General features: G+C 61.2%; 397 protein-coding genes, 10 tRNA genes, 3 rRNA genes, 9 pseudogenes and 1 riboswitch (2 of these 420 only partly in view). Of the genes and pseudogenes, 196 read left to right on the forward strand and 223 right to left on the reverse strand.

The features are described 5' to 3' along the window. From rplL to HKK54_RS07100, 20 genes are all read right to left on the reverse strand, one after another. Positions 1–44, reverse strand: the 5' end (the start) of a protein-coding gene (rplL, locus tag HKK54_RS07005) for a 50S ribosomal protein L7/L12 (protein ID WP_003210093.1). It extends 322 nt beyond the left edge of the window; the window shows 44 of its 366 coding nt (coding positions 1–44); its start codon is at positions 42–44; its stop codon lies off the left edge, out of view. Positions 45–122: 78 nt separating this feature from the next. Beyond that, positions 123–623, reverse strand: a complete 501-nt coding sequence (rplJ, locus tag HKK54_RS07010; RefSeq protein WP_010174464.1) for a 50S ribosomal protein L10 — start codon at positions 621–623, stop codon at positions 123–125. Between the two features lie 198 nt (positions 624–821). Continuing rightward, positions 822–1517: a 50S ribosomal protein L1 gene (gene rplA / locus HKK54_RS07015; RefSeq protein ID WP_003176434.1), complete on the reverse strand. Its 696-nt coding sequence runs from the start codon at positions 1515–1517 to the stop codon at positions 822–824. After that, positions 1517–1948 (reverse strand): 50S ribosomal protein L11, encoded by a 432-nt coding sequence (gene rplK / locus HKK54_RS07020; protein ID WP_003210097.1) that lies wholly within the window; start codon positions 1946–1948, stop codon positions 1517–1519. Before rplK ends, rplA begins: the two co-directional genes overlap by 1 nt. Before the next feature lie 117 nt (positions 1949–2065). Then, complete coding sequence (nusG, locus tag HKK54_RS07025; RefSeq protein ID WP_003176436.1) at positions 2066–2599, reverse strand: transcription termination/antitermination protein NusG; 534 nt, start codon at positions 2597–2599, stop codon at positions 2066–2068. A 9-nt stretch (positions 2600–2608) separates the two neighbouring features. Continuing rightward, entirely contained in the window at positions 2609–2977 is a 369-nt protein-coding gene (gene secE, locus HKK54_RS07030; RefSeq protein ID WP_010174463.1) for a preprotein translocase subunit SecE, read from the reverse strand. Between the two features lie 45 nt (positions 2978–3022). Next, positions 3023–3098: transfer RNA gene (locus HKK54_RS07035), tRNA-Trp, on the reverse strand. A 163-nt stretch (positions 3099–3261) separates the two neighbouring features. Further along, positions 3262–3337, reverse strand: a tRNA-Thr gene (locus HKK54_RS07040). 26 nt (positions 3338–3363) lie between these two features. Then, positions 3364–3437, reverse strand: a tRNA-Gly gene (locus tag HKK54_RS07045). Between the two features lie 23 nt (positions 3438–3460). Then, positions 3461–3545 (reverse strand) — tRNA-Tyr (locus HKK54_RS07050). A 143-nt stretch (positions 3546–3688) separates the two neighbouring features. After that, on the reverse strand, positions 3689–4135 hold the full coding sequence (locus tag HKK54_RS07055) for a hypothetical protein (protein ID WP_010174462.1): 447 nt from the start codon (positions 4133–4135) through the stop codon (positions 3689–3691). A 7-nt stretch (positions 4136–4142) separates the two neighbouring features. Beyond that, on the reverse strand, positions 4143–4892 hold the full coding sequence (locus HKK54_RS07060; protein ID WP_010174459.1) for a pantothenate kinase: 750 nt from the start codon (positions 4890–4892) through the stop codon (positions 4143–4145). After that, positions 4882–5841 carry a bifunctional biotin--[acetyl-CoA-carboxylase] ligase/biotin operon repressor BirA gene (birA, locus tag HKK54_RS07065; RefSeq protein WP_010174457.1) on the reverse strand — a complete coding sequence of 320 codons (960 nt, stop codon included), beginning with the start codon at positions 5839–5841 and terminating at the stop codon, positions 4882–4884. The genes HKK54_RS07060 and birA overlap by 11 nt, the downstream gene beginning before the upstream one ends. Positions 5842–6007: 166 nt before the next feature. Beyond that, positions 6008–6123, reverse strand: a 5S ribosomal RNA gene (rrf, locus tag HKK54_RS07070). A gap of 156 nt (positions 6124–6279) precedes the next feature. After that, positions 6280–9173, reverse strand: a 23S ribosomal RNA gene (locus HKK54_RS07075). Positions 9174–9419: 246 nt separating this feature from the next. Further along, a tRNA-Ala gene (locus tag HKK54_RS07080) sits at positions 9420–9495 on the reverse strand. Positions 9496–9525: 30 nt separating this feature from the next. Then, positions 9526–9602 (reverse strand) — tRNA-Ile (locus HKK54_RS07085). 83 nt (positions 9603–9685) lie between these two features. Beyond that, a 16S ribosomal RNA gene (locus tag HKK54_RS07090) occupies positions 9686–11221 on the reverse strand. The 16S, 23S and 5S rRNA genes sit together here with 2 tRNA genes alongside, the layout of an rRNA operon. A 626-nt stretch (positions 11222–11847) precedes the next feature. Next, positions 11848–13341: a CoA-acylating methylmalonate-semialdehyde dehydrogenase gene (locus HKK54_RS07095; protein ID WP_010174134.1), complete on the reverse strand. Its 1494-nt coding sequence runs from the start codon at positions 13339–13341 to the stop codon at positions 11848–11850. Between the two features lie 39 nt (positions 13342–13380). After that, positions 13381–14730, reverse strand: coding sequence for an aspartate aminotransferase family protein (locus HKK54_RS07100; RefSeq protein ID WP_010174133.1), 1350 nt, complete (start codon positions 14728–14730; stop codon positions 13381–13383). 126 nt (positions 14731–14856) lie between these two features. Here HKK54_RS07100 and HKK54_RS07105 point away from each other — a divergent pair, with 126 nt between their 5' ends. From HKK54_RS07105 to HKK54_RS07120, 4 genes are all read left to right on the forward strand, one after another. Next, a complete protein-coding gene (locus HKK54_RS07105; protein ID WP_010174131.1) occupies positions 14857–15777 on the forward strand; it encodes a LysR family transcriptional regulator in 921 nt (306 codons plus the stop codon). 87 nt (positions 15778–15864) lie between these two features. Beyond that, the gene (locus tag HKK54_RS07110) at positions 15865–17259 is read left to right on the forward strand and encodes a uracil-xanthine permease family protein (protein WP_010174129.1); all 1395 of its coding nucleotides are present in this window, start codon (positions 15865–15867) and stop codon (positions 17257–17259) included. 87 nt (positions 17260–17346) lie between these two features. Further along, complete coding sequence (locus HKK54_RS07115; RefSeq protein ID WP_010174127.1) at positions 17347–18006, forward strand: TetR/AcrR family transcriptional regulator; 660 nt, start codon at positions 17347–17349, stop codon at positions 18004–18006. A 12-nt stretch (positions 18007–18018) separates the two neighbouring features. Then, a complete protein-coding gene (locus HKK54_RS07120; RefSeq protein ID WP_169386441.1) occupies positions 18019–18600 on the forward strand; it encodes an IMPACT family protein in 582 nt (193 codons plus the stop codon). Positions 18601–18902: 302 nt separating this feature from the next. On the opposite strand, the gene HKK54_RS07125 is transcribed toward HKK54_RS07120, so the two are convergent. Next, entirely contained in the window at positions 18903–19295 is a 393-nt protein-coding gene (locus HKK54_RS07125) for a hypothetical protein (protein ID WP_169386442.1), read from the reverse strand. 83 nt (positions 19296–19378) lie between these two features. Between HKK54_RS07125 and HKK54_RS07130 the strand changes: the two genes are divergently transcribed. From HKK54_RS07130 to HKK54_RS07140, 3 genes are all read left to right on the forward strand, one after another. Next, positions 19379–19729, forward strand: a complete 351-nt coding sequence (locus tag HKK54_RS07130) for a MerR family transcriptional regulator (protein WP_010174121.1) — start codon at positions 19379–19381, stop codon at positions 19727–19729. A 26-nt stretch (positions 19730–19755) separates the two neighbouring features. After that, the gene (locus tag HKK54_RS07135) at positions 19756–20442 is read left to right on the forward strand and encodes an SDR family oxidoreductase (protein WP_010174119.1); all 687 of its coding nucleotides are present in this window, start codon (positions 19756–19758) and stop codon (positions 20440–20442) included. A 146-nt stretch (positions 20443–20588) separates the two neighbouring features. Beyond that, on the forward strand, positions 20589–21947 hold the full coding sequence (locus HKK54_RS07140; RefSeq protein ID WP_010174117.1) for an 8-oxoguanine deaminase: 1359 nt from the start codon (positions 20589–20591) through the stop codon (positions 21945–21947). A gap of 132 nt (positions 21948–22079) precedes the next feature. On the opposite strand, the gene HKK54_RS07145 is transcribed toward HKK54_RS07140, so the two are convergent. Next, positions 22080–23168, reverse strand: coding sequence for a calcium:proton antiporter (locus HKK54_RS07145; RefSeq protein ID WP_169386443.1), 1089 nt, complete (start codon positions 23166–23168; stop codon positions 22080–22082). 194 nt (positions 23169–23362) lie between these two features. Between HKK54_RS07145 and HKK54_RS07150 the strand changes: the two genes are divergently transcribed. Continuing rightward, a complete protein-coding gene (locus HKK54_RS07150; protein ID WP_169386444.1) occupies positions 23363–24316 on the forward strand; it encodes an adenosine deaminase in 954 nt (317 codons plus the stop codon). Here HKK54_RS07150 and HKK54_RS07155 read toward each other — a convergent pair. Next, positions 24313–25005 carry an ArsR/SmtB family transcription factor gene (locus HKK54_RS07155; RefSeq protein WP_169386445.1) on the reverse strand — a complete coding sequence of 231 codons (693 nt, stop codon included), beginning with the start codon at positions 25003–25005 and terminating at the stop codon, positions 24313–24315. The genes HKK54_RS07150 and HKK54_RS07155 overlap by 4 nt on opposite strands. 138 nt (positions 25006–25143) lie before the next feature. Next, positions 25144–26073: a LysR family transcriptional regulator gene (locus tag HKK54_RS07160; protein ID WP_010174108.1), complete on the reverse strand. Its 930-nt coding sequence runs from the start codon at positions 26071–26073 to the stop codon at positions 25144–25146. Between the two features lie 115 nt (positions 26074–26188). Between HKK54_RS07160 and HKK54_RS07165 the strand changes: the two genes are divergently transcribed. From HKK54_RS07165 to HKK54_RS07175, 3 genes are all read left to right on the forward strand, one after another. Next, entirely contained in the window at positions 26189–26482 is a 294-nt protein-coding gene (locus HKK54_RS07165) for a putative quinol monooxygenase (protein WP_010174107.1), read from the forward strand. A gap of 27 nt (positions 26483–26509) precedes the next feature. Beyond that, on the forward strand, positions 26510–27523 hold the full coding sequence (locus tag HKK54_RS07170; RefSeq protein WP_169386446.1) for a zinc-binding alcohol dehydrogenase family protein: 1014 nt from the start codon (positions 26510–26512) through the stop codon (positions 27521–27523). Positions 27524–27670: 147 nt separating this feature from the next. After that, positions 27671–27850, forward strand: coding sequence for a hypothetical protein (locus HKK54_RS07175; RefSeq protein WP_010174105.1), 180 nt, complete (start codon positions 27671–27673; stop codon positions 27848–27850). Positions 27851–27855: 5 nt separating this feature from the next. Here the strand turns inward: HKK54_RS07175 and HKK54_RS07180 are convergent, their stop codons facing one another. Continuing rightward, the gene (locus tag HKK54_RS07180; RefSeq protein ID WP_169386447.1) at positions 27856–29049 is read right to left on the reverse strand and encodes a multidrug effflux MFS transporter; all 1194 of its coding nucleotides are present in this window, start codon (positions 29047–29049) and stop codon (positions 27856–27858) included. Between the two features lie 86 nt (positions 29050–29135). Further along, positions 29136–29336, reverse strand: a complete 201-nt coding sequence (locus HKK54_RS07185; RefSeq protein ID WP_010174103.1) for a heavy-metal-associated domain-containing protein — start codon at positions 29334–29336, stop codon at positions 29136–29138. 147 nt (positions 29337–29483) lie between these two features. Between HKK54_RS07185 and HKK54_RS07190 the strand changes: the two genes are divergently transcribed. From HKK54_RS07190 to cueR, 3 genes are all read left to right on the forward strand, one after another. Continuing rightward, on the forward strand, positions 29484–29864 hold the full coding sequence (locus HKK54_RS07190) for a hypothetical protein (protein WP_003211148.1): 381 nt from the start codon (positions 29484–29486) through the stop codon (positions 29862–29864). 76 nt (positions 29865–29940) lie between these two features. Continuing rightward, on the forward strand, positions 29941–32142 hold the full coding sequence (locus HKK54_RS07195; protein WP_169386448.1) for a heavy metal translocating P-type ATPase: 2202 nt from the start codon (positions 29941–29943) through the stop codon (positions 32140–32142). After that, positions 32139–32540, forward strand: coding sequence for a Cu(I)-responsive transcriptional regulator (cueR, locus tag HKK54_RS07200; protein ID WP_076017943.1), 402 nt, complete (start codon positions 32139–32141; stop codon positions 32538–32540). The genes HKK54_RS07195 and cueR overlap by 4 nt, the downstream gene beginning before the upstream one ends. A gap of 52 nt (positions 32541–32592) precedes the next feature. Here the strand turns inward: cueR and HKK54_RS07205 are convergent, their stop codons facing one another. Both HKK54_RS07205 and HKK54_RS07210 read right to left on the reverse strand, forming a co-directional pair. Continuing rightward, the gene (locus HKK54_RS07205) at positions 32593–33492 is read right to left on the reverse strand and encodes a PA4780 family RIO1-like protein kinase (RefSeq protein ID WP_010174098.1); all 900 of its coding nucleotides are present in this window, start codon (positions 33490–33492) and stop codon (positions 32593–32595) included. Between the two features lie 151 nt (positions 33493–33643). Next, positions 33644–34921 (reverse strand): acetyl-CoA C-acetyltransferase, encoded by a 1278-nt coding sequence (locus HKK54_RS07210; RefSeq protein ID WP_169386449.1) that lies wholly within the window; start codon positions 34919–34921, stop codon positions 33644–33646. A gap of 114 nt (positions 34922–35035) precedes the next feature. Between HKK54_RS07210 and HKK54_RS07215 the strand changes: the two genes are divergently transcribed. The 4 genes from HKK54_RS07215 (at position 35036) to HKK54_RS07235 (ending at position 41054) form a co-directional block, all read left to right on the forward strand. Continuing rightward, positions 35036–36388, forward strand: a complete 1353-nt coding sequence (locus tag HKK54_RS07215) for a 3-oxoacyl-ACP reductase (protein ID WP_169386450.1) — start codon at positions 35036–35038, stop codon at positions 36386–36388. A 2-nt stretch (positions 36389–36390) separates the two neighbouring features. Further along, positions 36391–37239 carry a MaoC family dehydratase gene (locus tag HKK54_RS07220; RefSeq protein WP_169386451.1) on the forward strand — a complete coding sequence of 283 codons (849 nt, stop codon included), beginning with the start codon at positions 36391–36393 and terminating at the stop codon, positions 37237–37239. A gap of 292 nt (positions 37240–37531) precedes the next feature. After that, positions 37532–39193, forward strand: a complete 1662-nt coding sequence (locus HKK54_RS07230; protein WP_178120972.1) for a collagen-like triple helix repeat-containing protein — start codon at positions 37532–37534, stop codon at positions 39191–39193. Between the two features lie 175 nt (positions 39194–39368). After that, positions 39369–41054, forward strand: a complete 1686-nt coding sequence (locus tag HKK54_RS07235; protein WP_169386454.1) for a ShlB/FhaC/HecB family hemolysin secretion/activation protein — start codon at positions 39369–39371, stop codon at positions 41052–41054. A gap of 30 nt (positions 41055–41084) precedes the next feature. Here HKK54_RS07235 and HKK54_RS07240 read toward each other — a convergent pair whose 3' ends face one another. Beyond that, positions 41085–41492, reverse strand: a complete 408-nt coding sequence (locus HKK54_RS07240; RefSeq protein ID WP_010174083.1) for a response regulator — start codon at positions 41490–41492, stop codon at positions 41085–41087. 66 nt (positions 41493–41558) lie between these two features. Further along, positions 41559–41750, reverse strand: a complete 192-nt coding sequence (locus tag HKK54_RS07245; protein ID WP_169386455.1) for a Flp family type IVb pilin — start codon at positions 41748–41750, stop codon at positions 41559–41561. Positions 41751–42064: 314 nt separating this feature from the next. Between HKK54_RS07245 and cpaB the strand changes: the two genes are divergently transcribed. Genes cpaB through HKK54_RS07285 form a run of 8 tightly spaced genes read left to right on the forward strand, consistent with a single transcriptional unit; the run spans position 42065 to position 49519 of the window. Beyond that, positions 42065–43003, forward strand: coding sequence for a Flp pilus assembly protein CpaB (gene cpaB / locus HKK54_RS07250; protein ID WP_169386456.1), 939 nt, complete (start codon positions 42065–42067; stop codon positions 43001–43003). 20 nt (positions 43004–43023) lie between these two features. Further along, positions 43024–44247, forward strand: a complete 1224-nt coding sequence (locus HKK54_RS07255; RefSeq protein ID WP_169386457.1) for a type II and III secretion system protein family protein — start codon at positions 43024–43026, stop codon at positions 44245–44247. Next, positions 44244–45434: a pilus assembly protein gene (locus HKK54_RS07260; RefSeq protein WP_169386458.1), complete on the forward strand. Its 1191-nt coding sequence runs from the start codon at positions 44244–44246 to the stop codon at positions 45432–45434. The genes HKK54_RS07255 and HKK54_RS07260 overlap by 4 nt, the downstream gene beginning before the upstream one ends. Beyond that, positions 45431–46702, forward strand: a complete 1272-nt coding sequence (locus tag HKK54_RS07265; RefSeq protein ID WP_010174074.1) for a CpaF family protein — start codon at positions 45431–45433, stop codon at positions 46700–46702. The genes HKK54_RS07260 and HKK54_RS07265 overlap by 4 nt, the downstream gene beginning before the upstream one ends. 11 nt (positions 46703–46713) lie before the next feature. Further along, positions 46714–47598, forward strand: a complete 885-nt coding sequence (locus tag HKK54_RS07270) for a type II secretion system F family protein (protein ID WP_169386459.1) — start codon at positions 46714–46716, stop codon at positions 47596–47598. A gap of 1 nt (position 47599) precedes the next feature. Next, on the forward strand, positions 47600–48484 hold the full coding sequence (locus tag HKK54_RS07275; protein WP_010174069.1) for a type II secretion system F family protein: 885 nt from the start codon (positions 47600–47602) through the stop codon (positions 48482–48484). A gap of 11 nt (positions 48485–48495) precedes the next feature. Continuing rightward, positions 48496–49218 (forward strand): tetratricopeptide repeat protein, encoded by a 723-nt coding sequence (locus tag HKK54_RS07280; protein WP_169386460.1) that lies wholly within the window; start codon positions 48496–48498, stop codon positions 49216–49218. A 22-nt stretch (positions 49219–49240) separates the two neighbouring features. After that, positions 49241–49519, forward strand: a complete 279-nt coding sequence (locus HKK54_RS07285; RefSeq protein ID WP_169386461.1) for a DUF3613 domain-containing protein — start codon at positions 49241–49243, stop codon at positions 49517–49519. Here HKK54_RS07285 and HKK54_RS07290 read toward each other — a convergent pair. Further along, positions 49516–50304, reverse strand: a complete 789-nt coding sequence (locus tag HKK54_RS07290; protein ID WP_169386462.1) for a response regulator transcription factor — start codon at positions 50302–50304, stop codon at positions 49516–49518. The two genes, HKK54_RS07285 and HKK54_RS07290, sit on opposite strands and share 4 nt — an antisense overlap. A gap of 113 nt (positions 50305–50417) precedes the next feature. Beyond that, complete coding sequence (locus HKK54_RS07295; RefSeq protein WP_169386463.1) at positions 50418–50903, reverse strand: prepilin peptidase; 486 nt, start codon at positions 50901–50903, stop codon at positions 50418–50420. 71 nt (positions 50904–50974) lie between these two features. Here HKK54_RS07295 and HKK54_RS07300 point away from each other — a divergent pair, with 71 nt between their 5' ends. Together HKK54_RS07300 and HKK54_RS07305 are read left to right on the forward strand one after the other, a co-directional pair. Beyond that, positions 50975–51415, forward strand: a complete 441-nt coding sequence (locus HKK54_RS07300; RefSeq protein WP_029616044.1) for a TadE/TadG family type IV pilus assembly protein — start codon at positions 50975–50977, stop codon at positions 51413–51415. Beyond that, complete coding sequence (locus HKK54_RS07305; RefSeq protein WP_169386464.1) at positions 51412–54159, forward strand: PAS domain-containing protein; 2748 nt, start codon at positions 51412–51414, stop codon at positions 54157–54159. The genes HKK54_RS07300 and HKK54_RS07305 overlap by 4 nt, the downstream gene beginning before the upstream one ends. On the opposite strand, the gene HKK54_RS07310 is transcribed toward HKK54_RS07305, so the two are convergent. The 5 genes from HKK54_RS07310 to HKK54_RS07330 form a co-directional block, all read right to left on the reverse strand. After that, the gene (locus HKK54_RS07310; protein WP_169386465.1) at positions 54156–56180 is read right to left on the reverse strand and encodes a pilus assembly protein TadG-related protein; all 2025 of its coding nucleotides are present in this window, start codon (positions 56178–56180) and stop codon (positions 54156–54158) included. The two genes, HKK54_RS07305 and HKK54_RS07310, sit on opposite strands and share 4 nt — an antisense overlap. Positions 56181–56309: 129 nt before the next feature. Next, entirely contained in the window at positions 56310–56867 is a 558-nt protein-coding gene (locus HKK54_RS07315) for a DUF4136 domain-containing protein (protein ID WP_010174054.1), read from the reverse strand. Between the two features lie 45 nt (positions 56868–56912). Continuing rightward, a complete protein-coding gene (locus tag HKK54_RS07320) occupies positions 56913–57518 on the reverse strand; it encodes a DUF4136 domain-containing protein (protein WP_010174052.1) in 606 nt (201 codons plus the stop codon). 24 nt (positions 57519–57542) lie between these two features. Next, the gene (locus HKK54_RS07325; RefSeq protein WP_169386466.1) at positions 57543–58292 is read right to left on the reverse strand and encodes a methyltransferase domain-containing protein; all 750 of its coding nucleotides are present in this window, start codon (positions 58290–58292) and stop codon (positions 57543–57545) included. Beyond that, positions 58289–58594, reverse strand: a complete 306-nt coding sequence (locus HKK54_RS07330; protein WP_010174048.1) for a MazG-like family protein — start codon at positions 58592–58594, stop codon at positions 58289–58291. The genes HKK54_RS07325 and HKK54_RS07330 overlap by 4 nt, the downstream gene beginning before the upstream one ends. Before the next feature lie 162 nt (positions 58595–58756). Between HKK54_RS07330 and HKK54_RS07335 the strand changes: the two genes are divergently transcribed. From HKK54_RS07335 to HKK54_RS07345, 3 genes are all read left to right on the forward strand, one after another. Beyond that, entirely contained in the window at positions 58757–59047 is a 291-nt protein-coding gene (locus HKK54_RS07335; protein ID WP_169386467.1) for a hypothetical protein, read from the forward strand. 294 nt (positions 59048–59341) lie between these two features. Next, positions 59342–59644, forward strand: coding sequence for a DUF6124 family protein (locus HKK54_RS07340; RefSeq protein ID WP_010174046.1), 303 nt, complete (start codon positions 59342–59344; stop codon positions 59642–59644). Between the two features lie 155 nt (positions 59645–59799). After that, positions 59800–61146, forward strand: a complete 1347-nt coding sequence (locus tag HKK54_RS07345; protein ID WP_169386468.1) for an MATE family efflux transporter — start codon at positions 59800–59802, stop codon at positions 61144–61146. On the opposite strand, the gene HKK54_RS07350 is transcribed toward HKK54_RS07345, so the two are convergent. The 5 genes from HKK54_RS07350 to HKK54_RS07370 all read right to left on the reverse strand — a co-directional run bounded on the left by HKK54_RS07350 (position 61130) and on the right by HKK54_RS07370 (position 66372). Further along, on the reverse strand, positions 61130–61993 hold the full coding sequence (locus HKK54_RS07350) for an alpha/beta hydrolase (RefSeq protein WP_169386469.1): 864 nt from the start codon (positions 61991–61993) through the stop codon (positions 61130–61132). The genes HKK54_RS07345 and HKK54_RS07350 overlap by 17 nt on opposite strands. 101 nt (positions 61994–62094) lie before the next feature. Next, positions 62095–64008 (reverse strand): arginine decarboxylase, encoded by a 1914-nt coding sequence (gene speA / locus HKK54_RS07355; protein ID WP_010174043.1) that lies wholly within the window; start codon positions 64006–64008, stop codon positions 62095–62097. 212 nt (positions 64009–64220) lie between these two features. After that, positions 64221–64592: a translation initiation factor Sui1 gene (locus HKK54_RS07360; protein WP_169386470.1), complete on the reverse strand. Its 372-nt coding sequence runs from the start codon at positions 64590–64592 to the stop codon at positions 64221–64223. Between the two features lie 173 nt (positions 64593–64765). Next, entirely contained in the window at positions 64766–65302 is a 537-nt protein-coding gene (locus HKK54_RS07365; RefSeq protein WP_010174041.1) for an NUDIX hydrolase, read from the reverse strand. A gap of 2 nt (positions 65303–65304) precedes the next feature. Further along, positions 65305–66372 carry a DUF2333 family protein gene (locus tag HKK54_RS07370; protein WP_088424722.1) on the reverse strand — a complete coding sequence of 356 codons (1068 nt, stop codon included), beginning with the start codon at positions 66370–66372 and terminating at the stop codon, positions 65305–65307. A 275-nt stretch (positions 66373–66647) separates the two neighbouring features. Here HKK54_RS07370 and HKK54_RS07375 point away from each other — a divergent pair, with 275 nt between their 5' ends. The 13 genes and pseudogenes from HKK54_RS07375 to HKK54_RS07435 all read left to right on the forward strand — a co-directional run bounded on the left by HKK54_RS07375 (position 66648) and on the right by HKK54_RS07435 (position 83413). Next, positions 66648–68318: a response regulator gene (locus HKK54_RS07375; RefSeq protein WP_010174038.1), complete on the forward strand. Its 1671-nt coding sequence runs from the start codon at positions 66648–66650 to the stop codon at positions 68316–68318. Positions 68319–69837: 1519 nt separating this feature from the next. Then, positions 69838–70332, forward strand: a pseudogene (locus HKK54_RS33955) (methyl-accepting chemotaxis protein); the annotation flags it as partial. A gap of 239 nt (positions 70333–70571) precedes the next feature. Further along, entirely contained in the window at positions 70572–71027 is a 456-nt protein-coding gene (gene aroQ, locus HKK54_RS07385; protein ID WP_003217307.1) for a type II 3-dehydroquinate dehydratase, read from the forward strand. 25 nt (positions 71028–71052) lie between these two features. After that, positions 71053–71514: an acetyl-CoA carboxylase biotin carboxyl carrier protein gene (gene accB / locus HKK54_RS07390; protein ID WP_003217309.1), complete on the forward strand. Its 462-nt coding sequence runs from the start codon at positions 71053–71055 to the stop codon at positions 71512–71514. Positions 71515–71531: 17 nt separating this feature from the next. Further along, entirely contained in the window at positions 71532–72893 is a 1362-nt protein-coding gene (accC, locus tag HKK54_RS07395; RefSeq protein WP_010174033.1) for an acetyl-CoA carboxylase biotin carboxylase subunit, read from the forward strand. A gap of 276 nt (positions 72894–73169) precedes the next feature. Then, complete coding sequence (prmA, locus tag HKK54_RS07400) at positions 73170–74048, forward strand: 50S ribosomal protein L11 methyltransferase (RefSeq protein ID WP_010174030.1); 879 nt, start codon at positions 73170–73172, stop codon at positions 74046–74048. A gap of 30 nt (positions 74049–74078) precedes the next feature. Then, positions 74079–75320 (forward strand): DUF3426 domain-containing protein, encoded by a 1242-nt coding sequence (locus HKK54_RS07405; RefSeq protein WP_169386472.1) that lies wholly within the window; start codon positions 74079–74081, stop codon positions 75318–75320. 185 nt (positions 75321–75505) lie between these two features. Next, a complete protein-coding gene (gene dusB / locus HKK54_RS07410; RefSeq protein WP_010174025.1) occupies positions 75506–76519 on the forward strand; it encodes a tRNA dihydrouridine synthase DusB in 1014 nt (337 codons plus the stop codon). Next, entirely contained in the window at positions 76516–76836 is a 321-nt protein-coding gene (gene fis / locus HKK54_RS07415) for a DNA-binding transcriptional regulator Fis (protein ID WP_003186237.1), read from the forward strand. The genes dusB and fis overlap by 4 nt, the downstream gene beginning before the upstream one ends. 81 nt (positions 76837–76917) lie before the next feature. After that, positions 76918–78525 carry a bifunctional phosphoribosylaminoimidazolecarboxamide formyltransferase/IMP cyclohydrolase gene (gene purH, locus HKK54_RS07420; protein WP_010174016.1) on the forward strand — a complete coding sequence of 536 codons (1608 nt, stop codon included), beginning with the start codon at positions 76918–76920 and terminating at the stop codon, positions 78523–78525. 20 nt (positions 78526–78545) lie between these two features. Beyond that, positions 78546–79838, forward strand: coding sequence for a phosphoribosylamine--glycine ligase (gene purD, locus HKK54_RS07425; protein WP_169386473.1), 1293 nt, complete (start codon positions 78546–78548; stop codon positions 79836–79838). A gap of 102 nt (positions 79839–79940) precedes the next feature. Next, a complete protein-coding gene (locus tag HKK54_RS07430; protein WP_169386474.1) occupies positions 79941–82715 on the forward strand; it encodes a hybrid sensor histidine kinase/response regulator in 2775 nt (924 codons plus the stop codon). Positions 82716–82816: 101 nt separating this feature from the next. Further along, complete coding sequence (locus HKK54_RS07435; protein ID WP_169386475.1) at positions 82817–83413, forward strand: MarC family protein; 597 nt, start codon at positions 82817–82819, stop codon at positions 83411–83413. Position 83414: 1 nt separating this feature from the next. On the opposite strand, the gene HKK54_RS07440 is transcribed toward HKK54_RS07435, so the two are convergent. The 5 genes from HKK54_RS07440 to cobG form a co-directional block, all read right to left on the reverse strand. Then, positions 83415–84206: a hypothetical protein gene (locus HKK54_RS07440; protein ID WP_169386476.1), complete on the reverse strand. Its 792-nt coding sequence runs from the start codon at positions 84204–84206 to the stop codon at positions 83415–83417. Between the two features lie 300 nt (positions 84207–84506). After that, entirely contained in the window at positions 84507–86147 is a 1641-nt protein-coding gene (gene cobJ / locus HKK54_RS07445) for a precorrin-3B C(17)-methyltransferase (RefSeq protein WP_169386477.1), read from the reverse strand. After that, on the reverse strand, positions 86147–86878 hold the full coding sequence (locus tag HKK54_RS07450; RefSeq protein WP_003217336.1) for a precorrin-2 C(20)-methyltransferase: 732 nt from the start codon (positions 86876–86878) through the stop codon (positions 86147–86149). Before HKK54_RS07450 ends, cobJ begins: the two co-directional genes overlap by 1 nt. Continuing rightward, positions 86878–87504, reverse strand: a complete 627-nt coding sequence (locus HKK54_RS07455; RefSeq protein WP_169386478.1) for a precorrin-8X methylmutase — start codon at positions 87502–87504, stop codon at positions 86878–86880. The genes HKK54_RS07450 and HKK54_RS07455 overlap by 1 nt, the downstream gene beginning before the upstream one ends. Continuing rightward, positions 87497–88783 carry a precorrin-3B synthase gene (gene cobG, locus HKK54_RS07460; RefSeq protein WP_336604757.1) on the reverse strand — a complete coding sequence of 429 codons (1287 nt, stop codon included), beginning with the start codon at positions 88781–88783 and terminating at the stop codon, positions 87497–87499. The genes HKK54_RS07455 and cobG overlap by 8 nt, the downstream gene beginning before the upstream one ends. A 110-nt stretch (positions 88784–88893) precedes the next feature. Here cobG and cbiE point away from each other — a divergent pair, with 110 nt between their 5' ends. Both cbiE and HKK54_RS07470 read left to right on the forward strand, forming a co-directional pair. Then, on the forward strand, positions 88894–90099 hold the full coding sequence (cbiE, locus tag HKK54_RS07465; RefSeq protein WP_169386480.1) for a precorrin-6y C5,15-methyltransferase (decarboxylating) subunit CbiE: 1206 nt from the start codon (positions 88894–88896) through the stop codon (positions 90097–90099). After that, a complete protein-coding gene (locus HKK54_RS07470; RefSeq protein WP_169386481.1) occupies positions 90096–90815 on the forward strand; it encodes a cobalt-precorrin-6A reductase in 720 nt (239 codons plus the stop codon). Before cbiE ends, HKK54_RS07470 begins: the two co-directional genes overlap by 4 nt. A 121-nt stretch (positions 90816–90936) precedes the next feature. Here the strand turns inward: HKK54_RS07470 and HKK54_RS07475 are convergent, their stop codons facing one another. Beyond that, positions 90937–91188, reverse strand: a complete 252-nt coding sequence (locus HKK54_RS07475; protein WP_010173996.1) for a DUF6124 family protein — start codon at positions 91186–91188, stop codon at positions 90937–90939. A gap of 641 nt (positions 91189–91829) precedes the next feature. Here HKK54_RS07475 and HKK54_RS07480 point away from each other — a divergent pair. The 11 genes from HKK54_RS07480 (at position 91830) to HKK54_RS07530 (ending at position 102558) form a co-directional block, all read left to right on the forward strand. Next, positions 91830–92132 (forward strand): type II toxin-antitoxin system RelE/ParE family toxin, encoded by a 303-nt coding sequence (locus HKK54_RS07480; protein WP_010173995.1) that lies wholly within the window; start codon positions 91830–91832, stop codon positions 92130–92132. Between the two features lie 3 nt (positions 92133–92135). Further along, the gene (locus tag HKK54_RS07485; RefSeq protein WP_010173992.1) at positions 92136–92423 is read left to right on the forward strand and encodes an addiction module antidote protein; all 288 of its coding nucleotides are present in this window, start codon (positions 92136–92138) and stop codon (positions 92421–92423) included. A gap of 97 nt (positions 92424–92520) precedes the next feature. Continuing rightward, complete coding sequence (locus HKK54_RS07490) at positions 92521–92916, forward strand: DUF2946 domain-containing protein (RefSeq protein WP_169386482.1); 396 nt, start codon at positions 92521–92523, stop codon at positions 92914–92916. 46 nt (positions 92917–92962) lie between these two features. Next, positions 92963–93445: a copper chaperone PCu(A)C gene (locus HKK54_RS07495; protein WP_010173988.1), complete on the forward strand. Its 483-nt coding sequence runs from the start codon at positions 92963–92965 to the stop codon at positions 93443–93445. Positions 93446–93509: 64 nt separating this feature from the next. Next, complete coding sequence (locus HKK54_RS07500) at positions 93510–93881, forward strand: DUF2946 domain-containing protein (protein ID WP_169386483.1); 372 nt, start codon at positions 93510–93512, stop codon at positions 93879–93881. A gap of 93 nt (positions 93882–93974) precedes the next feature. Beyond that, on the forward strand, positions 93975–96047 hold the full coding sequence (locus tag HKK54_RS07505; RefSeq protein WP_169386484.1) for a TonB-dependent copper receptor: 2073 nt from the start codon (positions 93975–93977) through the stop codon (positions 96045–96047). Positions 96048–96164: 117 nt separating this feature from the next. Then, positions 96165–97547 carry a PepSY-associated TM helix domain-containing protein gene (locus HKK54_RS07510; RefSeq protein ID WP_169386485.1) on the forward strand — a complete coding sequence of 461 codons (1383 nt, stop codon included), beginning with the start codon at positions 96165–96167 and terminating at the stop codon, positions 97545–97547. Positions 97548–97699: 152 nt separating this feature from the next. Continuing rightward, positions 97700–99808 (forward strand): TonB-dependent receptor, encoded by a 2109-nt coding sequence (locus tag HKK54_RS07515; protein ID WP_169386486.1) that lies wholly within the window; start codon positions 97700–97702, stop codon positions 99806–99808. A gap of 10 nt (positions 99809–99818) precedes the next feature. Beyond that, the gene (locus HKK54_RS07520) at positions 99819–100607 is read left to right on the forward strand and encodes an ABC transporter ATP-binding protein (protein ID WP_010173977.1); all 789 of its coding nucleotides are present in this window, start codon (positions 99819–99821) and stop codon (positions 100605–100607) included. Next, on the forward strand, positions 100604–101551 hold the full coding sequence (locus tag HKK54_RS07525) for an ABC transporter substrate-binding protein (RefSeq protein ID WP_010173975.1): 948 nt from the start codon (positions 100604–100606) through the stop codon (positions 101549–101551). The genes HKK54_RS07520 and HKK54_RS07525 overlap by 4 nt, the downstream gene beginning before the upstream one ends. Continuing rightward, positions 101548–102558, forward strand: coding sequence for a FecCD family ABC transporter permease (locus HKK54_RS07530; protein WP_010173972.1), 1011 nt, complete (start codon positions 101548–101550; stop codon positions 102556–102558). Before HKK54_RS07525 ends, HKK54_RS07530 begins: the two co-directional genes overlap by 4 nt. Before the next feature lie 15 nt (positions 102559–102573). Here the strand turns inward: HKK54_RS07530 and HKK54_RS07535 are convergent, their stop codons facing one another. Continuing rightward, positions 102574–107145, reverse strand: coding sequence for a DUF4329 domain-containing protein (locus tag HKK54_RS07535; protein ID WP_169386487.1), 4572 nt, complete (start codon positions 107143–107145; stop codon positions 102574–102576). 268 nt (positions 107146–107413) lie between these two features. Between HKK54_RS07535 and urtA the strand changes: the two genes are divergently transcribed. From urtA to ureC, 11 genes are all read left to right on the forward strand, one after another. Beyond that, positions 107414–108679, forward strand: a complete 1266-nt coding sequence (gene urtA / locus HKK54_RS07540) for an urea ABC transporter substrate-binding protein (protein ID WP_003217372.1) — start codon at positions 107414–107416, stop codon at positions 108677–108679. 141 nt (positions 108680–108820) lie between these two features. Continuing rightward, a complete protein-coding gene (gene urtB, locus HKK54_RS07545) occupies positions 108821–110323 on the forward strand; it encodes an urea ABC transporter permease subunit UrtB (RefSeq protein ID WP_169386488.1) in 1503 nt (500 codons plus the stop codon). Then, the gene (gene urtC, locus HKK54_RS07550; RefSeq protein WP_169386489.1) at positions 110323–111402 is read left to right on the forward strand and encodes an urea ABC transporter permease subunit UrtC; all 1080 of its coding nucleotides are present in this window, start codon (positions 110323–110325) and stop codon (positions 111400–111402) included. Before urtB ends, urtC begins: the two co-directional genes overlap by 1 nt. After that, positions 111399–112259, forward strand: coding sequence for an urea ABC transporter ATP-binding protein UrtD (urtD, locus tag HKK54_RS07555; protein WP_003217378.1), 861 nt, complete (start codon positions 111399–111401; stop codon positions 112257–112259). Before urtC ends, urtD begins: the two co-directional genes overlap by 4 nt. 116 nt (positions 112260–112375) lie before the next feature. Further along, positions 112376–113074, forward strand: coding sequence for an urea ABC transporter ATP-binding subunit UrtE (gene urtE / locus HKK54_RS07560; RefSeq protein ID WP_010173963.1), 699 nt, complete (start codon positions 112376–112378; stop codon positions 113072–113074). Positions 113075–113104: 30 nt separating this feature from the next. After that, a complete protein-coding gene (locus tag HKK54_RS07565) occupies positions 113105–113944 on the forward strand; it encodes an urease accessory protein UreD (protein WP_010173961.1) in 840 nt (279 codons plus the stop codon). 177 nt (positions 113945–114121) lie between these two features. Then, positions 114122–114424 carry an urease subunit gamma gene (gene ureA, locus HKK54_RS07570; RefSeq protein WP_003217383.1) on the forward strand — a complete coding sequence of 101 codons (303 nt, stop codon included), beginning with the start codon at positions 114122–114124 and terminating at the stop codon, positions 114422–114424. An 8-nt stretch (positions 114425–114432) separates the two neighbouring features. Continuing rightward, complete coding sequence (locus HKK54_RS07575) at positions 114433–114954, forward strand: GNAT family N-acetyltransferase (RefSeq protein ID WP_169386490.1); 522 nt, start codon at positions 114433–114435, stop codon at positions 114952–114954. Between the two features lie 5 nt (positions 114955–114959). Further along, positions 114960–115490, forward strand: coding sequence for a GNAT family N-acetyltransferase (locus HKK54_RS07580; RefSeq protein ID WP_010173956.1), 531 nt, complete (start codon positions 114960–114962; stop codon positions 115488–115490). After that, positions 115487–115792: an urease subunit beta gene (locus HKK54_RS07585; protein WP_010173954.1), complete on the forward strand. Its 306-nt coding sequence runs from the start codon at positions 115487–115489 to the stop codon at positions 115790–115792. Before HKK54_RS07580 ends, HKK54_RS07585 begins: the two co-directional genes overlap by 4 nt. 140 nt (positions 115793–115932) lie before the next feature. Then, the gene (ureC, locus tag HKK54_RS07590) at positions 115933–117633 is read left to right on the forward strand and encodes an urease subunit alpha (RefSeq protein WP_169386491.1); all 1701 of its coding nucleotides are present in this window, start codon (positions 115933–115935) and stop codon (positions 117631–117633) included. Between the two features lie 200 nt (positions 117634–117833). Here ureC and HKK54_RS07595 read toward each other — a convergent pair whose 3' ends face one another. The 3 genes from HKK54_RS07595 to HKK54_RS07605 all read right to left on the reverse strand — a co-directional run bounded on the left by HKK54_RS07595 (position 117834) and on the right by HKK54_RS07605 (position 119385). After that, on the reverse strand, positions 117834–118046 hold the full coding sequence (locus tag HKK54_RS07595) for a hypothetical protein (RefSeq protein WP_169386492.1): 213 nt from the start codon (positions 118044–118046) through the stop codon (positions 117834–117836). A gap of 83 nt (positions 118047–118129) precedes the next feature. Next, positions 118130–118435 (reverse strand): chaperone modulator CbpM, encoded by a 306-nt coding sequence (locus HKK54_RS07600; RefSeq protein ID WP_010173951.1) that lies wholly within the window; start codon positions 118433–118435, stop codon positions 118130–118132. A gap of 2 nt (positions 118436–118437) precedes the next feature. Next, positions 118438–119385, reverse strand: a complete 948-nt coding sequence (locus tag HKK54_RS07605) for a DnaJ C-terminal domain-containing protein (protein ID WP_010173950.1) — start codon at positions 119383–119385, stop codon at positions 118438–118440. Positions 119386–119673: 288 nt separating this feature from the next. On the opposite strand from HKK54_RS07605, the gene HKK54_RS07610 reads away from it, so the two are divergent. Continuing rightward, positions 119674–120942 (forward strand): Hsp70 family protein, encoded by a 1269-nt coding sequence (locus tag HKK54_RS07610; RefSeq protein ID WP_093202293.1) that lies wholly within the window; start codon positions 119674–119676, stop codon positions 120940–120942. 202 nt (positions 120943–121144) lie between these two features. Here HKK54_RS07610 and HKK54_RS07615 read toward each other — a convergent pair whose 3' ends face one another. The 3 genes from HKK54_RS07615 to HKK54_RS07625 all read right to left on the reverse strand — a co-directional run bounded on the left by HKK54_RS07615 (position 121145) and on the right by HKK54_RS07625 (position 123434). Further along, the gene (locus HKK54_RS07615) at positions 121145–122158 is read right to left on the reverse strand and encodes an AI-2E family transporter (RefSeq protein ID WP_003217402.1); all 1014 of its coding nucleotides are present in this window, start codon (positions 122156–122158) and stop codon (positions 121145–121147) included. 103 nt (positions 122159–122261) lie between these two features. Beyond that, positions 122262–122576 (reverse strand): PsiF family protein, encoded by a 315-nt coding sequence (locus HKK54_RS07620; protein WP_010173948.1) that lies wholly within the window; start codon positions 122574–122576, stop codon positions 122262–122264. A gap of 63 nt (positions 122577–122639) precedes the next feature. Further along, positions 122640–123434 (reverse strand): AraC family transcriptional regulator, encoded by a 795-nt coding sequence (locus HKK54_RS07625; protein ID WP_010173947.1) that lies wholly within the window; start codon positions 123432–123434, stop codon positions 122640–122642. A 97-nt stretch (positions 123435–123531) separates the two neighbouring features. Here HKK54_RS07625 and HKK54_RS07630 point away from each other — a divergent pair, with 97 nt between their 5' ends. After that, positions 123532–124407: a DMT family transporter gene (locus tag HKK54_RS07630; protein WP_010173945.1), complete on the forward strand. Its 876-nt coding sequence runs from the start codon at positions 123532–123534 to the stop codon at positions 124405–124407. On the opposite strand, the gene HKK54_RS07635 is transcribed toward HKK54_RS07630, so the two are convergent. The 3 genes from HKK54_RS07635 to HKK54_RS07645 all read right to left on the reverse strand — a co-directional run bounded on the left by HKK54_RS07635 (position 124404) and on the right by HKK54_RS07645 (position 126312). Beyond that, positions 124404–125294 carry an esterase/lipase family protein gene (locus HKK54_RS07635; RefSeq protein ID WP_010173943.1) on the reverse strand — a complete coding sequence of 297 codons (891 nt, stop codon included), beginning with the start codon at positions 125292–125294 and terminating at the stop codon, positions 124404–124406. The two genes, HKK54_RS07630 and HKK54_RS07635, sit on opposite strands and share 4 nt — an antisense overlap. 69 nt (positions 125295–125363) lie before the next feature. Continuing rightward, complete coding sequence (locus HKK54_RS07640; RefSeq protein ID WP_010173940.1) at positions 125364–125669, reverse strand: DMT family transporter; 306 nt, start codon at positions 125667–125669, stop codon at positions 125364–125366. Between the two features lies 1 nt (position 125670). Beyond that, complete coding sequence (locus HKK54_RS07645; protein WP_010173938.1) at positions 125671–126312, reverse strand: FMN-dependent NADH-azoreductase; 642 nt, start codon at positions 126310–126312, stop codon at positions 125671–125673. A 124-nt stretch (positions 126313–126436) separates the two neighbouring features. Here HKK54_RS07645 and HKK54_RS07650 point away from each other — a divergent pair, with 124 nt between their 5' ends. After that, on the forward strand, positions 126437–127348 hold the full coding sequence (locus HKK54_RS07650) for a LysR substrate-binding domain-containing protein (protein WP_169389258.1): 912 nt from the start codon (positions 126437–126439) through the stop codon (positions 127346–127348). A gap of 98 nt (positions 127349–127446) precedes the next feature. Beyond that, entirely contained in the window at positions 127447–127977 is a 531-nt protein-coding gene (locus HKK54_RS07655; protein WP_010173935.1) for a ferritin-like domain-containing protein, read from the forward strand. Positions 127978–128024: 47 nt separating this feature from the next. On the opposite strand, the gene HKK54_RS07660 is transcribed toward HKK54_RS07655, so the two are convergent. Then, positions 128025–130094, reverse strand: a complete 2070-nt coding sequence (locus HKK54_RS07660; protein ID WP_169386493.1) for an AsmA family protein — start codon at positions 130092–130094, stop codon at positions 128025–128027. 368 nt (positions 130095–130462) lie between these two features. Here HKK54_RS07660 and HKK54_RS07665 point away from each other — a divergent pair, with 368 nt between their 5' ends. Both HKK54_RS07665 and HKK54_RS07670 read left to right on the forward strand, forming a co-directional pair. Further along, positions 130463–130912 carry a hypothetical protein gene (locus HKK54_RS07665; protein WP_010173932.1) on the forward strand — a complete coding sequence of 150 codons (450 nt, stop codon included), beginning with the start codon at positions 130463–130465 and terminating at the stop codon, positions 130910–130912. Between the two features lie 151 nt (positions 130913–131063). Further along, positions 131064–131696, forward strand: a complete 633-nt coding sequence (locus HKK54_RS07670; protein WP_010173930.1) for a TetR family transcriptional regulator — start codon at positions 131064–131066, stop codon at positions 131694–131696. A gap of 1 nt (position 131697) precedes the next feature. Here the strand turns inward: HKK54_RS07670 and HKK54_RS07675 are convergent, their stop codons facing one another. Further along, on the reverse strand, positions 131698–132186 hold the full coding sequence (locus tag HKK54_RS07675; RefSeq protein WP_169386494.1) for a C40 family peptidase: 489 nt from the start codon (positions 132184–132186) through the stop codon (positions 131698–131700). Positions 132187–132523: 337 nt separating this feature from the next. On the opposite strand from HKK54_RS07675, the gene ureE reads away from it, so the two are divergent. The 5 genes from ureE to HKK54_RS07700 all read left to right on the forward strand — a co-directional run bounded on the left by ureE (position 132524) and on the right by HKK54_RS07700 (position 136215). Beyond that, entirely contained in the window at positions 132524–133024 is a 501-nt protein-coding gene (ureE, locus tag HKK54_RS07680; protein WP_010173926.1) for an urease accessory protein UreE, read from the forward strand. Continuing rightward, complete coding sequence (locus HKK54_RS07685) at positions 133021–133695, forward strand: urease accessory protein UreF (protein ID WP_010173925.1); 675 nt, start codon at positions 133021–133023, stop codon at positions 133693–133695. Before ureE ends, HKK54_RS07685 begins: the two co-directional genes overlap by 4 nt. A gap of 9 nt (positions 133696–133704) precedes the next feature. Further along, the gene (gene ureG / locus HKK54_RS07690) at positions 133705–134319 is read left to right on the forward strand and encodes an urease accessory protein UreG (protein ID WP_010173923.1); all 615 of its coding nucleotides are present in this window, start codon (positions 133705–133707) and stop codon (positions 134317–134319) included. 24 nt (positions 134320–134343) lie between these two features. Next, positions 134344–134916, forward strand: coding sequence for a HupE/UreJ family protein (locus HKK54_RS07695; protein WP_169386495.1), 573 nt, complete (start codon positions 134344–134346; stop codon positions 134914–134916). A 168-nt stretch (positions 134917–135084) separates the two neighbouring features. Further along, a complete protein-coding gene (locus tag HKK54_RS07700; RefSeq protein ID WP_010173918.1) occupies positions 135085–136215 on the forward strand; it encodes an AGE family epimerase/isomerase in 1131 nt (376 codons plus the stop codon). Here the strand turns inward: HKK54_RS07700 and HKK54_RS07705 are convergent. From HKK54_RS07705 to amaB, 9 genes are all read right to left on the reverse strand, one after another. Further along, positions 136187–137092: a cation diffusion facilitator family transporter gene (locus HKK54_RS07705; RefSeq protein ID WP_010173916.1), complete on the reverse strand. Its 906-nt coding sequence runs from the start codon at positions 137090–137092 to the stop codon at positions 136187–136189. The two genes, HKK54_RS07700 and HKK54_RS07705, sit on opposite strands and share 29 nt — an antisense overlap. A 224-nt stretch (positions 137093–137316) precedes the next feature. Beyond that, positions 137317–138084 (reverse strand): SDR family oxidoreductase, encoded by a 768-nt coding sequence (locus HKK54_RS07710; RefSeq protein ID WP_169386496.1) that lies wholly within the window; start codon positions 138082–138084, stop codon positions 137317–137319. Between the two features lie 733 nt (positions 138085–138817). Beyond that, on the reverse strand, positions 138818–139534 hold the full coding sequence (locus HKK54_RS07715) for an ABC transporter ATP-binding protein (protein ID WP_010173912.1): 717 nt from the start codon (positions 139532–139534) through the stop codon (positions 138818–138820). Next, positions 139531–140406, reverse strand: coding sequence for an ABC transporter ATP-binding protein (locus HKK54_RS07720; RefSeq protein ID WP_010173909.1), 876 nt, complete (start codon positions 140404–140406; stop codon positions 139531–139533). Before HKK54_RS07720 ends, HKK54_RS07715 begins: the two co-directional genes overlap by 4 nt. Further along, positions 140403–141680 carry a high-affinity branched-chain amino acid ABC transporter permease LivM gene (gene livM, locus HKK54_RS07725; RefSeq protein ID WP_010173907.1) on the reverse strand — a complete coding sequence of 426 codons (1278 nt, stop codon included), beginning with the start codon at positions 141678–141680 and terminating at the stop codon, positions 140403–140405. Before livM ends, HKK54_RS07720 begins: the two co-directional genes overlap by 4 nt. Before the next feature lie 2 nt (positions 141681–141682). Further along, entirely contained in the window at positions 141683–142597 is a 915-nt protein-coding gene (locus tag HKK54_RS07730; RefSeq protein ID WP_003217447.1) for an ABC transporter permease subunit, read from the reverse strand. 253 nt (positions 142598–142850) lie between these two features. Further along, positions 142851–143987 (reverse strand): branched-chain amino acid ABC transporter substrate-binding protein, encoded by a 1137-nt coding sequence (locus tag HKK54_RS07735; protein WP_010173904.1) that lies wholly within the window; start codon positions 143985–143987, stop codon positions 142851–142853. Between the two features lie 376 nt (positions 143988–144363). Further along, the gene (gene amaA, locus HKK54_RS07740; protein WP_169386497.1) at positions 144364–145647 is read right to left on the reverse strand and encodes an L-pipecolate oxidase; all 1284 of its coding nucleotides are present in this window, start codon (positions 145645–145647) and stop codon (positions 144364–144366) included. A 108-nt stretch (positions 145648–145755) separates the two neighbouring features. Further along, positions 145756–147246 carry an L-piperidine-6-carboxylate dehydrogenase gene (amaB, locus tag HKK54_RS07745; protein ID WP_010173900.1) on the reverse strand — a complete coding sequence of 497 codons (1491 nt, stop codon included), beginning with the start codon at positions 147244–147246 and terminating at the stop codon, positions 145756–145758. A gap of 154 nt (positions 147247–147400) precedes the next feature. Here amaB and HKK54_RS07750 point away from each other — a divergent pair, with 154 nt between their 5' ends. The 3 genes from HKK54_RS07750 to nadE all read left to right on the forward strand — a co-directional run bounded on the left by HKK54_RS07750 (position 147401) and on the right by nadE (position 150557). Beyond that, on the forward strand, positions 147401–148297 hold the full coding sequence (locus HKK54_RS07750; RefSeq protein ID WP_010173898.1) for a LysR family transcriptional regulator: 897 nt from the start codon (positions 147401–147403) through the stop codon (positions 148295–148297). A 214-nt stretch (positions 148298–148511) separates the two neighbouring features. Continuing rightward, positions 148512–149726, forward strand: coding sequence for a nicotinate phosphoribosyltransferase (gene pncB / locus HKK54_RS07755; protein WP_169386498.1), 1215 nt, complete (start codon positions 148512–148514; stop codon positions 149724–149726). A gap of 3 nt (positions 149727–149729) precedes the next feature. After that, entirely contained in the window at positions 149730–150557 is an 828-nt protein-coding gene (gene nadE, locus HKK54_RS07760; RefSeq protein WP_010173893.1) for an ammonia-dependent NAD(+) synthetase, read from the forward strand. 223 nt (positions 150558–150780) lie between these two features. Here nadE and azu read toward each other — a convergent pair whose 3' ends face one another. After that, entirely contained in the window at positions 150781–151227 is a 447-nt protein-coding gene (gene azu, locus HKK54_RS07765) for an azurin (protein ID WP_010173890.1), read from the reverse strand. A 337-nt stretch (positions 151228–151564) separates the two neighbouring features. Between azu and HKK54_RS07770 the strand changes: the two genes are divergently transcribed. Then, positions 151565–152152 carry a TIGR00730 family Rossman fold protein gene (locus HKK54_RS07770; protein ID WP_010173888.1) on the forward strand — a complete coding sequence of 196 codons (588 nt, stop codon included), beginning with the start codon at positions 151565–151567 and terminating at the stop codon, positions 152150–152152. A 68-nt stretch (positions 152153–152220) separates the two neighbouring features. Then, complete coding sequence (locus tag HKK54_RS07775) at positions 152221–152409, forward strand: hypothetical protein (protein WP_010173886.1); 189 nt, start codon at positions 152221–152223, stop codon at positions 152407–152409. Between the two features lie 109 nt (positions 152410–152518). Here HKK54_RS07775 and HKK54_RS07780 read toward each other — a convergent pair whose 3' ends face one another. From HKK54_RS07780 to rnr, 13 genes are all read right to left on the reverse strand, one after another. Then, on the reverse strand, positions 152519–153409 hold the full coding sequence (locus HKK54_RS07780) for a transglutaminase family protein (protein WP_169386499.1): 891 nt from the start codon (positions 153407–153409) through the stop codon (positions 152519–152521). Next, positions 153409–155895, reverse strand: a complete 2487-nt coding sequence (locus HKK54_RS07785) for a circularly permuted type 2 ATP-grasp protein (RefSeq protein ID WP_010173882.1) — start codon at positions 155893–155895, stop codon at positions 153409–153411. Before HKK54_RS07785 ends, HKK54_RS07780 begins: the two co-directional genes overlap by 1 nt. A 153-nt stretch (positions 155896–156048) precedes the next feature. Beyond that, positions 156049–159342, reverse strand: a complete 3294-nt coding sequence (locus HKK54_RS07790) for a transglutaminase family protein (RefSeq protein WP_169386500.1) — start codon at positions 159340–159342, stop codon at positions 156049–156051. A gap of 187 nt (positions 159343–159529) precedes the next feature. Further along, positions 159530–159967 (reverse strand): hypothetical protein, encoded by a 438-nt coding sequence (locus tag HKK54_RS07795; protein WP_010173878.1) that lies wholly within the window; start codon positions 159965–159967, stop codon positions 159530–159532. After that, a complete protein-coding gene (locus tag HKK54_RS07800) occupies positions 159967–160893 on the reverse strand; it encodes an NAD synthetase (RefSeq protein ID WP_169386501.1) in 927 nt (308 codons plus the stop codon). Before HKK54_RS07800 ends, HKK54_RS07795 begins: the two co-directional genes overlap by 1 nt. Positions 160894–161098: 205 nt before the next feature. After that, positions 161099–163402, reverse strand: a complete 2304-nt coding sequence (locus tag HKK54_RS07805) for a YgiQ family radical SAM protein (protein ID WP_169386502.1) — start codon at positions 163400–163402, stop codon at positions 161099–161101. 99 nt (positions 163403–163501) lie between these two features. Continuing rightward, a complete protein-coding gene (dnaB, locus tag HKK54_RS07810; protein WP_003217484.1) occupies positions 163502–164896 on the reverse strand; it encodes a replicative DNA helicase in 1395 nt (464 codons plus the stop codon). A 120-nt stretch (positions 164897–165016) separates the two neighbouring features. Next, positions 165017–165463 (reverse strand): 50S ribosomal protein L9, encoded by a 447-nt coding sequence (gene rplI / locus HKK54_RS07815; RefSeq protein ID WP_003171376.1) that lies wholly within the window; start codon positions 165461–165463, stop codon positions 165017–165019. Positions 165464–165481: 18 nt separating this feature from the next. After that, positions 165482–166369 carry a hypothetical protein gene (locus HKK54_RS07820; RefSeq protein WP_010173874.1) on the reverse strand — a complete coding sequence of 296 codons (888 nt, stop codon included), beginning with the start codon at positions 166367–166369 and terminating at the stop codon, positions 165482–165484. A gap of 36 nt (positions 166370–166405) precedes the next feature. Further along, positions 166406–166636: a 30S ribosomal protein S18 gene (gene rpsR / locus HKK54_RS07825; protein ID WP_002551829.1), complete on the reverse strand. Its 231-nt coding sequence runs from the start codon at positions 166634–166636 to the stop codon at positions 166406–166408. Positions 166637–166664: 28 nt separating this feature from the next. After that, a complete protein-coding gene (gene rpsF, locus HKK54_RS07830; protein ID WP_003217491.1) occupies positions 166665–167087 on the reverse strand; it encodes a 30S ribosomal protein S6 in 423 nt (140 codons plus the stop codon). Positions 167088–167396: 309 nt separating this feature from the next. Beyond that, positions 167397–168152, reverse strand: coding sequence for a 23S rRNA (guanosine(2251)-2'-O)-methyltransferase RlmB (rlmB, locus tag HKK54_RS07835; RefSeq protein WP_003217493.1), 756 nt, complete (start codon positions 168150–168152; stop codon positions 167397–167399). Continuing rightward, positions 168149–170782 (reverse strand): ribonuclease R, encoded by a 2634-nt coding sequence (gene rnr, locus HKK54_RS07840; protein ID WP_169386503.1) that lies wholly within the window; start codon positions 170780–170782, stop codon positions 168149–168151. The genes rlmB and rnr overlap by 4 nt, the downstream gene beginning before the upstream one ends. A 224-nt stretch (positions 170783–171006) precedes the next feature. Between rnr and HKK54_RS07845 the strand changes: the two genes are divergently transcribed. From HKK54_RS07845 to HKK54_RS07860, 4 genes are all read left to right on the forward strand, one after another. Next, positions 171007–171093, forward strand: a tRNA-Leu gene (locus tag HKK54_RS07845). Positions 171094–171266: 173 nt separating this feature from the next. Further along, positions 171267–171353, forward strand: a tRNA-Leu gene (locus HKK54_RS07850). A 145-nt stretch (positions 171354–171498) separates the two neighbouring features. Continuing rightward, on the forward strand, positions 171499–172524 hold the full coding sequence (locus tag HKK54_RS07855; protein WP_169386504.1) for an extracellular solute-binding protein: 1026 nt from the start codon (positions 171499–171501) through the stop codon (positions 172522–172524). Then, positions 172524–174089, forward strand: coding sequence for an ABC transporter permease (locus HKK54_RS07860; protein WP_169386505.1), 1566 nt, complete (start codon positions 172524–172526; stop codon positions 174087–174089). The genes HKK54_RS07855 and HKK54_RS07860 overlap by 1 nt, the downstream gene beginning before the upstream one ends. A gap of 108 nt (positions 174090–174197) precedes the next feature. On the opposite strand, the gene HKK54_RS07865 is transcribed toward HKK54_RS07860, so the two are convergent. From HKK54_RS07865 to HKK54_RS07920, 12 genes are all read right to left on the reverse strand, one after another. Further along, entirely contained in the window at positions 174198–176132 is a 1935-nt protein-coding gene (locus HKK54_RS07865; RefSeq protein WP_010173803.1) for a methyl-accepting chemotaxis protein, read from the reverse strand. 139 nt (positions 176133–176271) lie between these two features. After that, on the reverse strand, positions 176272–177561 hold the full coding sequence (locus HKK54_RS07870; protein ID WP_078469554.1) for an adenylosuccinate synthase: 1290 nt from the start codon (positions 177559–177561) through the stop codon (positions 176272–176274). A gap of 54 nt (positions 177562–177615) precedes the next feature. Then, a complete protein-coding gene (locus HKK54_RS07875; protein WP_010173801.1) occupies positions 177616–178803 on the reverse strand; it encodes an ATP phosphoribosyltransferase regulatory subunit in 1188 nt (395 codons plus the stop codon). Between the two features lie 301 nt (positions 178804–179104). After that, the gene (hflC, locus tag HKK54_RS07880) at positions 179105–179971 is read right to left on the reverse strand and encodes a protease modulator HflC (protein ID WP_003217510.1); all 867 of its coding nucleotides are present in this window, start codon (positions 179969–179971) and stop codon (positions 179105–179107) included. Continuing rightward, positions 179971–181146 (reverse strand): FtsH protease activity modulator HflK, encoded by a 1176-nt coding sequence (hflK, locus tag HKK54_RS07885; RefSeq protein ID WP_010173799.1) that lies wholly within the window; start codon positions 181144–181146, stop codon positions 179971–179973. Before hflK ends, hflC begins: the two co-directional genes overlap by 1 nt. Before the next feature lie 96 nt (positions 181147–181242). After that, the gene (gene hflX / locus HKK54_RS07890; protein WP_003217514.1) at positions 181243–182544 is read right to left on the reverse strand and encodes a ribosome rescue GTPase HflX; all 1302 of its coding nucleotides are present in this window, start codon (positions 182542–182544) and stop codon (positions 181243–181245) included. Positions 182545–182556: 12 nt separating this feature from the next. After that, entirely contained in the window at positions 182557–182820 is a 264-nt protein-coding gene (hfq, locus tag HKK54_RS07895) for an RNA chaperone Hfq (protein WP_003217515.1), read from the reverse strand. Positions 182821–182914: 94 nt separating this feature from the next. Next, positions 182915–183886 (reverse strand): tRNA (adenosine(37)-N6)-dimethylallyltransferase MiaA, encoded by a 972-nt coding sequence (gene miaA, locus HKK54_RS07900; RefSeq protein ID WP_169386506.1) that lies wholly within the window; start codon positions 183884–183886, stop codon positions 182915–182917. Further along, entirely contained in the window at positions 183886–185784 is a 1899-nt protein-coding gene (mutL, locus tag HKK54_RS07905) for a DNA mismatch repair endonuclease MutL (RefSeq protein WP_169389259.1), read from the reverse strand. The genes miaA and mutL overlap by 1 nt, the downstream gene beginning before the upstream one ends. Positions 185785–185798: 14 nt before the next feature. Beyond that, positions 185799–187232 (reverse strand): N-acetylmuramoyl-L-alanine amidase, encoded by a 1434-nt coding sequence (locus tag HKK54_RS07910; protein ID WP_201126014.1) that lies wholly within the window; start codon positions 187230–187232, stop codon positions 185799–185801. Positions 187233–187235: 3 nt separating this feature from the next. Then, a complete protein-coding gene (gene tsaE / locus HKK54_RS07915; RefSeq protein WP_010173790.1) occupies positions 187236–187706 on the reverse strand; it encodes a tRNA (adenosine(37)-N6)-threonylcarbamoyltransferase complex ATPase subunit type 1 TsaE in 471 nt (156 codons plus the stop codon). Next, positions 187694–188554, reverse strand: coding sequence for an NAD(P)H-hydrate dehydratase (locus tag HKK54_RS07920; RefSeq protein WP_169386507.1), 861 nt, complete (start codon positions 188552–188554; stop codon positions 187694–187696). The genes tsaE and HKK54_RS07920 overlap by 13 nt, the downstream gene beginning before the upstream one ends. Positions 188555–188616: 62 nt before the next feature. On the opposite strand from HKK54_RS07920, the gene queG reads away from it, so the two are divergent. Continuing rightward, positions 188617–189699 carry a tRNA epoxyqueuosine(34) reductase QueG gene (gene queG, locus HKK54_RS07925; RefSeq protein ID WP_169386508.1) on the forward strand — a complete coding sequence of 361 codons (1083 nt, stop codon included), beginning with the start codon at positions 188617–188619 and terminating at the stop codon, positions 189697–189699. Here the strand turns inward: queG and HKK54_RS07930 are convergent. After that, positions 189678–190295, reverse strand: coding sequence for a trimeric intracellular cation channel family protein (locus HKK54_RS07930; protein ID WP_176159752.1), 618 nt, complete (start codon positions 190293–190295; stop codon positions 189678–189680). The two genes, queG and HKK54_RS07930, sit on opposite strands and share 22 nt — an antisense overlap. A gap of 218 nt (positions 190296–190513) precedes the next feature. Then, a complete protein-coding gene (gene orn / locus HKK54_RS07935) occupies positions 190514–191056 on the reverse strand; it encodes an oligoribonuclease (RefSeq protein WP_003217529.1) in 543 nt (180 codons plus the stop codon). 106 nt (positions 191057–191162) lie between these two features. Here orn and rsgA point away from each other — a divergent pair, with 106 nt between their 5' ends. Then, on the forward strand, positions 191163–192194 hold the full coding sequence (rsgA, locus tag HKK54_RS07940; RefSeq protein ID WP_010173781.1) for a small ribosomal subunit biogenesis GTPase RsgA: 1032 nt from the start codon (positions 191163–191165) through the stop codon (positions 192192–192194). A 300-nt stretch (positions 192195–192494) separates the two neighbouring features. Then, on the forward strand, positions 192495–192890 hold the full coding sequence (locus HKK54_RS07945; protein ID WP_169386509.1) for a type II toxin-antitoxin system PemK/MazF family toxin: 396 nt from the start codon (positions 192495–192497) through the stop codon (positions 192888–192890). Between the two features lie 77 nt (positions 192891–192967). Here HKK54_RS07945 and motB read toward each other — a convergent pair whose 3' ends face one another. Both motB and motA read right to left on the reverse strand, forming a co-directional pair. Then, the gene (gene motB / locus HKK54_RS07950; protein ID WP_010173776.1) at positions 192968–193990 is read right to left on the reverse strand and encodes a flagellar motor protein MotB; all 1023 of its coding nucleotides are present in this window, start codon (positions 193988–193990) and stop codon (positions 192968–192970) included. A gap of 3 nt (positions 193991–193993) precedes the next feature. Further along, complete coding sequence (gene motA / locus HKK54_RS07955; RefSeq protein WP_003217532.1) at positions 193994–194845, reverse strand: flagellar motor stator protein MotA; 852 nt, start codon at positions 194843–194845, stop codon at positions 193994–193996. 166 nt (positions 194846–195011) lie between these two features. Between motA and HKK54_RS07960 the strand changes: the two genes are divergently transcribed. Genes HKK54_RS07960 through asd form a run of 3 tightly spaced genes read left to right on the forward strand, consistent with a single transcriptional unit; the run spans position 195012 to position 198298 of the window. Further along, positions 195012–196547 (forward strand): HDOD domain-containing protein, encoded by a 1536-nt coding sequence (locus tag HKK54_RS07960; RefSeq protein WP_169386510.1) that lies wholly within the window; start codon positions 195012–195014, stop codon positions 196545–196547. Positions 196548–196605: 58 nt separating this feature from the next. After that, positions 196606–197421: a rhodanese-like domain-containing protein gene (locus tag HKK54_RS07965; protein WP_169386511.1), complete on the forward strand. Its 816-nt coding sequence runs from the start codon at positions 196606–196608 to the stop codon at positions 197419–197421. Positions 197422–197437: 16 nt separating this feature from the next. Then, on the forward strand, positions 197438–198298 hold the full coding sequence (gene asd / locus HKK54_RS07970; protein ID WP_010173770.1) for an archaetidylserine decarboxylase: 861 nt from the start codon (positions 197438–197440) through the stop codon (positions 198296–198298). 86 nt (positions 198299–198384) lie between these two features. On the opposite strand, the gene serB is transcribed toward asd, so the two are convergent. Beyond that, a complete protein-coding gene (serB, locus tag HKK54_RS07975) occupies positions 198385–199599 on the reverse strand; it encodes a phosphoserine phosphatase SerB (RefSeq protein WP_003217536.1) in 1215 nt (404 codons plus the stop codon). Between the two features lie 134 nt (positions 199600–199733). On the opposite strand from serB, the gene HKK54_RS07980 reads away from it, so the two are divergent. Then, positions 199734–201269 (forward strand): AhpA/YtjB family protein, encoded by a 1536-nt coding sequence (locus HKK54_RS07980; protein ID WP_010173767.1) that lies wholly within the window; start codon positions 199734–199736, stop codon positions 201267–201269. Positions 201270–201376: 107 nt separating this feature from the next. Here HKK54_RS07980 and HKK54_RS07985 read toward each other — a convergent pair whose 3' ends face one another. From HKK54_RS07985 to HKK54_RS08025, 9 genes are all read right to left on the reverse strand, one after another. Next, positions 201377–202084 carry a PqiC family protein gene (locus HKK54_RS07985; protein WP_029616037.1) on the reverse strand — a complete coding sequence of 236 codons (708 nt, stop codon included), beginning with the start codon at positions 202082–202084 and terminating at the stop codon, positions 201377–201379. Positions 202085–202261: 177 nt separating this feature from the next. Further along, the gene (parC, locus tag HKK54_RS07990) at positions 202262–204526 is read right to left on the reverse strand and encodes a DNA topoisomerase IV subunit A (protein WP_169386512.1); all 2265 of its coding nucleotides are present in this window, start codon (positions 204524–204526) and stop codon (positions 202262–202264) included. A 10-nt stretch (positions 204527–204536) separates the two neighbouring features. Next, on the reverse strand, positions 204537–205058 hold the full coding sequence (locus tag HKK54_RS07995) for a retropepsin-like aspartic protease family protein (RefSeq protein WP_169386513.1): 522 nt from the start codon (positions 205056–205058) through the stop codon (positions 204537–204539). Beyond that, entirely contained in the window at positions 205055–206050 is a 996-nt protein-coding gene (locus HKK54_RS08000; protein WP_169386514.1) for an esterase-like activity of phytase family protein, read from the reverse strand. The genes HKK54_RS07995 and HKK54_RS08000 overlap by 4 nt, the downstream gene beginning before the upstream one ends. Beyond that, positions 206050–207954: a DNA topoisomerase IV subunit B gene (gene parE / locus HKK54_RS08005; RefSeq protein WP_003209518.1), complete on the reverse strand. Its 1905-nt coding sequence runs from the start codon at positions 207952–207954 to the stop codon at positions 206050–206052. The genes HKK54_RS08000 and parE overlap by 1 nt, the downstream gene beginning before the upstream one ends. A 44-nt stretch (positions 207955–207998) precedes the next feature. Next, positions 207999–208607 carry a YqiA/YcfP family alpha/beta fold hydrolase gene (locus tag HKK54_RS08010; protein ID WP_010173754.1) on the reverse strand — a complete coding sequence of 203 codons (609 nt, stop codon included), beginning with the start codon at positions 208605–208607 and terminating at the stop codon, positions 207999–208001. A gap of 813 nt (positions 208608–209420) precedes the next feature. Next, complete coding sequence (gene cpdA / locus HKK54_RS08015) at positions 209421–210236, reverse strand: 3',5'-cyclic-AMP phosphodiesterase (RefSeq protein WP_169386515.1); 816 nt, start codon at positions 210234–210236, stop codon at positions 209421–209423. Positions 210237–210335: 99 nt separating this feature from the next. Continuing rightward, positions 210336–210785, reverse strand: coding sequence for a DUF1249 domain-containing protein (locus HKK54_RS08020; RefSeq protein WP_003209507.1), 450 nt, complete (start codon positions 210783–210785; stop codon positions 210336–210338). Continuing rightward, positions 210776–211393, reverse strand: coding sequence for an NUDIX domain-containing protein (locus HKK54_RS08025; RefSeq protein WP_003209505.1), 618 nt, complete (start codon positions 211391–211393; stop codon positions 210776–210778). Before HKK54_RS08025 ends, HKK54_RS08020 begins: the two co-directional genes overlap by 10 nt. A 211-nt stretch (positions 211394–211604) precedes the next feature. On the opposite strand from HKK54_RS08025, the gene HKK54_RS08030 reads away from it, so the two are divergent. Continuing rightward, on the forward strand, positions 211605–212351 hold the full coding sequence (locus HKK54_RS08030) for an RsiV family protein (protein WP_010169333.1): 747 nt from the start codon (positions 211605–211607) through the stop codon (positions 212349–212351). On the opposite strand, the gene cytX is transcribed toward HKK54_RS08030, so the two are convergent. Further along, positions 212320–213609 (reverse strand): putative hydroxymethylpyrimidine transporter CytX, encoded by a 1290-nt coding sequence (cytX, locus tag HKK54_RS08035; RefSeq protein ID WP_169386516.1) that lies wholly within the window; start codon positions 213607–213609, stop codon positions 212320–212322. The genes HKK54_RS08030 and cytX overlap by 32 nt on opposite strands. A 166-nt stretch (positions 213610–213775) precedes the next feature. Continuing rightward, on the reverse strand, positions 213776–215665 hold the full coding sequence (thiC, locus tag HKK54_RS08040; RefSeq protein WP_010169330.1) for a phosphomethylpyrimidine synthase ThiC: 1890 nt from the start codon (positions 215663–215665) through the stop codon (positions 213776–213778). A 146-nt stretch (positions 215666–215811) separates the two neighbouring features. After that, positions 215812–215917: riboswitch (TPP riboswitch) on the reverse strand. 195 nt (positions 215918–216112) lie between these two features. On the opposite strand from thiC, the gene HKK54_RS08045 reads away from it, so the two are divergent. Further along, a complete protein-coding gene (locus tag HKK54_RS08045) occupies positions 216113–217552 on the forward strand; it encodes a TolC family outer membrane protein (RefSeq protein WP_169386517.1) in 1440 nt (479 codons plus the stop codon). Between the two features lie 118 nt (positions 217553–217670). On the opposite strand, the gene waaA is transcribed toward HKK54_RS08045, so the two are convergent. Both waaA and HKK54_RS08055 read right to left on the reverse strand, forming a co-directional pair. Further along, positions 217671–218948: a lipid IV(A) 3-deoxy-D-manno-octulosonic acid transferase gene (waaA, locus tag HKK54_RS08050; RefSeq protein ID WP_169386518.1), complete on the reverse strand. Its 1278-nt coding sequence runs from the start codon at positions 218946–218948 to the stop codon at positions 217671–217673. A 23-nt stretch (positions 218949–218971) separates the two neighbouring features. Next, positions 218972–219862: a LysR family transcriptional regulator gene (locus HKK54_RS08055; protein WP_169386519.1), complete on the reverse strand. Its 891-nt coding sequence runs from the start codon at positions 219860–219862 to the stop codon at positions 218972–218974. 201 nt (positions 219863–220063) lie between these two features. Between HKK54_RS08055 and HKK54_RS08060 the strand changes: the two genes are divergently transcribed. The 4 genes from HKK54_RS08060 to HKK54_RS08075 all read left to right on the forward strand — a co-directional run bounded on the left by HKK54_RS08060 (position 220064) and on the right by HKK54_RS08075 (position 223460). Beyond that, positions 220064–220399, forward strand: a complete 336-nt coding sequence (locus tag HKK54_RS08060; protein WP_169386520.1) for a DMT family transporter — start codon at positions 220064–220066, stop codon at positions 220397–220399. A 69-nt stretch (positions 220400–220468) separates the two neighbouring features. Next, on the forward strand, positions 220469–221644 hold the full coding sequence (locus HKK54_RS08065; protein WP_010169320.1) for an NAD(P)/FAD-dependent oxidoreductase: 1176 nt from the start codon (positions 220469–220471) through the stop codon (positions 221642–221644). After that, positions 221641–222453, forward strand: a complete 813-nt coding sequence (locus tag HKK54_RS08070) for an aldo/keto reductase (RefSeq protein WP_010169318.1) — start codon at positions 221641–221643, stop codon at positions 222451–222453. The genes HKK54_RS08065 and HKK54_RS08070 overlap by 4 nt, the downstream gene beginning before the upstream one ends. A 41-nt stretch (positions 222454–222494) precedes the next feature. Further along, positions 222495–223460, forward strand: a complete 966-nt coding sequence (locus tag HKK54_RS08075) for a metal ABC transporter ATPase (protein WP_169386521.1) — start codon at positions 222495–222497, stop codon at positions 223458–223460. A 37-nt stretch (positions 223461–223497) separates the two neighbouring features. Here the strand turns inward: HKK54_RS08075 and hldE are convergent, their stop codons facing one another. After that, the gene (gene hldE / locus HKK54_RS08080) at positions 223498–224919 is read right to left on the reverse strand and encodes a bifunctional D-glycero-beta-D-manno-heptose-7-phosphate kinase/D-glycero-beta-D-manno-heptose 1-phosphate adenylyltransferase HldE (protein WP_169386522.1); all 1422 of its coding nucleotides are present in this window, start codon (positions 224917–224919) and stop codon (positions 223498–223500) included. 156 nt (positions 224920–225075) lie between these two features. Continuing rightward, positions 225076–226881, reverse strand: coding sequence for a lipid A export permease/ATP-binding protein MsbA (gene msbA / locus HKK54_RS08085; RefSeq protein WP_169386523.1), 1806 nt, complete (start codon positions 226879–226881; stop codon positions 225076–225078). A gap of 159 nt (positions 226882–227040) precedes the next feature. Here msbA and HKK54_RS08090 point away from each other — a divergent pair, with 159 nt between their 5' ends. Then, positions 227041–228918, forward strand: coding sequence for a bifunctional O-antigen ligase/aminoglycoside phosphotransferase family protein (locus tag HKK54_RS08090; RefSeq protein WP_169386524.1), 1878 nt, complete (start codon positions 227041–227043; stop codon positions 228916–228918). Between the two features lie 66 nt (positions 228919–228984). Here the strand turns inward: HKK54_RS08090 and HKK54_RS08095 are convergent, their stop codons facing one another. From HKK54_RS08095 to HKK54_RS08120, 6 genes are all read right to left on the reverse strand, one after another. Next, positions 228985–229869 carry a glycosyltransferase gene (locus tag HKK54_RS08095; RefSeq protein ID WP_169386525.1) on the reverse strand — a complete coding sequence of 295 codons (885 nt, stop codon included), beginning with the start codon at positions 229867–229869 and terminating at the stop codon, positions 228985–228987. Then, complete coding sequence (locus tag HKK54_RS08100) at positions 229866–231014, reverse strand: glycosyltransferase family 4 protein (RefSeq protein ID WP_169386526.1); 1149 nt, start codon at positions 231012–231014, stop codon at positions 229866–229868. Before HKK54_RS08100 ends, HKK54_RS08095 begins: the two co-directional genes overlap by 4 nt. Before the next feature lie 86 nt (positions 231015–231100). Continuing rightward, positions 231101–232507, reverse strand: a complete 1407-nt coding sequence (locus tag HKK54_RS08105; RefSeq protein WP_169386527.1) for a PIG-L deacetylase family protein — start codon at positions 232505–232507, stop codon at positions 231101–231103. Further along, positions 232504–233400: a GNAT family N-acetyltransferase gene (locus tag HKK54_RS08110; RefSeq protein ID WP_010169297.1), complete on the reverse strand. Its 897-nt coding sequence runs from the start codon at positions 233398–233400 to the stop codon at positions 232504–232506. The genes HKK54_RS08105 and HKK54_RS08110 overlap by 4 nt, the downstream gene beginning before the upstream one ends. After that, a complete protein-coding gene (locus HKK54_RS08115) occupies positions 233401–235158 on the reverse strand; it encodes a carbamoyltransferase family protein (RefSeq protein WP_008439143.1) in 1758 nt (585 codons plus the stop codon). Positions 235159–235312: 154 nt separating this feature from the next. Further along, a complete protein-coding gene (locus HKK54_RS08120; RefSeq protein ID WP_169386528.1) occupies positions 235313–235654 on the reverse strand; it encodes a YceK/YidQ family lipoprotein in 342 nt (113 codons plus the stop codon). A gap of 150 nt (positions 235655–235804) precedes the next feature. Between HKK54_RS08120 and HKK54_RS08125 the strand changes: the two genes are divergently transcribed. Continuing rightward, the gene (locus tag HKK54_RS08125; RefSeq protein ID WP_169386529.1) at positions 235805–237895 is read left to right on the forward strand and encodes a TonB-dependent receptor family protein; all 2091 of its coding nucleotides are present in this window, start codon (positions 235805–235807) and stop codon (positions 237893–237895) included. Between the two features lie 65 nt (positions 237896–237960). On the opposite strand, the gene HKK54_RS08130 is transcribed toward HKK54_RS08125, so the two are convergent. From HKK54_RS08130 to glnE, 8 genes are read right to left on the reverse strand one after another with little or no spacing between them, the layout of a single operon-like run. After that, a complete protein-coding gene (locus HKK54_RS08130; protein ID WP_169386530.1) occupies positions 237961–239403 on the reverse strand; it encodes a lipopolysaccharide kinase InaA family protein in 1443 nt (480 codons plus the stop codon). Further along, positions 239403–240155: a lipopolysaccharide kinase InaA family protein gene (locus tag HKK54_RS08135; protein ID WP_010169287.1), complete on the reverse strand. Its 753-nt coding sequence runs from the start codon at positions 240153–240155 to the stop codon at positions 239403–239405. The genes HKK54_RS08130 and HKK54_RS08135 overlap by 1 nt, the downstream gene beginning before the upstream one ends. After that, on the reverse strand, positions 240152–240886 hold the full coding sequence (locus HKK54_RS08140) for a lipopolysaccharide kinase InaA family protein (protein WP_010169285.1): 735 nt from the start codon (positions 240884–240886) through the stop codon (positions 240152–240154). Before HKK54_RS08140 ends, HKK54_RS08135 begins: the two co-directional genes overlap by 4 nt. After that, positions 240886–241692 (reverse strand): lipopolysaccharide core heptose(I) kinase RfaP, encoded by an 807-nt coding sequence (rfaP, locus tag HKK54_RS08145; RefSeq protein ID WP_169386531.1) that lies wholly within the window; start codon positions 241690–241692, stop codon positions 240886–240888. The genes HKK54_RS08140 and rfaP overlap by 1 nt, the downstream gene beginning before the upstream one ends. Then, the gene (locus tag HKK54_RS08150) at positions 241689–242813 is read right to left on the reverse strand and encodes a glycosyltransferase family 4 protein (RefSeq protein ID WP_169386532.1); all 1125 of its coding nucleotides are present in this window, start codon (positions 242811–242813) and stop codon (positions 241689–241691) included. The genes rfaP and HKK54_RS08150 overlap by 4 nt, the downstream gene beginning before the upstream one ends. Continuing rightward, a complete protein-coding gene (gene waaC, locus HKK54_RS08155) occupies positions 242813–243871 on the reverse strand; it encodes a lipopolysaccharide heptosyltransferase I (RefSeq protein WP_169386533.1) in 1059 nt (352 codons plus the stop codon). Before waaC ends, HKK54_RS08150 begins: the two co-directional genes overlap by 1 nt. A gap of 1 nt (position 243872) precedes the next feature. Then, positions 243873–244907, reverse strand: a complete 1035-nt coding sequence (waaF, locus tag HKK54_RS08160) for a lipopolysaccharide heptosyltransferase II (protein ID WP_010169279.1) — start codon at positions 244905–244907, stop codon at positions 243873–243875. A 57-nt stretch (positions 244908–244964) separates the two neighbouring features. After that, entirely contained in the window at positions 244965–247904 is a 2940-nt protein-coding gene (glnE, locus tag HKK54_RS08165; protein ID WP_010169278.1) for a bifunctional [glutamate--ammonia ligase]-adenylyl-L-tyrosine phosphorylase/[glutamate--ammonia-ligase] adenylyltransferase, read from the reverse strand. A gap of 383 nt (positions 247905–248287) precedes the next feature. On the opposite strand from glnE, the gene aceE reads away from it, so the two are divergent. From aceE to msrA, 4 genes are all read left to right on the forward strand, one after another. Next, complete coding sequence (gene aceE / locus HKK54_RS08170) at positions 248288–250933, forward strand: pyruvate dehydrogenase (acetyl-transferring), homodimeric type (protein WP_010169277.1); 2646 nt, start codon at positions 248288–248290, stop codon at positions 250931–250933. Positions 250934–250944: 11 nt separating this feature from the next. Further along, complete coding sequence (gene aceF, locus HKK54_RS08175; RefSeq protein WP_169386534.1) at positions 250945–252594, forward strand: dihydrolipoyllysine-residue acetyltransferase; 1650 nt, start codon at positions 250945–250947, stop codon at positions 252592–252594. Between the two features lie 315 nt (positions 252595–252909). Then, positions 252910–255600, forward strand: a complete 2691-nt coding sequence (locus HKK54_RS08180) for a putative bifunctional diguanylate cyclase/phosphodiesterase (RefSeq protein ID WP_010169275.1) — start codon at positions 252910–252912, stop codon at positions 255598–255600. 74 nt (positions 255601–255674) lie between these two features. Further along, positions 255675–256322, forward strand: a complete 648-nt coding sequence (gene msrA / locus HKK54_RS08185; RefSeq protein ID WP_010169273.1) for a peptide-methionine (S)-S-oxide reductase MsrA — start codon at positions 255675–255677, stop codon at positions 256320–256322. Between the two features lie 98 nt (positions 256323–256420). Here the strand turns inward: msrA and HKK54_RS08190 are convergent, their stop codons facing one another. Continuing rightward, complete coding sequence (locus HKK54_RS08190; protein ID WP_010169271.1) at positions 256421–257257, reverse strand: 23S rRNA (adenine(2030)-N(6))-methyltransferase RlmJ; 837 nt, start codon at positions 257255–257257, stop codon at positions 256421–256423. 71 nt (positions 257258–257328) lie between these two features. Between HKK54_RS08190 and HKK54_RS33545 the strand changes: the two are divergent. Next, positions 257329–257475, forward strand: a pseudogene (locus HKK54_RS33545) (bifunctional O-acetylhomoserine aminocarboxypropyltransferase/cysteine synthase); the annotation flags it as partial. Between the two features lie 36 nt (positions 257476–257511). On the opposite strand, the gene HKK54_RS08200 reads toward HKK54_RS33545, so the two are convergent. After that, on the reverse strand, positions 257512–258225 hold the full coding sequence (locus HKK54_RS08200; RefSeq protein WP_169386535.1) for a DUF4123 domain-containing protein: 714 nt from the start codon (positions 258223–258225) through the stop codon (positions 257512–257514). Beyond that, positions 258222–260243 carry a type VI secretion system Vgr family protein gene (locus HKK54_RS08205; RefSeq protein ID WP_169386536.1) on the reverse strand — a complete coding sequence of 674 codons (2022 nt, stop codon included), beginning with the start codon at positions 260241–260243 and terminating at the stop codon, positions 258222–258224. Before HKK54_RS08205 ends, HKK54_RS08200 begins: the two co-directional genes overlap by 4 nt. A 188-nt stretch (positions 260244–260431) precedes the next feature. Between HKK54_RS08205 and HKK54_RS08210 the strand changes: the two genes are divergently transcribed. Next, on the forward strand, positions 260432–260926 hold the full coding sequence (locus HKK54_RS08210; RefSeq protein ID WP_010169265.1) for a DUF2165 family protein: 495 nt from the start codon (positions 260432–260434) through the stop codon (positions 260924–260926). 69 nt (positions 260927–260995) lie between these two features. Here HKK54_RS08210 and putP read toward each other — a convergent pair whose 3' ends face one another. Together putP and HKK54_RS08220 are read right to left on the reverse strand one after the other, a co-directional pair. After that, a complete protein-coding gene (putP, locus tag HKK54_RS08215; protein ID WP_010169263.1) occupies positions 260996–262480 on the reverse strand; it encodes a sodium/proline symporter PutP in 1485 nt (494 codons plus the stop codon). Between the two features lie 94 nt (positions 262481–262574). Further along, positions 262575–262910: a hypothetical protein gene (locus HKK54_RS08220; RefSeq protein ID WP_169386537.1), complete on the reverse strand. Its 336-nt coding sequence runs from the start codon at positions 262908–262910 to the stop codon at positions 262575–262577. 29 nt (positions 262911–262939) lie between these two features. Here HKK54_RS08220 and putA point away from each other — a divergent pair, with 29 nt between their 5' ends. Together putA and HKK54_RS08230 are read left to right on the forward strand one after the other, a co-directional pair. Beyond that, the gene (gene putA / locus HKK54_RS08225) at positions 262940–266893 is read left to right on the forward strand and encodes a trifunctional transcriptional regulator/proline dehydrogenase/L-glutamate gamma-semialdehyde dehydrogenase (RefSeq protein WP_169386538.1); all 3954 of its coding nucleotides are present in this window, start codon (positions 262940–262942) and stop codon (positions 266891–266893) included. A gap of 236 nt (positions 266894–267129) precedes the next feature. Next, the gene (locus HKK54_RS08230) at positions 267130–268932 is read left to right on the forward strand and encodes an acyl-CoA dehydrogenase (RefSeq protein WP_169386539.1); all 1803 of its coding nucleotides are present in this window, start codon (positions 267130–267132) and stop codon (positions 268930–268932) included. On the opposite strand, the gene HKK54_RS08235 is transcribed toward HKK54_RS08230, so the two are convergent. Together HKK54_RS08235 and HKK54_RS08240 are read right to left on the reverse strand one after the other, a co-directional pair. Continuing rightward, positions 268929–269222: a cell division protein ZapA gene (locus HKK54_RS08235; protein WP_003209415.1), complete on the reverse strand. Its 294-nt coding sequence runs from the start codon at positions 269220–269222 to the stop codon at positions 268929–268931. The genes HKK54_RS08230 and HKK54_RS08235 overlap by 4 nt on opposite strands. Then, positions 269219–269449 (reverse strand): hypothetical protein, encoded by a 231-nt coding sequence (locus HKK54_RS08240; RefSeq protein ID WP_010169256.1) that lies wholly within the window; start codon positions 269447–269449, stop codon positions 269219–269221. Before HKK54_RS08240 ends, HKK54_RS08235 begins: the two co-directional genes overlap by 4 nt. A gap of 343 nt (positions 269450–269792) precedes the next feature. Between HKK54_RS08240 and HKK54_RS33960 the strand changes: the two are divergent. The 5 genes and pseudogenes from HKK54_RS33960 to selO all read left to right on the forward strand — a co-directional run. Then, positions 269793–270446: pseudogene (locus tag HKK54_RS33960) on the forward strand (MCP four helix bundle domain-containing protein); the annotation flags it as partial. 306 nt (positions 270447–270752) lie between these two features. After that, positions 270753–271352, forward strand: a pseudogene (locus HKK54_RS33965) (methyl-accepting chemotaxis protein); the annotation flags it as partial. A 231-nt stretch (positions 271353–271583) separates the two neighbouring features. Beyond that, positions 271584–273326 (forward strand): potassium/proton antiporter, encoded by a 1743-nt coding sequence (locus HKK54_RS08250; protein ID WP_008439183.1) that lies wholly within the window; start codon positions 271584–271586, stop codon positions 273324–273326. A 54-nt stretch (positions 273327–273380) separates the two neighbouring features. Then, the gene (gene mscK, locus HKK54_RS08255) at positions 273381–276731 is read left to right on the forward strand and encodes a mechanosensitive channel MscK (RefSeq protein ID WP_010169253.1); all 3351 of its coding nucleotides are present in this window, start codon (positions 273381–273383) and stop codon (positions 276729–276731) included. Between the two features lie 50 nt (positions 276732–276781). Next, positions 276782–278245 carry a protein adenylyltransferase SelO gene (gene selO / locus HKK54_RS08260; protein ID WP_169386541.1) on the forward strand — a complete coding sequence of 488 codons (1464 nt, stop codon included), beginning with the start codon at positions 276782–276784 and terminating at the stop codon, positions 278243–278245. A gap of 21 nt (positions 278246–278266) precedes the next feature. On the opposite strand, the pseudogene HKK54_RS08265 reads toward selO, so the two are convergent. Beyond that, positions 278267–278482, reverse strand: a pseudogene (locus HKK54_RS08265) (transcriptional regulator); the annotation flags it as partial. A gap of 84 nt (positions 278483–278566) precedes the next feature. On the opposite strand from HKK54_RS08265, the gene trxC reads away from it, so the two are divergent. Continuing rightward, the gene (gene trxC / locus HKK54_RS08270) at positions 278567–279001 is read left to right on the forward strand and encodes a thioredoxin TrxC (protein WP_003209402.1); all 435 of its coding nucleotides are present in this window, start codon (positions 278567–278569) and stop codon (positions 278999–279001) included. Here the strand turns inward: trxC and HKK54_RS33550 are convergent. Together HKK54_RS33550 and HKK54_RS08275 are read right to left on the reverse strand one after the other, a co-directional pair. Beyond that, entirely contained in the window at positions 278989–279225 is a 237-nt protein-coding gene (locus HKK54_RS33550) for a DUF6124 family protein (protein ID WP_237151076.1), read from the reverse strand. The two genes, trxC and HKK54_RS33550, sit on opposite strands and share 13 nt — an antisense overlap. A gap of 303 nt (positions 279226–279528) precedes the next feature. Further along, entirely contained in the window at positions 279529–280299 is a 771-nt protein-coding gene (locus tag HKK54_RS08275) for a ParA family protein (protein ID WP_003209397.1), read from the reverse strand. A gap of 346 nt (positions 280300–280645) precedes the next feature. Between HKK54_RS08275 and HKK54_RS08280 the strand changes: the two genes are divergently transcribed. From HKK54_RS08280 to HKK54_RS08370, 19 genes are all read left to right on the forward strand, one after another. Next, a complete protein-coding gene (locus HKK54_RS08280) occupies positions 280646–281368 on the forward strand; it encodes a beta-ketoacyl synthase chain length factor (RefSeq protein ID WP_010169243.1) in 723 nt (240 codons plus the stop codon). Beyond that, the gene (locus HKK54_RS08285; RefSeq protein ID WP_169386543.1) at positions 281344–282156 is read left to right on the forward strand and encodes a lysophospholipid acyltransferase family protein; all 813 of its coding nucleotides are present in this window, start codon (positions 281344–281346) and stop codon (positions 282154–282156) included. Before HKK54_RS08280 ends, HKK54_RS08285 begins: the two co-directional genes overlap by 25 nt. Beyond that, positions 282134–282403, forward strand: coding sequence for a phosphopantetheine-binding protein (locus HKK54_RS08290; protein WP_008439197.1), 270 nt, complete (start codon positions 282134–282136; stop codon positions 282401–282403). Before HKK54_RS08285 ends, HKK54_RS08290 begins: the two co-directional genes overlap by 23 nt. Positions 282404–282412: 9 nt before the next feature. Next, positions 282413–282667 (forward strand): acyl carrier protein, encoded by a 255-nt coding sequence (locus tag HKK54_RS08295; protein WP_003209389.1) that lies wholly within the window; start codon positions 282413–282415, stop codon positions 282665–282667. Beyond that, the gene (locus HKK54_RS08300; protein WP_010169241.1) at positions 282664–283209 is read left to right on the forward strand and encodes a membrane protein; all 546 of its coding nucleotides are present in this window, start codon (positions 282664–282666) and stop codon (positions 283207–283209) included. The genes HKK54_RS08295 and HKK54_RS08300 overlap by 4 nt, the downstream gene beginning before the upstream one ends. Then, the gene (locus HKK54_RS08305; RefSeq protein WP_169386544.1) at positions 283206–284876 is read left to right on the forward strand and encodes an acyl-CoA synthetase family protein; all 1671 of its coding nucleotides are present in this window, start codon (positions 283206–283208) and stop codon (positions 284874–284876) included. The genes HKK54_RS08300 and HKK54_RS08305 overlap by 4 nt, the downstream gene beginning before the upstream one ends. Before the next feature lie 206 nt (positions 284877–285082). Next, on the forward strand, positions 285083–285817 hold the full coding sequence (locus tag HKK54_RS08310; protein WP_169386545.1) for a glycosyltransferase family 2 protein: 735 nt from the start codon (positions 285083–285085) through the stop codon (positions 285815–285817). After that, complete coding sequence (locus tag HKK54_RS08315) at positions 285814–286749, forward strand: LpxL/LpxP family acyltransferase (RefSeq protein WP_169386546.1); 936 nt, start codon at positions 285814–285816, stop codon at positions 286747–286749. Before HKK54_RS08310 ends, HKK54_RS08315 begins: the two co-directional genes overlap by 4 nt. Then, a complete protein-coding gene (locus HKK54_RS08320; protein ID WP_169386547.1) occupies positions 286733–288274 on the forward strand; it encodes an HAL/PAL/TAL family ammonia-lyase in 1542 nt (513 codons plus the stop codon). Before HKK54_RS08315 ends, HKK54_RS08320 begins: the two co-directional genes overlap by 17 nt. After that, positions 288267–288692 (forward strand): acyl-CoA thioesterase, encoded by a 426-nt coding sequence (locus HKK54_RS08325; RefSeq protein ID WP_010169234.1) that lies wholly within the window; start codon positions 288267–288269, stop codon positions 288690–288692. Before HKK54_RS08320 ends, HKK54_RS08325 begins: the two co-directional genes overlap by 8 nt. Continuing rightward, the gene (locus HKK54_RS08330; RefSeq protein WP_169386548.1) at positions 288689–289279 is read left to right on the forward strand and encodes an outer membrane lipoprotein carrier protein LolA; all 591 of its coding nucleotides are present in this window, start codon (positions 288689–288691) and stop codon (positions 289277–289279) included. Before HKK54_RS08325 ends, HKK54_RS08330 begins: the two co-directional genes overlap by 4 nt. Continuing rightward, entirely contained in the window at positions 289269–291587 is a 2319-nt protein-coding gene (locus tag HKK54_RS08335) for an MMPL family transporter (RefSeq protein WP_169386549.1), read from the forward strand. The genes HKK54_RS08330 and HKK54_RS08335 overlap by 11 nt, the downstream gene beginning before the upstream one ends. Further along, positions 291584–292318 carry a class I SAM-dependent methyltransferase gene (locus HKK54_RS08340; protein ID WP_169386550.1) on the forward strand — a complete coding sequence of 245 codons (735 nt, stop codon included), beginning with the start codon at positions 291584–291586 and terminating at the stop codon, positions 292316–292318. Before HKK54_RS08335 ends, HKK54_RS08340 begins: the two co-directional genes overlap by 4 nt. Further along, on the forward strand, positions 292315–292797 hold the full coding sequence (locus HKK54_RS08345) for a hypothetical protein (protein ID WP_169386551.1): 483 nt from the start codon (positions 292315–292317) through the stop codon (positions 292795–292797). Before HKK54_RS08340 ends, HKK54_RS08345 begins: the two co-directional genes overlap by 4 nt. Further along, positions 292794–293960, forward strand: coding sequence for a beta-ketoacyl-[acyl-carrier-protein] synthase family protein (locus HKK54_RS08350; protein WP_010169225.1), 1167 nt, complete (start codon positions 292794–292796; stop codon positions 293958–293960). Before HKK54_RS08345 ends, HKK54_RS08350 begins: the two co-directional genes overlap by 4 nt. After that, positions 293957–294418: a hotdog family protein gene (locus HKK54_RS08355; RefSeq protein WP_169386552.1), complete on the forward strand. Its 462-nt coding sequence runs from the start codon at positions 293957–293959 to the stop codon at positions 294416–294418. The genes HKK54_RS08350 and HKK54_RS08355 overlap by 4 nt, the downstream gene beginning before the upstream one ends. Further along, positions 294415–295143, forward strand: coding sequence for a 3-oxoacyl-ACP reductase FabG (gene fabG, locus HKK54_RS08360; protein ID WP_169386553.1), 729 nt, complete (start codon positions 294415–294417; stop codon positions 295141–295143). The genes HKK54_RS08355 and fabG overlap by 4 nt, the downstream gene beginning before the upstream one ends. Then, on the forward strand, positions 295143–296369 hold the full coding sequence (locus tag HKK54_RS08365; RefSeq protein WP_010169219.1) for a beta-ketoacyl-ACP synthase: 1227 nt from the start codon (positions 295143–295145) through the stop codon (positions 296367–296369). The genes fabG and HKK54_RS08365 overlap by 1 nt, the downstream gene beginning before the upstream one ends. Positions 296370–296395: 26 nt before the next feature. Then, positions 296396–296845 carry a hypothetical protein gene (locus HKK54_RS08370; protein ID WP_010169217.1) on the forward strand — a complete coding sequence of 150 codons (450 nt, stop codon included), beginning with the start codon at positions 296396–296398 and terminating at the stop codon, positions 296843–296845. 342 nt (positions 296846–297187) lie between these two features. Here the strand turns inward: HKK54_RS08370 and HKK54_RS08375 are convergent, their stop codons facing one another. Then, positions 297188–298078, reverse strand: a complete 891-nt coding sequence (locus HKK54_RS08375; RefSeq protein ID WP_010169215.1) for a LysR family transcriptional regulator — start codon at positions 298076–298078, stop codon at positions 297188–297190. Positions 298079–298259: 181 nt separating this feature from the next. On the opposite strand from HKK54_RS08375, the gene HKK54_RS08380 reads away from it, so the two are divergent. Further along, on the forward strand, positions 298260–299477 hold the full coding sequence (locus HKK54_RS08380; RefSeq protein ID WP_442962333.1) for an MFS transporter: 1218 nt from the start codon (positions 298260–298262) through the stop codon (positions 299475–299477). 28 nt (positions 299478–299505) lie between these two features. Here HKK54_RS08380 and HKK54_RS08385 read toward each other — a convergent pair whose 3' ends face one another. The 12 genes from HKK54_RS08385 to pilM form a co-directional block, all read right to left on the reverse strand. Further along, on the reverse strand, positions 299506–300777 hold the full coding sequence (locus tag HKK54_RS08385) for a type II toxin-antitoxin system HipA family toxin (protein ID WP_169386555.1): 1272 nt from the start codon (positions 300775–300777) through the stop codon (positions 299506–299508). Further along, positions 300770–301021 carry a helix-turn-helix transcriptional regulator gene (locus tag HKK54_RS08390; protein WP_169386556.1) on the reverse strand — a complete coding sequence of 84 codons (252 nt, stop codon included), beginning with the start codon at positions 301019–301021 and terminating at the stop codon, positions 300770–300772. The genes HKK54_RS08385 and HKK54_RS08390 overlap by 8 nt, the downstream gene beginning before the upstream one ends. A gap of 151 nt (positions 301022–301172) precedes the next feature. Continuing rightward, complete coding sequence (gene hemE / locus HKK54_RS08395; RefSeq protein ID WP_003209355.1) at positions 301173–302240, reverse strand: uroporphyrinogen decarboxylase; 1068 nt, start codon at positions 302238–302240, stop codon at positions 301173–301175. Positions 302241–302479: 239 nt separating this feature from the next. Further along, a complete protein-coding gene (locus HKK54_RS08400; RefSeq protein WP_003209353.1) occupies positions 302480–303898 on the reverse strand; it encodes an FAD-dependent oxidoreductase in 1419 nt (472 codons plus the stop codon). Between the two features lie 32 nt (positions 303899–303930). Then, the gene (gene gltB, locus HKK54_RS08405) at positions 303931–308376 is read right to left on the reverse strand and encodes a glutamate synthase large subunit (RefSeq protein ID WP_010169211.1); all 4446 of its coding nucleotides are present in this window, start codon (positions 308374–308376) and stop codon (positions 303931–303933) included. Positions 308377–308726: 350 nt separating this feature from the next. Then, positions 308727–310280: an SPOR domain-containing protein gene (locus HKK54_RS08410; RefSeq protein WP_169386557.1), complete on the reverse strand. Its 1554-nt coding sequence runs from the start codon at positions 310278–310280 to the stop codon at positions 308727–308729. A 10-nt stretch (positions 310281–310290) separates the two neighbouring features. Then, entirely contained in the window at positions 310291–311391 is a 1101-nt protein-coding gene (aroB, locus tag HKK54_RS08415; RefSeq protein WP_169386558.1) for a 3-dehydroquinate synthase, read from the reverse strand. A 147-nt stretch (positions 311392–311538) separates the two neighbouring features. Next, positions 311539–312057 (reverse strand): shikimate kinase AroK, encoded by a 519-nt coding sequence (aroK, locus tag HKK54_RS08420; protein WP_003209345.1) that lies wholly within the window; start codon positions 312055–312057, stop codon positions 311539–311541. 4 nt (positions 312058–312061) lie between these two features. Beyond that, the gene (locus HKK54_RS08425; RefSeq protein WP_169389260.1) at positions 312062–313399 is read right to left on the reverse strand and encodes a type IV pilus secretin PilQ; all 1338 of its coding nucleotides are present in this window, start codon (positions 313397–313399) and stop codon (positions 312062–312064) included. Between the two features lie 69 nt (positions 313400–313468). Next, entirely contained in the window at positions 313469–314485 is a 1017-nt protein-coding gene (locus HKK54_RS08430; protein ID WP_169386559.1) for a pilus assembly protein PilP, read from the reverse strand. Beyond that, positions 314482–315033: a PilN domain-containing protein gene (locus HKK54_RS08435; RefSeq protein ID WP_010169205.1), complete on the reverse strand. Its 552-nt coding sequence runs from the start codon at positions 315031–315033 to the stop codon at positions 314482–314484. The genes HKK54_RS08430 and HKK54_RS08435 overlap by 4 nt, the downstream gene beginning before the upstream one ends. Beyond that, on the reverse strand, positions 315033–315686 hold the full coding sequence (gene pilM, locus HKK54_RS08440) for a type IV pilus biogenesis protein PilM (RefSeq protein WP_010169204.1): 654 nt from the start codon (positions 315684–315686) through the stop codon (positions 315033–315035). The genes HKK54_RS08435 and pilM overlap by 1 nt, the downstream gene beginning before the upstream one ends. A gap of 220 nt (positions 315687–315906) precedes the next feature. Between pilM and HKK54_RS08445 the strand changes: the two genes are divergently transcribed. Then, positions 315907–318363, forward strand: a complete 2457-nt coding sequence (locus tag HKK54_RS08445) for a penicillin-binding protein 1A (protein ID WP_442962334.1) — start codon at positions 315907–315909, stop codon at positions 318361–318363. A gap of 48 nt (positions 318364–318411) precedes the next feature. Here the strand turns inward: HKK54_RS08445 and HKK54_RS08450 are convergent. From HKK54_RS08450 to rpmE, 4 genes and pseudogenes are all read right to left on the reverse strand, one after another. Next, positions 318412–319634, reverse strand: a protein-coding gene (locus HKK54_RS08450) for an IS3 family transposase (RefSeq protein ID WP_169386560.1) whose coding sequence is annotated in 2 segments (ribosomal slippage) — positions 318412–319283 and positions 319283–319634 — 1224 coding nt in all. Because the reading frame shifts where the segments join, the coding sequence is not laid out codon by codon here. 116 nt (positions 319635–319750) lie between these two features. Beyond that, on the reverse strand, positions 319751–321019 hold the full coding sequence (locus HKK54_RS08455; RefSeq protein ID WP_010169201.1) for a malic enzyme-like NAD(P)-binding protein: 1269 nt from the start codon (positions 321017–321019) through the stop codon (positions 319751–319753). Between the two features lie 193 nt (positions 321020–321212). Continuing rightward, positions 321213–321989: pseudogene (locus tag HKK54_RS08460) on the reverse strand (thermonuclease family protein); the annotation flags it as partial. A gap of 41 nt (positions 321990–322030) precedes the next feature. Continuing rightward, the gene (gene rpmE, locus HKK54_RS08465) at positions 322031–322261 is read right to left on the reverse strand and encodes a 50S ribosomal protein L31 (RefSeq protein ID WP_003209330.1); all 231 of its coding nucleotides are present in this window, start codon (positions 322259–322261) and stop codon (positions 322031–322033) included. Positions 322262–322558: 297 nt separating this feature from the next. Here rpmE and HKK54_RS08470 point away from each other — a divergent pair, with 297 nt between their 5' ends. From HKK54_RS08470 to HKK54_RS08515, 10 genes are all read left to right on the forward strand, one after another. Continuing rightward, entirely contained in the window at positions 322559–324778 is a 2220-nt protein-coding gene (locus HKK54_RS08470; RefSeq protein WP_169386561.1) for a primosomal protein N', read from the forward strand. A gap of 215 nt (positions 324779–324993) precedes the next feature. Further along, positions 324994–326730, forward strand: a complete 1737-nt coding sequence (argS, locus tag HKK54_RS08475; RefSeq protein WP_169386562.1) for an arginine--tRNA ligase — start codon at positions 324994–324996, stop codon at positions 326728–326730. Between the two features lies 1 nt (position 326731). Next, positions 326732–327436 (forward strand): SPOR domain-containing protein, encoded by a 705-nt coding sequence (locus HKK54_RS08480; protein ID WP_010169192.1) that lies wholly within the window; start codon positions 326732–326734, stop codon positions 327434–327436. A gap of 275 nt (positions 327437–327711) precedes the next feature. Then, positions 327712–328242: an ATP-dependent protease subunit HslV gene (gene hslV, locus HKK54_RS08485; protein ID WP_003209323.1), complete on the forward strand. Its 531-nt coding sequence runs from the start codon at positions 327712–327714 to the stop codon at positions 328240–328242. 38 nt (positions 328243–328280) lie between these two features. After that, positions 328281–329618 carry an ATP-dependent protease ATPase subunit HslU gene (gene hslU / locus HKK54_RS08490; protein ID WP_010169189.1) on the forward strand — a complete coding sequence of 446 codons (1338 nt, stop codon included), beginning with the start codon at positions 328281–328283 and terminating at the stop codon, positions 329616–329618. Positions 329619–329721: 103 nt separating this feature from the next. Then, the gene (locus HKK54_RS08495) at positions 329722–330099 is read left to right on the forward strand and encodes a gamma-butyrobetaine hydroxylase-like domain-containing protein (protein WP_003209319.1); all 378 of its coding nucleotides are present in this window, start codon (positions 329722–329724) and stop codon (positions 330097–330099) included. Between the two features lie 249 nt (positions 330100–330348). Continuing rightward, the gene (gene phaC, locus HKK54_RS08500) at positions 330349–332028 is read left to right on the forward strand and encodes a class II poly(R)-hydroxyalkanoic acid synthase (protein WP_010169186.1); all 1680 of its coding nucleotides are present in this window, start codon (positions 330349–330351) and stop codon (positions 332026–332028) included. A 152-nt stretch (positions 332029–332180) separates the two neighbouring features. Then, positions 332181–333026 carry a poly(3-hydroxyalkanoate) depolymerase gene (phaZ, locus tag HKK54_RS08505; RefSeq protein WP_010169185.1) on the forward strand — a complete coding sequence of 282 codons (846 nt, stop codon included), beginning with the start codon at positions 332181–332183 and terminating at the stop codon, positions 333024–333026. A gap of 101 nt (positions 333027–333127) precedes the next feature. Next, on the forward strand, positions 333128–334810 hold the full coding sequence (phaC, locus tag HKK54_RS08510; RefSeq protein ID WP_010169184.1) for a class II poly(R)-hydroxyalkanoic acid synthase: 1683 nt from the start codon (positions 333128–333130) through the stop codon (positions 334808–334810). A 27-nt stretch (positions 334811–334837) separates the two neighbouring features. Beyond that, positions 334838–335458 (forward strand): TetR/AcrR family transcriptional regulator, encoded by a 621-nt coding sequence (locus tag HKK54_RS08515; protein WP_169386563.1) that lies wholly within the window; start codon positions 334838–334840, stop codon positions 335456–335458. An 82-nt stretch (positions 335459–335540) separates the two neighbouring features. On the opposite strand, the gene HKK54_RS08520 is transcribed toward HKK54_RS08515, so the two are convergent. The 3 genes from HKK54_RS08520 to HKK54_RS08530 form a co-directional block, all read right to left on the reverse strand. Continuing rightward, positions 335541–336578, reverse strand: a complete 1038-nt coding sequence (locus HKK54_RS08520; protein ID WP_169386564.1) for a phasin family protein — start codon at positions 336576–336578, stop codon at positions 335541–335543. 12 nt (positions 336579–336590) lie between these two features. Further along, positions 336591–337013, reverse strand: coding sequence for a phasin family protein (locus HKK54_RS08525; protein WP_010169181.1), 423 nt, complete (start codon positions 337011–337013; stop codon positions 336591–336593). 105 nt (positions 337014–337118) lie between these two features. Continuing rightward, positions 337119–337394 (reverse strand): polyhydroxyalkanoic acid system family protein, encoded by a 276-nt coding sequence (locus HKK54_RS08530; protein WP_010169180.1) that lies wholly within the window; start codon positions 337392–337394, stop codon positions 337119–337121. 143 nt (positions 337395–337537) lie between these two features. Between HKK54_RS08530 and ubiE the strand changes: the two genes are divergently transcribed. The 12 genes and pseudogenes from ubiE to HKK54_RS08585 all read left to right on the forward strand — a co-directional run bounded on the left by ubiE (position 337538) and on the right by HKK54_RS08585 (position 347646). Next, positions 337538–338308: a bifunctional demethylmenaquinone methyltransferase/2-methoxy-6-polyprenyl-1,4-benzoquinol methylase UbiE gene (ubiE, locus tag HKK54_RS08535; RefSeq protein WP_169386565.1), complete on the forward strand. Its 771-nt coding sequence runs from the start codon at positions 337538–337540 to the stop codon at positions 338306–338308. Continuing rightward, the gene (locus HKK54_RS08540) at positions 338308–338931 is read left to right on the forward strand and encodes a ubiquinone biosynthesis accessory factor UbiJ (RefSeq protein WP_169386566.1); all 624 of its coding nucleotides are present in this window, start codon (positions 338308–338310) and stop codon (positions 338929–338931) included. Before ubiE ends, HKK54_RS08540 begins: the two co-directional genes overlap by 1 nt. Further along, on the forward strand, positions 338928–340532 hold the full coding sequence (ubiB, locus tag HKK54_RS08545; RefSeq protein ID WP_169386567.1) for a ubiquinone biosynthesis regulatory protein kinase UbiB: 1605 nt from the start codon (positions 338928–338930) through the stop codon (positions 340530–340532). Before HKK54_RS08540 ends, ubiB begins: the two co-directional genes overlap by 4 nt. Before the next feature lie 41 nt (positions 340533–340573). Beyond that, positions 340574–340966, forward strand: coding sequence for a phosphoribosyl-AMP cyclohydrolase (gene hisI, locus HKK54_RS08550; RefSeq protein WP_010169173.1), 393 nt, complete (start codon positions 340574–340576; stop codon positions 340964–340966). 2 nt (positions 340967–340968) lie between these two features. Next, positions 340969–341301, forward strand: a complete 333-nt coding sequence (locus HKK54_RS08555) for a phosphoribosyl-ATP diphosphatase (protein WP_003209299.1) — start codon at positions 340969–340971, stop codon at positions 341299–341301. 25 nt (positions 341302–341326) lie between these two features. Then, positions 341327–341605, forward strand: a complete 279-nt coding sequence (locus HKK54_RS08560) for a twin-arginine translocase TatA/TatE family subunit (RefSeq protein ID WP_003209298.1) — start codon at positions 341327–341329, stop codon at positions 341603–341605. 10 nt (positions 341606–341615) lie between these two features. Beyond that, a complete protein-coding gene (tatB, locus tag HKK54_RS08565) occupies positions 341616–342062 on the forward strand; it encodes a Sec-independent protein translocase protein TatB (protein WP_169386568.1) in 447 nt (148 codons plus the stop codon). After that, positions 342059–342850: a twin-arginine translocase subunit TatC gene (gene tatC, locus HKK54_RS08570; RefSeq protein ID WP_003209295.1), complete on the forward strand. Its 792-nt coding sequence runs from the start codon at positions 342059–342061 to the stop codon at positions 342848–342850. The genes tatB and tatC overlap by 4 nt, the downstream gene beginning before the upstream one ends. Continuing rightward, complete coding sequence (locus tag HKK54_RS08575) at positions 342847–343554, forward strand: 16S rRNA (uracil(1498)-N(3))-methyltransferase (protein WP_169386569.1); 708 nt, start codon at positions 342847–342849, stop codon at positions 343552–343554. Before tatC ends, HKK54_RS08575 begins: the two co-directional genes overlap by 4 nt. 95 nt (positions 343555–343649) lie before the next feature. Further along, positions 343650–344708, forward strand: a pseudogene (locus tag HKK54_RS33970) (methyl-accepting chemotaxis protein); the annotation flags it as partial. 144 nt (positions 344709–344852) lie between these two features. Further along, a complete protein-coding gene (locus tag HKK54_RS33975; protein ID WP_371318573.1) occupies positions 344853–345566 on the forward strand; it encodes a methyl-accepting chemotaxis protein in 714 nt (237 codons plus the stop codon). A gap of 172 nt (positions 345567–345738) precedes the next feature. Next, on the forward strand, positions 345739–347646 hold the full coding sequence (locus HKK54_RS08585) for a methyl-accepting chemotaxis protein (protein ID WP_169386571.1): 1908 nt from the start codon (positions 345739–345741) through the stop codon (positions 347644–347646). Between the two features lie 129 nt (positions 347647–347775). On the opposite strand, the gene HKK54_RS08590 is transcribed toward HKK54_RS08585, so the two are convergent. The 22 genes and pseudogenes from HKK54_RS08590 to hutC all read right to left on the reverse strand — a co-directional run bounded on the left by HKK54_RS08590 (position 347776) and on the right by hutC (position 373691). Continuing rightward, positions 347776–348510, reverse strand: a complete 735-nt coding sequence (locus HKK54_RS08590; protein ID WP_088423043.1) for an amino acid ABC transporter ATP-binding protein — start codon at positions 348508–348510, stop codon at positions 347776–347778. Further along, a complete protein-coding gene (locus tag HKK54_RS08595; RefSeq protein ID WP_010169159.1) occupies positions 348503–349462 on the reverse strand; it encodes an amino acid ABC transporter permease in 960 nt (319 codons plus the stop codon). The genes HKK54_RS08590 and HKK54_RS08595 overlap by 8 nt, the downstream gene beginning before the upstream one ends. Positions 349463–349601: 139 nt before the next feature. After that, a complete protein-coding gene (locus HKK54_RS08600; RefSeq protein WP_010169158.1) occupies positions 349602–350399 on the reverse strand; it encodes a transporter substrate-binding domain-containing protein in 798 nt (265 codons plus the stop codon). 222 nt (positions 350400–350621) lie between these two features. Then, the gene (locus HKK54_RS08605; protein ID WP_029615816.1) at positions 350622–351422 is read right to left on the reverse strand and encodes a transporter substrate-binding domain-containing protein; all 801 of its coding nucleotides are present in this window, start codon (positions 351420–351422) and stop codon (positions 350622–350624) included. Positions 351423–351657: 235 nt separating this feature from the next. Then, positions 351658–354230: pseudogene (mdoH, locus tag HKK54_RS08610) on the reverse strand (glucans biosynthesis glucosyltransferase MdoH); the annotation flags it as partial. Continuing rightward, positions 354223–355962 carry a glucan biosynthesis protein G gene (locus tag HKK54_RS08615; RefSeq protein WP_010169155.1) on the reverse strand — a complete coding sequence of 580 codons (1740 nt, stop codon included), beginning with the start codon at positions 355960–355962 and terminating at the stop codon, positions 354223–354225. The pseudogene mdoH and the gene HKK54_RS08615, both read right to left, overlap by 8 nt. A 267-nt stretch (positions 355963–356229) precedes the next feature. Continuing rightward, positions 356230–356667 carry a D-aminoacyl-tRNA deacylase gene (dtd, locus tag HKK54_RS08620; protein ID WP_169386573.1) on the reverse strand — a complete coding sequence of 146 codons (438 nt, stop codon included), beginning with the start codon at positions 356665–356667 and terminating at the stop codon, positions 356230–356232. Then, entirely contained in the window at positions 356664–357635 is a 972-nt protein-coding gene (gene pip / locus HKK54_RS08625) for a prolyl aminopeptidase (protein WP_088423039.1), read from the reverse strand. The genes dtd and pip overlap by 4 nt, the downstream gene beginning before the upstream one ends. A 103-nt stretch (positions 357636–357738) precedes the next feature. Continuing rightward, positions 357739–358674, reverse strand: coding sequence for an alpha/beta hydrolase (locus HKK54_RS08630; RefSeq protein ID WP_010169149.1), 936 nt, complete (start codon positions 358672–358674; stop codon positions 357739–357741). 173 nt (positions 358675–358847) lie between these two features. Continuing rightward, positions 358848–359795, reverse strand: a complete 948-nt coding sequence (locus tag HKK54_RS08635) for a choline ABC transporter substrate-binding protein (protein ID WP_169386574.1) — start codon at positions 359793–359795, stop codon at positions 358848–358850. A gap of 250 nt (positions 359796–360045) precedes the next feature. Beyond that, entirely contained in the window at positions 360046–360846 is an 801-nt protein-coding gene (gene hutG / locus HKK54_RS08640; protein ID WP_169386575.1) for an N-formylglutamate deformylase, read from the reverse strand. Between the two features lie 11 nt (positions 360847–360857). Further along, complete coding sequence (gene hutI, locus HKK54_RS08645) at positions 360858–362063, reverse strand: imidazolonepropionase (protein ID WP_169386576.1); 1206 nt, start codon at positions 362061–362063, stop codon at positions 360858–360860. Between the two features lie 16 nt (positions 362064–362079). Then, entirely contained in the window at positions 362080–363486 is a 1407-nt protein-coding gene (locus tag HKK54_RS08650) for an amino acid permease (RefSeq protein ID WP_169386577.1), read from the reverse strand. Between the two features lie 182 nt (positions 363487–363668). Next, entirely contained in the window at positions 363669–365207 is a 1539-nt protein-coding gene (gene hutH, locus HKK54_RS08655; RefSeq protein WP_085984627.1) for a histidine ammonia-lyase, read from the reverse strand. 114 nt (positions 365208–365321) lie between these two features. Beyond that, entirely contained in the window at positions 365322–366845 is a 1524-nt protein-coding gene (gene hutH, locus HKK54_RS08660) for a histidine ammonia-lyase (RefSeq protein ID WP_169386578.1), read from the reverse strand. Between the two features lie 146 nt (positions 366846–366991). Continuing rightward, positions 366992–367816, reverse strand: coding sequence for a quaternary amine ABC transporter ATP-binding protein (locus tag HKK54_RS08665; RefSeq protein ID WP_010169138.1), 825 nt, complete (start codon positions 367814–367816; stop codon positions 366992–366994). Continuing rightward, positions 367813–368664: an ABC transporter permease gene (locus tag HKK54_RS08670; RefSeq protein WP_003209260.1), complete on the reverse strand. Its 852-nt coding sequence runs from the start codon at positions 368662–368664 to the stop codon at positions 367813–367815. Before HKK54_RS08670 ends, HKK54_RS08665 begins: the two co-directional genes overlap by 4 nt. A gap of 71 nt (positions 368665–368735) precedes the next feature. After that, positions 368736–368877, reverse strand: a pseudogene (locus HKK54_RS08675) (histidine ABC transporter substrate-binding protein); the annotation flags it as partial. Beyond that, positions 368870–370309 (reverse strand): purine-cytosine permease family protein, encoded by a 1440-nt coding sequence (locus HKK54_RS08680; RefSeq protein WP_169386579.1) that lies wholly within the window; start codon positions 370307–370309, stop codon positions 368870–368872. The pseudogene HKK54_RS08675 and the gene HKK54_RS08680, both read right to left, overlap by 8 nt. Before the next feature lie 50 nt (positions 370310–370359). Beyond that, positions 370360–372030 (reverse strand): urocanate hydratase, encoded by a 1671-nt coding sequence (hutU, locus tag HKK54_RS08685; protein ID WP_169386580.1) that lies wholly within the window; start codon positions 372028–372030, stop codon positions 370360–370362. A 324-nt stretch (positions 372031–372354) separates the two neighbouring features. Next, entirely contained in the window at positions 372355–372915 is a 561-nt protein-coding gene (locus tag HKK54_RS08690; RefSeq protein WP_010169126.1) for a HutD/Ves family protein, read from the reverse strand. Next, positions 372912–373691: a histidine utilization repressor gene (gene hutC, locus HKK54_RS08695; protein ID WP_177324994.1), complete on the reverse strand. Its 780-nt coding sequence runs from the start codon at positions 373689–373691 to the stop codon at positions 372912–372914. Before hutC ends, HKK54_RS08690 begins: the two co-directional genes overlap by 4 nt. A gap of 78 nt (positions 373692–373769) precedes the next feature. Between hutC and HKK54_RS08700 the strand changes: the two genes are divergently transcribed. After that, complete coding sequence (locus tag HKK54_RS08700; RefSeq protein WP_169386581.1) at positions 373770–375134, forward strand: formimidoylglutamate deiminase; 1365 nt, start codon at positions 373770–373772, stop codon at positions 375132–375134. 113 nt (positions 375135–375247) lie between these two features. Here the strand turns inward: HKK54_RS08700 and HKK54_RS08705 are convergent, their stop codons facing one another. Both HKK54_RS08705 and HKK54_RS08710 read right to left on the reverse strand, forming a co-directional pair. Then, complete coding sequence (locus HKK54_RS08705) at positions 375248–375817, reverse strand: lipocalin family protein (protein WP_003217984.1); 570 nt, start codon at positions 375815–375817, stop codon at positions 375248–375250. Positions 375818–375849: 32 nt separating this feature from the next. Beyond that, positions 375850–376104: a hypothetical protein gene (locus tag HKK54_RS08710; protein ID WP_010169120.1), complete on the reverse strand. Its 255-nt coding sequence runs from the start codon at positions 376102–376104 to the stop codon at positions 375850–375852. A gap of 247 nt (positions 376105–376351) precedes the next feature. On the opposite strand from HKK54_RS08710, the gene HKK54_RS08715 reads away from it, so the two are divergent. Together HKK54_RS08715 and HKK54_RS08720 are read left to right on the forward strand one after the other, a co-directional pair. Further along, a complete protein-coding gene (locus HKK54_RS08715; RefSeq protein ID WP_010169118.1) occupies positions 376352–376624 on the forward strand; it encodes a type II toxin-antitoxin system Phd/YefM family antitoxin in 273 nt (90 codons plus the stop codon). Beyond that, entirely contained in the window at positions 376621–376944 is a 324-nt protein-coding gene (locus HKK54_RS08720) for a type II toxin-antitoxin system RelE/ParE family toxin (protein ID WP_010169116.1), read from the forward strand. Before HKK54_RS08715 ends, HKK54_RS08720 begins: the two co-directional genes overlap by 4 nt. Before the next feature lie 55 nt (positions 376945–376999). Here HKK54_RS08720 and HKK54_RS08725 read toward each other — a convergent pair whose 3' ends face one another. The 4 genes from HKK54_RS08725 to HKK54_RS08740 all read right to left on the reverse strand — a co-directional run bounded on the left by HKK54_RS08725 (position 377000) and on the right by HKK54_RS08740 (position 385591). After that, the gene (locus HKK54_RS08725; RefSeq protein WP_010169114.1) at positions 377000–378010 is read right to left on the reverse strand and encodes a class 1 fructose-bisphosphatase; all 1011 of its coding nucleotides are present in this window, start codon (positions 378008–378010) and stop codon (positions 377000–377002) included. A gap of 107 nt (positions 378011–378117) precedes the next feature. Then, positions 378118–379473: a DUF3999 domain-containing protein gene (locus tag HKK54_RS08730; protein WP_169386582.1), complete on the reverse strand. Its 1356-nt coding sequence runs from the start codon at positions 379471–379473 to the stop codon at positions 378118–378120. Continuing rightward, positions 379473–383009 carry a DUF2339 domain-containing protein gene (locus HKK54_RS08735; protein ID WP_169386583.1) on the reverse strand — a complete coding sequence of 1179 codons (3537 nt, stop codon included), beginning with the start codon at positions 383007–383009 and terminating at the stop codon, positions 379473–379475. The genes HKK54_RS08730 and HKK54_RS08735 overlap by 1 nt, the downstream gene beginning before the upstream one ends. A 131-nt stretch (positions 383010–383140) precedes the next feature. Next, on the reverse strand, positions 383141–385591 hold the full coding sequence (locus HKK54_RS08740) for a glycogen/starch/alpha-glucan phosphorylase (protein ID WP_010169111.1): 2451 nt from the start codon (positions 385589–385591) through the stop codon (positions 383141–383143). Positions 385592–385826: 235 nt separating this feature from the next. Between HKK54_RS08740 and HKK54_RS08745 the strand changes: the two genes are divergently transcribed. Beyond that, positions 385827–386261 (forward strand): YkgJ family cysteine cluster protein, encoded by a 435-nt coding sequence (locus HKK54_RS08745; protein ID WP_010169110.1) that lies wholly within the window; start codon positions 385827–385829, stop codon positions 386259–386261. Between the two features lie 194 nt (positions 386262–386455). Here HKK54_RS08745 and typA read toward each other — a convergent pair whose 3' ends face one another. Together typA and thiI are read right to left on the reverse strand one after the other, a co-directional pair. Next, positions 386456–388276: a translational GTPase TypA gene (typA, locus tag HKK54_RS08750; RefSeq protein WP_003217997.1), complete on the reverse strand. Its 1821-nt coding sequence runs from the start codon at positions 388274–388276 to the stop codon at positions 386456–386458. Positions 388277–388415: 139 nt separating this feature from the next. Then, entirely contained in the window at positions 388416–389870 is a 1455-nt protein-coding gene (gene thiI / locus HKK54_RS08755) for a tRNA uracil 4-sulfurtransferase ThiI (protein WP_023659343.1), read from the reverse strand. Positions 389871–390204: 334 nt separating this feature from the next. Between thiI and glnA the strand changes: the two genes are divergently transcribed. The 4 genes from glnA to ntrC all read left to right on the forward strand — a co-directional run bounded on the left by glnA (position 390205) and on the right by ntrC (position 395151). Continuing rightward, positions 390205–391611, forward strand: coding sequence for a glutamate--ammonia ligase (gene glnA / locus HKK54_RS08760; RefSeq protein ID WP_003217999.1), 1407 nt, complete (start codon positions 390205–390207; stop codon positions 391609–391611). A gap of 188 nt (positions 391612–391799) precedes the next feature. Beyond that, positions 391800–392330 carry a chorismate mutase gene (locus HKK54_RS08765; protein ID WP_169386584.1) on the forward strand — a complete coding sequence of 177 codons (531 nt, stop codon included), beginning with the start codon at positions 391800–391802 and terminating at the stop codon, positions 392328–392330. Positions 392331–392632: 302 nt separating this feature from the next. Next, complete coding sequence (gene glnL / locus HKK54_RS08770; RefSeq protein WP_003218001.1) at positions 392633–393718, forward strand: nitrogen regulation protein NR(II); 1086 nt, start codon at positions 392633–392635, stop codon at positions 393716–393718. Further along, positions 393715–395151, forward strand: a complete 1437-nt coding sequence (ntrC, locus tag HKK54_RS08775; RefSeq protein WP_008435682.1) for a nitrogen regulation protein NR(I) — start codon at positions 393715–393717, stop codon at positions 395149–395151. Before glnL ends, ntrC begins: the two co-directional genes overlap by 4 nt. Before the next feature lie 623 nt (positions 395152–395774). Here the strand turns inward: ntrC and HKK54_RS08780 are convergent. Next, positions 395775–396215, reverse strand: coding sequence for a hypothetical protein (locus tag HKK54_RS08780; protein WP_169386585.1), 441 nt, complete (start codon positions 396213–396215; stop codon positions 395775–395777). Here HKK54_RS08780 and HKK54_RS08785 point away from each other — a divergent pair. Continuing rightward, positions 396214–396669, forward strand: coding sequence for a tRNA (cytidine(34)-2'-O)-methyltransferase (locus HKK54_RS08785; RefSeq protein ID WP_169386586.1), 456 nt, complete (start codon positions 396214–396216; stop codon positions 396667–396669). The genes HKK54_RS08780 and HKK54_RS08785 overlap by 2 nt on opposite strands. Before the next feature lie 156 nt (positions 396670–396825). On the opposite strand, the gene secB is transcribed toward HKK54_RS08785, so the two are convergent. From secB to HKK54_RS08800, 3 genes are read right to left on the reverse strand one after another with little or no spacing between them, the layout of a single operon-like run. Then, positions 396826–397311 (reverse strand): protein-export chaperone SecB, encoded by a 486-nt coding sequence (secB, locus tag HKK54_RS08790; protein WP_003218009.1) that lies wholly within the window; start codon positions 397309–397311, stop codon positions 396826–396828. A 42-nt stretch (positions 397312–397353) separates the two neighbouring features. Then, entirely contained in the window at positions 397354–397608 is a 255-nt protein-coding gene (gene grxC, locus HKK54_RS08795; RefSeq protein ID WP_010169095.1) for a glutaredoxin 3, read from the reverse strand. 1 nt (position 397609) lies between these two features. Then, positions 397610–398023, reverse strand: a complete 414-nt coding sequence (locus HKK54_RS08800; protein WP_010169093.1) for a rhodanese-like domain-containing protein — start codon at positions 398021–398023, stop codon at positions 397610–397612. A gap of 151 nt (positions 398024–398174) precedes the next feature. On the opposite strand from HKK54_RS08800, the gene gpmI reads away from it, so the two are divergent. After that, entirely contained in the window at positions 398175–399701 is a 1527-nt protein-coding gene (gpmI, locus tag HKK54_RS08805) for a 2,3-bisphosphoglycerate-independent phosphoglycerate mutase (protein ID WP_169386587.1), read from the forward strand. Between the two features lie 217 nt (positions 399702–399918). Here gpmI and HKK54_RS08810 read toward each other — a convergent pair whose 3' ends face one another. Next, on the reverse strand, positions 399919–400431 hold the full coding sequence (locus tag HKK54_RS08810) for a PBECR2 nuclease fold domain-containing protein (protein WP_169386588.1): 513 nt from the start codon (positions 400429–400431) through the stop codon (positions 399919–399921). A 296-nt stretch (positions 400432–400727) separates the two neighbouring features. On the opposite strand from HKK54_RS08810, the gene HKK54_RS08815 reads away from it, so the two are divergent. The 4 genes from HKK54_RS08815 to HKK54_RS08830 all read left to right on the forward strand — a co-directional run bounded on the left by HKK54_RS08815 (position 400728) and on the right by HKK54_RS08830 (position 405581). Further along, positions 400728–402023: a murein hydrolase activator EnvC family protein gene (locus tag HKK54_RS08815; RefSeq protein WP_010169090.1), complete on the forward strand. Its 1296-nt coding sequence runs from the start codon at positions 400728–400730 to the stop codon at positions 402021–402023. A 31-nt stretch (positions 402024–402054) separates the two neighbouring features. Further along, positions 402055–403362 carry a S41 family peptidase gene (locus tag HKK54_RS08820; protein ID WP_010169088.1) on the forward strand — a complete coding sequence of 436 codons (1308 nt, stop codon included), beginning with the start codon at positions 402055–402057 and terminating at the stop codon, positions 403360–403362. Between the two features lies 1 nt (position 403363). Beyond that, positions 403364–404146 carry a divergent polysaccharide deacetylase family protein gene (locus HKK54_RS08825; protein WP_169386589.1) on the forward strand — a complete coding sequence of 261 codons (783 nt, stop codon included), beginning with the start codon at positions 403364–403366 and terminating at the stop codon, positions 404144–404146. A gap of 133 nt (positions 404147–404279) precedes the next feature. Continuing rightward, a complete protein-coding gene (locus HKK54_RS08830; RefSeq protein WP_169386590.1) occupies positions 404280–405581 on the forward strand; it encodes a Vps62-related protein in 1302 nt (433 codons plus the stop codon). On the opposite strand, the gene HKK54_RS08835 is transcribed toward HKK54_RS08830, so the two are convergent. From HKK54_RS08835 to HKK54_RS08865, 7 genes are all read right to left on the reverse strand, one after another. Then, on the reverse strand, positions 405534–406292 hold the full coding sequence (locus HKK54_RS08835; protein WP_169386591.1) for a substrate-binding periplasmic protein: 759 nt from the start codon (positions 406290–406292) through the stop codon (positions 405534–405536). The genes HKK54_RS08830 and HKK54_RS08835 overlap by 48 nt on opposite strands. Before the next feature lie 66 nt (positions 406293–406358). Then, the gene (gene hisF / locus HKK54_RS08840) at positions 406359–407129 is read right to left on the reverse strand and encodes an imidazole glycerol phosphate synthase subunit HisF (RefSeq protein WP_003218030.1); all 771 of its coding nucleotides are present in this window, start codon (positions 407127–407129) and stop codon (positions 406359–406361) included. Positions 407130–407138: 9 nt separating this feature from the next. After that, a complete protein-coding gene (gene hisA / locus HKK54_RS08845; protein ID WP_010169075.1) occupies positions 407139–407876 on the reverse strand; it encodes a 1-(5-phosphoribosyl)-5-[(5-phosphoribosylamino)methylideneamino]imidazole-4-carboxamide isomerase in 738 nt (245 codons plus the stop codon). A gap of 39 nt (positions 407877–407915) precedes the next feature. Beyond that, positions 407916–408173 (reverse strand): DUF2164 domain-containing protein, encoded by a 258-nt coding sequence (locus HKK54_RS08850; RefSeq protein WP_003218033.1) that lies wholly within the window; start codon positions 408171–408173, stop codon positions 407916–407918. Next, positions 408173–408811, reverse strand: coding sequence for an imidazole glycerol phosphate synthase subunit HisH (gene hisH / locus HKK54_RS08855; RefSeq protein WP_010169074.1), 639 nt, complete (start codon positions 408809–408811; stop codon positions 408173–408175). Before hisH ends, HKK54_RS08850 begins: the two co-directional genes overlap by 1 nt. Further along, positions 408811–409404 (reverse strand): imidazoleglycerol-phosphate dehydratase HisB, encoded by a 594-nt coding sequence (gene hisB, locus HKK54_RS08860; protein WP_003218037.1) that lies wholly within the window; start codon positions 409402–409404, stop codon positions 408811–408813. The genes hisH and hisB overlap by 1 nt, the downstream gene beginning before the upstream one ends. A gap of 255 nt (positions 409405–409659) precedes the next feature. Then, positions 409660–411321, reverse strand: a complete 1662-nt coding sequence (locus HKK54_RS08865) for an OFA family MFS transporter (RefSeq protein ID WP_010169062.1) — start codon at positions 411319–411321, stop codon at positions 409660–409662. Positions 411322–411645: 324 nt separating this feature from the next. On the opposite strand from HKK54_RS08865, the gene HKK54_RS08870 reads away from it, so the two are divergent. The 4 genes from HKK54_RS08870 (at position 411646) to HKK54_RS08885 (ending at position 415374) form a co-directional block, all read left to right on the forward strand. After that, positions 411646–413862 carry an AsmA family protein gene (locus tag HKK54_RS08870; protein WP_169386592.1) on the forward strand — a complete coding sequence of 739 codons (2217 nt, stop codon included), beginning with the start codon at positions 411646–411648 and terminating at the stop codon, positions 413860–413862. Continuing rightward, positions 413859–414926 carry an A/G-specific adenine glycosylase gene (gene mutY, locus HKK54_RS08875; protein ID WP_010169059.1) on the forward strand — a complete coding sequence of 356 codons (1068 nt, stop codon included), beginning with the start codon at positions 413859–413861 and terminating at the stop codon, positions 414924–414926. The genes HKK54_RS08870 and mutY overlap by 4 nt, the downstream gene beginning before the upstream one ends. After that, the gene (locus tag HKK54_RS08880) at positions 414923–415195 is read left to right on the forward strand and encodes an oxidative damage protection protein (protein WP_010169058.1); all 273 of its coding nucleotides are present in this window, start codon (positions 414923–414925) and stop codon (positions 415193–415195) included. The genes mutY and HKK54_RS08880 overlap by 4 nt, the downstream gene beginning before the upstream one ends. A gap of 103 nt (positions 415196–415298) precedes the next feature. Next, positions 415299–415374: transfer RNA gene (locus tag HKK54_RS08885), tRNA-Phe, on the forward strand. Between the two features lie 96 nt (positions 415375–415470). Here HKK54_RS08885 and HKK54_RS08890 read toward each other — a convergent pair. The 3 genes from HKK54_RS08890 to HKK54_RS08900 all read right to left on the reverse strand — a co-directional run bounded on the left by HKK54_RS08890 (position 415471) and on the right by HKK54_RS08900 (position 418797). Further along, a complete protein-coding gene (locus HKK54_RS08890) occupies positions 415471–415755 on the reverse strand; it encodes a hypothetical protein (protein ID WP_237151050.1) in 285 nt (94 codons plus the stop codon). Between the two features lie 348 nt (positions 415756–416103). Beyond that, the gene (locus HKK54_RS08895; RefSeq protein WP_169386593.1) at positions 416104–417744 is read right to left on the reverse strand and encodes an ArnT family glycosyltransferase; all 1641 of its coding nucleotides are present in this window, start codon (positions 417742–417744) and stop codon (positions 416104–416106) included. Between the two features lie 87 nt (positions 417745–417831). Next, complete coding sequence (locus HKK54_RS08900; RefSeq protein WP_169386594.1) at positions 417832–418797, reverse strand: arsenic resistance protein; 966 nt, start codon at positions 418795–418797, stop codon at positions 417832–417834. A 211-nt stretch (positions 418798–419008) separates the two neighbouring features. Between HKK54_RS08900 and HKK54_RS08905 the strand changes: the two genes are divergently transcribed. The 5 genes from HKK54_RS08905 to HKK54_RS08925 all read left to right on the forward strand — a co-directional run bounded on the left by HKK54_RS08905 (position 419009) and on the right by HKK54_RS08925 (position 423410). Further along, entirely contained in the window at positions 419009–419386 is a 378-nt protein-coding gene (locus HKK54_RS08905; protein ID WP_010169054.1) for a hypothetical protein, read from the forward strand. Then, positions 419383–420840 (forward strand): ATPase domain-containing protein, encoded by a 1458-nt coding sequence (locus tag HKK54_RS08910; RefSeq protein WP_169386595.1) that lies wholly within the window; start codon positions 419383–419385, stop codon positions 420838–420840. Before HKK54_RS08905 ends, HKK54_RS08910 begins: the two co-directional genes overlap by 4 nt. A 9-nt stretch (positions 420841–420849) precedes the next feature. After that, the gene (locus HKK54_RS08915; protein ID WP_169386596.1) at positions 420850–421869 is read left to right on the forward strand and encodes a sensor histidine kinase; all 1020 of its coding nucleotides are present in this window, start codon (positions 420850–420852) and stop codon (positions 421867–421869) included. Positions 421870–422002: 133 nt separating this feature from the next. Next, positions 422003–422923 (forward strand): alpha/beta hydrolase family protein, encoded by a 921-nt coding sequence (locus HKK54_RS08920; RefSeq protein WP_169386597.1) that lies wholly within the window; start codon positions 422003–422005, stop codon positions 422921–422923. Between the two features lie 73 nt (positions 422924–422996). Further along, positions 422997–423410: a hypothetical protein gene (locus HKK54_RS08925; protein ID WP_169386598.1), complete on the forward strand. Its 414-nt coding sequence runs from the start codon at positions 422997–422999 to the stop codon at positions 423408–423410. A gap of 50 nt (positions 423411–423460) precedes the next feature. Here the strand turns inward: HKK54_RS08925 and gabP are convergent, their stop codons facing one another. Beyond that, positions 423461–424852 carry a GABA permease gene (gabP, locus tag HKK54_RS08930; RefSeq protein WP_169386599.1) on the reverse strand — a complete coding sequence of 464 codons (1392 nt, stop codon included), beginning with the start codon at positions 424850–424852 and terminating at the stop codon, positions 423461–423463. 554 nt (positions 424853–425406) lie between these two features. On the opposite strand from gabP, the gene HKK54_RS08935 reads away from it, so the two are divergent. The 5 genes from HKK54_RS08935 to HKK54_RS08955 all read left to right on the forward strand — a co-directional run bounded on the left by HKK54_RS08935 (position 425407) and on the right by HKK54_RS08955 (position 429635). Continuing rightward, positions 425407–426180, forward strand: a complete 774-nt coding sequence (locus HKK54_RS08935) for an ABC transporter ATP-binding protein (protein ID WP_169386600.1) — start codon at positions 425407–425409, stop codon at positions 426178–426180. A 13-nt stretch (positions 426181–426193) separates the two neighbouring features. Beyond that, entirely contained in the window at positions 426194–426943 is a 750-nt protein-coding gene (locus HKK54_RS08940; protein WP_169386601.1) for an ABC transporter substrate-binding protein, read from the forward strand. Positions 426944–427016: 73 nt separating this feature from the next. Beyond that, positions 427017–427712 (forward strand): ABC transporter permease, encoded by a 696-nt coding sequence (locus HKK54_RS08945; RefSeq protein WP_010169038.1) that lies wholly within the window; start codon positions 427017–427019, stop codon positions 427710–427712. Between the two features lie 38 nt (positions 427713–427750). Beyond that, positions 427751–428440 (forward strand): ABC transporter permease, encoded by a 690-nt coding sequence (locus HKK54_RS08950; protein ID WP_029615812.1) that lies wholly within the window; start codon positions 427751–427753, stop codon positions 428438–428440. Continuing rightward, the gene (locus tag HKK54_RS08955; RefSeq protein ID WP_169386602.1) at positions 428421–429635 is read left to right on the forward strand and encodes a methyltransferase; all 1215 of its coding nucleotides are present in this window, start codon (positions 428421–428423) and stop codon (positions 429633–429635) included. The genes HKK54_RS08950 and HKK54_RS08955 overlap by 20 nt, the downstream gene beginning before the upstream one ends. Before the next feature lie 242 nt (positions 429636–429877). Here the strand turns inward: HKK54_RS08955 and bcsQ (HKK54_RS08960) are convergent, their stop codons facing one another. The 10 genes from bcsQ (HKK54_RS08960) to bcsQ (HKK54_RS09005) all read right to left on the reverse strand — a co-directional run bounded on the left by bcsQ (HKK54_RS08960) (position 429878) and on the right by bcsQ (HKK54_RS09005) (position 445383). Continuing rightward, a complete protein-coding gene (gene bcsQ / locus HKK54_RS08960) occupies positions 429878–430819 on the reverse strand; it encodes a cellulose biosynthesis protein BcsQ (protein ID WP_169386603.1) in 942 nt (313 codons plus the stop codon). Positions 430820–430991: 172 nt separating this feature from the next. Beyond that, positions 430992–432119 (reverse strand): alginate O-acetyltransferase AlgX-related protein, encoded by a 1128-nt coding sequence (locus HKK54_RS08965; protein WP_169386604.1) that lies wholly within the window; start codon positions 432117–432119, stop codon positions 430992–430994. Positions 432120–432131: 12 nt separating this feature from the next. Continuing rightward, the gene (locus tag HKK54_RS08970) at positions 432132–433547 is read right to left on the reverse strand and encodes an MBOAT family O-acyltransferase (protein WP_169386605.1); all 1416 of its coding nucleotides are present in this window, start codon (positions 433545–433547) and stop codon (positions 432132–432134) included. Between the two features lie 17 nt (positions 433548–433564). Further along, positions 433565–434230: an alginate O-acetyltransferase AlgF gene (locus HKK54_RS08975; protein WP_010169027.1), complete on the reverse strand. Its 666-nt coding sequence runs from the start codon at positions 434228–434230 to the stop codon at positions 433565–433567. After that, positions 434230–434901 carry an SGNH/GDSL hydrolase family protein gene (locus tag HKK54_RS08980; protein ID WP_169386606.1) on the reverse strand — a complete coding sequence of 224 codons (672 nt, stop codon included), beginning with the start codon at positions 434899–434901 and terminating at the stop codon, positions 434230–434232. Before HKK54_RS08980 ends, HKK54_RS08975 begins: the two co-directional genes overlap by 1 nt. A 16-nt stretch (positions 434902–434917) precedes the next feature. Beyond that, entirely contained in the window at positions 434918–438754 is a 3837-nt protein-coding gene (locus HKK54_RS08985; protein WP_169386607.1) for a cellulose biosynthesis protein BcsC, read from the reverse strand. After that, a complete protein-coding gene (bcsZ, locus tag HKK54_RS08990) occupies positions 438736–439932 on the reverse strand; it encodes a cellulose synthase complex periplasmic endoglucanase BcsZ (protein WP_010169023.1) in 1197 nt (398 codons plus the stop codon). The genes HKK54_RS08985 and bcsZ overlap by 19 nt, the downstream gene beginning before the upstream one ends. Beyond that, a complete protein-coding gene (bcsB, locus tag HKK54_RS08995) occupies positions 439929–442187 on the reverse strand; it encodes a cellulose biosynthesis cyclic di-GMP-binding regulatory protein BcsB (protein WP_010169022.1) in 2259 nt (752 codons plus the stop codon). Before bcsB ends, bcsZ begins: the two co-directional genes overlap by 4 nt. Beyond that, positions 442184–444403 (reverse strand): UDP-forming cellulose synthase catalytic subunit, encoded by a 2220-nt coding sequence (gene bcsA / locus HKK54_RS09000; protein WP_169386608.1) that lies wholly within the window; start codon positions 444401–444403, stop codon positions 442184–442186. Before bcsA ends, bcsB begins: the two co-directional genes overlap by 4 nt. After that, positions 444400–445383 carry a cellulose biosynthesis protein BcsQ gene (gene bcsQ / locus HKK54_RS09005; RefSeq protein ID WP_169389263.1) on the reverse strand — a complete coding sequence of 328 codons (984 nt, stop codon included), beginning with the start codon at positions 445381–445383 and terminating at the stop codon, positions 444400–444402. The genes bcsA and bcsQ (HKK54_RS09005) overlap by 4 nt, the downstream gene beginning before the upstream one ends. Before the next feature lie 690 nt (positions 445384–446073). On the opposite strand from bcsQ (HKK54_RS09005), the gene HKK54_RS09010 reads away from it, so the two are divergent. Then, the gene (locus HKK54_RS09010; protein ID WP_169386609.1) at positions 446074–446310 is read left to right on the forward strand and encodes a DUF2790 domain-containing protein; all 237 of its coding nucleotides are present in this window, start codon (positions 446074–446076) and stop codon (positions 446308–446310) included. 117 nt (positions 446311–446427) lie between these two features. On the opposite strand, the gene HKK54_RS09015 is transcribed toward HKK54_RS09010, so the two are convergent. Further along, positions 446428–446838 (reverse strand): hypothetical protein, encoded by a 411-nt coding sequence (locus HKK54_RS09015; protein ID WP_169386610.1) that lies wholly within the window; start codon positions 446836–446838, stop codon positions 446428–446430. 279 nt (positions 446839–447117) lie between these two features. Between HKK54_RS09015 and HKK54_RS09020 the strand changes: the two genes are divergently transcribed. From HKK54_RS09020 to HKK54_RS09040, 4 genes are all read left to right on the forward strand, one after another. Next, positions 447118–447193 (forward strand) — tRNA-Thr (locus HKK54_RS09020). 164 nt (positions 447194–447357) lie between these two features. Beyond that, positions 447358–448686 (forward strand): tyrosine-type recombinase/integrase, encoded by a 1329-nt coding sequence (locus tag HKK54_RS09025; protein WP_169386611.1) that lies wholly within the window; start codon positions 447358–447360, stop codon positions 448684–448686. Positions 448687–449649: 963 nt separating this feature from the next. Further along, positions 449650–450693, forward strand: a complete 1044-nt coding sequence (locus tag HKK54_RS09035) for a hypothetical protein (protein ID WP_169386613.1) — start codon at positions 449650–449652, stop codon at positions 450691–450693. Next, positions 450690–451367, forward strand: a complete 678-nt coding sequence (locus tag HKK54_RS09040) for a hypothetical protein (protein ID WP_169386614.1) — start codon at positions 450690–450692, stop codon at positions 451365–451367. The genes HKK54_RS09035 and HKK54_RS09040 overlap by 4 nt, the downstream gene beginning before the upstream one ends. A gap of 963 nt (positions 451368–452330) precedes the next feature. Here the strand turns inward: HKK54_RS09040 and HKK54_RS09045 are convergent. Together HKK54_RS09045 and HKK54_RS09050 are read right to left on the reverse strand one after the other, a co-directional pair. After that, positions 452331–452549, reverse strand: coding sequence for a hypothetical protein (locus tag HKK54_RS09045; protein ID WP_122757694.1), 219 nt, complete (start codon positions 452547–452549; stop codon positions 452331–452333). Further along, positions 452536–452799, reverse strand: a complete 264-nt coding sequence (locus tag HKK54_RS09050) for a hypothetical protein (RefSeq protein ID WP_010169014.1) — start codon at positions 452797–452799, stop codon at positions 452536–452538. Before HKK54_RS09050 ends, HKK54_RS09045 begins: the two co-directional genes overlap by 14 nt. Positions 452800–453863: 1064 nt before the next feature. Here HKK54_RS09050 and HKK54_RS09055 point away from each other — a divergent pair. Further along, positions 453864–454145 (forward strand): DUF3077 domain-containing protein, encoded by a 282-nt coding sequence (locus tag HKK54_RS09055; RefSeq protein ID WP_169386615.1) that lies wholly within the window; start codon positions 453864–453866, stop codon positions 454143–454145. 167 nt (positions 454146–454312) lie between these two features. Here HKK54_RS09055 and HKK54_RS09060 read toward each other — a convergent pair whose 3' ends face one another. The 3 genes from HKK54_RS09060 to HKK54_RS09070 are packed head-to-tail and all read right to left on the reverse strand — an operon-like array spanning position 454313 to position 455917. After that, positions 454313–455023: an SDR family NAD(P)-dependent oxidoreductase gene (locus HKK54_RS09060; RefSeq protein WP_003218108.1), complete on the reverse strand. Its 711-nt coding sequence runs from the start codon at positions 455021–455023 to the stop codon at positions 454313–454315. Between the two features lie 31 nt (positions 455024–455054). Next, entirely contained in the window at positions 455055–455705 is a 651-nt protein-coding gene (locus HKK54_RS09065) for a DsbA family oxidoreductase (RefSeq protein ID WP_169386616.1), read from the reverse strand. Then, on the reverse strand, positions 455702–455917 hold the full coding sequence (locus tag HKK54_RS09070) for a tautomerase family protein (protein ID WP_003218111.1): 216 nt from the start codon (positions 455915–455917) through the stop codon (positions 455702–455704). The genes HKK54_RS09065 and HKK54_RS09070 overlap by 4 nt, the downstream gene beginning before the upstream one ends. Before the next feature lie 260 nt (positions 455918–456177). Between HKK54_RS09070 and HKK54_RS09075 the strand changes: the two genes are divergently transcribed. Next, a complete protein-coding gene (locus tag HKK54_RS09075) occupies positions 456178–456951 on the forward strand; it encodes an alpha/beta fold hydrolase (protein WP_178120973.1) in 774 nt (257 codons plus the stop codon). Between the two features lie 72 nt (positions 456952–457023). Here the strand turns inward: HKK54_RS09075 and HKK54_RS09080 are convergent, their stop codons facing one another. Together HKK54_RS09080 and HKK54_RS09085 are read right to left on the reverse strand one after the other, a co-directional pair. Next, complete coding sequence (locus HKK54_RS09080; RefSeq protein ID WP_010169002.1) at positions 457024–458310, reverse strand: OprD family porin; 1287 nt, start codon at positions 458308–458310, stop codon at positions 457024–457026. Between the two features lie 270 nt (positions 458311–458580). After that, a complete protein-coding gene (locus HKK54_RS09085; protein ID WP_169386617.1) occupies positions 458581–459291 on the reverse strand; it encodes a DsbA family protein in 711 nt (236 codons plus the stop codon). Between the two features lie 227 nt (positions 459292–459518). Between HKK54_RS09085 and HKK54_RS09090 the strand changes: the two genes are divergently transcribed. Then, on the forward strand, positions 459519–461373 hold the 5' portion of the coding sequence (locus HKK54_RS09090) for a TonB-dependent receptor (RefSeq protein WP_169386618.1). It continues 218 nt past the right edge of the window; 1855 of the gene's 2073 nt are visible here — the first part of the coding sequence; the start codon lies at positions 459519–459521; the stop codon falls past the right edge of the window.

Consider the following 461373-nt stretch of genomic DNA (forward strand, 5'->3'; position numbering starts at 1 on the left):
ATTTCAGCTACGGCGTTGAGGATATCGTCTTGGGAGATAGACATTGCTGTAATTCCTGAATTGGGGGACGGCCTACGCGGCCATCGAAATAAACAAAAATACGCGAGAGGAGATGCTCAGCCTTAGGCTGCGGCAGCTTCTTTTTGCTCGCGAACTGCGGCCAGAGTACGAGCCAACTTGCTGGTAGCGCCTTGAATCACGCTCATCAGCTGAGAAATAGCTTCGTTACGGGTCGGCAGTGTTGCCAGTACGTCGATTTGGTTAGCTGCGAGGAACTTGCCCTCGAACGCAGCTGCCTTGATCTCGAACTTATCCTGACTCTTGGCGAATTCTTTGAACAAACGGGCAGCAGCGCCTGGATGTTCTTTGGAGAACGCGATCAGAGTCGGGCCGGTGAACACGTCGTTGAGGACACTGTATTCAGTGTCAGCAACAGCGCGCTTGAGCAGGGTGTTACGTACAACACGTACGTATACGCCAGCTTCACGAGCCTCTTTACGGAGTCCGGTCATAGCGCCTACTGTCACACCACGGGCATCAGCCACGACAGCGGACAGAGCAGCTTTGGCAGCCTCGTTGACTTCAGCGACGATGGCCTTCTTGTCTTCGAGATTAATTGCCACGGGTTTAACTCCTGCTTGTTACCGTTTCATCTGGCCTGGGCCGGATGTCGTTTTGGTGTCTGATTCGGTAAGGAACCGGGAGCACCATCTGCGTAGGCTTGTGGTTTAAGACTTGCGTCGCCTACGGTCTTGGATAGCCCCCGCCAGGCAGGGACCCCAATTTTTCAATTGGCACAATTACTTGCGCCAATTTGTGTCTTATACGTCCAGCGAGCCTTGGTCGATGACCAGACCTGGGCCCATAGTGGTGCTCAGGGTAACGCGCTTGACGTAGATACCTTTCGAGGAAGCTGGCTTGATACGCTTCAGATCAGCGATCAGGGCTTCAACGTTTTCCTTCAGCTTGACGGCATCAAAGCCGACTTTGCCAACGGAGGTGTGAATGATGCCGTTTTTGTCGGTGCGATAACGAACCTGACCAGCCTTGGCGTTTTTAACCGCGGTAGCTACGTCTGGAGTTACGGTGCCGACTTTAGGGTTAGGCATCAGACCACGTGGACCGAGGATCTGACCCAACTGACCTACAACGCGCATTGCATCCGGGGAAGCAATGACGACGTCATAGTTCAGGTCGCCGCCTTTCATTTCGGCAGCCAGGTCGTCCATGCCAACGCGATCAGCGCCGGCGGCCAGAGCAGCTTCAGCTGCCGGGCCTTGGGTGAAGACAGCTACACGTACAGTCTTGCCAGTACCGTGTGGCAGCACAGTAGCGCTACGAACGACCTGGTCGGATTTACGTGGGTCAACGCCCAGGTTTACAGCAACGTCAACAGACTCGCTGAACTTGACAGTCGACAGCTCAGTCAGCAGAGCAGCAGCGTCTACAAAGTTGTAGGACTTGCCCGCTTCGATTTTGCCAGCGATAGCCTTTTGGCGCTTGGTCAGCTTAGCCATTACACACCCTCCACGTTAAGGCCCATGCTACGAGCAGAACCGGCGATGGTACGCACGGCTGCATCCATATCAGCTGCAGTCAGATCCGCGTTTTTGGTTTTCGCGATTTCTTCCAGCTGAGCACGGGTCACGGTGCCAACCTTAACGGTGTTAGGACGAGCGGAACCGCTAGTCAGACCAGCAGCTTTCTTCAACAGAACCGAAGCCGGGGTCGACTTGGTTTCGAAGGTGAAGCTACGGTCGCTGTATACAGTGATGATCACTGGAGTCGGCAGACCTGGTTCAATACCCTGAGTACGGGCGTTGAAGGCCTTGCAGAATTCCATGATGTTCACGCCGTGCTGACCCAGAGCTGGACCAACAGGTGGGCTTGGGTTGGCCTGAGCGGCCTTCACTTGCAGCTTGATGTAAGCGGTAATCTTCTTGGCCATGAGGCACTCCAATTACGGGTTCGAACGCCTCGAAAGGCTCCCCGGTTACTTGCGCGTTTATCCCAGTGACGACAAAACCCCACAGCCTAAGGCTGCGGGGTTGGGATGCTTGCTCAGCTAGACTTTTTCGACCTGGCTGAACTCTAGCTCTACCGGAGTAGAGCGACCGAAAATGAGCACTGCCACTTGGATCCGGCTCTTTTCGTAGTTAACTTCTTCAACAGTGCCGTTAAAATCTGCAAACGGACCGTCAGTGACACGAACAACCTCACCCGGCTCGAACAACGTCTTCGGCTTGGGTTTGTCGCTGCCATCAGCAACACGCCGCAGAATCGCTTCTGCTTCTTTGTCGGTGATCGGAGCAGGTTTATCAGCGGTACCGCCGATGAAACCCATGACGCGAGGAGTGTCCTTGACCAAGTGCCAAGTACCCTCATTCATGTCCATTTGAACCAGCACGTAGCCAGGGAAGAACTTGCGCTCGCTTTTGCGTTTCTGGCCATTACGCATCTCAACCACTTCTTCAGTGGGAACCAGAATTTCGCCGAAGCCATCTTCCATGCCTGCCAGCTTTACGCGCTCTAGCAAAGAGCGCATGACATGCTTCTCGTAACCCGAGTAAGCATGCACAACGTACCAACGCTTAGCCACGGGACACCCTTAGCCAACAATCAAGGAAACAAGCCAGCCGAGCAGGGAATCAAGCCCCCACAACAGCAACGCCATAACCAGAACAACAGCTACCACGATCAACGTGGTCTGCGTGGTTTCTTGGCGAGTCGGCCAAACGACTTTACGGATCTCGGTACGAGCTTCCTTCACCAGGACCGCAAACGACTTGCCTTTTGCAGTCTGCAGGCCAACAAAGGCAGCGACAGCAGCAAGGGCGAGCAATGCGAGGACACGGTACAGGATCGGCGACGCAGAGTAGTACTGGTTGCCAACAACGCCTACGACCACAATAGCGACTACTACCAGCCACTTGAGCAGATCGAAGCGAGAGCCTTGAGCTTCAGCCTTAGGAGTCATCTATGAAGATCCTGTGAAAAGAAAGCCAGATACACCAAGTGAATCTGGCAGGTCAGGAGGGAATCGAACCCCCAACCTACGGTTTTGGAGACCGTCGCTCTGCCAATTGAGCTACTGACCTAAAACAAAATCAGGCCGACAATTATGCCGATCTGAAAAAGACTTTACAACAACAAACCCCTGCAGACCCGAAACCAACCCAAACAAGACAGCGAAAGAGAGCGGAATCAATCAGAGGCAGCTGTTAAAACAAAGGCAGATATTTTCATATCTGCCTTGTTATATGGAGCTCTTGAGCGGATTTGAACCGCTGACCTCACCCTTACCAAGGGTGTGCTCTACCAACTGAGCTACAAGAGCGAAACAACTTGCACAACCTGCAAACTTGGAGCGGGTAGCGGGAATCGAACCCGCATCATCAGCTTGGAAGGCTGAGGTTCTACCACTAAACTATACCCGCGGAGCTTGCAGCTCACGCTAAAATGGTGGAGGGGGAAGGATTCGAACCTTCGAAGTCGTAGACGTCAGATTTACAGTCTGATCCCTTTGGCCGCTCGGGAACCCCTCCTAAGCGAGCCGGCATTCTACATCATGCCAGCCTTCTGTCAAGCATTTTCTCATTAAAAAATATGAGGTTAGCTGCGTTGACCTTCGCTTCACCTTGTTGACCCAAAAGGTCTTCACTGCGAAGCGGGCGCCATTCTATGCAAACTATTCGAAGGTTGCAATGCCTTCGCACGGCATTATTTTATGTTTTAACTCATTGAATTCATTAGCAAGGTTTTCAAAGGGCAGATCATCGGCCAGGCGCCGGCTTTCAGGGGCGACTCGCAGCCAGTATCCCGGCGCATCAGGCAGGTTCAGCGATTGCAGTTTGACCTTGATATCCAGGCTTGTGAGGCGCTGCTCAACGGACTGAACCTCTTTTTGATCAGCCAGGCCGCCGATGTACAGGCACGCAGCCGGCGCCTCAGGCGCTTTTACCCTGTCTCGCCGCACCATGGCATCAGCCGACTCGCTTAACAGCCGGATGTCTTGCTGAGACCCCCGGTAGAGTGCCAAAGGCGTGACATCTTTAGCCCTCAACGGTGCTTCCTGCTGATGCCAGATGTAATAGAAGACATTGAGGACCAGCAAAAGCAGAAACAGCCAACGCATAAAAACCTCAGGACAAAGGGCAAGCCATCGCCAAGCCAACAAAAACCAGATCAGGGACGAGCCTTCCGTGAGGCACCGCATCCGCCACCAGCTCGGCATCTCCACCGGTAAGGAAGACGGTGAAGTCAGCCCCCCAATAGCTACGAGCCAACTCCAACTGAGTGAGCACGAACCCTCTCAGCATAAGCGTACAGCCGCGCTCTACCGCCTCTACAGTTGTGCGGCCCGGAGACAGGGCCTCAAGGGCACGCTCAGCGGCAATATCGTCATAGCGTATTTTGCGGGTATGCGTTCGTAACTGGTTACGCATAAGCGGCATACCAGGACAAATAAAGCCTCCGAGGTGCTCGCCGTCCGCGGCAATGAAGTCCGCGGTCGCTGCGGTGCCAAAATCGAGCACCAGGCACGCGCCCGACGCCAACTGAAAACCGCCCAACATAGCGAGCCAGCGATCCAGGCCCAGGCGTTCGAAATCTTCATACCCATTCCGCACCCCGCCCATCTGCCTTGCTGAAGCGGCGCAGAGCACGTTGACGCCAAACGCTTTTACCAGGGTAGCGACCAGTTGATTCGTCTCATCCGAGGCACGAACACTCACTAAGCGGCAATCCTTTAACGCGAGCCCCGTGAGCGCGAACAGGCTATCGATCAGAGAGGCATCCGACCCGACGACGCCCTCTGCAAAGATGCGCGCCCTATCCGACTCAAGCACTCGCCATTTTATAAAGCTATTCCCACAGTCGAGCTCAAGAATCATCACGCAACCTCAGGCTTAGCTCACCACCGCTATATACTTTTTCAACACCATCCACGCTCAACCGTAGCGCACCCTGCCCGTCGATCCCCAATACCACTCCATCAATCTGATTCACACCCGCGATGAGCGACACCGATCGACCCTGCCACAGATGGCTCTGCTCCCATTCACTCTGGATGGTGGAAAAACCGGAAGCCTGGTGGCGATCAAGATAAGCCTGCAGTTGCACGCCAAGACGCGCTACCAGGTAGTTACGATCAACAGCACTGCCGGTCTCCAACTGTACGGAGGTCCATTGCTGATCGACCTCTTCGGCCTTCTGCATATTCACATTAATGCCGATACCCAGGACGACGTGGCAGACATCAGCAGGATCACCAACCAGCTCCAGGAGAATCCCGGCGATCTTTTTCTGCTCCACCAAAACGTCATTTGGCCACTTCAACCCGGCATTGCGAACCCCCGCATCCCGCAGCGCCTGCATAACCGCCAATCCGACTACCAGGCTTAGGCCCTCCAACTGGCGCATACCGCCATCGATCCGCAGCACGAGACTGTAGTAGACGTTTTGAGCGAAAGGACTGATCCACTTCCGCCCTCGCCTTCCCCTGCCGGCAGTTTGCTGCTCTGAAAGCACGAGAAACGGCGCGGTGCGGCCCGCCTCGATAAGGCGCAATGCCTCGGCATTGGTAGAGTCAATGGAGTCAAAGATATAAACAGGCCATGCAGGAACAGGCACATGCCGACCAATTTCGTCAGCATTTAAGAACACCAGAGGCGAAGCCAACTGATACCCCCGACCGCGGACTTTATGGATGGGTAGATTCAATTCTGCCTCGAGATGCTGAAGCTGCTTCCACACAGCACTGCGACTGACACCCAAGGCAGCACCAAGAGCTTCCCCGGAGTGGAATCGACCATCTTTTAGAAGTTTCAACAACGTCAGCATGCAAGTCTCGCCTCACAATGAGGCAGGCATAATAGCCATGCATAAGGCCATTGCATAGAAAGGCAAGACTTTGGCATTGAAGATACCTGAAGACGGTCGCAACACTTTTCAACCGCCCAAAACAAAACCCCTGATCGCGTTAGCAATCAGGGGTTCTGGAATTTAATCTTGACGATGACCTACTCTCACATGGGGAAACCCCACACTACCATCGGCGATGCATCGTTTCACTGCTGAGTTCGGGATGGGATCAGGTGGTTCCAATGCTCTATGGTCGTCAAGAAATTCGGGTACTGAGTCGTGGCCAGTTGGCCTCGCTTCAGCAAATTGGGTATGTGACAGCTTTCGGTGTTTGCAAGAATCGAACTTTCGGTTCATTTCGTCTTCACACACCGCAATCTGGTGCCTTTTCAGGTCAGCAAATTGCTTGGGTGTTATATGGTCAAGCCTCACGGGCAATTAGTATTGGTTAGCTCAACGCCTCACAGCGCTTACACACCCAACCTATCAACGTCGTAGTCTTCGACGGCCCTTCAGGGAACTCAAGGTTCCAGTGAGATCTCATCTTGAGGCTAGTTTCCCGCTTAGATGCTTTCAGCGGTTATCTATTCCGAACATAGCTACCCGGCAATGCCACTGGCGTGACAACCGGAACACCAGAGGTTCGTCCACTCCGGTCCTCTCGTACTAGGAGCAGCCCCTCTCAAATCTCAAACGTCCACGGCAGATAGGGACCGAACTGTCTCACGACGTTCTAAACCCAGCTCGCGTACCACTTTAAATGGCGAACAGCCATACCCTTGGGACCGGCTTCAGCCCCAGGATGTGATGAGCCGACATCGAGGTGCCAAACACCGCCGTCGATATGAACTCTTGGGCGGTATCAGCCTGTTATCCCCGGAGTACCTTTTATCCGTTGAGCGATGGCCCTTCCATACAGAACCACCGGATCACTAAGACCTACTTTCGTACCTGCTCGACGTGTCTGTCTCGCAGTCAAGCGCGCTTTTGCCTTTATACTCTACGACCGATTTCCGACCGGTCTGAGCGCACCTTCGTACTCCTCCGTTACTCTTTAGGAGGAGACCGCCCCAGTCAAACTACCCACCATACACTGTCCTCGATCCGGATAACGGACCTGAGTTAGAACCTCAAAGTTGCCAGGGTGGTATTTCAAGGTTGGCTCCACGCGAACTGGCGTCCACGCTTCAAAGCCTCCCACCTATCCTACACAAGCAAATTCAAAGTCCAGTGCAAAGCTATAGTAAAGGTTCACGGGGTCTTTCCGTCTAGCCGCGGATACACTGCATCTTCACAGCGATTTCAATTTCACTGAGTCTCGGGTGGAGACAGCGCCGCCATCGTTACGCCATTCGTGCAGGTCGGAACTTACCCGACAAGGAATTTCGCTACCTTAGGACCGTTATAGTTACGGCCGCCGTTTACCGGGGCTTCGATCAAGAGCTTCGCGTTAGCTAACCCCATCAATTAACCTTCCGGCACCGGGCAGGCGTCACACCCTATACGTCCACTTTCGTGTTTGCAGAGTGCTGTGTTTTTAATAAACAGTCGCAGCGGCCTGGTATCTTCGACCGGCATGAGCTTACGGAGCAAGTCCTTCACCCTCACCGGCGCACCTTCTCCCGAAGTTACGGTGCCATTTTGCCTAGTTCCTTCACCCGAGTTCTCTCAAGCGCCTTGGTATTCTCTACCCAACCACCTGTGTCGGTTTGGGGTACGGTTCCTAGTTACCTGAAGCTTAGAAGCTTTTCTTGGAAGCATGGCATCAACCACTTCGTTAACTAAAAGTTAACTCGTCATCAGCTCTCGGCCTTAGAATCCCGGATTTACCTAAGATTCCAGCCTACCACCTTAAACTTGGACAACCAACGCCAAGCTGGCCTAGCCTTCTCCGTCCCTCCATCGCAATAACCAGAAGTACAGGAATATTAACCTGTTTTCCATCGACTACGCTTTTCAGCCTCGCCTTAGGGACCGACTAACCCTGCGTCGATTAACGTTGCGCAGGAAACCTTGGTCTTTCGGCGTGGGTGTTTTTCACACCCATTATCGTTACTCATGTCAGCATTCGCACTTCTGATACCTCCAGCAAGCTTCTCAACTCACCTTCACAGGCTTACAGAACGCTCCTCTACCGCATCATCCGAAGATGATACCCGTAGCTTCGGTGTATGGTTTGAGCCCCGTTACATCTTCCGCGCAGGCCGACTCGACTAGTGAGCTATTACGCTTTCTTTAAAGGGTGGCTGCTTCTAAGCCAACCTCCTAGCTGTCTAAGCCTTCCCACATCGTTTCCCACTTAACCATAACTTTGGGACCTTAGCTGACGGTCTGGGTTGTTTCCCTTTTCACGACGGACGTTAGCACCCGCCGTGTGTCTCCCATGCTCGGCACTTGTAGGTATTCGGAGTTTGCATCGGTTTGGTAAGTCGGGATGACCCCCTAGCCGAAACAGTGCTCTACCCCCTACAGTGATACATGAGGCGCTACCTAAATAGCTTTCGAGGAGAACCAGCTATCTCCGAGCTTGATTAGCCTTTCACTCCGATCCACAGGTCATCCGCTAACTTTTCAACGGTAGTCGGTTCGGTCCTCCAGTTAGTGTTACCCAACCTTCAACCTGCCCATGGATAGATCGCCCGGTTTCGGGTCTATTCCCAGCGACTAGACGCCCTATTAAGACTCGCTTTCGCTACGCCTCCCCTATTCGGTTAAGCTCGCCACTGAAAATAAGTCGCTGACCCATTATACAAAAGGTACGCAGTCACAGAACAAAGTCTGCTCCCACTGCTTGTACGCATACGGTTTCAGGATCTATTTCACTCCCCTCTCCGGGGTTCTTTTCGCCTTTCCCTCACGGTACTAGTTCACTATCGGTCAGTCAGTAGTATTTAGCCTTGGAGGATGGTCCCCCCATATTCAGACAAAGTTTCTCGTGCTCCGTCCTACTCGATTTCATGACTAAGAGATTTTCGCGTACAGGGCTATCACCCACTATGGCCGCACTTTCCAGAGCGTTCCGCTAATCTCAAAGCCACTTAAGGGCTAGTCCCCGTTCGCTCGCCACTACTAAGGGAATCTCGGTTGATTTCTTTTCCTCAGGGTACTTAGATGTTTCAGTTCCCATGGTTCGCTCCATACACCTATGTATTCAGTGTAAGGTAACCATCTTATGATGGCTGGGTTCCCCCATTCAGACATCTCCGGATCAAAGTCTGTTTGCCGACTCCCCGAAGCTTTTCGCAGGCTACCACGTCTTTCATCGCCTCTGACTGCCAAGGCATCCACCGTATGCGCTTCTTCACTTGACCATATAACCCCAAGCAATCTGGTTATACTGTGAAGACGACATTCGCCGAAAATTCGAATTTCTCAACTAAGAGAACTCACAAATTTTACCTTAGCCTGATCCGTTACCAGTGAAAGTAACGTTCAGTCTATCTTTCTATCACATACCCAAATTTTTAAAGAACGATCTAATCAAAGACTAGAAATCAACATTCACCATCGCATTGATGGAATGCTCATTTCTAAGCTTTCATGACAGAAGCAGTTAGTGGTGGAGCCAAACGGGATCGAACCGTTGACCTCCTGCGTGCAAGGCAGGCGCTCTCCCAGCTGAGCTATGGCCCCGTATTTCTACAGGCGTTTCCCACACAAAATTGGTGGGTCTGGGCAGATTCGAACTGCCGACCTCACCCTTATCAGGGGTGCGCTCTAACCAACTGAGCTACAGACCCAATTTCGGGCTGCTTCTTTATCGTCTTCTTCAATGAATCAAGCAATTCGTGTGGGAACTTATGGAGCAGCTGATGTCGTCGATTAAGGAGGTGATCCAGCCGCAGGTTCCCTACGGCTACCTTGTTACGACTTCACCCCAGTCATGAATCACACCGTGGTAACCGTCCTCCCGAAGGTTAGACTAGCTACTTCTGGTGCAACCCACTCCCATGGTGTGACGGGCGGTGTGTACAAGGCCCGGGAACGTATTCACCGCGACATTCTGATTCGCGATTACTAGCGATTCCGACTTCACGCAGTCGAGTTGCAGACTGCGATCCGGACTACGATCGGTTTTCTGGGATTAGCTCCACCTCGCGGCTTGGCAACCCTCTGTACCGACCATTGTAGCACGTGTGTAGCCCAGGCCGTAAGGGCCATGATGACTTGACGTCATCCCCACCTTCCTCCGGTTTGTCACCGGCAGTCTCCTTAGAGTGCCCACCATTACGTGCTGGTAACTAAGGACAAGGGTTGCGCTCGTTACGGGACTTAACCCAACATCTCACGACACGAGCTGACGACAGCCATGCAGCACCTGTCTCAATGTTCCCGAAGGCACCAATCTATCTCTAGAAAGTTCATTGGATGTCAAGGCCTGGTAAGGTTCTTCGCGTTGCTTCGAATTAAACCACATGCTCCACCGCTTGTGCGGGCCCCCGTCAATTCATTTGAGTTTTAACCTTGCGGCCGTACTCCCCAGGCGGTCAACTTAATGCGTTAGCTGCGCCACTAAGAGCTCAAGGCTCCCAACGGCTAGTTGACATCGTTTACGGCGTGGACTACCAGGGTATCTAATCCTGTTTGCTCCCCACGCTTTCGCACCTCAGTGTCAGTATCAGTCCAGGTGGTCGCCTTCGCCACTGGTGTTCCTTCCTATATCTACGCATTTCACCGCTACACAGGAAATTCCACCACCCTCTACCATACTCTAGCTCGTCAGTTTTGAATGCAGTTCCCAGGTTGAGCCCGGGGATTTCACATCCAACTTAACGAACCACCTACGCGCGCTTTACGCCCAGTAATTCCGATTAACGCTTGCACCCTCTGTATTACCGCGGCTGCTGGCACAGAGTTAGCCGGTGCTTATTCTGTCGGTAACGTCAAAACAGCAAAGTATTAATTTACTGCCCTTCCTCCCAACTTAAAGTGCTTTACAATCCGAAGACCTTCTTCACACACGCGGCATGGCTGGATCAGGCTTTCGCCCATTGTCCAATATTCCCCACTGCTGCCTCCCGTAGGAGTCTGGACCGTGTCTCAGTTCCAGTGTGACTGATCATCCTCTCAGACCAGTTACGGATCGTCGCCTTGGTGAGCCATTACCCCACCAACTAGCTAATCCGACCTAGGCTCATCTGATAGCGCAAGGCCCGAAGGTCCCCTGCTTTCTCCCGTAGGACGTATGCGGTATTAGCGTCCGTTTCCGGACGTTATCCCCCACTACCAGGCAGATTCCTAGGCATTACTCACCCGTCCGCCGCTCTCAAGAGAAGCAAGCTTCTCTCTACCGCTCGACTTGCATGTGTTAGGCCTGCCGCCAGCGTTCAATCTGAGCCATGATCAAACTCTTCAGTTCAAACATCTTTGGGTTTTTAAGAAACCCTAAACTTGGCTCAGCAATCGTTGGTTACATCTTTGATTTCTCGCGGAGTAACTTGTGATGCTGATAATCTTGCTGACTATCAGTCTGACTCCACAAGCACCCACACGAATTGCTTGATTCAGTTGTTAAAGAGCGGTTGGTTAAGATCTTTCGTCTCAACCGAGGCGCGCATTCTACAGCAGCCTCATTTGCTGTCAAGTGATTATTTTCAGAAGTTTTCAAAGTTTCCTTTGTAACTTCAACCACTTGCGCTTCCGATCTCTCGTTAGCGGGAGGCGAATTCTACAGCGTTACACGCTGCTGTCAACACCTCTTTTTCTCCGCTTTCGACCGAGAAGATCGAACCGTTAACAGAGCCAAACTACACCGCTCTATCAACTCCTTCCAGGCTTCGATGATCTGAAGTAGCTCGCTGTCGAAACCTACATAACTCTTTGTTTACCAAGGAGTTTTCCGTTTCGACTGCGCCGGAAGTGGGGCGAATTATAGACTTCCAGAATCTGCCGTCAACACCTTTTTTCACAATACTGTCATATCGGTCAAAAAAGCCCGGAAAAGCAAAGGCCGGCCCCAAGGGGCCGGCCTTCTATTGCGCTAACTTACAAGCTGGGAAAGGCAAACTGCGACGCTTCATGGCTGGCCCGTTGCGGCCAACGCTGGGTAATCGCCTTGCGACGGGTGTAGAAACGCACCCCATCCGGCCCATAAGCGTGCAAGTCGCCAAACAGCGAACGCTTCCAGCCACCAAAGCTGTGATACGCCACCGGCACCGGCAGCGGCACGTTGACACCCACCATGCCCACTTCAATCTCGTCACAGAACAACCGCGCCGCTTCACCGTCACGGGTGAAGATGCAAGTACCGTTGCCGTATTCGTGATCATTGATCAGTTGCATGGCGGCTTCCAGGCTGTTCACCCGCACCACACATAGCACCGGCCCAAAGATCTCTTCTTTATAGATGCGCATCTCCGGCGTCACACGATCGAACAGACTGCCCCCCAGGAAGAAACCTTCTTCGTGACCGGCAATACTCAGGCCACGACCGTCGACCACCAGCTCAGCGCCCGAAGCCACACCCTCTTCTATATAGCCACTGACTTTATCCCGCGCCTGCCCAGTCACCAGCGGCCCCATGTCCAACCCGCAGGAAGTGCCCGCACCAATCTTCAGCGCCTTGACCTGCGGCACCAGCTTGGCGATCAACGCATCCGCCACCTGGTCGCCGACACACACGGCAACAGAGATCGCCATGCAACGCTCACCACACGAACCATACGCCGCGCCCATCAAGGCACTGACCGCGTTGTCCAGATCCGCATCCGGCATCAGCACCGCATGGTTCTTCGCCCCGCCCAGCGCCTGTACGCGCTTGCCGCGTTTGGTGGCTTCGGAATAGATGTACTCGGCAATCGGCGTCGAGCCCACGAAGCTCAACGCTTTGACTTCCGGCGCTTCGATCAGTGCATCCACGGCGCCTTTGTCGCCGTGCACCACGCTCAGCACGCCTTTAGGCAAGCCAGCTTCCTGCAACAGTTGTGCAATCAGCAATGTCGAGCTTGGATCACGCTCCGACGGCTTGAGGATGAAGCAGTTGCCGCAGACGATCGCCAGCGGGTACATCCACAACGGCACCATGGCCGGGAAGTTGAACGGCGTAATGCCGGCCACCACACCCAGCGGCTGGAAATCAGACCAGGCGTCGATGTTCGGGCCGACGTTACGGCTGTACTCGCCCTTGAGGATTTCCGGTGCCGAGCACGCGTACTCCACGTTCTCGATCCCGCGCTTCAACTCACCGGCCGCATCTTCCAGCGTCTTGCCGTGCTCTTCGCTGATCAGCTGGGAGATGCGCGCTTCGTTCTGTTCCAGCAATTGCTTGAAACGAAACATCACCTGGGCACGCTTGGCCGGCGGCGTGTTGCGCCACGCCGGGAAGGCTGCCTTGGCCGAGTCGATGGCAGTTTGAATGGTTTCACGGCTGGCCAACGGCACCTGGTGAATCACCTGGCCAGTCGACGGGTTGTACACGTCAGCCGTGCGACCGTTCTCGGTCACCAGTTGGCCGTTGATCAAATGCTGGATGAGGCTCATGCAGGGCTCCTGAAAAGTTGTTCTATATAGAAGGAGAAATCAGTCGATCTTGTTCAGCACTTCGCCGACCGCATCGAACAAGCGATCCAGGTCCTGCGGCTTGCTATTGAAGGTTGGCCCGAATTGCAGGGTGTCGCCGCCAAAGCGCACATAGAAGCCGGCTTTCCACAGTGCCATGCCCGCTTCGAACGGACGCACGATCGCATCACCATCACGCGGCGCAATCTGGATCGCACCGGCCAGGCCATAGTTACGAATATCGATCACGTTCTTGCTGCCCTTCAGGCCGTGCAACGCATTCTCGAAATGCGGTGCGACTTCGGCCACGCTCTGCACGAGGTTTTCCTTCTGCAGCAGGTCGAGTGCCGCCAGGCCAGCCGCGCAAGCCACCGGGTGAGCCGAGTAGGTGTAACCGTGTGGGAATTCCACCGCGTACTCTGGCGTCGCCTGGTTCATGAATGTCTGATAAATCTCGGTGCTGGCAATCACCGCGCCCATCGGGATCGCGCCGTTGGTGACTTGCTTGGCGATGCACATCAGGTCCGGAGTCACGCCAAAGCTGTCGGCGCCAAACATCGAACCGGTACGACCGAAGCCGGTGATCACTTCGTCGAACACCAACAGGATGTTGTGTTGATCGCAGATCTCACGCAGACGCTTCAGGTAACCCTGCGGCGGCACCAACACGCCAGCGGAACCCGCCATCGGCTCAACAAACACCGCAGCGATGTTCGACGCATCGTGCAACTCAATCAGCTTGAGCAACTCATCCGCCAGGGCAATACCGCCCAGCTCCGGCATGCCACGGGAAAACGCATTGCTCGCCAGCAAGGTGTGAGGCAGATGGTCAACATCCATCAGGCCCTGGCCAAAGATCTTACGGTTACCGTTAACGCCGCCCAGACTGGTACCGGCGATGTTCACACCGTGATAACCACGGGCACGGCCAATCATCTTGGTCTTGGTCGCCTGGCCCTTCAGGCGCCAGTACGCACGCACCATCTTCACCGCAGTGTCGGCGCACTCGGAGCCGGAGTCGGTGAAGAACACATGGTTCAGGTTGCCCGGGGTCAGGTCGGTAATCTTTTCTGCCAGCTGGAACGACAAAGGATGACCGTATTGGAAGCCCGGCGAGTAGTCCAATGTGCCCAGTTGCTTGGCGACCGCTTCCTGGATTTCCTTGCGGGTATGCCCGGCGCCGCAGGTCCACAGCCCCGACAGCGAGTCGTACACCTTGCGCCCCTTGTCATCGGTCAACCAGCTGCCTTCGGCCGCCACGATCAGGCGCGGGTCACGATGGAAGTTACGGTTGGCGGTGTACGGCATCCAGTGGGCGTCCAGCTTCAATTGGCTGGCCAGGGTGGACGGAGCGTTTTCGGGCATGTTCATGAGCAAAACCTCGCAAGGCAAAAGGCAGCGTAGGGATTTGAAAAGCGTTGTTGCAGCTAAATTGCCACGGGGATAAAGTCGGTGAAATTCAACTCTTCTAACCTTCAGTCAGGCCTTCACTAAACTATGAGCAGCCGTCGACCCGACCCACTGGCCCAAGTCAGCGACTTCGATATCCGCTTGTTGCGCATCTTTCGCAGCGTGGTGGAGTGCGGTGGCTTCTCGGCGGCGGAAACCGTACTGGGGATTGGACGCTCGGCCATCAGCCAGCAGATGAGTGACTTGGAGCAGCGCCTTGGCCTACGCCTGTGCCAGCGTGGGCGTGCGGGTTTTTCCCTGACCGAGGAAGGACGCGAGGTGTATCAGTCAGCGCTTCAGTTACTCAGCGCACTGGAAAGTTTTCGCACTGAGGTCAACGGATTGCACCAGCATTTGCGCGGCGAACTGATCATCGGCCTGACCGACAACCTGGTCACCCTGCCCCACATGCGCATTACCCACGCCTTGGCGCAGTTGAAGGAGCGGGGGCCAGACGTGCAAATCCAGATCCGCATGATCGCCCCCAATGAAGTGGAACAAGGCGTGCTCGATGGCCGCCTGCATGTCGGCGTAGTCCCCCAGGCAAGCGCCTTGTCGGGCCTCGAATACCAGCCGCTGTACAGCGAACGCTCGCTGCTTTACTGCGCGGTCGGCCACCCGCTGTTTTATGCCGACGACAAGCAACTGGACGATGAGCGCATCAACAGCCAGGACGCCATCGCCCCGACCTTCCGCTTGCCGGCCGATATCCAGGCTCACTACCAGGCACTCAATTGCACCGCCAGCGCCTCGGACCGCGAGGGCATGGCCTTCCTGATCCTGACAGGCCGCTACATCGGCTACCTGCCCGATCACTACGCCAGCCTTTGGGTACAACAAGGCCGACTGCGCGCGCTGAAACCGGCCACGCGTTTTTACGATTTGAGCCTCGCTTCGGTCACGCGCAAGGGCCGTCGCCCTCATTTGGTGCTGGAAAGCTTCCTCGAAAGCTTGGCCGCAACGCGCTAGCACGGGCCTCACATAAAAACCTGAGCAACTGGACAGCTTTTTGCAAGGCATGGTGACCTAGAACCGTCAGCCATGAGTTACCACGCCATGCCGCCAGAATCCTCCAGCCCCAGCGACCTGATCTACGGCCTCAACGACCGCCCCAAACCACTGCCCGCCTTGCTTGCTGCATTGCAGCATGTGTTGGCTGCCTTTGTCGGCATCATCACCCCGCCGCTGATCATCGGCTCCACCCTGGGCCTGACCGCCCACCTGCCCTACCTGATCAGCATGGCATTGATGGTTTCCGGTGTAGGCACCTTCATCCAGGCGCGTAGGCCGTTCGGGATTGGCGCCGGGATGATCTGCCTGCAAGGCACCAGCTTCGCGTTTCTCGGCGCGGTGTTGTCGGCGGGGTTTCTGGTCAAGCAACGGGGCGGCAGCCCGGAAGACATCCTGGCGATGATTTTCGGCATTTGCTTCTTCGGCGCTGCAGTGCAGGTGATATTGAGCCGCTTTATCGGCCAACTCAGAAGAGTGATCACGCCACTGGTCACGGGGATTGTCATCACCCTGATCGGCATCAGCCTGATCAAAGTCGGCATCACTGACTTGGGCGGCGGCTTCAACGCGCCGGACTTCGGCGCCCCGACCAATCTGGCGCTCGGCCTGTTCGTGGTGTTGACGATCATCCTGCTCAACCGCTCGAACACGCCGTGGGTTCGCCTCAGCGCGATCATCATCGGCCTGGCGCTAGGCAGCCTCGCCGCCTGGCTCAGCGGCAAACTCGTCCCACAAGCCCTGCCTGACTTGCCATTGATCAGCCTGCCTACACCGTTCCACTTTGGTTTCAACTTCGACTGGAGCGCTTTCCTGCCGGTGGCGCTGATTTATCTGATCAGCACCATCGAAACCGTCGGCGACCTCACCGCCAACTGCATGATCGCCCGCCAGCCCATCAGCGGTCCTTCCTATATAAGCCGGCTCAAGGGTGGCGTGCTGGGGGATGGCATCAGTTGCATGATCGCCGCCACCTTCAGTGCCTTTCCCAACACGACGTTCGCCCAGAACAACGGTGTGATACAACTGACCGGAGTCGCCAGCCGTTACGTCGGCCTGTACATCGGCGTGGTGCTGTTTTGTCTCGGAATGTTTCCACTGATTGGCGCGGTGCTGCAACAAATTCCCAAGCCAGTGCTGGGCGGCGCGACCCTGGTGATGTTCGGCAGCGTGGCCGCCGCCGGCGTGCGCATCCTCGCGCAGGCACCGCTGGATCGACGCAGCATGCTGATCATCGCCACATCGTTCGGCGTCGGCCTGGGGATCGCCGCCCAGCCAAACCTGCTGCACCTGATGCCCACCCTGGTGCAGAACCTGTTCGACTCAGCCATCACCAGCGGCGGCCTGACCGCCATTGTGTTGTGCCTGTTGCTGCCTGAACCCAAGGCCACTGCGGATGCCGCAAACCGGGCATTGGAAAGCGACACTCTGGAACCGCTTTGACGGTTTTATCGTATCGGGACTTGTCTGGGGCTTGAGGGTGGGTTATCTGTGCACACGTCGTCTTCATCGATCTGCACGGAAACCTCCATGAGCCTCGAAGTTCCTGCCCACAGCAACCACGCCGGAAAACCTGCAAGCCGCATTCGCCAAAAGAACGAACAAGCGATTTTGCAGGCCGCCGAAGACGAGTTCGCCCGTCATGGCTACAAAGGCACCAGCATGAACACCATCGCGGCGAGTGCCGGGTTGCCGAAAGCCAACTTGCACTACTACTTCACCAACAAGCTGGGGCTGTACATTGCCGTGCTCAGCAACATCCTCGAATTGTGGGACAGCACGTTCAACACGCTGACCGCCGAGGATGACCCGGCCGCCGCCCTGACCCGCTACATCCGCACCAAGATGGAATTCTCGCGGCGCCAGCCACAGGCCTCGCGAATCTTCGCGATGGAGATCATCAGCGGCGGTGAATGCCTGACCGAATATTTCAGCCAGGACTACCGCGCCTGGTTCAGCGGCCGGGCGGCGGTGTTCCAGGCCTGGATCGACGCCGGCAAGATGGACCCCGTCGACCCGGTACACCTGATCTTCCTGCTGTGGGGCAGCACCCAGCATTACGCCGACTTTGCCACGCAAATCTGCCGCGTGACCGGGCGCACCAAGCTGACCAAGCAAGACATGGAAGACGCAGGCACCAACCTTATCCACATCATTCTCAAAGGCTGTGGCATCAAGCCCGCCCTCTAAACGAAGTTACCCATGCCTTTCACGCTTACCGGCTTTTGCGAATTTCGCGAAGAAATTCGCAAAAGCCGCTTCATTACCCTCGCCGCCCCCATCGCCAGCCCACAGGACGCCCAGGCCTTCATCGACCAGCACAGCGACCTGAACGCCACGCACAACTGCTGGGCCTGGAAACTCGGCGATCAATACCGCAGCAACGATGATGGCGAACCCGGCGGCACGGCCGGGCGACCGATCCTGGCCGCGATCGAAGCGCAGGATTGCGACCAGGTCGTGGTGTTGGTGATCCGCTGGTACGGTGGCATTCAACTGGGTACCGGCGGCCTAGCCCGCGCCTATGGCGGCGGCGCCAACAAATGCCTGCAAGCAGCCGAGCGCGTCGAACTGATCAAACGCGTGCCGCTGAGTTGTTCCTGTGGTTTTGCCGAGCTGCCGCTGGTGAAGTTACGGGTGGCCGAGTTGGGCGGGCTGGTGACAGAAGAAATCTTCACCGCCAATGGCGTCGACCTGCAATTGGCCCTCGGCGAAGCACACATCGACACGTTGCAAACCCAACTCGCCGGCCTGAGCCGCGGACGCATTCTGCTGCAGCGCTGAAACTGCCCACATCTACTGTGCACCTGCCTGTGGATAACCTGGGCACACCCCCCTGTAACCCTTCTGTCACAAGGGTTTCAGGCGGTTGTTCAGTTTTTGCTCAGCCCACCACACTAAAGTATTAATCCGGCTCAAAAACAGTCAGTTAGCCGGGTTATGTCCTTTAGAACAAAGGGCCGCAGCGCTTATACCCACCGATCACGCTTGCGCACAATTCCTGTGGAGCAACCTGTGGATAACCCGTGCAAGAGTGACCCGGCGGCAGAGCCCACAACGCCCCGGCACAACTGATCATTTTTCAATCAATTCACAGCCCGACGCACCGGTATTAATTGCGCTATCGCCCACAGCACTTCAAACACCACGACGACCACCAACACCGTACTGGCACCGTGGGCGAGCGCGTAAATCTGCCAGGTCGCAAACAGCACGCGGCCAGCTGCGTCATAGCGACCAAAAATCGCCTGGGGATCGCGGATTCGCAGCACCGACCACACGCAGACAATCGAGCCCATCAGGTTGGCCATCAACCTATGCACAGGCGCGAACGGCGGCAGCTCGCCGGGCAGGTTCAGCGCCACCAGGGCGTTATGCAGCAGGTCAAACGTCCAGGGTGTGACCAGCGCGGCGGTGACGATCAGGTCATACCAGCCGCTGGCCCGGACCAGTCGGCGGTATTGATGTGCAGTCCACATAGCAGCAAGTTCCTTCAATTCAAGAAGCCAGCAGGCTAAAGCCTGGAGTATGCTCAAGGGTCAAGCCCTCCAGAGCTCTCTACATGCGTATCGGCGAATTAGCCCAGGCCAGCCAGGTCAGCCGCGACACCCTGCGCTTCTACGAGCAGCGCGGGTTGATTGCCGCGCAACGCAGCGCCAACGGTTACCGCGACTACCCCGCCGACATGCTGCAGTTGGTGCTGTACATCAAGACCGCCCAGCGCCTGGGCTTCAGCCTCAGTGAAATTGGCAACAGTGTCGGCGCCTTGTGGCAAGCTCCAGACCCCGACAGCGCCGTCACCCAACTGCTGCAAGACAAGCTCAACCTGATCGAAACCCGCATCACTGAACTCGAACAACTGCGCCAGGAGTTGCAACAACGACTCGGGCAACGTTGCCCACTGACCCCGTGAACCTCCACCGTCAAAGGAAGCCATTCATGTCTACGTCAAAAACCGCACTGATTATCGGCGCCTCCCGGGGCCTCGGCCTTGGCCTGGTCAAGCAACTGCTGGCGGACGGCTGGGAGGTGACCGCTACCGTGCGCGACCCGCAAAAGGCCGATGCGTTGAAGGCCCTGGGCCCGGTGCAGATCGAAAAGCTCGACATGGATGATCAACAGGCCGTGATCGCCCTGAGCCAGCGTCTCAAGGAGACAACCTTCGACCTGCTGTTCGTCAACGCCGGGGTCAAAGGTCCCGCCAATCAGGAGCCGGGCCATGCCACCCTGGCTGAAGTCGGCCAACTGTTTTTCACCAACGCCGTGGCGCCGATCAACCTGGCCCAGCGTTTTGTCGGGCAGATCCGCCCGGACACCGGCGTGCTGGCCTTCATGAGTTCGATCCTGGGCAGCGTCACCATCCCCGACGGCTCGGACCTGGCCCTGTACAAAGCCAGCAAGGCCGCCCTCAACTCCATGACCAACAGTTTTGTCACCCAGTTGGGCGATCAAAAACTGACCGTGCTGTCGTTGCACCCGGGCTGGGTGAAAACCGACATGGGCGGCGAAAACGCGCACATCGACGTGCCTACCAGCGTCCGCGGCCTGGTCGACCAGGTGAATGCCTACACCGGCAAGGGCGGCCATCACTTTGTGGACTACAAGGGCGACACCATCGCCTGGTAAAAACACCAGGATCGTTATCGGCGGATTGCCGTCGATAACGATCCACACGTAAACTGCGCACCTCGCCCTCCCCGGCGACCCTGGATCAGCAGACAGGGCAACACTGAGCTGGCAAACCTGAACCCATCATTCAGAGGAGCCGGCCAATGCCTGCGACCCGTATCTGGTTAAAAAACCCCCTCGCGATTTTCACTGCCAATGGCCTCGATGCCCGTGGCGGCCTGGTGCTGCAAGACGGTGTGATCACCGAAGTGCTGGGCTGGGGCCGAGAACCCGCCGTGCCCTGTGGACAAGTGTTCGATGCCCGTGAGCATGTGGTGCTTCCGGGGCTGATCAACACCCACCATCACTTCTACCAAACCCTGACCCGCGCCTGGGCTCCGGTGGTTAACCAGCCGCTGTTTCCCTGGTTGAAAACCCTGTACCCGGTGTGGGCCCGCCTCACCCCGGAAAAACTCGCGCTCGCCTCCAAAGTCGCCCTCGCTGAATTACTGCTCTCGGGCTGCACCACCGCGGCAGACCACCACTACCTGTTCCCTGACGGCCTTGAACAGGCGATCGACGTGCAAGTCGACAGCGTGCGGGAACTGGGCATGCGCGCCATGCTCACCCGCGGCTCCATGAGCCTGGGCGAGGCCGATGGCGGGCTGCCACCGCAGCAAACCGTGCAACAAGGCGAAGTGATTCTGGAAGACAGCCGCCGCCTGATCCGCCAGTACCACGAGCGCGGCGACGGCGCGCAAATCCAGATTGCCCTGGCGCCCTGCTCCCCGTTTTCCGTCACCCCGGAAATCATGGAAGCCAGCGCCGAACTGGCGAATAACCTCGACGTGCGCCTGCACACGCACCTGGCGGAAACCCTCGACGAAGAAGACTTCTGCCTGCAGCGTTTCGGCCTGCGCACCGTGGATTACCTCGACAGCGTCGGCTGGCTCGGCCCACGCACGTGGCTGGCCCATGGCATTCACTTCAACCCCGAAGAAATCGCACGCCTTGGTGCCGCTGGAACCGGGATATGCCATTGCCCGAGCTCCAACATGCGCCTGGCTTCCGGCATATGCCCGACCCTCGACCTGCTCGCCGCCGGCGCACCGATTGGCCTGGGCGTGGACGGTTCGGCGTCCAACGATGCGTCGAACATGATCCTGGAAACGCGCCAGGCGTTGTACATCCAGCGCCTGCGTTACGGGGCCGAGAAGATCACCCCGGAGTTGGTGTTGGGTTGGGCTACAAAGGGTTCGGCGCAGTTACTTGGCCGCAGCGACATCGGCGAACTGGCCGTCGGCAAACAAGCCGACCTGGCGCTGTTCAAACTCGATGAGCTGCGCTTCTCCGGCAGCCACGACCCGATCTCGGCACTGCTGCTGTGCGGCGCCGACCGGGCGGACCGGGTGATGGTCGGCGGCAAATGGCGGGTGATCGACGGACAGGTCGAGGGCCTGGATCTGAAGGGCTTGATTGCCGATCACAGCCAGGCAGCGCGGGAATTGATCAACCGGATCTAAGCCAGGCACAGATCAAATGTGGGAGCCGGGCTTGCCCGCGATGCAGGCACCTCGGTCTTTCAGTTGCACCGAGGTGATGCTATCGCAGGCAAGCCAGCTCGCACATTTGATCAGCGGTGTACTCAGGAACGGTTACAACCCCAACAGCGACAACATGATAAACGTCGCAAACAACACAAAGTGGGTCATCCCCTCGATGGCGTTGGTTTCGCCATCGTTGAGGTTGATCGCGCTGACGATCAGCGTGATAAACACCATCACGGTCTGCACCGGTGTCATCGCCATTTGAAACGGCTGGCCGGTGTACAAGGCCATGGCTTCCATCACCGGCACGGTCAAAATCACCGTCGACAGCGACGCCCCCAGCGCGATGTTCACCACCGACTGCATGCGGTTGGCCAACGCTGCGCGCAACGCGGTCAAAATCTCCGGGGCGGCGGAAATCGCGGCCACGATGATCGCCGTAATCACCGGTGGAGCGCCCGTGCCCTCCAGGCCCAGGTCGAGGGTCTTGGACATCACCTCGGCCAACGCGCCAATCACAATCACGCCAAACACCAGGGTCCCGATGGAGAACGCCAGGTTGATCGGCGGCGACTCGTCTTCCGGCTGTTTCTTGCGGCGTTTTTCCGGGTAGCTGTAGCTGAAGAAATAACTGTGGGGCCCCACCTGCATCCGCAGGAACAGGGTGTAGAGCACCACCATCGCACCGATGGTGAAGGCCGAGTAAATTTTCCAGTCCGCCTCGGGGATAAACTCCGGCACCACCATCGACACGCCCATGGCGGTAAGGATCATCACGCTGTAGGTCCGTGCCGAATCGTCGTTGTAGGACTGTTCGCCATGCTTGATCCCACCCATCAGCGCCGCCAGGCCAAGGATGCCATTGATGTCGAGCATCACCGCCGAATAGATGGTGTCCCGCACCAGGGTCGGCGACGGCTCGTTGCTCATCATGATCGCCAGAATCACCACTTCCACCAGCACGGCGGCGAGGGTCAGGATCATGGTGCCGTAGGGATCACCGACTTTTTCCGCCAGTTGCTCGGCGTGGTGAGCCACGCGCATCGAGGCCACGACGATAAAGCCGATCAGCGCCACGCCGCCCAGCAGCGCCACCATCTGCCCGCTGTGCAGCATCCAGTGCTCCAGCGGGTAGGCGGCGATGGCGGCAATCAGCGCCAGCAGCATGAATTTTTCTTGCTTGAGGGATGTGAGCATTCCGGGCCTTTTAGTGCAGCAAATCAGTCATTGATGGGGGTACAGACTGCACCGCGCCGCTAACGTTTCGTTACACCTTAGTTCACGCACCGCTTGCACGACGCCCGCGGATGCTCACCGCTTGGTCAGGTTTTACCGATTATTTCGGCGTGCGCCTGTAGAATGCCGCCATTGCACCTGATGAGAATTTATAAATGTACGATTGGCTCAACGCCCTGCCCAAGGCTGAATTGCACCTGCACCTGGAAGGCTCGCTGGAGCCTGAGCTGCTGTTCGCCCTGGCCGAACGCAATAAGATCGCGCTGCCGTGGAACGACGTCGAAACCCTGCGCAAGGCCTACGCCTTCAACAACCTGCAAGAGTTTCTCGACCTCTATTACAAGGGCGCCGATGTACTGCGCACGTCCCAGGATTTCTACGACCTGACTTGGGCCTACCTGCTGCGCTGTAAGGCCCAGAACGTGATCCACACCGAACCGTTCTTCGACCCGCAGACCCACACCGACCGTGGCGTGCCCTTCGAAGTGGTGCTCAATGGCATCGCCGCCGCATTGAAAGACGGCGAGCAGCAACTGGGCATCACCAGCGGTTTGATCCTCAGCTTCCTGCGCCACTTGAGCGAAGAGGAAGCCGAGAAAACCCTCGACCAGGCGCTGCCATTCCGTGACGCGTTCGTGGCCGTGGGCCTGGATAGTTCGGAAATGGGTCACCCGCCGAGCAAGTTCCAGCGCGTGTTCGACCGTGCCCGTCACGAAGGTTTCCTGACCGTCGCCCACGCCGGTGAAGAAGGGCCGCCGGAATACATCTGGGAAGCCATCGACCTGCTGAAGATCCAGCGTATAGACCATGGCGTACGCGCCATTGAAGACGAGCGCCTGATGCAACGGATCATCGATGAGCAGATCCCGCTGACGGTGTGCCCGCTGTCCAACACCAAGCTGTGCGTGTTCGACGACATGTCCCAACACAACATCCTCGACATGCTTGAGCGTGGGGTGAAGGTCACGGTGAACTCGGATGATCCGGCGTACTTCGGCGGTTATGTAACCGAGAACTTCCATGCGCTGTACACCTCCCTGGGCATGAGCCAGGACCAGGCCAAACGCCTGGCGCAAAACAGCCTGGATGCGCGGTTGGTCAAGCCTTAACTACCGACCGATGCGGCAAGCCGGGCAATTTCCAGTTGCCCGGCCTCACTGACCTGCAACGCCTGGGACTCATTGATCACACTGACCCAGCTCGACTGCATGCACAGTTGCAACAGCGCGGCCCCCAACGCACCGCCCACGTGCGGCTGCTGTTCGCTCCAGTCAAAACACTCACACACGATCGGCTGCACCAATGCCTGGGTGAAAATCCCCAGCGCCGCGAGTTTGCGGGAGCCGTATGGTGTCACTTCCGTACGCTGCTCCTGATGCTCGATCCAGCCGGCCGCCATCATCCGTTGATACACACCCGCTGCCAGTTCGCCGCCCAAATGCCCCTGGCAAAGCCTCGCCCGCCGCAACCCGGCAGGCGCGATCAGTGGCCGGGTATGAGTCGGCGTATTGCGGGCGACACTGGCCATGGTGGTACAGGCCAGTGCATCCACGGCGGCTCCCACATCGGCGGCAGCCACACGAAAGAAGCGTTTGCCGCTCCGGGCTTCGACGCGCAGCAGGCCGCCGGCCGTCAATCGCGTCAAATGGGCATTGGCCGAGGCCGGGGACAGCCCCGCAAGTAGAGCCAATTCATCGGAGGGTTTGGCCGAGCCGTCCATCAACGCCCACACCATCGCGGTACGTTTGGGGTCGGCCAATAATGTTGCGATCTGACTGATGCAAGGTGCCTGTTCCATGTGCTCATTCACTCCCTGTTAAAGCATTCGTCTGCTGCGGTTCGCGCAAAAGTATAAGCGTGAAAACGCCGGGTTCCGTGCCGTCTTACAGCACAACCAACGACAGAGGCTGAAGGAAACTTCCCGATATTCCCGGGGTTATGGTGTAGAAGCCGACCGCTCCGGCAACTGCGCAGTCAATGTCGCACAACGGGCAACGAGCATTTCCCGCAGAAGATTGATCGGCTTGCTCAGTTGCGCGCGATGGGCGCACAACAGGTTGAGGGGCGTACGCTCGCCCCGCAATTCCGGCAGGATCAGGCGCAGGCGCCCGGCCAGCACATCGCTGCTCACATCCAGCCAGGACTTATAAGCAATACCGACCCCGGCCACCGCCCAGCGCCGCACCACATCGGCGTCATCACTGAAGCGGTCGCCGGTTACGGTCAGGCTGACGTCGCGTTTGCCATCGTTGAAACCCCAATGGTCGTGCACCCGACTGCCGAGCATATACAGCAGGCAATTGTGCTGGGTCAGTTGCTCCAGATGACGAGGCTCACCGTGTCGCGCCAGGTAGCTGGGCGCGGCGCAGAGCACGCGGTAGTTGTCCGGGGCGATGGGCAGCGCGATCAAGCTGGAGTCTTCCGGCTCGCCATAGCGCAGGGCGATATCCACCGGCTGACGGAACAGGTCGGCAATCCGGTCGCCCAACAGCAGGCGCACGCTCAGCTCGGGGTACTCGCGCTGAAATTCATCCAGCCAGGGCAGCAGCTGGTTACGCCCGAAGTCCGACGGCGCCGACAGTTGCAGCACCCCGCTGACCTGATCCTGGCCGCTGGCCAATAACCGCCGGCCTTCATCCAGGCTACTCAAGGCCGCCCGGGCGTACTCCAGAAAGCCCTCGCCCTCAGCCGTCAGGCGCAGGCTGCGGGTAGAACGCGCCAGCAACCGCGCGCCCAGTTGCTGCTCGATGCGCTTCAACGCCGCGCTGGCCACCGCCGCCGACATGTCCATGACCCGCGCTGCAGCCGAGAGGCTGCCCAGGTCTGCGGCGCGCACAAACAACTGCAAATCGTCGAAACGCAGCATCCCGGCCCCATTATCAAAAAAACATTGAAAGAGACTGCTCTTTTAGCGGGTTTTATCTTCGAGAGAAATAGCCAATCATCTGTCTATCCCGTTCATCACGTGTCTGGAGTCGAATATGTCCGCTGCCTTTAACGTCATCGCCACGCTGATCGCCAAACCCGGCCAACAGGCCACCCTGGAAACCCTGCTGCGCGAGCTGCTGGAACCGACGCGCGTCGAAGCCGGCTGCCAGCAATACGACCTGCACCAGGATCTGCAACACCCCGAGACCTTCTACATGCTCGAACGCTGGAGCGACGACGCCGCGCTGGCCGACCACGACCAGAGCGCCCATATCCAGAATTTCCGCGCCAAGGCCGCCGACGTACTCGAGCATTTCGAACTCAAGCGCCTGAAGTTTCTTGCCTGATCAACCGACCCCTTTTTGGAAGCCCTCATGAAAGCCATCGCCTACTACGCCGCATTGCCCATCAACGATCCAAAATCCCTGCAAGACATCGAACTGCCAGAACCGGTCGCCGGCCCGCGTGACCTGCTGGTGGAAGTCAAAGCCATCTCGGTCAACCCCGTGGACACCAAGGTGCGCCAGAACGTCGCCCCGGAAAATGGCGCCGCCAAAGTCCTGGGCTGGGACGTGGCCGGTGTGGTCAAGGCTGTGGGCAGCGAAGTGAGCCTGTTCAAGGTCGGTGACAAGGTGTTCTACGCCGGCTCCCTGGTGCGCCCCGGCGGCAACAGCGAACTGCACACCGTAGACGAGCGCATCGTCGGCCATATGCCAAAAACCCTGGGTTTCGCCGATGCTGCAGCCCTGCCGCTGACCGCCATCACTGCCTGGGAATTACTCTTCGAACGCCTGCAAGTGCGCGAAGGCAAGGCCGATGAAGGCCAGAGCCTGCTGATCGTCGGTGCGTCCGGTGGTGTGGGATCGATCCTGACTCAACTGGCGAAACAACTTACTGGCCTGAAAGTTATCGGCACCGCCTCCCGCCCGGAAACCCAAGCGTGGGCCAAGGACCTGGGCGCCGACCTGGTGATCGACCACAGCAAACCCTTGAGCGAAGAGCTGAAAAACGCCGGCCATCCGCAGGTGAACTACGTCGCCAGCCTGACCCAGACCGACCAGCACCTGGACCAACTGGTGGAAGCGCTGATTCCCCAGGGCAAACTGGCGCTGATTGATGACCCCAAGGCGCTGGACGTGAGCAAACTCAAGCGCAAGAGCCTGTCGCTGCATTGGGAGTTCATGTACACCCGATCGATGTTCGAGACCGCCGACATGATCGAGCAACACAACCTGCTCAACCGCGTGGCCGAACTGATCGACGCCGGTACCCTGAAAACCACGGTGGGCGAGCACTTTGGCGTGATCAACGCGGCCAACCTGCGCCGTGCCCACGAACTGCTGGAAAGCGGCAAGGCCAAGGGCAAAATCGTGCTGGAAGGGTTCTAACCAAACGTTCTGTCAGTGTCGTCTGTTATTCACCTGAGTAATGGACGACACCGCTAGTCAGAGACTTGATCCTTGTCACATTTGTGGACGCATTCAGGTTTATATTGGCCGCCTTTGCCACGATTCTTTTACGCGAGGAAGTCAGCAATGAAGATCCTGATAAAAGCGTTAGCAAAATCCCACGGCAACAAATGGCAGGTTCGTCTCGACCAGAACGCCTTCACCTTCCGCAGTGAGGCCGAAGCCCGCGCGTTTGCCGACACCCTGCAAACCCGTATCCAGGCACCTCACCGATTCCCCGAAAGCCAGCAGCGTTCTGCTGGCTGACCTGCTCATTCCGCTGCTTGCAGTGCCCGTTGGCGCTGCAGGCGTCGGGTCAGCATCGCGAACGTCACGGCCAATACGCCACACAAGCTTATGACCATTGCCATCGGCATCGCCGTGCCGTCGTGCAACACCCCGACCAACGATGCCGCGCCGGCGGCCACACCAAACTGAATGCAACCGAGCAACGCCGATGCGCTGCCCGCCCGTGCGCCCTGCCCGCTCATGGCGCAAGCCGAGGTGTTGGGCAAAATGCAGCCCAGGCTGGCGATGCAGATGAACAGCGGCACCAGCAGTGGCCACAACGCCTCAGTGCGCAAAGCTGTAATGGCCAGCAACGACAGACCCGCCGCCAGGTACACCCACACCGTGCGCGACAACAGGAACGCCGGGCCGCGCGAGGCCAGCAGGCGCGCATTCACCTGTGCAACCAGGATAAAGCCGGCCGCGTTGGAGCCAAAGACCCAGCCATAATGCTCGGCAGGCACGCCATAGAGTTTGATAAAGACGAAAGGCGAACCCGCGATGTAGGCAAACATGCCGGCAATCGAGATGCCACCGGTCAAGGCGTAGCCCAGGTACACCCGGTCCGACAGCAACCGGCCATACTGGCGCAGGGCACCCGACAGAGGCTGACGCGGTTGATGGGCGGGAAAACTTTCCGGCAATCCGACTGCCACCGCGAGGGCCGCCATCACACTGAACGCCGTCAGCGCGATGAAGATCGACTGCCAGCCCCACACACCGACCATCACCCCACCCGCCAGCGGCGCAAGGATCGGCGCCAGCCCGGTGACCAGCATCAGCTGGGAAAACACCTTGGCCGAGCCCACCGCGTCGCATTTGTCACTCACCACTGCGCGGGAGATCACCATGCCCGCACAACCGCCCAGGGCCTGGACGAAGCGCGCGCCGATCAGCCATTCCAGCGTAGGCGCGTATGCACAGGCGAACGACGCCATGGTAAACAGGGTGACGCCGCTGAGCAGCGGCCCACGCCGGCCAAAACGGTCCGCCAGCGGCCCATAGATCAACTGGCCGATCGCCAGGCCCGTGAAGTACACGGCCAAGGTCAGCTGAATATGTTTTTCGTCGGTGCCGAATGCCACGGCCATGGCCGGGAAACCCGGCAGGTAGAAGTCGATGGCCAACGGCGCGAACGCGCTCAAGGCCCCCAAAATCAGGATTATACGAAGGTTCATCAGGCACCCAGGTGAGTCGGCAGCCCAACAGTCTAGCCGGGCTCGGGTGCCTTGAACATTAAGTTAGCTCGCTAACTATCAGAAAGTCAGGCGAGTTTGACGCTGTAGCCTTCTTCGCTGATCAGGTTGATCACTTCCGCCGGGGATAGCAGGCTGCTTTCCACGCCAACTTCCTTTGCCGCGAGGTCGACGCGCACGCTGGCCGACGGATCCTTATCCTGCACCGCCTGGGTGACCGAGCGAACGCAGTGGCCGCAGGTCATTCCTTCAACGCTGAATACTTGCATGACATGACTCCTTTGATGAGGTTGCCCGCAGTGTTGACCTTGCCACGATGGCAAGGTCAAGTTCTGAAAACATCGGCCGGGCTGGCATTCATTCGCGCCCTCGGCCAAGCTGCACCTATCCACGATGTGAACCTCGGAGAATTCGCCATGCGCTGGTCGTTTTTTGGCCTTGTCAGCCTGATGGGCTTGTTTGCCGCTGTGCCACCGGCCAGCGCGGATGAAGATTATGCAGTGCTGATCATTTCCCGGGAGCGCCTGGAAGTGCCGACCAACTGCGAGATTGGTTTGTATATTCAGGACCAGTTGGCCGGGCGGCTGTTCCAGGAGCAGGCCACGTCCTTCAACTTGCCGGCCGGGAATGTGTCGCTGCGCCTGAAGTTGCTGCCGGGGCAATCCCAGGGCTGCTTGCCGGGCATGCTCGCGCCGCCGGCGCAAAACATCACCTTGAAGGCCGGCGACGTGCGCAAGTTGCGTATCGCGCAAGGGCCGGACGGCATGTATCTGAAGCCGGCGGCATTGGAATATTGAAACATTGATCTGAAGCCTTGACCTTCCCCACAGGTCAAGGTTGATCCTAGGGGCAATCTCTCCTGGAGTACTGCCCATGAACGGATCCACCACCTTCGACCTGCCCATCAGTGGCATGACCTGCGCCAGCTGCGCCGGGCGGGTTGAACGGGCACTGGGCAAAGTGCCCGGGGTGCAAAGCGTCAGCGTCAACCTGGCCAACGAACGCGCCCATATTGAAGTGCTCGGCCAAATGGACCCCGGCGTCCTGATCGCCGCTGTCGACAAGGCCGGCTACACCGCCACCCTGCCCCAAAGCGAAGCCGCCACCCAAGCCAGCCAGGAACAACGGTTGAGCCATGAACGTTGGTCGCTGCTGCTGGCAATTCTGCTCGCCGCGCCGTTGGTGTTGCCGATGCTGGTGCAACCGTTCGGCCTGCACTGGATGCTGCCGGCCTGGGTCCAGTTCGCCCTGGCCACCCCGGTGCAATTCATCTTCGGTGCGCGCTTCTATATTGCTGCCTGGAAAGCCGTGCGCGCCGGTGCCGGCAACATGGACCTGCTGGTGGCCATCGGTACCAGCGCCGGTTACGGCCTGAGTATCTATGAGTGGCTCACGGCAACCGCGGGCACAATGCCGCATCTTTACTTCGAAGCCTCAGCGGTGGTGATCGCCCTGGTGCTGCTGGGCAAATACCTGGAAAGCCGCGCCAAACGCCAGACCGCCAGCGCCATCCGCGCCCTGGAAGCCTTGCGCCCGGAGCGGGCGATTCAAGTGATCGATGGCCGCGAGCACGACGTCGCCATCACCGCCCTCAAGCTCAATGACCTGGTGCTGGTCAAACCCGGCGAACGCTTCCCGGTGGATGGCGAAGTGGTCGAAGGCCAAAGCCACGCCGACGAAGCACTGATCAGCGGTGAAAGCCTGCCGGTGCCAAAACAGCCCGGAGACGCCGTGACAGGCGGCGCGATCAACGGCGAAGGCCGACTGCTGGTGCGCACCCTGGCCCTTGGCGCAGAAAGCGTGCTGGCGCGGATCATCCGCCTGGTGGAAGACGCCCAAGCGGCCAAGGCACCCATCCAGAAACTGGTGGATAAAGTCAGCCAGGTGTTCGTGCCGGTGGTGCTGGTGCTGGCCCTGGCCACGCTGATCGGCTGGTGGTTGTATGGCGCTCCGCTGGAGGTCGCGCTGATCAATGCCGTCACCGTGTTGGTGATCGCCTGCCCTTGCGCCCTCGGCCTGGCCACCCCCACCGCCATCATGGCCGGTACCGGCGTCGCCGCCCGCCACGGGATTCTGATCAAGGACGCCGAAGCCCTGGAGCGTGCCCACGAAGTCAGCGCCGTGGTGTTCGACAAGACCGGCACCCTGACCTCCGGCGCACCAAAAATTGCGCACCTGGTTGCTGTCGATGGCAATGAAGCGGCACTGTTGCAACAGGCCGGCGCACTGCAACGCGGCAGTGAACACCCGTTGGCCAAGGCGGTGCTGGATGCTTGCGCCGAACGTGGCTTGAACGTGGCCGATGTCAGCGCCAGCCAGTCCCTGACCGGGCGTGGCATTGCCGGCACCCTCGACGGTCGGCAGTTGGCGTTGGGCAACCATCGCCTGCTGGACGAAACCGGCTTGAGCACCGGCGACCTCGCCGACTCGGCCAGCGGGTGGGAGGCCGAGGGCCGTACCCTGTCCTGGCTGATCGAGCAAGGCCCGCAGCCGCGCGTGCTGGGCCTGTTTGCCTTTGGCGACACCCTCAAACCGGGCGCCCTGCAAGCGATACAACAACTCAAGGCCCGGCATATCAGCAGCCACCTGCTGACCGGCGACAACCGAGGCAGCGCCCGCGTGGTCGCCGAAGCCCTGGGCATCGACGACGTGCACGCCGAAGTGCTGCCCGCCGACAAGGCCGCCACCGTCGCCGAGCTGAAAAAGACCGGCGTGGTGGCGATGGTCGGCGACGGCATCAACGACGCGCCCGCCCTGGCCGCAGCCGATATCGGCATCGCCATGGGCGGTGGCACCGACGTGGCCATGCACGCGGCGGGCATTACCCTGATGCGCGGCGACCCACGGCTGGTGCCTGCCGCGCTGGAAATCAGCCGCAAGACCTACGCTAAAATTCGACAGAACCTGTTCTGGGCCTTTGTGTATAACTTGATCGGCATTCCGCTGGCCGCATTCGGCCTGCTTAACCCCGTCATGGCCGGCGCGGCCATGGCCCTGTCCAGCGTCAGCGTGGTGAGTAACGCGCTGCTGCTGAAAACCTGGAAACCCAAGGACCTGGAGGACGAGCGTCCATGAACATCGGTCAAGCAGCACGCCAAAGCGGCCTGAGCGCGAAGATGATTCGTTACTACGAGTCTATCGGTTTGTTGAAAGCGGCCCATCGCACCGACAGCGGCTACCGTATTTATGGCGCCGATGACCTGCACACCCTGGCGTTTATCAAGCGTTCGCGCGACCTGGGGTTTTCCCTGGAGGAAGTCGGCAAGCTGCTGACGCTGTGGCAGGACCGCGGGCGCGCGAGTGCCGACGTCAAGGCGCTGGCCCGCCAGCACATCGATGAGCTGAACCAGAAGATCCGCGAGTTGGGGCAATTGCGCGATACGTTGCAGGACCTGGTGGAACACTGCCAGGGTGACCACCGGCCGGATTGTCCGATCCTCAAGGAACTGGCCTCGGGCAGCTGTTGCGCCTGACGGCCGCCCGCCCACAAAAAATCCGGCCTGGGCCGGATTTTTTGTTAATGGATCACTGCATCCAGGGCGGCGGTGGAGGCTCCTCCGAGGCTTTGCTCGGTGGCGCATCGTCTGCCGCGCGAATCGCCTGGCGACGCTCTTCATCGAGCCGCGCCGCTTCGATCTCGCGAATAACCCCGCCCACGTCAGCCAGCTCTTCCGGCTCGTCGAACTCGCCAGTCAACACGCTGGCCGGGTGCAGGGTGCCGGCTTCGTACAGCGCCCACATCTCCTTGGCGTACTTGGTCTTCTTCAATTCCGGGGCAAAACGCCCGAAGTAGGAAGCCATGTTGCCCACATCCCGCTCCAGCATGCTGAACGCGTGGTTGTTGCCTGCTGCATCCACCGCCTGAGGCAGGTCGATGATCACAGGGCCGGTCGGCGTCAGCAGCACGTTGAACTCGGAAAGGTCACCGTGCACCAGGCCAGTACACAACATCAGCACGATCTGGGTAATCAGGAAGGCGTGGTATTCGCGGGCCTGGTCCGGGTCCAGCGTCACGTCATTCAAACGTGGCGCAGCATCACCGTATTCATCGGCCACCAGCTCCATCAGCAGCACGCCTTCGAGGAAGTCGTACGGCTTGGGCACGCGAACGCCCGCACCGGCCAGACGAAACAGCGCCGCTACCTCGGCGTTCTGCCAGGCGTCTTCGGTTTCTTTCTTGCCGAACTTGGAGCCCTTGGCCATCGCCCGGGCCTGCCGGCTGTTACGGACCTTGCGGCCTTCCTGGTATTCGGACGCCTGACGAAAACTTCGTTTGTTCGCCTCCTTGTAGACCTTGGCGCAACGTAACTCGTTGCCGCAGCGCACCACGTAAACAGCTGCTTCTTTACCACTCATGAGTGGGCGCAGCACCTCGTCGACCAGACCGTCCTCGATCAGGGGTTCAATGCGTTTAGGAGTCTTCATCAGCTTTTATTGTGGGTCCTTTATTACCAAACACGCGTATGGCACTCGTTATACGGCAATCCTCTCGCCGCGGGGAGAGGGTACCGACCTTTGACCGCTTAAGAATGCATCCAATATGCCAGATTAACCGGCGGCCCGATCATAGCCGAGATCAGCGCTCAATAATCGCCGTGACGCCCTGGCCCCCGGCAGCGCAGATCGAGATCAGGCCCCGGCCCTTGCCGGCGGCGTCCAGCAGCTTGGCCAGGTTGGCGACGATGCGCCCGCCGGTGGCTGCAAACGGATGGCCGGCGGCCAATGAACTGCCCTTGACGTTCAGCCGGCTGCGGTCGATGGAACCCAGCGGCGCGTCCAGCCCCAGGCGGGTCTTGCAGTATTCCGGGTCTTCCCAGGCCTTCAGCGTGCACAACACTTGGGCAGCGAACGCTTCGTGGATCTCGTAGTAATCGAAGTCCTGCAGCGTCAGACCATTCCTCGCCAGCAAACGTGGCACGGCATACACCGGCGCCATCAGCAGGCCTTCGGCGCCGTTGACGAAATCCACTGCCGCCGCTTCGCCATCACGCAGGTAAGCGAGGATCGGCAAACCCCGCTTCTGGGCCCAGGCTTCACTGCCCAGCAGCACCAACGAAGCACCGTCGGTCAGTGGCGTCGAATTGCCGGCGGTGAGGGTGCCCTTATCGCTGCGCTCAAAAGCGGGTTTGAGGCTGGCGAGTTTTTCCAGGGTCAGGTCGGGGCGCAGGTTGTTGTCGCGGGTCAGGCCAAGAAAGGGCGTGAGCAAATCGTTTTGCCAGCCTTCGGCATAGGACGCGGCCATTTTCTGGTGGCTTTCCAGCGCCAACTGATCCTGCTCGGCGCGGGGAATCTGCCAGGTCTGCGCCATCAACTCGCAATGCTGCCCCATGGACAAACCGGTGCGCGGTTCGCCATTGCGCGGCAGCTCCGGCTTGAGGTGATGGGGACGAAGTTGTAACAGGACTTTTAATTTATCCGCCGTGGATTTGCTGCGATTGGCTTGCAGCAGGATCTTGCGCAGCCCCTCGTTCACCCCGATCGGTGCGTCGGACGTGGTGTCGACGCCACCGGCAATCCCGCTTTCGATCTGCCCCAGCGCAATCTTGTTCGCCACCAGCAATGCCGCTTCGAGGCCGGTGCCGCAGGCCTGCTGAATATCGTAGGCCGGGGTTTGCGGCGACAGGCGTGAGCCCAGCACGCATTCGCGGGTCAGGTTAAAGTCCCGGGAATGCTTGAGCACCGCCCCGGCGGCCACCTCGCCAATGCGCAGGCCGTGCAGGTTGTAGCGTTCGATCAGGCCTTCCAGGGCGGCGGTCAGCATCGCCTGGTTACTCGCCGTGGCATAAGGGCCGTTGGAGCGGGCGAAGGGGATGCGGTTACCGCCAATGATCGCTACCCGGCGCAATTGAGTCATGGAAAGCTCCCTGAAGGTTGTGGGGTGAGTCTTTGAGACTAGCCTAGGCTCAATCGAACGACTTTCACCTATTGATGGTCCACCGTTTGAACCCCAGCACTCGGAGAGCGTTCCATGTCTGACCGTTATATCGACTTCGCCAACTCCAGCCTCGGCCATCGCCTGGTCGCCGCCATTGGCCTGCCGTCACCGGTACGCCTGGAACGCTGGCAGGCCGGGCGCCTGCGTCCGGTGGAGGGTGCGCTGCTGATCGGCGGCGGCCCGCTGGCGACAAAAATACTGCCGTTCGCCAACAAGCTGACCGACGCCATCTATAGCTACGGCAGCGAACCGTCGACGGCCACCCCCTGGATTCCCGGCCACGGGCCCAAGCTCAAGGCTGTGGTGTTCGATGCCAGCCAACTGCAGCACACCGACCAACTCAAACAGCTGCGGGAATTCTTTCAGCCGCTGCTGAAAAATCTCGATCACAGCGCGCATCTGGTGATCCTGGGCCGCGCGCCGGAAAGCCTCAGCGACCCGTTTGCCGCCAGTGCCCAGCGCGCCCTGGAAGGTTTCAGCCGGTCGCTGGCCAAAGAGCTGCGCAGCGGGGGCGTCCTGCAATTGCTGTACGTGGGCGACGGGGCCGAAGACCAGTTGGAAGGGGCGTTGCGGTTTTTCCTCTCGCCCAAAAGTGCCTACATCTCCGGCCAGGTGATTCGCCTGAACGCCTGCGCGACCCAGGTCGAGGATTGGACCCGCCCTCTCGCCGGGCGCAAAGCGTTGGTAACCGGCGCAGCCCGCGGCATCGGCGCCTCGATCGCCGAAACCCTGGCCCGTGACGGTGCCGAAGTGGTCCTGCTGGACGTGCCACAAGCCAAGGCTGACCTTGACGCCCTGGCCGCGCGCCTGGGTGCCCGCAGCATCACCCTGGATATCTGCGCCGAAGACGCCGCCACGCAGTTGATCGAACACCTGCCGGACGGCATCGACATCGTGGTGCACAACGCCGGCATCACCCGCGATAAAACCCTGGCCAACATGACGCCGGAATACTGGGACGCGGTATTGGCGGTCAACCTCAACGCGCCGCAAGTGCTGACCAAGGCGCTGCTGGACAGCGGCACCTTGCACGACAACGGCCGCGTGGTGCTGCTGGCGTCCATCAGCGGCATTGCCGGCAATCGCGGGCAAACCAATTACGCCGCGAGCAAGGCCGGGCTGATCGGCCTGGCCCAGGCCTGGGCGCCGCTGCTGGGCGAGCGCGGGATCAGCATCAACGCGGTGGCCCCGGGTTTTATCGAAACCCAGATGACCGCGCATATTCCCTTCGCCTTGCGTGAGGCCGGGCGCCGTATGAGTTCGCTGGGCCAGGGCGGCTTGCCCCAGGACGTCGCCGAAGCCGTGGCCTGGCTCGGCCAGCCGGGCTCCGGCGCGGTCAGCGGGCAGGCAGTGCGGGTGTGTGGGCAAAGTCTATTGGGAGCGTAAGCATGGAGTGGCACACCTTAGGCAGCACCCCGTTCCTGCCGCCGCTGTATTGGCGCGCGGCCCTCAAGCGCAAGATCACCGGCACCACGTTGCCCGAACAAGGGTTGCGCTGCCGGGTCAGCGTGAACGCCAGCGATGTGGCGGCTTATCGCAAGGTCTGCGGGTTTGCCGACAGCCCGGTGTTGCCGGCGACCTATCCGCACATCCTTGCCTTCGGCCTGCAGATGCAATTGCTCACCGGCAAGGCATTTCCGTTCCCGCTGCTGGGGTTGATCCACCTGAGCAACCGTATCCGCATCCTGCGCCCATTGGGCGGTGTGAGTGACCTTACGGTGGGCGTCTACGCGCAGAATTTGCAGCCCCACGCCAAGGGGGCAACGTTCGATATCGTCACCACGGTCGAGGATTCACTGGGGCTGCTGTGGGAAGCCGAAAGCCGGATGCTCTGTCGCGGCGTGAAGCTTGACGGCGTTGCAACGGATCACAGCCTGCAAGCTCCCGCCAGCGTCGGTGAGTTGACCCGCTGGAAAGCCCCCGTCGATATCGGCCGCCGCTACGCTCGGGTGTCCGGCGACTACAACCCGATTCACTTGAGTGCCCTCACCGCCAGGTTGTTCGGCTTCCCCCAGGCGATCGCCCACGGGCTGTGGAACAAGGCACGCACACTGGCCGCCCTGAGTGAGCATTTGCCGGCGGCCAATATCGAGATAGACGTCGAGTTTAAAAAACCGGTGCGCTTGCCCAGTGAAGTCATCTTGTTGGCAAGTGCCGCCGGCTCCAGCGGTGAGTTGCAACTAAAAGGCGCCGGGGACATTGAGCATATGGTGGGGCGCTGGCGGCCGATTGCGTGATTAATTGTGTATATACACCCTAAGTTATAGCGGGCTATCGATAGCCCGCTAAGTTTATTAATACCTTGATTTTAAAGGCCTACCCACTTTTAACCCTTACCCCTATATACCCTTGGTATTAGTCGCTAAGCGGCCCAATCCTGCGTGTATATAAATCGTTAATACCAAGTTGAGCGTTGCGAGAAAAAGTACCCGGGACTGTTATAGCCATAACGGACGAATGTATCGCTGTCCCTAGAAACAGCGAACTTCGATAACAACAAAGGCTGTACCAGGTGCACGGATCTCAATCATGAAAACTCAAGTCGTGTTGTGGAAAGCAAGTACCGCGCTGGCCCTGATTCTGGCAGTAAGCCTCGGAGGCTGCAGCAGCGGTGGTGGCGGTCATCACAGTAGCGTCGCAGCTTCGTCTCCGGATGCTGGCGGCGGAACAGGTGGTGGAACTGGCGGTGGTACCGGCGGCGGCACAGATGGTGGTGGTACCGGTGGTGGCACTGGCGGCGGCACAGGTGGCGGTACCGGTGGTGGCACTGGCGGCGGCACAGGTGGCGGTACCGGTGGTGGCACTGGCGGCGGTACCGGTGGTGGCACTGGCGGCGGCACCGGTGGTGGCACTGGCGGCGGTACAGGTGGTGGCACAGGCGGCGGTACCGGTTCGACCACGCCTCTGGTCACTGGCCAGGTAGTGGGCGCCGTCGGCGGTGTCGTCGGTAATGTCGGCACCGCAGTAGGTGACCTGGGTACAACCCTGACCACCATCCCGATTGTAGGCACGACCGCTGGCGGGCTGGTCACCGCGACGGGCACCGCCGTCAACAGCATCGGCAGCGGCGTGACCAATGGGCTGGGAACACTGGGCACCAATAGCAATGCCTTGGGCACCACCGTTGCCGGTGTGGCCGATGGCGTTGCCGACCTGGGCACCGGCGTGTCCAACACCGGCAAAACCCTGGGCACCACACTGGGCGGCATTCCTGTCGTCGGCGGTTTAACCGGCGGTGTGGGCGGTGCGGCAGGTGGCCTGGTCGATAAGGTCGGCCAAACCGTGACCATGCTCGGCGACACCTTGAGCACGGCCAGCACCACCGGACCACTGGGCAACGTGACCAATACCGTCGGCAAAAGCGTGCTGGTCCCTGTCGTCTCGCTGGTCGAAAACACCACCGGCAACCTCGGGAATAAAACCGGCCTGGGCAACCCGGTCGGTGGAGTACTGGATAAAGTCGGCTCCACTGTCACCGGCCTTGGCGGCCAAGTGGCCAGCGCCGGCGGCGCAGGCAACCCAGTCGGGACGCTCGTCGGTGGCGTGTTGACTGGCGTGGGCACCACCCTTGATAAGTCGAGCGGCTACGTTAATCCAGCCACCACAACCCCGCAATCGGGCTTGCCTGAACTCGTCGGTGGTCTGGTCGCCAACGTCGGCAACGGCCTGAATGCCGGTAACACCAACGGCACTGTCAGTGCAGCAGGCATCACCGGCGGCGCAGTGGGCAACACCGTCGCATCCCTCGGTACGCTGATTGGCGGCAATGGTGTGGCCAACACGGGCGCCACGGCGCCGGTCGCAGGCCTGGCAACGAATGTCGGCGCAGCTCTGAACCCAGTAACGTCGGCCGTTGCCGGCCTGACTCAAAACATCGGCACCAGCACCGGTATCGGCGCCCCTGTCAACGGTCTGGTCACCCAGGTCGGCGGCGCAGTCAGCGGCCTGGGCACCAACCTGACGGCGGCCAATGCCAATCCGGTCACCAATGCTGTGGGCGGAGCCCTGAATGCCGTCGGCAATACGGTCGGCTCGGTGGGCGGCTTGGTCACCGGCGGCACCAGCGGTAGCGGTGGCGGCTTGCTCGGTGGTTTGAATGTGGGTGCCGGCGCCTCGGCCGGCGGCACTGCAAACGCAAACACAGGCGGTGGTCTGGGAGGCTTGCTCGGCGGGCTGACCGGCAAAAAATAGAATTGCACCTGGCCATTAGACGGCCTCCCCTCCAGCGCCTACGCTTGGTTGAGACGAGAGATTCCAATGAGTCTCTCGTCTTTTTTATTGGCCAGTGAAAGGCCCTCCCGAACCGTGCCCCAGAACCCGGCGGGAATCCGCGAAACGCTGCTGCAGTTTGACCATGGAGTGTCCTATGCGCGCCTCGACACCGTTGTTTCTGCTCACCCTCATTGCCGCCAGTGTCCACGCCGAGACCCTGCCCAGTTTCCTCAACAGCAACGACACCATTCGCAACCTGCCGGTGCCCAACCTCCCCGCCGACGCCTATCGCCCGGTCACGCCCCAGACCCAGTTGCCCGAGCCGGCGGCGACCCAGGGCCAACCGTTGTTGATGGACACCAAAGTGACCATCCGCAAGCTGCAAATCGACGGGGGAACGATCTACCCGCTCCAGGACGTGGCCAAGGTTTTCGAGCCGCTGATTGGCCATGAAACCACCCTTGCACAATTGATCGAAGCCACCCGTGGCATCACCCGCCGCTACCAGCAGGACGGCTACCTGTTGTCCTACGCCTACTTGCCCGACCAGCGCTTCGAAAACGGCCTGGTGCACGTGATCCTGGTGGAGGGCTACATCAAGGACTACAACGTTCAGGGCGATATCGGCTCAGTCTCGGCCTACGTCGACAAGCTGGCAGCCAAGCTGCTGGCCGAACGCCCGCTGACCCGCAAGACCTTCGAACGCTACACCACGTTGATGGGCCGTATTCCGGGGGTAACGCTGCAGGCGCAAGTACCGCCGCCGGGCACCACCGATGGCGGCACGCGCATGCAGATCCAGGCCTCGCGCAAACCCTTCACCAGCAGCATGAGCATGACGGACGACAGCCGTGGCGGCCTGCAAGCCCTGATCACCGGCACCAGCAATTCCCAGACCTCCATGGGCGAGCAGTTGAGCGTCAGCGGCCTGTTCCCGCCCGGCGAGGACAAGGAGCACTACTACCGCCTGGGCTACAGCCAGTTCGTGAATGCCGAGGGTACCCAACTGGTGGTCAACGCCGAGCGCTACCGCGCCGACCCGCGCAGCAATGTGCAACTGGACGGCGGTTTTGAACTCAAGCCCCACCAGGAGATTGACCGTTACTCCGTCGGCCTCAGTCATCCGCTGATCGCCTCCCCCACCGAGTCGTTGACCCTGGGCACGCGGCTGTATGCCGTGGACCAGACCACCCGCTATCAACTGGTGGGTTTCCCCCAACGTTTCGACCTGGAAACCAACCTGCGCGCCCTGGCGTTTGAAGGTGACTGGCGCAAGTCCGACACGCGCCAGCTGCGCATCCTCAGCGCCGGCCTGTACCAGGGCATTGACGGCCTGGGCGCCAAGACCCGCAGTGACTTCGAGGGCATAAAGCCCGACATCGACTTCTTCCGCCTGCGCGTCTCGGGCGTACAAAGCGACAAGTTCTTCGACAACTGGCAAGGCGTGGCATCGGCGGCCTTTTACTGGAGCGACGACACCTTGCCCGACAGCGAACGCGCGACGTTCGGCGGGCAGAATTTCGGGCGCGGTTACCCGGATGACCAGGGGTCGGGCGACAAGGGTTGGGGCGTGGCGTATGAGGTCAACTACAGCTTCAACCGCAGCGGCGAGTGGGTAAAAATCCTGCAGCCCTACGTGGTACTGGACAAGGCCAAGACCTGGTTCAACGAATTGCCGGTCAAGGGCAACAACATGTCATCGGCGGCCGTGGGCCTGCGCTTCGGCGATAACAAGTACTACAACATCGCATTGGAAGCGGCCAAGCCAATGTCAGACATTGCCCTGGATAGCTTCAATCGGCGGCCACGGTATACGCTGAGTTTCAGCTACCAACTCTGAACCCTGCTGCAGGAGCGAGCGTGCTCGTGCCTACATCAGTCTGATTTTGGGGATCGGGAAAAGGTTGTTGAGGGTGTCGATCAACCGCACCAGGTAGATCGGCTTGCGAAACAGGTCCAGCACCTGCAAGCGCAGCATGTCACTGACATCGTCCATCTCGGCATGGCCAGACATGACGATCACCGGCAGGTGCTGGCGTGAAGTGTGTTCGCGCAGGCGCTTGATCAAGGAGATACCGCTTTCCTCGGGCATGCGCAGGTCGGTGATCACCAGGGCGATATCGGGATGCAGGGTCAACTCCTGCAACGCGAAGGTCACCGAGGTGGCGGTAAAACAGACAAAGCCCTCATTCTCCAGCGACTCGGCCAGTTCAATGAGGGCGTCCTCTTCGTCATCCACCAAAAGGATTTGTTGCCGCGGAGACAAAGAGGAATTCATGGAGAAATGCCTGATGCGCAATAGATCATTCAGCGGAACCTGCACGTGTTTGCGCGAGTACCCGCGTCAAGTATGAATGGCGCCTTGAATCTGCGTAAAGACGCCTGTCACCGCATTCCGGATGGGGGTGACAAAGGCAGCCAAGCCGATAGCAACCATCGCGGCCACCAGCGCGTACTCGATACCCGACGCTCCTTCTTTCGAGTAGAAAAAAATCTGGACTTTGATGAAACCCATGCGAATAAGATCAAGGAACATAATGACTTCTCCTTTGCGCCCATGGCGCTGGTACCGCGGCATCACAAAATGATTCCGGTGTGCCACTAGAGCATTGTCAACAAACCCTATACCAACAACTGTAAGAACTGATTAATCACAAAGTATTAGTCGGCTCGCTGGCGCCAAAAATCCAACTTTCCCAGAGGATCCGGAGATATTTTTCGCCCGGTAATGGCATTTTGTCCTAGCTGAACTACCTTCAAATAGCGAAATAGTTAGATGTAGGAAGCGATCCGAATACGCAGGTATTAGTAGGAAAGAGCAGTGGATGCAGCAGGAAAAGGAGAGCCTTCATGAACAGTCGCATTAGCTTGATCCTCGCCGGACTGCTATTGGTGGGTGCGCTGATTGCAGGCTACTGGGGCCTGGTACTCAGCCGTCCTACCCCTGTCGCACCGCCCGTGACCCCATCACCTGAAGTGGTGCAACCCGTCGCCGAAGACCAGACACGCCAACCCGTAGTGGTACTGGCCCACGATGTTGCACCCTTCGTTGCACTCACTGCCGCCGACCTGACCCTGGAAAGACTGCGCACGGTCCCCGCCGGCAGCCTGACCAGCCTCGACCAGGCCGTGGGCAAGGTGCCTTGGCGGCCGCTGTCGGCCGGTACCTGGCTGACCGAGGAGAGCTTCAACGCCGGTGGCACCCTGGCGCGGATGATCCGCCCCAACGAGCGCGCCTTGGCCGTCGCCGTGGATGAAGTGATCGGTGCCAGCGGGCAACTGGCCCCGGGGGACTACGTGGACGTCCTGCTCTTCCTGCGCCAGGAAGCCAGCAACCCGCAGCAGTCGGCACAAGTGGTGGTGCCCGCCTTGCGCCTGCTGGGCGTCGGCGATCAATTGGGGCTGACCAACGATGGCAAGCCCGGCTCTGTACCACCGACCACCCCGGACGAAAAACTCAAGGCACAGCAGAGTCGCGCCAGCGCACGTACGGTACTGCTCGCCGTGCCGGAGGAGCTGCTGAGCCGGCTGATGCTCGCGGCCCAATCCGGCGTGCTGCGCCTGGCCGTACGCAGTGCCGACGAACAACTGCTGAGCCAATACTGGGCCGGTGAAACGGAGTCCGCGATCAACCTGGAAAACACCAAGCGCGATCTCTACCAGTTCAACCAACTGTCCTTCAGCCAGGCTCCCGCCAACAGCTTCGGCCCGGCCACAGCCAATGGTGCTTCAAAACGCTCGGGGGTCGAGGTGATACGCGGCAACCAGGTGACTCAACAAACGCCCTGAAAGCGCTAAGGATGCCTTGAATGAGCAGTCGTTCCGTTTGGTTTTTTTCACGAGTATTCGGGGCTCTTTTCACCCTGAGCCTGCCCGTCGGGGCGGCACTGGCAGCGTCAGGTAATTGCGCAGGCCTGGGCCAGCTGCCGGCGGTGCTGGAGGTGGGCGAAGGCAATCAACAGGCCATTCAATCGCCGGTGCCGATTACGCGACTGGCCATCGGCGATCCGAAAGTGGCCGATGTGCAAGTCAATGGCAACCAGGCGTTCCTGCTCACCGGCATCGCCTCGGGCACCACCAGTCTGATGGTCTGGACGGCCTGTTCCAGCAGCCCGCGCCAAAGCATGGTGTTTGTTCAAGGCAAAGCCACCTCGGCCCTGACCAGCCTGGCCCTGTCGCCGTCCGATGACCCGACACTGCCCAGCCAGGTGCAAACCGACATCCGCTTTGTGGAAGTGAGCCGCACCAAGCTCAAGGAGGCCAGTACCTCGATCTTTGGCCGGGGCGGCAACTTTCTGTTTGGTGCCCCCAACAACGTCGCCAACGCGGCGGCCACGGGATTTCGCGGGCTCCCGGTGAACAACGACACCTTCAACATCGGCTTTGGCGGCGGGCGTGTCTCGGCCATGATCAACGCCCTGGAAAGCAGCGGTTTTGCCTACACCCTCGCCCGCCCGAGCCTGGTGGCGCTCAGCGGGCAAAGTGCGACCTTCCTCGCCGGTGGTGAAGTACCGATCCCGGTGCCCAGCAGCGGCAGCAACACCATCTCCATCGAGTACAAGGAGTTCGGTATCCGCCTGACCCTGACCCCGACGGTCATCGACCATGGGCGAATTTCCCTGAAGGTCGCGCCTGAGGTCAGTGAGCTGGACTACAGCAACGCGGTCACCATCCAGGGTATCTCGGTGCCCGCGCTGACGATCCGTCGCACCGACACCAGCATCTCCCTGGCCGACGGTGAAAGCTTCGTGATCAGCGGCCTGATCAGCACCAACAACACCTCCAACGTCAGCAAGTTTCCCGGCCTTGGCGACGTCCCGATCCTCGGTGCGTTCTTTCGCGATTCCAGCGTCAGTCGCCAGGAAAAAGAGTTGTTGATGATTGTTACCCCGCACCTCGTTCAGCCGCTGGCCGCCAACGCTCAACTGCCCTCGTTGCCTGGGGAAAAACTGCGCAATTACGACCCTAACTGGTACCGCCTGTATTTCCTCGAAAACGGCAATTTCGACCGCCGCAGTGGACTGTCCGAATGAGCGAGAGCCTGAGCCAGACGTTTTTGGCAATTACCCGCAACACCACGGATCTGGAATGGCTCCAGGGTGCACTCGCGCCTCTGGGCCAAGTGGTCAGCGCCGGCGCCGGCAGCCTCGACGAACTGCTGGCGCTGGTGGACGTGACGTTCGCCAACCTGGTGTTTATCGGCCTGGACCGTGAACACGTGACCACCCAGTGCGCCCTGATCGAAGGCGCGCTGGAAGCCAAGCCGATGCTCGCCATCGTGGCCCTGGGTGACGGCATGGACAACCAGCTTGTACTGAACGCGATGCGTGCCGGTGCGCGGGATTTCGTGGCCTACGGCTCACGCTCCAGTGAAGTCGCCGGCCTGGTCCGCCGCCTGAGTAAACGCTTGCCGGCGGTTACCCCCAACGCCCATCTGGGCGGGCTGACCGTGCTCTACGGCACCCAGGGCAATGCCGACGGCGCGCTGATCGCCAGCCACCTGGCGCTGGTGGTGCAAAAAAGCGGGCAGCAAACGTTGTTGCTCGACCTCGGCCTGCCGCTCGCGGACAGCCTGGCGCTGCTGGGGCTGGAAAGCTCTTTTCATTTCGGCGATGCCCTGCGCCACTTGCGACGCCTGGACTCAACACTGATCAACAGCGCGTTCACCTCGGCCGAAGCCGGCCTGCGCATCCTCGCCTACCACAACAATGACGAGCCCCTGGAGCGTACCAGTGCGGCCGAGCTGTACATGTTGCTCAGCGCCCTGCGCCAGCACTTCCAGCACATTGTGGTGAACCTGACCGGGCAACCCGACAGTGAAGCCCTGCGCACCTTTGTCAGCCATTGCGACAAGCTGCTGTGGTGCACCGACCAAAGCGTGCCGGACTGCCGCCGTAACCTGGCGGTGCTCAACCTGTGGCGCGAAAAAGGCATGAAACTGGAGCATGCCCGCCTGTTGGTAGACCGCTATCTGAAAGGCGCCGCCCCGGACTCGGAAGCGCTGGGCAAAAGCTTCGGGCTGGAAGTGATCGCCGTATTACCCTGGAGCCCGGAGGTGCGCCTGAGTGCGAAAAACCAGGCCCAGACCCTGTTCTCCCTGGCGCCTCGGGAAGCCCTGACGCAAGCGTTGCGCGCCTTGGGCGAGCGCCTGGCAAAACGCTCCGAAGGCCTGGAAAAACCTTCCACCAACTGGCTTAACCGCCTGCTGAGGACCAAATGAGCGGCGAGAAGCTGTTTGGTGTTGCCCCGCGCGGCAGCGTCGGCAACACCGATCACGACGGCCTGAAACTGGTGCTGCATCGCTACATCATCGATGCCATCGAGGATTCGGGGAAAAACCTGCTGGAAGGCACCCGCCAATCCCTTGCCCAATTTGTGATCGACAAGGTCGCCGAATACATCACGCGCATGCACCTGGCGATTTCCCGCTATGAGATGGAACGCCTGGCCGAAGAGATCGTCGACGAGCTGACCGGTTTTGGCCCGCTGGAAGTGCTGCTGCGCGACCCGACCGTCACCGAGATTCTGGTCAACGGCCCGCATCGGGTGTTCGTCGAGCGCGACGGCCTGCTGCAGCAGAGTGATTTGCGCTTCATTGACGACCACCATGTGGAGCGGGTCATGCAGCGCATCCTCGCGCCCCTCGGGCGGCGGCTGGATGAGTCCTCGCCAATGGTCGATGCGCGTCTGCCCGATGGCAGCCGGGTCAATGCGATCATCCCGCCGATTGCCCTCGACGGGCCCTGCCTGTCGATTCGGAAGTTTCGCAAGGACATGCTCAAAAGCAGCGACCTGGTGGCGATGCAAACCATCGACCAGGCGATTTTCGAGTTCTTCCAGGACGCCGTCGGCAAACGCTGCAACATCCTGATCAGCGGCGGTACCGGCACCGGTAAAACCACGCTACTGAACATTCTCAGCCAACTGATCAACCCTCGCGAACGCCTGGTTACCATTGAAGACGTGGCCGAGTTGCAACTGGGCCATCCTCACGTCGTGCGCCTGGAAACCCGACCGCCCAACGCCGAGGGGCATGGCGAGGTGAAAGCCAGTGACTTGATCCGCAACGCCCTGCGGATGCGGCCCGACCGGATCATCCTCGGCGAGATTCGGGGCGTGGAAGTCATCGATGTGTTGACCGCCATGAACACCGGCCACGACGGTTCGATGAGTACCGTGCACGCCAACAACGCCCAGGACGCCCTGCTGCGCCTGGAAACCCTGGTGGGCCTGACCGGCCGGGTCGTGGCGGAAAAAACCCTGCGGCAAATGATCTGTGCGGCGCTGGATGTAGTGATCCAGCTGACGCGCCTGCCCGATGGCCGACGCTGCGTCAGCGAGGTGGTGGAAGTGGTGGGCATACGCGAGGACGTGTACGTCACCAACACCCTGTTCCGCCACGACAAGCGCACCGGCTTCGGCTTCCTGCGGGAAGCCGTCAATCCTGCGGGCGACAAGTTGCGCCACGAAGGCCACCTGCCGGTGTAGGAGGCAACCCGATGATCGGTCCAATGCTGCTCGCCCTGCTTGCCCTGGCCCTTCTGGTGCTCGGCGTGAGCCTGATGCGCAACGGTTTGCGCAAGGCCCAGACCGACCGGGTGTTGAAACGCCTGGCCGAAGGGCAGCCCCAGTCCATGAAAGACAACGCGGTAGCCACCAGCCTGGAACGCACCTTTATCCGTGCAGGCCTTGGCAGGCCGACTGAACGCCTGGGCCTGTGGCTGACCCTGTGGGCCGTTGGCGCCCTGCTGGGAGGGCTACTGGGCCAGTGGATAGGCCTGTTCGTGATGGTGGTAGTACCGCCCTTGGCGTTGCGCCTGTACATCGCCGTACGCTACCGGCGCCGGCTGCGCCGAATGATCGAGCAATTGCCGCAGTTGCTCGACCACGCCGTACGCAGCCTCAAATCCGGACGCACCCTGGCGGACGCGATCCTGAGCGGCATCGATGCCAGCGACGACCCGCTGAAAAAATCCATGGGCCGTATCAAGCGCAATGTGCAACTGGGTGTCAGCCTGCCCGACGCGGCTCAAGACTATGCCGAGTTTTATGAACAGGATGAACTGCGCCTGTTTGCCCTGGGCCTCAAGGTCAACCACCGCTACGGAGGCAACGCCAGTGAGCTGCTGGAAAACCTGATCAAGATGATTCGCGAGCGCGACCAGGGCGCCCGGCAATTACGCGCCATGACGGGTGAAACCCGGGTGACCGCGCTGGTACTCGCGGTGCTGCCGGTGAGTGTCGCGGGCTACTTCCTGATCGTTAATCCGACGTACCTGATGGCCATGTGGGATGACCAAAGTGGCCAGCGCCTGATGCTCGCTGCGTTCGCCTTGCAAATCACCGGCTGCGTGGTGCTATGGCGCATGTTGCGGAGCATATGAGATGGCGATAGTGATCAGTGCCGTATTGTTTCTTGCCGCGTTATCGCTGCTGCTGGCCAATATCCTGAGCAGTCGTCGGCAACAACGCCTGGTCACCCAACGGCTGCAAGGCGAGCCGGGCCGCAACGACAAGATGAGTGAGTGGTTGCACCAGTTGGGCAGTACTCGGATCGGCCAACGCACCGTCAGCCTCGACAACGAAACCCAAACCCTGCTCAACCGCATGGGCTGGAGAAAGGCCAGCCAGCGTTCGATGTTTGCCGCTTGCCAGATCGGCGCGCCGATACTCCTGTTTGGCCTGACCGCGCTGGCACTGAATGTGTTTTTCCCCGACACCGAGCATGGTGCTGTGATCGCCCTGCTGGGCCTGATCATCGGTTACCTGCTGCCCAAGCGAGTCCTGGTTTCCCTCGCCAAAAAGCGCCAGGCACGAATCGGCCGGGAAGTGACGACCTTCATTCCCCTGGTGCGCATCCTGTTTGAGTCCGGCATGGCCGTAGAGCAGGCGCTTCGGGTCATGGCCTACGACGCACAGAAACTGTTGCCGGTGCTGACCGCCGAACTGCGCCTGGTGCTGGCGCGCGTGGATTCCGGGCTGGAATTGGGTGAAGAATTGAACAAGGCCAGCCAGGTGCTGGCCGTCGACGAACTCACCGACACCTGCCTGATCCTCCAGCAGCTACTGCATCAGGGCGGTGGTGCGATGAAGTCGCTGCAATCGCTCAAGCAACTGCTGGATGACCGGCGCCTGACCCGCTTGCAGGAATACATTTCCAAGATGTCCGCCAAGATGTCCGTGGTGATGATGCTGTTCCTGTTTCCCGCATTACTGATCGTATTGGCCGGCCCTGGCTTTATCGCCATCGCCAAAGCCTTCACGCCTTGAGAGGACATGCAATGAAGACCGTGATGATCGCCTGCAGCCTGTTGTTACTCGGTGGTTGTGCCAGTAACGGACAGCTGCCATGGGCGGGTTTCAGCGCTCAGGGCAGTTGTGCCAAGCCCAATTCCAATCAGGAGTTGTCGTTGAACCTGGCCGACGACATGGCCAACGAGGGCAAGCTGCACGCCAGCCTGGCCAACCTGCAAAACCTGCCGGACACCCTGCCCCAGGTACGCCAGCGTCAGGCCAAGGTGTACCGCCTGCTGGGGCGCAGCGAAGCCGAACCGTTGTACCGCAGCCTGCTCGGCACCTGCCTGGCCGCCGAAGGCGAGCACGGCCTGGGCCAATTGGCCGCCGCCCGGGGTGACAACGGCCAAGCCATGGCGCACTTGCAGCGCGCGGCCAGGATGTCGCCCACCGACGAGAAAATCCGCAACGACCTGGGCGTCGTGTACCTCAATCAACGGCGCGTGGAAGACGCGCGCTTTGAATTCCTCACCGCCATGGAGCTCAAGCAAAGTGATCAACTGGCGGCGGTCAATCTGGTCACGCTGATGATCTATCAGGACAACTGGGAGCAAGCCGCACAAGTGGCCAGCCGCATGGGCCTGAGCCCTGAACAAGTGACGCAGGCCCAAGCCCGGGCGCAGCAACTGAAAGCCCCCGTATCCATGGCGACCGCGCCAAAAGATCAGGTCGCCGCCGCCAGCGACGCGGCGCAGGCGCCGGTCAAATAGGTCCAAGAAGGGAGTACACACGATGAAACTCACACTGCTCGCCACGCTATTGCTAGCCGGCCTGCCAATGACGGCTCTGGCGATTGAACCCGGACCTTCTTCGCCACAACAAAAACAGACCGAGGGCTGGCTGCAGTTGCAAGTCAGCGGCGAGCGGGCATCCGCCAACCGACAGAAGGCCTCGCCCGCTGAACGCGACCAGGCCATGCAACGTTGGCTGGACAGTTACAAACACCCTATTCCCGAGTACTACGACCAGAAACAGGGGGGTTCCACCCCCGGTGGCGGCAGCAGTAACTAGTGGGCCGTGACGCGCTGGCGGGCCGCCGAATTACTCGGTGACAACGCCAGCGCCAGCTGGGTGCGGTTGTGCATATGGGTCAGGCGCAGCACCTGGGACACGTAGAGTTTCACCGTGTTTTCGGTGATACCCAGCTCACAGGCGATTTGATAGTTGGTCTGGCCCTTGCCTACCAGCCTGGCGACATCCAGCTGGCGCGGAGACAGCTGATTGAAGATCGCCGGTATTTCAACGCGGTCAGCGTCGCTGACGTCGCCGTCGGCCTCTGTCGACAAGCTGGCTTGCGGGCTGCTGCGCACCTTGTCGAGGTCATGATAAAGATCGTCGATGGACGCCGAGAGAAACTGCAGCTTCTGGTTCAGATGCCCCAGGTCGAGATTTTTCTGCCGGTCTTGCAACGCCACGACCTGGCGCTGCAACCCTTCGAGCAGTTCGCCGAGGTTGATCGGCTTCTGGTAGTAATCGGCAATCCCGGCACGCAGGGCCTTGATCACGTCCTGCTTGTCTGCACGCCCCGTCAACATGATGGCCTCAAACACCCGCTGCTTGCCGGCCAGGCGTTGCAGGGCCTGGACCAGCTCGATCCCGTCCATCTCTGGCATATGCAGATCGCACAGCACCAGACCGATTTCGGCATCGTCGCGAAAGCGCTCGATGGCCTGCTGGCTGGAGTGGCAAGGGACGCAGCGGTAACCGCTGCTTTCAAGAAATTCGCAAAGCTCTTCCACGATCAGGGGCTGATCATCGACAACGAGCACTTTCACTTCAGAGGTAAGCTTGTTCACGCGCTACTCCATGCCTGGGCAAGCCAAAGACCGACCGATCCATTCCGACCACTTTCCTATACAACCTACCCATAAACGTAGACGTACTTTCCTACTATGTACATAGCGATAGCCTACGTGGCGACTAATGGGATCCAAAGCCAGGCCAGGCAAAAACCCATCAGTAAAAACGGCACGAACGGCTGCTTGGTCGGGCGTGCCGGATCAAGGTATTGCAAAGTATTCCTAAGCCCTTGATTCATCAGCGGCCACAGCCTGGGCGCCAGCAGCAGCCACGCCGCGCTGGCAAGGCCGGCACCGATAAACGTGCCCAGTACGTAGAAGGAGTTGGTCGCCAGCCCCAATGCCGCGATCAATTTCACGTCACCGGCGCCAAGACGGCCCAGTGCGTAACCGGGCACAGTGAACAGCAGGGCCAGGACAAACGCCAAGCCGCCCTCGGCAGCGGGTGCGCCGAGCCAGGTGGTGCCAGTCCACAGGAGGTAAACCAGCGCCAGCAGGCCCGCGCCGAGGGTCAAGCGGTTGGAGATCTCACGTCGACGGATATCTTGCACAGCGCACAGCGCCAGCCAAACAAGTAGGACGAGGCTTTGAATCACGTAAAAAAAATCCCTTTTTGCTGAATGATTCTATGCTGATATCAGGTAGTTGTAGTCAGGGTAGACGAGTCATGAAAAAAGGCCTCCCTAGAAAGCAAAAAGGTGCCGCCGCGCTGGAGTTCGCGATGGTCTTCATGATTTTTTTTGCCGTATTTTATGGCTTGGTCAGCTATAGCCTGCCGTTGCTGCTGATGCAGTCCTTTACCCAGGCCGCCGCCGAAGGCGTAAGGCGTAGCGTCGCGCTGGACCCGGCCACGGCAAACTACCCAACGGCCCTGCCCAACCAGGCCATCGCGGCAGCCCAGGCGCAACTGTCGTGGCTCCCTCCCCAGTTCAAATTCCTTCCCACGTACGTCACGGCAACCTACACCCCGGCGGGCCTGTTGACGGTGAACATCAACTACCCGACGTCCAGCCTCCAAAGTGTGTTGCCGTTCCTGGTGCTGCCAGGCTTTGGTACCGTCCCCGCGCTGCCTCCCACGCTTTCCGCCCAATCGAGCATGCAGTTTTGACCTCAGGGGACAAATTGTTCGGTCGCCTGCTCGGACGCAGCAATCACCTGGCCACCGACGCGCCGACAGCGATGCCAGGCACCGCCGCGTTGCTGTTCTACCTGGATGCTCAGGGCCGGGTGGTGGACGTCCGTGGCTCGCTGCGTCACCGGCTGGAACACCCCGCCGCACAACAGCCACAGCCAACACCGCTGCTCGACTACCTCACGCCGATGAGCAGCCTGGCGATCGAAGGCGCGCCCGGCGACTGGCAAGGACAAAGCCTGGACCTGGACTTCAAGGGGCTTGCCGGGCAAACCCTACATACCCGCGGCTGGGTTCAGCCCGACGGCAAAGGTTGGCTGCTGCAACTGCTGGACATTGGCGACCTGATTGCCCACCGCCAACTCACTCAGGTGCGCGAACACCAGCAGCGCGTGAGCGATCAGATCAGCGAGCAACTGCGGGTATGCAGCCTGACGCGCCTGCCCGAGGTACTGCACGACACACTCCAGAGCCTTTCCCAGCACTGGCGTATCCCCTGCGTCGCCATCGCCTTGCTGGATGAGCAGGGCCAGGAATGGCGCATCCAGGGCTGCTACACCGCCCACGACGCTCCGGCGCTCTGGAGCAACGGCCAGGCCTTGGGCTCCAGTCTCGACAGCCTGGGCGGTACGGCGCCGATGAGCCTGGAGGTGCACCGTGGCCACAGCGACCACCCGCGCCTGCAAGGCCTGTTTGGCAATGCCGATGGTTTTCTGGTGCCTTACAGGGACGGCAACGGCGTAGGCGCATGGCTGCTGTGCGGTTTCTATAGCCGCCAGGAACACACCAGCGACCGCGACTGGTTGCAACTGACCGCCGCCCTCGCCATGCCGTTGCTCAGCCGCCTGCGCGAACAGCGCCATCAGCAGCAGCTGGATCGCGTCGACGCGCTGCAGGGCCTGCTCGGTACCGGCTGGTGGGAGCTGCCTCCCCACAGTGAGGACATTGAACTCGCCCCGCAGTTGCTGCACACCCTCAGCCAGGGTGAGACCACCACACGGCTGTCGTTGCCGATGTGGCTCAACCTGATTCACCCCGCGGACCGCGAAGAACTCGCCAGCCGCCTGCAAGACCTCAAGCACCTGGGCAAGCCACTCTCCACCAGCGTTCGCCTGCAACGCAGCGACCCGGCGCAAAACCCCATCTGGTACCGCGTGCAAGGGCAAGCGCTGGGGGCGGGCGAGCAGCGTCGGCTGGTGGGTTTCATGCTCGACATCAGCGACATCAAAAACCAGCAACAACAGGCCGCCGCCGCCCACGCCCGCCTGGATAACCTGATCGCCAGTTCCCCGGCCGTGATCTACGTGCAGCGCTACGTCGAGGGCACGCTGCAACCGGTGTTCTTCAGTGACAGCCTGCTGCCGCTGCTGGGCCGCACCCTGGCCGACTTCACCCCGGCGGCGCTGAACGAATGGCTTCACCCCGAAGACCGCGACCTCTACTTCGACCGTACCCGCCAACTGCTGCGCGAAGGCCACGTGAGCTGCCGCTACCGGGTGCGCGATCAGCAGGGCGATTACCACTGGCTGCTGGATGAAGCCCGGCTGCTGCGCGACGACCTGGGGTTGCCCGTGGAGGCCGTGGGCCTGTGGCTGGATGTCACCGAGGCAACCCTGGCAGCGCAACGGGTCAAGGAGAGCGAGGAGCGCTACCGGATCCTGGTGGAAGACTCCCCCGCCATGATCTGCCGCTACCGCCCGGACCTGACCCTGACCTTCGGCAATACCCCCCTGGCCAATTACATGGAGTGCCTGCCCGAGCAACTGCCGGGCATGAACCTCAGCCAGTGGCTGTCCGAAGAACAGCGCGAGGCCTTTGTGCAGCGCATCCGGCAGTTGACCCCGGAGTTCCCCGTGAGCACCGCCGAAATCAGCCTACAACTGCCGGGGCGTACACACGCCTGGTGGGTATGGTCGGACCGCGGCGTATTCGACGAAGAGGGCCAGTTGCAGGAAGTGCAGGCCGTGGGCCGGGACAACACCGAAGTGCGCCGCTCCCAACAGCAACTGACCCAGAGCGCGAAAATGGCCACCCTCGGCGAAATGGCCACCGGCCTGGCCCACGAGATCAACCAGCCGCTGAACGTGATGCGCATGGCCATCGTCAACGTGCTCAAGCGCTTGAGCAACGGCGATGCGCAGATCGACTACCTGACGGAAAAACTCCAGCGCATCGACGCCCAGGTTCAGCGGGCGGCCCGGGTGGTGGACCATATGCGCGTGTTCGGCCGCCGCTCGGAAGTCGAACAGCAACCCTTCAACCCGGCGCAGGCGGTGGAAGGCACACTGTCGTTGCTCAGTGAAGGCATGCGCGGCAAAGGCGTGGACCTGCGCGTGACGCAGTCCGACGTTGCGGTGCAAGTCAAAGGCTATGTCGACCAGTTGGAGCAGGTGCTGATCAACCTGATGGTCAACGCCCGCGACGCCCTGCTGAGCAAGCGCGAGTCTGACCGCGACCTGCAACCGTGGATCTCGGTGCAGATCGAGCACGACAGCCGTCACGTGCGTGTCTGGGTAGAGGACAACGGCGGCGGAATTGACCCGCGCCTGCTGGAGCGGATTTTCGAACCGTTCTTCACCACCAAGCCAATTGGCGTGGGCACCGGCCTGGGGTTGTCGGTGAGCTATGGCATTGTCGAAAACATGGGCGGCCGGTTGAGCGTCGCCAACAGTGAGTATGGGGCGAAGTTTTGTGTGGAGTTGCCGGTGGTCGAGGCCTAGTTCACCAGGGCTGCTTGCCCGTGGGGCCGGCAACTGAGGTTGGCCCCCACTTCCACGGCATTCAGGTTCACCCCAAGATTCGACAGCAAGCTGTTCACCAATGGATCGAGGATCGGGCTGAGCACTCCGCCGATAATCGTGCCCAGGGAACTGTTGAGCCCGTTGAGCAGCGTGCCTGTCGTCTGTAGCAACCCTCCCAACAGGTTGAACCCCGTCGGCTTGTAGACCTGGAACTGAATCCCGCTTAACGCGTTGCTGATGGCGCTCAATAGGTTGGTCGTCGAGGACGGGTAATACTGTGCCGGTATCACATTAATTTCAGGCGGCTGATTGTAGGTGTGAGGAGGCAGCGTTTGCACGGCGGCCCCCACCTGAGCACTGACACTGAGGCCGATGCCGCCACCGTAGAACGGCTTTCGGGTCGCCGGGTCACACGTCGTCGGGCCGAGCCCCAGCAACGGTTTGAAACAGGTAATCGCGCCGATATCCACCAACGGCAGCGGCGGGACCGGATCCAGGGGCGTGTTGCTGTTGAACGCGTTGATCAACTGCGGGCTCTGACCAATTTTCACGTTCACCAGTGAGGCGTTGGTTTGGGTAGTCAGGGTCTTGGTGGCATCACTGGCGCAGGTGAAGCCGGTGACATAGCTTTCAGCCGTGCCCAGTTCCAGAACCACGTCGATCCTGGCCGCCGGTGGGTTCGAGGAAGAGGACAACACTTGCAGGTCCGTACGCTGGCAATAGCCGCCCACCACACACAACAGCGAACTCACCGTTCCGCCCAGGTTCAAGCTCAACAGGTTGTTCAACACGTCTGAAAGTGGCCCGACCAGGCCGTTCAAGGCGGTGTTCACCACCGGCAAGTCCAGCACCGGCAAGCCCAGAGTCAGGCCGACGCTCATTTGAGCCGTTCTTACATATATTCGCGTCGCCGGGGTTTTATCTTTGGCATAGGTAGGGTCACCGATCGCTGACAACTGCGGTGGCTGAATCACCTTTACCTGCACGCCCGCATTCACCAGTCCCGGGATATTTACCGGGATAGTCGCCACCACCCCATTCTTGGTATTGGCCAATTGCACAAAAGCTTCGGCCAGCTGGAACACATTCAAACTGGTATTCAGCCCCGCCGACACCGCCCCCGTTTGCAGCTGCAACAGGCTGCCCAAGGTGACATCAAGATTGCCGATTATCGCGTTGATACTGGTGAGGCCACTGACCGCCACGCTGGCCGTACTGCCTCCGGCATTGAGCACCGTAATCGCCGCATCGAGCAGTTGGCTGATCTTGAGGTTCTTGGTTAACAGTTGATCGTAGGCACCCGCCGTCACCCCCACGTTCAACGCCAACTGGTTGAGGTAGCTGAGCAGGTTGATATTGGTGTCTACCAAGCCTTGCCAGCCGGCGACGCTCAGGTTCAATGAGCCGCCCAACAGTTGGCCGAACAACAGGTTCAACGCGGCTGACTTGGTCGAGTCCACGGTGACCAGTGTTGATTTGATCGTCAGTTGTGCTTGAGGCGGCAGGATCTTCGGCGCCGCCACGGCGACGGCAGACAGTTGGGTGTTCAAGTTGTAGCCGCCACCATTGGCCATTGCCCAGAGGCCCCCGGCAACACTGGTCATTACCGGGCGCGAAGCTATCACCTGGATGGCATCGGTCTTGGTCGAGTCTGCGGAGAACACTCGCTGGTTGGTGGCCCCGGTTGTCAGCACGCCGCACTTCACTATCAGCGCGCTGCCCGGCGGAATGACATAACCATTGCGCACTGCGCTGGCACCGGCATAGGTGGGCGCGGTGTTGGTGGCGGGCAGGCAATCACCCTTGCGCTGCACCGCTTCCAGTGCCGCCATGTCGGCGATGGACTGCAACTTGCGCTTTTCCACGTACAAACGACTGCTGTCGATCACCAGCAACAAGAATACCAAGGCCGTGCCCAAGGTCACGGCCGCTATCAAGCCAATCGCACCACGCTGCCTTGCGTACCCGGCCAGGCGGCCGGAACGAGATCGAAGAGACATCGAGCACTCCTTTGCCGGCACACTGCCGAGCGCTTACTCTCCTGTGTTGCTTGGGAGTGTAGACAACCGCGGCGGGGGCTGCAGGCCAGTCGCCATACCTCGGCGACTGGCGGGGTGCTGATTACAGAATCAGTGTGGCGGGTAGTTGGAAAGCACCTTGGTCACCGTCGCGCGAATAGCGGCGCTGCGGTCCTGTGGCTCGGGGGAACTGGCGAGCATTTGCTCATCGCTGCCACGCCACACCAGCTTGCCGTCCTTGCCGTCGAGCAAATCGATCTGGATGGTCGCGACCTTGTAGGTGATGTTGCGGGTTTCGTTGTACATCGGCGCGCCCCAGTAACCATTCCACGGCCCGCCCCAGGCGCCGCCGTAGTTGGTGGTGACTTGCTGCTGGCGGTCTTCAACGATCAGGTAAGTCTGCACATTCAGGTCAGCCTTGGTGCCCGGCGCCGCAGGGCGCAAGCCACGCTGGTCGAGTTGTTCGCCCACGGCCTGGCGGATGCGCTGCTCGGTGAGGTCACTCTTGATCCGCGGGTCATCCGGACGGTATTGCAACGCAGGCTCTTTCCAGCTCCAGCTGCGGTACGCCCCAAAGTCCCGGCTGGCGTCAAAATCGTGGTTGACCTGGCTGCTCTGGCAGCCGCTCAGCAACACAACAACAGCAAGTGCAGCGATACGACGAAGCATGGTTTTTCTCCAAAAGACGAACTGAGCCTGAGATGAGAATAGCTGCTAACTGGGAGGATAAGCGGTCATTGCTTTCTGCATCGCCTCACGCAACGCATCGGCGCGCTCGCCGAGGCTGCCCTGGCTTGCGGTTTCGGCGCTGGTGCTCCACACCGGCTGACGGGTGCGGGCATCGAACAGACTGATGCGCGCCACGGCCACCGTCACCTCATAGGTGCGTACCACCGGCACCGTGTTGTACATGCCGTAACCGTTGCCGTAGCGGTTATAGCCGCCGTAACCGTAGCCATAATCGTCCTGGACCTGGCGCAGGCGTTTTTCCAGGCGCACATCGGCGCTCACCAACAGGTCGGGGGCGCGGTTGTCATGCAAGGGGCGCAGGCCGCGCTGGTCGAGGGCGCCACTGACAGCCTCGGCAATCTGCGCCGAATCGGCCCAGGCCGAGCCCGCCGGCAGTTGATTGTTGAGCCAGGCCCAACTGCGGTAGGCGCCATAGTCGCGCACCGGCGCCGGGTAAGCACTGGCGTCAAAGGTGTTGGCCGCCTGGGCAGGCGCCGGCGGCATCGGGGCAGATGCCGCCACATACGGGTTGGGGCTTTGGCAACCCGCCAGGCCCAGGCCCAGCAGAATCAGTCCAAGACAGCGCTTCATTTCGACCTCCGCAGACTGGGCCGCTTAAACCGGACGGCAGATCCAGTGCAAATAACGCCCAAGTCCGGCAAAGCTTGGGTGACGACGGTGTGCGAGCTCCATCTCCAACAAATCCAGCAACTCGGCGCGGGCCTGGAATTCCACCGGCATATAGTCGTGGAACACCCGCACGCCACTCTGGGTTTCGACCTGCCACAGGCCCTCTAGTTGCGTCGCCAACTCCCGTGGGTCGAGGGGTTGTTGCGGCGTGAGGCTCTGCTTTTCGCCGGCCATGTCGTTCTTGCGCATTTTGCGGAAGTGGCCTTTGAGCAGGTTGCGGTAAATCAACGCGTCCCGGTTGTAAAAGGCCAGAGACAGCCAGCCGCCGGGCGCGGTCAACTGGTGCAGCACCGGCAGGATTGCGTGGGGCTCGGCCAACCATTCCAGTACGGCGTGGCACAGCACCAGGTCGTAGGGCTGGGTGAGTTGGCCGAGCAAGTCCTGCCAGGGCGCTTGGATGAAGGTCGCCGTCTGCCCGGCTTCGGCGAAACGCTGGCGGGCACCTTCGAGCATCGGCTCGGCGGGTTCGGCCAGGGTCACGTCATGGCCGCGCTCGGCCAGCCACAGCGACATATGGCCAAGGCCAGCGCCGATATCCAGCACCCGCAGCGGGCGGTCCGGCAGCGCCTCAATCAGGTCGGCTTGCAGCACCGCCAGGCGAATCGCGCCCTTGGCACCGCCGTAGATCTTCTCGGCGAAACGGGTGGCCAACTGGTCGAAATGACGGTCGCTCATTTGGCAAACCGCCGTTCGCTGTCGGCCAGCTTGGCGCGAACCACTTGATCCATGTCCAACCCCAACTCGCTGCACAACAGCAGCAGATACAGCACGATGTCACCGACTTCCTGGCCTGCGTGGGCGAGTTTATCGGCGGGCAACTGCCGCGACTGGTCTTCGCTCAGCCACTGGAAAATCTCCACCAGCTCGGCCATTTCAACGCTGGCGGCCATCGCCAGGTTCTTGGGGCTGTGGAACTGCTTCCAGTCGTTGGTATCGCGGATGCGGTGCAGGCGTTCGGTGAGGTGTTCGAGGTTCATGGGGGGCTCCTGAAGGTGTATAGCTTCGGGCGCAAGCCGCGCGAAGGCAAGTGAATCCCTGCGGCCCGTAAACCTCTATGCTAGAAGGGAACTAGCTTGGGCCAATAACGACCAAAGGCTCAGGTTCGGCAGCTACGCCCACCGTCTTATCAGGACACACACATGCAAACAGACTTTTTCGGATGGCTGGGCCTCAAAATCGGCCAGATCATCCACTTCATCGTCGAGTTGTTCAGCGGGCTGTTCAACACCCTGTCCCACGCGGGCGGCGACTTTGTCGACGGGCTGGCCAAATCCTTAGGGATGGACACCTCGATCATCAGCATCCTCATGCTGATTATCGGGTTGATGCTGCTGTACTCGGCGGTGCGCGCGTTTATGCGGGCCTCGATCATCATGGGGATTATCTGGTTGATGCTCGGGCTCTGGGTGCTCAGTTGGGTGGTGCATTAATAAAGGGCCAGCAGGGTAAATCCCTTTAATTTGAGGGACGTTTCCGAGACAATCTTTCGGCCTTGTGCCTGCTGGGATGGGTGGCTAGTCTTCGGCCCTTCACTGCATATCAGTGATCGGGTTTAGTCGCCCGGAATTAGTGAGCGCAAGTTGTCGCCATGCTTCATGGCGGCTGTGCGCAGGGCACCTTCGGGTGCGCCGGGTTCCACTAGCCGGTCGACTAACCTGCGTACAGCCGCCACCCTCGTTTAGTCGCGCGGGTGTCAGCTCCTTACCTTCTAGTGGAGTTACACCATGCATAAGCTTGTCCCAGATCCACCCAGCGACCTCCTCAAAGACCGCGCCGCCTTTAACCGCGCCCTCGAACACTACCTGCCATCGCAGGGCTTCCACACGATCAACGAAGACCTGAGCTTCGAAGATTCCCTGCTCTACACCGCCAGCCTGCTGAGCAGCGCCTCGGCCACTGCGCTCGATTGCGGCGAGCTGCTGGAAAGCCCGCAGCGAGCGAAGATCCTGGCCGTGTGGCACTTGCTGGAAATTGCCAAGACTACGGTCGACCGCTCGATCGAATGCCTGCATCCGCGTAAGACTTAAGCCTTCATTGCCTGGCCGTCAGCTATCGCAGGCAAGCCAGCTCCCACAGGGGAATGCATTCCAAGTGTGGGAGCCGGGCTTGCCCGCGATAGCGATCGCCCAGGCAACAGATATGCGTACAGCCAGTTACACTACCGCTCCCCAAAGGAGCCCGCATGACTTCCCTGCTGACCGACTGGCGCGACCGCCCCACCCATCGCCGCGTGTGGGCCCTCGCCGCGCCGATGATCCTGTCGAACATCTCCGTGCCGCTGGTGGCGCTGGTGGACAGCATGGTCATCGGCCACCTGCCCCACGCCCATCAACTCGGCGCCGTGGCCGTGGGGGCCAGCCTGTACACCTTCCTGGCCTGGGCCATGGGTTTCCTGCGCATGGGTTCCACCGGCTTTGCCGCCCAGGCCGCCGGGCGCGGTGATGGTGCGGCGCTGAGGCAGATTCTGTTGCAGGGGCTGCTGCTGGCGCTGGGCCTGGCGATGTTGCTCGGCAGCATCGGCATTCCGTTAAGCGGCCTGGTGCTGGACTGGATGCAGCCCTCGCCCGAGCTGAACCAACTGACCCGGGAATTCTTCCACACCCGCCTCTTCGGCCTGCCCGCGGCCCTGGCCAGCTACGCCCTGGTCGGCTGGTTCCTCGGCACCCAGAACGCCCGCGCGCCGCTGGCGATTCTGCTCACCACCAACCTCGTCAATATCGCCCTTAACCTGTGGTTCGTCCTGGGTCTGGATTGGGGCGTGGTCGGCTCGGCCCGCGCCTCGGTGATCGCCGAATGGACCGGCGCGCTGCTCGGCCTGGCCCTCACCCAAAAAGCCCTGCGCGCCTACCCCGGCCATATCGCCTGGGCCGCCCTCAAGCTGTGGCAAAGCTGGCGCCCGCTGCTGGCGGTAAACCGCGATATCTTCATCCGCAGCCTGGCCCTGCAATCGGTGTTTTTCATGATCACCGTGCAAGGCGCCCGCCTGGGCGATGCAACGGTGGCGGCAAACGCGCTGCTGCTTAACGGGTTACTGCTGACAGCTCACGCCCTGGACGGGCTGGCCCACGCCGTGGAAGCCTTGTGCGGCCACGCCATCGGCGCCCACGACCGCCAGGCTTTGCGCCGTTCGCTGGTGGTGGCCTGCGGTTGGTCGCTGCTGGCCAGCATCGGCTTCGCGATCCTGTTCGCAGTGTTCGGCCACCTGTTTATCGCCATGCAAACCGACATCCCGAGCGTGCGCGAAACCGCCGACATCTACCTGCCCTACCTCGCCGTGTTGCCGCTGATTGCAGTGTGGAGCTACCTGCTGGATGGCCTGTTCATCGGCGCCACCCGCGCCCGGGAAATGCGCAACGGCATGCTGCTCACCGTAGTGATTGTGCTGCCCTTCGCCTGGGCCTTGCAGGGCCTCGGTAACCACGGGCTGTGGATAACCTTCCTGCTGTTCATGGCCCTGCGCAGCCTCACGCTGTGGGCAATTGCCTGGCGCCTGAACAAGCAAGACCGCTGGCTTACTGGCCCGGTGTGAACTTGATAAACGCGGTCACCCGGTCCAGCACCGGCGCCAGCCAGCGCAGCGGCCGGGCCATGGACGCCACCAGCGTCGCGTGGCTGGTCCTGGTGAAGTAGAACGCCTCCACCGGCACACCCGCCGCCCGCAGCTTGTTCGCCAGGCCGCCGGTGTTGCGCTTGGGGTTAACCAGATTGTCGTCCACCGACGCAATCAGCAGGCTTGGTGGTGCGCTTGCGCTGACGTGGTTGATGGGTTGGGAATCGGGCGGTGAATCCGGATAGAAGAACACCGGGCGCACATCGCGGTTTTCAATCGGCAGGAAATCATACGGCCCGGCGAGGCCGATCCAGCCCTTGAAGATTGACGGCGACAATCCAACCCCGGCCAACCATTGTGGGTCCAGCGCCAGCATCGCAGCGTTGTAGGCACCGGAGCTGTGGCCCATCACGTACAGCTTGCCGGGATCGGCGCCGTACTCGGCAATATGCTGGTGCGTCCAGGCAACCGCTTGGGCGCCGTCCTGCAAAAACAGTGGGTAACGCACTTGCGGATAAAGCCGGTAATCGGCGATCACCACCACGATGCCACGCGAGGCCAGGGCTTCGCCGACGAAACCGTAGTCATCCCTGGAGCCGCTGTTCCAGCTGCCGCCATAGAAAAACACCACCACCGGCGCATTGGGCAAGGCAGTGACGGGACGGTAGATATCGAGTTTCTGGCGGGGGTCATCGCCGTAGGCAATGGAGGAGGTTTTGGTGAAGGTGCTGGAGGGTGTGAGTGCGTTGAGGACCTTGATGGGGGAGCAGGCTGCGAGCAGCGCGGCTATTGCCAGGGTGAACACTTGCAGAAGTTTGCTCGACATCGCCTAGCCCCTCTTTGCGTAAACCCTGGCCTTTGTGGTGAGCGGGCTTGCCCCGCGCGAGGCAAGCTCGCTCACCACAAAAAGCTGCGCCGTACCCCGTATCAGGAGGACAGGTAAGACGAACGCGTCAGACCCAGACGCAACGCATCCAGGAACTGGGTCCGCTCCGCCGCCGTGATCTTCGCGCTGGCGCACTTGTCACGGTAGTGAGTCATCAACTCCTCCGGCGACAAGTGCACGTAGCGCAGCATGTCTTCGATGGTGTCGTGGGTCTCGATCCCGGCGCTGTACACTGAACCGTCTTCACGCTGGTAGATGTTCACCGAGTCGGTGTCACCGAACAGGTTGTGCATGTCGCCGAGGATCTCCTGGTAGGCGCCCACCAGGAAAATCCCCAGCAGGTAATCCTCACCTTCGTTCACCGCATGCACCGGCAGGCTGGTCTCGATGCTTTGCTCGTCGACGTACTGCTTGATCTTGCCGTCGGAGTCGCAGGTCAAATCCTGCAGCACCGCGCGGCGCAGCGGTTCTTCGTCGAGGCGATGCAGCGGCAGAATCGGCAGCACCTGGCCGATGGCCCAGGTGTCCGGCAGGCTCTGGAACACCGAGAAGTTGCAGATGTATTTGTCGGCCAGCTTGTCGTTGAGTTCGTCCAGCACCTGGCGGTGCGAGCGCTGGCGGGCTTTCAGCGAGTTGTGCAGGCGGCGGCACACGGCGAAGTAGCATTGCTCGGCCAGAGCTTTTTCGGCGAGGGTCATTTTGCCGTCAGCGTACTGGGTGGCCACGTCGCTCATGTAGTGGGTGGCGCGCCAGTAGGTTTCGGTGACCATTTCAATGTCGGTCGGGCCCAGCAGGTCCACCAGCCACTGCACGGTTTCCGGCAGGCTTTCCTTGTTCTCGATCAGCGGCACATCGTCGTTGTGCTTCTCGACGTCGGTCACCTGCACCACCAGCATCGCGTGGTGGGCGGTCAGGGAGCGGCCGCTCTCGGAAAAGATGTTCGGGTGCGGCAGGCTCTGCGCGTCGCAGAATTCCTTGAGCATGCCCACGACCACACCGGCGTAGTCGTCCATGTCGTAGTTGATCGAGCTGGCGTTACGCGAGTGGGTACCGTCGTAGTCAACGCCCAGGCCGCCGCCCACGTCGATGTGGTCTACCGGCAGGCCGAGGTTGCGCAGTTCGCCGTAGTAACGAATGGCCTCCTTGAACCCGTGCTGGTAGTCGGCCAGGTTGGCGATCTGCGAGCCCATGTGGAAGTGCAGCAGGCGAATGCCCTGGTCCAGGCCCGCCGCGCGGAAACGCTCGACCACCGACAGCAGTTGCGCCGCCGACAGACCGAATTTGGATTTCTCGCCGCCGGTGTCTGCCCACTTGCTCGACGCCAAAGACGACAGGCGCACCCGCAGGCCCACCTGAGGCTTGACCTTGAGGTTGGCGGCTTCTTCGATTACCAGGCCGACTTCGGATTCTTTCTCGATCACGATGAAGACGTTGTGGCCCAGCTTCTGGCCCATCAGCGCGAGGCGGATGAACTCACGGTCTTTGTAACCGTTGCAGACGATGGTGCCGCCTTTCGGGGCCAGGGCCAGCACGGCCAGCAGCTCCGGCTTGGAGCCGGCTTCCAGGCCGATGGACACATCCTGGGTGGCGATGATGTTCTCGATCACCGCTTCCTGCTGGTTCACCTTGATCGGGTACAGCGCGGTGTATTTGCTCTGGTATTCCAGGCGCTCGATATTCGCGTCGAAGGCGCCGGTCAACTGGCGTACGCGGTCTTGCAGGATGTCGGGGAAGCGCACCAGCAACGGCAAGGACAGGCCGCTTTTGCGCAACTCGTCTACTTGCTCGTACAGGTCGACGGGCGTGCTGTTCGGGCCGTTCGGACGGACTTCAACGCGACCGGCATCATTGATCGCGAAATACCCGGCCCCCCAATGGCGAATCCCGTAAACACTGCGGCTGTCCGCAACTGTCCATTGGCTGCCATCGTCTTTGCGTGTGCGTCGTACGGACATCGAAGTCCCCTATAAATGAAGTCGAAGTGCACCGGCCTGATCAGAGGCTGGCGCAGTCTAAAGAATGAAAATGACGATTTGCCTGTGAGAGGGGTAGACCCCACTTGCAGGACAGAGTTTAGACACCGGTCAGGAACAGGCTCTGTGAAAACCATGGAGACGACAGTTCGCGTTCAGCAAGCGGGCCATCGGGGTGGTTTTCACAGAGGCTGCTAGCCGCCGGATTTCTTCGCCTTGTAACCCAGCTTGATCAGCTCGGCCAACAGCAACTCGACGTGGTCGCCCTGGATCTCGATCACGCCGTCTTTCAGGGCGCCACCGGTGCCGCAACGCTTTTTCAGCGCAGTGGCCAGCTCCTTCAAAGCATCTTCGGCCAGGGGCACGCCGGTGATGGTGGTCACCGTCTTGCCGCCACGGCCCTTGCTCTCGCGACGTACGCGGGCAATACCGTCGCCTTCGGGAATCAGGGTTGTTTTGCAGGTGCATGAATCCACGGGCTGGCGACAGTCCGGGCAATGTCGACCTGCGTCGGTGGAAAATACCAGGCCACCAAGGGCGGCGAAGGATGCGGCTTTTTTGGCCACCGGCAATCCTCTTGGGAGGACAAAGACTGATCGGTGGGGTCACCGACCGCGAAGCCCCACTCAGGCAGGGGCAGCGCTACTGAACCGCGAGAGCGGTTCAGCCTGAAAAGTCGCGCAGTGTAACGGCAAAAAGGCCCCTTGCTAAGAGCCAAATGGCGCCAATTTATGCAACTTTAGCGACGCAGGGCCAAATATCGACGCAACCCTTCCTGTGCATCCGGGCAATAGGGCTTTTCTTCGGCCTCCTGCAACACCGTCGCCAGCGGCAGAAAGCGCGCTTCCATGACTTCTTCCGGCTGGATCCGCAGCGGCCCGTCCCACACAGCCGAGAACGACGTGCACCAGAGCCGGCTGTCGCCGTCTTCGAAGTAGAAGTGATCGTGAGCGGTCAGTTCGACGCCGCTGACCCCCAGTTCCTCCTCCAGCTCCCGGGCCGCCGACTCGGCGTAGGACTCGTGGGCCGCCACCATCCCGCCCGCCGCCGTGTCCCAGAACCCCGGGTACATGGCTTTGCTCAGGGTGCGCCGGTGCACACACAGCTCACCGGCCGAGTTGAACAGGAAGATAAAGGTGCAGCGCCCGATCAGCCCGCGCTGGCGCAAATCGGAACGCACCCGGGAGCCGAGCAGGTTGTCCTGCTCGTCGACCCAGGCAATCAGTTCGGCGTCGGAGGCGGCGCGGTGCGCTGCCTCCCGGGTGGAAGCGTCCATCATCAACCCTGGTTCAGGAGCTGACGCAAGTCGATCACTGCAGCGTTGGCCCGGGAAATATAGTTGGCCATGACCAGCGAATGGTTGGCCAGGATGCCAAAACCACTGCCGTTGAGAATCATCGGGCTCCACACCGGTTCCTGCGAGGCTTCCAGCTCACGAATGATCTGGCGCACGCTGACGGTGGCGTTCTTCTTGGCCAGCACGTCGGCGAAGTCGACTTCAATGGCGCGCAGCAGATGGGACAAGGCCCAAGCCTGGCCGCGGGCTTCGTAGAACACGTTGTCGATCTGCATCCATGGGGTTTCCACCACTTCTTCGTCGACTTGCGGCACTTCACCCGGCGCCAGCGCTTCGGTTTTCAGCGCAGTGTTGAGCTTGACCCGGCCCACACTGGCCGACAGCCGTTGCGACAGCGAACCCAGACGGGTCGCTACATCACCCAGCCAGTTGTTCAGGTTGTCGGCACGCGCATAGAACAGCGCGCCACGCTGATTCGGGTCAGACAAACGGGCTTCGTAGCGGCTCAGGGAATTGATGCCTTCCTGGTATTCCGACTCACTGGACGGCAATACCCAGCTCTTGTTGTCGAAGTTGAAGCGCGGCTCGGCCTTGGCCAGGTCCGCGTCTTCCGCCGACTGCGACTGCGAGCGGGCGAAGTCTTTGCGCAGGGCACGGGTCAGGTCACGCACCTGCACCAGCACGCCGTATTCCCAGCTGGGCATGTTGTCCATCCACAGGCCTGGCGGGAAGCGGTCGTTGGAAATGTAGCCACCCGGCTTGTTCAGCAAGGTGCCCACCACGGTCTTGAGGGTTTCGACGGTGGTGAAACCCACCACCATCTGCTTGCCTTCCTTCTCGGCGGCAATCTGCGCGTTCTGCTGCACTGGGAACAACGCAGGCTCTTCACTCCAGTACCAACCCAGGGCACCGGTGACCAACAGATACAACGCGACCAGCGAGAGCAGCGCACGGCTCATCAGCAGGTTACGGAAATAGCTGCGGGGGGCCGACTTGGTCTCGGGGGCCGGGCCCTTTGCACTGCCTGCGCGGTTTTTCCAGTCCAGCATGGCGATATCCTTTCAATCACTTGAGTTCAATAGCTACGACCACAACCCTACCCCATCGTGCCGAGCATCGGGGCGCTTTTAGTCGGGGGTGGCGCGGATGCGCGGCTCGACTATAAAGGATGCACGCTTTTTACGCCCGCGCGACTGCAGGGTCGACAAATGAATATCCAGGACCTCGCAGTTAATTGACGTATGACACTCGTGCAGAGGAAAAGAGGTGCTAGCATAGAGCCATCAGTTCGACCTCAGCATGCAGCCTAACTAGTAGTCAGGATATGACCGAGCCAGAAGACCCCAGCCGTGAGCGCCTCAAGCACCATTTTGCCCAGCGGGTAATTCATCAGGCACGTCAAATTCTTGAGATCTGGCAGCGCCTGCAACGCAGCGAATGGTCGACCACTGACTTGTCCGAGCTCAGTGAGGCCAACCTGCGCCTGCTGCGTTTTGCCGAACGCTTCGAGCAGCCGGAGCACGGCCAGCTGGCGCACCTGATCAGCGATTCACTCAAGGCCGTGGACGACAACCGCGGTCGCCTCAGCAGCCACCTGATCACCGAACTCAACCGTTTGATGCAGCGCTTGTCCCGCACCGGCTTGCGCCAGGGCGACCAGCTGGAACAAACCTTACTGCCGCCGATGCGCAAGCCGATCTACGTGATGCTGGCCGATCACGACCGCGCCGAGCGCCTGGCCAAGCAACTGGAATTCTTCGGTTTGAGTGCCCAGTCCCTCGACAGCGTGGCGGCATTTCGCGCCTCGATGGCCGAGCGCTTGCCCGCCGCTATCGTTATGGATGTGGATTTCTGCGGCGCCGGCCTCGGCCTCAAGCTTGCCGCCGAAGCCCAGGAAGGCCTTGAGCAAAAACTGCCGCTGCTGTTTTTCAGCCTGCACGAAACCGACACGCCCACCCGCCTGGCCGCCGTGCGCGCCGGTGGCCAGGAGTTCCTCACCGGAACCCTGGAAGCTTCGAGCCTGCTGGAAAAAATTGAAGTGCTGACCTGCGTTGCCCAGTACGAGCCTTACAAGGTGCTGATCATCGACGACTCGCGGGCCCAGGCGATGCACACCGAGCGCCTGCTCAACAGCGCCGGCATCGTCACCCGTACCCTGATCGAACCGATCCAGGCCATGGCCGAGCTGGCGGACTTCCAGCCCGACCTGATCATCCTCGACATGTATATGCCAGCCTGTACCGGTACCGAACTGGCCAAGGTGATCCGCCACAATGACCGTTACGTCAGCGTGCCGATCATCTACCTCTCGGCCGAAGACGACCTGGACAAGCAACTGGACGCCATGAGCGAAGGCGGCGACGACTTCCTCACCAAGCCGATCAAGCCCCGGCACCTGATCACCACCGTGCGCAACCGCGCGGCGCGGGCGCGCAACCTCAAGGCGCGAATGGTGCGCGACAGCCTCACCGGGCTGTACAACCACACGCACATCCTGCAACTGCTGGAAGACTGCAGCTTCCGTGCACGCCGTGAAAACAAGCCGCTGAGCTTTGCGATGCTCGACATCGACCACTTCAAGCGGGTCAACGACAGTCACGGCCACCCCATGGGCGACCGGGTGATCAAGAGCCTCGCGCTGTTTCTCAAGCAGCGCCTGCGCAAGACCGACTATATAGGCCGTTACGGCGGCGAAGAATTTGCCATCGTGATGCCCGACACCGACCTCGACAGAGCCTGTCAGGTACTGGACGAGATTCGCGGGCGCTTCGCCGAGATTCACTATCCCGCCCAGCCCCAGGATTTGTGGTGCACGTTCAGTGCCGGCGTGGTGGAGCTCTGCGACGGCTCCGACAGCCTGATGATGGCCGCCCAGGCCGACGAGGCGCTGTATCGCGCCAAGGATGCAGGCCGTAACCGGGTGATGTCGGCGCGCGCATCAAAGCAAAGTGCCACCTTTTCACCGGAATCCACCGAATCCGTCATAACTCTGTAATAGAAACGCAATAACTTCAGGCACTTACTTCTGCTGTCGGTTGAAACCACGCATGCGCCTGAAGCTGCTGACGAATCTGAACACCCTCCTTCTGGTCGCCGTTTGCCTGGCCCTGGGCGCAACGCTCTGGTGGTCGCAACGCGCCCTGGAACGGCCTTATCTGCTGATGGAGCGCTACCTCGGCCTGTCGCAGACCTTTCAGAACCAGGCCGCACGCAATATCGACGATTACCTCGCCAGCGGCGACGCCCTGCGCCTGAGCAGCGCCAGCCAGAGCCTGGAGAACCTGCTGCAACACTTGGATGAACTGCCGTCCGACCTGGCGCACAACCTGCGCCCCAGCCTGGTCGACCTGGATACCTTCAGCAAAACCGACCTGCTGGCCGCCGGCAAACTGGCCGGCGACCCGCAAGCCCTGCTGCTGCAAGCCGAACGCGAACTGGGTGCGAACCTGGAGCAACTGAATCAGTACGCCAGCGGTGTGAATTCGCCGGAGTCTGCGCGTTATTTGCCGCCTTTATTGGCCGCATCCCAGCACCTGGCCAAACTGTCCCTGGCCCGGGACAAACTGGTGAGCAGCGGACGCAGCGAACTGGCCGACGATGTAGAGCGTGAAGTCAGCAACATCCGCAGCCAGGCTGACGCGCTGGGGCAATTGCCCTTACTGGGCGTGACGGCCAGCAGCGAGTCCAATACCGACGATTTCTCGGCCATGATGGGCCTGGAAAATACCGAAAAAACCGTGGCCCAGGACACCGGTGTCGACCTCAAGCGCGAGCTCAACAGCCTGCTGACACGCTACCCCGCCGAGCTGAAACGGACCCGCGAGCAAATCCAGCAACGCACCGAACTGGCCACCGCCACCCACCTGAAAATCAACGCCGTGCAGCAAGCCATCGCTGCGCTGGAGCCCGTGGTGCGGGCCCAGCACGCGCAGATCCAGGGCGAAGTGCGGCTGATGCAAGGCGTGATGATCGGCCTGATTTTGCTGATCGCTCTGTTGATCGACACCTTGCAACGGCGGCTGGCGCGGGTGCTGACCAACCTGGCGCCGGCCTTGTCCACATGGGCCGAGGGCGACTTCAGCCAGCCCATTACCTTGGGCAAGACCAACCGTGAGCTGCACGATATCGAAGAGTCCCTGAACCGCTTGCGCGCCTACCTGGTAGACCTGGTGGGCACCATCAGAGGCAACGCCGAGCAAGTGGCCGGCAGCAGCAGCGCGCTGGCGGAACTGAGCAGCGGCATGCATGACGGTGCCGAGCGCCAGGCCGGTGATACGGCGCAGATTCGCGATTCCCTTGGCGAACTGGAAGCGACGATCCAGCAGGTAGCCGGCGATGCCAGCCAGGCCGCCGCCGCCAGCCGCAGTGCAGGCGAGGCCGTCGAACAGGGCCAGCGCGTGATCGGCTTGAGCCTGACCGGCTTGCACGCATTGGTCGGCGAAGTGCAGATCAATGCGCAGATGATCGAGAAACTTGCCGAAGAGTCCGCAACCATCGGCGGGGTACTCACGGTGATTCGCTCGATTGCCGACCAGACCAACCTGCTGGCACTGAACGCTGCCATCGAAGCCGCCCGGGCCGGTGAGGCCGGTCGTGGGTTCGCGGTGGTCGCCGACGAGGTACGTTCCCTGGCCCAGCGCACCGCCGGTGCCACCGCCGAAATCCAGCACCTGATCGCCGGCCTGCAAACCGCCGCCCGGCAATCGGTGGAAGGCATGCGCGCCCAGGTCGAACACGCCGAAGCCACCGCCGAACAAGCCCAGGCGGCCGACGGCGCGCTGGATGAAATCGTCGGGGCGATCCAGACCATTTCCGACACCGCCGTGCGGATTGCCGATGTGACGGCCCAGCAAAGTGGCGCCGTGAGTGAAATCCGCGATAACAGTGAGCGAATTCACCAGTTGGGCGAGGACAACTTGCTGCGAATCGGCCAGGGGCGCAGCCAGGGCGAGCACTTGCTGGTGCTGGGCGGGCAACTCAATACTGCCGTGCAAGCATTCCGCGTCTAATGCACACCCTGTAGGAGCCGGCTTGCCGGCGATGAGGCCCGAACTCTCACCGCAGCACTCACAGACGCCATCGCCGGCAAGCCGGCTCCTACAAGTGACCGAATCTGACACCTCGGTCACATATTTTGCGCAATCCTCGCTAATCGTGCTGCCTACTGCATAGAACTGGACAGTCACAAAGCCTTTGCGGCATAGTCGCCGGGTTCTACCGTGCCCACATCAATAACAAGGAACAGCCGATGGCGACCTTACTGGTTCTTCACGGACCCAACCTGAACCTGCTCGGCACCCGCGAACCGGGCGTCTACGGGGCAGTGACCCTCGAACAGATCAACCTCGATCTGGAACGACGGGCACGTGATGCCGGCCACCATCTGCTCTACCTGCAAAGCAATGCCGAGTACGAACTGATTGATCGCATCCATGCCGCGCGCAGCGAAGGCGTGGACTTTATCCTGATCAATCCCGCCGCTTTTACGCACACAAGCGTTGCATTACGTGACGCGCTGCTGGCGGTGAGCATCCCATTCATCGAAGTGCATTTATCGAACGTGCACAAACGCGAACCTTTCCGCCATCACTCTTACTTCTCCGACGTTGCGGTAGGAGTGATCTGCGGCCTTGGCGCCAGCGGTTACCGACTGGCCCTGGAGGCCGCCCTGGAACAGCTTGAAGACACGGCCAAGCGCCCCTGACCGACCCTTTGGGAGTTGATGATTCATGGATATCCGTAAAGTTAAGAAACTGATCGAACTGCTGGAAGAATCCGGTATCGACGAGCTGGAGATCAAGGAAGGCGAGGAATCCGTACGGATCAGCCGTCACAGCAAGACCCCGGCCCAACAGTTCTACGCTCCACAGATGCAAGCGCCGGCTCCTGCCGCTGCGCCAGTGGCTGCTGCTCCGGTTGCGGCCGCTGCCGAAGCCCCTGCTGCACCTAAACTGAACGGTTTTGTGGTCAAGTCGCCAATGGTCGGTACCTTCTACCGCACCCCGGCGCCTACTTCGCCAGCCTTTGTTGAAGTCGGCGCCACCGTGAAAGTGGGCGACACCATCTGCATCGTTGAAGCGATGAAGATGATGAACCACATCACGGCTGAAAAAGCCGGCGTCATCGAATCCATCCTGGTAGAAAACGGTCAGCCGGTTGAGTACGACCAGCCGCTGTTCACCATCGTTTGAACCGCGGAGCGCCTTCGATGTTGAAACCTGCGAAGAAACTGCAAAAAGTCCTGATCGCCAACCGCGGCGAGATCGCGCTGCGTATCCTGCGCGCCTGTAAGGAAGAGGGCATCAAGACCGTCGCTGTTTACTCGACGGCCGATACCGAATTGATGCACGTGAAACTGGCGGACGAAAGCATCTGCATCGGCCCGCCACTGGCCACGAACTCGTACCTGAAAGTCTCGAACATCATCGCTGCCGCTGAAGTCACCGGCGCGGATGGTATTCACCCGGGCTACGGCTTCCTCGCGGAAAACGCCGATTTCGCCGAACAGGTTGAGAAATCCGGGTTTGCCTTCATCGGCCCGAAAGCCGAAACCATTCGCCTGATGGGTGACAAGGTCTCGGCCAAGGACGCCATGATCGCTGCCGGCGTACCTACCGTTCCAGGTTCCGACGGCCCGCTGCCTGAAGACGAGGCCACCGCCCTGCGCATTGGTCGCGAAGTCGGTTACCCGGTGATCATCAAGGCCGCCGGTGGCGGCGGTGGTCGCGGCATGCGCGTGGTACACAAGGAAGAAGACCTGATCGAAGCCGCCAAGCAGACTCGCTCCGAAGCGGGCGCCTGGTTCGGCAACCCGATGGTCTACCTGGAAAAGTACCTGACCAACCCACGTCACGTGGAAGTGCAGGTACTGTCCGACGGCCAGGGCCACGCCATCCACCTGGGCGACCGCGATTGCTCGTTGCAACGTCGTCACCAGAAGGTACTGGAAGAAGCTCCGGCACCGGGCCTGGACGAGACCGCTCGCCAGGAAGTACTGGCTCGCTGCGTCAAGGCGTGCATCGACATCAACTACCGTGGCGCGGGCACCTTCGAGTTCCTGTACGAGAACGGTCGCTTCTACTTCATCGAGATGAACACTCGTGTGCAGGTAGAGCACCCGGTTTCGGAAATGGTCACCGGTATCGACATCGTCAAGGAAATGCTGAGCATCGCCGCTGGCAACAAGCTGTCGTTTACCCAGGATGATGTGAAGATCCACGGCCACTCCCTGGAGTGCCGGATCAACGCCGAAGACCCGAAAACCTTTATCCCAAGCCCTGGCCTGGTCAAGCATTTCCACGCGCCCGGCGGCAACGGCGTACGTGTGGATTCGCACCTGTACAGCGGCTACAAGGTTCCGTCCAACTACGACTCGCTGATCGGCAAGCTGATCACCTGGGGCGCCACCCGCGACGAGGCCATGGCCCGTATGCGTAACGCCCTGGACGAAATCGTGGTAGACGGCATCAAGACCAACATCCCGTTGCATCGGGATCTGGTTCGCGATGAAGGCTTCTGCGAAGGTGGTGTGAACATTCACTACCTGGAACACAAGCTGGCTAATCAGTAAGCGAAGTGATCCACCCAACAAAGCCGCCTTCGGGCGGCTTTGTTGTTTGTGGGATACAAAAAACACCTTAAAACCCTGTGGGAGCTGGCTTGCCTGCGATAGCGGTGGATCAGTGAGGTAATACTCCGCTGACACTGCGCTATCGCAGGCAAGCCAGCTCCCACATTTGGGCTGCGTGCAGTCAGTGGTGTCGTCTTCTGCCCGCCGCTCGCGTAAACTGGCGCGCTTTCGCAGCCCTACCCCCGCTGCACACTCATTTTTTCAAAGGTGCCCGCCATGCCTTGGCTGCAAGTCCGTCTCGCCATCAGCCCAGAACAAGCCGAAACCTACGAAGACGCGTTCCTCGAAGTGGGCGCCGTGTCGGTGACCTTCATGGACGCCGAAGACCAGCCGATTTTCGAGCCCGAGCTCAACACCACCCCGCTGTGGTCCCACACCCATCTGCTGGCCCTGTTCGAAGACGGCACCGATGCCGCCAGCGTCCTGGCCCACATGGAACTGCTCACCGGTGGCCCGCTGCCGGAGCATCACAGCGAAATCATCGAAGACCAGGACTGGGAACGCAGCTGGATGGACAACTTCCAGCCGATGCGCTTTGGCCAGCGCCTGTGGATCGTGCCGAGCTGGCACGCCGCCCCCGAGCCTGACGCGGTGAACCTGCTGCTGGACCCGGGCCTGGCGTTCGGCACCGGTACTCACCCGACGACCGCCCTGTGCCTGGAATGGCTCGACGGCCAGGACCTGCAAGACTGCAACGTGCTGGACTTCGGCTGCGGCTCGGGGATCCTGGCAATCGCCGCCCTGCTCCTGGGCGCCAAGGAAGCCGTCGGTACCGACATCGACGTGCAAGCCCTGGAAGCCTCCCGCGATAACGCCGGGCGCAATAACATCGCCGAAGAAAAATTCCCGCTGTACCTGCCGGAGCAATTGCCCCAGGTGAAGGCTGACGTGCTGGTGGCCAATATCCTGGCCGGGCCGCTGGTTTCCCTGGCGCCGCAGCTGTCGAGCCTGGTCAAGCCGGGCGGGCGCCTGGCGCTGTCGGGCATCCTCGCCGAACAGGGCGAAGACGTTGCCGCCGCCTACGCCCAGGATTTCGAGCTGGACCCGATCGCCAACCGCGACGGCTGGGTACGCATCAGCGGTCGTCGGCGCTAGAATGAGCGCCTGCATGAATCGGATGGCCGCATGACCGACAGTTTCGTCACCCAGTGCCCACATTGCCAAGCGCGCTTTCGCGTCAGCCATGCTCAATTGAGCGTGGCCCGTGGAGTGGTGCGCTGCGGCTCGTGCCTGCAAGTGTTCAATGCCGCGCGCCAACTGCTGGAGCAGCGCGCCAGTGCACCCGCGCCCCAGCCGCCGGCAGCAACCGAACCGCCACCCGAAGCACCGCGGGCCATCAGCCAGAAGCAATGGACCGCCGAAGAGCTGGACCTGGATAACCTGGACCTCGACGAAGAACTGGCCAAGCTGGAGCGTCGCGAGATTCAACACACCCAACCCGTGGGTGCAGACCGTCGCCAACACGGTTCCGACCGTCGGCAAAAGGAAGACTCCCTCAGCGCCAGCCGCGATACGGCCAAAGCCGAGGAAGAGCAATGGGCCGCCAGCCTGTTCAGCGAGCCGCGGGACGATCGGGCGCAAGCCCCGCAACCGGACGATGAACCTCAACCGGCCAAGGCAACCCCCGGCAAACCCAAGCGCACCGAGCCTTCGATGTCGCTTGAAGCGGTCGAGCCGGACGACGAGCCGCCGCTGCACGCAGGCATCGCCGATGAAGCACTCGACCCGCCGGTAACCGCCGAACCCGTCGAACCGGAACCCGAACACCCCGAACGCCCGCAGCCCAAGCGCAAGCGCCCTCGCCCCGGGGCCAGCGCGCACGACGACATGCTGCAGGACCTGGAAGACGACCCACTGCACCTGTATTCCCAGAAGCGCTCCTCCGGCTGGGGCCGCCGCCTGTTCTGGGGCCTGATGGTGCTGTTGGCCGCCGCCGGCCTGGCAGGACAATACGTCGCCTACCAATTCGACGACCTGGCACGCCAGGACGCCTATCGCCCGTGGTTCCAGGAACTGTGCCCGAAACTGGGCTGCACCGTGCCATCACGGGTCGATATCGCCCACATCAAGAGCAGCAACCTGGTGGTGCGCAGCCACCCGGAGTTCGCCGGCGCCCTGGTGGTAGACGCGATCATCTATAACCGCGCGACATTTTCCCAACCGTTCCCGTTGCTGGAGCTACGCTTTGCCGACATGAACGGGAATATGATCGCCAGTCGTCGTTTCAAACCCGCCGAATACCTCAGCGGTGAGCTGGCAGGCCAGACCGAGATGCCCTCCCAGACGCCGATCCACATTGCCCTGGACATCCTCGACCCGGGCAACAAAGCGGTGAATTACAGCCTGAGCTTCCACTCTCCCGAGTGATCCGGCTCATGGGCCGGGGTTTGACGGCAGATTATTGACTGCACCGCGTTTGACCAAACCGGTGGCGATAAGAAAATAACTGCTCAGATTTTATCCAATTCAGCCTTTATCCAGTCATCGAGAGCGGGTATCATGCCAACCCTTTTTCGAACTCTAATGATCCGGCCCCACAACAGGGAAGTCCTATGTCGGCGGTACGCATCGGCCCATACACATTGCACAACGGCTTGATCCTCGCCCCGATGGCGGGAGTCACCGACCAGCCCTTTCGTCAGCTTTGCAAGCGTTTGGGCGCAGGGCTTGTAGTCTCGGAAATGGTCACCAGCGACATGAGCTTGTGGAACACCCGCAAATCGCGGATGCGCATGATCCACGAAGGTGATCCCGAGCCCCGCTCGGTACAGATCGCCGGCGGTGATGCGCAAATGCTGGCGGATGCGGCCCGGGCCAACGTGGAGTTGGGGGCGCAGATTATTGATATCAACATGGGTTGCCCGGCCAAGAAAGTCTGCAACAAGGCCGCAGGCTCTGCCCTGTTGAAGGATGAGCAGTTGGTGAGCGAGATCCTGCATGCCGTTGTCGCTGCAGTGGATGTGCCGGTCACCCTGAAGATCCGCACCGGTTGGGACCGGGACAACAAGAATGGCCTGACGGTGGCGAAGATCGCCGAGCAGGCGGGCATTACAGCGCTGGCGGTGCATGGCCGCACCCGCGCCGACCTTTACACCGGTGAAGCCGAGTACGACACCATTGCCGCGATCAAGCAGGCGGTGTCGATTCCCGTCTTTGCCAACGGCGACATCGATTCAGCCGAGAAAGCCCGGCGCGTGTTGCACGCGACCGGCGCCGATGGCCTGTTGATTGGCCGGGCTGCCCAGGGGCGGCCATGGATTTTTCGTGAGATCGAGCATTTTCTGCGTACCGGCGAAGTGTTGCCGGCACCGGAGTTGATCGAGGTGGAACGTATTCTGCTAGAGCATCTGGCCGCCCTGCACGCCTTCTATGGAGACGTGATGGGAGTACGCATTGCTCGCAAGCATGTGGGCTGGTATCTCGCAACCTTGCCGGGCGCCAGGGAGTTTCGCGCCCACTTCAATCGTTTGGATGATACGGAAGCACAGTGCGCCAACGTTCGTGAGTTCTTCTGCGAGCGTTACAAGAGCCTGGTGACAGGGGACGGAGAAGGGGTGGCCGCATGACGATGATGACCGAGACTTTAGTGAGTGGAACAACACCCGTGAGCGACAACGTCAATTTGAAACAGCACCTCAACACGCCGAGCGAAGAAGGCCAGACCCTTCGCGGGAGTGTCGAAAAGGCGCTGCACAATTATTTCGCCCACCTTGAGGGCGCTGCCGTCACGGACGTGTACAACCTGGTGCTCTCCGAAGTCGAGGCGCCGTTGCTCGAAAGCGTAATGAACTACGTCAAGGGCAACCAGACCAAGGCCAGTGAGCTGCTCGGTCTGAACCGTGGCACGCTGCGCAAGAAACTCAAGCAGTACGATTTGCTGTAAGCATTCAATCAAACCAGAAAGGCGCCCGCGTAAAAACGGTCGCCTTTTTTGCTGACTCCTTTGCTTTTGATGGAAATTGAAATGACCGACCAGACTACCCGCCTGCCGATCCGCCGTGCCTTGATCAGTGTCTCCGACAAGACCGGGATCCTCGAATTTGCCCGGGAGCTGGAAGCCCTGGGCGTGGAGATTCTCTCCACCGGCGGGACCTTCAAACTGCTGCAGGACAACGGCGTGGCCGCAGTGGAAGTGGCGGACTACACCGGTTTCGCAGAAATGATGGACGGTCGGGTCAAGACCCTGCACCCGAAAATCCACGGCGGGATCCTCGGTCGTCGCGGTATCGACGACGCCATCATGACCGAGCACGGCATCAAGCCGATCGACCTGGTGGCCGTTAACCTCTACCCGTTCGAAGCCACCATCAACAAGCCAGGCTGCGACCTGCCGACCGCCATCGAAAACATCGATATCGGCGGCCCGACCATGGTTCGCTCCGCAGCAAAAAACCACAAAGACGTGGCCATCGTGGTGAACGCCAGCGATTACGCCAACGTGCTGGAAAGCCTGAAAGCCGGGGGCCTGACCTACGCCCAGCGCTTCGACCTGATGCTCAAGGCCTTCGAACACACCGCTGCCTACGACGGCATGATCGCCAACTACATGGGCACCGTGAACCAGGCGGCTGAAACCCTCAGCACTGAAGGTCGCAGCCAGTTCCCGCGCACCTTCAACAGCCAGTTCATCAAGGCCCAGGAAATGCGCTACGGCGAGAACCCGCACCAGAGCGCGGCGTTCTACGTGGAAGCCAAGCCTGCCGAAGTCGGCATCGCCACTGCAACCCAACTGCAAGGCAAAGAGCTTTCCTACAACAACGTGGCCGACACCGACGCCGCGCTGGAATGTGTGAAGAGCTTCGTCAAGCCAGCCTGCGTGATCGTCAAGCACGCCAACCCGTGCGGCGTGGCCGTGAGCCCGGACGCTGAAGGCGGCATCCGCCAGGCGTACGAGCTGGCCTACGCCACCGACACCGAGTCGGCCTTCGGCGGCATCATCGCCTTCAACCGTGAGCTGGACGCCGAGACCGCCAAGGCGATCGTTGAGCGTCAGTTCGTTGAAGTGATCATTGCCCCGTCCGTGAGCGACGAAGCCCGCGCCATCGTGGCTGCTAAGGCCAATGTGCGCCTGTTGGCCTGCGGCGAGTGGTCGGCCGAGCGTGCTGCTGCCTGGGACTACAAGCGCGTCAACGGCGGCTTGCTGGTACAGAGCCGCGACATCGGCATGATCGGCAGTGCCGACCTGAAAGTGGTCACCAAGCGCGCGCCGACCGAACAGGAAATCAACGACCTGATCTTCGCCTGGAAAGTCGCCAAATACGTTAAATCCAACGCCATCGTCTACGCCAAGAACCGCCAGACCATCGGTGTCGGCGCCGGCCAGATGAGCCGTGTGAACTCGGCGCGTATCGCTGCGATCAAGGCCGAACATGCCGGCCTGCAAGTGCAGGGCTCGGTGATGGCGTCCGACGCTTTCTTCCCGTTCCGTGATGGCCTCGACAACGCCGCAAAAGCTGGCGTGACTGCAGTAATCCAGCCAGGCGGCTCGATGCGTGACGCAGAAGTGATTGCAGCGGCTGATGAAGCCGGCATCGCCATGGTGTTTACCGGCATGCGCCACTTCCGCCACTAACAGAATTCGAGGTTTTTGAAATGAATGTTTTGATCATTGGCAGCGGTGGCCGTGAACACGCCCTGGCCTGGAAAGTTGCCCAGGACCCACGCGTCCAGAAAGTGTTCGTTGCACCCGGCAACGCCGGCACCGCCATTGAAGCCAAGTGCGAAAACGTCGCCATCGATGTGTTGGCCCTTGAGCAACTGGCAGACTTTGCCGAGAAAAACGTTTCCCTGACCATCGTCGGTCCGGAAGTGCCGCTGGTGGCCGGCGTTGTGGACCTGTTCCGCAGCCGCGGCCTGGACTGCTTCGGCCCTACTGCCGGTGCTGCCCAGCTGGAAGGCTCGAAAGCCTTCACCAAGGATTTCCTGGCGCGCCACAAGATCCCGACCGCCGACTACCAGAACTTCACCGAGATCGAGCCGGCCCTGGCTTACCTGCGTGAGGTCGGTGCACCGATCGTGATCAAGGCCGACGGCCTGGCCGCCGGTAAAGGCGTGATCGTCGCAATGACCCTGGCCGAAGCCGAAGACGCCGTGCGCGACATGCTCGCCGGCAATGCTTTCGGTGAAGCCGGTTCGCGCGTCGTCATCGAAGAGTTCCTCGACGGCGAAGAAGCCAGCTTCATCGTGATGGTCGACGGCAAGAACGTGCTGCCGATGGCCACGAGCCAAGACCACAAACGCGTGGGCGACGGCGACAGCGGCCCGAACACCGGCGGCATGGGTGCCTACTCCCCGGCCCCAGTGGTCACCGCCGACGTGCACAAACGCGTGATGGACCTGGTGATCTGGCCCACCGTTCGCGGCATGGCGGACGAAGGCAACGTGTACACCGGTTTCCTGTACGCCGGCTTGATGATCGACAAGGCCGGCAACCCGAAAGTCATCGAGTTCAACTGCCGCTTCGGCGACCCGGAAACCCAGCCGGTAATGCTGCGCCTGCAGTCGAGCCTGGTGTTGCTGGTGGAAGCTGCGCTGGCCCAGGCCCTGGACAAGGTCGAAGCCCAATGGGACCCGCGCCCAAGCGTCGGCATCGTGCTGGCCGCCGGCGGCTACCCGGCCGACTACGCCAAGGGCGATGTGATTGAAGGTCTGGACGCGGCTGCTACGCTGGAAGGCAAGGTGTTCCACGCGGGCACCGCGCTCAAGGATGGCAAGGTGGTCACCGCCGGTGGTCGCGTATTGTGCGCAACCGCCATGGGCAGCAGCGTAGATGCCGCCCAGCAACAGGCTTACAAGCTGGCGGCAAAGATCGACTGGAAGGGCTGCTTCTACCGCACCGACATTGGCTACCGCGCCATTGCCCGTGAGCGTGGCGAAAGTCAGTAAACAGCTATCCGTTCGGTTAGGCAGGGGCCCTTGGCCCTTGCCCTACTCTTGTGGCCCCGCGCATAGTTATACCCATGCATCAACCTACGAAGGGATTTCGCCGTGCGCTGGCTCAGGATCGCCATAGGTTTCACTGTCAGTCTGCTGACCTTGCTCTGCTTGCTTCCGGCCCAGGCCGCCGCACAAGGCAGTGGCTGGGCGGTATTGCTTGATGAACAGGCCGATCTGCAACTGAGCGATATCCGCTCGCCCCGCTACATCAATCAATTCAGCCCCATCGAACTGGACCGGATTACCGCCGCGCAACCGGACGGTGCGTTGTGGGTGCGCTTCAGGCTGCAACCCGGCAAGCACGAGCAAGTGCTGCGGGTATTCGCCCCCGACCTGTCTCACCTGAACCTGTACGTGCTCGACGGCGACACCCTGGTGGAGCAGCAAGCCACCGGTACCCGCCAGCCCCAGGCCGAGCGCCCGCTGCCCAGCAGCGACTTCATGCTGCCGATGCCCCAAAGCCAAAAGCCGCTGGACGTGTACCTGCGCATGGTCTCGGAACACGAACTGCGCCCCTACATCACCCTGGAGCCCGCCGTACTGGCCGCGGCCAACCAGAACCAGACACTGATCTACGGGCTGCTGTTCGGCTGCCTGGTGATGCTGATCCTGCACAACCTGACCCGCTACGCTTACCATCGCTCCCGCAGCAGCCTGTGGCTCGCCGCCTGCGAAGTGCTGTTGATGCTCAGCCTGGCGCTGTTGCTCAACGTGGTGGGGCCGTGGCTGCCGAACTGGCACGCGGTACAAACCCCCGGCGCCTACCTCGCCCTGCTGCTGACCGCACCGTGCGGGCTGATGTTCGCCTACCGTTTTTTTGCCCCCCTGGGCCCGCACCCGCTGAACAAGCTGTTGATGGCCGACATCCTGCTGATCGTCCTGGTCGGGCTGTTGCTGCTGTTCGTCAATACGCTGCCCCTGAACATCATCACCTACGCCCTGGTGGCGCTGGCCGGCCTGAGCATGCTGTTCGTCTCGGCCTATCACTGGCAAAAAGGTTATCGCCCGGCGCGGCTGTTCATGGTGGCGATGGTGATCTTCAACATTGGCACGCTGATTATCCTGCCCGCGTTGCTGGGCCTGACACTGGTGGCGCCCCAAGGCTTGATCATCACCCTGCTCGGTTTTATCTGCCTCAGCGGCCTGTTGATGAGCCTGGCATTGGGCGAGCGCCAGCGCGCAATCACCGAAGACAACTTCAGCCTCAGCCGCGACCTGGCGGCCAGCAATGCTGAAATCGCCGCCAAGGCCGAGTTCCTGGCGAAGATCAGCCACGAAATCCGCACCCCCATGAACGGTGTGCTGGGCATGACCGAACTGCTGCTGGGCACGCCGCTGTCGGTCAAGCAGCGGGACTATGTGCAAACCATTCATAGCGCCGGCAATGAACTGCTCACCCTGATCAACGAGATTCTCGACATCTCCAAGCTGGAGTCCGGGCAGATCGAACTGGACGACGTGCAATTCGACCTCAATGCGCTGATCGAAGACTGCCTGAGTATTTTCCGCGCCAAGGCCGAACAGCAGAACGTCGAGCTGATCAGCTTTATCCAGCCACAAGTGCCACGGGTGATCAGCGGTGACCCGACGCGCCTGCGCCAGGCACTGTTGAGCCTGCTGGAAAACGCCCTGCAAAAAACCGACGAAGGCGAAGTGCTGATCGTCGTGGCACTGGACGAGCGCAGCAGCAAACCGCGCCTGCGCATCGCCGTGCAAGACAGCGGCCTGCCGATGGAACCCGCCGAGCGCGACGCCCTGCTGCACAGCGAGTTGCACAGCAAGAACTTCCTGTCTGCCACCCGCTTGAGCGGCCATCTGGGCCTGGTCATCGCCCGCCAGTTGATCCTGTTGATGAACGGCGAGTTCGGCATCAAGAGCGGTAGCCAACAGGGCAGCACGCTGTGGCTGACCTTGCCGCTGGACCCGGAACGCCTGGAGCATCCGACCTCCGACCTCGACGGCCCGCTCAAGGGTGCACGCGTGCTGGTGGTGGACGACAACGACACCTGCCGCAAAGTGCTGGTGCAACAATGCACGGCCTGGGGCCTGAACGTGAGCGCCGTGCCGTCGGGCAAGGAAGCCTTGGCCCTGCTGCGCACCAAGGCGCACCTGCGGGACTATTTCGACGTGGTGCTGCTGGACCAGAACATGCCTGGCATGACCGGCATGCAGCTGGCGGCGAAGATCAAGGAAGACCCGAGCCTGAACCACGACATCTTGCTGATCATGCTCACCGGCATCAGCAATGCGCCGAGCAAGATCATCGCGCGCAACTGCGGGATCAAGCGCATCCTCGCCAAGCCCGTGGCCGGTTATACCCTCAAGACCACGCTCGCCGACGAACTGACCCAACGCAGCAAGGGCACCGTGCAGCCTCGCCAGCCGGCGATCAGCGCCCCCGTTCCCGTGACGGTGCCGAGTGATTTCAAGATCCTGGTGGCGGAAGACAACAGCATCTCCACCAAGGTGATTCGCGGCATGCTCGGCAAGCTCAACCTGCAGCCCGACACCGCGAGCAACGGCGAAGAAGCCCTGCAGGCGATGAAGACCCAGCGCTACGACCTGGTGTTGATGGACTGTGAAATGCCGATCCTCGATGGCTTCTCCGCCACCCAGCAACTGCGGGCATGGGAAGTCAGCAACCAGCGGATTCGCACGCCGATCGTGGCGCTGACGGCGCACATTCTTTCAGAGCATAAAGAGCGTGCACGCCAGGCCGGGATGGACGGGCACATGGCCAAGCCGGTGGAGTTATCGCAGTTGCGTGAGCTGGTGGAGTATTGGGTGGCGCAGCGCCAACAGCGACCGGAACACGCCCCTACCTGACCTGAAACAGGATATCCCTGTGGGAGCTGGCTTGCCTGCTCCCACATTTGTTCCGTGGCGCCTGATAGACTCCCCACACGTCCCCGCCGCGAGCCGCGCCCATGCTCCATGTGCTATTCAGCGTTTACCTGAAGATGCTGGTGCTCTACAGCCCCTTCTTCGTGCTCTCCTGCTTTATCAGCCTGACCCGCGGTTACTCCAGCAAGGAGCGGCGGCGCCTGGCCTGGAAAGTGGCCCTCGCCACGCTGGTCTCGAGCGTGTTGCTCTACCTGTTCGGCCGGGTGATCTTCAGCGTATTCGGCATCACCGTCGACGCCTTCCGCATCGGCGCCGGCAGTGTGCTGTTTATCTCGGCCCTGGGCATGGCCCAAGGCAAGTCGGCGGTGCAGACCGACAACGTGCAGCAGGACGTGACCATCGTGCCGCTGACCATCCCCCTGACCGTCGGCCCCGGCACCATCGGTGCGCTGCTGGTGATGGGCGTCAGCCAGCCGCACTGGGACGACAAGATCACTGCCATCCTCAGCATTGCCCTGGCCAGCATGACGGTGGGCGTGGTGCTGTACCTGTCCAACCGAATCGAACGCATCCTCGGCGACCAGGGCTTGCAAATTGTCAGCCGGTTGATGGGGCTGTTTGTGTGTGCCCTGGCCGCGCAAATCATCTTTACCGGCGTACGCGGCTACCTGGTGCCGTAGATCAAATCCTGTATTTGGCGATAGCCAGCCGGACCTTGTCCCCTGCGCTGTCCCGCAGCAGTTGAAGCGTGGCTTCGTTGACCACCGAGCTGTTCAGCACCAGGCAGGTACGACCACTGAAGGCTTCAACGGAGCCACTGTCCCACTCCAGAAACGGCACGCCCACCTGCTTGCTGACACCGTGGGAACTGTAGGTCACCAACACCATCGAGACTTCCCCCGCCGTTTCCGAGCAGGACGCCAAGCCGAAATCACCACCGTCGTGGGTCGTGGTATTTCGTTTGAACAACTCGAATGAGGCCGGGAGCTGCTTCAAGGCCTCCACTGCATCACCCACCCGCTTGGGCAGCGCGCTGATCAACGGCCCCGACAAGAACGTCGAAGCCACCGTGGCCGCCACCAGATTCAGCGCCGCCAACTGCACCGACAACCCTTTGCGGGTCGTGTACACCCGCTCAAAACTGCTCCTGACCGGGATCCAGCCCAGGCTGATCATCACCTTGATAAATTCGTCGTACCAGGCCTCCGTTCCCCGTGCGATGCGCAACACATCGCTGACGTAGCTGCTCGCCAGCAGATAACTCTTGCGGGTGTATTCCTTGTTGAGGCTCGTCATGCCGTCCACAAACGACATGACACTGTTGTTCACCACCGCCGCATTCAACCCATCATCCCCCTCGGGCCTCACCGGCGGGACCCACCCGGACGACAGGCCGGACGCCCCCGGAAGCCGGTAAGCGGCAATCAGCTTCCTGCGTTTTGCACTGTTGATCCGTCTGTTATTTCGCTCCATAGCCATTCTCCAGAACCCCCAACATGGGGCTTAACGCCAACACTAGTCGAGTTGCCGGGGATTTTGAGTTACTGGAAATGGACGACAAAACGCGCTGCAGCACGCAGGAAAAACCACCCCGGGCGGCGGCCCCGAGTAAACGCTGGGGATGAACCGGCGGCGTGGAAAGGCTCGGTGTTTTTCTTCAGCCGGTAGAGAAAGGTACGACTCGACCCGATGCAAAAAACATTCGGCAAGCAGACCTTTCTTCCATCACCTGAGAGCTTTTTCAAGGCGGCCCCATGGCGGGGCCACCGTTTTTCAGGAGGCCGGTTTCTCGCCGTACCAACGTGGCGTGTACACCCACTCGCCACCACCGGCCCGGGGGAATACACAGGTGGTGGACGAGCCGATCAGCACCATGGTGCGCATGTCCACTTGCTCCGGGGTCAGTTGCCCCAGGGTCGTGACGCGCAGGGTCTGGCCCGGGCGGCCAATATCGCGGCCCAACACCACTGGCGTCTCGGCCGTGCGGTGCTGCGCGACGATCTCAAGGGCGCGCCCCAACTGCCAGGGCCGCGCACGGGAAATCGGGTTGTAGAACGCCAACGCCAGGTCGGCCTGGGACGCCAGGTCCAGGCGCTTCTCGATGATCGCCCAGGGCTTGAGGTTGTCCGACAGCGACATCACGCAGAAGTCATGCCCCAACGGCGCACCCGCCTGGGCCGCCGTGGCGAGGGATGCCGACACGCCCGGCAGGATCTCCAGGTCGACCTGGTGCCAGGCCGGGTTGCTGGACTCGTGCAGGGCTTCGATCACCGCTGCGGCCATGGCGAATACGCCCGGGTCACCCGAAGACACCACCACCACCGAGCGCCCTTGCGCCGCGAGCTCAAAGGCGTGACGAGCGCGCTGCATTTCTTCGCGGTTATCGGTGCAATGCTGGATCTGGTCCGGGCGGAATGGCCCGGCCATGCGCACGTAGGTTTCGTAACCCAGCACATCGGTGCAGCGGGCCAGCTCGGCCTTCACGGCGGGCACCATCAGTTCGGCAGCGCCGGGGCCCAGGCCGATGACCGCCAGGCGACCACGGGGGCGACCGATCTGGGACAGGTCCAGAGGTGCCTCGGACACCGTGATCGCAATGTCCGCTGGCGTCTCCAAACCGGCGAAGCGCAATGGCACGCCCAACTCCAATGCCGCTTCATGCAACGACGAATCGGCCATCTCGGTTTCAGCTGCCAGCAAACACGCCAGGGACTGCACGGCGAGCCCTGCGTCCTGCAACGCCGCACGAATGCGGCCGGCCAATTGCGGCCCCGGCTGGCAGGTGACCAACACGTTCTTCGGGTAAATCAGCAGTTCATTAGCCGCAGGCGTGCGCTCGGCGCTGCCCACATGAATCGCCAGACGCGCTTGCTGATCCTGCGGCAAGTTGGCCTGATCCAGCCACGGTGCCGCGCCTTCGATACGCACCGACTCGCCCGCCAGCAAGTCCGACACAAAGCGCTTGCCCAGTTCCAGATCCCCGAGTTGATAACCGCTGGGTGGGTTGAGCAGGCAGGTGCCAAAACGCAGCTCGCCGCTGGTGGTGATCGCAGCGGCAACGCCCAAGGCGGCGGCAATTTCCCGCGCCAGTACGTTCACACCACCGAGGCCGCCGAGCAGCGGCACCACGGCGCTGCCGTCTTCGGCGACCGCGAGCACGGCAGGCTCCACGCCTTTCTCCAACAGCAGCGGCGCCAGCGTGCGGATCACAATCCCGGCGGCGCACAACGCAATGATCGGCGTGCCCTGTTGATACAACTGGCGCACGGCAGCGCCGAATTCGGCGTAGGGCTGGTCTGCGCCCTCGACCCGTCCGGCCAGGCCGTGGATCAACGCGTCGGGATACACCTGCTGGATAGCCCGGGCCGTGGCGAGGCTGCCCTGCCCCAGGATGACAATCGCGGGAGCCGTCATCAGCCTTGCCACCTTTCGCCGGGAACAATGATCAGCGAGAAGTACGGCGAGGACGTTGGATCGACCTGGTCCAGGGCGACGATTTTCTGATTGGCCATGGTCGCGCGCTCGACGTACAACGCCCGGCTCGCCAGCCCCAACTCTTCCAATACCTGGCGCACCTTGGTGAAGTTGCGCCCCAGCTTCATGATCACCGCCGCATCGGCATCCGCCAGGCGACGTTTGAGTTCGTCATGGGGCAATACGCCGGAAAGCACCGACAGGCTCTGGTTGCGGTACACCAACGGCGCGCCCAGCACAGAGGCGCCACCGAGCATCGAGCACACGCCCGGGATCACCTGGGCTTCGTAACGCTCGGCCAGGCGGTCGTGCAAATACATGTAGGAACCGTAGAAGAACGGGTCGCCTTCGCAGATCACTGCCACGTCGCGCCCGGCATCCAGGTGCGCCGCCACGTCGACACTGGCGGTGTCGTAGAAATCGCTGATCACTTGTTCGTAGGACAACGGCGCCGGCAATACTTCCGTGGTCACCGGGTACACCAGCGGCATCAGGGTTTGCTGGGGCACCAGATGGTCTTCGATGATGCCGAAGGCGTTGCCCTTCTTGCCTTTGGCCACGAAGTACGCCACCACCGGCGATTCGCGCAGCAGGCGCAGGGCTTTCAGGGTAATCAGTTCCGGGTCGCCGGGGCCTACGCCCAGGCCAATCAAACGTCCGCGTGCCGGCATTATTCGACCTCCGTGGCCAAGGCGTTCACCGCGGCGGCGGCCATCGCACTGCCGCCCAGGCGGCCCTGCATGATCACGAACGGTACGCCACGGCTGTCTGCAGCCAGCATGGCCTTGGATTCGGCGGCGCCGACAAAACCCACCGGGAAACCGAGGATCAGCGCGGGTTTTGGCGCGCCGGCGTCGAGCATTTCCAGCAGGTAGAACAAGGCAGTCGGCGCATTGCCGATCACCACCACGCTGCCTTCCAGGTGCGGGCGCCACAGTTCCAGGGCGGCGGCGGAACGGGTGTTACCCAGCTCGCGGGCCAACTCCGGCACGCTGTCATCGCGCAGGGTGCAGATCACTGGGTTATTGGCCGGCAGGCGCGTACGGGTCACGCCTTCGGAGACCATCCGCGCATCACACAGGATCGGCGCGCCAGCGGCCAGGGCTTCGCGCCCGGCCTTGCCCGCGCCCTCGGAAAATTGCAGGCCGTCGATGGCGTCGACCATGCCGCAAGCATGAATCACCCGCACGGCGAGTTTTTCCAGGTCGGCAGGAATGCGATCCAGCTTGGCTTCTGCGCGAATGATCGCGAAGGAGTTGCGATAGATCTCCTGACCGTCGCGGATGTAATCAATCATCGGTGTTGCTCCGTGGGTGGGCGCGCAACACGGCGCCCGCCGCTTCAATAGAAAGAGTGCGCGCGTGCAGACGGCCGAAGCCGGGCAGGCCTGCGTCGCGAAAATAGAGGTCGTAGTGGCCGGGGCTCACGGCCAGCAACGTGACCGGCGCGGTGTGTGCGGCAGCGCAGGAACGCGGGCAGCCGGACACATGCACACTGTGGCCGGGGGCAAGCGTCGCCAGTTGCAGGGCGTCGGCCTTGGTATCGGACAGGCCTTTGGCGCAACCGCTGGAACCGGTGCAGGCAATCAGGCGCGCCAGGGGTTGGTCCACTGAACACAGAAAGCCAAGCTGTTCGAGGCGTTCGGTCACAGCCGCCGCATCCCGGATATTGGGCAGTAGCAGACCTTGCCAGGGCGTGACGCGCAGGGTGGCGTCGCCATGGTCGACGGCCAGTTGCGCGGCGCCCCTGAGCATCGCCGAATCCAGGCGGCCCAAGGGGGCGACAGCGGCGACGTAGCGCCGATTTTTTTGGCGCTGTGGATAACTTCCCAGGTGCAGCGGCGCGGGGTTTTCGCGGCGTGAGAAGCCGTCGACAGGCTGCAACGGCAGGTTTATTTGTCCCAGAAAGTTATCCACAGACGTTTCGGCCAGCAGGTGCCGCATACGGGTGTGTTCGGGCCGGGCCAGCTCAAGGAATAATTCCAGCACCGCCACCACCAGTGCATGCCCCTGCGCCAAAGGCACGGCCGCCAGGGGCGCGTCCTGTGCCGGGCAGCCTGCCAGGCCGAACGCCAATAGCGTCTGGCCATTGGCGTTGAAGGCCGACAACCAGAGGTCGTGGTGGTGTTCGAGCATCGCCAGGGCCTCACCGCCGTCCAGCTGCACGGCGAACTTGGCCGACAACCCATGGAAACGCGGGTGGGTTTCCAGGGTAGCGAGAATCTCGTCTGCCAACGGTCGGGTATCGAACAGCATGTCGCGGTCGATGCCGGCGCTGGGGCTGAGCATCAGGTTGCGCACATCGTCCCCGGCGGGGCTCCTGGGCCCCAGGTCGGCGGCCAGCAAGGCGGCGATCAATGCGTCCGGTTCGGCGCCGATCCCGCGAATCTGCAGGTTGGCGCGGTTGGTCGCCTCGATCACCCCGCCGGCATAGGCCCGGGCCGCGTCGGCCACGGCAAACGCCTGCTCGGCGCGGATCGAACCGCCCGCCAGTTTGATCCGGCAAATCCCGCCATCCAACGCCTGGACAATACGCAGCAACCCCGGACAAGCCGAGGGGCGCAAGGTATTGGACAGTGGTGGTGGTTTCACAGGGCTACCGGTTCACGGGTAAAGGCGCGGTATTATGCCTGCTTTGTCCGGCGGCATGAAAAGCCTGCCCGTCGGATGTCGTTCAAGGAATTCATATGTCGCCCTGGCTGACGGTAGTAGGCATCGGTGAAGACGGCTTCAAGGGCCTGGGCAGAAACGCCCGGCACGCCCTGTTGCGCGCCTCGAGAATTGTAGGCGGCCAACGTCAGTTGGACCTGTTGCCGGTGTGTATCCGTGGCGAGCGCCAGTTGTGGCCCAGCCCGTTTTCCCTGGAGCCGGTGCTGGCGCGCCGGGGTGAGGCGGTGTGCGTGCTGGCCAGCGGCGACCCCATGTTCTATGGCGTGGGCGCGAGCCTGGCTCGGCAGATTCCGGCCGACGAACTGCTGATTTTGCCGGCGCCTTCTTCCGTGTCGCTGGCAGCAGCGCGGTTGGGCTGGCCGTTGCAGGACGTAGTGACGCTGTCGGTGGTTGCCCGGCCATTGGCGGCGCTGAATGCTCACCTCGCTACCGGCGTGCGTTTGCTGGTGCTGAGCAATGACGGCCAGAGCCCGGCGGCTATCGCGGCGCAATTGGCCGAGCGCGGGTTTGGCGAAAGTCGCCTGAGTGTGTTTGAACACCTCGGTGGGCCGGATGAGCGGCGCATCGATAGCATCGCCCGGGATTGGCCGGGCGAGCCGATTGCCGCGTTGAATCTGGTGGCTATCGACTGCGTGGCCGACGCCAGTACACAGCACCTGTCACGCCTGGCAGGGCTACCGGATTCGGCCTTCGAGCACGACGGCCAACTGACCAAACGCGACGTACGCGCCATGACCCTCGCCCGCCTCGCGCCACTGCCCGGTGAACTGCTGTGGGACGTGGGCGCGGGCAGCGGCTCCATCGGGATCGAATGGATGCGTGCCCACCCCAGTTGTCGCGCGCTGGCGATCGAAGCCGATGAAGGTCGGCAACTGTTGATCGAACACAACCGTGACGCCCTCGGCGTTCCCGGCTTGCAACTGATTCGCGGCACCGCGCCCCACGCACTCGCAGGCCTGGAAGCGCCGGACGCGATCTTCATCGGCGGCGGCGTAACCCGCGACGGCGTGCTCGACACCTGCTGGCACCACCTGCGCCCCGGCGGCCGGCTGGTTGCCAACGCGGTGACCCTGCAAAGCGAAATGACCCTGATGGCCTGGCGCGAACAACACGGCGGCGAGCTGACCCGCATTCATGTGGCCCAGGCCCAGCCGCTTGGGGATTTCGATACCTGGCGCCAGGCACTGCCGATCACCTTGCTGGAAGTGATCAAGCCGCTATGAAACGCATCCTGCTATTGGGCGGCGTGACGGAAGCCCTGGCCATCGCCCGTACACTGGGCCCCGAGCATATCTACAGCCTGGCGGGTGTGGGGCGGGTGCCTACCGATCTCACCTGTCAGGTACGGGTTGGCGGGTACGGCGGCGCTGAAGGCCTGGCGCAGTTTATTCGCGATGAAGGCATCGAACTGGTGCTGGACGCGACCCATCCGTATGCCGCGCAGATCAGCGCCAATGCTGCCCGCGCCGCTGGTTTGTGCGGCGTAGCCTGCTGGGCCCTGCGCCGCCCGGCATGGCAGCCACAGGCCGGTGATGACTGGCGCGAGGTGAGTGACTGGGCCGAGCTGATCGAAGCCCTCAAGCCCTTCAAGCGACCGCTGTTCACTCTTGGCCGGGAGCCACTGCAACACCTGCACGAAATCCCCGCTGAACAGTTCTGGACGCTGCGCGCACTGGACGTGTACCCCGGCAATCAACGCTGCGAAGTGATTGGCGCCCGTGGGCCGTTTTTGATCGAGGATGAGCGTGCGTTGTTTGAGCGGCGGCAGATTGATGTGCTGATCAGCAAGAACAGCGGCAGCACGGCTACCGAGCCGAAGCTGGAAGTGGCACGGGAGCGGGGGGTGCCGGTGTTGGTTTTGAGGCGGCCGGTGTTGGCGCAGGTGGATATGGAGTTCACGACAGTCAACTCGGTACTGGAAGCATTCCAGTCTGTATGACGCAACACGAAACAAAGGTGGGAGCTGGCTTGCCTGCGATACAGACGACGCGGTCGTTCAGATACACCGCGGCGATGCCATCGCAGGCAAGCCAGCTCCCACACTGATCTGCGTCGGTCAGTCAGTTCCTCGCGGCGGCTGTCTGTCCAGCACCTTCGTGCACCCGGTCAGCCAGCAACTCCGCCAGTTCGATCAACTGAGCAACGCCCAGCAATTCCTCTCGCTTCGATCCTTCCAGGCTAAACGCCAAGTCGCAACTCAGCGCGTTGGCCGAGGCAAGTGTTTCGATGAGGTTGATCAACAAGTCTTCGGTGCTGATTCCGTCGGTTACGGTGAACAGCCGAAAAGGGGGATTGGGGGTAGGTTTAATCATTGTGAAGCTCCTAAGGGAAGTGGAGCTGCCACTGATCGCCGCGACGCGATGGAGGGTGGCAGCTGTGCGCAGGTTCGCGGACCGGTCCCTAGGCAACCCGGCATACCCGAAGGTATCCCGCGCACAGCCGCCATAGCGCCGCACAGTAGACGATAAAAAAGCGCCAACTGAAAGCAGACGATGGCGCTTAGCGCCTATAGGGATCCGGGCCGCGACGCCCGCCCGCTGAGTTTGCAGCGGTGTACGGAGACTAGAGATTGAGTTTCCCAAGGACAACCGCCAATCGCTGTCGGAAATTTCTGTGGAAGGCCGCCACATTCGAATCGGGCACAATCCAAACTGTGGGAGCTGGCTTGCCTGCGATAGCATCACCTCAAACCAGCAGGAAGACCGAGTCGCCGGTATCGCAAGGTGCAATGACCTCGTAGGAAAACGCCTCAATCATCGACGTCCTTTTGACAACCCCGCTTTAAAAACCGATTCGCCTTACAACCCCCTCCGAACCAGCCGGCTGGTTCAGCCAAAAGCCCTCGCCCTAAGCTCCCCTCTCGCAGTTTTGCACCAGAGTCTGCGATGGGGATGCACTGCTTTTGCGGCGCATCGTGACTTGTCATTCTGTATCCCAAGGAATACGATCAAAGATGATTCACTTCAAGAAATCCGAGCATTTCCTGGAGTGGCTTGATTCGTTAAACAATAAACCGGCCCGTGCACGCGTACTGGCAAGGTTGGATAACGCACAATCAGGTAACTTCGGAGACTGTGAAACAGTAGGAAATGGCGTTTCGGAAATGCGCATCCACTACGGCCCTGGATACCGGGTTTATTTCACTCGTAGAGAGGAGGTGGTTTACCTGTTGTTGATAGGCGGCGATAAATCAACGCAGAAACGCGATATCCAGCGCGCTAAGCAAATTGCAGCAGACTTTGAAAAAAAGGAGTAAGCCATGACTGAATTTACAGACTTCGACATAGCGGAGCACCTCAAGACTCCTGAAGATATGGCCGAGTATCTTGAAGCGTGCTTCGAGGAGGATACCGGTGACGGACTGCTTATTCGTTCAGCCCTCAACAACATCGCTCGCGCCCAAGGAATGACTCAAGTAGCCCGCGACGCCGGCCTCGGACGCGAAAGTTTATATAAAGCCCTCTCCAGCACTGGCAATCCCGAGTTCGCAACTATCATGAAGGTTATGAAAGCGCTCGGCCTGAAGCTGCACGCCACGGCTGATTGACAGCACTGCGACACCAAACCACACCGCCCCTTTTTACTTATCCCCCACGATCAGGCTAAATACCCACCTGATCGATTAACCCTACGGATTGTCCGCCATGGCCCGTCAACGCTTTGCAATTGCCTGGATAGCCTGCCTTGCAGTGCTGTTCAATGCGTTTGCCATGCCGCTGGCGAGTGCGATGCAGCAGGCGGACGACCCGGTCAAGCAATTGCTGTGGGGCAGTTTCTGCTCCTCCAATGCCACCAAGCTGACGGCCATTACCCTGGGCAAGCTGGAAATTCCAGCACCGCAGCAGGACGATCACTCCACCATGCAGCATTGCTGGTGCTGCTCCGGCCCGGCGCCATTAGTGGCGCTGCCGGGGCATTCGCCCACGCTGTATTTCGCACGATTCGACGCGGTGCAAGACCTGCCACCGCCGTCATTGCAATCCCCTGCCCCGCGCCAGCAATGGCCGAGCCTTAACCCCCGCGCCTCTCCAACGGTCTGATTTCTTCGCAAGTGAACTGCGTTTAGAACCGTTCTGGAGAACTGCCATGCTTAAATCTTCCCTGCTTCTGGCTGCGTTGTTGCTGCCGGTGTGTGCTGCTGCCAATGCCGAAGACTTCAAGGTCGGCGAACTGGTGGTCAGCGAACCCTGGTCCCAGGAACTGCCGCCCAATGCGCCGACCGTCGCGGCGTATTTCGTGATTCATAACCAGGGCGAGCATGCGGATCGCCTGCTCAGCGTCGACACGCCCGTGGCCGCCAAGGCCGAGCTGCATGAGCATGTGATGCAGGGCGATCTGATGAAGATGCAGCAGGTGGCCAGCGTCGCGGTGCCGGCCAAAGGTGACCTGACGTTCGCGCCCATGGCCTACCACGTGATGCTGCTGGACCTGAAGGACCGCAGCGTATTGCGCGACGGCCAGCATTTCCCGCTGACCCTGAACTTCGAGAAAGCAGGACCCGTGAAGGTGGAAGTGTCGGTGCAGAAGCAACCGCCCATGGCCAGTCACGAGCACATGCACGCCCAGTAGATAAACCTTCGTGGGCGCCCCACGCGCCAGGTTGTCCCCACACCGCCGTAAGCCAATGAGCCTTATGCGCGGCAGCTGGATCAGCCTGTTCGCCATGCTGATGATCTTTATCGGTCCGCTGATTTCCCAAGCGATGCCGATGGATCATCACGCCGGTATGTCGATGGCAATGTCCATGGACGCCCCGAGCTGTCATGGCGATGAAAAGCCTGCCACCGACCACCACAAGGCCCCCGACGAGCACCACGTGCTTTGGGAAAAGTGCGGCTATTGCAGCCTGCTCTTCAGTTGCCCGGCGCTGCCTGGCAGCGTGTCGTTTGTCACCCTCGGCAGCCCGCCGCCCGCCAATGCCCTCACCCCCGCCCCACGCCTGGGCCATGCCCGGCAAACCGTGTTCCCCGGCGCCCGCAGCCGAGCCCCGCCCATCATCGCGTAGGCACTTCACACCGTTACTTCACCCCGGCCGACTTTAGACAGATAGCCGCAGGCTGCTGGCCGTGTTGTTTACGAATGAATGATGGAATTTTTCATGTCCAGGTTTTCTGCTGACACCCGTTTGGGATGCACTCCCGTGTTCGCCGTTCTATGCGGCGCGCTGCTGGTTCCACAGGCCCATGCCGACGAGCACGCCGACCACAATGAACTGAGCCCGACGGTGATCACTGCGATCGCCCCCAGCTCCCCCCTGACCGTCGTCACCAACCCCAAGGACCCGCGCCAACCGGTGCCCGCCAGCGACGGCGGCGACTACCTCAAGACCATCCCCGGCTTCGCCCTGGTGCGCAACGGCGGCACCAATGGCGACCCGGTGCTTCGGGGCATGTTCGGCTCGCGCCTGAATATCCTCACCAACGGCAGCATGATGCTCGGTGCGTGTCCGGGGCGGATGGACGCACCCACCTCCTACATCTCGCCGGAAACCTACGACAAGCTGACGGTGATCAAGGGCCCGCAAACCGTGCTCTGGGGCCCGGGCGCTTCGGCGGGCACGATCCTGTTCGAGCGCGAGCCCGAGCAGTTCGGCGAGCTGGGTACGCGGGTCAACGCGAGCATCCTGGCGGGCTCCAACGGGCGCTTCGATAAAGTCGTCGATGCGGCCGCCGGCGGGCCGTTGGGGTATGTGCGGGTGATCGGCAACCAGGCCCACGCCGATGACTACAAGGACGGCAACAACGACACCGTCGCCTCGCGCTACGACAAGTGGAACGGCGACGTGGCCGTAGGCTGGACCCCGGACGCCGACACCCTGCTGGAACTCACCGCCGGCCGTGGCGATGGCGAAGCCCGCTACGCCGGGCGTGGCATGGACGGTTCGCAGTTCTTGCGCGAAAGCCTCGGCCTGCGCTTCGAGAAATCCAACATCGGCGAGGTGCTGGACAAGGTCGAGGCGCAGGTCTACTACAACTACGCCGACCACGTGATGGACAACTACACCCTGCGCGTCCCGTCGGGCACCGGGATGATGGCCGGGCCCATGGCGGCCAACGTCGACCGCCGCACCCTCGGCGCCCGCATCAAGGCCACCTGGCGCTGGGCCGATGTGCAGTTGATCAGCGGCCTGGATGCGCAAACCAACGAGCACCGCGAACGCAGCGCCATGGGCATCGACACCTACAAGGACCTGCCCCGCAGCAAGGACGCCAACTTCCACAACTACGGCGTGTTCGGCGAACTGACCTGGTACGCCGCCGACCACGACCGCCTGATCACCGGCGCCCGCGTCGACCGCGCCTCGGCCAAGGATTTCCGGCAAACCATTGGCTCCGGGATGATGAGCAGCCCCAACCCCACTGCCGGCAACACCCGCGCCGATACGCTGCCATCGGGCTTTGTGCGCTATGAGCACGACCTGGCCGACAGCCCCACTACCCTGTACGCAGGGCTTGGGCACTCGGAGCGTTTCCCGGATTACTGGGAACTGTTTTCCCCCGACACCGGGGCAGCCGGAGCGGTGAATGCCTTCGACGGCGTGAAGCCCGAGAAAACCACCCAGCTGGATTTCGGCCTGCAATACAAGTCCGCCGACCTCGACGCCTGGGCCTCGGGCTACGTCGGCCAGGTGCGGGACTTCATCCTGTTCGACTACCAGCCGGGAATGATGGGCACCACCTCCCAGGCGCGCAATGTGGATGCGCGAATCATGGGCGGTGAATTGGGTGCAGCGTACAAGCTGACCTCACACTGGAAAGCCGACGCCACCTTCGCCTACGCCTGGGGCAAGAACACCAGCGACGGCAAACCGCTGCCGCAAATCCCGCCACTGGATGCACGCTTCGGGCTCACCTACAACCAGGACGACTGGAGCGCCGGTGCCTTGTGGCGGGTGGTCGCGGCGCAAAACCGCATCGACCAGAACAAGGGCAACGTGGTCGGCAAGGACTTCGACAAGAGCTCGGGGTTTGGCGTGTTCTCGCTGAACGCGGCGTATCGCATCAACAAAAACTTCAAGGTCAGCACGGGCGTCGACAACCTGTTCGGCAAGGCGTACGCCGAGCACTTGAACCTGGCCGGCAATGCCGGGTTCGGCTACCCGGCCAATGACCCGCAAGCCATCAAGGAACCGGGGCGCACGCTCTGGACCAAGGTGGACATGAGTTTCTAAGAGCGTCGCAGGCAAGCCGGCTCCCACAGTTGAAATGCATTCCCCTGTGGGAGCGGGCTTGCCCGCGATGGCGGCCTCGATAACACAAAATTCCAAGCCTTTGCGGAGCACACCCTGATGAACCCACCAAAGATTTCCTTCTACAACCTGGCCTGGCGCTGGCATTTCTACGCCGGGCTGTTTGTCGCGCCGTTCATGGTGCTGCTGGCCCTGACCGGCATCATCTACCTGTTCAAACCCCAGCTCGACCCGCTGATGTACGGCCACCTGCTGACCGTGCAAAGCGCCGAGCACGCATTGAGTGCGGACGAGCAACTGCAACGCGCCCAGGCCGCCTACCCACAAGGCAAGATCAGCAAATACCTGCCGCCTGCCGACGCCACCAGCAGCGCGCAATTCGTGATGCGCAACGACGGGCACGAAGTGACCGTATTCGTCGACCCGTATCGCGGCACCGTACTCGGTGAGCAAGACGCGAAGAACAATCTGCAAGCCATCGCCCGTGCGTTGCATGGCGAATTGATGATCGGCACCGTCGGCGATCGCCTGGTGGAACTCGCCGCCGGCTGGGGCGTGATGCTGGTGATTTCGGGGCTGTATCTGTGGTGGCCGCGAGGCACGTCGGCGGCGGGCATTCTGTGGCCCCGGCTGGGCAGTCGCGGCCGTTTGTTCTGGCGCGATTTGCACGCGGTCGCGGGCTTCTGGGGTGCGGCCTTTCTGCTGGTGATGCTGCTCAGCGGCATGACCTGGACCGGCTTCTGGGGCAAGCAATACGCCGAGCTGTGGAATAAATTTCCGGCGGCGATGTGGAACAACGTTCCCCAGTCCGACCAACAGGCCCGCAGCCTCAACACGGCGAGCCAACAGACCGTGCCGTGGGCCATGGAAAACACGCCGATGCCGATGTCCGGCGACCACGCCGAGCACATGAACCACGCCGGCATGAGCCACGGCCCCGCGGCCCCGGGCATCCGCCTGCAACAGGTGGTAGACCTCGCTCAGTCGCGCAAGGTCGAGCCCGGCTACAGCATCACCTTCCCCACCACCGCCGAAGGCGTATTCACTGTCGCGGTGTTCGCCAACGACCCGCGCAACGACGCCACCCTGCATGTGGATCAATACACCGGCAAGATCCTCGCCGATGTGCGCTGGGAGCAGTACAACGGTGTGGCCCGCGCCACCGAAATGGGCGTGATGCTGCATGAAGGCAAGATGTTCGGGCCGGTCAACCAGATCATCGTGCTGCTGATTTGCCTGATGATCCTGCTCAGTGCCGTCAGCGGTGTGGTGATCTGGTGGAAGCGTCGTCCACAGGGCGGGCTGGGCGTTCCGCCGTTGCGGCACGACCTGCCGAAATGGAAAACCGCGATGGTGATCATGCTCGGGCTGGCGATTGTCTTTCCGCTGGTGGGCGCCTCGTTGATCGTGGTCTGGGCGTTGGACCGGCTAGTGCTTTCACGCGTGTTTGGCCAACGTGAATCTGCCTCAGGTTCAGCATGAAGCAGGCGAGATGCCCTGCTTAGAGGCGTTATGTAGTCTTGCGCGGGCTTTCGCCCACGCCATGCAAAGTGTTACATTATAACACTTAGTGTATTTCCCGACTCGCCGCGCCCTGCGGCGAGTACCGCCTCGAAGAAGCGATTTATCGTCCGATGAACAAGTACCTTGCGTCCGGCCTGTGCCTGCTCGCCCTGCAAAACAGCGCCCAGGCCCTGACTCTTCCCGCCAGTGCCGTCTCCGCGCCGGCGGTCGATGACGAGCGCGTCGACCTGAACACCCCGACCACCGCAGGTTCGCGCCTGAACCTTACAGCCCTGCAAACCCCTGGCAGCGTTGAAAGCCAGACCGGCGAGCAGATTCGCGCACGGGGCGATGCCACGGTGCAGGACGCCATTTCCCGCGCCACCGGCATCAGCCGCACCGGCACCCCGGGCGACGGCGGCACCTCATTGTCGGCGCGCGGTTTTACCGGCCAGAGTTCGGTGCTGCAACTGTACGACGGCGCCCGCATGTTCGATGGCGCGGGCACGTCCACCTTCCCGGTCGACACCTGGTCCGTGGAGCGTGTGGACGTGCTGCGCGGCCCGGCCTCGGTGATGTATGGCCAGGGCGCCACCGGGGCGGTGATCAACACGATCCCGAAGAAGCCCTTCGAAGGCGACATCGAAAACCATATCCGCCTGGGCTACGGTTCTTATGATCGCCAGCAACAAGCCCTCGACAGCGGCGGCTCGCTGACCGACACCCTGAGCTACCGCCTGAACATCAACCGCCTGCGCAGCAACGGTTTCATCGACCGTGGCGACTCCGGCAGCGACTTCGTCAGCGGAGCCCTGCGCTGGCAGGCGGCCGACAACCTGAGCTTCACCCTGGCCACTGACTACGGCGACCAGACCCCGCAAAACGACTACGGCACGCCATTGATCAACGGCCAGTTGCACAAGGGCCTGCGGGACAAGAACTACAACGTCAGCAACGATATCCAGCACTACAACGACCAGTGGACGCGCCTGACCAGCGAGTGGCAGATCAACGATAACGTCACGGCCACCAACGAACTGTCGTACCTGAAAAACCAGCGCCGCTGGCAGAACGCCGAGAGCTACAACGCTGTCGACGGCGGCCTGGTACGCCAGAGCTACCTGGGCATCAAGCACAATCAGGAACAGGTCGGCGACCGCCAGACCTTTACCTTCAAGCACACCCTGTTCGGCCTCGACAGCCAGACCGTGACAGGCGTCGAGTACAACCGCATTCGCTTCCGCCTGGCCAGCAACTCGCCGTTCGATGACGTCACGAATGCCGGCCAGCCAGTGGACATTCTGCACCCGGTGCCGCAGCCGTTTGAAAGTGCCGACCCGTTCATTCCGCAGTCCGTGAGCACCACCAGGCAGTTGGCGGCCTTCGCCGAAAACCGCCTGCAACTGACCGATAAACTGTCGCTGATCACCGGTGTGCGCCGCGATTACCTGCACATTGATCGTGAAGACCTGACACAGGATCACAACGACTCCAACAAAACCCTCACCGGCAACAACTGGAAAGCCGGCCTGGTCTACGCCATCACCCCGGACACCTCGGTGTACGGCCAGTACGCCACCAGCACCGACGGCGTCGGCAGCCTGATCACCCTGAGCCCGAGCCAGCAGAATTTCGGCCTGTCCACCGCCAAGCAGACCGAGATCGGCCTCAAGCAGGCGTTCTGGGACTCTCGCGGCGAATGGACCCTGGCGGCCTACCACATCGTCAAAAAGAAATTGTTGGTCAGCATTCCCGGCACCGACTTGAAAGAACAAGTGGGCCAGCAATCCTCCAACGGCCTGGAAGCCAGCCTCGACCTGCAGCTGCCAAACGCCTGGCAGTTGCAAGCCAACGCCGCCATCGTGCGGGCGCAGTACGACGACTTCTCCGAAGTGGTCAACGGCCAGGCCGTGTCCCGCGACGGCAACCGCCCCACCGACGTGCCGCGCCGCACCGCCAACCTGTGGCTGAGCAAAGCGGTGACCGACGACATCCGCGCGGGTGCCGGCGTGCGTTATGTCGACGCGCGTTTCGCCAACACCGCCAACACCAGCGAAGTGCCGAGCTACACCGTGGTGGACGCCACCGTGTCATGGAAAGCCATGCGCAACACGACATTGGGCCTGCAATTGAATAACCTGTTCGACCGCACCTACGCCGTCAGCCAATACAATGACGGCCAGCAATGGATTCTTGGCGAGCCCAGGTCGTTCTTTGTGACGGCGGACTACACTTTCTAATGAGAACGGCATGACCTCACTCAATCTCACCGACCTCGCCTGGACCCCACCAGGCCACGAGCACTGTCATCACCAGTTCCAACTGCGTGACGCCAGCCTGCACGTGAGCGCCGGTGAATTTGTCGGGCTGATCGGCCCCAACGGCAGCGGCAAGACCAGCCTGCTGCGTTGCGCCTATCGGTTCAGCAAACCGGCCGAGGGTGAGGTGCTGCTGGAACACCAGAACGTGTGGAAGCAATCCTCGAAGTGGTGCGCGCAACGTATCGCCGTGGTGCTCCAGGAGTTTCCCGACGCGTTCGGCCTGCGGGTGGATGAAGTGGTCGCCATGGGCCGCACACCTCACAAGGGCCTGTTCGACAGCGACACGGTTGAAGACCGCAACCTGATCCGCCAGGCCCTGGATAACGTCGGCCTGCTGGGCTTTGAAGACCACGCCTTCGCCACCCTCTCGGGCGGTGAAAAGCAGCGGGTGATCCTCGCCCGCGCCCTGGCCCAGCAACCGCAACTGCTGATCCTCGACGAACCGACCAACCACCTCGACCCGCGCTACCAACTGCAATTGCTGCAACTGGTCAAGCGCCTGAACATCGGCACCCTCGCCAGCATCCACGACCTGAACCTGGCCGCCGCGTTCTGTGATCGCCTGTACGTGATCAACCACGGGCGCATCGTCGCCAGCGGCACGCCTCACGCAGTGCTGACCGCCGAACTGCTGCGCGAGGTGTTCGGCGTTGAAGCATTGATCGACACCCACCCCTTGTCCGGCTACCCCCGAATTACCTGGATAACCCAACCATGATCCTGCGCTCCCTGCTGTCTCTCGCTTTGCTGCTCGGCACTTCCCAGGCGTTCGCCGAAGCGACCCGTTACCCGCTGAAAATCCAGAGTTGCAACCGCGAAGTGAGCTTCGCCGAGGCGCCGAAACACGCGGTCAGCCACGACATCAACATGACCCAGATGATGCTCGCCCTGGGCCTCAAGTCGCACATGGCCGGCTACAGCGGCGTCACCGGCTGGAAGTCGGTGACCCCGGAAATGGCGCAGATCCTCGACGGCCTGCCGGAACTGGCGAGCAAATACCCGTCGGTGGAAACCCTGCTGAATGCCAACGTCGACTTCTTCTTCGCCGGCTGGGACTACGGCATGCGCGTCGGTGGCGACCTCACCCCGCAAACCCTGCAGCCGCTGGGCATCAACGTCTATGAGCTGACCGAGTCCTGCGCCTTCGTGATGAAGCGCCCGGCCGCCACCCTGGAAGACACCTACAACGACCTGCGCAACCTGGGCAAAATCTTCGACGTACAGGACCGCGCCAACGCACTGATCGCGCAGATGCAGGCGCAGGTCGCCGACGTGCAGAAAACCCTGCCGGCCGAAAAGCCTCGGGTATTCCTCTACGACAGCGGTGAAGACCGCGCCATGACCTCCGGCCGCCTGGGCATGCCCCAGGCGCTGATCGACGCCGCCGGTGGGCGCAATATCCTCGACGACGTGGACGCCAGCTGGACCCGCGTCAACTGGGAAACCGTGGTGGAGCGCAACCCGCAGGTCATCGTGATCGTCGACTACAGCGAAATCACCGCGGACCAAAAAGAGCAGTTCCTGCTGAACAACCCGGCCCTGCAATCGGTGGACGCCATCAAGAACCAACGCTTTATCGTGATTCCCTACGTGCAGGCCACGCCGGGCATCGACAACGTGCTGGCGGTTGAAACCCTGGCCAAGGGGTTCCACGGCGAATGATCACCCGTCGCTACGCCCTGCTGCTGAGTGCCCTTGGCGCGTTGTTGCTGATCTCGTGCGTGGTCTCGCTGGGGTTCGGCTCGGCGCGGGTGCCGGTGGACGTGGTGTGGCGAATTTTGCTGCACAAAGCCTTCGGCCTTGGCGAGGTGGACTGGAGCGCAGGGCAGGAACACATCGTGTGGCTGATCCGCGTGCCGCGCATGTTGCTCGGGGCCTTGGTCGGCGCCGGGCTGGCGTTGATTGGTGCGGTGTTGCAGGCCGTCACACGCAACCCGCTGGCGGACCCGCACCTGCTGGGCGTGACCTCCGGCGCCACCCTGGGCGCGGTGATTGTAGTGCTGCATGTGGGCGAAGTGATCGGTTTGCTCACCCTGCCTATCGCGGCGTTTATCGGTGCCTTGTTGAGCATGATCGTGGTGCTGGCGGTGGCCAGTCGCAACGGTCGGCTGGAGAGCGACCGGTTGCTTTTGTGCGGTGTGGCGGTGTCGTTCGTGATGATGGCGGTGGCCAACCTGCTGCTGTTCATGGGTGACCATCGCGCGGCGTCGGCGGTGATGTTCTGGATGCTCGGCGGCCTCGGCCTGGCGCGCTGGGAGTTGCTGGCAATTCCCTTCGCTACGGTGTTGCTGGGGCTGGTGTTGCTGCTGGGCATGGCGCGTCCGTTGAACGCGCTGATGGCCGGTGAACAGACCGCCGTGACCCTGGGCCTGAACGCGCGCAACGTGCGGCTCAAGGTGTTTTTGATCGCCTCGCTGATGACCGGCGTGCTGGTGTCCATCAGCGGCTCCATCGGCTTTGTCGGGCTGATGGTGCCGCACATTGCCCGGCGTCTTGTGGGCGCCGAGCACCGCCGGCTATTGCCGGTGTGCGTGCTGCTGGGCAGCGTGTTCCTGGTGTGGGTCGATGTGGCCGCCCGCACGATGATCGCCCCGGAAGACCTGCCCATCGGCGTGGCCACGGCGGCCATCGGCGGGCTGTTTTTTATCGGTTTGATGCGCAAGCGTTAAACACCGGCGCAGCCTTCAAAGCTCATCTCGATCCCGCCCAAACTCCATGTCATCTTCGCCCGACCCTTGCAGCTCGTCGGCTTGCCACTGCTCACCCACCGCGCCACGATGGGTCCAGAACGCGTCGGTGTCGAGCACGGAGAGGTTGCCGAACACCCTCAGGCGCCCGACCAACTCGCTGGGAGACGGCGGCAAGCTGGGTTGCAGCAGCGCAATCTCCTGGGTCGAAAAGCTCGGGATGTATTTGAGCAACGCGCCTCCCCGGCATGTCAGATAGCAACTTTCGCCCCCCGGCGAATTACGCTGCAGCACTGCTACATAGCGTCGCAAATCCTGAACGGCGACGAAATTGTCCAGCAGGCTCTGGTCGATTGCCGCTTTGCTTGATGTCGACGGGATGACTTTGTAGAACGCCTGCACTGCGGCGATCACGTACGGATGAAGCGAATGCGAGGGGGGCAGGTACAGCCCTGCGTGATCGCTCCAGAACAACAGGTCCAGGGTCGGGCGGTTCTCGTCGACTACATTCACGTCTTGCACCGGGTCGAGCGCGACATAGCCGGGTGTCAGGGGAGGCACCAGAACGGCGCCCAGATAGTCTTTCCCCGAGAAAGGTCCCACGCGATCCCGGGCAGACCGGGCCGCATCATCGGCATGGGTAAACAGCGGGCCGCAAAATGAATGGAGATGCGGATTGTCGCTGAAGCTGTGTGGTTTCCTCTCGGAATGCCATTGCGCGGAGACCGGTTCCTGGCGACCCCAAATCCGGCTCGTCAACCGGATATACAGGTCGCCCTTGGTGGCCAGGTCCAGAACGTAGTCCTGCACGCGCATGGAACCTTCGAGCAGCCGCGTACTGACGCTGTGCGCCTCATTGACCAAACCGTATACCGCATCCGTTGCCGTCAGCTGATAGCTGAGCAATGCACCGTCGGCACAGAGCAGATACAGCGGGGGCACACGCCCGTTGGCCGAGTTCTTGACGAAGTTCAGTGCATTGGCGATCTCCTGCGGCCCGAAGAAGCTGTAGACCATGTCATCACCAGGTTCGCTGATCGCCTCGTTGTGGGCGCACAAGTACAAACCCTCGATGCGGTACCCCTGGGGCAACTGGCCGCCGACAAACACTTGTGCAAGCCGGGCGTAACTGTCCCTCACCAGTGGCAAGGTGGCCATGTACAGCGGCTGCTTGATTGCCTTGAGTACGTAACCAAACGCCAGTTGGGCAGTCGGTTTGTACAGCAGTTGAACATGACGCACCGCATCGAAGGCACGGGTAAATATCGGGCTGCAGGGCGGGTCGGCCTGGGTTGCACGGATCAACAGCGGCGGCGTGGGAAAGATATTGGCAATGAACGCCTCCCTGACCGGACGTGCAGGCCCCCACAACACACTGCCCTCAATCACGCGCAAGCTGCCCGCCTTCGCGACCTGAGTCACAAAGTCCAACGGCCGCAGTGTGCCTTCACGAATCTGCTGTTCGACCTGGTTGTCTGCGTAGTCCCCCCGGACCAGGTTGCGCGCCGCCAGCCTGTTTTTGAGGGCCTCTTCAAGGGCGGAATTCGACAGCTGGTAACTGAGGATAGAACCGTGAAAACCCAAGACATATTCACGCTTGATGTGCGCCTCGCGGTGCAACAAGGTCGACAACACCGCCGTGGGGATCATGCCGGTGTAGATGGCTTTTTCGGTGGCTGACAACAGGATCGGCACCTCCTGTTCCACCAGCGATGAGTATCGCGCGACGATCGTACTGCCCGTCGGATAAAGGCCCTTGGTAACGATTTGCCCAGGGTAAATCCAGTCGATGGTGAAGCCCCGTGGAGGCACCGCCAACGGCTCGGTCGCCGCAAACAAACCATTGCGCAACCTGAGGACCACCCCGCCGTAGATACGACGACGGCCCTCACCGACCAGCGCCGCGACATGGCGCACAGCATCATCGGGGCTGGCAAACGCCGGGCTCAAGCGCCGTCGCATGATGTTCTCGTAGCCCGACCAGGCACCACTCACCGCCCCCAATTTGTCCCAACATGGGCTGGTGCGCACCACATGAAGCTGCCCGCGTTGCGCCCAGGTCCTGACAAAGTCCAGTACCGGTGTCTGACCAGACGCCAGCAATGCCTCGCTCTCTTCAAATTCGGCGTCCACCGGCCCACCACTGCCGATGGTAATGGGTGACGGTACGTACCGCAGCAGCGCGCCCTCAAGGTTGGAAAAGTACACCGGCAGGTTGCTGCCGTTGTTGTATTTGCGGCCCCTGCGCACCGAGTCGTAGAGCGCGACGTACAGCACATTCGGCCTCACGAAATAAGCCGTCAGCCAGTCGATTGCCGCGTTCAAGCCCGTTGGCTTCCATTGTTGCGAGCGAAACAGGCTGTGCAGCACAAAGCCATTGGGAAACCGGTAGTCACCGCCGCCGGTCGCGGCAAACAGACTATTGAGTTTGAACAGGGTGTTAACCCCATCAATACACACCACCTCAGTGGCAATGAACTGCTGCTTGTCCTCGTGTTTGAGCACAAACGCAAAACAGTCCTGTGACGCCAGGTTGCGCCCATGCACCCGCGCATGCAGATTTCGCGCAGCCAGATCGGCCGTGGTAAATACCGCCCCGTAAGTGGTGTAGTCGGGCGGGCCGAGTCGGCGAGCGTAGTTGAAATGTGGCAGCCAATTGCGCTGAACCTTCGCGCGTGGCCCCCATAAAGGATTGCCGTCGATCACTCTCAAATCGCCGCTTTCAGCCAGCCGGGCAACCCACTGGGCTGGCTTGACCGCGTCGATGGCGAACGGCTCAATTCTGGAGGTGCTGCCGGGTGTATAGGACAACAACACGTCTTGCCCACCCGACAGATAAGCCGTTTGCCGCGATGCGATGACCGAGCGTGCTTCCTCGGGGGAAAACACCTGCAGATTGATCAACGCCTCTTCTCGCGACCAGCGACGCTGCTCGACCCAGGCAGGGTCTACCATCGACAGTGCTGGATGGGAGCCGTAACGCCCGTGCAACTCATAGTTCGGCGGAGGAATCAGCGGGCCCTGGGCATCCACCGGGAAAAACAGTGTGCCGTCAAACGGATTGGTCGGGCTTTCCACTGGCCGGGTGGCGATAAAACGCCCGTCTTCACCCTTGAGAATATAACCGCCGTAGTAACGGTCCCGACGATTGCCGACCTGTTCATGGGCGTACACCGCCGCATCGGTGGCCGAGAGAAATGAGCCGTTCCAACTCATGGCGTGCAACGAGGTCAGCAACGCGGAGCGTGTATCCACCGGCCCCACATCGCGCCACAGTGCGCCTGGCTGCACCACTGACAACTCGGTGACGGCAATTACTCGACGCACATAGTCCCTCGGGCTCAGGGTACCGTCCGCCAGCGCCGCCTGGGCGCCATTGTCGTCGAGTACGCCGTCAGGGCTCTGGTTGACCAGATCGCCCGCCGCACTGGCATGTGGCACCTTGATCTTGAGCAGTGCGCCATCTGCGACCTGCGCGTAAAGCCCCAGCCCAAGGCCCGGCTCCTGATTGATCCGGGTCGCACGCGCCTGGTTGATGGCGGACATCATCTGCGCCGGGGTCACAAAGGTGGAATACAACCAGCCTTCCCTGGCGCTGACTTCGGTTTCCGAAGGGGAGGCACGAACGTAGATGGCCTCAATGCCATGGTTGGCGGGTAACGCCCACTCGTTGTCGGCCTTCTTCGGAAAAACCCCAGTGGGTGAGAACGACGGCTGGCTCTGTGCGCTGGGAAAGGTCGCGACGTAGCGCTCCTCACCTGCCTGCTTGAGGACAAAACCAAATGAGTTAACCGCCGATTCAACCTGTGCGGCCTTCACCGCGTCTTCAGCACGGGTGAATATCGAGGTGCAGAGCGGTGGCGTCAGCGCCTTGGAGGTGAAGGGCTCGAACACCACCCAGTCCGCCGGTACTTTGCCTGCGTCGCCGCCCCACAAGGCGGTCGGCACGATCAGGCTGAGTTCGCCCAGCGTAGAGATTTTTTTCACCAGTTGATCGAATGAGCCGTATACCCCGACGGGATTACCCGGTCTTTTTCCGCTCCGGATCCACAGGGCGAAGCGGTGCTCTTGATACGAACCGCTGGGCGCGTAGCGAATCAGCGAGCCATCGGGGCCGGAGAGATACGCGGCCGGGAAGAACTCCCTATCATCAACGTCATGAGTAAAATCCGAGCCCGAGAAAAACCCCAGGAAGGCTTTCACCATCCGTGCATCAAATGAAGGATTCCGCGCCTGGATGAGGGCATGTTGCGCCGGGTGCGAATGGTAGCTGGCCACACAGGTGTAGCCCTTGGGCTGCTGGTAGTAACCTTCGGCGCTGAGCGCCAGGACCTTGAGCAAATCGAACTGCATGTCGGCGCCGGGCAGCGGTTCGGTGGCAAAGTACTTACCCGTCGCATCCCGCAGGATCACACCGCCGTACTCGCGCTCCCGGCGCGTGCCGATTTGCAGGTGAGCCCAGTAAGCCGCGTCCTCTTCCTTTAAAAATGCCGGACTCACTGGAGGCAGGCGTGTGGCGCCCCGGTTTGAAGCGGCCGCACGTTGTTGCCGCGATAGTCTGATAGCCATGAAAAACTCCTTGTCAGGCGGATGTGTCTTTTCAGTTGGCTAGCATTCTCGCCACACCCGCCTGTGCCCAAGCGGTAGGTAATTAGCGTGCAGCACCGTTAGGGTGCGCCGCCGTGCACGACCACCACCCAACGCTTCGACTTGGTGCGCCGCCCCACAAAGTGGCGCCCAAAACCCTCATAAACAGGCGATCTCCCCCCTCGGCACAGCCTTTGCAAAAGCCTGTGCAACGCCCTCATAACAACATTGAGTTCCTGGAGATCGCACCATGAAGCGTCGCAGCTTGATCAAGGCTTTCACACTGTCGGCATCCATCGCCGCGATGGGCATGACCTGGACCGTACAGGCCGCCGAGACCATCAAGGTCGGCATCCTGCACTCGCTGTCCGGGACCATGGCGATCTCCGAAACCTCGCTGAAAGACATGGCACTGATGACCATCGACGAGATCAACGCCAAGGGTGGTGTGAACGGCAAGATGCTCGAACCGGTAGTAGTCGACCCCGCGTCGAACTGGCCGCTGTTCGCTGAAAAAGGCCGGCAGTTGCTGACCCAGGACAAGGTCGCCGTGGTGTTCGGTTGCTGGACCTCGGTGTCGCGCAAATCGGTACTGCCGGTGTTCGAAGAGCTCAACGGCTTGCTGTTCTACCCGGTGCAATACGAAGGCGAAGAGATGTCGCCCAACGTGTTCTATACCGGTGCGGCGCCGAACCAGCAGGCGATCCCGGCGGTGGAATACCTGATGAGCGAAGAAGGCGGCGGCGCCAAGCGTTTCTTCCTGCTGGGCACCGACTACGTGTACCCGCGCACCACCAACAAGATTTTGCGTTCGTTCCTGCACTCCAAAGGCGTAGCGGATAAAGACATCGAAGAGGTCTACACCCCGTTCGGCCACAGCGATTACCAAACCATCGTGGCCAACATCAAAAAATTCTCGGCCGGCGGCAAGACCGCGGTGATCTCCACCGTGAACGGCGACTCCAACGTACCGTTCTATAAAGAACTGGCCAACCAGGGCCTGAAAGCCACCGACGTGCCGGTCGTCGCCTTCTCCGTGGGCGAAGAAGAACTGCGCGGCATCGACACCAAGCCACTGGTGGGCAACCTCGCGGCCTGGAACTACTTCCAGTCGGTGGAGAACCCGGTGAACAAGAAATTCGTGGCCGACTGGAAAGCCTACGCCAAGGCCCACAACCTGCCGGGCGCGGACAAAGCCGTGACCAACGACCCGATGGAAGCCACCTACGTGGGCATCCATATGTGGGCGCAGGCGGTGGAGAAAGCCAAGTCCACCGACGTCGACAAAGTGCGTGAAGCCATGGCCGGGCAGACCTTTGCCGCGCCGTCCGGTTTCACTCTGACCATGGACAAGACCAACCACCACCTGCACAAGCCGGTGATGATCGGTGAGATCCAGTCCGACGGGCAGTTCTCGGTGGTGTGGCAGACCCAGGAGCCGATCCGTGCCCAGCCGTGGAGCCCGTATATCCCTGGCAATGACAAGAAGCCGGATTACGCCGTCAAGAGCAACTGAACCAAGGGGTGTCGGCACCTGAGAGCTGACACAAACCCTGTGGGAGCTGGCTTGCCTGCGATGCGGACACCTCGGTATGTCTGATGCACCGCTATCGCAGGCAAGCCAGCTCCCACATTTGTTCGAGCAAGGCCCAAGAATATGCCCACTGCCCTCCACCGCTTCATCCTCGCCGTCCTGCTGTTGCTGCCCTTCGCCGCACACGCCAGCGACGCCGAAGACTTCCTTGCCGCCAACCCGATGCAACAAGCCAAGCTGCTCCAGGACTGGGCCGCCCAGCCCGACCCGGCACGCATCGAGCTGGTGGACGCCCTGCAACAAGGCCAGATCACGGTCAACGGTGAAGCCAAAACCGTGCGCCTGAACAACCGCCTGCGCGGCCTGATCGACAACGTACAAGCGAGCCAGGCACTGCTCGCCGCCGACCCCAAGGTGCGCCTCGCCGCCGCGCAAACCCTGCAAAAAAGCGCTACACCTGCGCAGCTGAAATTCCTCGACCAGCAACTCGCCGGCGAAACCAACGACGACGTGCACGTGGCCCTGAGCCTCGCCCTGGCCAACCTGCAATTGGTGGACGCCGACCCGGCCGTGCGCCTCGCCGCTGTGCGCTTGCTCGGTGGCACCGGCGACCCGCTGGCCCGCACTCGCCTGGAAGCCTTGCTCGCCCCCGGCGTCGAAGCCGACGCCGCCGTGCACACCGCCGCCGAAACCAGCCTGGCCCAGGTCAAGCGCAAGCTGATGGTGGGCGAGATCCTCGGCCAGGCCTTCAGCGGCATGTCCCTGGGTTCGATCCTGCTGCTGGCCGCGCTCGGCCTGGCGATCACGTTCGGCCTGCTCGGGGTGATCAACATGGCCCATGGCGAAATGCTGATGCTCGGCGCCTACTCCACCTACGTGGTGCAGTTGCTGATGCAGCGCTACATGCCCCAGGCCATCGAGTTCTACCCGCTGATCGCGCTGCCGGTGGCGTTTTTTGTCACCGCCGCCATCGGCATGGCCCTGGAGCGCACGGTGATTCGTCACCTCTACGGTCGCCCTCTGGAAACCCTGCTCGCCACCTGGGGCATCAGCCTGATGCTGATCCAGCTGGTGCGCCTGGTGTTCGGTGCGCAGAACGTTGAAGTGGCCAACCCGGAGTGGCTCTCCGGCGGGATTCAGGTGTTGCCCAACCTGGTGCTGCCGTACAACCGCATCGTGATCATCGCCTTCGCGCTGTTCGTGGTGGTGCTGACCTGGCTGCTGCTGAACAAGACACGCCTGGGCCTAAACGTACGGGCCGTGACCCAGAACCGCAACATGGCGGCCTGCTGCGGCGTGCCCACCGGGCGCGTGGACATGCTCGCCTTTGGCCTCGGCTCCGGCATCGCAGGCTTGGGCGGCGTAGCCCTGAGCCAGATCGGCAACGTCGGCCCGGACCTCGGCCAGAGCTACATCATCGACTCGTTCCTGGTGGTGGTGCTCGGTGGTGTCGGCCAGTTGGCCGGCAGCGTCATGGCGGCCTTTGGCTTGGGTATCGCCAACAAGATTCTCGAACCGCAGATCGGTGCCGTGCTCGGCAAGATCCTGATCCTCGCGCTGATCATTCTGTTTATCCAGAAACGCCCGCAGGGACTCTTCGCACTGAAAGGACGGGTGATCGACTGATGAACCAGCCATTGATGCTCACAGCCGCGCAAAAGGCCGGCCCCAAGTTGACCGTCGCGGTCGGCGCAGTGGTGCTGATCCTGCTGCTGGCGTTGCCATTGTTCTCGCTGCTGTCACCGGAAAATCCGCTGCACGTTTCCGCCTACACCCTGACGCTGGTGGGCAAGATTCTGTGTTACGCCATCGTCGCCCTCGCGCTGGATTTGGTGTGGGGTTATGCCGGGATGTTGTCCCTCGGCCACGGCCTGTTCTTTGCGCTGGGCGGTTACGCGATGGGCATGTACCTGATGCGCCAGGCCTCCGGTGATGAATTGCCGGCGTTCATGACGTTTTTGTCGTGGACCGAACTGCCGTGGTACTGGACCGGCACCAGCCACTTCCTCTGGGCCATGTGCCTGGTGGTGTTGGCGCCGGGATTGCTGGCGCTGGTGTTCGGTTTCTTCGCCTTTCGCTCGCGGATCAAGGGCGTGTATTTCTCGATCATGACCCAGGCCCTGACGTTTGCCGGGATGCTGTTGTTCTTTCGCAACGAGACCGGGTTTGGCGGCAATAACGGCTTTACCAATTTCCGCAGCATCCTCGGGTTTGGCATCACCGAACCGGGCACCCGGGCGGCGTTGTTTGTGGCCACCGTGGCGCTGTTGGTGGCGAGCCTGTACATCGGCTGGCGCCTGGCCCAGAGCAAGTTCGGCCGGGTGCTGACCGCGCTGCGGGATGCGGAAAACCGCCTGATGTTCTGCGGTTACGACCCACGCGGCTTCAAGCTGTTTGTGTGGGTGTTGAGCGCGGTGTTGTGCGGTTTGGCGGGGGCGTTGTATGTGCCGCAAGTGGGCATCATCAACCCCAGCGAGATGTCGCCAACCAACTCCATCGAAGCCGCTGTGTGGGTGGCCCTCGGTGGTCGCGGAACATTGATCGGCCCGTTGCTGGGCGCCGGTGTGGTCAACGGCATGAAGAGCTGGTTCACCGTGGCCTTTCCTGAGTACTGGCTGTTCTTCCTCGGTGCGCTGTTCATCATCGTCACCCTGTATTTGCCCAAGGGCGTGATCGGCCTGCTGAAGAAAAGGGGCGACCAATGAGAATCACAGCGACGGCCGAATTCATGCTCGAACCCATCCTCGAACCGAACAAAGACCAGGGCAGTGCCCGCGATGCCATCGGCCTCGGCCAGGCGGCAGGCAAAGGCCTGAACACCCGCCACGGCACGATCCTGACCCTGGAAGACATCAGCGTCAGCTTCGACGGCTTCAAGGCGTTGAACGACCTGAACCTGTACATCGGTGTCGGCGAATTGCGCTGCATCATCGGCCCCAACGGCGCGGGCAAGACCACGCTGATGGACGTGATCACCGGCAAGACCCGGCCCAGCCACGGCAAGGCCTGGTTCGGCGAAACCCTTGACCTGACCAGCATGAGCGAAGTGCAGATCGCCCAGGCCGGCATCGGGCGCAAGTTCCAGAAACCCACGGTGTTCGAAGCCCTCAGCGTGTTCGAAAACCTCGAACTGGCGCAGAAGACCGACAAGTCCGTATGGGCCAGCCTGCGGGCGCGCCTGAGCGGTGAACAGAAAGACCGCATCAGCGAAGTGCTCGACACCATCCGCCTCACCGCTTCGGTCAATCGCCCCGCCGGCTTGCTGTCCCACGGCCAGAAGCAGTTCCTGGAAATCGGCATGCTGCTGATGCAAGACCCGCAACTGTTGCTGCTGGACGAACCGGTGGCGGGCATGACCGACGCCGAAACCGAATTCACCGCCGAGCTGTTCAAGCGCCTGGCAGGCAAGCATTCGCTGATGGTGGTGGAGCACGACATGGGGTTTGTCGGTTCGATTGCCGACCACGTGACCGTGTTGCACCAGGGCAGCGTGCTGGCGGAAGGGTCGCTGGAACAGGTGCAGGAAAATGAGCGGGTGATCGAGGTTTACCTCGGTCGCTGATGCTTTATGTGGGAGCTGGCTTGCCTGCGATGGCATCGACACGGTGCAACTGATACACCGAGTCGCCTGCATCGCAGGCAAGCCAGCTCCCACAAGGAATTGAGGAGGTTTTGAACATGCTGCAAGTCGACAAGCTGCACCAGTACTACGGCGGTAGCCACATCCTGCGCGGGCTTTCCTTTGAGGTGAAAGTCGGCGAAGTCACCTGCCTGCTGGGCCGCAACGGCGTGGGCAAGACCACCTTGCTCAAGTGCCTGATGGGTTTGCTGCCCGCCAAGGAAGGTGCGGTGAACTGGGAAGGCAAGGCCATTACCGGTTTCAAACCGCACCAGCGCGTACACGCCGGGATCGCCTATGTGCCTCAGGGCCGGGAGATTTTTGGCCGGCTGACGGTGGAAGAAAACCTGCTGATGGGCCTGTCCCGTTTCCCCGGCGCCGAGGCCAGGGAAGTGCCGGCGTTCATCTACGAGCTGTTCCCGGTGCTGCTGCAAATGAAGCAGCGCCGTGGCGGTGATTTGTCCGGTGGCCAACAACAGCAGCTGGCGATCGGCCGGGCCCTGGCCAGCCGCCCGCGCCTGTTGATCCTCGACGAGCCCACCGAAGGCATCCAGCCGTCGGTGATCAAGGAGATCGGCGCGGTGATCAAAAAACTCGCGGCACGCGGTGACATGGCAATTCTGCTGGTGGAGCAGTTCTACGATTTTGCTGCTGAACTGGCCGACCAGTACCTGGTGATGTCCCGGGGCGAAATCGTCCAGCAGGGGCGTGGAGAAAATATGGAAAGCGAGGGTGTGCGCGGGCTCGTTACGATCTAATCTGTAGCGTCCTAACGATAAGCACTGACCATGACCCTACCAGCCCCCACCGCGCTGTTCACCCCCAGCTGGCACGCCGAGCTGGAACTCGGCTACGCGCGTTTCGGCGACACCACACGCCCGGTGATGCGCCGCCACCTCGGCCCGCTGCGGGTGCAAAAGCACCTGTACGCCGAGGGCCCCGAGGTGTGCCAGCACATCATCGTGCACCCGCCGGGCGGGATTGCCGGCGGTGATCGCCTCGATATCACAGCGCATGTGGCCGAAGGTGCCTGGGCGCAATTGACCAGCCCCGGCGCGGCCAAGTGGTACCGCGCCGGCGGCCCGGCCTACCAGAAGCTGGAGCTGACGGTTGAGGCCGGCGCCACCCTGGAATGGCTGCCGCAGGAGACCATCGTGTTCAGCGCGGCCCAGGCCGAACTCACCACCCGCATCGACCTGCAAGGCGATGCCCGGCTGTTTTACTGGGACGTGGTCGCCCTCGGACGCCCTGCCAGCGGCGAGCGTTTCGACCTCGGGCACTTCCAGTCACACCTGGATATCCGCCGCGACGGCCAGTTGATTTGGCATGAACGCCAGCGCATTGTGGGCGCCGACGGTTTGCTCGAATCGCCCATCGGGCTGGACGGGCAACCGGTGTTCGCGACCTTGCTGGTGACCGGTGAAATCGACAGTGAATTACTCGAACACTGCCGCTCGCTGCCCCACGCGGTACGCGGCGACCTGACCCAACTGCCCGGCCTGCTGGTGGCCCGCTGCCTGGCCAGTGAAGCGCTGCTGGCCCGCGGCTGGCTGATCGCGCTGTGGCGCCTGCTGCGCCCGGCGGTGTTGGGCCGAGAAGCGGTATCACCGAGAATCTGGAGCACATGAAGATCAAACGTTGACCCTGTCCCCTGTGGGAGCCAGGCTTGCCCGCGATGGCATCACCTCGGTGCATCAGCCCTACCGAGTCGTCAGCATCGCAGGCAAGCCAGCTCCCACAGAAAGCAGCTTTCACATTGGATCTCCGGTGTTTTTACGAATGTATTTCATAGTGGACCTTGAACGATGGACCTGACCCCACGGGAAAAAGACAAACTGCTGATCTTCACCGCCGGCCTGGTAGCCGAGCGGCGGTTGGCGCGCGGTGTAAAGCTCAACTACCCGGAAACCATCGCCTACATCTCTGCCGCGCTGATGGAAGGCGCCCGTGATGGCCGCACCGTCGCCGAGCTGATGCACTTCGGCACCACCCTGCTCACCCGCGAACAGGTGATGGAAGGCATTCCGGAAATGATCCCGGACATCCAGGTGGAAGCGACCTTTCCCGACGGCACCAAGCTGGTCACCGTCCACCAACCCATCGCCTGAGGCCTGCCATGTCCTTTTTGATACGTGATGCGGTGCACGCCGATTTGCCGGCCATTCGCGATATCTACAACGATGCCGTGCTGAACACCACGGCGATCTGGAACGAACAACCCGTGGACCTGGGCAACCGCCAGGCCTGGTTCAGCGCCCGTCAGTCGCAGTTCTACCCCATCCTGGTGGCCGTCGAAGACGAGCAGGTCACAGGCTATGCCTCGTTCGGCGACTGGCGGCCCTTTGAGGGCTTTCGCCACACCGTCGAACATTCGGTGTACGTGCGCAGCGACCAACGCGGCAAAGGCCTCGGCCCCCATCTGATGACCGCGCTGGTGGAGCGGGCGAAAGCCTGCAACAAACACGTGATGGTCGCCGCCATCGAGAGCGGCAACCAGGCCTCGATCCGCCTGCATGAGCGCCTGGGTTTTGTCACCACCGGGCAGATGCCCCAGGTCGGCACCAAGTTCGGTCGCTGGCTGGACCTGACCTTCATGCAACTGACACTCAACCCTGGCGCCGAACCGCCCAAGGAGTGACACCGATGAACGCCCAACTGCGTCGAGTCAATGCCGAGAGTTTTGCCCATTACCGCCAGGGTTTGGTTGAGCTGCTGCTGGACGCCGTAAAGCACGGCGCTTCGGTAGGCTTCATGGCCGACTTCGACGAAACCCAGGCCCGCAGCTACCTCAGCGGCGTGCAGGCGAGTATCGAAGACGGCAGCCTGCTGCTGTGGGTGGTGGTGCGCGATGAAGTCGTGGTGGCCAGTGTGCAATTGGCGCTGTGCCTGAAAGCCAACGGCCTGAACCGTGCCGAAGTGCAAAAGCTGCTGGTGCACAGCGAGGCCCGGCGCCGGGGTCTCGGCCAACAGCTGATGGCCGCCCTGGAGCTGAGCGCCCGCCAGTACAAACGCGGGCTGTTGTACCTGGACACCGAAGCCGGCTCTGGCGCCGAAGCCTTCTACCAGTCGCTGCGCTATACCAAGATCGGTGAACTGCCCAACTACTGCCAAAGCCCGGACGGGCGCTACACCCCGACCGCCATCTACTTCAAGACCCTGGGACAACCTGCATGATTCCTGGCGAATTTCAGATCCAGCCTGGCGACATCGAACTCAACGTGGGCCGGCGCACCGCCACCCTGAGCGTCGCCAACAGCGGCGACCGGCCGATTCAGGTCGGCTCCCATTACCATTTTTTCGAAACCAACGACGCGCTGACGTTCGACCGCGCCGCCAGCCGTGGCATGCGCCTGAACATCCCGGCGGGCACGGCCGTGCGCTTTGAGCCGGGGCAGAGTCGCGACGTGGAACTGGTGGAATTGAGCGGCAAGCGCCGGGTGTTCGGGTTTGCCGGACGCATCATGGGCGACCTGTAGTTTTTCTGGTGTCTGCTCGGGCCTCATCGCAGGCAAGCCTGCTCCCACAGGGGAATGCGTTCCAAATGTGGGAGCGGGCTTGCCCGCGATAGAGAGCGAAGCGAACGATTTCAAACTTTCCTGAATCTCAAGGCATGCACATGAAGATTTCCAGACAAGCCTACGCCGACATGTACGGCCCCACCGTCGGTGACAAGGTCCGCCTGGCCGACACCGAGCTGTTCGTCGAAGTAGAACAGGACTTCACCGTCTACGGCGAAGAAGTGAAATTCGGCGGCGGCAAGGTGATCCGCGACGGCCAGGGCCAGAGCCAACTGCTCGCCCATGAGGTGGTCGACACCCTGATCACCAACGCGCTGATCATCGATCACTGGGGCATCGTCAAGGCCGACGTCGGCCTGAAAAACGGCCGCATCGCCGCCATCGGCAAAGCCGGCAACCCGGACATCCAACCCGGCGTGACCATCTGCGTCGGCGCCAGCACCGAAGTGATTGCCGGTGAGGGCATGATCCTCACCGCCGGCGGCATCGACACCCACATCCACTTCATTTGCCCACAGCAAATCGAAGAGGCGCTGACCAGCGGCGTCACCACCATGATCGGCGGCGGCACGGGACCGGCCACCGGCACCAACGCCACCACCTGCACCTCCGGCCCGTGGCATTTGGCGCGTATGCTCCAGGCCTCCGACTCGTTCCCGATGAACATCGGCTTCACTAGCAAAGGCAACGCCAGCCTGCCGGAGCCGCTGATCGAACAGGTCAAGGCCGGCGCCATTGGCCTCAAGCTGCACGAAGACTGGGGCACCACGCCGGCAAGCATCGACAACTGCCTGAGCGTCGCCGACGAGTACGACGTGCAGGTGGCGATCCACAGCGATACCCTCAACGAATCCGGCTTCGTCGAAACCACCCTCGCCGCGTTCAAGGGCCGCACCATCCACACCTACCACACCGAAGGTGCCGGTGGCGGTCACGCGCCGGACATCATCAAGGCCTGTGGTTTCCCCAACGTGCTGCCCAGCTCCACCAACCCGACCCGGCCGTTTACCCGCAACACCATCGACGAACACCTGGACATGTTGATGGTCTGCCATCACCTGGACCCGAGTATTGCCGAAGACGTGGCCTTCGCCGAAAGCCGCATCCGTCGCGAGACGATTGCCGCCGAAGACATCCTGCACGACCTCGGCGCGTTCTCGATGATCAGCTCCGACAGCCAGGCCATGGGCCGGGTCGGTGAAGTGATCACGCGCACCTGGCAGACCGCCGACAAGATGAAAAAGCAGCGCGGCCCGTTACCGGGTGACGGTGAAGGCAACGACAACTTCCGCGCCAAACGCTACATCGCCAAGTACACCATCAACCCGGCGATCACCCACGGCATCAGCCATGAAGTGGGCTCCATCGAAGTGGGCAAGTGGGCCGACCTGGTGCTGTGGCGCCCGGCATTCTTTGGCATCAAGCCGACCCTGATCCTCAAGGGCGGCGCGATTGCCTCAAGCCTGATGGGCGACGCCAACGCCTCGATCCCGACGCCGCAGCCGGTGCATTACCGCCCGATGTTCGCCAGCTTCGGCAGTTCGTTGCACGCCACCAGCCTGACCTTTATCAGCCAGGCGGCCTTGGCGGCGGGCTTGCCCGAACAGTTGGGGTTGAAGAAGCAGATTGCGGTGGTCAAGGGTTGCCGGACAGTGCAGAAAACCGACCTGATCCACAACGATTACCTGCCCGACATCGAAGTCGACCCGCAGACCTATCAGGTGAAAGCCGACGGTGTGTTGCTGTGGTGTGAACCGGCGGATGTGCTGCCGATGGCGCAGCGTTATTTCCTGTTCTAGACAGCCGAAAAGGCCTGGGTCGTTGAACACCCAGGCCTTGATCTTCAGAGCGGATGCTCAGCCAACAGTTGTCGACTTAACCTCTCGATCAATCCGGCCTCCTCAATCTGCAACTGCCCCTCCAGGTCATCGGATTGTTGCGTGTAGGCCTCCTGCGTCAACGCCCCGGACTCAAAGCGCTGATGCAGGCCGGCCTGGGTTTACGCCTTCAAGGTCGTGCGTTGTTGAAGCGTCAGTGCCTGGAACCAGAGCAGGTGCTCCAAGTCATTCAACTTGAGTTGCATGCGCCGTTGCGCTGACGCCTTGATGAGCCATTCGGGGAGGCTGTTGTTTATAAAATCCCCATGGATACTGCTGCTTCCTGGCTGTGCTGAGACCTTGGCGGGGAGGTCGGCTGCTTGAGGGTCTGGCATACACAAATACCTTGGAATCGGAGAGAGGCGATTACCTTAATCAGCCCGGTTCCAAGGTCGGATGTAAGTATGTAGAGCGGCCGTTATTCGACGACCAGACGCCCCAGCCGCTGCTTGAGCATCTGGTTCTCGGCACGCAGTTGCTGCACTTCTTCCAGCAGGTCCAGCGCCAGGGCGACGCCTTCCCATTCCAGCTCCAGGTCTTTTTGCAGCGCCGACGCACGCTTGGCCAGGGCCAGTTCGTAATCGGTAAACCGCCAGGACTCAGGGCTTTGCCCCGCCGGTTCAAGAATGCCGTGCTCGACGATTTCGATCACGTAGGCCACCGACAGGTCGGTGGCCTCACAAAATTCTGCCATGTTCACTTGAACCACACGGGGACTGCTCATTGTTAGCTACTCCATGTTTCTCTCGGATCGAAAGCGGCCTTTTCAGCCAATGCCTGCCACAACGCCTTGACCTCGTCGTCGGTGTTTTTCGGCATGACCGCCTTGAGTTGCACAAACAGGTAACCGCGCTGCCCGGCCTTGTTCAGCAAGCCGTGGCCCTTGGCGCGCATGCGCTGGCCGTTCTGGCTGCCGGCCGGCACCTTGAGGTTGATCTTGCCGGTGAGGGTCGGCACGGCTACCTCAGTACCCAGCGCCAGCTCCCACGGGGCCAGCGGCAGGGTGATGATCAGGTTCTCGCCTTCCACGTCGAACTTGGGGTGTGGCGCGAACTTGATGATCAAGTACAGATCACCGTTGGCACCACCGCCAATCCCCGGCGCGCCCTGGCCCTTGAGGCGGATGCGTTCACCGTCGGCCACACCGGCCGGGATCTTCACGTTCAGGCTCTTGGTGGTGTTGCTGACGTGCTGGCCGGCGGCGTTGTACTGCGGCACCTGGAAGGTGACCGGCTTGGACTCGTTGGACAGGGTCTCTTCGAGGAAGACCGGCAGTTCCATTTCCACATCTTGCCCTCGACGCCCGGCACTACGGCCCTGGGCACCACCAAAACCATTGCCGCGCGAACCGAAGATCGAGCTGAAGAAGTCCGAGAAGTCACCAGTGTCCTGGCCACCGCCGCCGTAGCCGCCACGGCTCTGCCAGCCTGGCGGGCCCTGGAATGGCTGGCCGTGCTGGCCGTATTTGCGCAAATCGTCGTATTCAGCGCGCTTGTCGGCGCTTTTCAGCGCTTCATAGGCTTCGGACGCGTCCTTGAACTTGGCTTCGGCGTCCTTTTCCTTGCTCACGTCCGGGTGATATTTGCGCGCCAGCTTGCGATAGGCGGCCTTGATCGTCTTGTCGTCGGCAGTCGGCTCGACGCCGAGAATCTTGTAATAGTCTTTGAAGTCCATCGGGAGTATCACCGTCCGTTATCGATATCGCACTGCCAGCGTCACAGCATGCGCCTGTTTGCGGCGTCTGGATTGACCGATCTCAATCTTGTGACCCGGGGGTGCGTCAGAAGTTTATCGGCGCTGCGGGCAGAAACTTGCAGCCACCAACCGTATGGGGAGGATTTGGGGGCAAAGGCCGGGCTTTCAAGGTAACAAGTGTGTTGTATTTAGCGGATAGTCGGCCTACGCATCTGCACGCGGGTGGCATACACTGCGCGGCCGTTTTTCAACCGGAACCCGATTGACATGAAAAACCCATCCCCAGCCCGTGCCTGCGGTATCGACTTCGGCACGTCCAACTCCACCGTCGGCTGGATTCGTCCCGGCATGGAAACGCTTATCGCGCTGGAGGACGACAAGATCACGCTGCCGTCGGTGGTGTTCTTCAACTTCGAAGAGCGTCGCCCGGTGTACGGTCGCCTGGCCCTGCACGAGTACCTGGAAAACTACGAAGGCCGGCTGATGCGCTCGCTCAAGAGCCTGCTGGGTTCCAAATTGATCAAGCACGACACCAGCGTACTGGGCACGGCCATGCCGTTCACCGACCTGCTGGCGCTGTTTATCGGCCAACTCAAGAGCCGCGCCGAGACCACCGCCGGCCGTGAGTTCGACGAAGTCGTGCTGGGCCGCCCGGTGTTCTTCGTGGATGACGACCCGATGGCCGACCAGGAAGCCGAAAACACCCTGGTGGACGTGGCCCGCAAGATCGGCTTCAAGGACATCTCGTTCCAGTACGAACCGATCGCCGCAGCCTTCGACTATGAGTCCACCATCGAGAAAGAAGAACTGGTGCTGATCGTCGACATCGGCGGTGGTACGTCCGACTTCTCCCTGGTGCGCCTGTCGCCCGAGCGTCGCCAGATCGACAACCGCCACGACGACATCCTCGCCACCGGCGGCGTGCACATCGGCGGTACCGACTTTGACAAGCAACTCTCGCTGGCCGGCATGATGCCGCTGTTCGGCTACGGCAGCCGCATGAAGAGCGGCGCCTACATGCCCACCAGCCACCACATGAACCTGGCGACATGGCACACCATCAACTCGGTGTACTCGCAGAAATCCAAGCTGGCGCTGGGCAGCATGCGCTACGACATCGAGGACACCGGCGGCATCGACCGCCTGTTCAACCTGATCGAACAGCGCGCCGGGCACTGGCTGGCGATGGAAGTGGAAGAAACCAAGATCCAGCTGACGCAGCAGGACAGCCGCCATGTGCTGCTGGACCGGGTGGAGCCGGGGCTGAGCGTGGAGTTGAGCCGGGCGCTGTTCGAATCGGCCATCGACGGCTTGCTGGAGCGCGTGCGCAACAGCGTGACCCAGTTGCTCAACGACGCCTCGGTGGACGTGGCCCAGGTGGACACGGTGTTCTTTACCGGGGGTTCCAGCGGCATCCCGGCACTGCGCCACAGCATCTCGGCGATGCTGCCGAACGCGCAGCATGTGGAAGGGAATATCTTTGGCAGTATCGGCAGTGGTCTGGCGATTGAGGCCAGCAAGCGCTACGGCTACTGAGTGACAAACCCCACTCCTTTTGCTGAAGGAGCTTGTTGTGGCGAGGGGGCTTGTCCCCCGTTGGGCTGCGAAGCGGCCCTATCAAGGTAAACGCATTTTTTCAGATTAAACGCGTTACCTGGTTTGGGGCCGCTTCGCAGCCCAACGGGGGACAAGCCCCCTCGCCACAACAGCCCTCCCGCCAAAGGGCCGGTGCTGGCTGTTAAACCATCCCCGCCAGCTTCAACTCGCTCTTCAAGTACGCATAATAAATCGGCCCAGCCACCACTCCCGGCAGGCCAAAGGCGGCTTCGAACACCAGCATCGCCAACAACAATTCCCACGACTTGGCACTGATCTGCCCACCGACGATGCGCGCGTTGAGGAAGTACTCGACCTTGTGGATGACGATCAGGTAACCCAACGCCGCCACCGCTACCCAGATCGACAGCGACAAGGCCACGATGGTGATCAGGGTGTTGGACATCAGGTTGCCGATCACCGGCAACAGGCCCAGCAGGAACGTCAGCACGATCAGGGTCTTGGTCAACGGCAGGTGGATCCCGCACAGCGGCAGCACCACGGCGAGGAAGATCGCGGTGAAGGCGGTGTTCAGTGCGGCGATCTTGATCTGGGCGAAGACGATGTTGCGAAAGGCCTGAACCAGCAGGTGCAGACGATCAAACAGCGCGGCGGCCAGGGGTTTGCGCTTGGTGAGGTCTGGCACGCGTTGCAGGGCGATGATCGCCCCCAGCACCATGCCGATCAGCAAGGTCACGAACATGTGCGCGGCGTCTTTGCCCACCAGCTGCAATTCGCTGAGGTGTTTGCTCAGCCATTCGCCGATGGCCACGCGGAACTCGGCGGCGCTGGCCGGCAGGTAGGCGTCGAGAAACGGCGGCAACTGGCCGCGCGCACGGTCAACCACGCCCATGAATTTATCGAGGGAAGCCCCCGGGTTTTCCGCTTCGTGCAACAGGAAGCTGATGGCCCCGGCAAAGATCAGGGTCAGGATGCTGACGATCAAGGTCCCCAGCAACGCCACCGCCAACCAGCGCGCACGCCGGCCTTCGATCAACCGCTGCAACTGCGGGGTGAGCATGTTGACCAGCTCATACACCAGCAATCCGGCCAGCAGGCTCGGCAGCAACTTCAACGGCAAAACCAGCAGCAGCCCGCCAAAAATAAGCACGCAACTGACCAACAACAACACGTGACGCTGAGAAAACGTTGGCATACAGCCTCAAAACGAACGGCGTTAAAGGATGCGCAGGAACGAGCATGCTCGCTCCTGCAGAGGGCTGTGTGCGAGTGTCGCAGCCTTCTATGGCACCCGGCTATTATTTCTTCAGGCAGGTGCTCATAAAGGTTTTACGCGCATCGCCGGTCAGTGCCTGTGTTTTCGCCGTGGCGTTGCAGTCTTTCATCTTCTGCTGCTGTGGCGTGAGGGTCTTGGCGTCGTTGGCGGCCGGAGCGGCCTTGAGGCAAGTACTCATGAACGCCTTGCGCTCATCACCGGTTTTGCCACTGGTCTTGGCTTCGGCGTTGCACGTGGTCATTTTTTGTTGCTGAGCCGTCTGTGCGGCAGTCGCGGCAAAGCCTTGGGAACACAGCAGCAGGCCCATCATCAACAGCGGAATACGCAGCATCTTCATGGAGTTTTCTCCCTGTTACCGTGCCGAGGGGCACGGCCTCCCCAGCAGTGTAGTCAAACCCTGTTACACCTTCCTACTGCGTATATTCGTTCGGCGGTACTGCTCCGGGGTACAGCCGGCCTGGCGCTGAAACATCGCGATAAACGCCGAGGCGGTGCTGTAGCCCAGGTCAAACGCCACTTCCTGCACGCTGCGGGGGCTGTCCAGCGCCTCGATGGCCGCCAGGAATCGCAGGCGCTGGCGCCATTCGCCGAAGCTCATCCCCAGGTCACGCGCAAATTGCCGGGCCAGGGTGCGTTCGCTGACATGCACCTGCTCCGCCCATTGGGCCAGCGCGCGGTTATCCCCGGGATCGGCTTGCATGCCCTCGAGCACACTGAGCAACCCGGGGCGGCTGGCGTACGGCAGGAAACAATCATGCACCGGCGCCTGCCTGAGCTGGTCGACCAACACTTGGGCCAGGCGTATATCGGCTTCACTCTCGGGAATATTGACATCACGGTCGGCGAAATCACTGAGGATCGCCTTGAGGATATCGCTGATGGCCAGGGTGCACGGCTGCGGCGGCAATTGCTCGCACAGCGCGGGCCCCAGGTACACCGAGCGGTAGACAATCGCCTGGGCGTTGTAGGAACTGTGTTGGGTGTTCGGGGGGATCCACACCGCGTATTGCGGCGGCGACATGAAGCGACTCCCGGCCACTTCAAAGCGCATCACGCCGCGGGCCGAGTAGTCCAGGGAACCCCAGGCATGCTGGTGCGCGCTGGCGTGGGTGTCAGCCTCGAACTCCGAATAACGGAAGTACACCGGGGACGGCAACTGGTCGAAATCGGGTAGGTTGATGTACTTCTTGAGCATGTTGTCTGGATACAAAGGTCGGATGGCTGGATCGAAGTATAGGCTTCGATACAGACAAAGGATAATCGCCCCTCATAGACGCAACTGGTTCTTCTCGATGCAATACGCTTATCCGTTATTGGCCATTTTTATCTGGGCCGGCAATACCGTGGTCAACAAACTCGCGGTAGGGACGATTTTCCCCGCCGAGATCGGCTTTTATCGCTGGCTGCTGGCCGGCCTGCTGTTTACCCCGTTCATGCTCAAGCCCGTCATCGCCAATTGGCCGCTGATTCGCCCTAATTTGGGCAAGATTTTCATCCTCGGCGTGCTGGGCATGGCGGTGTATCAGAGCCTGGCGTATTACGCCGCGAACCTGACCTCGGCCACCAACATGGGCATCATCCTCTCGTTGATGCCGCTGATGGCCCTCACCGCCGCAATCATCAGCCTCGGCCAGCGCCTGACCTTCGGCGCCCTCACCGGTGCCGTGCTGTCGTTCGCCGGTGTGGTGGTCGTCGTGTCGGCCGGCAGCCTCAGCGCCCTGCTGCAACACGGCCTGAACCTGGGTGACGCGATGATGCTGGTGGCCACCCTTGCCTACGCGGTCTACAGCACCCTGCTGAAAAAATGGCAGCTGCGGTTGCCGCCGCTGGTATTGCTGTATTTGCAGGTGCTGGTGGCGGTCGTGGTGCTGTTTCCGCTGTTCCTGTTCTCCGACAAGGCCGGCCTTGGCTGGTCGAACATCCCGCTGGTGCTGTATGCCTGCCTGTTGGCCTCGATGCTGGCGCCGTTGGCGTGGATGCACTCGGTGAAGACCCTGGGCCCGAGCCGTACCACGCTGTTTTTCAACCTGCTGCCGCTGATCACGGCGCTGATTGCGGCGGTGGTGCTGAAGGAGCAGTTGGCGATGTATCACCTGGTGGGTGGACTGCTGACGCTGGGCGGGGTGATTTTGTCGGAGCGTTGGACAACACCGGTCAGGCCAGGCTAAACCCCGGCCTCCTTCAGGCGCCGGGCATGCTCGACAAACAGCCGGATCGGCTCGGCGCCCTTGCCCACCAGTCCCAGGGACTGGTTGACGATGTCGAAGTGGTCCAGGGCGTAGTCATCGCCAATCACAGTGCCCAGATGCGAGCTGCAGCGGCCGACCATGCCGTCGCACTGGCCCTTCTCCCGCACAAAGGCTCTGGCGAACAACCGGCAACTGCGATTCGTCCCGTCCAGCAGGTTGCGGCCACGGTCCGTCTTGCCCGGTTGCAAGGTGCCGGACCAGGAGTAATAGCGCACGCCATTGACCTCCCCGGCGCCCTGCCCGCCCCAGGTGTCCGGGATGCCCTGGGGATACTGGCGATTGAACAAGGCCACGCCTTCGCTCGTCAGTGACTGGTGGGACGCATGAATGTCCGCCGCAAAACGCGGGCCGCGGTAGCCGGTTTCCAGCAGGCCCATCAGCACGCCGACCAGCCGCAGCAACACACTCAGGATACGCCCCCTGGCGCTGTGCGCCGGGTAATGGGTGTGGAAGTAATCCGCCAGTTCCGAGCCATGGTTGGGCCCGGCCACCGAGGTCACCGACGCCACCCAGTCCGGGCGTTTGGCCGCCGCATACCGCGCCGTCAGCGAGCCCTGGCTATGGCCGATCAGGTTGACCTTGTCGGCTCCGGTTTCCCGGCGAATCGTCTCGATCTGCGCCAGCAGCTGTTCGCCCCGCACCTCATTGGAATTGAGCGGAGCCACCTGTACCGCAAACACCTGCGCCCCGCCGGCACGCAGCGCCGGGACGATGCCGTACCAATACGGGTACAGCACCAGGCGCACAAACCCCAACATCCCCGGCACCAGCACCAGCGGATAACGTGTAGCCAATGACTGCGGCATGGAGCGAACGTCCTTGAAAGCGAGGCGATGGGCCCATCCTAGACCAGCCTCCGTGACCAAGCCATGACGCTACTTGAGGCCCACCACGCCGGCGACGATCAGCCCCACCGACACCAGCTTGATCAGCGTCAGGCTCTCCCCCAGCAACGCAAACCCGAGAAACACCGTGCCCAGCGAGCCAATCGCGGTCCAGATCGGGTAGGCGACGCTCACCGGCAACTCCCGCATGGCCAGGGTCAGGAAGTAGATCCCGCCCACGGCCGCGATGACGGTGATCAGCGATGGCCACAGCCGGGTGAAACCGTCGGCGTATTTCATGCTCATGGCAAAGGTCACCTCGAACCCGGCCGCAATCAGCAGGAAGAGCCAGGACACGTCAGAAGCTCCCTGCCAGGTCCCGCAACTGACCTTCGACCGCATCGCAGGAGCGGCGGAAAACGCTGGGGTCGGACTCTTCACCTTCAGCGGCAATCACCATGACGTCTTCGATGCCGATAAACCCCAAGGCGGTTCGCAGGTGCGGGTCGGCGTGATTCATCGCCTCGTTTTCACCGCCCGGGCCAAAGCCGCTGCCGCCGCGACTGGTGATGATCAATGCCTTTTTGCCCAACAGCAAAGGCTTGTACTGGGCAATGCCCTGGCTGTCCTGGGTGATGTCCACCGTCAGCCCCATACGCACGATCTGGTCGATCCAGGCCTTGAGGCCGCTGGGAATCCCGAAGTTGTACATCGGCACGGAAATCACCAGCAGTTCATGCTCGACCAACTCGCGGACCAGCTCATTGCTCAGTTGCAAATCCGCGTGCATGGCCAGGGGCATGGACTGGGGTTCGGGGTGGAAGCTGGCGGCAATAAACGCTTCGCTGACATGGGGAATCGACGCGCGGCCGACTTCGCGGCGGGTCAGGTGCGCGTCCGGGTTGGCGGTGTGCCAGGCGGCCAGAAACACCTCCGCCAGGCGCCGGGAATGGGAACGTTCGCCACGGGGGCTGGAATGGATCGCAAGCATTTTTTTCATCTGTAAGCCTTCACGCGTTAGACTCGGGCAACCTGAATGGCGGCCTCTCTTGCGCACAAATCTAGAGCCGGGCCGCCAGCCTCACAAATGAGCAATAGTTGCTTTGGATGAAATCATTTCATCCATGGAGCCCCACATGTTTGCCTCGCTGCCCCTGACCGCCCTGCGTGCCTTTGAATCGGCCTCGCGCCTGCTGAGCTTCAAGGCCGCCGCCCAGGAGTTGTCGGTGACACCCACAGCGGTGTCCCACCAGATTCGCTCCCTGGAAACCTGGCTCGGCGTGCCATTGTTCGAACGCCTGCCGCGCCAGGTACGCCTGACAGAGTGTGGCGAGCGACTGTTCAGCAGCCTGCATGGCGCACTGCTGGACGTAGCGCAAAGCGTCGACACCCTGCGACCGCAGCGCAGCGCCGGCCATCTCACCTTGTCCACCACGCCCGCGTTCGCCGCCTTATGGCTGGTGCCGCGGCTGGGACGCTTCTATGCCGCTCACCCGAACATCAACCTGCGCCTGGACACCAACTGCGCCGTCGTGGACTTGCAGCAAGATGCCAGCGTCGATTTGGTAATCCGCTACAGCCTGGACGACTACACGAACCTGCATGGCTTGTGTCTGTTCGACGAGTGTTTTGCGGTGTACGGCTCTCCCGAGCAGGTCGCCCTGGCCAGCCAGCGCACCCCGACCTTGATCAGCGTGCGCTGGCACAACTCCAGGCTCTACGCCCTGGGCTGGCAGGCCTGGTGCGAAAAGGCCGGGGAACACTGGCTGCAATCCGCCTCGCCACTGCGCGAATACGATGAAGAACACTATGCCCTGCAAGCGGCGATTGCCGGCCAGGGCCTGGTGTTGGCGAGCAATATCCTGGTCTCGGAAACACTCGCCAGTGGGCTGCTGGTGCCCTACCGGCCAGAGATCCGCGTCGACGGCGCCGGCTACAGCGCCCTGTGCGTACCGGGCCGCGAACGGCACCCGCCGGTCCGGGCGTTTTTTGAGTGGTTGCAGGAGGAAGCACGGCTGTCGGGGCACGCGTTGTAAAATCCGATAAAACTTTTTGCGTTGCCTGGGACTCACAACTTGGAGCGATCACGCCGGCAGAGCGTGGCGCAAAACCGGATTAGTACCAGGAGAATGAGATGACTGACTCACATTTGTCTGACGTAGCCACCTTACGTGAGCGCGCCCGCAAGAACGTCGAAAACGGTGCCGTAACCGAAGGCTATGACGCCGACCGCCAGGAAATCCTGCGCTTGCTCAACGAATCGCTGGCCACCGAGTTGGTGTGCGTGCTGCGCTACAAACGCCACTATTTCATGGCCAATGGCGTCAAGGCGCATGTCGCCGCCGAGGAATTCCTCGAACACGCCACCCAGGAAGCGGAACACGCCGACAAGCTGGCCGAGCGCATCGTGCAGCTGGGCGGCGAGCCGGAGTTCAACCCCGACCTGCTGTCGAAGAACTCCCACGCCCAGTACGTGGCCGGCAATACGCTGAAGGAAATGGTCTACGAAGACCTGGTCGCCGAGCGCATCGCGGTAGACAGCTATCGCGAGATCATTCAATACATCGGCGATAAAGACCCGACCACCCGCCGGATCTTCGAAGACATCCTGGCCCAGGAAGAAGAACACGCCGACGACATGGCGGATATTCTGCAGGACCTGTAAGCAACCGCCGCACAAAAAAAGGGGGAGCCAAATGGCTCCCCCTTTTTTTAGCCTTTCACCGTCTTCGGTGCCTTGCCTTCCCTCATCTGTTGCAGCAACGGCGCACACTGGTTCGGCTCATCGCCGCTCGGTGCCACCAGCGCCAGCAAGCCCGCCGCCGGCCCGGCAATAACCCCCAGTGCAACCATGCCCGCGCCACGCAACATCAACGGCACGGCTTTCACCCCGGCATTGGGCTTGATAAACGGCCCGTTGACGTACAACGGCGAGCGCAGGGAGAACAGGCGGAAGCCCTTGGACTCTGGCGTGATGGTCAGGTCCAACTGCTCGCTGGCCATGTTCGCCGTGCCATCGATGTAGATGATGGCGTTCTCGGTATCGAACACAAACAGGCGAGTCGTCGCCAGGCCGGACTTGATGCCAAAGTCGGCGGCCGCGCAGTTGATCTTCACTTCCTTGTCGCCAAACAGGCGGCCGACCACGTAGTTGCCGACGTTAAGCCCGGCGATTTCCATCAGCCCGCGGCTGATGGCGCCGTCGTTGATCAACATCTTCAGATCGCCATTCGACGTTCCGAGCAACGCCGCCACGGAGTTGCCGCGCCCAGAAATGTCCGCGTCACCGTTGAGTTCACCAAAGCTGGTTTTCATCGGTTCGAAGGTTGGGAACAGCTGCTTGAGCTTGAAATTCCGCGCGGTGAGTTTGGCCTGGCCTTCCATCGGCGTGGTACGCCCGTTGAGGCGGATCTGCGCGTCTAGCTTGCCGCCCGCCACGCCGAAACGCAGGGGCTCGAGGCTCAACTGACCATCGTTCAGCACCAGGTGGGTGTAAAGGTCAGTGAACGGCAGCTCGGCACTGTGGACGATGCGCTTGCCGGTGAATTCAACATCGGCATCCATGTCGCGCCAGCGCTCGGTGCGGAACTCTTCCACCGGCAGCACTTTGGTTGCCGGCTGCTTGCTTTCGCCGCCACGGGCTTTTTGCTTGGCGTTGGAATCGGCGCCAATCAATGGCGCGAGGTCAGTCATCAGCAGTTGGTTGGAGACCAACGCGCCCGTGAGCTTGGGCCGTGGCTGGCTGGCGACGTAACCGAGGTTGCCGTGGATATCACTGTTGCCGATCTTGCCGTTGAAGTTTTCATACTGGAACGACGCGCCGCTGGCTTCGTGCAGCTTGGCGATCAGGTGGCCGTCGGTGGAATAGGCCGGCGAATCCGGCAGCGTCACGCCGGTGAGCGGATACAGGTTGCCCAGGCTGCTGCCCGAGAGTTTGAGGCGCAGGTCGAGGGCGCCGAGGTTCATTGGGTCGGTCAGGGTGCCGGCCAGCGCGATGCTGGTGTCGCCGATCCTGGCCTGGGCTTGCAGCGGGAACGGCTTGGCCGCGTCCTGCAATGCCAGCAGGCCACCGATCTTGCCAGTGCCATCGAGTTTCTGGCCGTGGTATTGGCCTTTGACCTTGAGCCCGAACGCGTAATCCTGCGGCGCCGAGCCTTTTTCCAATGCTTTCTTGGCATCGGCATCGCCGACGATTTCGCCGAAGGGAATCGGCTTGCCGAGCAAATCGATCACCACGTCGAGTTGGGTCTTGAGGGTTTGATCGTCGAGGGTCACGTGGCCTTTGTCGAAGCCGATCGCGCCGATGTCCACCACCCAGCTGGACGGTTCGGCGTCGGGGTCCTTGGGGTCGAACTTGAAGGTCCAGTTGGCGCGGCCGTCGGCCAGGCGCTGCAACTGTGCACTCGGTTCGGTGAGGTCGATCCGCGGGATCACCACGCGCTGGGCCAGCAACGCCAGGGGCGAAATGCGCAGCTCCACACGCTTGAGGGTGACCATCTGCGGGGTTTTCGACCAGTCGGGATTACCCAGGGTCAGGTCTTCGGCAATCACATGGGGCCACGGAACCCAGGCGCGCCAGCCGCCTTCATCGGGCTCGCGCTGCCACACCACCGCCAGGTTGCCGTTGATGGCAAAGGCGCGGTGCAGCTCTTCGGAGACCTTGGCATTGAGTGGCGGCTTGATCCGGTTCCAGTCAAAGAACACCAGGACCAACACCACAATGGCGATTAACAAAGCGAAGCTGGCGCAGCTCCAGGCGAGAATTTTACGAGTGCGCGTCATTGCACAGGACTCCAGGTTACGACTGAGCGGGCGCCTTGCGGCGCACGTTTTGACTACAGCTTATATGGCTACGACTGACAAACGGCGCGGGGGTTTAACCCCATTGAAGAATTACCCGTAAAAACCGCGTTTCCTGACCAACTCGACAGTTTCTATCATCGACGGCGCACCGTTGTTACCCACGATCGTGTCGAAAATACCCACCACGGTGCAAAAGCGCGGGCTTGAGACCTGCGAGATAGAGCCCTCGCCGAGAACAATCAATTCTGTTGATTATTACCATTGTGTTTATGAACTTTTATATCGACTTATCAAGAGTAGCATTAGCCCTGTACCCAATTTATCGCCCTCCCAAGGAGCAACCCATCATGAAACGCCAATTACTCGCAAGCTTTGTACTTTCCGTCCTGGCCACCAGCGCATTTGCCCTGCCAGCGGCTGAACAGGCCACACCACAAGTGAAAGCCGACGCTTCCCACGTTAGCCAAACCCTGGCGCGCAGCGGTGCTTCGGACAAGAACAACACCGACTACAACGGCAGCATCACTGAAAACGGTTCGGAACAAGCCAACAAACGCGCTTACACCGAAGGTGTTGCTGAAGGCGGCCGTGATCGCCTTGAACAGAAAGGCCTGGTTGAAGGTGGCGCTGATCGCCTGATGGAACGCAACGCTGTTGCCGAAGGTGGCCGTGATCGCCTGGAACAGAAAGGTCTGGTTGAAGACGGTTCGAGCCGTGCCAACAAACGCGCTTATGCCGACGGCGTAGCGGAAGGCGGTGCTGACCGTCTGCAAGAACTGCATCAAGCACAGAGCTAAGCCCGTGCTGGCCCTGGAAAAAAGCCCGATCACCCGATCGGGCTTTGACTTTGTGTGAACCGCAACGCCCTTCTCCCTTTTGAAGTTCGACGCTGGCAAAGCTGATTTGCTAGAGTGCGTCGCTGTCCTTGTCCACAAAGCCCGCCTGCCAATGCTGCCCCGTGCCGAACAGAAGCAACAGACCCGACTCGCCCTGATGGACGCAGCCCGCCATCTGATGGAGTGTGGCCGTGGGTTTGGCAGCCTGAGCCTGCGTGAAGTGGCCAAGACCGCCGGCATTGTGCCCACCGGTTTCTACCGTCACTTTGCCGATATGGATCAACTGGGCCTGGTATTGGTCAGTGAAGTCGGCCAGACCTTCCGCGCGACGATCCGCCTGGTGCGCCACAATGAATTCGTGATGGGCGGCATCATCGATGCCTCGGTGCGGATTTTCCTCGATGTGGTCGCCGCCAACCGTTCGCAATTCCTGTTCCTGGCCCGTGAGCAATACGGTGGCAGCCTTGCCGTTCGCCAAGCCATCGGCGCCTTGCGCGAAGACATCGCCAGCGACCTCGCCGCCGACCTGACCTTGATGCCCAAGCTCCAGCACCTGGATGCTGACGGCTTGCACGTGATGGCCGACCTGATCGTCAAGAGCGTGTTCGCCACCCTGCCCGACATCATTGACCCGCCCGCCGAAGCGCTGCCGTCCCATCTCACGCCCCAGGCCAAGATCACCCAGCAACTGCGCTTCATCTTTATCGGCCTCAAGCATTGGCAAGGCCTGGGCAGCACCGAATAACTCAGCGCACGGCGTGAAACCGCTTGGCGGTGGTGTAGTTCCTGCTCCAGTAACGGTTGGCCAGCGAATCGATGCGCACACTTTTGCCCGTACGTGGCGAGTGAATGAACTTGCCTTCGCCTATATAAAGGCCGACATGGCTGACCTGGCCACGCCCATTCCCCCTGAAAAACACCGCATCACCCGGTTGCAGTGCATCGCGCTTGACCGTGGCTGCCGTTGAGCGGTGCATCGCAGCGGTGGTGCGTGGCAGATGAATATTGGCTTCGGTCTTGAACAGGTACACCAGGAAACTGCTGCAATCGAAACCCTGGGCCACTGACGTCCCGCCCATCCTGTAAGGGGTGCCCAACAGAGAATGGGCGCGATCAATCACGCTGGTGATGGAAGATGATGCCTCCAGTGAGACCGGGCGCTGGAGGTTGGCCGAGGCGGATGAAATGGCCAACGACAGGCTGACAATCAGTAAACAGAAAAATGACTTGTACATGGTGGAAACCGCTGTGGATTAAATACGGAGCGGAATCCTAATGAAGCAGCACGTAATCCAATGAACTCCGAATCCTTTAACTGCGTGGGAAAAATCCGAAACAATTCGATTTCCATAAAGATGAAAGAAATTTCACGCGCCGCTTACTGCATTTCAACGCCGAACGCCCGAATCCAGTGCTATAAATCCCGTCACGCACCAAAATGAAACATTTTGGAATAATTTCCTGCGCCATCAGGTGGCACAAGCCGCCTGCCTACAGGGAATTCCCACTCCCCGCGTGGTTGGCAAGACCCTTGCTCTAGCTTGCTTATCGCTCATAGCTGGAAGCTTTCTGATGCTGGTGATCCACCGCCGAATCGCCCCCGAACCCGTCTGGGCCGCTGAGTTGCTGCTGAACTTCGAAGCCCGCAGCAAAAGCCGCTTGCGCTGTTTCAGTGCCGACGGAGAAGACGTCGGCCTGTTTCTGGAGCGCGGCCAACCGCCGCTGCACGATGGCGAATTCCTACAGGCCGAAGACGGACGTGTCGTACGCGTGTGTGCCCGCCCTGAACACCTGCTGCACGTCACCTGCAGCAGTGCCTTCGAACTGACCCGTGCCGCCTATCACCTGGGCAACCGGCACGTGGCCCTGCAAGTGGGTGACGGCTGGCTGCGCCTGCTCGATGACTACGTGCTCAAGGCCATGCTCGAGCAGTTGGGTGCGACGACTGAAACCATCGAAGCGCCGTTCCAGCCGGAACACGGCGCCTATGGCGGCGGCCATCATCATTCCCGCCATGGCGACGAAGACTTCAACTACCCGCCCAAGCTGCACCAGTTCGGCGTACGTCTATGAACCCAGCCTGGGCGCTGTTGCGTCTGGCCAGTCCGCAGCTGCCGATTGGTGGCTACAGCTATTCCCAGGGCCTGGAAATGGCCGTGGAGCAAGCGCGCGTGACCGACCCGGCGAGTGCCGGGCGCTGGATCAGCGATCAACTGCTGTTCAATTTGGCGCGCTTCGAGGCGCCGCTGTTGCTCGCGCACTGCAAGGCCGCAGCCGAAGAAGACTGGCCGCGCCTCGCGCAGTTGTGTGAAGAGCACCGTGCCAGCCGCGAAACCCGCGAGCTGTATCAGGAAAGCCGGCAGATGGGTTATTCCCTGGCACAACTGCTCAACGGCTTGCCGGAGCTGGACGCCGCCGCCCGGGATTTTCTGGCGCAACGCGGCGAACCTCATCTCGCACTCGGCTGGGCGCTGGCCGCCCGCGCCTGGCAGATCAGCCCCGACGACGCCCTGGCCGCCTGGCTGTGGAGCTGGCTGGAAAACCAGTTGGCAGTGCTGATGAAAACCCTGCCCCTGGGCCAGCAAGCCGCCCAGCGCCTGACCAGTGAACTGCTGCCGCTGCTGCAACAGGCTCAGCAGGATGCCAGCCAACTCGACCCCAATCACTACGGCAGCGCCGCGTTCGGCCTGTCCCTGGCGTGCATGGCCCATGAGCGCCAGTACAGCCGCCTGTTCCGTTCCTAGGAGAAGCATATGAACACACAACCCCTGCGCGTCGGCATCGGCGGCCCGGTCGGCTCCGGCAAGACCGCCCTGACCCTGGCCCTGTGCCTGGCCCTGCGCGACCGCTACAACCTGGCGGTGGTCACCAACGATATTTATACCCGCGAAGACGCCGACTTCCTGGTGCGCAACCAGGCCCTGGCGCCCGAGCGCATCATCGGCGTGGAAACCGGCGGCTGCCCGCACACCGCAATTCGCGAAGACGCCTCGATCAACCTCGAGGCGGTAGACCAACTCAACCGGCGCTTTCCCGGCCTGGACCTGATCCTGGTGGAATCCGGCGGCGACAACCTGTCGGCCACCTTCAGCCCGGAACTGTCGGACCTGACCATCTACGTGATCGATGTGTCCGCTGGCGACAAGCTGCCACGCAAGGGCGGCCCGGGGATCTGCAAATCCGACCTGCTGGTGATCAACAAGATCGACCTGGCACCACTGGTGGGCGCGTCCCTGGAGCTGATGAACAGCGACACCCAGCGCATGCGCGCAGGCAAACCCTTTGTCTTCAGCAATCAGAAAACCGGCGTCGGCCTGGAAGAAATCGTCGCCTTCATCGAACGCCAGGGCTTGCTGACCGCAGCCTGACCACCCCCAACAAGGAGCTTGTCCATGCGCCTCAATACACTTCTCGCCGCCGCAGCGTTGCTGCTCACCCCCGCCCTCGCCTTCGCCCACCCCGGCCATGGCGACAACGGCCTAGTGGCCGGTATCAGCCACCCGCTGGGCGGCATCGACCACTTGCTGGCGATGGTCGCCGTGGGCCTGTGGGCCGCCCAGCAAAAAGGCGCGGCGCGCTGGGCGCTGCCGTGCACCTTCGTCGGCACCATGTTGATCGGCGGAATGCTGGGTTTTGAAGGCCTGGCATTGCCGGCGCTGGAAAGCGGGATTGCCGCGTCGGTGCTGGCGCTGGGTCTGGCGGTGGCACTGGCAGTGCGTCCGCCGTTGTTTGTGGCGGTCGCAGCGACGGCGCTGTTTGCGCTGTTCCATGGCGTCGCTCACGGTTTGGAGCTGCCGGACATGTCCGGCCCTTGGGCATATGCGGTCGGGTTCGTCGGTGCGACGGCGGTTCTGCATGCGGCGGGTTATGCCGTGGTGCGCTTCCTGCCGGCGGCCGCAGCGCCGCTGGTGCGGGTGGCCGGGGCGGCTTCGGCGGCGACTGGGGTATGGTTGCTCGCTGCCTGAGATTTACGGCGTTTCCAATGGCCTCATCGCGGGCAAGCCCGGCTCCCACAGGAGTACTCATTCAACTGTGGGAACCGGGCTTGCCCGCGATGACGGACTCACAGCCACCACCTCCCTCAAGCCTGATACCATGTCGCGCAAACACCCCTGCCGTGACGACGCCAGCCGATGCCCATCGCTCCAAGCTCCGCCCTCAAGCCTCAATTGACCGCTGTGTTGACGCACTTCCACGACCTGATCGTGCCGCTCTGGCAAGGCCCGGGCTGGAATGCCGACCTGGCGCTGCCGTATGAAGCCCTGGACGCCGACCACCGGCCTTTGCCGCCGCAACGCTATCGCGCCATGGCCTGCGCCCGGCAGTTGTACCTGTTCGCCAGCCTGATCGGCGAGCCCGGTGCAGCCTTTGCCGAGGAGCGCGCCGCCGCGCTGTTCCGGTCCCTGCAACGGCACTTCCACGACGCCGAACACGGCGGCTGGTTCTACAGCATCGACGCCCACGGCAAGCCGCTGGATAAACGCAAAGACCTCTACACCCACGCCTTCATCATCTTCGCCTGTGCCCACTATTGGGCCAAGGTGCGCGAGTCCTTGGTGGAGTCGGTACTCGATGCGGCCCTGGAAGTGGTCGCCGAACGCTTCGCCACCGGCGACGGCCTGTACGAAGCGGTGCTGGAGCGTAACTGGTCATCCCTCAAGTCCGGCCCGCTGCAAAACCCGCTGATGCACCTCGCCGAAGGTTTCCTCGCCACCCTGGCCGTGCGTGAAGACGCCGTGACGCAAGACGCATTGCTGGACCTGGCCAATGCCATGCAGAAGCGCTTCATCGACCGCCAGCACGGCGTGATGATGGAAAAACCCCTGGGCGCTGTGGATAACTGGTTTGAGCCGGGGCACCAGTTCGAATGGTTCTTCCTGCTGGAGTCTTCAGACTTGCTGCGCGGCACGCCGCTGCACGCCTCTCTGAACAAAGCGTTCACCTATGCCGAGCAGAAGGGTGTGGATAACGCGACGGGCGCGGTCAGCGGCATGCTGGCCCTGGACGGCAGCGTACGCGACGGCACCCAGCGTATCTGGGCCCAGGCCGAATACCTGCGGGCGCTGACCTTGCGGCCCAACAGTGAAGTCGTGCTGCAACGCCAATTGCTGGCGCTGCAACAGCGCTTCCTGCACGACAAAGGCTGGAATGAATGCCTGGATGCCAAAGGGCAAGTCAGCCGACGGGACATGCCGTCAACCACGCCCTACCACTTGGCCACGTGCTACCTGGGCCTTACGCAATCCATTTGCGGTCCCCGGTAAAGCTGATCGTCAGCCAGCGCGCCGCGTCAGGCTTGCCAAGCCCTGTGGATATCTCTTCGCGCAGCCCGTCCAGGGTGGCGACGTTATCCACCGGGTAATCCGCCGGCAACACCACATGAATCTCGATAAACCGCGCCCGCCCGTGCTTCTGCACGTAGGACACATAGTCGTCGAAACCATGTTTGGCCTGGGCCGCGTCCATCACTTCGCGCACTGTGCCGTCCAGTTGGTCCGGCACAATCCCCAGCACGTCCCGTAGCGCCGGGCGCAGGATCTTGAAGGCCGGCGCCAGCATGCTCAACGCCAGCAGGATCAGGATCAACGGGTCGACATACACCGCCCACTGCCCGTAGCCCTGGGACTTGAGCAACAGCGCAGCCAGGAAGCTCACCAGCAGCCCCACCGACAGCATCGCGTCCACCAGCCAACTGATGTTGTCGAACTGGATCAGCGACGATTTGAGCGTGCGGTTGCGATAGCGCACATAGAAGAAATAGGCGAACTCGACGACGGTAAACACCGCCGCGTAGATGATCACCAGGCCCAGCTCGATATCGCGACCGCCATTGATAATGCCGAACACACCGTTGAGAAACGCGTAGATGGCGATCAACAGCAAAAAGCTGCCTTCGATCAGCAGCACCATGGGTTCCAGGTGCCAGTAGCCGAACTGGAAGCGTTCGTTGCTTTTCTTGGCGATCAGCTTGGCCGTGATCAGCATCAACACCTTGATGGCGGTGGCGATCAGCGAGAAAAAGCCGTCGAATAAAATCGATTGGGCGCCCGACACCACACCCGTGACAATCCCGGCGATCGCGACCGCGAACATCAGAATCGTCGATTGTTTGAGCAGCGACTGCTCACCTCGGTTACTCACATATCCTCCTGTCAAAACCTTAAAACCGCACAACGCGGCGGGGTTTTCAGGGGTGGAGTGTACCTTATGTCCTGTTTTGGCCGATTTGCCGTATTTTCCAGGCTGACAAAAACCCTGTGGCGAGGGAGCTTGCTCCCGCTGGGGCGCGGAGCGGCCCTGGCTTTTTTGGGGCCGCTTCACAGCCCGGCGGGAGCAAGCTCCCTCGCCACAAAAGCTCGCCGTACTTAGCCCTTGGCGCCACGCTCAATCGCAAACCCGGCCCAGGTCTGGCTCACCGGCATCAGCTCCAGGCGATTGATGTTCACGTGCGCCGGGGTGTTCAGCACCCAGAAGATCGTGTCCGCAATGTCCTGCGGCTGGATCGGCTCGGCACCGGCATAAGTCGCGTCATAACGCGCCTGGTCACCGGCAAAGCGCACCAGGGAGAACTCGCTTTCGCACAGGCCCGGCTCGATGTTGGTCACACGCACGCCGGTGCCTTGCAGGTCGCACCGCAGGTTCAGCGAGAACTGTTTGACGAAGGCTTTGGTGCCGCCATACACGTGGCTGCCCGGGTACGGGTAGCTGCCAGCGATGGAGCCGAGGTTGATGATGCCGGCGCCACGGCCGTGGGCGATCAGGCGCGGCAACAGCAGGCTGGTGGTGGTCAGCAGGCCCTTGATGTTGGTGTCGACCATGGTTTCCCAATCGTCGAGGCTGCACTTGGGCGCAGGGTCAGTGCCCACTGCCAGGCCGGCGTTGTTGATCAGCCCGCGCAGGGTGCTGAAGGACGGCGGCAGGTTGGCGATCGCCTCTTCCATGGCCTTGCGGTCACGTACGTCCACCACTAGGCCGTGCACTTCGGTCTGCTTGGAAAGCTCGGCACACAGGGCGTTCAGACGCTCTGCGCGGCGGCCGGTGAGCACCAGTTTCCAGCCGGCTTCGGCAAAACGCCGGGCACAGGCTTCGCCAAAACCTGAGGTCGCGCCAGTAATAAACAGCGTATTGGACATGGTGTTCTCCTTGCAGGGCTACGAGGTAAAAAATCAGCCAGCAGAATGCCCGGCTGCCGGGCTGGCGGCAACTGATACACGCTGTGGGGAGAGGTGAACGCCTCTCATGTTGTACGAAATTCAACCAATCACTTGAAACCCATACGGGCCGTGGCGTGCAGCCATGTGCGCGCACCTTATCCACAGCCCCGTCCACAGTCTTTGGGGGCAAGTGCAAAAGCTGAAAGCCGCGGTATACAAGGCTTTCAGCGCGATTCAAAAAGTTTTTTGCTTGACCTGAGCCAAGCCCTATGTAGCCCGGTTCAAAACAGTGCAACCAGGACGATGGCTCCAGGCCAGTCATTCCGGCCCCTGCGGCACTCTTTCCAGAGTTTAGTCACAGACTTATCCACAGGATGGAATGACATATTCCGGTCATATACCTGTGTCTTTAAACAGGTTGACAAACCCTTCGGGTGGTCACGAAAAAACCGCTGATCAAAAAACAACCACAGCGCTGCAAGCCACGAAAACAAAGGCCTCCAGCCAGCTACTCCCACGTTACCCACAGCCGGTTCCACAGTGGTTGGGGACAAGTCAAAACTGTGACAAAACAGGGATTTGCGGCGGCTATATGTCGCGCTTTGGCAGGTGCCTGGATTTGTTGTCCACAATTTCGGGAAAGCACTGTGGATAGCCAAAAACAAGTGTGGGAGCCGAAGCTCCCACACAGGTATTACCGCTGAATCAGCAATCAATGCCCGCCCAGATAAGCGTTACGCACCTCCTCATTCACCAGCAGCTCCTTGCCGGTGCCTGTGAGGCGAATCTCGCCGTTGACCATCACGTATGCCCGGTCCGACAAGCGCAACGCATGGTTGGCGTTCTGCTCCACCAGGAAGATGGTCATGCCGGTGGACGCCAGCTCCCGCAGCGTGGCGAAGATCTGCTTCACCACAATCGGCGCCAGCCCCAGGCTCGGCTCGTCCAGCAGCAACAGCTTCGGCCGGCTCATCAGTGCACGGGCGATGGCGAGCATCTGCTGTTCGCCACCGGACATGGTCATCGCCCGCTGGTTACGCCGCTCCTTGAGCCGCGGGAACAGCTCGAACATGCGCTGCATGTCCTCGGTGGCGAACTTGTCGCCAATCGGGATGGTGCCCATCAACAGGTTTTCCTCGACGGTCATGTCGGGGAACACCCGCCGGCCTTCCGGCGACTGCGCAATACCGTTGGAGGCGATGTAGTGGGACGACTTGTGGGTAATGTCCACGCCGCGGTAGATGATCTGCCCCGACTCGGCCCGTGGCTGGCCGAAGATCGACATCAGCAGCGTGGACTTACCCGCGCCGTTGGAGCCGATCAGGCTGACGGTTTCGCCTTCGTTGATGTGCAGCGAGACTTTCTTCAAGGCCTGGATCGGGCCGTAGAACACGTCCAGGTCTTTCAGTTCGAGGATTGGTTCACTCATACCAGCTCCTCTTCATCAGCGCCCAGGTAAGCCGCGATCACTTTAGGGTCGTTACGGATCGCTTCCGGGCCGCCTTCCGCAATGACGTTGCCGTGGTCCAGCACCACGATGTGGTCGGAAATACTCATCACCATGCCCATGTCGTGTTCGATCAGCACCACCGTCAGGTCGTGTTCGTCCCGCAGCAGGCGAATCATCGCGCTGAGGGCTTCGGTTTCCTGGGGGTTGAGGCCGGCAGCCGGTTCGTCGAGGCAGATGATCTGCGGCCGGGTGCACATGGCGCGGGCGATTTCCAGGCGGCGTTGTTGGCCGTAGGACAGCTCGCCGGCCAGGCGGTTGGCGCAGTCCACCAGGTCCACCACTTCCAGCCAGTAGAACGCATGGTCGAGGGCGTCGCTTTCAGCCTTGCGGTAGCCCTTGGTGTTGAGGATGCCCGCGAGCATGTTGCGGTTGACCCACATGTGCTGGGCCACCAGCAGGTTCTCCACCACCGACATTTCCTTGAACAGGCGAATGTTCTGGAAGGTACGCGCCAGGCCTGCACGGTTCACCAGGTGGGTGCCGCCGAACATCTTGTAGAACACCCGGCTGAAGAAGCTTTTCGGTGAGACAAAGTCGGTGGCCTTGAAGCGCTCGCCGAGTAACTGGATCACGTTGGTCTGCTTGCCGCGCACATTGAGTTCGATCTTGCCGCCGGAGGCTTTGTAAAAACCGGTCAGGCAGTTGAACACCGTGGTCTTGCCGGCACCGTTGGGGCCGATCAGGGCGAAGATCGAGTTGCGTTCGACCTTGAGGCTCACATCGCTCAAGGCCTTGATGCCACCGAAGTGCATCATCAGGTGTTCAACGGAAAGGACGACTTCCTTGCTCATGGCGCCACTCCTTTACGTGGGACGACACCGGTACGGCTGATGCGAATCAGGCCTCGTGGTCGCCAGATCATCATTACCACCATCAACACGCCAAACAGCAGCACACGGTATTCAGAGAAGCTGCGCAGCAACTCGGGCGCCACGGTCAACACGAACGCGGCAATTACCACGCCGACGGTGGAGCCCATGCCGCCCAACACCACGATGGCGAGGATCAGCGCCGACTCGAAGAAGGTGAACGACGACGGGTTGACGAAGCCCTGGTAGCTGGCGAAAAACACCCCGGCCAAACCGGCAGTGGAAGCGCCAATGGTGAACGCCGAGAGCTTCACCAGCACGTGGTTGAGGCCCATGGAACGGCAAGCGATTTCATCTTCGCGCAAGGCTTCCCAGGCGCGGCCCACCGGCATGCGAGTCAGGCGGTGCTTGATGTACAGCACCAGCAGCACCACCAGGAACAGCACGATGTAGATGAACAGGAATTTGAAGTTGGCGTTGTAGTCGATGCCGAAGAATTCGTGGAACGGCACCCCGCCATCCTTCGCCTTGCGCACAAACTCCAGGCCGAAAAACGTCGGCGACGGCACCGGCATGCCGTTCGGGCCACCGGTAAACGACAGCCAGTTGTTCAGCACCAGGCGGATGATTTCACCGAAGCCCAGGGTCACGATCGCCAGGTAATCGCCGTGCATTCGCAGTACCGGGAACCCGAGTATGCACCCCGCCAACGCGGCACAGATGGCCGCCAACGGCAGCACCGACCAGAAGCCCAGACCGAGGTATTGATAACCCAGCGCCAGCCCATAGGCACCAATGGCATAGAACGCCACGTAGCCCAGGTCGAGCAGCCCGGCCAGGCCCACCACGATGTTCAGGCCCAGGCCCAGCAACACGTAGATCAGCCCGAGGATCACCACGGTCAGCAGGTATTTGTTGGCGAAGAACGGGAAGACGATGGCAATCACGATCAACGCCGGGATGATCCAGCGCAGGCGCGATTTGTAGTCCGGCTTGAGCACGTGCACACCGGAACCGGTGCTCTCAAATCCCTGCAGAATCCGCAGGCCCTTGGGGGTTTGCAGGAACAGGCTCATGGCGAACCGGCCGACCATCACAATGGCCACCAGGATGCCGACACGCGCCGGTTCCAGGTTGAAGCTGTAGCCGTCGAGGACCACGCCGACGATCGGACCGAACACGATCAGCGAAATCAGCCCGGCGAGTACCGCATCGACGACACTTTTCTTGATATCGATAGAGTAGGCAGCAGACATAGTTATACCTTCGCCACGAGTGGGCGACCGAGCAGGCCCTGGGGACGGAAAATCAGGATCACCACCAGCAGGGAGAAACTGAACACGTCTTTGTAGTCAGAGTTGATCAACCCCGAGAACAGCGACTCGGAAATACCCAGGATGATCCCGCCGAGCATGGCCCCAGGCAGGGAACCGATGCCGCCGAGTACCGCTGCGGTAAATGCCTTGATGCCGATGATGAAGCCGGCATAGAAGTCGAACGTGCCGTAGTTCAGGGTGATCAGCACACCGGCCAACGCGGCCATGGCGGCACCAATCACGAATACGTAGGAGATGACCCGGTCGGTGTTGATGCCGAGGATCGACGCCATCTTGCGGTCTTGCTGGGTAGCGCGGCACATGCGGCCGAGCTTGGTGTACTTGATGATGTAGGTCAGCAGGCCCATGCCGACGAACGCGGCCACCAGGATGAACACCTTGGTGTAGGTCAACTGCACGAACCCGGTGCCGATGTCGACTCTCCAGGCGCCGGCCAGCAGCGTCGGGATGCCTTGTTGCTTGGCGCCCTGGGCGATCTGCGCGTAGTTCTGCAGGATCAGCGAGATACCGATGGCGCTGATCAGCGGTGCCAGTCGGGTGGAGTTGCGCAGCGGTTTGTAGGCGACACGCTCAATGACCCAGCCGTAAACGCCAGTGACGACGACGGTGAAGATCAGGGTGCCGAGAATGAGCAGCGGGAAGGATTCGATGCCGAAGTAAGCCAGCAGTGCCAGACTGATCGCCGCGAGGTAAGCGGAAATCATATAAACCTCGCCGTGGGCGAAGTTGATCATGCCAATGATGCCATAGACCATTGTGTAGCCGATGGCGATCAAGCCATAGACCGACCCGAGGGTCAGCCCATTGACCAGTTGCTGCAGGAATATACCATCCATAACGCAATCTCACGCAGTGAGAGCCTGCACACCTGTGGGTGTGCGGTTCTTCTAGGAGGAAAAGACAGACACAAAAGGGGCTGGCAACCAAGTTCCCGTGCGGGAGCTGGCTTGTGTGGGAGCCGGGCTTGCCCGCGATGCAGACACCTCGCAATGTCAGTCAAACCGAGGTGACGCTATCGCAGGCAAGCCAGCTCCCACAAAAGCCCGGCTCCTACAGGGTCAAGTGGCGTCTAACCAATCGCGCTAACTATTACTTCTGCTTTTCCAGCTGGTGATACTTGCCGTCCTTGTCCCACTGGTAAACCACATAGTCGGAGACTTTCAGGTCGCCCTTGGCGTCCCAATTCTTCTCGCCCATGACGGTTTTGACCGGGTGGGCTTTGAGCCACTTGGCCGCGTCTTCGCCTTTGTTGGACTTGGCGCCATTGAAGCCGGCGGCCAGGGCCTGGATCGAAGCGTAGGCGTACAGGGTGTAGCCTTCAGGCTCGGTACCGGCCTTGCGGAACTGTTCCACGACGGTCTTGCTGTCTGGCAGCAGGCGAGGGTCGGCGCCGAAGGTCATGTACACGCCATCCACGTACTGCGCACCACCGGCGGTCGCCACCAGTTCATCGGTGACCACACCGTCATCGGACATGAACTTCACGTCTTTCAGGCCGGCTTCACGAATCTGGCGAACCAGTGGACCGGCTTCCGGGTGCAGGCCGCCGAAGTACACGACGTCAGCACCGGTGGAGCGGATCTTGGTGACCAGGGCGCTGAAATCTTTCTCGCCACGGGTCAGGCCTTCTTCCAGCACCGGCTTCACGCCGCGCTTGGTCAACTGCTGTGCAGTGGCGTCCGCCAGGCCTTTGCCGTAGGTGTCCTTGTCGTTGATAACGGCAACTTTCTTGCCCTTGAGCACGTCGACGATGTAGTCGCCGGCCACGATGCCTTGCTGGTCGTCACGACCACACATACGGAACACCGCCGACAGGCCGCGCTCGGTGACCTGCGGGTTGGTGGAGCCCGGGGTGATCATGATGATGCCCGCTTCGTCGTACACCTCGGACGCCGGGATAGTGTTGGACGAGCAGAAGTGCCCGACCACGCCGATCACTTTGTCCTGGTCTGCCAGACGGTTGGCCACGGCCACCGCTTGCTTGGGTTCGCAGGCGTCGTCGCCGGCCACCAGTTTGATCTGCTCGCCGTTGATGCCGCCGGCCTTGTTGATGACATCGGCTGCCGCCTGGGCACCTTTCATGTACTGCTCACCAAATGCCGCGTTGGCGCCGGTCATCGGCCCCGCTACGCCAATCTTCACATCAGCTTGAGCAAACGCAGAAACACCCAGCGCAGCAGCAACTGCGAGGGCTAGAAAACCTTTCTTGTAAAACGTCTGGGACATGAGTGGTGCTCCGAGGTTTTTGTTGAATTGGCACTGCAGCTTCACTTCAAAAACTTTCGAGGAAAGCCCAGAGCAAGCGGCGTGCCATTACGTTTTTATTATTCAAAAAGACACGGTGTCATTGTTATTGCAGGTTTTTGGGCGCCTTTTGATTGGACGTGCAACCGTCTATCTCAATCGGGTGCAACCATTGGATCCATAAAGTGCAACCTTATGGATCCAACACTGCAACCCGGCCATTAAAGGGCCACCCTTGAGCCTGTAACAGCGTGCGTAACGGAAGTGCACATTTACAGTGCGTTACTGCTACGACTCGCACCAATACAGATTAGTAGCCGGCTAAGAAAATGCAGGCTTCTGAGCGGTATTTCGTTGATCAGATCACGATCCGCAGGCATTGGCCCGCGTGATACAGCGAGAAGCCCGCCTCATACAGACAGCTGCGCAGGCCCACGCCGGCCAAGGGCTGCATCGGTGCAAACGGGATCGGCAGCGCCTGTGGATCCTGGTGACACAGGTAATCGGCAAAGGCCTTGCCCACCACACTGCCGGTGGTCACCCCACGCCCGTTGTAACCGGTGACCGCCACCAGCCCGGGCGCCGGCTCGAACAAACGCATCAAGTGGTCCGGGGTGAAAGCGATACAGCCGGTCCAGGTGCACTCCCACTGCACCGGTTTGAGGTACGGGAAGTAGTGCTGTTGCACCCGATCGGCCCAGGCCTTGAGGAACCACGCGGGTTTCTGGTTGCCATTGCCCAGGCTGCCGAGCAACAGGCGGCCTTCGGCGTCGCGGCGAATGCTGCTGAGTACCTGGCGGGTGTCCCAGGAGCCCTGCCCGCCTGGGAGGATTTGTTGCGCAGCGTCGTCGGTCAGCGGGGCCGACGCCACCTGGTAGTAATAACCGGGGAAAAAATTGCGGCGCAGCTCGGTCCATTCGCCCTCGGTGTAGGCGTTGGAGGCGATCACCACTTGCTCGGCCTGCACCGAGCCCTGGGCAGTTTGCACAGACCAGTGCTGGCCCTGGCGTTCCAGTTGAGTGACCGGGGAATGGTCGAACAACTGCCCGCCCAGCCCGACGGCGGCATTGGCCAAACCGCTGGTGTAGGCCATCGGGTTCAGGGTACCCGCACGCCGGTCCAGCAAGGCGGCGGCGATCTTTTTGGTACCGGTGGCTTGCTCGCATGCCGCACCGGTCAACAGCTCCACCGGGGCGCCACGACGCTGCCACTGCTCTTCACGACTGCGTAAATCCGCCTCGCCCCGGGCGTTGTGCGCCATGTGCAAGGTGCCCTCGCGGCGCAGTTGGCAGTCGATGTTGTATTTGTCGATCAGGCTGAACACCAGGGACGGTGCCGCGCCGAGCATGCGGTTGAGCTGGCTGCCCACCGCCGTGCCAAAACCGGCTTCGATCTCGTCCGGCGGAATCCACATCCCGGCATTCACCAGGCCTACGTTGCGCCCCGAACCACCGTGGCCGGTACGATGGGCTTCGAGGACGGCGACGCTTTTACCTTGTTCCAGCAAGTGAATGGCTGCCGACAAACCGGTGATACCGGCACCGATCACGCAGACATCCACGTTGACCTCGCCCTTGAGCGCAGCCCGATCCGGCCGGCCAGGGGTGAGCTGTTCCCACAAACATGCTTCGCGTAATGCCATTGCCAGACTCCGATGAGACCTAACAAACCACTATTTTGATGTGCGAACCCGATCAACTGTGGGAGCTGGCTTGCCTGCTCCCACATTGACCTCACTTCGAGCAGAGACTCAGTCGAAGGTGATGCCCTGGGCCAGCGGCAATTCCAGCGAGTAGTTCACGGTGTTGGTCTGGCGACGCATGTAGCCGCGCCATGCATCCGAACCCGACTCACGCCCGCCACCGGTCTCTTTCTCACCGCCAAACGCGCCACCAATCTCCGCGCCACTCGGGCCGATGTTGACGTTGGCAATCCCGCAGTCGCTGCCCACGGCCGACATGAACTGTTCGGCTTCACGCACGTCGGTGGTAAAGATGCACGACGACAGGCCTTGAGGCACGGCATTGTTGAGGCGCAGCGCTTCAGCGAAATCGGTGTAGCCCACCACGTACAGAATCGGCGCGAAGGTCTCGGTGCACACCACGTCACTCTGCTCCGGCATTTCCACGATCGCCGGCGACACGTAGTAAGCGTTGGGGAATTTGTCCTCCAACTGACGCTTGCCGCCAAACACCCGGCCGCCTTCGCTCAAGGCCTGTTCCAGGGCGTCCTGCATGTTTTCGAAGCTGTGTTTGTCGATCAGCGGGCCGATCAGGTTGCCTTCCAGTGGATGGCCGATGCGCACCTTGGCATACGCGGCCTTGAGGCGGGTGACGATTTCCTCTTTCACCGACTCATGGGCGATCAACCGGCGCAGGCTGGTGCAGCGCTGCCCAGCGGTGCCGACGGCGCTGAACAGGATGGCGCGCACGGCCATGTCCAGGTCGGCGCTTGGGCCGAGGATCATGGCGTTGTTGCCGCCCAGTTCGAGAATGCTGCGGGCAAAACGCGCGGCGACTTTCGGCGCCACTTCGCGGCCCATGCGGGTGCTGCCAGTGGCGCTGATCAGCGCCACACGCGGGTCATCCACCAGTGCGGCACCGGCGTCACGACCACCGATAATCACTTGGCTCAGGTACTCGGGGGCGCCGTCGAATTTCTTCAGCACGCGCTCGAACAACGCTTGGCAGGCCAAGGCGGTGAGCGGGGTTTTTTCCGAGGGTTTCCAGATCACCGCGTTGCCGCACACCAGTGCCAGCGCGGTGTTCCACGCCCACACCGCCACCGGGAAGTTGAACGCACTGATCACGCCGACCACCCCCAGCGGGTGCCAGGTTTCACGCATGTGGTGGCCCGGGCGCTCGGAGGCGATGGTCAAGCCATACAGTTGGCGCGACAGGCCGACGGCGAAGTCGCAGATGTCGATCATTTCCTGCACTTCACCCAGGCCTTCCTGGGTGATCTTGCCGGCTTCCCATGACACCAGCTCACCGAGGTCGGCTTTGTACTCGCGCAACACGTCGCCGAACTGGCGCACCAGCTCACCACGGCGGGGTGCCGGCACCTTGCGCCAGGCGTCGAATGCATGCTCGGCGCGACTGACCTGCTGCTCCACCTCGGCGGCACCTTCCCAGTGCACACTGGCAATCCGGCTGCCATCGATGGGCGAATGCACGGGCTGTTTGCCCGACTGGTACAGCGCCGGGTTTACCCCGAGACGATCAAGCAATGCGGCAACCATGGGTCACTCCTTCAATCTACAAACAGAAATTTGCGCCGCCAGCTGTCGCGGCGATCCAGACCTTATTTGTAGCTGGCCCAAGACTTGCCAACAAACGACGATTAGGCGAGATATCATTCCGTTTATTCATGCTAAGAACAAAAAGAGGCGTGCCGTGCTGAATAAAAGACATTTGCCCTCGATCACCGCCTTGCAGTGTTTCGAAGCGGTCACCCGCCACCTGAGTTTTACCCGCGCCGCCGAGGAGCTGAACCTCACCCAGAGCGCCGTCAGCAAACAGGTCGCGCAGCTGGAAGAACTGCTGCAGCACCTGCTGTTTCGCCGGGTACGCCGCCGCTTGCAGATGACCCCGGCGGGCGATTTGTACCTGGTGGAAGTCCGAAAAATCCTCACCCAGGTGGAGATGTCCACCCATTACCTGCGTTCCTACGGCGGCGAGACTGAAGTGCTGCGGGTGTCCACGCCCTACACCTTCGGCGCTCGCTGGCTGGTGCCGCGCCTCAAGGGCTGGCGGCTGCGCCATCCGCAGATTCACCTGGACCTGTGCAACGAACAGGAACCAGACGAGCTGCTGCAAGGCAAGGCCGACCTGGCCTTCTATTTCGGCCAGGGCTCACGGCCCGGCACCGAGAGCCTCAAGCTGTTCAGTGAAGAGCTGGTGCCCGTGTGCTCGCCCGACAGCCTGCCCGCACAACCGTTTACAGACCCCACGCAGCTCAGTGAACTGGTGCTGCTGCAAAACGCCTCGCGCCCTCAGGGCTGGCACGACTGGTTCGCGGCCCAGGGCTATCACACCGAGCACAGCTACCACGGGCCGCGCTTCGAGACCTTTTATATGTGCATCCGCGCCGCGCAAGTGGGCTGTGGTGTGGCGCTGCTGCCACGGTTCCTGGTGGAAGAAGAATTGGCCGAAGGCAAGCTGGTGATCCCCTGGCAGCACGCGATGCCGAGCCAGGATGCGTATTACCTGGCGTATCCCGAGCACTCGGCGGAAGTGCCCAAGGTGCGGGATTTTGTGAAGTGGATGATGGAGCAAGTCGAGTCAGTTTGATTTTTTTGGCCTGCAATACCGCTATCGCAGGCAAGCCAGCTCCCACCTTTTGGAATGCATTCACCTGTGGGAACTGGCTTGCCTGCGATGGCGTCAGTGGTCTCACCGAAAAAAACTGCTGGCAAAACAGCACAGGTCTATGCGCCACTAGCGCCATTCCTTAATTGTGCGTAAAGGTCGGCGCCCATCGCCGACCCGTCTGGAGATTCCCGTTATGAGCGAGAGTGTGTTTGCCGATCGCATCGTGCAGAACCTGCTCGACACCGACTTCTACAAGCTGACCATGATGCAGGCGGTGCTGCACAACTACCCGAACGTGGAAGTTGAATGGGAGTTTCGTTGCCGTAACAGTGAAGACCTGCGCCCGTACCTGGCGGAGATCCGCTACCAGATCGAGCGCCTGGCCGAGCTGAGCCTGAGCCCCGACCAACTGGGCTTCCTGGAACGCATCAGCTTCATGAAGCCGGATTTCCTGCGGTTCCTCGGGCTGTTCCGCTTCAACCTGCGCTACGTGCACACCGGCATCGAGAACGGCGAGTTGTTTATCCGCCTGCGCGGGCCGTGGCTGCATGTGATCCTGTTTGAAGTGCCGATGCTGGCGATCGTCAGCGAGGTGCGTAACCGCTATCGCTACCAGACCGTCATCCTCGAACAGGCCCGCGAGCAGCTGTATCGCAAGTTCGACTGGCTGACGGCCAACGCCAGCGTCGAAGAGCTGTCCGAATTGCAGGTGGCGGATTTCGGCACGCGCCGGCGCTTCTCCTACCGTGTGCAGGAAGAAGTGGTGACGGTGCTCAAGCACGACTTCCCCGGGCGGTTTGTCGGCACCAGCAACGTGCACCTGGCCCGTGAGCTGGACATGAAGCCCCTGGGCACCATGGCCCACGAGTGGATCATGGCCCACCAGCAACTCGGCCCGCGGTTGATCGACAGCCAGATCGCCGCCCTCGACTGCTGGGTGCGCGAGTACCGTGGCCTGCTGGGCATCGCCCTGACCGATTGCATCACCACCGACGCGTTCCTCGGCGATTTCGACCTGTACTTCGCCAAGCTGTTCGACGGCCTGCGCCACGACTCCGGCGACCCGGTGCAGTGGGCCGAAAAGGCCATCGCCCACTACCACAAGCTGGGCATTGAGCCGATGAGCAAGACCCTGGTGTTCTCCGACAGCCTGTCGCTGCCCAAGGCGTTGGAGATTTTCCGCGCGCTGCGGGGTCGGATCAATGTGAGCTTTGGCATCGGCACCAACCTGACCTGTGATATTCCAGGTGTGGAACCGATGAGCATCGTGCTTAAAATAACCGCCTGTAATGGCCAGCCCGTCGCGAAGATTTCCGATGAAGCGGGCAAGACCCACTGCACCGATCCGAATTTCGTCGCCTATTTGCGCCACGTTTTCAAAGTACCTGCCCTACCCAGCAAGGAGTGAATCATGCAAGCCGTACAGCGCGAGATTGCTGAACAGCTCAAGGTCCAACCGCCCTTTAAGGACCAGGCCGCCCTTGAGGCGGAGGTCGCCCGGCGCGTTACCTTTATCCAGGACTGCCTGCTCAATTCAGGCCTCAAGACGTTGGTGCTGGGCATCAGCGGCGGCGTCGACTCTCTGACCGCCGGCCTGCTGGCCCAACGCGCGATGGAAGAGTTGCGGGCCGCCAAGGGTGACGACGCCTACCGCTTTATCGCGGTGCGCCTGCCCTACGAAACCCAGTTCGACGAACACGACGCCCAGGCGTCCGTGGACTTTATCGAGCCCGACGAGCGTCACACGGTGAACATCGGCCCGGCGGTCAAGTCCCTGGCCAATGAAGTGGCTGCGTTTGAAGGCAAGGCCGCGGTCTCCCGGGACTTCGTGCTGGGCAACACCAAGGCGCGCATGCGCATGGTGGCGCAGTACACCATCGCCGGCGCGGCCGGCGGCCTGGTGATCGGTACCGACCACGCGGCGGAAGCCGTGATGGGCTTTTTCACCAAATTCGGTGATGGCGCCTGCGACCTGGCCCCGTTGAGCGGCCTGGTGAAAAACCAGGTGCGCGCGATTGCCCGGCACTTTGGTGCCCCGGAATCGCTGGTGGAGAAAATCCCGACGGCCGACCTCGAAGACCTGTCCCCGGGCAAGCCGGATGAAGCGTCCCACGGCGTGACCTACGCCGAGATCGACGCGTTCCTGCACGGCGAGCCGGTGCGCGAGGAAGCGTTCCGGATCATCTGCGATACCTATCGCAAGACCGAGCACAAGCGGGTGATGCCGTTTGCACCATAAGCCGACGCGGCAGTTCATTGTGGCAAAAGGGCGTGTTGTGGCGAGGGAGCTTGCTCCCGCTGGGGCGCGAAGCGGCCCCTGAAACCTGCTGACCGCTTTTTCTGATGCTACGCGGTGACCTTATTGGGGCCGCTCCGCAGCCCAGCGGGAGCAAGCTCCCTCGCCACAAAAGCAGCTCAAAAAAAAGCGCCCCGAGGGGCGCTTTTTTTTGCCTGAAGAATGATTACTTCAGGGTCACAGTGCCTTTCATCATCGAGATGTGGCCTGGGAAGGAGCAGAAGAACGAGTAGTCAGTACCTGCCGCCAGCTTCGACACGTCGAAGGTCACGGAGTCTTTCTCGCCGGCACCGATGATCTTGGTGTGGGCGATGATGCGGGCGTCGCCGTCTTTCAGGTAGTTCTTGTCGATGCCGGCAGCCATGCCGTCGCTGGCGATGCCAGGCATGTCGGCGGTGGAACTCAGCACCCAGTTATGGCCCATGACGTTTTTCGGCAAGCTGCCGGAGTGGGTCAGCTCTACGGTGAACGTCTTGCAGCTCTTGTCGATTTCGACGGCCTTGGTGTTGAAGGACATCTGGTCAGTGGAGTCGACAGTGACCTTGCACTCTGCAGCAAGCAACTGGCCGCTAGCCAGAGTCAGCAGGGAAACAGCAACGAGTTTGGCAAACATGTGAATCTCCAGGGCAGGGTTTAAAAAACGCATATTGCGACAAGGGTGCCTGAGTCAGGCAGGACTTCATATGATCTGTATCAACAGATTGTATACAACTTTAGGCTATCAGACTCATCGACACAATCTACCGGCCAAACTCGCACCGCCGGCCTATGATCGGCTCATCTTCCTTCTGGAGTCCGAGCCATGCACCTCAATAGCCTGTTCCGCAGCCTGCTTGCCGCCTATGCCTGTGGCGCCAGCGGCACCTACGAAACACCTCAACGCGAGGTTTAGTCCTTTGAGAGACGCAAGCCAGCCTTTACTCTTTAGCCACAACTGAGTGGAGTCAGGTATGTCCTTGAAGTCTGTTTGTGTATTTTGCGGTGCCAGCAGCGGCACCAACCCGGCCTACCGCGAAGCGGCCGTTGCCCTCGGGCGTGCGTTGGCCGAGCGCAAGCTCACCCTGGTGTATGGCGGCGGCGCCGTGGGCCTGATGGGTATCGTCGCGGATGCGGCCCTGGAAGCCGGTGGCGAGGTGATCGGGATTATTCCCGAAAGCCTGAAAGTCCTGGAAATCGGTCACAAAGGCCTGACCCGCCTGGAAGTGGTCGACGGCATGCACGCTCGCAAGGCGCGCATGGCCGAGCTGAGCGACGCGTTCATTGCGCTGCCGGGCGGCCTGGGCACCCTGGAAGAACTGTTCGAAGTCTGGACCTGGGGCCAGCTCGGCTACCACGGCAAACCGCTGGGTTTGCTCGAAGTGAACGGTTTTTACCGCAAGTTGACCGATTTTCTTGATCATATCGTCGGCGAAGGTTTCGTCCGCGCACCGCATCGTGCCATGCTGCAAATGAGCGAATCGCCGGCTGAGCTGCTTGACGCATTGGATGCCTGGCAACCGCTGGTCCTGCCCAAATGGGTGGATCAAAAACCCGATTAACCCTTGGGACGCGATTAAAGGCAGAATACGCGCCGCTCAACCTCACCTTCGACCCCAGAGGATCGCCCATGGCAAAACCTAATTACTCCTTCGCCAAACGTCAGAGAGACTTGGCCAAAGAGCAGAAGAAAGAGGAAAAGCTGCAGCGCAAGAAATTGGCAGCCGACGAAGAAGCCGGTGCACTGAACCCGGATGCTGAAGGTACAGTGGCTACAGACGAAACCGAAGCACCGAAAGATCAGGCGCCGGACGCCTGAGAACCACTGGATTTATGTAGGAGCCGGCTTGCCGGCGATCGGGCCGAATGATCACCAGAGATCTCAAGGTCGCCATCGCCGGCAAGCCGGCTCCTACAGTGGATCTGCGCTATTCCAGCGGCATCACCGTTACCCGCACTTCCGGGTCATGGCTCCCTCCCCCCAGAATCACCCCCCGCAACGGCGAAACATCGGAAAAATCCCGGCCCCAGGCCAGGGTGATGTGTTCCAGCGCCGGCTGCACATTGTTGGTCGGATCAAAATCCACCCAACCCGACACCGGGCAAAACACCGACACCCACGCGTGGGACGCATCCGCGCCGATCAACCGTGGCTGGCCGGGCGGTGGCTGGGTCAGCAGGTAACCGCTGATATACCGCGCCGCCAGGCCCCGGGAGCGCAGGCACGCGAGCATCAGGTGGGCGAAGTCCTGGCACACGCCGCGCCGGCGCTCCAGCACTTCCACCAGCGGCGTGGCAACCTGGGTGGCTTCGGCATCGAAGGTGAACTCGCTGAAGATCTTTTGCATCAGCGCCTGCACACCCAACAGCAATGGACGACCGGCCGGAAAACAGTCTTCAGAGAACTCGACGAAGCTTTTTTTCAAATGCACATAGGGCGATTCAAACCGATAGCGACACGCCTCGATCACCTCGGCGGATAACGGCTGGCTGCTGTAGGTCAGGCCGTTGCGGGTCTGGTCCCAGGCCCGCGACAGGCTGAAGTCCAGTACCGGCCGCGCCAGCACTTCCACCGTCAGCCCGGCGTTCACCAGCAGCTCATCGTGGGGCCGCTCGAACGCCAGCCGGGTGATCGGGTTACCAAACACATCAAGCTCGTCCCGGCGCGAGGTCGGCTCGGGGCTGATCTCCAGTTGCTGCGAGCTGCAGCGCTGCCAGGCACACGGCCGCGGCCACAGGTGCGCCAGTTGCTGGGCCAGGGACACCGGGCTGTCGTAGTGGTAATGGGTATCGTGGAAAATCTGGTAGCGGGCACTCATCACACAGACACCGTTTGCTGGCTGACATCGTCCACATGGGCAAAATGGCGCAAGGCCAGGCGGTCGGAGACTTGCCCGCTTTCATCGGCCACCGCTTGCAGCAGGTCGGCCAGGCCGTCCAGCGCGGCACGCACGCTGGACTCACCGAACAGCGGGTTCTCCAGGCAACCCAGGTCAAAGCGCGCCAGGCGCTCCACCAACGGCGCGAGCCCGGTTTCCCGGGGCACGCCAAAATCATCATTCAGGCGACGCAGGGTGCGGCTCACCAGTTTCAGCTGGAACAGCACCGCGTGGGGGTTTTGCTCATCCAGCAGCAACAGGTCCAGCACCGGGATCAATTGCGGCACCGCGAGGTAACGCGAGCGATAGGTGATGCTGCTGTTGCCCAGTTCCAGCAACCACTCCAGCCCGGCCTGATCGAATACCGCCACGCCCCGCAGGAAGGCCGCCAGGCTGCTGCTGAGGAACTGCAGGCGCTCGATGCGCCGCCCCATCATCAGGAAGCGCCAGCCTTCGTCGCGGGTCATGTCGTCGAGGGCGAAACCCGACAGCGCCGCCAGGGACATCACCAGGCGGTTGAGGAAGTCCAGCAGCTCGCCAAAGTCCGGCTCTTCGCTTTCCAGCTCCAGGGCTTCGCGTTGCAATTCCACCAGCGCTTGCCAGTTTTCACGGGACAGCTTGCCGCGCACCTGGGACGCCGCCCACTGCAAACGCTGCAGGTTGGCCCGCAGGCTCGACGGCCAGTCATCACCGAGCAAGGCCGCCTGAAGCCGCTCAGGCAATTCGCCCTCCTCCGGCAACAGTCGCAGGTTCTCGCCCAGCTCGACCGCCGCCTGCAACGCCAGGGGGTCGTCTCCATCGACATAGCGGGCGAGGACGATCCGCAGCCAGCGCGCACTGTCATCACAGCGCTCGCAATAGCGGCCAAACCAGAACAGGTTCTCCACCACCCGCGATGGCAGGTACGGGTCACGCCGCACCAGGTCGTGGGCGCCGATTGCCCGTTGGGCGCGCCACTGTTCGGTGCCGTGGGCACGCTCGCCGAGCACCCAGGTGTCCTTGCTCGCACCGCCGCGTTGCATCGACACCACTTCGGCATCGGCCTCGGCGGCCACGCGGGTCAGGCCGCCGGGCAGTACCCGGTAACCGTCGGCGCTGGCCACAGCGTAAACGCGCATGCCGATGGCACGGTGTTGCAGGTGATCGTCCACCGTGTGCCAGACCGGCGCTTGCGACAACTGCGCGAGTTCCTGGGCGACGTAGGCGTAGGGTCGCGCCTGCATGCGCTCGGCCAGGGCCTGTCGTTGCTCGTCGTTCAAATCGCGGCCAAACACCGGGGTGAAGCTTTGCGACGGAAAGGCCGGCTTGATCAGCAGCTCCGGGAGTTTTTCCAGGGCTTCGGCCAGCACCGGCGCCTCACCGCACCACCAGGTGGCGATGGACGGCAGGATCAGTTCTTCGCCAAACAGGAATTGATTGATCTTCGGCAAAAAGCCCAGCAAACCCGGGGATTCCAGCACGCCACTGCCCAGGGCATTGGCCACCAGCACATTGCCCTGGCGTACGGCGTCCAGCAGGCCGGGTACGCCCAGTGCCGAGTCGGTGCGCAGCTCCAGCGGGTCGCAGAAGTCATCGTCCAGGCGGCGCATGATCGCGTGCACCCGGCGCAGCCCGCTGAGGGTTTTGAGGTACACCGTGGCGTCGCGCACGGTCAGGTCGCCGCCCTCCACCAGCGGGTAGCCGAGCTGGCGGGCGAGGTACAGGTGCTCAAAATAGCTTTCGTTGAAACGGCCCGGGGTCAGCAGCACGATCAGCGGCGGCTGGTCGTCGCTCGGGGCCTGGCGGGCAAGGGTTTCCTGCAAGGTGCGGAAGAAACCGGTGAGGTGCTGCACCTGCAAGTCGCGGTACAGGTCCGGGAATGCACGGGACACGATGGTGCGATTTTCCAGGGCATAACCGGCACCGGACGGAGCCTGTGTACGGTCGGCGGTCACCCACCAGCGGCCATCCGGCGTGCGCGCCAGGTCCACCGCGTACAGGTGCAGAAAGGCGCCGTCGGGCGGCTGGATGCCCTGGCACGGCCAGAGGAAATTGTTATGGCCAAACACCAGCTCTGCTGGCAGCAAGCCTTCGGCAATCAAGCGCTGCGGGCCGTAGAGGTCGGCCAGTACCGCATTCAGCAGGCGCGCACGCTGGGCGATGCCGGCGGAAAGTTGCTTCCATTCATCGGCGGCCAACACGTGGGGCAACAGGTCCAGCTCCCACGGGCGATCGGCGCCCTTGGGGTCGGCGTAGACGTTATAGGTCACGCCGTTTTCCTGGATCTGCCGGGTCAGCAAGGCCTGGCGCTGGGCCAGTTGCGCCGGGGTACTGCGTTGCAGGTGATCGAGCAGGCGCTGCCAATGGGCGCGCACCGCGCCGCTGTCGTCCAGCAGTTCGTGATAAGTGCCCGCGGTCAGCGGGTAACGGTCGAGCAAGTCGGGCATGGAACGCTCGGCAGGGGCAAGGGAAGTCAGTATGTAGGAGCCGGGCTTGCCCGCGATGCAGGCACCTCGGTGCATCTGGTGTACCGAGGTGATGCTATCGCAGGCAAGCCAGCTCCCACATTAGAGATTTGTCGCTTTCGGGATTATGTACATTCAATCCTCTGTTTTTTTTGCAAAGCGCCGCAAATCCAGGGTCATCGGCAATTCATCATTGATCACCACGCTCGGCACCGGCAATTTCCCCGGGCTGTGCCCCAGGCGGAAAAACCGCGCCATCCGCCGGCTTTCAGCTTCGTTGGCATTCACCGGCAGGCTGTCGTAATTACGCCCGCCCGGATGGGCGACATGGTACTGGCAACCACCCAGCGAGCGCTGCATCCACGTGTCCAAAAGATCAAATACCAGCGGCGCATGCACCGGGATGGTCGGTTGCAAACAGTTGGCCGGTTGCCAGGCCCGATACCGCACACCGGCGACAAACTCGCCGACGCGTCCGGTGGGTTGCAGCGGCACCGGGATGCCGTTGCAGGTCAGCAGGTAACGCTGGGGCGGCAGGCCGCTCAACTTGACCTGCAAGCGCTCCAGGGACGAATCCACGTAGCGCACCGTGCCGCCCACGGCGCCCTCCTCACCCAGTACATGCCAGGGCTCCAGGGCCTGGCGCAGTTCCAGTTCGATACCGCTGACGGCGTAGTCGCCGACCTTGGGAAAACGGAATTCCAGGTGCGCGGCAAACCACTCGGCCCGCAGCGGATAACCGGCAGCGTTCAACTCGACGATCACGTCGGCAAAATCCTGCTCGATAAAGTGCGGCAGCAGGAAACGGTCGTGCAGCTCCGTGCCCCAGCGCGCCAGCTTCGGCGGCGCATAGGGTTCACGCCAGAAACGCGCCACCAGCGCCCGCAGCAGCAGTTGCTGGGTCAGGCTCATGCGCGCGTGGGGCGGCATCTCAAAGGCGCGCAATTCCAGCAGGCCCAGGCGCCCGGTGGCACCGTCGGGCGAGTAGAGCTTGTCGATGCAGAACTCGGCGCGGTGGGTGTTACCGGTGACGTCGATCAGCAGGTTGCGCAGCAGGCGGTCCACCAACCATGGCGGGCATTCCTCGCCCGCGTCGGGCATCTGGGCGAAGGCGATTTCCAGTTCGTACAACGCATCGTTGCGCGCTTCGTCGACCCGTGGCGCCTGGGAAGTCGGGCCGATGAACAGGCCGGAAAACAGGTAGGACAGCGACGGGTGGTTATGCCAGTAGCTGATCAGGCTGCGCAGCAGATCGGGGCGCCGCAGGAACGGCGAGTCCTTGGGCGTAGCACCGCCAAGCACAAAGTGGTTCCCGCCGCCGGTGCCGGTGTGGCGGCCGTCGATCATGAATTTTTCAGTGGTGAGGCGGGTTTGCCGGGCTTCTTCGTAGAGAAACTCAGTGCGCTCCACCAACTCGTCCCAGGTGGCGGACGGCTGCACGTTGACCTCGATCACACCCGGGTCCGGCGTCACCCGGAAGTTGCTCAGGCGTGGGTCGCTCGGCGGCTCGTAGCCTTCCAGCAGCACCGGGCAATGCAGTTCTTCGGCGGTGGCTTCGATGGCCGCCACCAGTTCCAGATAATCCTCGACCCGTTCCAGCGGCGGCATGAACAGGTACAACCGGCCTTCCCGCGCTTCGGCGCACAGAGCGGTGCGGGTCAGCCAGTCGGCAGACTCGTCGATCTTCGGGATCCGGTCTGGGCGGGTGGCCGCCTCGCCATGGCTTTGCAGTTGTGAGGTGGTCGGCAGCTCAGCCAAATCCTGGTTGGGATCAACGGGATGCACGAACGGATAATCCGCCGCCGTCACCCACGGCTGTGAGGCGAGTGGCAGGCGATAACCCAGGGGAGAATCGCCCGGCACCAGGCGGCAGTGGTTGTCCCGCAGGTACCAGCGCCCGCTCTGCCAGCGGTCATTGGCCGCCGTGCGTGCCAGCGGCAGCACCTGGCCGATGACTTTATCCAGGCCCTGACTGAAGACCTTGCGCAGGCGGTCGCGCTCAAGTTTGTCGTCCAGACGCGGATCTTCGGCGCTGACGTTTTGCGGCAAGGCGCCTTCGCGCCACAGGTAATAGAAATTGTCTTCGTAGGCCGGGAATACAAACTGCGCAGGCAGCTTCAGGCGTTCGGCGACGCTGGCCAGAAACCGCCCGGCCATCACGCCGTCGGCGCCGTAGCTTTCCTGCTCATCGGCGATCAGCGCGCTGTTGTGCCAGATCGGCACGCCGTCGCGGCGCCAGTAGCAGTTGAGGGACCAGCGCGGCAGTTGCTCGCCCGGGTACCACTTGCCCTGGCCGAAGTGCACCAGCCCCTTGGGCGCATAGTGCTTGCGCATGCGCTGGAACAGCTCGGCGGACAGTCGGCGTTTGTCCGGGCCCAGGGCGGCGGTGTTCCATTCGGCGCCGTCGGGGTCGTCGATGGAGACAAAGGTCGGTTCGCCGCCCATGGTCAGGCGTACGTCGTCCTTGAGCAGGTCGCCATCAATCTGCCGGCCCAGCGCCTGGATCGCCAGCCACTGCTCTTCGGTGTAGGGCTTGGTAACCCGTGGGGCTTCCCAAATCCGCTCCACGGACATCTCGTGGGTAAATTCGCACTCGCACGGCTCCACCAGACCACTGATGGGCGCCGCGGAAGACGGATCAGGACTGCAGGCCAACGGGATATGGCCTTCACCGGCGAACAAGCCGGAGGTGGCATCGAGGCCGATCCAGCCGGCGCCGGGCAAATACACTTCGCACCAGGCGTGCAGGTCGGTGAAGTCCACTTCGGTGCCGGACGGGCCGTCGAGGGCTTTGACGTCGGCGGTCAGCTGGATCAGATAGCCGGACACAAACCGCGCCGCCAGCCCCAGGTTACGCAGCAGTTGCACCAGCAGCCACGCCGAGTCGCGGCACGAGCCGGAGGCATTTTCCAGGGTGAATTCCGGGGTTTGCACGCCCGGTTCCATGCGGATCAGGTAGCCGATATCCGCCGCCAGACGCTGATTGAGCCCTACGAGGAAATCCACCGCCGGCAATGGCGTACGGTCGATACCCGCCAGATACGCGGCAAATCTCGGGGTCAGCGGCAAGGTTTCCAGGTACGGCGCCAGCTCGCGCTGCTCATCGGCGGCATAGCTGAAGGGGATTTTTTCGGCGTAGGGCTCAAGGAAAAAGTCGAACGGGTTGAACACCGCCATCTCGGCGACCAGATCGACCTCGATGCGCAACTCGTCGGTCTTTTCCGGGAATACCAGACGCGCCAGGTAATTGCCCTGGGGGTCTTGCTGCCAATTGATGAAGTGCTGCTCCGGCAGCACTTTCAGCGCGTAGGACAAAATCCGCGTGCGGCTATGGGCCGCCGGACGCAGACGAACAATCTGTGGGCCGAGTTCGACCGCGCGGTCGTAGCGGTAATGCGTAACGTGGTGCAACGCGACATGAATCGACACGGCGGCCTCCTGCGAGCCAGGGCATGGAAACAAAGCGCGCAAGACTTATGCCAGAGCAGCGGTCATTGCGCTTTATCGTGAGACCCGGTGCAGTACAGCACCAAAACGGCGCGGTAGCCGCCGTCGTGGTGCGAGGGTTGCACATATTTGTGGCGGGAGTGTGAGGATGGGTGGTGAATCTACCCAGTCAGGCCGCTTTAGCCGCCTCACGCAGCCGCCGCACTTCAGCCAGTTTCTTCACCATCGACCGATAGCCCTTGCTGTTGATCAGCAACAACCCGAGCAATGGCCAGAACAGGCATTCGCTGTAGATAAACCAGTGCGGACGGTATTGCAGCGTCGGCAATACCACCAGCAGGCACACCACAAAAAACACCACCATGCCCCACACGGCCCACGTGTGCCCGCGCACAACCAGGAAGTTGCTGTTGGTCACGAACAGCGCGGCGAACATCACCACGAACCAGGACACGGTTGCATTGGTGGCCATGGGGACGTCGGCAAAATAGGTACTCGCCGCCAGGGAAATTGCGCCGGAACCGCCGAGGCAGCCGGCGAGAATCACACCGATGAACGACGGGAAATGCTCAAGCAAAAACGGCTTTAACGATGGGACGCCACTCATCACTCGGTTTCCTCGTACAAGCCAATCGCAAAAGTTTTGGCCTGCTTGTAGTTGTCTGAGCGCTTCAGCCCCCAAACGCCTAACCCGGCACTGAAAGCATCGCCGATCTGAACGATGGTGGCGTGCTTGAGCTGGGTCGGAGTGAAGCGCTTGGGCAACTCACCACTCAGTTGCAAGAACTTGCGCATCTTGGTCGACATCTGCGGGTCGGCGATTTTCAGCAGTTCTTTGGTTAACTTTTCCCGCTCATGACCATTGAGACCTTTAAGCACCTGGCGCAGGCTTTTGCCGGTGGCTGCACGGGTGACATTGATCAGTTTTACAGTGGTCAGGGTCGATGCCCCCACGCCCACCAATGCGGCGCCATCCATGATTTTTGTGGCGTACTGGTACCACTCTTCGTTATCCAGATAGTCATTCATGCCCGGGTTGACGATTTCATTGCGGGTACGAAACGCGCCTACCAGGCAGGATGCGGTACTGGCAGTGGCGCTGGCATAGCCGATGACGGTCATGACCGAACTCGCACCCGCAGTAAACGGCACGGCAATGGTGCCGCTCAATACCACCAGCCAGCCAATGATCGCGCCACCACAGGACAGGGTGGTGTTGATGGCTTCGCCAATCAGTCGCCCTTCTCGTGGGTTGTTTATGACCTGATCGGCGAACTGGGCCGGGGCGATGTATCGCTGCGCCTCGCGCACGATGATCCGCTTAGGTTGGATGCTGCAGATCGGCTTGAATTCGCGCAGGGTGATGACGTTGAAATCCGCGTCGATATACACCACGCCCGCGCCAACAATGCCAGGGTCGGCGTCAATGGCGGCAAATATCCGGGGCAGGTTGATTTCACTTTCGATGCGCTGGCGCGCCATGAACTGGGAGCGGTTGGAATCCATGCCGATGCCAAGCAGGGGGCTGCTCATGGGGGTGTTCTTCCTTGAAATGATGCTGAGCTGACTGACCCCATCGCGGGCAAGCCCGACTCCCACATTTGGAATGCATTCTCCTGTGGGAGCCGGGCTTGCCCGCGATGGCGATTTGATGGGCGCCACCTTAACAAACAGGCTACCCACCCGCTAGAAAGCAAAACGCCAGCACGAGGCTGGCGTTTTGCGATTCAGGCTGCGATCAACGCGGCACGACCGGCTTGCGGGCTGGCTTCTTGCCTTTGCCCTTGGCCGCGTCGGTGCGTTCCTTGGCGGCCTGCTTGTTGCGCGCCATGGCCGCGGCCTTGGCTTGCTCGCGCTTGTCCCACGGGTTGCTGCCATCACTGCCACGCGGCGGCAAGCCGGTGTGCTGGGTGAGGATCTTGGTGGTGGTTTCCTTCGCCACCTTGTGGCTGCCAGCCGGCGTCGAGTTCTTGCGACGGGCGCTCTGGTAGCTGTCGGTGGACGGTTGGTGCAACGGAATCAGTTGCTCCTTGCCCGGCCCGATCAGGTCGGCCCGGCCCATGCGGGTCAAGGCTTCACGCAGCATCGGCCAGCCTTTCGGGTCGTGGTAGCGCAGGAAGGCCTTGTGCAGGCGGCGCTGTTCTTCGCTCTTGACGATGGTCACCGCGTCGCTCTTGTAGGTGACCTTGCGCAGCGGGTTCTTGCCCGAGTGGTACATCGCCGTGGCGGTGGCCATTGGCGAGGGATAGAACGCCTGCACCTGGTCGGCGCGGAAGCCGTTGCCCTTGAGCCACAGGGCCAGGTTCATCATGTCTTCATCGGTGGTGCCCGGGTGGGCGGCGATGAAGTAAGGAATCAGGTACTGCTCCTTGCCCGCTTCCTTGGTGTACTTCTCGAACATGCGCTTGAACTTGTCATAGCTGCCAATGCCCGGTTTCATCATCTGGTTGAGCGGACCTTCCTCGGTGTGTTCCGGGGCGATCTTCAGGTAGCCACCAACGTGGTGGGTCACCAGCTCTTTGACGTACTCCGGCGACTCGACCGCGAGGTCGTAGCGCAAGCCGGAAGCGATCAGAATCTTCTTCACACCCGGCAACGCACGGGCGCTGCGGTACAGCTGAATCAGCGACGAGTGGTCGGTGTTCAGGTTCGGACAGATGCCCGGGAACACGCAGGACGGCTTGCGGCACGCGGATTCGATTTCCGGGCTCTTGCAGGCAATACGGTACATGTTCGCGGTCGGACCGCCGAGATCGGAGATGACGCCGGTGAAGCCGGGCACCTTGTCGCGGATCTCTTCGATTTCGCGAATGATCGACTCTTCGGAACGGTTCTGGATGATCCGGCCTTCGTGCTCGGTGATCGAGCAGAAGGTGCAGCCGCCGAAGCAGCCACGCATGATGTTCACCGAGAAACGGATCATGTCGTAGGCCGGGATCTTTTCCTTGCCGTACGCCGGGTGCGGAATACGGGCGTAAGGCATGCCAAACACGTAGTCCATTTCTTCGGTGGTCATGGGAATGGGCGGCGGGTTGAACCACACGTCCACTTCACCATGCTTCTGCACCAGGGCGCGGGCGTTGCCCGGATTGGTTTCCAGGTGCAACACGCGGTTGGCGTGGGCGTACAGGACCGAGTCGCCACGGACTTTTTCCACGGACGGCAGACGGATAACCGTCTTGTCGCGGGTCATGCGCGGGCTGGCCAGGATCTGTACGACCTTGGCTTCTTCCGGGTCTTCCACCGGGCCCTTTTCCTGCTCGATGGCGCAGGCCTGGGTGTCCTGGGTGTTCACGTACGGGTTGATGATCTTGTCGATCTTGCCCGGGCGGTCGATACGGGTGGAGTCCACTTCGTACCAGCCTTCAGGCGTGTCACGGCGAATGAACGCGGTGCCGCGCACGTCGGTGATGTCTTCGATCTTGTGGCCCCACGACAAGCGCTGGGCAACTTCGACGATGGCCCGCTCGGCGTTGCCGTACAGCAGGATGTCGGCGCAGGCGTCGATCAGGATCGAGTTGCGCACCCGGTCCTGCCAGTAGTCGTAGTGGGCGATGCGGCGCAGGGAGGCCTCGATGCCGCCGAGTACGATCGGCACATGCTTGTAGGCTTCCTTGCAGCGCTGGCTGTAGACCAGGCTGGCGCGGTCCGGACGTTTGCCGGCCATGCCACCTGGGGTGTAGGCGTCATCGGAACGGATTTTCTTGTCGGCGGTGTAGCGGTTGATCATCGAGTCCATGTTGCCGGCCGCGACGCCGAAGAACAGGTTCGGCTCGCCGAGCTTCATGAAGTCGTCTTTGGACTGCCAGTTGGGCTGGGCAATGATCCCGACGCGAAAGCCCTGGGACTCCAGCAGCCGGCCGATGATTGCCATGCCGAACGACGGATGGTCCACGTACGCGTCACCGGTGACGATGATGATGTCGCATGAATCCCAGCCAAGCTGATCCATCTCCTCCCTGCTCATCGGCAGGAATGGCGCAGGACCGAAACATTCGGCCCAGTACTTGGGATAGTCAAATAACGGCTTGGCTGTTTGCATGACGGTGACCGGTGTTGAGATGAAAAATCGCGGGCGCGGAATATAGCACAAAATTTGACCAATTCCGACCTTTGCAGTCGGAATTGGTGGGACGACTATTTACTCGTCTTCGAAGTTATAGCTGCCCGGCGCCAGGTTTTCGAAGCGGGTGTATTTACCGATAAAGGCCAGGCGCGTGGTGCCGATCGGGCCGTTACGCTGCTTGCCGATAATGATTTCGGCGATGCCTTTATGCTCGGTTTCCGGGTGATACACCTCGTCCCGGTAAACGAACATGATCACGTCAGCATCCTGCTCGATCGCTCCGGATTCCCGCAAGTCGGAGTTGATCGGGCGCTTGTTGGGACGTTGCTCCAGGGACCGGTTGAGCTGCGACAGGGCAACCACCGGGCAGTTGAATTCCTTGGCGAGGGCTTTCAACGAGCGGGAAATCTCGGAAATCTCGTTGGTCCGGCTGTCACCGCTTGAGCCCGGGATCTGCATCAACTGCAGATAGTCGATCATGATCAGGGCGATGTCGCCGTGCTCACGCACCAGGCGTCGGGTACGTGCGCGCATTTCCGACGGGCTGATGCCCGCGGTGTCATCGATGAACAGCTTGCGGTCGTTGAGCAGGTTGACCGCCGAGGTCAGGCGCGGCCAATCGTCGTCTTCCAGGCGACCGGCACGCACCTTGGTCTGGTCGATGCGGCCAAGGGACGACAACATACGCATGATCAGCGATTCACCTGGCATCTCCAGGGAATAAACCAGTACCGCCTTGTCGCTGCGCAACACGGCGTTTTCCACCAGGTTCATGGCGAAGGTGGTTTTACCCATGGACGGACGACCGGCGACGATGATCAAGTCCGCGGGCTGCAAGCCGCTGGTCATGCCATCCAGGTCGGTGTAGCCGGTGGACAGGCCGGTGATGGCGTTGTCGGTGTTGAACAGGGTATCGATACGGTCGATGGCCTTGGTCAGCAGGTCGTTGACGCTGACCGGGCCGCCGGTTTTCGGCCGGGCTTCGGCGATCTGGAAGATCTGCCGTTCGGCCTCGTCGAGGATCTCTTCGGCGGTACGGCCTTCGGGGTTGAAGGCGCTGTCGGCGATCTCGGTGGCAATGCCGATCAACTGGCGCAACGTGGCCCGCGCACGGACGATCTGCGCATAGGCCTTGATGTTGGCGACCGATGGCGTGTTCTTCGCCAGTTCGCCCAGGTAACCCAGGCCGCCCACTTGGGACGTCTGGCCTTCCTTGTCCAGTTGCTCGGCCAGGGTCACCACGTCGATCGGTGAGTTCTGGTCAGCCAGCTTGGCAATGGCGCGGAAGATCAGGCGGTGGTCATGACGGTAGAAATCGCCGTCCGAGACTTGATCCAGCACGCGCTCCCAGGCGTTGTTGTCCAGCATCAAACCACCGAGCACGGCCTGTTCGGCCTCGATGGAATGCGGCGGCACCTTCAGGGCAGCGGTTTGCAGATCATATTGCTCAGGAGCGGAGATATCGTTCATGGCCACTTGGAATAGTTGGAGAATCAGGGGCTACAGAAAAACAAAAGGCACGACCTGTAAACAGGATCGTGCCCGATGTTAACCGCCCGGCACGCGAGGTGCCAGTCAGTTAGGTACTGCTTAAGCAGCTACCACAACAACGCGTACGGTTGCTTCGACTTCAGCGTGCAGGTGCACGGCTACATCGAATTCGCCAACGTTGCGGATGGTGCCGTTCGGCAGACGAACTTCGCTCTTCTGCACTTCAACGCCGGAGGCGGTCAGTGCATCAGCGATGTCGTGGGTGCCGATCGAACCGAACAGCTTGCCTTCGTCACCGGCGGTGGCAGTGATAGTCACTTCCAGCTCAGCCAGTTGGGCAGCGCGAGTTTCGGCCGAAGCTTTTTTGTCTGCTGCTGCTTTTTCCAGCTCGGCACGACGCTCTTCAAACGCAGCCAGGTTGGCAGCGGTTGCAGCGGTGGCTTTGCCGTATGGCAGCAGGTAGTTACGACCGTAGCCGGCCTTAACGTTCACTTTGTCGCCCAGGTTGCCCAGGTTGGCGACTTTTTCCAGAAGGATCAGTTGCATGTGAAAATCCTCTAACTTTTAACCTTCACCGTTCGCGTTATCGGCGTCTTTCGGCGCCAGACGACCGCGAAAATCAATCAGGCCGTCGACAATGGCCAAGACCACGAGTAACGGATAGATCAGCTGCATGAACAGCAACAGCGTTACGTACAACCCCACCAGCCAGAATCTGCCCAGTCGCTTTTGCGCCACCAGCCCATGAATCAGGGACAGGCCGGCGAATACCAGCGGTACGCTGCACAACGGCACCAACAGCGCCAGGCCAAACGTCGGCCCGACCACCATGAACGCCAGCAGCAACATCGCGGGTCCTGCGGGGATTCTGATACTGCGAAATTCGCGACCAAAACCGCCCGGGTTATACAACAACGCCTGCCAGTAACGCCCAAGAATCAGGCTCAGCACGCTGACGATCTGCAACAAGGCCGCAATCAGGCCGGTAAGCATCGGTGCAATCACTGACGCGAGACGCGCTCGCTCCTCTACCGATAACTGCTGGTAGAGATCCCCGAGGGCCAGCGGCAGGATCTTTATGATCTCCTGCGCCAGCGCCTCGATTTGCGGGCGGAAAGCCGCGCCAAGCGCCAGTGAATACACCAACCCCAATGCCACGCTGACCAGCAGCGTACGGACCCAGGACTCACTTGCGCGTAAAACCAACGCAAGGGTCGATGAACCGAGCAGTACCAGAAGTACCCGTGGATCATCGAATTTCAACCACCAGACCAAGGCCGGCAGTATTCCCAGGGCAAGAACGCCAAGGGCGTCCTTCAAACCGCGCCGCAGGAGCACAAGGCAACCTGCAGCAGCACCCAACCAATACAACAACGGCAATGCTGCACATCCAGCCACTACCAGAGTGGCCTGCACACGACCGCGCATGATGAACTCAGCTAAGGCGCGCATGCATTCAATCCCTTACTACTTGTCGACTGCCCGGTCTCAGCGGCCGTGGCTGTCGGTGTAGGCCAGCAGGGCCAGGAAGCGGGCGCGCTTGATAGCGGTGGCCAGCTGACGCTGATAACGAGCTTTGGTACCGGTGATGCGGCTTGGAACAATTTTGCCGGTCTCGGATACGTAGGCTTTCAGAGTGTTGAGATCTTTGTAATCGATCTCCTTCACGTCTTCAGCGGTGAAGCGGCAGAATTTACGACGACGGAAGAAACGTGCCATTTGATAGGCTCCTTAAAAGGTCCGTGGATTACTCGTCAGCGTTATCGCTGTTGTCGCTGTCATCACTGTCAGCGCTTTCAGCGCCTTCGTGCTCAGGACGGTCGCGACGCTCACGGCGCTCACTGCGGTTTTCTTCAGCCTTGAGCATCTCGGATTGGCCGGTAACGGCTTCTTCGCGACGGATGACCAGGTTACGGATCACTGCATCGTTGTAGCGGAAGTTGTCTTCCAGCTCGGCCAGGGCCTTGCCAGTGCACTCAACGTTCAGCATCACGTAGTGAGCCTTGTGAACATTGTTGATTGCGTAGGCCAGTTGACGACGGCCCCAATCTTCCAGACGGTGGATTTTGCCGCCGTCTTCTTCGATCAGCTTGGTGTAACGCTCTACCATGCCGCCGACTTGCTCGCTTTGATCCGGGTGGACCAAAAAGATGATTTCGTAATGACGCATGAATGCTCCTTACGGGTTGTAGCCTGCCGCTCAAAAACGGTCAGACAAGGAGTGAATGACACTTATGGATCTTGCCGAAGGGAGGCACATGCGTGCCTGCCATGAAGGCAAGGGGCGCAATTGTAGAGAAGGGGGAGAAAGGGTGCAAGGTGATTGGTGATTATTTGAACAGTCACCCCACCCCACAAAAACAAATGTGGGAGCTGGCTTGCCTGCGATGACAATGGCACAGGCAACATCTCTGCTGACTGACACACCGCCATCGCGGGCAAGCCCGGCTCCCACAGGGTCTTGCGTCGCTCTTAAGCCTTATTTCTTGGCTTTGGCCTTGGCGCCACGCTGGCGCTGGGCTTCGAACAGGCAGACGCCCGTTGCGACTGAAACGTTGAGGCTGCTGACGCTACCGGCCATCGGCAGGTGCACCAGGTAGTCGCAATGTTCACGGGTCAGGCGACGCATGCCTTTGCCTTCGGCGCCCATGATCAGGATGGTCGGGCCGGTGAGGTCCTGGTCATAAATGCTGACCTCGGCCTCTCCCGCCGTACCCACGACCCACAAGCCGCGCTGCTGGAGTTTCTCCAGGGTACGCGCCAGGTTGGTCACCGCCACCAGCGGAATCACTTCTGCCGCACCGCAGGCGACTTTACGCACCACAGGCGTCAAGGTGGCCGACTTGTCTTTAGGCACGATCACCGCCAGTGCGCCGGCAGCATCGGCCGAACGCAGGCAGGCACCCAGGTTGTGCGGATCGGTCACGCCGTCGAGCACCAGCAGCAGCGGCGCGCCTTCGGTGCGATCGAGCAACTCGTCGAGCATCGCCTCGCCCCAGACCTGGCTCGGGCTTACGTCCGCGACCACACCCTGGTGAACGCCTTCGACCCAGACGTCCATTTCACGACGCTCGGCCTGGCCGATAGCAACCTTGTTTTGATTGGCCAACTCGACCAGCGCTTGTACACGCGGCTCACTACGGCCTTCTGCCAACCACACCTGTTTGACACGCTTCGGGTGGTGACGCAGCAACGCTTCTACGGCGTGAACGCCGTAGATTTTTTCCAGACTCATGACTTGGCCTTAGGTTTGCGCGACCCGCCGCTTTTCGCGGGGGCCGAACCCGCTTTTGGCGGGCCTTTACGGTGTTTACTCGGCTTGCTCGACGGTTTTTCCGCCTCGCGGGACTTTCCCCCAGACGCCGCTTTACCACCGCTTTTGGCTTCGTTGAGCAACTGCTGCTTCAACTCGCGGCTCTTGCGCAGCTCGGCGTTTTTCGCCGCGGCATCGCTAGGGCGGTAGGCTTCGGGGGCCTTGTCCTTGGCAGACGAACGACGAGCAGGCTTGGCAGGTGCTGGCTCGGCGACTGCTGCTTTCGCAGGAGCCCCTTTGCCTTTGGCGGCCGGCGCTGCAGTTTCGTTGCCACGTTTTTTACGGCCAGTCGGCTCAACAGGCTTGTCTGGCATGCCGAAGTCGATCTTGCGCTCGTCGAGGTCGACGCGCATGACCTGCACTTCCACGGTGTCGCCCAAACGGAAGCTGCGACCGGTGCGCTCGCCCGCCAGGCGGTGATGCACAGGGTCGAAGTGGTAGTAGTCACCCGGCAAAGCGGTGACGTGCACCAGGCCCTCGACGTAGATATCGGTCAGCTCGACGAACAGGCCAAAACCGGTAACGGCGGTGATCACACCCGGGAACGACTCGCCCACGCGGTCTTTCATGAACTCGCACTTGAGCCAGTTCACCACGTCGCGGGTGGCTTCGTCGGCACGTCGTTCGCTCATGGAGCACTGCTCGCCCAGCTGTTCCAGGGCCGCTTCGTCGTACGGATAGATCCGTGCCTTCGGAATGGTCATGGCACCGGCGCGCTTGACGTGCGGGGTGTTCTGCTTGGAATGGATCACGCTGCGGATCGCCCGGTGCGTGAGCAAGTCCGGGTAACGGCGAATCGGCGAGGTGAAGTGGGTGTACGCCTCATAATTCAGGCCGAAGTGGCCTTGGTTATCAGCGCTGTACACCGCCTGGCTCAGCGAGCGCAGCATGACGGTCTGGATCACGTGGTAATCCGGACGGTCCTTGATGCTCGCGAGCAGAGCCTGGTAGTCCTTCGGCGTCGGGCCGTCCTTGCCTTTGTGCAGGGACAGGCCGAGCTCACCGAGGAACGCGCGCAGCTTCTCCAGACGCTCCGGCGGCGGGCCGTCGTGCACCCGGTACAACGCAGGAATCTCGTGCTTCTTCAGGAATTCTGCGGTGGCCACGTTGGCGGCCAGCATGCATTCCTCGATCAGCTTGTGAGCATCGTTACGCGTGGTCGGAGTGATCGCGGCGATCTTGCGCTCGGAACCGAAGACAATCCGGGTTTCCTGGGTTTCGAAGTCGATCGCGCCACGCACGTGACGAGCGCCCAGCAGCACCTTGTACAGCGCATAGAGCTGCTTGAGGTGCGGCACGACATGGCCGTACTCACCGCGCAAGGCTTTGGCTTCGCTGGTTTTCGGCTGTTCCAGGATGGTGCTGACCTTGTTGTAGGTCAGGCGGGCCTGGGAGTGGATCACCGCTTCGTAGAACTGGTAGTCGGTCATTTCGCCGGTTTTCGAGATGGTCATCTCGCACACCATGGCCAAACGGTCGACTTTCGGGTTCAGGGAGCACAAACCGTTCGACAGCTGCTCAGGCAGCATCGGGATCACGCGCTCGGGGAAGTACACCGAGTTGCCGCGCACCTGGGCTTCGTTGTCCAGGGCCGAACCGATCTTCACGTAGCTGGACACGTCGGCAATCGCGACGAACAACTTCCAGCCGCCGGAGAACAGGCGCAGTTTGCCGGGCTTGGCTTCGCAGTAGACCGCATCGTCGAAGTCGCGGGCATCTTCGCCGTCAATGGTGACGAACGGCAGATGGCGCAGGTCGATGCGTTTCTCTTTGTCTTTTTCTTCAACTTCAGGCTTGAGCTTGGAGGCTTCTTTCAGCACCGCCTCAGGCCAGACGTGGGGGATATCGTAGGTGCGCAGCGCAACATCGATTTCCATGCCCGGCGCCATGTAGTTGCCGACCACTTCGACGATATCGCCCTGTGGCTGGAAGCGCGCAGTTGGCCAGTGGGTGATTTTCACCTCGACGAACTGACCGACCTTGGCGGCGCCATTGCGGCCCGGGGTGATCAGCACTTCCTGCTGGACCTTCGGGTTATCCGGCACGACAAAGCCGATGCCGCCTTCTTCGAAGTAACGACCAACGATGGACTCGTGGGCACGGGACACCACTTCGACGATCACGCCTTCGCGGCGACCGCGACGGTCGAGGCCGGAAACGCGCGCCAGGGCACGGTCGCCATCGAACACCAGGCGCATTTGCGCCGGGCTCATGAACAGGTCGTCGCTGCCATCGTCGGGGATCAGGAAGCCGAAACCGTCACGGTGGCCGGCGATGCGGCCGAGGATCAGGTCGAGCTTGTCCACAGGCGCGTACGTGCCACGGCGGGTGTAGATCAACTGGGCATCGCGCTCCATGGCGCGCAGGCGGCGACGCAGGGCTTCGAGTTGGTCTTCGGTGGTCAGACCGAATTCTTCAACCAGCTGCTCGCGGCTAGCAGGCGAACCCCGATCGGCGAGGTGCGCCAGGATCAGTTCGCGGCTAGGAATAGGGTTTTCATATTTTTCCGCTTCACGAGCGGCCTCGGGATCGAGGGACTGCCAATCGGCCATTAGAGAGTTTTCACCTTGTCTATATGCGGGTTAGTTTGGCATACGCGTATTGAAACGGGAAATTTCAGGTGTCAACAAGCCCGTAAAAGCACTTTGTAGCCCTTGGAATGCACCTTGCGCGACCGCCCACGAAATATTCCAGACTTTTTTCATGGCAGGGCTTTACAGCAGAAAATAGCCTCCGTATAGTGCGCGCCATCGACGACGGCAACGTTGTTGATGCTGCCCAGGTGGTGAAATTGGTAGACACGCCAGCTTCAGGTGCTGGTGATCGCAAGGTCGTGGAAGTTCGAGTCTTCTCCTGGGCACCAATTTCAAACTCAAGGTTCTTCCTCGAGTCTCCAAAAACCCGCGAAAGCGGGTTTTTGCGTTTCAGGCCTTTGATTTTTAACGAGAATCTTGATTTATATTTTTGAATCAGGGGTTTACAGATCAAAAAGCCCTCCGTATAGTTCGTTCCATCAACAGCGCAAGCGTTGATAATGCCCAGGTGGTGAAATTGGTAGACACGCCAGCTTCAGGTGCTGGTGATCGCAAGGTCGTGGAAGTTCGAGTCTTCTCCTGGGCACCAAATTCAGATCAAACCCGCGAAAGCGGGTTTTTTCGTTTCCGGGGTTTGAAAACCTGCCCGCTGATTTCCCCCCTCGCCCGCACTTGAGAAGTTTTATCGTTTATCCTTGTAAGGATTTGTTGCACTCAAGTGAGGAAAACCCCGGATGATGATCCGCGATACCCGTCTCAAGACATCCCTTCTGCGTGGCCTGACCATCACTCTGCTCGGCCTGACCCTGCTCTCGCCCGCCGCCTATTCTGCCGACAAGGTCGCCCTGACCCTGTACAACGGCCAACACAAGGAGGTCGGCGATGAACTTGCCAAGGCCTTCGAAGACAAGACAGGCATCCACGTCAATGTGCGCAAAGGCAGCAGCAACCAGCTGGCCAGCCAGGTCGTCGAAGAAGGCGACCGCTCCCCTGCCGACGTGATCTACACCGAAGAATCGCCGCCGCTGAATAAACTCGGCGAGCAAGGCCTGCTTGCGACCATTGACGCCAGCACCCTCGATGTATTGCCCAAGGAATATGTAGCCGCCAATGGCGCCTGGATGGGCGTGACCGCACGCACCCGCGTCGTGGCGTTCAACCCGAAACTGATCGCCGAAAAAGACCTGCCCAAGTCGGTACTGGATTTCGCCGGTCCTGAATGGCAAGGCAAGGTCGGTTTCGTACCGACCAGCGGCGCGTTCCAGGAACAGGCCGTAGCAATTATCAAACTGCACGGTCGCGAAGCGGCTGAAGAATGGCTGACCGGCCTGCGGGCGTTCGGCAAGGTCTACAGCAACAACATGGTTGCGCTCAAAGCCGTGGAAAATGGCGAAGTAGCCACTGTACTGGTGAACAACTACTACTGGTTCGCCCTGAAGAAAGAAAAAACCAATCTGGATTCCCAACTGCACTACTTCACCAACGGTGATGCGGGCGGCCTGATTACCGTGTCTGCCGCGGCTGCGCTGAAATCCAGCAAGCATCCAAAAGAAGCCCAGCAACTGTTGGCTTTCATGGCCAGCGAAGAAGGCCAACGGGTCATCACCAACACCTCCGCCGAATACCCGCTGCGCAAGGGTATGGAATCCAACCGCGGCCTCAAGCCTTTCAGCGAGCTGCAACCGCCGAAAGTCACCCCTGCCGACCTGGGCAACGCCGAAGAAGCCCTGGAAATGGAACGTGACGTTGGCTTGAACTGATGAACCCATCGCTCCCCACCCCCGCTTTGCGCGGGGGTTTTACGCCAAGACGCAAGCGCCCTTCGATCGGGTTGCTGCTGCCGGTCCTGCTACTGGTGGGGCTGAGCCTGTTGCCGCTGGTGTATGTCGGCCTCAAGGCCTGGCAAGCGGGCTGGGCCGAGGCCGTGCACTTGCTGTGGCGGCCTTATGTGTTCGGGTTGCTGCGCAACACCTTGGCGCTGATGGTCGGCGTGACCGTGGCCTGCGGCGTGATCGGCCTGTCGCTGGCCTGGCTGCTGGAACGCAGCAACCTGCCGGGCCGGCGTATCTGGGGAGTGATTCTGTGCCTACCGTTTGCGGTGCCGGCGTTTGTCAGCAGCTTTACCTGGGTTTCGTTAAGCGCCAACTTTGAAGGGTTGGGCGGAGCGATCCTGGTGATGACCCTTTCTAAATACCCACTGGTGTTTCTGCCGGTGGCGGCAACTCTGCGCAATCTTGATCCATCCCTGGAAGAATCGGCCCGCACCCTTGGCCTGAATCGCTGGGGCGTGTTCTTTCGCATCACCTTGCCTTTACTGTGGCCATCACTGCTGGCCGGGGCACTGTTGATTGCCCTGCATATGCTGGTGGAGTTCGGCGCACTGTCGATCATCGGCTTGCAGACATTTACCACCGCGATCTATCAGCAATTCGAGCTGGAGTTCAGCAATGCCAATGCAGCGATGCTGTCGGCCGTTCTGCTGGTGATGTGCCTGACGCTGCTTTGGCTGGAACTGCGGGTGCGCGGCAAAGGCCGGCATGTGCGCACCGGGCAGGGCGCGGCACGACACGCTGAACAGGTTCGACTCGGTAAATGGGCGCCTCTGGGGCAGCTGTATTGCCTGCTCCTGGCGATTATTGGGAGCGGCATTCCACTGGGCATGCTCGGTTATTGGCTGGCCGTGGGCAGCTCAGCGGCGTTTCCGGTCGCCGAGATCAGCGAGGCACTGCTTTCCTCATTGGCACTCTCCCTAGGTGGCGCCGCGCTGTGCCTGTTGTTTGCAGTACCGGTGGGCCTGCTGGTGGTGCGCTACAAGGGCCGGCTCGCTCTGTGGGCCGAACGCCTGCCGTACTTGCTGCACGCCCTGCCCGGCCTGGTGATTGCGCTGACGCTGGTGTATTTCGCGCTGCATTACGTGCCGGCGCTGTATCAGACGTCGGCGTTGTTGCTGATTGCTTATGCGTTGCTGTTTTTGCCGCTGGCCCAGGCGCCGATCCGCACGGCGCTGAACAAGGCGGCACCGCAGCTGGAAGAAGCGGCGAGAACCCTGGGCGCGTCGTCGTTCAGTGCGTTTTGCCGGGTGACATTGCCGATTATTTTCCCGGCACTGGGCGCGGCGTTTGCGCTGGTGTTCCTGGATGCGATGAAGGAATTGACGGCCACGTTGCTGCTCAGCCCTACCGGGCTGAACACCTTGGCGACTGCCGTGTGGGCGCATACCTCGAATGTGGAATTCGCGGCAGCGGCGCCCTATGCAGCATTGTTGATTTTGGTGTCGGGGCTGCCGGTGTATTTGCTTACGACGCGGATGTATCTGAGTCGCTGAAGCCGCCATCACAGGCAAGCCAGCTCCCACACTTGACCGTATTCCAAAACTGGAACTCGATCGAGCGTGGGAGCTGGCTTGCCTGCGATGAGGCCGAAACAGGCGACATCAAGCCCGAAACTGCCCCAGGCTCGCCTTCAGCTGCGCCGCCAGCCCATCCAGCACCTTGCCACTGGCGGTAGTCTCCACCACCGCCTGAGCGGCCCGCTCTGCCTGGGCATGGATGATTTCCACCCGCCCACGCACCGCATGCGCGCCTTGCGCCTGATGCTCAGCCGCACGGGTCGCCAGGCCAATCGCCGCATGCACCTGCTCTACCGAGGCCTGCACCGACTGTTGCAGGCGCACGCTGTCGCGCAACACCAGCAAACCTTCGCTGGCCTGGCGCCCGGCCTTGCCGATGGTCTCCACCGCCTCACGGGCGCCTTGCTGCAACGCCACGATGTGGGCCTGGATATCACCGGTAGAACTCTGGGTTTTACTGGCCAGGGCACGTACCTCGTCCGCCACCACCGCAAAACCGCGACCGGTCTCACCAGCCCGGGCCGCTTCGATCGCCGCATTGAGCGCCAGCAGGTTGGTTTGCTCGGCAATCCCGTGGATCACCGTCAGGACCACCTCGATCTGCTCGCTCTGCTGAGCCAGCCGCTCGATCACCCTGGACCCGGCCTGCACCTGCCCCGCCAACGCCTCGATCAGGCTGCCGACTTCGGCAGAAGTACGTGAGTTCTCATCAGTCGCCTGGCGAATATCCACCACCTGCTGCAACGCTGCCTGCATCGCATGGCTTTCCGCCTGGGCCTCATCCGCCATTTGCGACAGCGCCCGCAGGCTCTCCGCAACTTCATCACGCTGTAAGCCGGCGGCCGCGTCGGCGCCGGCATTGCGCAAGGTCATCGCACCGATTTCCACGCCGGTACGCTGGGCCACATCGCCCGCCTCACGCACGATCGGCTGCAACTTATCCACAAAGCGATTGACCGCCGAGGCCATGTCGCCGATTTCGTCCTGGCTGTTGATCTGCACGCGCTTGGTCAGGTCGCCCTCTCCCGCGGCCAGATCGTCCATCGCTGCAATCAACAACTTCAGGCGATTGACCACGCGACGCCCGAGCACCACGGCAATCAGCAACAGCACACCAAAGCCGACCACCGCCAGGCCCATGCCGATACGCCAGCGCAACGTGCCCGCCGCCTCTTGCACGGCATGGGTGGTATTGGCGGTCATCTGGGTGGCCGTGGCTTGCGCCGACTGCAAGCGCGCGCCCATCGCCGAAGCGCTGTCAGCTGCGGCCCCCTTGAGGCTGTCGCCCACCAGTTGATCACTGCTGGCAATCAGCGCGGCAAAACGCTTATCCAGTGCGGCCAAGTCGACGTCCACCGAAGCAGTTGAAACCCCCATGATGACCTTGCCGATCTCCACGCCGTTGGGGCTGATGGACGCCTCAAGGTAGTAAACCGACGGATCGTTTTTCGCCGCATCCAGCACCTTGTCCAGAGCACGCTCGCCCTGCCCTTTCTCCAGCAGCGCCGCATTAATCGGGTTTTCCCGGTTCAGGTAGCGGGTGAGATGCTGGCCAGTGGCGTCGTCGTAGACCACGAACAACACATTGGGATTGCGCTGGGCACGCCGGGCGAATTCCGACAGGGTCGGCACGTCGCTGTCCCACATGGCGCGGGGCGCCACGGAAGCCAGCAGCTGCGCCATATCATTGGCGGAGTCCTTCAGGTCTTTTTCCAGGGTCGCACGCAGTTGCTTCTGCTCGTCCTGCAGACGCGTGGAAAGCCCTGCCGTCAGACGCTGGCGGGTGCTGGAAGACAGGCTGTCCAGACTGGAGGTGACTTCCTTGCCAGCCTGGGCCAGTTCGCCGGAGAGTTTCTGACTGTCGACACCCAGCCGATTACCTAAATCAGCTTCCAGCGCGGTGACCGTGCTCCGAGTCAGCGCGACCGCCACCAGCACTTGCACCAAAAGAGCGATACCTAGGGTAACGAACACCGGCCGCAACAGTCGGCTTTGTAACAATGAGAGAACGGCAGACATCGTGAATCCCTCCACCTGGGGTGCCATTAAATTGATAGCACCACGAAAGAGAGAAACACAGCAAGGGTCGTGCCGTATAGCAAACAGAAACGACAAAGGGCCCCCGAAGGGACCCTTTGTGTTTTACATCAACAGCTTATTAAGCGAACGGGTGACGCAGAACGATGGTCTCGTTGCGGTCCGGGCCCGTCGAAATAATGTCGATTGGCGCACCGATCAACTCTTCAACACGCTTGATGTAAGCGCGGGCGTTGGCCGGCAGCTCTTCCAGGGTCTTGGCGCCCACGGTCGACTCGGTCCAGCCCGGCACTTCTTCGTACACAGGCTGCAGGCCCACGTAGCTGTCCGCGTCGGTTGGGGCAACGTCCTTGCCTTGTGCATCTTTGTAGCCGATACAGATGTTGATGGTTTCCAGGCCGTCGAGTACGTCCAGCTTGGTCAGGCAGATGCCCGAGATGCTGTTCACATCGATAGCGCGACGCAGGATAACGGCGTCAAACCAGCCACAACGACGGGCACGACCAGTAGTAGCGCCGAACTCGTGACCTTGTTTGGCCAGGTGCGCACCGACGTCGTCGAACAGCTCAGTCGGGAACGGACCCGAACCTACGCGCGTGGTGTAGGCCTTGGTGATGCCGAGGATGTAGTCCAGGAACATCGGGCCGACGCCCGAACCCGTCGCAACGCCGCCAGCGGTGGTGTTGGAACTGGTGACGTACGGGTAAGTGCCGTGGTCGATGTCCAGCAACGATCCCTGGGCGCCTTCGAACATGATGTCTTTGCCAGCGCGACGCAGGTCGTGCAGCTCGGCAGTCACGTCCAGCATCAGCGGCTTGAGCAGCTCAGCGTATTCCTTGCACTCGGCCAGGGTCTTTTCAAATTCGATGGCCGGCTCTTTGTAGTAACCCACCAGCATGAAGTTGTGGTAATCCACCAGCTCACGCAGCTTGTCTTCAAAGCGCGGCATGTTGAGCAGGTCGCCCACACGCAGGCCACGACGTGCAACCTTGTCTTCGTAGGCCGGGCCGATGCCACGACCGGTCGTACCGATCTTCAGCTCGCCACGGGCCTTTTCACGGGCCTGGTCCAGCGCAACGTGGAAGGACAGGATCAGCGGGCAGGACGGGCTGATACGCAGGCGCTCACGCACAGGTACGCCTTTCTCTTCCAGCTTGGTGATCTCGCGCAGCAGGGCGTCAGGTGCAACCACCACGCCGTTGCCGATCAGGCACTGTACGCCTTCGCGCAACACACCCGACGGGATCAGGTGCAAGACGGTTTTTTCGCCATCGATGACCAGGGTGTGGCCAGCGTTGTGGCCACCTTGGTAGCGCACTACGGCGGCAGCATGTTCGGTCAGCAGATCAACGATCTTGCCTTTGCCCTCATCACCCCATTGGGTGCCCAGGACTACGACATTCTTACCCATAACACTTGTCCTCATTCGCGCAAACTTGGTGCCGGCAGTGGCCGGCAGGAAAACTCAAGAAGCCAGTGGCGATACTTGCCAAAGCCCGTTCTGCAGAATCAATTGCCGGTCGCAGTCCGCTTCACGGGCGGCGGCCAATGGCTGCCCAGGCAGGGCCTGGACCACACGTTGACCCTCACTGCGCAACTGGCAAACCTGCTGCCAGAGTGCTGCGTCCGTACTGTCGGGCATCCAGATACCGCCAGACGGCAGCTCGACCTCAGCACGCCCCAGGGTCACCAGGGTTTTCAAATCGGTGGAAAAACCGGTCGCCGGACGGGCACGACCGAAGTCGGCGCCGATATCGTCATAACGACCGCCCTGGGCGATGGCCTGGCCAACACCCGGGACAAACACCGCGAACACCACACCGGTGTGGTAGTGGTAACCGCGCAACTCACCCAAATCAAAATACAGCGGCAACTGCGGGAAGCGCGCCGACAACTGCTCGGCAATCGCCAGCACGTCGTCCAGAGCTGCCAAAACGTCAGCCGGCGCATTCGCCAGGCGATCACGGGCGGCGGTCAGTACTTCACGGCCGCCACACAGGTCTACCAGCGCACGCAGCATGCCGGCCAGGTCGGCAGGCACGCCCGCCGTCAGGGCGATCACTTCATCGATGGCCTTGCGTTGCAGGGCATCGAACAACTGTTGTTCCACTTCACCCGACAAGCCGGCCGCACGGGCCAGGCCGCGGTAGATGCCGACATGCCCGAGGTCCATGTGCACATCCGGCACATCGGCCAGTTGCAGCATGGCCAGCATCAGGCTGATGACTTCCACGTCGCTGCTCGGGCTGGCATCGCCGTACAACTCGGCGCCCAGCTGGATCGGGCTACGGGAAGACGACAAGGCACGCGGTTGAGCATGCAGCACGCTGCCGGCGTAGCACAGGCGGCTTGGCCCTTCACGACGCAGGGTGTGCGCATCAATGCGCGCCACTTGCGGCGTGATGTCGGCACGAAAGCCCATTTGCCGGCCCGATTGCGGGTCGATGACCTTGAAGGTGCGCAGATCCAGGTCCTGGCCCGCGCCGGTCAGCAGGGATTCCAGGTACTCGATATGGGGGGTCACGACAAACTCGTAACCCCAGCTCTGGAACAGATCCAACACCTGGCGGCGCGCGATTTCAATGCGCGCAGCTTCTGGTGGCAGTACTTCTTCGATGCCATCTGGCAGCAGCCAGCGGTCTACCGTTGCCATTACGCCATTCCCCTATGATCCGGGCGGCCAGCCCTCGGGCGAGCCTTGAGTGAAGCAGAAAATACCCGGCCCCTGCATAAACCACGCGCAAGAGCGACGTGACGAACGACCAACAATCGGCCTCGTCGGGCACTTTCCTCGAAAAACCTGTGGCGTCTGCGGCGCAAAACCACAATCAAACATGCAGACGCAAAAAAGCCGGGAATTTCCCGGCTGCCGCATCATACACCCGTTTTCTGAAAGGATCACCCCGCCCGGCATTTTAGCCGCCCGACGGAGTGATTATCAGACTACATGGGGGTTACTTGGACTTTTCCAGGTAGCGGAAGAAATCGCTACTTGGGTCCAGCACCATGACGTCGGTTTTGTTCGCGAAGCTTTCACGGTAGGCACGCAGGCTACGGTAGAACGCGTAGAACTCCTGGTCCTGGCCGTACGCCTTGGCGTAGATCGAAGCGGCTTGAGCATCACCATCACCACGGGCCTCTTCAGACTCGCGATAGGCTTCAGCCAACAGTACGCGACGCTGACGGTCGGCATCCGCACGGATCCCCTCTGCCAGCTCGTTACCCTTGGCGCGGTGCTCACGAGCCTCGCGCTCACGCTCGGTGCTCATACGCTCGAACACGCTGCGGTTCACTTCCTTCGGAAGGTCGATGGCCTTGACCCGAACATCGATGACTTCGATGCCCAGCTCTTTTTCCGCCATCGCGTTCAACGAACGCGTGATGTCCGCCATCAGCGCGTCACGTTCACCGGATACCACCTCGTGCAGGGTGCGCTTACCAAACTGGTCACGCAGGCCCGATTCCAGACGGCGCGACAAACGCTCGTCAGCAATCTGCTTGAGGCCGGAAGTCGCGGTGTAGAAGCGCTCGGCATCCTTGACGCGCCACTTGGCGTAGGCGTCAACCATCACAGCTTTCTTTTCCAGGGTCAGGAAGCGTTGTGTCGGTGCATCCAGGGTCATCAGGCGGCCGTCGAACTTGCGCACCTGGTTGACGTAGGGGACTTTCACATGCAGGCCCGGCTGGACATCCGCCTGAACCACGCGACCGAATTGCAGCAACACCGCGCGCTCGGTCTGAGACACGATATAGAAGCAGTTCCAGGCAGCGATGACCACGACGACGCCCACAATCAGGGCGGTCAGCGATTTATTGCTCATCAACGACTCTCCCTGGTACGTGTTTGCTGTTGCAGCAAGTCAGCGGCCGCACGGGCACTGGCTTCATTGGCAGCAGCATTGGAACCGGTGGACGGTGCGCTGGTGCCGCTACGACCACCTTCGATCATCTTGTCCAGCGGCAGGTACAGCAGATTGTTCTGCCCGCCCTTGCTGCCGGTCACGAGAACCTTGCTGGTGTTGCTGAAGACTTCCTGCATGGTGTCCAGGTACAGACGCTCACGGGTGACTTCCGGTGCCTTGCGGTACTCGGCCACCAGTTTGGTGAAGCGGTCTGCCTCACCCTTGGCGCGGGAAACCACTTCGTCGCGGTAACCGTTGGCATCTTCAAGGATGCGCTGGGCCTGACCACGGGCTTCCGGCACGACGCCGTTGGCGTAGGTTTCAGCCTGGTTGCGCGAACGCTGCTCGTCTTCACGGGCGCGGATCACGTCATCGAAGGCTTCCTGCACTTCACGCGGTGCCGCTGCGCTCTGTACGTTGACCTGGGTCACGGTGATACCGGTGCGATAGGTGTCGAGGAACCGTTGCAGGCGCTCCTTGATTTCGCTGGCCATCAATTCACGACCTTCGGTCAGCACCTGGTCCATTGCGGTGGAACCCACCACGTGGCGCAGGGCGCTTTCAGTCGCATGTTGCAGGCTGATTTCCGGCTGATCGACGTTCAGCACGAAGTCCTGCAGGTTGCTGATCTTGTACTGCACGGTCAGCGGCACTTCGACGATGTTCTCGTCTTCGGTCAGCATCTGGCCCTGCTTGGTGTAGGCACGCTCACGCGTGACGTTCTCCATGTACTTTTTATCGATCGGCGGGAAGTAGATGTTCAGGCCCGGGCCAACGGTCTCGTAGTACTTGCCGAAGCGCAGCACCACGGCTTGCTCCTGCTCGTCCACGACATAGACCGCGCTGTACAGCCAAACAGCCGCCAGCACGACGAGGCCGATGCCGAGCAGGCCGTAACCACCGCCCTTGCTCGTACGACCGCCTTCGTCACCACCACGTTTTTTCCCACCACCGAACAACCCATTCAGGCTTTCCTGCAGCTTTCGGAAGGCCTCGTCGAGATCTGGTGGCCCCTTGCGGTCGCCATTATTGCGGCGTTTACCACCCCAAGGATCCTGATTATTCGAGTTGCCACCCGGCTCATTCCAAGCCATAGCGCTCTCCATCTGATAAAGCAAAGACGCACCCACGGCGCGCCGACCAATGCTACAGAATGCCTGTCACAGCGGCACAACCGCTTTCTCAGGCTTTTATTGCAAAGTGTGTTGTTCGATGAACTCCGTCGGCACAACGCCTTCACGGCTGACCAGCCGATTCAGCTCCGAGCGCGGCAATCGAACGGCCAGCAAGCTGACGCCTTCTTCGTCGTGTTCTTCTTTCTGTACCGCGCCCAGCTCGAAAAACTGTGCACGCAGTCGAGCAAAACGCTGAGGCAAGCGCAAGGTGCCGACAAACAAATCGCTGCCCAACAACTCGGCAATGGCCTGTTCAAGCAATTCCAGGCCACTGCCATCACGCGCCGACAGCCAGACCCGCTGGGGCTTGCCGTTCTCGTCGCGCTGGATTTGTGGCTCAACGCCTTCAAGCAAATCGAGTTTGTTATAGACCTCGAGGATCGGCAAGTCCTGGGCACCAATCTCGCCCAGCACCACCATGACCTGTTCAATCTGCAACATGCGATCCGGTTCTGCCGCATCGATCACGTGCAACAGCAGGTCGGAATTGCTCGACTCTTCGAGCGTAGACCGAAATGCCTCGACCAGCTTGTGGGGCAGGTGACGAATGAAACCCACGGTATCGGCCAGGACAATCGGCCCCAGGTCGTCCAGCTCCAGACGGCGCAAGGTCGGGTCGAGGGTCGCAAACAGTTGGTCGGCCGCGTACACGTCCGATTTCGTCACGTTATTGAAGAGCGTGGATTTGCCGGCGTTGGTATAGCCCACCAGGGAAACGGTAGGGATATCCGCACGCATGCGGCCACGGCGCGATTGTTCGCGCTGGCTGCGCACCTTTTCCAGGCGGCCCTTGATCTGTCGCAGGCGCACCCGCAGCAGGCGCCGGTCGGTTTCCAGCTGGGTTTCACCCGGGCCGCGCATGCCGATACCGCCACCCTGACGCTCAAGGTGAGTCCAGCCACGAACCAGCCGGGTGCTCATGTGGTCAAGCTGGGCCAGTTCTACCTGGAGCTTGCCTTCATGGGTACGGGCGCGTTGGGCAAAAATATCGAGAATCAGACCCGTGCGGTCGATCACGCGACACTCGAAGACACGTTCGAGGTTACGTTCCTGACTGGGCGTGAGGATGTGATTGAAAATCACCAGATCGGCCTTCTCGGCATGAACCAGGTCGCGCAATTCCTCGACCTTGCCGCTGCCAATCAGGAATTTGGCGGTTGGCCGATGACGCGGCACGTTAAAAAACGCGACGGTCTCGGCGCCGGCCGAATTTGCCAACTCCTGAAACTCCTGCGGATCTTCGCGCGCCTCAGGGTCCTGTCCATCCAAGTGAACGAGGATTACTCGCTCACCACCACCGTGGCGCTCAAAGAACAAAGGAGACTCCTATCAGGCGTTACCCGGTGCAGGCTCGGCGTCACCCTGTTCTTCGGTTGCGCTAGGCAGACGAATTGGACGAACCGGCACTACGGTCGAGATAGCATGCTTGTAAACCATTTGGCTTACGGTGTTTTTCAGCAGGATCACGAACTGGTCGAACGACTCGATCGTACCTTGCAGTTTGATACCGTTGACCAGATAGATGGAAACCCCAACTTTCTCTTTACGTAAAGTATTCAAGTAAGGGTCTTGTAGCGAATGCCCTTTTGACATGTGCCGCACTCCTTTAAGGATCAATAATAAAAAATCGGAAAATAGATAGCTTATGGCCGTCACACCCCCAAGGATAGACGGCAATTGCAAGGACTCAGCTCAATATGGAGACCGTTCCCAAGTATTTCAAGGCGCGTGACAGATTGTCGCTGTCCAAGCTGTCCAGCCAGTGCAAATCGCTCCAGCTGCGCAGCCATGTGAACTGGCGCTTCGCCAATTGGCGCGTGGCAATGATGCCGCGCTCCTGCATTTCGGCTGACGTCAGCTTGCCATCCAGATGATCCCAGACTTGGCGGTAGCCTACAGCACGTATCGAAGGCAGCCCGGGATGCAGGTCACCTCTTGAACGCAGTGCTACGACCTCGTCCACAAACCCCTGTTCCAACATAATTGTGAATCTTTGTGCAATTCGTTCATGCAGCACCTGACGATCCGCCGGAGCGATGGCCAGATTCGCCACAGTATAGGGCAATTGTGACTGTCCCGAAGCGCCTGCTTCAGTACTTTGCGCAGTTTGTTTCAGCCTGTGTTCAGTCATGGTCTGGCCGCTGACCCGCCAGACTTCCAGGGCCCGTGTCAGGCGCTGGGGGTCATTGGGGTGAATCCGCGCGGCGGAAACTGGATCCACAACTGCCAGCTGGTCGTGCAACGCTTGCCAGCCAAGGCGTGCAGCCTCTTCTTCAAGTTCGGCGCGCACTTGCGGGTCAGCCGGCGGCATGTCGGCCAAGCCTTCCTGCAACGCCTTGTAGTAGAGCATCGTGCCGCCCACCAGCAGCGGAATCTTGCCCCGCGCGGTGATATCGGCCATGGCCGCCAGGGCATCGGTGCGAAAATCCGCCGCCGAATAGCTCTCGCTGGGATCGATAATGTCGATCAACCGGTGCGGATACTGGGCCAACAGCTCTTTTGAAGGTTTGGCAGTGCCGATGTCCATGTCCCGGTAAACCAGTGCAGAGTCGACACTGATCAGCTCGCACGGCAAGACCTTGGTCAGCTCGATGGCCAGGTCGGTCTTGCCGGCGGCCGTCGGGCCCATCAGGAAAATGGCGGGGGGCAAGGCACTCATCAACGGCCGCGCAAGAACAGTTTGTCCAGGTCGTCCAGGCCCATTTGGGTCCAGGTCGGTCGGCCATGGTTGCACTGGCCGCTGCGTTCGGTGTTTTCCATGTCCCGCAGCAGGCCATTCATTTCCGGCAGGGCCAGGCGGCGGTTGGCACGGATGGCGCCGTGGCAGGCCATAGTGCCGAGCAGTTCGTTGATGTGCGCCTGGATGCGATCGCTGGTGCCATATTCCATCAGGTCCGCCAGCACATCGGCCACCAGCCGGTTGGCCTCGGCCTGCTTGAGCAAGGCGGGAATCTGCCGGATAGCCAGGGTTTCCGGGCCCAGGCGTTGCAGCTCAAAGCCCAGCTTCTGGAACACGCTGACGTGCTCTTCGGCGCAATCGGCCTCGCGCTGGCTGACCGCCAGGGACTCCGGCACCAGCAGCGGCTGGCCGCTCAAGCCTTCACTGGCCATGGCGATCTTCAGGCGCTCGTACATGATCCGCTCGTGAGCGGCATGCATGTCCACCAGCACCAGGCCATGGGCATTTTCAGCAAGGATGTAGATACCCTTGAGCTGGGCCAATGCGTAACCCAACGGCGGCACATCGCCCTGGCCTTCCGGCAAGGCCACAGCACTCGACTCGGCACCGGGCAGCGGCGCAAAAAACTCGCGATAGGCTGCCTGCGCCTCGGCCACCGGCACCGCCGACTGCGGGCGCGGTGTGTATTGGTACTGATAACCGGCGCCAGCCCCTGAGCCAGGTGCGGTATAGCTGGGCTGGGCTTGCGGCGATTGCAGCAGGTTGGCTGCCAGGCTCATTTCGCCCTGAGGCCCGAACTCACCGGCTTCCGGACCCGTAGGCCGGACAATCGCCGTGACAATCGGCGCCGACAGCTGATCATCCGGGCGCACATCGCCCAAGGCGCGGTGCAAGGTGCCGTAGAGGAAGTCGTGAACCATGCGCCCGTCACGGAAGCGCACTTCGTGCTTGGTCGGGTGCACGTTGACGTCGACCACCGATGGGTCGACTTCAAAAAACAGCACAAATGTCGGGTGTCGCCCGTTGAACAGCACGTCGCGATACGCCTGGCGCACCGCGTGGGCCACCAGCTTGTCGCGCACCGCACGGCCATTCACAAAGAAATACTGCAAGTCAGCCTGGCTGCGGGAGAAAGTCGGCAACCCCACCCAACCCCACAGGCGCAAGCCATTGCGCTCAATCTCGATCGGCAGTGCCTGCTCCAGGAACCCGCCGCCGCAGATGGCCGAGACCCGCCGCGCACGGGCCGCATCATCATGGGCCTCGTGCAGGCTGAGGATGGTCTTGCCGTTGTGACGCAGATGAAAAGCCACATCAAAGCGGGCCAGCGCCAGGCGCTTGATGACTTCTTGCAGGTGATCGAATTCGGTTTTTTCGGCCTTGAGGAATTTACGCCGTGCCGGGGTGTTGAAGAACAGGTCGCGCACTTCCACCGAAGTGCCTACCGGGTGCGCAGCCGGCTGGACCCGGGGCGCCATGTCGCGACCTTCGGTTTCCACCTGCCAGGCCTGATCGGCGTCGCGGGTGCGAGACGTCAGGGTCAGGCGGGCCACGGAGCTGATGGACGCCAGGGCCTCACCGCGAAACCCGAGGCTCATCACCCGCTCCAGGTCTTCCAGGTCGCGAATCTTGCTGGTGGCGTGACGGGCCAGGGCCAGCGGCAGATCGTCGGAGGAGATCCCGCTGCCGTCGTCACGTACCCGCAGCAGCTTGACGCCGCCCTGCTCCACGTCGACATCGATGCGCTTGGCGCCGGAGTCGATGCTGTTTTCCAGCAACTCCTTGATCACCGAAGCCGGCCGCTCGACCACCTCGCCCGCCGCAATCTGGTTCGCCAGGCGCGGGCTTAGCAGTTCAATGCGCGAGGTGTTGCTCAAGACTGTTTCGCTCATTATTGCGCCGCCAGTTCAGTGCCAGGGATGGTCAACACCTGGCCGACCTTCAGTTCATCGGTCTTCAGGTTGTTGGCACTGCGCAAGGTCGCCGCAGACACCTGGAAGCGCACCGCCAGCATCGCCAGGGTGTCGCCGGGCTGGACACGATGGTCACGCGGGCCCTGGGCGATCTTGCCGGAGTCACGCAGCCAGGCGATATAAGTGCCCGGCGGCGGGTTCTGCTGGAAGAACTGGCGAACACCGGCGCTGATGGACCGCGCCAGCGCCTGCTGGTGGCTGGCGGAGGCCAGTTTCGAGGCTTCATTGGAGTTGGAGATAAACCCGGTTTCCACCAGGATCGACGGAATATCCGGCGACTTGAGCACCATAAACCCGGCCTGCTCCACCCGCTGTTTGTGCAGCGAGGTGACACGGCCAATGTTGCTCAGGACTTTCTGCCCGACGTTCAGGCTGGAGGTCAGCGAGGCAGTCATCGACAGGTCGAGCAATACGCCAGCGAGCATCTTGTCCTTGTCATCAAGGGACACGTTGCCGGCCCCGCCGATCAAGTCGGAACGGTTTTCACTGTCCGCCAGCCAACGGGCGGTCTCGGACGTAGCGCCGCGGTCAGACAGGGCAAACACCGAGGCACCAAACGCAGCCGCCGAAGGCGCGGCGTCGGCGTGGATCGAGACGAACAGGTCGGCGCCCTTCTTGCGGGCGATTTCGGTACGGCCACGCAGCGGGATGAAGTAGTCACCGGTACGGGTCAACTCCGCGCGATAGCCTTTCATGCCATTGATCTGGCGCTGCAGTTCGCGGGCGATGGCCAGTACCACGTCTTTTTCATGCTGGCCGCGCGAACCGGAGGCGCCCGGGTCTTCCCCGCCGTGACCGGCATCGATGACCACGATGATGTCGCGTTTGCCCGCCGGTGCAGGTGGTGGCGGCGGCAATTTGACCTGGGGTTGCGACTGGGTGACCGGCACCGCCGGTATCGTCGCGACGCTCGGGGTTGGCGCAGGCGGCGGCGCAGCATCGGCGGCGTTGTCGAACAGGTCGACCACCAGCCGGTTGCCATATTGCGCGTTAGGCGCCAGTACAAAACTTTTCGGGGTCACGGCCTTTTTCAGGTCGATGACCACCCGCAGGTCGGTCGGCGTACGTTGAGCCGAGCGCATCGCGGTAATCGGGGTATTGGCCATGGCGACTTTCAACGGCGCGGCGAGGGTCGCACCGTTGATATCAATCACCAGGCGATCGGGCGCCGTGAGGGTGAAGACGCTGTGCTGAACCGGGCCAGACAGGTCGAATACCAGTCGCGTGTTATCCGGTGCCCGCCACAGGCGAACACTTTTCACCTGTGAGGCCGCCAGTGCATTGAAAGTCATTGCCGCAAGCAACACCCCTACGACAGTAACCAACGCGCGAAAGCGCATACCTAACCCCATCAATTATTTGAATTCCAATGCCAAAGCGGCGCACCACGACTCGCCGCGCGCGCTCTGGGACAACAACTTCAGCTGACGTCCTTGCTTATGCGGGGTAATGGTAATGGTCAGGTCCGGCTTTGGCAAAAAGCCTGTGCCTTTATCTGGCCACTCGATCAGGCACAACGCGTCTTCATCGAAGTAATCGCGGATGCCCATGTATTCCAACTCTTCCGGGTCCACCAGCCGATACAGATCGAAATGGAAGGCCCGCACCGAGCCAATCTCGTAGGGCTCCACCAGGGTAAACGTAGGACTCTTCACAGCACCTTCATGCCCCAACCCGCGAATGATGCCCCGGGACAAGGTGGTTTTTCCGGCGCCCAAATCACCCTCCAGAAAGATCAGGCCCGAGCCTTGCGTCGCCTTGGCAATACGATTGCCAAGCGCGACCATGGCGTCTTCATCGGCCAGGAAAAGAATTACTTCAGACACGGTGATTGCTCCTCCAGCAACTGACGAATGGCGGGAATCAGGTCGCTGGCGGCCAGCCCGCGACCGAAGGTGCCCTGCCGGTCGCCGGCAGTGGCATGTAACCAGACGGCCAGGCAGGCGGCGTCGAATGCCGGCATGCCTTGGGCCAGTAAAGCACCGACCAGGCCAGCCAACACGTCACCCAGGCCGGCTGTCGCCATCGCCGGGTGGCCCTGATCACAGCGGGCAACGTGACCGTCCGGGCGGGCGATCAAACTGCCGGCGCCCTTGAGGATCGCTACCGCATTGAATTTCTGGCTCAACGCGCGGGCCACGTTAAGGCGATCGGCCTGAACCTCGGCTGTCGAAATCCCCATCAAACGAGCCGCTTCGCCAGGATGCGGGGTGATCACGCAATTGTCGGGCAGGCTGACCTTGCCCGCGGCCAGCAGGTTCAAGGCATCGGCGTCCCAGACTTGCGGCTGCGTGGCATTGGCCGCCACCGACAACAGGCTTTTGCCCCAGGAAGCCTCGCCCAGGCCCGGGCCGATGACGATCACGGAAATCTTCTCCAGCAGGCCTATCAATTGATTGGCCGAGTGCACGCCTACCGTCATCACCTCCGGCAACCGGGCCAGCGCCGCCGCTACGTGCTCGCTGCGGGTCGCGAGGGAAACCATGCCGGCACCGCTGCGCAGGGCGCTTTCGGCGCTGAGCAAGGCCGCGCCGCCAAAACCCCGGTCGCCACCGATCAGCAATACATGGCCGAACTGGCCTTTATGGGCGTCCGGGGAACGCGCAGCGAGTTGCGGCAATTGGCCGGGCAACAGGTGCTGAACGTCGGGTATTTCGTGTTTTGTCTGCGGCATGCGTCTTCAAGCTCCGATGTCTGGCAGAATTATACGCATCTAACCTGCGGTTTCTCTTGTTCATGCCTGCTATTACCTACGACCTGCCCGCCCTCGCCCAATCGATCAAAGACTGGGGCCGCGAGCTGGGCTTTCAACAAGTGGGCATCAGCGGCCTCGACCTCGCCGAGCATGAACAGCACCTGCAACGCTGGCTCGACGCCGGCTACCACGGCGAAATGGACTACATGGGCGCCCACGGCAGCAAGCGCTCACACCCGGAAGAGCTGGTGCCCGGCACCTTGCGCGTGGTGTCCCTGCGCATGGATTACCTGCCCGGCGACACACAAATGGCCCAACTGCTGGCCAAACCCGAAAAAGCCTACATCTCCCGTTATGCCCTGGGCCGCGACTACCACAAGCTGATCCGCAAACGCGTGCAGCAACTGGCCGACCGGATTCAGGCGCAGATCGGCCCGTTCGGCTTTCGTGCCTTTGTCGACAGCGCCCCAGTGCTGGAAAAAGCCATCGCCGAAAAAGCCGGGCTGGGCTGGATCGGCAAGAACACCCTGGTGCTCAATCGCAAGGCGGGCAGCTACTTTTTCCTCAGCGAGCTTTTTGTCGACCTGCCGCTGCCGGTCGACCCACCCCACGCCACCGAACACTGTGGCCGCTGCACCGCCTGCCTGGACATCTGTCCTACCAACGCTTTCGTCGGGCCTTACGTACTGGACGCCCGGCGCTGCATTTCCTACCTGACCATCGAACTGAAAAGCGCGATCCCGGAGGAGCTGCGTCCATTGATCGGTAACCGGGTATTCGGCTGCGATGACTGTCAGATCGTTTGCCCGTGGAATCGTTTCGCCCGGCCTACCACCGAAAGCGATTTCAAGCCCCGGCACAATCTGGATAACGCCGAGTTGGCCGAATTATTCATGTGGGACGAGGACAAGTTCCTCAGCAGCACCGAAGGCTCGCCGCTACGTCGCGCGGGCTATGAGCGCTGGCTGCGCAACCTGGCCGTGGGCCTGGGCAACGCGCCGTCGAGCATTCCGGTGCTGGAAGCGTTGAAGGCGCGCCGGGAGTATCCGTCGGAGCTGGTGCGCGAACACGTGGAGTGGGCTCTGAACCAGCACGCTGAGCGTCAGTGCACGTCGTCGTTGTAGACGAACTTGGGCATTTCCCAGTGAAAGCGGATCGCCAACAGGCGCAGTAGAAAGCCGCTGAACAGTGTCAGCAGGATGGATTGCTCGCTGGGCAGTTCAAGGTAGAGGCACAGCATGTAGAACCAGGCGGCGAGGAACGACACGCTGGCGTACAGCTCGCGGCGGAAGATCAGCGGGATATCGTTGCAGAAGATGTCTCGCAGGATGCCGCCGAACACCCCGGTGATCACACCACTGACCGACGCCACCAGCATGCCGTGGCCCATTTCCAGGGCGGTCATGCAGCCGATCAAGGTAAAGGCCACCAGGCCCACGGCGTCCAGCGCGAGGAACAGCGAGCGCAGGTGGCGCATCAATGGCGCGATGAAGATCGTCACCAGGGCCGCGATGGAGGTTAGCACCAGGTATTCCGGGTGCTTGACCCAGGTCAGCGGGTAGTGGCCGAGCAACACGTCACGCACCGAACCGCCGCCCAGCGCCGTCACGCAGGCGATCAGCACCACACCAAACCAATCCATCCCGCGCCGCCCGGCGGACAAGGCGCCAGTCATGGCTTCGGCGGTGATGGCGATGAGGTAGAGCATCAACAGCATGATGGCGATCCTTGCAAAGTTGTGGCGAGGGGGCTTGTCTGTGGTGAGGGGGCTTGTCCCCCGTTGGGCTGCGAAGCAGCCCCTTTTAAGGCGACGGAGTTTTTCAGGTAGACCGGGATGTCAGATTTCAGGGCCGCTTCGCAGCCCAACGGGGGACAAGCCCCCTCGCCACAGACAAGCCCCCTCGCCACACAAGCCCGCTCAGATAAGGCATTACCGTTTTAGAACTTAATGAAATGCTTGCGGTAATGCTGCAGCTCGGCGATCGATTCGCGAATATCGTCCAGCGCCAGGTGGGTGCTGCCCTTGTGGAAGCTGTCTTTGACTTCCGGCGCCCAGCGTGCGGCCAGCTCTTTCAAGGTCGACACATCCAGGTTGCGGTAGTGGAAGTAGCTTTCCAGCGCCTTCATGTGGGTATAAAGAAAGCGGCGGTCCTGGCAAATGCTGTTGCCGCAGATCGGCGACTTGCCCTTGGGCACCCACTTTTCCAGGAAGGCGATGGTTTCAGCTTCAGCCTCGGCCATGCTCACGCGGCTGTCACGCACGCGCTGGGTCAGGCCCGAGTTGCCGTGGGTGCGGGTGTTCCACTCGTCCATGGTGGCCAGCACCGCGTCGCTGTGGTGAATGGCGATTACCGGACCTTCGGCCAAGGTGTTGAGGTTGCTGTCGGTGACAATGGTGGCCATCTCGATGATGACGTCGGTGTCAGGGTTCAGACCGGTCATTTCCAGATCGATCCAAATCAGGTTCTGTGGGTTTTGCATGTCGTGGTTCCTTGGCACCTTGGCGTAGCTGCGCAGTTTAGCAGGCAGGGCGTGCTAGACTCGCGACCGTTTTACCTAACCTTTGCATTATCGACACGGAACACCAATGGCCAAACGCCAGCTCAACCGTCGCCAAAACTGGCGCATCGAAAAGATTCAGGGTGAACGCGCTGCCCGCGCCGCCAAACGTGAATCCTCCGCCGTGGAAGCGCTTGAGGGCGGCGACCTGGGCCCCGAGCAAACCGGCCTGGTGATCGCGCACTTCGGTGTGCAGGTCGAGGTCGAGGCCACAGAAGGCGACTCCGCAGGCCAGGTGTTCCGTTGCCACTTGCGCGCCAACCTGCCTGCGCTGGTCACCGGCGACCAGGTGGTGTGGCGTGCCGGCAACCAGGGCATCGGCGTCATCGTCGCCCAGTTGCCGCGCACCACCGAACTGCGGCGGCCCGACAGCCGTGGCCAGCTCAAGCCGGTGGCGGCCAACGTCGACATGATCGTCATCGTCTTCGCGCCGTTGCCCGAGCCCCATGCCAACCTGATCGACCGCTACCTGGTAGCGGCCGAGCACGCCGGCATTCGCCCGCTGTTGCTGCTGAACAAATTCGACCTGATCGACGAGCAGAACGCTCCGGCGCTCAACGCGCTGCTGGCGGTGTACCGCACCCTCGGCTATCCGGTGCTGGAAGTCTCGGCACATCACGGCAATGGCATGGAGCAGTTGCAGACCGAGCTCGACGGACGCATCAGCGTGTTCGTCGGCCAGTCGGGCGTGGGCAAGTCGTCCCTGGTCAACAGCCTGTTGCCGGAAGTCGAAACCCGTGTGGGGCCATTGTCGGAGCTGTCCGGCCAGGGCACCCACACCACCACCACCGCCCGGTTGTTCCACTTCCCGGGCGGCGGTGAACTGATCGACTCCCCCGGGATTCGTGAATTCGGCCTGGGCCACGTGAGCCGCGCCGATGTTGAAGCGGGCTTTATCGAGTTCAACGACTTGATCGGCACCTGCCGCTTCCGCGACTGCAAACATGACCGCGAGCCGGGTTGCGCCCTGCTCAAGGCCCTGGAAGACGGCCGCGTGCAGCAGCAGCGGATGAACAGCTATCGCTCGATCATCGCCAGCTTGCCCGAGACCAGTTACTAAGCAGCGAATCGGTGCCGTGCCATGCCTTGAAACACATAAGGCAGGGCACGGAACCCACGACCCCATTGATTAAATCGGGTCAGCCATCAAGAATCCGCTGCAACTGGGCGGCCCATGATGCAAGCCAGCTTGAATTCGATTTTCCCTATGCTCATAATCGCTCCGTCACCAGCGCAAGCTGGCAGGAGTCTGGATCCTTTTCGGGGTTGATCCAGCGGCGCAGAAGGGGCGAAGCAAGCTCCACTGCGTGTCGAATGAAGCCGCCTTCGGGCGGCTTTGCTTTTTCCGGGGAATCGACGATTGCCTCTCTACTACCATCCCAAACAAGGCGATGTACTTCTATGCGACTTCACGCGGGGCTTTGTGGCACCTGAAATGTTGAAGATCCGCAAAGTCGTCGTCATATCACCTACTGCCACACACAATCGAAAACTGTGCACAGTGGTCCCGATCTCCTCCACCGCCCCTGATATTCAGCACGATTGGCACCATTTATTGCGGACCAACCCACTGCACACCGATGGCTATAAAGCGCTATGGGTGAAATGCGACATGATCTACACCGTCAGTTTCGAGCGACTGGATAAACTGCACAGGAAGACCAGGAGCACAGGGCGAGAGTATTTCGTGCCGCGCCTGGGCACAGAGGATATGCGGGGCGTGATTGATGGCGTGAAAGCCTATCTCCCCCTCTGATACATCGATCAAAAAAAATGCCCCGAGAGTTCGGGGCATTTTTTAATCGTCCAAGCAACGGCTTGAGTCTGCCTGACTTACGAGCCAGTCGCGGGCTGAGTCGGGTCCTTCACCCCGCCATCGTCAAACAAGTTCAGCTTCTGCCGTAGCTCGTGAGCCGGCAACGGCTCCTGCCCCGGCGGCAGTGCATTCGGGTCCGCCGGCACTTCACCCGGCGCGCCCTCACCCTGGGTTGGTACCGGTGGCGTTGCGGGCGGGTCACCTTCAATCGCACGCTGGGCCTTTTTGGTCAGCACGACAATATCGATACGCCGGTTGATCGGGTTGAACGGGTCCTTGGGATCAAATAGCTGCGAAGAAGCAAACCCCACCACCCGCGCCACTTGCGGGTCCGGGTAGCTGCCGGCGACCAATGCACGACGCGCGGCATTGGCCCGGTTGGCCGAGAGTTCCCAGTTGCCGAAATCGCCCTGGCCCGCATACGGCTTGGCGTCGGTGTGGCCGCTGATGCTGATCTTGTTCGGCACCGCCTTGATGGTGTCGGCCATGGCCAGCAGGATGTCTTCAAAGTATGGCTTCAACCGCGCACTGCCCGAGTCGAACATCGGCCGGTTGGCGGCGTCCGTGATCTGAATGCGCAAGCCATCCGGGGTGATCTCGAAGGAAATCTGATCCTTGAACTTCAGCAGTTGCGGGTTTTCCTCAACCTTGGTTTGCAGTTCCTGCAGCAACAGCTCCAGGCGCTCCTGCTCGACCTGCTCAGCCATGGCCTCGACGGTATCGCGCTCGATCGGAATTTTTTCCTGGGGCGAGTCGGTCTTGATTTCCGGGTTGATGGTGCGCTCTGGCGCCAGTTGCGGCGAACCACCGAGGTCGATCACAAAAGGCGTACCGCTCTCGGAAAACCCGATGGGGTCCTTGAAGTAACCGGCAATGGCGATCTTCTGTTCCGGCGTAGCGGTGGACATCAGCCACAGCACCAGGAAGAACGCCATCATCGCCGTCGCAAAGTCGGCGAAGGCGATTTTCCAGGCGCCGCCATGGTGCCCCGCAGCGAAGCGCTTGACGCGCTTGATGATGATCGGCTGGTTGTTTTCCATGGCTTAGCGACCGCGAACCGCTTGTTCCAGCTCAGCGAAGCTTGGACGGTGCTTCGGATACAGAACCTTGCGCCCGAACTCCACCGCCAGCGACGGCGGCATACCGGAAGCCGAAGCCACCAGGCACGCCTTGATGGCTTCGTACAAATTCACTTCTTCCTTGGCGTCGTGGGCCAGGGAGGTGGCCAGCGGACCAAAGAAACCGTAGGCCGCGAGAATACCGAAGAAGGTACCTACCAGTGCCGCACCTACGTGCATGCCGATGGCTTTTTGGTCGCCTTCACCGAGGGAAGCCATGGTGACCACGATCCCGAGAACCGCAGCCACAATACCGAAACCGGGCATGCCGTCGGCGATGCCGGTCACGGCGTGAGAAGGGTGTTCCAGCTCTTCCTTGAGGCTGAACAGTTCCATGTCGAACAGGCCTTCCAGCTCATGGGGTGCCATGTTGCCGGACGACATGATGCGCAGGTAATCGCAGATGTAGGCGGTCATGCGTTCGTCTTTGAGCACCGCCGGGTACTTGGCGAAAATCGGGCTCGCCGCGGCGTCCTCGATATCACCTTCAATGGCCATCATGCCTTCGCGGCGGCTCTTGTTGAGGATCTCGTAGATCAGCCCCAGCACTTCCAGATAGAAGGTGTGGGAGAAGCGCGAGCTGAACATGCCCAGCGACTTCTTGATCACGTGCATGGTCATGTAGCCAGGGTTGGCTTGCAGGAATGCGCCGAACGCCGCACCGCCGATAATCAGCACTTCGAAGGGCTGGATCAGCGCTGCAATCTTGCCGTGGGACAAGACGTATCCGCCGAGCACGCTCGCGATGACGACGATGATGCCGATAATTTTAGCCATAGGGGATGGGTACTTGCGCCGTCGGGTTCAGGGTCATATTCGCAAGAGTTGAAAACTCTTGTTCTACTTATCGGCAAATCTGCGCCAGACTATAGCCCGTTATGGCGAAAAACCAGTTCGGCCCGTCCCGGGCGTGTTGACCGCAAGTGATGATCGCGCCCCAATCATGGCAAATGAAACGACAGTCCCAACTCAAAAACCGACCACACTGGCCGCCTGGATAAAGCGTCTGGACGACGTGCTATTGCCCGTTCCACAGGCGAGCCACGACCGGGTCTGCAAGGCCATCAGCGACAACCGCAGTTCGTTGCGGGATATTGCAGAGTTGATGCAGAACAGCCCGGCGTTGGTGCTCAGCGTGATGCGCGAGGCCAACGACCAGGCCCACGGCAGCCTCGCAGAGCCCGCAGAAAACCTCGAAGTGGCGATCAATCGCCTCGGCCTCAAGCGTACCGAGGAATTACTGGCGCGCCTGCCTTCAGTGCCACTGAATGAAATCCCCGTGGCCCTGCGCCAATTGCAGATGATCAGCCAGCACGCGTCGCAACAGGCCAGCGGGCTGTTCGCCAGCCGCCTGGCGCGGCTGTGGCAGGACATTCACTGGGGCAGCCTGCTGTTCCTCTCGCCGCTGTGGCCGATGGCGATTGCCTATCCCAAGCTGCTGGAAGAATGGGAACTGCGGGTGATTCACAAGGGCGAATCAGCGCATACGGTCGAGCAGGAAGTGTTCGGTGTGCGCCTGCTGGACCTGTGCCTGGGATTGACCGAGGCCTGGCGCCTGCCGATCTGGGTATCCCAGGGTTATACCTTGCTGCTGACAGAGCAGCGTTTGCTGGTCAAGGCACTGCGCATTGCCCGTGAAGACGAGCCCTTGCGCCAACAGCAATTGCTGGATGCCGACCCGAACCTGCGCCGCTGGCTGAACCAGCCGGCCAATACCGTGTTGCTGGCCAACGGCCTGGCACTGGCGGCGCAGGAGTCCTGGACCTGCCCCCACACCCAGCGCTGGCAGTACCTGACAGCGCTTTACCTGCAACAACCGCTGGCCGAGGTGCAACAACAGTCTCACCAACACGCGGCGATCAGCGCCCGCAATACCCTGATGCGTGACCTGTGGCACCCGGCGCTGTCGCTGATCTGGCCCTGGGACGTACAACGGGTGCATCACGGCTTGCTGCCGGCACCACCGCCCACCGCCGAAGCCCTGGCGATCTGGCGCAAGCGCTGCACCGAATTGCTGGTGGAGCCCAGCCGCTTTGCCAACGCCATGCACCTGACCACCTGCGCCAAGGAGGCCCTGGTGGCCTGCGGCATGCAGCGGGTGATGTTACTGATGGCGGACAAAACCCTGAGCACCTTGCGCGTGCATCAAGCTGACGGCCTGCCCAAGGACGCCGACCACCTGAGCCTCGACGCCACGCAAAGTACGCTGCTGCAACGCCTGCTGACCAAGTCTGCCCAGGTGCGCCTCACGCCCGACAACCACGCCCAGTTCTCGGCATTGCTGCCACCGGAACTGCGTCGCCTGTTCAAGGGCGAACACCTGCTTCTGCGCTCCCTGAGCTGCAATGGCCGGGTGGTGATGCTGATGGTGGCGGATCAGGGCGGCGGGCCGTTCTCGGAAACCACCGTGCAGGCCTTCGGCAAAACCGCTCAATGCATCGAAAAAGCCCTGCACAGCTTTACCAACCGCAGCGCCTGATGCTTGCGCTACAATCGCCCTCCTTTAGCGCCCAACTTTTATGCCCAGGAGACCTCACATGCCTGACTTCTCTGGCTTGCCGCTGGTCATCGAGGCCAGTGACCTGCTCGGTCGCCTCGATGCCGAACATCTGATTCTGGTGGACCTCACCAGCGCCGCGCGTTACGCCGAAGGGCATATCCCCGGTGCACGTTTCGTCGACCCCAAGCGCACCCAACTGGGGCAGGCGCCGGCACCGGGCCTGCTGCCGAACAAAGCCGATCTTGAAAAGCTGTTCGGCGAACTGGGCCACACCCCGGATGCCACCTACGTGGTGTACGACGACGAAGGCGGTGGCTGGGCCGGTCGATTCATCTGGATGCTTGATGTGATCGGCCACAAGAAATACCACTACCTCGACGGCGGCCTGCTGGCGTGGCTGGAAGAACAACACCCGGTGTCCACCGAGGTCCCGGCCAGCGCCGGCGGCCCGGTCAGCCTGACGCTGCATGAAGAACCCACCGCGACCCGCGAGTACCTGCAAAGCCGCCTCGGCGCTGCCGACCTGGGTATCTGGGACGCCCGCGGCCCGCTGGAGTACTCCGGGGAGAAAGTCCTCGCGGCCAAGGGTGGACACATCCCCGGCGCGGTGAACTTCGAATGGACTGCCGGCATGGACAAGGCACGCCAACTGCGTATTCGCCGCGACATGCCGAAGATCCTCGAAGACCTGGGGCTGACCCGCGACAAAGAAATCATCACCCACTGCCAGACTCACCACCGTTCTGGCTTCACCTACCTGGTGGCCAAGGCGCTCGGTTATCCGCGAGTCAAAGGTTATGCCGGTTCCTGGGGCGAATGGGGCAACCACCCCGACACCCCCGTCGAGATTTAAGGTTTAAGGACAGTTAATGAAAAAGCAGTTGTTCATCCTCAGCCAGTACTTGCTGCCCCACCACCTGCTGTCGCGGTTGGCCGGCTGCATTGCCGAATGCCGCGTGCGCTGGTTCAAGAACGCCTTCACCACCTGGTTCGCCAAGCGTTATCAAGTGGACATGTCCCAGGCCCTGGTTGAAGACGTGACGGCTTACGAGCACTTCAACGCCTTCTTCACCCGTGCCCTGAAAGACGGTGCCCGACCGCTGGACCAGACCCCGGGTGCAGTGTTGAGCCCGGCCGATGGCGCCGTCAGCCAATTGGGCCCGATTGAGCACGGCCGGGTGTTCCAGGCCAAGGGTCACAGCTTCAGCGTACTGGAATTGCTCGGCGGTGATTCGGCGGTGGCTGCGCCGTTCATGGGCGGTGATTTCGCCACCATCTACCTGTCGCCAAAGGACTACCACCGGGTGCACATGCCACTGGCCGGTACCCTGCGGGAAATGGTCTACATTCCGGGCCGCATTTTCTCGGTGAACCAGACCACAGCCGAAAACGTGCCGGAGCTGTTTGCACGTAACGAACGTGTTGCCTGCATTTTCGACACCGAACGCGGTCCGATGGCCGTGGTATTGGTGGGCGCGATGATCGTGGCGTCGATCGAGACCGTATGGGCTGGCCTGGTAACGCCGCCGAAGCGCGAGCTGAAAACCTTCCGCTACGACGAAGCCGCCCGTGGTCCGATCCACCTGGAAAAAGGCGCGGAGCTGGGGCGCTTCAAGCTGGGTTCGACGGCGATCGTGCTGTTTGGGCCGGACCAGGTGAAATGGTCGGAAGAACTGCTGGCGGGCACGCCGGTGCAGATGGGCCAGGGTATGGGTTTACCGAAAGCCTGACGACGACCTCTGTAGGAACCGGCTTGCCGGCGATGCGACCTTGAGGACGCCATCGCCGGCAAGCCGGCTCCTACAAAGTGTGTGTACTAGAGCTGACCGTCGCGGTCGCGGAAGCCCAACAGGTACAACACCCCATCCAGCCCCAGGGTCGAAATCGCCTGCTTGGCCGATTGCTTGACCAGAGGCTTGGCGCGAAACGCCACACCCAACCCGGCAATCGCCAGCATCGGCAAATCATTCGCCCCGTCGCCGACCGCAATGGTCTGCTCCAGACGCAACCCTTCCTTGTGTGCCAATTCCCGCAACAAATCAGCCTTACGCTGAGCGTCGACAATCGGCTCCACGGCCACGCCCGTCACCTTGCCGTCCACCACTTCCAGCTCATTGGCGAACACATAGTCGATACCCAGCTTGGCCTGCAATTGCTTGGCGAAGTAGGTGAAGCCACCCGACAGAATCGCGGTTTTGTAGCCCAGGCGCTTGAGTTCGGCGAACAGGGTTTCGGCGCCTTCGGTCAGGCGCAACGAGGCGCCGATGGAGTCCAGCACGCTCACATCCAGGCCTTTGAGCAAGGCCAGGCGCTCCTTGAAGCTCGCACGGAAATCCAGCTCGCCCGCCATGGCCCGCTCGGTGATTTCCGAGACTTGCTCACCTACGCCGGCAGCCTTGGCCAATTCGTCGATGACTTCGGCCTCGATCAGCGTCGAGTCCATGTCGAACACCGCCAAGCGGCGATTACGGCGGAACAGCGAATCTTCCTGGAAGGCGATATCGACGTTCAGCTCCTGGGCAACGCTCAGGAATTCGGCGCGCAACGCCTGGGGATCTGCCGGCTCACCGCGCACGGAGAACTCGATGCAGCCCTTGCCCTTGTCCGCCGGGGTGTCCAGCGGCATACGACCCGACAGACGGTCAATATGGTCGATATTCAAACCGTACTGGGCGGTAATCGAACTGACACGCTGCAATTGTTCCGCCGTCACCTTGCGGGTCAACAACGTCACAATGTGGCGTTTTTTGCCCTGGCCGGCGACCCAGCTCTGGTAATCCTCTTCGGACACCGGTGTGAAACGCACCTGCTGATCCAGCTTATACGCCGTAAACAGGATGTCCTTGAGCACGGACGAGGCTTGCTCGGTGCTTGGAATTTCCACCAGGATGCCGAACGACAGCGTGTCGTGAATCACCGCCTGGCCGATGTCGAGAATGTTCACACCACCCTGGGCCAGAACACCGGTAATGGCTGCGGTAAGGCCCGGACGGTCCTCACCGGTGATGTTAATCAGGACAATTTCGCGCAAAGCGCACCCCCGAGCTGGAAAAAAACCGCATTCTACCCACTTTCAGTGACCATCGGGCACAGCCAGCGCTTTGCCGGTCTTGGGCCTGTCGCTATACTGCGCGTCAACTTCACGGACTAAAGAGCCGAGCTTAAGTGAACCGGCCCACGCCAGTAAAAACCGATAACTTCTTCCTGCTGATCTTCCGGGCACTGCGCCACCGCCGTGTACCGATCGCATTACGCATCGCCAGCCATAACGTGATCCTGGTCGCTCTGGCCCTGGTCATCTATGCCTGCGTGATGGGTTTGCAGTTCAAACAGGCCATGCACGAGCAAGCCGACGCCCTGGGCGAGAGCCTGACCACCCAGACCGCCACCTCGGCGACTGAGTTGTTGGTGTCCAACGACATCCTCAGCCTAAACGTGCTGCTCAACAACCTGACCAAGAACCCGCTGGTGGCCCACGCCGCTATCTATAGCGTGGACAACCGGATCATGGCCGAAGCCGGGCAACGCCCGAAAAACGGCCTGCTGGGTGAAGCCGAGGGTCTGTACCAGAGCAATATCACGTTCCAGGACGTGAAAGCCGGCCAACTGCGCATCAGCCTGGACATGCAACAGTTCCAGCAGCCGATGACCATCAGCCTGCAAAGCATGGGCATCCTGAGTGCGATCCTGCTGGCGCTGTCGCTGGCCTTGAGCCTGCGCCTGGGTCGGCATATCTCCACGCCACTGATGCAACTGCGCATCTGGCTGCGGGATATCGACGAACACACCCCGGCCACCGACCGCCAGGATGAGATCGGCGACCTCGCCCGCCAGTTGCACACCAGCTTCGCTCCGGAGCCCGTGGTGCCCGAGGTTGAACCCGAGCCCGAGTTCGACGACACCGAGTACGAAGACGACGAACCCGAGTTCGAAGTGCGCAACCTGCGCGACCCGAGCTTCGATGAGTCTGCGCCGGTGGCAGGTCTCAAGCCGGCCACCCGGCAGGTGATCAAGGCAGAAGAAGACGAACTGGACGAAGAAGACCCGTTCGCCGACCTTCGCGACAACTCCGCGCCAACTGCTACCGCTGCGCCGCAGCCGGCTCCAGTGCGAAATACCCAGCCCCAGCACAGCGCCGTATTGGCTGTGCAGCTGGGCGCACAGGATCAGTTGCGCCGCTTGCCGCGCGCACGCCTGACCGAGTTGCTGGAACGTTATCGTGATTGCCTGGACCAGGCGGCCTCGCTGTATCAGAGCGAACTGCACACCCTGAACGATGGCAGCACGTTGATGCTGTTCCACAGCGAAGACAGCGGCGAAGACTACCTGACCAACGCCATCTGCTGCGGTGAGTTGCTGCGGGCCCTGGGCCATGCGCTGCAAATCGAAGTGGCTGACAGTGGCATCACGCTGCAACTGCAACTGGGCCTGACGGTGGGCGACGATCTGTATGGCATGAGCCAGATTGATCTGCTACTGACCGAGATTGCCCAAGACGCCTTGGCCTTGTCGCAACACAGCCGCAACCTGCTGCTGGTGGAACGCAAGATCAGTGACGACGTGTTGATTCGCCAACGTGCGCGGATCCGCCCGATTGCCAGCCCTGAAGGTGCGTGCTGTGTAGAGCGGTTGATGGAGCCTTACCCGTCGATGCTGGAGCGCCAACTGGCGCGAATGCATGAGACGCGGGCAAAGAACTAAAGAACAACGCTGCCCCGCTCCCACATTTGATCTAGGCAACGACTCAAATCCCGCACAAACAAAAGGCCCGCTCATCAGCGGGCCTTTTTTGTGGGGCTGTATTCAGGTCAGAACCTGAACACTTCCATGTCGGTACGAATCGGCACGGCCATCGGCATCTTCGGCTTCTCCGGTGCGGCCGGCTTGGCAGCGGCCGGAGCCTGTTTACGTGGAGCCTCAGCAACCGCCGGCTGATTGGCCAATGGCTTGAGGGCCACGGACAACTGCTGTGCCAGGTTCTGCAACAGCACGCCCTGGGCCTGAACCTGGGACGCCGTGGTACCGGAGTGTTGTTCCTGCAAATGCACGATGCGGTTATCCCGCACCTGGCCGCGACGGTCGATCAGGCGCCACTGGGCATCCAGGATCGCCGGCTGGGAAACACCGGAGTCCAGCCGCGTGATGGTCAGCAACACCTGTACGTCCGGGGTGAACCCCGTCGGTGCCGGCGCCAGTACCACCCGCTGGCTGTCCAGATGGCCCGCCACCTGGCGCAACATCAACTGATTGATGTCGGACGACAGGCTACCGGCCCAGCGACCATCGGTGGAACCTTGCAGGCTTCCATCGTTCTGACGTTGCAACAGGGTCTCGCGTTGCAGGTAGTCGGCCACCACCACCGGGCCAAGCAATACGGCCATGCCGGCACTTTGTGCAGGCTGAGCCGGACTTCCACTGTCCAGCTGATACAGCGACACAGGTTGATGTGTGCTGCAACCCGCCAGGCCCAAAAGGCCAGCGAGCAACAAAAATAAAGGAAGGCGCGGAGCAGTCATCATCCCATCCAGGTGGCTGCCACAAGGCGAACCACAATGTAATACTCAAAAATAACCTGTACGCGCTCAGCCACGCCGGCGCTGGAAAGGCCATATCATCCGTGAATATGCGCCGTGACTCCAGCGCGAAAGCGTCGATCTACGGGTTAAATCGTAGATCGGGCGCTCTATATCGCGTTAAACGGGCGTTTCCACCAGTAATGCGTCCACTCGCTGGAAGCCGCGCGGCAGTTTGTTGCCGCGACGACCCCGCTCACCCTTGTAGTGCTCGAGGTCGTCAGGGCGCAGCGACAACGTGCGCTTGCCGGCCTGCAGCACCAGGGTCGAGCCTTCCGGGATCACTGCGATGTCGGTCACGTACTCTTCGCGACTGGCCACCCGCTCCCCGGGAATACCAATAATCTTGTTGCCCTTGCCTTTGCCCAACTGAGGCAAGTCACTGATCTTGAACACCAACAGGCGACCTTCAGTGGTCACCGATGCAAGCCAATTGCCTTCACGGTCTTCCACCGTACGCGGCAGGATCACCTTGGCGTTGTTCGGCAGGCTCAGCAACGCCTTGCCCGCCTTGTTCTTGGCCTGCAGGTCTTCACCCTTGACCACGAACCCGTAGCCGGCATCGGAGGCGATGACGTACAGCGAATCATCGTCCGGCAGCAGCACGCATTCAAAATTCGCCCCCGGTGGCGGTGTCAGGCGCCCGGTCAACGGCTCGCCCTGCCCCCGTGCCGACGGCAAGGTGTGCGCCGGTACCGAATAGCTGCGACCGGTGGAGTCGATAAACACCGCAAACTGGTTGGAGCGCCCGGCCGCGGAGGTTTTGAAACCATCGCCGGCCTTGTACGACAAGCCAGTGGCGTCAATATCATGCCCCTTGGCTGAGCGAACCCAACCCTTTTCCGACAGAACGACGGTAATTTTCTCGTTGGGCAGCAGCTCGGTTTCGGTCAGGGCCTTGGCTTCGGCGCGCTCGACAATCGGCGAACGGCGGTCGTCGCCATAGGTTTCGGCGTCCTTGATCAGCTCGGTGCGCACCAGCTTCTTCAGCTTGGCCTCGCTGCCCAGCAGGGCCTGGAGCTTGGCTTGCTCTTTCAGCAGCGCGTCCTGTTCGTCGCGCAGCTTCATTTCTTCCAGTCGCGCCAACTGACGCAGACGGGTGTCGAGGATGTAGTCAGCCTGGATTTCGCTGAGCTCAAAGCGCGCGATCAGCTCGGCCTTCGGGTGCTCGGCGGTACGGATGATATGGATCACTTCATCCAGGTTGAGGTAGGCAATCAGCAAACCGTCCAACAGGTGCAGGCGGCGCTCGACCTTGTCCAGGCGGAATTGCAGGCGGCGACGCACGGTCTGTACCCGGAACTCCAGCCATTCCACCAGCAATGCCCGCAGGTTCTTCAACTGTGGCTTGCCGTCCAGGCCAATGATGTTGATGTTGACCCGATAGCTGGATTCCAGCTCGGTGCTGGCGAACAAATGCTGCATCAGCACTTCATGGTCGACCCGGCTGTTGGTCGGAATGATCACGATCCGGCACGGGTTCTCGTGGTCGGACTCGTCACGCAGGTCGGCCACTTGCGGCAGCTTCGACGGCTTGGCCTGCATCAGCGCGGCAATCTGCTCCAGCACCTTGGCACCGGACACCTGGTGCGGCAGCGCGGTGACGATGATGTCGCCGTCTTCGATGTGATACACGGCGCGCATGCGCACCGAGCCTTTACCGGTCTGGTAGATTTTCAGCAGGTCGGCACGAGGCGTGATGATTTCCGCCTCGGTCGGGTAATCCGGGCCCTGGATATGCTCGCACAGTTGCTCGACCGTCGCCTTCGGCTCGTCCAGCAAACGTACGCACGCAGTGGCCACTTCCCGCAGGTTGTGGGGTGGTACGTCAGTGGCCATGCCCACGGCGATGCCGGTGGTGCCATTGAGCAGGATGTTCGGCAAACGTGCTGGCAACACCAGCGGTTCGTCGAGGGTGCCGTCGAAGTTCGGCCCCCAGTTGGCCGTGCCCTGGCCCAGCTCACTGAGCAGCACTTCCGAATACCGCGACAGGCGCGCTTCGGTGTAACGCATGGCGGCGAAGGACTTGGGATCATCCGGCGCACCCCAGTTACCCTGGCCGTCCACCAGCGTGTAGCGGTAGCTGAACGGCTGGGCCATCAGCACCATGGCTTCGTAGCACGCCGAGTCGCCGTGGGGGTGGAACTTGCCGAGCACGTCACCGACGGTACGTGCCGACTTCTTGTGCTTGGAGTCAGCGTCCAGGCCCAACTCACTCATCGCATAGATAATGCGCCGCTGTACGGGCTTCAGGCCGTCGCCGATATGCGGCAAGGCACGGTCCATGATCACGTACATGGAGTAGTTGAGGTAGGCATTTTCGGTGAAGTCAGCCAGCGACCGGCGTTCAACGCCGTCTAAGCTGTCTGCAAGGATGTCACTCATGCGGGCCTCATCATTGTTTGGTCTGGCGCAGCAGCAAGGTGCCGCTGCGCTGGGTAAATTCAAGTTGTTTCAATGCACTCATGCCCAGCAATACCTGGTCATCGCCCAGCCCCGGCACCACCAGGGCACGCACGTCCTGCAGGACGATATCGCCCAGTTGCAGGCGGCCCAGTTCGGTCCGAAAGCCCTGGGTGCGCCCGTTGGCCGTACTCACGCCAACCGGCATGCCGCGTTTAAGCCCGAGGCGGTCAGCCAATTCGGCCGGAACCGCCACGTCGGTGGCCCCGGTGTCGAGCATGAACTCCACCGGCTGACCGTTGATCTGGCCAGTGGCTACAAAATGCCCTTGGCCGTTGCCCAGCAGTTTTACTTCGATATAACCCTCGTGTTGCTCCGAGGTCACCACGGCATTGGGGTTTTCCTGATGCTGTTCCCACTGCCCAAAAAACCGTGTCGCCAAAAACAATCCGGCGCCCCAGGCCACGAACATCAACACACGCCCGGCGCGCTTGCCGGGTGCCTGGCTGCTCATGGCTTGGCACTCCAGCCGCCCGCGGGGGCGGCGAAACGATAGACTATCGGCCGTTTTTCGCCATCGGCGCGGGCGCCGAAGTTATTGTCCAGGCCGATCCACGCGCCATCGGCTTCCACCACCAACGCTTCGGCCAGGCCGTAGGGCTGGTTGTATTGGCGTTGCGGCGCCAGCATTTCATCGGCGTAGGACCAGCATTGTTCGACCTTCGCCGTCACGGGGTCACGACGGCACAACTGAAACTGGCTGCTTTCGAGGGTAAACAGCTTGCCCTCGAACAGCGCGACGTCAGAGAAATTGCGCGAAACCGCCTTGGCCTTGGGCATCTGGGCCGGCTGCATCTCGGTGCCCGCCTCGCTCAACAACACACAAGGACCGTCGCAATCCCAGAGGGTTTGCGGGCGCTTGATGGAAATCAACCCACGCCGCTCGCGCTCGGCGGCCAGCCAGATCTGATTGCCCTCGGGGTTCACCGCCAAGCCTTCAAACAACGCATTGAAATGCAGCAGCAGGCCACTGGCCCGGGCTTCACGAACCATGCCCGGGGCGATCTTCAACCACTCGGGCTCACCGGTCACCGGCACCTGCAGCACCGCCGCGTGGGCTTCGCTGACGATGTAGCGGTTGCCCGCCGCGTCGCAGCTGATGCCTTCAAAATCCAGGTCACCACCCCGAATCAACGAAGCCGCCTTGGTGCGCGAACGCAAACCAAAGGGCAACCCGGACTCCGGCACCGGCGGCACATTGATCTTCACCGTTTCGGCCTGCCAGGTATCGGCACTGATATCGAGCCGGTAGATCTGGTCGTCGTCGCGGTCGGAAACCGTCCACAACTCCTTGCCACACAGGGCCAGGCCCGACAGGTTGCCGCCACGCATGCCGTCAACCGGGTGTTCGGAGATCAATTTGAGTTCAGCAGCGGGCGCCGCGACCACCGAGGTGGCCGCCAACCCGCTCAACAACAGAATCGCCAGGGCGAAACCGCTGCGCATCAGCCCAGAACCTCGGCCAGGTTGCCCTTGGACTCCAGCCAGTTCTTGCGGTCCGGCGCACGCTTCTTCGCCAGCAACATGTCCATCATTTCCGACGTGGCGGCGAAATCTTCCAGGGTCAACTGCACCAGGCGCCGGGTGTTCGGGTCCATGGTGGTTTCCCGCAGCTGCGGCGGATTCATCTCACCCAGGCCTTTGAATCGGGTGACTTGAGGCTTGCCGCGTTTCTTCTCGGCCACCAGGCGGTCGAGAATGCCATCGCGCTCGGCTTCGTCCAGGGCGTAGAAAATCTCTTTGCCGAGGTCGATACGGTACAGCGGCGGCATGGCGACGTAGACGTGACCGGCATCCACCAACGGGCGGAAGTGCTGGACGAACAGTGCGCAGAGCAAGGTCGCAATGTGCAAGCCGTCGGAGTCGGCGTCGGCGAGGATGCAGATCTTGCCGTAGCGCAGCTGGCTCATGTCGGCCGCGCCTGGGTCGACACCGATGGCCACGGCAATGTTGTGCACTTCCTGGCTCGCCAGCACTTCGCTGCCGTCGACTTCCCAGGTGTTGAGGATCTTGCCGCGCAGCGGCAGGATCGCCTGGAACTCCTTGTCCCGCGCTTGCTTGGCAGAACCGCCGGCGGAATCACCTTCCACCAGGAACAGCTCGGAACGCATCGGGTCTTGCCCGGCGCAGTCCGCCAGCTTGCCCGGCAGCGCCGGGCCCTGGGTGATGCGCTTGCGCTCGACTTTCTTGCTGGCCTTCAGGCGGCGGCCGGCGTTGTTGATTGCCAGCTCTGCCAGGGCCAGGCCCAATTCAGGGTGCTCGTTGAGCCACAGGCTGAAGGCATCCTTGACCACACCGGAGACAAACGCAGCGGCCTCGCGGGACGACAGGCGCTCCTTGGTCTGGCCGGAGAATTGCGGCTCCTGCATCTTCATCGACAGGACGAAAGCAATGCGTTCCCAGACGTCTTCCGGCGCCAGCTTCACGCCGCGCGGCAGCAGGCTGCGGTATTCGCAGAACTCGCGCATGGCATCCAGCAAGCCCTGGCGCAAACCGTTGACGTGGGTGCCGCCCTGGGCGGTCGGGATCAGGTTGACGTAGCTTTCCTGAACGCTGTCGCCGCCTTCCGGCAACCACAGCAAGGCCCAGTCCACGGCTTCTTTATTACCGGCCAGGCTGCCGCAGAAAGGCTCGTTGGGCAGGCGCTCGAATTCGCTGACGGAGTCTTCCAGGTAGGAGCGCAGGCCGTCTTCGTAGTGCCATTCGACCTTCTCGCCGGTGCCTTTGTCTTCAAAACTGACCAGCAGGCCCGGGCACAGCACAGCCTTGGCCTTGAGCACGTGCTTGAGGCGGCTGATGGAGAATTTGGGTGAATCGAAATATTTCGGGTCCGGCGCGAAATACACGCTGGTACCCGTGTTGCGCTTGCCGACGGTGCCGATCACTTCAAGATCGGTGGCCTTGTAGCCATCGGCGAAGGTCATCTGGTACTCGTTGCCGTCACGCTTGACCTTGACCCGCACGTGGTTCGACAAGGCGTTGACCACGGAAATACCCACACCGTGCAAGCCACCGGAGAACTGGTAGTTCTTGTTGGAGAACTTGCCGCCGGCGTGCAGCTTGGTGAGGATCAGCTCGACGCCCGACACACCCTCTTCCGGGTGAATGTCCACCGGCATGCCACGACCGTCGTCGGACACTTCCAGGGAATGGTCGGCGTGAAGGATGACTTGTACCGACTTGGCGTGCCCGGCCAAGGCTTCGTCGACGCTGTTGTCGATGACTTCCTGGGCAAGGTGGTTCGGCCGACTGGTGTCGGTGTACATGCCGGGGCGTTTGCGCACCGGGTCGAGGCCCGAGAGGACTTCGATGGCGTCGGCGTTATAAGAGCTAGCGCTGGGAGTGGCCATGGGGTCTCGTCGTGAGTCGTTCGATTAAAAAGTAACCTGCGGTTTCACAATGCTGCGAAATCGAAGGATTGGTACTGATCTGCGCCAATGCCGGCAAAACTCAACAGCGCCGGTAACTGTTGGGCGAACCCCTGGTAACCATGGTCGCCACCGGCCTGGATGCGCAAGGCACAGGCCCGGTAATACTGCTGGGCGAGCCGATAATCCAGTGTTTCGTCACCGGTCTGCAACCACACCTGATAACGCTGGGCGTCCTGGGGCGCCGGCACTTCCAGCTCGGCCAGGGCCGCGACGTGGTCGTGGGTCAATTCCCAGGTCTCATCGGTGTAGAGGTTCTTCTGGGTGCCCAGGTAACCGTCGAACATCCGATGAGGGCTGACCGCCGGGTTGACCAGCAAGGCGTTGAGGCCATGGCGTTCGGCAAGATGGGTTGCATAGTAGCCGCCGAGTGAGCTGCCTACCAGCAGTGGCCTTCCGAGGTCACGGATCGCCGCCTCCAACTGGGGGATCGCCTGGCGGGGATGGTGATGCAGGGCCGGCACGCGCAGTTGGTCGGCCAGACCGAGGCTGTCCATCACGGTGATCAGTTGGCTGGCCTTGTTGGAGGCGGGCGCGCTGTTGAAACCGTGGATATACAAGATCGATGCGGACATTCCGGGTCCTCTGGGGGCGGCTTAAAGAGGGGCAGTTTACAGGGAACTGGGGGGCTAGGCTCTAGCCGGGTTTCTGTGTGTATATCCGTTGCTTCGGTAACGGCGGCTTAGGGTTCCGCTCTTACAGCGGGTCACTTTTGAAAAGCGCAAAAGTAACCAAAACGCTCTTGCCCCACCACTCGGCACCTCGCCTAGGCTCGGTGTGCCCTCACTCCGGCTTTGGACCGTGGGCCGCCGCGATGGGCCATCCTTGGCCCAGCGCGGCTAACCCGGCGTCCTGCCGGGTTACCCACGCTCCAAAGCCTGCGTTCGGCCAGCGTGGTTTAACGGGGCGCCTAAGATCAAGATCAAAAGCAGATCAACAGCACAGCGGCCTACAGGCCGGCTTGAGTGGTGTGAAGCAACAGCAACAGCAACGGCAAAATCAGAAGCGGGCACGGTCCAAATGTGGGAGCGGGCTTGCTCGCGAAGGCGGTGTGTCAGTCACCGAATGCATCAACTGAAAGATTGCATTCGCGAGCAAGCCCGCTCCCACATTTTTTGACCGCGTTTGCCCTTGCTCTTGCTCTTGTTCCTAACACTCAAGCCGGCCGATAGGCCGCTGTGCTCTGGCTTTGATCTTGATCTTAGGCGCCCGGCCGTGCCGGAGTGCGGGCATGCGGAGCCTAGGCGAGGCACCGAGTGGTGGGGCAAGAGCCCTTTTGGTTACTTTTGGCTGGGCCGGCATTCCGGGCTCCTTTCCAAAAATGACCCGCTGTAAGAGCGGAACCCTAAGTCGCCGTTACCTAAATAACGGATATACCCCCAAAGCCGTCAGTACCCGCTACTACCGTAATCCACCTGAAACGCAAAGCCCTGCACCCGCTCCACGCCGGTTTCCAACCGTCCGTCGGCATGCAGGCGCAGCCAGCGATAACCGGGCGCTTCCTCGCTCACCTTGAAGTCCTCGCTGCCGGGGGCGAACTGGATGCAGGTGGACGGCGACGCCAGCAGGCGCACGCCGTTGCGTTCGCGGTCGATTTCCTGGTGCACATGGCCCCAGAGCACCGCACGCACCTGCGGGAACCGATCCAGCACCGCAAACAACGCCTCGGGGTTGCGCAGGCCGATGGGCTCCATCCACGCGCAACCGATGGACACCGGATGATGGTGGAAACACACCAGATGATGACGAGTCGGCGCTTCGCTCAAGGATTGCGCCAGCAGTTGCAGCTGCTGGTCCTGCAAATACCCCGGCACCGAGCCCGGCACGGCCGAGTCCAGCAGGGTGATACGCCAGTTGCCCACATCCACCACCGGCTCCAGCAACGCGCTGTTGACCGCGGCTTGCAGCATCACCTGCGGCTCATCGTGGTTCCCCGGGATCCAGCGCGCCGGCGCCTGAATCTGCCGGGTCATGTCGCGAAAGGCCTGATAGGACTCCAGCGTGCCGTCCTGGGACAAATCCCCGGTGGCCAGCATCAGGTCAATCTGCGGCTGCTGCGCCAGTACCGTTTCGATGACCCGTTGCAGGCTGTCGCGGGTTTTCATGCCCAGCAGCCCGCCGTCCGCCTCCGCAAACAGGTGGCTGTCGGACAACTGCACCAGCAACGCCGAAGCGTCAGGATTCAAGGCGGATACGCTCGACAAGGCGTTCTCCCGGGGCGTGATCACAGGAATGGACATTTGAGGCGATTATGCTGGGGCAGGACACAAAGAGGAAACCCGTGAAGCGGACGCAGTTCACATCTATCGAACGACTTCGAACTCGTGGCCCAGGGCCAGGCAGTGGCTCAACCATTCGCCGAGGAACACATTGAGCTGTGCTTTCTCATCCGGCTGGTGCATGAACACGTTGGGGTAAGGGTAGATGCTGCGAAAGCGTCGCGCATGTTCGGCGCTGATCACTTCGGCCATGCGCGCGTCGTGGTACACCTGCACCTCCAGCTGCGGCACCGGCAGCCATGGCAGGCTGTGTTCCTGGCGCACCCGCAGGGTGGTGGTGTACGGGCAATTCACGATCACTTCCAGGGTCAGCACGCCGAGCATCTGGTCTCCGTGGGTCACGGCGATGCGCCGCGCCTCAGGGGTGTGGCGCATGTCCGGCAGCAGCCGCATCAGCCGTGCATAGTTGGCCTCGCAGGCTGCTTGCAGCCCGATCAGGTCAACCCGATATCGCTCCCGTGCCTTTACTGCCATAACCCCCTCACTTCCGCGCGATTAAGCGCAAGCCATTGCAGGGCAATAATGCTCGCTGCGTTGGAAATTTTACCGTCACGTACCGCTTGCAGGGCGTCTTCAAAGGCCCAGACGGTGACGCGGATATCTTCGGCTTCCTCTTCCAGTCCATGGACGCCACCGGCCCCGGCGCTTTCGCAACGGCCCAGGAACAAGTGGACAAATTCGGTGCTGCCACCCGGCGACGGAAAGTACTTGGTGATCGGCCAGAGTGCGGAGAATGTAAGGCCAGCTTCCTCTTCGGCTTCGCGGTGCGCAACCTCCTCCGGTTGCTCATCCTTGTCGATCAGGCCGGCGACCATTTCGATCAGCCACGGGTTGTCGGTACGGCCCATGGCGCCTACGCGAAACTGCTCGATCAGCACCACTTCATCGCGCTGCGGGTCGTAGGGCAGCACGCACACGGCGTCATGACGAACAAAGACTTCGCGATTGAGCTCACGGCTCATGCCGCCATCAAACTTCTCGTGCCGCAGCTTCAGCCGATCCAGTTTGTAGAAGCCCTTGTAGGCATTGTCGCGCTGAACAATTTCAACCTTGCTCGGCGTCGATTTCGCTGTGTCCGTCATATCAACCCTCGTTTATTGCCTTGCGGTGTCGAGGCAGCCTCGACATCGCGCCATCCTAACGCGCTCGCGCCCCTTGATGCAGCCCCTTTCCGGTTGCCGGGATAGACGGCGGGCGTCAAACTCACTCTAATCAGCTTAGTGGCGAACTGACTGCCCTGTCGGGAGTCGAAGCTCCACATTTTCACCTTTCCTCGATTTATGAAGGACACACATGTCGCTTTTAAAAATCGCCTCCATGGCCTGTATCGCCCTGACCCTTGGCGCTTGCCAGAGCCTGTTCCAACCCAGCTACCTCAAGCCGCTGGACACCACCGCAGACGCCTCGGAGCAAATCAAGCCCGGCTGCAGCAGCCCGGATTGCCCGCTGGTCAACATCGACACGGTGCACTTCCCGTCCGAGCCGCAACTGGACCAGATCGTCGAAAAACGCCTGCTGGAGATGGCCCGCACCTCGCCTGGCCAGGCCATGCCCGCCACCCTCAACGCCTACCGCGACAAATTCTTGCGTGAGTCGCCTGACCGCAACAGCATGTACTTGCAGGCCAAGGTACGTGAGCAGCATGACGGACTGGTGATCGTTGAAGTCTCCAGCTACCTGGACACCGGCACCGCCCACGGCGAGCCGGGCCGCGGCTTTATCAACTATTCACGCCTGCTGCACAAAGAGCTGAGCCTGACCGACATGCTGCTGCCGGGCCAGGAAGAGGCGTTCTGGAAGACTGCGAAAGTCGCCCACAACAACTGGCTGATCAACTCGCAGATGGACCGCGACCCGGATTTCGTGAAGAACTGGCCGTTCCAGAAAACCCCGAATGTGGCGCTGACCAGCAATGGCGTGGTGCTCAAGTACAACGTGACCACCATCGCGCCGTACGCATTGGGGCTGATCGAAATGACCATCCCCTATGCGCGCCTGACCGGCGTAATCAAGCCTGAACTGGTGCCCGCACGCCACTGAAGGCCCGGCCCAGAATGAAGTGCAACAGCCCTGCCAGCACCAGCGCCGGCAGGGTCGCACCGACGTCCGGGTACAGATTCGCCAGCACGTGATAGGTGCTGATGCCACCCAGCCAGGCCAGCAGTGCCGGCCAACGCAGGTTGGCAGCAATCCCATGGCCACGACGGCGCAGGATGAAGTGATCCACCAGCACCACGCCGAACAGCGGCGCGAACACCGAGCCGATCAGCAGCAGGAAGTTCTGGTACTGCGCCAACGGTGCGAAGCAGGCGATCAGCGTACAGATGACGCCGATGGCCAACGCCAGGTGCTCGACCTTCAGGCGCAACAGAATCCCGCTGGACACGGCCGCCGAGTGAATATCGGCGAAAGCGTTTTCTGATTCATCCAGCAGGATCAGCAGCAGCGGAATCCCCAGGCCGGCCCCGGCCAATGCCAGCAGCAAGGCGTTCACTTCACCGCTTGGCGCGAAGGCCAGGGTGTAGGCCACGCCCAGGCTCATCAGCCAGAAGTTGCCGATAAAGAAACCCAGCGCGGTGCCGCCGAACACGCTTTTGGCGCGTTTGCCGAAACGTGAGTAGTCGGCAATCAGTGGCAGCCAGGACAGCGGCATGGCAATGGCGATATCAAAACCCACCGCAAATGGCATCGAGCCGTCACCGGCCTGGGCCCAGAGTGCGGCCAGGTCGGCCTTGGCGAACAGGTTCCAGGTCAGCCACAGGCAGGCGGCCAGCAGCAGCCAGATGCCCCACTTGCGCAGGATCTGCCGCACAAAAGTCAACGGGCCGCTGACGGCGAGCAAGGTCGCGAGGGCGCCGAATACCAGGGTCCAGAACAACGGGCTGGCCAGCAGGCTGCCTTCGCTGAACGCGCGGGTGCCCAACAGGCTGGCGGCATCGCGCATCACGATGATTTCGAACGAGCCCCAGCCGATCAACTGCAGCAGGTTCAACAGCGCCGGCAGGCTCGCGCCCTTGGTGCCGAGGCTGAGCTTGAGGGCGGCCATGGCGGACAGGCCGGTGTCGCTGCCGATCACGCCGACGGCGGCGAGCAACAGCACGCCGACCAGGGTGCCGAGGAAGATCGCCAGTAAGGAACCGGAGAGGCCCAGGCCCGGCGCCAACAGCGCGCCGGTTTGCAGGACCATCAGGCCGATGCCCAGGGAGAACCACAGGGAAAAGAGATCGCGGGCGCCGAAGACGCGTTTGTCGGCGGGCACCGCGATGTCTGGGGAATAGGTGCTGGGTTGAATGCTCAAGGGTGTTATCTCAGAGGGACATTTATTGTTTGGGAGATCGCTATCGCGGGCAAGCCCGGCTCCCACAGGGGACCTGCTGTGAATACAAAACTGATGAACAACTCGATCAACTGTGGGAGCCGGGCTTGCCCGCGATGGCGGCAGTGCAAGCACCGCCGCCTTTAGATCAGACCTTTTTGTACAGCTGACTGCCTTCCTGCTTGAACCGCTCCGCCTGCTCCGCCAGTCCCTTGGCCACGTCCACATCCACCGTTTCAATGCGCTGGTTGGCCGCGTACTCACGCACTTCCTGGGTGATTTTCATCGAGCAGAATTTCGGCCCGCACATCGAACAGAAATGCGCGACCTTGGCCGAGTCCTTCGGCAGGGTTTCATCGTGGTACGACCGCGCCGTGTCCGGGTCCAGGCCCAGGTTGAACTGGTCTTCCCAGCGGAATTCGAAGCGCGCCTTGCTCAACGCGTTGTCACGAATCTGCGCGCCCGGATGCCCCTTGGCCAAGTCCGCCGCATGCGCTGCGATCTTGTAGGTGATGATCCCGGTCTTCACGTCATCCTTGTTCGGCAGGCCCAAGTGCTCTTTCGGCGTGACGTAGCAGAGCATCGCGCAACCGAACCAGCCGATCATCGCCGCACCGATACCGGAGGTGATGTGGTCGTAACCCGGTGCGATGTCGGTGGTCAGCGGGCCGAGGGTGTAGAACGGCGCCTCGTCACAGCATTCCAGCTGCTTGTCCATGTTCTCCTTGATCAACTGCATCGGCACGTGGCCCGGGCCTTCGATCATGGTCTGCACGTCGTGTTTCCAGGCGATCTTGGTCAACTCGCCGAGGGTTTCCAGCTCACCGAATTGCGCGGCATCGTTGGCGTCGGCAATCGAACCCGGGCGCAGGCCATCTCCCAGGGAGAAGCTGACGTCGTAGGCCTTCATGATTTCGCAGATTTCGTCGAAATGGGTGTAGGTGAAGTTCTCTTTGTGGTGCGCCAGGCACCACTTGGCCATGATCGAACCGCCACGGGACACGATGCCGGTGACGCGCTTGGCGGTCAGCGGCACATAGCGCAGCAGCACGCCGGCGTGGATGGTGAAGTAGTCGACGCCCTGCTCGGCCTGTTCGATCAGGGTGTCGCGGAACAGCTCCCAGGTCAGGTCTTCGGCGGCGCCGCCGACTTTTTCCAGGGCCTGGTAGATCGGCACGGTACCGATCGGCACCGGCGAGTTGCGGATGATCCACTCGCGGGTTTCGTGAATGTGTTTGCCGGTGGACAGGTCCATCACTGTGTCCGAACCCCAGCGAATGCCCCAGGTCAGTTTCGCCACTTCTTCTTCGATGGACGAACCCAGAGCGCTGTTGCCGATGTTGCCGTTGATCTTCACCAGGAAGTTACGGCCGATGATCATCGGTTCCAGTTCGGTGTGGTTGATGTTGGCCGGGATGATCGCGCGGCCACGGGCGATTTCTTCGCGGACAAATTCCGGAGTGATGATTTTCGGCACGCTGGCGCCGAAGCTGTGGCCGGCGTGCTGCTGGTCCAGCAGGCCGGCGGCACGGGCTTCCTCCAGCTTCATGTTTTCGCGGATGGCGACGTATTCCATCTCGGCGGTGATGATGCCTTTGCGGGCGTAGTGCATTTGGGTGACGTTGGCCCCGGCCTTGGCGCGGCGCGGGTTTTTCACGTGGGCGAAACGCAGCGCGGTCAGCTCGGCATCGCTCAGGCGCTGCTGGCCGAAGTGCGAACTCAAGCCCGACAGGCGCTCGGTGTCGCCACGGGATTCGATCCACGGCGAGCGCACATCGCCCAGGCCTTTGCGCACGTCGATGATCACATTCGGGTCGGTGTACGGGCCGGAGGTGTCGTAGACCACCACAGGCGCGTTGATTTCGCCGCCGAAGTCGGTGGGGGTCACGTCGAGGCTGACTTCGCGCATCGGCACACGAATGTCCGGGCGGGTGCCTTGCACATAGATTTTCTGCGAGCGGGTAAACGGCTGCACGGAACCGGAGTCGACCTTGGCCGATTCACTTAAATGCACGGTGTTTTTTAGTTTTGTAGTCATCACGGGCTCTCCAACTATCCAGGCGGTGGATTTTTGTCGGAGCGAACCTGTGACGGATGGACGCACTGAAACCAGTGCTGTGCTTGGCGCACGGGCTGTTCGATTGTCGAACAACATCCCGGACGAAGCACAAGAGGACTCGCCGGGTGACGAGAAATCTTGTTCCCTACGCAGGCGTTAACCTGATCAGGTTCAACGGGATCCGGTATTTACCGATCTCAGCCTTCCAACAAGGCACCCCGACAAGAACGCGGCCAGTCTAGACCATGGAGCAGGCAAATTGCCAATGACGGTGCATTCATCGTGATGAATGGCGTAATTACAGGATTGTTGTGCCGTGATAGCGCCACTACACTCGGTGACTGCTTGAGGCCTTGACGCCAGGAATGGGCCGCCTTAGCCTTGGGCACCAAATTATCGCCGTAATATTATTCTAGGGATCGCCTCATGCTGCGCAAACTCTCACTGGCTCTTGCCGTGTCTTGTGCGACCAACGGAATGGTCTGGGCAGCTGAAGCGCCCCTGACGACCAAAACCGACCTGGTCAGCGTCTACCAGGAAGCGGTGGACAACAACGCCGACCTGGCCGCCGCCCGCGCCCAGTATGGCGCGCAGAAAGAAGTGGTGCCCCAGGCCCGCGCCGGCTTGCTGCCGAACCTGTCGGCCGGTGCCGATATCAGCAATGTGCGCACCCAGCTGGATCAGCCCGCCGCCACGGTCAATCGCGACGCCCATTCCTGGCGCGCGACCCTGAGCCAGCCGCTGTTCCGCGCCGATCGCTGGTTCCAGTTGCAAGCCGCCGAAGCGGTCAACGAACAGGCCGCGCTGCAACTCTCGGCCACCGAACAGAACCTGATCCTGCAAAGTGCCGAAAACTACTTCGCCGTGCTGCGGGCCCAGGACAACCTGGCCTCCACCAAAGCCGAAGAAGCCGCCTTCAAACGCCAACTGGACCAGTCCAACGAACGCTTTGACGTCGGCCTGTCGGACAAGACCGACGTGCTGCAATCCCAGGCCAGCTACGACACCGCACGCGCCAACCGGATCCTGGCCCAGCGCCAGGTGGACGACGCCTTCGAAGCGCTGATCACCCTGACCAACCGCCAATACAACTCGATCCAGGGCATCGTCCACACGTTGCCGGTGCTGCCACCGGCACCGAACGACGCCAAGGCCTGGGTCGAAACCGCCGGCCGCCAGAACCTCAACCTGCTGGCCAGCAACTACGCCGTCACTGCTGCCGAAGAAACCCTGAAGCAACGCAAGGCCGGCCACGCGCCGACCCTGGATGCCGTGGCACAGTACGAAAAAGGTGACAACGACGCCCTGGGTTTCAGCAACCCCAGCGCCTTTGGCCAGCCGTATCACGGTGACGTGTCGCAACGCACCGTAGGCTTGCAGTTGAGGATTCCACTGTACAGCGGCGGTCTCACCAGCTCGCAAGTGCGCGAGTCCTATTCCCGCCTGGGCCAGACCGAGCAGCAACGCGAAGGCCTGCGCCGCCAGGTGGTGGAAAACACTCGCAATCTGCACCGCGCGGTCAACACCGACGTGGAGCAGGTACAGGCACGCCGCCAGTCGATCATCTCCAACCAGAGCGCGGTGGAAGCCACGGAAATCGGTTACCAGGTGGGCACGCGCAATATCGTCGATGTGCTGGACGCCCAGCGCCAGCTGTACACCTCGGTGCGCAACTACAACAACAGCCGCTACGACTACATCCTCGACAACCTGCGCTTGAAGCAGGCCGCCGGGACCCTGAACCCGGGGGATTTGCAGGATCTGGCGCGGTACCTGAAGGCCGACTACAACCCGGACAAGGACTTCCTGCCGCCGGACCTGGCCAAGGCCGCTGCGGCACAGTTGAAGGCTAACCCGGGTTATTAAAGACAATACATAACCCATGTGGGAGCTGGCTTGCCTGCGATTGCATCACCTCGGTCTGACTGATGTACCGAGGTGCCTGTATCGCCGGCAAGCCAGCTCCCACATTTGATTTGTGTTGTCAGTGGTTGAGCAGCCTGCCCAACCCGTCCAGCAAACGTTTCAACGCGCCTTGATTGGCACGCATCACCGCCAGCCCCGCCTGGCCCATCTTCTGCGCGTCCTGCGGCAGCTCGAACAAGCGCTGCACCGCCACCGCCAAACCCTCGGCATCGTCGACTTCCTGCAGCGCGCCGGCGTTGCGCATCATTGCGCTGATCTCAAGGAAGTTGAACACATGAGGCCCGCAAATAACCGGCTTGGCCAACGCCGCCGGCTCCAGTGGGTTATGCCCGCCCGTGGCGACCAGGCTGCCGCCGACAAACGCGCTGTCGGCCAACGCATACAAAAACAGCAGCTCGCCCATGGTGTCGCCCAGCAACACCGAGGTTTGCGCCGTTACTGCCTCGCCGCTGGAGCGACGCACGGTGGCGAAACCCTGTTGCTGGCACAACTCGAACATCGGGTTGAATCGCTCCTGATGGCGCGGCACCAGAATCAGCAAGGCATTCGGGTAGCTGGCGAGCAACTGCCGATGGGCGGCGAGCACCACTTCATCTTCGCCTTCGTGGGTGCTGGCGGCGATCCACACCGGGCGTTCGCTGGCGTGCCATTGCTCGCGCAAGGCGGCGGCGCTTACCAGCAGTTGCGGGTCGATGGTCAGGTCGAACTTGATCGAACCGGTGACCTCGACGGTTTCCGGCCGTGCACCCAGGCTGCGAAAACGCTCGGCCTCGATTTCAGTCTGGACGGCAAACAGGCTCATTTCCGCCAGCATCGGCGCAGTCAGCTTGGCGAAGCGCCCGTAGCCCTTGGCCGAACGGGCCGACAGCCGCGCGTTGGCCAATGCCACGGGAATCCCGCGTTTGGCGCACTGGTGAATATGGTTGGGCCACAGTTCGGTTTCCATGATCACCGCCAGTTTCGGCTGCACACGATCAAGAAAACGCTTGGCCGCACAGGGCAAATCATACGGCAGGTAGCAGTGCTGGATGCGCGGCTCGTTGGCAAACAACGCCTGGATGCGCTCGGAACCGGTGGGCGTCATACAGGTGACGGTGATCGGCAACTGTGGATAACGTTCCAGCAGCCCGCGAATCATTGGTGCCGCGGCGATGCTTTCGCCCACCGACACCGCGTGCACCCAAATCCCGCCGGGCTGCATGGCCGGCAAGCCCCAGGAAAAGCGCTCACCCACGCGCTTGGCGTAAGCCGGCGCCTTGCGGGCCCGCAGCCACAGACGTAAAGCCACCAACGGCAGCGCCAGGTAAAACAGACAGCTGTAGAGAGTTCTATTCATGGCGGCGGAGTTTATCGGCTTTTTCAGTCGATCGCCTGCAAGCACTCGGCAAAACGTTCGGCGAGGAAACGCGCGGCCGGGCCAAGCGGCTCATCGCGACGCCACACCAACTCCACCACCAGTGCCGGCGGGGTCCATTCACTGTTCAGTTCGACCATCTGGTTCTGATAGGCCGGGTACTGCACCACATGCCGTGGCAGCCAGGCCCAACCCAGCCCACGTGCCAGCCATTCGGCCAGCACGTAGAAGCTATCAGCGCGCCACACTTGCGGGCTGGCGGCCTCGCTTCCGGGATACACGCTGGTCTGGGTCGCCATCAGCAACTGGCGAAACTGTGCCAGGCGCTGGCAATCCACGAACTTTTCCCTGGCCATGGGATGACTGATACCGCACACGGTCACCATCTCCACGCTGCCCAGCACCCGGCGCTCCAACGCTTCGGGGATTTGGTCGTGGTAGAACAGCAGGCCCAGATCCGCCTTGCGCTCCACCAGTTTGCGCGCGACATCGCCTTGGGCGGCGCTGGACAACTGCACCTCCAGGCTGGGAAATTTTCCCGCCAGCGATTCGAGGCTGTCGAGCACCGGCTGATAGAGCATGGCCTCATCCTGGGCCAGGCGCAGGCGGGCTTCTTCCCCCCGCATCAACGACAACGCACGGCCATTCAGGCGTTCACACTGGCGCAAGACTTCCCGCGCCTCTTCGAGCAACGCGGTGCCGGCCTCGGTCAAGCGGGGCTGGCGGCCGCTGCTGCGATCAAACAGGGACACGCCCAGGTCCGCCTCCAACATGGCAATCCCATTGCTGACTGCCGACTGTGCCCGGCGCTGGTCCCGCGCCACCGCCGAAAATGAACGCTGCTCGGCGACGCTGACAAACAGGCGCATTTGCTCAAGACTCCACTGCACGCTCATGGCTCAACCCATCTTTGATTCGGATAGGTAATGACTTTACCGCATCTGGTAAGTCTCTAAAATGCCAACCTTTGTAGGAGCGAGCTTGCTCGCGAAGGATCCGAGAGCGCCGCGTTAAACCAGATGCGCTGCGTTATCGCTGACGACTTTCGCGAGCAAGCTCGCTCCTACGGTTGAACCCCTGTACCGAGGATTTACCCCATGAACGCCGCCTACTATTACCTGGCCATTGCCATTTGCTCGGAAGTGATCGCCACCGTCTCCATGAAAGCGATCAAGGGTTTCAGCACGCCGATCCCGCTGTTGCTGGTGATCGTCGGTTACGGCGTGGCCTTCTGGATGCTCACGCTGGTGGTGCGCACCGTGCCGGTGGGCGTCGCGTATGCGGTGTGGGCCGGGATGGGTATCGTGATGGTCAGCATCGCCGCGCTGTTTATCTACGGGCAGAAACTAGATATCCCGGCGATGCTGGGGATGGCCCTGATTGTGCTCGGGGTGGTGGTGATTCAGCTGTTCTCGAAAACCGCCGGGCACTGATCACCGACAAATCGCCGCGCCTCTGTGCCTGTATACTGCGCCTCTTGTCTTGAACACTGAGGTCGCTGCATGCCATCCGTTATTTCCACCGACGTTCTGATTGTCGGCGCCGGGGTTGCCGGCCTCTGGCTCAATGCGCGCCTGCGTCGCCAGGGCTTTTCCACGGTGCTGGTAGAAAGCGCCACCCTCGGTGGCGGGCAGAGCGTGAAGTCCCAGGGGATCATCCACGGCGGTGCGAAATACGCGCTGCACGGCGCCCTCACCGGCGCCTCGGAAGCCATCGCCGACATGCCCCGCCGCTGGCGCGAAGCTCTGGCGGGCAACGGCGAACTGGACCTTTCGGGCGTGCGCCTGCTGTCCGAGGCCCACTATCTGTGGTCGCCGGGCACTATCGCCGGCAACCTCACCAGTTTCTTCGCCAGCAAGGCCGTGCGTGGCCGCGTCGACCAGGTAAAGGGCGACGACCTGCCACCGGCCCTGCAAGACCGCCGCTTCAAGGGCAAGGTCTATCGCCTGGCCGAGTTGGTGATCGACGTCCCAAGCCTGATCGAACGCCTAGCGCAACTGGCCGGCGACGGCCTGCTGGCCGGTGAACAGATCGAACCGTTGATGGAAGACGGCACACTGGTCGGCCTGAAGGTCGATGGCCGCGAGATCCGCGCCCAGCGTATCGTGCTCAGCGCCGGTGGCGGCACTGCTGACTTGCTCAGTGCCCTGGGCCTGAGCCAGCCCGCCATGCAACGCCGACCGCTGCACATGATCATCGCCAAGGGCCCCGGCCTGAAGCCGCTGTACGCCCACTGCCTGGGCGGCGGCACCAAGCCGCGCATCACCGTGACCACGCACCCCGCTGCCGATGGCAACTGGGTGTGGTACCTGGGCGGCGATATTGCCGAGGCCGAAGGTGTGGCCCGTACCCCGGAGCAACAGATCGCCACCGCCCAAAAAGAGCTGGCCCAACTGCTGCCCTGGATCGACATGAGCCAGACCCGGTGGGCCACCCTGCGCGTGGACCGCGCCGAGCCGTTACAGTCGGGGCTGACCCGCCCGGACAACGCCTTCCTCGCCGAACAGGACCGCCTGCTGGTGGGCTGGCCGACCAAGCTGGCATTGGCACCGGATTTCGCCGATCGGGTGATCCATGCACTGGAACGTGACGGCATCACGCCAGGCACCCCGGAAAAACTGCCCGAACTGCCAAAACCCAAGATCGCCCAACCCGCCTGGGAGCAACTGCTGCCATGACCTTGCCGACCCTGCACGACCTTCACCGCCCGCTGGGCAGCACCGGCCTGCTGGTCTCGCCGCTGGGCCTGGGCACCGTCAAGCTGGGCCGCGACCAAGGGGTGAAGTACCCCAACGGTTTCCAGATTCCCGATGACGACGCCGCGCGGATGCTGCTGCGCCAGGCCCGTCAACTGGGCATCAACCTGATCGACACTGCGCCCGCCTATGGCCGCAGCGAAGAACGCCTGGGCCCGCTGTTGCGCGGCCAGCGCCAGGACTGGGTGATTGTCAGCAAGGTGGGCGAAGAGTTTGCCGAGGGTGTGTCCCATCACGATTTCAGCGCGGCCCATACCCGACTTTCTGTGGAGCGCAGCCTGAAACGACTTGAAACGGATTTTATCGACCTGGTGCTGGTGCACTCCGACGGCAACGACCTGCATATCCTCAACGATTGCGAGGTTTACCAGACCCTGGCGGACCTCAAGCGCGAGGGCAAGATTCGCGGTTTCGGCTTCTCCGGCAAAACCGTCGAGGGCGGCGTAAAGGCTCTGGAACAAGGCGATTGCGCCATGGTCACCTACAATCTGAACGAACAGGCCGAGAAAGCCGTCATTGATTATGCGGCCGCGCACGGCAAAGGCATCCTGGTGAAAAAAGCACTGGCCAGTGGCCACGTCTGCCTCGAATCCGGAGTGGATCCAATTCACGCCAGTTTCATGTTGTTGTTTGCGCAAACTGGCGTCGCCAGTGCTATTGTCGGGACCATTAATCCGCTGCACCTCGCCCACAACGTAGCGACCGCTGCCAAGGTCATTCGCCAACTCTGATGCCGCCGACGCGGCCGACCCCGACGCAAGAAGGAGCCGACATGGCGCGAACGCTCATTAGAAAAAACCCGAGTAACTTCAAAACGCTGCCGCTGCATGTCGAAGCCACGCCCGAAGGCTTGAGTTACCAGAGCGTCGGCATGCCGCTCAACTTCGCCCAGACCCTGCAACGGCGCAAGCCGGTGGAGGTGAAAGACACCGAGCGTTTCGTGCTGGAACTGGCCAACCTTGGTGTTTCGGTGCGCCTGACGTTGCATTGGCAGAACCGCGATTACTGGGTGCTGGTGCGCCAGCGCCGACAAGACCGCGGCGATGTGGTGCTCAAGCTGATCTCCGGTTATGTGCCTGCCCACGAACTTAACCTGCCACTGCACACCGCCATTCAGGAAATCGCCGAGGAATGCCTGCTGGAAACCCCGGAAGGCTGGCTGGGTGGGCGCTTCAACGACACGTGGCTGCCGGCCCCCTACTCATCCGCCCTGCACTACCGCGAAGCATTGCCGTTTCGGCTCTCGCCACTGTCCGGTGCCGCACGCCCAGTGCGCTGCGCCACCACGCAATTGATTGAGCGCCCACGGGCCTACGTGCACCTGCCGACGGCTTCGCTGCAACTGATCTATGACTTGCGCCTGGAAGTCCCCAAGGAGGCCAAGTCCCTGAGCCTGTTTCATGTGGACGAGCGCCTGGAAGGTGATCAGTTGGTCGCGCGCCTGGACCGCCAGCGTCCGGACTTGTACCTGATGCCGCTGAAAGACGGCCAGCCGTGTGCGGAGCTGTACACCTTGAAAAAGGATCAGCTGTATCCGGCGAGTACGCGAGGGTTGTATCTGGCAGAAAGCTTTGCCCAGCAGGAAGGCTGGATCGTGCGTGACGAGCGGATCCGCTGGAAGGACTGGCTGCGGCAACAGGGGCTGAGCGCGCCCGAGAAAGAGTCGAAATTGAAGCGGTTGACCGGAAGGGCCAAGCTGCTGTTGAAGAAAATCGTCCCGCGCAAGCGCACCCGGTAACCTGCGGCAAGGGAGCAAGCTCCCCTGCCGCGCTCGGTCAGTTGCTGCGGATTTTTTCCACAATCGCCGTGGTCGAGCTGTTTTCCACCAGCCCCAACACTTTGACCTTGCCGCCATAGGCACTGACGATATCAGCGCCGACTACCTGGTCGACCGAATAATCCCCACCCTTGACCAACACGTCCGGCTTGACTTGGGCCAGCAGGTTTTCCGGGGTCGCCTCGGCAAAGCTGATCACCCAGTCCACGGCCCCCAAACCCGCCAGCACCGCCATGCGACGGTCGACACTGTTGATCGGCCGCCCCGGCCCTTTCAACCGGCTGACCGACGCATCATCGTTGACCGCCACGATCAAACGATCGCCTTGGGCCCGCGCCTGCTCCAGGTATGTCACGTGACCGGCGTGCAGAATGTCGAAGCAACCGTTGGTGAAGACAATGCTCTCGTTATGCGCCCGGGCATCGTCAATCGCCAGCAGCAATTGCTCGATACTCAACACGCCGCGCTCCGAGCCTTCGGAACGCTGGATGGCACGGCGCAGCTCAGGTGCGCTGATGGCCGCCGTACCCAGTTTGCCGACCACAATGCCCGCCGCGAGATTGGCCAGGGCCACTGCGTGAGGCAGCTCTTCACCCGCGGCAATCGAGGCCGCCAGGGTGGAGATCACCGTGTCACCGGCACCGGTCACGTCGAACACTTCACGAGCCCGCGCGGGCAAGTGCATGGCCGGGTGATCAGGGCGCAGCAACGTCATGCCATGTTCACCACGGGTCACCAGCAAGGCACCCAGGTCGAGGTCGGCCATGAGCTTCGCGCCCTTGGTTACCAGCTCGTGCTCATCGACGCAGCCGCCGACGATGGTTTCAAATTCGCTGAGGTTCGGCGTGATCAGGCTGGCACCCCGATAAATCGAGAAGTCCTTGCCCTTGGGATCAGCCAGCACCGGAATGCCCCGGGCCTTGGCGGCCTGGATCAGCATCTGGTGATTTTTCAGGGCGCCTTTGCCGTAGTCGGACAACACCAGCACCTTGATGCCTTCGAGCAACTCGTCGACCTGGGCACTGAGGGCCAGGGCATCGGTGGCGAAGGGTTCTTCAAAGTCGATACGCAGCAGTTGCTGGTGACGGCTCATCACCCGCAGCTTGACGATGGTCGGCTGATGGGGAATGCGCTGGAACAGCGCACGCACGCCAGCGCCACGCAGGCTGTTGGCCAGGCTGTCGGCGGCTTCGTCGTCGCCGGTCACACCCACCAGGGAGGCCGGGGCGCCGAGGGCGGCAATATTGAGGGCAACGTTGGCAGCGCCACCTGGACGGTCTTCGATTTGCTCGACCTTGACTACCGGTACCGGTGCCTCAGGGGAAATCCGTGAGGTACCGCCATGCCAGTAACGGTCGAGCATGACATCGCCGACCACCAAGACAGGGGCTTGATCGAATCGCGGCATGGACAACTTCATGGAGCAACCCACATACAAAATGAACAGGGGCGCGATATTAACACAGGGTTGTCAAAGGCTTGTGCAATGTAGGAGCCGGCTTGCCGGCGATGCGTTCACTGCGGTTTTTCAGTGCAACCGCGGTAAGGCCATCGCCGGCCAGCCGGCTCCTACGGATCAGGTGATGTCGGCCGGGATCGGTGCGTCCAGGCCCATGGCGTGCAGGCGGGCGTAATAGCCGTTTTGTGCCAGCAGTTCGCCGTGGGTACCACGCTCGACAATCCGGCCATCGTCCATCACCAGGATCAGGTCGGCTTTCTCGATAGTCGACAGGCGATGGGCGATGACCAGCGTCGTACGGCCTTGCATGACCTTGTCCAGGGCCGCCTGGATATGGCGCTCCGACTCGGTGTCCAGCGCCGAGGTCGCCTCGTCGAGGATCAGCAATGGCGCGTTCTTGAGCAAGGCCCGGGCAATAGCCAGGCGCTGGCGCTGGCCGCCGGACAGCAGCACACCGTTTTCGCCGACCTGGGTATCGAAGCCTTTGGGCAGTTGGTCGATGAAGTCCTTGGCATAGGCATCGGCCGCCGCCGCCTCGACATCGGCCCGCGGTGCGCCGGCCAGGTCACCGTAGGCGATGTTATTCGTCACGGTGTCGCTGAACAGGGTCACGTGCTGGGTCACTTGGGCGATATGCCGGCGCAGGTTGAGCAGGCGATAGTCTTCGATCTCCACGCCATCGAGCAGAATCTCGCCGCTCTCGTGGTGGTAGAAACGCGGGATCAGGCTGGCCAGGGTGGACTTGCCACTGCCCGAACGCCCTACCAGGGCAACCATCTGCCCGGGCTCTGCGGTGAACGTGATGTCCTTGAGCACATGGCGCTCGGTGCCTGGGTAGGTGAAGTTCAGGTTGCGCACTTCCAGGCGACCGCTGACCTTCTCGCGCTCGATGGTGCCGCGATCGATTTCCACGTCTTCGTCCAACTGCTCGAAAATGCTTTCGGCACCGGCCACGCCTTTCTGGATGGTCGAGCTGACTTCAGACAGCTGGCGAATCGGCTTGGGCAGCAGGCCGGCCAACGTGATGTAGGCCACCATGTCGCCCGCCGACGCATCACCGCGAAGGTACAGCACCAGGAACATCAACACCGCCATGGCGCTGTAGATCACCAGTTGCAGCGCCGGCGTGTAGATCGCGCCGGTGCGGGTCATGCGCAGTTGCTTGTTGGTGTTGCTCAGGCTGGCCTTGAGGAAGCGCTTCTGCTCATACACCTCGCCGCCGAAGCTGCGCACCACGCGGTAACCCTGGATGGTTTCCGAGGCGACGTGGGTCACGTCACCCATGGCGACCTGGATCTTCTTGCTCTGCTTGCGAAATTTCTTGCTCGCGGTGCTGACCATCACGGCAATCAACGGCAGGATGGCGATCATCACCAGGGTCAGCCGCCAGTTCATGAACAGCAGCGAGGCGAACAGGAAGATCACCGTCATGCCTTCGCGAATCACCACCTTGATGGCATCCGTCGCAGCACCGGTGACCATGGTCACGTTGAAGGTGATGCGGGAAATCAGGTGCCCGGAGTTGTGATTGTCGAAGTAGCGGTTCGGCAGCGTCAGCAGGTTGTTGAACAGCTGCACCCGCAGGTCGTGGACCAGGCCCAGGGAAACCTTGGCCAACAGGTAGTTGCCCAGGAACGAGCCGAGGCCCTGCCACGCGGCGATCAGGATGATCAGCAACGGCACGGCCTGCAGCAATTGCAGGTCACGCAGGAAAGGCACCGTGGGGAACAACACCGCTTCGGGGTTGGACAGGCCATCGACAAAGTACTTGAGGATGTAGCCCAGCATCGGCTGGGTCGACGCGAAAATCAGAAAGCCGACAATACTCAACGCGAACAAGCCGGCATAGGGCTTAACGTAGCTGAGCAGGCGGAAGTATATTTTCAAGCTCGAAGGGCTTGCGCTCGGACTGGAGTCGGTCATATCACGCGGCGGTTTTGAAAAAGGAGGCTGACTTTAGCACAGCTTCTCTGTTGTACTTGCACGCGGCACAACCGCGGCCCCGTTGGATCCAACGGGCGACATTATATAGCCACTACTTTAGTATGGTCGGCTTTCTTTATTCTGGAACGGCTTTTCTGTATGCACTCCAAGCGCCTTACATATGGCTCAAATCGCGTTTTCGACTTCCTCTGTTTGTGGATTCTGCCCATAGGCTTGCTGTTGCTACTGAGTTCGCTGTTTTTTGTCACCAATCGAAATGTCCTGCACAGGTTCTACTACCTGCTGTTCGCCGCGCCGACACTGTTGCTGCTGTGCCTGCGCCCGACGGAATTCAAGCAGGTATTGCGCGAGCCCCTGGCGATTGCCTTCCTGGTTTTCTCGGGCTGGGCGCTCACAAGCCTGCTCTGGAGCCCTGAGGCCACGACAGACTCCGACCTGTTCAAGCGGCCACCGAATACCTTCACGTTGTTTGTCGGCTTCGGACTGTTGTTGCATTACCGCAGCGAACTGTTCAAGCCGATCTTCTTCTGTGCCGCGCTGATTGCGCTGATATCGAGCGCCTGCAGCCTGGTGGCTTTTGCTCCCCACCTCTCGGATGGCTCGCGAATGATCGGCGGGCGTGGCGCTCTTGATAATCCGCTGCTGAGCTCTCACGTATTCGGATTCTTCTGCGTGTACTGGCTGTACGTATGCATGACCACCAAGCGTGCGCACGTACTCTGGTTCAGCGTTCCAGCGCTGGCAATCATGGCCGCCGCGGTGCTGGCCACCGGTTCGAGAACACCGATGGTTGCACTGGTCCTCGCCGTGCTCTGGATGAGTTTCACCAGTCGCAATCGTCGCTCGGCCCTGCTGATCGGCTGTATGGCGCTGGGAGCTGCAGCACTGTTGCTGTTCTATCCCGAACTGATCACCAATCGTGGCAGCTCGTTCCGTTTCGAACTCTGGGGCATGTCGCTTGCGCGTATCGCCGAACATCCCTGGATCGGCCACAGCTACGACTCAGAGCTGTACCTGACGCTTACCGACGGGTATCAACTGCGCGAACCCCACAGCTTTGCTCTGGGTGTGCTGTACTACGTCGGCATCATTGGCTTCATCCCGTGGGCCTTCATGCTCGTTTGGGGCTTGTACAAAAGTTTCAAGGCCCGCGCACAACCGCTGTTCATCCTGGCCTCGTCATTGCTGGCCTACGGCATCGGTGCCGGCCTGACCGAAGGCGGCGGGATTCTCTCGCGGCCAAAAGAGCACTGGTTTCTGCTATGGATCCCGCTGGCACTGATCGCCGGACTGAGCATCGCCCAGCGTCGCCGCAGCCTGCTGCGCATGCCCGTTCAAAGCCTGAAGCGTCAAGATTTCGAGCAGTTGTGCACCAATGCTCACGTGATTGAAGCCGATGGCCTGGGCCCAAAGGTCCTGCGCCTGGAAGACGGGAGCTTCCTCAAGCTGTTCCGCCCACGTCGCTGGTATACCTCAGGCAGCTTCAACCCCTATTCGGAGCGTTTCGCCAGCAACAGCGAGCAACTGCGAGCCTTGGGCGTTCCATCGCCAATCATCCTCAATCTCTACCAGTTACAGGATGCCAGCAGCGCCGTACGTTATCAGCCACTGCCCGGCCTGACCCTGCGCCAAGCGCTGCAAAGCCTGGACAGTAGCCTGCGGGAATCGCTGATTGAGCGGTTCGGCGGGTTCATGGCCCAGCTTCACGAGCGCGGGATCTACTTCCGCTCCCTGCACCTGGGCAACGTACTGTTGATGGATGACGGCGAGTTCGGCCTGATCGACGTGGCCGACATGCGCATCTACCCGTCAGCCCTGCGTAACGCCCTGCGCCAGCGCAACCTGCGGCACATGCAACGTTATCCACAAGACCGTAATTGGCTGTTCGAAACCCATTTCGAGCAATTGGCCAAGGGCTATGCCTCGGCGGCCTCGCCAAGCGCCACGGCGAAGATCCGTGAGCAGGTGCTGAAGCTCAATCGTCCGGTCGCGCAGGTAGCGAACCCGGCCAAGTGATGGTTTGAATCGCCGGGGTTCCAGGCCCCGGGCCATTGCGGTGAACGCAATGGCCCGGCCAAAGCCCTATGAACTGCGCTGCGGTGCCAGGTACAACCGCACCAACCCACGCAAGGTCTTGCGACCCCAGAACTTCAACGGAATCTGCTTGAGGATCTCCCGCGCCAGTGGGCGGTCGCGGTCAGCCGTCTTGAGGAACATCGAGTTCAGGAAGTTGTAGCGAACCTGATCATAGGCAGGGTGATCGCTGAACAGCCCGTAGGTCTTGAGGATGTTCTGGATCATGTAGCGATGATTCTTGTAGGTGTTGGTCGCATGCTGGCGATAGCGCGCCATCACCACGTTCAACACGTCGATGGTGTAGCCGGCGTGGGTGATCTTCAATTCGATCAGCAAGTCTTCCAGCGGAATCAGCGGATCGAAACCGCCGACCTCTTCCAGCGCCTGCTGGCGGATCATAAGGGTCGGCGCCGGGGGAAAGGGCTTGCGATCCATGAACAGGTCATCGAAATCCAGGCTGCGAAACGGCAGATCGCGGCGCTGCTTCTTCTCCGGGTACGGCTTGCCGTCACCGTCAATCAACTCGATATTGCCGGCACAGATGCCCACCTTCGGCTTGTCTTCCATGTAGGCAACCTGGGTGGCAATGCGCTCGGGCAGCATGATGTCATCGGAGCCGAATGGCGCGATCAGGCTGCCTTTGGCGCGGGCGATGGCACCGTTCAGGGTGTTGGTCAGGCCCTGGTTCTGCTGGACCTGGAAGTCAAACCCATGCTCGGCCTGCAAGCGCTGGATGCGCTCCACACTGTCATCCTTGGAGCCATCGTCCACCACCAGCAACTCAATGTTGGGGTAGGTCTGGCCGAGCACACTGAGGATGCTCTGCTCGATGTACGGGCCGTGGTTGTAAGACGCAATGATCACTGTGACCAGGGGTTGCTGCAGACTCATGCTCTACCTACTTCACGCAGACCGGTTTCGATCAGGTTCAAATACTTGTGCCGGAACTCGTCCAGGGTGTGGTTTTCTTCCAGGTAGCGGAACACTTGTTCGCCCTTGGCGCGCAGCTCTTCGTCGCTCAGCGCCAGGTACGTGTCCAGCGCCGCCGCCAGTTGCTCGACATTGCCCGGGTCATGGGACAGGCCGCCCGCCCCCTGCACCAACGGCAACATCGCCGGGCCGTTGGAAGCGATGACCGGCAGATGCCCGCTCATGCCTTCCAGCAACGCCAGGCCCAGGCCTTCGAACAGCGACGGCATAGTCCAGATATCGAAACCACGCACGTACTTCATGCCATCTTCACGGAAGCCCAGCAGGTGCGCACGGCCGGTCAGCCCCAGGCGCGCGATGTCGGCAAGCAGGTCTGCTTCGGCGCGGCCGGAGCCGATAATGCCCACCTGGGCCTCAGGGTATTTGTCCTTGAGGGTCGCGAAGGCTTGCAGCAAATGGGTATGGCCCTTGATTGGCACCAGTCGGCCCAGGGCGCCAATCATCCGTGCATCCAGCGGCAAGCCCAGAGCCTTGCGCGCTTCATCGCGAGGCAATTGCAAGGCTTCGGCCTGGGGAATGTCGATGGCGTTGGTGACATACGTGGTGTTTTCACGGGTGAACCCACAGTTGAGGTCCACCAGGTAATCCTTGACCGCCTCTGATACGCCGACGAACCGCCACGCCGGGCTGACCCACTTCTGGGTCTGGCGGCGGCGGTAGCCACGGGCGTACTCGCCAAAACCGTGGGAGATGCCGATGCACAGGGGGATCTTCAGCCAACGGTTGAGGGAGAGCATCATGTTGACCGACTTGAAGCGGTTACAGATGACCACGTCGAATTTCTGCTCGCGGCAATACTTGTAGATCTGCCACATGGCGCCGAAACGAATGCCCTTGAGGGATTTTTCCGGCAGCTCGAAATAATGGGAGTGTTCAGCCACGCTCAGGGGCTGGCCGGGCAGCGGACGGCCGCTGAGGAACCCGGATGTGACCTCGAAACGTTCAGCCGGCAAGGCCTTGACGATCTGCTCGCCGAGGTCGGCAAAGTCATGGGTCTTGACGTTGTAGTCCGGCTGTAACTGCAAAACCTTGAAACGAGGCTTCATAACTCTCCATGCTGCAATCTGGCTGCGGGCACGCAGCCCGGTGAAAAAGGGGCGGCAGGCACTGCAAGCCTGCCTTCAATAAGGTCTCAATCCTGCTTCAACACCCAGAGCAACTCATGACGGCGCACCGCTTTGCGGAAGAATTCATTCTCTCCGTAAGGCGATGGACTGCGGGCCGCCAGTAATTGCTGCAACCACCTGCGCACGCGACGCTTGAACGGCGCCCGCGGCTGCAAGTCGTGCATCATGCCTAAGGCCATGGCCTTGTCCTGCTGCTGGCTCAGCGTCAGCGGCAAGCTGCACGGCACCAGCTCAAGCGCGGTATCAAAACGCGGCGGCAACGCCACGCCAGCGCCCGAGTCGCCCATGGGCCAGCGGTCGTTATCATGCAGGTGATTGGCGTAACCGAGCAATGTACCCGGCTGCCACTCCAGGCCTAGCAGGGCTTCGAGAATCGCGGCGTGCGCACAGATATGATCCGGGTGCGGATCCAGCAGCGGCGTCGGCAACACGATCACCTGGGGGCGCGCCTTGAGCAGCAAGGCCCGCAGGTCGGCAATCAGGTTGTTCCAGGTCGGCGCGCCGTCTACATCCCCGGGCAAGGCCAGGGTATTGAACTGGCGAAACAGCCGCGTATCGTCCAAACCGGCTTCCCGGGAAGCCTGGGGCTGATCCGGCGCAGCCTGCATCGCCGGCAGCTGCATGCAGAAGTAACCCAACTGCACGCAGTGCGCCTCGGGAACGCCCGCCCAGCGTGGCACGGTAACGCTATCCCAGGCACGCAGGCGGCCTTTGAGCCGTGCGGCATCCGCCTTGGGCATGCCCATTTGTTGATAGTGATCGGCTTCGATTTCGCCCGCCGTGAGGGTGACGATCCAGCTCTCATCGGCCTGGCTGTAAAGGCTGAAGGCGGCCAATTCGGCATCGTCGGCATGAGGGGCGATCACCATCACCCGTTGGCGACGGTAATCCGGCTGGCGGAACCGCCACAGCGTCGGCTGCCCCTTGATCCGGCAGAAGCGCCCGCGCAAACGAAGCTTGCCGGCGGCCAGTGCTTCGCCCGCGCCGGTCAGGTTGAGGTAACGCCGACCCGCGACGCCACGCTCGAAGACTTGCCGGTCCGGCGTCTCAAGGCCCAGCACATCTATTGCGGGGTCAAGAAAACGTCCGAGCCAGGCGCTTTTGAGCTCAATACCGACGATCAGGGTTTCATCGCCCACCAAGGGCGTGTCCAACACCAGCCGCCCCGCCTCAAGACGCAGCCCCGCGCACTCGCTCCCCTCGGGAAACGCGTACTCATAGTCGTCTTTAGGCGAGTAGAACAGGTGATCGGCAAACCAGGCTTCATGGGCGCCCCACAGCACCACGGCCAGCACCGGCGGTAACCACCAGGCCACCAGCACACCGACCGCCACCAACAGCAACAGGCCAACCAACAGCGCGATGCGCTTGTTGCGCCGATGCTGCTTGAGGAGTTGCTGCTTGCGGCTCATACGCTGAACACCGGCACCGGGTTGCACCAGCGCTCCTTGTATTCACGATCGGAACGGCCGAATGAAAAACGCAGCGGCTTGTCGCTCGCCCGCGCCTGCTCCCAGGCACTTTGGGTGTTGAGGAAACTCAGCACGCTACCGGGGCTGAACGCCTTGGTTTCAGGGTCGACACCCCCGTTGACGTACTCGGCACTGACCCACGCCGGCGCCTGCACCTGATACACCAGTTGCACGGCAATCGCGGCGTCATTGAGAAACAGCACCGAGCCGAACAGAAATTCCTTGAGCAACTCCAGCACTTCGGCCAGACGCTCGGCACCCGCTGCAGGGAAACCCCAGCGTCGCTGGAACAGGTCGCAGTAAATCGCCGCCAACTCACTGCTGGAAAACTCGCTGACCGCCCGCACCACGCCGCCCGCCTCTTCCAGCAAGCGCAATTCACGACGCTGGTTGTAGCGAAACTTCTTCGACAGTTCTTCCGGTGTGCGCGCCATGGCCAACTGCTCGGCCTGGGGCTTGAGGGTGCTCACGCGCCCTTCATTCAGCGCCGACAGATAACGCGCGCGATGGCGCAACGGCAACTGCGCATCGGCGGCAATCGGCAGGATGATCTCGGCGTTACCCAGATCGAACAGGCCTTTTTTGCCTTTGCGCTTGAGCACGTCCTTGGACAAGGCCAGGTCGCGCCCCCAGGTGGCAATCGCGCCTTTCAGCTCGCCATCCTGCTCCCAGCCCAGGTAACGCACGGGAATCTGTGCCAGGTGCGCCAGCCGCTCGATAATCTGCGGATGAGTCGCCACGCTGCCGCCAAAACGCTGCCAGGCCTGGGCGTAAACCTCGGCCTCGACAGGCGTCCAGCCACGTTCACGCCAGCCCTGGAAGCGGTTCAGCATTTAAACCACAGCGTCATAAGGGTCTACGCCGTCCTTGACCACCAGGATGTCTTCCATGATCAGGTACTGCAGGTCGGAGCCGAAGAACATGTTCAGCGCGTCGGTCGGCGAGCAGATCATCGCTTCGCCACGACGGTTGAGCGAAGTGTTCAGCGACACGCCGTTGCCGGTCAGTACTTCCAGCTCTTTCATCATGTCGTAGTAGCGCGGGTTGTACTCGCGCTTGAGCACCTGGGCGCGGGAGGTGCCATCTTCATGGACCACTTCCGGCACGCGGGTTTTCCACTCTTCCGACACTTCAAAGGTGAAGGTCATGAACGGCGCCGGGTGATCGACCTTGATCATCTGTGGCGCGACGGTGTCGAGCATCGACGGGCAGAAAGGCCTCCAGCGCTCGCGGAACTTGATCTGGTGGTTGATCCGGTCAGCCACGCCGGTCGCGCTCGGGCAACCGATGATCGAACGCCCGCCCAAGGCACGCGGGCCAAACTCCATGCGGCCCTGGAACCAGGCCACCGGGTTGCCGTCGACCATGATCCTGGCGATGCGCTTGGGCATGTTTTCGATCTTGCGCCAGACCGGCTTGCTCTCGTGCTTGGCGCACGCGGCTATCACGTCTTCGTTGCTGTAGGACGGGCCGAGATAGACGTGTTCCATCTTCTCTACCGGTACGCCACGGGCGTGGGACACGTAGGCTGCCGCACCCACCGCGGTGCCGGCATCGCCGGACGCCGGCTGCACGAACAGCTCCTTGACGTCGTCACGGGCGATGATTTTCTGGTTCAGCTTGACGTTCAGCGCACAGCCGCCAGCGAAGGCCAGCTTGCCGGTGTCTTTGAGGATGTCGCCCAGGTAATGGTCGATCATCTGCAACGCCAGCTTCTCGAACAGTGCCTGCATGCTGGCCGCGTAGTGGATGTACGGCTCGTCGGCGATGTCACCTTCGCGCTTTGGCCCCAGCCACTCGATCAATTTTGGCGAGAAGTAAAAACCCTTGCCCTTCTCTTTGTAGCGGCGCAGGCCGATGACGTTGGCGTAGTCGGTGTTGATCACCAGCTCGCCGTTTTCAAAGGAGGCCAGGCGCGAGAAATCGTACTTGCTGGCATCGCCATACGGCGCCATGCCCATGACCTTGAACTCACCGTCGAGCATCTCAAAACCGAGGAACTCGGTGATCGCGCCATACAGGCCGCCCAGGGAGTCCGGATCGTAGAATTCCTTGATCTTGTGGATCTTGCCGTTTTCGCCGTAGCCGAAGAAGGTCGTGGCGTACTCGCCCTTGCCGTCGATCCCGAGGATCGCGGTCTTCTCCTGGAAGCCCGAGCAGTGATAGGCGCTGGAGGCGTGGGCCAGGTGGTGTTCAACCGGTTCGATCTTGATTTTTTTCGGATCGAAGCCCAGTTGCTCCAGGCACCAGACGATCTTGTTGCGATAGCGCTTGTAGCGACGGTTGCCCATCAGGATCGCGTCGAGGGCGCGGTCCGGGGCGTACCAGTAACGCTTGGCATAGTGCCAGCGGGCCTCGCCGAACAGGCTGATGGGGGCGAATGGAATCGCGACCACGTCAACGTCGGAAGGCTTGATACCGGCCTGTTCCAGGCAGAACTTTGCCGATTCGTAGGGCATGCGGTTCTTTGCATGTTTGTCGCGTACGAAACGCTCTTCTTCGGCGGCCGCGATCAGCTTGCCGTCGATATACAAGGCTGCGGAAGGATCATGGCTAAGGGCGCCGGACAGGCCAAGAATCGTCAATGCCACAGGGGTCTAGCCTCTTTTAGTCTGCATGCAGGCGCGTCACGCCTGAAAAAAGTGTGCTCCCCGCCTGGGCGAGAAACAGCTAAAGGGCGGGATTATAGCGTAAACACGTCCCGTGATGATCTAGGGATTGTGGCGACCGGTTGTCACTGCGGGCCTAGCGGAAAATCTCGATGCTGCCGTCCCTGTTCTGGCGGTAGACCGTGTAGGGCAGCACGAGGGTGTCGAGCAAGCCGGAGGCCACAAGCTCCGCAGCGAAGATCGGCAAGGAGCCGGAGGCATCGCGCGTGTGCTCTTTGGTGGTGTCGGGTGCGCCGTTCAATGTGCAAAAACCGTAGATCACCCCGCTGTAGATACGCGGCACGTTTTCACAATAACTGCGCGATTCCTTGAGGTTCTGGCTGGCGACGGCGTCTGGGCGAAACACCGTGTTGATGGTGCCGCAACCGCTGACCGAAAGGACAATAGCGGCGAGCAGTAGATTCTTTGCAGGATTCATGAGCAACTCCCTTTGGCAACAGTCAGACAGCTTAACCCAGGGTTGCGTAAGACATGGGCATCGGCAGACGGTAGGAAGAGTATTCGGCAAAGGCTGGCTGAATCGTTAAACTCGCGCGCTTTTGCGTGCTCTATGGATGTTGGTTTGCTCATGAAAGCTGTTGTTCCTACTCGTTTCGCGCTGTTGCTTCCTGGTCTTTTAGGGCTGTGCAACGGCGCCCAGGCCGATGAAGCGCCACTGGTCCTCGACCCCAGCGTGGTCACCGGCTCGCGCAGCGCCAGCCCGTCGTTTGACCTGCCCTATTCGGTGGACAGCATCAGCCGTGAGCAGATCAGCGACGGCCAACTGGGCATCAATGCCTCGGAAACCCTGTCCCGCGTGCCCGGCCTGGTGGTGCAAAATCGCCAGAACTATGCCCAGGACTTGCAGATTTCCTCCCGCGGCTTCGGTGCCCGCTCAGCGTTTGGTGTACGGGGCATCAAACTGATTGCCGACGGCATCCCCGCCAGCACCCCGGACGGCCAGGGCCAGGCCGCCACGTTCAACCTCGACACCGCCGAGCGCATTGAAGTCCTGCGCGGCCCGGCCGCCACGCTGTACGGCAGCAATGCAGGCGGTGTGATCCAGATGTTTTCCCGCAACGGCGAAGGCCCGCCGCGCATCGGCGCCGAAACCCTGGTGGGCAGTGACGGCCTGAGCAAGAACCACCTGACCGCCGAAGGCTCAGCAGACGGCGCAGGCTTCGTGCTTGATGCTTCGCGCATGGACACCGACGGCTACCGCGATCACAGCAGCGCCCGCCGCGACCAGACCTTCGCCAAGCTGAATTTCGAGCCGGATGACGACAGCAAACTGGCGCTGATCTACAGCAGCCTCGAGCAGAACGGAACAGAGGATCCGCTGGGGCAGACCTGGGACGCGTACAAAGCCGACCCACGCTCAGTGAGCAGCGCTGCGGAGCTGTACAACACCCGCAAAAGCATCGACCACCAGCAAGTGGGGATGAACTACGAGCGGTATGTTGGCGATGCAACCTTGCAGGTGAATGCCTACACCGGACGCCGCAGCGTGATTCAGTACCTGTCGATTCCCAAAGGTACGCCCGCCAATGAGCGCGGCGGCGGCGTGGTGCAGTTCGACCGCAAGTTCTATGGCGGCTCCGTGCGCTGGATGCAGCCGATCGACAGCGTGCCGGGTGAACTGATGATCATCACCGGCGTGGATTTCGACCAGAGCGAAGACAGCCGCCACGGCTATCAGAATTACAGCGGCAACACCCTGGGCGTAAAAGGCCAGCTACGCCGGGATGAAATCGATACGGCCCGCAGCCTCGATCCGTACATCCAGGCCAACTGGGCCATCGACCGCTGGACCCTGCAAGCCGGGGTGCGCCACAGCACCATGGAACTGGACGTCGACGACCAGTTCCTGAGCAACGGCGACTCCAGCGGCAACAAGACTTACCAGAAGAACACCCCGTCCGTGAGCGTGATGTACGCCTTCACGCCCGAGCTGCACGGCTATGTCAGCGCCGGCAAGGGTTTCGAAACCCCCACCCAGGCGGAACTGGCGTATGCGCCGGGCAATATCGAAGGGTTCAACTTCGGCCTGAAGCCCTCCGAGAGCACGCAATATGAAGTGGGCCTGAAAGCACAGCTGAATGACACACGGGTCAACGCCGCCGTCTTCCAGATCACCACCGAGGATGAGTTGGTGGTGGACCAGTCCATCGGCGGCCGTACCAGCTACCAGAACGCCGGCCGCACCCTGCGCCGGGGCTTCGAGTTGGGCATCGAAAGCCAGCTCAGCGAGCAGTGGAGCACCAACATCGCCTACACCCGGCTGCAAGCCACCTACGACAGCGACTTCGTCGGCGGCGGCAAACCCGTGGACAAAGGCAACTACCTCCCCGGGGTGCCGCAAACCACGCTATTCGCCGAACTGAACTGGAAACCCCGGGACTGGGTCAGCACCGCCCTGGAAGGCATGTACCGCAGCAAGGTCTACGTCGAAGACACCAACCAGCAACACGCGGCGCCGGGCTACAGCGTATTCAACTGGCGCGCGCGCTTTGAGCAGAAGGTGGAACACTGGACGTTTCACCAAACCCTGCGCCTGGATAACCTGCTGGATCGCCAATACGTAGGGTCGGTGATTGTCGGGGACGGCAACGGCCGCTATTACGAAGCAGCGCCAGGACGCTCGTGGTACGCAGGCGCCGGTGCCGAGTACACCTTTTAGCAACTGACACCGGACCTGTGGCGAGGGAGCTTGCTCCCGTTGGGCCGCGCAGCGGCCCTAAACCCCTAACCCACTTCTTTCGGCAACCGCTGATCAATCACCCGATACAACGCACTGCTCTCAGGCCAGTTGCGCATAAACCGCGCCCGATCCCTGGCATAGGCCGGAGCAAAGCTGCTCAAGGAGCCATGCTGACACATCGAATCCAGATCGATCAGCGCCCAGCGATCCTCGTGCCAGAACAGGTTATGGCCCTTGAAGTCCCCATGACTGATGCGCTCGCGGATCAGCTCTGCGAACAGGTAATCAAGGGCAACCAACTCAGCCTCAGGCGCCTCGCCACTATCAACATACGGCGCAAACCGCTCAATGATGTCTGGTCCGGGCAGATACTCGGTCACCAGGTAAGCCCGGCTGCGCAGCCACAGGAAACGCTTTTCCAGCAACGCCAGCGGCTTGGGCGTGGCGATACCGAGGAACGCCAGGCGATTGCCCTCGCGCCACGAATGCCAGGCCCGGCTCGGGCGCCAGAAGCGCTTGAGCCAATGGGCAAAACCCTTGATGTTGTAGCGTTTGATCACCAACGGCCGACCGGCCACCTCGACCTTGGCGACACTGGCCGCACCGCCGGTTTTATACAGGTGGCCCTGGTCAAGCAGCGCATCGGCCTGCTCCAGCACCGGCAGCATCGCCGCCTCTTCCTCACGCCGAATCGCGCGCAGGGCAAACGGCCCGCGCATCACGCTGAACAGCGTGCACTCACGGCCCACCTTGCCCAGGAAATCCTTCAAGCGCCAGACGCTGACCTTGCGCACCTGCTTCTGCAACGCTTCCAGCGGCAACGCGTGTTCGCCATTGCTCAGCAGGTAGTGCACCAGCAACTCTTCGGTAAACGGCTCGAGGTTTTTCGGCAATTGCGCGAAAAACACCCCGAGGTTTTCCAGCACCCGGCTGCGGGACAGCGGCTTGCCCGCCTCTTCGACGCGGATCCCGGCACCGTCGATCAAATACAGTTTGCCGTCCTGGCGCAGCAGGTTGTCCAGGTGCAGGTCTTCCTGCCACAGGCCCTTGGCGTGCATTTGTGCAATCGCGCCCAACGCCTCGGCCAGCACTGCCTGTTGCTCGTCGGCCAATGGCGGCAAACTTTCAACGGCGTGCCAGGCATCAGCCAGGCTGTCGGCGCCTTCCAGAAACTCAAACAGCAGCCAGCCGCCCTCGCCCTCTTGCAGGCCATCGGCCAACAACAGCGGCGTGGTCAGGCCTTGTTCGGCCAGCAGCCGCACACCCTTGAGTTCGCGCTGAAAATGCCGCGCCGCCTTGCTGCCCACCAGCAGCTTGGCCAGCACCGGGCGCCCACGCCACACCGCTGCGCCGACATAGCGCTGGCCCGGCAATACCCGCAACAGGCTGAGCAGTTGCAACTGGCCAGGACCGGCAGCATCAGCCAGTTCGATGCTTAGAGGCAGACTGGGCGCGCGGCCGGCACTTTTCAGTTCGGACAAACGCATCAACGGTTCTCCTTGTGACTGCGCCGGGCCGCCAGCCGTTGGTGCCACGTTGCGACCAACGCACTGTCCTCAGGCTGATCCAGATACGCCGCCAATAGCTGGCGAACCTGATCGTCGGACCACTGCGGCGCACGGCGCAACAGTGGCTCCAGGTCCTTGACCCGGTCACGCCAGCCGAACAACAACGGGCGGGTTTTCTCCAGGTCGATCAACTGCGCCGCATAACCGTCGCCGGCGGCCTGCAGGAAAATATGCTTGGGATAAAAACAGCCATGTACCTGGCCCACGCTGTGCAGCCGGCGCGCCAACTGACCGCAGGCCAACAGGATCGCGCGCTGTTGCGCGCCGCTCAATTCAGCCCATTGCTCCAGCAATGAATCCAGGTCATTCCAGCCATCCAGCGCCCGGGTCAGCAACATCGCCCGATGTTCGCCCGCCACTTTGCGCTCACCGAAAAACGCCGCCTGCAACGCCGGAATACCCAGCTTTTGATAGCGGCTGATATTACGAAACTCACGGGCAAAACTCGGCTCGCCAAACGGCCGGTGCAAGGTGCGCGTCAAGTAGTTGCTCTGGCGCTTGAGGTAATAGCCCTGGCCTTCGAGTTCGAGGCGAAACACGCTGCTCCAACCGCCACGGCTGGTATTGGGCTCGTCCACGGCATCCAGTTGCTTGGCCCACAGCGCATCAAAAGTGCCGAGGCCGTTGCGCTCAAGCAATGCTCGGTCTTCGGCCGCCAGGAAATCGCTCATTCTCGCCCCTCGAAAAACTTCACCACGTGGCGAATTCGCTGTTTATCCGACGCACTCAAGTGCTTGCGCTGACGGTACTGCATGTAGAAGCGCAGGCGTTGGGTGGCCGACAAGTGATACTTGGCGACCTTGTCCAGGCAAGCCAGGTCCTTGGTAATGCGGTATTTGAGCCAGAACCCGCGCCAGAAATCGCCGTTGGGGCAATCGATCAAGTACAGGGTTTGCTGGTCGTCGACCAACAGGTTGCGCCACTTCAAATCGTTGTGGGTAAACCGGTTGTCATGCATGGTCCGCGTGTATTCAGCGAGCTGGCGACTGATGTTATTGACCCACACCGGGTCAGACAGTCGCGGGTCTTTGCGCTCGGCCAATGCCGACAGGTCTTCGGTCTTCGGCAGTTCGCGGGTGATCATCGCGCCACGGTGATAAGCCAGGCCTTTACGCTCCAGGCCCCAGGCAATCACGTCGGCGGTAGGAATGCCCCACTTGGCGAAACGCTTGAGGTTCTGCCATTCGGACTTGACCCGTGGCTTGCCCAGGTAGCGGCGCAAACCCTTGCCCGCGCCGACGTAGCGCTTGACGTAATAGTTGACCCCGCCGCGCTCCACGCGAATCACTTCGGACAACGGATCGCGGGTCAGGCGCTCCCCTTGCAAGGCGAACACCGCCTCCAGGCTACCAAAGTCATCCGCCAGGGCGGCGTAAGCAGGTTCCAGGTTCCAACCCGCCATCAGAGCGCATCCCCGTATCGTTGCTTGCGTGCGTAAAGCTTGGCGGCCATGCGTTCCAGCGCCGCCAGCAGCGCGCTTTGCTCGCTCAGGATCTGGCGCAAAGGCTGCTGGAAGTAGGCCTTGAGAAACCGCAGTTTGTCGCGCCGGGTCAAACCGATCTCCAGGGCGGAGTAGTAAAGCCCCGCCAGGTCCTTGTCACGCCAGCGCCGGGGAATCTTCGAACGCACCTGGGCACGGTGCAGGTCGATCACCGAGAGCTTGATGTTGTGCACGGTAACCGGTTGGTCGGTGTGCAACAGGAAGTGGCACAGGTAGCAATCACGATGGTTCACGCCACCCCGGTGCATCATGCCCAGGGTGCGTGCAAGCTCAACGGTCAAGGCATGCCGAATCGCCGGCACGGGCGGCTGTTTGACCCAGTCCATGGTCAGGTCTTCAAGGCTGACGATAGGCGCCAGCTCTTCAGTGACGATGAACGAGTGCTGGTCGGCCGGGTTGCTGCCCTTTTCACCAAAGGCCACGCCGGTCATGGTGGGCACGCCGAGTTCCTGCAGACGCTGGATCGCGTCCCACTCCTGGCCTGCGCCCAAGACGGGCAACTTGGCCGTGATCAGGTTCTTGAGGATTTCACCCCAGCCAATTCCCCGGTGGATCTTTACAAAATAATGGCGGCCTTCCACTTCCGTACGCAGGGTACGGCGCGCGGCCAGCTCACGAAACACCTGGCCGTCCAGCTTCTCGACTTCGGCGAACGCATCGCGTCCGGCCCACAGGGTCTTGAACGGTTCGGCAAGAATCAACTTCATCGGTTTGGCTCCGCCAGAATCAGGTCCGCAGCGTACTGCGGCATGCTATAGAGGTCGGCCGTCTCAGCGAAGGCCAGACCATTGCGGCTCCAGGCCGCGCGGGCTTGTGGATCGTCGAGCATATCCACCAGATACTGGTTGAGCTGAGCCTGCTCGAACGGCTCGTCCAACACTCGGCCACTCTGGGCCTTGTCGATGTAAAACGCGTAGCCGCAGACCTTGCTCACCAGCACCGGGAGGCCGGCGACCACCGCTTCGATCAGCACCATGCCGGCCGCCTCGTTGTACGCGGGGTGGATCAACAGGTCGGCGCCCAGCAGAAAACGCGGGATATCGCTGCGGCCCTTGAAGAACTGCACCTGGTCGCCCAGGCCCAACGCAGCACTCTGCAATTGGAATACTTTGGGGTCGTCCTGCCCGATTACAAATAGCCGGGCGCGTTTCTTCAGGTTCGACGGCAGCGCGGCCACGGCCTTGAGGCTGCGATCGACGCCCTTGGTCTTGAAGCCCGAGCCGATCTGCACCAGCAGCAAATCATCGTCGGCCAGGCCGAATTCGCGACGAAACTCGGCACGGATCTCGGCAGCGTTGGGCGGCGCGCGGCGGTCGCGGGCGATACCTGGCGGCAGCAAATGAAAACGCTCGGCCTGGGTGCCGTAATACTGGGTGAACAGCCGCTGCTGGTGCTCGGAAAGCACCATGATTTGCGTCCTGGCGTCTTTGTCGAACACTGCACGCTCGTATTCGGCGAAGTGCTTGTACCGGCCGAACCAGCGATACATCGGGTTGCGCAGGGTCTGTGCCTTGTCTTCGAACACACCGTCGGCGGCGAAGTACACGTCCAGCCCCGGCATCTTGTTGAAGCCCACCACGCGGTCAACCGGCCGCTTGGCCAGGTCGGCCTGGATCCAGGCGTAGAGCTTTTCATTACGCCGATGGTTGACCAGCGCCTTGACCGGCGCCACCAACACTTCAAAGCCCGGTGGAACGTCGCCTTCCCAGATCAGCGTGTAGACGCGAATTTTATGGCCGCGCTGCTGGCACTCCAGCGCAATGCGCATGAAGTCACGCTGCAAGCCACCAAAGGGGAAGTATTTGTAGAGGACAAAAGCCAGTTGCATCAGTGTTCCTCAGCCAATAACAACGTGCTTAATCGCGTTGCGACACGCTCAGGGTTCAGGCGAGTGAAGCACAATGGCCACTCGCGCTTGATATCAAACCGGCGCTGGTCTTCGGCGGTCGGTTGATAGGTGCATTTCTTTTGCAGGCACGGCGCACACGGGAAGTCGCTGGCCAGGTGGATCTGCGCCTTGCCGTAGGCGCCGGTCAGGCCGGGATTGGTCGGACCGAACAGGGAAATCGTCGGCACATCCAGCGCGGCGGCGAGGTGGCCGAGGCCGGTGTCTACCGCGACACACGCCTTGGCACCCGCCAGCACACGGGCAACGCCCGCCAGGTTCAGCTTGGGCAGCACTTCGGCGTTTTTCAGGCCTTTGGCCAACCGTTCGGCACGGGCTTTTTCGACGGCATTGCCCCACGGCAATTTCACGTCCACGCCAAAACGGTCCATGCGCTCGGCCAGGTCGCGCCAGTAGGCTTCCGGCCAGTGCTTGGTGTCCCACGTGGTGCCGTGCAGCAGCAGTACAAACGGTTTTTTCGGCGGCAGGCCCAGCAGTTTTTCGACGCTGAGGCCGTAGTCGCCCAGGCCTTTTGGCAGGTCATACCCGAGGGCCACGGCAAACAGTTGGCGCAAGCGCTCCACCGCATGCTGCCCACGGGCCACGGCCAATCGCCGGGAATAGAAATGCGCCGCCAACGGCTCACGCGCCGACTGCTTGTCGAAGCCGGCCACCGGAGCACGCACGTAGCGGGTCAGCCAGGCACTTTTCAGCAAGCCCTGGGCGTCGATCACCAAGTCATATTTGGTCGACTGCACGCTCTTTTTGAAGCGCCGCCATTCGCCACTCTTGAAGGTCTGCCAGAGGTTCTTGCGCCAGCGGCGGATCGCCACCGGAATCACCTTGTCCACCGCCGGGTGCCAGGTGGGAATCTCGGCAAAGCCTTCTTCCACCACCCAGTCAAACCGGATGCCGGGGATCGCTCGCGCCGCGTCGGTCAACGCCGGCAAGGCATGAATTACGTCGCCCAGGGATGAGGTCTTGATTACCAGAACCCGCAACTTAACGGACCTCGACCACGGAGCCCTGCAACCGCTGCAAGGCGTCGCTGACGGGTTGCGGCAGCAACTGGCGCAGGCAGTTGTAGTGGCCGAAACGGCAGGTGCGATCGAAACACGGGCTGCAATCCAGGCCCAGGCGCACCACTTCGACCTGGTCGGCCAACGGCGGGGTAAACCCTGGCGACGTCGAGCCGTACACCGCCACCAGCGGGCGATTCAGCGCGGCCGCCACGTGCATCAGGCCGGAGTCGTTGGAGACCACCGAGTCAGCGCAGGACAGCAGGTCGATGGCCTCGGCCAGGGACGTGTCGCCACTGAGGTTGACCGCCTCTTCACGCAGGCCCGGGATCAGGCGCTGGCGAATATCCTCGCCCACCGAATGATCGTTTTTCGAGCCAAACAACCAGACTTGCCAGCCCTCGCGAATCTTCATCTCCGCGACTTTGGCGTAATGCTCCGACGGCCAGCGCTTGGACTCGCCAAACTCGGCACCAGGGCACAGCGCCAGCACCGGACGGTCCAGCTCCAGGCCGAACTTGGCCAGGGCGGCGTCGCGGGTAACCGGGTCGATTTGCAGGCTCGGGCGCGGATAAGGCGTAGGCAGTTCGGCACCCGGCGCGTAGGCCAGGGCCATGAAGCGCTCGATCATCAGCGGGTAGCGGGCCTTGTCGAGCTTGCGCACGTCATTGAGCAGGCCATAGCGAAACTCGCCACGCCAGCCGGTGCGCTTGGGAATGCCGGCGAAGAACGGCACGAGTGCCGACTTCATCGAGTTGGGCAACAGGATCGCCTGATCGTACTGGCCGGCCAGGGACTTGCCGATACGTCGACGGGTCGCCAGTTCCAGCGCGCCGTGGCCGAGCGGGAAGCTCAAGGCCTGACGCACTTCGGGCATGCGCTCAAGAATCGGCCGGCTCCACTCGGGGGCGAGCACGTCGATTTGGCAATCGGGATGGCGCTGTTTGAGGCACTGGAACAGTGTCTGTGCCATCACCATGTCACCGACCCAACTGGGCCCAACGATCAGAATATTCATGTAGTTTCCACAAACGATACGGGGAGGCTCATGCCTCCCCGCCTTATTTATAGTGCTTCAGCTTAACCCCAGTTCATGCCAGATACGCTGCACCTGGCGCCGTTCGTCAGCGAACTGGTCCCCGGCCACCGTACCGGCCTCGTTCTGCAAGGCCTGGCGGTGTGCGGCGGAACGGTAGGCTTTATACACCTCGCGCAGCAAATGGGCATCGGCGGCGGGCATCAGCCCGACCTGCTCCAGCCCTTCCAGAATGCGGATATTGTCGGTGTAGCGCAGCAACGATGGATGTTGCGCAGACCACGCCAAAGCCGCGTATTGCACCATAAATTCAATATCGACGATACCTCCGGCGTCCTGCTTGAGGTCGAAGGCCACCGTGGGTTCGAAGGCATTCGCCGCCGTTCCCGCCGCCGTGGACTTGGTGCCGAGGTTGTCGCGCATCTTCGCGCGCATCTCGCTGACCTCCTGGCGCAGCTTGTCCAGATCCTGCGCGCGGCCCAACACCTGCGCCCTTACCTGCTCGAAAGCACGGCCGACATCCTGGCTGCCCACCAGCACCCGCGCACGCACCAGCGCCTGGTGTTCCCAGGTCCAGGCTTCGTTTTCCTGATAACGCGCAAACGCGCCCAGGGAACTCACCAGCAAACCGGACGCGCCCGAGGGCCGCAGGCGCATGTCCACTTCATACAACTGCCCGGAGTTGGTCTGGGTGGTCAGCAGGTGAATGATCCGCTGGCCCAACCGGGTAAAGAACTGCGCGCCGTCGATTGGCTTGACGCCGTCGGTCTCGGCTTGCGGGTCGCCGTCGTGGATGAACACCAGGTCCAAGTCTGAACCATGCCCCAATTCGATGCCGCCGACTTTCCCATAACCGACAATGATGAAGCCGGGATCGCACAAGGTGCCGTCCACACGCTGCGGCGAACCATGCCGGGCGACCGTCTGGCGCCAGGCCAGGGCCAGCACTTGTTCGAGGATGGCTTCGGCGAGCCAGGTCAGGTAGTCGCTGACTTTCATCAGCGGCAGGCTGCCGGCGATTTCCGAGGCGGCCACCCGCAGGCGGTGAGCCAGCTTGAAGTGACGCAGGGCTTCCATCTGTTGCTCAAGGTCATCCTCGGGGATGCGTGTCAGGCGTTCGCGCAACTCCGCCGCCAGTTCTGGCGCCAATGGCGGCTTGAACAGGCGACCTTCGTTGAGCAATTCGTCCAGCAACAGCGGGAAGCGGGTGATCTGCTCGGCAATCCACGGGCTGGCGGCGCACAAGGTCAAAAGCCGGCGCAAAGCGTCGGGGTTTTCCGTCAGCAGCACCAGATACGCGGAACGTCGGGCGACGGCCTCCACCAGCGGCAATACGCGTTCAAGTACCAGGTCCGGGTTGGCGTGCTCGACGGCCTGGGCCAGCAGGCGCGGGATAAACGCATCCAGACGCTCGCGGCCCAGGCGCTGCATGGCGCGCAATTGCGGGCTGCTGCGCAGGCCAGCCAGGGTTTTCAAGGCTTTGGGCGCGTCGGTAAAGCCGCCTTCCTGCAACTGCCGGCAAGCGGCCTCTTCGTCCTGGGACTCTTCCCACAGCGGCAACCACTCACCGCCCACCACCAGCTCGCTTTCTTCGCCCTCTTCTTCATCCGGATCGGCGATCACCTGGCGGAAGTGCCAGTCCACCCGGCCACGCCAGTACATCAGGCGCTCATGGAACGCGGTCCAGTCCGGGAAGCCCATCATGAAGGCAATCCGCGCCTGGTCTTCGGTGCCGTCCGGGAGCATCTGGGTCTGGCGATCGGCAATCGCCTGGATCGCGTGCTCGGTGTAGCGCAGGAATTCGTAGCCATCGCGCAGCTCGGCGATCACCGCCGGCGGCAGGTAGCCCTGGCCTTCCAGCGTGCCCAGCACTTTTAGCAGCGGGCGCTGTTGCAGGCTCAGGTCGCGGCCACCGTGAATCAACTGGAACGCCTGGGCGATAAATTCGACTTCACGGATGCCGCCCGAGCCCAGCTTGATGTTCTCGGCCATGCCCTTGCGCCGCACTTCCTGCTGGATCAGCTGCTTCATGGTGCGCAGCGCTTCAATGGCGGAGAAGTCCAGGTAACGCCGGTAGACAAACGGTCGCAGCATGTCGAGCAATTGCGCGCCGGCTACCTGATCACCGGCCACCACCCGCGCCTTGATCATCGCGTAGCGCTCCCAGTCGCGGCCCTGGTCCTGGTAGTACTGCTCCAGCGCGTTGAAGCTGAGCACCAGCGCCCCGGCGGAGCCGTAGGGCCGCAGGCGCATGTCGACGCGGAATACAAAGCCGTCGACGGTCATCGGGTCCAGGGCCTTGATCAGTTTTTGACCAAGGCGAATGAAGAACTCCTGGTTATCCAGCGAGCGCTTGACGCCCACCGTGTCGCCGCCTTCGGGGTAGGCGAAGATCAGGTCGATGTCGGACGACAGGTTCAACTCCACGGCGCCGAGCTTGCCCATGCCGAGGATGACCATGTGCTGCGGCTCACCGCTGCGACGCCCGGTGGGCGTGCCGAACAGGACGCAGTGGCGCTGGTACAACCACTGGTAAGCCTGGTCGATGCTGGCGTCGGCCATGTCCGAGAGGTCACGGCAGGTTTGCACCAGGTCCGCCTGTCGGGTCAGGTCGCGCCAGATAATCCGCACTTGCTGGCGGGTGCGCTGACGGCGCAGCACGCGGCCCAGCTCGTCTTCTGTTTCAGCTTGTTGCACTGCAGCCGCAATCTGGCCGCACAGCTCGCCGGGGGCAAACATGCGGTCCAGTTCGCCCCAGGCCACCAGTTCGAGCAACATCAAAGGGTCACGAACACTCTGTTCAATGACGAAATCACTGGCGGCGCACACACGGGCAAAGTCAGCCCAACGTTGCGGCGTCCACTCAGAAAGGCCATTATCGCCGTCCAATCCGGCCACGGCGTCACGAAATGACTGCTCGGCCCGCTTGGCAAATGGAAGCAGGATGGCCGGCAATTCGGCCTGCACGGGAAGGCTCATGGTCTATCCTTGATCGGCGCGTAAATGGCTTGTTGCTGTGAACGCAAGAACCACGCTCGGTGAAGGACTGTCGAACAAAGGTTATAAATAGCTGAAATTAAATTTATTTTGGCAGGCAACATCAAGATTTCACCTTTTCTTGTTCGCAAATGACCAACAATAACGATTATGCTCGCCAGCTAGACCGAGCAATCCGCTCAGTCTTGTGTAGTTTTACTACTCGTATATACATTCGAAAGGCTGAAATGGCCGACGATTTGTAGTAAAACTACAGGACGCCGAAGCAACCTTCGGCCATCCAAGAATTTATGTCGTCTGCCCACAAGGCCAGTCGCAAACTTCAGGCAACCGATTCTGGTAGCCTTTCCGCCCTGGAGCAAGCCATGCAAGACCTCGATCCCGTCGAAACCCAGGAATGGCTGGACGCCCTGGAATCGGTTCTCGACAAAGAAGGCGAAGACCGTGCTCACTACCTGATGACCCGTATGGGCGAACTCGCGACCCGCAGCGGCTCGCAACTGCCCTACGCCATCACCACGCCATACCGCAACACCATCCCAGTTACCCACGAAGCACGCATGCCTGGCGACCTGTTCATGGAACGCCGCATTCGCTCGCTGGTACGCTGGAACGCCATGGCGATGGTAATGCGCACGAACTTGAAAGATTCTGACCTGGGCGGTCACATCTCCAGCTTCGCTTCCAGCGCAACCCTGTATGACATCGGCTTCAACTACTTCTTCCAGGCCCCGACCGACGAACACGGCGGCGACCTGATCTACTTCCAGGGCCACACCTCGCCAGGCGTCTACGCCCGCGCGTTCATGGAAGGCCGCATCACCGAAGAACAAATGAACAACTTCCGCCAGGAAGTCGACGGCCAGGGCCTCTCGTCCTATCCGCACCCTTGGCTGATGCCTGATTTCTGGCAGTTCCCGACAGTATCCATGGGCCTTGGCCCGATCCAGGCGATCTACCAGGCACGCTTCATGAAGTACCTGGAAGCCCGCGGCTTCATCCCTGAAGGCAAGCAGAAAGTCTGGTGCTTCCTGGGCGACGGCGAGTGTGACGAGCCAGAATCCCTGGGCGCCATCTCCCTGGCTGGCCGCGAGAAGCTGGACAACCTGATCTTCGTCATCAACTGCAACCTGCAGCGCCTCGACGGCCCGGTTCGCGGCAACGGCAAGATCATCCAGGAACTCGAAGGTGTGTTCCGTGGTGCTCAGTGGAACGTGACCAAAGTCATCTGGGGCCGTTTCTGGGACCCACTGCTGGCCAAAGACGTCGACGGCATCCTGCAACGTCGCATGGACGAAGTCATCGACGGCGAGTACCAGAACTACAAAGCCAAAGACGGCGCGTTCGTACGTGAACACTTCTTCAACACGCCTGAACTCAAGGCAATGGTTGCAGACCTGTCCGACGACGAGATCTGGAAACTCAACCGTGGCGGCCACGACCCGTACAAGGTCTACGCGGCGTACCACGAAGCGGTCAACCACAAAGAACAACCGACCGTCATCCTGGCCAAGACCATCAAGGGTTATGGCACCGGTGCCGGCGAAGCGAAAAACACTGCGCACAACACCAAGAAAGTCGACGTCGACAGCCTGAAGTTGTTCCGCGACCGCTTCGACATCCCGGTCAAGGACGAAGAGCTGGAGAACCTGCCGTTCTTCAAGCCGGAGCCAAACAGCGCCGAAGCCCGCTACCTCAGCGAGCGTCGCACTGCACTGGGCGGTTTCGTACCGCAGCGCCGCGCCAAGTCTTTCGACATCCCTACACCGCCACTGGATACCCTCAAGGCTATCCTGGACGGCTCGGGCGACCGTGAAATCTCCACCACCATGGCCTTCGTGCGGATCCTCGCGCAGCTGGTCAAGGACAAGGAAATCGGCTCGCGTATCGTGCCGATCATCCCGGACGAAGCCCGTACCTTCGGTATGGAAGGCATGTTCCGTCAGTTGGGCATCTACTCCTCCGTCGGCCAGCTCTACGAGCCAGTCGATAAAGACCAGGTGATGTTCTACAAGGAAGACAAGAAGGGCCAGATCCTCGAAGAAGGCATCAACGAAGCGGGCGCCATGAGCTCCTTCATCGCTGCCGGTACTTCGTACTCCAGCCACAACCAGCCGATGCTGCCGTTCTACATCTTCTACTCGATGTTCGGTTTCCAGCGTATTGGCGACCTGGCTTGGGCAGCAGGCGACAGCCGTACCCGTGGCTTCCTGATCGGCGGTACTGCCGGCCGGACCACGCTGAACGGCGAAGGCCTGCAACACGAAGACGGCCACAGCCACATCCTGGCGGGCACCATCCCGAACTGCCGCACCTTTGATCCAACCTACGGCTATGAGCTGGCGGTGATCATCCAGGACGGCATGAAGAAGATGACCGAAGAGCAGCAGGACGTTTTCTACTACATCACCGTGATGAACGAGTCCTACCAGCAGCCAGCCATGCCGGCCGGTGTCGAGGAAGGCATCATCAAGGGCATGTACCTGCTCGAAGAAGACACCAAGGAAGCCGCTCACCACGTGCAACTGATGGGCTCTGGCACCATCCTGCGCGAAGTGCGTGAAGCTGCGAAGATCCTGCGTGAAGAGTTCAACGTCGGCGCTGACGTATGGAGCGTTACCAGCTTCAACGAACTGCGCCGCGACGGCCTGGCCGTAGAGCGCAGCAACCGTCTGCACCCGGGCCAGAAGCCTGCGCGCACCTACGTTGAAGAGTGCCTGGCTGGCCGTAAAGGTCCGGTGATCGCCTCTACCGACTACATGAAACTGTTTGCTGAACAAATTCGTCAGTGGGTACCGTCCAAGGAATTCAAAGTCCTGGGCACCGACGGTTTCGGCCGTAGTGACAGCCGCAAGAAGCTGCGTCACTTCTTCGAAGTCGACCGTCATTTCGTGGTGTTGGCAGCCCTGGAAGCCTTGGCTGACCGTGGTGAAATCGAACCTAAGGTGGTAGCAGACGCTATCGTCAAGTTCGGGATCAACCCGGAAAAACGCAACCCACTGGACTGCTGAGGAGACTTTCTGTGAGCGAACTCATTCGCGTACCTGACATCGGCAGCGGTGAAGGTGAAGTAATTGAACTGTTTGTGAAGGTCGGCGACACCGTCGAAGCCGACCAGAGCATCCTGACCCTGGAATCGGACAAGGCGAGCATGGAAATCCCTGCTCCCAAGGCCGGCGTGGTCAAAAGCCTGAAAGTGAAGCTGGGCGACCGCCTGAAAGAAGGCGACGAGCTGCTTGAGCTGGAAATCGAAGGCGCCGCTGATGCGGCCCCTGCGGCGGCCGCTCCTGCTGCTGCCCCGGCTGCTGCTGAAAAGCCTGCCGCTGCCGAGGCCCCAGCGGCCCCGGCTGCTGCACCTGCTCCAACTGCCGCCGCTACCGTCCAGGACATTCATGTTCCGGACATCGGTTCGTCGGGCAAGGCCAAGATCATCGAGCTGCTGGTTAAAGTCGGCGACACCGTCGAAGCCGACCAGTCGCTGATCACCCTGGAGTCCGACAAGGCCTCCATGGAAATCCCTTCGCCGGCTGCCGGTGTGGTGGAAAGCATTGCCGTGAAGCTGGAAGACGAAGTAGGTACTGGTGACTTCATCCTCAAGCTGAAAGTGGCGGGCGCTGCTGCGCCTGCTGCTGCCGCTCCAGCCGCCGCTGCCCCGGCCGCCAAGGCTGAAGCCGCACCGGCTGCCGCCGCCCCTGCGCCTGCTGCAAAAGCCGAGGCTGCTCCAGCCCCGGCGGCTGCACCTGCGCCAAGCGGTGCCAAGGTTCATGCCGGCCCTGCCGTGCGCCAACTGGCCCGTGAATTCGGCGTCGAGCTGAGCGCGGTCACTGCCAGCGGTCCTCACGGTCGCGTGTTGAAGGAAGACGTGCAGGTTTACGTCAAATCCATGATGCAGAAGGCCAAGGAAGCTCCGGCTGCCGGCGCTGCCACCGGTGGCTCGGGCATTCCGCCGATCCGCACCGTCGACTTCAGCCGCTTCGGCGAAATCGAAGAAGTGCCGATGACCCGCCTGATGCAAATCGGTGCGGCCGGCCTGCACGCCAGCTGGCTGAACATCCCGCACGTGACTCAGTTCGACCAGGCCGACATTACCGACCTGGAAGCTTTCCGCGTTGCGCAGAAAGCCGTCGCCGAGAAGGCTGGCGTGAAACTGACCGTGCTGCCACTGCTGCTCAAGGCTTGCGCGCATCTGCTCAAGGAACTGCCAGACTTCAACAGCTCGCTGGCGCCTAGCGGCAAGGCGATCATTCGCAAGAAGTACGTGCACATCGGCTTTGCCGTCGACACGCCAGATGGCCTGCTGGTACCGGTCATCAAGAACGTCGACCAGAAGAGCCTGCTGCAGCTTGCCGCTGAGGCTGCCGCACTGGCTGCCAAGGCCCGCGACAAGAAGCTCACCCCGGACGACATGCAAGGCGCTTGCTTCACCATCTCCAGCCTCGGGCACATTGGCGGTACTGGCTTCACGCCAATCGTCAACGCGCCGGAAGTGGCGATCCTCGGTGTTTCCAAGGCCACCATCCAGCCTGTATGGGACGGTAAAGCGTTCCAGCCGAAGCTGATGCTGCCACTGTCGCTGTCCTACGATCACCGTGTGATCAACGGCGCCGCGGCTGCACGCTTCACTCAGCGCCTGAGCCAGTTGCTGAACGACATCCGCACCATCCTGCTTTAAGCCTCAACAGGTCTTCTGCCCGTGCAGAAGACCTGGCTTCACCGATTTCCGAGCGCCACGCTCGTACCTCAACCCCGCCAACTGGCGGGGCTTTTTTTGCCTGCTTTTCGCACAAAAGTTGGACACGAAATTTTAGGTTGTACACCGCCCATCACCCCGGTTGCAGAAAACCGCTCGCTGGCCGATAACACACTTATAGCACTTAGCCTTCATCCTCTCTTGTCAGCCCGTGCTGCATGATGCAACCTTGCCGCAGGCAACAGTAAAGAGGGCGTGAGCCCGGCGCGATGCGCATTTTTCCAAGCGAGTTTCCCCATGAAAAGCCAACCCGATGTCGCCCGTACGGCGGCCGAGGTAGTGACGCAATTACCGGTGCCTTCGCGCCTCGGTATGCTGCGTTTCGAGCGGCTTAATGAGGCAAGCTGGGCCCTGCTGTACCTCGACCCCAATTGCGAACGCCAGTTCGGCCTGCCCGCGGTGGAACTGTGCGCCCTGATCGGCTCGCCGTACGCCAGCCTGATGGAGCCCCAGGCACGCTATCAGCTGCATGATGCGATTCAGGAACAGCTGACCGTCAGCCCGCATTACCTGGTGCGCTACACCTTGCACACCAATGACGGCCCGCTGAGCCTGCTGGAACTGGGCGAGGCCTACAAACAACACAACCGCCACCTGCTGCGCGGCTACCTGATGGTGGTCGACGGCCTGTTCAGCGATATCCCGGTGGCCCCGGCGGCAGATCTGGAAAGCCAGAACAGCCGCCTGCAGATCGCCCTGGAACTCAACCAGCGCGCCCAGCAGGAACAACTGCAACACCTTGAGCGGGTGCGCGCCCAGCAGGAGCTGATCCTGCTGCTGGCCCGCCAGCGCTACAGCACCAACAATTCGCTGCAAGAAGCCGCCGAACTGATTACCCGCAGTGCCTGCGATATCTACCAGATTGACTGCGCCAGCATCTGGAACCTCGAAAACCAGCACCTGGTGCCGATTTCCGCCTACCACCGCGACGATCAGCAACACCACTTACCCGAGACTATCGACGCCAGCGGCTTCCCGGATTACCTGGAAGCCCTGCAAACCAGCCGCGCCATCGACGCCACCAACGCCATGCGTGACCCGCGCACCCGGGAGATGGCCGAGAGCCTGCGCCCCCGGGACATCCACGCCATGCTCGATGCGAGCATTCGCGTCGATGGCAACGTGGTCGGCGTATTGTGCCTGGAGCAAAGCGGCAGCACCCGCGCCTGGCAGTCCGATGAAATCGCGTTTGCCGGCGAGTTGGCCGACCAGTTCGCCCAGGTCATCAACAACCACAACCGCCGCACTGCCACCAGCGCCCTGCACTTGTTCCAGCGGGCCGTGGAGCAAAGCGCCAACGCGTTCCTGCTGGTCAATTGCGACGGTGTGGTGGAGTACGTCAACCCCAGCTTTACCGCGATCACCCAGTACAGCACCGAAGAAGTCCACGGCCACCTGCTGTCGGAACTGCCGGCGCTGGAGAACCTGAGTGAGCTGCTGTTCGATGCGCCTTCAAGCCTGGCCAAGAGCAACAGCTGGCAAGGTGAATTCAAGAGCCGGCGCAAAAACCTGGAACCCTACTGGGGCCAGCTCTCGATCTCCAAGGTCTATGGCGACAACCGTGAGCTGACGCATTACATCGGCATCTACGAAGACATCACCCAGACCAAGCTGGCCCAGCAACGCATCGAACGCCTGGCCTACACCGACAACCTGACCAACCTGGGCAACCGGCCTGCATTCATCCGCAACTTGGACGAACGTTTTGCCCGGGACAGCGACAGCCCCATCAGCCTGCTGCTGGTAGACATCGACAACTTCAAGCGGATCAATGACAGCCTTGGCCACCAGACCGGTGACAAACTGCTGATCAGCCTGGCCCGGCGCCTGCGCAACAGCCTGAGCGCCAGCGGCAGCCTGGCGCGGTTTGCCAGTAACGAATTTGCCGTGCTGCTGGACGATACGGACCTTGAGAGTGGCCAGCAGGTCGCCAGCCAGTTGCTGGCCACCCTCGACAAGCCCATGTTCGTCGACAACCAGTTGATCAGTGTCACCGGCTCCGTGGGCCTGGCCTGCGCGCCCCTGCATGGCCGCGACCCGCAAACCCTGATGCGTAACGCAGGCCTGGCGCTGCACAAGGCCAAGGCCAACGGCAAACACCAGGTTCAGGTGTTTACCGAAGCACTGAACGCCGAAGCCAGCTACAAGCTGTTCGTGGAAAACAACCTGCGTCGCGCCCTGACCCAGAACGAGCTGGACGTGTTCTACCAGCCCAAGCTGTGCCTGCGCAGCGGCCGCCTGCTGGGCATGGAAGCGCTGTTGCGCTGGAACCACCCGGAAAAAGGCATGATCCGCCCTGATCAATTCATCAGCGTGGCTGAAGAGACCGGATTGATCATCCCCATCGGCAAATGGATCGCCCGCCAGGCCTGCCGCATGAGCCGGCAACTGACCTCCGCCGGCATGGGCAACTTGCAGGTGGCGATCAACCTGTCGCCCAAGCAGTTTTCCGACCCGGACCTGGTGGCCTCGATTGCCGCGATCCTCAAGGAAGAACAGTTGCCGGCCAACCTGCTGGAGCTGGAGCTGACCGAAGGCCTGCTGCTGGAAGCCACCGAAGACACACGCCTGCAACTGGACCAACTGAAGAGCTTTGGCTTGACCCTGGCCATGGATGACTTCGGCACCGGTTACTCGTCGCTGAGCTACCTGAAGAAATTCCCGATCGACATCATCAAGATTGATCGCAGCTTCATTCATGAAATCCCGGACAACCAGGACGACATGGAAATCACCTCGGCGGTGATCGCCATGGCCCACAACCTCAAGCTCAAGGTCGTGGCCGAAGGCATCGAGACCGCCGAACAGCTGGCGTTCCTGCGCCGCCACCGTTGCGACGTCGGCCAGGGCTACCTGTTCGACCGGCCAATCCCGGGGTCCGAGTTGTTGAAGATGCTTAAACGCTATCCTCGCGGGCCAATCGCCTGACAGCGCTGTAACACTCGGGCACACTGGCAGTCTGAATTCTTATCTGTAACTCAATCTGACTGAGAGGACTGATCATGGTCTTGCGCTCGGAAATTCTGGTGAACAAAAACGTGCTCCCCACTCAAGATCAAGCTTTGCCTGGCCGTGAAACCCCAATGTCCCTGCCCGAGACGCACTTCGTCAACGGCAACCCGCTGCTCGGCCCGTTTGTCGACAACGTAGAGTTTGCGATCTTCGGCCTGGGTTGCTTCTGGGGCGCAGAGCGGCGCTTCTGGCAGCGTGACGGCGTGGTCAGCACGGTGGTGGGTTATGCCGGCGGCTACACGCCGAACCCGACGTACGAAGAAGTCTGCTCGGGCCTGACCGGCCACAGCGAAGTGGTGTTGGTGGTGTTTGACCAGGACAAGATCAGCTACGAAGAGCTGCTGAAAATGTTCTGGGAACTGCACAACCCGACCCAGGGCATGCGCCAGGGCAATGACATCGGCAGCCAGTACCGCTCGGTGATCTATGCGGTCAAGCCGGAGCACCTGGAGGCAGCGAAGGCCAGTGCACAGGCGTATCAGAATGAACTGACCAAGGCAGGCCTGGGCACCATCACCACGGAAATCGAAGAAGCGCCGACGGTGTACTTCGCCGAGGCGTACCACCAGCAGTACCTGGCGAAAAATCCCCAGGGCTACTGCGGGATTGGCGGCACAGGCGTGACCTGCCCGATCTGACGCCAAAAGCATCGCGGGCAAGCCTGGCTCCCACATTGGAATGCGTTCCAATGTGGGAGCCAGGCTTGCCCGCGATAGCGATCCAGCAAACGATACAACTATTCGGCGATCAGCCAATCCATCTGCCACCCACCCTGGGTTTGCCCAAGCTGCTTGGACAACCATGGCAGCAGCTCACGCAATTCTTCCTCCAGCCCCCACGGCGGATTGGCAATCGCCAAACCCGAGCCCGTCAGGGTGTTCGGCGTGTCCAGCGGATGCACCAGCAATTCCACTCGCAGCAACTTCGGCGCACCGGTGCCGGCCAGGTCCTGGTAGAAGCGACGCAGCATGCGCTGGTCTTTCACCGGGTACCAGATCGCGGCCACTGTCTGGCGCATCCGGCTCACGGCTTCTTTGAGGGACGCGGCGCAGCGCTGCATCTCGTCGAGCTTTTCGAACGGCGGGTCAATCAGCATCAGCGCGCGCTTTTCCGGCACCGGCAGCAGCGCCCGTGGCACGTGCCAGCCTTCACCAAGGTGGACTTTCACCCGACGGTCGCCCTTCATGTTGTCCTTGAGCAGCAGGCCGTCTTCCGGGTGCTTCTCGTTGAGCAACACACGGTCCTGGGGCCGCGTCAGGCGCCGTGCCAGCTCCGGTGAGCCCGGGTAGTAGCGCAACTCGCCATCGGGGTTCATCTCGTGCAGCACGCGCATGTAGTCAGCGGTCAAGGGCGGCAGGTCGGCCCGGCCCCACAGGCGTGCGATGCCTTCCAGGTATTCACCGGTGCGGTTTGCCTGGTCGCCCTGCAGGTCGTACAGACCGATGCCGGCGTGGGTATCGAGATAGGCAAACGGCTGCTCCTTGCGCGACATCAGGGCGATGAGGCGGGTCAAGGTCAGGTGTTTGAAGACATCGGCGTGGTTGCCGGCGTGAAAGGCGTGACGATAATTCATGGTTGCTCCTGCGCAGGGGGCGAAGTTTACCTTTTACGCGGGCAAAGGTGCAGGGCTGTGGTGAGCGGGCCCATGGCAACTCGCTGGGTGGCGTGATCGTCGACAGTGGCACCTTCCCCTGGACGCAATACCCGGAGAAATTCCACGGCCTCAACCAGCCCGAGCCGGCCTATCACGGCGTGGTCTACACCGAGAAATTCGGCCCTGTAGAGGCCATTGAAGACCTGACCGAGGACTTGCAGCAGTCCCAGGCTTCAACCCAACTCCGAGACCAGCCACGCGGCCAGCGCCTGATGGCTGACATCCGGCCGGCGTACAAAGTGAGCGACCTTGTGTTTCAAGGTCGCCAGCGCAAAAGCGCTGTGCAGGTCCGGGCGCTGCTCTTCCAGCCATTGCAGCAGGTTGTCCACCCGCGTGACGCTCGATTGCTCACTCAGGTACTGGAGAACCTGCGGCGGTACTTGCCACCACGGGCTGGGCTTTGCCGCTCCGGGCGTCGTGACCGCAACCTCATGCTGGCAACCATTGATCCAGTAGCGGCTGAATACAGGGAGCAATTCCCGCGCCCCAGGCCCGAGCGCCTGCAAAACACGCAACGTGTAGGCTCCATCCCAAAAGCGAAAAAACACCGCCTGCCCCTCCGGCAACAGCACCTTGGTCAGGCTGCGCAAATGCTCGGCAACGGTTTGCAGAGAACAGGACGACACCGCCAGCCAACCCCAATCGGTACCTTCACATTCGGTAGCCCACTCCAGAAAAGCACTGTCAGCGGCAACCACCGCAACGTAGGGCATGACCTCTTCCCACGCCGCATACTCGCTACCCGCCCAGATCGGACTGAGCGCGCGACCATCGGAACGACGCCACGCTTCAAGCGGCTTGCAGTCACTGGCATTGCCCAATACCGCAAACATCTGCTCACCCGCCTGCAACGGCGCAGACTCAAGCCACTGCCCAGGAGAAATCATGGTGCACCTCCAGCCAACGATGCACTGCGATGCAGAGGCATATTGCACACGCCATTCCGGCAACGCTCGCACTCCTCACAAAAGGGCGCACCGCGTTTCAAGCTGAGCACTTGCACGGCACTCAGGGGTGCCGGAATTACCGCCAGCAGTTTTTCCTGTAGCCCTGGAATCAGCGGCGACCCCGCCGGTGCTGGCGCCCCGCCCAGCTGGATCGGAACGCTGCTGAAAATCCCGCCCGCCGACACGTTGATCCACTGCCCCCCGGCCTGCAGCGTCACGCTGGCGCCCGCGTCGATCACGACGCTTTGTCCCGCGCCAATGTTAATCGTCAGACCGGCCCGCAGCTGCTGCGAGCCGGCGATCATCAGGTGATCATCCTGCTTGAGTTCGGTCAGGCGGTTGCCGTGGGTCGTGCGCTGTTCTTCACCCTGAAGCTCGTGACGATCAAGGCCTTTGACGATCACGTTGCGCTGGTTATCGACCTGCACGTGCTGGTCGTGGAGTACGTGCTGGGTCCAGTTGCGCTGGGCGCGCAGGTAGATTTCCTCGGCGCCCTTGCGATCCTCGATGCGCAGCTCGTTGTAGCCACCGCCGCCGGGGCTGGTCTGGCTACGGAAGATGCTGCGGGTCTTGTCGGCCGGCAGGTCCAGCGGCACCGGCGTCGCCGCATTGGCCAGGCAGCCGACCACCAACGGCGTATCGGCGTCACCGTCAACGAAACCCACCAGCACTTCCATGCCCACTCGCGGGATCAACACTGCACCGTAATGCTCGTGGGCCCAGCCGCTGGCTACCCGCAACCAGCAACTGGAATGTTCGTTGTGCTCCCCGGCGCGATCCCAGGCCAGTTGCACCTTGACCCGGCCGTATTCGTCGCAATGGATTTCACTGCCTTCCGGCCCGGTGACCACGGCGTTCTGGTAGCCGGATATCGGTGTACGTGGCGGCGGTAGCGTGGGTCGAAACACAGTGTCCCAAGGTGTGGCGACGAAGGTGTTGCCATAGCCCTGCAGCCCCCCATCGCCCACAGACTCTTCGAGCACTTGCGGCTGCTTGCCGGTATGGGTGACATGCGTCACCAGCCACAGGTCATTCCATTCATCACGCGGATGCGCTGCCAGCTTGAAAAACTGACCACTGACCAACGCCGGTTGATCGCCATTGCCATGGGCCTGGCGATAATCTCGGCGGTGCCGCTCAAGGGTCCGTTGGGCCAAGTGTTTGCCATGGGGGCGGTCAGTAAAATGCCCGGGATAATCGTGATCTTCCAGGGAAGGAAGCTGCTCAACCAGCACTTCGCTTTCCAGCTGCAGACGCGGTTTGCGAAAGTCGTAATCGCGCAGGTTTACGCCTGTCGTACGTGTCTCCAGGCGCACCGAAAAACGCTTGATCACCGGCGTGTCGGCGACCATTCCGGAGCCCGGTGCATAGTCGGTTGGCTGCTCGCCCTGGGCGAACACCGCCTGGTCATCACCAAACACCAACAGGTGACCGTCGGGACTGTGCTGAAAATGGTAGTGAATCCCCTGCTCGGCACACAGCCGCTGGATAAACCCCAAATCGCTTTCACCGAACTGCACGCAGTACTCGCGCACGGGATACACACCGCCCAACCGGAATTCGAAAGCATCCCCGTGGATGCCCTGCCCCTCCAACACCTGCTTGATGATCTGCGGCACGCTCAGGTGCTGGAACATTCGCTGGTGACTGCTGTGTTGCAGGTACGCCAAGCGTGGCACCAGGCTGATCTGGTAACGCGTTAGCCGCCTGCCGGAATCACCTTGGGCAACGCGGTAGATCTGGCCGTGAACGCCATGTCCCTGGGCATCAAAGCCCAGGAAAGCCTGACGGTGCAGCAGGCTCTCAAGGTCAAGGTCCGGCTGCTCGCTGACCAGTTCAAGGTCAAAGCGATAAGGCTCGCTGATGGCTTCGCTGCCCGTGAACTCAAAAACCTTGAGATCACTGGGCATACCGTCGAGGGTCAGGGTAAAGGCACTTTGATTGGCAGGAGCGAACATCCGGTGTTTCTCTGCAAGTAGTGGGCGACCGATTCTGCACCAGCTTTTTGCCGAGCTGAGTGCGCTGCAGGCAAATCAGTAAATCCCTACATCGCAGGCGCTTTAATCTTCATGTATCCGGCGTCGAAGCCCTACCACCAGCGTGCTAGCGTATTCATCCCCCATCGCCCCATGACAATGGAAAAAACATGGCCACCCGTTACGCAAAAATCGTCCTGACCCTCGCCCTGGCAGCCTTCGCCACACTCGTCGCCTTCAGCAACATCACCGACTACGGCTCCAACTTTGCCTTCGTCAAACATGTGCTGAGTATGGACACCACCTTCCCCGGCAACGCCGCAATGTATCGCGCCATCACCACTCCATGGCTATGGCACGGTGCGTATTGGCTGATCATTGCGGGTGAAGCACTGACGGCCGTGTTGCTGGCACGAGGTGCGCTGGCGTTGTGGCGAGCTCGTCGTGCCACCGGCACCGAATTCAACCGCGCAAAGAAATGCGCAGTCGCGGGCCTGACCCTCGGTTTTGTCGTGTGGTTTTTCGGCTTTATGGTGATCGGCGGCGAGTGGTTCCTGATGTGGCAATCCCATCAGTGGAACGGCCAGGAAGCGGCGTTCAAGTTTTATATGGCGATCCTGGGTGTGCTGATTTTCCTGAATCAGCCGGACGCAGATCGCGACTGAATCACGCCCATAAAAAACGGCCCGCAGGCGGGCCGTTTTCAGTTCAGCGGGCCTTCAAGCCCCCACCGATTACTTGTTGAGGTTGTAATCCGCCTCGGCTGCATCAAAACGCTGAACCATGCCGGCAGTCGGCGCGCCCAGCTTGCTTACGAAGTAGATCGCCAGGCTCGCGAAGATGAAGCCCGGGATGATTTCGTACAGGCCCAGCAGGCTGAAGTGCTTCCACACGATCACGGTGATCGCACCTACCAGGATGCCGGCCAGCGCGCCATTGCGCGTCATGCCTTTCCACAGCACAGAGATCAGTACCACCGGACCGAACGCAGCGCCGAAGCCCGCCCAGGCGTAGCTCACCAGGCCCAGTACGCGGTTTTCCGGGTTGGCGGCCATGGCGATGGCGATCAGCGCCACCAGCAGCACCATGGCGCGACCGACCCACACCAGCTCAACCTGGGAAGCATTTTTACGCAGGAAGGTTTTGTAGAAGTCTTCGGTCAGGGCGCTCGAGCACACCAGCAACTGGCAGCTCAAGGTACTCATGACCGCGGCCAGAATGGCCGACAGCAACACACCGGCAATCCACGGATTGAACAGCAGCTTGGCCAGCTCGATGAACACACGCTCGTGGTTCTCGGTCACGGGACCGGCAACTTCCGGGTGCGCCGAGAAGTAGGCGATACCGAAGAAGCCCACGGCCACGGTGCCGCCCAGGCACAGGATCATCCAGGTCATGGAGATGCGGCGCGCATTGGCAATCGACTTCACCGAATCCGCCGCCATGAAGCGCGCAAGGATGTGCGGCTGGCCGAAGTAGCCCAGGCCCCAGCCCATCAGCGAAATGATGCCGATGAAGGTGGTGTTTTTCAGCATGTTGAAGTTGTCAGGGTTCTGCGCTTCGATCGCCAGGAATGTGGTGTCGACGCCGCCGGTGGCCAGCAGCACGATGATCGGCGTGAGCAGCAGGGCGAAGATCATCAGCGTGGCTTGCACGGTGTCGGTCCAGCTCACCGCCAGGAAACCGCCGACGAAGGTGTAGGCAATAGTCGCGGCAGCACCGGCCCACAGCGCGGTCTCGTAGGACATGCCGAAGGTGCTTTCAAACAGGCGGGCACCGGCCACGATGCCGGAAGCGCAGTAAATGGTGAAGAACACCAGGATCACCACCGCAGAGATGATCCGCAGCAGGCCGCTTTTATCTTCGAAGCGGCTGGAGAAGTAATCCGGCAGGGTCAGGGCGTCGCCGTTGTGCTCGGTCTGCACCCGCAGGCGGCCGGCTACAAACAGCCAGTTCAGGTAGGCACCGACGATCAGGCCGATGGCGATCCAGCTTTCCGACAGGCCAGACATGTAGATCGCGCCGGGCAAACCCATCAGCAACCAGCCGCTCATGTCCGAGGCGCCGGCCGAGAGCGCGGTGACCACGCTGCCGAGGCTGCGACCGCCCAGAATGTAGTCGGAAAGGTTGTTGGTGGAGCGATAGGCCATAAAGCCGATCAGCACCATGGCAGCGATATAGATCACAAATGTGATCAGGGTAGGATTACTTACGCTCATTGAGTTACGCCCTGGCATTGTTTTTATGTAGCGGCGGTCTGTCAGGACGGCCACCCACTCAGCAAGTGGATAGACGAAACCCGGCGCCGCGCATTTATGACTGACGTTTCCCCAGGAAAGCCATCAGCCGATGAACCTTCCGTAAGACGGTTGCACCTTGGGCGCGAATGCTATTCAACAAAGTAAATAAGGTGCAACCAGTTTCTTGAGAATAAGTTGCACCTTGATGTGTTTTCCGCAAAACGCCCTGTTTTTGCTCCTTTTCGGAGCAAGCGCAGCCAAAGTCAGAACCAATTGCACCAAGGCGCAGCCGATTCGGCTGCGGTGATAATTTTTCCCGATCAGCATCAAAAAAATCATGGATAAAAAGGGTTGCACCCGGTTGCACCTCTCTCGGCGCAAAGCTAATCTTGCCGCCAGCTGATGCCACGCGGTAGTGGCACCCATGAGGATAAAAAGATGGCTACGACCACCCTTGGGGTCAAACTTGACGACCCGACCCGCGAGCGCCTTAAGGCAGCCGCGACCTCCATTGATCGCACGCCGCACTGGCTGATCAAGCAGGCGATTTTCAATTACCTGGAGAAACTCGAGGGTGGTGCAACCCTGGCCGAGCTCAACGGCTTGGGCAGCAAGGACGCAGAAGAAGCCGGCGAGGTCCAGACCGACCACGCCCACCAGTGCTTCCTCGAGTTCGCCGAGAGCATCCTGCCGCAATCCGTACTGCGCGCTTCGATCACCGCCGCTTACCGCCGCCCGGAACCGGAAGTGGTGCCGATGCTGATCGAGCAGGCTCGCCTGCCGGCGGCAATGGCCGAGGCCACCAACAAGCTCGCGTCGTCGATCGCCGAAAAACTGCGCAATCAGAAAAGCGCCGGCGGCCGTGCAGGCATCGTCCAGGGCTTGCTGCAAGAATTCTCTCTTTCGTCCCAGGAAGGTGTAGCGCTGATGTGCCTCGCCGAAGCGCTGCTGCGCATCCCGGACAAAGGCACCCGCGACGCACTGATCCGCGACAAGATCAGCACCGGCAACTGGCACCCGCACTTGGGCAACAGCCCGTCGCTGTTCGTCAACGCCGCCACCTGGGGCCTGCTGCTGACCGGCAAGCTGGTCGCCACCCATAATGAGGCCGGCCTGACGTCGTCCCTGAGCCGCATCATCGGCAAGAGCGGCGAGCCGATGATCCGCAAGGGCGTCGACATGGCCATGCGCCTGATGGGCGAGCAGTTCGTCACCGGCGAAACCATCGCCGAAGCCCTGGCCAATGCGAGCAAGTTCGAAGCCAAGGGCTTCCGCTATTCCTACGACATGCTCGGTGAAGCCGCACTCACCGAGCACGACGCCCAGAAGTACCTGGCCTCGTACGAACAAGCCATCCACTCGATCGGCAAAGCGTCCCACGGCCGTGGGATATATGAAGGCCCGGGCATTTCCATCAAGCTTTCTGCCCTGCATCCGCGTTACAGCCGTGCGCAGTACGAGCGTGTGATGGACGAGTTGTACCCGCGCCTGCTGTCCCTGACGCTGCTGGCCAAGCAATACGACATCGGCTTGAACATCGACGCCGAAGAAGCCGACCGCCTGGAGCTGTCCCTCGACCTGCTGGAACGCCTGTGCTTCGAGCCGCAACTGACCGGCTGGAACGGCATCGGCTTCGTGATCCAGGCTTACCAGAAGCGTTGCCCGTATGTGATCGACTACGTGATCGACCTGGCGCGCCGCAGCCGCCATCGCCTGATGATCCGCCTGGTAAAAGGCGCGTACTGGGACAGCGAAATCAAGCGCGCCCAGGTCGAAGGCCTGGAAGGCTACCCGGTGTACACCCGCAAGGTGTACACCGACGTTTCCTACATTGCCTGCGCACGCAAACTGCTCTCGGTACCGGAAGTTATCTACCCGCAGTTCGCGACCCACAACGCCCACACGCTGTCGGCGATCTACCACATCGCCGGTCAGAACTATTACCCCGGCCAGTACGAGTTCCAGTGCCTGCACGGCATGGGCGAACCGCTGTACGAGCAGGTTGTAGGCAAGGTCTCCGAAGGCAAGCTGAACCGTCCGTGCCGCGTGTACGCACCGGTCGGCACCCACGAAACATTGCTGGCCTACCTGGTGCGTCGCCTGCTGGAAAACGGCGCCAACACCTCGTTCGTCAACCGCATCGCCGACCAATCCATCTCGATCCAGGAACTGGTGGCCGATCCAGTGGCCAGCATCGAGCAGATGGCGACGCTGGAAGGCGGCTTCGGCCTGCCGCACCCGCGTATCCCGCTGCCCCGCGACCTGTATGGTGCCGAGCGCGCCAACTCGGCCGGCATCGACCTGGCCAACGAACATCGTTTGGCTTCGCTGTCCTGCGCCTTGCTGGCGACCGCGCATAACAACTGGAAAGCCGCACCGATGCTCGGTTGCGCCTCCAGCAATGAAGCCGCTACGCCGGTGCTGAACCCGTCCGACCTGCGTGACGTGGTCGGCCACGTACAGGAAGCCACCGTCGAAGACGTCGACAACGCTATCCAGTGCGCCTTGAAAGCCGCGCCCATCTGGCAGGCCACCCCGCCCGCCGAACGCGCCGCGATCCTGGAACGTGCCGCCGACTTGATGGAAGGCGAGATCCAGCCGCTGATGGGCCTGCTGGCCCGCGAAGCTGGCAAGACCTTCGCCAACGCCATCGCCGAAGTGCGTGAAGCCGTGGACTTTCTGCGTTACTACGCAGTGCAGGCCCGTAACGATTTCACCAACGACGCCCACCGTCCACTGGGTCCGGTGGTGTGCATCAGCCCGTGGAACTTCCCGCTGGCAATCTTCAGTGGCCAGGTCGCCGCTGCACTGGCCGCCGGTAACCCGGTACTGGCCAAGCCTGCCGAGCAAACGCCGCTGGTAGCCGCACAAGCCGTGCGCCTGCTGCTGGAAGCCGGGATTCCGGAAGGCGTGCTGCAACTGCTGCCGGGTCAGGGCGAAACCGTCGGTGCGCGCCTGGTGGGCGATGATCGCGTCAAGGGCGTGATGTTCACCGGCTCCACCGAAGTGGCACGCCTGCTGCAACGCAACGTCGCCGGCCGCCTGGACGCACAAGGTCGCCCTATTCCGCTGATCGCCGAGACTGGCGGCCAGAACGCGATGATCGTCGATTCCTCGGCGCTGACCGAACAAGTGGTCATCGACGTGGTGTCCTCGGCCTTCGACAGTGCCGGCCAGCGCTGCTCGGCCCTGCGCGTCCTGTGCTTGCAGGAAGACTCTGCTGATCGTGTGATCGAAATGCTCAAAGGGGCGATGGCTGAATGCCGCCTCGGCAACCCGGAGCGCCTGTCGGTGGATATTGGCCCGGTGATCGACGCCGAAGCCAAGGCCGGCATCGAGAAACATATCCAGGCCATGCGCGACAAAGGCCGCAACGTTTACCAGGTCGCCATTGCCGACAGCGAAGAGATCAAGCGCGGCACCTTCGTGATGCCAACCCTGATCGAGCTGGAAAGCTTCGACGAACTGCAGCGGGAGATCTTCGGCCCGGTGCTGCACGTGGTGCGCTACAAGCGTAAAGAGATCGACCAGCTTATCGGCCAGATCAACGCTTCCGGCTACGGCCTGACCCTGGGCGTGCACACCCGTATCGACGAGACCATCGCCAAGGTGATCGACAACGTCCATGCCGGGAACGTCTACGTGAACCGTAACATCGTGGGTGCCGTGGTGGGCGTGCAGCCGTTCGGCGGCGAAGGTTTGTCGGGGACCGGCCCGAAAGCTGGCGGCCCGCTATATCTGTACCGCCTGCTGTCGACTCGTCCTACGGATGCCATTGAGCAATCCTTCGTTCGCGGTGATGCACTGGCCGCACCGGATGTTCGCCTGCGGGACGCCATGAGCAAGCCGCTGACCGCCCTGCAAGCCTGGGCCGACAGCAACAAGCTCAGCGACTTGAGCGCCCTGTGCGTACAGTTCGCCGCGCAATCCCAAAGCGGTATCACCCGCCAACTGGCCGGCCCGACCGGCGAGCGCAACAGCTACGCCATCCTGCCCCGCGAGCACGTGTTGTGCCTGGCGGAAGTGGAAGGCGACCTGCTGACGCAACTGGCTGCCGTACTGGCAGTCGGCAGCTCGGCGGTATGGCCGGACACTGAATTGACCAAGGCCGCGTTCCCACGCTTGCCGAAGGAGATTCAGGCGAAGATCACGCGAGTGGCTGACTGGACCAAGGATGAAACCGTGTTTGATGCCGTACTGCATCACGGCGATTCCGACCAACTGCGCGGGGTTTGCCAGCAAGTGGCCAAGCGTGGCGGGGCGATTGTCGGGGTTCACGGCTTGTCTTCGGGCGAAACCGGAATTGCCCTGGAGCGCCTGGTGATCGAGCGCGCGTTGAGCGTCAACACCGCTGCGGCGGGTGGTAACGCCAGCCTGATGACGATCGGCTAACTGACGGAACGCGGTCAAAATGTGGGAGCTGGCTTGCCTGCGATGGCATCACCTCGGTGTATCTGACACATCGAGGTGCCTGCATCGCGGGCAAGCCCGGCTCCCACAAAAGCTCCCACATTGACCGCGTCCCAGCTTCCTCCCTGTTTGGCCCCTCCATCACCCAGATCAATCTTGCTATCCAGCCTCTATTTGCGCACTTAGACTCAGGCCCATTCCCACACAGGTAAGCCGCCATGTCCGAGACGCTGCTCAGTTCCCGCAATCTGGCTTTCGAGCTGTACGAAGTCCTCGATGCCGAGGGCCTGACGCAGCGCGAGCGGTTTGCCGAACACAACCGCGAAACCTTCGACGCCGCCATCGGCACCGCCCGCAGCATTGCCGAGAAGTTCTTCGCCCCGCATAACCGCAAGGGCGACGAGAACGAGCCACGCTACGAGAACGGTCAGGCGATTCTGATTCCTGAAGTGAAACCGGCCGTGGATGCTTTCCTTGAAGCCGGCTTCCTTAACGCCGCCCGCAGTTTCGAGGCCGGTGGCATGCAGCTGCCAACCCTGCTCTCCCAAGCCTGTTTCGCGCACTTCCAGTCAGCCAACGCCGCGTCTACGTCCTACCCGTTCCTGACCATGGGCGCCGCCAACCTGATCGAGAGCTTCGGCACCGAAGAACAGAAACAACGCTTCCTGCAACCGATGATCGAAGGGCGTTTCTTCGGCACCATGGCCCTGACCGAGCCCCATGCAGGCTCATCGCTGTCGGATATTCGTACCCGCGCAGAGCCGGCGGCTGACGGCAGCTATCGTCTCAAGGGCAACAAGATCTTCATTTCCGGCGGCGACCACCCGCTGTCGGAGAACATCGTGCACATGGTGCTGGCCAAGCTGCCGGACGCACCCGCCGGGGTGAAGGGCATTTCGCTGTTTATCGTGCCCAAATTCCTGGTCAACGACGACGGCAGCCTGGGCAAACGCAACGATGTCCTGCTGGCCGGGCTGTTTCACAAGATGGGCTGGCGCGGCACCACCTCGACCGCGCTGAATTTCGGCGATAACGGTGACTGCGTCGGCTATCTGGTGGGCAAGCCGCACCAGGGCCTGAGCTGCATGTTCCAGATGATGAACGAAGCGCGGATCGGCGTCGGCATGGGCGCGGTGATGCTGGGTTACGCGGGCTACCTGTATTCCCTGGAGTACGCCCGCGAACGTCCGCAAGGCCGCCTGCCCGACAGCAAGGACCCGAACACCGCGCCGGTGTCGATCATCCAGCACGCCGATATCAAGCGCATGCTGTTGACGCAAAAAGCCTACGTGGAAGGCGCCTTTGACCTCGGCCTGTACGCCGCGCGCCTGTTCGACGACACCACCACGCTGGAAACCGAAGCGGCACGCAAACAGGCCCACGAACTGCTGGACCTGCTGACGCCGATCGTCAAATCCTGGCCGTCGGAGTTTTGCCTCAAGGCCAACGAACTGGCGATCCAGATCCTCGGCGGTCACGGCTACACCCGCGAGTACCCGGTGGAGCAGTACTACCGCGACAACCGCCTGAACCCGATCCATGAAGGCACCCACGGCATTCAGTCGCTGGATCTATTGGGTCGCAAACTGGCGCAGAACGGCGGCGCGGGTTTGAAACAACTGATTCGCCTGATCGCCGAGACCGGCGCGCGGGCACAGGAATACCCGTCGCTGACCGCCTTGCGGGAACCGCTGGAACAGTTAGTGGCACGCCTGCAAAGCGTCACCCTCGGCCTGCTGACGGATCTCGCCCAGGGCAAGGTCAACAGCAGCCTGGCGAATTCGGCGCTGTACCTGAAAGTGTTTGGGCATACGGTGATTGGCTGGCGCTGGCTGGAGCAGGCGATTCGCGCCGAGGAAGGGCTGGCCAAAGGCAATGCTGCCGATGTCGCCTTCTATAAGGGCAAGCTCCAGGCCGCCCGGTACTTCCTGACGTGGGAAATACCGGGCTGCCATCATGAACTGGCGATTCTCGAGGCACGCGATGACACGTGCCTGGGGATGCAGGATGAGTGGTTCTAAGGCGTTCCGATCGCCTTGGAAATCACCTCGACCGTGGCGCTGACTTGCTCTTGGTAACGGTCGAGTTCCTGCTGGTGATGCTTTTGCATTTCGATCTGCTCGGCGCACAGGTTCAGCGCCGCCAGCACCAATAGTTTGTCACCGATCAGCGTCGGGTACTTTTTCTTGGTGGTGGCCAGGGATGCCTTGAGCATCGTCACGGCGCTCATCAGGGTGTTGTCTTCCCCCTCCGGCGCCTTGATCGAGTAATCCTCACCGAGAATCGAAACGACCTTTATCCCTTCATTCATGCGCCGACAGGACCTGCGCTCACACGCTCAACCAACGCCTGGATACGGGCAGCGGTAGCGCCCTGCTTTTCTTCCTGTTCCATCAGGTTCAGCTGCAAGCTGTCGTTTTCATCCTTGGCGCGAGCCAGTTCGGCCTTGAGGGATTCGTTGGTGCCCAGCAGATCCTGGTTCTGCTGTACCAGGTCGCTGACCAGTTGTTCCAATTGGCTGAGGGATGCTTCTAACATTTTGATTTCTCGGGCTTTTTCAAAGGGCGGTGACGATAAAGAAAATTCACCTCGGATGCCAGGGTTATCCCTGGCGCGGGGCCTTGATTTCATGGGGCAGGCCACGCTTTCGAGCCTTAGTGACTGCATTTATGGCATCTGGTTCCTGAATCCCGTCGGGCCGCCCCACTCTGCGACAAAAGCGCGCACCCCCTCAAGACTTTAGTCGTATGACCGATAGGTCATGGACACCCCGCCCAAACCCCGCATGGATCGCGCTTCTCCCCAGGATCACAGCATGTCTCTTCGTAATATGAATATCGCGCCGCGAGCCTTCCTCGGCTTCGCGTTGATTGGTGCGCTGATGTTGTTTCTCGGCGTGTTCGCGTTGAACCAGATGAGCAAGATTCGCGCGGCGACGGAAGACATCACCCTGAGCAGCGTGCCCAGCATTCGCGCCCTGGACGAATTCACCCAGTTGACCCTGCGCCTGCGGGTACTGTCCTATCGCCTGCTGACCAACCGCGAGCCCGACGTCCAGCAAAAAACCCTTGAGTCGTTTGACGTGCGCAATCAGCAGATTCGTACGGCCCAGGCGGTCTACGAGAAGCTGATCGACAGCAGCGAGGAACGTGCTGCCTACGATGAATACGTGCGTCTGCTGGCCCAGTACCATCAGATCGAAGATCGCATGAAGAGCCTGTCCCGGGCCAACCAGGTGGAAGAACTGCGCACGCTGCTGAACACCGAGTTGCTGAACAACTCGGATCAGGTCAATGCCGTCTTGAACCGCCTGCTGGACATCAACAACAAGATGGCCCTGGCCACCAACCAGCAAGCTGCCGACCAGTACGACCTGGCGTTTGAGCTGGTGGTGATCCTGCTGATCCTGGCCACTGCGTTGACCATGCTGTTCGCCTGGCTGCTGACCCGCAGCATCACCCAGCCGATCGCCCAGGCCCTGGACGCCGCCGAGGAAATCGCCGAAGGCAACCTGACGCGCCCGATCAAGGTGGAAGGCAACGACGAAGCCGGCCGGCTGCTGTTGGCGATGGCCAAGATGCAGGACAAGTTGAAGGACACCTTGCAGCGCATTTCCGGCTCGGCCACCCAACTGGCCTCCGCCGCGGAAGAGCTGAACGCCGTGACCGACGAAAGCGCCCGTGGCCTGACCCAGCAGAACAACGAAATCGAACAGGCCGCCACGGCGGTGAACGAGATGACCAGCGCGGTTGAAGAAGTGGCCCGCAATGCGGTCAGCACTTCCGAAGCCTCGAAGAACGCCACTTCGTCTGCAGGCGATGGCCGTGACTTGGTGCAGGAAACCGTCAGCGCCATCGAACGCATGAGCAGCGACGTGCAAGCCACTGCCACCCTGATCGGCAACCTGGCGGAAGAATCCCGGGACATCGGCAAGGTGCTGGACGTGATTCGCGGCCTGGCGGACCAGACCAACCTGCTGGCCTTGAACGCGGCGATTGAAGCGGCGCGCGCCGGTGAAGCCGGGCGTGGTTTTGCGGTGGTGGCCGATGAAGTGCGGGCCCTGGCCCATCGCACCCAGCAGTCCACCAGCGAAATCGAGCGGATGATCGGCAGCATTCAGGCCGGCACCGAGCACGCCGTGGATTCGATGCGCAACAGCACCGAGCGTGCGGAGTCGACGTTGAACATCGCCAAGGGCGCGGGGATGTCGCTGGATACGATCAATACCGCCATCGTTGAAATCAACGAGCGCAACCTGGTGATCGCCAGTGCCGCTGAAGAGCAGGCACAGGTGGCGCGGGAAGTGGATCGCAACCTGGTGAACATTCGTGATTTGTCGGTGCAATCGGCCACCGGCGCCAGCCAGACCAGTGCGGCGAGCAGTGAGCTGTCGCGGTTGGCGGTGGATTTGAACGGGATGGTGGGGCGGTTCAGGCTTTAACTGACACCAGCGACCCTTGTGGGAGCTGGCTTGCCTGCGATAGCAATCTGACAGCCACGATCTCCAGTGACTGACACACCGCAATCGCAGGCAAGCCAGCTCCCACATTTGACCCGTGTACATCCCCAACACCTTTTTTGACAGCACAGCAATTCAACAGGTTAGAATCGCTGGCACGCAGACTGCATGGTCAGTTTGCGCCTCGTCTTTCCTGCTCATGGAGTACTGCCTTTGAATGCGACGACCATCAACAGCCTGTTCTTGATCGGCGCGTTGCTGGTAGGTGCGAGCATTCTGGTGAGTTCTCTTTCGTCCCGCCTGGGGATTCCGATCCTGGTGATCATCCTGGCCGTGGGCATGATCGCCGGCGTCGACGGCGGTGGCATCATCTTCGATAACTACCCCACCGCCTACCTCGTGGGCAACCTCGCACTGGCCGTGATCCTGCTCGATGGCGGCTTGCGAACGCGGGTGGCGAGTTTTCGCGTGGCGCTCTGGCCCGCGTTGTCCCTGGCGACGGTCGGCGTACTGATCACCACCGGCCTCACCGGCATGGCGGCCGCCTGGCTGTTCAACCTCAATATCATTCAAGGCCTGCTGATCGGCGCCATCGTCGGCTCCACGGACGCCGCCGCCGTGTTCTCGCTGCTGGGTGGCAAAGGCTTGAACGAACGGGTCACCGCCAGCCTGGAAATCGAATCCGGCAGTAACGATCCGATGGCGGTGTTCCTCACTGTCACCCTGATCGACATGCTCGCCAGCGGCCAGACCGGCCTGCACTGGAGCCTGCTGGGCCATCTGATCCGCGAGTTCGGCATCGGCGGCATCATCGGCCTGGGCGGCGGCTGGTTGATGCTGCAGATGGTCAACCGGATCAACCTGGCCAACGGCCTGTACCCGATCCTGGTGATTTCCGGCGGCCTGGTGGTGTTCGCCCTGACCAACGCCTTGCACGGCAGCGGCTTCCTCGCGGTGTACCTGTGCGGCCTGGTGATCGGCAACCGCCCGGTGCGCAGCCGTCATGGCATTTTGCATATGCTCGACGGCATGGCCTGGCTGGCACAGATCGGCATGTTCCTGGTGCTGGGCCTGCTGGTCACGCCCCATGATCTGCTGCCCATTGCGCTGCCGGCCCTGGGCCTGGCGCTGTGGATGATCCTCTTCGCACGGCCGCTGTCGGTGATCGTCGGCCTGCTGCCGTTCAAAGCCTTCCATGGTCGAGAAAAAGCCTTTATCGCCTGGGTGGGCCTGCGCGGCGCGGTACCGATCATCCTGGCGGTGTTTCCGCTGATGGCCGGCCTGCCCCATGCACAGCTGTACTTCAACCTGGCGTTCTTTATCGTGTTGGTGTCGTTGCTGGTGCAGGGCACGAGCCTGCCGTGGGTCGCCAAATTGTTGAAAGTGACGGTACCGCCCGAGCCTGCGCCGATTTCCCGGGCGGCCCTGGAAGTGCACGTCACCAGCGAGTGGGAGCTGTTCGTCTACCGCCTGGGCGCCGAGAAATGGTGCATCGGCGCGGCCCTGCGCGAGCTGAAAATGCCCGAAGGCACGCGGATCGCCGCGCTGTTTCGTGGCCAGCAACTGCTCCATCCGTCGGGTAGTACCGTGCTGGAAGTCGACGATTTGCTCTGCGTGATCGGCCATGAACACAACCTGCCGGCCCTCGGCAAACTGTTCAGCCAGGCACCACAACGCGGCCTCGACCTGCGCTTCTTCGGCGACTTCGTGCTGGAAGGCGACGCCCAGCTGGGCGCGGTTTCGGCGCTGTACGGGCTCAAGCTCGAAGGCATCGACCCGGACATGCCGCTGAGCCGTTTCATCACCCAGAAAGTCGGCGGTGCGCCGGTCGTCGGCGACCAGGTGGAATGGAACAACACCATCTGGACCGTCGCGGTCATGGACGGGAACAAGATCGGCAAAGTCGGCGTCAGATTCCCCGAAGGAAGTCGCCCGGGCCCCGGACTCTTCCTCTAAACTGCGGGGCGACGGCGCCCGCCCCCTATTTATCACGTTGCTCGACCGGTCTCTATGACAACCCTGCGCACTTTTCTCGCCACTGCCCTGCTGGGCCTGACTCTCTGCGTCGGCACCGTACACGCGGCTGACCCGCCCAGCATCGACTCCGTCCAGCAAACCCTGGACAAGCTGCCGGACCGCAAGCTACCCGACGCCGACATGAAGGCGCTGCAATCCATTCTGCAGCAGACCCTCACCTTCCTCGGCAACCAGCAGGACTACCAGCAGCGCCTGACGGACCTCAAGCGCCAGCTGGAAGACGCGCCGCGCCAGACCGTCGACAACCAGCGCGAACTGACCCGGCTCAAGGCCACCAAGGTCATTCCGGTCGCCCAGCGCTACGCCACCTTGCCGGTGCCGCAACTTGAACAACTGCTGGTGCAACGCACTACCCAGCAAGGTGACCTGCAAAAAGAGCTGGCCGACGCCAACAGCCTGACCATCGCGGCCCAGACCCGCCCGGAACGCGCCCAGACCGAAATCAGCAGCAGCCAGACGCGTATCCAGCAGATCAACGCGACCCTCAAGGCGGGCAAAGACAACGGCAAGACCCTCAGCGGTGACCAGCGCAACCAGCTGAACGCCGAGTTGGCCGCCCTCAACGCGCTGATTCCTTTGCGCCGCCAGGAACTGGCCGGCAACAGCCAGCTGCAAGACCTGGGCAACAGCCAGCACGACCTGGTGCTGGAAAAAACCGCCCGCCTGGAGCAGGAAATCCAGGACCTGCAAACCCTGATCAACCAGAAGCGCCTGGCCCAATCCCAGGAAACCGTGACCCAGCAGTCCATCGAAGCCCAAAAGGCCGGTGGCAGCAGCCTGCTGGCCACGGAAAGCGCGGCCAACCTGAAACTGTCCGACTACCTGCTCAAAAGCACCGACCGGCTCAACGAACTGACCCAGAAAAACCTGCAAACCAAGCAGCAACTGGACAGCGTCACCCAAAGCGACTCGGCGCTGGACGAGCAAATCAACGTACTCAAGGGCAGCCTGTTGCTGTCCAAGATCCTCTACAAACAGAAGCAGGCCTTGCCGCGCCTGACCGTCGACCGCGACCTGGCGGACGACATCGCCAACATTCGCCTGTACCAGTTCGAGGTCAACCAACAGCGCGAACTGATCAGCACCCCGAGTACCTACGTCGACAGCCTGCTGGCCAACCAGCCGGCCGATCAGGTGACGCCACAACTGCGGCGCACCCTGCTGGAGCTGGCGATCACCCGCAGCGACCTGCTGGAACGCCTGAGCCGGGAACTGAGCGCGCTGCTCAACGAATCCATCACCCTGCAACTGAACCAGAAACAACTGCTGAGCACCGCCACCACGTTGCGGGCGACCCTCGACGAGCAGATGTTCTGGATTCCCAGCAACAAGCCGCTGGACACCGAATGGCTGGAAACCGTACCGGCGCACCTGAGCAAGCAGGTCACGACCCTGCCGTGGGCGTCCAGCGTCAGCGAACTGTATGACGGCCTGACCCAGCGCCCGCTGCTGTTCCTGCCCCTGCTGCTGTTGATTGGTGCACTGCTGTGGCGCCGCAATGCCCTGTATGCCCGGCTGAAAAAAATCCACCAGGACATCGGCCACTTCAAGCGCGACAGCCAGTGGCATACGCCAGTGGCGATTCTGGTGAATATCGCGCTGGCAATGCCGGTGGCGCTGGGCCTGGCGCTGTGCGGCTATGCGCTGCAGATCGACGCCCGCGGGCAAAACGCCAACCTCGGCGCGGCCCTGCTACAGATTGCCCAGGCGTGGCTGGTGTTCTACACCGCCTACCGAATTCTTGCGCCCGGCGGTGTGGCGGAGCTGCATTTCCGCTGGGAAAAACCCCAGGTCGAATTCCTCCAGGGCTGGATACGCAAGCTCGGGCTGGTGGTGCTGGCGCTGGTGGCCGTGGTGGCTGTCGCCGAACACCAGCCAGAGGCCCTGGCAAACGACGTGCTGGGCATCGGTGTGGTACTGACCTGCTACGCCTTGATGGCGTGGCTGCTCGGGCGCCTGCTGCTCAATAGCCCGACCCACGAAAAAGCCTCGCTGTTTCGCAAAGCCGTCGGCCTGGTGTTTACCGCGCTGCCGGTCGCGCTGTTTATTGCCGTGTGTTTTGGCTATTACTACACCGCCCTCAAACTCAGCGACAGGTTGATCAACACCCTGTACCTGCTGATGTTCTGGCTGGTGATTGAAGCCACCTTCGTGCGCGGCCTCGGGGTTGCCGCACGGCGCCTGGCCTATGCGCGGGCCCTGGCCAAACGCCAGGCCGCCAAGGAAGCGGGTGATGGCGAAGCTGTGATCGAAGAGCCGACCCTGGACATCGAACAGGTCAACGAACAGTCGATGCGCCTGATTCGCCTGGCCTTGCTCGGCGGCTTTATCGCTGCGCTGTACTGGGTGTGGTCTGACTTGATCTCGGTATTTTCCTACCTGGACAACGTCACCCTCTACGAATACACCAGCGGCACCGGCGCCAATATCAGCATGGTGCCCATCAGCATCGGCGACTTGCTCGGCGCCCTGATCATCGTCGGCATCACCTTCGCCCTGGCGCGCAACCTGCCCGGTTTACTGGAAGTGTTGGTGCTGTCCAAGCTCGACCTGGCCCAGGGCAGCGCCTACGCCACCACCACGCTGCTGTCCTACGTGATTGCCGGTGTCGGTTTTGTCTCCACCCTGTCGACCCTCGGCGTGAGCTGGGACAAGTTGCAGTGGCTGGTGGCTGCGCTGTCGGTGGGGTTGGGCTTCGGGATGCAGGAGATCTTCGCCAACTTTATCTCCGGCATCATGATCCTGTTCGAGCGTCCGGTACGGATCGGCGACACCATCACCATCGGCAACCTGTCGGGCACGGTGAGCAAGATCCGCATCCGCGCCACCACCATCACCGACTTCGACCGCAAGGACATCATTGTCCCGAACAAAACGTTCATCACCGGGCAACTGATCAACTGGTCGCTGACCGACACCATCACCCGCGTCACCCTGAAACTGGGCGTGGACTACGGCTCCGACCTGGACCTGGTGAAGGAATTGCTGCTCAAGGCCGCCGCCGAAAACCCGCGCGTCCTGAAGGACCCGGCGCCCCACGTGTACTTCCTCAACTTCGGTGAAAGCACCCTCGACCACGAGCTGCGCATGCATGTACGGGATCTTGGTGACCGCAACCCGGTGATCGATGAAGTCAACCGCTTCATCAACCGCGAGTTCAAGAACCACCACATCAACATCTCGTTCCGGCAGATGGAGGTTTACCTGAAAAACCTGCACGGCCAGGAATACAAGCTGGTGCCGGTAGAAGAAGAAAACCGGACCATCCTGCCGCCCGCCCAGGACCAGGACCTGCCCGAGCCGCCGCCCGCCAAACTCGACTAAACGCGCTATCCCCAGCAGAATGGTCGGACATTCTGCTCAGGAGATGGCCGTTGAAAGCCCTCGACGAACTGACCTTCGACAACCGCTTCGCCCGCCTGGGCGACGGCTTCTCAACCCACGTACTGCCCGAGCCCATCGACGAACCGCGTTTAGTGGTGGCGAGCGAGGCAGCCATGGCGTTGCTGGATCTCGACCCCGCAGTGGCCGAAACGCCGGTATTTGCCGAGCTGTTCGGCGGGCACAAGCTGTGGGCCGAGGCCGAGCCGCGGGCGATGATCTATTCCGGGCATCAGTTTGGCTCGTACAACCCACAACTGGGGGATGGCCGCGGATTGTTGCTGGGCGAGGTGTACAACCAGGCCGGCGAGCATTGGGATCTACACCTCAAGGGTGCCGGGCAAACCCCATACTCGCGCATGGGCGATGGTCGTGCGGTGTTGCGCTCGTCGATCCGGGAGTTTCTGGCGTCGGAAGCGTTGCATGCACTGGGTATTCCCAGCAGTCGGGCACTGTGTGTGATCGGCTCTGACACTCCGGTGTGGCGCGAGAAACAGGAGCGCGCCGCCATGGTGCTGCGCCTGGCCCACAGCCATGTGCGCTTTGGGCATTTCGAATATTTCTACTACACCAAGAAGCCCGAGTTGCAGAAGGCGTTGGCGGAGCACGTGTTGTCGTTGCACTTCCCGGAGTGCCTGGAACAACCCGAGCCGTACCTGGCGATGTTCCGCGAAATCGTCGAACGCAATGCCGAGCTGATCGCCAAATGGCAGGCCTATGGGTTCTGCCACGGCGTGATGAACACCGACAACATGTCGATCCTTGGCATCACCTTCGACTTTGGGCCGTTTGCGTTCCTCGATGATTTTGATGCGCAGTTCATCTGCAACCACTCGGATCATGAAGGGCGTTATTCCTTCAGTAATCAGGTGCCGATCGGGCAGTGGAATTTGAGCGCGCTGGCCCAGGCGTTGACGCCGTTTATCAGTGTCGAGGCGCTGCGTGAAACGCTGGGGCTGTATCTGCCGTTGTTCCAGGCGCACTACCTGGACCTGATGCGCCGCCGATTGGGCCTCACCACCCCCGAAGATGACGATCAAAAGCTAGTGGAGCGCCTTCTGCAACTGATGCAGAACAGCGGCGTCGACTACACCCTGTTCTTCCGCCGACTGGGGGATGAATCAGCCGCGCTGGCTGTGGCGCGACTGCGCGACGACTTTGTCGACCTCAAGGGATTTGATGAGTGGGCGGATCTGTACAAGGCCCGTGTGGAGCGCGAAGCCAGCGGCACAGAGGAGCAGCGACGTGAGCGGATGCATGCGGTGAACCCGCTTTATATCCTGCGCAATTACCTGGCGCAGAACGCTATCCAGGCGGCTGAGCTGGGCGATTACAGTGAAGTGCGTCGGCTGCATGAAGTGCTGAGCAAACCCTTTGAAGAGCAGCCGGGGATGGAACAATACGCCCAGCGGCCGCCGGACTGGGGGAAGCATTTGGAGATTAGTTGTTCGTCCTGAAATCTATTGCACGATACTGCCGGGCCTTGGCCAGCGCCCAAGGTCATAGGCTTCAATCCACTCAGCAATGATGTTGAGCAGGCTCATTAACGGATGAGCCTCGTCTTCTCCAACAACATCGAGCAATTCATCGAGTGCCAGAACCAAAGCGTCGTAGTCGACCTCGGTTTGGGGTTTACGCAAGAGTGGTGAGACGTATGGCCAATGCTCAATCGCTTGTCTGACAACTTCGCTCATATTTAATCCTCTTTCAGTTATTGCTTGATAAACCACGCCGCCGGCTCCAAATAGAACCCATTGGCCACTTTCACGGAGCCCACCATGTCCGACTCTCTCGTCATCCCCTGCCCCCACTGCAACGGTCTTAACCGCATCCCCAATGAACGCCTGGGCGATGCGCCGAAGTGCGGGCGCTGCAAGCAACCGGTGCTGCTGAGCAAACCCTTTGAGCTGAAACAGGGCGATTACGCCAGCCAGATCAAGGGCGACCTGCCGTTGCTGGTGGATGTGTGGGCCGAATGGTGTGGGCCGTGCAAGTCGTTTGCACCGGTGTTTGAACAGGCTGCCGGGCAGTTGGCCGGGAAATGCCGGTTGGCCAAGCTCGACAGCGAGGCCAATCAGCAGTTATCCGCTCAGTTGGGGATTCGCTCGATTCCCAGCCTGATCCTGTTCAAGAATGGCCGGGAAGTGGCGCGTCAGAGCGGGGCGTTTCCGTTGCCGCAGCTGATGAGCTGGCTGCGCAGTCAGGGCGTTTGAGGTAACGGGACACCCCGGTCCATCACTTGCCTCATCAGCAATACGCCCAATTCGCTCAGTTGATGAATGGCCAACGCGACATCGCGCTGCTTGCCGGTGAGGTCGTCGGAAAGGTCGAGCAAGAGGGTGGTGACTGAGGAGAAGGTTTCGTAGGTGTTGAGGATCAGGGTTTCGGTGGTTTGGCCGGGCGTAACTGTGAAAAGGCTGGGGGTAGTTCTAAGGATAATCGACGCTCCTGGATTGAACGACGCCTCTCACAGGCTACTAAACCCGATCACCGAGAATTCAGCGACCGGGCAACCTTAGAGACGCCCATCCAGACGCACAAGCCGGCGGATTCTGGCGTAACTGTAGGCAACGGCGCAAGACGACGATTTCTCTGTAGGAACAGAGACCAATGTGGGAGCTGGCTTGCCTGCGATAGCATCACCTCGGTGTAACTGACAAACCGAGTTGACTGCATCGCGGGCAAGCCCGGCTCCCACACAAGCAGGCTCCCACATGGGTGATATGTATTGCCTGCTAAATCACGCGTTTTCCAGCAGGTTATGCAACTCCACAAACTGCTGCGTCAGCTTGTGCCGTGGGTCCAGATGGATCAGCGGCATGTTGGCCTGGTGCGATTCACGCATGCGCACCGAGCTGGTCAGGTACACCGGCAGCACCGGCAACCCTTCGGCTATCAGTTCATCCAGCATCTGCTGCGGCAGGCTCGCCCGGGCCTGGAACTGGTTGACCACGATGCCTTCCACTTCCAGCCCTTCGTTGTGGTCTTCCTTCAATTCTTCAATTTCTGCCAGCAGGCCATACAACGCCTGGCGGGAGAAGCTGTCGCAATCGAACGGGATCAGCACACGATCAGCGGCAATCAGCGCTGAAACCGCATAAAAATTCAACGCCGGCGGCGTATCCAGGTAAATCCGGTCGTAGTCCTCGCTCAACTCATCCAGCAGCTTTCGCAGCTTGTTGATCTTGTGCTTGGCCTCAAGCTTGGGCTGCAAGTCCGCCAGTTCCGCCGTGGCGGTGATGACGTGCAGGTTGTCGAACGGGGTTTCGTAGATATCCACCTGGTTTTTCTTCGAAAACGGCCCGGAAGACAGGGTTTGCTTGAAGAAATCGGCGATGCCCATGGGGATGTCATCGCCGGTCAGCCCGGTGAGGTACTGGGTTGAGTTGGCCTGGGCATCGAGGTCCACCAACAGGGTTCGATAGCCTTCGCTGGCGCTGACCGCCGCCAGGTTGCAGGCAATGCTGGACTTGCCAACACCGCCTTTTTGGTTGAACACCACGCGCCGCATGGAAAAACCTCCGTGTATCAATGAATGACCGAGTGTAGAGGGCAAAAGCGCCGGTTAGCTACCTTGTTCATCCATGTACTACAGCATCACAGGCTCAATCCCGCACATCTCTAGTACATCGAAGCCATTAAAAAGGAAATGCCTGACAAGCCAGCGCCGAGCCGCTGATCGACAATCTGTAATTCTTTACAACCAATTTGTAATCAGTCGTGAACAATTCTTTACCAAAGTTTGCTAGAACCCCACGGCACCGGGATAATGCGCCCCACTCGGCCATTGCTCCCTGTCCCCGAATCCGGGGCCAAAGGCCGCACAAGGAAGCCCGCAGGGGCGGGATAACTTCTCAGTGATCAATTTCAACATTGCCCAATGGCGCGCCTGGGCCCCCGGGCTCGAAAGCGCGGACGACTGGCGTGCCTGGTGCCGGCAGCCGACGTTGCTTGCCAGCAGCGACGCGGCCCCCGATGTGTCGTTCCTGCCGGCCATGCAGCGCCGGCGCCTGAGCCGCCTGGCGCGCATGGCCTTCAGTGTGGGCTGGCCACTGGCCGAAGGCCCGCAACCGCTGCCCTTGGTGTTTGTTTCCCGTCACGGCGAAACCCCGCGCACCCTCGATATTCTCAGCGACCTGGCCAACGACGAGCCCCTGTCGCCGACCCAGTTCAGCCTGTCGGTGCACAACGCGGTGATTGGCCTGTGGTCGATCCTGCGCAATGAAACCAGCGAAATGACCGCCCTCGCCGCCGCCGGTGATGGCCTGGAGCACGGCGTGCTCGAAGCCGCCGCCCTGCTCAATGAAGGCGCACCGGCTGTGTTGCTGATCATTACCGAGGAGCAGCCGCCCGAAACCTACGCCCGCTGGATCGACGACGTGCCCTTCCCCTATGCCCTCGGCCTGTTACTGACGCCGGGCGACGAGTGGCAACTGGAACTGAATACGGCCGCTGTCCAACCCACCACCAAAGCCCAGTGGCCCCACGCCCTGAACCTGCTGCGCACCCTGCTGAACGAACAGGGCGCCTGCCAACATGCCTGGAAGAACCGAGTATGGAACTGGCAACGCAAGCCCTGACCGAAAAGCCTCGGCAGGCCTACTACTGGCGCCTGTTCGCCACCGCTGCCGCCTTCACCCTGTTTGGCATCGGCGGCCTGTGCCTTCGCGTGCTGGTGTTTCCGCTGCTCAGTTGCCTGCCGGGAGACGCCAAACGGCATCAGCGGCGCGCCCGCCACACCATCAGCTGCCTGTTCTGGCTGTTTATCCGCATGATGACGCGCCTGGGCATTCTGACCTACAGCGTCGAAGGCGCCGAAAAGCTCGGCCGTCCCGGCCAGATGATCATCGCCAACCACCCGTCGCTGGTGGACGTGGTGTTCCTGATCGCCCTGATGCGCCAGACCAACTGCGTGGTCAAGCAGAGCCTCTGGCAAAACCCGTTCACCCGCGGGCCGGTGCGCGACGCCGGCTACATCAGCAACGACGGCAGCGCCGACATGCTCAACGCTGCCGCCGACGCCCTGCGGGACGGCCAGACCCTGATCATTTTCCCCGAGGGCACCCGCACTTCGCCGGGCCAGGCACCGACCTTTCATCGCGGCGCCGCCGCCATTGCCTTGCGAGGTGCGAGCATCATTACGCCGGTGGTGATCAAGGTCAGCCCCACCACCCTGACCAAGGCAGAACCCTGGTATCGCATCCCCAATCGCCGTTTTCACTTCAGTTTGCGCGTGGGTGCCGATATAGAACCACAGGCGTTTGCCGCACAAGGGCCCGCGCCCCAGGCTTCACGCAAGCTTAACGATTACCTGCACCAGTATTTTATTAAGGAGCTCGCCGAAGATGAGCGACCAACACCGCCTTGAGCACGACATAAAAACGCTGATCATCGAGGCCCTGGGCCTGGAAGATATCAGCGAGAGCGACATCGGCAACGAGCAAACCCTGTTCGGCGAAGGCCTTGGCCTGGATTCAGTCGACGCCCTGGAATTGGGCCTGGCGATTCAGAAAAAGTACGGCATCAAGATCGATGCCGACGCCAAGGACACCCGCAATCACTTCACCAACGTGGCCAGCCTCGCGGCGTTCGTCACGGCCCGACAGGCAGCTTGAGACCGTACCATGCAAACTCGTGACGATATTTTCAACACCTTGCGCGACGCCCTGGTGGAACTGTTTGAACTGGAACCTGAACGCGTCACCCTCGACGCCAACCTGTACCAGGACCTGGAAATCGACAGCATTGATGCGGTGGACCTGATCGACCACATCAAGCGCCAGACCGGCAAGAAAATCGCCGCCGAAGAGTTCAAGGCCGTGCGCACCGTGAACGACGTGGTTGAGGCGGTCTACCGTCTGGTTCAACCGGCCGCATGAGCCGGCTGATCGGCCTTGGCCTGTTGCTGGCGGGGCTGCTGTACCCTTTTGCGGTGTATTACGGCACGGAGCATTTTGCCCCGTGGCAGTTTGGCCTGCTGTTGGGCAGCCTGTGGCTGTTGCGTGCCCTGACCGGCGCCAGGCGCCCGGGCAGCCGCTGGATGGCGGCGGCGATCATCGTCTTTTGCCTGCTGCTTGCCTGGTTCGACAACCCGCAGATGCTGCGTTGGTACCCGAGCCTGGTCAGTGCGTTCATGCTGGCGCTGTTCGGCCTGAGCCTGAAATACGGGCCGCCGATGGTCGAGCGCCTGGCACGCATGACCGAGCCGCAACTGCCCGAGAAAGCGGTGGTGTATACCCGCCAGGTCACCGTGGTGTGGAGTGCGTTTTTTCTGTGTAACGGCCTGCTCGCCGCCGCCCTCACCCTGTGGGCGCCGCTGAGCTGGTGGACGTTGTACAACGGCATGATCGCCTACGGGTTGATGGGGCTGTTGTTTGCCGTGGAATGGCTGGTACGACAAAGGGTTCGAGGCCGCGTATGAATTGGTTGAATCTTGAGCACTTGTTGCTTGAGCCTGTAGGTCAGCGTTGGGTCACCACCGAACCTGCCCTGGATCACCCACAGTTATGGGAGAAATCCCTGAGCCTGGCCGCCGGGTTGCAAGCCCGGGGCATCCAGCGCCTGGCGGTGCACCTGGAAGATGCCGGCTTGCTGGCGATCGCCCTGCTGGGTGCATGGCGGGCCGGGGTGAACGTGTTGTTGCCCGCCGACCTGCAACCTCAAACGCGCCAACGCTGGGACGACGCCGTCGACGCCTGGCTGACCGAGGCCAGCGAGCTGGAAGCGCTCTATCAAGCGCCATTGAGCGCCGCGGCCCTGGACCTGGACGCCTGCTGCCTGAGCCTGTGCACCTCCGGTTCCAGTGGCGGGCCCAAGCGCATCGACAAAACCCTGCGCCAGATGGCCAATGAGGTCCGGGCGCTGGAAACCCTGTGGGGCGCCGACCTCGGTGAGGCCTGCATCATCGGCAGCGTCGCCACCCAGCATATCTATGGTTTGCTGTTCCGGGTGCTGTGGCCGCTGTGTGCCGGGCGTACGTTTGTGCGTCAGCAGCTGGCGTTCCCCGAAGATTTACAGCGCGCCAGCCGCGCACACCCGCAGTTCGCCTGGGTCGCCAGCCCGGCATTGCTCAAGCGCATGGGCGACAACCTCGACTGGCCGGCCCTAACACCGGTCAAGCGGGTGTTCTCCTCCGGCGGCGCGTTACCCCTTGAAGCCGCCAGCAGCCTGCATCAACGCTTGCAGCAGTGGCCGACGGAAATCCTCGGCAGCTCGGAAACCGGCGGCATCGCCTGGCGCCAGGGCGCGCACCCGTGGCAGCCGTTTGCCGACGTGCACCTGACCCAGGACGCCGACGGTGCCTTGCGCATTGCCTCGCCGTACCTGCCCGCCGGGCATATCGAGCACACCGCCGACGCCGCAAATATCCATGCCGACGGTCGCTTCGAATTGCTGGGCCGCCTGGACCGCATCGTCAAGCTGGAAGAGAAACGCATCTCCCTGCCGATGCTCGAACAAGCGCTGGCCGACCATGCCTGGGTCGCCGAAACCCGCCTTGGCGTGGTGCAGGAGAACCGCGCGTCCCTCGGTGCCCTCGTGGTGCTCAGTGCTGAAGGCTTGCATGCCCTGCGCAATCAGGGCCGGCGCACCGTCACCCAAACCCTGCGCCAGCACCTGAGCCAACACTGCGAAGCCCTGGCCCTGCCCCGCCGCTGGCGCCTGTTGCGCCAGTTGCCGTTGAACAGCCAAGGCAAGTTGCCCCAGGCTGACGTCGAAGCCCTGCTGCTGGCGCCCCGCCCTAAAGCGCCGGAAGTGCTGGAGCACGTCGAAGCCAACGGCGAGTGGACCCTGCAACTGGCGATCCCGCCGGACCTCGCCTACTTCAGTGGCCACTTCCCGCAAACCCCGGTGCTGCCGGGTGTGGTGCAGGTGGATTGGGCCCTGAACCTGGGCCAGCAACTGCTCAACCTGCCGGGGCAATTCGCCGGAATGGAAGTGCTCAAGTTCCAGCAACTGGTGCGCCCGGACGACCGGATCGAACTGCACCTGCGGTTCGATCAGGAGCGCAGCAAGCTGTACTTCGCCTACCGCAATGAGACGGCGGCCTGCTCCAGTGGGCGTATTCTTTTGGAGCTGGCGAGTGAATAACCCTCTGTGGCGCTGCCGTTCCCTGCGGCGAGGGGGCTTATCCCCCGTTGGGCTGCGAAGCAGCCCCAAAACCGGTGGAGGCGTTCTGCCTGACACACTGCGGGTACCTTATGGGGGCTGCTTCGCAGCCCAACGGGGGATAAGCCCCCTCGCCACAACAAGCCCCCTCGCCACAGGTTATCCGTCGAGCCAAAAAAGAGGCCCGCATGCATAACCCCTGCGCCCTGATCCCGGTCTACAACCACGAGGCCGCCGTGCCCGCCGTGGTCAGCACCGTGCTGGACAGCGGCCTGCCGTGCCTGCTGGTAGACGACGGCAGCAGCGCCGCCTGCGCCGCCGTGCTGGCGCAACTGGCAAGCCTCGACAACGTCTTCCTGTTGACCCTGCCCACCAACCAGGGCAAGGGCGCCGCCGTGATGGCCGGCTTTCGCGAAGCCGCGCGCCTGGGCTTCTCCCATGCCCTGCAAGTGGACGCCGATGGCCAACACGACCTGCGGGAAGTCGGCACCTTCCTCGACGCCTCGCGCACCCACCCGAACGCGGTGATCTGCGGCTACCCGGAATACGACGACAGCGTGCCCAAGGGCCGCCTTTACGCGCGCTACCTGACCCACGTGTGGGTGTGGATCAACACGTTGTCGCTGCAAATCCGCGACTCAATGTGCGGCTTTCGCGTGTATCCCTTGCCACCGGTATTGGCGTTGATGGACTCGGCCAACATCGGCAAGCGCATGGATTTCGACTCCGACATCCTGGTGCGCCTGGCATGGCGCAATCAGCCGATGCGCTGGCTGCCGACCAAGGTGCACTACCCCGCCGACGGTCTGTCGCACTTTCGCCTGTTCCACGACAACGCCCTGATTTCCTCGATGCACACCCGGCTGTTCTTCGGCATGTTGGTACGCGCCCCGATGATCCTCTGGCACCGGTGGAAAGCATGACCCAGGACACTAAACACTGGGCCGACCGCGAAGAACGCGGCAGTTTCTGGCTGATGAAATTCACCGCCTTCGCCGCCAAAGTCCTCGGGCGCCGGCTGTTGAGCCCGCTGCTGTACGGCATCGTTTTCTACTTCTTCCTGTTCGGCCGCACCGCGCGCCAAAGCGCCTGGCAGTACCAGCAGCGCCTGGCCGACTGGAGCCAGCGCGACGACCTGCGCCCCACCCACACACGGGTCTTCGGACAGTTCATGGCCTTCGCCGATGCGTTGCTGGACAAGCTCGACGTGTGGAACGGCAAGCTGCGCCTGGACCAGATCGAAATCATCGACTCGGCCCAACTGCGCGGCCAACTGCGCAGCGAACGCGGCCAGATGCTGGTGGGCGCGCACCTGGGCAATCTTGAAGTGTGCCGCGCCCTCGCCGAACTGGGCGAAAAGGTCACTATGAACGTGCTGGTGCACACCAAGCACGCCGAACGCTTCAACCGGATCCTGGGCGAAGCCGGGGCGACCCATTTGCGCCTGATCCAGGTCAGCGAACTCGACCCTGCGGTAATGATGATGCTCAGCCAGCGCCTGGACGACGGCGAGTGGCTGGCGATTGCGGGCGACCGCGTGCCGCTGCATGGCGGGCGCACGGTGCGGGTGGATTTCCTCGGCCATGACGCCGCCTTTCCCCAGGGCCCGTGGCTGCTGGCCGGCCTGCTGAAATGCCCGGTCAACCTGCTGATGTGCTTGAAGCATCAAGGCCGTTATCGCCTGATCATCGAGCCGTTCGCCCGCCTGATCGAATGGAAACGCAGCGACCGCCAGCAGGTGATCGCCCAATGGACCGCCCGCTACGCCGAGCGCCTGGGCCAGTTCTGCCTGGAAGCGCCTCAACAATGGTTCAACTTTTACCCTTTCTGGAAGACCGATGACGACGCATCTTGAGCCGGTAACCTTCGGCGAACTCCCCCTGCGCATCGAAGACGTGCTGGCCCTGGCCAACCGTCAGGCGCCGACTCAACTGCAAGCCGATGCCGCGTATCGCCAGCGTATCGCCAAGGGCGCGCAGTTCCTCGATTCGTTGCTGGACAAGGAAGGCGTGATCTACGGCGTGACCACCGGCTACGGCGATTCGTGCGTGGTGGCGGTGCCGTTGCAGCACGTCGAAGCGCTGCCCCGCCACCTTTACACCTTCCACGGCTGCGGCCTGGGCAAGTTGCTGGACGCGCAAGCCACACGCGCCGTGCTGGCCGCGCGGTTGCAGTCGCTGTGCCACGGCGTGTCCGGGGTACGCGTGGAGTTGCTGGAGCGCCTGCACGCGTTCCTTGAATTCGACGTGCTGCCGCTGATTCCGGAAGAAGGCTCGGTGGGCGCCAGCGGTGATTTGACGCCGCTGTCCTACGTGGCTGCGACCTTGTCCGGCGAGCGCGAGGTGATGTTCCGTGGCGAACGTCGCCAGGCCGCCGACGTGCACCGCGAGCTGGGCTGGGACCCGCTGGTGCTGCGCCCGAAAGAAGCCCTGGCCTTGATGAACGGCACCGCGGTGATGACCGGCCTCGCCTGCCTGGCTTTCGCCCGCGCCGACTACCTGCTGCAACTGGCCACGCGCATCACCGCGCTGAACGTGGTGGCGCTGCAAGGCAACCCGGAGCATTTCGACGAGCGCCTGTTTGCCGCCAAGCCGCACCCGGGGCAGATGCAAGTTGCCGCCTGGCTGCGTAAGGACCTGGCGATTGATGCCCCGACCGCGCCGCTGCATCGCCTGCAAGATCGCTATTCGCTGCGCTGCGCGCCCCACGTGTTGGGCGTGTTGGCTGACAGCCTGAACTGGCTGCGCTCGTTCATCGAGATCGAACTCAACAGCGCCAACGACAACCCGATCATCGACGCAGAAGAAGAACGCGTGCTGCACGGCGGCCACTTCTACGGCGGCCACATTGCCTTCGCCATGGACAGCCTCAAGACCCTGGTGGCCAACGTCGCCGACCTGCTGGACCGCCAGCTCGCCCTGCTGGTGGACGTGCGTTACAACCACGGCCTGCCGAGCAATCTGTCGGGCGCGCCAGCCGAGCGGGCGATGATCAACCACGGCTTCAAGGCCGTGCAGATCGGCACCAGCGCCTGGACCGCCGAGGCGCTGAAAAACACCATGCCGGCCAGCGTGTTCTCGCGCTCCACCGAATGCCACAACCAGGACAAGGTGAGCATGGGCACCATCGCCGCCCGCGATGCGATTCGCGTGCTGGAGCTGACCGAACAAGTCGCCGCCGCCACCTTGCTGGCCGCCAACCAGGGCGTTTGGCTGCGGGCCCAGGCTGAGGACGCGCGCCCGCTGCCACCGGCGCTGGCCGCCATGCACGAAGAATTGGCCAAGGACTTCCCGCCGGTCATCGAAGACCGCGCCCTGGAAGGCGAACTGCGCCTGTGCCTGAAACGCATCGCCGAGCAACACTGGAGGCTGCATGCGTAGCCAGGGCGTGTTGCACTGCGACACTGAAATCCTCGTGCCGTTTTTCGACATCGACACTATGAACGTGGTGTGGCACGGGCACTACGTGAAGTACCTGGAAGTCGCCCGTTGCGCCTTGCTGGACAAGCTCGGCCACAACTACACCACGATGCTGGAGTCGGGCTACGCCTGGCCGGTGATCGATATGCAGCTGCGCTATGTGCGCGGCGCGACCTTCGGCCAGACCATCACTGTGCGTGCCAGCCTGGTGGAGTGGGAGAACCGCTTGAAGGTCAATTACCTGATCAGCGACAAGGCCACCGGCGAGCGCCTGACCCGCGCCAGCACCGTGCAAGTGGCGGTAGAGATTGCCAGCCGCGAGATGCAACTGGCGTCGCCGAAGGTGTTTGTCGAAGCGGTCGAGAGGGCGTTGGCATGAAAGCGTTAATCGTCCTGGCGGGCTTGCTGCTGAGCCTCAGCGCCCATGCCTTCGACCTGCAACAGCTCAGCGACCAGTTGGCAAAGCCGTCGGTGATCCACGGCAACTTCGTCCAGGAGAAACACCTGCGCGCCCTGCCGCAGCCACTGACCAGCAAGGGCACCTTTGTGCTGGCCAAGGACCACGGCCTGTTGTGGCTGCTGAAAACCCCGCTGCAACAGGACTACCGCATCAGCGCCAGCGGCATCGCCCGGCGTGATGCCAATGGCTGGCAACTGCTGCCGAACAAGAGCGCCGGTGCCGAGCAGAACCGTTTGTTCCTCGCGGTGTTGCAGGGCGACAGCAGCGGCTTGCAACGTGACTTCGAGCTGCAACTGCAAGGCGACGCCCAGCAGTGGAAACTCACGCTGATCCCACGCTCGCTCCTGCTCAAGCAGGTGTTCACCCGGATCAATATCGACGGCGGCGAGCTGGTGCAAAAAATCGAGCTGCTGGAAACCCAAGGCGACAGCACCGTACTGCGCATGCAGGACAGCACCAGCCGCCAACCCTTGAGCGACGCGGAGCAACACGACTTTGCCGAGTGAACGCTGGTTGCCGCGCCTGTTCCTGATCCTGCTGGTGGCCGTGTTGGCCCTGGCGGGCTGGCAATGGCGCCATGGCGCGCCGCTGTCGGCGAACCTGATGGAACTGGTGCCCGGCACCGCGCCGGACGCCTTGGAGCTGCGCGCCGAACAACGCATGCAGGAACCGCTGAACCGCGAAATGCTGGTGCTGGTGGGGCATGCCGACCGGCAAAAAGCCGTGGCCCTGGCCCAGCAATTGGGCGAGCGCTGGCAAGCCAGCGGCCTGTTTGAAAAGGTCCAGTGGAACCTGCAAGCCGACCTCCCGGCCCTGCGTCAGCAGTTGCTGCAAGGCCGGTTGGCAATGCTCTCGGCCAAAGACCGCGAGCAGTTGATCGACGAGCCCCAGGCGTTTATTCAGCAGCGCGTTCAGGCGCTGTTCGACCCGTTCACCGGTTTCAGCCTCGTGCCAAGCCAGGACGATTGGCTGGGCCTCACCGGGCGCATCCAGAACAGCCAGCCGCAGCACGGGTCGGTGCAACTGGATATTGGCAGCGGCGCGTTGATCGCCGATGCCGACGGCAAAAGCTGGGTGCTGCTGCGGGCGCGCACCACCGGCAATGCCTTCGACATGAAACTGCCGCTGCAAGTGGCCGAATTACTCAAGGCCAGCCGCGGGCAGGCCGACCAGCAAGGCGCGCAATTGCTCGCTGCCAGCGGCCTGCTGTATGCGGCCAACGGTCAGCAGCAGGCGACACGGGAAATCACCTGGGTGGGCGGCGGCGCGACAGTCGGGATTCTGTTGCTGTTGCTGCTGGCTTTCCGGCGCTGGCGGGTGTTGCTGGCGTTTGTGCCGGTGCTGGTGGGCATGTTGTTTGGCGCGGTGGCGTGTGTGGCGCTGTTCGGGCATATGCATGTGATCACGCTGGTGCTGGGCTCAAGCCTGATCGGCGTGGCGGTGGATTACCCGCTGCATTACCTGTCCAAGAGCTGGAGCATGAGCCCGTGGCGCAGCTGGCCGGCGTTGCGCCTGACCTTGCCGGGCCTGAGCCTGAGCCTGGCCACCAGTTGCATCGGTTACCTGGCCCTGGCCTGGACACCGTTCCCGGCACTGACGCAAATCGCGGTGTTCTCGGCAGCGGGCCTGGTGGGCGCTTACCTGTCGGCCGTGTGCCTGCTGCCAGCCCTGCTCAAGGGCGTCGACCTGCGCCCGGCCCAATGGCCGCTGCGCATTGCCGAGTTCCTGCTGAGCGTGCGCGAGTCGCTGCTCAAGCGCCTGCCTAGTCCGGTGTTGCTGGTACTGGTGCTGGTGTTTTGCGCCGGCGGCCTGTGGCACCTGAACAGCAAAAACGATATCCGCCAATGGATCGGCGCCCCGCCGCAGCTGCTGCAGGAAGCCCAGGCCGTTGCGCGCATTACGGGGTTCCAACCCACCAGCCAGTTTTTCCTGGTGCGGGCAGACAATCAGCCGCAGCTGCTGGAGCGCCAGGCTGCACTGAGCCAGCGTCTGGATCAGTTGGTGAACATGGACAAGCTCCAGGGTTACCTGGCACTCAACCAGTTGGTCAGCGCACCGGCCGAGCAACAGCAACTGCGTGACGCCCTGAACACGTTGCCGCAGTACTGGCAGCCATTGCTCGACCTTGGCGTGCCTGCCAGCGCGTTGCAAGCCGAGCTGGCCCAGTTGCAAGCCCTGCCCACCGAAGACATCGACGCCGCCTTGGTTGGCCCGTTGGCCGAGCCGTGGCGCACGCTGTGGCTGGGCAATGTCGACGGCGGCGTGGCCGCAATGGTGAGCCTCCAGGGCTTGAACAACCCGGCGTTGCTGCGGGTGCAGGCCCTGGACCTGCCCGGCGTGCAGTTGGTGGACCGCCTGGGCGACTTGAACCAGGTGTTTGCCGCCACGCAGATCAGCGCGGCCGAATTGAAGTTGATGTCGTGCGTGTTGATCGTTCTGTTGCTGATCCTGCCGTTCGGCTTCGGCGGTGCCCTGCGTATCGTCGCCCTGCCGCTGCTGGCGGCGCTGTGCAGCCTGGCCAGTCTCGGTTGGCTGGGGCAGCCACTGACGTTGTTCAGCCTGTTCGGCCTGCTGCTGGTGACCGCCATCAGCGTCGACTACGCGATCCTGATGCGTGAACAAATTGGCGGCGCCGCCGTGAGCCTGTTGGGCACACTGTTGGCCGCCGTGACTACTTGGCTATCGTTCGGCCTGCTGGCCATTTCCAGCACACCGGCGGTGAGTAATTTTGGGCTGTCGGTGAGCCTGGGGCTGGCGTTCAGCTTCATGCTGGCGCCGTGGGCCGCCCCGTCCGGGACAAGGAAGAAAAGATGAGCAGCCAGTATTTAAGTAAGAACTACGTTGAGGAAACCAAATTCGGCTTCTGGTTCCTGCGCAGTCACACCTGGCAGCACCATGTGCTGCGTGTGGCAATCAATGACCTGCGCAGCCTGTTCAGCGACCCGCTGCCGGTTGCCCCGGTGCTGCTGGACGCCGGCTGCGGCCAGGGCAAATCGTTCCAGTACCTGCAGCAGGTGTTCGCCCCCGAACGGCTGATCGGCCTGGACGCAGACCCGCACAGCCTGGACCTGAGCCGCGCTGAAGCCGCGCGCCAGGGCTTGTCCATCGAGTTGATCGGCAGCGATTGCGCGACCCTCGATGTGCCCGACGCCAGTGTCGATGTGCTGTTCTGTCACCAGACGTTCCATCACCTGGTGGAGCAACATCGCGCCCTGAAAGAGTTCTACCGGGTGCTCAAGCCGGGCGGCTATTTGCTGTTCGCCGAGTCCACCGAAGCCTACATCGACACCTGGGTGATTCGCTGGCTGTTCCGTCACCCGATGCATGTGCAAAAAAGCGCAGAAGAGTACCTTGAGATGATCCGCGAGCAGGGCTTTGAGTTCGGCCCGCAGAACGTCTCATACCCGTACCTGTGGTGGAGCCGCGCCACCGATTTCGGCCTGCTTGAGCGCTGGGGCCTGCGCCAGCCGCCGCCGGCCGGCCAGCGCGAAGAAACCCTGGTCAACGTGGTCGCCCGCAAACCTTTAGCGAGCCCTGAAACATGATCCGAATGCTGTTGATCGGCTGCCTGTTGCTGCTCAGTGCGTGCGCCAGCCAGCCACCGCTGCCGTCGAAAAGCCCGGTGCTGAGCCTGCCGCTGCAACTGCACGTGCAGCGTGAACAGGACGGCCAGCGCCAGGACTGGTTGCTGGTGATGCAGCGCGAAGGCGGCGGGATCCGCTGGTCGATGATGGACCCGCTGGGCATTCCCCAGGCCCGTCAGAAGTTGATCAACGGCGCCTGGCAGGCTGACGGTTTGTTGCCACCCAATCCACAGGCGCGGGAGCTGTTCGCCGCGCTGTTGTTCGCCCTGACCTCGGCGGATGAAGTCTCCGCGTTGTACCCCGGCACCCAGGAAATGGACCTGACGCGCACCCTGCCGTCCCACTGGAAGATCACCTATCACTCCTCCCTGGTGTTTCGCGTGGACGTGATCGGGCAACACCTGGCCTACCGCGTCTCGCCGCTTGAGGCCGCCCGATGACCGCCTACCTCAATGCCCTTGGCATGATTTGCGCCCTGGGCCGTGACAAGCGCGAAGTCAGCCGCAGCCTGTTTGCCGGCGACTGCTCCGGCATGCGCGCCGAAAGCGGCTGGGTGCCGGAGCGTGTGTTGCCGGTGGCCGGCGTACACGGTGAGCTGGCGGCAATCCCACCCGGGCTGGAGTCCCATCGCAGCCGCAATAACCAGCTGTTGCTGGAAGCGGCGTTGCAGATTGATGGCGAGATCCGCCATGCGATCCAGACGTTCGGCGCATCGCGTATCGGCATCGTGCTCGGCACCAGCACCTCGGGCATCGATGAGGCCAGCCGCGGTATCGCCCACTACCTGCGGGAGAAGCAGTTCCCCGGCGACTACGACTACCAGCAACAGGAGCTCGGCGCCCCGGCCAATTTCCTCGCCGAGTGGCTGCAACTGAGCGGCCCGGCCTATGTGATTTCCACTGCCTGCACCTCCAGCGCCCGGGCGCTGATGAGTGCCCAGCGCCTGTTGGATCTGGGCGTGTGCGATGCGGTGATCTGCGGTGGCGTCGACACGCTGTGCAAGCTGACCCTCAATGGTTTCTCGTCGCTGGAAGCGGTGTCGGCACAGCGCTGCAACCCGTTCTCGGCGAACCGTAACGGGATCAATATCGGCGAAGCGGCGGTGCTGTTCCTGATGAGCAAGACCCCGGCGCCGGTCGCGCTATTGGGCAGTGGCGCCAGTTGCGACGCCCACCATATTTCTGCCCCCGAGCCCACCGGCAAGGGCGCGCTGCAGGCGATGCGCAAAGCCCTGGCCAGCGCAAAACTGGCGCCCGGGCAGATCGGCTACCTGAACCTGCACGGCACCGCCACGCAGCATAACGACGCCATGGAAGCGCTGGCGGTCGCGGCCCTGTTCCCGGACGGCGTGGCCTGTTCGTCGACCAAGCCCATGAGCGGCCACACCCTGGGCGCCGCCGGCGCGCTGGAAGCGGCATTCTGCTGGCTGAGCCTGGCGCAAGGGGTGGTGCCGCCGCATGTCTGGGATGGCCAGGCAGACCCCGAGCTGCCCGTACTGAAGTGGGCGTCGCCCGGCGACACCCTGGAAAAACGCTGCCTGATGAGCAACTCGTTTGCCTTCGGCGGCAACAACGTCAGCCTGATTATCGGAGACGCCCCATGATCAATTGGCCGCTCGCCGAACTGCTGCCCCACGCCGGTGACATGATCCTGATCGATCAGGTCCTGAGCTTTGATGAAGAACAGATCCGCACCCGCCTGACGGTCAAGCCCGGCGGTCTTTTCAACCGTGCCGACGGCAGCCTGCCCGCGTGGGTCGGCGTTGAGTTGATGGCGCAAAGCGTCGCCGCCTACGCCGGTTGCCGTGCGCGCCAGAAAGGCGAGGCCGTGGAATTGGGCTTCCTGCTGGGCACGCGCAAATTCGAGTGCAACGTCGAGCACTTTCCCGCCGGCACCGAGCTGACCATCCACGGCCTGCGCTCCCTGGAAGACGACAACGGCATGGGTGTGTTCGAATGCCACCTCACCGGTGACGGTATCCAGGCGAGTGCACGCTTGAACGTATTTCGACCGCCCCAGGCGGCCAACTATTTAGATGAATCGAAGGACACCACGCCATGACTGAATCCGTATTGGTGACCGGCTCCAGCCGTGGCATCGGCCGCGCTATCGCTTTGCGCCTGGCCCAGGCCGGGCACGACATCGTGCTGCATTGCCGCAACGGGCGTGCCGAGGCGGATGCAGTGCAGGTCGACATCGAAGCCCTGGGTCGCAAGGCCCGGGTGTTGCAATTCGATGTGGCGGATCGCGCCAGTTGCAAAGAGATCCTTGAAGCCGACGTGGAAGCCCATGGCGCTTATTACGGCGTGGTCCTCAACGCCGGGCTGACCCGCGACGGCGCGTTCCCGGCGCTGTCGGAAGACGACTGGGACGTGGTGATGCGCACCAACCTCGACGGGTTCTACAACGTGCTGCACCCGGTAATGATGCCGATGATTCGTCGTCGCGCGGCGGGCCGCATCGTGTGCATCACCTCGGTGTCCGGTCTCATCGGCAACCGTGGACAGGTCAACTACAGCGCGTCCAAGGCCGGCTTGATCGGCGCCGCCAAGGCCCTGGCCATCGAGCTGGGCAAGCGCAAGATCACCGTCAACTGCGTGGCCCCCGGGCTGATCGACACGGCGATGCTGGATGAAAATGTGCCGGTGGAAGAGCTGATGAAAATGATCCCGGCCCAACGCATGGGCACTCCGGAAGAAGTCGCCGGGGCGGTGAATTTCCTGATGTCGGCGGAAGCCGGCTACATCACCCGCCAGGTACTGGCCGTGAATGGAGGCCTGTGCTGATGAAACGCGTGGTGGTCACCGGCATGGCCGGCATTACGTCCCTGGGCAGCGATTGGGCAACCATCGCCGCCAACTTCCGCGCCAACCGCAGTGGTATTCGGCGCATGGACGAGTGGGATCGCTTCACCGAGCTGAACACGCGATTGGCCGGGCCGATCGATGATTTCGTGGTGCCCGCCCACTGGACCCGCAAGCAACTGCGCAGCATGGGCCGGGTTTCCCGCCTGGCGGTATGGGCGGCGGAACAGGCACTGAAAGACGCGGGTTTGCTGGGCGACGAGTCGATCAAGGACGGACGCATGGGCGTGGCCTGCGGCTCGTCCACCGGCAGCACCGACGAGATCAAGGCCTTCGGCAACATGCTGCTGAACTCGGTGGCCGAGGGGCTGAACGCCAACTCCTATGTGCGGATGATGCCCCACACCACGGCGGCGAATATCAGCATCTTTTTTGGTCTCACCGGCCGGCTTATCCCGACGTCCAGTGCGTGCACCAGTGGCAGCCAGGGCATCGGCTACGCCTATGAAGCCATCAAGTTTGGCCGCTTGCCACTGATGCTGGCGGGTGGTGCGGAAGAGCTGTGTCCTACCGAAGCCATGGTCTTCGATGCCTTGTACGCCACCAGCCTGAAAAACGATGCACCGCAAACCAGCCCGCGCCCCTACGACAGTGGGCGCGACGGCCTGGTGATCGGCGAAGGCGGCGGCATCCTGGTGCTCGAAGAGCTGGAACACGCACTGGCCCGTGGTGCGCATATCCACGCCGAAATCGTCGGCTTCGGCAGCAACGCCGACGGCCAGCACACCACGCGTCCGGAACAGGCCACCATGCGCCGTGCCATGGAACTGGCCCTGGAAGACGCCGGGCTGCAGCCCGACGCCATCGGCTACGTGAACGGCCATGGCACCGCCACCGACCAGGGCGACATCGCCGAAACCCTGGCCACCAGCAGCCTGTTCGGCAGCCGCATGCCCATCAGTTCGCAGAAGAGTTTCCTCGGGCATACCCTGGGCGCGTGCGGCGCGCTGGAGTCCTGGTTCAGCATCGAGATGATGAACCGCGACCAGTACGTGCACACCTTCAACCTCGACGACATCGACCCGCGCTGCGGCGAACTGGACTACCTGCAAGGTGAGTTCCGCGAGCTGCACAGCGACTACGTGATGAACAACAATTTTGCCTTTGGCGGCGTCAACACCTCGCTGATTTTCCGCCGCTGGGCGTAAGTTTTTTTACTGACTGGAGAAATGGAATGTCTTCCCTGCTACGCGCAACACTCCTTGCTTTGGCCCTGCTCACCACCGCTGGCTGCACCAACAAACCGGTGCTCAACACCCAGCACGACTTGCCGGCGAACCCGCAGATCAACGAAGAAAAAATGAAGCAGACCATCGTGGCTGCCCTGAACAAGCGCGAATGGGTGGTGCAGCGCCTGAGCCCGCAACTGGTCCAGGCCGAGATCAACGTGCGCAACCAGTTCCACGCTGAAATCGACATCCGCTACACCGCGACCAGCTACGCCATCACCTACCGCGACAGCCGCGACCTGGGCTACAAGGACGGCAAGATTCATCGCAACTACAACCGCTGGGTGAGCATGCTGGACCGGGATATTCTGGCGGCTTTGCGCACCAACGGGGTGAGTGATACGGGGTCGGCGGCGCAGTTGTTCCAGCAGACTGGGACTTCGAAGCAGAACTGAAATACCAGAAACGACAAAGGGCGCCTTTCGGCGCCCTCTTCACAAACAGGTTGGCTTGTCATCGCCGGTTCCTGCCTGGCTCTGCGATGGCTGGTTGCCCAGGATCCTCAGAGTCTCACAAGCCCCTTTCGGGAACTCGGCCAGTATGCCTGAAAATCTGCACCCGGCAATCAGTGGCAAAGCGCCTTGCCTTGCGAAGATCAAAGGTGGGAGCTGTCGAGCTTTAGCGAGGCTGCGATGGCGTCGGCACTATCAACATTGATGTTGCCTGACCTACCGCTATCGCAGCCTCGCTAAAGCTCGACAGCTCCCACACTGGATTTACATCGTCCATGGCTTGACCTACTGCCCCCTCGCCACAAGCAGCTCAACAAACGCTTTCGCCATCGGCGTCTGCTGGCCCTTGCGCTGCACCAGCCACACCGCCGTCACCGCTTCCTGGTCCAGCAAGGTGCGGTAAACCACGCCATCAATGCGGATCCGCTGATACGACGCCGGCAGCACCGAGACCCCAAGCCCCGCCGCCACCAGACCAATGATCGTCATCGCCTCCCCGGCCTCCTGGGCGAAGTGCGGGCTGAACCCTGCATCACGCGCCAGGTTCAGCAACTGGGCATACAGGCCGCTGCCGTAAGTCCGCGGGAAAAATACAAACGGCTCTTCAGCCAATTGCGCCAGGTGCAAACCGCGCTCGCTGCCTTCCACCAACGGATGCCCGGCGTTCAGCACGGCCACCAAGGGTTCGCGCATCAGTTCCACGACGCTCAGGGAATCAGGCAACGGCAACGGCCGCATCAACCCCACCTGTATCGACTCATCCACCAGCGACTCGGCCACTTCCGTACTGCTCATCTCCTGCAGATTCAAATGCACCGCCGGGAACGCCTGGCGAAACGCGAAGATCGCCTGCGGGATGCTGGAGTTGAACGGCGCAGAAGACGTGAAGCCAATCTTCAGCTCCCCCAGTTCCCCCAACTGCGCCCGACGTGCCACGTCCGCGGCTTTATCCACCTGCGCCAGCACCAGACGCGCCTCTTGCAGGAACAACCGGCCCGCCTCGCTCAGCTCGACCCGACGATTGGTACGCTCAAACAACCGCGCACCAATCTCCTGCTCCAGCGCCTGGATCTGCTGGCTCAGGGGCGGCTGGGAGATCCCCAGCACCTGCGCGGCGCGGCCAAAATGCAGCTCTTCAGCCACGGCGATGAAGTAACGCAGGTGGCGCAATTCCATGAAAACCTCATTAGGTCGTAAAAGCTCTTAAACAGGTCGAACAATATATTGGAAAGAATCATTAGGGAGCTATATTCTTTTTTGCATTGCCAGCCCAGGCAGTCTTTCCTCCCCGAGGTCCCGCGTGAAATCTGCTGTCGCTCCGCTCGCTCAAGAAGTACCGCCCACCGCCCTCGATGACGTGGTGGCACAGCTCAACGAGCAGTTCATCGAAAAAGGCACCCCGATGTTCATGCGCACGGTGCTGGCGCTGTTTTCCGGCGGTTTCGCCACCTTCGCCCTGCTCTACTGCGTACAGCCGATGATGCCGGCGCTGTCCCACGAATTTTCCATCAATGCCGCGCAAAGCAGCCTGATTCTCTCGGTGGCCACCGGCATGCTCGCCATTGGCCTGCTGATCACCGGGCCGATTTCCGACACCCTGGGACGAAAGCCGGTGATGGTTGCCGCGCTGTTCTGCGCCGCGCTGTGCACCATCGCCAGCGGCCTGATGCCGAGCTGGGAAGGCATCCTGCTGATGCGCGCACTGGTGGGCCTGTCCCTCAGCGGCCTGGCAGCGGTGGCCATGACCTACCTGAGCGAAGAAATTCACCCGCAACACATCGGCCTGGCCATGGGCCTGTACATCGGCGGTAACGCCATTGGCGGCATGAGCGGGCGCTTGATCATCGGGGTCTTGATCGACTTCGTCAGCTGGCACACCGCGATGCTGATCATCGGCGCCCTGGCGCTGATCGCGGCCACGGTATTCTGGAAAATCCTCCCCGAATCGCGCAACTTCCGCGCCAGCACCCTGCACCCGCGCAGCCTGGTGGATGGCTTCACCCTGCACTTCAAGGACGCCGGCCTGCCGTGGCTGTTCCTCGAAGCCTTCGTGCTGATGGGCGCCTTTGTGACGATGTTCAACTACATCGGCTACCGCTTGCTGGCTGACCCATACGATTTGAGCCAGGCGGTGGTAGGCCTGCTGTCGCTGGTGTACCTTTCGGGTATCTACAGCTCGGCGAAAATCGGCTCCCTGGCCGACCGCCTCGGCCGCCGTCGCGTGCTGTGGGGGACGATCGTGCTGATGCTCGGCGGCATCGCCCTGACCCTGTTCACCCCGCTGTGGCTGGTGGTTCCGGGCATGCTGATCTTCACCTTCGGCTTCTTCGGCGCCCACTCGGTGGCCAGCAGCTGGATCGGCCGCCGCGCCTTGAAGGCCAAGGGCCAGGCGTCGTCGTTGTACCTGTTCAGTTATTACGTGGGGTCGAGCATTGCGGGCACGGCGGGCGGTTTCTTCTGGCACTACGCCGGCTGGAACGGGATAGGCGGGTTTATCGTCGCGCTGTTGATCGTCGCGCTGCTGGTGGCGTTGAAGCTGGCGAAGTTGCCGCCGTTGCAGGAAGCCAAGGCTTAGTTAAGCCGTGCCCCATAAAAAAGCCGCATCACTGCGGCTTTTTCACGACAGGCTTTCGCTTCATGCCCGGCGTTACTGAGTCATGAAGTGCCATGGCACGCCCTGCATCCCATTCCGCCTGCATTGCCGAAAACAGCTCCGCATCGATGCGTACTTGATGCGTGGCCAACGCCTGCGACATCGCCTGCGCAACGCGTTCAATGATTAACGCCGGTTTGTCCACCACACAGTGCTTACGCCCGAATTCAATCAGTTGCTGACGATCAGGATAAGCCTTCACCTTGTTCATCTTGATTGCCAATGTCCGATCAACCAGTGAGCGGCCAGACTTAGGGTTGTAGTTCTCATACACCGTCGTTGTGGTGACATCGAACACCGGTGCCAGTTTCACCGTTTCACGGGCCTCTGGATGGGTGTAAGTCACCCCGAAATTTTTCAGGTGAGCATCACCATTACGCACCATGACGGACAGGCAGACGGAAGAGAAAAACCGTTCAAGCTCGCGCAACGGGTCCCCATGTCGACAGACCTCATTGATCACCGCCGCAAGGGTTTCGTAACTTTGGGAGTACTTGTAATTGTCATGCGGGTCTTTGTTGAGGCTCAGCAGAACGGCCATGTCTTCGAAGCCCAACTTGCCACTCGGGGTCAGGTCAAAACGCTCCATGACAAATAGATCACCCCTTTCGGAAAGCCAGAAAGGAGGCGTCTCCAGACCTGCCATCCGGGCCGCCTCCAGGCAAAGGAACTCATTCTGTGCCAAGTGGGCATACTCGTCAGCACCGGACTTTACGATAAGGTCGGAGCTGAGCATGGTTTTGCGGCTGCCGGTCAGCTTGTCCAGATCCGGGACCAGCACCTTAGGCTGCACGCCCGAAATTCCTGACTCGAAATAGGTATCCACCAGAAACTCAAAAACACCTCGGGAGGTATCTGCCGAGAGAATTTCATGGAGTCCCACCTGTGCACGAACAGCCACTGATACCCCAGCGGGATTCTGGTAGGTGAGGCGCCCAATCTGATTGCCACCGATGACCGATAACAGGCGCATTTCATCCACCTGCATATGCTTGGCCATCCGCCGTTTGATCTGATCAGCCAGAAACCCTTCCGGCACGTTCATATCGAAAATCGGATGCAGCACGTTACTGACCGAGGGCGTCGGGTCATAGGGCATGACCAATGACACTTCCCGCGCGGCCTCGGCAGAGTCGTAAGAAAACGCGAACTGCGAGCCTTTCGACAATTCGCCGGAATGCCCTTGCGGGGTCGTCACATTGAGCAACTTGACCCTACTCATCAAGCTCTACCAGGTCGGCAAGGGACTTGAGGTCGATGCGTTTATCCACCACTTCCAGAGCCATTCCCAATGCCGCGATAACCCGGAATACCGAATACATCGCTACATTTTCGCCCGCCTCAAGGCCAATGATAGTCTTGCGATTGCACTTGGCCTTGGTCGCGAGCTGTTCTTGGCTATAGTCCTTGGCGCGACGCAACTGGCGTATTCTTTCGCCTAGAGCGGTTGGATTCGCGATGAGCATAATGTTACCTATAACGGACATTTTTAACTGATACGTCGATTATGTCCTTCATTACGGACATTTCAACCACCATACGACTGCCGGTGCTCTCGCAAAAAATATCACCCACAAAAAAGCCCGGCATCTGCCGGGCTTTTTCATTGCCGCATTATCACTCGTGATACTGCGCCGACAATTCATGCACCGCCCGCAGGAAAGCGCCGGCGTGCTCCGGATCAACTTCCGGGGTGATGCCGTGGCCAAGGTTGAACACGTGGCCACTGCCTTTGCCGTAGCTGGCGAGGATACGCCCGACTTCAGCGCGGATGGCTTCCGGCTTGGCGTACAGCACGGTCGGGTCCATGTTGCCTTGCAGCGCCACTTTGTTGCCTACACGGCGACGGGCTTCGCCGAGGTCGCAGGTCCAGTCCAGGCCCAGCGCGTCGGCGCCGGCGTCGGCGATGCTTTCCAGCCACAGGCCACCGCCCTTGGTGAACATGATGACCGGCACTTTGCGGCCTTCGTGCTCACGGATCAGGCCGCTGACGATTTTGCGCATGTAGGCCAGGGAGAACTCCTGGTACGCCGCCGCCGACAGGTTGCCGCCCCAGGTATCGAAGATCTGCACCGCCTGGGCACCGGCCATGATCTGGCCGTTGAGGTAGGAAGTGACCGACTGCGCCAGCTTGTCCAGCAGCAGGTGCATGGCTTGCGGGTTGTCGTAGAGCATGGCCTTGGTCTTGCGGAAGTCTTTCGACGAACCGCCTTCGACCATGTAGGTGGCCAGGGTCCAAGGACTGCCGGAGAAGCCGATCAGCGGCACGCGGCCGTTCAGCTCGCGGCGGATGGTGCTGACGGCGTCCATCACGTAGCCCAGGTCCTTGTGGGGATCAGGGATCGGCAGGGCTTCGATGTCGGCCAGGGTGCTGACGACTTTCTTGAAACGCGGGCCTTCGCCGGTTTCGAAGTACAGGCCTTGGCCCATGGCGTCGGGGATGGTCAGGATATCGGAGAAGAGGATGGCCGCATCCAGCTGTGGATAGCGGTCCAGCGGTTGCATCGTGACTTCGCAGGCGAACTCCGGGTTCATGCACAGGCTCATGAAGTCGCCGGCGTGGGCGCGACTGGCGCGGTATTCCGGCAGGTAGCGACCGGCCTGGCGCATCATCCACACAGGGGTGACGTCCACGGGTTGCTTGAGCAGGGCACGAAGGAAACGGTCGTTCTTGAGGGCAGTCATGTCGGCATCCGCAAAAAAAGTGCGGGCATTTTCTCAGAGCGCGACGCAAAAGGCACGGAGTGAGCCGTGCCTTTTGTCTATCGGGTCAATTTGTCGCAATGACTGGTATCACAAACCCCAATGTGGAATGGGGTTTGTGTGGGAGCTGGCTTGCCTGCGATGGCGGTGGTGAATTCAACATCGTTATCGCAGGCAAGCCCCCTCCCACATTTTGATCCCATTTCAACTCGGGATCGGGATCAGACCTGCAGGTAATCCAGGATCCCTTCAGCGGCATTGCGCCCTTCGAAGATCGCGGTTACCACCAGGTCAGAACCGCGAACCATGTCGCCACCGGCGAAGATTTTCGGGTTGCTGGTCTGGTGTTTGTACTGGCCTTGTTCCGGGGCGACGACGCGGCCCTGGCTGTCGGTCTGGATCTCAAACTGCTCGAACCACGGCGCCGGGCTTGGACGGAAACCGAAGGCGATGACCACGGCGTCAGCCGGGATGATCTCTTCGGAACCCGGGATCGGCTCAGGGCTGCGACGGCCACGGGCGTCCGGTTCGCCGAGACGGGTCTCGACCACTTTCACGCCTTCGACACGGTCCTCGCCGACAATGGCGATCGGCTGGCGGTTGTAGAGGAATTTCACGCCTTCTTCCTTGGCGTTCTTCACCTCTTTGCGCGAGCCCGGCATGTTGGCTTCGTCACGACGGTACGCACAGGTCACCGACTTGGCGCCCTGGCGAATCGACGTACGGTTGCAGTCCATCGCGGTGTCACCACCGCCCAGTACCACGACCTTCTTGCCTTTCATGTCGACGAAATCTTCCGGCGACTTTTCAAAGCCCAGGTTGCGGTTGACGTTGGCGATCAGGAAATCCAGGGCGTCGTACACGCCCGGCAGGTCCTCACCGGCAAAGCCGCCCTTCATGTAGGTGTAGGTGCCCATGCCCATGAACACGGCATCGTATTCTTCGAGCAGTTGCTCCATGGTCACGTCTTTGCCGATTTCGGTATTGAGGCGGAACTCGATACCCATGCCGGTGAAGACTTCGCGACGATGGCTCAGTACGGTTTTTTCCAGCTTGAACTCGGGGATGCCGAAGGTCAGCAGGCCACCGATTTCCGGGTTCTTGTCGAACACCACCGGGGTCACGCCGCCACGCACCAGCACGTCGGCACAGCCCAGGCCCGCCGGGCCCGCGCCGATGATCGCGACGCGCTTGCCGGTCGGCTTGACCTTGGACATGTCCGGACGCCAGCCCATGGCGAACGCGGTGTCGGTGATGTACTTCTCCACCGAACCGATGGTCACCGCGCCGAAGCCGTCGTTGAGGGTGCACGCACCCTCGCACAGACGATCCTGCGGGCACACCCGGCCGCAGACTTCCGGCAGGGTGTTGGTCTGGTGCGACAGCTCGGCGGCGGCGAGGATGTTGCCCTCGGCCACCAACTTCAGCCAGTTCGGAATGAAGTTGTGCACCGGGCACTTCCATTCGCAATACGGGTTACCGCACCCCAGGCAGCGGTGGGCCTGGTCGGCCGAGTGCTGGGGTTTGAAGGGCTCGTAGATTTCCACGAACTCTTTCTTGCGTTGACGCAACAGTTTCTTCTTCGGATCTTTGCGCCCGACATCGATGAACTGGAAGTCGTTATTCAGACGTTCAGCCATGTTAAAACCTCATCAAACTCTTCAGGCGCATATCACTGCGGGTTGGCACGGATGCTGGAAAGCAACGATTTCAGGTTGGCAGCCTTGGGCTTGACCAGCCAGAAACGGCGCAGGTAGTCATCGAGGTTTTCAGCGAGGTTACGACCCCATTCGCTGTTGGTTTCCTCGACATATTCGTCCAGCACATGCTGCAAGTGGTTGCGATAGGATTCCATCGCTTCGCCGCTGATCCGCTGGATCTCCACCAACTCGTGGTTCACCTTGTCGACGAAGGTGTTGTCCTGGTCGAGCACGTAGGCGAAACCGCCGGTCATGCCCGAACCGAAGTTGTAGCCGGTCTTGCCCAGCACCGCGACAAAGCCACCGGTCATGTACTCGCAGCAGTGATCGCCGGTGCCTTCCACCACGGTGTGGGCACCGGAGTTACGCACCGCGAAACGCTCACCCGCCGTACCGGCTGCAAACAGCTTGCCGCCGGTTGCGCCGTACAGGCAGGTGTTGCCGATGATCGCACTGTCTTGAGTCTTGTAGACGCTGCCCGCAGGCGGAACGATCACCAGCTTGCCGCCGGTCATGCCCTTGCCCACGTAGTCGTTGGCGTCGCCTTCGAGGTACATGTTCAGGCCACCGGCGTTCCAGACGCCGAAGCTCTGGCCAGCGGTGCCCTTGAAGCGGAAGGTGATCGGCGCCTTGGCCATGCCCTGGTTGCCGTGCTTGCGCGCAATTTCGCCGGAGATGCGTGCGCCGATGGAACGGTCGCAGTTGCAGATATCCAGGGCGAATTCGCCGCCGCTCGCGTCGTTGATCGAGGAGCTGGCCATGTCGACCATCTTCTCGGCCAGCAGGCCCTTGTCGAACGGCGGGTTGCGATCAACCTGGCAGAACTGTGGCTTGTCGGCCGGGATGTGATCGCTGCCCAACAGCGGCGTCAGGTCCAGGTGCTGTTGCTTGGCGGTCTGGCCTTCGAGGATGTCCAGCAGATCGGTACGGCCGATCAGCTCTTCCAGGGAGCGCACACCCAGCTTGGCCAGCCACTCACGGGTTTCTTCGGCGACGTAGGTGAAGAAATTCACCACCATGTCGACGGTGCCGATGTAGTGGTCCTTGCGCAGCTTCTCGTTCTGAGTGGCCACGCCGGTGGCGCAGTTGTTCAGGTGGCAGATGCGCAGGTATTTGCAGCCCAGGGCGATCATTGGCGCGGTGCCGAAGCCGAAGCTTTCGGCGCCGAGGATCGCGGCCTTGATCACGTCGAGGCCGGTTTTCAGGCCACCGTCGGTTTGCACCCGGACCTTGCCGCGCAGGTCGTTGCCGCGCAGGGTCTGGTGAGTTTCCGCCAGGCCCAGTTCCCAAGGCGCGCCAGCGTACTTGATGGAGGTCAGCGGCGAAGCGCCGGTGCCGCCGTCGTAGCCGGAGATGGTGATCAGGTCGGCATAGGCCTTGGCCACACCGGCGGCGATGGTGCCCACGCCGGCTTCTGCTACCAATTTCACCGAGACCAGGGCCTGCGGGTTGACTTGTTTCAGGTCGAAAATCAGCTGCGACAAATCCTCGATGGAGTAGATGTCGTGGTGCGGCGGCGGCGAAATCAGGGTCACGCCCGGCACTGCGTAACGCAGTTTGGCGATCAGACCGTTGACCTTGCCGCCAGGCAGTTGCCCGCCCTCACCCGGCTTGGCGCCCTGGGCCACCTTGATCTGCAGCACTTCGGCGTTGACCAGGTATTCCGGGGTCACGCCGAAACGGCCCGTGGCAACCTGCTTGATTTTCGAGCTCTTGATGGTGCCGTAACGTGCCGGGTCTTCACCGCCTTCGCCGGAGTTGGAACGCGCACCCAGGCGGTTCATGGCTTCGGCCAGGGCTTCGTGAGCCTCAGGCGACAAGGCGCCCAGGGAAATACCGGCGGAGTCGAAACGCTTGAGGATCGATTCCAGTGGTTCGATCTCGCTGATGGCCAGCGGCGTGTCCAGGGTTTTCACCTTGAACAGGTCGCGGATCATCGACACCGGGCGGTTATCCACCAGCGCGGTGTATTCCTTGAACTTGGCGTAGTCGCCCTGCTGTACGGCAGCTTGCAGGGTGTTGACCACGTCCGGGTTGTAGGCGTGGTATTCGCCACCGTGCACGAACTTTAGCAGGCCGCCTTGCTGGATCGGCTTGCGCGCGCTCCAGGCTTCGGCTGCCAGGGCTTTCTGCTCGGCTTCGATGTCGACGAAACGTGCGCCCTTGATGCGGCTCGGCACACCACGGAAGCTCATCTCGCAGACTTCTTCCGACAAGCCGATGGCTTCGAACAATTGAGCGCCGCGGTAGGACGTGACGGTGGAGATGCCCATCTTCGACAGGATCTTCAGCAGGCCCTTGGTGATGCCTTTACGGTAGTTCTTGAACACCTCGTAGAGGTCGCCCAGGACTTCACCGGTGCGGATCAGGTCGCCGAGTACCTCGTACGCCAGGAACGGGTACACCGCGGAGGCGCCGAAGCCGATCAACACCGCAAAGTGATGCGGGTCGCGGGCGGTGGCGGTTTCAACCAGGATGTTGGAGTCGCAACGCAGGCCTTTTTCGGTCAGGCGGTGGTGCACCGCACCGGTAGCCAGGGATGCGTGGATCGGCAGCTTGCCCGGGGCAATGTGGCGGTCGGTCAGCACAATCTGGGTACGACCGGCGCGCACGGCTTCTTCAGCCTGATCGGCAACGTTGCGCACAGCGGCTTCCAGGCCGAGGCTCTCGTCGTAGTTCAGGTCGATGATCTGCCGGTCGAAGCCCGGGCGGTCCAGGGTCATCAACGAACGCCACTTGGCCGGGGAAATGACCGGCGAGCTGAGGATCACGCGGGAAGCGTGCTCAGGCGATTCCTGGAAGATGTTGCGCTCGGCACCGAGGCACACTTCCAGCGACATCACGATGGCTTCACGCAGCGGGTCGATCGGCGGGTTGGTCACCTGGGCGAACTGCTGGCGGAAATAGTCGTACGGCGTACGCACGCGCTGGGACAGCACGGCCATTGGCGTGTCATCGCCCATGGAGCCGACGGCCTCGTAGCCTTGCTCGCCCAATGGACGCAGCACCTGGTCACGTTCTTCGAAAGTGACCTGGTACATCTTCATGTACTGCTTGAGCTGGTCGACGTCGTAGAAAGCCGAACCGTGGTCGTTGTCTTCCATGGTCGCCTGGATGCGCAGGGCGTTCTTGCGCAGCCATTGCTTGTACGGGTGACGGGACTTCAAGCGGTTGTCGATCGCATCGGTGTCGAGGATCTGACCGGTTTCGGTGTCCACGGCGAGGATCTGGCCCGGGCCGACGCGGCCCTTGGCGATCACGTCTTCCGGCTGGTAGTTCCACACGCCGATTTCCGACGCCAGGGTGATGAAGCCGTTGGTGGTGGTCACCCAACGCGCCGGGCGCAGGCCGTTACGGTCGAGCAGGCACACGGCGTAGCGACCGTCGGTCATTACCACGCCGGCAGGGCCGTCCCACGGTTCCATGTGCATCGAGTTGTACTCATAAAACGCCCGCAGGTCGGGGTCCATGGTCTCAACGTTCTGCCACGCAGGCGGGATGATCATGCGCACGCCACGGAACAGGTCGATGCCGCCGGTGACCATCAGTTCGAGCATGTTGTCCATGCTGGAGGAGTCGGAACCCACGCGGTTGACCAGCGGGCCGAGCTCTTCCAGGTCCATCAGGTCGTTGGCGAACTTGGTGCGACGGGCCACAGCCCAGTTGCGGTTGCCGGTGATGGTGTTGATCTCGCCGTTGTGGGCAAGGAAGCGGAATGGCTGGGCCAGCGGCCATTTCGGCAGGGTGTTGGTGGAGAAGCGCTGGTGGAACACGCAGATTGCGGTTTGCAGGCGCTCATCGCTCAGGTCTGGATAGAAGGCGGTCAAATCCGCCGGCATCATCAGGCCTTTATAAATGATGGTCTTGTGGGAAAAGCTGCAGATGTAGTGGTCGGTGTCAGCGGCGTTGGCCACGGACGAGCGACGACGCGAGGTGAACAGCTTGATCGCCATGTCCTGGTCGCTCAGGCCGTCACCGGCGATGAACACTTGTTCGATCTGCGGCAGGCGCTCCAGGGCCAGGCGGCCGAGTACGCTGGTGTCGATTGGCACTTTGCGCCAGCCGACCAGCTGCAGGCCGGCGGCCAGGATCTCGCGGTTCATGTTCTCGCGAGCGGCTTCGGCTTTTACCGGGTCCTGGTTGAAGAACACCATGCCCACGGCGTACTGCTTGGGCAAATCGGTGCCGAAATGCTCCTTGGCGACAGCGCGCAGGAACTGGTCGGGCTTTTGAATCAGCAAGCCGCAACCGTCACCGGTCTTGCCGTCGGCGTTGATCCCACCGCGGTGGGTCATGCAGGTCAGGGCCTCGATGGCCGTTTGCAAAAGGGTATGACTGGGCTCGCCCTGCATATGGGCTATCAGGCCGAAACCGCAGTTATCCTTGAATTCATCGGGTTGGTACAGACCTGCTTTCATAGACACTTTCTCACCAGGCTGCCTCTTATTTCGAGGCAAATTTCTTTTCAATTCAACCGGTTACCTTCCACGCCGAACGTACGCCGGCTTAGCGGGGGCAAAAGGGAGGTCATTGTACACACCGACACAGACGCTCACAAATTTAGCGACGAAATGTCGCAAATCTATGTCGCATTTATGAAAGGTTTAAAGCGATATGCTGTGCTAGTCAAAACTTTTTTAATTCTGACCGCTACGACTCAAAAGCTACTGTGACGCAGACACCACAAAGCGCGCGGCCTTCAGGGCTGCACGCTGTGTTGTTTTTTTTGAGGTGCCGAGAGGGCGGCCTGGGTAAGGCCGCCGGATCTTCAGCGAGTTGTTGCCAGTTCTTGTTGAACGCTGGCGACAGTGCGAGGCCAAGGTTTACCAGCCTGAACCTTCGCTGGCAAGGCCTTGATAGCGGATTCCGCTGCGGTACGGCTGGAGAAGTTGCCGTACGTGATCACGTAGAGAGGCTTGCCGTTGAGTACTTTCTTGAAATAACGGTACTCGCCGCCCTGCTCTTTCACGAACGCCTGGGCGTTGGCTTCGGAGCTGGTGCCGAGGATCTGCACCACGAAGTTACCGGTAGGCTGGCTGCTGTACCAGCTGCTGCCGGTGGCGCCGGCCTTGGCCACGGTCACAGGTTTTTCAGCTGGTTTGGGGGCTGGAGCCGGTTTGGCCACCGGTGCCGGGGCTACAGGCTTGGCAACCGGCGCTGGTTTGGCGGTGGCAACCTGGGCCGGTGCAGGCGCTGGCTTGGCAGCCGGCTGACCCGCTGGCACGCCAGCCGGTGGTGCAGTGGTGGTGACGGTCGGTGGCGTGGCGCTGGAGCCTTCAACCGGCACGCCGTCATCCCCTTCGCTGATACCGCCCGCAGCCTCGGCCAACGGGCCGCGCATCACAGGCTGGCCAACCATTGGCAGGTTGGTGGGTTGGCCGGAGTTGGCAAATTCAACGTTCGGTGTTGGCTTGCCCAGAGGCAACTGCGCCTGTTCGGTTGGCGCGCCTGCGGTGGTCGGGGCCTTGTTGCGACCTGGAATCAACCAGGCGGCGGCGACAGCGACCACGACAACGGCAGAAATTGCCAATACGTGCTTCTTCGGCATAGTAAACCCCATCTTTGGACGCTTAACCGCTGAGCGGCTGGCAATCATGGCTTCGATCATTGCATCCCGGGCAACCTGGTTGATGGTGCCAGGCCAGCCGTCGGAGCTTTCGTGAATATCAGAGATCTGCGAAGCAGAGAAAAGTTCGATGCCCTGCCCTGCGCCTTCCAGCCGCTGGGCCAGGTATTCGCGGGTTTCTTCCTCTTCGTAAGGCTGCAGTTCGATGACGTGGAACAGCTCCTGCTCGCCGCTGATCTGCTCCAGCTCGGCAATCAGCGAAGACTCGCCAAACAGGAACACATGGGGGCGACCTTCCGGCGTACCGGCCGCCAGGGCCAGCAAGGCCTCCAGGGCGGATTCGTCGAGCTGCTCGGCGTCGTCCACCAGCAGGTAGACTTCCTGGCCCGTCAGGCCCAGTTGCACCACTTGCTTGAGGATTGCGTTCGGCTCGGCAGTGGACACGTCCAGGGCCTGGGCTACCTGACGCAACACACCTGCCGCATCACCGGCACCACGGGCGGAAACCACCACGCTCTGCACCGATTGCTTGTTGGTGCTGGCAACCAGCGCCTGGCGCAGCAAGGTCTTGCCGCTGCCCAACGGGCCGGTGACCACCAGCAACAGCTGGCTGTAGCGCGCCAGGTGGTGCAATTGCCCCAGCACCGGCTTGCGTTGCGCAGGGAAAAATTTGAAACCAGGCACCCGTGGAGCAAAAGGGTCGTGGCTTAACTGGTAATGGCCGAGGAACGCCTCGTCGGCATGCAAACTAGTCATCGGGATCTTATTAACCTTTAAGCTGGGCCAGGGCGCGGTAATCCGCTCCCAGCGTGGCCTGTAAAATCTCTTTCGGATAATCGTCGGTCACTACCGCTTCGCCCATTCGGCGCAACAGCACCAGTCGCAGTCGACCGTCGATCACTTTCTTGTCTATTGCCATGTGTTCGAGAAAATCTGCCTCGGTCATCTCCTCGGGAGGAATGACCGGCAACCCGGCGCGCTGGAACAGGCGGATCCCGCGATCACGCTCCTGGGCGCTGATCCAGCCCAGGCGCTGCGACATCTCAAGTGCCATTACCGTGCCAGCCGCTACGGCCTCTCCATGCAACCACACACCATAGCCCATGTGGGTCTCGATCGCATGGCCGAAGGTGTGGCCGAGGTTCAAGGTAGCGCGTACGCCGGACTCACGCTCGTCAGCATTCACCACCAGAGCCTTGGCGGCGCAGGAGCGGGAAATCGCTTCTGTCAACGCCACCTGGTCCAGGGCGCGCAGGGCGTCGACATGCTCTTCAAGCCAGGTCAGGAACGGCTCGTCGCAGATCAGCCCGTACTTGATGACTTCCGCCAGGCCTGCGGACAACTCGCGAGGCGGCAGGGTATTGAGGGTCGCGGTGTCGATCAGCACCACATTCGGCTGATAGAACGCGCCGACCATGTTCTTGCCCAGCGGGTGGTTGATGCCGGTCTTGCCACCCACCGACGAATCGACCTGGGACAGCAGGGTGGTCGGCACCTGGATAAAATCCACGCCGCGCTGGTAGCAGGCGGCCGCAAAGCCGGCCATGTCGCCGATCACCCCACCGCCCAGCGCCACCACAGTGGTGCGCCGGTCATGACGGGCCGTCAACAGGCCATCGAAGATCAGTTGCAGGGTTTCCCAGGTCTTGAAGGCCTCGCCGTCAGGCAACACCACCGAGATCACCGAGTACGCCGCCAGGCTGCGGCTCAGACGCTCAAGATACAGCGGCGCGACCGTTTCGTTGGAGATGATCGCCACTTGTCGCCCGGCAATATGCGGTGCGAGCAACTCGGGCAGGTCCAACAAACCTTCGCCAATGTGGATCGGGTAGCTGCGCTCGCCAAGATCGACCTTAAGTGTCTGCATGTGTCCCCGCGTTGAAGATGAAAGCAGGCGTATTGCCCTACATTAACGTTGTCGGCAACGTCGGGATCTGACGCCGCCTGATGGCTCTACGCCACAACTCGGACGGTCATGACGCGCCGCCGAGAATAGCGCATTTCGGCTCTGGCTTTAACGGGGTGGCAACTGCGCCAGGCGCTCAAGAATGTCGAGAACGACCATTCGTGGCGGCCGCTCATCGGTTTCCACCACCAGATCGGCGATTTCCCGATAAAGCGGGTCGCGCAGCGTCAGCAGGTCCCGCAGGGTTTTCGCCGGGTCGGCGGTGCGCAACAACGGGCGATTGCGATCGCGAGCGGTGCGGCCCACCTGCTGCTCGACAGAGGCATGCAGGTAAACCACGCGACCGCCGGCGTGCAGCGCCCGGCGATTCTCATCGCGCATCACCGCGCCGCCGCCGGTGGCCAATACCACGCCATCGCAGCCGCACAGCTCGGCAATCATCGCCTGCTCGCGGTCGCGAAAGCCCAGTTCGCCTTCCTTATCGAAGATCCACGGGATATTGGCGCCCGTGCGCAATTCAATTTCCTTGTCGGAATCTTTGAATGGCAGGCGCAGCTCTTTGGCCAGCAAACGGCCGATGGTGCTTTTTCCAGCCCCCATCGGTCCAACAAGAATCAAATTTCGCACAGAATCAACGACTCACAGCAATCGCCTGGTTATTCATAATACGCGGAGTCAGGAATACCAGCAGCTCGGATTTTTTCTCCGAAACCACATCCCGCCGGAAAAGGCGGCCAAGATACGGCACATCGCCCAAAAATGGCACTTTATCTACCACTTTGCTTTGAGTATTGGAGAAAACCCCGCCAATCACGATGGTCTCCCCATCCTTGACCAGCACCTTGGCGTTGACCTCGTTTTTCTTGATCGGCGGCACGTCGTTGAGTTTGTTCAGGTAGTCGGGCTCATCCTTGGTGACCTTGACCTCCATGATCACCCAGCCATCCGGGGTGATTTGCGGGGTCACTTCCAATGACAAGGAGGCCTCCTTGAACGATACCGAGGTGGCCCCGGTAGAACTGGACTCCTGATAAGGAATCTCGGTGCCCTTGAGGATTCGCGCGGTTTCCTTGTCGGAGGTGACGACCTTGGGCTGCGAGACAATTTCCCCGTTGCCGGTTTTTTCCATGGCCGTCAGTTCCAGGTCCAGCAGCAGGTTGTCGGTGATGAAGGCGACACCCAGGCCGGCGCTGCCGTTGACCGTACCCAGATCGACAAACGGTGAGCTGGGCGGACTTTCGGGCGGCTCGGCCCCGTCCGCCAGCGGCGTCCTGATCCCGCCGGCGCCCCAGTTCCCCCGGTTGGCCTGCCCGCCCCAGCGCACGCCGAGACTTTTGTCGTAATCCACGTTGGCCTCGACAATCCGCGCCTCGATCATCACCTGCCGCACCGGTATATCCAGCTGCGCCACTATCCGGCGCAGCTCCTCCAGGCGCTCCTGGGTCTGGTAGGCGATGATGTTGTTGGTGCGGTCATCCACCGCCACCGAGCCCCGCTCATCGGTTTCACCTTCCAGGCCCACGGCCGACTGGAACAGCTTGGCCAGGTCCGCCGCCTTGGCGTAGTTGACCTGCAGCAACTCGCGGCGCAGCGGTGCCAGCTCAGTCATTTGCTTGCGCGACTCCAGCACCAGCAATTCCCGAGCGGCCAACTCCTCGGCCGGCGCGACCAGCAGCACGTTGGCCGTCACACGCTTATCCAACCCCTTGGTTTGCAGCACCAGGTCCAGAGCCTGGTCCCACGGTACGTCTTTGAGCCGCAAGGTGATCGAACCCTGCACCTCATCGCTGGCCACCAGATTGAGGCCGGCAACATCGGCAATCTGCTGCAGCACCGCACGCAGTTCGATGTTCTGGAAATTGAGGGACAGCTTGTCGCCAGTAAATGCAACCCGTGCGGTGCTCAGGGGCACGTTGCCAGGTGGCGGCAGGTGAATCAGGTCGATTCGATTGGGCACAGCCAGGACCATCGGTGCCGTGAACGCTATCCATAGCGCCACACCGAAGGACGAAAAAGTCCTTTTCATTGTTTGTTTCCGTTATGAGTTTACGTTCAGGGCAAGGGTTTGCGAGCGTTCCAGCCAAGCGCCCTGGCCATCCGGGAAAAGCTCGGCCAGCTCGACATGGGAGTCATGAATCGCGGTGATGCGCCCGTGGTCCGGGCCCAGGTAATCGCCGATTGCCAGGCGATGGATAGACGCGGCTCCACGCAGCAGCGCGAAGGTTTGCGTCTCCAGGGACAAGGTGCCGACCATCTCGAACTGCTCCACGGCGAGGCTTTCGAGCACGCCTCGGGGCCGGGCGAGATCCGGGCCCGCTACCGGTCGCCCAACGGGCCGCACACGCTGGCGAGAGGGCGACTGGAAAGGATCACGCAAGGACGCAAAATCGCAGGCAATTGGCGGCGGCGGACCGGATTCGACCAAAGCCTGCGATGACTCGCGCAAGTCATCACCCGCCTGCTGGTTGTGGCGATAAGTCTTGGCCACCAGGCTGAGGTGCAACAACGAGGGATTTGCGTGGCTTAGCGCCAGGTCATGCACCGTAACAATCCGGTGCAAGCCGGCCACACCGTTGATGAACGCCGCCAGATCAGGAAAAGCCCCGGTGACGCCAATCTGCATGGGCAGCTCGATATAGAGGGGCCGAGGCTGCTCATCCAGAAGTTCGATGCCCTCCAGTACCAGGCCATTGGCGGCACCCAGGCGGCTGATATCTTCAAGCAGGCCGGGCACTTCGGTATCGGCTGGCAACTGCCGCAACAGGTTGGCGAAACGGCCTTGCATCGTTTCCAGTGCGCGGGCCTGAGATTCCAGACCCGCCGCCTGGCTGGTCTTCAGCGCTACCTGCTGTTCAAGCCCCCCTTCCTGCACCTCTAGCTGGTGCAATTGCTCCCGTGACCCGCTCAAGTAGAAGGTGCTGCCCGCTATCCACAGCAGGCAAACAACCGCGCCACCCAGCAACGCCTTGGCAGGCAGGGGCCAGTTGGCGGCGTTTCGGTAGAGCTGGGCAATTTCAAGTTCCGTCAGCCTTGGCAAGCCTGACGCCCCTCTCATTGGCGCACCTCATCCGAATGACCATGGCGCACCGTCAGTTGAAAGCCGTTGTCCTCGCCGCCCTGCGCGCCCCGAACCCGTTGAAGCCTTGGCGCCTGCAAGTCATCCGCGGCCTCAAGGCCACGCATCAACTGAGCAATGTCCTGGTTCGACTCGGCAGTGCCACTGATCGAAACAGCACCACCGTCCACGCTCACCTCTCGCAACTGCACGCCGTCCGGCACGGCACGGGCCAACTGGTCCAGCAACTGGGCACCCTTCGAACGGTCGTCCTGCAAACCCTGCACGACCTTCATCCGCTCCATCAACTGCTGGCGCTGTTCATGCAACTCGTCGATGGCCTTGATCCGGGAGTCGAGCCCGGTGACACCCTGGCTCAACTGGCTGTTGCGAGCCATTTGCCGGTCAATCGCGCGATCGATCACCTGGTCTGCCAGCCATACCGCAGCCAGGGCCACAGCCGCAGCCCCCAACAAGAACACCAGGAAGTATTTGCGCCGCCGCTCATTCCGTTCTGCGCGCCAAGGCAGCAGGTTGATTCGTGTCATCAGTCGAAACTCCTCAGGGCCAACCCACAGGCCACTCCCATTCCCTGGGCATCCACGGCCCATCGCGCGCCATCGACACGACGGCCCGGCGTGATGCTGTCCGAAGCCTGCCTGCCCGCGCGAGCCAATGCAAATGCTTCGACATCCACTATCCGCGTCGCCAGCCCGGCCAGGGCCAAAACCGCCTCACGGGCCTCCACCTGCTCCTTGAGGCAGGCAACCAGCAGCACCTCGATTCGCTGCGGGTCATGGGCCGACGGGCCTTGCACCTGAAAGTCGATGGCCACATCTTCCAACGGATAAGGAATGTACTGGTCCGCTTCCACGTGGATTCGACGTGTCATTTCAGCCTCCGTGAGTCCCGCCTCCATCTCGATCACCCGGGTAATCACAGACGCCCCGGCCACCGCCACGGCGGCCTGCCTGAGTGATGTATGGGCCTGTGCCAGCGCCCGGGAAAGGGCCTGCGCGACGGCATCAAAATCGACCACGCTGCTGTCGACCACCGCATGGGCCGGCAACTGCTGCATGGCATAGGTCCGGACGCTGTAGCCGCCGCCTGAAACCTCCAGCTCCACCAACCTGACACCGGCGTCGTTGATATCGACGCCGAGCACGGCATCGGCTTTTCGCCTGAAAAATCCCTTTCGCATAAAACTCCCCAAAACTTTCCCTGTCTTACGGACTGATTGTTGCCAGGCTTCATGCATTCGGTCGGCTTGTACGAGCGGCGCGAATGACGCCCGAAGCCGAAAAATGCTTTAATGCCCAGCGTTTTTTCCCGCGTTTATCTGCTGGCCGGGTCGATCCACCGCTTGCCGTGCATGCCCCGACGCCTAACCCATTCTTTTCCTTGGAAATCCAAAAGCCTTGATTCGTCTGCTGAAGTTTTTCGGGTACTCCATTGTCGCGATCGTCTGCGGGCTGATGCTCGTGCTCAGCGGGGCCTATCTCTACCTTAGTCCGGGTTTGCCCTCCGTAGAGGCCCTGAGAAGTATCCAGTTGCAGATTCCTTTGCGGGTCTACAGCAGCGATGAAAAACTGATCGCGGAGTTCGGCGAAATGCGCCGCACCCCGATCCGTTTCGCCGACATTCCACCCAATTTCATCAACGCCCTGCTGTCGGCTGAAGACGATAACTTCGCCAATCACTATGGCGTCGACCCAAGCAGCCTGGTGCGGGCCGCCACGCAGTTGGTAAAAAGCGGACACATTCAGTCCGGTGGCAGCACCATCACCATGCAGGTGGCGAAGAACTTCTTCCTGACCAGCGAACGCAGCTTTTCCCGCAAGGCCACGGAAATCCTCCTGGCGTTGCAGATCGAACGTCAGCTGACCAAGGACGAGATCCTTGAGCTGTACGTCAACAAGATCTACCTCGGCAACCGTGCCTACGGCATCGAGGCGGCTTCCCAGGTTTACTACGGCAAGTCGATTCGTGACGCCAGCCTGGCGCAGATGGCGATGATTGCCGGCCTGCCAAAGGCGCCTTCACGCTTCAACCCGCTGGCCAACCCGGCGCGCAGTAAAGAGCGTCGCGACTGGATCCTGGGCCGCATGTACAAACTGGGCAAGATCGACCAGGCCGCGTACGAAAGTGCCGTGGCCGAGCCGTTGAACGCCAGCTACCACGTACCAACGCCGGAAGTGAATGCCCCGTATATTGCCGAAATGGCCCGTGCCGAGATGGTCGGCCGTTACGGCAGCGAGGCGTACACCGAAGGTTTCCGCGTGACCACGACGATTCCGAGCAACCTGCAGGAAATCGCCAACAAGTCGGTGCACGATGGCCTGGTCGCCTACGATCAGCGCCACGGCTACCGCGGCCCTGAATCGCGCCTGCCGGGCAAGACCCTGAGCGCCTGGACCGTCGAGCTGGGCAAACAGCGCCCGATCAGCGGCCTTGAGCCCGCCATCGTCACCCAGGTGAAGAAAGATGGCGTGCAGGTACTGACCCGCACTGGCGAAGAACATGTGTCGTGGGACAGCATGAAATGGGCTCGCCCGTTCCTGAACACCAACAGCATGGGCGCGATGCCCAAGCAGCCGTCGGACGTGGCGCAGGTCGGTGACCTGATCCGCGTGCAGCGCCAGAAAGACGACAGCCTCAAATTCAGCCAGGTGCCGGTGGCGCAGGGCGCCCTGGTATCACTTGACCCGCAGAACGGTGCAATCCGCGCCCTGGTCGGTGGTTTTGCCTTCGAGCAGAGCAACTACAACCGCGCCACCCAAGCCAAGCGCCAGCCGGGTTCCAGCTTCAAGCCGTTCATCTACAGCGCTGCACTGGATAACGGCTACACCGCCGCCAGCCTGGTCAACGATGCACCGATCGTGTTTGTCGACGAGTACCTGGACAAGGTCTGGCGCCCGAAGAACGACACCAACACCTTCCTTGGCCCGATCCGCATCCGCGAGGCGCTGTACAAGTCGCGTAACCTGGTGTCGATCCGCCTGCTGCAAGCGATGGGTGTAGGCAAGACCATCGACTACATCACCCGCTTCGGCTTCAACAAGTCGGACCTGCCGCCCAACCTGTCCCTGGCACTGGGTACGGCCACGCTGACGCCGATGGAAATCGCCACCGGCTGGAGCACCTTTGCCAACGGCGGCTACAAGATCACGCCGTACCTGATCGACAAGATCGAAAGCCGTAGCGGCGAAACCCTGTTCACCGCCAACCCGCCGCGGGTTCCGGGCGACGTGGTCAATGGCGTCGCAGCCACTGACGGTCAGGCGGCACCGACCAACGGCGGTATCACCATCGAACCGACGCCAGGCGAAGCCCCGGCCGCCGGTGCACCCGCCGCGCCACAAGCGCCGGCCGTGGCTGAGCGTGTCGTGGATGGCCGTACCACCTACATCCTCAACAGCATCCTGGAAGACGTGATCAAGAAGGGTACTGGCCGTCGCGCACTGGCCCTGGGCCGCGCTGACATCGCCGGTAAAACCGGTACCACCAACGACTCCAAGGATGCATGGTTCTCGGGCTACAACGCCGATTACGTGACCACCGTATGGACCGGTTACGACCAGCCGGAAAGTCTCGGGCGCCGCGAGTTCGGCGGTACCGTCGCACTGCCGATCTGGATGAGCTACATGGGCGCCGCGCTCAAGGATATGCCGCTGCATACCCAGCCAGAGCCGGAAGGTATTCTCAGCCTGCGGATCGACCCGGTCAGCGGTCGTGCGGCAGCGCCGAGCACGCCGAATGCGTACTTCGAGCTGTTCAAGAGCGAAGACACGCCACCGTCGGTCAACGAACTGGGCAACGGTGTTGCACCGGGCAGCCCGCTGCCGGCGGATGAGGCGGCGCCGATCGACTTGTTCTGACGTAATCGCCATGTCTAGTCCTGAAATAGGTTTACACCTGTTTCAGTCTCAAAACGCCCGATGCACCGCATCGGGCGTTTTGTATTTCAGGGATAAGTGCGGCCGCTCCCGGTTGTAGATTTGCACCGACTCATCCACCATTTTCACTGCATCCGCCAGGTCTTTAGGACGATGCAGCAAAAACTCAGTCTTCAAAATCCCATTTATCCGCTCCGCCATCGCGTTCTGATAGCAATCATAACCGTCAGTCATTGAGCATCTGATTCCATGCCGGGTATGCATCCGTTGGTATAAATCGGAGCAGTACTGGGCTCCGCGATCTGAATGATGAATGAGCGGTTGATTGGATTTTCGCTGACTAACAGCCTTCTGCAGCGCCTTGACCACCGACTCCGTATGCAGGCTGCCGTGCACATGATGACCCACGATTTTGCGTGAGTACGCGTCTGTTATCAGGCTAACGTAAGCGACACTTTCCCGCGTTGGGAGATAGGTAATGTCTGCGACCCAAACCTGCTCAGGTCTGCTGGCTACAACTTGTTCCGGGCCAGCTTTGAGTAGGTTGGGGTGACGGCGGAAGCGATGATGGCTATGCGTGGTTTTATGATAAGCACGTTTGCGAGGGACCAGCTCTCGCGCCTCTCGCAAGATGGAAAACAGGCGGTCTCGACCGACACGTAGCGCCGCTGTGGCTTCAATTACCATCAGATGGTGCAGTTTGCGCGTCCCAAGCCTCGGCTGGCGGCGACGCTTTTCCAGAACGAATTCCACGACTTGCTGGTCTTGGCAAACTCTCGCGTCAAAGGCTCGGTTGCGCTTGTAATACGCTTGGCGCGAAATGCCCATAAACAGGCAAGCCCTGCTAATGCTCAGGTCTTGGATTTGCCCTTGCGAGAGGACTTGCCGGGTCGCTTTTTTACGATGGACACACCGTAATCATTTTTCAAGACGTTCACGACAGCTTCAAAGAACTGGGCCTTCTGATTGCTCAGCGCCAACTGTTCTTCAAGCTCTTTGATCCGCTGTTCGGGTGTCAGCGGGAGGTTGGGGTCGGTCATCGGCCTGCTCCGCGGCGCTCGGATTGAGGCGCCTTGGCTCCAGTTCTGTCGGCCATGCTTGCGTAACCAAACCAGTACCGTGGACCGGCCTTGAATGCCAAAGCGCCGTTGAGCCTCTTTATAACTCAACTCGCCTTTTTCGACTTGATCTACGACTGACAATTTAAAAGCTAGCGTGTAATCGCGCTGGCTCCGCCTTTTTCCCGTATCCATTGAATCCTCCTGAAGATCGGTCAGAAGGTGTAAACCTTATTCAGGACGGGACACCAGCCACAAAAAAGCCCCGACTCGCAAGAGCCGGGGCTTTTTTGTGGGTGCGTTACAACAGCTTAGCCGTTGAACACATCATCCACGCTTTGCAGCGGGTAGTGCTTCGGATACGGCAGGGTGGCCACACCGGTCTCGATCGCGGCTTTGGCCACGGCATCGGAGATCAGGGTGATCAGGCGCTTATCCATTGGTTTCGGGATGATGTACTCACGACCGAATTCCAGCTTGATGCCGCCGTAGGCGTCGCACACTTCCTGAGGCACCGGCAGCTTGGCCAGTTCACGCAGGGCATTGGCGGCAGCCACTTTCATTTCTTCGTTGATGCGCTTGGCGCGAACGTCCAGGGCACCACGGAAGATGAACGGGAAGCCCAGTACGTTGTTGACCTGGTTCGGGTAGTCCGAACGGCCGGTGGCCATGATCACGTCGCTACGGGTAGCGTGGGCCAGTTCCGGGGAGATCTCCGGGTCCGGGTTGGAGCACGCGAACACGATCGGGTTGGCCGCCATGGACTTGAGGCCTTCGGCGCTCAGCAGGTTCGGGCCGGACAAGCCAACGAACACGTCTGCACCGTCGAGGGCGTCAGCCAGGGTACGCTTGGACGACGGATGCGCGAACATCGCCTTGTACTGGTTCAGGTCGGTACGCTCGGACTGCACGACGCCCTTGCTGTCCACCATGTAGATGTTTTCCAGCTTGGCGCCCATGCTCACCAGCAACTTCATGCAGGAGATGGCCGCAGCGCCGGCGCCCAGGCACACGATCTTGGCTTCGCCGAGGGTTTTGCCAGCGATTTCCAGGGCGTTGATCATGCCGGCGGCAGTAACGATTGCGGTGCCGTGCTGGTCATCGTGGAAAACCGGGATGTCGCACTGTTCGATCAGGGCCTTTTCGATCTCGAAGCACTCAGGTGCCTTGATGTCTTCCAGGTTGATGCCACCGAACGTAATGGAGATACGTTTTACGGTGTCGATGAAAGCCTGTGGGCTCTCGGAATCGACTTCGATGTCGAATACGTCAATGCCGGCGAAGCGCTTGAACAGCACGCCTTTACCTTCCATGACTGGCTTGGAAGCCAATGGGCCGAGGTTACCCAGGCCCAGGATCGCGGTGCCATCAGAGATCACTGCAACCAGGTTGCCTTTGCCGGTGTACTTGTAGGCCAGTTCAGGATCGCGGGCGATTTCACGTACGGGCTCGGCAACGCCAGGGCTGTAGGCCAGCGACAGGTCGCGGGCGGTGGCAGTGGCTTTGGTGAGCTCTACACTCAGCTTTCCTGGACGAGGATGGGCATGATATTCGAGAGCGGCAGTTTTCAAATCAGACATATCGGCATTCCGCTTTTACTGTTGGTCGACGGACCGCCGAGGATACGCGTGTCGCAAAGTCCCCACAAGACTGGGCAGTCACAGGTGTCAAGGGCCCTGCCCTACGACTTTTGGCCAAGAGCCACGGGATACAAGGGCTCAACTGTTCACAATCATACGAAAAAATGTCTACAATTTTTTCTTGCGGCATCCGCTGAAGCATGCCGGGATCGGTCAGTGGCAACAGCCAGCGCGCCTGGCCATTTTTCAGGCCGCCGCGTCGGGAACGGTCCAGCACCCAGCCTCGGGCCTCGATGGACTGGCCCTGCAAACCGTTTAACAGCGCGCTGTCGAACAGGTCCGCAAGATTGGGTGCAATGCGTAATACCAGTGAGTCCTGCAACTCAATCCAGATTCCGCCGCGATTGCGCTCGATGCTGCTCACCTGGCCACTGACCACCGCAAAGCCCGAGCGCTGGATCTTCGCCGCATCGACCACCGGTGATTGGCGCCAAACCCCCAAACGGGCCTGCCGGGCGCTGCGTTCGGCGGCCTGCTGGCAGGTAACCAGCTCCACATTCGGCGCGACCGCCACCAGGAAACCGAGGCCTTCGGCGAGCAACTGCGCCTCCAGATTCGCCCCGTTGGCGCCGTAGAGATGGGCCAGCGTGCGCCCGTACCGGTCCTTGCTTTCCCGGCCGGGCACCACGCCCACTCGCCCGTTGCTCGCATCCACCAGGCTTTGCAGCCGCTCGCGAGCAGCCACGGCAAAAGGCTCGTCAGTGCGGCCCTTCTTGCCGGTTTCCGGGGCATTGACGCCGATCATGCGCACGCTGCGGCCGTCCTTGAGGCGCACGGTGTCGCCATCCACCACCCGTTGCACCTCGAACGTGGCCAAGGTCGAGGGCGCCGGGCAGAACACCTCGGCCTGGGCGGGCGCGAGCCAAATCGCAGACACAAAAAAGGCGCCCACAAGGGACGCCTTTTTCATCAGCGAGGACAAGCCATACAGGCCATCCAAGCGAACCAGCCTTACTCGGCTTTAGGAGCAGCTTTAGCGCCGAAAGCACCGAAGCGGGTCTTGAAGCGATCAACACGGCCGCCAACATCCAGAGTCTTCTGCTTGCCGGTGTAGAACGGGTGGCACTCGTTGCACACGTCGATTGGCAGAGCTTTGCCGAAAGTCGAACGGGTTTCGAACTTGTTACCGCAGCTGCAGGTAACGTCGATGGCAACATAGTTTGGATGGATATCGGCTTTCATGGTGTATTCCTCAGGCTAGCGTGCCGCCAATCAACACTATTGTTGAATACCGCACGTAATTAGGCCGCGGATTCTACCAGACCTTTTTAAACGCGCAAGAAGCACTACGGCCCCTTTCATCAGAAAAGCGCGGTATACACAAGGCCCTGTGGGAGCCGGGCTTGCCCGCGATGCAGGCGCCGCGGTGTCTCAGGTGCACCGTGTCAATACTGTCGCGGGCAAGCCCGGCTCCCACATCCACCGCTGGTCTGCTAGGCTCCCGCCCTTCTTCGCCGCCCGTCATATGAGAACCCCCGCGTGCCCGACGCCATTTTGCGCCTCGCCCTGCCCTCGCCCCTGCGCCGCCTGTTCGACTACCGGGCACCTGCCGGCGTATTGCGGTCGCAGTTGCAGCCCGGCATGCGCGTGCGGGTACCATTTGGCCGCCGGGAGATGATAGGCATCCTGGTAGAGGTCGCCGATCACAGCGAAGTGCCCGCCGAGAAGCTCAAGCCCGCCGTGGCCATCCTCGACACCACGCCCCCGCTGCCGCCCGCGCTGTTCAAGCTGTGCCTGTGGACCTCGCAGTATTACCAGCACAGCCTCGGCGACACCTTGAGCTGGGCGCTGCCGGTGCTGTTGCGCCAGGGCGAACTGGCCGAGGCGCGCCAGGAGCGTTTCTGGTCGATGGTGCCGGGCGCGCGCATGGACGACCCGCGCATCGCCCGCGCGCCGCGCCAGCGTGAAGCCCTGGCGACGCTGGCCCAGCATCCCCACGGCGTCGCCCATCAGCTATTAAGCAAGCTGATGCTGAGCAAGGACAGCCTGGACTTGCTGCTGGCCAAGGGCCTGGTGCAAGTGGAGATCCGCAAACACGCGCCCGGTGAGCGCCACGAACACTGGCTGGCCCAGCCCGAGCTGCCACTCAACCCCGAACAACGCGCCGCCTGCGAGGCGATTCGCGCCGGTTTCGACAGCTTCCACGCGTTCCTGCTGGCCGGCGTGACCGGCAGCGGCAAGACCGAAGTCTATTTGCAGTTGATCCGCGAAACCCTCGAAGCCGGCAAACAGGCACTGGTGCTGATCCCCGAGATCAACCTCGGCCCGCAAACCCTGGCGCGTTTCGAACAGCGCTTCAACGCGCGCATCGCCCTGGTGCACTCGGCGGTCAACGACCGCGAGCGCCTGGAATCCTGGCTCGCCGCCCGGGACGGCGAGGCCGACATTATTATCGGCACCCGTTCGGCGCTGTTCACCCCGATGAAAAATCCCGGGCTGATCATCATCGACGAAGAACACGACGGCTCCTATAAACAGCAGGAAGGCCTGCGCTACCACGCCCGCGACCTCGCGCTGGTGCGCGCCCGCCAGGAAAACATCCCGATTGTGCTGGGTTCGGCCACGCCCTCCCTGGAAAGCCTGCACAACGCCTACACCGGCCGCTACGGCCTGCTGCGCCTCAACGAGCGGGCCGGCGGCGCCAAGCAGCCACGCTTCCTGCGCCTGGATGTAAAAAGTCGCCCGCTGGACAGCGGCATTTCCGGGCCGATGCAGCAAGCCATCGGGCAAACCCTCGCGGCGGGCCAGCAAGTGCTGGTGTTCCTCAACCGCCGGGGTTTTGCGCCGACGCTGCTGTGCCATGACTGTGGCTGGATGTCCGAGTGCAATCGCTGCGATGCGCGGATGACCGTGCACCAGCGCTCCGGCGAGCTGCGCTGCCATCACTGCGGCCATGTGGAACGGGTGCCGCGTCACTGCCCGCAGTGCGGCAAAGTGGACTTGCGGCCGGTGGGTGCCGGCACCGAGCGGGCCGAGGAGCGCTTGGGCATTCTGTTCCCGGATTACCCGGTATTGCGGGTCGACCGTGACAGCACCTCGCGCAAAGACGCGATGAATCAGCTGTTCGCCACGATCCAGAAAGGCCAGCCCTGCATCCTGGTGGGCACCCAGATGCTTGCCAAGGGGCATCACTTCCCACGGGTGACCCTGGTGTCGATCCTGGATGCCGACGGCGGGTTGTTCTCCGGAGATTTTCGCGCCAGCGAGCGCATGGCCCAGCTGATCGTGCAGGTCGCAGGCCGGGCCGGGCGGGCCGAAGAGCCGGGCAAGGTGATCATCCAGACGCACCTGGCCGACCATCCATTGCTGATTCAACTGACAGAACAAGGCTACTTTGCCTTCGCCGAACAAGCCTTGAGCGAACGCCGCGCCGCCGGTTTGCCGCCGTTTGCGCACCTGGCGCTGCTGCGGGCCGAGGCGCACAAGCCCGGGCAGGCCGAAGGTTTCCTCGATGAAGCGTGCAGCGAGGCTGAACGTTTACTGGGGGAACTGGGTCTGACCGGCATCGAGCTGCTGGGCCCAGTGCCCGCCCCAATGGAACGCCGCGCCGGCCGCTACCGCGCCCAGCTACTCTTGCAAGCCAGTGCCCGTGCCCCGCTGCATCGTTTATTAAGCAGCTGGTTACTTGCCCTGGAGCAAATGCCGAGCGGTCGCCAAGTGAGATGGTCGCTGGACGTAGACCCGGTAGATTTGTACTAACCCCCTGTGGCGAGGGAGCTTGCTCCCGCTGGAGTGCGAAGCGCTCCCAAAAGTGTGGGGCTGCTTCGCAGCCCAGCGGGAGCAAGCTCCCTCGCCACAGGTTAATCGTCCGTCAAGGTCCAGCGAAGGTTGGCAAGCCCGCCCGCGCCACGGATAATGCCCAGTTTTTCCACCTGCGCATCGCGCGCCACCGCTTGCGGTCGAAAGAGAACACGATGAAAGACACCATTCGCCAGCTGATCCAACAAGCCCTCACCCAACTCGTCAACGAAGGTGTGTTGCCTGAAGGCCTGACGCCGGCGATCCAGGTGGAAAATACCCGTGACAAGACCCACGGTGATTTCGCCAGCAACATTGCGATGATGCTGGCCAAGCCCGCCGGCCTGAAGCCACGCGACCTCGCGGAAAAAATCATCGCCGCGCTGCCGGCCGACCCGCAGGTCACCAAGGCGGAAATCGCCGGCCCTGGCTTTATCAACTTCTTCCAGAACACCCAGGCCCTGGCTTCGCGCCTGGACGCGGCCCTGGCCGACGCCAAAATCGGCGTGCGCAAGGCCGGCCCGGCACAGCGCGTAGCCATCGACCTGTCGGCACCGAACCTGGCCAAGGAAATGCACGTGGGCCACCTGCGCTCCACCATCATCGGCGATGGCGTGGCACGGGTCCTGGAGTTCCTCGGCGACGACGTGATCCGCCAGAACCACGTGGGCGACTGGGGCACCCAGTTCGGCATGTTGATGGCGTACTTGCAGGAAAACCCGATCACCAGCAACGAGCTGTCGGACCTGGAGAACTTCTACCGCGCCGCCAAGAAGCGTTTCGACGAATCCGAAGAGTTCGCCGACCGCGCCCGTGGCCTGGTGGTCAAGCTGCAAGCCGGCGATGCCGAATGCCTGGAGCTGTGGGGCCGCTTCCGCGAGATCTCGCTGTCCCACTGCCAGGAAATCTACGAGCTGCTCAACGTCAAACTGACCATGGCCGACGTGATGGGCGAAAGCGCCTACAACGACGACCTGATCAACGTGGTCAACGACCTCAAGGCCAAGGGCCTGCTGGTTGAGAGCAACGGCGCCCAGTGCGTGTTCCTCGAAGAATTCAAGACCGCCGACGGCGACCCGCTGCCGGTGATCATCGTCAAGGCCGACGGCGGCTATCTCTACGCCACCACCGACCTGGCCGCCGTGCGCTACCGCAGCGGCGTGCTGAAAGCCGACCGCGCCCTGTATTTCGTTGACCAGCGCCAGGCCCTGCACTTCCAGCAAGTGTTCGAAGTGGCGCGCCGCGCCGGTTTCGTGACCCACCCGATGCAGATGGAGCACATGGGCTTCGGCACCATGAACGGCGCCGATGGCCGCCCGTTCAAGACCCGTGACGGCGGCACCGTGAAGCTGATCGACCTGCTGACCGAAGCCCAGGACCGCGCCTACAACCTGGTGAAGGAAAAGAACCCGGAGCTGGCCGAAGCCGACCTGCGCAATATCGCCCGCGTGGTGGGGATTGGCGCGGTGAAATATGCCGACCTGTCCAAGCACCGCACCAGCGACTACAGCTTCAACTTCGAATTGATGCTCAACTTCGAAGGCAACACCGCGCCCTACCTGCTGTATGCCTACACCCGGGTAGCCGGTGTGTTCCGCAAGCTGGGCAAGGACTTCAGCGAAGTGGAAGGCCAGATCAACCTTGAAGCGCCGCACGAGCAGGAGCTGGCCGCCAAGCTGGCGCAATTCGGCGAAGTGCTGAACAGCGTCGGCGAAAAAGGCACGCCGCACATCCTTTGCACCTATTTGTACGAAGTCGCCGGTTTGTTCTCCAGCTTCTACGAGAACTGCCCGATCCTGACCGCAGACGACGAAGCCCAAAAGCAGAGCCGCCTGCGCCTCGCCGCACTGGCAGGACGGACCCTCAAGCAAGGCCTGGAGCTGTTGGGCCTGGAAACTCTGGAGCGTATGTAAGTTGGCTGCCAAGAAAAAACCTGCACCCAAGCGCGGCGCCAGCCGCTACCAGGCACCGGCGAAGAAACCTATCCCGGGCTGGATGTGGCTGGCGATCGGCCTGACGGTCGGCGCGTTTGTGGTGTTCCTGATGAAGCTGGACCCGGGCAAGGGCGATGACGTCAAACGGGTCAAGCAAGAGCAGCAGAAGGCCACGAAAATGGCCGAGGCGAACAAGACCGTCCCTAGCCCGACAGCGCCGGTGAAGCCGAAGTACGACTTCTACACGCTGCTGCCGGAATCGGAAGTGATCGTGCCGCCGGATGCCGTGCCGGAGAAAACCCTGCCGACGCCGCAGCCTGTGCCGACCACACCGGTGACGCCGGCGGAAGCGGCGAAAATCGACACTGCCCGGGCCCAGGCTGCGTTGGCCGGGATTACCCCGCCACCACCGCCGCCGGTTGCCACCACCAAGGCGGCGCCGGTGACCAAGTTCTTCCTGCAGGCGGGCTCGTTCCCGAAACAGGCAGATGCGGACCGTGTACGTGCGCAGATTATTCTGCTGGGGCAGGCGGTGACGGTTGAATCGGGCACCGTGAAGGATGCGACCTGGTATCGCGTGCTGGTGGGGCCGTTCAGCAACCGTGAACAGCTGACCGTGGCCCAGAAGCAACTGGCGGGCGCAGGGTTTAGCAACCTGTTGTTACAACAACGCCAAAGCCGCTGATTCCGGAAACAGCATCGGGTTAAAGTGGGAGCGGGCTTGCTGTGGTGAGCAGGCTTGCTGTGGTGAGCGGGCTTGCCCCGCGCTGGGCTGCGCAGCAGCCCCCAAAACTGGCAACGCCACCCGTCTGAAAAGATACTGTGCTCTTGTTGGGGCTGCTGCGCAGCCCAGCGCGGGGCAAGCCCGCTCACCACACGTCCTACAGTTGAAATCCCCCCCGCCACCCCCATATGAGTTCCATCAGGGCATTTTCGCCCCGCAGCGTGGAGACTCTCCCCTTGACCACCATCGTTTCAGTTCGCCGCCACGGCAAAGTCGTCATGGGCGGCGACGGCCAGGTTTCACTTGGCAATACCGTGATGAAAGGCAACGCGAAAAAAGTCCGTCGCCTGTACCACGGCCAGGTCCTCGCCGGTTTTGCCGGCGCCACCGCTGACGCCTTTACCCTGTTCGAGCGCTTTGAAGGCCAACTTGAGAAGCACCAAGGCCACCTGGTCCGTGCCGCCGTCGAACTCGCCAAAGAATGGCGCACCGACCGCTCCCTCAGCCGCCTGGAAGCCATGCTGGCCGTTGCCAACAAAGACGCCTCCCTGATCATCACCGGCAACGGCGACGTGGTAGAACCCGAAGAAGGCTTGATCGCCATGGGTTCCGGCGGTGGTTATGCCCAGGCCGCAGCCAGCGCACTGCTGAAGAAAACCGACCTGTCGGCCCGGGAAATCGTCGAGACTGCCCTGGGTATCGCTGGCGACATCTGTGTCTTCACCAACCACAACCTGACCATTGAGGAGCAGGACCTCGCCGAATAAGCCGCAGGCTTATTCCCGCTTGAGGACCGCCAATTACTATGTCCATGACTCCCCGCGAAATCGTCCATGAACTCAATCGCCATATCATCGGCCAGGACGATGCCAAGCGCGCCGTTGCCATCGCCCTGCGTAACCGCTGGCGCCGGATGCAACTGCCCGAAGAGTTGCGCGTTGAAGTAACTCCCAAGAACATCCTGATGATCGGCCCGACCGGTGTCGGTAAAACCGAAATCGCCCGACGCCTGGCCAAGCTGGCCAACGCGCCGTTCATCAAGGTCGAAGCCACCAAGTTCACCGAAGTCGGCTATGTAGGCCGTGACGTCGAGTCGATCATTCGTGACCTGGCCGACGCCGCCCTGAAACTGCTGCGCGAACAGGAAATGACCAAGGTCAGCCATCGTGCCGAAGACGCTGCCGAAGAACGCATCCTCGACGCCCTGCTGCCACCGGCACGCATGGGCTTCAACGAAGACGCCGCGCCGAGCTCGGATTCCAACACCCGTCAGCTGTTCCGCAAGCGCCTGCGTGAAGGCCAGCTGGATGACAAGGAAATCGAGATCGAAGTCGCCGAAGTCTCCGGTGTCGACATCTCCGCACCGCCTGGCATGGAAGAAATGACCAGCCAGCTGCAGAACCTGTTCGCCAACATGGGCAAGGGCAAGAAGAAAAGCCGCAAGCTCAAGGTCAAGGACGCGCTGAAACTGGTGCGTGACGAAGAGGCCGGGCGTCTGGTCAACGAGGAAGAACTCAAGGCCAAGGCCCTCGAGGCGGTCGAGCAACACGGCATCGTGTTTATCGACGAGATCGACAAGGTCGCCAAGCGCGGTAACTCCGGCGGGGTCGATGTGTCCCGCGAGGGCGTACAGCGCGACCTGCTGCCGCTGATCGAAGGCTGCACGGTGAACACCAAGCTGGGCATGGTCAAGACCGACCACATCCTGTTTATCGCCTCCGGTGCGTTCCACCTGAGCAAGCCAAGCGACCTGGTGCCGGAGCTGCAAGGCCGTCTGCCGATTCGGGTTGAGCTGAAAGCACTGACACCGGGCGATTTCGAACGCATCCTCAGCGAGCCGCATGCGTCGCTGACCGAGCAATACCGCGAGCTGCTGAAAACCGAAGGCCTGGGGATAGAGTTCCTGCCGGACGGTATCAAGCGTCTGGCGGAGATTGCCTGGCAGGTCAACGAGAAGACCGAAAACATCGGCGCCCGTCGCCTGCACACCCTGCTTGAGCGCCTGCTGGAGGAAGTGTCCTTCAGTGCCGGCGACATGGCGGGCGCGCAGAACGGCGAGGCGATCAAGATCGACGCCGACTACGTCAATAGCCACTTGGGCGAATTGGCGCAGAACGAAGATCTGTCTCGTTATATCCTGTAGGTCATGTGAACCCCCTGCAGGAGCCCGGCTTGCCGGCGATGGCGACCTTGAAATCGCCATCGCCGGCAAGCCGGGCTCCTGCATGATCTGCTCGGATCCCGTCATGACCAAACTACCTACCGCCATCAACCTGCACAAAGCCTCCAGGACCCTGGGCCTTACCTACGGTCCCGACGAGGTCTATCAGCTGCCCGCCGAATTCCTGCGGGTGCACTCCCCTTCCGCCGAGGTCCAGGGCCACGGCAAGCCGATCCTGCAATTCGGCAAGCTCAATGTCGGTTTGACCAAGATCGAACCCGCCGGCCAATACGCACTGAAATTGACCTTCGACGACGGCCATGACAGCGGATTGTTCACCTGGGACTACCTCTATCAACTTGCCGTGCGTCAGGACGCGCTGTGGGCTGACTATCTTGCCGAGCTGAAAGCCGCCGGAAAAACCCGCGACCCGAGCCAGTCGGTCGTGCGGCTGATGCTCTAGCTCAGGCCTTTTGCTCATTAGTGGGCATTTTCTAATTCCATCTGCTTGAATGCCCCTCTGTCGTGGCCAACGATTGGCCCGCTTGCGAAAAAAATTAAACTCGGGTAACCAATGGAACTGGCAAGTTCCCTGCATTTGACGATGCGGTATTAACGGTCACCCGAGCAGTAGTACCAGGCTGTGCTGTGTGGCAAGTAGTGGTACACAGCGGTACCCGGTACTCGTCTGTCGGACAATGGAGCGTCGTAGATGAGTAACAAGAACAACGATGACTTGAAACGCCAGGCCTCGGAAAACACCCTGGGGCTGAACCCGATCATCGCGTTACGGAAAAAGGATTTACTGGCATCCGCTCGGATGGTGCTGACCCAGGCCATCAAACAACCGTTGCACAGCGTCAAGCACGTCGCGCATTTTGGCGTCGAATTGAAGAACGTGGTGTTCGGCAAATCACAGCTGACACCCGAGAGCGACGACCGTCGTTTCAACGACCCGGCGTGGACCCAGAACCCGCTCTACAAACGTTACCTGCAAACCTACCTGGCGTGGCGCAAGGAGCTGCACGACTGGATCGCCGACAGCAACCTGTCGGAACACGACATCAGCCGCGGCCACTTCGTCATCAACCTGATGACCGAAGCCATGGCACCCACCAACAGCGCGGCCAACCCGGCGGCGGTCAAACGCTTCTTCGAGACCGGTGGCAAAAGCCTGCTGGATGGCCTGTCACACCTGGCCAAAGACATGGTGCACAACGGCGGTATGCCGAGCCAGGTCAACATGGGCGCTTTTGAAGTGGGCAAAAGCCTGGGCACCACCGAAGGCGCCGTGGTGTTTCGCAACGACGTGCTGGAGCTGATCCAGTACCGGCCGATCACCGAACAGGTGCACGAACGCCCGCTGCTGGTGGTACCGCCGCAGATCAACAAGTTCTATGTATTCGACCTGAGCCCGGACAAGAGCCTGGCGCGCTTCTGCCTGCGCAATAACCAACAGACCTTTATCGTCAGCTGGCGCAACCCGACCAAGGCCCAGCGCGAGTGGGGCCTGTCGACTTATATCGAGGCGCTCAAAGAAGCGGTCGATGTGGTGACGGCGATCACCGGCAGTAAAGACATCAACATGCTCGGCGCCTGCTCCGGCGGCATCACCTGCACCGCGCTGCTGGGCCACTACGCGGCGCTGGGCGAGAAGAAGGTCAACGCCCTGACCCTGCTGGTGAGCGTGCTGGACACCACCCTGGACACCCAGGTGGCGCTGTTCGTCGACGAGCAGACCCTGGAGGCGGCCAAGCGCCACTCCTACCAGGCCGGCGTGCTGGAAGGCCGCGACATGGCCAAGGTGTTTGCCTGGATGCGCCCCAATGACCTGATCTGGAATTACTGGGTCAACAACTACCTGCTGGGCAACGAGCCGCCGGTGTTCGACATCCTGTTCTGGAACAACGACACCACCCGTCTGCCCGCCGCATTCCATGGCGACCTGATCGAGCTGTTCAAGAACAACCCGCTGGTGCGCGCCAATGCCCTGGAAGTGTGCGGCACGCCGATCGACCTGAAGCAGGTGACCGCCGATATCTACTCCCTGGCCGGCACCAACGACCACATCACGCCGTGGCAGTCCTGCTACAAGTCGGCACAGCTGTTTGGTGGCAAGGTGGAGTTCGTGCTGTCCAGCAGCGGGCATATCCAGAGCATCCTGAATCCGCCGGGCAACCCCAAGTCGCGCTACCAGACCAGCGATACGATGCCGGGCAAAGCGCTGGATTGGCAGGAAAATGCCACCAAGCACACTGATTCATGGTGGCTGCACTGGCAGGCGTGGCAGGCGGAGCGGTCGGGCAAGCTGAAAAAGGCGCCGACCGCACTGGGCAATAAAGCGTACGCAGCGGCTGAAGCGGCGCCGGGCACTTACGTACACGAAAGGTAGGCTGGAACGGGATCTACTGTAGGAGCTGGCTTGCCTGCGATGGCATCAACTCGGCGTGCCAGATACACCGCGGTGTCTGCATCGCAGGCAAGCCAGCTCCCACACTGACCGTTTTCCGGCAGGGAAATAGCGCCATTTCACAGGGTACGAGCATGCCGCAACCGTTCATCTTCCGTACCATCGACCTGGATGGCCAAGCCATCCGCACGGCGGTACGCCCGGGCAAGCCTCACTTGACGCCGCTGCTGATTTTCAACGGCATCGGCGCCAACCTTGAGCTGGTGTTTCCGTTCGTCCAGGCCCTGGACCCGGACCTGGAAGTGATTGCCTTTGATGTGCCGGGCGTCGGCGGTTCGTCGACGCCCAGCCGGCCTTATCGTTTCCCTGGCCTGGCCAAGCTCACCGCACGCATGCTCGATTACTTGGACTATGGCCAGGTCAACGCGGTAGGCGTTTCCTGGGGCGGGGCACTGGCGCAGCAGTTTGCGTATGACTACCCGGAGCGCTGCAAGAAGCTGATTCTCGCCGCCACCGCCGCCGGTGCCTTCATGGTGCCGGGCAAACCCAAAGTCTTGTGGTTGATGGCCAGCCCCAGGCGCTATATCCAGCCGTCCCACGTGGTGCGCATTGCGCCGATGATCTACGGCGGCTCCTTCCGCCGGGATTCGAAACTGGCCGCCGAACACGCCAGCAAAGTGCGTTCGGCGGGCAAGCTGGGTTACTACTGGCAACTGTTCGCCGGGCTTGGCTGGACCAGCATCCACTGGCTGCACAAGATCAAGCAGCCGACCCTGGTGCTGGCCGGCGATGACGACCCGCTGATCCCGCTGGTCAACATGCGCATGCTGGCCTGGCGCATACCCAACGCCCAACTGCACATCATCGACGACGGTCATCTGTTCCTGATTACCCGGGCCGAAGCGGTGGCGCCGATCATCATGAAGTTTCTCCAGGAGGAACGCCTGCGGGCGGTGATTCACCCGCAACCCGCGCTTTAGACGGTGGCGGTCAGGACGACCGCACCGCGCAACTTGGCCAGAACCGACTATGGTTCTGAATTGGCGTGCTTGTTGATGGCTTGACGAAGGAGTGTTGGCGCATGCGAGAAAGACCCGTATCGAACCCGGTGCCCACACCCGCCGCGTTCATCAATATTGAAAGTGCGATCACCGGCCTGCGCGGCCGGGATCTGCTGTCGACCCTGCGCAGCGTCGCCGCACACGGCCTGCGCAACCCGGTGCACACCGCCCGTCACGCCCTTAAGCTGGGCGGGCAATTGGGCCGCGTGTTGCTGGGGGAAACGGTGCACGAGCCGAACCCGGCCGACAGCCGCTTCGCCGACCCGACCTGGCAGCTCAACCCGTTTTATCGGCGCAGCCTGCAAGCCTACTTGAGCTGGCAAAAACAAACCCGCCACTGGATCGACGACAGCAACCTCAGCCCCGACGACCGGGCACGGGCGCACTTTGCCTTTGCCCTGCTCAACGATGCGGTGTCGCCGTCCAACACGTTGCTCAATCCGCTGGCAATCAAGGAACTGCTCAACTCCGGCGGCAACAGCGTGGTGCGTGGCGTCAGCAACCTGTTCGACGACCTGCTGCACAACAATGGCCTGCCGCGCCAGGTCACCAAGCAGGCCTTTGAAGTCGGCAAGACGGTAGCCACCACGCCCGGCTCGGTGGTGTTTCGCAATGAGCTGCTGGAGTTGATCCAGTACAAGCCCATGAGCGAAAAACAGTACGCCAAGCCGCTGCTGGTGGTGCCGCCGCAAATCAACAAGTACTACATTTTCGACCTGAGCCCGAACAACAGCTTTGTCCAGTTCGCCCTGAAAAATGGCCTGCAGGTGTTTATGGTCAGCTGGCGCAACCCGGACGTACGGCATCGGGAGTGGGGCCTCTCCACCTACGTCGCCGCCCTGGAAGAAGCGCTGAACGTGTGCCGCGCAATCACCGGCGCCCGCGAGGTCAACCTGATGGGCGCCTGCGCCGGTGGCCTGACCATCGCCGCGCTGCAAGGCCATCTACAGGCCAAGCGCCAGCTGCGCCGCGTCTCGAGCGCCAGCTACCTGGTGAGCCTGCTGGACAGCCAGATCGACAGCCCCGCCACCCTCTTCGCCGACGAACAGACCCTGGAAGCCGCCAAGCGCCGCTCGTATCAGCAAGGCGTACTCGACGGCCGGGACATGGCCAAAGTGTTCGCCTGGATGCGCCCCAATGACCTGATCTGGAATTACTGGATCAACAACTACCTGCTGGGCAAGGAACCGCCGGCGTTCGACATCCTGTACTGGAACAACGACAACACCCGCCTGCCCGCCGCGCTGCATGGCGACTTGCTGGACTTCTTCAAACACAACCCGCTGAGCCACCCCGGTGGCCTGGAAGTCTGCGGCACACCCGTCGACTTGCAGAAGGTCACGGTGGACAGCTTCAGCGTGGGCGGGATCAACGACCACATCACGCCGTGGGATGCGGTGTACCGCTCCACCCAACTGCTGGGCGGCGACAAGCGCTTCATTCTGTCCAACAGCGGGCATATCCAGAGCATCCTCAACCCGCCGGGCAACCCCAAGGCCAACTACGTCGAAAACCTCAAGCTGAGCAGCGACCCGCGCGCCTGGTACTACGACGCCAATCACGTCGAAGGCAGCTGGTGGCCCAATTGGCTGGCGTGGATCCAGCAACGTTCCGGGGTGCAGCGCGAAACCCTGACCGCCCTGGGCAACCAGAATTACCCACCGATGGAAGCGGCGCCGGGCACGTATGTGCGGGTCCGCTGAGCCCAACGACGATTTTAAGAAGACTGGATGAAGACCCGCGACCGTATCCTTGAGTGTGCCTTGCAGTTGTTCAACCACAAGGGCGAGCCGAACGTGTCGACCATGGAGGTGGCCAATGAAATGGGGATCAGCCCGGGCAATCTCTATTACCACTTCCATGGCAAGGAGCCGCTGGTGCTCGGGCTGTTCGAGCGTTTCCAGGCCGAGTTGGCGCCGTTGCTCGACCCGCCTGAGGACGCTCAACTGGCGGCCGAGGATTACTGGCTGTTCCTGCACCTGATCGTGGAGCGCATGGCGCACTATCGGTTTCTGTTCCAGGACTTGTCGAACCTGGCGGGACGCTTGCCGAAACTGGCCAAGGGCATTCGCAACCTGCTGACGGCGCTCAAGCGCACGCTGGCCTCGTTGCTGGCCCGGCTAAAGACGGACGGGCAATTGGTCAGTGATACCCAGGCATTGGGGCAGTTGGTGGAACAGATCACCATGACCCTGCTGTTTTCCCTGGACTACCAACGGATTCTCGACCGTGAAGGTGAGGTGCGGGTGGTGGTGTACCAGATCATGATGCTGGTGGCGCCGCACTTGCTGATGCCGGCGAGGCTGGCGACAGAGCGTTTGGCGCTGCGTTACCTGGACGACGCGGACTAAATGGCTATGTGTCGCTCTGTAGACCCCATCAATAAAAAAGCCCGACCTTCGCAGGCCGGGCTTTTTTTGTGTCCCGTAAAAATCAGGACTGACTGGTAGGCGTCGGGGTTGCCGGCGTTGCAGTCGGGGTTGCAGCAGCAGGCGTCGGTGGAGTGACCGAGTTGGTCGCCGGTGCCGGGGTTGCAGGCTTGGCCGCGACCGCTGGCTTTGGCGCTGCTGGTTTTTTGGCTACGGCAGGCTTCTTCGCCGCGGCCGGTTTTGCAGCAGGCTTGGCCGCTACAGGTTTTGCAGCCGCAGGTTTGGCGGCAACCGGCTTGGCTGCAGGTTTCGCAGCAGCTGGCTTGGCAGCAGGCTTCGCTGCAGCAGGTTTAGCGGCTGCGGTTTTCGCCGCGGGCTTGGCTGCAGGCTTGGCGGCCGGTTTGGCTGCTGCTTTTGCTGCCGGCTTGGCTGCGGGTTTAGCCGCAGGTTTTGCAGCTGCTTTAGCGGCCACTGGTTTAGCGGCAGGCTTGGCGGCCGGTTTAGCCGCTGCGGTTTTAGCCGCTGGCTTGGCCGCCGGTTTTGCGGCAGCTTTGGCAGGCGCTTTGGCCGCTGGCTTGGCGGCCGGTTTGGCGGCGGCCTTGACCAGAGGTTTGGCGGCGGTTTTTGCAGCAGGCTTGGCAGCAGCCGTTTTCGCGGCTGGCTTGGCAGCCGGTTTGGCCGCTGCAGTTTTAGCCGCAACGGGCGCCGCTTTAACGCCGGTCAGTTTTTCGATTTGCCGGGTCAATGTATCGACCTTGCTGTGCAGCGCTTTCACTTCAGTACGGCTAGGCACGCCCAGTCGCGAAATGGCACTGTTCAGGCGCTTGTCAAAAGCCCCTTCCAGTTCGCCCCACTTGTCGCTGATACGTGATTTGGCAGAACCGGCGGAAGCCTTTGCCGCATCGACTTGTTTACCCACTGTGCTCTTGGTCAACTTCTCGGCCTTCTCGCCGTCTTTAACCAAAGTCTCGAAGTATTTGCCGCCGTCACTGCTCACCTTCGAGTACACGCCTAAACCAGCCAGCCAGATCTTGCGGGAGTATTTTTCAACTTCCCCGATCCACGAGCTGCCTTCTTTATCAGTAGTCTTTTTAACAGCCATCCCGTTGTCTCCTTAGTGTTTACGCGCGACACGTTCGAGCAATGCCGTCAGCTCATCGAGCTTAGCAGAGAGTGTCTCCACGTCATGTTTAGACGGAATGCCGATCCGATTCAAGGCACTTCCAACACGACTATCAAAAGCTCTTTCAACTTTATCCAGTTGCACTTCGACTCGACCTTTGACGCCGAAGACTTCGCTCTTGACTTGATCAATCTGACTGTTGGCCGCATCAAGTTGTTCAATCACAACTTTTTTGCCTTTACTTTCAATATGTTGACCGGTCTTAACGAGTTCCTTGAAGTACTCGGCGCCCTCGCTGCCGACCTTGGCATAAGCCCCCAAACCGGCCAGCCAGATCTTGCGGGCATAGGATTTAACGTCGATCAGGGCGTTAGTTCCGGTAGCAATTTTTTTCTTCAAAATAACTTTGGCCATGGTGCACCTCACGCATAAAGGGGGGAGGAACTGCCCACAGAAGTTGAGGGCTTGGGCACAAAGTAGGCAGAAAAATTAGAATCGGCACCCTAAGAAGACCGGAAATCAGGCCAGGGCTTTATCCAGCGCCTTCTCGATTTCGGACTTGATGGTGCCACTCATGGCCGACATCAACAGTCCCAGTTCCACGTCGATGCGCAGGGAATCTTCAGCCACTTTCACGGTGCCTTTAACTCCCGAGCGTTTGAGATTCAGTGTGTCGCCGACCCACGAAGACTCCAGGCCATATTGCTCCTTGAGTTTGCTCGCCAACTTGTCGGCTTTTTCGCGGGCAGCGTCCTTGCCCAGTGTGTGGGCACGTTCAACCTGTATGCGGGCCATTTGAATGACTCCTCGTTATAGGGACTTGTCGACCCGCCATGCGGCAAAAGGTCTCGGTGGCCACCTATCTTACCTTCAGCCTTGCCAAGACAAAGCATGCCTTGGGGATTAGAATGCCCCCATTCTCTTTTGGTGACAGCGATATGACTGATCAGCGCAAAGGCAGCGATGCCGAACCCACCACTCACTTCGGCTTCAAGAACGTCCCGGAAAGCCAGAAAGCCGAAAAAGTCGCCGAGGTGTTCCACTCGGTAGCCGCCAAGTACGACTTGATGAACGACGTGCTGTCCGGCGGCATGCACCGCCTGTGGAAGCGCTTCACCATCGAGTTGTCGGGCGTACGTACCGGCAACCGCGTGCTGGATATTGCCGGCGGCACGGGCGACCTGGCCGCCAAGTTCTCCAAGCTGGTGGGCCCGACCGGCCAGGTGATATTGGCCGACATCAACGGCTCGATGCTCAAGGTCGGTCGTGATCGCCTGCTGGACAAAGGCGTGGCGGGCAACATCGAGTTCGTCCAGGCCGACGCTGAAAAGCTGCCGTTCCCGGACAACCATTTCGACTGCGTGACCATCGCCTTCGGCCTGCGTAACGTGACCCACAAGGAAGACGCGCTGCGCTCCATGTTGCGCGTACTCAAGCCCGGCGGTCGCCTGCTGGTGCTGGAGTTCTCCAAGCCGACCAACGCGCTGATGTCCAAGGTCTACGACACCTACTCGTTCGCCTTCATGCCGTTGATGGGCAAGCTGATCACCAATGACGCCGAAAGCTACCGTTACCTGGCTGAATCGATCCGCATGCACCCCAACCAGGAAACCCTGAAGTCGATGATGGTGGAAGCCGGTTTCGACCGCGTGACCTACCACAACATGACCTCGGGCATCGTCGCCCTGCACCGCGGCATCAAGCCCTGATGTTGTTCGCAGGCCTTCTCGCCAGCGTTGAACACGGCCTCAACCGTGTTTTGCGCCTGGACAGCACCGCCCTGGCGCGGCTGGCACACCTGAACGGCAAGATCATCGCCGTGGATTGCACCAGCCCGGCCTTGCAGCTGTTTATCCTGCCCAGCGATGAAGGCCTGTTGCTGGCGACCCACTGGGCCGCCGACGCCGACTGCACCCTGCGTGCTTCCGGCTCCAGCCTGCTGCGCCTGGCCCTGAGCCGGGACAAAACAGCGATCCTCCACGGCCCGGACGTTACGCTCACAGGCGACAGCACAGTGCTGATGGACCTGGCGGCGGTGCTGCAAGACCTGGAACTGGATTGGGAATATGAGCTGTCCCGTTGGCTCGGCCCGGTGGCCACCCAACTGATCAGCGGTCACCTGCGCAGCCGGACGCGCTGGTACCAGCAGGGCTTCGCCAGCCTGAACCAGAACCTCGCCGAATACCTGAGCGAAGAATCGCGCACCCTGGTCGGACAACGGGAAGCGGAAGCGCGCTTTCGTGAACTCGACCAGGCCAAACTCGACCTGGAACGACTTGAGGCGCGCTTCGAGCGCCTGAGCCGCTCCCTGAATTCAAGCGATAACGCATGAAGCTGCTCGCCGTCCGCCGTTTGTTTCGTATCCAGCGCGTCGTAATCCGCTACCGCCTCGATGACCTGCTGTTCGCCCTGCCGCTGCCGTGGTTTCTGCTGGCGGTGCGCTATGTGCTGCCGTGGCGCTGGTTCCCGCGCAAAACCCTCGACCTGAGCCGTGGCGCACGCCTGCGCCTGGCATTGCAGGACCTGGGGCCGATCTTCATCAAGTTCGGGCAGATCCTCTCCACCCGCCGCGACCTGCTGCCCGAAGACATCGCCGACGAACTGATGCTGTTGCAGGACCGCGTCCCGCCGTTTGACTCGCAACTGGCGGTCACGCTGATTGAAGAGCAGCTCGGCAAGAAGATCAGTGAAGTCTTCAGCCGCTTTGACATTGCGCCGCTGGCCTCAGCCTCGGTGGCCCAGGTGCATGCCGCGCAGCTCAAAAGCGGCGAAGAAGTGGTGGTGAAGGTCATCCGCCCGGGCCTCAAGCCGATCATCGGCCAGGACCTGGCGTGGCTGTTCATCCTCGCCCGCGCCGCCGAGCGTTTCTCGGCCGATGCGCGCCTGCTGCACCCGGTGGACGTGGTGCTGGACTACGAAAAAACCATCTACGACGAACTCGACCTGCTGCGCGAAGCGGCCAACGCCAGCCAGCTCAAGCGCAACTTCGAAGGCTCGCCGTTGCTGTATGTGCCGCAAGTCTATTGGGACTGGTGCCGCCCGAAAGTGCTGGTGATGGAGCGCATCTATGGCGTGCAGGTCACCGACCTCGCGACCCTGGCCGACCAGCGCACCAACATGAAAATGCTCGCCGAGCGCGGTGTGGAAATCTTCTTCACCCAGGTGTTCCGCGACAGCTTCTTCCACGCCGACATGCACCCCGGCAATATCTTCGTCAGCACCGTGAACCCGTGGAGCCCGCAGTACATTGCGATCGACTGCGGCATCGTCGGCAGCCTGACCCCCGAAGACCAGGACTACCTGGCGCGCAATCTGTTCGCCTTCTTCAAGCGTGACTACCGCCGCGTGGCGCAGTTGCACATCGATTCGGGCTGGGTGCCGGCAGAAACCAAACTCAACGAATTCGAAGCGGCGATCCGCACCGTGTGCGAACCGATCTTTGAAAAACCGTTAAAAGATATTTCCTTCGGTCAGGTGCTGATGCGTCTGTTCCAGACGGCGCGGCGCTTCAATATGGAAGTGCAGCCACAATTAGTACTGTTGCAAAAGACCCTGCTGAACATCGAAGGCCTGGGCCGCCAGCTCTACCCGGACCTCGACCTGTGGAACACCGCCCAGCCATTCCTTGAGCGCTGGATGCGTGAACGCGTCAGCCCGAAAACCCTGCTGGGCAACCTGCAGAGCCAGGTCGAGCAACTGCCGCACCTGGCCAACATGACCCGCGACCTGCTGGAGCGCATGTCCCAGCCCCATGCCAAGGACCCCGCGCCGCCATGGCACAAGCGCAAGGACGACTGGTTCCTGCGCCTGCTGGGCGCCGCGCACCTGGTGGGCGGCACGATACTGGCCGCCGGCGGGCCGCTGAATGAACTGGGCCATTGGCCGGCTGGCATTATGGTCGCCGTGGGCGTGTATCTGATCGTGCGTCGATAGCCAATCCGGTTATACACTGTCGCAAATTGCCGGAGCCGAAAATGAAAGACTGGCTGGACGAGATCAAGTGGGACAGTGACGGCCTGGTGCCGGCCATTGCCCAGGACTACAAGACCGGGCGCGTGCTGATGATGGCCTGGATGAACCGCGAGGCCCTGAGCCTGACAGCCGCCGAGAACCGCGCCATTTACTGGTCACGTTCCCGTGGCAAACTGTGGCGCAAGGGCGAAGAGTCCGGGCACGTGCAAACCCTGCATGAGATGCGCATCGACTGCGACGCCGATGTGGTCATCCTCAAGGTCGAACAGATCGGCGATATCGCCTGTCACACCGGCCGTCACAGCTGCTTCTACCGCGTGTTCGAAAACGGCGAGTGGAAGACCGTCGAGCCCGTGCTCAAAGACCCGCACGCCATTTACTCGGCAGGACACTGAACATGAGCGATACCCTCAACCGCGTGGCCCAGGTGCTGGAAGACCGCAAAGGCGCGGACGCCGACAGCTCCTATGTCGCCAGCCTGTACCACAAGGGTCTGAACAAGATTCTGGAAAAACTCGGCGAAGAATCCGTCGAGACGATTATTGCTGCCAAGGACGCGCAAATCAGCGGCGACTGCAGCGACGTGATCTACGAAACTGCCGACTTGTGGTTCCACAGTCTGGTCATGCTCGCCCAACTGGGGCAGCATCCACAGGCAGTGCTTGATGAACTGGACCGTCGCTTCGGCTTGTCCGGGCATGCCGAAAAGGCCTCGCGCCCGTCCGCCTGACCAACTATTACAGAGGAATTGCAGCATGGGCATTTTTGACTGGAAACACTGGATCGTCATTCTTGTGGTCGTTGTGCTGGTGTTCGGCACCAAGAAACTGAAAAACCTCGGCACCGACGTCGGTGAATCGATCAAGGGCTTTCGCAAGGCCATGAACGACGACGAGAAGCCTGCCGACCCGGCCGTCAACCCGGTGCCACCGGCGCAGCCTGTACACCCGCAGGCCACTCAGCCGATCACTGAACGTCGCACCTTCGACGTACAGGCCGAGCACGTCAAAGAGCAGAACCAAAAAGACTCGTGAGTACTGAATAATGTTTGGTATCAGCTTCTCTGAACTGCTGCTCGTCGGCCTCGTGGCCCTGCTGGTACTGGGGCCGGAACGCCTGCCCGGTGCCGCGCGCACGGCCGGCCTGTGGATCGGGCGCCTGAAACGCAGTTTCAACGCCATCAAACAGGAAGTTGAACGGGAAATCGGCGCCGACGAAATTCGCCGGCAACTGCACAACGAACACATTCTGTCGTTGGAGCAGGAGGCACGGAAGATTCTCTCGCCGGTGCAGGAAACGCCCAAGCCGGTCGAGCCTGTGGCCGAGCACTCGATTGCACCGCCTGCCACGCCTGCGCCTGCACCGGTCGCCGAACCCGTGCACGCCGCCGAGCCTGCGCCCGCCGCGCACGTGACCCCGACCGAACCCGCGCCGACGCCTGCCGTGTCGCCCGCTCCCCACGACCCTACATTGCCGCCGCGAGCCCCATGAGCGCTGATAAACCGGAAACCGACCAGCACATGCCACTGGTCTCGCACCTCACCGAGTTGCGCACCCGCCTGCTGCGTTGTGTCGCGGCGATCTTCATCATCTTTGCCGGGCTGTTTGCCTTCACCCAGCAGATCTACACCTTCGTCTCCACGCCGCTGCGCAACTACTTGCCGGCCGGCGCGACGATGATCGCCACCGACGTGTCGTCACCCTTCCTCACGCCGTTGAAGCTGACGATGATGGTCTCGCTGTTCCTGGCGATCCCGGTGATCCTGCACCAGATCTGGGGCTTTATCGCGCCGGGCCTGTACAAGCATGAGAAACGCATCGCCGTGCCGCTGCTGGTGTCGAGCATCCTGCTGTTCTACACCGGCATGGCCTTCGCCTACTTCCTGGTGTTCCCGCTGATCTTCAAATTCTTCGCCGCTGCTACGCCGGCCGGCGTGGAGATGATGACTGACATCACCAGCTACCTCGACTTCGTGATGACGCTGTTCTTCGCCTTTGGCGTAGCGTTCGAAATCCCGGTGGCCGTGGTGCTGCTGGTGTGGATCGGCGTGGTCGACGTCAAATACCTGAAGAAGATCCGCCCGTACGTGATCATCGGCTGCTTCGTGGTCGGCATGATCCTGACCCCGCCGGACATCTTCTCGCAGACGTTGCTGGCCGTGCCGATGTGGATGCTGTTCGAAATTGGCATCCTGTTTGGCAGCCTGGTGAGCAAGCGTGGTGATCACCCGGATGACCAGCCCGCCGACGACGACCAGCCGCCAGCGACCCAGCCGTGAACCTGCTGCTGCTTGAGGAGGCCGACTTTGTCGCGGCCGACCGGGTGGTGCTGCGTGATCGGCGCCTGGTGCATATGCAGGAAGTCCACCGTGCCGCGGTAGGCGACAGCCTGCGGGTCGGACGTATTGGCGGCTTGATGGGCAACGCTCGGTTGCTGCGCCTGGAAGCTCGGGAGGCCGAGCTCGAAGTGACCTTCGACCAGCCGCCGCCGGCCAAACTGCCCCTGACCCTGCTGCTGGCCCTGCCCCGCCCGAAGATGCTGCGCCGGGTGCTGCAGACGGTGGCGTCCATGGGTGTGCCACGGGTGGTGCTGGTGAACAGCTATCGCGTGGAAAAGAGTTTCTGGCAGACGCCCTTCCTGGAGCCGGAAGCGATTCGCGAGCAGTTGATCCTCGGTCTGGAACAGTCCCGGGACACGGTGCTTCCCGAGATCGTGATCGAAAAGCGCTTCAAGCCGTTCGTCGAAGACCGCCTGCCTGCCCTGGCGCAAGGCACCCTCGGCCTGGTCGGCCACCCGGGTGACTACCCGCCCTGCCCTCGTGGCCTGGATGAGCCGGTCACGCTGGCCATCGGGCCGGAAGGCGGCTGGATTCCCTACGAGGTGGATCTGCTGGCCAAGGCCGGTTTGCAGCCGGTGCAACTCGGCGCTCGCATCCTGAGAGTCGAAACTGCCGTCACCGCGCTGCTCTCAAGACTCTTCTAAATCCCTCGCCACAAAAACACCCATCCTACAGAAATATCCGAACCTGCCGATAGCTTCTGAATAAGTCCAAGCCTTGTTCCAGGGGAGTTCGCAGCATGTATCGTTGGTTAGCCGAGAAACTGGGGAATGTAAGCGTCAACCGCAAGCTGGGCATAGGCTTTGGCCTGGTATTGATACTGACCCTGCTGATCACCTTTACCGGCTGGACGGGCCTGAGTGGCGTGATCAGCCGCGGCGACAAGCTGGGCTATATTTCGAGCCTCAACGGGTTGTCCAAGGACTTGCGCCTGGCGCGCCTGGACTTCGAAATGCGGCGGGGCGAACAAGGTACGGGCGCCGTCAACGACCTGATCACACAACTGGACAGTGGCCTGAAAACCGCCGCAGAACTGATCGAGCAACCCGACGACAAGCTCGTCGTGGAGCAACAACAGGGCGCCCTGAACCAGTACAAGAAAGCCTTTGGCTCCATGGTGCAGGCCGGTCTCAAGCGTGAAGGCGCCCGCAGCAAACTGGGGGACACCGCCGACAACGCCGTGGCAAAAATCAACGAAGTGGAAAAATCCCTGCTGCAAGGCGACAGCGTCACCCTGTTCAACAGCGTGGTCGACTTGAGCAAGCTGATCCAGCAGGCGCGCTTCCAGGTGCGCGGCTACACCTACAGTGGCAAGGTCGAAGCCGAACAGCCGGCCCTGGACGCCATCGACAACGCCCTGAAAAAAATCACCGAGCTCAACGACACGTTGCCTGAGCAATACCGGGCCAACCTGCAAGAGGCCAGCGTTTCGCTGCAGGCCTACCGTGCCGCCGTCAGCCAGTACCGCGATTCCCAGGTGGCCAGCGCTGCCGCGACGAAAATCATGGCCGAACAAGGCGATATCCTGCTCGACCGCAGCAACAAACTCACCACCTCGCAAACCGTGGTGCGTGACACCGACACCGCCCACGCCAAGAACCTGTTGCTGCTGGCCACGGCCCTGGCACTGGCCTTCGGCATCCTCGCCGCCTGGGCCATCACCCGGCAGATTGTCATCCCCCTGAACCAGACCCTCAAAGTCGCCGAGCGCGTGGCGTCCGGCGACCTGAGCCACAACCTGATCTCCCAGCGCCAGGACGAACTGGGCCAGTTGCAGCGGTCCATGCAGAGCATGACCGTAGGCCTGCGGGAGCTGATCGGCGGTATCAGCGACGGCGTCACCCAGATCGCCAGCGCTGCCGAGCAACTGTCGGCCGTCACCGAGCAGACCAGCGCCGGGGTGAACAGCCAGAAGGTCGAGACCGACCAGGTGGCCACCGCCATGAACGAAATGGCCGCCACCGTGCAGGAAGTCGCCCGTAATGCCGAAGAAGCCTCCGAGGCCGCCGTAGCCGCCGACCAGCAGGCCCGTGAAGGCGACAAGGTGGTGGGTGAGGCCATCGCCCAGATCGAGCGCCTGGCCAGCGAGGTGGGCAACTCCACCGAGGCCATGGGCCACCTCAAGCGCGAGAGCGACAAGATTGGCAGTGTTCTGGACGTGATCAAGTCCGTGGCCCAGCAAACCAACCTGCTGGCCCTCAACGCAGCGATTGAAGCGGCGCGTGCCGGTGAAGCCGGGCGCGGTTTTGCGGTGGTCGCCGACGAAGTGCGCAGCCTGGCCCAGCGCACGCAAAAGTCCACCGAGGAAATCGAAGAGCTGATCGTCGGCCTGCAAAGCGGCACCCAGCAGGTGGCGACCATCATGGACAACAGCCGCAACCTCACCGACAGCAGCGTCGAGCTGACTCGCCGGGCCGGCAACGCCCTGGAGAACATCACCCGCACCGTTTCGACGATCCAGGCGATGAACCAGCAGATCGCCACCGCGGCCGAACAACAAAGTGCCGTGGCCGAAGAGATCAACCGCAGCGTGCTCAACGTGCGGGACGTTTCCGAACAAACCTCGGCGGCCAGCGAAGAGACCGCCGCTTCCAGCGCGGAACTGGCCCGACTGGGGATTTACCTGCAAACCCTGGTGGGCCGCTTCAAGGTCTGACCCTGTCGCGGCGGCCATCAGGGCCGCCGCCATGGAAACTTGTGAAATTTCCTACGCGCTTTTCAGGTCGTGAATGACACACCTGGCGCCGAATAAAAGTAGCGTTTCAATTCCCCTGGCCGTTATCAGCCGGACGCTTGAGACGCTCCTTTTGATTCGTTGGAGGTTCACCATGTTTCGTCCACTGACCCGTGCATTAGGCAACATCAGTGTCACCCTCAAACTCTTCCTGGGCTTCGGCCTGGTGCTGCTGCTCAGCCTGGCCATCGCCCTGACAGGCTGGCAGGCATTGAACGCCTCGCTGTTCCGCTCGCAGTCACTGACCGTGCTCTCGCAACTGGCGGTGGTAGGCGAAGAACTGCGGGCCGACCGCATCGTGTACCGCACCCTGAACGACCCGAACAGCCTGACCCGAATCGGCCTGCACATAGAGAAAATCGACCGCTACCTGGCCGAGTTGGCGGCACGCCTGGTGCACCCGGCCAGCCTTCAACAAGTGCAAGACTCGAACCGCATAACCGCCAGCTTCAAAACCGCCCTGGGCGGGCTGGCCAACCTGATAGAGCAGCGCGAAAGCGCCCGTGAGCGGCTCAAGAAAAGCTCGGTCCAGGCCAGCGACACCCTCGCACAATTGGCCAGCGACCTGCCCAATCAGGACGATGAAAAGGCCCTGGACGCTGTAGAACAACTTCGCCAGGCCATGGAGAAAGCCGAGGACAGCGCCCAGACCGCCGCCTGGGCCGCCGCTTCACTGGAAGCCTATGGCCAGGCCGTCGCCGATGCATTGCACACCCTCGACAGCGCCCAGACCGCCGTGGCTACGCTGCCCGTGGACGGGACGGCGCTGAAAAGCGCCCTGCTCGACTACCGCAACCAGCTGACGCGCCTCAAGGACGCCCAGCTCACCACTGAAACCACCCAAAACCAACTGGAACAGTGGCTGGATCAGTTACTCAAGCAAAGCGACCAACTGAGCCAATACCAGACCGAACAGCGTGATCGCGAAGCCGACCAGGCCCGCACCCTGCTGCTCAGTGTCACCGGCGCAGCGCTACTGCTGGGAGCCCTGGCGGCGTGGCTGATCGCCGGCCAAATCGTCACGCCGTTGCGTCAGGCGCTGGTCGTCGCAAACCGGATTGCCGAGGGCGACTTGAGCCACAATATCCAGGCCACCCGCGAGGATGAAGTGGGGCAGTTGCAGCGCAGCATCGGGCAGATGACCGTCAACCTGCGGGGCCTCATCGGTGGCATCGGCGACAGCGCCCGGCAGATCGCCAGCGCCGCCGAGCAACTGTCTGCCGTCACCGAACAGACCCGCGCCGGGGTCGATGGCCAGAAACAGGAAACCGAACAGGTGGCCACCGCCATGAATGAAATGCTCGCCACCTCCCAGGAAGTCGCGCGCCATGCCGAGCAAGCCTCACTGGCCGCCACCGAGGCCGACCGGCAGGCGAGCCAGGGTGATCAGGTGGTCGCCGAGGCGATTGTTCACATCGAGCACCTGGCCCAGGAAATGACGCGCTCGAGCCAGGCCATGCAAGGGTTGCAGCAGGAAAGCCGGAAGATCGGCAGCGTGCTGGAGGTGATCAAATCCGTATCGGAACAAACCAATTTACTGGCCCTCAACGCAGCGATCGAGGCGGCCCGGGCCGGTGAGGCCGGCAGAGGTTTTGCCGTGGTCGCCGATGAAGTACGCAGCCTGGCGCAACGCACCCAGCAATCGGCCGAGGAAATCGAGGAGCTGATCAGTGGCCTGCACCGGGGCACGCAGCAGGTCGCAGACATCATGGACAACAGCCGCAGCCTCACCGACAACAGCGTGCAACTGACCCGCCGCGCGGGTGAGGCCTTGGCCGGCATCACTCGGACGGTGTCGGTTATCCAGGAGATGAACCCGCAGATTGCCGCCGCTGCCGAGGAACAAACGGCAGTAGCGGAGGAGATCAATCGCAGTGTGCTGAAGGTCAAGGATGTGTCGGAACAAACCTCGGCCGCGAGTCAGGAAACTGCGGCGGCCAGTGTCGAACTGGCGCGCCTGGGCACGGATTTGCAGGTGTGGGTGGGCAAGTTCAAGGTCTGAAAAAAACCACGACCAACGCTAACCTGTGGCGAGGGAGCTTGCTCCCGTTGGAGTGCGCAGCGCTCCTATCTTTTTTTGGGGCCGCTACGCGGCCCAGCGGGAGCAAGCTCCCTCGCCACAAGAAGCGTTTTATAGAACCTGACGCAGAAAGGCTTGGGCCCGGGGATCCTTCGGCGCATCGAAGAATTGCGCCGGGGCGGCGTCTTCCAGCAGTTTGCCGTGATCGAAGAACAGCACCCGATCGGCCACTTCCCGGGCGAAGCCCATTTCATGGGTGACGCAGACCATGGTCATGCCTTCCAGGGCCAGGGTCTTCATTACATCAAGCACTTCGCCGACCATTTCCGGGTCGAGTGCCGAGGTAGGTTCGTCAAAGAGCATCACTTTGGGCTCCATCGCCAGCGCGCGGGCAATCGCCACGCGTTGCTGCTGGCCGCCGGAAAGCCGCGACGGAAATTCGTTGGCTTTCTGGGCGATGCCGACTTTTTCCAGGAGTGCCAGGGCCTTGGCCTCGCGCTCTTTCTTGCCACGCTTGCGCACGACTTTCTGCGCCAGGCAGAGGTTCTCCAACACGGTCATGTGGGGGAACAGGTTGAAATGCTGGAACACCATGCCGACTTCCCGGCGGTAGGCGTTCACATCGGTTTTCGGGTCTGCCAGTTGCAGGCCGTCGATGCTCACCGAGCCGGAATCAAATTCTTCCAGGCCGTTGAGGCAACGCAGGAACGTCGACTTGCCGGAACCGGACGGGCCGATCACCACCAGCACTTCACCCTTGGCCACCTGGGTGGTCACGTTATCCACCGCGCGGACTACGTGGCCGCGGGTGTCGAAGACTTTTACCAGATCGCGGACTTCAATCACTTTGCGCGAGCCTCCGCTCAAGCCGGCTGGCGATTTTCGACAGCGGCAGGTTGATCAGCAGGTACAGGCCTGCGACGCAGAACAGGATTTCGAACGGCGAAAACGAGGTAGTGATGACTTCACGGCCGCTTTTCAGCAGTTCGGTAATGGCGATCACCGACACCAGGGAAGTGTCCTTGACCAGGCTGATAAACTGCCCGGCCAGCGGCGGCAACACGCGCTTGAAGGCTTGCGGCAACACCACATGGCGCATCGACTGGCCAGCACTGAGCCCCAGGGAGCGAGCTGCTTCATTTTGCCCACGGGCAATCGACTGCACGCCGGCGCGAATGATTTCCGCCACATAGGCGCCGGTGAACAGCGACAGTGCCGCGATCCCGGCGAATTCCCGGGACAGGTTGAGCACGGTGCCGATAAAGAAATAGAAAATGAAGATCTGCACCAATAGCGGCGTGCCGCGTACCAGTTCGACGTAGATCGTCGACAGATCGCGCAGGGTCGGGTTATTCGACAGACGACACAACCCGGTCGCCAGGCCGATCAACAACCCGAGCACCCCGGACACCACCGACAACCACAACGTGGTCCACAAGCCCCACAATAACGGGCCAGCGGCCCAATGCCGGGTGACGCCGACCACGTCGCCCTCGGCCACGTCATCGCCCTGAGCCACTTGCAGGCTGTTCTCGGCGACGGTCAGGTGCTGTTCGTTGCCCTCGTCATTGCGCAGGGTGACTTCAGCCACATCGCCCTTGCGCACCAACTCGCTGACGGTGGAAATATCCGACGCCCGCTGGGACTCTTCAGCCTGGTAGACGAAGTACTGCGGCACACGGTTCCAGCGCCATTCGTAGGACATCAGCGAGGTGGCGTAATACAACGCGCCGGCCAGGCCGACCAGCACCAGCACCGTCAGCAGGTGCCAGGGCCATTGGGCTTTTTTCTGTTTCATTTCAGGTTCCGGGATGTGTATCGCCTGGCAAGCCCTCATCGCGGGCAAGCCCGGCTCCCACATTTGAAGGCATTGTCAGGACTGACATCGATCAATGTGGGAGCTGGCTTGCCTGCGATGAAGTCGACGCGGTATCGCGTTATTCCATGTCCTTGAGCCACTCGGAGCTCTTGAACCACTTGTCATGGATACGATCGTAGGTGCCGTCGTTGCGGATCTGGTGCAGGAAGTTGTTGATGAAGTTGATGCTGTCGTAGTCGCCCTTCTTCAGGCCGAACGCCAGGGGCTCAAAGGTGAACGGCTGGTCGAGGAATACCAGCTTGCCGTTGCCGACCTTGTTCACCGCCACCACGTTGTAAGGCGCGTCATACACAAAGGCGTCGGCCTTGCCGTTGACCACGTCGAGCACGGCTTCCTGCTCGTTGTCGTAGCCATGGTACTTGGCCTTGGAGATCAGCTTCTTGGCCACCATCTCGCCGGTGGTGCCGAGCTTGGAGGTCAGGCGGTACTTCTCGTCGTTCAGGTCTTTGTAGGACTTGATGGTGCCTTCCAGCTCCTTGCGGATCAGCAGGGTCTGGCCGACCACGATGAACGGTTCGCTGAAGTTCAGGCGCAGGTTGCGTTCCTGGGTCAGGGTCATGCCGCTGCCGATCATGTCGAACTTGTTGGTCAGCAGGGCCGGGATGATGCCGTCGTAGCCGGTGGAGATCGGCTCGAACTTGACGCCCATGGACTTGGCCATGGCCTTGAGGATGTCGACTTCAAAGCCGATGATTTCACCGCGCTTGTTGGTCATCTGGAACGGCATGTAGGTCGGGTCCATGCCGACTTTCAGCGTGCCGCGCTTGACCGCATCATCGATGGCGCCGGCGTGGGCCGCATTGACAGCCACCAGTGCGGTGACGCCTAGCAGCAGCATCGAAAGATACTTTTTCATCATCAAGTCCCCTGAACTCATTTTCTTGTGAGGTCGGCGCGCAAAAGGGCTGCACCATTTCGGGGTGCGATCCTAACTCACTCCCCGCCCGGTACAAAGGTTTCACCGGGATTTGTTGCCAAGGTATGACAGAAAAGCCCCACAACCGTGCAGAGAAGGTCACGGCTAGACACCTCGCCCCACAGGCCCGCCAATTGCTTGATGTGTAAGCAGTTATGACTATCAGTCCATCTCCCCCATCCAGTCCGAGTCCTTGAACCACTTGTCATGCAGCCGATCGTAAGTGCCGTCCTGGGCCACTTGGTTGAGGAAATGATTGATCCAGTTGAGGCTGTCGTAATCGCCTTTTTTCAGCCCGAACGCCAGGGGCTCATAGGTAAAGGGTTGCTCCAGTGCCAACAACCCACTGTTCTGGGGTTTGGCGATTGCGATCAGGTTATACGGCGCATCGTGGATAAAAGCGTCGGCCTTGCCCTCCACCACCTGGCGCACGCCTTCTTCCGGCGTAGGAAAACTGCGCAGCCGGGCCACACCGAGAAACCTTTTCGCCGCAGCCTCGCCCGTGGTGCCCTCGGCAGCCACGATGCGGTAACCGGCTTCGTTCAAGTCTTCGATGCTGTGGACCTGGTTGGCCAACCGCGGATGCAGCAGCACGGTCTGGCCGACGATGATGAACGAGTCGCTGAAGTTGAGTGTCAGGTTGCGTTCCTGCGTGACCGTCATGCCGCTGCCGATCAGGTCGAACCGACTGGCCAGCAAGCCGGGGATCAGATCGGTATAGGGCACCGAAACCAGCTCCAGCTTCACCCCCAGCGCCTTGCTCATCTCCCGCAACAGGTCAATTTCAAACCCGACGATACGGCCCTTTTTGTCGGTCATCTCGAAGGGCACGTAGGTCGGATTGGTGCCGACTTTCAGCACACCCCGCCGCACGGCTTCGTCTATGGCCCCGGCGTGTGCCAGGTAACCGCAGGAAAATGTGACGATGCCGAGCCACAGCATCGATAAATACCTTTTGATCATGAAACGCCCCTGTTCCGTTAAACACTCCCACACCCAGCCACGCACAAGTTCGCGTAAACCAGGGGCTTCGAGTCAGATTTTGGGGGCGATGCTAACCCACTCGCAGGCAGGGCAATACGCCTCGGAGAAGGGTCTTTTGTTTCGAAATAACAAGGCGTTAGCGTAATGAAGCAGAAGGGAAAAACGGCGTAGGACGGTTGCCGAACACGCCCCCGAGGCGATACCTCGGGGGCGTCGGAATCAGGCTGGTTGAGCCTGGGACGACAGTGGTTTCAATGGCAGCAACGGCGCATGCGGATCGGCCTTGACCGATTCGCGCCAGGCATTGAGCCACTCGGCGTGGCCGTCGCTCCAGACCAGCTCGTGCAAGCGTGCCAGGGCAACCGGATCGCTGAGCAAGGCCAGGCGTTCGCTGTTGTTCAGGCCGGCAGGACCGACTTTCAACGCATGGCGAACACGCTCGACACGCAGCCATTCAATCGGCTCCGCCTGCCCGTGACGGGAAGTCGCCAAGGCGCACGCGAGGGCGTTCTGCTGTGGATCGACCACCGACCGCACAAAGCCGTCATTGAGCGCATGCCAACGGTTTTCGTGGGTGTACTTGTCGGTCGACAACAGCGCCTGGGGCGGGTTGTATTCCTCCGGGATCAAAAACAGGCTCTCGTCGCGGGACTTGAGGCCCAGCTTGACCCGGCTGGAAATCACCGACACCGGGATCGACAGCATCAGCGAACCGACGATCGGCACCAGCCACCACAGGAAGCTTGGGTTCAGCCACACCACCAGCAGTGCCCAGAAGAAACCAAGCAAGGTCTGCGGACCGTGGCGCTTGACCGCCTCGCTCCAGGGCGTGGAGTCATCGTCACGCTGTGGCGAGTTCCAGGTCGCGGCCCAGCCGAGGAACGCAGCCAGTACGAAACGGGTGTGGAAGATCATCCGCACCGGCGCCAGCAACATGGAGAACAGCATCTCCAGCAGCATCGACAAGGTCACCTTGAACTTGCCGCCGAACTCTTTCGCGCCCTTGGCCCAGATCAGGATGATGCTCAGCAGTTTAGGCAGGAACAGCAGCACGATGGTGGTGGAGAACAGCGCCACCGCCTTGTCCGGGTGCCATTGCGGCCACAGCGGGTACAACTGGCGTGGCGCCATGAAGTACTGCGGCTCCATCAGCGTGTTGACCGCCAGCAGGGCCGTCGACAGCACCAGGAAGAAGAACCACAACGGTGCCGACAGGTAAGACATCACGCCGGTCAGGAACACCGCACGGTGCACCGGGTGCATGCCTTTTACCAGGAACAGGCGGAAGTTCATCAGGTTGCCGTGGCACCAGCGACGGTCACGCTTGAGTTCGTCCAGCAGGTTCGGCGGCAGTTCTTCGTAGCTGCCCGGCAAGTCGTAGGCAATCCACACGCCCCAGCCGGCACGGCGCATCAGCGCTGCTTCAACGAAGTCGTGGGAGAGGATCGCACCGGCAAACGCGCCTTTACCCGGCAACGGCGCCAGGGCGCAGTGCTCGATGAACGGCTTCATGCGGATGATCGCGTTGTGCCCCCAGTAGTGGGATTCACCCAGCTGCCAGAAGTGCAGGCCGGCGGTAAACAGCGGGCCGTACACGCGGGTGGCGAACTGCTGCATGCGCGCATACAGGGTGTCCATGCCCGACGCACGCGGCGCGGTCTGGATAATCCCGGCATCCGGCGTGGCTTCCATCAGGCGTACCAGGCTGGTCAGGCATTCGCCGCTCATCACGCTGTCGGCGTCGAGGACCACCATGTACTTGTAGTCACCGCCCCAGCGACGGCAGAAGTCATCGAGGTTGCCGCTCTTGCGTTTGACGCGACGGCGACGGCGGCGATAGAAGATCTTGCCGAAGCCACCGGCTTCGCGGCACACGTCGAGCCAGGCTTGCTGCTCGGCGATGCAGATGTCGGCCTCGTTACTGTCGCTGAGGACGAAGAAGTCGAAACGGTCCAGGTCACCGGTGGCGGCAACCGATTCGAACGTTGCGCGCAGGCCGGCAAATACCCGGGGCACGTCTTCGTTGCAGATCGGCATTACCAGGGCGGTGCGGGCATCTTTCGGAATCGGCTCGTTACCGGCACTTTTACCGGAGATACGGTATTTATCGTGACCGGTCAGCAGTTCCAGGAAGCCCATCAGCGCGGTCCAGAAACCGGCCGAGACCCAGCAGAACAGAATCCCGAACAGTACGAGGATGCTGGTTTGCAGGGCGTAAGGCATCACTTGGGTCGCGGTTTGCAGCAGGGTCTGGTTGCGGATCTCGTCAAAGTCGACGAAGGACCAGCCCTGGTACGGCATGATGCCTTTCATGTACCAGCCGGCGACGATCGTCTGGCCGAGCATCAGCACCAGCAGGATATAGCGACGGATCGAACCGACGGTGCGCCAGCGCGCAGCCGGCAACACGCGTTCATCCTTCGGCGGTGCCGGAGGGTTGGTACGACCGGTCAGGCGACGCCAGCCACGCACCAGGATATTGGTGCGCCATGGCTCAGGCACGACCTTGGTCCGACGGATCGGCGGCGTGGCCTTGAGGCAAACCCGGCCGCTGGCGTCGAGCGCCAGCATTTCGGCGTCTTGCAGCTCTTCGGCGGTGTTGAGGGTCAGCCGGGCGCCCACCGACGCCTGGGCGTCGGCAGGTGCGTCGAACGTGGACGATGACAGGCGCTTGTGCAATTCACTGAAGGAATCGCAGCCCGCCAGTTCGGCGCGCTGCTCATCGGTCATCGGTAGATGCGCCAGATACTCGGCAAGAGTCTCTGGCTGGACTTGAGAATTACTCATCGGCAGGCAACTGATAGCTCCAGGTTTCGGTCAGGACTTGCTCTGTCTTGGCCGGCTCCGGTGTGGCTGGGGCAGCCGCTTCCGGCTGCTTGGCGTCCTTGTCCTTGGCGTCTTTCTTGGCCGCTTTCTCATGCTGTTTGGCCAGCACTTTGTCGGCCTTCAACACTTGAGTCGAAACCTTCTCCGGCTCAGGCGTCACGATGTCCTGGACCAGGGCGGCACGCATTTCAGTCGGCTTGCCTGCGTCCTTGATCTTCATGCGCAGGGTCAGGCGCCAGCCTTGGGTGTGCGGGTTGTAGCGCACGCTGTTTTCAACGATTTCGGCGTTGTCGCCCACGCTGACCTGGCTGCGAACCGGTGCGTCAGCTGGCAGTTTCTTCAGGGACGGGCCCTCGAAGTCCACCAGGTAGGCCACGCTGCCGTCTGGCTGACGGATCAGGTTGGACTGCTTGACGTCGCCGGTGGAACGCAGGGTCTGCTTGACCCAGGCGCTTTCAGGCGAATGGAACTCGGCGTCTTTCAGTGTCCAGTGCAGGCGATAGGCAACGTCCAGCGGTTTGCCGGGCTCCGGCAGTTTTTCCGGGCTCCAGAAGGCAACGATGTTGTCGTTGGTCTCATCGGCGGTCGGAATCTCTACCAGGTCGACGGAGCCCTTGCCCCAGTCGCCATCAGGCTCGATCCAGGCGCTTGGGCGCTTGTCGTAGTTGTCGTCGAGGTCTTCGTAGTGGCTGAAGTTGCGACCGCGTTGCAGCAGGCCGAAACCACGCGGGTTTTCCACGGTGAAGTTGCTGACCGACAGGTGTTTGGGGTTGTTCAGTGGGCGCCAGATCCACTCGCCGTTGCCGGCATGGATCGACAGGCCGCTGGAATCGTGCAGCTCGCGACGGTAATTGAGGACCTTGGACGGCTGGTTGGCGCCGAACAGGAACATGCTGGTCAGCGGGGCGATGCCCAGCTTGGTGACCTTGTCACGCAGGTACATCTGGGATTTGACGTCGACGATGGTGTCGGTGCCAGGGCGCAGGATCAGGCGATAAGCGCCCGTCGCCCGTGGCGAATCCAGCAGGGCGTAGATCACCAGCTGTTTCTCGCCCGGCTTTGGACGCTCGATCCAGAACTCGGTGAAGCGCGGGAATTCTTCGCCGGACGGCAACGCAGTATCGATCGCCATACCGCGGGCAGACAGGCCGTAGACCTGGTCTTTACCCACGACGCGGAAATAGCTCGCGCCGAGCATGGTCATGATTTCGTCTTGCTTGTCGCCCTTGTTGATCGGGTACAGCACACGGAAACCGGCATAACCCAGCTGTTCGGTGGCTTTAGGATCAAACTTGACGTCGCCGAAATCGAAACGAGCCGGGTCGTACTTGATTTCCTGGACGCTGTCGGCGGTGACTTCGTTGATTTTCACCGGTGTATCGAAGTGCATACCCTGGTGATAGAAGGACAGCTTGAACGGGGTGTTCTGATCGGCCCACTCGGCTTTTTCGTTGCGGAAACGAATTTTCTGGTAATCAGCGAATTTCATTTCGCGGAATTCGTTCGGCAAATTGCTGCGCGGAGCTTCGTATTTCTGCCCGGCCAGCTCTTTTGCCTTGGCCGACACATCATCCAGACTGAATGCCCACAGTTGACCCGCGCCGAACAGGCAAAACAGGGCAGAGCCCGTTACCAGTGCGTTTCGTAACCGTTTGGCAGACAATTTTGGTGCATTACAGGGACTAACAATCACGAGCAACCCTCGCCGAAAACAGATCAAAAAACCAACGGCCAGCTATCTATATGCCAGGTTGGCGAGCATTGTTCCGACTCCCATGGGGCTAAATGATTCCCCAATAGCTATCGGACAAGTCTCTACCTAAGTCAAAAATGGACCAATTAACGCTGATCCCCGTAGCGCGCGATTATCTAGTAGCCCGCGAGACAACGCATCAGGGTCAGCGAAGTATTTGTAGCGAAAACCCGGTTTTTTGGGCATCACAAGTCGTTTTCAGTACATTCACGTCTGTAACAGGAAGGTGACCGGCCCGTCATTGACCAAATGCACCTGCATATCCGCGCCAAACCGCCCTGCCGCTACCGTGCCATGCAATTGTTGCGCTTGTAACAGCAGGTAGTCGAAAAGTGCCTCGCCCAACGCCGGCGGTGCCGCCGTGGAGAAGCTGGGACGCAAGCCGCTCTTGGTATCTGCCGCCAGGGTGAACTGCGACACCAGCAGCAAACCGCCGCCAATGTCTTTCAAGGACAGGTTCATCTTGCCCTCGTCGTCGCTGAACACCCGATAGTTAAGCAGCTTATGCAGCAGCTTGTCGGCGCAGGCTGGGGTATCTGACGGCTCGACGGCCACCAGCACCAGCAAACCCTGGTCTATCGCACCGACCACCTGCCCTTCTACCTCGACCCGGGCGCCGCGCACCCGTTGCAAAAGCCCCTTCATGCTTCTTCAGGCGGCAAATCAAGCAGGCGCCGTGCCATTTCACTCGCCGCACGTACCAGCGCATCGGTGATTCCGGGCTCGGAAGCCGCATGGCCGGCCTCGCGGATGATCTGCAGCTCACTGTTGGGCCACGCCTGATGCAGCTCCCAGGCGTTGTCCAGCGGGCAGATCATATCGTAGCGGCCATGCACGATTACGCCAGGCAGATGGGCGATCTTGTGCATGTCGCGAATCAGCTGGTTGGGTTCAAGGAATGAATTGTTGGTGAAGTAGTGGCATTCGATACGGGCGATCGACAACGCGCGCTGAGGTTCGGAGAAGCGCTCGATCAACTGCGGGTTCGGGCACAGGCCCAGCATGCGCCCTTCCCACGTGGACCAGGCCTTGGCGGCGTGCATCTGGGCGATCTGGTCATTTCCGGTCAGGCGCTTGTGGTAGGCGCTGAGCAGGTCGTGGCGCTCCTCCGCAGGGATCGGCGCAAGGTAATCCTGCCAGTAATCCGGGAACAGGCGGCTGGCGCCCGCCTGGTAGAACCATTGGATGTCCTGGGGACGGGCCAGGAAGATGCCCCGCACGATCAGGCCATGCACCCGTTCCGGGTGGGTTTGCGCGTAGGCCAGGGCCAGGGTCGAACCCCAGGAACCGCCGAACAGCACCCATTTTTCGATGCCAAGGTGCTCGCGAATCCGCTCAAGGTCGGCCACCAGGTCCCAGGTGGTGTTGTTTTCCAGGCTGGCCCGTGGGGTGGAGCGCCCGCAGCCGCGCTGATCAAAAGTAACAATTCGGTACAGATTCGGATCGAAATAGCAGCGGCTATTGGCGTCACACCCGGCGCCAGGGCCGCCGTGGATGAATACGACGGGCAAGCCTTCCGGGGAACCACTTTCGTCGACGTACAGTACGTGGGTTTCATCGACGGCCAGATCGTGCCGGGCGTAGGGTTTGATCTGCGGGTACAAAGTCTGCATTGCGCGCTCCGTAAGGGGTCGAGTTCATCCCTGGGGGGACGTCTATTATTTTGCCGTCTGGCATCATAAACCCGAATTGTGCAATGAGCATGTCCTGACGGACTTAGACCTGTGTCAGCAGAACTCCACGCAGGTAATCCAGCAGATAAGCGTAGAGCCGGTCGACCTCCGGCACCTGGCCCCGGGCCCGCAGGCAGCCGTGAACCAGGCCTTTGCCGGGATACAGCAGGGCCGCCACCCCGGCAGCTTGCAGCCGCTCGGCATAGAGCATGCCGTCGTCCCGAAGCGGGTCGAACTGGGCGACGGCGATCAAAGCCTGCGGCAACCCGCTGAAATCCGCAGCCAGCAATGGCATGGCGTAGGGCGACGGTTTGCCCGGCCCCCGCAGGTAGAGCGCCAGGTAGCACTCGGTGTCGGCAGCGCTGAGCAGCGGCGCGTCGACGCAGTCGCGGCGGGACGGCAAGTCGGCGGGGCCGCCCAGGCCCGGGTAGATCAGGATTTGCGCCAGGGGCTGCGGCTGGTGGTCGTCCCGCAGGCCCAGGCACACGGCGGCAGCGAGGTTACCGCCGGCGCTGTCACCGGCCACCACCAGACGTTGAAGGTTGATGTGGCAAGGCGCTTCACCCGCCTGGATCGCCCGCCAGACCGCACGGCAATCGTCGAAAGCCGCCGGAAACGGGTGTTCGGGGGCTAGCCGGTAATCGATGGCGATCACCAGCACCTGCAGAGCGTCGGCCAGCTCACAGCAGATAAAGTCGTGGGAATCCAGGCCACCCACCACCCAGCCGCCACCGTGCATATAAAGGATGCACGGCCAGCCGCCATCAGGTGTCGGCGTCACCGGTTGATAACTGCGTACGCCCACGCCACCCAGGGAAACGTCCGACACCTGCAACCCTTCCGGCCGCGCCGGGGTGAACGCCTGGCACATGCGGTCATAGCCCCGGCGCAACCCAGCCAGCGAGGTGTCGTCGCTGGTGAAAGATTCGGTTTTTTCGACAAAGGCGCACATCGGCGCGGAAATCGGGTAGTGGGACATGAAGGTGATCGTCCTGATATGAAGACTCAAAGCACACCACAAGACAAATGTGGGAGCTGGCTTGCCTGCGATAGCGGTGTTTCAACCAACGCCATCGTCGACTGATACACCACTATCGCGGGCAAGCCCGGCTCCCACATGGGCTCTCTGTTGTTTGATCTATCGTGTTCGCATCAAGGCTTCAGGCTGGCCTGCACCGCCGCCACGCCGTCCTTGCCATCCAGGGTTGTCACACCGGCCAGCCAGCGCTGCAAGTCCTCGGGATTGTCACGCAGCCATTGTTTGGCAACATCCTGCGGCGTCTTGCGGTCCATGATCGGCACCATCAACTGGCTCTCCTGGGCGGCGGTGTAGGTCAGGTTCTCCAGCAGCCGGGTCACGTTGGGGCAACGCTCGGCATAATCCGGCGCCGTCACCGTGGAGACTGTAGCCATGCCCTCGTTGGCACCGAACACATCTTCGCTGCCGGTCAGGTAAGCCATTTTCATGTTGATGTTCATCGGGTGCGGGGTCCAGCCGACAAACACCACGAACTCCTTGCGGTTCACCGCCCGCTGCACCGCGGCCAGCATGCCCGCTTCACCGGACGCCACCAGCTTGAATCCGCCCAAGCCAAAGCGGTTGCTGTCGATCATTTTCTGGATGTCGGTATTGGCACCACTGCCCGGCTCGATGCCGTAGATCTTGCCGCCCAGCTTGTCCTTGAAGCGGGCAATGTCGGCAAAGGTTTTCAGGCCCGCATCGGCGACGTACTGCGGCACTGCCAGGGTAGCCTGGGCGTCGGACAGGCTTGGCTTGTCGAACACCTTGACCTGCTTGGCAGCGAGAAACGGCGCGATGTTGTTGTCCATCGCCGGCTTCCAGTAGCCCAGGAAGATATCCAGGCGTTTGTCGCGGATACCGGCAAAGATGATTTGCTGCACGGCGCTGGTTTGCTTGCTGTCATAGCCCAGGCCGTTGAGCAGCACATCGGCCATGCCACTGGTGGCGATCACGTCGGTCCAACTGACCACGCCCATGCGTACGACCTTGCACGAGGCCGGGTCGGCGGCCATCGCGTTGGCGCTCAGAAGGGCGGCGCCGGTGAGAATCAACAGACAACGGTTGAACAGTCTTTTCATCGATGCGGTCTCACTCGGCAGTTTTTATTGTGGGGATGGCGTCTGACGCGCCGTGCCCAACACCTTACCCAGCGAGACCTCGATCAAAGCGACCTGTGGCGACTGTGAGTTGCACTCAGGCGACTTGAGAGGTGTGTGGCTGTTGAGGGCCTCATCGCAGGCAAGCCAGCTCCCACATTTGAATATGTTTGCCATTCAAAATGGTGGGAGCCGGGCTTGCCCGCGATGGCTATCTCAACTGCGCAACCGATCACCGATAGTGCTTTTGCCCCCAGGCCAGGAACCCTTCCAGCAATTCCTTCAACACCACCCGCGTCGGCTCGGCCAGGTCGGCGCGATAACGGAAGGGCTCAAACTCTTCCATGTAGGTGCACTGCCCCAACTCCAGCTGCACCGCGTGGATGTTCTCGGCCGGGTTACCGTAATGCCGGGTGATATGCCCGCCCTTGAAACGCCCGTTGAGCACATGACTGTACTGCGGATGCGCGGCGCAGATGGCTTCCAGCTGGCTGGCCAGTTGCGGGTCGCAGGCGGCACCATTGAAGGTGCCGAGGTTGAAGTCCGGCAGCTTGCCTTCGAACAGGTGCGGGATCACCGAGCGGATCGAGTGCGCATCAAACAGCAGTGCATAACCGAACTCGGCCTTGAGCCGGGCCAGCTCGTTTTGCAGGGTGCGGTGATACGGCGTCCACACCTGCTCCAGGTACGTGGCGCGTTCGGCCTTGGACGGTTCCAGGCCTTCGCGGAACAGCGGCACACCGTCGAACAGCGTCGCCGGGTACAGGCCGGTGGTGGCGCCGACGTACAGCGGCTTGTCGTCTGATGGCCGGTTCAGGTCGATGACAAAGCGCGAATACTCGGCGGCCAGGGTGCTGGCGCCCAGCGCTTCGGCGAAGTCATACAGCGTGGGGATGTGCCAGTCGGTGTCCGGCAGGCTTTGCGCCTCGGGGATCAGCCCGGCTTGCACCGCCGGCGTCAGGCGCAGGCCCGCGTGGGGCATGCTGATCAGCAGCGGTACGCGGCCTTGTTTGAAATTCAGAACCTTATCCACAGCGCTACTCCTCAAACGGTGACATCGGCGCCATGGCGCACGACGCGTTTATCCAGCTCGCCGCCCAGCCAGTAGGCCAGGTCGGCAGGGCGATCGATCTGCCAGGCGACAAAGTCCGCGACCTTGCCCACTTCCAGCGAGCCGTGGCTGTCACCCAGGCCCAGGGCGGTGGCCGCGTGCTGCGTGGCGCCGGCCAGGGCTTCTTCCGGGGTCATGCGGAACAGGGTGCAGGCCATGTTCAGCATGAGGCGCACCGACAACGCCGGCGAGGTGCCCGGGTTGAGGTCGCTGGCAATGGCGATCTTCACGCCGTGCTTGCGCAGGGCGTCCATCGGCGGCAGTTGGGTTTCCCGCAGGAAGTAGAACGCCCCCGGCAGCAACACCGCGACGGTGCCGGAAGCGGCCATGGCAATGGCGTCTTCCTCGGTCATGAATTCCAGGTGGTCCGCCGACAGCGCCTGGTAACGCGCCGCCAGGCTGGAGCCGTGCAGGGACGACAACTGTTCGGCGTGCAGTTTTACCGGCAAACCGAGTTTTTGGGCGGCAATGAACACACGCTCCACCTGCTCCGGCGAAAACGCCAGGTATTCACAGAAGGCGTCGACCGCATCCACCAGGCCTTCCGCTGCCAGTGCCGGCAGCATCTCGGCGCAGATGTGGTCGATGTAGGCGTCGGCGCGGTCCACGTACTCCGGCGGCAACGCATGGGCCGCCAGGCAGGTGCTGCGCACACTGACGGGCAGCTCGGCGCCGAGGCGGCGGATCACCCGCAGAATCTTGCGCTCGCTGGCCAGGTCCAGGCCGTAGCCGGACTTGATCTCGACGGTCGTCACGCCGTCGCGCAGCAAACTGCGCAGGCGCTTGTGGCCGCTGGCAAACAGCTCATCTTCGGACGCCGCGCGTGTGGCGCGCACGGTGCTGGCAATACCGCCACCGGCGGCTGCGATCTCGGCGTAGCTCACGCCTTGCAACCGCTGCTCGAACTCACCGCTGCGATTGCCACCGAACACCGTGTGGGTGTGGCAGTCGATCAGCCCGGGCGTGACCCACGCCCCTTGCAGGTCGTGGGTGGTCGCGTAGTCAGCCTTCGGCAGATCGGCGCGCGGGCCGATCCACTCGATGAGCGTGCCCGAGGTAACGATGGCGGCATCCTCGATGATCGAGTAGTTGCCCTGGGCCATGGTTGCAACGTGGCAGTGTTGCCAAAGCGTTTTCATCAACGCCTCCGTTAGGTTATCGATGAGACAAAGCCGGGTCGTAGTGGACCTTGGCCGTTTGCCCGGCGGCGGGCTTGACCCACAGCAGATAGGCAACGATCAGCAGGACGATCCACACGGCGCCGACCATAAGGGCAGCCTGGGTGTCCGGGAAGTAACCCAGCACCCCGAAGATAAACAGCATGAACACGATGGCGGCCGCTGGCGCATAAGGCCAGAACGGCACCGGGAATTTCAGCTCGGCGATCTGCTCCTTGGTCATCGCGCGACGCATCGCGACCTGAGTCACCAGGATCATCAGCCACACCCACACCGTGGCGAAGGTCGCGATCGAGGCGATCACCAGGAACACGTTTTCCGGGATCAGGTAGTTGAGCACCACGCCGCCGAGCAACGCGGCGCCCATCACCACCACCGTCATCCACGGCACGCCCTGTTTCGACAGCTGGGCAAAGCCCTTGGGCGCCTGCCCCTGCTGGGCCAGGCCGTACATCATGCGGCCGGCGCCGAAGATGTCGCTGTTGATGGCCGAGACGGCAGCGGAGATCACCACGATGTTGAGGATGGTCGCCGCCGAGCCTATCCCCAGGTTGCTGAAGATCTGCACGAACGGGCTGCCCTGGCTGCCGATCTGCGGCCACGGGTAGATCGCCATCAGCACAAACAACGTCAGCACGTAGAACAGCAGGATACGCAGCGGCACCGCGTTGATCGCCTTGGGGATCACGCGCTGCGGGTCCTTGGCTTCGCCAGCGGTGATGCCGATGATTTCGATGCCGCCAAAGGCGAACATCACCACCGCGAAGGACGCAATCAGGCCGCCCACGCCGTTAGGCATGAAACCGCCGTGGGCCCACAGGTTGCTGAGACCGGTGGCCGGTGCTTCGCCCGCCGAGTGAATACCGAACAGCATGATGCCGAAGCCACCGAGGATCATCGCGACGATGGCGCCGACCTTGAGCAGCGACAGCCAGAACTCCATTTCGCCAAAGACTTTGACGTTGCACAGGTTCAAGCCGCCGATCAGCAACACGATGCCCAGCACCCAGACCCAGCGCGCGACTTCGGGAAACCAGAAGCCCATGTAGATGCCAAAGGCGGTGACGTCGGCGAGGCAGACGATGATCATTTCAAAGGCGTAGGTCCAACCGAGGATAAAGCCGGCCATCGGGCCCAGGTAGGTGCTGGCGTACTGGCCGAAGGAGCCGGACACCGGGTTGTGCACGGCCATCTCGCCCAGGGCGCGCATCACCATGAACACGGCGGCGCCGCCGATCAGGTAGGCCAGGAGTACGGCAGGACCGGCCATCTGGATCGCGGAGGCAGAGCCGTAAAAGAGCCCGGTGCCAATCGCGGAACCGAGCGCCATGAAGCGAATATGTCGGGCGGAGAGCCCGCGTTTCAAACCTTTTTCCGGGTGCATTTCTCGTCCTTAATTATTTTTATCCTGAGAAAATTCGAATCTGTAGAAGATCAAATGTGGGAGCTGTCGAGCCCCAGCGAGGCTGCGATAGCGGTGGGTCAGGCTACGAAAATGTTGTCTGTTCCGACGCCATCGCAGCCTCGCCGGGGCTCGACAGCTCCCACACTGGATCGGTGTCGCTCTTACAAGCTCGGCAACAACTTCGCCGGCACCAGCTCATTCAAACAACGCGTCGCCAACAGTTCACTGGCGGCATTGATGTCTGGCGCAAAGAACCGGTCCTTCTCATAAAACGCCACTTTGCTGCGCAGGATCCCGCGCGCCTTTTCCAGCGCAGGCGAGGTTTTCAAGCCGTTGCGCAGGTCCAGGCCCTGGCACGCGGCCAACCATTCCACCGCCAACACACCGCGGGTGTTCTCGGCCATTTCCCACAGGCGTTTGCCCGCAGCCGGCGCCATCGACACGTGGTCTTCCTGGTTCGCCGACGTGGGCAGGCTGTCGACGCTATGGGGATGGGCCAGCGCTTTGTTCTCGCTGGCCAATGCCGCCGCCGTCACCTGGGCGATCATGAAGCCGGAGTTCACACCGCCATTGCCCACCAGGAAGGGCGGCAGTTGCGACATGTGCTTGTCCATCATCAGCGAGATGCGGCGTTCGCTCAGGGAGCCGATTTCCGCGATGGCCAGCGCCATGTTGTCTGCCGCCATGGCCACCGGTTCAGCGTGGAAGTTGCCGCCGGAAATCACGTCACCTTCTGCCGCAAACACCAGCGGGTTATCCGACACGGCGTTGGCTTCCACCACCAGCACTTCGGCCGCCTGGCGGAACTGGGTCAGGCAGGCGCCCATGACTTGCGGCTGGCAGCGCAGGGAGTACGGGTCCTGAACCTTGTCGCAGTTTTCGTGGGACTGGGACACTTCACTGCTTTCACCCAGCAGGGCGCGATACGCGGCGGCGGAGTCGATCTGGCCACGCTGGCCACGGGCGGCGTGGATACGCGCGTCGAACGGCGAGCGCGAACCCAGCACGGCTTCCACCGTCAGGGCGCCACACGCCAGGGCACCGGCGAACAGGTCTTCGCCTTCAAACAGGCCACGCAGTGCGTAGGCAGTGGAGACCTGAGTGCCGTTGAGCAGCGCCAGGCCTTCCTTGGCGGCCAGGGTCAGCGGCGTCAGGCCGGCAACTTTCAGCGCTTCGGTGGCTTCCAGCCATTCGCCCTTGTAGCGGGCCTTGCCTTCGCCCAGCAGCACCAGCGACATGTGGGCCAATGGCGCCAGGTCACCGGAGGCACCCACCGAACCCTTCAGCGGAATGTGCGGGTAAACCTCGGCGTTGATCAGGGCGATCAGCGCGTCGATCACCTGCCGGCGAATCCCGGAAAAACCACGGCTCAGGCTGTTGACCTTGAGCACCATGACCAGCCGCACCAGCGCATCGCTGATGGGCTCACCGACGCCGGCGGCGTGGGACAGCACCAGGGAACGCTGGAGATTTTCCAGGTCTTCACTGGCGATGCGGGTCGAGGCCAGCAGGCCGAAACCGGTGTTGATGCCATAGGCGGTGCGGTTCTCGGCGAGAATCTGCTCCACGCAGGCGACACTGGCTTCGATCTGGGCCGAGGCGCTGTCATCCAGACTGAGGGTTACCGGCTGCTGGTAGATGGCCCGCAGTTGGGCAAGGCTCAGTTGGCCTGGAATCAGGTTTAGCGCAGTCACATTCATGCTCCTTTTGAGAGTGTTGTTAACTACCAGTCGCTCCGGATGCTTCCGTTATCCGCCGCTGTGCTCTTTTAGAGGATCAGTCGGCTTGGCACGCTGGTTATTGTTGGGAAAAGATCAGTGCAAATTCGGTAGCGTGCGTTGCAGTAAATCGGCGTCCTTGAGCAGCGCGGCGGTGGCTGCGATGTCTGGCGCCAGCCAGCGGTCCTGGTCGTAGGCCGGGACGTGTTCGCGCAGCAAACGCCAGGCGGCATCGGTGCCGGCGCCGAAGCGTTGCTCCTGGAGGAACTCGAACGCCTGGGCCGCCAGCAAGTACTCGATGGCGAGGATCTGGGTGACGTTTTCCAGCACCGAATACAGCTTCAGCGCGGCGTTGGTGCCCATGCTCAGGTGGTCTTCCTGCAGGCCCGAGGTGACGAAGTTGTCGAGCACCGCCGGTTGCGCCAACTGGCGGTTTTGCCCGCACAGCGAGGCGGCGACGTACTGCACGATCATCATCCCGGAGTTGACCCCGGGGTTGCTCACCAGAAACGCCGGCAAACCACTGACGTGCGGGTTGATCAGACGGTCCAGGCGACGCTCGGCGATGGAGCCGATTTCTGCCATGGCGATGGCCAGCATGTCTGCCGCCAGGGCCACAGACTGCCCGTGGGGATTGGCCTGGGACACCACGCGGTAGTTGTCCGGAGTGCCGAGCACCAGCGGGTTATCGGTGGCGCCGTTGAGTTCGGTTTCGATCTGCCGGGTGGCGTGTTCCAGTTGGTCGCGGGCCGCGCCGTGCACCTGGGGAATCGAACGGATGCTCAGGGCGTCCTGGGTGCGAATGCCTTTGCTGCTGGCGATCACTTCGCTGCCGTCCAGCAACGCGCGCAGGTTGACGCCCACTTGCTGCATGCCCGGGTGCGGCTTGAGCGCGATGATCTCTTCATCAAAGGCGTCGATCTGGCCGCGCTGGCCTTCGAAGCTCATGGCACCGATCACGTCGGCCCATTGCAGCAGGCGATGCGCATCGGCCAGGGCCAGGCTGCTGAGGCCGGTCATGCACGGCGTGCCGTTGACCAGGCACAGCCCGTCCTTGGCGCCGAGCACTACCGGCTGCAAACCTTCTTCAGCCAGCGCCTGGTGTGCGGGAACGATACGGCCCCGATAGCTGACGTTGCCGACGCCGAGCAAGGCGACGCCAATGTGCGCCATGTGGGTCAGGTAACCCACGGAACCCTGGGACGGCACTTGCGGCGTGATGCCATGGTTGAGCAGCCCCAGCAGCGAATGCACCACCTGCGGATGCAAGCCGGATTTGCCGTGGCTGTAGTTAATGATTGCCGCACAAATGATCGCGCGGGTTTGCTCCACACTCAGCGGCGCACCGACGCCGCAGGCATGGCTGAGCAGGGTATTGCGTGACAGCCGGCTCAGTTGTTCGTCCTTGAGCGACACGTTGCACAAGGCGCCCAGGCCGGTGTTGATGCCGTAGGCGCGCTCGCCGCTCGTGACGATGCGCTGGACGATGGCCTGGGCATTGTCGATTCGCGCCCAGGCCTGGCCCGAGAGTTCGAGGACGGCGCCGTGGCGAGCCACGGCGACCACGTCCTGCCAACGCATCGGGGCGTCGGCGATGATGATTTTTTCAGCCTGGGACATCGTTGACCTCTTCATCAAATTCGTAATTGTTGTGCAGCTTCACTGGCCTCATCACAGGCAAGCCAGCTCCCACAGGGGAAACGCATTCCAAATGTGAGAGCTGGCTTGCCTGCGATAGCGCCAGCCAACTCACCACAAGTATCGGATCAAACCACCGCCACCCGCCGCTGAACAAACCGGTTCACATACTCATCCGCCGGTGAATGCAAAATCTCGCGGGGCGTGCCGACCTGGATCAGCTTGCCGTCCTTGAGGATCGCAATGCGGTTGCCGATGCGCACCGCCTCGTCGAGGTCGTGGGTAATGAACACGATGGTCTTGTGCAGGGTCTTTTGCAGCTCCAGCAACTGGTCTTGCATCTCGGCACGGATCAGCGGGTCGAGCGCACTGAACGCCTCGTCCATCAGGATGATGTCGGTGTCGGCCGCCAGCGCCCGGGCCAGGCCTACACGCTGGCGCATGCCGCCGGACAGCTGGTGCGGGTATTTGTTTTCGTAGCCCTTGAGGCCCACGGTTTCGATCCAGTGCAACGCACGCTCGGCGCACACTTGCCTGGTTTCGCCACGCACTTTCAGGCCGTAGGAAACGTTGTCCAGCACACTCTTGTGAGGCAGCAGGCCAAAGCTCTGGAACACCATGCTGATCTTGTGCCGGCGGAATTGGCGCAAGGCTTCCATGTCCAGTTGCAGGATGTCTTCACCGTCCACCAGGATCGCACCGCTGGTAGGGTCGATCAGCCGGTTGAAGTGGCGCACCAGGGTCGACTTGCCTGAACCCGACAGGCCCATGATCACGAAGATCTCACCGGTGTCGACGCTCAGGGACAGGTCGTTCACGCCCACCACGCAACCGGTCTCGGCCAGCACCTCGTCCTTGGTCTTGCCCTGGCCAATCAACGCCAGTGCATCCCTGGAGCGGTTGCCGAAAATCTTGAATACGTTTTTGACTTCAATTTTGCTGACAGTAGTCATTTGCTCGCCTCATGCCGTGGACGACCATAGGCTTGCGTAATGCGGTCGATGACCACGGCAAGAATCACGATCGCCAGACCGGCTTCAAGGCCGCGCCCGACGTTAAGCGTCTGGATGCCGACGAGCACATCTTCACCCAGGCCACGGGCGCCGATCATCGAGGCGATCACCACCATCGACAGGGCCATCATGGTGGTCTGGTTGATCCCGGCCATGATGCTCGGCAGGGCCAGCGGCAGTTGCACGCCGAACAGTTGCTGCCAGCGGTTGGCACCGAAGGCGTTGATCGCTTCCATGACTTCACCGTCTACCTGGCGAATGCCCAGGTCGGTCAGGCGAATCAGCGGCGGTGCGGCGTAGATCACCGTGGCGAAAATCGCCGGGACCTTGCCCAGGCCGAACAGCATCAACACCGGGATCAGGTACACGAAGCTGGGCATGGTCTGCATGATGTCCAGCAGCGGCATCAGCACCGAACGCAGGCGGTTGCTGCGGGCCGACAGAATCCCCAGGGGAATGCCGATCAGCACCGAGATCACCGTGGCCACCATCATCAGCGCCAGGGTTTGCATCAGCTTGTCCCACAGCCCGACCGCGCCCACCAGAAACAGCAGGCCGACGATCACGACGGTGGTGAACCACTTGCGAGTGGCATGCCAGGCAATACCGCCAACAATCAGCAGCATCAACCACCAGGGCGCTGCGCGCAGCAAACCTTCCAGGTTAACAATGGCCCACAGCAACGTATCGGAGATGTGCCGGAACACATCGCCGTAGTTGGTCACCAGCGCATCGACCCAACTGTTAACCCAGTCGGCGATGGAAAACGTAAAACTCTCAGGAAACATAGTGTGCTCTCGATCCAGTGGATTGTGGCCGGGCGCCCGGTTGCCTGTGGCGGCAACCGGAAACGCTCAACCTACAAGGCCGCGTCGATTTTCTTGGCTGCGTTGTCGCTCACCATGCGTGCCAGAGTTCAGGATGTCCCTTGAGGAAAGTTTTCGCCAGTTTTGCTGTTTCAATTCGCTGTTTGTCATGCGTACCGGGTTCTGGTTAAACAGGTAGAGCAGTAGTGCCCTGCACATCTGGCAACACCAGACGCTCGGGAGTCGGGCTGTGCCATTTTTTCGCGGCCCAGTAGTACAACGCCGCCGGCACCACCAGCCCGATGATCCATGAGATATCGGTGTCGCCAAGGCTGGCCACCAGTGGGCCGGTGTAGAAATGCGTCGAGATAAACGGCATCTGGATCAGCACGCCGAACACGTAGATGCTGATGCCCATCAGGTTCCAGCGGCCGTAGCGACCGTTAGGGTTGGACAGGGCCGGGATGTCGTAGCGCTCTTTGGTGATGCAGTAGAAGTCCACCAGGTTGATCGCACTCCACGGCGTGAAAAACGCCAGCAGGAACAGGATGAACGCCGAGAAATCCTTGAGGAACGAGTCCTTGCCCAGCAACGCCAGGCCAGCGGCAATCGACACCATGATGAAGATGTACAGCAGGCGCACCGCACTCGAGATATGCCGGCTGCCACGGAAGCCGCTGATGATCGTCGCAACCGACATAAAGCTGCCGTAGGCGTTGAGCGTGGTCACGGTGACCTTGCCGAAGGCAACGCTGAAATACAGCAGCGCTGCAACGATCCCGGTGCCGCCGAGGCCGACGATAAACGACACTTCGTGGTGGGCGAATTGCGAGCCGGCCAAGGCAGCCGCAAACACACCAAACACCATCGAAGCCTGCGCGCCGATCACTGAACCCAGGCCCACGGCCCAGAAGGTTTTCGAGGCCGACGTGCTGCGCGGCAAGTAGCGTGAGTAGTCCGCTACATAAGGGCCAAACGCAATCTGCCAGGACGCCGACAGGGAAATCGCCAGCAGGAAACTGCTGAGGGAAAAATGCTTGTTGCCCAGCAACGCACCGATGTCGTTACCGGCCAGCAACTTGTAGAACAGGTAGACGAAGGCAATCACCCCCAGCACGCTGGCGATGCGACCGATACCGTGAATCACCCGGTAGCCGAAGATCGTAAACACCATGATCAGCCCGGCGAACAGCACGATGCCGACCCAGTCTTCAACGTGGAGCAACTGCGCCACCGCCTGCCCCGCCAGCAACGAACCGCTGGCAGAAAAGCCGATGTACATCAGGCACACCAGCACCAGCGGGATCACCGCGCCATACACGCCAAACTGCACGCGGCTGGAGATCATCTGCGGTAAGCCCAATTGCGGGCCTTGCGCAGCATGCAGCGCCATGACGCCGCCGCCCAGCAGTTGACCGATCAACAGGCCGATCAACGACCAGAACACATCACCGCCCAGCACCACGGCCAGGGCCCCGGTGACAATCGCGGTGATTTGCAGGTTGGCACCCAACCACAGGGTGAACTGACTCAATAGACGGCCGTGTCTTTCCGCTTCCGGGATGTAGTCGATCGAACGCCTTTCGATCAACGGGGTGGTGCTTGCACGAGCGTCATTTACAGCCATTGTTGTTCAACCTCTGATGGATTGTTTTGGGGTGATGCCTTTGTGCAGCCTTATTTGATCATCGGCAGGTTCAACCCCTGCTCCTTGGCGCAATCGATCGCGATCTGGTAACCCGCATCCGCATGACGCATCACGCCGGTCGCCGGGTCGTTGTGCAGCACGCGGGCGATACGCTCGGCGGCTTCGTCGGTACCGTCGCAGACAATCACCATGCCCGAGTGCTGGGAGAAGCCCATGCCGACGCCGCCGCCGTGGTGCAACGAAACCCAGGTCGCGCCGCTGGCGGTGTTGAGCAAGGCGTTGAGCAGTGGCCAGTCGGACACGGCGTCGGAACCGTCCTGCATCGATTCGGTTTCACGGTTGGGGCTGGCCACCGAGCCGGAGTCCAGGTGGTCGCGGCCGATCACCACCGGTGCCGACAGCTCGCCGCTGCGCACCATTTCGTTGAACGCCAGGCCGAGCTTGGCGCGCTGGCCCAGGCCAACCCAGCAGATACGCGCCGGCAGGCCCTGGAAGCTGATGCGCTCGCGGGCCATGTCCAGCCAGTTGTGCAGGTGGGCGTCGTCCGGGATCAGCTCTTTGACTTTGGCGTCGGTCTTGTAGATGTCTTGCGGGTCGCCCGACAGCGCAGCCCAACGGAACGGGCCGATGCCACGGCAGAACAGCGGACGGATGTAGGCCGGTACGAAACCCGGGAAGTCGAAGGCGTTTTCCACGCCCACTTCTTGCGCCATCTGACGGATGTTGTTGCCGTAGTCGAACGTCGGGATGCCTTGTTTCTGGAACTCAAGCATGGCCTTGACGTGCACCGCCATCGACTGCTTGGCGGCCTTGATCACTTCGGCCGGTTCGGTCTTGGCGCGGGCGCGGTACTCGTCCCAGGTCCAGCCGGCGGGCAGGTAGCCGTTAAGCGGGTCGTGAGCGCTGGTCTGGTCGGTGACCATGTCCGGGCGCACGCCGCGCTTGACCAGTTCCGGCAGGATTTCCGCCGCGTTGCCCAGCAGGGCGATGGAGATCGCGCGGCCTTCCCTGGTGTATTTGGCGATGCGCGCCAGGGCGTCGTCGAGGTCGGTGGCTTGCTCGTCGACATAACGGCTGTTCAAGCGGAAGTCGATGCTGACCTGCTGGCATTCGATGTTCAGCGAGCAGGCACCGGCCAGGGTCGCGGCCAGTGGCTGGGCGCCGCCCATGCCGCCGAGGCCGGCAGTCAGGACCCAACGGCCCTTGAGGTCATCGTTGTAATGCTGGCGACCGGCTTCGACGAAGGTTTCGTAGGTGCCCTGCACGATGCCCTGGCTGCCGATGTAGATCCAGCTGCCGGCGGTCATCTGGCCGTACATGGCCAGGCCCTTGGCATCCAGTTCGTTGAAATGCTCCCAGCTCGCCCAGTGCGGTACCAGGTTGGAGTTGGCGATCAGCACGCGCGGCGCGTTGCTGTGGGTCTTGAACACGCCGACGGGTTTGCCGGACTGCACCAGCAGGGTTTCGTCGTCATTGAGGTGGGTCAGGCTTTCGACGATCTGGTCGTAGCATTCCCAGTTGCGCGCGGCACGGCCAATGCCGCCGTACACCACCAGTTCTTTCGGATTTTCGGCAACCTGCGGGTCAAGGTTGTTCATCAGCATGCGCAGCGGCGCTTCAGTCAGCCAGCTTTTGGCGGTCAGCGTGTTGCCGCGTGCGGCACGGATTTCAACGTCACGGTACTTCGTAGGCTTGGTCACAAAAAAATCCTCAACGATCAATGCGCGAACATGATGGGTGCGAAGAGGATGTCCATGGACTCTTACGCACACATCTTTACTTGTACATACAAGCATATGCAATCAAGCGGCCAACTTTGCGCGCAAGGTTTGAAGATTTTTCCGGGATGAGGGTGAAAGCCTCGGAAAATAAGGCCTCGCCGCTTGATGAATTTTCTTACAGAGGATTTTTACAGCGCAGGAGACTTGTCACCGAGGCAGGGCTTTGCGCCATGCTGGGGCGTTCGGTAACAAGTTGGTGCGGGAAGAGGGAAACAACATGTGGGGGGAAGCCCCCCCACCCGTTTAAGCAGCTGAGGTCAGTTCGATGACGCAGCAACGGCCGGTGACGCTGACGTCCAGCAGGCCGGTGTTACCGTCCACTTGCAGGCAGTCATGACGGTTCAGCCGCTCACCGAGCACCTTCACCTCGTCGGCCACACTGAATACCAGCACGGTGTGCGCGGCACTGAAGAAGCGCTGCGTACCGTCCATCCACTGCAACCGCGCCTGATAGCGCTGCGGTGAATAGATCAGGTTGAAATCGCGAATCGGGCCGCCGATCAATCGGCAGGACACCTGGCTGTCACCCTTGAACGGGAACGGCTGCAGCGGTAACAACCCGCGCTGTTCCTCGCCATCCACCGTCAGCACCATGCCCGAGCCTTGCAGCACGGTGATGATGCGCTGGTACCCGGCGAAGGTAGAGAACCCGCCCGACTCGGCGATATCGGCAATCGACAGGCGCCAGCCAAAACCGTCCAGGCCCTCGCCTGCATCACGGGTGATTTCTTCAGTGCTGCCGCCGCCGTTTTTCCACGGCATGCGGACGTAATCGGTGGCGCGCCAGACTTTCATCGAACTCATTTACTGAAACGTCCTTCCAGGCTATGACGGGAACCGGGGTGGATCAAACGCGCGGCCGTTACCGGCTGGCGGCCAGACCAGGTCCGGCGGCGAATCAACAGGCACGGCTCGCTGGTTTCGATTTGCAGCAGCTTGCACTCATGGGCGTCGGCGAGGATCGCTTCCACCACGTGCTCGCCTTCGGTCAGCGGCGCCACCTGGTTGAGGTAGGCATAAGGCGTTTGCTGGGTAAAATCCTGCTGCAGGTATTCCGGCGCTACCAGGGCGTTGACGAAACGGTCTTCGATTTGCACCGGAATGTCGTTTTCGTAGTGCACGATCAGCGAGTGGAACACCCGCCCTCCTTCGCGCATTTCCAGGGCGACGGCGCGCTCGGAACCGGCCGCTTCCTCACCGAGGGTGATGACTTTGCACGTATGGCGATGGCCGCGGGAGGCGATCTCATCGGCAATGTTGTGCACCTCAAACAGGGCCGACTGGCTCTTGGGCTCGGCGACAAACGTGCCCACGCCCTGCATTCGCACCAGCAGGCCTTCGGCCGTCAACTCGCGCAAGGCGCGGTTGATGGTCATGCGGCTGAAGCCCAACTGGTTGACCAACTCGCTTTCCGACGGCACGCGGTAGTGCGGCGGCCAGTTGCCGTTGAGAATCTGCTGGCTGATCATCTGTTTGACGCGGGCATACAAGGGCGCCGGACTTTCGTCCATGTGGGCAGCCAGTGGAGACTTGGCGGGCGGAGTCGGCACAGGAAATCCTTGTAAGTGAAAAAGAAGCATAGCTTGCCGGAGTTTACCGAGCAGGCAAACGTCTGTATATGTATATACAAATAAACACACGACCGGGGTGCCTTAATCATGTCCGCTTTCTTTGCCGAACGCGCGCTGCTGCCTAATGGATGGGCCAATGATGTACGTCTTGAAGTCAGCGCCGACGGCCTGCTGACCCAGGTTGAGCCCAACGCCAGTGCAGACGGTGCCGAACGGCTGAGAGGCCCGGTCTTGGCGGGCATGCCGAACCTGCATTCCCATGCGTTCCAGCGGGCCATGGCCGGGCTGGCGGAAGTGGCCGGCAACCCGAATGACAGCTTCTGGACCTGGCGCGACTTGATGTATCGCATGGTGGGCAAGATCAGCCCCGACCAACTGCAGGTCATTGCGCGCCAGCTGTACATCGAGATGCTCAAGGCCGGCTACACCTCGGTGGCCGAATTTCACTACGTGCACCACGACGTCAGCGGCCAGCCCTATGCCGACCCTGCGGAGCTGTCGCGGCAAATCAGCCAGGCGGCCGCCAGCAGCGGTATCGGCCTGACGTTGTTGCCGGTGCTGTACAGCCATTCCGGTTTCGGCGGCCAGGCACCCAATGAAGGCCAGCGGCGCTTTATCAACAGCACCGAGCACTACCTGAACCTGCAGGCACGCCTGCAACCGATTCTGGCCGCGCAACCGGCGCAGCAACTGGGTCTGTGCTTCCACTCGCTGCGCGCCGTCACGCCACAACAGATCAGCGAAGTGCTGGCCGCCAGCGACAAGGCGTGCCCGGTACACATCCACATCGCCGAGCAGCAAAAGGAAGTCGACGACTGCCTGGCCTGGAGCGGCAAGCGTCCGCTGCAATGGCTGTATGACAATGTTGAAGTGGATCAGCGCTGGTGCCTGGTTCACGCCACCCATGCCAATCCGGAAGAAGTGACGTTGATGGCCAAGAGCCGGGCGATTGCCGGGCTGTGCCTGACCACCGAAGCCAACCTGGGCGACGGGATTTTCCCGGCGGTGGATTTCCTGGCCCAGGGCGGGCGCATGGGGATTGGTTCCGACAGCCACGTATCACTGAGCGTGGTGGAAGAACTGCGCTGGCTGGAATATGGGCAGCGCCTGCGGGACCAGCGGCGCAACCGGCTGTATCGCAGCGATCAGCCGATGGTCGGCCGTACGCTGTTCGATGCCGCGCTGGACGGCGGGGCCGAAGCGCTGGGGCAGCCGATTGGGCGCCTGGAAGTCGGCAAACGGGCTGATTGGCTGGTACTGGACGGCAACGATCCGTACCTGGCGACTGCGAACGAAGACGGGATTCTCAATCGCTGGCTGTTTGCCGGTGGTGATCGCCAGGTGCGGGACGTGCTGGTCAACGGGAAGTGGGTGATTCGCGACGGGCATCACGCGGCTGAAGAAGACAGCAGCCGGGCGTTTACTCAGGTCTTGCGGGATTTGTTGGGCTAACAGACGACACATAACAAAATGTGGGAGCTGGTTTGCCTGCAATAGCCGTTGTGAATCCAACACCGCTATCGCAGGCAAGCCAGCTCCCACATTAGAATGGTAGCGCTCTTCAGTTACTGCGAAGTCTTTGCCATCTGCTTGTCCGACGTCCGCCAGATCAACCGGGTAGTGTCATACCCCTGTTGCCGCGCCCTGCTCAGCAGGTCTTCGCGAGTGTCGGCGCTGACGGTCGGCGTGCGGGACAACAACCACATGTAGCGCCGGCTCGGGCTGCCGACAATGGCGGTCTTGTAGTCATCGCTGACGTACAGCACCCAGTAATCGCCCTTGGCCACGCCCGGCAACAGCGAGGTGAACCAGTTATTGAATTCGACCCACAGTTTGTCAGTCTTGCCGGCGACCTGCGGCGTTGCTGTGCCCTTGGCTTCCTGCCACTTCCATTCAGGCGTCAGGCAGCGGTTGAACACCGACATGTTGCCATCGGGCAACAACGTGTAGCGGGCTTCGGACTGCGCACAATTGCGCTGGAAGTACATCGGCAGACGGGCCAACTCATACCAGGTGCCCTGGTAACGCTTGAGGTTCACGCTGCCAACCGTCTTGGGTTGCAGATCATCGCCAGAATGGCTGGCGCAGCCCGCCAAAAACAGGCTGGCACAGAGGTATAAAACAAAACGCATCATGTTGTTTTTCTCCCGCAGGCTTTCGCCCCGGTTTACTTCAGGCCTTGCCCGGAAAAAATCAGTACTTTGTCACCGGCGTATTGCACGCTGATAAAGCTGTTTTTATCGCCCCACGTGCAACTGGACATACCCAGCGCGCCAGAACAATCAGTCGGCTTACCCAGCAACGACTCAACCTCGGCCTTGGCCATGCCGGCCGACAGTTTTGCGTAATTTTCTTGAGTGACCTTGCTGCAAGCGGCCAGAAGCACGCAAAACGACAACAGGGCGAGACGGCGTAACGACATGGAAAAACTCCTGGAGAGACGAAGCAGCTTGGGGGTCTGCCAGAAGCTTAGAAGGGAAAAGAGGTGTCTGGTTCCCGATGGGGGGTGGTATTTCTTTTTTCTGCCAGGGTGGTGTTTTTCCAAAGATTCATAGGGTTTCTGGATGGGCGTGCCTTTCGTCGCACCCGTTGAATAATCGACTATCCCCTCAATACATAGGACCGAATAAAGACTAAAATCAGTCCTTCCTTTGAGACAGGACCACCCAATGAAACTCTCATCCCAGATCAAACCTATCAGCTACTTGAAAAGCCACACCGCCGAGATTGTGAAAAACCTCACTGAAAGCCGCGAACCGTTGGTCATCACTCAAAATGGTGAGGCCAAGCTGGTTGTGATGGATGTGAAGAGTTTTGAAGAGCAAGAAGAGACCATGGCTCTGTTAAAGCTACTCGCTTTGGGAAACCGCCAGATTGAATTGGGTCAGTTTCAAGAAATGGAGGACGTGTTCGCAGAGCTGGACAGGGACGAAGCACAATGAATTTCAGGGTTGAGATTCTTCATTCTGCTAAATCTGATCTCAAAGAAATCAAGTCCTATCTGACCCGCCAATTTTCCGCAGCATCCTGGCAACAAACCTATGATTCATTGAAGCAAGCTTTGCGCCGCATCGAAACCCAGCCTTACGCGGGCTCAATGCCAGAAGAGATTGAGAGGCTCAACCTCAGTCAGTACCGGCAGGTCGTGTGTGAAATGAATCGGATTATTTATGAAGTCAGAGATAAAACCATCTACGTCCATATCATCGCGGACACACGGAAAAACCTGCAGTCGCTGCTGCTGAAACGCCTTATTCAATAAACAAAAAAGCCCCGAAAACACTGAAATGCTTCGGGGCTTTTGCTTACCGCAAGACTTACGCCTTGTGGTAACCAGTCACACGCTCAACTTCTTCCTTCGAACCCAGAAACACCGCCACACGCTGGTGCAGGCCTTCGGGCTGGATGTCGAGGATGCGCTGGTGGCCGTCGGTGGACGCACCGCCCGCCTGCTCAACCAGGAACGACATCGGGTTGGCTTCGTACATCAGGCGCAGTTTGCCCGGCTTGGACGGCTCGCGGCTGTCACGTGGGTACATGAACAGGCCACCACGGGTCAGGATGCGGTGCACGTCGGCAACCATCGCAGCCACCCAGCGCATGTTGAAGTTCTTCTTCAACGGGCCTTCTTCGCCTTCCATCAACTCGTTCACGTAGCGCTGTACCGGCGCTTCCCAGTGACGCTGGTTGGACATGTTGATGGCGAATTCCTGGGTGCTCGCCGGGATGGAGATGTCTTCGTGGGTCAGCACGAAGCTGCCCATTTCACGGTCCAGGGTGAAGCCCTTGACGCCGTCGCCCAGGGTCAGCACCAGCATGGTTTGCGGGCCGTAGATCGCATAACCGGCAGCGACCTGCTCGGTGCCTGGCTGCAGGAAGGCCTTTTCGTTCAGGGCTTCGTTCTGGCTCAGGTATTCGCTCGGGCAACGCAGTACCGAGAAGATGGTGCCGACCGGTGCGTTGATGTCGATGTTCGACGAACCGTCCAGCGGGTCGAATACCAACAGGTACGCGCCTTTCGGGTACTTGCCCGGGATCTGGTAGGCATTGTCCATTTCTTCGGACGCCATGCCGGCCAGGTGGCCGCCCCATTCGTTGGCTTCGAGCAGGATTTCGTTGGAAATCACGTCGAGCTTCTTCTGCACTTCGCCTTGTACGTTTTCAGTGCCCATGCTGCCCAGGACGCCGCCCAGCGCGCCTTTGGAGACGGCGTGGCTGATTTCCTTGCAAGCACGCGCCACCACTTCGATAAGGAAGCGCAGATCGGCAGGCGTGTTGTTGCTGCGGGTCTGCTCGATCAAATAGCGACTCAGGGTAACGCGGGACATGGAAGGCTCCGGAAATGGGGGGCTAAAAACCCGCGCAGTTTAACGCGAGTCGGGGCGTATTTCCTCATATGAGAGGATTTAAACCCAATAGAGTTCATGGACTTTATTTAACGTGCCACCGGCGGCTTGCGCAGCAAACTGTAGGCCATGGCGCCCAACGCCGCCACACCGAGCAGCAGCACGGCCCAAAGACCGAGCTTTTTCCAGTTCGGCCCGGCATCAATAGGCGCCGCAACCGCGGGCGATGTCACCACCACCGCCCCCGCCGCCTTGGCCTGCCCAAGCCCTGCGAGGCGTTCGACGCTGTAATCCGGGATCAACGTCGACAGCGGCAAGTTCGCCCCCTTCACCGACGGGTTGCCCAAGGCCAGGATGAACGGCGGCTCGCCCCGTGCCAGGAACACCAACTGCGTGGCGCGCACTGCAAAGCTCAAGGTCGGCGCCTCCACTCCCAGGCCACCGCCACGTTCGTCCACGTCGAGCTTGAGTTGCGCAACGGCGTGGCCCGGCAGCTGCAATTCGTTCTGTAAAACGTCCTGGCCATTTTGCGTCAGCCGGTAGAGCAAACCGCTGCTCAAGGGCTGCCAGGCCTGACTGCTTTCCCGACGCCCCGACAAGGTGACTGGCGCGAGGCTGTTGGGTTGGCTCAAGTCGATGCGCAAACGTTCGACGTTCAGCGCATTGGGCAACTGCCAGCTGTATTCGCCCGCCTTGAGACGGGTACCCGACAGTGGCTGCGACCACACCAGCGGCAACGGCAAGCTATGGGCACTGACGCTCTCCAACTGCGCCGACGTCAGCGCCGGTGCGGCCTGGCCTTTCCACAGCAGGCGCAGATAACGCGCCGATTGCCCTGGCAAACTCACTTCATGCTGCTCGACGCGCTCATCGGCAAACGACAGCCGCGCCACCTGCCCTTCGCCCCACGAGCGCCAGTGCTGCAAGTCGTCGCTGGCTTCGATGCTGAAGCGCTGGAAGCCGTCGCGCTCGCTGGTCCAGTCGAGGATCAGCTGCTGCAACGGCGCCTTGATCCCGCTGGCATCGAGCAACCAGCCGCGCAGCACTTCTTCGCCCGCTTCCAGCTGGCTCGGCGGCTGCACCTGCACCAACGTGCCGGTGGAAGTGGATTGCACGCGCACACTGGGCACGGCTTCAGCGGAGTCGGCCGCGGCGTACAGCGGGAACCACTTCACGTTGGACAGGCTGCGGCTTTCGGTGCTTTGCGCCGACTGCCGCGCCAGCGCGTAGGCCTGGGGCTCGCCGGCGGCGTTGAACACCCGTACATCACTCAGGTCGGCCTGGCGGGCACTCAATTGCACCGCCAGCGGCAGTTCCAGGCGGTACCACGGGCCTTCGCCGCTGACTGTCAGCGGCACCCGCGTGGTGAAATCGGCCGGGGTTTCCTGGGCCAAGGCCGAACACGTTGTGCACAACCCCAACAGCGCCACACTCAGCTTGCCCATCAAGAGACCACTCCTTCAGATTCAACCACCGGTTCGGCACGCTTGGGTGGCAGCGGGGCGAAATAGCCCACCACCAGCAACAGCCCGCCCACACCGATAAACGATACGATCCGCGCCAGCCCGCCACGGTTGCTCAGTTCGACGAAGAACAATTTGGCGACCACCACCGCAATCAACACCGCACCGATCAGCCACACCTCACGCCGATGCCGCAGATGCCCACCGATCATCAGGCTCAGGGCAATCAGGGTCCAGACAATCGACAGCCCGGCCTGTACCAGCATCGATTCCAGCAACGCATCCAGATGGAACGGCACCCCGCCCCAATGGTGAGCCGTGCGCATCACCAGGGCGGTGAAGAAGGCGAACAACGACACTCCGGCGACTGCTTGGGCGATCAGCTCGGCGCGTGGCCCGCGCTGGGGTGCGGCGCTGCGGGACCACAGGTACACACCCAGCAGCGCGAACAGCAATCCAATATCCAGCGGGTTAAGCAGCGGCACATACGGCAGCGGCTCGGCGGTGCCGTCGCTGAAGATGTTCGCCAGCCAGAACCAGCCCAGCATCAACACCGCCAGAGGCAACGCGGCATATAACCGGTACTCGCGCGGGTACGCCGACACCGGCCACGGCCAACTGCGCGGCACAGCGGCCAGTACCAGGTACAGGCTCGGCAGAATCGCCCACCCCAGCCAGCGCCAGGCGTTGTATTCCTCGGACAGCAGCAACAGGCCGTAGCGCAGCTCCAGCGCCAGCACGCCAATCAGCAGCCAGCAGCCGAGCACGTGCGCAGCGCTGAGGGCTTTCTCCGGGATGACCAAGGCCAGGCGCCGCAGTGACAAGAAGTGCACCGTAAACACCGCCACCCACGCCAGCCACGCGAAATTCGCCGCCGGGTGATAACGCGAGCCCCACGAGCCCAGCAACACCACGCCCGCCGCCGGCATCAACAGCGTGCACAACAAGCCCAGCGACGGCCATTGCAGGCGCCGGGCCAACACCGCCCAGATCGCCACACTCACGGCCGCCACCGCCAGCAGCCAGGTGCCTTGCAGCATCGGTGGCGCAAAACGCAGCACTTCGCTGACCAAAGCCAACGTCCACCAGGCCGCGCCCCACACCAGCAGCACGTCGGACAGCCGCTGCAAACTCAACGCCTCGAACACCGGCGCATGAGGCCGGCGCTGCAAACGCCAGGCACCGATCAGCGCCGCCAGCCCGAGCACCATCGGCGTCCAGAAACCGCTATGGCCCAAAGGACGCAAGCCTTCGCGGGTCAGTGGCCCGAGCAAGTCCGGCACCGCGATCAGGAACGAAGCGCCACCGATGATTTGCAGCAACAACCCGAAGACAAAACTGACCCGCTGCTGCAGGTAGAGACTCAGCCAGATAATCAACAAACCACTGGCCGCCCACACGCCACTGGCGGTCTCCCACGGCAGCACGAACAGCACCGCGAGGTTGATCAGCACCAACCCGGCCAACAGCACCACCGACAGGCCGCGCAACAACCGCACATCGCTGCGCACCATGCTGTCCCGCGCCGCCAGCAGCATGCCGCCGATCAAGGCCAGGCCAATCAGCGATGCGGTGAGCAGCCCGCTCCAGCCGGCACTGAACACGGCGCCGGAATCAGCGCCCGCCTGAAGGCGCACCAGGAACAGCGCGCCACCGAGCAATTGCACGGCAAACGCAGTAAAGAGGAACGTGCGCGAGCCGATGCGCAGGCCGACCAGCAAGGTCGCAAGGCCGGCAATTGCCCAACTGATGGCCGTGCCTTGGGTCAACAGCAGCAACGGCGCCAGCAGGTACAGGAAGCCCAGGCCGACACTGGCCAATACCGGCAAACCACGACGCTCCCACTGCGCCGACTGCTCAGCCGGTGCCTTGCGCAGTTGGTGGAAACTGAACAGCAAGGCCGCGCCCAGCAACAGAGCGCCCAGCGGTGCGCCATCCAATAGACGGGTGTCACCAACCCGCAACTCGCTGAGGAACGCGAGCGCCGAGCCGACTTGCAACAGCAAGCCAAACGCCCGCGCCAAAGGCCGCTGCTGGCGCAAGCCGAGCCAGAAAATCCCGGCGCCTTCCACGGCCCAGGCCGCCGCCGTCCAGCGCGCGTCGAGGCCCAAGGGAATTGCCAGGCTGGCAAAGATCACACCCAATGCCAGGCTGGTTTCCGCCAGCAGCAAGGCGCGCCCGCCACTCAGCAAACGGGCCAGGCTCATGTAGATAATGCCCAGGGCCAGCGCACTGAACGCAGCGGCAAACTCCAGGTGCTGCACCAGCGCAAACTGCAAACCGAAGCCCACCAGCGGCGGACCGAACAGCAGGCTGCCGTCGACGTAATCGCCCTTGGCCGCTGACCAGCGCAACAGTGCGCCACGGCTGTCATCGTCCGGCGCGTCGCTCATCTCCAACAGCTTGCGCCGGGCGAACAACAGGCCAATGCCGAGGTACATCAGGAAAAACAGAATCAGGAAAGGCTCGGTGCTCCACAGCAGTTCCGGCGTGTAGGAACGCAGGCCCCAGGCGAAGCCGATACCGAAAGTGCCGACAAAACCGATCAGGTTGAGCAGACGCCAGGCCTTGAACCAGGCGATGGCGAGGATGCCCGCGTTCAGCAGCGCGAAATAGCTGAACAGCGCCACATGGTTACCGGCGCCGGTGGACGTGAGGATCGGTGCCGCAAAACCGCCGAGGGCAGCGGCGCAAGCCAGGCCGAGGGCGTCCTGGGTAATTGCCAGAATCGCCGAAAACACCGTGACCGCCACCAGCAACCCCAGTGCGGCGCCGGGATCGAGCAGCGGGTGCAGGCGCATGGCAGCGAACACTGTCAGGTAGAGCACGGCGATGCCGGTGCCTTGCAGCATCAACCCGTAATTGCTGTTACGCAGCCGCAGCCACCAACCCAGGCCCAGCAAGGCCAACGCACAACCGGCAACGCCCGCATAACGCAGCTCGATCGGCACCACTATGCCTTCAGTGGCGTACCGCAGCAGGAAGGCCAGGCCAAGGAACAGCAGCACCACGCCGACCCGCAGCACGGTGTTGCCGCCGAACAGCCAGTTGCGTGCGCCGCTGATGGCGCGCTCGATGAAGTTGGGGCCACGAGGTATCGCAGGCGCGGCAGGTTGCTCAGGAATGCGTTCGCTCGGCTCAGCCCGCCAGACGTCAGCCGGCAATGGCTGGCTGGGCTCGGCCGCTACCGTTGCGTACGCAGGTTCCAATTCGGCGGGTAATTCCCAGACGAGTTCAGGCGACGCCGTTACCGGCGGCGGCGCTTCGACAAGGATCGGTTCGGGAATTTCAACGGCAGCGGGCCTTTCCAGCAAGGCCAGGCGTTGCTCAACGACTTTCAGGGCGTTGCGGGCAGACTCCAGCTGACGGCCTTGCTCCTCCGTACGCGAGGCGAGCATCGACAGGCGGATCGCCTGGCCAATGCCCAAGCCGAGCAGCGCACCAATGCCCGCATCACTGAACGACTCGTCGAGCGTCCAGCCGAGCACCAGGCCAATCAGCATGAAAATCCATTGCATGGTCGATATCCCTAAGCAAACCGAGACCTAGTATATCGACACGGGCCCCATGTGGCAGCGGGACTTGCTGTGGTGAGCGGGCTTGCCCTCTCACCACAGCAAGCCCCCTCCCACATTTTGTATTGCGGTGTCTAATCCAACGCTTTCCAGATCTCCGTCGCGTATTCGCGGATGGTCCGGTCCGACGAGAACCAGCCCATGCGCGCGGTGTTGAGCACCGCCGAGCGCCACCATTCCTTGGAATCGTGCCAGTGCGCCTCGACCCGCGCTTGGGCATCCCAGTAGGAATCGAAGTCGGCACAGACCAGGAAGCGGTCGTAGTCGATCAGCGAGTCCACCAACCCGGCATAACGGCCCGGATCATCCGGCGAGAACACACCGCCGCGAATCGCTTGCAGCACATCGTTCAAACGATGGGACGCGGCGATTTCCGGCCCGGCATTGAACTCACCGGCGTGTTTGCGCGCTTCTACCTGCTGGGCGCTGAGGCCGAAGATGAACATGTGGTCGGCACCCACGCGCTCGTGCATCTCGACGTTGGCACCGTCCATGGTGCCGATAGTCAGCGCGCCGTTAAGGCCGAATTTCATGTTACTGGTGCCGGACGCTTCAAACCCGGCGGTGGAAATCTGCTCCGACAGGTCGGCCGCCGGAATGATGCTTTCCGCCAGGCTGACGTTGTAGTTGGGCAGGAACACCACCTTGAGCAACCCGCGCACCGTCGGGTCGTTGTTGACGGTACGGGCGATGTCGTTGGTCAGCTTGATGATCAACTTGGCCTGGTGATAACTGGCCGCCGCCTTGCCGGCGAAGATCTTCACCCGAGGGACCCAGTCGGTGCCCGGCTCGGCACGAATCGCCTGGTACAACGCGACGGTGTGCAGCAGGTTCAACAGCTGGCGCTTGTACTCGTGGATCCGCTTGACCTGCACATCAAACATCGCCGCCGGGTTGACCGAAATCCCCAGGCGCTCGTGAATGATGTCGGCCAGTGCGCGTTTGCTGTGCAGGCGCTGTTCGGCGAAGGCCTTGCGGAAGGCTTGCTTCTCGGCAAACGGTTCCAGGTCCACCAGGCGCTGCTCGGGGTTATCCAGTACGTCCGGACCCAGGGCTTCCACCAGCATCGCGGTGAGTTTGGGGTTGGCCTGGTACAGCCAGCGGCGGAAGGTAATGCCGTTGGTTTTGTTATTGATGCGGTCCGGGTAGAGCTTGTGCAGTTCGGAGAACACCGTGCTGCGCATCAGTTGGGTATGCAGGCCGGACACGCCGTTGACGCTGTGGGAACCGAGGAACGCCAGGTTGCCCATGCGCACGCGGCGGCCGTTGTCTTCCTCGATCAGCGACACGGCGCGCAGCACGTCGAAGTCATGGATGCCCTTGGCCCGCAGCGAGTCGATATGTTGAGCGTTGATCAGGTAGATGATCTGCATGTGCCGTGGCAGCATGCGTTCCATCAAGCCCACCGGCCAGGTCTCCAGCGCCTCGGGCAGCAAGGTGTGGTTGGTGTACGAAAGGGTCTCGACGGTGACATCCCAGGCGGCATCCCACGGGATATCGTGCAGGTCCACCAACTGGCGCATCAACTCGGCCACCGCGATCGACGGGTGCGTGTCGTTGAGCTGGATGGCCGCGTGTTCGCCCAGGCTCAGGACCGAGCCGTGCATGTTTTTGTGGCGACGCAGCAAATCCTGCAACGAGGCGGAGACGAAGAAGTATTCCTGGCGCAGGCGCAGTTCCTGCCCTGCTTCGGTGCTGTCGGCCGGGTAAAGCACCCGGGAGATGCTTTCGGCACGGGCCACTTCGGCGACGGCACCCAGGTGGTCGCCGGCGTTGAAGCGCTCCAGGTGCAGGTCTTCGACGGCCCGGGCACGCCACAGGCGCAAGGTGTTGACGCTGGCGCCGCGCCAGCCGACCACCGGAGTGTCGTAGGCTACCGCACGCACGGTTTCATTCGGCGACCAGACCTGGATCGACTTGCCGGACGCGTCCAGCAGGGTTTCCACGCCGCCGCCAAAGCCGATCGGGTAGATCACTTCGGCGCGCTCGAATTCCCACGGGTTGCCGAAATCCAGCCAGCGCTCGGTTTGCTCCTGCTGCCAGCCATCGACAATCGCCTGGCGGAACAGCCCGTGCTCATAACGAATGCCATAACCGTGGCCGGCAATGCCCAGGGTCGACATGCTTTCCATAAAGCATGCAGCCAGGCGGCCAAGGCCACCGTTGCCCAGGGCCGCGTCGGGCTCCAGCAGGCGAATGCGCTCCATGTCCACGCCCAGCTCGCTCATGGCCTCACGGGCCACGTCCAGCAGGCCGAGGTTGCTCAGGCTGTCGTAGAGCAGACGGCCGATCAGGAATTCCAGCGAGAGGTAATAGACCCGCTTCTGCCCCTTGCGGTAGATGTGCCGCGTGTGGTCCATCCAGTGGTCGACCATATGGTCGCGGGCGGCCAGTGCAATGGCTTCGAACCAGTCGTGGTCGAAGGCGTGATCGGGGTCCTTGCCCACCGCATAGGTAAGTTTGGTCAAGACGGCATCGCGAAATGCGGCTACCTCTGCTTCTCGTACAAGCGGTTCCTGAGACATCGATGCGACCTCGGGCGAGATAGAAGGAGTTGCTAGAGCCTAGACGGTCTGACAGACCGTAGACGCTCTGGTTCGGCAGTTTTTTAACTCATTCACCTTTGCGGGAATTTGATGCAGGGGCCGTGCCCGTTTGTTGCCCGACACTGCCTTCGAGCTGAAACCCGGAAGATATTGTTCAAAAAAACACCAATTCCGGTATGATCCCGCGCCGGATAACACCCCTCTTGGAAACCTGATGAAGCCTCAACTGATCGCCGCCGCGGAACTCGACCGTCTCGAGACCTGGCAGAAATACTCAAGCCACATGTGTGGCGGCTGTGTGTCGAGCTGCTGCACCCTGCCGGTTGAGGTGAAGATCAAGGACCTGATCCGTATCGGCATCGTCGATGAGTTCGAGCGTGGCGACCCGCCGAAGAACATCGCCAAGCGCTTGCAGAAAGAAGGCATCGTCGAGCGCTTCAACGCCAAATCCGAGATCTTTACCCTGCAGCGCATGAGCAACAACGATTGCCTGTACCTGGATCGTAAGAGCCGCTTCTGCACTATTTATGACAAGCGCCCGGATACTTGCCGCAATCACCCGAAAATCGGACCGCGCCCAGGGTATTGCGCGTACAAGCCGAAGGAAGTGGTGCGCGAGACCAACTTCAAGACCCTCGACAAGTTCTGATCCAGATTTTTGTGGGGCCTTGAGGGCCCTATCGCAGGCAAGCCAGCTCCCACAGTTGAATGTGTTCACATATCAAAATGTGGGAGCCGGGCTTGCCCGCGATGAGGCCGTCGCAGCCACTACAGCTATTGCAGGCATAAAAAAACGCCCCCGGCCTTTCGACCGGGGGCGTTTTTCATTCAGCCTGAGTTAACTCAGTTCTTGGCTTTCTTGGCAGCGCGGGTACGCTCGCCTTCGTCCAGGATCTTCTTACGCAGGCGGATCGACTTAGGCGTAACTTCGCACAGCTCGTCGTCCTGGATGAATTCCAGGGCCTGTTCCAGGGTGAAGCGAACAGGTGGAACCAGAGCAATGGTTTCGTCCTTGCCCGAAGCACGCATGTTGTCGAGCTTCTTGCCTTTGGTTGGGTTGACGCCCATGTCGTTGTCACGGCTGTTCAGACCAACGATCTGACCGTTGTAGATCTCTTGACCGTGCTCAACGAACAGCTTGCCACGCGCCTGGAGGGTTTCCAGGGAGTAGGTCAGCGCCTTGCCGGTTTCTACCGATACCAGAACACCGTTCTGACGACCGGACATGTCGCCGGACTTCATGGTGTCGTAGCGATCGAAGATCGAGGTCAGGATGCCAGCGCCGTTGGTCAGGGTCAGGAACTGGTTACGGAAACCGATCAGACCACGAGCAGGGATGTTGTATTCCAGACGCACACGGCCTTTGCCATCCGGCACCATGTTGGTCAGGTCGCCCTTACGCAGGCCCATCTCTTCCATGACCTTGCCCTGGGATTCTTCAGGGGTGTCGATGGTAACGTTTTCAAACGGTTCCTGCTTCACGCCGTCAACCTGACGGATGATCACTTCAGGACGACCGACGCCCATTTCGAAGCCTTCGCGACGCATGGTTTCGATCAGTACCGAGAGGTGCAGCTCACCACGGCCGGAAACCTTGAACTTGTCAGCCGAGTCGCCTTCTTCAACGCGCAGAGCAACGTTGTACAGCAGCTCTTTGTCCAGACGTTCCTTGATGTTACGGGAAGTCACGAACTTGCCTTCTTTACCGCAGAAAGGCGAGTCGTTTACCTGGAAGGTCATGGAAACGGTTGGCTCGTCAACGGTCAGAGGCTTCATCGCCTCGACGTTGTCCGGCTGGCACAGGGTGTCGGAGATGAACAGCGAGTCCATACCGCTCACGCACACGATGTCACCGGCAAACGCTTCTTCAACGTCGATACGGTGCAGACCGTGGTGACCCATCAGCTTCAGGATACGGCCGTTGCGTTTCTTGCCGTCGGCGCCGATGGCGACAACCGGAGTGTTCGGCTTGACGCTGCCACGAGCGATACGGCCAACACCGATAACACCCAGGAAGCTGTTGTAGTCCAGTGCCGAGATTTGCATCTGGAACGGGCCTTCACGGTCAACTTTCGGCGCCGGTACGTTGTCGACGATCGACTGGTACAGCGGGGTCATGTCTTCAGCCATGTCGGTGTGTTCCAGACCGGCAATGCCGTTCAGGGCCGAGGCGTAGACGACTTTGAAGTCCAGCTGTTCTTCGGTGGCACCCAGGTTGTCGAACAGGTCGAAGATCTGGTCCAGAACCCAGTCCGGACGCGCGCCTGGACGGTCAACCTTGTTGATGCACACGATCGGACGCAGGCCGGCTTCGAAAGCCTTCTTGGTCACGAAACGGGTTTGCGGCATAGGGCCGTCTTGAGCGTCAACCAGCAGCAGAACGGAGTCAACCATCGACATTACGCGTTCAACTTCGCCGCCGAAGTCGGCGTGGCCCGGGGTGTCCACGATGTTGATGTGGTAGCCGTTCCAGTTGATGGCGGTGTTTTTCGCCAGAATGGTAATACCGCGCTCTTTCTCCTGGTCGTTGGAGTCCATCACGCGCTCGTCGTTGAGCTCGTTGCGCTCCAGGGTGCCGGATTGACGCAAGAGTTTGTCTACCAGGGTGGTCTTACCATGGTCAACGTGGGCAATGATGGCGATGTTGCGTAGATTTTCGATCACTTGTGTATCTCGATCAGAGGATTCGGTGTGCTGACAGGTCGTGGCAGCGATTAACAGTAGAGTCAGGCCTTGCCGTTACAGCTTGACGGCAGAGTCGGGGGGCCGGTGACGCAGGCCACAGGCAAACAGCCCCGGGCTCTTAGCTCGGTCGATAAACGCGCACATTGGCATGCCCCTCACTGAGCAAATGGTGGGCATGCAGGCGACTCATCACGCCTTTGTCGCAATACAACAGGTACTGACGGCTGTCATCCAGTTCCTTGAAACGCGCATTCAATGCATAGAACGGCAGCGTTTGTACGTCGATGCCAGCGATTTCCAGCGGCTCATCTTCAGCGGCATCCGGGTGACGGATGTCGATGATGATCTGACCGGCCAGAGCCTCGCTGACTTCTTCGATCTGCAAATCCTGGCCCAATTCGTCGATAACCCGATCGATCGGCACCAGTTTGGCGTTCTCCAGCGCACGCTCGAGAACCGCCATGTCGAACTGTTGTTCTTCGTACTCCACGCGGTTGCGCTTGGCGTGGGTCTTGGGGTTCACCGAGATGACCCCGCAATATTCCGGCATGTGCTTGGCGAAATCCGCCGTGCCGATCTGGGTCGCCAGGTCGATGATGTCTTGCTTGTGACTGGCGATCAGCGGGCGCAATACCAGCTTCTCGGTCACAGAGTCGATCAACGACAGGTTCGGCAGGGTCTGGCTGGACACCTGGGAAATCGCTTCACCGGTCACCAGTGCGTCGATTTCCAGCCGATCCGCGATTCGGGACGCAGCGCGCAACATCATACGCTTCAATACTACGCCCATATGACTGTTATCGACTTTCCCGAGAATTTCTCCCAGGACTTCCTCGAACGGTACGCTGACAAAGAGCACCCGTTGCGAGCTGCCGTACTTCTTCCAGATGTAATGCGCGACTTCCATCACGCCCAATTCGTGTGCACGCCCGCCCAGGTTAAAGAAGCAGAAGTGGCTCATCAGCCCGCGGCGCATGATCTGGTAGGCCGCAACGGTGGAATCGAAACCGCCGGACATCAATACCAGGGTCTGTTCCAGGGCGCCCAGCGGGTAGCCGCCGATGCTGTCGTGCTGGCTGTGGATCACAAACAACCGTTGGTCGCGAATTTCCATCCGCACTTCAATTTGCGGCTCTTTCAGGGAAATTCCGGCTGCGCCGCACTCGCGACGCAGCTTGCTGCCAACGTATTTCTCGACATCCATGGAGCTGAACGGATGCTTGCCGGCACGTTTGCAACGCACCGAAAACACCTTGCCTGCCAGCACATCACCGTAGTGCTGTTTGCACTTTTCGGTGATGTCGTCGAAGTCGCCCAGCGGGTACTCGTCGACTTGCAGGAAATGCGCGATGCCCGGCACGCAGCTCAGGCGCTCGGTCATGTCCTTCAAGGCCTTGGGGTCGGTCAGGCGGGTTTCCAGCTCGAGATTGTCCCACACACCGTTCACCACCACAGCCGGGTCCAGATCGCGGAGCACGGCACGGATGTTCTTGGCCAATTGACGGATGAAACGCATCCGTACCGGTCGGCTCTTGATGGTGATCTCGGGGAAGACTTTAACGATTAATTTCATGAAAACAGCGCGCGCAGGCCCAGCCGAAAAAGGGGGGCGCGGATTATAGCGGAAATCGCTCAAGGTTTAACCAGTTAATATGCAATCGACCTTTCGCGCACCAAAACGGGTCATTAATGAAAAATCACGCTACATTGCGGTGCGCAATTTATTCCGTTTCAGCGGATTGCACCTTTATAGGGGCGTTTTTGTGGCAAAAAACCCATGTCGGGGCACTGGCATGCAATTTGCTCTCTTGTGAGGCAGGTTGCCTTGGTCGAGTATTCGCGCCGGCATCACCCACATTCTAAGGGCTAACTCCACTACCCCAGCCCGAAGCCACCCGGAGGACACTATGTCGAAGTCGGTTCAACTCATCAAAGATCATGACGTCAAATGGATTGATCTGCGCTTCACGGACACAAAAGGCACTCAGCACCACGTGACCATGCCGGCTCGCGACGCGCTGGATGACGCCTTCTTCGAAGAAGGCAAAATGTTCGACGGCTCCTCCATTGCCGGCTGGAAAGGCATCGAAGCTTCCGACATGATCCTGATGCCGGACGACAGCACCGCCGTACTCGACCCGTTCACCGAAGACCCAACGCTGATCATCGTCTGCGACGTGATCGAGCCTTCGACCATGCAAGGCTACGACCGTGACCCACGTGCGATCGCCAAGCGTGCCGAGGAATACCTGAAGTCGACCGGTATCGGCGACACCGTATTCGTAGGTCCGGAACCAGAATTCTTCATCTTTGATTCGGTCAAGTTCAAGTCCGACATCTCTGGCTCCATGTTCAAAATCTTCTCCGAACAAGGTTCGTGGATGTCCGACCAGGACGTGGAAGGCGGCAACAAAGGCCACCGTCCAGGTATCAAAGGCGGCTACTTCCCGGTTCCTCCGTTCGACCACGACCACGAAATCCGTACCTCCATGTGCAACGCCATGGAAGAAATGGGCCTGGTCATCGAAGTTCACCACCACGAAGTGGCGACTGCCGGCCAGAACGAAATCGGTGTGAAATTCAACACCCTGGTGGCCAAGGCTGACGAAGTTCAGACCCTGAAGTACTGCGTACACAACGTGGCTGATGCCTACGGCCGTACCGCTACCTTCATGCCTAAGCCTCTGTACGGCGATAACGGTTCGGGTATGCACGTTCACCTGTCCATCGCCAAAGAAGGCAAGAACACCTTCGCTGGCGAAGGTTATGCCGGCCTGTCCGACACTGCCCTGTACTTCATCGGCGGTATCATCAAGCACGGTAAGGCCCTGAACGGCTTCACCAACCCGTCGACCAACTCCTACAAGCGTCTGGTCCCAGGTTTCGAAGCTCCAGTGATGCTGGCTTACTCGGCTCGCAACCGTTCCGCTTCGATCCGTATTCCTTACGTGTCCAGCCCTCGCGCTCGCCGTATCGAAGCCCGCTTCCCGGATCCGGCAGCCAACCCGTACCTGGCCTTCGCTGCCCTGGTAATGGCCGGCCTGGACGGTATCCAGAACAAGATCCACCCTGGCGACGCCGCCGACAAAAACTTGTACGACCTGCCGCCTGAAGAGGCCAAAGAGATCCCACAAGTGTGCGGCAGCCTGAAAGAAGCCCTGGAAGAGCTGGACAAGGGCCGTGCGTTCCTGACCAAAGGCGGCGTGTTCAGCGACGACTTTATCGATGCCTACATCGCCCTGAAAAGCGAAGAAGAAATCAAGGTCCGCACCTTCGTACACCCACTGGAATACGAGCTGTACTACAGCTGCTGATCCGGTAGCGCTGCTTAACGTGGCGTGATGAAAAAGGCCTCCTTCGGGAGGTCTTTTTTTGCCCGCAAAACCCTGTGGAAGCGGGCTTGCCCGCGAAAAACTCAAGGACGCCGCATTTCTTCAATATTTACGGGTTATCGTTAACGACCATCGCGAGCAAGCTCGCTCCTACAGAAGAGGGATCTGCCTTGAAACTCAAACTTGGGCTCATCTTGCTGGCTATCAGCGCCAATGTATTGGCCGCACCACCCACCCTCGCCCCGCTACTCGACAGCATCGCCGAACGCCTGGCGATCGCCGACCAGGTGGCCCTGAGCAAATGGGACAGCCACAAGCCGGTTGAGGACCGTGCGCGGGAACAGGACGTGATCGCCAGCGTCGTGGCCCAGGCCCCGAGCTACAAACTGGCACCGGCGCAGGCCGAGCAGTTTTTCTCGGCCCAGATCGAGGCGAACAAACTGGTGCAGTACGCCCACTTGTCCGATTGGCAGCTGAAAGGCAAGGCGCCCAACGACCCGCGCCCTGATTTGGTCGGCCAGATCCGCCCTGAACTGGACCTGCTGCAAAAACGCCTGCTGCAACAGCTGGCGGACTTCACCCCGGAACGCACCAACCCGCAGTGTCCGCAATGGCTGGCCCAGGCTAATCACGCGCCTGCCAAAGACGCGCTGCACCAACTGGCGATGATCCGCGCCACCGCCGAGCTGTGCCTCTTGTAGGAGCCGGCTTGCCGGCGATGGGATCGCACCCAGACTCCCTGATAAACCGAGCCGCCTGCATCGCCGGCAAGCCAGCCCCTACAAACCGCACTATATTGGTGCGATACGCTGCACCCTTCCCACTTACACAACCCATTTTGGTTCGAAACTTCCCGCTGAAGCTGGCAGAACGCCACAGTTTCGCGCCTTAAGCCCCCATTTCAGGGCTTTAACGCTTCTTTTCGGAGCTTTGGTTTGGTTTTTGCATTTTCCTTGTATCAGCGTGTGCCTCAAGCCCGCGCCTTGCTCCAAAAGAGGTCCTAATGACCATCAGCGACGCACTGCACCGCCTGCTACTCGACAACCTGACCACCGCGACCATTCTGCTCAATGACGAACTTCGTCTTGAGTACATGAACCCGGCGGCGGAGATGCTGCTGGCCATCAGCGGACAGCGCAGCCATGGGCAATTCATCAGCGAACTGTTCACCGAGTCGGCTGAAGCCTTGAGTTCGTTGCGCCAGGCCGTGGAGCAGGCGCACCCGTTCACCAAGCGCGAAGCGATGCTCACCGCCCTCACCGGCCAGACCCTGACCGTCGACTATGCGGTAACGCCGATCCTGAGCCACGGCGCCACCTTGCTGCTGCTGGAGGTGCATCCCCGGGATCGCCTGCTGCGCATCACCAAGGAAGAAGCGCAACTGTCCAAGCAGGAAACCAGCAAGATGCTGGTGCGCGGCCTGGCCCACGAGATCAAGAACCCGCTGGGCGGGATTCGCGGCGCCGCACAGTTGCTGGCCCGCGAGCTGCCGGACGAGAACCTCAAGGACTACACCAACGTCATCATCGAGGAAGCCGACCGTCTGCGTAACCTGGTAGACCGCATGCTCGGTTCCAACAAACTGCCGTCGCTGGCGATGACCAACGTGCATGAAGTGCTGGAGCGCGTTTGCCAACTGGTAGAGGCCGAAAGCCAAGGCTGCATCACCTTGGTGCGCGACTACGACCCAAGCATTCCCGACGTATTGATCGACCGCGAGCAGATGATCCAGGCGGTGCTCAATATTGTGCGCAACGCCATGCAGGCCATCAGCAGCCAGAACGAACTGCGCCTGGGCCGCATCAGCCTGCGCACCCGCGCGTTGCGCCAGTTCACCATCGGCCACGTGCGCCATCGCCTGGTGACCAAGGTCGAGATCATCGATAACGGCCCGGGTATCCCGGCCGAACTGCAGGAAACCATCTTTTTCCCAATGGTCAGCGGCCGCCCGGACGGTACCGGGCTGGGCCTGGCCATTACCCAGAACATCATCAGCCAGCACCAGGGTTTGATCGAGTGTGAGAGCCATCCCGGCCACACCACGTTCTCGATCTTTCTGCCACTGGAACAAGGAGCCCCATCGACATGAGCCGTAGTGAAACTGTCTGGATCGTCGATGACGACCGTTCTATCCGCTGGGTCCTGGAGAAAGCCTTGCAACAGGAAGGCATGACCACCCAGAGCTTCGACAGCGCCGACGGGGTGATGAGCCGCCTGGCTCGCCAGCAGCCCGACGTGATCATCTCCGACATCCGCATGCCCGGCGCCAGTGGCCTGGACTTGCTGGCGCGGATTCGCGAGCAGCACCCGCGCTTGCCGGTGATCATCATGACCGCGCACTCGGACCTGGACAGCGCTGTCGCGTCCTATCAGGGCGGCGCCTTTGAATACCTGCCGAAACCGTTCGACGTGGACGAAGCGGTGGCCCTGGTAAAACGCGCCAACCAGCACGCCCAGGAACAGCAAAACCAGGAAGCCCCGCCGGCCCTGACCCGTACCCCGGAAATCATCGGCGAAGCCCCGGCGATGCAGGAAGTGTTTCGCGCCATCGGGCGTTTGAGCCACTCGAACATCACCGTGCTGATCAACGGCGAGTCGGGTACCGGTAAAGAGCTGGTGGCCCACGCCCTGCACCGTCACAGCCCACGGGCGGCGTCGCCGTTTATCGCGCTGAACATGGCAGCGATTCCGAAGGACTTGATGGAGTCGGAACTGTTCGGCCATGAAAAAGGCGCGTTCACCGGCGCGGCCAACCTGCGCCGGGGCCGTTTTGAACAGGCCGATGGCGGCACGCTGTTCCTCGATGAAATCGGCGACATGCCGGCCGACACCCAGACGCGCCTGCTGCGGGTACTGGCAGACGGCGAGTTTTATCGCGTAGGCGGGCACACGCCGGTCAAGGTCGACGTACGCATCATCGCGGCGACCCACCAGAACCTGGAAACCCTGGTGCATGCCGGGAAATTCCGTGAAGACTTGTTCCACCGTCTGAACGTGATCCGCATCCACATCCCACGGATGTCGGACCGCCGCGAAGACATCCCGACCCTCGCGCGTCACTTCCTCAGCCGCGCCGCCCAGGAGCTGGCCGTCGAGCCGAAGCTGCTGAAAAGCGAGACCGAGGAATACCTGAAGAACCTGCCATGGCCGGGCAACGTGCGTCAGTTGGAGAACACCTGCCGCTGGATCACGGTGATGGCTTCGGGGCGCGAAGTGCATATCAGCGACCTGCCGCCGGAGCTGCTGAGCCTGCCTCAGGATTCGGCACCGGTGACCAACTGGGAGCAGGCGTTGCGCCAGTGGGCTGACCAGGCGTTGGCACGTGGCCAGTCGAACCTGCTGGACAGCGCTGTGCCGGCCTTCGAGCGGATCATGATCGAAACCGCCCTCAAGCATACCGCCGGTCGTCGTCGCGACGCCGCCGTGCTGCTGGGCTGGGGCCGCAATACGCTGACACGCAAGATCAAGGAGCTGGGGATGAAGGTCGACGGCGGCGATGATGACGAAGGTGATGAGGCCTGATCACTAATCCCTGATCCACTGAAGATCTAATGTGGGAGCCGGGCTTGCCCGCGATGGCGCTGTGTCAGTCACTGGATGTATCGACTGACACAGCGCCATCGCAGGCAAGCCAGCTCCCACATTTGTTTTGTACCAGACTAACGACCGTGCACCGCTTCAATGCACCACGAACCGGCATCGCGCACGGATCCAACGCCTGAAACACATGCCTTGTTAAATAAATATTAAAAGCTGAAAACGCCAAAGCCCCGTATTCCGGGGCTTTGCGCTTTCTAAAGAAATTTTTTGGCGCCACTTCGCAATTCTGGCACGCGCCCTGCAATAACCCTGTCACTACCCAGTTTCGGGGACCTTGGTACAGGCAGGCCGAGAATCCCCTCTTTACACCCGGGGTGCTTGATGCGGATCGCGTCGCGCCCCACACCCGTTTCGGGAACCTCGGTACAGGCAGGCCGGGGATTCCCTCTTTAACACCGAAGCCTTTGGCTTCACCCCGTTTTGGGAGCCCTGGTACAGGCAGGCCGGGAACTCCCTTCTTTACACCCGGGGCTTATGAGGCAATGCGCCCATAGCCCCAGCCCGTTTTGGGAACCTTGGTACAGGCAGGCCGGGGATTCCCTCTTTTATTCCTCCCGGAGATGGATCTCCAGCCGCCAGCGCCCCTCGACCTTCTCCCCCGACCACTCCCCGCGCAATGGCCGAGCCGCCACCAGGTTCAGCAGCAAGCCGCCATCGGTCTTGCGCACGCGCCAGTTCACATCCTTGTCATTGACCTTCAGTTGCCCGCCCTGAGCCTTGCCCAGCGCGTCGAACAACAGCGCCACGGTGCCGTCGATATGTTCGCCGTGCAGCTTGGGCTCGCTGTTGAACCACACCACCAGGCCATCGCCGGCAGGCTCCACCTGCTGCAGCTCAACCGGGTCGGGCGTGGTCAGCCGGCCGATCATCAGGCCCACCATCAAGCCGACAATCGCCAACGAGCCTAAAACCCGTGGCAGAAGCTTCGGTCGCGGGTCGTCTTCAGGGGTAGAATGCAGCGCATCTTTGCCTTCGGAGCCGTGCATGTTTCACGTCATCCTTTTTCAACCAGAAATTCCGCCGAATACCGGCAACGTTATCAGGCTGTGCGCCAACAGTGGCTGCCACCTGCATTTGATCGAACCGTTGGGCTTCGACATGGACGACAAGCGCCTGCGCCGCGCCGGGCTCGACTACCACGAGTACGCCACCCTGCAGCGCCACGCCGACCTCGCCAGTTGCCTGGAAAGCCTGAACCACCCACGGTTGTTCGCGTTTACCACCAAGGGCTCGCGGCCGTTCCATGATGCCAGCTTTGCCGAAGGCGACGCCTTCCTGTTCGGCCCGGAAAGCCGGGGCCTGCCGGCAGAGGTGCTCGACGCCCTGCCCGACGGCCACCGCCTGCGCCTGCCGATGCGCGAAGGCTGCCGCAGCCTGAACCTGTCCAACACCGTGGCCGTCGCCGTCTACGAAGGTTGGCGGCAACTCGGTTTCAAGTAACGCATATAACAAATGTGGGAGCGGGCTTGTGTGGGAGCCGGGCTTGCCCGCGATACAAACACCTCGGTGTGTCAGTCACACCGCGGTGATGCTATCGCAGGCAAGCCAGCTCCCACACAAGCCCGCTCCCACATTTAGTCCAGCGTCGGCTCGAAATTACTGAACCGTTGGCGAACCTTCCTGTTGCATGCGCTGCAGCTCTTGCGCATACAGGGCATCGAAGTTCACCGGAGCCAGCATCAGCGCCGGGAACGAGCCACGGGTGACCAGGCTGTCCAGGGTCTCACGGGCATACGGGAACAGGATGTTCGGGCAGAACGCGCCCAGGGTGTGGCTCATGGACGCTTCGTCCAGGCCCTGGATCAGGAAGATGCCGGCCTGTTGCACTTCAGCGATGAAGGCCACTTCTTCGCCGTTCTTGACGGTCACCGACAAGGTCAGCACGACCTCGTGGAAGTCGCCTTCCAGGGCCTTTTGACGGGTGTTCAGGTCCAGTGCGACGCTCGGGGTCCATTCCTGACGGAAGATGGCCGGGCTTTTTGGCGCTTCGAACGACAAGTCGCGTACGTAAATACGCTGCAGGGAAAATTGTGGGCCTTGAGCCTCTTCTGCTGCCGCTTCGGTGTTCTGTTGGTCAGTCATCGCAGATCCTTCGTGATCTTGGGGTCTTTTAGGGGTTGTGAGTCAGACGTGAAGCAGCGCATCCAGTTTACCGGCGCGCTCGAGTGCGAACAGGTCATCGCATCCACCGACATGCTTGTCACCGATCCAGATCTGCGGCACGGACGTGCGTCCCGCTTTCTTGGTCATCTCGGCGCGCACCTGGGGCTTGCCATCAACCTTGATCTCTTCGAAGGCAATGCCCTTTTTCTCAAGCAGGGCCTTGGCCCGCATGCAATAAGGGCAATAATCGCTGGAATAAACGACAACCTGGCTCATATCACTTCACCAGCGGCAGGTTATCGCCACGCCAGCTGGAGATACCACCCGACAGTTTGGCCGCGTTGAAACCGGATTTCAGCATCTCGCGGGCGTGGGTGCCGGAGTGCTGGCCTTGGGCGTCGACCAGGATGATGGTCTTGGCCTTGTGCTTTTCCAGCTCGGCCAGGCGCGAAATCAGCTTGTCCTGGGGAATGTTCAGCGCGCCGACAATATGACCGGCGGCGAAATCCTTGGCGGGACGAATGTCCACCACTACAGCCTCATCCTTGTTGACCAGAGCGGTCAGCTCGGACGTGCTGAGGCTGCGGCCACCGCGGCTCATTTCGTGAGCGATCAGCAGCGCCAGCAGTACGACGAACGCACCAGCGAGCAAATAGTGGGTAGTGGCAAATGCAATCAGGTGATCAACCATCAAGGAGGTTCCAGGGCGTTAAAATGGCGGTAAGTATACACAGCCGTCATGGTCGGCCAACCCCCGTAAAGCGGTGACGTGGTCGGAACTTCGCTTTAAACTGCCACTCCCTTTTCAATTGCCTTCATTCATTACCGCCGCGAGAGGATCTATGACTACTACGCCTAAACCTTTGGTCCTGATAATTCTCGATGGCTTCGGACACAGTGAAAGCCACCATGACAACGCTGTGTACTCGGCCAGGAAGCCAGTACTGGACCGTCTGAGCGCTACCGTACCGAACGGCCTGATCTCCGGGTCGGGCATGGATGTTGGCCTGCCGGACGGCCAGATGGGCAACTCGGAAGTCGGGCACATGAACCTCGGTGCCGGACGAGTGGTCTATCAAGACTTCACCCGCGTGACCAAAGCGATCCGCGACGGCGAATTTTTCGAGAACCCGACCATCTGCGCGGCGGTGGACAAAGCGGTCAAGGCCGGCAAGGCCGTGCACTTCATGGGCCTGCTGTCGGACGGCGGGGTCCACAGTCACCAGGACCACCTGATCGCCATGGCCGAACTGGCCTTCAAGCGCGGTGCCGAGAAAATCTACCTGCACGCCTTCCTCGACGGTCGCGACACCCCGCCGAAAAGCGCCCAGTCCTCCATCGAACTGCTGGACGAAACCTTCAAGACCCTCGGCAAAGGCCGTATTGCCAGCCTGGTCGGCCGTTACTTCGCGATGGACCGTGACAACCGCTGGGACCGCGTGGCACAAGCCTACAACCTGATCGTCGACGGCCAGGCCGAATTCAACGCCGCCACCGCCCAGGAGGGCCTGGAAGCCGCTTACGCCCGTGGCGAGAGCGACGAATTCGTCAAGGCCACCACGATCGGTGAGCCGGTCAAGGTCGAAGACGGCGACGCCGTGGTGTTCATGAACTTCCGCGCCGACCGTGCCCGCGAGCTGAGCCATGTGTTTGTCGATAACGGCTTCAAGGACTTCGAGCGCGCCCGCCAGCCGAAAGTCGAATTCGTGATGCTGACCCAATACGCCGCCAACATCCCGGCCCCGTCGGCATTCGCCCCGGGCAGCCTGGAAAACGTGCTGGGCGATTACCTGGCGAAAAACGGCAAGACTCAACTGCGCATTGCCGAAACCGAGAAATACGCCCACGTGACCTTCTTCTTCTCCGGCGGTCGCGAAGAACCGTTCCCGGGTGAAGAACGCATCCTGATCCCGTCGCCAAAAGTCGCCACCTACGACCTGCAGCCGGAAATGAGTGCCCCGGAAGTCACGGACAAAATCGTCGACGCCATCGAGCACCAGCGCTATGACGTGATCGTGGTCAACTACGCCAACGGTGACATGGTGGGCCACAGCGGCAACCTGGAAGCAGCGGTGAAAGCCGTGGAATGCCTGGACCTGTGCGTCGGCCGCATCGTCGACGCCCTGGACAAGGTGGGCGGCGAAGCGCTGATCACCGCCGACCACGGCAACTGCGAGCAAATGTCCGACGAATCCACCGGCCAGGCCCACACCGCCCACACCACCGAGCCGGTGCCGTTCATCTACGTTGGCAAGCGCGACCTGAAAGTGCGTGACGGCGGTGTGCTGGCCGACGTGGCACCGACCATGTTGATGCTGATGGGGCTGGAGAAGCCGAAAGAGATGACTGGCACTTCGATTCTGGTCTGACACAGTTCAGGGGTTGCTCAAAACGGGCAGCCCGTCAATAATGGACTCGAGCGCGAAACCAGTTGCCTCCAGCGGCGATAACTGGCGTAGGAACCCCGCAGATGGCTGGATATCCGCGTAGGGTGAGACCTCCACACCCCTGCTTGAGGGTGTGTATATGAATATCAAGCAAGCACTATTTAGGGCAGTTCGAAAGAGCTGCCCTTTTCTTTGGGCGTTACAAAAGCTCGTAACGCTTGTAGAGCAACTCACCATGGCGATGCTTATTCAAGGCTTTGGCGTCTGTCTGCATGAAGTTCCACAGCACATTGCCAGCCTGAATATTGACCACGACCAGCATCTGCCTCCTGGATTCATAAACCCCAATGAATGCTAAACGAGCGGAGCAGTCGCTATAAGCAACACGCCATACTTCCAGAGGCCCCGTCAGTGTGTCCAAAGCGAACCTGACATATCGCTCTCTGGCGTCCTGCCGCTTTTCAACAATGTGCTGCAGACAGCTGCGCCTGATCGCGATTTGCCCCAACGGCGAAGCGATTTCCACTTCTGAACAACTCGAATGGGCGATGCCAAAATGCCTTGCGACTATATCGATGGCCGTTGGGATGTCGTTGCCGGCGACCACCTCCTCGACCGGAGGTGCTCGCAGAGTCCGATCCAGGCTGCGAAGGTCGGGAAGCCCATAATCGAGCCAAGTTTGTTGACCTTTTGACTCGTGAATAAAGGGCATCAATGACTATGCCAACCGGCTGATCAAATGGGCCGACGAGTCTATTCCGAGCTCAAAAGCACCGTGCAGGTGGAGCATTTCAAGGCATTTCGCCAAGCATCTAAAACAACCATAGAAGCACGACGCGGCGCGCCGTACCGTTCGTCGCCGTCAAAGGGCCATGGGACCCGCCCACAATCGTTTACAGAATGCCGCCACTGGGCACCTAACTTGCCTGCCAGCCCGAATTGGACGTTTTTTTTGCAGCGTGGGCCGGGCATACTAGGCCGTCCCTTTCCCTGGTGTCGCCCGCCTCTATGCTTCGCGCCTTGATTACCCTCGCTCTTGTCTGCCTGCTCCAACCGGCGTTTGCCGATGAGCGCGCACAAACCCAACAACAGTTGGACGCTACGCGTCAGGACATTACCGAGCTGAAGAAACTGCTCGGCAAGCTCCAGGAAGAGAAATCCGGCGTGCAGAAAGACCTGCGCGGCACGGAAACCGAGATGGGCAAGCTCGAGAAGCAGGTCCAGGAGCTGCAAAAAGAACTAAAGAAGAGCGAGTCGGAACTGGAGCGACTCGACGGTGAGAAAAAAAAACTCCAGAGCGCCCGCGTTGAACAGCAACGCCTGATCGCGATCCAGGCCCGCGCCGCCTACCAGAATGGCCGCCAGGAATACCTCAAGCTGCTGCTCAACCAGCAGAACCCGGAAAAATTCGCCCGCACCCTCACCTACTACGACTACCTGAGCAAGGCCCGTATGGAGCAATTGAAAAGCTTCAACGAGACCCTGCGCCAGTTGGCCAATGTCGAAACAGAAATCGCCAACCAGCAGTCGCAGTTGCTCGACCAGAAAAGCAGCCTCGACAGCCAGCGGGACGAGCTGGACAAGGTTCGCAAGGAGCGCCAGCAAGCACTGGCCAAGCTGAATGACGACGTAAAGGCCCGCGATGCCAAGCTCAAGAATCGCGAGCAAGACCAGGCCGACCTGGCCAAAGTCCTGAAAACCATCGAGGAAACCCTGGCTCGCCAGGCTCGCGAGGCCGAAGAAGCGCGGCAAAAAGCGCTGATCGCCCAGCAGGAAGCCGAAAAAAAGCGCGAGCGTGAGGCCGCCGAGGCCCTGGCCACTGATGCCCCGGCCCCGCGCAAACCGGCGCGTGCAGCGCCTGGCCCGCTGGTTTCCAGCGCCGGCGAATCCTTCGGCGGTCCTTTTGCTTCAGCCCGGGGCAAACTTCCATGGCCAGTTGATGGTCGATTACTGGCACGCTTTGGTGAAACCCGTGGCGATGACACCCGCGCCAAGTGGGACGGTGTGATGATCAGTGCCGGTGCCGGCACCCAGGTCCACGCCATCCACGGCGGTCGCGTGGTGTTCGCCGATTGGCTGCGTGGCGCAGGTTTGTTGGTGATTCTTGACCACGGTAATGGCTATTTGAGCCTTTACGGCCACAATCAAACTTTGCTCAAAGCGGCAGGTGATGTTGTAAAAGCCGGTGAATCCATCTCCACTGTCGGTAACAGTGGTGGCCAGGACACTCCGGCGCTGTACTTCGCTATTCGTCAGCAGGGCCGCCCGAGCGACCCGGCACAATGGTGCCGCACCCAAGGATAAGGGTCGCATCTACATTAGGAGTTCGTTCGACATGCTGCATTTGTCCCGCCTCACATCGCTGGCCCTGACGATCGCCCTGGTGATCGGCGCGCCTTTGGCATTCGCCGACCAGACCGCCCAGTCAGCTACGGCCGCGACCACCAAGGCCCCGCTGCCGCTGGACGAGTTGCGCACCTTTGCCGAGGTCATGGACCGGATCAAGGCTGCCTATGTCGAGCCGGTGGACGACAAGACCCTGCTGGAAAATGCCATCAAGGGCATGCTCAGCAACCTTGACCCGCACTCCGCCTACCTGGGCCCGGAAGATTTCGCCGAGCTGCAGGAAAGCACCAGCGGTGAATTCGGTGGCCTGGGCATTGAAGTCGGCGCCGAAGACGGCCAGATCAAAGTGGTCTCGCCAATTGACGACACGCCAGCGTCCAAGGCCGGGATCCAGGCAGGCGACCTGATCGTCAAGATCAACGGCCAGCCGACCCGCGGCCAGACCATGACCGAAGCCGTCGACAAGATGCGCGGCAAGATCGGCCAGAAAATCACCCTGACCCTGGTGCGCGACGGCGGCAACCCGTTTGACGTGACCCTGGCGCGCGCGACCATCACGGTCAAGAGCGTGAAAAGCCAGCTGCTGGAGTCGGGCTACGGTTACATCCGTATCACCCAGTTCCAGGTCAAGACCGGCGACGAAGTGGCCAAGGCCCTGGCCAAGCTGCGTAAAGACAACGGCAAGAAACTCAGCGGCATCGTGCTCGACCTGCGCAACAACCCGGGCGGTGTGTTGCAGGCAGCGGTGGAAGTGGTCGACCACTTCATCACCAAGGGCCTGATCGTCTACACCAAGGGCCGTATCGCCAACTCCGAACTGCGCTTCTCGGCCACCGGCAACGACCTCAGCGAAGGCGTGCCAATGGTTGTGCTGATCAACGGCGGCAGCGCCTCGGCTTCGGAAATCGTCGCCGGCGCCCTGCAGGACCAGAAACGCGGCGTGCTGATGGGCACCACCAGCTTCGGCAAAGGCTCGGTGCAAACCGTGCTGCCGCTGAACAACGAGCGCGCCTTGAAGATCACCACCGCGCTGTACTACACGCCGAATGGCCGCTCGATCCAGGCCCAGGGCATCGTGCCGGACATCGAAGTGCGCAAGGCCAAGATCACCAACGAGGCCGACAGCGAGTTCTACAAGGAAGCGGACCTGCAAGGTCACCTGGGCAACGGCAACGGCGGCGCCGACCAGCCTACCGGCAGCGGCTCGAAAGCCAAGCCGATGCCACAGGACGACGATTACCAGTTGGCCCAGGCGCTGAGCCTGCTCAAGGGCCTGAGCATTACGCGCAGCCGTTGATATGCGTCGTGGCCTGATCCTCGCTTTGCTGTGCTGTCTGGCGGGAGTTGCCCAAGGCAACCCCGCCAGTACTGCCCCCGCTGAACACAAAGCCTACCTGACCCTGATCATCGACGACCTCGGGCAAAACCTGCCCCGGGATCGTCGCGTGCTCGCCCTGCCCGGCCCTGTGACTACGGCGATCATGCCCGACACACCCCACGCCGCCGAATTTGCCCGTGAAGCCCACAAGGCCGGCAAGATCGTCATCCTGCACATGCCCATGGACCCGGCCACCGGCCCATTCGCGTGGCACCCTGACCTGCCCATCGAAGAGCTGGGCAAACGCCTGGACGCCGCCTTCAAGGCTGTACCCTACACCGCCGGCATCAACAACCACATGGGCAGCCGCATGACAGCGCAGCCCGAGGCCATGGCCTGGCTGATGGGTGAATTGCAGCGGCGCCACAAGTTCTTCGTCGACAGCCGCACCAGCGCCAAGACCGTGGCGGCAGCCGAAGCGCAGAAAATCGGCCTGGCCAGCGTTTCGCGGGATGTGTTCCTCGATGACGAACGCACCGAAGCGGCCATCACCACCCAACTGCAAACCGCGATCAAGCTGGCCCACAAACAGGGTTCGGCCGTGATGATCGGCCACCCTTATCCACAGACGCTGGCGGTGCTGGAACGCGAGTTGCCCAAGCTCAAGGCCCAGGGCATCGAGTGGATCGATATCAAGTTGATGATCAGCCTGCGCAGCAATCGCGCGATGGCTGGGCACGGCAAAGACGGCACGTATCGCTGACCCCGTGACGCCTGGCCACCGCTCTATATAGCTACCGCTTTGCGCCTCCCGTTTTATTCAATAGTTGCAGCGCAGCCAAACAGGCCATGCCGACGCAGGCCTGCAACTTTTTATAAAATTGGGAAGATAAACCATGCAGCCCATACGCTTTAAAGACCTGCTGATCAATTTCACCACAGAGTTCGATCTGCTCTGGAGCGCCAAAGACTCAGGCGCCGATAACGCCGCCACGTTTTGGCGCCCCAACACAACGGCCGACTCGCTGAACAGCTTTTCTTCACTGGGTGACGTCGTCGCCAGCGACTATCGCACGATCAATAACCGAAAATTCGTTGCCGTGGTCAGCGAGGCAGACCCCGTGAACGGTACCGCCCTTCGGGCGCCGGTGGGCTTTAACCTGATCTGGAAAAATTCCGGCAAGAAGACCCGCTCCGAGTTTTCCGTATGGAAACCGGTGCCTCCCGAAGGGTATGTGGCCATGGGAATGGCCTGCTGCATCGGTTATGACAAACCCACACTGAATGCGGTGCGCTGCGTCAGGGCGGATCTGGCGGTCGATGCCTATATTGGCAATGCGATATGGAACGACAAGGGCAGCGGCGCTCGCATGGACTTCAGTGCGTGGGACGTTCACACCCCCGACGTCGAGCCTGAGGCAGCCTATATCGCCACCGGCACCTTTTACGGAACTGGCGGATGGACCCGGCCGTCTTTTGGTGCCAGGCCCTACGCCCTGCGCATGGAACTGGCCTGCCAGGAAAGCACTCTGCCTGCGCCACCCGCGCCGTTTGCTTCGGTGGAAACGGAGCCGTCTCCCACTGTCTGCGAGTTGCCATGGTTCGCCGTAAAGGACAGCAACCTCACGCCGTTTGAACAACTGCATCACTCGCCACGCTATCGACTGGAAAGAACCGACCGGTATCTCTCTGTCGGCCTTGGGCAAAACACAACGCCCCAGGGCAAAACGTTCAACTGGACGGCACACAAGGGCGAAGCCGGTGACAACTCCATCGACTTTACAGCGGTGACGGGCATTCAGCTGGCGTATGAATGGTCATCGACGGCCCGCCCGGTGATGTTTTCTGCGCACTTGAGCAATTCCTTCACCCATACCACGCAATCGGCCAAGGGCTGGGGCACTTCGACGCCGCTGGAAGTCGCGGCCTATGTGCCGGCAAACCAGACCATCGCCGCCTACGTCATCCGCAGCGAATATAAGCTGTATCGACAGGACGGCAGCCAGTTGGCGGCCACCGTCAGCTACACCAACGGCGACACTGTGTACTTCAGCGAATCATCTGCATCGATACCTGAAGGCAACGAACAGGCGCCCGTCCTGGCCCTGCCCGTTGAGCCAGTGCCTGCGCTGCCTTCAGTCGAACCGGCGTTAGAGATAACGCCCCATGATGTCATCGACAACGCCCTCGTCCCGTAACTGATCCAGTGCCTTCTGAAGCTTGGCCACCACTTCATCCGGCACATTTTTGTTCAGTGCCAGGTACAGCTCGGCGCTATTGAAACGCAGCACGGTCTTGAGCCCTGTCACCCCGACCTGGCGCGCCAGGTAACGGCCCGCCGGGTCACCGGTGGCCCACAGGTCGATCTGGCCCTCCAGCAGTTTTTGCGCGTTGTCCTGGTCGCGTAGCACGATCACCGGTTTGAGGCCTTGCTTTTCAAGGGTCTCGGCAATGGCATCGCCCTTGTAGGCGCCGATTTTGTAGCGACGGGCCTGCTCAAGGTCGGTCAACTGGATCTTGCTGTCAGCCTTGGCCAGCAGCACCCAATCGTCCGGGCCGATGGGGCCGACCCATTTGAACAGTGCCTCACGGTCCGGCAGGCGCGCCATCACGAACACGCCGTAGCCGGGTTTTTCCAGGGCGAGTTTGTAGATCCGCTCCCAAGGGAAGCGCAGGGTCAAGTTGTAGGAGATGCCGGCACGCTGGAAGGTCTCGCGAACAATGTCCACGGCGATGCCTTCGATGTTCTCTTCCTTGGCGAAGTTCTTGCCGTTTTTCGCCATGTTGTACGGCGGGAAGTTCTCCGTCAGCAACACCAGGGAAGCACTGTCAGTCGGTTCGTCGGCGTGGGCTGAGCCCGCCAAAAGAATGGAGGTACTGGCGAGGGCGAGCAGCAGGTCTTTGAACATGAAAGTTACCGGAATCCATGGCAAGCCCAGAGAGTGCCGCGAGCCTGCCATGGTGTCCAGTGACGTTTAGCGTACGACGATACCGCGTGCCGCCATGTAGGCCTTGGCCTCGGGAACGGTGTATTCGCCGAAGTGGAAAATACTCGCCGCCAGCACCGCGCTGGCGTGGCCTTCGATCACGCCGTCGGCCAGGTGCTGCAGGTTGCCGACGCCACCGGAAGCGATTACCGGGATGCCCAGGGCATCGCTGATGGCGCGGGTCACGCCCAGGTCGAAGCCGTTTTTCATGCCGTCCTGGTCCATGCTGGTCAGCAGGATTTCACCGGCGCCCAGGGCTTCCATCTTCATCGCCCACTGCACCGCATCCAGCCCGGTTGGCTTGCGCCCGCCGTGGGTGAAGATCTCCCAGCGCGGGGTTTCACCCGGGCCGGAAACTTTCTTGGCGTCGATGGCCACCACGATGCATTGCGAGCCGAAGTGCTGCGCGGCTTCACCGACAAACTCCGGGTTGAACACAGCGGCAGTGTTGATCGAGACCTTGTCTGCACCGGCGTTCAGCAGGTTGCGGATGTCCTGCACGGTGCGCACGCCGCCGCCCACGGTCAGCGGGATAAACACCTGGCTGGCCATGCGCTCGACGGTATGCAGCGTGGTGTCGCGACCGTCGACGCTGGCGGTGATGTCGAGAAAGGTAATCTCGTCAGCACCCTGTTCGTCGTAGCGACGGGCGATCTCAACCGGGTCGCCGGCGTCGCGGATGTTCTCGAACTTGACGCCCTTGACCACGCGACCGTTGTCGACGTCCAGGCAAGGGATGATGCGTTTGGCCAGCGCCATGGTCAGTCCTCAGCCTTTGTAGGCGTCGCAGTAAGCCTGGGCTTCAGCAACGTCCAGGGTGCCTTCATAGATCGCGCGGCCGGTGATGGCGCCGATGATCCCTGGCGCCTTCGCGTCCAGCAGCGACTTGATGTCGCCCAGGTTGTGGATACCGCCGGAAGCGATCACCGGGATCTTCGTGGCGGCAGCCAACGCAGCGGTGAACGGTACATTGCAGCCCTGCATCATGCCGTCTTTGGCGATATCGGTATAAACGATGGCGGAGACACCGTCGGCTTCAAACTGCTTGGCCAGGTCAATCACTTGAACGGTGCTGATCTCGGCCCAGCCATCGGTGGCGACGAAACCGTCTTTGGCGTCCAGGCCCACGATCACCTTGCCAGGGAATGCACGGCAGGCTTCGGCAACGAAGGCCGGGTCTTTGACCGCCTTGGTGCCGATGATCACGTAGCTCACGCCCGCTTTCACGTAGTGCTCGATGGTTTCCAGGGAACGGATGCCGCCGCCGATCTGGATCGGCAGGTTCGGGTAGCGCTTGGCGATCGCAGTGACGACTTCACCGTTGACCGGCTGGCCTTCGAACGCACCGTTCAGGTCCACCAGATGCAGACGACGGCAACCGCCTTCTACCCACTTGGCAGCCATGCTCACCGGGTCATCGGAGAACACCGTGGAATCTTCCATGCGGCCCTGGCGCAGACGTACGCAGGCGCCGTCCTTGAGATCGATAGCGGGAATAATCAGCATCTGGCAAACCTTATTCGATATTCAGCGTTGCTCGGGAAATCAGGGTTTCTCGAGCGCCCACAAGTCGCTTTCGATGCTTTCGAACCTTTCTTTAAGGTGCGTCTGCACATCGAAAATCGCCCTGTTGTAATAGTGCGGAGCAATTTCAGTGGTGAACAGTTCGAGGATTTCTGCGACCTCGAACGAGCCGAGCTTGAGCTCGAAGCGGTCTTCCATGAAACGCTTGATCTTGTCGGTGGCCTCACTCTCCTGCTGGGGAGTGAGGTTCAAGATCGGCGGCTTGACCTTCTTGGCCATTACCAGCGCCCGTCCCACGCGGCGAAGTTCTGCAGCAATTGCAGGCCATGGGTATGGCTCTTCTCCGGGTGGAACTGCACGGCAAAGCGCGAACCGTCGGCCAGGGCCGCGGCGAAGTCGACGCCATAGTGCCCGCCACCCACCACCTGGCGCGGGTTACCGGCGGCGATGTAGTAGCTGTGCACGAAGTAGAAACGCGCCAGGTCCGGCACTTCGTGCCACAGCGGGTGATCCACGGTCTGGCGCACTTCGTTCCAGCCCATGTGCGGCACCTTCAGGTGCTCGCCGTCTTCGTGCAGGTCCTTGCCGAAAAACTTCACCTGACCCGGGAACAGACCGATGCAGTCGACGCCTTCGTTCTCTTCACTGCTGTCGAGCAAGGCTTGCATGCCCACGCAGATGCCGAGGAACGGCCGGTCCTGGCTGACTTCACGCACCAGGCTGTCGAAGCCCAGGCGGCGAATCTCGGCCATGCAGTCGCGAATCGCACCCACACCCGGGAACACCACCCGGTCGGCTTCGCGAATCACGTCGGCATCGCTGGTGATCAGCACCTTGCCGGCACCTACGTGTTCGAGGGCCTTGGCCACCGAGTGCAGGTTACCCATGCCGTAATCGATAACCGCGACCGTCTGCATTACAGAACGCCCTTGGTCGACGGCATTTGCCCGGCCATGCGGTCATCCAGCTCCACGGCCATGCGCAGGGCGCGACCGAAGGCCTTGAACACGGTCTCGATCTGGTGGTGGGTATTGGTGCCACGCAGGTTGTCGATGTGCAGGCTGACCAGGGCGTGGTTGACGAAGCCCTGGAAGAATTCCTGGAACAGGTCGACGTCAAAGCCGCCGACGGTGGCGCGGGTGTACGGCACGTGCATCTGCAGGCCCGGGCGGCCGGAGAAGTCGATGACCACACGCGACAGTGCTTCATCCAGCGGGACGTAGGCGTGGCCGTAGCGACGGATGCCTTTCTTGTCGCCGATGGCTTTGGCAAATGCCTGGCCCAACGTGATACCGACGTCTTCCACCGTGTGGTGGTCGTCGATATGCAGGTCGCCCTTGCTGACGATATCCAGGTCGATCAGCCCGTGACGGGCGATCTGGTCCAGCATGTGCTCAAGAAAAGGTACACCGATATCAAATCGGGCCTTTCCGGTGCCATCCAGGTTAATCGAGGCTTTGATCTGGGTTTCCAGAGTATCGCGCTCGACGGACGCCTTACGTTCGGCCATCACCAGCTCCGCAAAATCATTGGGCGAAAAAGGCAGCCATTATAGGGGCGCGGGCGCTAAACAGAAACATCGGAGGGGATAAGACTGATGGAGTGTCGAGGATAGACATGTCAGTACAAGTGTGGGAGCAGCTTTGTGTGGGAGCGGGCTTGCTCGCGAAAGCGGTGTGTCAGCCAAACATGGGCTGACTGATCCATCGCATTCGCGAGCAAGCCCGCTCCCACACAAGCGCGCTCCCACAAGGGTTACGCGGTGTTAGTGGAACAGTACTGCGGTTTTCTGCAGGGTGACCCACACGCCCCACGCCAGCGGAATACCCACCACCAGCCAGGCGGCTACCGCCAGCGGCACGCTGCCGGAGGAGGCTTTCCATTCCAGCACGGTGCTGGAATCGGCGCCCTTGTCGTGGCCCAGCGCCTGTTCGGCAGCCAGTTCCGCGTCGGTCATGAAGTACTTGTCTGCCACCGGCCGTACCAGCAGGTTGCAGATAAAGCCCAGCACCAGCAGGCCGGCGAGGATGTACAAGGTGATGTCGTAGGCGGCAGCGCGTTCAACGCCGATGCTCAACTGATACTCACGCAGGTAGTTCACCAGCACCGGACCCAACACGCCCGCCGCCGCCCATGCCGTCAGCAGACGACCGTGGATCGCACCCACCATTTGCGTACCGAACAGGTCCGCCAGGTAAGCCGGTACCGTCGCAAAACCACCGCCGTACATCGACAGGATGATGCAGAACGCGGCCACGAACAGCGCAACGTTGCCCAGGTGACCGAGGTTCGGGATCAATGCGTACAGGGCAAAGCCCAGGGCGAAGAACACGAAATAGGTGTTTTTACGGCCCAGGTAGTCGGAGAACGACGCCCAGAAGAACCGGCCACCGATGTTGAACAGGCTCAACAGACCGGTAAAGCCGGCGGCGATGGCCGCGATGGAAGCCAGTTGACCGGCATCCAGTTGGCCAAACGTCAGGCCGTTACCCAGCAACTTGCCGCCGAACACTTCCTGCAGCAGCGGCGAAGCCATGCCGAGGATGCCGATACCGGCAGACACGTTCAGGCACAGCACCAGCCACACCAGGCGGAATTGCGGGGTTTTCCAGGCCACGTTCACGTGCACGTGACGGTGGGTGATCATCGCGTTGCTGGCTTTCTTCGCCGGGGCAGTCCAGCCCTCGGGCTTCCAGCCGGTTGGCGGAACGCGGTAGGACAAGGCGCCGCCAATCATGAACACGAAGTAGATCACCGCCATGACCACGAAGCTCTGCCACACGCCAACGCTGGTCGGCGAGGCAAAGTGGCCCATCAGCGCGGCCGCCAACGGGGCGCCAACCATCGCGCCGCCGCCGAAGCCCATGATCGCCATGCCGGTAGCCATGCCGCGCTTGTCCGGGAACCACTTGATCAGGGTCGACACCGGCGAGATGTAGCCCAGGCCCAGGCCGATACCGCCAATGACCCCGGAGCCGATCCACATCAGCCAGATCTGGTGGGTATAAATCCCCAATGCCGAGATCAGCAGGCCGCCACACCAGCACAAGGCCGACACGACACCAGCCTTACGTGGCCCGGCATGTTCCAGCCAGCCGCCCCAGATCGCTGCCGAGCAGCCCAGGAAGATGAAGAACAGGGTGTAGATCCAGCCCAGCATGGAGATGGGCCAGTCGCATTGGGACGAGAAGACCTGGCTGATAAAGCTCATGTCCGGCGCGCAGGCGACCGGTGCGGTGATGCCCAGTGCCTTGGACAGCGGCAACCAGAACACCGAGAAGCCATAAGCCATGCCGATGCACAAGTGGATGGCCAGGGCGGCCGGTGGTACCAGCCAACGGTTGAACCCGGGCTTGGCGATAATGCGCTCCTTGGACAGGAACGCAGGCTGTGCGGCGGTATGGCCTGCCGCAGTGCTAGTGCTCATTGGTGTTTCCCCCAGTTATTAGTATGTGTCCGTCAGGCACTCTCTCCCTCGGCCTTACACGCAAGGCGTGGCCGTTTTGTTGAGTAAAGCTCCTTTTTGACGCGACGTTTAGCCGCAGAAGGCGGACGAACAGGCGAAGATTAGCATCTGTGGATGACAGAAAAACCAAACTGATATCACCTTTTTCGGGATATCTGATTTGTCTGGCGCCAAAATTCCGTTTTCCGGCCTCTAGATACAATGTAACTATCCGCGAACTGACGTAAGCCTTCGGGCGTTATACTCTGCGGCTAAATTTTGAAATCGACATACAAGGACTCGCCCATGAAAGCGTTCGGCAAAATCCTGGGTCTGGTACTTCTCGGGCTGTTGCTGATCATTGTGGCTCTAGGCTTTGCCCTGACCCATCTCTTCGATCCCAACGACTATAAAGACGAGATTCGCCAGATTGCCCGCGACAAGGCCCACATCGAGCTGACGCTCAATGGCGACATCGGGTGGAGCCTGTTCCCCTGGCTCGGCCTTGAATTACACGAGGCCAGCGTTGCGACCCTGACCAACCCGACCCAACCGTTTGCCGATTTGCAGATGCTAGGCCTGTCGGTGCGTGTACTGCCGCTGCTGCGCCGTGAAGTGCAGATGAGCGATGTGCGCGTCGAAGGCCTGAACCTGCGCCTGAACAAAGATGTGCATGGCCATGGCAACTGGGAAGACATCGGCAAGAATGTGCCGGACCCGAGCACAGCCGCCAGCACGCCTGCCGTCGCTGAAGTTGCCACACCACCCAAGCCCGAAAAGCCGCCCCAGCCGATCCGCCTGGACATCGACAGCCTGACCATCAACAACGCCCGCGTCGAATACAACGACGAGCAGACCGGCAAACAGTTCAGCGCCGAAAGCATCCAGTTGAGTGCCGGCGCCGTGCATGAAGGCGCGAGCATTCCGGTGAAACTCACCGCATTCTTCGGCACCAACCAGCCGCTGATGCGCGTCAAGACCGAGGTCAACGGCAACCTGCGCATTCAGCGCGCCCTCAAGCGCTATCAGTTCGAAGACATGAAAGTCACTGGTGAAGCCACCGGCGAGCCGCTGCAAGGCAAGACCGTGACCTTTTCGACTCAAGGCCAATTGCTGCTGGACCAGTCTGCCAACATTGCCGAATGGACCAACATGAAGCTGTCGCTGAACCAGCTGCGCGCCCTGGGCGAGCTGAAGGTCAACGACCTGGACAAGACCCCGCAACTCAGCGGCGCCCTGTCGATTGCCCAGTTTGACCTGGCCAAGTTCCTCGACAGCGTCGGCAACCCGCTGCCGCCGATGGCCGCTGGCAGCCTGAGCAAGGTCGAACTGGTCAGCCGCCTCAAGGGCACGCCCACCAGCCTGGCGCTTGAAGACCTCAACCTGAAACTCGACGAGAGCACCTTCACCGGTCGCGTGGCCGTGGATGATTTCGCCAAGCAGTCCCTGCGGGTGCAGCTCAAGGCCGACACGTTCAATGCCGACAACTACCTGCCAGCCAAATCCGACGCTGCCAAAGGTGCTACGGCCGCACGCCAGGCTGAAGTGCAAAGCAGCGAAGCCGGCGCCATGGCGGCCGGTGGCACCACACCGCTGCCGGACGCCCCGACCAAGGGCGCGTGGAGCACCGACAAACTGCTGCCATTGACCCGCCTGCGCACCCTGGACGTGAATGCCGACCTGTCCTTCGGCCAACTGACCCTGAGCAAGCTGCCGATCCAGAACGCCGCACTGAAAGCCTCCGGCCTCGATGGCCAGCTCAAGCTCGACACCTTGAGCGGCGGTCTCTACAACGGCACCTTCCAGGCCAACGGCAACCTTGATGTGCGCCAGGACATCCCGCTGCTGGCGCTGCAAACCCGCATCAAGCAAGTACCGGTCGAGCGCATCCTGCAAGCCCAAGGGCAGAACCCGCCGGTGAAGGGCCAGCTCACCCTCGACAGCAATCTCAATGGCCGCGGCAATAGCCAGAAGGCCCTGATCGACAGCCTCAACGGCACCGCCAGCTTCGCAATCAACAACGGTGTGCTGCTCAACGCCAACCTTGAGCAACAGCTGTGCACCGGCATCGCCCTGCTCAACCGCAAGACCCTCAGCGGCGAACAGCGCGGCAAGGACACGCCGTTCCAGGAGCTCAAGGGCAACCTGACCTTCCGTAACGGCGTGGCCAGCAACCCGGACCTGAAAGTGCGCATCCCGGGCCTGACCGTCAACGGCAACGGTGACATCGACCTGCGTGTGCTGGGCATGGACTACCGCGTCGGCATCATCGTCGAGGGCGACCAGCGCGAGGTGCCGGACCCGGCCTGCGAGGTGGGTTCCAACTTCCAGAACATCGAAGTCCCGCTGCGCTGCCGTGGCCCGCTGGAACTGGGCGCCAAGGCTTGCCGCCTGGACAAGGACGGCCTGAGCCAGGTCGCTATCAAGGCGGCAGGCAACAAACTCAGCGAGAAGCTTGAACAGAAGCTCGACAAGGTAAATCCACAGTTGAAAGATGCTCTGAAAGGCCTGTTCAAACGATGAGAAGCGAGCAATTTTCAACGGCGGTGCTCGACTGGTACGACCGCCACGGTCGCCATGACCTGCCCTGGCAACAGGGCATCACGCCTTACCGGGTGTGGGTCTCGGAGATCATGTTGCAGCAGACTCAGGTCAGCACCGTGCTGAACTACTTCGACCGTTTCATGGCCTCCCTGCCAACGGTCGAAGCCCTGGCCGCCGCACCGGAAGACGAAGTGCTGCACCTGTGGACCGGGCTGGGTTACTACACCCGGGCGCGCAACCTGCAAAAGACCGCGAAGATCGTCGTGGCCGAATACGGCGGCGAGTTTCCCCGTGATGTCGAAAAGCTCACTGAGTTGCCCGGCATCGGCCTGTCCACCGCTGGCGCGATTGCCAGCCTGAGCATGGGCCTGCGGGCGCCGATCCTGGATGGCAACGTCAAGCGCGTGCTGGCGCGCTTTACCGCACAAGAGGGTTACCCGGGCGAACCGAAGGTCGCCAAACAGCTGTGGGCCACTGCAGAGCGCTTCACGCCCCACGATCGGGTCAACGCCTACACCCAGGCGATGATGGACATGGGCGCCACCCTCTGCACCCGCAGCAAACCCAGCTGCCTGCTGTGCCCGCTGGAAAAGGGCTGCGAAGCCCACATGCTCGGCCTGGAAACCCGCTACCCGATCCCCAAGCCGCGCAAGACCGTGCCCCAGAAGCGCACGCTAATGCCGCTGCTGGCCAATGGCGAAGGCGCGATTCTGCTTTACCGTCGGCCGTCCACGGGCCTGTGGGGCGGTTTGTGGAGTTTGCCGGAGCTGGATGACCTGAGCGACCTGGAACACCTGGCCAACCAGCACTCGCTGGCGTTGGGCGAACACCAGGAACTGCCCGGCCTGATCCACACCTTCAGCCACTTCCAACTGGCTATCGAACCCTGGCTGGTCCAGGTCCAGGAGTCTGCCCACCACGTGGCCGAGGCTGACTGGCTCTGGTATAACCTCGCCACCCCGCCGCGCCTGGGCCTTGCTGCCCCGGTAAAAAAACTGCTGAAGCGCGCGGCTGAAGTATTGAACGCAGGAGTTCCGTCATGACCCGCACCATCATCTGCCGCAAGTACCACGAAGAACTGCCCGCCCTGGAGCGCGCCCCGTTCCCTGGCGCCAAGGGCCAGGACATCTTCGACAACGTCTCCGCCAAAGCCTGGGCCGACTGGCAAAAACACCAGACCCTGCTGATCAACGAAAAACGCCTGAACATGATGAACGCCGAAGACCGCAAATACCTGCAGGGCGAGATGGACAAGTTCTTTTCCGGCGAAGATTACGCCAAGGCCGACGGCTACGTGCCACCTGCTGAATAATTGATCAAATCTGGGGGTTGGCCCGTAAGCGACGGTAATAATTAAATATTTTTTGAAAACTTGCTTGACGACCCTCTGAAAAACCCGTTTAATGCGCCCCGTTGCCCAGATAGCTCAGTCGGTAGAGCAGGGGATTGAAAATCCCCGTGTCGGCGGTTCGATTCCGTCTCTGGGCACCACTATTCAGTTTCAGGTGGTGCAAACGTCATCTGAAACACACAAAAAACCCGCCTGGTGCGGGTTTTTTGTTGTCTGGAATTTTTGGACCCTCAGCGTCAACCCCGCATCAACGTCAACACCGCCATCCGCTCCTGATCGGAGATGTGAAAACCACTCGCCTCCACCCGATCAATCCAGCCCTGAGCCGAAAGCGACTCGCCAAAGCGCACCAGGCGTCCGTAGCGCCTGAACACAGCCTCCAGCACGCTGATCATCGAGGGGTAGCTGCAACCTCCGTCAAAACAAATGCTCAGACCTCCAAGCCAGGAACGGCCGATCACATGACTACTGCCAGCGCTCTCTGCCCCTGCGGACTCAAAATCCATTTTTACTGCTTCCATGTCACACCCGAAATCATCACTGCGAAAGTATCAAAGCCTAGCACGCGTCCGCGTTTCGGCAGGCTGCAAAGCGCGTTATCAGACCCGCCGGTCATTTAAGCCGCGACCCTACAGCAAGACGAACCAAACTGTCGGCGATCAACATCGCCTTATGACTCCCTTGATCTGTCCTTAATTCCCCAGTGATCACCACTCGACCTACTGCGGATCACGGAAAAAGCCCTGACCCGCGTGCAGGGCGCACTCAACGCCGAGCCTCACGGGCTGCCCTGGCTGCTCCTGGGTAGTGAAGGCGATGCCGCATCCGGCGCACCTGAATGCACCGCCACGATGAATACGGCGACTGATTCACTTCACCAGGAACACCAGTAGCGGGTTGTCGTTCAACCGCCCGTTGAACACTGGCGCCATATGCTCCAGCGGCGTGCCATTGAGCAACGCGGTTTGCTTGCGCTCCACAATCACCCAGGCCGGACGCGGCAGCGTGTCCACCCGCAAGGGTTCATTGCGCCCGATGAACAGCGGCTGCTCGTCGTGATCCAGGTTCATGATGTAGCGAATCGCCCAGGTGTCCTTGGCCAGGTCCACAAAGACCAGGGTCCCGGGATTATCGGCACGCAGCTTCTCCACCGCGCCAACGAAGTTCCGGGTGTCGAATTGCAGATCCTTTGCCGGCTCCAACACCTTCACCAGCACCAGCCATTGGGTCGCCAACGCAATCAGGCTGAGCACCACCAACCGCTGGCCGAGATTGCCCTGCAAACACCGCCAGGCGATCACGGCGGCCAGTTGCAGCACGATCAGCACACCCACCAGCCCCGGCACTGAAACATCCGGCCAATAACCGTGCTTGTGCCACAGGTGTCGACAGACGAACACCACCACGACGCCCAGCACCGGCAAGGCCGCCACCAGCCACTCATAGCCACGCCGCACGCCAAGCAGCCAGCCATGCGCCTGGAGCAAGCCGTAGGCGGCCACCGCGGCAAACATCGGGACCATGGGCACGATGTAATAGGCGCGCTTGAAGTGCGGGATGGACAAGCCCAGCAAAATCATCAGCCCGCAGGCGGCCAGGCGCAGCATCAACTGCACGTCGGCATCCTCGTCACGCACCGACCATTTGTGGCGCAGGGCGATCAACGTCGCCAGCGCCAGCGGCACCACCGGGAAATAGCGGTACAGGCTCAATTTGAAGTAGAAATAGAACGGCTCGCCGGTTTCGTCGAGACGCCCGGCAAACTGCATCCGCAGCACATCATCGACGAAGCTATCGCCACCGCTGATCCGCGCCAGCTTCAGCAGCACCCACCAACAGCCGGCCAGCAGGACCAGGCCAATCACGCCGTGGGCAATCACCTTCTTAAGCAGCGCAATGCGCTCTTCCCGCGTACGAGCCGTGCCGAGCGCCCAGTAGACACAGGCCACTCCACAGACCTCGATCAGCCCCAGCGGCCCGCGAATGGCAAACGCCACCACGAACAACGGAAATATCGCGTATTGCCGCAGCCGCGAGCCCCTGCGCTCGCCGGTATGCAACAGGTAGAAACACCCCAGGCACAGCAGCGAGATCATCTGGTCCAGGCACACCGACCGCGACTTCTCCAGCAACTGCGCGGTCAATGCGGTGAGCAGCACTGTCAGCAGCGCCCACGCGCGGCCAGACGGCACCAGCAAGCGATAGATCAGCGCCATCACCCCGGCAGACGCCAGGGCGGTGGGCATCACGTTAGCCAGGTCGTTGGGCGCGCCGAACAGGCGGGCGAAGAGGTAGCTCAGGTAGGTCGCAGTGCCCGGGTAGTCCGGGTAAGGCTCGCCGTAGGTGGTAGGAAAGAGGCTCGCACCGTGGCGAAACATCTCTTGCATAAACACCGCCCAGCGACCGTCGAAGCCTTGTGGCTGCTGGCCCCAGATGCCCAGGGTAAACAGCAGCAAGGCGATAAAAAAGATACCCAGCGATTCCATTCGAAAGCGGTTGTGTTGATCCATTATTCAGCCTGTCAGGTGGGGTAAACCGGCTCATGTTGCCGACCACCACCCTGAATGCCCCCTGAACGGAATCAAACATTCATCAGCCTAACGACGAGCGGGCCAGATCAGCAGCGGCATCAGCCGGATGTAGAGTAGCTCCCCCACCAACTCCACCAGGGTTTGCGTGATCACGGCGGCGGCGGCAAGCCCACGGATGTCTTCGGGCAACGCCAGCGCCAGCGGCAACACCACCAGGGAGTTGCGCGTGGACGCGCTGAAGGTGACCGCCCGCGCGGTGGTCGATGGCAGCTTGAACAGCCACGACGCCAGCGCGCCCATCAGCGGCGCCAGCAACAGAAAGCCGATGTACACCGGGATCACCGGCGCCAGCAGGCCGATATCGCGGACCACGGCGGTGATTTGCGAGCCGATCACCACCATCAGCACCAGTGCCATGGCCGGCACGGGCAACCAGGCCCAGACCTCGCTCCAGGCACTGATGACACTCGATCGCCGGGACAGGGAAGTCGTCAGCACCGCCAGAATCATGGGGGCAACGATCAGCAGCAGGAAGGCCTCGACAAACGGCCCCACCGAAACCACCACCTGTGACTGCGCCCCGAGGATCAACTCCAGGTACACCGGCAACAGCAGCAATTGCAGCAGCAACAGAATCGGGGTTGCCGCCAGCATCAATCGCGAGTCGCCCTTGCCGATATGGGTGAACACCACCACGTAGTCGATGCACGGCGTCAACAGCACCAGCAACGCCCCCACCAGGATCGCCGGGTGTTCCACCAGGCCACGGGTCAGCGCCCACACCAGCAGTGGAATCAGGAGGAAATTGGCCAGCAGCAACGCGGACATGAAGCGCTTGTTGCCCAAGCCCTCGCGCAGGTCCAGAAAGGGTATTTGCAGGAACATCGCGTACATCAGCACAGCGATGGCGGGCGTGACCCACCCGCTCAGTTCCCGTGCCAGCGAGGGCGCCAACAGCCCGGCGACCGCCGCCACGATCACTGCACAGAAGTAGATCGGTATCTGATTGTGCTCAAGTGCATCGCGGCTCATTGACGCTCCCATCCTGGCTAAAAGGTCGCAAGCCTAGCATCGGCGGGCATCCCATCGAAGTGGATGGAGTGATATAGGGGCATATGGGCAAATGAATCTCTGTGCCCGTATACGAAGGTGTACCATCAAGGCTGCATTCCACCACAATCAGTCAGCCATGCCCCCGGTAAGCGAAGAGAGTAGCCAGATAGTCGCCTCTCTGGCGCAGCGGATGGACGGTAACCCCGGCCCGTCACGGGCAGCTGATGCAATTATTGCCACCCTGCAGGACATCGACAGCGCCCTCACCCCGATTATCGGCCAGCACGGCGTGGCCGCCCTGTACCGGCGCAGCCTGCTGTTGTGCGCCGCCAGCCATCCGCGTCTGGCCGGCAGCTTTGACAACCTGCCCGCCCGCGACATGACGGCCCTCAAAACCCTACTGCTTGAGCAAAGCGAAGCCGACAGCCTGTTTTTCGGCGAAACGCTGCTCAAGACACTTTATGAGTTGCTGACCACACTGATCGGGCCCTCGCTCACCGCACGCTTGCTGCGCGCCGTGTGGGAAAACTCTTTGAGCGGCAACCCTGCGCAGGATACTTCGCCATGAGCACCAAAGTGACAATCAACCGCCTGGCCACCGGCGTGCCAGGACTGGACGAAGTGCTTGGCGGAGGTTTGCCGGAGTTTTCGTTCAACCTGATCGCCGGCCCTCCGGGTTGCGGCAAGACCACCCTGGCCCATCAGATGATGTTCGCCCTGGCCACGCCTGAACGCCCGGCGCTGTTTTTCACCGTGCTGGGCGAGCCTCCGCTGAAGATGCTGCGCTACCAGCAGCAGTTCGATTTTTTCGACAGCGAGGCCATCAACCATTCGATTCGCTATATCAACCTGGCCGACGACACCTTGGCCGGCGACCTTGACGAAGTGCTGCGGCGCATCGTCGTCGCCGTCGAAACCCATGCCCCCGCGCTGGTATTTGTCGACTCGTTCCGCTCGGTGGTGCTGGCCAGCCAGACCCAGGACAACCCCAACAACAACCTGCCGCAGTTCGTCCAGCAACTGGGCATGTTGATGACCACCTGGCAGGCCACGACCTTCCTGATTGGCGAGTACTTCACCGAAACCGACACCAACCCGATTTTCACCGTGGCCGACGGCCTGATCTGGCTGCGCCAGAGCGTGCAACGCAATTCCATGGTACGCAAAATGGAAATCATGAAGATGCGCGGCCAGCCGACCTTGCCGGGGCTGCACACCTTCCGCATTGCGACATCGGGCATCAAGGTTTTCCCGCCTGCGGCTGCCAATATCCCCGCACCACTGGCGCCAGGCTCACAACGTTTGAAAATGGGCGTTCCGCGCCTGGATGAAATGCTCGGCGGCGGCCTGCCCCGGGGTTACTCGTTGCTGGTGGCCGGCCCTTCCGGCTCAGGTAAAAGCATCCTCGCGTCATCGTTCCTGGCCGAAGGTGCTCGCAACGGCGAAACCGGCGTGATCGCGGCGTTTGAACAGCGCCCCAACCACCTGCAGAACGCGGTGCTCGCACAACTGATTGAAAGCGGCCAGGTGGGCCTGGTGGACAGCCGTGCCCCCGACCTGTCCATCGATGAAGTGGTGCATTTGCTGCTCAACGAAATCACCCGCCTGAAGGCCACCCGCGTGGTCATCGACTCGCTGTCGGGCTTCGAGTTGGCCCTGGCGCCGACCTTTCGCGATGATTTCCGTGAATCACTGTCGCGCATGGTCACCGCCCTCACCGGCGCCGGCGTCAGCGTGCTGATGACCTCCGAGCTGGAAGACCGCTACACCGACCTGCGCTTCAGCCCCTACGGCACCGCGTTCCTCACCGACGCGATCATCGTGCAGCGCTACATCGAAGTGCAAAGCCGCCTGTTGCGCATCATGGCCGTGGTCAAGGTACGCGCCAGCGCGCATTCCGATGAACTGCGCCAGTACCACATCGATGACGACGGCCTGCAAATCGGCGAACGCCTGCCCGACCAGGAAGGGCTGCTCGGCGGCCGCCCTACCCGACAACACCCCGGTGCTGTCAATGTGTGAGCCACTCCCATGAGCAAGGCCGATGACAAGAACAAGGACGCCGTGGCCAGTGCCGCGCGCGAACTGTTCCTGCTCGGCCAGAAAACCGTCGAGGCCCGCGCCGTGCTCGCGGCCCTGCAACAAGAGCTGACCGACGCCAAAAACCGCTTGGGCGACACCCAGCAGATCGAGCATCTGGTGGAGGCCAATCAACAACTGGTGCTCGCCATTCTGCTCGCCCAATCCGATGCCGCCCTGCCCCGGCAGAGCGAGCAACATCAGTTGTCCCAGGAAATGCGCGAGGCCAACGCCCAACTGGTGATTGCCGCCCTCAGCGCCCAGGAGCTGCAAGCCGCTGCCGAGCGCGCGCTGATTCAACAAAAGAACATCCTGGCGCTCGTGGCCCACGAACTGCGCAACCCGCTGACGCCCATCAGCATGATCGCCGGCCGCCTCGCCCGCGTCCCCAGCGCCGAACTGCCGCGCATGCAATCGCTGATCGAAGGCCAGGTGCAGCACATGTCGCGCCTGGTGGAAGACCTGTTGGACGTGTCCCGCGCCAGCACCGGCAAACTGCGGCTGGACTGCGAGGTGCTGGACATCGTGCCGATCATTGAGCGGGCCATCGAAGTCTGCACACCGTCGATGATCACCCAGAAGCTGCACTTCACGTCCCAAGTGCCGCAAGAACCATTAATGGTCAACGGCGACGCGATTCGCCTCACGCAAATCCTCGGCAACATCCTGGGCAACGCCATCAAATACACGCCCGCCGGCGGCATTGTGCGACTCTCGGTGACACTGGAGCGCAAAGTGCTGCTACTGAGCGTGATCGACACCGGCATCGGCATCTCGGCCCAGGCGTTGCCATTTATCTTTGATCCGTTTGTCCAGGACGTGCATGCCGTCGGCTTCAACGGCGCCGGCCTGGGCATTGGTTTGACGGTGGTGCGCGAGCTGGTGGAAGCCCATGGCGGCACGGTAATCGCCCTCAGCGACGGTGACGGGCTGGGCAGTGAGTTTGTGGTGACCCTGCCGTTAGTGCGATAGGCCGGCAAACGCCAAAACCCCGGGGAGAAATCCCTGGGGTTTTTTATTACGCGAAATTTGATAGCTTCGACGTCTTATAAAACTGCGCACGGGCCTTGATGCCCCATCGAAAGCGCAAGCACCGAGCCCGCTCATGAACCTGCCAACCCGACCACCCGCCGAAGCATTCCGCGAGCCCGCCGCCGACGGTTATCCCATTGGCGGTTTTACCTGGCGCCACATCAGGACTGACATCGAACGCCCCGTGGTGATCATCAACGCCGCGACCTCGGTGCGCTGCCGGCATTACTCGCGTTTTGCCGACTACCTGTTTGCCAATGGCATCGACGTCATTACCTACGACTACCGTGGCATCGGCGAGTCCCGCAGCGGCCCGCTGAAGGGGTTCAAGGCCTCGTGGTCGGATTGGGGCGTGCTGGATTTCGAAGCGATCCTGCAGCGGGCTCAGCGAGAGTTTCCGGGGCAGCCCATTGATGTGGTCGGGCACAGTTTCGGTGGCTGCGCGGCGGGACTCGGAGCGTCCGGGGCGGCGATTCGGCGACTGGTCACCGTGGGCGCACAGTTTGCCTACTGGCGCGACTATGAGGCGAGCACGCGTTGGCGGATGTTTGCCAAATGGCACGTGGTGATGCCGTTGGTGACCGCTGTGTTTGGCTACTTTCCGGGCAAGCGTATGGGCTGGCTGGAGGATACCCCGACGGGCGTGGTGCGCGACTGGAGTACGCCGACGCCGGGTTATGAAAAACGACCGAGCGGCAGGGCCTTGGGTGAGTTGCCGTTTTCCCGGGTGAAGGCACAGGTATTGGCGATCAGCATTACCGATGATCCGTTTGGCACGGTGGCGGCAATCGAGCGCCTTTTGGGTTATTTCGAACGCAGCGAACGCACGCATCTGCGAATCGCCCCTGAAGATATCGGCGAAAAGGAGGTCGGACACTTCGCGTTCTTTCGCAGCCAGTATCAGGATCGGTTGTGGCCGATTGCGTTGGCGTGGTTGCAGCGAGGGGAGTTGGACCAAGCCGCTCCGGGACACCAAGTGACGGGTCGCACTTAGAAACCCTTGGGATTTCCCCCGACCTGCGCTTCAATACGCCATCCCCAGATCCTGACACCAAGGACGTGAGCCCATGGCCTCGCCGAACAAGCAGCAAAAACGCGCCCACCGGGCAAAAGCCAAGGCCAAGCAGAACCGCACTCAACGCGCCGTCGCCACCAAGCCGGACGCCTTTGCCGGCGATGACAGCCGCATTGACCTTGAGTCAGTGGATTTGATCGAGCTGTTCCTGGAGATGCGCACTGCGGGCGAAACCAGCCAACAGGCGCTGTGTGCGGTGTTCCTCGCGCACCCGCTGCTGGCGGTCGTGCTGGAGCAGGAAGGCGAAGAGGAAGCGACTGACTTTATCCTTGCGGCGCTGATCGAGTATCGCCAGTGGGCCACGGATACCGAGGATGAAGCAGCGGCCCTGGCGTGGATTGAATCACCAGAGTTCCAGGCTGATTACGTCGCAGCGTCACAGGCGCTGGTCAGCTCAGAGAGCTGATCAAAAAAATGGGAGCCCGAAGGCTCCCATTTTTTTTGCCGCGCGCTACATCAATTCAGCACCGCAGCCCCTACCTTCAGGCTCTTGCGCCGACGCGACACAATCAGCCCCGCCGCAATCACCAGCAAGCTCAGGATCCCGGTGGCGATGATCTCCACCTGGTGCGCTTCCTGGAACAGCATGATGGTCAGCACGCCGACGATGAACACGATCACCGCGTACGTCAGGCCCGGGAACAGCCACATCTTGAAGGCAATCTTCTCGCCCGCTTCCGTGCGCTTCTGGCGCATGCGCAGTTGCGACACGGCGATCACCAGGTACACCAGCAACGCGATGGCGCCGGAGCTGGCCAGCAGGAATTCAAACACCGCCGCCGGGGCCACGTAGTTGGCGAATACCGCCAGGAACGCTGCGCCGGTAGACAGCAACACCGCCCAGTAAGGCGTGCCGCTCTTGTTGGTGATCTTGGACACCGCTGGCGCATCACCGCGACGGCCCAGGGAGAACATCATGCGCGAAGCGGTGTACAACGCCGAGTTCAGGCAACTAGTCACCGCCACCAACACCACCAAGTCAACGATCAGCTTGGCATTCGGGATGCCCATGCGCTCCAGCACGGTCTGGTAGGAACCGACCGCCGCCAGCGCAGGATCATTCCACGGCACCAGGGCCACCACGATGAAGATCGATACCAGGTAAAACAAGCCGATCCGCCAGATCACCGAGTTGGTGGCCTTGGAGATTTGCTGGCCAGGGTTCTTCGACTCAGCGGCCGCGATCGTCACGATCTCGGTGCCCATGAACGAGAACATGGTGGTCAGGATTGCCGCCAACACCGCGCCCATGCCGTTGGGCAGGAAGCCCTGGGTGTCGAACAGGTGCGACACGCCGCTGACCTGGCTGCCCGGCAGGAAGCCAAAAATCGCCAGGATGCCGAGGATCACAAACCCGATGATCGCCACCACCTTGATCAGCGCAAACCAGAACTCGAACTCGCCGTAGTTCTTCACGCTGAACAGGTTGGTCGCCGTCAGCAGCAAAGTGATGATCAGGGTGAAGGCCCAGATCGCCACGTTGGGGAACCAGGCGTGCAGGATGGTCGCGGCGGCGTTGGCTTCCAGCGGGATCACCAACACCCAGAACCACCAGTACAACCAGCCGATGGTGAAACCGGCCCAGTGCCCGATCGCACGGTCGGCATAAGTAGAGAACGAACCCGTGTCCGGAGACGCTACGGCCATTTCGGCCAGCATGCGCATCACCAACACCACCAGAGTACCGGCGGCGGCGTACGCCAGCAGTACGGCAGGCCCTGCCGCCGCAATCGCGTGGCCGGAGCCGACAAACAACCCGGCACCAATAACGCCGGCAATCGACAGCATGGTGACGTGACGCGGTTTGAGCCCCTGTTCGAGGTCATTGGAGCTTTGCGTACTACTCATTGACACACCTTTGCGAGGAATTGCGAATACGGTCCACCCGGTCTGGCGTCTCTCTCGTGAAAAGAAACCAACGGGGCGTTCTTTATTTTTTACGCAAGATTTGCGCCAAAATGTTACAGAGCCGTGATTGACGCGGGCTGTAGGGAAACTCAACGGCTCTCGTAAGTCACTGACACTAATGGCATTCCGCTATAGCGTTACTGTGCGACCCACTTGAAAGACGAACAGGCGCACCAAAAACACACACAAATTGTGCGTGACGCCCTATTAAAGGGCTGATATGGACCGTTCACCCGTTTAACCCTTCCAACACCCGGCCAAAGCTGGCACCATCGCGCCCTTTTTTACGCAAAACCTGCAGGAATCCTGGTTCAAACGGCTGTTCGGTTGTTGATGGCGCGACACACTGCTGTGCCGATGCGACACCCTGCCGCACACCGTCTGTTTACCGTCCGCAGGGCTGTTGGCTGTCATCCAAACGCTATGCTAGCTTGGCGCCTCGCCAGGAAGGCGGCCCAACAGCAGGAGCGCAATGAACACAATGAGGACCCCACATGGCTGAGGCCACGCCCGCGCTTGAAATCCGCAACTTGCATAAACGCTATGGTGAGCTGGAGGTGCTTAAAGGCATCTCGCTGACCGCCCGCGACGGCGATGTGATCTCGATCCTGGGTTCCTCCGGTTCCGGCAAGTCCACGTTCCTGCGCTGCATCAACCTGCTGGAAAACCCGCACCAGGGGCAAATCCTGGTGGCCGGTGAAGAGCTCAAGCTCAAGGCCGCGAAAAACGGTGAACTGGTGGCCGCCGACGGCAAACAGATCAACCGCCTGCGCAGCGAGATCGGTTTTGTGTTTCAAAACTTTAACCTGTGGCCGCACATGAGCATCCTCGACAACATCATCGAGGCTCCGCGCCGGGTGCTGGGCCAAAGCAAAGCCGAGGCCATTGAAGTCGCCGAAGCCTTGCTGGCCAAGGTCGGCATCAGTGACAAGCGCCACGCCTACCCCGCGCAATTGTCCGGCGGCCAGCAGCAACGCGCGGCCATCGCCCGCACCCTCGCCATGCAGCCCAAGGTCATCCTGTTCGACGAGCCGACATCGGCCCTTGACCCGGAAATGGTTCAGGAAGTACTTAATGTGATCCGCGCACTGGCCGAAGAAGGCCGCACCATGCTGCTGGTCACCCATGAAATGGGCTTCGCCCGTCAGGTGTCCAGTGAAGTGGTTTTCCTGCACCAGGGCCTGGTCGAAGAGCAAGGATCGCCACAGCAGGTATTTGAAAACCCGCTTTCGGCGCGCTGCAAACAATTCATGTCCAGCAACCGCTAACGGAGCAACATGCATGCAGAACTATAAAAAATTCCTCCTGGCTGCCGCCGTTTCGATGGCATTCAGCGCCTCGGCGATGGCCGAGACCTTGACCATGGGGATCGAAGCGGCCTACCCGCCCTTCAACAATAAAGACGCCAGCGGCAACGTAGTGGGCTTTGACAAAGACATCGGCGACGCCCTGTGCGCCAAGATGAAAGTCGAGTGCAAGGTGTACGTCTCCGATTGGGACGGCATCATTCCGGCCCTGAACGCCAAGAAGTTCGACTTCCTGGTCTCCTCGCTGTCCATCACCGATGAACGCAAGCAGGCCGTCGACTTCACCGACCCGTACTACTCCAACAAGCTGCAGTTCATCGCGCCGAAAGCCACCAAGGACTTCAAGACCGACGCCGGTTACCTGAAGGGCAAGATCATCGGCGCACAACGTGCGACGCTGGCCGGTACCTACCTGGAAGACAAGCTGCCGGACACCACCGCCAAGCTCTATGACACCCAGGAAAACGCCTACCTCGACCTGACTTCCGGCCGACTGGACGGGATGCTGGCCGACAAGTACGTGCAGTACGAGTGGCTGAAAAGCAAAGACGGTGCCGCCTACGAATTCAAAGGCGACCCGGTGGTAGAGAGCGACAAGATCGGTATCGCCGTGCGTAAAGGCGATGAGCTGCGCAAGCGCTTGAACACCGCACTGGCCGAAATCAAGGCCGACGGCACCTACAAGAAGATCAACGACAAGTACTTCCCTTTCAGCATCGAGTGATCCTGAATGGCCTGCCCGGCGCGCTCGCTTGAGTGCGCCGGTCCTGAGCTTTGCCTTGCGAAACGACTAAACCATGAATTTCGACCTCTACGGATTCGGCCCGGCGCTCGCCGCTGGCGCGCTGATGACCGTCAAGCTGGCGCTCACGGCCCTGTGCCTTGGGCTGGTGCTCGGCCTGGCCGGTGCCTTGGCCAAGACTTCCCCGTACAAGCCCCTGCAATGGCTTGGCGGCGCTTACTCCACCCTGGTTCGCGGCATCCCCGAACTGCTGTGGGTACTGCTGATTTACTTCGGCACGGTCAACCTGATGCGTTCCCTCGGGGAATTCTTCGGCAACCCCGACCTGTCCCTCAGCGCCTTCGCCGCCGGGGTTATCGCCCTGGGCCTGTGCTTTGGCGCCTACGCCACGGAAGTCTTCCGCGGCGCGATCCTGGCAATCCCCAAGGGTCACCGTGAAGCCGGTGTCGCACTGGGCTTGTCGAAGTTCCGGATCTTCACCCGGTTGATCATGCCGCAGATGTGGCGCATCGCCCTGCCGGGCCTGGGCAACCTGTTCATGATTCTGATGAAGGACACCGCGCTGGTCTCGGTGATCGGCCTGGAAGAAATCATGCGCCACGCACAGATCGGCGTGACCGTTACCAAGCAGCCCTTCACCTTCTTTATGGTCGCGGCCTTCATGTACCTGGGCCTCACCGTCCTGGCGATGACCGGCATGCACTTCCTGGAAAAACGTGCCGCGCGCGGCTTTGCGAGGAGCACGCAATGAGTGGCGACTACAGCTGGCTGGCGCATTTCGACCTCGGCCTGAACTGGGCCGTGATCATCAAGTGGCTGCCAAGACTGGCCCAGGGCGCGACCCTGACCCTGGAACTGGTGGCCATCGCGGTAATCGCCGGCCTGCTGCTGGCAATCCCGCTGGGCATCGCACGTTCTTCGCGCCTGTGGTACGTGCGCACCCTGCCCTATTGCTACATTTTCTTCTTCCGGGGCACGCCGCTGCTGGTGCAGTTGTTCCTGGTGTATTACGGCCTGGCGCAGTTCGACGCCGTGCGTGAAAGCGCCATGTGGCCGTACCTGCGGGACCCGTTCTGGTGCGCTACCGCCACCATGACCCTGCACACCGCCGCCTACATCGCCGAGATTTTGCGTGGCGCGATCCAGGCCATCCCGCCGGGTGAAATCGAAGCGGCGCGGGCGCTGGGCATGTCCAAGCCCAAGGCGCTGTTCTACATCATCCTGCCGCGTGCCGCGCGCATCGGCCTGCCGGCCTACAGCAACGAAGTGATCCTGATGCTCAAGGCCAGCGCCCTGGCCAGTACCGTGACGTTGCTGGAACTGACCGGCATGGCCCGCACGATCATTGCCCGTACTTACCTGCCGGTGGAGATCTTCTTCGCCGCCGGCTTGTTCTACCTGCTGATGTCCTACGTGCTGGTGCGCTTCTTCAAGCTGCTGGAACGCTGGTTGCGGGTCGATGCCTGCCAGGGCCGCTGACGCCTCGTTGACGGGTGAGCAATTGCTCGCCCGCTTCCAGGCGCTGGACGCGTTCCTCATCGAGCATCAAGGGCTGTGGCGACCACGGCCCTTTACCCATCTGCAATTGCCGTGGGAAACCCGGCACCCCGAGCTGGCCCACTGGCTGCGACAGCGCTCGCTGGCAGACGCGGAAAGCAGCCATAACCAACCTCACACCCTGCCGGCACCCGCGCCCTTTCCCGAGCTGGCCATGCAGTCGCTGAATCTCAGTGCTGTGGATAACTTACCGTCCAGTGCGCTTCCAGCCGCCCGTCACCGCCTGAATGTTGATGTGCCCGGCCGCAAATGGCAGCAGATCGAAGCCTTCGGCGCGGCCCTGCAATTTTCCAGGACACCCCGACACTGGCTCGACTGGTGCGCCGGCAAGGGCCACCTCGGCCGCCGCCTGCTGCAACCCGGGCAGCAACTGACGTGTCTGGAACACGACCCGGCCCTGATTGCCTCCGGACAGTCGCTCAGCGAACACCATCAATTACCCGTCGCCCATCGCCTGCAAGACGTGATGGCCGACATGCAGATCAGCCCCGAGCAAACCCCCGTCGCCCTGCATGCCTGCGGCGACCTGCATGTGCGTCTGCTCCAGCTGGCCAGCGCCGCCGGCTGCCGGCAACTGGCCGTGGCACCGTGCTGCTATAACCGCATCCGCGCCGAGCATTACCTGCCACTGTCGATGACCGCCCAGGCTTCATCACTGCGTTTATCGGTGGAAGACCTCGGCCTGCCGCTGAGCGAAACCGTTACCGCTGGGGCGCGAGTGCGCCAGCAGCGCGACACCTCGATGGCCAGGCGCCTGGGCTTCGATGGTCTGCAACGGCAACTGCGCGGCAGTGACGAGTACCTGCCCACGCCATCGCTGCCCGTGAGTTGGCTGGCCAAGCCCTTCGCCGACTACTGCCGCGAACTGGCGGCGCTCAAGGGGTTATCCACCGGTGAACAGGATTGGCTGGCGCTGGAGGCCCAAGGCTGGCGGCGCCTGGCCGAGGTGAGAAACCTGGAATTGCTGCGTGGTCTGTTTCGGCGCCCGCTGGAAATGTGGCTGGTGCTGGATCGCGCGTTGTTTCTCACGGAAAACGGCTACACGGTGCACGTCGGCAGCTTCTGCGAAACACCGCTGACCCCGCGCAACCTGATGCTGCTGGCCGAGCGCAATTAGGGGGCATTTTGTCGCAGCGTGCCCTGTGGATAACTCTGTTGATGGAATTCTTGCGGAGGCCGTAGCAGCAAGCTTTACAGGGTAAAATGCTGACTGGTCATTTTTTGTTCATAAAATAAAACGCACGCAAAACAGGCAGTTGCAGCCTGATGAGAACCGCTCCGCAAAATTGCGGTTTCATGACATGTCGAACCAACCGATTGTGCATAAGCATCTGGCGTTAGCGGCATAACCCGGGCTTTTCAACGGGCAATCAACAGGCGGCAAAGCTCGTTGATATCGTCACAGGCCATGCTCGTCGCTTCGTTATCCAGCGGGTCGCTGCCAAAAGCCAGGGCCTCGCTGATCGCCGGGTCCCGGTGCACCACCTCCAGCAGGTTGTCACCCAGGCGCTTCCTGAACACCTCGACCATGTCCAGGCTGAAGCCGGAAGTCTCGTCGAGCTGGTTGATCACGAAGTGGCAACGCAGCGCCGGCTGGCGATCAAGGTGCGGCACCAGCAACTGCTCCATCTGCTCCAGGGTGCCCAGGGAGGCGGCATCCGCCTGGGCGATGACCAGCACCACATCGGCCACGTTCAGCGCCTGGTGCAGGTAGACGTTATTGCCCGCCGGCGTGTCGATGATCACCGTGTCCTGCTCACTCAAATTCAGGGCCGACAGGTGCTGCGCCAGCCAATCCGGTTCCTGTTTCAGCCAGCGCTGGAGGTCTTCCTGCTGGCGGATATCGGTTTCACCAAAAGTGATCACCTGGCAACCGGCGAAGCCTGAATGAAGGATGTGGCTCCAGCGCTCGTTCTGCAGGCTGGTGCGCCCGATGCCGGGCAAGGTGTGGCTCAAGCCGAAGTGGTGATAGAGGGCATTTTGCGGGTCCAGGTCCAGCGCCACCACCGGCCGGCCCGCGCGCTGCAAACCGCTGCTCAGCGCGGTGGCCAGGGTGCTGCGGCCGACCCCGCCATTGACGGACACCAGCGCCACCACGTTCGCACGGATGGTCGCGGCGTCGCGTGGCTGCTCGTTGGCACAAGGGGAATGTCGGGAGAACGACGCGCCGCTGCCCATGTTGAGGCTGGCGCTGTCATCGACGGGGATGTCTTCGAAGAATTGCAGCATCGAATCCATTCCCTGGACATCACTGGCAGTTGTCTTATCAAACAACTCAAAAAGATCATCGGTTCGGCTCATCGCCAACACTCCTCACGACGCATCGTAAAGACGTGAAAGGTCAGCTGTACTGATGCTTACCGCAGGTCTTTTTGTGGGCGCCTTTGTGTACGCATTCTGTGACAAAGGATCGAGAGTGTCATTATTTTGGTGTTTCTGAAGAAATCTTTAAGACGAGCGGTAAATGGTCAATTTACTGACTAATCTTTATCGGATCGTAAGGCGTCTGCAAATCACGCTCGGGGATCTCCCAGATCAGCAGCTTGGGCGGCGTCTGCTTGAACGCCGGGCTGTCGATATACGCCTTGGCGGCGCCAGAGAATTCGCCACCGTCCTTGCTGAAATTACCCACCGGTGCATTCAAGGCTTTTTGCAGGAAACCCACGAAGTTTGAATTGCGCGAGAACGAGGTGCCGATCAGCGCCACGTTCGGCAACCCGGCGTCGCTGAACAAATCGTCAGGGTTGCTGGACGCTGCAGGCCCCTTCTCATGGGCCGTACTGGCCGCAACCTGCTCGCCCACTGGCTGCAACTTCGGCGGCAACCAGTCGAGACCGGCCAGCCGTACCAGGTCACCCGGACGCGGTGCGAGCGGCGCCTGGGTGATGTCGAAGGCTTGCTCCGGCGTGGCCTGGATACCGCGCTGCTGGATGCGCTGAGCCACAGCACGGGCACCGGCGTTCGAGCCGATTTCACTCCAGTGGGTGTCGGTGCGCAGGAACGCATCCGGGCCCAGCGGTTTCAGGGTGTCGGTCAGATCCAGTGCTTCAACGCCCGCCGCTTGCAACAGCGTGGTCCATTGCTGGACCCGGCCCTCCAGTACGGCCGGGCGATACACGCCGCAGCGTTGTGCGGCCGCGATACGGGTTTTGTCCGGCACCACCACCACTTGCAGATCAATGCCGCGTAGGCCGAGCTGTTTTTTCAGGTCGATCACCGCGTCTGCCTTGGTGCGCGCATTGTCTTCGGCGTGGCGGTTGAGCTTCAGTTCATCGCTGATAAACAGCCAGCCCGGGCAACCCTGGCGGACTCGCGGCCCGGTGTCACTGAACACCAGCCAGCTGGCGCCGCGCTCCAGGTTCGCCGCCTCGATGGCCATCGGCGCCTTGGACAGTTCCTTGGCAAACCGGTGAGTCACGTCGCCATGCAACAGCATGTCGCTGTCGACCTTGGGCGGCAGGAAACTCACCGGGCCCTTGACCATCAGCCAGACGCAAGACAACAGCCCCGCCGCCAGGAAAGGCACCAGCACCCAGCCCGCCAGGGGGCTGGTGCGAATGGCCAATTCACTCGGTGGGGTCGGCGCGGTAGGGGCGGGCATCGTCAGGCTTCCTTAGAACTGAAAGTACAGAAACGGTACGGCATCGCGGCTGGCAATCAGCGCGAACGACAACACAAACCCGGCCACCGGCCACAGGGACGCGGCCACCACAAACCAGGGCTGCGTACCAAAACGCTGCTCGCAGCGGGTCTGCCAGATCGGCGCGATGATGCACACCAGACCGAGCAACGCGGCCATGCCATGGGCCGGGCGCATGGCCACGGCCAACGCATCACCCAGTGCAATGCCGTGCATGCCGAATTGCCCGGCGTACATGGTCAGCGCCGAATGGAAGTCCGGTGCGCGGAATAACGTCCAGGCCAGGCACACAAACAGCAGCGTCAAGATGTGCGACAGCACCGGCGGAATGCTCGGCAGGCTCGAACGCGACCACGCCCGGTCGATGCACAACGCGATACCGTGGGCCGAACCCCACAACAGGTAGTTCCAGCTGTCACCGCCGTGCCACAACCCGGCAATCGCCATGGTCAGGAACAGGTTGCGATAGGTGCGCCACACGCCGTCGCGGTTACCGCCCAGGGCGATGTACAGGTAGTCCCGCAGCCAGCTGGACAATGACAAATGCCAACGCCGCCAGAAGTCCTGGATGCTGCTGGCCAGGTACGGCCGGTTGAAGTTTTCCGGGAAGTGAAAGCCCAGCATCAAGCCCAGGCCGATGGCCATGGCGCTGTAGCCGGCGAAGTCGAAAAACAGTTGCAGCGAGTACGCGAGGCAACCGATCCAGGCATCCACCAGGCTCGGGTTTTCCAGGTGAAAGGCAATGTCCACCAGCGGCGACAAGGTGTCGGCCACCAGCACTTTCATGCCCATGCCGATCATGAAGCGCCGGGCGCCGAGGCTGAAATTCGGCCAGTTGAAATAGCGCTGGTTCAGCTCGCGCCGCACCCAGTCATAACGAATGATCGGACCGGCAATCGAGTGGCCGAACATCGAGATATAGGTGGCGTAATTGATGAAGCTGCGCTCCACCGGCACGGTATGCCGATGCACGTCCACCAGGTACGAGATCGCCTGCAACACGATAAACGACAACCCCGCCGGCAACGCCACGCGCTGCCACTCCAGCGGCATGGCGCCGTACCAGGTGATCACCTCACTCACGGTGCCCGCGACGATGTTGGCGTACTTGTACCAACACAGCACGGCGGTGTTGAACACGATCAACGCGATCAACAACCGCACCCGGCCCTTGCCGTCTTCACGGGAACGGTCCACCAGCAAGCCGCCGACCCACGCCACCACGGTCAACACCATGTGCAGGAACAGGAACAGCGGGCTCAGCCAGCCGTAGAACAGCCAGCTGCCGATCAACAGGATGACGTTGCGCCAGCCCGGACGGGCCAGCGCATAAATCAACAGGAAGGCCGGCAGGAACAGCGTGAGGAATTCCAGTGAGGCAAAGACCATGGTGGTGTCGGGCCCGATCAGTTAGCGAGCGTGTCGGAGGTAAACAGCAACCTCGAACCGGCAGCCGATGGCAAGGCCAGCACGCTGTAGCGCTCGCCGGCCTTGAGGGTGAAGGTCAGCGGTTGGCCGACCGGTGCATTGGCGCACTTGAGCTGCACCGACAGTTCCACCGGGTTGATCATGCGGCGCGAAATCGAACCTTCGGCGACCTTCTTGAACAGCTCGGCTTTTTGCGCCACGGCTTCCAGGCTTGCGTCAGCGCAGGCAGCGTCAGCGTTGATAAAGGCCAGCGAGGCCTTCAAGGCGTTGAAGTCGTCCGGTTGTTCGTGGATCACCAACTGGCGCGTGCCGCCCTTGGCATCCGGTACGGCGACCACGGTGGCGAATTCGCCCGGTGCGACGGTCACGGCCAGCTCGGAATCCTTGCCGCCCTGGCTCAACACGCCCTTGATCGGGGTCTTGCCGCCCGACACCGGCAGGTAGTCGGAAACGAGTTTGTCGCCGCCCAATACCAGGCTCGCCTTGGAACCCTGGGGCAGCAATTTCAGCTCGCCGTCGGTGCCGTTGGCCAGGCGCAGGAATGCCGAATCCTTCTCCGGGCCGGTGGGGTACAACGGGATATCGGCGCTGTAGGCGCTGACGCTGGCGAGCAAGGTCACCAGGCCCAGGGTGGTCCGTTTCATTATTGCGCTCCCTTGGTCACAGCGGCCGGTGGCAACTTCGCCAGGGACTCGCCGATCGCCTTGGCCCACTTCTGGTAGCCGTCGATGGTGAAGTGCTGGCCGTCGGTGGTGATCCACTGGCCCGGTTTGGAGAAGGTCAGCGAGTCGACGTAGGTGCACGGCGCCACGTTGGTGGCGAGGAACTGCGACATCACCTTGGTGCGCGCGTCATCCTTCTTGTACTGCGAACCGACCTTGCCCCACGCCGGCCCGATCCACACACACTTGGTGCCGGTTTCGGTGATCGCTTTGGTCAGGGAGGTCACGCTTTTCCAGGCCCAGACTTTCGGGAACTGCGGCTCCGGGTACGAGGCCATGGTGTCGGCGATGATGATCACCACCAGGTCCGGCTTGTCCTTGGCGATCAGGTCTTTGATCGGCGTGGTGCTCATGCCGTTCTTGCCGAAAATCTCGGCCTTGCCGCCGGGCAGGCGCTCGGCGCCGCACTCGACTTTCTTCGGCACGATCCAGTCGGCCGCGCCGGCGCCGCATGCGCCGATGGAGTGAACCTTGGCGCCCTGGGCGGTCAGGTTGTCCTGCAGCGGGTTGAGCAGCGAATCAGGAAAGCTCATGTGACTTTCGCCCAATACCAGCAGGGTCAGGCCGGCAATAGCAGAAGCGGAAACAGGCATGGATGACTCCTATCAATCAATTCGAATAAGGGGAACGGTACGGACTGACCGGCAAGGGCATAGGCCCGCTCAGGTCTTCAAACAGGTAGCGCAGGTAGGCGTTGCCGACGTACTGGCGATAGTCCTGGGCGTTGTCGAGACCGACTTCGCCACCCAGGTAAAAGCGCGAGCTGAGGCGGTATTCGGCGGCGGCGTTGAAGCTGTAGCCGATGCCGGTTTTGCTGCTTGGGTCGTATGTTTGATTACCCAGCTCTTTGTGTCCCGGGAAATAAGCGACGCCATCTTGCTCGATATGCTGCACGCCCACCGAGCTTTTTATCTGGTAGCTGAAACGGTCAAAGCTCTGGGCCCAACGCACCGGCACACCCAAAGAGAAGAAGCGTTGCGGACTGAAGTAACCGCCTTGGCGATAGGTGTAGAAACCCTGGTTCTCCCTGAAGCCCATGGCCGAGCCGCTAATACCTAACGTCAGGGTGTCGGACGGGTTGTTGCGCAGGTACCAGTAGATACCGCTGCCCAGTTCCAGACGGGTATTGTCATCGACGTGATTACCCAGCAATTCGTGCAACGAACCGTAGCCGTACACGCCCAGCTTCTGGTTGTCATAGCTCAATTCACCACGGCCACCATTGGCAGTGACGCCGCCCCACTTATTCCCATCGCCGTCTTTGGAGCCGGCAAAGGACGTCACGCTATCGGTGACCGGACGCCGAGATACGTTGACGCCATAGCGGAAGTTCGAATTGGCTTCAAACGGTCGCGCCACGCTGACACCGCCGACCACGGTGCTGTAGGTAAAGCCCAGCGGGCTAACGCCGATGTCAGCCTTAAGCCCCTTGTCGGGATCTTCCACCGCCACAGCGAGCCCTACACCGGTATCACTCTGCGAGCCGGCCGGTTTCTGGGTGCCCTTGCCAAAACGTGACAAGGCATCGTCGCCTACGCTACCCGCGCTCAAATGCACCGGCGTCACACGCAACGCAACATTGAGATCACCCACCGGCATCCGCACCTCGAACGGCGCCTCAACGTCAGTGATTTTGCTCAACCCGCTCTCACCGTTGTTGCTGCGAACGCTCAAACCCTGCACCACATAACCCGTGCGATCCCGCAGGATCGTATCCAGCGCACGACGCGCCGGGCTCAGGTTGGCGGTGTCGAGGGAGGCAATTTTCGACGGTGGCTCGAACGGCTCATTCCAGTTGTTCGACGCCGGACGCCCGGAGGCGGCCAAGGCGTTTTCCGGCACGACATTCGTCGGTGCATCAATCGGCGGCGGTACCGGACCGGCGACGGTCAGGTCAGTGACCTGGCGACGCTGGCCCGGCAAGCCGACGAAGGGGTTGTAAGGCACGCCCTGGGAACCGGCCTGGGCCAGTTGCGTCTGGCTCTTCTGACTGTTCTCAATCGCCAGCGCCTTGCGCAGCAACGCAGCGGCTTCGTTGTTTTTGCCCAGGCCTTGATAGATGCGCGCCGCAGAGGTGAGGATCTCGGGGTTACCCGGCTCCAGGGACAGCGCCTTTTCACTGGCGCTTTCCGCCAGGCCACGATCACGGCCTTGCAGCGCGACGTCCGCCAGGCCCAATTGCAGGCGGGCGTTGTTCGGGTTCTGCTGGATCAGCGGCGCATAAAGCTCCATGGCCTTTTTGCTGTTGCCACTGGCTGCGTACATCCGCGCCAATGCACCGACCGCCATCGCGTCGTTGGGACGCTGGGCAAGGGCTGGCGACAGCATGTCGTAGGCCGCGACCAGGTCGTTTTTCTCGCGCAAGGCATCGGCCTGTTTGACCCGGTATAAGTAGATCAAATCGTCGTAACGCTGGCGGCCGGTTTCACTCAACGGCTGGCCCTGCACTTCACGCAGGATGTCGCCGGCCTCGGTGTAGTGGTTGGCCTTGAGCAGCACGTTGGCGTACAGCAGCTTCTGGTCGATGGTCGGGTTCGGATTGTTATCCAGAACCTTCTGCATGATGTCCAGGCCCTGCTGTGTCGCGCCGACTTCCACATAAGCGGCAGCCAGAATCGCCAGGCGCTCGGGCTTCTGGCGGGTCATGGCTTCACTGCGGCCCAGCAGCGCGAGGGCTTCAGGGCGTTGACCACGGCGGGCGGTTTCGATGGCAATGTCGGTCTGCTTGTGCAGGGCGATATCGATGCCCAGCTCGTTCATGTCCGCAGTGCGTTGCCCGGCCGGGATGCGCGCCAGGGTCTCTTCGGCTTTCTTCCATTCGCCCAACTCGGCCGACAACAACGTGCTGGTGTACAGCGCGTCCGGCTGGTTCGGTTGCTTGGCCAGCAAGCCGTCGATCAAGGCACGGGCGTTGCGAATCTGGCCGTCGCGCAGGTAGATGCGTGCCAGGGCGAAGCGCGTCCACGGGTTTTCCGGGTCGGCATCGAGGGCTTGTTTGTAGGCGGCTTGCGCGGCTTTCAAATCGCCCCGTTGCTCGGCCAGTTTGCCGACCTGGGTGGCGCGCAACGCGGTGATTTTTACGCTCGGCGCAAACTTGGCGCGCTCGGCGGGCGAGACCGAATCGATCAGCTTCAAGGCTTCTTCCGGCTGCCCCGATTGGGACAGCACGTTGATCAAACCGCTCAGCGCATCCGGGTCGCCAGGATGACGCGCCAGCACTTTGCGGTAGCCGGCTTCGGCGGCGTCGAACTGATTGTCCTGAGCCTGGAAACCCGCCAGCGCCACAGCAGCGCCGGGCTGACCAGGGTTCAGGCGTTCGGCCTGGGCCACCAGGTCACGGGCCTGGCTGGTACGACCGCCACGCTGAGCGTCACGGGCCTGGTTGAGCAGGTTCCAGTAACGCACATCATTGAGCGCCGACTGCCACGCCGCGCCACCCGGTAAACGGGTGGCCTGCACCAGGTAGCTTTCGGCCTCGGTGAAGCGCTGCTGCTGTTGACGCAGCACGCCCATGCCGCCAAGGGCATCGACGTCGTTGGATTTTTCGCTGAGGCGCGCAGCCAGCAGCGGTTCGGCGGTTTTCAGGTCGCCGTCATCGAGCGCCTTGAACGCCTTGGTCATCTGCGGATCACGCTGCCAACCGGCACCGCTCTTGCCTTGGGCGATGCCCTTGTTCATCAGAGCGCGGATCTCGGTGTCGTCCGGGTGCGCCGCAAGGAACTGCTGGAACAACGGCACTTGGTCGCTCTTCGGCGGGCCGAGCCAGATCAGCGCAAAGCGCCAGGTTTCATCGGCGTTGCCGCCCACGTCGTTATTCGGCGCCAGCTTGGCCAACGCGCGAATGCCCTCGGCACGGGTGGCCGGGTTACGCGCCAGATGCTTGGCCAGAAACAGCGCCACAATCGGGTCATTCGGCCGCTCGCGGGACAAGCGCTGCAAGCCGGCGATGGCTTCATTCGTGCCCTTGGGGGTGAAACCCAGGGTGTTGTAATACTCGCGGGCGACCAGGCCCTGAGGCTGGCGCCCCTGGAAGATCTGGCGATACAGCGCAACGGCTTGTTCGCGCTCCTCGTCAGGCTCGCCCAGTTCGCGCGCCTGCTCCAGCAACTTGGCGTTGGCCGGAATATTCAGGGTGATGTCCTGCTCCAGCAGCAGGGCCTGGCGCGGAACCGGGCTCAGCGCCTGCAGGCGGGCCAGGTACTTTTGCGCTTCAGCCGGGCGCTGTTGCTGCACCGAAATCAGGCCGATGCCGTACAGCGCATCCGGTTGCTCGGGGCTCAGGCGCAGCAGCTTCTGCCAGGTTTCGAGGGCGCGTTCCGGGTTCTTTTTCGACTGCCAGTAATAGCCCTGCTCGATCAGCAGGCTTTGCGGGTCAGTGGTTTCGGCAAAGCTGGCGGTAGAAGCCAGGGCGGCCAGAATCGCAACGGCTAGCGTGTGACGGCGCATGCTGACTCCCAGGATAATTTCACCGTGCCGTCTTGTTCGAAACGGTACTTTTGATCAGCGAAGCCCTGGCCGAACAGGCTGAGCATGTAGTCGTAGTAAATCGGCTGCGCACTGTCCGCCGCCGATGGGGCAAGGGCCTTGGCGAGGGCGTCGTCGACTTTCTGTTTTTGCAGTTGCGCCAAGGCGGTTTCGCCCCGGGCCTGGAAGAAGGCGATGGTGGAGGCCGAGAAACCCGTCGGCGTGTAGCCGTTGTTTTTCTCGACTTCACCGGTCAGCACATGGACTTTCTCCGGCGGCAAACCGGTGACCGACGAAGCGGTCGCCCGGGAGATCCCGCCCAACGCCTTGAGCATCGGCGCGGCCAGCGGGTCGCTCTTGGCGGTCATGCCGGCCCAGAGGTACGTGCGGATTGCGTCGTAGCTGCCCAGGTCATCGGAAAACGGATCGACGATAAACAGCCCGGTGTTCGCGCTGGTGGCGCGATAGCCGACCCAGTTGGCCGCCAGGCCGTGGGGGTTGCTCGGCAGGTCGGCGAGCATCTTCGCGTTGCTCTCGGCCACTTCGTTCCAGCCGGCGTTCGGGCGTTCTTTTGCAAAGCGGCGCAGTTGCGGCAGCACTTGATAGCTCGGGTTGAAGCGCCACAGGCCACCGGGGTGCGCATAACCCACCGGCCCCGGCAACAGCATCTTGCCCAGGCCCGGCACGCGCACGATCAGGTTGCGCTCAACGTTGGCCAGCACCAGCTGGGCGTCGCTGCGGTACTGCGGTGCATTCCACACACGCGCCGCTTCGAGCAAGGCGTAAGCCATCCACAAGTCCGCATCGCTGGCGGAGTTGGTGTCGATCGCGCCCCACTTGCCGTCGTCGCGCTTGCCCCACAACCAGGCCGGCAGGTTCTGGCCAATGTCGGCGCCCGCCATGTTGGCCTTGGTCCAGGTCCAGAGCTTGTCGAAGGTCGCCCGGTCGTTGCCGACCAAGGCAAAGAACATCGCGTACGACTGCCCTTCCGAACTGCTTTCCGTCGGCTTCATGGACGAGTTCAACACCCGGCCGTCGTCCTGGATAAAACGCTTGGCGTAGTTCTGCCACAGCGGCCAGTCACAGGTCTGCGCCTGGGCGGCACCGGCAAACATTGCCGCACCGATCACCGTCAAAATCGCGCTACGCAACGGGCTCATGCCAACCGCCGTTTAGCACGGGCACGCAGTGCCAGGTAGATCAGGCAGGTCAGTACCAACAAGCCGAGGAAGGTAATCGCCAACATCCAGCCCAGGTTCTGGGACAGCTGCCACTGCATGAATTTGAAGTAGTTCAGGTTGCCGACGTAGTACTGCTGGTCAGCGACCAGTGAGCTGATCTGCGTGCCCTGCACCACCGCCAGGCTGCCCTGGATCGAGTCTTTGTAGTCGTCACCGCCAATCAGCGCCGAGGTCGCTTCAAGCAGGCCCTGAGGCTGGTTGCTGGCGATCAGCACCACACTGCGCCCGGCCTTGAGCGGCGATTGGAAACCGGCGAACCAGGTGCTGTTGCTCAAGCCGCTGAAGGTGATGCCGGCGTTGGCCGGATGCTGGTTGGCGGCGGCGTCCGGGCTGATCCAGCTGCGCACATAACGGGGCAGGTCAGACAGCAGGAAGTGATGCTGCGGGCCGTCACTGGTGGCCGGCAGGTACTGCTGCCATTGCTGCAACAGCGGCTGGTTGCCGCCGGTGGCGAGCACCAGCAGGTCTTTGTCGGCAACGCTTTGTACGTCCTTGGCCTGCACCACTTTGACAGCGGTGGCCGGGTAGCCGGTGGACTCGCCGAAGCGGCCCATCACGGTCAGGTAAGCGCTCAGCTCATCGGTGCCGACGTTGTCCGGCATCACCACCGCCGACTCCGAAAGGTCAGCCAGGCGGGTGAACGGGAAGCCCGAATCGTTGAACACGCCGAGGTTCGGCATGGCAATAAAGTGCTGGTAGCTGCTCAGGTCCAGGCTCGAGTCCGGGTCAATCGCGCCGCGCATATTGTCGACGATGATGTCCCGGCATTCGCCTTCCTTGATGTAGTCGTACATGAAGCGCAGTTGCAGCTTGGACTTGGGCGAAGCCGAGCTGATCGGCAACAGGGTCGTCACTTCACGGGGCAGGGTTTCGTCTTTCTTCAGCTGGTCCAGCAGGCTTTGCCCGCCGCCCAGGTGGGTCACCGACGGCAACGCGACAGACTTCATGAACTGGTCATTCAAGCCAATCAGCAAGGACGAGTTGGTGGACACCTGCTGTGGCGTGTAGCGGTATTTGACGTTGAGCGGCACGCCCTCTTCACGCCAGTTGAACAGGTCGGGCGGCAGGCGCAGGTCGACGCTGATCGGGCCCGGGTTGTAGCCGGAGACGTTGAGCTTTTTCAGCTCCACCAGCTCGCCAAGGCGTACCGGGCGATTACTGGGCAACCAGTTCGGCGCGTCGTACGGCGTGCGGGGGGCCAGGGTGTCGAGCTTGGTGATGACCACGCTGTTGCCGGTCAACACCGGGTTGCCCAGCACCACGGCGGTGGCGGCGCGCTTGAGTTCAGCGCCGTCACGGCCGGAGACGATCAGCAGCTTGCCATTCGGGTCGTTCGGGTTGGCGATCAGGGTCAGGGTCGGCCCTTTAGGTTCGGGAACCGCCACACCGTGCACGTCGACGGCCTGGGTGCTTTGCACCAGCACAATGGCGTTGCCCTTGGCCGGGATCTCCCCGAGGGTGGTCGGGAACGTCGCACCACGGTAGCTGGCCATGCCGCCAACCCACGACGACAGTGCACCGGCGGCTTCCAGCGCGGCGTTGTCCGGCGCGGTGGCAAACACGAACGGCAGGCTGACCTGGCGGGCATCACGTTTGTCGAAGAACGGCAGCGGCAGCACCGACAGGTCGTCTTTCAAAACGATCGGCTGCACCTGCACTTTCAGCTCACTGCTGTTGCTGATCTTGGCCCACAGGCTGCTGTGCAGCGGGTCTTCACAGGACATGGTGTAGTGGCCGATGAACTGCAGGCTCAAGCGGTTGAATTCGGTGATCAGGTGCGCCGGAATCTGCACCAGCTTTTCCTGCTGGACGCCCGCGCCTTCTTTAGGCAGCGGCAGGCTGGCGGCGACTTCGTCGTTGACCAGCACGTTGATCTGCGACAGGTCCGCCAGCAGTGCCGGCGAGTAGCTGTACTTGAGCAGCAGTTGCGCGCCCTTCACCACTTCATCGGCACGGATGTCGAAGTTGACGCTGTCGGACGCTTCCACGCCTTGCAGGTTCATGGTGTCGCGACGGCCCAATTGCTTGAGGGTCAGGCTGTAGCCGTCATCAGTGCTCTGCACCGCAACGGCGGGTGCAGCTGCCTGTGCCTGCGAGCCCAGGCCCAGCAGCGAAGCGATCATCAGCGCGAGCACACCGCGCGACTGCGGGCGGGCAAATAGTGTGGAAGTCATGGCTTGTCCATCAGCGTATCAAGCGGTTGTGAGGGAGTGCGGCGCAAGGCCAGACGCAATTCATGCAGCGTGGCGCGGCCCAGGGTAAACAGGCCGCCGATGCCGATGGCACCGACTTCACGCAGGGCAGACAACGGTGTATCGGGCTGGCCGGCGCCCCAACTGGCGGCCCAGGTGTCGGCGCGGGAAAACGTCAGGCGGACCAGTTCGCTTTGCTGGCGCAGGGACAGTGCATCGAATTGCGCGCCAATTTGCGCGCCCTTGCTGAACACCACCCGCGCCTGGAACAGGCTGTCCTGGCCATTGCGCGACAGCACCAACTGCACCGGTTCGCCCTGGGCAATCTGGTGCCCGTCGGCGAGGATCAGGCCGAAGCCGTTCTGCGAGAAATCCTGGGTGGTGCCCTTGAGCACACGGCCGTCGGCGCAGATCACGCTGACCGGCAATCTCGCGCTGACTCGCGGCTCGGAACGCACTTGCCGCGCCTCCGAAGCCACCGCCACTGCCGCACTGGTGATGATCAGGTTGTAGAGGGTCCAGGTCAGGTTGATCGCCACGGTGACCGCGGTGGACTCATCGCCCCAGATCAATTGATAGAGCCCGAAGCACAGCCCGACCAGGTTCACCGCCAGCAGTACGAGGTACGGCCGGGCGAGTTTCCAGTCGAAGAACTGCTTGTCGATGATCCCGCCCTTGTCGGTGACGTTGAAGCCACCGGCCTTCGGGTTGACCAGCGCGACCAATACCGGCGGCAGGATGTACCAGGCCAGCACGGTCTCGTAGACCTCGTTCCAGAACGAGTGGCGGAAGCGCCCCTGGATCCGCGAGTTGGTCAGGCTCGAATGCACGAGGTGGGGCAACACGTAGGCGACGATCATCAGCGCCGAGGCGTGGAAAATCTGCGCGCCGAAAATCAGGTAGGCCAACGGCGCGGTCAGGAACACCAGCCGCGGCAAGCCATAGAAGAAGTGCAGCATGGCGTTGGCGTAGCAGATGCGCTGGCCCCACTTCAGGCCCTTGCCCAGCAGCGGGTTGTCGGTGCGGAAAATCTGCGCCATGCCCCGCGCCCAGCGAATGCGCTGGTTGATGTGGCGCGACAGGCTTTCAGTGGCCAGGCCCGCTGCTTGCGGGATTGCCAGGTAAGCGGTGTTGTAGCCCAGGCGGTTGAGCTTGAGCGCGGTGTGGGCGTCTTCGGTCACGGTCTCGACGGCTACGCCGCCGATTTCCAGCAACGGCTTACGGCGGATCACCGCACATGAGCCGCAGAAGAACGTCGCGTTCCACAGGTCGTTGCCGTCCTGCACCAGGCCGTAGAACAGCTCGCCCTCGTTGGGCACGGCGCGGAAGGTGTCGAGGTTCTTTTCAAACGGGTCGGGCGAAAAGAAGAAGTGCGGCGTTTGCAGCATCGCCAGCTTGGGGTCCTTGAGGAACCAGCCGAGGCTGACCTGCAAAAACGAACGGGTCGGCACATGGTCCGCGTCGAACAGCGCGATGTATTCGCCGTCGGTGACCTTCAACGCTTCATTGAGGTTGCCGGCCTTGGCGTGGAAGTTGTTGTCGCGACGGATGTAGTTCACGCCGATCTTGCGGCAGAACTCGCGGAAGTCGTCGCGACGGCCATCGTCGAGTACGTGGACGCGCAGCTTGTCCTTGGGCCAGTCCATCGCCTGGGCGGCGAAGATGGTCAGTTTGACGATGCTCAACGCCTCGTTATAGGTCGGGATGAACACGTCGACGGTGGGCCACTCCGACGGTTCGGTCTCCAGCCACACCGGCTCGCGGCGCAGCGGCCAGGCGGTTTGCACGTAGCCGAAGATCAGCACCACCAGCGCGTACAGCTCGGCGAGCACCAGGCCGTAGCCGAAGAGCATGTCGAGCCCGGTTTCAAACCCGAGGGTGGAAGTCAGCCGCCAGTACATGTAGCGCAGCGACGCCACCAGCGACAACACCACCAGCGCGAGGATCGCCATGCGCCCGGGAATCTTGCGCAGCACCAGCACCGCGAGGAAGCACACGGCGGCAAACAGGCATTGGCTGTAGAGGTCCAGCGGGGCGCTGACGATGCTCACCAACAGCAAGGTGCCGACCACGCAACTGATCACCACCAGCACTTTGCGCAGCGCATCGGGCCAGCGATTGAAACGCGAAATCGCGGCGTCCAGGCGCTGTTCAGTGCGCCCCGGGATGTGGGGCGTAGAGGACGTAGTGTCGGTCATGGAAGGTCCGAATCGATGCGTTCGAGCAGCGTGCGGCACAGGGCATGAATGTCCTGGCAGCCGAGACTGTTGACGGTAGGGTCCAGGGGATCGCGGCCGTAGGCCTGGGCTTCGCTGAACGCCGGGTCACGGTGGACCGTGCCGAGCAGTGCATCGCCCAGGCGAGCCTTGAACACTTCGGCCATGTCCAGGCTGAAGCGGTGGGCGCCGTCGAGTTGGTTGATCACGTAGTAACGCTGTGGCGATTTTTCGCGCTCAAGGTACGGCGCCAGCACGCTGTCCATCTGGGCCAGGGTACTGAACGAAGAGACATCCGCCTGCACCGCCACCAACACCAGATCGGCCAAAGCCATGGCCTGATGCAGGTACACCGTGTTGCCGGCCGGCACGTCGATGACCAGCGTGTCCTGGCCGTTCAGGCGCAGGCCGGCCAGGTGCTTGGGCAGCCACTGGGCTTCCTCGCCCAGCCAGCGATTGAGGTTCTGCTGCTGATCGTTGTTGGTCTCGCCGAACGCCACCAGCCGGCAACCGGCAAAGCCGCGCTCAGCCAGGCCTTCCCAGGACTCATTGTTCAAGCTCGCCGCGCCGATGCCAGGCAAATTCAGGCCCAGGCACAAGTGATGACGCAGGGCGTTTTGCGGGTCCAGGTCAAGCGCCAGGGCCGGGCGACCCTGACGCTGCAAGCCGCTGGCGATAGCGGCGGTCAGCGTGCTGCGACCGACACCACCTTTGAGCGAGACCACCACAATCACCTTGGGCGAGGACTGCTCCGAGTACACCTCACCGGTCGGCCCTTCCACCACTTCGGGCGGCTGCAGGTGATCGGCTTCGCCCTGGGTCAGCTCTTCAAGCAAGCGCAGCAACGGCGCCGACGGTGGCTCATCCAGCACAACCGGGGACGCTGCCTTGACGGCGATGGGCAAGGCGTCGAAACGCTCTACTACCACGTCGTCCTCAAGATAATCGTGGACGGCCTGCAACTCCCGGTAGCCATTTGGATTAGCGCCCAGCTTATTGAATAGTTTGGAAATATCATCTGCACGACTCACCCACGGCCCTCCCCGATTAATACGCTTTAAAGGCGATAAAAAGGTCAGCGCTTAAGGCTGACCTTGGTATTTCTAGTTATGTGTTGGCAGGCGGCATTCTGTGATATCAGATTGATGGTGTCAGTATTTTGATGCTTTTGGATTAATTCTTTCCGACGAGTGGCATTGTGTCGTTTTTTTGACTTATTTTTGGATTTTTCGTCATTGCCATTTAGATCAGGTGCTTGCAGTGCTTTACCTGCTTATTTTTGGCTACCTGGTCAGGAAAAATGGTTTGGCTGAAGAATAAAATTACAACTAAGTAATTGACCGTCAGCGCTCCGTCAAAGGAGTTAAACGATTCCGCTATTAATCTGACGCTTAATATTTCGAAACAGAATACGGAAAGACTCGCCGTATTCAAGGGAAAAGCGATGGCCGTTATGCCGAAAACATCTAAGTAAAAGCCCCGACCGACTAATCCCTCTAATCGCTGGGTTTATGTATCAAGTTGTATGCAATTCCCCCCTCAATACATGCCGAGGCAAAACGCCGGGGTGCACGACACAGGCCGGATACCTCCCGGGCGCTCAATAGGCTCCAACGAAACAACCTACCTATTGAACCCCAGAGGACACCACCATGAACCGCAACACCTTCATCGCCAGCAGCCTGTTTGCCTTGCTCAACATTGCCGCCTTTTCCGCCCATGCCCAGGCCAGCCCCAAGCTGGATATTCAGCAAGTGCTGTCGACCGTGGACGATGGTGGTGCGGCGTGCGGCGTGGTGAATGCGCGGATGACCTACCTGGATTCCCATGGCCAGAAGCGCGTGTTTGAGTACATGAAATTTGCGGATTCGTGCAATGAAGGCAGCTGACACGGTGAACAGCAAAACCTGTGGTGAGGGAGCTTGCTCCCGCCGTTTTGGGCCTGCTGCGCAGCCCAGCGGGAGCAAGCTCCCTCGCCACAAAATCTCATCTGAAGCTAAATCGCGTTAACCACGAATACGGTGCTCGGTGAACTCATAATCTTCCTGGCAATCGCCAGTCGGGTCCGCCGCCACACTCACGTAATGCACCGTGTCGGTGTCGACCATCTTGTAGGTGTAGATATCCGGCGTACGCACGCCATCCGTTCGCAACTCATTCTTGCCGTTGGCCGCAGACCAGGTGCCGTTCTCGGTTTGAATCGGCTGGGTTTGCTGCGCATCGCGGAAAAACGTGATGGTGAAGCGGCCGTCGGGCTTGAGGTTGTTGTTCCAGGACAGGAACTGGCACTTGCCGCTTTCTGCACGCAGGCCTTTCCATTGGCCGACGAGGGCCGGGTCGTTGGTGGGCTTGTGGGCGGCGCAGCCACCGAGGGTAGCGGCCAGGGCGATGAGAGCCAGGGAGATATTCCGTTTCACGTGGTGCTTCCTTCTATAAGTACATTCGTCGCGCGAACGCGCTCAGGATTGATCGTGATAGATGCCGATGGTTCGTTGGGTTTTGTACACGTAGGGGGTGGGAATGGATGGCATACTGCTACTACTCGATAGCCTTTTCCAGTGATCCAGCGCATGGGATGTGCAGGGTTTGGATGGTGGAAACGAGGTAGCGGAGAGAAAACCCGGGCGGTTGCAAAAATAGTCAGAATTCAGGGGTTTACAGAAGCTTGCCAATCGCTATAATCGTCGCCCTAACACGCCGGTATAGCTCAGTTGGTAGAGCAACTGACTTGTAATCAGTAGGTCCCGGGTTCGACTCCTGGTGCCGGCACCACATTAGGCTCCATTGCATTCCACAGAATGCTCTGGAAGCCCCGAAAACCCGCCCTTTGGTGGGTTTTTTCGTTCCAGAACCCTCCGTCGGGATCCAACAAAATCCCCCTTCCCCGAGGGTATGTTAGGGGTATTGCGATTTCCCGGTCAGGAGCGCGTACCCCTATGCCACGTCTAGCGATCCCCCTCAGCGACCTGCAATGCCGCACGGCCAAAACCCGCGAGCGCGCCTACAAACTGTTCGACGGTGGCGGCATGTACCTTTTCGTCAAACCCAATGGCGTGAAGACCTGGCGCTTGAAGTACACCAAGCCCAACGGCAAGGAAGGTACGCTCATCATCGGCAATTACCCCATAGTTACCCTTTCCGTCGCACGACGTAAGCGAGACGAAGCCAAGGCGTTGCTGCTCGACAATCTCGACCCAATGGAAGAAAAGAAGAAGGCCAAGATCGTAGCCCAGCGGGCGGCACTGCTTTTCGAAACCGTCGCCCTAGAATGGCACGCTGATATGTCCCGCCGCTGGACCGAAGGACACGCGAAAACCGTAATGAGCCGACTCCGCACCCACGTCCTCCCGCTAATCGGCCAACGACCCATCGCTGAACTCGATACCCACGACCTACTAGAGATCACCCAGCGCATCAAGGAACGCGGCACCATGGATGTGGCGTTAAGGGTACAGAACTACTTATCCACGATCATGCGCGGGGCCAAAAGGGCTCGGCAGATCACCATGAATCCGGCACTGGATCTGGCAGGCTCGATTCACGCGCCGCGCACAGTCCATCGCCCCGCCCTATCCCTCAACCGCCTACCCGAACTGCTACAACGCATCGACAACTACAACGGTCGCGAGCTGACGCGCCTTGCCGTCCTGCTCACGCTGCATGTGTTCGTCCGCTCCAGCGAACTGCGCTTCGCGCGATGGAGTGAGTTCGACCTCCAACGCGCCATGTGGGAAATCCCCGATACCCGCGCGTCGATTGAAGGGGTACGCAACTCCACACGCGGGACCAAGATGAACGGCGACATACAAATGGTTCCGCTCTCACCGCAGGTCATCGAAATACTGGAGCGCCTGCGCGGCCTCAGTCGTTTTTCAGAGTTAGTGCTACCGGGCGACCACAAGTACTGGAAGCCCATGTCCGAGAACACGGTGAACACCATGCTCCGCAACGTCGGCTATGACACCAGCAAGGACGTGTGCGGCCACGGCTTCAGGACCATGGCCTGTAGCGCCCTGCTGGAGTCTGGGTTATGGACCGACGCAGCCATCGAAAGACAAATGAGCCACAAGGAACGCAACCGCGTGCGCGCCGCATATATCCACAAAGCTGAATTTCTGGAGCAGCGCAGGCTGATCATGGCGTGGTGGAGTAACTACATCGACGCCAACCGCCATGGGCATGTGACACCCCACGAATTCGCTCACCCAGTCGGCGACAACATCACGGCCCTACAAAATAGCCGTGGCGCATCCAAACGTGGGTAAGCCTGTGATATCACCGTTGTCCGCCCTTCCTCGCGGGTCCATCCAAGCGGGGCTGCAAAGCCGCCCTGCTTGGATGGACCTCATTTAAAAAATCTAAAGCCCACGCAAACTGTCTGTGGAAAACTACTGATTTCCACCGGTGGATAATTCCATCCACAGCCGCGGGACTCCCGATAATTCGAGCCTTGACCCAAATTATCCACAGGCGTAGAAAAGATCGGGCAAAGCGCTGTCGTTGACAGCAACCCAGGTAGCCAGAACCTTTAAGGCTACGCCACACCGTGGTGGTTCTCCCAAAGTGCGATTAGCGTCCGGCGGCTCGCACAGTCACTCACCGAGTGATGGATGCCTACTTCAGATCATTGCCATTGCGGCAAATACATCCCCCCTACCCAGCTGCCCTGCAGCAACCTATCCGCTTGGCCATTTCACTGCGTCAACCTGCGTCCGTCTCTTTCTTCTGGAAAGAGACGGACGCTCCAACCGCTGCTGCAGCCCAACTCGTACAAGGCTTTGCGGCATTCCCCCTCGTGACAATCGGCGTGACAAACACCGAAGTCACCAGCAACAGCGATGCAGATGATGGTGCCGCAGCCCACGGAATGGGCTGCACCTGACTGACAGTCAGGCATGCCCCAGTCATCGCATCACTGCCTTCACCCGACTCAGGATCTCGCGGCGTTGGTCTCGTCAGCCAGTGCAGCCTCCGCCCGCCCACTTCTCCGGAAGTGTTCAGGAGGCCAGATCATGAAATGCCCAAGCTCCCGGTCGTAAAGAGCCGCCAGTCCCGCGTTAGTGGACAACCCTCACAGGTCGCAGGGGCCTTGATCCCTGATAACACTCAACATTCTTGGCGGGATGACGTGGGGAAAGCTTTAACAGTTCGGTTGAGAGCGGTGCCTTATTGCCCCCTCTCACACGAAACAAAGATCGTTTCAAACTTTCGAAAATACTGATGCAGGCATGCTCGACGAATGCGGTAGATCTATTGATAATGCCGCCAGAACCAACAAGTGCAATGCATCGATCTCTGGGGGAAGCGGCATGGATGTGGTTGATTTTGTAAAGGAACGATTCGGCACTGATCACGCAACAAAACTTGTACGAATCGGCACAGGCGGCAACAGCAACAAGAAAGGATCCGATTTCGAAAATTTCTACGCCGCAAGCAAGATTTGTTTTCTCGCATCGTCCATGCCCGCCGACCAACTGACGGACTTCCATGTTGCCTGCCAGGAGGTAGCGTTCGTTGATGATCTATGCGTAAGACAGCTCTCTGTGGGTTCCAAGACAAACTACCAGGCAAAAAATTCTGACGGTGCTCCCGCGAGCTGGGACGAGGAAATGCGCAATCGGTTCGAGATGCAGTACAGAATCGATCAGGAATTGCACCTCAGCCACGTATCTACTCAGGTTCTTCTAGTAAGCAGCGAAGAAAAAGCCGCAGCCAACGATGCCAAGATTCCTACAGAAATGAAGGCTTACTGCGCCTCAGAACATTTCCCCTACCATACATCATCGTTGAAGCTCTTGATGGGGCACCAACCCTTGCGGGAAGCCCTAAACGGCCTGTGCGGCACTCAAAGCTTGTCAAACGTTGACGCGGCCTTTAGATTGGTGCTAGGAGAGTGGTGCGCAGACAACGAAAATGGAAGAGTCGTCGCAGATGTGATGGGTCGGGCAAAAGCCAACTCCCGTCCTGATCTATTCGCCAATTTTTTGGTTGAAAAGGATCCAGCAATGATGGGGGCACTGACGCCAGATGAGATTCCTGGATGGCTATCGGACCTACTGGCTGCTTTTCAAATGCAGGCAGCGTCTGTAGAATGCGGCGCCTTTATCGTCAGCTACAATGGGATGCAGGCACGAGTCGCTCATGATGTTGTGGCTCCGTCACAGGATGATTTAGCAAAGCTGAAATCACCGGGTGATATCATCCTCTTTTTGATGTCAGTTGCAGCAGAAGGACTTGACGACCAACCGTCTATGGGGGAAATCCGTAAATGAGCATTGTTGAAAGGTACAGTGCCCTAGCTGAAGGAGATGCGAAGGCCGCGTTGCAACGCCTTCTGTCCTCGACGGATAACCCATCGGTTTACTCGGCTACGATGGAAGCCTTGGGTCGAATCTTAGGAACACTGCTCAATAGCAGAATTCCAAACGATCATGAGTGCTTACTCGCGTCCACAGCTGAGGATGCTGACTTTCTGACGAAAGGCATATATGACCGTTTGAAGGAAAGCCACTCGATCAAAGCAGCCGTTTTCTGGAACAACCATTACTCGGTCCCAGGTGGCAGTGTTGCTCCCGTGGTGCATAAATTTCTTGAGCCCGGTTATGAGGCAGCCAACGTATTGGTAATTGCCAAATCAGTTATCTCTGGAAGCTGCGTAGTCAGAACAAACATTCTTGAGCTGATCGAACATATTGACCCGGTTAAGATTTTTATTGTATCTCCAGTAATGCATTCAAAATCAGAAGCTGCGCTACGTGATGAATTCCCGTCCGAGATCGCTGACAAATTTGAATTTTTAGTGCTAGCTGTGGATCAAGAAAAATCTAAGACTGGAGAAGTATTGCCGGGAATCGGTGGTGAAATTTATCCATTGCTTGGACTTAAAGATCAGCCCGCGCGGATAAGCTATATGCCTAACTTGGTCAGACAGCTTGCCGCACTGTAACTAAAAGGCCCTACAACGTAGGGCCTTTTTTGTTGGGACCATTAGCTTCCGTCACATGAAGCAAATAAGCATATCTCCAGCCGGCGACTCGCCGACATCAGCTAATGCCAGTACAGACCAAAAATCATTGTTCGCCTAGAATATCTATAGTCGGTAGCGGCGAGGGCCTCTGCGAATATATTCAACAGCGACGGGGTCGAGCCCCTAGCGTTGAACTTTAGCTATGAATCACATCATAAGCCTTAGCACCAGACGGGGAGTTGAAGATCGCGCGGCTTGAACAGGACTGGTGAATCAGCAAAGCCGACGATAGCTTCAGAAGCCTCGATAGTCAGAGTTTTTGAAACCGATCTCGGATCGGGTTCGATTCCATTGAACGCCATAACTAGCTGATCCATTTGTAGTTACTAATTGGGGTACGCCGAATTGTCCATCGAACTCCAGACGGCCGGAAAACCTAGCCCCACCGAAACATACCGTTCGTCTGGTGCCGCACCATTTAAAAACAAAGGCTTGCAGCGATGCAGGCCTTTGTTTTTTGTGCGAAACGTAACAAGACACGTAACAAGCCGCTTATCTAGGCGACCTCCGTGGGCGCTCAGCTCCAATTTGAGGGCGGCTTCTATGTCAACGACTCCCACCGAACCCCCTGAAATAGCTCGCCTGATGCAAACGCATGGCGACCTTTTCGATAAGCATTTCTCGCATAAGCTGGATGAACAGTCCGCCGTACTGAAAGCTCACCTCCTGATAGAGGAGTCATCCGTGACTTCAACTACCGCTCAGTTCAGAACCCAGAGCATCTGCGGGGAATACGGCTCACCTTTCAGCAAGTAGTCGGCATAGCTCGATCGCTCATGCTTATTAAAGGGTCAGGGAGCAACAGTCTCTGGGACATGACAAACCAGCTCAATAAGGCCGGTTCAGGGGGCCGGGGCACCCTCAGCCCCCTGGATCAAGGAATCAACGAACATTAAAAAACCACAGAACAAGACCCATGACAAAGCCTGCCCCTGCCATTTGCAGATAGAACGGCAGAAATGCTTTTAACAGCGCGACAATGTCATCTCCACCACTTAACCAATACCCGGCAATGTGAAAGAACGCACACATAAGCACAAGGGCCAACGCACAGGCACAAGGAAGATAAACAGCGACCCACCAGGGTTCATTTTTTCTCATTGCCGTCTCTTTTCTTCAAGTAGAAATCAGCGCCACCGTTGAACGCCCCTGACGATTCAGAATCGCCCAAATTACCGAATATGGAGGGAACGGGACTTTGCGGGGCGGGCTTGGTAATCGTCCACATCCCCGTCGGTACCCACTCATACTGCTTCGACACCGGGTTAAGCAGTTTATCCAAGGGGCCCTTGACCGCGTTACCAAAGGCGAACCCCACGGACGCGCCCGCTTTACTTAACAAAGCGCCCATAAACGGATCATCGCCACCCTCTAATTCTGGGCGTCACGGGGATAAGCAACGCATGGGTGTCACGTATCCTATACACGGGAATTTTTTTCCGGTGCACCCATCAAAAGTGCGTAAGAAGTGTAAGTGAGATTTTTTATCTATCTCTATCCCTTACATTTCAATAGCTTAGAATCATTTCTAAACCGTAAGTAGACTGTCAGATCAGTGCCGGCGCCGAACAGTTCGTGACTGTAAGTGACGCCCCCCAATGAATCCGGGGCTTTTCAGGCGTTTCTCGACCCGCTGACACCACTTACGTGTCAGGAGGGGGTGTACCTGGAACTGCTGTAGCCAGATAAAGTCGGGGATGTTGAAAACCCGGGCCAGACTGTCCATCGCTTGATAGCCGGCAGCCAGGTTGTAGAAAAACGACGCTCATACGGCTGTTCCGGGACGCGAAGGCTCAAAGCGGTGTGCTGGCCGATCTCGACCAAGGCTGCGCGCAGGTGGATGTAGCTAACGTTCCAGATCGCCGGTTTTCCTAGTGTCTTCCTCTAAACCTTGAAAAGGTCCATTTCCCATACCGAAAATTCACCTTCCGACTTTTATGCCAAATTATGGGTGGCCAATAATTATGACGTATCCATAAAACGGCATAACTGCACGAGCGGCATGATTTTGCGTCCTGAACTGGCTGCAGGAATGGCAAAACTGCCCTTCAAGCTCGGCGTTCTGAGAAAACGCGAAAGACTCATATTCAGGCCCCCAGAACCGAACCCGGCAGCAGCAAAACGAAACAACTATTTCCCCAGTTGCACCCACCCCACCACCACGCTACCCTCCCTCGTCGCTGCCAATTCAGCGACCGGGCCTGAGAACCCGACATGATGCAGGCGCAACAGCGCCACCAATCACGATTTGCAGGCGTTTTTTTATGCCCGTAGTTTCGTGCAATGGCGGCTGTGCGTGGGAGACCTTCGGGTCTGCCGGGTTCCTGTATCTCCGGTTCTCAGCCTGCGCACAGCTGCCACCCATTCGCCTGAGAACGAACGTGGTAGCTCTCACTTGATATGGGAGTTTTACCGATGAGCGCTCCAAATCCGTCTGGCCTCACTACCCTCGGCGTTACCCCTTTTTCATTTCATTCCGACCAGCCTTTGTTTCGCGTCAACAGCGGGGTTTCCCTGCCTGAAGCGCTGTCTCACGTCTCCAATTTGCTGCATGTCGCCAAGCTGCTGGCAGAGGACGCAGCAATGATTCGGGATACGGACCGCTACGCCTGGGCTTCGCACTATCTGCAAGAGATGAGCAAGGCAGTCATTGATGATGTGGTGAAGGTGTTGGAGTCGCCGGGCCATAATCTGTAGGTGTGTCAGGTTGTGGATGTGTTGGCTGGGCCATCGCCATCGCGGGCAAGCCCGGTTCCCACATTTGATCTTTGTTGTTTGTTTTAGAGTGCCTGGCTTGAAGCCGCCACCCAAAAAAACGCCCCGGGCCATCACGGTCCGGGGCGTTTTTCGTTCAACCGCGTCGCTTAGTGCCCAGCACTCTGCCCACCGTCCACGTGCAGAATTTCCCCGGTCACAAACCCAGCCGATTCCAGGTACACAATCGCCTGCGCAATATCCCGCGCTTCACCCATGTGCCCAACCGGATGCAGGCTGCCCAAAGCCGCATGCGTCTCTTCGCCATGCATCGGGGTCTTGATAATCCCTGGGCTCACCGCGTTCACACGAATGCCGCGCTTGGCATATTCAATCGCCAGCGATTTGGTCGCTGAGTTCAGCCCGCCTTTGGTCAGCGACGCCAGCACCGACGGCACGCCGTCGATCGCGTGGTCCACCAGGCTGGTGGTGATGTTGACGATGTGCCCGGCGCCCTGTTTGAGCATTTCGGTAATCGCCAGTTGGGTGATGTAGAAGAACCCGTTCAGGTTCACGGCCAACACGTTCACGTAGTCTTCGTGGGTGTAGCTGGTGAACGGTTTGGCGACGAAGATCCCGGCGTTGTTGATCAGGCTGTCGATGCGGCCAAACCGCGCCACGCCTTCGCGGATGACGCGCTCGGCGGTGGCCGGGTCGGCGATGTCGCCCGCTACGGTAAGGATGTCTGGATCGGTCGACGGTTTGATCGACCGGGAGGTGGCAACCACACGGTAATCCAGCTCGCGGTAAGCCTTCACTGCAGCAGCGCCGAGGCCTTGGGATGCGCCGGTGATCACAACGACTTTTTTCGAATTGCTCATGATGAAACCTCTATATGAAAAATTGGATGGTTCAAGCAGCCGCGGCGGACATTTCCCGCAGCATCTGTTCGTAGTAACTGACTGATTGCGACCCGGAGACCAGCTGGCGGCCATTGAGGACCATGGCCGGCACGGAGTTGATGCCGTGCTCGCGGTAGAACACTTCAAGCTCGCGCACTTCGTTGGCGTAGGCGGTAGAGCCCAGCACCTTGCGTGCGCCTTCAATGTCCAGCCCGGCCTCGGCGGCCAGACGCGCCAGGGTTTCGTGGTCGCTGACGTTCTGGCCATCGCTGAAATACCCACGCAACAACGTCTTTTTCAGCTCGATCTGGCGCCCTTGCTGCAACGCCCAAAACAGCAACCGATGCGCGTCGAAGGTGTTGTAGAAGTGGCTGCGTTTTTCCAGGTCGAAGGTGAAGCCGATGGCCTCGCCGCGCTCCATCAGCATCCTTTTGCCGCTGGCGACTTCCTCGGCGCTGCGCCCGTATTTGCGCATCATGTGGGCGACGGCGTTTTCGCCTTCGGCCGGCATGTCGGGGTTGAGTTCGAAGGGTTTGAAGGTCAGCTCTACCTTCACTTCGCCCGCCAGGTTGCCGATGGCTTGCTCCAGGGCGGTGGCGCCCAGGGCGCACCACGGGCACACCACGTCGGAGATGAAGTCGATGGTGACGGGCGCGCTCATGACGGGTTTTCCGCGAGCTGTTTGCGGTATTGGGTGGTGGTGATGCCGGCATAACCCCAGTTATCGGTGTCGACTTCTTCGATGACGATGTGGGTCAGGTCGGGGCGTTTGTTGAGGACGCGCTCGAGGGTTTCGGTGATTTCGGCAATGACCTGGGCTTTCTGCTCCGAGGTAACGCCGTCGCGGGTGATACGTACGCTGACAAATGGCATGACAAGGCTCCAGTGACGTGCCCATCGGCATGATGGGCAGGCAGTGAGGCCAATTTATGAGGTTGCTTGAGGTGGATAAAGGTGGGGCGGAGTACTTCATTAGTGATGCTATGTAATCAATCGAGACGTCCGGCGCTGCGTGTTTTTTTACCGCACCCTGGAATAACCGCCCTCCCCATGCGTCTTGCCTACATGCTTAAGGCAGGCTGCAAACGCCTTGAGTGCTGGCCGATAACCCCTCACTTACGGACGTGCCCCACATGCTTAAATCCGCATTCAAAACCCTGTTGCTGCCTACACTGATGGCCGCCGCGATGCTCACCGGCCAGGCCTATGCCGCCACCCCGGCGCTGTCGGACACCACAGTGGTGCTGGTGCACGGCGCCTTTGCCGATGGCTCCAGCTGGAACAAGGTGATTCCGCTGTTGCAGGCCAAAGGCTTGAAGGTGGTGGCGGTGCAAAACCCGCTGACGTCCCTGGCCGATGATGTGGCCGCCGCCCAGCGGGTGATTGATGCCCAGAGTGGGCGAGTGGTTCTGGTGGGCCATTCGTGGGCCGGCAGTGTGATCACACAGGGCGGCACCAGCGACAAGGTCAAGGCACTGGTTTATGTGGCCGCGTTCGCGCCGTCCGAGGGCCAGAGTTCTGCCGAGTCCGAGAAAGGCTACCCAACCCCGCCGGGTATCGAGACCATCAGTGCCGACGCTTCCGGCTACCTGTATTTGCCCGCCGCGTCCGTGGCGAAAAACTTCGCCCAGGACTTGCCTGCTGACCAGGCCAACCTGATTGCCGTGACCCAGGGGCCGATTCTGGGCAAGGCGTTCGACGATAAAATCACGGTCGCCGCCTGGAAAACCAAACCCAACTATTACATCGTCGCCGCCAAGGACCGCATGATCGACCCGGGCCTGGAGCAGGCCTATGCGAAGAAAATCAATGCCACCACCACCGTGGTGCAAACCAGCCATGTGCCGATGCTGTCCCAGCCGCAAAAGGTCGCAGACGTGATCATCGCAGCCGCCAGCAAGCGCTGATCGCAGGCATAAAAAAACCCCGAACCAGTCGGGGTTTTTTATCGCCTGGAATCAGGCGCGACGCCGAATCAATTAGAAAACGTTGATTGGGTAGTCGGCGAACAGACGGATCTCGTTACCGCCCACGTTGTAGTTGCTGGCGTTGTTGGAAACGCGCAACCACGACGCACGGGCACGCAGGCTCAGGTCTTTGGCCGGGCCGCTCTGTACCACGTATTTGAACTGGTTGAAGATCTCACGCTCGGTGCCACTGCCGCGGTTGGAACCGTCGTCAATGTTGGTGCCGCGCACGTAGGCGATGTTGTAGGTCAGGCCAGGCACGCCGAAGGCGCTGAAGTCCAGGCCGTAGCCTGCCTGCCAGGAGCGCTCGTCCTTGCCGTTGAAGTCAGACCAGTAGGAGTTGGCCAGCAGGATGGTGTTGCCACCGTCGCCGATGCCGCCTGCGTTGCGGTAGCCGCCGTACAGGTAGCCGGTGTCACCGGTGCTGCGCTGGTGGGCCAGGGTGAAGCTGTGCGGGCCAACGGCCCATGTGGCGCCCAGGCTCCAGATTTTGTTGTCGCGAGCGTCGGCGTCACCTTGGTTTTCCAGGGCGAAGCTACGGTCTAGCTTGGTTTTGTAGCCGTTGAAGTCGAAGGTCAACGATTGTTTCTCTGGCAGGGCCAGCACGTAGTTGACGTTGACGTATTGCTTCTTCAGCACGTCCTGCATGTTGGAAGCGTAGAGCGCTGCCGACAGGCTTTCGGTGAATTTGTAGCTACCGCCGATGTAGTCGATGCTTTTCAGCGCGCCACTGTCGGAACCCTCGGCGCTCTTGCGAGCTTCCTTGGTGAAGTGACCAGCGTCCAGTTGCAGGCCGGCGATTTCTTTGGAAACGATCGAAGTACCTTCGTAGGTTTCCGACAACAGACGGGAATTGTCGTACTGCAGGACCGGCACGGCTGGCATCTGCTGACCGTATTTGATTACGGTGTTGGAGATGCGTGCCTTGACGGCTGCGCCGCCCTTGGCCAGGTCATCGGCTGCTGCGCCGCTGTCGCCTTGCTTGAAGAAGTCGATACCGCCAGCGCCGCTGCGACCTTTACCACCATCCAGGCGAATGGCGTACTGGCCGATCACGTCCACACCCACACCGACGGTGCCTTGGGTGAAGCCGGATTCGAACTTGCCGATGAAGCCCTGGCCCCATTCGGCTTTGTCTTGCTTGCCGTTTTTGTAGTCGCGGCTGATGTACGCGTTGCGCGCCGCGATGTTCAGGTGGCTGTCTTCAACAAAACCCTTTGATTGGGATTGGTCGTCAGCCATTGCTTGCGTAGCGCTCAAAATCCCCAGAGCGATCAGCCCCATCCGTTGTTTCAACATTTTCTTATATTCCTTATTACTGGTTGAGTACGCGCTGTGACACCAGGCTCCGTGTTGCCTTTTCTGGTGTCGACTTTCCCAGATAAAAAAAGGCCCGCGGACGACGTGATATGCCGCGGGCCTTTTTTTATTGGGGAAGTCATGGCGGTTAGCCACAGGCGTTGGGGCGAATCCTATCCGCGCCCTTTACTGTGTGTCAATTTCGTGAATCTTCTGTATTTAGGCTAAAAAAGTCTAAGAAACATTAGATGGCCATCATCGTGCGAGGCTCTATCCAGCACTTCTCGGATCGTCACACCCTTGCAAGCCACACATTGGTGCACTCGATTGGGTGGTTTGAATCGAAATTGCGACTGTTTGTCTCAGCCAAACCGCGAAGGCTTCAGGCTTGCCCAACCAGGGGCTGATATCGAGCAACTGCAACTGGCCGTCCTGCTCCAGGGCCAACGTAGGAAAGCCCTGGCCGCCGATTTTTGCCAACCATTGGCGGCTGTCCTTGATGTGAGCGAGCGTTTCTGCACCCAGGACCTCATCGAAAGCGGCCTTAAACGCCTGGTGATCCAAACCGATAGATTCGGCCAGATTCAACAGCACGTCGTTATCGGCGATTCGGCGACCTTCGACGTAGTGCGCCGTTTGCAAACGCGCCAGCAACTCCAGGCCGCGACCGGTGATTTTTTCGGCGGCCAGTACGGCGCTGATCGGCGGGGCTGAGTCGAACACCGCGCCATGGTCACGTAACAGGCCTTCGAAATACGCCTCGCCAAACGGTTGCCCGGTGTATTCGGCGATGCGCCGGTCGTGGGGCATTACGTAATCACGCAACCGCGGCGAGACGGATTGGCGATTGGCCCCGGTCATCATGCCGCCGCCATGCAACTGGATCGGCACTACAGCCTGGGCAGCGTGAAGCAGCGGCTCGGCGCCGTAACACCAGCCGCACAGCGGGTCGTAGATATAGTGAAGCGTGGCTGCCGACATGACGGGCTCCGATGGACGTTGATGCCCGGCAGATTAGTCTTACCCACAATTGGGAAAAACCCCGGATCAGCTTTCAGACTGTTTCGGGAATCGGTCGAATACCCCTGAAAAACATACGCCGTAACAGTTTTCAGAAAGGTACGTTTAGGAATATATAACCTGCGCAAATAGTAAGCATTACCATTAGCGCACTTTTATCCTCCCAACCTTTTTGGATACACACCCCGATGCCTGCCCTGCGCCTGACGCCCATAACCCTTGGGCTTTCTGTACTGCTGTCTGCCGGATTTGCCTGCGCGGCCACCGTCCTGCCGGAAACGTCCGTGAGCGCCGAAGCGGACGAAGACGACCCGCGCGTCAAGGAAACCAGCACCGCTACCCGCACGGCCACGCCCGTGCGCTATGTGCCCCAGGCCATCGACTCGGTGAAAACCGACAGCCTGCGCTCCTACGGCACCAATGACCTGGGCCAGGCCTTGAGCGGCGTGCCCAACGTCAGCAGCGGCGCCGACACGCGGTTCGACAGCCTGCGCATTCGTGGTTTCGACGCCAGCAACGACTTCTATCTGGATGGCATTCGCGACGACAGCCAATACGTGCGCGACCTGCACAACATCGAACGCATCGACGTGCTCAAAGGCCCGGCGGCCGTGTTGTACGGGCGCGGCGGCCAGGGCGGCATCGTCAACCGGGTAAGCAAGCTGCCCCAGGCCGGTCGCGCCTCCAGCATCGAGGCCCAGGGCGGCAGCAATGATTTGCGCAGCCTGTATGCCGACCTCAGCACCGACCCCACCGACAACATCAGCCTGCGCCTGAACATGGGCAACCAGGACAACAACAGCTTCCGTGACGGCGTCAGCGGCAATCGCCAACTCTTTGCGCCGTCCATGAGCTGGCAACTGAACCCTGACCTGAACTGGCTGGTGCAATACGAATACAGCCGCTACAACCGCACGCCGGACCGTGGCATTCCCGGGGTCAACGGGCGCCCGGCGGATGTCAGCCGCAGCACCACTTATGGTGACAAGCGCGATTACATCGACGACAAGTCCCAGTCCCTGCGCTCCCGGCTTGCCTATGAGTTGAACGACAGTTGGCAACTGCGCCATACGCTGGGCGTGTTCACCCTCGACAGCGACTTCGATAACACCTACGCCGTCAGCTACGACCCCAAAACCAACAAGGTCGGGCGCCAGCGCTGGCAGCAGGACTTGACCACACGCAACATCCTCAACAACGTCGAACTGGAAGGCAGCTTCAGCACTTTTGGCCTGGAGCATCGCTTGCTGACCGGAGTGGAGTTGGGCAACCAGCGCCGTGACCCGAAACTCTATCGAGCTCCGCTCGCCGCTGTGCCGAGCGTGGATGTGTACAACCCCAACCCGGGCTTGCGCCACTACGGTCGCCTGCCGGCATTCAGCAGCAGTCACACCGAAGTGCAAAGCCAGGGCGTATATGTGCAGGACCAATTGCGCCTGAACGATCAATGGCAACTGCTCGCCGGTTTGCGCTATGACCGCTTTGATGTCGAGTCCACCAACCAACTGACCGACGCCTCGGAACGGGTCGTGAGCCACAGCACCAGCCCGCGCGTGGGCCTGGTCTGGACGCCGCTGGAACACCATTCGTTCTATGCCTCGTGGAGCAAGACCTTCTCACCGACCGGCGGCGGCCTGATCGGCATCACGCCCAACGCGGCGGGCAACGCCAACGACCTGAGCCCGGAGCTGACCAGGCAGAAAGAAATCGGGGTCAAGAGCGACTGGCTCGATGACCGCCTGAGCACCACGCTGGCGGTGTACGAACTGGAACTCTACAACCGCCGCACCCGTGACCCGCTGGACCCGACCATCACCTTGCTCAGCGGCGAGCAGCGCTCCCGTGGCGTGGAGTTGACCGCTGCCGGCAAGATCGTCGGCAACTGGTATGTACGCGGTGGCGTCGGCCTGCAGGACGCCACGGTGGTGAAGGACAACAATGGTTTTGAAGGCAAGCGCATCAGCGATGTGGCCAAGCGCAATGCGAGCCTGTTTGTCACCTGGAAACCGGAGATGGGCTGGTACGCGGAAACCGGGTTGACGC

Source organism: Pseudomonas sp. ADAK13, assembly GCF_012935715.1.
Taxonomy (GTDB): Bacteria; Pseudomonadota; Gammaproteobacteria; order Pseudomonadales; family Pseudomonadaceae; genus Aquipseudomonas.

Bases quoted from the DNA above. Each gene is read 5' to 3' on its own strand.
- rplA (WP_003176434.1), bottom strand. From the start codon at position 1,517: ATGGCTAAGCTGACCAAGCGCCAAAAGGCTATCGCTGGCAAAATCGAA.
- rplK (WP_003210097.1), bottom strand. From the start codon at position 1,948: ATGGCCAAGAAGATTACCGCTTACATCAAGCTGCAAGTGAAGGCCGCT.
- secE (WP_010174463.1), bottom strand. From the start codon at position 2,977: ATGACTCCTAAGGCTGAAGCTCAAGGCTCTCGCTTCGATCTGCTCAAG.
- HKK54_RS07055 (WP_010174462.1), bottom strand. From the start codon at position 4,135: ATGCGTTGGCTGTTTCTGCTTTTGCTGGTCCTCAATGTCTTCTATTAC.
- HKK54_RS07060 (WP_010174459.1), bottom strand. From the start codon at position 4,892: ATGATTCTTGAGCTCGACTGTGGGAATAGCTTTATAAAATGGCGAGTG.
- birA (WP_010174457.1), bottom strand. From the start codon at position 5,841: ATGCTGACGTTGTTGAAACTTCTAAAAGATGGTCGATTCCACTCCGGG.
- HKK54_RS07095 (WP_010174134.1), bottom strand. From the start codon at position 13,341: ATGAGCCTCATCCAGCATTTGATCAACGGCCAACTGGTGACCGAGAAC.
- HKK54_RS07100 (WP_010174133.1), bottom strand. From the start codon at position 14,730: ATGAACATGCCCGAAAACGCTCCGTCCACCCTGGCCAGCCAATTGAAG.
- HKK54_RS07105 (WP_010174131.1), top strand. From the start codon at position 14,857: ATGAGCAGCCGTCGACCCGACCCACTGGCCCAAGTCAGCGACTTCGAT.
- HKK54_RS07110 (WP_010174129.1), top strand. From the start codon at position 15,865: ATGCCGCCAGAATCCTCCAGCCCCAGCGACCTGATCTACGGCCTCAAC.
- HKK54_RS07115 (WP_010174127.1), top strand. From the start codon at position 17,347: ATGAGCCTCGAAGTTCCTGCCCACAGCAACCACGCCGGAAAACCTGCA.
- HKK54_RS07120 (WP_169386441.1), top strand. From the start codon at position 18,019: ATGCCTTTCACGCTTACCGGCTTTTGCGAATTTCGCGAAGAAATTCGC.
- HKK54_RS07125 (WP_169386442.1), bottom strand. From the start codon at position 19,295: ATGTGGACTGCACATCAATACCGCCGACTGGTCCGGGCCAGCGGCTGG.
- HKK54_RS07130 (WP_010174121.1), top strand. From the start codon at position 19,379: ATGCGTATCGGCGAATTAGCCCAGGCCAGCCAGGTCAGCCGCGACACC.
- HKK54_RS07135 (WP_010174119.1), top strand. From the start codon at position 19,756: ATGTCTACGTCAAAAACCGCACTGATTATCGGCGCCTCCCGGGGCCTC.
- HKK54_RS07140 (WP_010174117.1), top strand. From the start codon at position 20,589: ATGCCTGCGACCCGTATCTGGTTAAAAAACCCCCTCGCGATTTTCACT.
- HKK54_RS07145 (WP_169386443.1), bottom strand. From the start codon at position 23,168: ATGCTCACATCCCTCAAGCAAGAAAAATTCATGCTGCTGGCGCTGATT.
- HKK54_RS07150 (WP_169386444.1), top strand. From the start codon at position 23,363: ATGTACGATTGGCTCAACGCCCTGCCCAAGGCTGAATTGCACCTGCAC.
- HKK54_RS07155 (WP_169386445.1), bottom strand. From the start codon at position 25,005: ATGGAACAGGCACCTTGCATCAGTCAGATCGCAACATTATTGGCCGAC.
- HKK54_RS07160 (WP_010174108.1), bottom strand. From the start codon at position 26,073: ATGCTGCGTTTCGACGATTTGCAGTTGTTTGTGCGCGCCGCAGACCTG.
- HKK54_RS07165 (WP_010174107.1), top strand. From the start codon at position 26,189: ATGTCCGCTGCCTTTAACGTCATCGCCACGCTGATCGCCAAACCCGGC.
- HKK54_RS07170 (WP_169386446.1), top strand. From the start codon at position 26,510: ATGAAAGCCATCGCCTACTACGCCGCATTGCCCATCAACGATCCAAAA.
- HKK54_RS07175 (WP_010174105.1), top strand. From the start codon at position 27,671: ATGAAGATCCTGATAAAAGCGTTAGCAAAATCCCACGGCAACAAATGG.
- HKK54_RS07180 (WP_169386447.1), bottom strand. From the start codon at position 29,049: ATGAACCTTCGTATAATCCTGATTTTGGGGGCCTTGAGCGCGTTCGCG.
- HKK54_RS07185 (WP_010174103.1), bottom strand. From the start codon at position 29,336: ATGCAAGTATTCAGCGTTGAAGGAATGACCTGCGGCCACTGCGTTCGC.
- HKK54_RS07190 (WP_003211148.1), top strand. From the start codon at position 29,484: ATGCGCTGGTCGTTTTTTGGCCTTGTCAGCCTGATGGGCTTGTTTGCC.
- HKK54_RS07195 (WP_169386448.1), top strand. From the start codon at position 29,941: ATGAACGGATCCACCACCTTCGACCTGCCCATCAGTGGCATGACCTGC.
- cueR (WP_076017943.1), top strand. From the start codon at position 32,139: ATGAACATCGGTCAAGCAGCACGCCAAAGCGGCCTGAGCGCGAAGATG.
- HKK54_RS07205 (WP_010174098.1), bottom strand. From the start codon at position 33,492: ATGAAGACTCCTAAACGCATTGAACCCCTGATCGAGGACGGTCTGGTC.
- HKK54_RS07210 (WP_169386449.1), bottom strand. From the start codon at position 34,921: ATGACTCAATTGCGCCGGGTAGCGATCATTGGCGGTAACCGCATCCCC.
- HKK54_RS07215 (WP_169386450.1), top strand. From the start codon at position 35,036: ATGTCTGACCGTTATATCGACTTCGCCAACTCCAGCCTCGGCCATCGC.
- HKK54_RS07220 (WP_169386451.1), top strand. From the start codon at position 36,391: ATGGAGTGGCACACCTTAGGCAGCACCCCGTTCCTGCCGCCGCTGTAT.
- HKK54_RS07230 (WP_178120972.1), top strand. From the start codon at position 37,532: ATGAAAACTCAAGTCGTGTTGTGGAAAGCAAGTACCGCGCTGGCCCTG.
- HKK54_RS07235 (WP_169386454.1), top strand. From the start codon at position 39,369: ATGCGCGCCTCGACACCGTTGTTTCTGCTCACCCTCATTGCCGCCAGT.
- HKK54_RS07240 (WP_010174083.1), bottom strand. From the start codon at position 41,492: ATGAATTCCTCTTTGTCTCCGCGGCAACAAATCCTTTTGGTGGATGAC.
- HKK54_RS07245 (WP_169386455.1), bottom strand. From the start codon at position 41,750: ATGTTCCTTGATCTTATTCGCATGGGTTTCATCAAAGTCCAGATTTTT.
- cpaB (WP_169386456.1), top strand. From the start codon at position 42,065: ATGAACAGTCGCATTAGCTTGATCCTCGCCGGACTGCTATTGGTGGGT.
- HKK54_RS07255 (WP_169386457.1), top strand. From the start codon at position 43,024: ATGAGCAGTCGTTCCGTTTGGTTTTTTTCACGAGTATTCGGGGCTCTT.
- HKK54_RS07260 (WP_169386458.1), top strand. From the start codon at position 44,244: ATGAGCGAGAGCCTGAGCCAGACGTTTTTGGCAATTACCCGCAACACC.
- HKK54_RS07265 (WP_010174074.1), top strand. From the start codon at position 45,431: ATGAGCGGCGAGAAGCTGTTTGGTGTTGCCCCGCGCGGCAGCGTCGGC.
- HKK54_RS07270 (WP_169386459.1), top strand. From the start codon at position 46,714: ATGATCGGTCCAATGCTGCTCGCCCTGCTTGCCCTGGCCCTTCTGGTG.
- HKK54_RS07275 (WP_010174069.1), top strand. From the start codon at position 47,600: ATGGCGATAGTGATCAGTGCCGTATTGTTTCTTGCCGCGTTATCGCTG.
- HKK54_RS07280 (WP_169386460.1), top strand. From the start codon at position 48,496: ATGAAGACCGTGATGATCGCCTGCAGCCTGTTGTTACTCGGTGGTTGT.
- HKK54_RS07285 (WP_169386461.1), top strand. From the start codon at position 49,241: ATGAAACTCACACTGCTCGCCACGCTATTGCTAGCCGGCCTGCCAATG.
- HKK54_RS07300 (WP_029616044.1), top strand. From the start codon at position 50,975: ATGAAAAAAGGCCTCCCTAGAAAGCAAAAAGGTGCCGCCGCGCTGGAG.
- HKK54_RS07310 (WP_169386465.1), bottom strand. From the start codon at position 56,180: ATGTCTCTTCGATCTCGTTCCGGCCGCCTGGCCGGGTACGCAAGGCAG.
- HKK54_RS07315 (WP_010174054.1), bottom strand. From the start codon at position 56,867: ATGCTTCGTCGTATCGCTGCACTTGCTGTTGTTGTGTTGCTGAGCGGC.
- HKK54_RS07320 (WP_010174052.1), bottom strand. From the start codon at position 57,518: ATGAAGCGCTGTCTTGGACTGATTCTGCTGGGCCTGGGCCTGGCGGGT.
- HKK54_RS07325 (WP_169386466.1), bottom strand. From the start codon at position 58,292: ATGAGCGACCGTCATTTCGACCAGTTGGCCACCCGTTTCGCCGAGAAG.
- HKK54_RS07330 (WP_010174048.1), bottom strand. From the start codon at position 58,594: ATGAACCTCGAACACCTCACCGAACGCCTGCACCGCATCCGCGATACC.
- HKK54_RS07335 (WP_169386467.1), top strand. From the start codon at position 58,757: ATGCAAACAGACTTTTTCGGATGGCTGGGCCTCAAAATCGGCCAGATC.
- HKK54_RS07340 (WP_010174046.1), top strand. From the start codon at position 59,342: ATGCATAAGCTTGTCCCAGATCCACCCAGCGACCTCCTCAAAGACCGC.
- HKK54_RS07345 (WP_169386468.1), top strand. From the start codon at position 59,800: ATGACTTCCCTGCTGACCGACTGGCGCGACCGCCCCACCCATCGCCGC.
- HKK54_RS07350 (WP_169386469.1), bottom strand. From the start codon at position 61,993: ATGTCGAGCAAACTTCTGCAAGTGTTCACCCTGGCAATAGCCGCGCTG.
- speA (WP_010174043.1), bottom strand. From the start codon at position 64,008: ATGTCCGTACGACGCACACGCAAAGACGATGGCAGCCAATGGACAGTT.
- HKK54_RS07365 (WP_010174041.1), bottom strand. From the start codon at position 65,302: ATGGACGCTTCCACCCGGGAGGCAGCGCACCGCGCCGCCTCCGACGCC.
- HKK54_RS07370 (WP_088424722.1), bottom strand. From the start codon at position 66,372: ATGCTGGACTGGAAAAACCGCGCAGGCAGTGCAAAGGGCCCGGCCCCC.
- HKK54_RS07375 (WP_010174038.1), top strand. From the start codon at position 66,648: ATGACCGAGCCAGAAGACCCCAGCCGTGAGCGCCTCAAGCACCATTTT.
- aroQ (WP_003217307.1), top strand. From the start codon at position 70,572: ATGGCGACCTTACTGGTTCTTCACGGACCCAACCTGAACCTGCTCGGC.
- accB (WP_003217309.1), top strand. From the start codon at position 71,053: ATGGATATCCGTAAAGTTAAGAAACTGATCGAACTGCTGGAAGAATCC.
- accC (WP_010174033.1), top strand. From the start codon at position 71,532: ATGTTGAAACCTGCGAAGAAACTGCAAAAAGTCCTGATCGCCAACCGC.
- prmA (WP_010174030.1), top strand. From the start codon at position 73,170: ATGCCTTGGCTGCAAGTCCGTCTCGCCATCAGCCCAGAACAAGCCGAA.
- HKK54_RS07405 (WP_169386472.1), top strand. From the start codon at position 74,079: ATGACCGACAGTTTCGTCACCCAGTGCCCACATTGCCAAGCGCGCTTT.
- dusB (WP_010174025.1), top strand. From the start codon at position 75,506: ATGTCGGCGGTACGCATCGGCCCATACACATTGCACAACGGCTTGATC.
- fis (WP_003186237.1), top strand. From the start codon at position 76,516: ATGACGATGATGACCGAGACTTTAGTGAGTGGAACAACACCCGTGAGC.
- purH (WP_010174016.1), top strand. From the start codon at position 76,918: ATGACCGACCAGACTACCCGCCTGCCGATCCGCCGTGCCTTGATCAGT.
- purD (WP_169386473.1), top strand. From the start codon at position 78,546: ATGAATGTTTTGATCATTGGCAGCGGTGGCCGTGAACACGCCCTGGCC.
- HKK54_RS07435 (WP_169386475.1), top strand. From the start codon at position 82,817: ATGCTCCATGTGCTATTCAGCGTTTACCTGAAGATGCTGGTGCTCTAC.
- HKK54_RS07440 (WP_169386476.1), bottom strand. From the start codon at position 84,206: ATGGAGCGAAATAACAGACGGATCAACAGTGCAAAACGCAGGAAGCTG.
- cobJ (WP_169386477.1), bottom strand. From the start codon at position 86,147: ATGACGGCTCCCGCGATTGTCATCCTGGGGCAGGGCAGCCTCGCCACG.
- HKK54_RS07450 (WP_003217336.1), bottom strand. From the start codon at position 86,878: ATGCCGGCACGCGGACGTTTGATTGGCCTGGGCGTAGGCCCCGGCGAC.
- HKK54_RS07455 (WP_169386478.1), bottom strand. From the start codon at position 87,504: ATGATTGATTACATCCGCGACGGTCAGGAGATCTATCGCAACTCCTTC.
- cbiE (WP_169386480.1), top strand. From the start codon at position 88,894: ATGTCGCCCTGGCTGACGGTAGTAGGCATCGGTGAAGACGGCTTCAAG.
- HKK54_RS07470 (WP_169386481.1), top strand. From the start codon at position 90,096: ATGAAACGCATCCTGCTATTGGGCGGCGTGACGGAAGCCCTGGCCATC.
- HKK54_RS07475 (WP_010173996.1), bottom strand. From the start codon at position 91,188: ATGATTAAACCTACCCCCAATCCCCCTTTTCGGCTGTTCACCGTAACC.
- HKK54_RS07480 (WP_010173995.1), top strand. From the start codon at position 91,830: ATGATTCACTTCAAGAAATCCGAGCATTTCCTGGAGTGGCTTGATTCG.
- HKK54_RS07485 (WP_010173992.1), top strand. From the start codon at position 92,136: ATGACTGAATTTACAGACTTCGACATAGCGGAGCACCTCAAGACTCCT.
- HKK54_RS07490 (WP_169386482.1), top strand. From the start codon at position 92,521: ATGGCCCGTCAACGCTTTGCAATTGCCTGGATAGCCTGCCTTGCAGTG.
- HKK54_RS07495 (WP_010173988.1), top strand. From the start codon at position 92,963: ATGCTTAAATCTTCCCTGCTTCTGGCTGCGTTGTTGCTGCCGGTGTGT.
- HKK54_RS07500 (WP_169386483.1), top strand. From the start codon at position 93,510: ATGCGCGGCAGCTGGATCAGCCTGTTCGCCATGCTGATGATCTTTATC.
- HKK54_RS07505 (WP_169386484.1), top strand. From the start codon at position 93,975: ATGTCCAGGTTTTCTGCTGACACCCGTTTGGGATGCACTCCCGTGTTC.
- HKK54_RS07510 (WP_169386485.1), top strand. From the start codon at position 96,165: ATGAACCCACCAAAGATTTCCTTCTACAACCTGGCCTGGCGCTGGCAT.
- HKK54_RS07515 (WP_169386486.1), top strand. From the start codon at position 97,700: ATGAACAAGTACCTTGCGTCCGGCCTGTGCCTGCTCGCCCTGCAAAAC.
- HKK54_RS07520 (WP_010173977.1), top strand. From the start codon at position 99,819: ATGACCTCACTCAATCTCACCGACCTCGCCTGGACCCCACCAGGCCAC.
- HKK54_RS07525 (WP_010173975.1), top strand. From the start codon at position 100,604: ATGATCCTGCGCTCCCTGCTGTCTCTCGCTTTGCTGCTCGGCACTTCC.
- HKK54_RS07530 (WP_010173972.1), top strand. From the start codon at position 101,548: ATGATCACCCGTCGCTACGCCCTGCTGCTGAGTGCCCTTGGCGCGTTG.
- HKK54_RS07535 (WP_169386487.1), bottom strand. From the start codon at position 107,145: ATGGCTATCAGACTATCGCGGCAACAACGTGCGGCCGCTTCAAACCGG.
- urtA (WP_003217372.1), top strand. From the start codon at position 107,414: ATGAAGCGTCGCAGCTTGATCAAGGCTTTCACACTGTCGGCATCCATC.
- urtB (WP_169386488.1), top strand. From the start codon at position 108,821: ATGCCCACTGCCCTCCACCGCTTCATCCTCGCCGTCCTGCTGTTGCTG.
- urtC (WP_169386489.1), top strand. From the start codon at position 110,323: ATGAACCAGCCATTGATGCTCACAGCCGCGCAAAAGGCCGGCCCCAAG.
- urtD (WP_003217378.1), top strand. From the start codon at position 111,399: ATGAGAATCACAGCGACGGCCGAATTCATGCTCGAACCCATCCTCGAA.
- urtE (WP_010173963.1), top strand. From the start codon at position 112,376: ATGCTGCAAGTCGACAAGCTGCACCAGTACTACGGCGGTAGCCACATC.
- HKK54_RS07565 (WP_010173961.1), top strand. From the start codon at position 113,105: ATGACCCTACCAGCCCCCACCGCGCTGTTCACCCCCAGCTGGCACGCC.
- ureA (WP_003217383.1), top strand. From the start codon at position 114,122: ATGGACCTGACCCCACGGGAAAAAGACAAACTGCTGATCTTCACCGCC.
- HKK54_RS07575 (WP_169386490.1), top strand. From the start codon at position 114,433: ATGTCCTTTTTGATACGTGATGCGGTGCACGCCGATTTGCCGGCCATT.
- HKK54_RS07580 (WP_010173956.1), top strand. From the start codon at position 114,960: ATGAACGCCCAACTGCGTCGAGTCAATGCCGAGAGTTTTGCCCATTAC.
- HKK54_RS07585 (WP_010173954.1), top strand. From the start codon at position 115,487: ATGATTCCTGGCGAATTTCAGATCCAGCCTGGCGACATCGAACTCAAC.
- ureC (WP_169386491.1), top strand. From the start codon at position 115,933: ATGAAGATTTCCAGACAAGCCTACGCCGACATGTACGGCCCCACCGTC.
- HKK54_RS07595 (WP_169386492.1), bottom strand. From the start codon at position 118,046: ATGCCAGACCCTCAAGCAGCCGACCTCCCCGCCAAGGTCTCAGCACAG.
- HKK54_RS07600 (WP_010173951.1), bottom strand. From the start codon at position 118,435: ATGAGCAGTCCCCGTGTGGTTCAAGTGAACATGGCAGAATTTTGTGAG.
- HKK54_RS07605 (WP_010173950.1), bottom strand. From the start codon at position 119,385: ATGGACTTCAAAGACTATTACAAGATTCTCGGCGTCGAGCCGACTGCC.
- HKK54_RS07610 (WP_093202293.1), top strand. From the start codon at position 119,674: ATGAAAAACCCATCCCCAGCCCGTGCCTGCGGTATCGACTTCGGCACG.
- HKK54_RS07615 (WP_003217402.1), bottom strand. From the start codon at position 122,158: ATGCCAACGTTTTCTCAGCGTCACGTGTTGTTGTTGGTCAGTTGCGTG.
- HKK54_RS07620 (WP_010173948.1), bottom strand. From the start codon at position 122,576: ATGAAGATGCTGCGTATTCCGCTGTTGATGATGGGCCTGCTGCTGTGT.
- HKK54_RS07625 (WP_010173947.1), bottom strand. From the start codon at position 123,434: ATGCTCAAGAAGTACATCAACCTACCCGATTTCGACCAGTTGCCGTCC.
- HKK54_RS07630 (WP_010173945.1), top strand. From the start codon at position 123,532: ATGCAATACGCTTATCCGTTATTGGCCATTTTTATCTGGGCCGGCAAT.
- HKK54_RS07635 (WP_010173943.1), bottom strand. From the start codon at position 125,294: ATGCCGCAGTCATTGGCTACACGTTATCCGCTGGTGCTGGTGCCGGGG.
- HKK54_RS07645 (WP_010173938.1), bottom strand. From the start codon at position 126,312: ATGAAAAAAATGCTTGCGATCCATTCCAGCCCCCGTGGCGAACGTTCC.
- HKK54_RS07650 (WP_169389258.1), top strand. From the start codon at position 126,437: ATGGAGCCCCACATGTTTGCCTCGCTGCCCCTGACCGCCCTGCGTGCC.
- HKK54_RS07655 (WP_010173935.1), top strand. From the start codon at position 127,447: ATGACTGACTCACATTTGTCTGACGTAGCCACCTTACGTGAGCGCGCC.
- HKK54_RS07660 (WP_169386493.1), bottom strand. From the start codon at position 130,094: ATGACGCGCACTCGTAAAATTCTCGCCTGGAGCTGCGCCAGCTTCGCT.
- HKK54_RS07665 (WP_010173932.1), top strand. From the start codon at position 130,463: ATGAAACGCCAATTACTCGCAAGCTTTGTACTTTCCGTCCTGGCCACC.
- HKK54_RS07670 (WP_010173930.1), top strand. From the start codon at position 131,064: ATGCTGCCCCGTGCCGAACAGAAGCAACAGACCCGACTCGCCCTGATG.
- HKK54_RS07675 (WP_169386494.1), bottom strand. From the start codon at position 132,186: ATGTACAAGTCATTTTTCTGTTTACTGATTGTCAGCCTGTCGTTGGCC.
- ureE (WP_010173926.1), top strand. From the start codon at position 132,524: ATGCTGGTGATCCACCGCCGAATCGCCCCCGAACCCGTCTGGGCCGCT.
- HKK54_RS07685 (WP_010173925.1), top strand. From the start codon at position 133,021: ATGAACCCAGCCTGGGCGCTGTTGCGTCTGGCCAGTCCGCAGCTGCCG.
- ureG (WP_010173923.1), top strand. From the start codon at position 133,705: ATGAACACACAACCCCTGCGCGTCGGCATCGGCGGCCCGGTCGGCTCC.
- HKK54_RS07695 (WP_169386495.1), top strand. From the start codon at position 134,344: ATGCGCCTCAATACACTTCTCGCCGCCGCAGCGTTGCTGCTCACCCCC.
- HKK54_RS07700 (WP_010173918.1), top strand. From the start codon at position 135,085: ATGCCCATCGCTCCAAGCTCCGCCCTCAAGCCTCAATTGACCGCTGTG.
- HKK54_RS07710 (WP_169386496.1), bottom strand. From the start codon at position 138,084: ATGTCCAATACGCTGTTTATTACTGGCGCGACCTCAGGTTTTGGCGAA.
- HKK54_RS07715 (WP_010173912.1), bottom strand. From the start codon at position 139,534: ATGAGTGAACCAATCCTCGAACTGAAAGACCTGGACGTGTTCTACGGC.
- HKK54_RS07720 (WP_010173909.1), bottom strand. From the start codon at position 140,406: ATGAGCAAGGAAGTCGTCCTTTCCGTTGAACACCTGATGATGCACTTC.
- livM (WP_010173907.1), bottom strand. From the start codon at position 141,680: ATGTCTGCTGCCTACTCTATCGATATCAAGAAAAGTGTCGTCGATGCG.
- HKK54_RS07730 (WP_003217447.1), bottom strand. From the start codon at position 142,597: ATGGATGGTATATTCCTGCAGCAACTGGTCAATGGGCTGACCCTCGGG.
- HKK54_RS07735 (WP_010173904.1), bottom strand. From the start codon at position 143,987: ATGTCCCAGACGTTTTACAAGAAAGGTTTTCTAGCCCTCGCAGTTGCT.
- amaA (WP_169386497.1), bottom strand. From the start codon at position 145,647: ATGGCATTACGCGAAGCATGTTTGTGGGAACAGCTCACCCCTGGCCGG.
- amaB (WP_010173900.1), bottom strand. From the start codon at position 147,246: ATGGTTGCCGCATTGCTTGATCGTCTCGGGGTAAACCCGGCGCTGTAC.
- pncB (WP_169386498.1), top strand. From the start codon at position 148,512: ATGAGCGAGAGTGTGTTTGCCGATCGCATCGTGCAGAACCTGCTCGAC.
- nadE (WP_010173893.1), top strand. From the start codon at position 149,730: ATGCAAGCCGTACAGCGCGAGATTGCTGAACAGCTCAAGGTCCAACCG.
- azu (WP_010173890.1), bottom strand. From the start codon at position 151,227: ATGTTTGCCAAACTCGTTGCTGTTTCCCTGCTGACTCTGGCTAGCGGC.
- HKK54_RS07770 (WP_010173888.1), top strand. From the start codon at position 151,565: ATGTCCTTGAAGTCTGTTTGTGTATTTTGCGGTGCCAGCAGCGGCACC.
- HKK54_RS07775 (WP_010173886.1), top strand. From the start codon at position 152,221: ATGGCAAAACCTAATTACTCCTTCGCCAAACGTCAGAGAGACTTGGCC.
- HKK54_RS07780 (WP_169386499.1), bottom strand. From the start codon at position 153,409: ATGAGTGCCCGCTACCAGATTTTCCACGATACCCATTACCACTACGAC.
- HKK54_RS07785 (WP_010173882.1), bottom strand. From the start codon at position 155,895: ATGCCCGACTTGCTCGACCGTTACCCGCTGACCGCGGGCACTTATCAC.
- HKK54_RS07795 (WP_010173878.1), bottom strand. From the start codon at position 159,967: ATGAGTGGCGTCCCATCGTTAAAGCCGTTTTTGCTTGAGCATTTCCCG.
- HKK54_RS07800 (WP_169386501.1), bottom strand. From the start codon at position 160,893: ATGAGCAGCCCCCTGCTTGGCATCGGCATGGATTCCAACCGCTCCCAG.
- HKK54_RS07805 (WP_169386502.1), bottom strand. From the start codon at position 163,402: ATGCAAACAGCCAAGCCGTTATTTGACTATCCCAAGTACTGGGCCGAA.
- dnaB (WP_003217484.1), bottom strand. From the start codon at position 164,896: ATGAACGATATCTCCGCTCCTGAGCAATATGATCTGCAAACCGCTGCC.
- rplI (WP_003171376.1), bottom strand. From the start codon at position 165,463: ATGCAACTGATCCTTCTGGAAAAAGTCGCCAACCTGGGCAACCTGGGC.
- HKK54_RS07820 (WP_010173874.1), bottom strand. From the start codon at position 166,369: ATGCGCGCCTTAGCTGAGTTCATCATGCGCGGTCGTGTGCAGGCCACT.
- rpsR (WP_002551829.1), bottom strand. From the start codon at position 166,636: ATGGCACGTTTCTTCCGTCGTCGTAAATTCTGCCGCTTCACCGCTGAA.
- rpsF (WP_003217491.1), bottom strand. From the start codon at position 167,087: ATGCGTCATTACGAAATCATCTTTTTGGTCCACCCGGATCAAAGCGAG.
- rlmB (WP_003217493.1), bottom strand. From the start codon at position 168,152: ATGAGTCTGGAAAAAATCTACGGCGTTCACGCCGTAGAAGCGTTGCTG.
- rnr (WP_169386503.1), bottom strand. From the start codon at position 170,782: ATGGCCGATTGGCAGTCCCTCGATCCCGAGGCCGCTCGTGAAGCGGAA.
- HKK54_RS07855 (WP_169386504.1), top strand. From the start codon at position 171,499: ATGATGATCCGCGATACCCGTCTCAAGACATCCCTTCTGCGTGGCCTG.
- HKK54_RS07860 (WP_169386505.1), top strand. From the start codon at position 172,524: ATGAACCCATCGCTCCCCACCCCCGCTTTGCGCGGGGGTTTTACGCCA.
- HKK54_RS07865 (WP_010173803.1), bottom strand. From the start codon at position 176,132: ATGTCTGCCGTTCTCTCATTGTTACAAAGCCGACTGTTGCGGCCGGTG.
- HKK54_RS07870 (WP_078469554.1), bottom strand. From the start codon at position 177,561: ATGGGTAAGAATGTCGTAGTCCTGGGCACCCAATGGGGTGATGAGGGC.
- HKK54_RS07875 (WP_010173801.1), bottom strand. From the start codon at position 178,803: ATGGCAACGGTAGACCGCTGGCTGCTGCCAGATGGCATCGAAGAAGTA.
- hflC (WP_003217510.1), bottom strand. From the start codon at position 179,971: ATGAGCAATAAATCGCTGACCGCCCTGATTGTGGGCGTCGTCGTGGTC.
- hflK (WP_010173799.1), bottom strand. From the start codon at position 181,146: ATGGCTTGGAATGAGCCGGGTGGCAACTCGAATAATCAGGATCCTTGG.
- hfq (WP_003217515.1), bottom strand. From the start codon at position 182,820: ATGTCAAAAGGGCATTCGCTACAAGACCCTTACTTGAATACTTTACGT.
- miaA (WP_169386506.1), bottom strand. From the start codon at position 183,886: ATGAGTGCCTTGCCCCCCGCCATTTTCCTGATGGGCCCGACGGCCGCC.
- HKK54_RS07910 (WP_201126014.1), bottom strand. From the start codon at position 187,232: ATGGGGTTAGGTATGCGCTTTCGCGCGTTGGTTACTGTCGTAGGGGTG.
- HKK54_RS07920 (WP_169386507.1), bottom strand. From the start codon at position 188,554: ATGCCGCAGACAAAACACGAAATACCCGACGTTCAGCACCTGTTGCCC.
- queG (WP_169386508.1), top strand. From the start codon at position 188,617: ATGCCTGCTATTACCTACGACCTGCCCGCCCTCGCCCAATCGATCAAA.
- orn (WP_003217529.1), bottom strand. From the start codon at position 191,056: ATGCAAAACCCACAGAACCTGATTTGGATCGATCTGGAAATGACCGGT.
- rsgA (WP_010173781.1), top strand. From the start codon at position 191,163: ATGGCCAAACGCCAGCTCAACCGTCGCCAAAACTGGCGCATCGAAAAG.
- motB (WP_010173776.1), bottom strand. From the start codon at position 193,990: ATGGAAAACAACCAGCCGATCATCATCAAGCGCGTCAAGCGCTTCGCT.
- motA (WP_003217532.1), bottom strand. From the start codon at position 194,845: ATGGCTAAAATTATCGGCATCATCGTCGTCATCGCGAGCGTGCTCGGC.
- HKK54_RS07960 (WP_169386510.1), top strand. From the start codon at position 195,012: ATGGCAAATGAAACGACAGTCCCAACTCAAAAACCGACCACACTGGCC.
- HKK54_RS07965 (WP_169386511.1), top strand. From the start codon at position 196,606: ATGCCTGACTTCTCTGGCTTGCCGCTGGTCATCGAGGCCAGTGACCTG.
- asd (WP_010173770.1), top strand. From the start codon at position 197,438: ATGAAAAAGCAGTTGTTCATCCTCAGCCAGTACTTGCTGCCCCACCAC.
- HKK54_RS07985 (WP_029616037.1), bottom strand. From the start codon at position 202,084: ATGACTGCTCCGCGCCTTCCTTTATTTTTGTTGCTCGCTGGCCTTTTG.
- parC (WP_169386512.1), bottom strand. From the start codon at position 204,526: ATGAGTGACATCCTTGCAGACAGCTTAGACGGCGTTGAACGCCGGTCG.
- HKK54_RS07995 (WP_169386513.1), bottom strand. From the start codon at position 205,058: ATGAGCAGCCAGGCACCCGGCAAGCGCGCCGGGCGTGTGTTGATGTTC.
- HKK54_RS08000 (WP_169386514.1), bottom strand. From the start codon at position 206,050: ATGCGCAGCGGTTTCGCCCTGGCGATTCTGTTGTTGAGCGGGTTGGCG.
- parE (WP_003209518.1), bottom strand. From the start codon at position 207,954: ATGGCCACTCCCAGCGCTAGCTCTTATAACGCCGACGCCATCGAAGTC.
- HKK54_RS08010 (WP_010173754.1), bottom strand. From the start codon at position 208,607: ATGTCCGCATCGATCTTGTATATCCACGGTTTCAACAGCGCGCCCGCC.
- HKK54_RS08020 (WP_003209507.1), bottom strand. From the start codon at position 210,785: ATGGCAGTAAAGGCACGGGAGCGATATCGGGTTGACCTGATCGGGCTG.
- HKK54_RS08025 (WP_003209505.1), bottom strand. From the start codon at position 211,393: ATGACGGACACAGCGAAATCGACGCCGAGCAAGGTTGAAATTGTTCAG.
- HKK54_RS08030 (WP_010169333.1), top strand. From the start codon at position 211,605: ATGTCGCTTTTAAAAATCGCCTCCATGGCCTGTATCGCCCTGACCCTT.
- thiC (WP_010169330.1), bottom strand. From the start codon at position 215,665: ATGACTACAAAACTAAAAAACACCGTGCATTTAAGTGAATCGGCCAAG.
- HKK54_RS08045 (WP_169386517.1), top strand. From the start codon at position 216,113: ATGCTGCGCAAACTCTCACTGGCTCTTGCCGTGTCTTGTGCGACCAAC.
- waaA (WP_169386518.1), bottom strand. From the start codon at position 218,948: ATGAATAGAACTCTCTACAGCTGTCTGTTTTACCTGGCGCTGCCGTTG.
- HKK54_RS08055 (WP_169386519.1), bottom strand. From the start codon at position 219,862: ATGAGCGTGCAGTGGAGTCTTGAGCAAATGCGCCTGTTTGTCAGCGTC.
- HKK54_RS08060 (WP_169386520.1), top strand. From the start codon at position 220,064: ATGAACGCCGCCTACTATTACCTGGCCATTGCCATTTGCTCGGAAGTG.
- HKK54_RS08065 (WP_010169320.1), top strand. From the start codon at position 220,469: ATGCCATCCGTTATTTCCACCGACGTTCTGATTGTCGGCGCCGGGGTT.
- HKK54_RS08070 (WP_010169318.1), top strand. From the start codon at position 221,641: ATGACCTTGCCGACCCTGCACGACCTTCACCGCCCGCTGGGCAGCACC.
- HKK54_RS08075 (WP_169386521.1), top strand. From the start codon at position 222,495: ATGGCGCGAACGCTCATTAGAAAAAACCCGAGTAACTTCAAAACGCTG.
- hldE (WP_169386522.1), bottom strand. From the start codon at position 224,919: ATGAAGTTGTCCATGCCGCGATTCGATCAAGCCCCTGTCTTGGTGGTC.
- msbA (WP_169386523.1), bottom strand. From the start codon at position 226,881: ATGACCGACTCCAGTCCGAGCGCAAGCCCTTCGAGCTTGAAAATATAC.
- HKK54_RS08090 (WP_169386524.1), top strand. From the start codon at position 227,041: ATGCACTCCAAGCGCCTTACATATGGCTCAAATCGCGTTTTCGACTTC.
- HKK54_RS08095 (WP_169386525.1), bottom strand. From the start codon at position 229,869: ATGAGTCTGCAGCAACCCCTGGTCACAGTGATCATTGCGTCTTACAAC.
- HKK54_RS08100 (WP_169386526.1), bottom strand. From the start codon at position 231,014: ATGAAGCCTCGTTTCAAGGTTTTGCAGTTACAGCCGGACTACAACGTC.
- HKK54_RS08105 (WP_169386527.1), bottom strand. From the start codon at position 232,507: ATGAGCCGCAAGCAGCAACTCCTCAAGCAGCATCGGCGCAACAAGCGC.
- HKK54_RS08110 (WP_010169297.1), bottom strand. From the start codon at position 233,400: ATGCTGAACCGCTTCCAGGGCTGGCGTGAACGTGGCTGGACGCCTGTC.
- HKK54_RS08120 (WP_169386528.1), bottom strand. From the start codon at position 235,654: ATGAATCCTGCAAAGAATCTACTGCTCGCCGCTATTGTCCTTTCGGTC.
- HKK54_RS08125 (WP_169386529.1), top strand. From the start codon at position 235,805: ATGAAAGCTGTTGTTCCTACTCGTTTCGCGCTGTTGCTTCCTGGTCTT.
- HKK54_RS08130 (WP_169386530.1), bottom strand. From the start codon at position 239,403: ATGCGTTTGTCCGAACTGAAAAGTGCCGGCCGCGCGCCCAGTCTGCCT.
- HKK54_RS08135 (WP_010169287.1), bottom strand. From the start codon at position 240,155: ATGAGCGATTTCCTGGCGGCCGAAGACCGAGCATTGCTTGAGCGCAAC.
- HKK54_RS08140 (WP_010169285.1), bottom strand. From the start codon at position 240,886: ATGGCGGGTTGGAACCTGGAACCTGCTTACGCCGCCCTGGCGGATGAC.
- rfaP (WP_169386531.1), bottom strand. From the start codon at position 241,692: ATGAAGTTGATTCTTGCCGAACCGTTCAAGACCCTGTGGGCCGGACGC.
- HKK54_RS08150 (WP_169386532.1), bottom strand. From the start codon at position 242,813: ATGCAACTGGCTTTTGTCCTCTACAAATACTTCCCCTTTGGTGGCTTG.
- waaF (WP_010169279.1), bottom strand. From the start codon at position 244,907: ATGAATATTCTGATCGTTGGGCCCAGTTGGGTCGGTGACATGGTGATG.
- glnE (WP_010169278.1), bottom strand. From the start codon at position 247,904: ATGAGCCTTCCCGTGCAGGCCGAATTGCCGGCCATCCTGCTTCCATTT.
- aceE (WP_010169277.1), top strand. From the start codon at position 248,288: ATGCAAGACCTCGATCCCGTCGAAACCCAGGAATGGCTGGACGCCCTG.
- HKK54_RS08180 (WP_010169275.1), top strand. From the start codon at position 252,910: ATGAAAAGCCAACCCGATGTCGCCCGTACGGCGGCCGAGGTAGTGACG.
- msrA (WP_010169273.1), top strand. From the start codon at position 255,675: ATGGTCTTGCGCTCGGAAATTCTGGTGAACAAAAACGTGCTCCCCACT.
- HKK54_RS08190 (WP_010169271.1), bottom strand. From the start codon at position 257,257: ATGAATTATCGTCACGCCTTTCACGCCGGCAACCACGCCGATGTCTTC.
- HKK54_RS08200 (WP_169386535.1), bottom strand. From the start codon at position 258,225: ATGATTTCTCCTGGGCAGTGGCTTGAGTCTGCGCCGTTGCAGGCGGGT.
- HKK54_RS08205 (WP_169386536.1), bottom strand. From the start codon at position 260,243: ATGTTCGCTCCTGCCAATCAAAGTGCCTTTACCCTGACCCTCGACGGT.
- HKK54_RS08210 (WP_010169265.1), top strand. From the start codon at position 260,432: ATGGCCACCCGTTACGCAAAAATCGTCCTGACCCTCGCCCTGGCAGCC.
- putP (WP_010169263.1), bottom strand. From the start codon at position 262,480: ATGAGCGTAAGTAATCCTACCCTGATCACATTTGTGATCTATATCGCT.
- putA (WP_169386538.1), top strand. From the start codon at position 262,940: ATGGCTACGACCACCCTTGGGGTCAAACTTGACGACCCGACCCGCGAG.
- HKK54_RS08230 (WP_169386539.1), top strand. From the start codon at position 267,130: ATGTCCGAGACGCTGCTCAGTTCCCGCAATCTGGCTTTCGAGCTGTAC.
- HKK54_RS08235 (WP_003209415.1), bottom strand. From the start codon at position 269,222: ATGAATGAAGGGATAAAGGTCGTTTCGATTCTCGGTGAGGATTACTCG.
- HKK54_RS08240 (WP_010169256.1), bottom strand. From the start codon at position 269,449: ATGTTAGAAGCATCCCTCAGCCAATTGGAACAACTGGTCAGCGACCTG.
- mscK (WP_010169253.1), top strand. From the start codon at position 273,381: ATGACAACCCTGCGCACTTTTCTCGCCACTGCCCTGCTGGGCCTGACT.
- trxC (WP_003209402.1), top strand. From the start codon at position 278,567: ATGTCCGACTCTCTCGTCATCCCCTGCCCCCACTGCAACGGTCTTAAC.
- HKK54_RS08275 (WP_003209397.1), bottom strand. From the start codon at position 280,299: ATGCGGCGCGTGGTGTTCAACCAAAAAGGCGGTGTTGGCAAGTCCAGC.
- HKK54_RS08285 (WP_169386543.1), top strand. From the start codon at position 281,344: ATGGAACTGGCAACGCAAGCCCTGACCGAAAAGCCTCGGCAGGCCTAC.
- HKK54_RS08290 (WP_008439197.1), top strand. From the start codon at position 282,134: ATGAGCGACCAACACCGCCTTGAGCACGACATAAAAACGCTGATCATC.
- HKK54_RS08295 (WP_003209389.1), top strand. From the start codon at position 282,413: ATGCAAACTCGTGACGATATTTTCAACACCTTGCGCGACGCCCTGGTG.
- HKK54_RS08300 (WP_010169241.1), top strand. From the start codon at position 282,664: ATGAGCCGGCTGATCGGCCTTGGCCTGTTGCTGGCGGGGCTGCTGTAC.
- HKK54_RS08305 (WP_169386544.1), top strand. From the start codon at position 283,206: ATGAATTGGTTGAATCTTGAGCACTTGTTGCTTGAGCCTGTAGGTCAG.
- HKK54_RS08310 (WP_169386545.1), top strand. From the start codon at position 285,083: ATGCATAACCCCTGCGCCCTGATCCCGGTCTACAACCACGAGGCCGCC.
- HKK54_RS08315 (WP_169386546.1), top strand. From the start codon at position 285,814: ATGACCCAGGACACTAAACACTGGGCCGACCGCGAAGAACGCGGCAGT.
- HKK54_RS08320 (WP_169386547.1), top strand. From the start codon at position 286,733: ATGACGACGCATCTTGAGCCGGTAACCTTCGGCGAACTCCCCCTGCGC.
- HKK54_RS08325 (WP_010169234.1), top strand. From the start codon at position 288,267: ATGCGTAGCCAGGGCGTGTTGCACTGCGACACTGAAATCCTCGTGCCG.
- HKK54_RS08330 (WP_169386548.1), top strand. From the start codon at position 288,689: ATGAAAGCGTTAATCGTCCTGGCGGGCTTGCTGCTGAGCCTCAGCGCC.
- HKK54_RS08340 (WP_169386550.1), top strand. From the start codon at position 291,584: ATGAGCAGCCAGTATTTAAGTAAGAACTACGTTGAGGAAACCAAATTC.
- HKK54_RS08345 (WP_169386551.1), top strand. From the start codon at position 292,315: ATGATCCGAATGCTGTTGATCGGCTGCCTGTTGCTGCTCAGTGCGTGC.
- HKK54_RS08350 (WP_010169225.1), top strand. From the start codon at position 292,794: ATGACCGCCTACCTCAATGCCCTTGGCATGATTTGCGCCCTGGGCCGT.
- HKK54_RS08355 (WP_169386552.1), top strand. From the start codon at position 293,957: ATGATCAATTGGCCGCTCGCCGAACTGCTGCCCCACGCCGGTGACATG.
- fabG (WP_169386553.1), top strand. From the start codon at position 294,415: ATGACTGAATCCGTATTGGTGACCGGCTCCAGCCGTGGCATCGGCCGC.
- HKK54_RS08365 (WP_010169219.1), top strand. From the start codon at position 295,143: ATGAAACGCGTGGTGGTCACCGGCATGGCCGGCATTACGTCCCTGGGC.
- HKK54_RS08370 (WP_010169217.1), top strand. From the start codon at position 296,396: ATGTCTTCCCTGCTACGCGCAACACTCCTTGCTTTGGCCCTGCTCACC.
- HKK54_RS08375 (WP_010169215.1), bottom strand. From the start codon at position 298,078: ATGGAATTGCGCCACCTGCGTTACTTCATCGCCGTGGCTGAAGAGCTG.
- HKK54_RS08385 (WP_169386555.1), bottom strand. From the start codon at position 300,777: ATGAGTAGGGTCAAGTTGCTCAATGTGACGACCCCGCAAGGGCATTCC.
- HKK54_RS08390 (WP_169386556.1), bottom strand. From the start codon at position 301,021: ATGCTCATCGCGAATCCAACCGCTCTAGGCGAAAGAATACGCCAGTTG.
- hemE (WP_003209355.1), bottom strand. From the start codon at position 302,240: ATGACTGCCCTCAAGAACGACCGTTTCCTTCGTGCCCTGCTCAAGCAA.
- HKK54_RS08400 (WP_003209353.1), bottom strand. From the start codon at position 303,898: ATGGCTGAACGTCTGAATAACGACTTCCAGTTCATCGATGTCGGGCGC.
- gltB (WP_010169211.1), bottom strand. From the start codon at position 308,376: ATGAAAGCAGGTCTGTACCAACCCGATGAATTCAAGGATAACTGCGGT.
- HKK54_RS08410 (WP_169386557.1), bottom strand. From the start codon at position 310,280: ATGACTAGTTTGCATGCCGACGAGGCGTTCCTCGGCCATTACCAGTTA.
- aroB (WP_169386558.1), bottom strand. From the start codon at position 311,391: ATGCAGACACTTAAGGTCGATCTTGGCGAGCGCAGCTACCCGATCCAC.
- HKK54_RS08425 (WP_169389260.1), bottom strand. From the start codon at position 313,399: ATGGTCCTGGCTGTGCCCAATCGAATCGACCTGATTCACCTGCCGCCA.
- HKK54_RS08430 (WP_169386559.1), bottom strand. From the start codon at position 314,485: ATGAGAGGGGCGTCAGGCTTGCCAAGGCTGACGGAACTTGAAATTGCC.
- HKK54_RS08435 (WP_010169205.1), bottom strand. From the start codon at position 315,033: ATGACACGAATCAACCTGCTGCCTTGGCGCGCAGAACGGAATGAGCGG.
- pilM (WP_010169204.1), bottom strand. From the start codon at position 315,686: ATGCGAAAGGGATTTTTCAGGCGAAAAGCCGATGCCGTGCTCGGCGTC.
- HKK54_RS08455 (WP_010169201.1), bottom strand. From the start codon at position 321,019: ATGTCTGATTTGAAAACTGCCGCTCTCGAATATCATGCCCATCCTCGT.
- rpmE (WP_003209330.1), bottom strand. From the start codon at position 322,261: ATGAAAGCCGATATCCATCCAAACTATGTTGCCATCGACGTTACCTGC.
- argS (WP_169386562.1), top strand. From the start codon at position 324,994: ATGAAAGACACCATTCGCCAGCTGATCCAACAAGCCCTCACCCAACTC.
- hslU (WP_010169189.1), top strand. From the start codon at position 328,281: ATGTCCATGACTCCCCGCGAAATCGTCCATGAACTCAATCGCCATATC.
- HKK54_RS08495 (WP_003209319.1), top strand. From the start codon at position 329,722: ATGACCAAACTACCTACCGCCATCAACCTGCACAAAGCCTCCAGGACC.
- phaC (WP_010169186.1), top strand. From the start codon at position 330,349: ATGAGTAACAAGAACAACGATGACTTGAAACGCCAGGCCTCGGAAAAC.
- phaZ (WP_010169185.1), top strand. From the start codon at position 332,181: ATGCCGCAACCGTTCATCTTCCGTACCATCGACCTGGATGGCCAAGCC.
- phaC (WP_010169184.1), top strand. From the start codon at position 333,128: ATGCGAGAAAGACCCGTATCGAACCCGGTGCCCACACCCGCCGCGTTC.
- HKK54_RS08515 (WP_169386563.1), top strand. From the start codon at position 334,838: ATGAAGACCCGCGACCGTATCCTTGAGTGTGCCTTGCAGTTGTTCAAC.
- HKK54_RS08520 (WP_169386564.1), bottom strand. From the start codon at position 336,578: ATGGCTGTTAAAAAGACTACTGATAAAGAAGGCAGCTCGTGGATCGGG.
- HKK54_RS08525 (WP_010169181.1), bottom strand. From the start codon at position 337,013: ATGGCCAAAGTTATTTTGAAGAAAAAAATTGCTACCGGAACTAACGCC.
- HKK54_RS08530 (WP_010169180.1), bottom strand. From the start codon at position 337,394: ATGGCCCGCATACAGGTTGAACGTGCCCACACACTGGGCAAGGACGCT.
- ubiE (WP_169386565.1), top strand. From the start codon at position 337,538: ATGACTGATCAGCGCAAAGGCAGCGATGCCGAACCCACCACTCACTTC.
- HKK54_RS08540 (WP_169386566.1), top strand. From the start codon at position 338,308: ATGTTGTTCGCAGGCCTTCTCGCCAGCGTTGAACACGGCCTCAACCGT.
- ubiB (WP_169386567.1), top strand. From the start codon at position 338,928: ATGAAGCTGCTCGCCGTCCGCCGTTTGTTTCGTATCCAGCGCGTCGTA.
- hisI (WP_010169173.1), top strand. From the start codon at position 340,574: ATGAAAGACTGGCTGGACGAGATCAAGTGGGACAGTGACGGCCTGGTG.
- HKK54_RS08555 (WP_003209299.1), top strand. From the start codon at position 340,969: ATGAGCGATACCCTCAACCGCGTGGCCCAGGTGCTGGAAGACCGCAAA.
- HKK54_RS08560 (WP_003209298.1), top strand. From the start codon at position 341,327: ATGGGCATTTTTGACTGGAAACACTGGATCGTCATTCTTGTGGTCGTT.
- tatB (WP_169386568.1), top strand. From the start codon at position 341,616: ATGTTTGGTATCAGCTTCTCTGAACTGCTGCTCGTCGGCCTCGTGGCC.
- tatC (WP_003209295.1), top strand. From the start codon at position 342,059: ATGAGCGCTGATAAACCGGAAACCGACCAGCACATGCCACTGGTCTCG.
- HKK54_RS33975 (WP_371318573.1), top strand. From the start codon at position 344,853: ATGAACGAAATGGCCGCCACCGTGCAGGAAGTCGCCCGTAATGCCGAA.
- HKK54_RS08585 (WP_169386571.1), top strand. From the start codon at position 345,739: ATGTTTCGTCCACTGACCCGTGCATTAGGCAACATCAGTGTCACCCTC.
- HKK54_RS08595 (WP_010169159.1), bottom strand. From the start codon at position 349,462: ATGAAACAGAAAAAAGCCCAATGGCCCTGGCACCTGCTGACGGTGCTG.
- HKK54_RS08600 (WP_010169158.1), bottom strand. From the start codon at position 350,399: ATGAAAAAGTATCTTTCGATGCTGCTGCTAGGCGTCACCGCACTGGTG.
- HKK54_RS08605 (WP_029615816.1), bottom strand. From the start codon at position 351,422: ATGATCAAAAGGTATTTATCGATGCTGTGGCTCGGCATCGTCACATTT.
- dtd (WP_169386573.1), bottom strand. From the start codon at position 356,667: ATGAAGGGGCTTTTGCAACGGGTGCGCGGCGCCCGGGTCGAGGTAGAA.
- pip (WP_088423039.1), bottom strand. From the start codon at position 357,635: ATGCAGACTTTGTACCCGCAGATCAAACCCTACGCCCGGCACGATCTG.
- HKK54_RS08630 (WP_010169149.1), bottom strand. From the start codon at position 358,674: ATGTCCCACTACCCGATTTCCGCGCCGATGTGCGCCTTTGTCGAAAAA.
- HKK54_RS08635 (WP_169386574.1), bottom strand. From the start codon at position 359,795: ATGAAAAGACTGTTCAACCGTTGTCTGTTGATTCTCACCGGCGCCGCC.
- hutI (WP_169386576.1), bottom strand. From the start codon at position 362,063: ATGAAAACGCTTTGGCAACACTGCCACGTTGCAACCATGGCCCAGGGC.
- HKK54_RS08650 (WP_169386577.1), bottom strand. From the start codon at position 363,486: ATGCACCCGGAAAAAGGTTTGAAACGCGGGCTCTCCGCCCGACATATT.
- hutH (WP_085984627.1), bottom strand. From the start codon at position 365,207: ATGAATGTGACTGCGCTAAACCTGATTCCAGGCCAACTGAGCCTTGCC.
- hutH (WP_169386578.1), bottom strand. From the start codon at position 366,845: ATGTCCCAGGCTGAAAAAATCATCATCGCCGACGCCCCGATGCGTTGG.
- HKK54_RS08665 (WP_010169138.1), bottom strand. From the start codon at position 367,816: ATGACTACTGTCAGCAAAATTGAAGTCAAAAACGTATTCAAGATTTTC.
- HKK54_RS08670 (WP_003209260.1), bottom strand. From the start codon at position 368,664: ATGTTTCCTGAGAGTTTTACGTTTTCCATCGCCGACTGGGTTAACAGT.
- HKK54_RS08680 (WP_169386579.1), bottom strand. From the start codon at position 370,309: ATGGCTGTAAATGACGCTCGTGCAAGCACCACCCCGTTGATCGAAAGG.
- HKK54_RS08690 (WP_010169126.1), bottom strand. From the start codon at position 372,915: ATGAGTTCGATGAAAGTCTGGCGCGCCACCGATTACGTCCGCATGCCG.
- hutC (WP_177324994.1), bottom strand. From the start codon at position 373,691: ATGCTTCTTTTTCACTTACAAGGATTTCCTGTGCCGACTCCGCCCGCC.
- HKK54_RS08700 (WP_169386581.1), top strand. From the start codon at position 373,770: ATGTCCGCTTTCTTTGCCGAACGCGCGCTGCTGCCTAATGGATGGGCC.
- HKK54_RS08705 (WP_003217984.1), bottom strand. From the start codon at position 375,817: ATGATGCGTTTTGTTTTATACCTCTGTGCCAGCCTGTTTTTGGCGGGC.
- HKK54_RS08710 (WP_010169120.1), bottom strand. From the start codon at position 376,104: ATGTCGTTACGCCGTCTCGCCCTGTTGTCGTTTTGCGTGCTTCTGGCC.
- HKK54_RS08715 (WP_010169118.1), top strand. From the start codon at position 376,352: ATGAAACTCTCATCCCAGATCAAACCTATCAGCTACTTGAAAAGCCAC.
- HKK54_RS08720 (WP_010169116.1), top strand. From the start codon at position 376,621: ATGAATTTCAGGGTTGAGATTCTTCATTCTGCTAAATCTGATCTCAAA.
- HKK54_RS08725 (WP_010169114.1), bottom strand. From the start codon at position 378,010: ATGTCCCGCGTTACCCTGAGTCGCTATTTGATCGAGCAGACCCGCAGC.
- HKK54_RS08730 (WP_169386582.1), bottom strand. From the start codon at position 379,473: ATGGGCAAGCTGAGTGTGGCGCTGTTGGGGTTGTGCACAACGTGTTCG.
- HKK54_RS08735 (WP_169386583.1), bottom strand. From the start codon at position 383,009: ATGCAATGGATTTTCATGCTGATTGGCCTGGTGCTCGGCTGGACGCTC.
- HKK54_RS08740 (WP_010169111.1), bottom strand. From the start codon at position 385,591: ATGTCTCAGGAACCGCTTGTACGAGAAGCAGAGGTAGCCGCATTTCGC.
- HKK54_RS08745 (WP_010169110.1), top strand. From the start codon at position 385,827: ATGAAGCCTCAACTGATCGCCGCCGCGGAACTCGACCGTCTCGAGACC.
- thiI (WP_023659343.1), bottom strand. From the start codon at position 389,870: ATGAAATTAATCGTTAAAGTCTTCCCCGAGATCACCATCAAGAGCCGA.
- glnA (WP_003217999.1), top strand. From the start codon at position 390,205: ATGTCGAAGTCGGTTCAACTCATCAAAGATCATGACGTCAAATGGATT.
- glnL (WP_003218001.1), top strand. From the start codon at position 392,633: ATGACCATCAGCGACGCACTGCACCGCCTGCTACTCGACAACCTGACC.
- ntrC (WP_008435682.1), top strand. From the start codon at position 393,715: ATGAGCCGTAGTGAAACTGTCTGGATCGTCGATGACGACCGTTCTATC.
- HKK54_RS08785 (WP_169386586.1), top strand. From the start codon at position 396,214: ATGTTTCACGTCATCCTTTTTCAACCAGAAATTCCGCCGAATACCGGC.
- HKK54_RS08780 (WP_169386585.1), bottom strand. From the start codon at position 396,215: ATGCACGGCTCCGAAGGCAAAGATGCGCTGCATTCTACCCCTGAAGAC.
- secB (WP_003218009.1), bottom strand. From the start codon at position 397,311: ATGACTGACCAACAGAACACCGAAGCGGCAGCAGAAGAGGCTCAAGGC.
- grxC (WP_010169095.1), bottom strand. From the start codon at position 397,608: ATGAGCCAGGTTGTCGTTTATTCCAGCGATTATTGCCCTTATTGCATG.
- HKK54_RS08800 (WP_010169093.1), bottom strand. From the start codon at position 398,023: ATGGTTGATCACCTGATTGCATTTGCCACTACCCACTATTTGCTCGCT.
- gpmI (WP_169386587.1), top strand. From the start codon at position 398,175: ATGACTACTACGCCTAAACCTTTGGTCCTGATAATTCTCGATGGCTTC.
- HKK54_RS08810 (WP_169386588.1), bottom strand. From the start codon at position 400,431: ATGCCCTTTATTCACGAGTCAAAAGGTCAACAAACTTGGCTCGATTAT.
- HKK54_RS08815 (WP_010169090.1), top strand. From the start codon at position 400,728: ATGCTTCGCGCCTTGATTACCCTCGCTCTTGTCTGCCTGCTCCAACCG.
- HKK54_RS08820 (WP_010169088.1), top strand. From the start codon at position 402,055: ATGCTGCATTTGTCCCGCCTCACATCGCTGGCCCTGACGATCGCCCTG.
- HKK54_RS08825 (WP_169386589.1), top strand. From the start codon at position 403,364: ATGCGTCGTGGCCTGATCCTCGCTTTGCTGTGCTGTCTGGCGGGAGTT.
- HKK54_RS08830 (WP_169386590.1), top strand. From the start codon at position 404,280: ATGCAGCCCATACGCTTTAAAGACCTGCTGATCAATTTCACCACAGAG.
- HKK54_RS08835 (WP_169386591.1), bottom strand. From the start codon at position 406,292: ATGTTCAAAGACCTGCTGCTCGCCCTCGCCAGTACCTCCATTCTTTTG.
- hisF (WP_003218030.1), bottom strand. From the start codon at position 407,129: ATGGCGCTGGCCAAACGCATCATCCCTTGCCTGGACGTCGACAACGGT.
- hisA (WP_010169075.1), bottom strand. From the start codon at position 407,876: ATGCTGATTATTCCCGCTATCGATCTCAAGGACGGCGCCTGCGTACGT.
- HKK54_RS08850 (WP_003218033.1), bottom strand. From the start codon at position 408,173: ATGGCCAAGAAGGTCAAGCCGCCGATCTTGAACCTCACTCCCCAGCAG.
- hisH (WP_010169074.1), bottom strand. From the start codon at position 408,811: ATGCAGACGGTCGCGGTTATCGATTACGGCATGGGTAACCTGCACTCG.
- hisB (WP_003218037.1), bottom strand. From the start codon at position 409,404: ATGGCCGAACGTAAGGCGTCCGTCGAGCGCGATACTCTGGAAACCCAG.
- HKK54_RS08865 (WP_010169062.1), bottom strand. From the start codon at position 411,321: ATGAGCACTAGCACTGCGGCAGGCCATACCGCCGCACAGCCTGCGTTC.
- HKK54_RS08870 (WP_169386592.1), top strand. From the start codon at position 411,646: ATGAAAGCGTTCGGCAAAATCCTGGGTCTGGTACTTCTCGGGCTGTTG.
- mutY (WP_010169059.1), top strand. From the start codon at position 413,859: ATGAGAAGCGAGCAATTTTCAACGGCGGTGCTCGACTGGTACGACCGC.
- HKK54_RS08880 (WP_010169058.1), top strand. From the start codon at position 414,923: ATGACCCGCACCATCATCTGCCGCAAGTACCACGAAGAACTGCCCGCC.
- HKK54_RS08890 (WP_237151050.1), bottom strand. From the start codon at position 415,755: ATGGAAGCAGTAAAAATGGATTTTGAGTCCGCAGGGGCAGAGAGCGCT.
- HKK54_RS08895 (WP_169386593.1), bottom strand. From the start codon at position 417,744: ATGGATCAACACAACCGCTTTCGAATGGAATCGCTGGGTATCTTTTTT.
- HKK54_RS08900 (WP_169386594.1), bottom strand. From the start codon at position 418,797: ATGAGCCGCGATGCACTTGAGCACAATCAGATACCGATCTACTTCTGT.
- HKK54_RS08905 (WP_010169054.1), top strand. From the start codon at position 419,009: ATGGACGGTAACCCCGGCCCGTCACGGGCAGCTGATGCAATTATTGCC.
- HKK54_RS08910 (WP_169386595.1), top strand. From the start codon at position 419,383: ATGAGCACCAAAGTGACAATCAACCGCCTGGCCACCGGCGTGCCAGGA.
- HKK54_RS08915 (WP_169386596.1), top strand. From the start codon at position 420,850: ATGAGCAAGGCCGATGACAAGAACAAGGACGCCGTGGCCAGTGCCGCG.
- HKK54_RS08920 (WP_169386597.1), top strand. From the start codon at position 422,003: ATGAACCTGCCAACCCGACCACCCGCCGAAGCATTCCGCGAGCCCGCC.
- HKK54_RS08925 (WP_169386598.1), top strand. From the start codon at position 422,997: ATGGCCTCGCCGAACAAGCAGCAAAAACGCGCCCACCGGGCAAAAGCC.
- gabP (WP_169386599.1), bottom strand. From the start codon at position 424,852: ATGAGTAGTACGCAAAGCTCCAATGACCTCGAACAGGGGCTCAAACCG.
- HKK54_RS08935 (WP_169386600.1), top strand. From the start codon at position 425,407: ATGGCTGAGGCCACGCCCGCGCTTGAAATCCGCAACTTGCATAAACGC.
- HKK54_RS08940 (WP_169386601.1), top strand. From the start codon at position 426,194: ATGCAGAACTATAAAAAATTCCTCCTGGCTGCCGCCGTTTCGATGGCA.
- HKK54_RS08945 (WP_010169038.1), top strand. From the start codon at position 427,017: ATGAATTTCGACCTCTACGGATTCGGCCCGGCGCTCGCCGCTGGCGCG.
- HKK54_RS08955 (WP_169386602.1), top strand. From the start codon at position 428,421: ATGCCTGCCAGGGCCGCTGACGCCTCGTTGACGGGTGAGCAATTGCTC.
- bcsQ (WP_169386603.1), bottom strand. From the start codon at position 430,819: ATGAGCCGAACCGATGATCTTTTTGAGTTGTTTGATAAGACAACTGCC.
- HKK54_RS08965 (WP_169386604.1), bottom strand. From the start codon at position 432,119: ATGCCCGCCCCTACCGCGCCGACCCCACCGAGTGAATTGGCCATTCGC.
- HKK54_RS08970 (WP_169386605.1), bottom strand. From the start codon at position 433,547: ATGGTCTTTGCCTCACTGGAATTCCTCACGCTGTTCCTGCCGGCCTTC.
- HKK54_RS08975 (WP_010169027.1), bottom strand. From the start codon at position 434,230: ATGAAACGGACCACCCTGGGCCTGGTGACCTTGCTCGCCAGCGTCAGC.
- HKK54_RS08980 (WP_169386606.1), bottom strand. From the start codon at position 434,901: ATGCCTGTTTCCGCTTCTGCTATTGCCGGCCTGACCCTGCTGGTATTG.
- HKK54_RS08985 (WP_169386607.1), bottom strand. From the start codon at position 438,754: ATGCGCCGTCACACGCTAGCCGTTGCGATTCTGGCCGCCCTGGCTTCT.
- bcsZ (WP_010169023.1), bottom strand. From the start codon at position 439,932: ATGAGCCCGTTGCGTAGCGCGATTTTGACGGTGATCGGTGCGGCAATG.
- bcsB (WP_010169022.1), bottom strand. From the start codon at position 442,187: ATGACTTCCACACTATTTGCCCGCCCGCAGTCGCGCGGTGTGCTCGCG.
- bcsA (WP_169386608.1), bottom strand. From the start codon at position 444,403: ATGACCGACACTACGTCCTCTACGCCCCACATCCCGGGGCGCACTGAA.
- HKK54_RS09010 (WP_169386609.1), top strand. From the start codon at position 446,074: ATGAACCGCAACACCTTCATCGCCAGCAGCCTGTTTGCCTTGCTCAAC.
- HKK54_RS09025 (WP_169386611.1), top strand. From the start codon at position 447,358: ATGCCACGTCTAGCGATCCCCCTCAGCGACCTGCAATGCCGCACGGCC.
- HKK54_RS09035 (WP_169386613.1), top strand. From the start codon at position 449,650: ATGCTCGACGAATGCGGTAGATCTATTGATAATGCCGCCAGAACCAAC.
- HKK54_RS09040 (WP_169386614.1), top strand. From the start codon at position 450,690: ATGAGCATTGTTGAAAGGTACAGTGCCCTAGCTGAAGGAGATGCGAAG.
- HKK54_RS09045 (WP_122757694.1), bottom strand. From the start codon at position 452,549: ATGAGAAAAAATGAACCCTGGTGGGTCGCTGTTTATCTTCCTTGTGCC.
- HKK54_RS09050 (WP_010169014.1), bottom strand. From the start codon at position 452,799: ATGGGCGCTTTGTTAAGTAAAGCGGGCGCGTCCGTGGGGTTCGCCTTT.
- HKK54_RS09055 (WP_169386615.1), top strand. From the start codon at position 453,864: ATGAGCGCTCCAAATCCGTCTGGCCTCACTACCCTCGGCGTTACCCCT.
- HKK54_RS09060 (WP_003218108.1), bottom strand. From the start codon at position 455,023: ATGAGCAATTCGAAAAAAGTCGTTGTGATCACCGGCGCATCCCAAGGC.
- HKK54_RS09065 (WP_169386616.1), bottom strand. From the start codon at position 455,705: ATGAGCGCGCCCGTCACCATCGACTTCATCTCCGACGTGGTGTGCCCG.
- HKK54_RS09070 (WP_003218111.1), bottom strand. From the start codon at position 455,917: ATGCCATTTGTCAGCGTACGTATCACCCGCGACGGCGTTACCTCGGAG.
- HKK54_RS09075 (WP_178120973.1), top strand. From the start codon at position 456,178: ATGCTTAAATCCGCATTCAAAACCCTGTTGCTGCCTACACTGATGGCC.
- HKK54_RS09080 (WP_010169002.1), bottom strand. From the start codon at position 458,310: ATGTTGAAACAACGGATGGGGCTGATCGCTCTGGGGATTTTGAGCGCT.
- HKK54_RS09085 (WP_169386617.1), bottom strand. From the start codon at position 459,291: ATGTCGGCAGCCACGCTTCACTATATCTACGACCCGCTGTGCGGCTGG.